Source organism: Pedobacter sp. SL55 (genome assembly GCF_026625705.1).
Lineage (GTDB): Bacteria > Bacteroidota > Bacteroidia > Sphingobacteriales > Sphingobacteriaceae > Pedobacter.
This window is the reverse complement of the sequence record NZ_CP113059.1, coordinates 113,233-574,605: the sequence shown is the minus strand read 5'-3', so window position 1 is coordinate 574,605 and position 461,373 is coordinate 113,233. Positions and strand designations below refer to the sequence as shown.

At 38.2% G+C, this 461,373-nt stretch carries 368 protein-coding genes, 12 tRNA genes, 3 rRNA genes and 12 pseudogenes (2 of these 395 cut by a window edge); 226 read left to right on the top strand and 169 right to left on the bottom strand.

Translation table 11 applies throughout. The features are described from left to right. The 5 genes from OVA16_RS02525 to recJ form a co-directional block, all read right to left on the bottom strand. Nucleotides 1-383 carry the 5' portion of a CBS domain-containing protein gene (locus OVA16_RS02525; protein WP_267763351.1) on the bottom strand. It extends 46 nt beyond the left edge of the window, so the window shows 383 of its 429 coding nt (coding positions 1-383); it begins with the start codon at nt 381-383; the stop codon falls past the left edge of the window. Nucleotides 384-449: 66 nt separating this feature from the next. Continuing rightward, nucleotides 450-875: a YkvA family protein gene (locus OVA16_RS02520; RefSeq protein ID WP_267763350.1), complete on the bottom strand. Its 426-nt coding sequence runs from the start codon at nt 873-875 to the stop codon at nt 450-452. Nucleotides 876-1,080: 205 nt separating this feature from the next. After that, the gene (locus tag OVA16_RS02515; protein WP_267763349.1) at nt 1,081-2,589 is read right to left on the bottom strand and encodes a GH3 auxin-responsive promoter family protein; all 1,509 of its coding nucleotides are present in this window, start codon (nt 2,587-2,589) and stop codon (nt 1,081-1,083) included. A gap of 11 nt (nt 2,590-2,600) precedes the next feature. Continuing rightward, the gene (lptB, locus tag OVA16_RS02510) at nt 2,601-3,335 is read right to left on the bottom strand and encodes an LPS export ABC transporter ATP-binding protein (protein WP_267763348.1); all 735 of its coding nucleotides are present in this window, start codon (nt 3,333-3,335) and stop codon (nt 2,601-2,603) included. 81 nt (nt 3,336-3,416) lie between these two features. Continuing rightward, complete coding sequence (recJ, locus tag OVA16_RS02505; RefSeq protein ID WP_267763347.1) at nt 3,417-5,120, bottom strand: single-stranded-DNA-specific exonuclease RecJ; 1,704 nt, start codon at nt 5,118-5,120, stop codon at nt 3,417-3,419. Between the two features lie 166 nt (nt 5,121-5,286). On the opposite strand from recJ, the gene OVA16_RS02500 reads away from it, so the two are divergent. Beyond that, nucleotides 5,287-6,057 (top strand): MBL fold metallo-hydrolase, encoded by a 771-nt coding sequence (locus tag OVA16_RS02500; protein ID WP_420712333.1) that lies wholly within the window; start codon nt 5,287-5,289, stop codon nt 6,055-6,057. A gap of 25 nt (nt 6,058-6,082) precedes the next feature. Here the strand turns inward: OVA16_RS02500 and OVA16_RS02495 are convergent, their stop codons facing one another. Both OVA16_RS02495 and OVA16_RS02490 read right to left on the bottom strand, forming a co-directional pair. Then, nucleotides 6,083-6,490 (bottom strand): response regulator, encoded by a 408-nt coding sequence (locus OVA16_RS02495; RefSeq protein WP_267763346.1) that lies wholly within the window; start codon nt 6,488-6,490, stop codon nt 6,083-6,085. A 138-nt stretch (nt 6,491-6,628) separates the two neighbouring features. Next, entirely contained in the window at nt 6,629-7,225 is a 597-nt protein-coding gene (locus tag OVA16_RS02490) for a YceI family protein (protein WP_267763345.1), read from the bottom strand. 293 nt (nt 7,226-7,518) lie between these two features. Between OVA16_RS02490 and mutL the strand changes: the two are divergent. The 9 genes and pseudogenes from mutL (at nt 7,519) to OVA16_RS02445 (ending at nt 17,257) form a co-directional block, all read left to right on the top strand. Continuing rightward, nucleotides 7,519-9,377, top strand: a pseudogene (gene mutL / locus OVA16_RS02485) (DNA mismatch repair endonuclease MutL). Between the two features lie 113 nt (nt 9,378-9,490). After that, on the top strand, nt 9,491-10,225 hold the full coding sequence (locus OVA16_RS02480; RefSeq protein WP_267763344.1) for a rhomboid family intramembrane serine protease: 735 nt from the start codon (nt 9,491-9,493) through the stop codon (nt 10,223-10,225). Next, nucleotides 10,218-11,054, top strand: a complete 837-nt coding sequence (locus tag OVA16_RS02475) for a rhomboid family intramembrane serine protease (RefSeq protein ID WP_267763342.1) — start codon at nt 10,218-10,220, stop codon at nt 11,052-11,054. The genes OVA16_RS02480 and OVA16_RS02475 overlap by 8 nt, the downstream gene beginning before the upstream one ends. Next, entirely contained in the window at nt 11,054-12,193 is a 1,140-nt protein-coding gene (locus OVA16_RS02470) for an endonuclease/exonuclease/phosphatase family protein (protein WP_267763340.1), read from the top strand. Before OVA16_RS02475 ends, OVA16_RS02470 begins: the two co-directional genes overlap by 1 nt. A 106-nt stretch (nt 12,194-12,299) precedes the next feature. Beyond that, a complete protein-coding gene (gene cysS, locus OVA16_RS02465) occupies nt 12,300-13,760 on the top strand; it encodes a cysteine--tRNA ligase (protein WP_267763339.1) in 1,461 nt (486 codons plus the stop codon). A gap of 137 nt (nt 13,761-13,897) precedes the next feature. Further along, nucleotides 13,898-14,221, top strand: coding sequence for an endonuclease domain-containing protein (locus tag OVA16_RS02460; RefSeq protein ID WP_267763338.1), 324 nt, complete (start codon nt 13,898-13,900; stop codon nt 14,219-14,221). Between the two features lie 16 nt (nt 14,222-14,237). Next, entirely contained in the window at nt 14,238-15,227 is a 990-nt protein-coding gene (locus OVA16_RS02455; protein ID WP_267763337.1) for a M28 family peptidase, read from the top strand. Nucleotides 15,228-15,339: 112 nt separating this feature from the next. Then, nucleotides 15,340-16,194, top strand: coding sequence for a nuclear transport factor 2 family protein (locus OVA16_RS02450; protein ID WP_267763336.1), 855 nt, complete (start codon nt 15,340-15,342; stop codon nt 16,192-16,194). A 166-nt stretch (nt 16,195-16,360) separates the two neighbouring features. Next, entirely contained in the window at nt 16,361-17,257 is an 897-nt protein-coding gene (locus tag OVA16_RS02445) for a glycerophosphodiester phosphodiesterase family protein (RefSeq protein ID WP_267763335.1), read from the top strand. 135 nt (nt 17,258-17,392) lie between these two features. On the opposite strand, the gene OVA16_RS02440 is transcribed toward OVA16_RS02445, so the two are convergent. Further along, nucleotides 17,393-17,602, bottom strand: a complete 210-nt coding sequence (locus OVA16_RS02440; RefSeq protein ID WP_267763334.1) for a heavy-metal-associated domain-containing protein — start codon at nt 17,600-17,602, stop codon at nt 17,393-17,395. 73 nt (nt 17,603-17,675) lie between these two features. After that, entirely contained in the window at nt 17,676-20,096 is a 2,421-nt protein-coding gene (locus tag OVA16_RS02435; RefSeq protein WP_267763333.1) for a heavy metal translocating P-type ATPase, read from the bottom strand. A 229-nt stretch (nt 20,097-20,325) separates the two neighbouring features. Between OVA16_RS02435 and OVA16_RS02430 the strand changes: the two genes are divergently transcribed. The 4 genes and pseudogenes from OVA16_RS02430 (at nt 20,326) to OVA16_RS02415 (ending at nt 23,034) form a co-directional block, all read left to right on the top strand. After that, a complete protein-coding gene (locus OVA16_RS02430; protein ID WP_267763332.1) occupies nt 20,326-20,436 on the top strand; it encodes a phenylalanyl-tRNA synthetase subunit alpha in 111 nt (36 codons plus the stop codon). A gap of 144 nt (nt 20,437-20,580) precedes the next feature. Then, nucleotides 20,581-22,012 (top strand): annotated as a pseudogene (gene rlmD / locus OVA16_RS02425) (23S rRNA (uracil(1939)-C(5))-methyltransferase RlmD). Nucleotides 22,013-22,060: 48 nt separating this feature from the next. Then, nucleotides 22,061-22,621: a hypothetical protein gene (locus OVA16_RS02420; RefSeq protein ID WP_267763331.1), complete on the top strand. Its 561-nt coding sequence runs from the start codon at nt 22,061-22,063 to the stop codon at nt 22,619-22,621. A gap of 3 nt (nt 22,622-22,624) precedes the next feature. Next, nucleotides 22,625-23,034: pseudogene (locus OVA16_RS02415) on the top strand (hypothetical protein). Between the two features lie 228 nt (nt 23,035-23,262). Here OVA16_RS02415 and OVA16_RS02410 read toward each other — a convergent pair. Further along, nucleotides 23,263-23,985: a head GIN domain-containing protein gene (locus OVA16_RS02410; RefSeq protein ID WP_267763330.1), complete on the bottom strand. Its 723-nt coding sequence runs from the start codon at nt 23,983-23,985 to the stop codon at nt 23,263-23,265. 143 nt (nt 23,986-24,128) lie between these two features. Between OVA16_RS02410 and OVA16_RS02405 the strand changes: the two genes are divergently transcribed. Continuing rightward, the gene (locus OVA16_RS02405) at nt 24,129-24,617 is read left to right on the top strand and encodes a phosphoribosyltransferase family protein (RefSeq protein ID WP_267765330.1); all 489 of its coding nucleotides are present in this window, start codon (nt 24,129-24,131) and stop codon (nt 24,615-24,617) included. A 33-nt stretch (nt 24,618-24,650) separates the two neighbouring features. On the opposite strand, the gene OVA16_RS02400 is transcribed toward OVA16_RS02405, so the two are convergent. Then, nucleotides 24,651-25,607, bottom strand: a complete 957-nt coding sequence (locus tag OVA16_RS02400; RefSeq protein ID WP_267763329.1) for a Fic family protein — start codon at nt 25,605-25,607, stop codon at nt 24,651-24,653. A 96-nt stretch (nt 25,608-25,703) separates the two neighbouring features. Between OVA16_RS02400 and OVA16_RS02395 the strand changes: the two genes are divergently transcribed. The 3 genes from OVA16_RS02395 (at nt 25,704) to OVA16_RS02385 (ending at nt 28,298) form a co-directional block, all read left to right on the top strand. Then, nucleotides 25,704-26,552, top strand: coding sequence for a 4-hydroxy-3-methylbut-2-enyl diphosphate reductase (locus OVA16_RS02395; protein WP_267763328.1), 849 nt, complete (start codon nt 25,704-25,706; stop codon nt 26,550-26,552). Between the two features lie 124 nt (nt 26,553-26,676). After that, the gene (hemH, locus tag OVA16_RS02390) at nt 26,677-27,687 is read left to right on the top strand and encodes a ferrochelatase (protein WP_267763326.1); all 1,011 of its coding nucleotides are present in this window, start codon (nt 26,677-26,679) and stop codon (nt 27,685-27,687) included. Next, on the top strand, nt 27,687-28,298 hold the full coding sequence (locus OVA16_RS02385) for an HAD family hydrolase (protein WP_267763324.1): 612 nt from the start codon (nt 27,687-27,689) through the stop codon (nt 28,296-28,298). Before hemH ends, OVA16_RS02385 begins: the two co-directional genes overlap by 1 nt. Nucleotides 28,299-28,302: 4 nt before the next feature. Here OVA16_RS02385 and OVA16_RS02380 read toward each other — a convergent pair whose 3' ends face one another. After that, complete coding sequence (locus OVA16_RS02380) at nt 28,303-29,283, bottom strand: glycosyltransferase family 92 protein (RefSeq protein ID WP_267763322.1); 981 nt, start codon at nt 29,281-29,283, stop codon at nt 28,303-28,305. Between the two features lie 175 nt (nt 29,284-29,458). Between OVA16_RS02380 and OVA16_RS02375 the strand changes: the two genes are divergently transcribed. The 3 genes from OVA16_RS02375 to OVA16_RS02365 are packed head-to-tail and all read left to right on the top strand — an operon-like array spanning nt 29,459 to nt 32,056. Beyond that, nucleotides 29,459-30,451, top strand: a complete 993-nt coding sequence (locus tag OVA16_RS02375; RefSeq protein ID WP_267763320.1) for a Stealth CR1 domain-containing protein — start codon at nt 29,459-29,461, stop codon at nt 30,449-30,451. A 16-nt stretch (nt 30,452-30,467) separates the two neighbouring features. Next, nucleotides 30,468-31,262 carry a glycosyltransferase family 2 protein gene (locus OVA16_RS02370; protein WP_267763318.1) on the top strand — a complete coding sequence of 265 codons (795 nt, stop codon included), beginning with the start codon at nt 30,468-30,470 and terminating at the stop codon, nt 31,260-31,262. Beyond that, nucleotides 31,253-32,056 carry a glycosyltransferase family 2 protein gene (locus OVA16_RS02365; protein WP_267763316.1) on the top strand — a complete coding sequence of 268 codons (804 nt, stop codon included), beginning with the start codon at nt 31,253-31,255 and terminating at the stop codon, nt 32,054-32,056. The genes OVA16_RS02370 and OVA16_RS02365 overlap by 10 nt, the downstream gene beginning before the upstream one ends. Here the strand turns inward: OVA16_RS02365 and OVA16_RS02360 are convergent. Continuing rightward, on the bottom strand, nt 32,031-32,981 hold the full coding sequence (locus OVA16_RS02360) for a glycosyltransferase family 32 protein (protein ID WP_267763315.1): 951 nt from the start codon (nt 32,979-32,981) through the stop codon (nt 32,031-32,033). The genes OVA16_RS02365 and OVA16_RS02360 overlap by 26 nt on opposite strands. A 27-nt stretch (nt 32,982-33,008) precedes the next feature. Continuing rightward, nucleotides 33,009-34,040 (bottom strand): hypothetical protein, encoded by a 1,032-nt coding sequence (locus OVA16_RS02355; RefSeq protein ID WP_267763314.1) that lies wholly within the window; start codon nt 34,038-34,040, stop codon nt 33,009-33,011. A 157-nt stretch (nt 34,041-34,197) separates the two neighbouring features. Here OVA16_RS02355 and OVA16_RS02350 point away from each other — a divergent pair, with 157 nt between their 5' ends. From OVA16_RS02350 to OVA16_RS02325, 6 genes are all read left to right on the top strand, one after another. Further along, on the top strand, nt 34,198-35,145 hold the full coding sequence (locus OVA16_RS02350) for a capsular polysaccharide synthesis protein (RefSeq protein ID WP_267763313.1): 948 nt from the start codon (nt 34,198-34,200) through the stop codon (nt 35,143-35,145). A gap of 209 nt (nt 35,146-35,354) precedes the next feature. Beyond that, a complete protein-coding gene (locus OVA16_RS02345) occupies nt 35,355-36,665 on the top strand; it encodes a UDP-glucose dehydrogenase family protein (RefSeq protein WP_267763312.1) in 1,311 nt (436 codons plus the stop codon). Between the two features lies 1 nt (nt 36,666). Continuing rightward, nucleotides 36,667-37,665, top strand: a complete 999-nt coding sequence (locus tag OVA16_RS02340) for a UDP-glucuronic acid decarboxylase family protein (RefSeq protein WP_267763311.1) — start codon at nt 36,667-36,669, stop codon at nt 37,663-37,665. Between the two features lies 1 nt (nt 37,666). Continuing rightward, nucleotides 37,667-38,683 (top strand): UDP-glucose 4-epimerase GalE, encoded by a 1,017-nt coding sequence (gene galE, locus OVA16_RS02335; RefSeq protein ID WP_267763310.1) that lies wholly within the window; start codon nt 37,667-37,669, stop codon nt 38,681-38,683. A gap of 88 nt (nt 38,684-38,771) precedes the next feature. Further along, the gene (locus OVA16_RS02330) at nt 38,772-39,341 is read left to right on the top strand and encodes a hypothetical protein (RefSeq protein ID WP_267763309.1); all 570 of its coding nucleotides are present in this window, start codon (nt 38,772-38,774) and stop codon (nt 39,339-39,341) included. Nucleotides 39,342-39,398: 57 nt separating this feature from the next. Continuing rightward, nucleotides 39,399-40,136: a tyrosine-protein phosphatase gene (locus tag OVA16_RS02325; RefSeq protein WP_267763308.1), complete on the top strand. Its 738-nt coding sequence runs from the start codon at nt 39,399-39,401 to the stop codon at nt 40,134-40,136. Between the two features lie 297 nt (nt 40,137-40,433). Here OVA16_RS02325 and OVA16_RS02320 read toward each other — a convergent pair whose 3' ends face one another. Both OVA16_RS02320 and OVA16_RS02315 read right to left on the bottom strand, forming a co-directional pair. Next, entirely contained in the window at nt 40,434-41,666 is a 1,233-nt protein-coding gene (locus OVA16_RS02320; RefSeq protein ID WP_267763307.1) for an ABC transporter permease, read from the bottom strand. Between the two features lie 144 nt (nt 41,667-41,810). After that, a complete protein-coding gene (locus tag OVA16_RS02315; protein ID WP_267763306.1) occupies nt 41,811-42,164 on the bottom strand; it encodes a HesB/IscA family protein in 354 nt (117 codons plus the stop codon). A 95-nt stretch (nt 42,165-42,259) separates the two neighbouring features. Here OVA16_RS02315 and OVA16_RS02310 point away from each other — a divergent pair, with 95 nt between their 5' ends. The 3 genes from OVA16_RS02310 to dnaA all read left to right on the top strand — a co-directional run bounded on the left by OVA16_RS02310 (nt 42,260) and on the right by dnaA (nt 46,102). Beyond that, nucleotides 42,260-42,790, top strand: a complete 531-nt coding sequence (locus tag OVA16_RS02310) for a hypothetical protein (protein WP_267763304.1) — start codon at nt 42,260-42,262, stop codon at nt 42,788-42,790. Between the two features lie 139 nt (nt 42,791-42,929). Continuing rightward, on the top strand, nt 42,930-44,477 hold the full coding sequence (locus tag OVA16_RS02305; RefSeq protein WP_267763302.1) for an acyl-CoA mutase large subunit family protein: 1,548 nt from the start codon (nt 42,930-42,932) through the stop codon (nt 44,475-44,477). A 194-nt stretch (nt 44,478-44,671) separates the two neighbouring features. Further along, nucleotides 44,672-46,102, top strand: coding sequence for a chromosomal replication initiator protein DnaA (dnaA, locus tag OVA16_RS02300; protein ID WP_097134053.1), 1,431 nt, complete (start codon nt 44,672-44,674; stop codon nt 46,100-46,102). A 634-nt stretch (nt 46,103-46,736) separates the two neighbouring features. Here the strand turns inward: dnaA and OVA16_RS02295 are convergent. The 5 genes from OVA16_RS02295 to OVA16_RS02275 form a co-directional block, all read right to left on the bottom strand. After that, nucleotides 46,737-47,276 (bottom strand): NUDIX hydrolase, encoded by a 540-nt coding sequence (locus OVA16_RS02295; protein ID WP_267763299.1) that lies wholly within the window; start codon nt 47,274-47,276, stop codon nt 46,737-46,739. Between the two features lie 100 nt (nt 47,277-47,376). Further along, the gene (locus OVA16_RS02290) at nt 47,377-47,763 is read right to left on the bottom strand and encodes a hypothetical protein (protein WP_267763298.1); all 387 of its coding nucleotides are present in this window, start codon (nt 47,761-47,763) and stop codon (nt 47,377-47,379) included. Nucleotides 47,764-47,838: 75 nt separating this feature from the next. Continuing rightward, nucleotides 47,839-48,615, bottom strand: a complete 777-nt coding sequence (locus tag OVA16_RS02285; RefSeq protein WP_267763297.1) for a TPM domain-containing protein — start codon at nt 48,613-48,615, stop codon at nt 47,839-47,841. A 78-nt stretch (nt 48,616-48,693) separates the two neighbouring features. After that, the gene (locus tag OVA16_RS02280; protein WP_267763296.1) at nt 48,694-49,128 is read right to left on the bottom strand and encodes a TPM domain-containing protein; all 435 of its coding nucleotides are present in this window, start codon (nt 49,126-49,128) and stop codon (nt 48,694-48,696) included. 84 nt (nt 49,129-49,212) lie between these two features. After that, the gene (locus OVA16_RS02275) at nt 49,213-49,794 is read right to left on the bottom strand and encodes a LemA family protein (protein ID WP_267763295.1); all 582 of its coding nucleotides are present in this window, start codon (nt 49,792-49,794) and stop codon (nt 49,213-49,215) included. Nucleotides 49,795-50,009: 215 nt separating this feature from the next. On the opposite strand from OVA16_RS02275, the pseudogene OVA16_RS02270 reads away from it, so the two are divergent. From OVA16_RS02270 to OVA16_RS02225, 10 genes and pseudogenes are all read left to right on the top strand, one after another. Then, nucleotides 50,010-51,556 (top strand): annotated as a pseudogene (locus OVA16_RS02270) (NAD(P)/FAD-dependent oxidoreductase). A gap of 67 nt (nt 51,557-51,623) precedes the next feature. After that, nucleotides 51,624-51,983, top strand: a complete 360-nt coding sequence (locus tag OVA16_RS02265) for a CoA-binding protein (protein WP_267763294.1) — start codon at nt 51,624-51,626, stop codon at nt 51,981-51,983. 1,158 nt (nt 51,984-53,141) lie between these two features. Continuing rightward, a 16S ribosomal RNA gene (locus tag OVA16_RS02260) occupies nt 53,142-54,662 on the top strand. 232 nt (nt 54,663-54,894) lie between these two features. After that, nucleotides 54,895-54,969, top strand: a tRNA-Ile gene (locus OVA16_RS02255). 14 nt (nt 54,970-54,983) lie between these two features. Continuing rightward, nucleotides 54,984-55,060, top strand: a tRNA-Ala gene (locus tag OVA16_RS02250). A 231-nt stretch (nt 55,061-55,291) separates the two neighbouring features. Continuing rightward, nucleotides 55,292-58,167: ribosomal RNA gene (locus OVA16_RS02245) — 23S ribosomal RNA — on the top strand. Between the two features lie 80 nt (nt 58,168-58,247). Then, nucleotides 58,248-58,359, top strand: a 5S ribosomal RNA gene (rrf, locus tag OVA16_RS02240). The 16S, 23S and 5S rRNA genes sit together here with 2 tRNA genes alongside, the layout of an rRNA operon. 327 nt (nt 58,360-58,686) lie before the next feature. Beyond that, a complete protein-coding gene (locus OVA16_RS02235) occupies nt 58,687-60,453 on the top strand; it encodes a S8 family peptidase (RefSeq protein WP_267763293.1) in 1,767 nt (588 codons plus the stop codon). 117 nt (nt 60,454-60,570) lie between these two features. After that, complete coding sequence (locus OVA16_RS02230; RefSeq protein WP_267763292.1) at nt 60,571-61,401, top strand: hypothetical protein; 831 nt, start codon at nt 60,571-60,573, stop codon at nt 61,399-61,401. Nucleotides 61,402-61,413: 12 nt separating this feature from the next. Beyond that, nucleotides 61,414-64,290, top strand: coding sequence for an outer membrane beta-barrel protein (locus tag OVA16_RS02225; RefSeq protein ID WP_267763291.1), 2,877 nt, complete (start codon nt 61,414-61,416; stop codon nt 64,288-64,290). 608 nt (nt 64,291-64,898) lie between these two features. Here OVA16_RS02225 and OVA16_RS02220 read toward each other — a convergent pair. Beyond that, nucleotides 64,899-66,011 (bottom strand): M42 family metallopeptidase, encoded by a 1,113-nt coding sequence (locus OVA16_RS02220; protein WP_267763290.1) that lies wholly within the window; start codon nt 66,009-66,011, stop codon nt 64,899-64,901. Between the two features lie 116 nt (nt 66,012-66,127). Here OVA16_RS02220 and OVA16_RS02215 point away from each other — a divergent pair, with 116 nt between their 5' ends. Beyond that, complete coding sequence (locus tag OVA16_RS02215; protein ID WP_267763289.1) at nt 66,128-66,529, top strand: hypothetical protein; 402 nt, start codon at nt 66,128-66,130, stop codon at nt 66,527-66,529. Here OVA16_RS02215 and OVA16_RS02210 read toward each other — a convergent pair. From OVA16_RS02210 to OVA16_RS02110, 21 genes are all read right to left on the bottom strand, one after another. Continuing rightward, nucleotides 66,519-66,929: a GNAT family N-acetyltransferase gene (locus OVA16_RS02210; RefSeq protein WP_267763288.1), complete on the bottom strand. Its 411-nt coding sequence runs from the start codon at nt 66,927-66,929 to the stop codon at nt 66,519-66,521. The genes OVA16_RS02215 and OVA16_RS02210 overlap by 11 nt on opposite strands. After that, nucleotides 66,930-68,090: an MFS transporter gene (locus OVA16_RS02205; RefSeq protein WP_267763287.1), complete on the bottom strand. Its 1,161-nt coding sequence runs from the start codon at nt 68,088-68,090 to the stop codon at nt 66,930-66,932. A 153-nt stretch (nt 68,091-68,243) separates the two neighbouring features. Then, the gene (locus OVA16_RS02200; RefSeq protein WP_267763286.1) at nt 68,244-68,855 is read right to left on the bottom strand and encodes a hypothetical protein; all 612 of its coding nucleotides are present in this window, start codon (nt 68,853-68,855) and stop codon (nt 68,244-68,246) included. Continuing rightward, nucleotides 68,833-69,210, bottom strand: a complete 378-nt coding sequence (locus tag OVA16_RS02195; protein WP_267763285.1) for a hypothetical protein — start codon at nt 69,208-69,210, stop codon at nt 68,833-68,835. The genes OVA16_RS02200 and OVA16_RS02195 overlap by 23 nt, the downstream gene beginning before the upstream one ends. Beyond that, nucleotides 69,171-69,533, bottom strand: a complete 363-nt coding sequence (locus OVA16_RS02190) for a hypothetical protein (protein ID WP_267763284.1) — start codon at nt 69,531-69,533, stop codon at nt 69,171-69,173. The genes OVA16_RS02195 and OVA16_RS02190 overlap by 40 nt, the downstream gene beginning before the upstream one ends. 362 nt (nt 69,534-69,895) lie before the next feature. Beyond that, nucleotides 69,896-70,393, bottom strand: coding sequence for a hypothetical protein (locus OVA16_RS02185; RefSeq protein WP_267763283.1), 498 nt, complete (start codon nt 70,391-70,393; stop codon nt 69,896-69,898). Between the two features lie 280 nt (nt 70,394-70,673). Beyond that, nucleotides 70,674-71,165 (bottom strand): hypothetical protein, encoded by a 492-nt coding sequence (locus OVA16_RS02180; RefSeq protein ID WP_267763282.1) that lies wholly within the window; start codon nt 71,163-71,165, stop codon nt 70,674-70,676. 784 nt (nt 71,166-71,949) lie between these two features. After that, entirely contained in the window at nt 71,950-73,146 is a 1,197-nt protein-coding gene (locus tag OVA16_RS02175; protein ID WP_267763281.1) for a hypothetical protein, read from the bottom strand. A 566-nt stretch (nt 73,147-73,712) separates the two neighbouring features. Then, nucleotides 73,713-74,597: a hypothetical protein gene (locus OVA16_RS02170; protein WP_267763280.1), complete on the bottom strand. Its 885-nt coding sequence runs from the start codon at nt 74,595-74,597 to the stop codon at nt 73,713-73,715. Between the two features lie 411 nt (nt 74,598-75,008). Next, nucleotides 75,009-75,368, bottom strand: a complete 360-nt coding sequence (locus OVA16_RS02165) for a hypothetical protein (protein ID WP_267763279.1) — start codon at nt 75,366-75,368, stop codon at nt 75,009-75,011. Between the two features lie 91 nt (nt 75,369-75,459). Beyond that, nucleotides 75,460-76,929, bottom strand: a complete 1,470-nt coding sequence (locus tag OVA16_RS02160; protein ID WP_267763278.1) for a hypothetical protein — start codon at nt 76,927-76,929, stop codon at nt 75,460-75,462. A gap of 274 nt (nt 76,930-77,203) precedes the next feature. Continuing rightward, on the bottom strand, nt 77,204-77,413 hold the full coding sequence (locus OVA16_RS02155; protein WP_267763277.1) for a hypothetical protein: 210 nt from the start codon (nt 77,411-77,413) through the stop codon (nt 77,204-77,206). 634 nt (nt 77,414-78,047) lie between these two features. Further along, nucleotides 78,048-78,695: a hypothetical protein gene (locus OVA16_RS02150; protein ID WP_267763276.1), complete on the bottom strand. Its 648-nt coding sequence runs from the start codon at nt 78,693-78,695 to the stop codon at nt 78,048-78,050. Then, entirely contained in the window at nt 78,692-80,050 is a 1,359-nt protein-coding gene (locus OVA16_RS02145; protein WP_267763275.1) for a hypothetical protein, read from the bottom strand. Before OVA16_RS02145 ends, OVA16_RS02150 begins: the two co-directional genes overlap by 4 nt. Before the next feature lie 503 nt (nt 80,051-80,553). Beyond that, the gene (locus tag OVA16_RS02140) at nt 80,554-81,072 is read right to left on the bottom strand and encodes a hypothetical protein (protein WP_267763274.1); all 519 of its coding nucleotides are present in this window, start codon (nt 81,070-81,072) and stop codon (nt 80,554-80,556) included. Nucleotides 81,073-81,074: 2 nt separating this feature from the next. Beyond that, the gene (locus OVA16_RS02135; RefSeq protein WP_267763273.1) at nt 81,075-82,283 is read right to left on the bottom strand and encodes a hypothetical protein; all 1,209 of its coding nucleotides are present in this window, start codon (nt 82,281-82,283) and stop codon (nt 81,075-81,077) included. Nucleotides 82,284-82,862: 579 nt separating this feature from the next. Continuing rightward, the gene (locus tag OVA16_RS02130; RefSeq protein WP_267763270.1) at nt 82,863-83,360 is read right to left on the bottom strand and encodes a hypothetical protein; all 498 of its coding nucleotides are present in this window, start codon (nt 83,358-83,360) and stop codon (nt 82,863-82,865) included. A gap of 97 nt (nt 83,361-83,457) precedes the next feature. After that, complete coding sequence (locus OVA16_RS02125; RefSeq protein ID WP_267763269.1) at nt 83,458-83,943, bottom strand: hypothetical protein; 486 nt, start codon at nt 83,941-83,943, stop codon at nt 83,458-83,460. A gap of 1 nt (nt 83,944) precedes the next feature. Continuing rightward, entirely contained in the window at nt 83,945-85,273 is a 1,329-nt protein-coding gene (locus OVA16_RS02120) for a hypothetical protein (RefSeq protein ID WP_267763268.1), read from the bottom strand. A gap of 274 nt (nt 85,274-85,547) precedes the next feature. Continuing rightward, nucleotides 85,548-87,089, bottom strand: coding sequence for an acyl-CoA carboxylase subunit beta (locus OVA16_RS02115; RefSeq protein WP_267763267.1), 1,542 nt, complete (start codon nt 87,087-87,089; stop codon nt 85,548-85,550). Between the two features lie 193 nt (nt 87,090-87,282). Next, entirely contained in the window at nt 87,283-88,518 is a 1,236-nt protein-coding gene (locus OVA16_RS02110) for a porin (protein ID WP_267763266.1), read from the bottom strand. A gap of 175 nt (nt 88,519-88,693) precedes the next feature. Between OVA16_RS02110 and OVA16_RS02105 the strand changes: the two genes are divergently transcribed. The 4 genes from OVA16_RS02105 to OVA16_RS02090 all read left to right on the top strand — a co-directional run bounded on the left by OVA16_RS02105 (nt 88,694) and on the right by OVA16_RS02090 (nt 91,941). Then, nucleotides 88,694-89,032 carry a hypothetical protein gene (locus OVA16_RS02105; protein WP_267763265.1) on the top strand — a complete coding sequence of 113 codons (339 nt, stop codon included), beginning with the start codon at nt 88,694-88,696 and terminating at the stop codon, nt 89,030-89,032. A 73-nt stretch (nt 89,033-89,105) separates the two neighbouring features. Next, nucleotides 89,106-90,704 (top strand): SulP family inorganic anion transporter, encoded by a 1,599-nt coding sequence (locus OVA16_RS02100; protein WP_267763264.1) that lies wholly within the window; start codon nt 89,106-89,108, stop codon nt 90,702-90,704. 9 nt (nt 90,705-90,713) lie between these two features. Continuing rightward, nucleotides 90,714-91,349, top strand: a complete 636-nt coding sequence (locus tag OVA16_RS02095; RefSeq protein ID WP_267763263.1) for a carbonic anhydrase — start codon at nt 90,714-90,716, stop codon at nt 91,347-91,349. 19 nt (nt 91,350-91,368) lie between these two features. Continuing rightward, entirely contained in the window at nt 91,369-91,941 is a 573-nt protein-coding gene (locus OVA16_RS02090; RefSeq protein ID WP_324288475.1) for a carbonic anhydrase, read from the top strand. 198 nt (nt 91,942-92,139) lie between these two features. Here the strand turns inward: OVA16_RS02090 and pruA are convergent, their stop codons facing one another. Next, nucleotides 92,140-93,774 (bottom strand): L-glutamate gamma-semialdehyde dehydrogenase, encoded by a 1,635-nt coding sequence (gene pruA / locus OVA16_RS02085; protein WP_267763261.1) that lies wholly within the window; start codon nt 93,772-93,774, stop codon nt 92,140-92,142. Nucleotides 93,775-94,453: 679 nt separating this feature from the next. Between pruA and OVA16_RS02080 the strand changes: the two genes are divergently transcribed. The 6 genes from OVA16_RS02080 (at nt 94,454) to OVA16_RS02055 (ending at nt 106,571) form a co-directional block, all read left to right on the top strand. Then, entirely contained in the window at nt 94,454-97,477 is a 3,024-nt protein-coding gene (locus tag OVA16_RS02080) for a hypothetical protein (protein ID WP_267763260.1), read from the top strand. A 96-nt stretch (nt 97,478-97,573) separates the two neighbouring features. Beyond that, the gene (locus OVA16_RS02075) at nt 97,574-100,021 is read left to right on the top strand and encodes a T9SS type A sorting domain-containing protein (protein ID WP_267763259.1); all 2,448 of its coding nucleotides are present in this window, start codon (nt 97,574-97,576) and stop codon (nt 100,019-100,021) included. Between the two features lie 111 nt (nt 100,022-100,132). Next, nucleotides 100,133-100,768, top strand: a complete 636-nt coding sequence (locus OVA16_RS02070) for a TetR/AcrR family transcriptional regulator (RefSeq protein ID WP_267763258.1) — start codon at nt 100,133-100,135, stop codon at nt 100,766-100,768. A gap of 1 nt (nt 100,769) precedes the next feature. Next, entirely contained in the window at nt 100,770-102,146 is a 1,377-nt protein-coding gene (locus OVA16_RS02065; protein ID WP_267763257.1) for a TolC family protein, read from the top strand. A gap of 2 nt (nt 102,147-102,148) precedes the next feature. Continuing rightward, nucleotides 102,149-103,198, top strand: a complete 1,050-nt coding sequence (locus OVA16_RS02060) for an efflux RND transporter periplasmic adaptor subunit (protein ID WP_267763256.1) — start codon at nt 102,149-102,151, stop codon at nt 103,196-103,198. A gap of 316 nt (nt 103,199-103,514) precedes the next feature. Next, a complete protein-coding gene (locus OVA16_RS02055) occupies nt 103,515-106,571 on the top strand; it encodes an efflux RND transporter permease subunit (RefSeq protein ID WP_267763255.1) in 3,057 nt (1,018 codons plus the stop codon). Nucleotides 106,572-107,149: 578 nt separating this feature from the next. On the opposite strand, the gene OVA16_RS02050 is transcribed toward OVA16_RS02055, so the two are convergent. The 4 genes from OVA16_RS02050 to OVA16_RS02035 all read right to left on the bottom strand — a co-directional run bounded on the left by OVA16_RS02050 (nt 107,150) and on the right by OVA16_RS02035 (nt 110,306). Continuing rightward, a complete protein-coding gene (locus OVA16_RS02050; RefSeq protein ID WP_267763254.1) occupies nt 107,150-107,590 on the bottom strand; it encodes a hypothetical protein in 441 nt (146 codons plus the stop codon). A gap of 677 nt (nt 107,591-108,267) precedes the next feature. After that, nucleotides 108,268-108,546 carry a type II toxin-antitoxin system PemK/MazF family toxin gene (locus OVA16_RS02045; RefSeq protein ID WP_267763253.1) on the bottom strand — a complete coding sequence of 93 codons (279 nt, stop codon included), beginning with the start codon at nt 108,544-108,546 and terminating at the stop codon, nt 108,268-108,270. After that, entirely contained in the window at nt 108,537-108,782 is a 246-nt protein-coding gene (locus OVA16_RS02040) for an AbrB/MazE/SpoVT family DNA-binding domain-containing protein (protein WP_267763252.1), read from the bottom strand. The genes OVA16_RS02045 and OVA16_RS02040 overlap by 10 nt, the downstream gene beginning before the upstream one ends. Nucleotides 108,783-109,166: 384 nt before the next feature. Then, on the bottom strand, nt 109,167-110,306 hold the full coding sequence (locus OVA16_RS02035) for a sterol desaturase family protein (RefSeq protein ID WP_267763251.1): 1,140 nt from the start codon (nt 110,304-110,306) through the stop codon (nt 109,167-109,169). Nucleotides 110,307-110,445: 139 nt separating this feature from the next. Here OVA16_RS02035 and lpxK point away from each other — a divergent pair, with 139 nt between their 5' ends. From lpxK to OVA16_RS02015, 4 genes are read left to right on the top strand one after another with little or no spacing between them, the layout of a single operon-like run. Then, nucleotides 110,446-111,507: a tetraacyldisaccharide 4'-kinase gene (lpxK, locus tag OVA16_RS02030; RefSeq protein WP_267763250.1), complete on the top strand. Its 1,062-nt coding sequence runs from the start codon at nt 110,446-110,448 to the stop codon at nt 111,505-111,507. Then, nucleotides 111,470-112,285: a purine-nucleoside phosphorylase gene (locus OVA16_RS02025; RefSeq protein ID WP_267763249.1), complete on the top strand. Its 816-nt coding sequence runs from the start codon at nt 111,470-111,472 to the stop codon at nt 112,283-112,285. Before lpxK ends, OVA16_RS02025 begins: the two co-directional genes overlap by 38 nt. Continuing rightward, nucleotides 112,285-113,187, top strand: coding sequence for a putative porin (locus OVA16_RS02020; protein ID WP_267763248.1), 903 nt, complete (start codon nt 112,285-112,287; stop codon nt 113,185-113,187). Before OVA16_RS02025 ends, OVA16_RS02020 begins: the two co-directional genes overlap by 1 nt. Next, nucleotides 113,144-114,304, top strand: coding sequence for a putative porin (locus OVA16_RS02015; protein WP_267763247.1), 1,161 nt, complete (start codon nt 113,144-113,146; stop codon nt 114,302-114,304). The genes OVA16_RS02020 and OVA16_RS02015 overlap by 44 nt, the downstream gene beginning before the upstream one ends. A gap of 134 nt (nt 114,305-114,438) precedes the next feature. On the opposite strand, the gene OVA16_RS02010 is transcribed toward OVA16_RS02015, so the two are convergent. From OVA16_RS02010 to OVA16_RS01995, 4 genes are all read right to left on the bottom strand, one after another. Beyond that, the gene (locus tag OVA16_RS02010) at nt 114,439-114,840 is read right to left on the bottom strand and encodes a hypothetical protein (RefSeq protein WP_267763246.1); all 402 of its coding nucleotides are present in this window, start codon (nt 114,838-114,840) and stop codon (nt 114,439-114,441) included. 6 nt (nt 114,841-114,846) lie between these two features. Further along, nucleotides 114,847-115,197 (bottom strand): DUF4180 domain-containing protein, encoded by a 351-nt coding sequence (locus OVA16_RS02005; RefSeq protein WP_267763245.1) that lies wholly within the window; start codon nt 115,195-115,197, stop codon nt 114,847-114,849. Between the two features lie 98 nt (nt 115,198-115,295). Continuing rightward, nucleotides 115,296-115,988 carry a porin family protein gene (locus OVA16_RS02000; RefSeq protein WP_267763244.1) on the bottom strand — a complete coding sequence of 231 codons (693 nt, stop codon included), beginning with the start codon at nt 115,986-115,988 and terminating at the stop codon, nt 115,296-115,298. A gap of 271 nt (nt 115,989-116,259) precedes the next feature. Then, nucleotides 116,260-117,444, bottom strand: coding sequence for an asparagine synthetase B (locus OVA16_RS01995; RefSeq protein WP_267765329.1), 1,185 nt, complete (start codon nt 117,442-117,444; stop codon nt 116,260-116,262). A gap of 277 nt (nt 117,445-117,721) precedes the next feature. Between OVA16_RS01995 and OVA16_RS01990 the strand changes: the two genes are divergently transcribed. From OVA16_RS01990 to OVA16_RS01980, 3 genes are all read left to right on the top strand, one after another. Continuing rightward, nucleotides 117,722-117,892 (top strand): hypothetical protein, encoded by a 171-nt coding sequence (locus tag OVA16_RS01990; RefSeq protein WP_267763243.1) that lies wholly within the window; start codon nt 117,722-117,724, stop codon nt 117,890-117,892. A gap of 138 nt (nt 117,893-118,030) precedes the next feature. After that, the gene (locus OVA16_RS01985) at nt 118,031-118,489 is read left to right on the top strand and encodes a peptidylprolyl isomerase (protein WP_267763242.1); all 459 of its coding nucleotides are present in this window, start codon (nt 118,031-118,033) and stop codon (nt 118,487-118,489) included. Between the two features lie 76 nt (nt 118,490-118,565). Continuing rightward, the gene (locus tag OVA16_RS01980; protein ID WP_267763241.1) at nt 118,566-119,102 is read left to right on the top strand and encodes a DUF5606 domain-containing protein; all 537 of its coding nucleotides are present in this window, start codon (nt 118,566-118,568) and stop codon (nt 119,100-119,102) included. Between the two features lie 46 nt (nt 119,103-119,148). On the opposite strand, the gene OVA16_RS01975 is transcribed toward OVA16_RS01980, so the two are convergent. After that, complete coding sequence (locus tag OVA16_RS01975; RefSeq protein WP_267763240.1) at nt 119,149-119,274, bottom strand: hypothetical protein; 126 nt, start codon at nt 119,272-119,274, stop codon at nt 119,149-119,151. Nucleotides 119,275-119,399: 125 nt separating this feature from the next. Continuing rightward, a complete protein-coding gene (rlmH, locus tag OVA16_RS01970; RefSeq protein WP_267763239.1) occupies nt 119,400-119,873 on the bottom strand; it encodes a 23S rRNA (pseudouridine(1915)-N(3))-methyltransferase RlmH in 474 nt (157 codons plus the stop codon). A 46-nt stretch (nt 119,874-119,919) separates the two neighbouring features. Here rlmH and OVA16_RS01965 point away from each other — a divergent pair, with 46 nt between their 5' ends. The 4 genes from OVA16_RS01965 to OVA16_RS01950 all read left to right on the top strand — a co-directional run bounded on the left by OVA16_RS01965 (nt 119,920) and on the right by OVA16_RS01950 (nt 123,888). Then, nucleotides 119,920-121,746, top strand: a complete 1,827-nt coding sequence (locus tag OVA16_RS01965) for a MutS-related protein (RefSeq protein WP_267763238.1) — start codon at nt 119,920-119,922, stop codon at nt 121,744-121,746. A gap of 122 nt (nt 121,747-121,868) precedes the next feature. Further along, a complete protein-coding gene (locus OVA16_RS01960; protein ID WP_267763237.1) occupies nt 121,869-123,203 on the top strand; it encodes a GH1 family beta-glucosidase in 1,335 nt (444 codons plus the stop codon). Between the two features lie 19 nt (nt 123,204-123,222). Beyond that, nucleotides 123,223-123,645, top strand: a complete 423-nt coding sequence (locus tag OVA16_RS01955; protein ID WP_267763236.1) for a DUF2007 domain-containing protein — start codon at nt 123,223-123,225, stop codon at nt 123,643-123,645. 6 nt (nt 123,646-123,651) lie between these two features. Next, on the top strand, nt 123,652-123,888 hold the full coding sequence (locus OVA16_RS01950) for a putative signal transducing protein (protein WP_267763235.1): 237 nt from the start codon (nt 123,652-123,654) through the stop codon (nt 123,886-123,888). Nucleotides 123,889-124,287: 399 nt separating this feature from the next. Here the strand turns inward: OVA16_RS01950 and OVA16_RS01945 are convergent, their stop codons facing one another. The 7 genes from OVA16_RS01945 to OVA16_RS01915 form a co-directional block, all read right to left on the bottom strand. Further along, complete coding sequence (locus OVA16_RS01945; protein ID WP_267763234.1) at nt 124,288-126,567, bottom strand: aconitate hydratase; 2,280 nt, start codon at nt 126,565-126,567, stop codon at nt 124,288-124,290. A 177-nt stretch (nt 126,568-126,744) separates the two neighbouring features. Beyond that, a complete protein-coding gene (locus OVA16_RS01940) occupies nt 126,745-127,341 on the bottom strand; it encodes a mobile mystery protein B (protein WP_267763233.1) in 597 nt (198 codons plus the stop codon). Continuing rightward, nucleotides 127,332-127,787: a mobile mystery protein A gene (locus OVA16_RS01935; protein WP_267763232.1), complete on the bottom strand. Its 456-nt coding sequence runs from the start codon at nt 127,785-127,787 to the stop codon at nt 127,332-127,334. The genes OVA16_RS01940 and OVA16_RS01935 overlap by 10 nt, the downstream gene beginning before the upstream one ends. A 295-nt stretch (nt 127,788-128,082) precedes the next feature. Beyond that, nucleotides 128,083-130,848: a bifunctional aconitate hydratase 2/2-methylisocitrate dehydratase gene (locus OVA16_RS01930; RefSeq protein WP_267763231.1), complete on the bottom strand. Its 2,766-nt coding sequence runs from the start codon at nt 130,846-130,848 to the stop codon at nt 128,083-128,085. Between the two features lie 271 nt (nt 130,849-131,119). After that, the gene (locus OVA16_RS01925; protein WP_267763230.1) at nt 131,120-131,872 is read right to left on the bottom strand and encodes a M23 family metallopeptidase; all 753 of its coding nucleotides are present in this window, start codon (nt 131,870-131,872) and stop codon (nt 131,120-131,122) included. An 11-nt stretch (nt 131,873-131,883) separates the two neighbouring features. After that, nucleotides 131,884-132,045 carry a hypothetical protein gene (locus OVA16_RS01920; RefSeq protein WP_267763229.1) on the bottom strand — a complete coding sequence of 54 codons (162 nt, stop codon included), beginning with the start codon at nt 132,043-132,045 and terminating at the stop codon, nt 131,884-131,886. A 162-nt stretch (nt 132,046-132,207) separates the two neighbouring features. Next, entirely contained in the window at nt 132,208-132,873 is a 666-nt protein-coding gene (locus tag OVA16_RS01915) for a polysaccharide deacetylase family protein (RefSeq protein WP_267763228.1), read from the bottom strand. An 83-nt stretch (nt 132,874-132,956) separates the two neighbouring features. On the opposite strand from OVA16_RS01915, the gene OVA16_RS01910 reads away from it, so the two are divergent. From OVA16_RS01910 to OVA16_RS01895, 4 genes are all read left to right on the top strand, one after another. Beyond that, complete coding sequence (locus OVA16_RS01910; RefSeq protein ID WP_267763227.1) at nt 132,957-134,300, top strand: TolC family protein; 1,344 nt, start codon at nt 132,957-132,959, stop codon at nt 134,298-134,300. A 67-nt stretch (nt 134,301-134,367) separates the two neighbouring features. Further along, nucleotides 134,368-135,717, top strand: coding sequence for an efflux RND transporter periplasmic adaptor subunit (locus OVA16_RS01905; RefSeq protein WP_267763226.1), 1,350 nt, complete (start codon nt 134,368-134,370; stop codon nt 135,715-135,717). Between the two features lie 124 nt (nt 135,718-135,841). After that, the gene (locus OVA16_RS01900; protein WP_267763225.1) at nt 135,842-136,843 is read left to right on the top strand and encodes an NAD(P)H-dependent glycerol-3-phosphate dehydrogenase; all 1,002 of its coding nucleotides are present in this window, start codon (nt 135,842-135,844) and stop codon (nt 136,841-136,843) included. Between the two features lie 70 nt (nt 136,844-136,913). Continuing rightward, nucleotides 136,914-137,183, top strand: a complete 270-nt coding sequence (locus tag OVA16_RS01895; protein WP_267763224.1) for a hypothetical protein — start codon at nt 136,914-136,916, stop codon at nt 137,181-137,183. Between the two features lie 257 nt (nt 137,184-137,440). On the opposite strand, the gene OVA16_RS01890 is transcribed toward OVA16_RS01895, so the two are convergent. From OVA16_RS01890 to OVA16_RS01880, 3 genes are all read right to left on the bottom strand, one after another. Next, nucleotides 137,441-139,393 carry a DEAD/DEAH box helicase gene (locus OVA16_RS01890; RefSeq protein ID WP_267763223.1) on the bottom strand — a complete coding sequence of 651 codons (1,953 nt, stop codon included), beginning with the start codon at nt 139,391-139,393 and terminating at the stop codon, nt 137,441-137,443. 723 nt (nt 139,394-140,116) lie between these two features. Continuing rightward, nucleotides 140,117-141,400 carry a T9SS type A sorting domain-containing protein gene (locus tag OVA16_RS01885; protein WP_267763222.1) on the bottom strand — a complete coding sequence of 428 codons (1,284 nt, stop codon included), beginning with the start codon at nt 141,398-141,400 and terminating at the stop codon, nt 140,117-140,119. 85 nt (nt 141,401-141,485) lie between these two features. Further along, on the bottom strand, nt 141,486-141,932 hold the full coding sequence (locus tag OVA16_RS01880; protein WP_267763221.1) for a DUF4293 domain-containing protein: 447 nt from the start codon (nt 141,930-141,932) through the stop codon (nt 141,486-141,488). 248 nt (nt 141,933-142,180) lie between these two features. Between OVA16_RS01880 and truA the strand changes: the two genes are divergently transcribed. After that, entirely contained in the window at nt 142,181-142,942 is a 762-nt protein-coding gene (gene truA, locus OVA16_RS01875; protein WP_267763220.1) for a tRNA pseudouridine(38-40) synthase TruA, read from the top strand. Between the two features lie 172 nt (nt 142,943-143,114). Next, nucleotides 143,115-144,896: an ABC transporter ATP-binding protein gene (locus OVA16_RS01870; protein WP_267763219.1), complete on the top strand. Its 1,782-nt coding sequence runs from the start codon at nt 143,115-143,117 to the stop codon at nt 144,894-144,896. 2 nt (nt 144,897-144,898) lie between these two features. Here OVA16_RS01870 and OVA16_RS01865 read toward each other — a convergent pair whose 3' ends face one another. Further along, nucleotides 144,899-145,330, bottom strand: coding sequence for a hypothetical protein (locus OVA16_RS01865; protein ID WP_267763218.1), 432 nt, complete (start codon nt 145,328-145,330; stop codon nt 144,899-144,901). A gap of 223 nt (nt 145,331-145,553) precedes the next feature. Between OVA16_RS01865 and dctA the strand changes: the two genes are divergently transcribed. Together dctA and OVA16_RS01855 are read left to right on the top strand one after the other, a co-directional pair. Then, nucleotides 145,554-146,837 carry a C4-dicarboxylate transporter DctA gene (gene dctA, locus OVA16_RS01860; protein WP_267763216.1) on the top strand — a complete coding sequence of 428 codons (1,284 nt, stop codon included), beginning with the start codon at nt 145,554-145,556 and terminating at the stop codon, nt 146,835-146,837. Nucleotides 146,838-146,864: 27 nt separating this feature from the next. Then, entirely contained in the window at nt 146,865-147,989 is a 1,125-nt protein-coding gene (locus OVA16_RS01855; RefSeq protein ID WP_267763214.1) for a DUF4861 family protein, read from the top strand. Nucleotides 147,990-148,125: 136 nt separating this feature from the next. On the opposite strand, the gene OVA16_RS01850 is transcribed toward OVA16_RS01855, so the two are convergent. Next, nucleotides 148,126-148,827, bottom strand: coding sequence for a 4'-phosphopantetheinyl transferase family protein (locus OVA16_RS01850; protein ID WP_267763213.1), 702 nt, complete (start codon nt 148,825-148,827; stop codon nt 148,126-148,128). Between the two features lie 382 nt (nt 148,828-149,209). On the opposite strand from OVA16_RS01850, the gene sucD reads away from it, so the two are divergent. Beyond that, nucleotides 149,210-150,082, top strand: a complete 873-nt coding sequence (sucD, locus tag OVA16_RS01845; RefSeq protein ID WP_267763212.1) for a succinate--CoA ligase subunit alpha — start codon at nt 149,210-149,212, stop codon at nt 150,080-150,082. Nucleotides 150,083-150,262: 180 nt separating this feature from the next. Continuing rightward, nucleotides 150,263-150,757 (top strand): methionine-R-sulfoxide reductase, encoded by a 495-nt coding sequence (locus OVA16_RS01840; protein ID WP_267763211.1) that lies wholly within the window; start codon nt 150,263-150,265, stop codon nt 150,755-150,757. Between the two features lie 82 nt (nt 150,758-150,839). Here OVA16_RS01840 and OVA16_RS01835 read toward each other — a convergent pair whose 3' ends face one another. From OVA16_RS01835 to OVA16_RS01825, 3 genes are all read right to left on the bottom strand, one after another. Then, entirely contained in the window at nt 150,840-151,991 is a 1,152-nt protein-coding gene (locus OVA16_RS01835) for an MFS transporter (protein WP_324288472.1), read from the bottom strand. A 122-nt stretch (nt 151,992-152,113) separates the two neighbouring features. Continuing rightward, complete coding sequence (locus tag OVA16_RS01830; RefSeq protein ID WP_267763210.1) at nt 152,114-152,293, bottom strand: hypothetical protein; 180 nt, start codon at nt 152,291-152,293, stop codon at nt 152,114-152,116. A gap of 177 nt (nt 152,294-152,470) precedes the next feature. Beyond that, complete coding sequence (locus tag OVA16_RS01825) at nt 152,471-153,058, bottom strand: RNA polymerase sigma factor (protein ID WP_267765326.1); 588 nt, start codon at nt 153,056-153,058, stop codon at nt 152,471-152,473. A 425-nt stretch (nt 153,059-153,483) separates the two neighbouring features. On the opposite strand from OVA16_RS01825, the gene uvrA reads away from it, so the two are divergent. Together uvrA and OVA16_RS01815 are read left to right on the top strand one after the other, a co-directional pair. Beyond that, the gene (gene uvrA, locus OVA16_RS01820) at nt 153,484-156,285 is read left to right on the top strand and encodes an excinuclease ABC subunit UvrA (RefSeq protein WP_267763209.1); all 2,802 of its coding nucleotides are present in this window, start codon (nt 153,484-153,486) and stop codon (nt 156,283-156,285) included. A gap of 113 nt (nt 156,286-156,398) precedes the next feature. Continuing rightward, nucleotides 156,399-157,052: a lysine transporter LysE gene (locus OVA16_RS01815; RefSeq protein WP_267763207.1), complete on the top strand. Its 654-nt coding sequence runs from the start codon at nt 156,399-156,401 to the stop codon at nt 157,050-157,052. A 234-nt stretch (nt 157,053-157,286) separates the two neighbouring features. On the opposite strand, the gene OVA16_RS01810 is transcribed toward OVA16_RS01815, so the two are convergent. From OVA16_RS01810 to OVA16_RS01765, 10 genes and pseudogenes are all read right to left on the bottom strand, one after another. Continuing rightward, the gene (locus OVA16_RS01810; RefSeq protein ID WP_267763206.1) at nt 157,287-157,727 is read right to left on the bottom strand and encodes a hypothetical protein; all 441 of its coding nucleotides are present in this window, start codon (nt 157,725-157,727) and stop codon (nt 157,287-157,289) included. Nucleotides 157,728-157,784: 57 nt separating this feature from the next. Further along, nucleotides 157,785-158,177, bottom strand: coding sequence for a group III truncated hemoglobin (locus tag OVA16_RS01805; RefSeq protein WP_267763205.1), 393 nt, complete (start codon nt 158,175-158,177; stop codon nt 157,785-157,787). Between the two features lie 118 nt (nt 158,178-158,295). Further along, complete coding sequence (locus OVA16_RS01800) at nt 158,296-160,521, bottom strand: cation:proton antiporter (RefSeq protein ID WP_267763204.1); 2,226 nt, start codon at nt 160,519-160,521, stop codon at nt 158,296-158,298. A 57-nt stretch (nt 160,522-160,578) separates the two neighbouring features. Next, nucleotides 160,579-160,920: a hypothetical protein gene (locus tag OVA16_RS01795; protein ID WP_267763203.1), complete on the bottom strand. Its 342-nt coding sequence runs from the start codon at nt 160,918-160,920 to the stop codon at nt 160,579-160,581. Between the two features lie 86 nt (nt 160,921-161,006). Further along, nucleotides 161,007-162,043, bottom strand: a pseudogene (locus OVA16_RS01790) (bifunctional riboflavin kinase/FAD synthetase). A 221-nt stretch (nt 162,044-162,264) separates the two neighbouring features. Beyond that, nucleotides 162,265-163,128, bottom strand: coding sequence for a YitT family protein (locus OVA16_RS01785; RefSeq protein ID WP_267763202.1), 864 nt, complete (start codon nt 163,126-163,128; stop codon nt 162,265-162,267). After that, nucleotides 163,115-163,855 carry a tRNA pseudouridine(55) synthase TruB gene (truB, locus tag OVA16_RS01780; protein WP_267763201.1) on the bottom strand — a complete coding sequence of 247 codons (741 nt, stop codon included), beginning with the start codon at nt 163,853-163,855 and terminating at the stop codon, nt 163,115-163,117. The genes OVA16_RS01785 and truB overlap by 14 nt, the downstream gene beginning before the upstream one ends. Nucleotides 163,856-163,884: 29 nt before the next feature. Next, nucleotides 163,885-164,679: an undecaprenyl-diphosphate phosphatase gene (locus OVA16_RS01775; RefSeq protein ID WP_267763200.1), complete on the bottom strand. Its 795-nt coding sequence runs from the start codon at nt 164,677-164,679 to the stop codon at nt 163,885-163,887. Nucleotides 164,680-164,780: 101 nt separating this feature from the next. Then, nucleotides 164,781-165,008: a DUF3098 domain-containing protein gene (locus OVA16_RS01770; protein WP_267763199.1), complete on the bottom strand. Its 228-nt coding sequence runs from the start codon at nt 165,006-165,008 to the stop codon at nt 164,781-164,783. Next, nucleotides 165,008-165,886: a cell division protein FtsX gene (locus tag OVA16_RS01765; RefSeq protein WP_267763198.1), complete on the bottom strand. Its 879-nt coding sequence runs from the start codon at nt 165,884-165,886 to the stop codon at nt 165,008-165,010. The genes OVA16_RS01770 and OVA16_RS01765 overlap by 1 nt, the downstream gene beginning before the upstream one ends. A 441-nt stretch (nt 165,887-166,327) precedes the next feature. Between OVA16_RS01765 and OVA16_RS19975 the strand changes: the two are divergent. Beyond that, nucleotides 166,328-169,256 (top strand): annotated as a pseudogene (locus OVA16_RS19975) (leucine--tRNA ligase). Nucleotides 169,257-169,544: 288 nt separating this feature from the next. Then, complete coding sequence (locus OVA16_RS01750) at nt 169,545-171,983, top strand: TonB-dependent receptor domain-containing protein (RefSeq protein WP_267763197.1); 2,439 nt, start codon at nt 169,545-169,547, stop codon at nt 171,981-171,983. Between the two features lie 537 nt (nt 171,984-172,520). Here the strand turns inward: OVA16_RS01750 and OVA16_RS01745 are convergent. The 3 genes from OVA16_RS01745 to OVA16_RS01735 form a co-directional block, all read right to left on the bottom strand. After that, complete coding sequence (locus tag OVA16_RS01745; protein WP_267765325.1) at nt 172,521-173,867, bottom strand: deoxyguanosinetriphosphate triphosphohydrolase; 1,347 nt, start codon at nt 173,865-173,867, stop codon at nt 172,521-172,523. 54 nt (nt 173,868-173,921) lie between these two features. Next, nucleotides 173,922-174,254, bottom strand: coding sequence for a PH domain-containing protein (locus OVA16_RS01740; RefSeq protein ID WP_267763196.1), 333 nt, complete (start codon nt 174,252-174,254; stop codon nt 173,922-173,924). Nucleotides 174,255-174,454: 200 nt separating this feature from the next. Further along, complete coding sequence (locus OVA16_RS01735) at nt 174,455-175,441, bottom strand: alpha/beta hydrolase (RefSeq protein ID WP_267763195.1); 987 nt, start codon at nt 175,439-175,441, stop codon at nt 174,455-174,457. Between the two features lie 68 nt (nt 175,442-175,509). On the opposite strand from OVA16_RS01735, the gene OVA16_RS01730 reads away from it, so the two are divergent. Together OVA16_RS01730 and OVA16_RS01725 are read left to right on the top strand one after the other, a co-directional pair. Then, nucleotides 175,510-176,481: a polyprenyl synthetase family protein gene (locus tag OVA16_RS01730; RefSeq protein ID WP_267763194.1), complete on the top strand. Its 972-nt coding sequence runs from the start codon at nt 175,510-175,512 to the stop codon at nt 176,479-176,481. Beyond that, entirely contained in the window at nt 176,481-177,533 is a 1,053-nt protein-coding gene (locus OVA16_RS01725) for a TerC family protein (RefSeq protein WP_267763193.1), read from the top strand. Before OVA16_RS01730 ends, OVA16_RS01725 begins: the two co-directional genes overlap by 1 nt. Here OVA16_RS01725 and OVA16_RS01720 read toward each other — a convergent pair. Further along, nucleotides 177,530-178,432 (bottom strand): hypothetical protein, encoded by a 903-nt coding sequence (locus OVA16_RS01720; protein WP_267763192.1) that lies wholly within the window; start codon nt 178,430-178,432, stop codon nt 177,530-177,532. The genes OVA16_RS01725 and OVA16_RS01720 overlap by 4 nt on opposite strands. 221 nt (nt 178,433-178,653) lie before the next feature. Between OVA16_RS01720 and OVA16_RS01715 the strand changes: the two genes are divergently transcribed. Genes OVA16_RS01715 through OVA16_RS01705 form a run of 3 tightly spaced genes read left to right on the top strand, consistent with a single transcriptional unit; the run spans nt 178,654 to nt 181,252 of the window. Further along, complete coding sequence (locus tag OVA16_RS01715; protein WP_267763191.1) at nt 178,654-179,400, top strand: hypothetical protein; 747 nt, start codon at nt 178,654-178,656, stop codon at nt 179,398-179,400. A gap of 48 nt (nt 179,401-179,448) precedes the next feature. Further along, nucleotides 179,449-180,474 carry a sensor histidine kinase gene (locus tag OVA16_RS01710; protein ID WP_267763190.1) on the top strand — a complete coding sequence of 342 codons (1,026 nt, stop codon included), beginning with the start codon at nt 179,449-179,451 and terminating at the stop codon, nt 180,472-180,474. A 4-nt stretch (nt 180,475-180,478) separates the two neighbouring features. Then, the gene (locus OVA16_RS01705; RefSeq protein ID WP_267763189.1) at nt 180,479-181,252 is read left to right on the top strand and encodes a LytR/AlgR family response regulator transcription factor; all 774 of its coding nucleotides are present in this window, start codon (nt 180,479-180,481) and stop codon (nt 181,250-181,252) included. Nucleotides 181,253-181,254: 2 nt separating this feature from the next. Here the strand turns inward: OVA16_RS01705 and ruvC are convergent, their stop codons facing one another. Continuing rightward, nucleotides 181,255-181,818, bottom strand: coding sequence for a crossover junction endodeoxyribonuclease RuvC (gene ruvC, locus OVA16_RS01700; protein WP_267763188.1), 564 nt, complete (start codon nt 181,816-181,818; stop codon nt 181,255-181,257). 111 nt (nt 181,819-181,929) lie between these two features. Here ruvC and OVA16_RS01695 point away from each other — a divergent pair, with 111 nt between their 5' ends. From OVA16_RS01695 to OVA16_RS01675, 5 genes are read left to right on the top strand one after another with little or no spacing between them, the layout of a single operon-like run. Next, on the top strand, nt 181,930-182,154 hold the full coding sequence (locus tag OVA16_RS01695; protein WP_267763187.1) for a hypothetical protein: 225 nt from the start codon (nt 181,930-181,932) through the stop codon (nt 182,152-182,154). Further along, a complete protein-coding gene (locus tag OVA16_RS01690; protein ID WP_267763186.1) occupies nt 182,151-182,429 on the top strand; it encodes a Txe/YoeB family addiction module toxin in 279 nt (92 codons plus the stop codon). Before OVA16_RS01695 ends, OVA16_RS01690 begins: the two co-directional genes overlap by 4 nt. 2 nt (nt 182,430-182,431) lie before the next feature. After that, nucleotides 182,432-183,409, top strand: a complete 978-nt coding sequence (locus tag OVA16_RS01685) for a lysylphosphatidylglycerol synthase domain-containing protein (RefSeq protein WP_267763185.1) — start codon at nt 182,432-182,434, stop codon at nt 183,407-183,409. Next, nucleotides 183,387-184,520 carry a glycosyltransferase family 2 protein gene (locus OVA16_RS01680; RefSeq protein ID WP_267763184.1) on the top strand — a complete coding sequence of 378 codons (1,134 nt, stop codon included), beginning with the start codon at nt 183,387-183,389 and terminating at the stop codon, nt 184,518-184,520. Before OVA16_RS01685 ends, OVA16_RS01680 begins: the two co-directional genes overlap by 23 nt. A 1-nt stretch (nt 184,521) precedes the next feature. Continuing rightward, a complete protein-coding gene (locus tag OVA16_RS01675; protein WP_267763183.1) occupies nt 184,522-185,667 on the top strand; it encodes an ABC transporter permease in 1,146 nt (381 codons plus the stop codon). A 2-nt stretch (nt 185,668-185,669) separates the two neighbouring features. Here the strand turns inward: OVA16_RS01675 and OVA16_RS01670 are convergent, their stop codons facing one another. Further along, on the bottom strand, nt 185,670-186,800 hold the full coding sequence (locus tag OVA16_RS01670; RefSeq protein WP_267763182.1) for an ATP-binding protein: 1,131 nt from the start codon (nt 186,798-186,800) through the stop codon (nt 185,670-185,672). A gap of 644 nt (nt 186,801-187,444) precedes the next feature. Between OVA16_RS01670 and OVA16_RS01665 the strand changes: the two genes are divergently transcribed. The 3 genes from OVA16_RS01665 (at nt 187,445) to OVA16_RS01655 (ending at nt 190,588) form a co-directional block, all read left to right on the top strand. Beyond that, nucleotides 187,445-188,044 (top strand): ribonuclease HII, encoded by a 600-nt coding sequence (locus OVA16_RS01665; RefSeq protein WP_267763181.1) that lies wholly within the window; start codon nt 187,445-187,447, stop codon nt 188,042-188,044. 3 nt (nt 188,045-188,047) lie between these two features. Continuing rightward, complete coding sequence (locus tag OVA16_RS01660; protein ID WP_267763180.1) at nt 188,048-189,271, top strand: glycosyltransferase family 4 protein; 1,224 nt, start codon at nt 188,048-188,050, stop codon at nt 189,269-189,271. Between the two features lie 78 nt (nt 189,272-189,349). Next, entirely contained in the window at nt 189,350-190,588 is a 1,239-nt protein-coding gene (locus OVA16_RS01655) for a hypothetical protein (RefSeq protein ID WP_267763179.1), read from the top strand. A 91-nt stretch (nt 190,589-190,679) separates the two neighbouring features. Here the strand turns inward: OVA16_RS01655 and OVA16_RS01650 are convergent, their stop codons facing one another. Together OVA16_RS01650 and OVA16_RS01645 are read right to left on the bottom strand one after the other, a co-directional pair. Next, nucleotides 190,680-191,117, bottom strand: a complete 438-nt coding sequence (locus tag OVA16_RS01650; protein WP_267763178.1) for a carboxymuconolactone decarboxylase family protein — start codon at nt 191,115-191,117, stop codon at nt 190,680-190,682. 177 nt (nt 191,118-191,294) lie between these two features. Beyond that, a complete protein-coding gene (locus OVA16_RS01645) occupies nt 191,295-191,873 on the bottom strand; it encodes a Crp/Fnr family transcriptional regulator (protein WP_267763177.1) in 579 nt (192 codons plus the stop codon). Between the two features lie 134 nt (nt 191,874-192,007). On the opposite strand from OVA16_RS01645, the gene OVA16_RS01640 reads away from it, so the two are divergent. The 4 genes from OVA16_RS01640 (at nt 192,008) to OVA16_RS01625 (ending at nt 198,888) form a co-directional block, all read left to right on the top strand. Then, the gene (locus OVA16_RS01640) at nt 192,008-193,306 is read left to right on the top strand and encodes a DASH family cryptochrome (protein ID WP_267763176.1); all 1,299 of its coding nucleotides are present in this window, start codon (nt 192,008-192,010) and stop codon (nt 193,304-193,306) included. Between the two features lie 114 nt (nt 193,307-193,420). Next, nucleotides 193,421-196,219 carry a 2-oxoglutarate dehydrogenase E1 component gene (locus tag OVA16_RS01635; protein WP_267763175.1) on the top strand — a complete coding sequence of 933 codons (2,799 nt, stop codon included), beginning with the start codon at nt 193,421-193,423 and terminating at the stop codon, nt 196,217-196,219. Nucleotides 196,220-196,305: 86 nt separating this feature from the next. Beyond that, a complete protein-coding gene (odhB, locus tag OVA16_RS01630) occupies nt 196,306-197,541 on the top strand; it encodes a 2-oxoglutarate dehydrogenase complex dihydrolipoyllysine-residue succinyltransferase (RefSeq protein ID WP_267763174.1) in 1,236 nt (411 codons plus the stop codon). Nucleotides 197,542-198,165: 624 nt separating this feature from the next. Then, a complete protein-coding gene (locus OVA16_RS01625) occupies nt 198,166-198,888 on the top strand; it encodes a DUF2490 domain-containing protein (RefSeq protein WP_267763173.1) in 723 nt (240 codons plus the stop codon). A 159-nt stretch (nt 198,889-199,047) separates the two neighbouring features. On the opposite strand, the gene OVA16_RS01620 is transcribed toward OVA16_RS01625, so the two are convergent. The 4 genes from OVA16_RS01620 to OVA16_RS01605 all read right to left on the bottom strand — a co-directional run bounded on the left by OVA16_RS01620 (nt 199,048) and on the right by OVA16_RS01605 (nt 203,956). Then, a complete protein-coding gene (locus OVA16_RS01620; protein WP_267763172.1) occupies nt 199,048-199,800 on the bottom strand; it encodes a head GIN domain-containing protein in 753 nt (250 codons plus the stop codon). A gap of 67 nt (nt 199,801-199,867) precedes the next feature. Next, nucleotides 199,868-201,523: a M1 family metallopeptidase gene (locus OVA16_RS01615; RefSeq protein ID WP_267763171.1), complete on the bottom strand. Its 1,656-nt coding sequence runs from the start codon at nt 201,521-201,523 to the stop codon at nt 199,868-199,870. A gap of 143 nt (nt 201,524-201,666) precedes the next feature. Further along, nucleotides 201,667-203,544, bottom strand: a complete 1,878-nt coding sequence (locus OVA16_RS01610) for a CocE/NonD family hydrolase (RefSeq protein ID WP_267763170.1) — start codon at nt 203,542-203,544, stop codon at nt 201,667-201,669. A gap of 238 nt (nt 203,545-203,782) precedes the next feature. After that, nucleotides 203,783-203,956 (bottom strand): hypothetical protein, encoded by a 174-nt coding sequence (locus OVA16_RS01605; RefSeq protein ID WP_267763169.1) that lies wholly within the window; start codon nt 203,954-203,956, stop codon nt 203,783-203,785. Between the two features lie 325 nt (nt 203,957-204,281). Here OVA16_RS01605 and OVA16_RS01600 point away from each other — a divergent pair, with 325 nt between their 5' ends. The 5 genes from OVA16_RS01600 (at nt 204,282) to OVA16_RS01580 (ending at nt 211,187) form a co-directional block, all read left to right on the top strand. After that, nucleotides 204,282-204,620, top strand: coding sequence for a hypothetical protein (locus OVA16_RS01600; protein ID WP_267763168.1), 339 nt, complete (start codon nt 204,282-204,284; stop codon nt 204,618-204,620). 1 nt (nt 204,621) lies between these two features. After that, nucleotides 204,622-206,076, top strand: a complete 1,455-nt coding sequence (locus tag OVA16_RS01595; protein WP_267763167.1) for a phospholipase D-like domain-containing protein — start codon at nt 204,622-204,624, stop codon at nt 206,074-206,076. A gap of 481 nt (nt 206,077-206,557) precedes the next feature. Beyond that, nucleotides 206,558-207,964, top strand: a complete 1,407-nt coding sequence (lpdA, locus tag OVA16_RS01590) for a dihydrolipoyl dehydrogenase (protein ID WP_267763166.1) — start codon at nt 206,558-206,560, stop codon at nt 207,962-207,964. 653 nt (nt 207,965-208,617) lie between these two features. Beyond that, nucleotides 208,618-209,799 (top strand): serine hydrolase domain-containing protein, encoded by a 1,182-nt coding sequence (locus tag OVA16_RS01585; protein WP_267763165.1) that lies wholly within the window; start codon nt 208,618-208,620, stop codon nt 209,797-209,799. A gap of 203 nt (nt 209,800-210,002) precedes the next feature. Continuing rightward, nucleotides 210,003-211,187, top strand: a complete 1,185-nt coding sequence (locus tag OVA16_RS01580; RefSeq protein ID WP_267763164.1) for an MFS transporter — start codon at nt 210,003-210,005, stop codon at nt 211,185-211,187. 193 nt (nt 211,188-211,380) lie between these two features. On the opposite strand, the gene OVA16_RS01575 is transcribed toward OVA16_RS01580, so the two are convergent. From OVA16_RS01575 to OVA16_RS01540, 8 genes and pseudogenes are all read right to left on the bottom strand, one after another. Beyond that, the gene (locus tag OVA16_RS01575; protein WP_267763163.1) at nt 211,381-211,935 is read right to left on the bottom strand and encodes a hypothetical protein; all 555 of its coding nucleotides are present in this window, start codon (nt 211,933-211,935) and stop codon (nt 211,381-211,383) included. Next, on the bottom strand, nt 211,917-212,102 hold the full coding sequence (locus tag OVA16_RS01570; protein ID WP_267763162.1) for an RNA polymerase sigma factor: 186 nt from the start codon (nt 212,100-212,102) through the stop codon (nt 211,917-211,919). The genes OVA16_RS01575 and OVA16_RS01570 overlap by 19 nt, the downstream gene beginning before the upstream one ends. Before the next feature lie 22 nt (nt 212,103-212,124). Continuing rightward, nucleotides 212,125-212,403 carry an RNA polymerase sigma factor gene (locus tag OVA16_RS01565; RefSeq protein ID WP_267763161.1) on the bottom strand — a complete coding sequence of 93 codons (279 nt, stop codon included), beginning with the start codon at nt 212,401-212,403 and terminating at the stop codon, nt 212,125-212,127. Between the two features lie 121 nt (nt 212,404-212,524). Continuing rightward, the gene (locus tag OVA16_RS01560) at nt 212,525-212,719 is read right to left on the bottom strand and encodes a hypothetical protein (RefSeq protein ID WP_267763160.1); all 195 of its coding nucleotides are present in this window, start codon (nt 212,717-212,719) and stop codon (nt 212,525-212,527) included. Between the two features lie 586 nt (nt 212,720-213,305). After that, a pseudogene (locus OVA16_RS01555) lies at nt 213,306-216,478 on the bottom strand (efflux RND transporter permease subunit). 84 nt (nt 216,479-216,562) lie between these two features. Further along, nucleotides 216,563-217,630 carry an efflux RND transporter periplasmic adaptor subunit gene (locus OVA16_RS01550; RefSeq protein ID WP_267763159.1) on the bottom strand — a complete coding sequence of 356 codons (1,068 nt, stop codon included), beginning with the start codon at nt 217,628-217,630 and terminating at the stop codon, nt 216,563-216,565. A 32-nt stretch (nt 217,631-217,662) separates the two neighbouring features. Continuing rightward, the gene (locus OVA16_RS01545) at nt 217,663-219,003 is read right to left on the bottom strand and encodes a TolC family protein (RefSeq protein ID WP_267763158.1); all 1,341 of its coding nucleotides are present in this window, start codon (nt 219,001-219,003) and stop codon (nt 217,663-217,665) included. A gap of 39 nt (nt 219,004-219,042) precedes the next feature. Then, nucleotides 219,043-219,678 (bottom strand): TetR/AcrR family transcriptional regulator, encoded by a 636-nt coding sequence (locus OVA16_RS01540; RefSeq protein ID WP_267763157.1) that lies wholly within the window; start codon nt 219,676-219,678, stop codon nt 219,043-219,045. Between the two features lie 198 nt (nt 219,679-219,876). Here OVA16_RS01540 and murB point away from each other — a divergent pair, with 198 nt between their 5' ends. From murB to OVA16_RS01520, 4 genes are all read left to right on the top strand, one after another. Next, complete coding sequence (gene murB / locus OVA16_RS01535) at nt 219,877-220,890, top strand: UDP-N-acetylmuramate dehydrogenase (protein WP_267763156.1); 1,014 nt, start codon at nt 219,877-219,879, stop codon at nt 220,888-220,890. A 150-nt stretch (nt 220,891-221,040) separates the two neighbouring features. After that, nucleotides 221,041-221,556, top strand: a complete 516-nt coding sequence (locus OVA16_RS01530; RefSeq protein ID WP_267763155.1) for an RNA polymerase sigma factor — start codon at nt 221,041-221,043, stop codon at nt 221,554-221,556. A 131-nt stretch (nt 221,557-221,687) separates the two neighbouring features. Next, on the top strand, nt 221,688-222,365 hold the full coding sequence (locus OVA16_RS01525) for a lycopene cyclase domain-containing protein (protein ID WP_267763154.1): 678 nt from the start codon (nt 221,688-221,690) through the stop codon (nt 222,363-222,365). After that, nucleotides 222,365-222,607 carry a cytochrome b5 domain-containing protein gene (locus tag OVA16_RS01520; RefSeq protein ID WP_267763153.1) on the top strand — a complete coding sequence of 81 codons (243 nt, stop codon included), beginning with the start codon at nt 222,365-222,367 and terminating at the stop codon, nt 222,605-222,607. Before OVA16_RS01525 ends, OVA16_RS01520 begins: the two co-directional genes overlap by 1 nt. Before the next feature lie 60 nt (nt 222,608-222,667). On the opposite strand, the gene OVA16_RS01515 is transcribed toward OVA16_RS01520, so the two are convergent. Next, nucleotides 222,668-223,588 carry a PfkB family carbohydrate kinase gene (locus OVA16_RS01515; RefSeq protein WP_267763152.1) on the bottom strand — a complete coding sequence of 307 codons (921 nt, stop codon included), beginning with the start codon at nt 223,586-223,588 and terminating at the stop codon, nt 222,668-222,670. Nucleotides 223,589-223,720: 132 nt separating this feature from the next. Between OVA16_RS01515 and OVA16_RS01510 the strand changes: the two genes are divergently transcribed. After that, nucleotides 223,721-223,794: transfer RNA gene (locus OVA16_RS01510), tRNA-Asn, on the top strand. Nucleotides 223,795-223,858: 64 nt separating this feature from the next. Next, nucleotides 223,859-223,932 (top strand) — tRNA-Asn (locus OVA16_RS01505). A 167-nt stretch (nt 223,933-224,099) separates the two neighbouring features. Here the strand turns inward: OVA16_RS01505 and OVA16_RS01500 are convergent. Further along, nucleotides 224,100-225,053 carry a transposase gene (locus tag OVA16_RS01500; RefSeq protein WP_267758925.1) on the bottom strand — a complete coding sequence of 318 codons (954 nt, stop codon included), beginning with the start codon at nt 225,051-225,053 and terminating at the stop codon, nt 224,100-224,102. 29 nt (nt 225,054-225,082) lie between these two features. Next, nucleotides 225,083-225,424 carry a hypothetical protein gene (locus tag OVA16_RS01495; RefSeq protein WP_267758921.1) on the bottom strand — a complete coding sequence of 114 codons (342 nt, stop codon included), beginning with the start codon at nt 225,422-225,424 and terminating at the stop codon, nt 225,083-225,085. Between the two features lie 466 nt (nt 225,425-225,890). Here OVA16_RS01495 and OVA16_RS01490 point away from each other — a divergent pair, with 466 nt between their 5' ends. The 14 genes from OVA16_RS01490 to OVA16_RS01425 all read left to right on the top strand — a co-directional run bounded on the left by OVA16_RS01490 (nt 225,891) and on the right by OVA16_RS01425 (nt 246,719). After that, nucleotides 225,891-226,910 carry a hypothetical protein gene (locus OVA16_RS01490; protein ID WP_267763151.1) on the top strand — a complete coding sequence of 340 codons (1,020 nt, stop codon included), beginning with the start codon at nt 225,891-225,893 and terminating at the stop codon, nt 226,908-226,910. Between the two features lie 186 nt (nt 226,911-227,096). After that, nucleotides 227,097-227,489, top strand: a complete 393-nt coding sequence (locus OVA16_RS01485) for a hypothetical protein (protein WP_267763150.1) — start codon at nt 227,097-227,099, stop codon at nt 227,487-227,489. Between the two features lie 263 nt (nt 227,490-227,752). Further along, nucleotides 227,753-229,582: a hypothetical protein gene (locus OVA16_RS01480; RefSeq protein WP_267763149.1), complete on the top strand. Its 1,830-nt coding sequence runs from the start codon at nt 227,753-227,755 to the stop codon at nt 229,580-229,582. Between the two features lie 523 nt (nt 229,583-230,105). Next, nucleotides 230,106-230,531: a hypothetical protein gene (locus tag OVA16_RS01475; protein ID WP_267763148.1), complete on the top strand. Its 426-nt coding sequence runs from the start codon at nt 230,106-230,108 to the stop codon at nt 230,529-230,531. 119 nt (nt 230,532-230,650) lie between these two features. Next, the gene (locus OVA16_RS01470; protein WP_267763147.1) at nt 230,651-231,160 is read left to right on the top strand and encodes a hypothetical protein; all 510 of its coding nucleotides are present in this window, start codon (nt 230,651-230,653) and stop codon (nt 231,158-231,160) included. Between the two features lie 310 nt (nt 231,161-231,470). After that, nucleotides 231,471-231,857, top strand: coding sequence for a hypothetical protein (locus OVA16_RS01465; RefSeq protein ID WP_267763146.1), 387 nt, complete (start codon nt 231,471-231,473; stop codon nt 231,855-231,857). A 9-nt stretch (nt 231,858-231,866) separates the two neighbouring features. Beyond that, entirely contained in the window at nt 231,867-232,379 is a 513-nt protein-coding gene (locus tag OVA16_RS01460) for a hypothetical protein (RefSeq protein WP_267763145.1), read from the top strand. Between the two features lie 2 nt (nt 232,380-232,381). Continuing rightward, nucleotides 232,382-232,756, top strand: a complete 375-nt coding sequence (locus OVA16_RS01455; protein ID WP_267763144.1) for a hypothetical protein — start codon at nt 232,382-232,384, stop codon at nt 232,754-232,756. Nucleotides 232,757-233,329: 573 nt separating this feature from the next. Then, entirely contained in the window at nt 233,330-236,155 is a 2,826-nt protein-coding gene (locus tag OVA16_RS01450) for a hypothetical protein (RefSeq protein ID WP_267763143.1), read from the top strand. Further along, nucleotides 236,152-242,211: a DEAD/DEAH box helicase gene (locus OVA16_RS01445; RefSeq protein ID WP_267763142.1), complete on the top strand. Its 6,060-nt coding sequence runs from the start codon at nt 236,152-236,154 to the stop codon at nt 242,209-242,211. Before OVA16_RS01450 ends, OVA16_RS01445 begins: the two co-directional genes overlap by 4 nt. After that, on the top strand, nt 242,208-243,281 hold the full coding sequence (locus tag OVA16_RS01440) for a PD-(D/E)XK nuclease family protein (protein ID WP_267763141.1): 1,074 nt from the start codon (nt 242,208-242,210) through the stop codon (nt 243,279-243,281). The genes OVA16_RS01445 and OVA16_RS01440 overlap by 4 nt, the downstream gene beginning before the upstream one ends. Continuing rightward, the gene (locus OVA16_RS01435; RefSeq protein ID WP_267763140.1) at nt 243,274-244,392 is read left to right on the top strand and encodes a DNA cytosine methyltransferase; all 1,119 of its coding nucleotides are present in this window, start codon (nt 243,274-243,276) and stop codon (nt 244,390-244,392) included. Before OVA16_RS01440 ends, OVA16_RS01435 begins: the two co-directional genes overlap by 8 nt. Nucleotides 244,393-245,089: 697 nt before the next feature. After that, entirely contained in the window at nt 245,090-245,932 is an 843-nt protein-coding gene (locus tag OVA16_RS01430) for a restriction endonuclease (protein WP_267763139.1), read from the top strand. A gap of 328 nt (nt 245,933-246,260) precedes the next feature. Beyond that, nucleotides 246,261-246,719, top strand: a complete 459-nt coding sequence (locus OVA16_RS01425; RefSeq protein ID WP_267763138.1) for a JAB domain-containing protein — start codon at nt 246,261-246,263, stop codon at nt 246,717-246,719. A 224-nt stretch (nt 246,720-246,943) separates the two neighbouring features. On the opposite strand, the gene OVA16_RS01420 is transcribed toward OVA16_RS01425, so the two are convergent. Next, nucleotides 246,944-247,885: a hypothetical protein gene (locus OVA16_RS01420; RefSeq protein ID WP_267763137.1), complete on the bottom strand. Its 942-nt coding sequence runs from the start codon at nt 247,883-247,885 to the stop codon at nt 246,944-246,946. 289 nt (nt 247,886-248,174) lie between these two features. On the opposite strand from OVA16_RS01420, the gene OVA16_RS01415 reads away from it, so the two are divergent. Continuing rightward, nucleotides 248,175-248,247 (top strand) — tRNA-Phe (locus OVA16_RS01415). Nucleotides 248,248-248,454: 207 nt separating this feature from the next. Here the strand turns inward: OVA16_RS01415 and OVA16_RS01410 are convergent. Continuing rightward, complete coding sequence (locus tag OVA16_RS01410) at nt 248,455-249,024, bottom strand: hypothetical protein (RefSeq protein ID WP_267763136.1); 570 nt, start codon at nt 249,022-249,024, stop codon at nt 248,455-248,457. A 724-nt stretch (nt 249,025-249,748) separates the two neighbouring features. Here OVA16_RS01410 and OVA16_RS01405 point away from each other — a divergent pair. The 5 genes from OVA16_RS01405 to OVA16_RS01385 all read left to right on the top strand — a co-directional run bounded on the left by OVA16_RS01405 (nt 249,749) and on the right by OVA16_RS01385 (nt 253,584). Further along, nucleotides 249,749-249,949 (top strand): hypothetical protein, encoded by a 201-nt coding sequence (locus tag OVA16_RS01405; protein WP_267763135.1) that lies wholly within the window; start codon nt 249,749-249,751, stop codon nt 249,947-249,949. Nucleotides 249,950-250,124: 175 nt separating this feature from the next. Continuing rightward, nucleotides 250,125-251,177, top strand: a complete 1,053-nt coding sequence (locus OVA16_RS01400) for a DUF5694 domain-containing protein (protein ID WP_267763134.1) — start codon at nt 250,125-250,127, stop codon at nt 251,175-251,177. Between the two features lie 211 nt (nt 251,178-251,388). Beyond that, nucleotides 251,389-251,697: a helix-turn-helix domain-containing protein gene (locus tag OVA16_RS01395; protein ID WP_267763133.1), complete on the top strand. Its 309-nt coding sequence runs from the start codon at nt 251,389-251,391 to the stop codon at nt 251,695-251,697. Then, complete coding sequence (locus OVA16_RS01390; RefSeq protein ID WP_267763132.1) at nt 251,694-252,926, top strand: type II toxin-antitoxin system HipA family toxin; 1,233 nt, start codon at nt 251,694-251,696, stop codon at nt 252,924-252,926. Before OVA16_RS01395 ends, OVA16_RS01390 begins: the two co-directional genes overlap by 4 nt. Before the next feature lie 67 nt (nt 252,927-252,993). Then, nucleotides 252,994-253,584 (top strand): hypothetical protein, encoded by a 591-nt coding sequence (locus OVA16_RS01385; protein ID WP_267763131.1) that lies wholly within the window; start codon nt 252,994-252,996, stop codon nt 253,582-253,584. A 564-nt stretch (nt 253,585-254,148) separates the two neighbouring features. On the opposite strand, the gene ltrA is transcribed toward OVA16_RS01385, so the two are convergent. Continuing rightward, nucleotides 254,149-255,363, bottom strand: coding sequence for a group II intron reverse transcriptase/maturase (ltrA, locus tag OVA16_RS01380; protein ID WP_267763130.1), 1,215 nt, complete (start codon nt 255,361-255,363; stop codon nt 254,149-254,151). 790 nt (nt 255,364-256,153) lie between these two features. Here ltrA and OVA16_RS01375 point away from each other — a divergent pair. The 3 genes from OVA16_RS01375 (at nt 256,154) to OVA16_RS01365 (ending at nt 257,668) form a co-directional block, all read left to right on the top strand. Next, nucleotides 256,154-256,450 (top strand): hypothetical protein, encoded by a 297-nt coding sequence (locus OVA16_RS01375; RefSeq protein ID WP_267763129.1) that lies wholly within the window; start codon nt 256,154-256,156, stop codon nt 256,448-256,450. Between the two features lie 3 nt (nt 256,451-256,453). After that, nucleotides 256,454-256,975, top strand: a complete 522-nt coding sequence (locus tag OVA16_RS01370; protein ID WP_267763128.1) for a hypothetical protein — start codon at nt 256,454-256,456, stop codon at nt 256,973-256,975. 153 nt (nt 256,976-257,128) lie between these two features. Then, nucleotides 257,129-257,668 (top strand): hypothetical protein, encoded by a 540-nt coding sequence (locus tag OVA16_RS01365; protein WP_267763127.1) that lies wholly within the window; start codon nt 257,129-257,131, stop codon nt 257,666-257,668. 82 nt (nt 257,669-257,750) lie between these two features. Here OVA16_RS01365 and OVA16_RS01360 read toward each other — a convergent pair whose 3' ends face one another. Further along, nucleotides 257,751-258,149 (bottom strand): helix-turn-helix domain-containing protein, encoded by a 399-nt coding sequence (locus OVA16_RS01360; RefSeq protein WP_267763126.1) that lies wholly within the window; start codon nt 258,147-258,149, stop codon nt 257,751-257,753. Nucleotides 258,150-258,274: 125 nt separating this feature from the next. Here OVA16_RS01360 and OVA16_RS01355 point away from each other — a divergent pair, with 125 nt between their 5' ends. The 3 genes from OVA16_RS01355 (at nt 258,275) to OVA16_RS01345 (ending at nt 260,674) form a co-directional block, all read left to right on the top strand. Further along, complete coding sequence (locus OVA16_RS01355) at nt 258,275-258,973, top strand: hypothetical protein (protein ID WP_267763125.1); 699 nt, start codon at nt 258,275-258,277, stop codon at nt 258,971-258,973. A gap of 6 nt (nt 258,974-258,979) precedes the next feature. Next, on the top strand, nt 258,980-259,219 hold the full coding sequence (locus OVA16_RS01350; protein ID WP_267763124.1) for a hypothetical protein: 240 nt from the start codon (nt 258,980-258,982) through the stop codon (nt 259,217-259,219). A 75-nt stretch (nt 259,220-259,294) separates the two neighbouring features. Next, nucleotides 259,295-260,674, top strand: coding sequence for a HEPN domain-containing protein (locus OVA16_RS01345; protein ID WP_267763123.1), 1,380 nt, complete (start codon nt 259,295-259,297; stop codon nt 260,672-260,674). 786 nt (nt 260,675-261,460) lie between these two features. On the opposite strand, the gene OVA16_RS01340 is transcribed toward OVA16_RS01345, so the two are convergent. The 12 genes from OVA16_RS01340 to OVA16_RS01285 all read right to left on the bottom strand — a co-directional run bounded on the left by OVA16_RS01340 (nt 261,461) and on the right by OVA16_RS01285 (nt 280,538). Continuing rightward, nucleotides 261,461-263,722 (bottom strand): S9 family peptidase, encoded by a 2,262-nt coding sequence (locus tag OVA16_RS01340; protein ID WP_267763122.1) that lies wholly within the window; start codon nt 263,720-263,722, stop codon nt 261,461-261,463. Then, nucleotides 263,703-264,815, bottom strand: coding sequence for a thioredoxin family protein (locus tag OVA16_RS01335; protein ID WP_267763121.1), 1,113 nt, complete (start codon nt 264,813-264,815; stop codon nt 263,703-263,705). Before OVA16_RS01335 ends, OVA16_RS01340 begins: the two co-directional genes overlap by 20 nt. A 1-nt stretch (nt 264,816) precedes the next feature. Further along, nucleotides 264,817-267,153, bottom strand: coding sequence for a zinc-dependent metalloprotease (locus OVA16_RS01330; protein WP_267763120.1), 2,337 nt, complete (start codon nt 267,151-267,153; stop codon nt 264,817-264,819). A gap of 26 nt (nt 267,154-267,179) precedes the next feature. Beyond that, nucleotides 267,180-269,630 carry a zinc-dependent metalloprotease gene (locus OVA16_RS01325; protein ID WP_267763119.1) on the bottom strand — a complete coding sequence of 817 codons (2,451 nt, stop codon included), beginning with the start codon at nt 269,628-269,630 and terminating at the stop codon, nt 267,180-267,182. 72 nt (nt 269,631-269,702) lie between these two features. Next, nucleotides 269,703-269,975 (bottom strand): hypothetical protein, encoded by a 273-nt coding sequence (locus OVA16_RS01320; RefSeq protein ID WP_420712332.1) that lies wholly within the window; start codon nt 269,973-269,975, stop codon nt 269,703-269,705. After that, nucleotides 269,900-270,646, bottom strand: a complete 747-nt coding sequence (locus OVA16_RS01315) for a hypothetical protein (RefSeq protein WP_267763118.1) — start codon at nt 270,644-270,646, stop codon at nt 269,900-269,902. The genes OVA16_RS01320 and OVA16_RS01315 overlap by 76 nt, the downstream gene beginning before the upstream one ends. A gap of 25 nt (nt 270,647-270,671) precedes the next feature. Beyond that, nucleotides 270,672-272,180 (bottom strand): RagB/SusD family nutrient uptake outer membrane protein, encoded by a 1,509-nt coding sequence (locus OVA16_RS01310; RefSeq protein WP_267763117.1) that lies wholly within the window; start codon nt 272,178-272,180, stop codon nt 270,672-270,674. An 87-nt stretch (nt 272,181-272,267) separates the two neighbouring features. Then, nucleotides 272,268-275,867: a SusC/RagA family TonB-linked outer membrane protein gene (locus tag OVA16_RS01305; protein WP_267763116.1), complete on the bottom strand. Its 3,600-nt coding sequence runs from the start codon at nt 275,865-275,867 to the stop codon at nt 272,268-272,270. Nucleotides 275,868-276,031: 164 nt separating this feature from the next. After that, on the bottom strand, nt 276,032-277,192 hold the full coding sequence (locus OVA16_RS01300) for a FecR family protein (protein WP_267763115.1): 1,161 nt from the start codon (nt 277,190-277,192) through the stop codon (nt 276,032-276,034). Between the two features lie 73 nt (nt 277,193-277,265). Further along, complete coding sequence (locus tag OVA16_RS01295; RefSeq protein ID WP_267763114.1) at nt 277,266-277,850, bottom strand: RNA polymerase sigma factor; 585 nt, start codon at nt 277,848-277,850, stop codon at nt 277,266-277,268. A gap of 800 nt (nt 277,851-278,650) precedes the next feature. After that, complete coding sequence (locus tag OVA16_RS01290) at nt 278,651-279,010, bottom strand: response regulator (protein ID WP_267763113.1); 360 nt, start codon at nt 279,008-279,010, stop codon at nt 278,651-278,653. After that, nucleotides 279,003-280,538, bottom strand: a complete 1,536-nt coding sequence (locus tag OVA16_RS01285; RefSeq protein ID WP_267763112.1) for a PAS domain-containing sensor histidine kinase — start codon at nt 280,536-280,538, stop codon at nt 279,003-279,005. Before OVA16_RS01285 ends, OVA16_RS01290 begins: the two co-directional genes overlap by 8 nt. Nucleotides 280,539-281,071: 533 nt before the next feature. Between OVA16_RS01285 and OVA16_RS01280 the strand changes: the two genes are divergently transcribed. Then, nucleotides 281,072-281,419 (top strand): transposase, encoded by a 348-nt coding sequence (locus OVA16_RS01280; RefSeq protein WP_267761642.1) that lies wholly within the window; start codon nt 281,072-281,074, stop codon nt 281,417-281,419. 22 nt (nt 281,420-281,441) lie between these two features. Beyond that, the gene (locus OVA16_RS01275) at nt 281,442-282,395 is read left to right on the top strand and encodes a transposase (RefSeq protein WP_267763111.1); all 954 of its coding nucleotides are present in this window, start codon (nt 281,442-281,444) and stop codon (nt 282,393-282,395) included. A 108-nt stretch (nt 282,396-282,503) separates the two neighbouring features. Here the strand turns inward: OVA16_RS01275 and OVA16_RS01270 are convergent. Further along, nucleotides 282,504-282,576: transfer RNA gene (locus tag OVA16_RS01270), tRNA-Phe, on the bottom strand. 233 nt (nt 282,577-282,809) lie between these two features. On the opposite strand from OVA16_RS01270, the gene OVA16_RS01265 reads away from it, so the two are divergent. Continuing rightward, entirely contained in the window at nt 282,810-284,105 is a 1,296-nt protein-coding gene (locus tag OVA16_RS01265) for a (Fe-S)-binding protein (RefSeq protein WP_267763110.1), read from the top strand. Between the two features lie 108 nt (nt 284,106-284,213). Then, nucleotides 284,214-285,002: a (Fe-S)-binding protein gene (locus OVA16_RS01260; protein WP_267763109.1), complete on the top strand. Its 789-nt coding sequence runs from the start codon at nt 284,214-284,216 to the stop codon at nt 285,000-285,002. Between the two features lie 207 nt (nt 285,003-285,209). Here OVA16_RS01260 and OVA16_RS01255 read toward each other — a convergent pair whose 3' ends face one another. Next, on the bottom strand, nt 285,210-285,692 hold the full coding sequence (locus OVA16_RS01255; protein ID WP_267763108.1) for a hypothetical protein: 483 nt from the start codon (nt 285,690-285,692) through the stop codon (nt 285,210-285,212). Nucleotides 285,693-285,743: 51 nt separating this feature from the next. Here OVA16_RS01255 and OVA16_RS01250 point away from each other — a divergent pair, with 51 nt between their 5' ends. Together OVA16_RS01250 and OVA16_RS01245 are read left to right on the top strand one after the other, a co-directional pair. Continuing rightward, on the top strand, nt 285,744-286,229 hold the full coding sequence (locus OVA16_RS01250) for an ABC transporter ATPase (RefSeq protein WP_267763107.1): 486 nt from the start codon (nt 285,744-285,746) through the stop codon (nt 286,227-286,229). A gap of 156 nt (nt 286,230-286,385) precedes the next feature. Further along, nucleotides 286,386-287,597 carry a bifunctional 3,4-dihydroxy-2-butanone-4-phosphate synthase/GTP cyclohydrolase II gene (locus OVA16_RS01245; RefSeq protein WP_267763106.1) on the top strand — a complete coding sequence of 404 codons (1,212 nt, stop codon included), beginning with the start codon at nt 286,386-286,388 and terminating at the stop codon, nt 287,595-287,597. Between the two features lie 321 nt (nt 287,598-287,918). Here OVA16_RS01245 and OVA16_RS01240 read toward each other — a convergent pair whose 3' ends face one another. Then, entirely contained in the window at nt 287,919-292,316 is a 4,398-nt protein-coding gene (locus tag OVA16_RS01240) for a translocation/assembly module TamB domain-containing protein (protein WP_267763105.1), read from the bottom strand. A 77-nt stretch (nt 292,317-292,393) separates the two neighbouring features. On the opposite strand from OVA16_RS01240, the gene tsaD reads away from it, so the two are divergent. Genes tsaD through OVA16_RS01225 form a run of 3 tightly spaced genes read left to right on the top strand, consistent with a single transcriptional unit; the run spans nt 292,394 to nt 294,292 of the window. Continuing rightward, on the top strand, nt 292,394-293,395 hold the full coding sequence (tsaD, locus tag OVA16_RS01235) for a tRNA (adenosine(37)-N6)-threonylcarbamoyltransferase complex transferase subunit TsaD (protein WP_267763104.1): 1,002 nt from the start codon (nt 292,394-292,396) through the stop codon (nt 293,393-293,395). A gap of 12 nt (nt 293,396-293,407) precedes the next feature. Beyond that, the gene (locus OVA16_RS01230; RefSeq protein WP_267763103.1) at nt 293,408-293,629 is read left to right on the top strand and encodes a hypothetical protein; all 222 of its coding nucleotides are present in this window, start codon (nt 293,408-293,410) and stop codon (nt 293,627-293,629) included. Between the two features lie 15 nt (nt 293,630-293,644). Continuing rightward, nucleotides 293,645-294,292, top strand: a complete 648-nt coding sequence (locus OVA16_RS01225; protein ID WP_267763102.1) for an START domain-containing protein — start codon at nt 293,645-293,647, stop codon at nt 294,290-294,292. A gap of 43 nt (nt 294,293-294,335) precedes the next feature. Here the strand turns inward: OVA16_RS01225 and recA are convergent. Together recA and nth are read right to left on the bottom strand one after the other, a co-directional pair. After that, a pseudogene (recA, locus tag OVA16_RS01215) lies at nt 294,336-295,345 on the bottom strand (recombinase RecA). A 135-nt stretch (nt 295,346-295,480) separates the two neighbouring features. Continuing rightward, nucleotides 295,481-296,140 (bottom strand): endonuclease III, encoded by a 660-nt coding sequence (gene nth, locus OVA16_RS01210; RefSeq protein ID WP_267763100.1) that lies wholly within the window; start codon nt 296,138-296,140, stop codon nt 295,481-295,483. A gap of 410 nt (nt 296,141-296,550) precedes the next feature. Here nth and OVA16_RS19970 point away from each other — a divergent pair, with 410 nt between their 5' ends. The 3 genes from OVA16_RS19970 to aqpZ all read left to right on the top strand — a co-directional run bounded on the left by OVA16_RS19970 (nt 296,551) and on the right by aqpZ (nt 298,258). Further along, entirely contained in the window at nt 296,551-296,907 is a 357-nt protein-coding gene (locus tag OVA16_RS19970; RefSeq protein ID WP_324288468.1) for a transglycosylase domain-containing protein, read from the top strand. A 38-nt stretch (nt 296,908-296,945) separates the two neighbouring features. Then, nucleotides 296,946-297,275 (top strand): transglycosylase domain-containing protein, encoded by a 330-nt coding sequence (locus OVA16_RS19965; protein WP_324288467.1) that lies wholly within the window; start codon nt 296,946-296,948, stop codon nt 297,273-297,275. Nucleotides 297,276-297,565: 290 nt separating this feature from the next. Next, nucleotides 297,566-298,258 carry an aquaporin Z gene (gene aqpZ / locus OVA16_RS01200; protein WP_267765321.1) on the top strand — a complete coding sequence of 231 codons (693 nt, stop codon included), beginning with the start codon at nt 297,566-297,568 and terminating at the stop codon, nt 298,256-298,258. Between the two features lie 64 nt (nt 298,259-298,322). Here the strand turns inward: aqpZ and OVA16_RS01195 are convergent, their stop codons facing one another. The 3 genes from OVA16_RS01195 to OVA16_RS01185 form a co-directional block, all read right to left on the bottom strand. Continuing rightward, nucleotides 298,323-300,758: an AsmA family protein gene (locus OVA16_RS01195; protein WP_267763099.1), complete on the bottom strand. Its 2,436-nt coding sequence runs from the start codon at nt 300,756-300,758 to the stop codon at nt 298,323-298,325. Between the two features lie 274 nt (nt 300,759-301,032). Further along, nucleotides 301,033-302,493, bottom strand: a complete 1,461-nt coding sequence (locus OVA16_RS01190; RefSeq protein WP_267763098.1) for an LptF/LptG family permease — start codon at nt 302,491-302,493, stop codon at nt 301,033-301,035. A 172-nt stretch (nt 302,494-302,665) separates the two neighbouring features. Next, nucleotides 302,666-303,046, bottom strand: a complete 381-nt coding sequence (locus OVA16_RS01185) for an START-like domain-containing protein (protein WP_267765319.1) — start codon at nt 303,044-303,046, stop codon at nt 302,666-302,668. Between the two features lie 260 nt (nt 303,047-303,306). On the opposite strand from OVA16_RS01185, the gene OVA16_RS01180 reads away from it, so the two are divergent. The 5 genes and pseudogenes from OVA16_RS01180 to OVA16_RS01155 all read left to right on the top strand — a co-directional run bounded on the left by OVA16_RS01180 (nt 303,307) and on the right by OVA16_RS01155 (nt 311,352). Then, nucleotides 303,307-303,380: transfer RNA gene (locus OVA16_RS01180), tRNA-Met, on the top strand. A gap of 700 nt (nt 303,381-304,080) precedes the next feature. Beyond that, complete coding sequence (locus tag OVA16_RS01175) at nt 304,081-307,278, top strand: SusC/RagA family TonB-linked outer membrane protein (protein ID WP_267763097.1); 3,198 nt, start codon at nt 304,081-304,083, stop codon at nt 307,276-307,278. A gap of 17 nt (nt 307,279-307,295) precedes the next feature. After that, nucleotides 307,296-308,780, top strand: coding sequence for a SusD/RagB family nutrient-binding outer membrane lipoprotein (locus tag OVA16_RS01170; RefSeq protein WP_267763096.1), 1,485 nt, complete (start codon nt 307,296-307,298; stop codon nt 308,778-308,780). Nucleotides 308,781-308,843: 63 nt separating this feature from the next. After that, nucleotides 308,844-309,796: pseudogene (locus OVA16_RS01160) on the top strand (alkaline phosphatase family protein). Then, the gene (locus tag OVA16_RS01155; protein WP_267763095.1) at nt 309,781-311,352 is read left to right on the top strand and encodes an alkaline phosphatase family protein; all 1,572 of its coding nucleotides are present in this window, start codon (nt 309,781-309,783) and stop codon (nt 311,350-311,352) included. The pseudogene OVA16_RS01160 and the gene OVA16_RS01155 overlap by 16 nt, the downstream one beginning before the upstream one ends. A gap of 162 nt (nt 311,353-311,514) precedes the next feature. Here OVA16_RS01155 and OVA16_RS01150 read toward each other — a convergent pair whose 3' ends face one another. Next, nucleotides 311,515-312,918 (bottom strand): alkaline phosphatase, encoded by a 1,404-nt coding sequence (locus OVA16_RS01150; protein ID WP_267763094.1) that lies wholly within the window; start codon nt 312,916-312,918, stop codon nt 311,515-311,517. 262 nt (nt 312,919-313,180) lie between these two features. Here OVA16_RS01150 and OVA16_RS01145 point away from each other — a divergent pair, with 262 nt between their 5' ends. The 7 genes from OVA16_RS01145 (at nt 313,181) to OVA16_RS01115 (ending at nt 319,743) form a co-directional block, all read left to right on the top strand. After that, nucleotides 313,181-313,834 carry a TetR family transcriptional regulator C-terminal domain-containing protein gene (locus OVA16_RS01145; protein ID WP_267763093.1) on the top strand — a complete coding sequence of 218 codons (654 nt, stop codon included), beginning with the start codon at nt 313,181-313,183 and terminating at the stop codon, nt 313,832-313,834. Nucleotides 313,835-313,836: 2 nt separating this feature from the next. Continuing rightward, nucleotides 313,837-315,147 carry an ABC1 kinase family protein gene (locus OVA16_RS01140; protein ID WP_267763092.1) on the top strand — a complete coding sequence of 437 codons (1,311 nt, stop codon included), beginning with the start codon at nt 313,837-313,839 and terminating at the stop codon, nt 315,145-315,147. Nucleotides 315,148-315,361: 214 nt separating this feature from the next. Then, a complete protein-coding gene (locus tag OVA16_RS01135) occupies nt 315,362-316,357 on the top strand; it encodes an alpha/beta hydrolase (RefSeq protein WP_267763091.1) in 996 nt (331 codons plus the stop codon). Then, nucleotides 316,357-317,352, top strand: a complete 996-nt coding sequence (locus OVA16_RS01130) for a pectinesterase family protein (protein ID WP_267763090.1) — start codon at nt 316,357-316,359, stop codon at nt 317,350-317,352. Before OVA16_RS01135 ends, OVA16_RS01130 begins: the two co-directional genes overlap by 1 nt. A 231-nt stretch (nt 317,353-317,583) precedes the next feature. Next, nucleotides 317,584-318,003, top strand: a complete 420-nt coding sequence (locus OVA16_RS01125) for a DUF1572 family protein (RefSeq protein WP_267763089.1) — start codon at nt 317,584-317,586, stop codon at nt 318,001-318,003. Between the two features lie 92 nt (nt 318,004-318,095). Next, complete coding sequence (locus OVA16_RS01120; RefSeq protein WP_267763088.1) at nt 318,096-318,563, top strand: CYTH domain-containing protein; 468 nt, start codon at nt 318,096-318,098, stop codon at nt 318,561-318,563. Between the two features lie 373 nt (nt 318,564-318,936). After that, nucleotides 318,937-319,743, top strand: coding sequence for an alpha/beta hydrolase (locus OVA16_RS01115; protein ID WP_267763087.1), 807 nt, complete (start codon nt 318,937-318,939; stop codon nt 319,741-319,743). 160 nt (nt 319,744-319,903) lie between these two features. Here OVA16_RS01115 and map read toward each other — a convergent pair whose 3' ends face one another. Further along, nucleotides 319,904-320,668 carry a type I methionyl aminopeptidase gene (map, locus tag OVA16_RS01110; protein ID WP_267763086.1) on the bottom strand — a complete coding sequence of 255 codons (765 nt, stop codon included), beginning with the start codon at nt 320,666-320,668 and terminating at the stop codon, nt 319,904-319,906. 64 nt (nt 320,669-320,732) lie between these two features. Next, the gene (locus OVA16_RS01105; RefSeq protein WP_267763085.1) at nt 320,733-320,867 is read right to left on the bottom strand and encodes a hypothetical protein; all 135 of its coding nucleotides are present in this window, start codon (nt 320,865-320,867) and stop codon (nt 320,733-320,735) included. Between the two features lie 584 nt (nt 320,868-321,451). Here OVA16_RS01105 and OVA16_RS01100 point away from each other — a divergent pair. Continuing rightward, nucleotides 321,452-323,671: an NADP-dependent isocitrate dehydrogenase gene (locus tag OVA16_RS01100; protein ID WP_267763084.1), complete on the top strand. Its 2,220-nt coding sequence runs from the start codon at nt 321,452-321,454 to the stop codon at nt 323,669-323,671. A gap of 222 nt (nt 323,672-323,893) precedes the next feature. Here the strand turns inward: OVA16_RS01100 and OVA16_RS01095 are convergent, their stop codons facing one another. Both OVA16_RS01095 and OVA16_RS01090 read right to left on the bottom strand, forming a co-directional pair. Beyond that, entirely contained in the window at nt 323,894-324,193 is a 300-nt protein-coding gene (locus OVA16_RS01095) for a GIY-YIG nuclease family protein (RefSeq protein ID WP_267763083.1), read from the bottom strand. Nucleotides 324,194-324,418: 225 nt separating this feature from the next. Then, nucleotides 324,419-324,847 (bottom strand): SRPBCC domain-containing protein, encoded by a 429-nt coding sequence (locus OVA16_RS01090; protein WP_267763082.1) that lies wholly within the window; start codon nt 324,845-324,847, stop codon nt 324,419-324,421. A 327-nt stretch (nt 324,848-325,174) separates the two neighbouring features. Between OVA16_RS01090 and OVA16_RS01085 the strand changes: the two genes are divergently transcribed. Then, nucleotides 325,175-328,015: a S8/S53 family peptidase gene (locus OVA16_RS01085; protein ID WP_267763081.1), complete on the top strand. Its 2,841-nt coding sequence runs from the start codon at nt 325,175-325,177 to the stop codon at nt 328,013-328,015. Nucleotides 328,016-328,192: 177 nt separating this feature from the next. Here the strand turns inward: OVA16_RS01085 and OVA16_RS01080 are convergent, their stop codons facing one another. Beyond that, a complete protein-coding gene (locus OVA16_RS01080; RefSeq protein WP_267765316.1) occupies nt 328,193-328,762 on the bottom strand; it encodes a thymidine kinase in 570 nt (189 codons plus the stop codon). A gap of 263 nt (nt 328,763-329,025) precedes the next feature. Here OVA16_RS01080 and OVA16_RS01075 point away from each other — a divergent pair, with 263 nt between their 5' ends. Further along, complete coding sequence (locus OVA16_RS01075; protein WP_267763080.1) at nt 329,026-330,099, top strand: hypothetical protein; 1,074 nt, start codon at nt 329,026-329,028, stop codon at nt 330,097-330,099. A 71-nt stretch (nt 330,100-330,170) separates the two neighbouring features. Here OVA16_RS01075 and rodA read toward each other — a convergent pair whose 3' ends face one another. From rodA to purN, 8 genes are all read right to left on the bottom strand, one after another. Beyond that, entirely contained in the window at nt 330,171-331,433 is a 1,263-nt protein-coding gene (gene rodA / locus OVA16_RS01070; protein WP_267763079.1) for a rod shape-determining protein RodA, read from the bottom strand. Beyond that, nucleotides 331,417-333,393 (bottom strand): penicillin-binding protein 2, encoded by a 1,977-nt coding sequence (gene mrdA, locus OVA16_RS01065; protein WP_267763078.1) that lies wholly within the window; start codon nt 333,391-333,393, stop codon nt 331,417-331,419. The genes rodA and mrdA overlap by 17 nt, the downstream gene beginning before the upstream one ends. Further along, complete coding sequence (locus OVA16_RS01060) at nt 333,393-333,908, bottom strand: rod shape-determining protein MreD (RefSeq protein WP_267763077.1); 516 nt, start codon at nt 333,906-333,908, stop codon at nt 333,393-333,395. Before OVA16_RS01060 ends, mrdA begins: the two co-directional genes overlap by 1 nt. Then, entirely contained in the window at nt 333,898-334,737 is an 840-nt protein-coding gene (gene mreC / locus OVA16_RS01055; protein ID WP_267763076.1) for a rod shape-determining protein MreC, read from the bottom strand. The genes OVA16_RS01060 and mreC overlap by 11 nt, the downstream gene beginning before the upstream one ends. Nucleotides 334,738-334,775: 38 nt before the next feature. Then, on the bottom strand, nt 334,776-335,138 hold the full coding sequence (locus tag OVA16_RS01050) for a four helix bundle protein (RefSeq protein WP_267763075.1): 363 nt from the start codon (nt 335,136-335,138) through the stop codon (nt 334,776-334,778). Nucleotides 335,139-335,174: 36 nt separating this feature from the next. Further along, the gene (locus OVA16_RS01045) at nt 335,175-336,197 is read right to left on the bottom strand and encodes a rod shape-determining protein (protein ID WP_097131938.1); all 1,023 of its coding nucleotides are present in this window, start codon (nt 336,195-336,197) and stop codon (nt 335,175-335,177) included. Nucleotides 336,198-336,613: 416 nt separating this feature from the next. Continuing rightward, nucleotides 336,614-338,140 carry a bifunctional phosphoribosylaminoimidazolecarboxamide formyltransferase/IMP cyclohydrolase gene (purH, locus tag OVA16_RS01040; protein WP_267763074.1) on the bottom strand — a complete coding sequence of 509 codons (1,527 nt, stop codon included), beginning with the start codon at nt 338,138-338,140 and terminating at the stop codon, nt 336,614-336,616. A gap of 237 nt (nt 338,141-338,377) precedes the next feature. Further along, the gene (gene purN / locus OVA16_RS01035) at nt 338,378-338,956 is read right to left on the bottom strand and encodes a phosphoribosylglycinamide formyltransferase (RefSeq protein WP_267765313.1); all 579 of its coding nucleotides are present in this window, start codon (nt 338,954-338,956) and stop codon (nt 338,378-338,380) included. Between the two features lie 233 nt (nt 338,957-339,189). Here purN and rpsT point away from each other — a divergent pair, with 233 nt between their 5' ends. The 10 genes from rpsT to OVA16_RS00985 all read left to right on the top strand — a co-directional run bounded on the left by rpsT (nt 339,190) and on the right by OVA16_RS00985 (nt 351,398). Beyond that, on the top strand, nt 339,190-339,444 hold the full coding sequence (gene rpsT, locus OVA16_RS01030) for a 30S ribosomal protein S20 (protein ID WP_097131927.1): 255 nt from the start codon (nt 339,190-339,192) through the stop codon (nt 339,442-339,444). A 73-nt stretch (nt 339,445-339,517) separates the two neighbouring features. Further along, a complete protein-coding gene (gene radC / locus OVA16_RS01025) occupies nt 339,518-340,216 on the top strand; it encodes a RadC family protein (RefSeq protein WP_267763073.1) in 699 nt (232 codons plus the stop codon). Nucleotides 340,217-340,279: 63 nt separating this feature from the next. After that, the gene (locus tag OVA16_RS01020) at nt 340,280-341,119 is read left to right on the top strand and encodes an endonuclease/exonuclease/phosphatase family protein (RefSeq protein WP_267763072.1); all 840 of its coding nucleotides are present in this window, start codon (nt 340,280-340,282) and stop codon (nt 341,117-341,119) included. Nucleotides 341,120-341,320: 201 nt separating this feature from the next. After that, nucleotides 341,321-343,717: a phenylalanine--tRNA ligase subunit beta gene (pheT, locus tag OVA16_RS01015; protein WP_267763071.1), complete on the top strand. Its 2,397-nt coding sequence runs from the start codon at nt 341,321-341,323 to the stop codon at nt 343,715-343,717. Between the two features lie 99 nt (nt 343,718-343,816). Continuing rightward, nucleotides 343,817-344,107 carry a hypothetical protein gene (locus OVA16_RS01010; RefSeq protein ID WP_267763070.1) on the top strand — a complete coding sequence of 97 codons (291 nt, stop codon included), beginning with the start codon at nt 343,817-343,819 and terminating at the stop codon, nt 344,105-344,107. 32 nt (nt 344,108-344,139) lie between these two features. Then, a complete protein-coding gene (locus OVA16_RS01005) occupies nt 344,140-344,430 on the top strand; it encodes a cell division protein ZapA (protein WP_138729022.1) in 291 nt (96 codons plus the stop codon). Nucleotides 344,431-344,671: 241 nt separating this feature from the next. Continuing rightward, nucleotides 344,672-346,234, top strand: coding sequence for a ribonuclease Y (rny, locus tag OVA16_RS01000; RefSeq protein WP_267763069.1), 1,563 nt, complete (start codon nt 344,672-344,674; stop codon nt 346,232-346,234). 268 nt (nt 346,235-346,502) lie between these two features. Beyond that, on the top strand, nt 346,503-347,003 hold the full coding sequence (locus OVA16_RS00995; protein ID WP_267763068.1) for a DUF962 domain-containing protein: 501 nt from the start codon (nt 346,503-346,505) through the stop codon (nt 347,001-347,003). A gap of 134 nt (nt 347,004-347,137) precedes the next feature. Then, entirely contained in the window at nt 347,138-349,939 is a 2,802-nt protein-coding gene (locus tag OVA16_RS00990) for a TonB-dependent receptor (RefSeq protein ID WP_267763067.1), read from the top strand. A 121-nt stretch (nt 349,940-350,060) separates the two neighbouring features. Next, a complete protein-coding gene (locus tag OVA16_RS00985; RefSeq protein ID WP_267763066.1) occupies nt 350,061-351,398 on the top strand; it encodes a hypothetical protein in 1,338 nt (445 codons plus the stop codon). 50 nt (nt 351,399-351,448) lie between these two features. On the opposite strand, the gene OVA16_RS00980 is transcribed toward OVA16_RS00985, so the two are convergent. Together OVA16_RS00980 and OVA16_RS00975 are read right to left on the bottom strand one after the other, a co-directional pair. Next, complete coding sequence (locus tag OVA16_RS00980; RefSeq protein WP_267763065.1) at nt 351,449-352,654, bottom strand: hypothetical protein; 1,206 nt, start codon at nt 352,652-352,654, stop codon at nt 351,449-351,451. A 337-nt stretch (nt 352,655-352,991) separates the two neighbouring features. Next, on the bottom strand, nt 352,992-354,743 hold the full coding sequence (locus tag OVA16_RS00975) for a lysophospholipid acyltransferase family protein (protein WP_267763064.1): 1,752 nt from the start codon (nt 354,741-354,743) through the stop codon (nt 352,992-352,994). Nucleotides 354,744-354,916: 173 nt separating this feature from the next. Here OVA16_RS00975 and OVA16_RS00970 point away from each other — a divergent pair, with 173 nt between their 5' ends. The 26 genes and pseudogenes from OVA16_RS00970 to OVA16_RS00845 all read left to right on the top strand — a co-directional run bounded on the left by OVA16_RS00970 (nt 354,917) and on the right by OVA16_RS00845 (nt 377,821). Then, nucleotides 354,917-355,813: a ComEA family DNA-binding protein gene (locus OVA16_RS00970; protein WP_267763063.1), complete on the top strand. Its 897-nt coding sequence runs from the start codon at nt 354,917-354,919 to the stop codon at nt 355,811-355,813. Nucleotides 355,814-355,884: 71 nt separating this feature from the next. Further along, a pseudogene (locus tag OVA16_RS20205) lies at nt 355,885-356,413 on the top strand (adenine phosphoribosyltransferase). 329 nt (nt 356,414-356,742) lie between these two features. Then, nucleotides 356,743-357,882 (top strand): annotated as a pseudogene (locus OVA16_RS00960) (acyl-CoA dehydrogenase family protein). A gap of 203 nt (nt 357,883-358,085) precedes the next feature. Then, nucleotides 358,086-358,997, top strand: a complete 912-nt coding sequence (locus tag OVA16_RS00955; RefSeq protein ID WP_267763062.1) for a hypothetical protein — start codon at nt 358,086-358,088, stop codon at nt 358,995-358,997. Between the two features lie 189 nt (nt 358,998-359,186). Beyond that, nucleotides 359,187-359,381 carry a 30S ribosomal protein S21 gene (gene rpsU, locus OVA16_RS00950; RefSeq protein ID WP_138729117.1) on the top strand — a complete coding sequence of 65 codons (195 nt, stop codon included), beginning with the start codon at nt 359,187-359,189 and terminating at the stop codon, nt 359,379-359,381. Nucleotides 359,382-359,641: 260 nt separating this feature from the next. After that, nucleotides 359,642-360,529, top strand: a complete 888-nt coding sequence (locus tag OVA16_RS00945) for a tyrosine-type recombinase/integrase (RefSeq protein WP_267763061.1) — start codon at nt 359,642-359,644, stop codon at nt 360,527-360,529. Between the two features lie 15 nt (nt 360,530-360,544). Then, the gene (gene hpf, locus OVA16_RS00940) at nt 360,545-360,892 is read left to right on the top strand and encodes a ribosome hibernation-promoting factor, HPF/YfiA family (protein WP_267763060.1); all 348 of its coding nucleotides are present in this window, start codon (nt 360,545-360,547) and stop codon (nt 360,890-360,892) included. 242 nt (nt 360,893-361,134) lie between these two features. Beyond that, nucleotides 361,135-361,207: transfer RNA gene (locus OVA16_RS00935), tRNA-Thr, on the top strand. Nucleotides 361,208-361,244: 37 nt separating this feature from the next. Continuing rightward, nucleotides 361,245-361,330, top strand: a tRNA-Tyr gene (locus OVA16_RS00930). A 74-nt stretch (nt 361,331-361,404) separates the two neighbouring features. Beyond that, nucleotides 361,405-361,477 (top strand) — tRNA-Gly (locus tag OVA16_RS00925). Nucleotides 361,478-361,566: 89 nt separating this feature from the next. Continuing rightward, a tRNA-Thr gene (locus tag OVA16_RS00920) sits at nt 361,567-361,638 on the top strand. A 121-nt stretch (nt 361,639-361,759) separates the two neighbouring features. Next, a complete protein-coding gene (gene tuf / locus OVA16_RS00915) occupies nt 361,760-362,947 on the top strand; it encodes an elongation factor Tu (RefSeq protein ID WP_138724610.1) in 1,188 nt (395 codons plus the stop codon). 62 nt (nt 362,948-363,009) lie between these two features. Continuing rightward, nucleotides 363,010-363,080: transfer RNA gene (locus OVA16_RS00910), tRNA-Trp, on the top strand. 86 nt (nt 363,081-363,166) lie between these two features. After that, a complete protein-coding gene (gene secE, locus OVA16_RS00905; RefSeq protein ID WP_267763059.1) occupies nt 363,167-363,358 on the top strand; it encodes a preprotein translocase subunit SecE in 192 nt (63 codons plus the stop codon). A gap of 14 nt (nt 363,359-363,372) precedes the next feature. Next, entirely contained in the window at nt 363,373-363,915 is a 543-nt protein-coding gene (nusG, locus tag OVA16_RS00900) for a transcription termination/antitermination protein NusG (RefSeq protein WP_138729008.1), read from the top strand. 148 nt (nt 363,916-364,063) lie between these two features. Further along, nucleotides 364,064-364,504: a 50S ribosomal protein L11 gene (rplK, locus tag OVA16_RS00895; RefSeq protein ID WP_097131876.1), complete on the top strand. Its 441-nt coding sequence runs from the start codon at nt 364,064-364,066 to the stop codon at nt 364,502-364,504. Between the two features lie 26 nt (nt 364,505-364,530). Next, a pseudogene (gene rplA / locus OVA16_RS00890) lies at nt 364,531-365,231 on the top strand (50S ribosomal protein L1). Between the two features lie 2 nt (nt 365,232-365,233). Continuing rightward, nucleotides 365,234-365,758 carry a 50S ribosomal protein L10 gene (rplJ, locus tag OVA16_RS00885; RefSeq protein ID WP_267763058.1) on the top strand — a complete coding sequence of 175 codons (525 nt, stop codon included), beginning with the start codon at nt 365,234-365,236 and terminating at the stop codon, nt 365,756-365,758. A 65-nt stretch (nt 365,759-365,823) separates the two neighbouring features. Then, nucleotides 365,824-366,201, top strand: coding sequence for a 50S ribosomal protein L7/L12 (rplL, locus tag OVA16_RS00880; protein ID WP_097131870.1), 378 nt, complete (start codon nt 365,824-365,826; stop codon nt 366,199-366,201). Nucleotides 366,202-366,354: 153 nt separating this feature from the next. Beyond that, entirely contained in the window at nt 366,355-370,158 is a 3,804-nt protein-coding gene (gene rpoB / locus OVA16_RS00875) for a DNA-directed RNA polymerase subunit beta (protein ID WP_267763057.1), read from the top strand. An 87-nt stretch (nt 370,159-370,245) separates the two neighbouring features. Then, a complete protein-coding gene (rpoC, locus tag OVA16_RS00870) occupies nt 370,246-374,532 on the top strand; it encodes a DNA-directed RNA polymerase subunit beta' (protein ID WP_267763056.1) in 4,287 nt (1,428 codons plus the stop codon). Nucleotides 374,533-374,622: 90 nt separating this feature from the next. After that, entirely contained in the window at nt 374,623-375,363 is a 741-nt protein-coding gene (locus tag OVA16_RS00865; protein ID WP_267763055.1) for a hypothetical protein, read from the top strand. Nucleotides 375,364-375,423: 60 nt separating this feature from the next. Then, nucleotides 375,424-375,735 (top strand): DUF3467 domain-containing protein, encoded by a 312-nt coding sequence (locus OVA16_RS00860; RefSeq protein ID WP_138729004.1) that lies wholly within the window; start codon nt 375,424-375,426, stop codon nt 375,733-375,735. A 28-nt stretch (nt 375,736-375,763) separates the two neighbouring features. Beyond that, on the top strand, nt 375,764-376,450 hold the full coding sequence (locus OVA16_RS00855; protein ID WP_267763054.1) for a Pr6Pr family membrane protein: 687 nt from the start codon (nt 375,764-375,766) through the stop codon (nt 376,448-376,450). A 67-nt stretch (nt 376,451-376,517) separates the two neighbouring features. Continuing rightward, nucleotides 376,518-377,015 carry a phosphoheptose isomerase gene (locus OVA16_RS00850; protein ID WP_267763053.1) on the top strand — a complete coding sequence of 166 codons (498 nt, stop codon included), beginning with the start codon at nt 376,518-376,520 and terminating at the stop codon, nt 377,013-377,015. Nucleotides 377,016-377,092: 77 nt separating this feature from the next. Then, a complete protein-coding gene (locus tag OVA16_RS00845; RefSeq protein ID WP_267763052.1) occupies nt 377,093-377,821 on the top strand; it encodes an acyl-CoA desaturase in 729 nt (242 codons plus the stop codon). Between the two features lie 34 nt (nt 377,822-377,855). On the opposite strand, the gene OVA16_RS00840 is transcribed toward OVA16_RS00845, so the two are convergent. From OVA16_RS00840 to OVA16_RS00810, 7 genes are all read right to left on the bottom strand, one after another. Next, the gene (locus OVA16_RS00840; RefSeq protein ID WP_267763051.1) at nt 377,856-379,106 is read right to left on the bottom strand and encodes a DEAD/DEAH box helicase; all 1,251 of its coding nucleotides are present in this window, start codon (nt 379,104-379,106) and stop codon (nt 377,856-377,858) included. Between the two features lie 791 nt (nt 379,107-379,897). Then, nucleotides 379,898-381,742: a DUF262 domain-containing protein gene (locus OVA16_RS00835; RefSeq protein WP_267763050.1), complete on the bottom strand. Its 1,845-nt coding sequence runs from the start codon at nt 381,740-381,742 to the stop codon at nt 379,898-379,900. Between the two features lie 61 nt (nt 381,743-381,803). Beyond that, nucleotides 381,804-382,106, bottom strand: a complete 303-nt coding sequence (locus OVA16_RS00830) for a hypothetical protein (RefSeq protein ID WP_267763049.1) — start codon at nt 382,104-382,106, stop codon at nt 381,804-381,806. Between the two features lie 259 nt (nt 382,107-382,365). Next, complete coding sequence (locus OVA16_RS00825; RefSeq protein ID WP_267763048.1) at nt 382,366-383,301, bottom strand: DUF6892 domain-containing protein; 936 nt, start codon at nt 383,299-383,301, stop codon at nt 382,366-382,368. Between the two features lie 196 nt (nt 383,302-383,497). Continuing rightward, entirely contained in the window at nt 383,498-384,238 is a 741-nt protein-coding gene (locus OVA16_RS00820; protein ID WP_267763047.1) for a hypothetical protein, read from the bottom strand. A 108-nt stretch (nt 384,239-384,346) separates the two neighbouring features. Beyond that, on the bottom strand, nt 384,347-385,510 hold the full coding sequence (locus tag OVA16_RS00815; RefSeq protein WP_267763046.1) for a trans-sulfuration enzyme family protein: 1,164 nt from the start codon (nt 385,508-385,510) through the stop codon (nt 384,347-384,349). 48 nt (nt 385,511-385,558) lie between these two features. After that, nucleotides 385,559-386,908, bottom strand: coding sequence for an APC family permease (locus OVA16_RS00810; RefSeq protein WP_267763045.1), 1,350 nt, complete (start codon nt 386,906-386,908; stop codon nt 385,559-385,561). Nucleotides 386,909-387,217: 309 nt separating this feature from the next. On the opposite strand from OVA16_RS00810, the gene OVA16_RS00805 reads away from it, so the two are divergent. The 4 genes from OVA16_RS00805 (at nt 387,218) to OVA16_RS00790 (ending at nt 391,349) form a co-directional block, all read left to right on the top strand. Next, on the top strand, nt 387,218-389,092 hold the full coding sequence (locus OVA16_RS00805; protein ID WP_267763044.1) for a DNA topoisomerase IV subunit B: 1,875 nt from the start codon (nt 387,218-387,220) through the stop codon (nt 389,090-389,092). Nucleotides 389,093-389,217: 125 nt separating this feature from the next. After that, a complete protein-coding gene (locus OVA16_RS00800) occupies nt 389,218-389,952 on the top strand; it encodes a hypothetical protein (protein WP_267763043.1) in 735 nt (244 codons plus the stop codon). Continuing rightward, nucleotides 389,924-390,619, top strand: a complete 696-nt coding sequence (locus OVA16_RS00795) for a sensor histidine kinase (protein ID WP_267763042.1) — start codon at nt 389,924-389,926, stop codon at nt 390,617-390,619. The genes OVA16_RS00800 and OVA16_RS00795 overlap by 29 nt, the downstream gene beginning before the upstream one ends. Beyond that, entirely contained in the window at nt 390,594-391,349 is a 756-nt protein-coding gene (locus OVA16_RS00790) for a response regulator (protein ID WP_267763041.1), read from the top strand. Before OVA16_RS00795 ends, OVA16_RS00790 begins: the two co-directional genes overlap by 26 nt. Nucleotides 391,350-391,546: 197 nt before the next feature. Here OVA16_RS00790 and OVA16_RS00785 read toward each other — a convergent pair whose 3' ends face one another. From OVA16_RS00785 to OVA16_RS00775, 3 genes are all read right to left on the bottom strand, one after another. Next, complete coding sequence (locus tag OVA16_RS00785; protein ID WP_267763040.1) at nt 391,547-392,545, bottom strand: YihY/virulence factor BrkB family protein; 999 nt, start codon at nt 392,543-392,545, stop codon at nt 391,547-391,549. Between the two features lie 105 nt (nt 392,546-392,650). Then, the gene (locus OVA16_RS00780) at nt 392,651-394,948 is read right to left on the bottom strand and encodes a BamA/TamA family outer membrane protein (protein WP_267763039.1); all 2,298 of its coding nucleotides are present in this window, start codon (nt 394,946-394,948) and stop codon (nt 392,651-392,653) included. After that, complete coding sequence (locus OVA16_RS00775; RefSeq protein WP_267763038.1) at nt 394,932-399,923, bottom strand: translocation/assembly module TamB domain-containing protein; 4,992 nt, start codon at nt 399,921-399,923, stop codon at nt 394,932-394,934. The genes OVA16_RS00780 and OVA16_RS00775 overlap by 17 nt, the downstream gene beginning before the upstream one ends. Nucleotides 399,924-400,090: 167 nt before the next feature. Between OVA16_RS00775 and OVA16_RS00770 the strand changes: the two genes are divergently transcribed. The 4 genes from OVA16_RS00770 to OVA16_RS00755 all read left to right on the top strand — a co-directional run bounded on the left by OVA16_RS00770 (nt 400,091) and on the right by OVA16_RS00755 (nt 404,322). After that, nucleotides 400,091-400,585 carry a cytidine deaminase gene (locus OVA16_RS00770; RefSeq protein WP_267763037.1) on the top strand — a complete coding sequence of 165 codons (495 nt, stop codon included), beginning with the start codon at nt 400,091-400,093 and terminating at the stop codon, nt 400,583-400,585. Nucleotides 400,586-400,879: 294 nt separating this feature from the next. Then, nucleotides 400,880-402,517 carry an amidohydrolase gene (locus tag OVA16_RS00765; RefSeq protein ID WP_267763035.1) on the top strand — a complete coding sequence of 546 codons (1,638 nt, stop codon included), beginning with the start codon at nt 400,880-400,882 and terminating at the stop codon, nt 402,515-402,517. Beyond that, the gene (locus OVA16_RS00760) at nt 402,504-402,863 is read left to right on the top strand and encodes a hypothetical protein (protein ID WP_267763033.1); all 360 of its coding nucleotides are present in this window, start codon (nt 402,504-402,506) and stop codon (nt 402,861-402,863) included. The genes OVA16_RS00765 and OVA16_RS00760 overlap by 14 nt, the downstream gene beginning before the upstream one ends. 4 nt (nt 402,864-402,867) lie before the next feature. Then, nucleotides 402,868-404,322 (top strand): serine hydrolase domain-containing protein, encoded by a 1,455-nt coding sequence (locus OVA16_RS00755; RefSeq protein WP_267763031.1) that lies wholly within the window; start codon nt 402,868-402,870, stop codon nt 404,320-404,322. Nucleotides 404,323-404,591: 269 nt separating this feature from the next. Here OVA16_RS00755 and rdgB read toward each other — a convergent pair whose 3' ends face one another. Next, nucleotides 404,592-405,059, bottom strand: a complete 468-nt coding sequence (rdgB, locus tag OVA16_RS00750; RefSeq protein ID WP_324288461.1) for an RdgB/HAM1 family non-canonical purine NTP pyrophosphatase — start codon at nt 405,057-405,059, stop codon at nt 404,592-404,594. 158 nt (nt 405,060-405,217) lie between these two features. After that, the gene (locus OVA16_RS00745; protein ID WP_267763029.1) at nt 405,218-405,871 is read right to left on the bottom strand and encodes a hypothetical protein; all 654 of its coding nucleotides are present in this window, start codon (nt 405,869-405,871) and stop codon (nt 405,218-405,220) included. A 95-nt stretch (nt 405,872-405,966) separates the two neighbouring features. Between OVA16_RS00745 and OVA16_RS00740 the strand changes: the two genes are divergently transcribed. The 4 genes from OVA16_RS00740 to OVA16_RS00725 all read left to right on the top strand — a co-directional run bounded on the left by OVA16_RS00740 (nt 405,967) and on the right by OVA16_RS00725 (nt 409,486). Then, entirely contained in the window at nt 405,967-406,557 is a 591-nt protein-coding gene (locus OVA16_RS00740; RefSeq protein ID WP_267763027.1) for a hypothetical protein, read from the top strand. A gap of 134 nt (nt 406,558-406,691) precedes the next feature. Beyond that, nucleotides 406,692-408,071, top strand: coding sequence for a peptidylprolyl isomerase (locus OVA16_RS00735; protein WP_267763025.1), 1,380 nt, complete (start codon nt 406,692-406,694; stop codon nt 408,069-408,071). Nucleotides 408,072-408,074: 3 nt separating this feature from the next. Further along, entirely contained in the window at nt 408,075-409,037 is a 963-nt protein-coding gene (locus OVA16_RS00730; protein ID WP_267763023.1) for an AAA family ATPase, read from the top strand. A gap of 71 nt (nt 409,038-409,108) precedes the next feature. Further along, a complete protein-coding gene (locus OVA16_RS00725; RefSeq protein ID WP_267763022.1) occupies nt 409,109-409,486 on the top strand; it encodes a Fur family transcriptional regulator in 378 nt (125 codons plus the stop codon). 1 nt (nt 409,487) lies between these two features. On the opposite strand, the gene OVA16_RS00720 is transcribed toward OVA16_RS00725, so the two are convergent. From OVA16_RS00720 to OVA16_RS00705, 4 genes are all read right to left on the bottom strand, one after another. Beyond that, nucleotides 409,488-409,826, bottom strand: coding sequence for a n-acetylglutamate synthase (locus tag OVA16_RS00720; protein ID WP_267763020.1), 339 nt, complete (start codon nt 409,824-409,826; stop codon nt 409,488-409,490). A gap of 105 nt (nt 409,827-409,931) precedes the next feature. Continuing rightward, nucleotides 409,932-410,945: a zinc-binding alcohol dehydrogenase family protein gene (locus OVA16_RS00715; protein ID WP_267763019.1), complete on the bottom strand. Its 1,014-nt coding sequence runs from the start codon at nt 410,943-410,945 to the stop codon at nt 409,932-409,934. 534 nt (nt 410,946-411,479) lie between these two features. Continuing rightward, nucleotides 411,480-412,562: a hypothetical protein gene (locus OVA16_RS00710; RefSeq protein ID WP_267763017.1), complete on the bottom strand. Its 1,083-nt coding sequence runs from the start codon at nt 412,560-412,562 to the stop codon at nt 411,480-411,482. A gap of 3 nt (nt 412,563-412,565) precedes the next feature. Continuing rightward, complete coding sequence (locus OVA16_RS00705; protein WP_267763015.1) at nt 412,566-413,255, bottom strand: ACP phosphodiesterase; 690 nt, start codon at nt 413,253-413,255, stop codon at nt 412,566-412,568. Between the two features lie 124 nt (nt 413,256-413,379). On the opposite strand from OVA16_RS00705, the gene tyrS reads away from it, so the two are divergent. The 3 genes from tyrS to OVA16_RS00690 all read left to right on the top strand — a co-directional run bounded on the left by tyrS (nt 413,380) and on the right by OVA16_RS00690 (nt 415,701). Beyond that, on the top strand, nt 413,380-414,663 hold the full coding sequence (gene tyrS, locus OVA16_RS00700; protein ID WP_267765310.1) for a tyrosine--tRNA ligase: 1,284 nt from the start codon (nt 413,380-413,382) through the stop codon (nt 414,661-414,663). 95 nt (nt 414,664-414,758) lie between these two features. Then, nucleotides 414,759-415,244 carry an antitoxin Xre/MbcA/ParS toxin-binding domain-containing protein gene (parS, locus tag OVA16_RS00695; protein WP_267763014.1) on the top strand — a complete coding sequence of 162 codons (486 nt, stop codon included), beginning with the start codon at nt 414,759-414,761 and terminating at the stop codon, nt 415,242-415,244. A 1-nt stretch (nt 415,245) separates the two neighbouring features. Continuing rightward, nucleotides 415,246-415,701 carry an RES family NAD+ phosphorylase gene (locus tag OVA16_RS00690; protein WP_267763012.1) on the top strand — a complete coding sequence of 152 codons (456 nt, stop codon included), beginning with the start codon at nt 415,246-415,248 and terminating at the stop codon, nt 415,699-415,701. A 1-nt stretch (nt 415,702) separates the two neighbouring features. On the opposite strand, the gene OVA16_RS00685 is transcribed toward OVA16_RS00690, so the two are convergent. From OVA16_RS00685 to OVA16_RS00675, 3 genes are read right to left on the bottom strand one after another with little or no spacing between them, the layout of a single operon-like run. Next, entirely contained in the window at nt 415,703-416,689 is a 987-nt protein-coding gene (locus tag OVA16_RS00685; RefSeq protein WP_267763011.1) for an acyl transferase, read from the bottom strand. 26 nt (nt 416,690-416,715) lie between these two features. Further along, nucleotides 416,716-417,066, bottom strand: a complete 351-nt coding sequence (locus tag OVA16_RS00680) for a hypothetical protein (RefSeq protein WP_267763009.1) — start codon at nt 417,064-417,066, stop codon at nt 416,716-416,718. 3 nt (nt 417,067-417,069) lie between these two features. Further along, nucleotides 417,070-419,448 (bottom strand): penicillin acylase family protein, encoded by a 2,379-nt coding sequence (locus OVA16_RS00675; RefSeq protein WP_267763007.1) that lies wholly within the window; start codon nt 419,446-419,448, stop codon nt 417,070-417,072. A gap of 247 nt (nt 419,449-419,695) precedes the next feature. On the opposite strand from OVA16_RS00675, the gene OVA16_RS00670 reads away from it, so the two are divergent. Beyond that, entirely contained in the window at nt 419,696-420,085 is a 390-nt protein-coding gene (locus tag OVA16_RS00670) for a carboxypeptidase-like regulatory domain-containing protein (RefSeq protein WP_267763005.1), read from the top strand. Then, nucleotides 420,081-422,600, top strand: a complete 2,520-nt coding sequence (locus OVA16_RS00665; RefSeq protein WP_324288590.1) for a TonB-dependent receptor domain-containing protein — start codon at nt 420,081-420,083, stop codon at nt 422,598-422,600. The genes OVA16_RS00670 and OVA16_RS00665 overlap by 5 nt, the downstream gene beginning before the upstream one ends. A gap of 138 nt (nt 422,601-422,738) precedes the next feature. Here OVA16_RS00665 and OVA16_RS00660 read toward each other — a convergent pair whose 3' ends face one another. Next, nucleotides 422,739-424,364 carry an ABC-F family ATP-binding cassette domain-containing protein gene (locus tag OVA16_RS00660; RefSeq protein WP_267763004.1) on the bottom strand — a complete coding sequence of 542 codons (1,626 nt, stop codon included), beginning with the start codon at nt 424,362-424,364 and terminating at the stop codon, nt 422,739-422,741. A 466-nt stretch (nt 424,365-424,830) separates the two neighbouring features. On the opposite strand from OVA16_RS00660, the gene OVA16_RS00655 reads away from it, so the two are divergent. The 3 genes from OVA16_RS00655 to OVA16_RS00645 are packed head-to-tail and all read left to right on the top strand — an operon-like array spanning nt 424,831 to nt 427,629. After that, entirely contained in the window at nt 424,831-424,968 is a 138-nt protein-coding gene (locus OVA16_RS00655) for a hypothetical protein (protein ID WP_267763003.1), read from the top strand. Nucleotides 424,969-425,018: 50 nt separating this feature from the next. Continuing rightward, nucleotides 425,019-426,791: an arginine--tRNA ligase gene (gene argS / locus OVA16_RS00650; protein ID WP_267763002.1), complete on the top strand. Its 1,773-nt coding sequence runs from the start codon at nt 425,019-425,021 to the stop codon at nt 426,789-426,791. A gap of 43 nt (nt 426,792-426,834) precedes the next feature. Next, nucleotides 426,835-427,629 (top strand): sulfite exporter TauE/SafE family protein, encoded by a 795-nt coding sequence (locus tag OVA16_RS00645; protein WP_267763001.1) that lies wholly within the window; start codon nt 426,835-426,837, stop codon nt 427,627-427,629. 105 nt (nt 427,630-427,734) lie between these two features. Here the strand turns inward: OVA16_RS00645 and OVA16_RS00640 are convergent, their stop codons facing one another. After that, entirely contained in the window at nt 427,735-428,859 is a 1,125-nt protein-coding gene (locus tag OVA16_RS00640) for an AI-2E family transporter (protein WP_267762999.1), read from the bottom strand. 255 nt (nt 428,860-429,114) lie between these two features. Between OVA16_RS00640 and mnmE the strand changes: the two genes are divergently transcribed. Further along, entirely contained in the window at nt 429,115-430,473 is a 1,359-nt protein-coding gene (gene mnmE, locus OVA16_RS00635; RefSeq protein ID WP_267762997.1) for a tRNA uridine-5-carboxymethylaminomethyl(34) synthesis GTPase MnmE, read from the top strand. A 285-nt stretch (nt 430,474-430,758) separates the two neighbouring features. On the opposite strand, the gene istB is transcribed toward mnmE, so the two are convergent. Together istB and istA are read right to left on the bottom strand one after the other, a co-directional pair. Next, a complete protein-coding gene (gene istB / locus OVA16_RS00630) occupies nt 430,759-431,508 on the bottom strand; it encodes an IS21-like element helper ATPase IstB (RefSeq protein ID WP_267762995.1) in 750 nt (249 codons plus the stop codon). Nucleotides 431,509-431,528: 20 nt separating this feature from the next. Continuing rightward, nucleotides 431,529-433,058, bottom strand: coding sequence for an IS21 family transposase (gene istA / locus OVA16_RS00625; RefSeq protein ID WP_267762993.1), 1,530 nt, complete (start codon nt 433,056-433,058; stop codon nt 431,529-431,531). A 613-nt stretch (nt 433,059-433,671) separates the two neighbouring features. On the opposite strand from istA, the gene OVA16_RS00620 reads away from it, so the two are divergent. After that, the gene (locus tag OVA16_RS00620) at nt 433,672-434,733 is read left to right on the top strand and encodes a mechanosensitive ion channel family protein (RefSeq protein WP_267762992.1); all 1,062 of its coding nucleotides are present in this window, start codon (nt 433,672-433,674) and stop codon (nt 434,731-434,733) included. 175 nt (nt 434,734-434,908) lie between these two features. Here the strand turns inward: OVA16_RS00620 and OVA16_RS00615 are convergent, their stop codons facing one another. Next, complete coding sequence (locus tag OVA16_RS00615) at nt 434,909-435,418, bottom strand: hypothetical protein (RefSeq protein ID WP_267762990.1); 510 nt, start codon at nt 435,416-435,418, stop codon at nt 434,909-434,911. 192 nt (nt 435,419-435,610) lie between these two features. Beyond that, entirely contained in the window at nt 435,611-436,279 is a 669-nt protein-coding gene (locus OVA16_RS00610; RefSeq protein WP_267762988.1) for a response regulator transcription factor, read from the bottom strand. A gap of 199 nt (nt 436,280-436,478) precedes the next feature. On the opposite strand from OVA16_RS00610, the gene OVA16_RS00605 reads away from it, so the two are divergent. From OVA16_RS00605 to OVA16_RS00590, 4 genes are read left to right on the top strand one after another with little or no spacing between them, the layout of a single operon-like run. Continuing rightward, complete coding sequence (locus OVA16_RS00605) at nt 436,479-436,886, top strand: hypothetical protein (RefSeq protein ID WP_267762987.1); 408 nt, start codon at nt 436,479-436,481, stop codon at nt 436,884-436,886. Nucleotides 436,887-436,946: 60 nt separating this feature from the next. Next, nucleotides 436,947-437,162, top strand: a complete 216-nt coding sequence (locus tag OVA16_RS00600; protein ID WP_267762985.1) for a hypothetical protein — start codon at nt 436,947-436,949, stop codon at nt 437,160-437,162. 8 nt (nt 437,163-437,170) lie between these two features. Continuing rightward, nucleotides 437,171-437,536 carry a hypothetical protein gene (locus OVA16_RS00595; RefSeq protein WP_267762983.1) on the top strand — a complete coding sequence of 122 codons (366 nt, stop codon included), beginning with the start codon at nt 437,171-437,173 and terminating at the stop codon, nt 437,534-437,536. Between the two features lie 29 nt (nt 437,537-437,565). Next, a complete protein-coding gene (locus OVA16_RS00590; RefSeq protein ID WP_267762982.1) occupies nt 437,566-438,342 on the top strand; it encodes a sensor histidine kinase in 777 nt (258 codons plus the stop codon). Here OVA16_RS00590 and OVA16_RS00585 read toward each other — a convergent pair. Next, entirely contained in the window at nt 438,339-438,836 is a 498-nt protein-coding gene (locus OVA16_RS00585; protein ID WP_267762981.1) for a DUF892 family protein, read from the bottom strand. The two genes, OVA16_RS00590 and OVA16_RS00585, sit on opposite strands and share 4 nt — an antisense overlap. A gap of 31 nt (nt 438,837-438,867) precedes the next feature. Further along, nucleotides 438,868-439,230: a response regulator gene (locus tag OVA16_RS00580; protein WP_267762980.1), complete on the bottom strand. Its 363-nt coding sequence runs from the start codon at nt 439,228-439,230 to the stop codon at nt 438,868-438,870. Nucleotides 439,231-439,698: 468 nt separating this feature from the next. Between OVA16_RS00580 and OVA16_RS00575 the strand changes: the two genes are divergently transcribed. The 7 genes from OVA16_RS00575 to OVA16_RS00545 all read left to right on the top strand — a co-directional run. Continuing rightward, entirely contained in the window at nt 439,699-446,154 is a 6,456-nt protein-coding gene (locus tag OVA16_RS00575; RefSeq protein ID WP_267762978.1) for a hypothetical protein, read from the top strand. A 75-nt stretch (nt 446,155-446,229) separates the two neighbouring features. Next, nucleotides 446,230-456,171 (top strand): beta strand repeat-containing protein, encoded by a 9,942-nt coding sequence (locus tag OVA16_RS00570; protein ID WP_267762975.1) that lies wholly within the window; start codon nt 446,230-446,232, stop codon nt 456,169-456,171. A 16-nt stretch (nt 456,172-456,187) separates the two neighbouring features. Then, complete coding sequence (locus tag OVA16_RS00565) at nt 456,188-456,703, top strand: hypothetical protein (RefSeq protein ID WP_267762974.1); 516 nt, start codon at nt 456,188-456,190, stop codon at nt 456,701-456,703. Nucleotides 456,704-456,875: 172 nt separating this feature from the next. Beyond that, nucleotides 456,876-459,227, top strand: coding sequence for a gliding motility-associated C-terminal domain-containing protein (locus OVA16_RS00560; protein WP_267762972.1), 2,352 nt, complete (start codon nt 456,876-456,878; stop codon nt 459,225-459,227). Nucleotides 459,228-459,247: 20 nt separating this feature from the next. Beyond that, nucleotides 459,248-459,589 carry a PorP/SprF family type IX secretion system membrane protein gene (locus OVA16_RS00555; RefSeq protein WP_267762970.1) on the top strand — a complete coding sequence of 114 codons (342 nt, stop codon included), beginning with the start codon at nt 459,248-459,250 and terminating at the stop codon, nt 459,587-459,589. Then, complete coding sequence (locus OVA16_RS00550; RefSeq protein WP_267762969.1) at nt 459,552-460,226, top strand: PorP/SprF family type IX secretion system membrane protein; 675 nt, start codon at nt 459,552-459,554, stop codon at nt 460,224-460,226. The genes OVA16_RS00555 and OVA16_RS00550 overlap by 38 nt, the downstream gene beginning before the upstream one ends. A 54-nt stretch (nt 460,227-460,280) precedes the next feature. Next, nucleotides 460,281-461,373 carry the 5' portion of an OmpA family protein gene (locus OVA16_RS00545; protein WP_267762968.1) on the top strand. 854 nt of this gene lie beyond the right edge of the window, so the window shows 1,093 of its 1,947 coding nt (coding positions 1-1,093); it begins with the start codon at nt 460,281-460,283; its stop codon lies off the right edge, out of view.

Sequence of the window (461,373 nt, the reverse complement as noted above, 5' to 3'; positions counted from 1 at the left end):
TCGGCAATGATAAATTTTACCACATCGCCAATAGATACCATGCCCACAGCTTTGTTTTCAGCTACCACCGGTAAATGCCTAATGTGCTTGTCGGTCATAATTTGCATACATAAATCAATGCTGTCAGTTAGCGTTACCGTAATAGGATTAGCGGTCATGGCTTCGCCAATTGGGGTATCTTTAGAAGCTTTGCCTTGTAGAACGATTTTACGAGCATAATCACGTTCCGTAAAAATACCTAGCAGTTGTTCATTTTCCATAATCAGCAATGCGCTGATATTTTTTTCTGTCATTAACTTTAGCGATTCAAGAACCGAGGTGCTTGCCGTTACGCTAAAAGTTTCTAAAGGTTTTGTACCGAAAATCTGTTGAACTGTTTTCATATCTGGCTGTGTTTGATTAATTAAATTTACTCAAAATAAATTAAAACCAAATGGTTATAGCAAATACTAGATATGTATAATTTTATCGACTTTTTCTTCCGAGGCATCTAATGTTTTCCATGCTTGGTATTTTTCTAATTCTTGGCCTACTTTTTTAAAAACAAAGCCCAAAATTACAGCATCGTCCAAAAATCCTAAACCCACTAAAAAATCTGGCACTAAATCTAATGGAGAGATAAAATAAAGTAGCGCAGCTAAAACGGAGATCATTGTGGTTTTAGGGATGGCTGTGTAAGCTCCGCTAGTGTAATCTTTAGCTAAAGAGAAAAGCAATTGCAACTGCTCCCATACACTTTTAAGTGCTCCTTTGTTCCCCTCTGCTTTTGCAAAACCCTCTTGAATTTTGTTTAAGGTTTTGCCTTTATCTTTGATTAAGGTTGCTGCAATTTTATTGAAAACAGCGTATCGCAACATTAGATTTTTGAAATTCATACAACATGTTTTTCACTAAACTATCAATAAGCATACCTAAATTATTTTACTATATGAGATAAATAGGAAAACACATAGGAACATAGGGAATATAGAAATGTGCTTAGGCGGTTGTGTAGGAAGATAAATCTGCCCTTAGGTATCTTATAGGAGGATTAAAAAACTATGTGCCTATGTGTTTAGAAAAAAATGTCATATACTTAAACTACAGCAACCTCAAAATATCATCTACATACTCCCGGTTATTCGCTAAACGAGGAACTTTATGCTGCCCACCAAGTTTTCCTTTTTCTTTTAGCCATTTGTAAAAAGTGTCTTTTGGTGCATTATGAACTTTTGGTCTGCGTAATGCCATGTCTTTGAAACGTTTGGCATCGTAATCAGAATTTACCTCACGTAAGGTGTCGTCCATTACATCAATAAATTTTTCAAAATCTGTAGGCTGCTGCTCAAACTCAATGATCCATTCGTGGCCACCAGCTTCTTCGCCACTAAAGTAAATAGGGCAGGCGGTGTAATCTTTAATTTTTGCATTCGTAATTGCGCAAGCTTTGGTTAGTGCGTTTTCGGCGTTGTCTATAATTACCTCTTCGCCAAAAGCATTGATAAAATGTTTGGTTCTGCCAGTAATTTTTACCCTAAAAGGAGATAAAGACGTAAAATGAACGGTATCGCCAATCATATAACGCCATAAGCCGCCGTTAGTGCTGATAATGAGGGCATAGTTTTTATTCAGTTCTACTTGGTCTAATGATAACGTTTTAGGATTTTCATCTTCCAGGTTCTCTAACGGTAAGAACTCGTAATAAATACCGTAATCCAACATCAACAATAATTCGTCTGAATGAGATTGATCTTGAATACCGAAGAAACCTTCCGATGCGTTGTAAGTTTCCAGATAATACATATCTGAAGAGGGGATAAGCTCCTTAAACTGTGCTCTGTAAGGGGAGAAATTTACCGCTCCGTGGAAATAAGCTTCTAGGTTTGGCCAAACTTCTAAGAGGTTTTTTGTTCCTGTCATTTCCATCACTTTTTTGGCCAAAACAATAGTCCAAGTGGGTACGCCAGAAATGCTAGTTACATTTTCTTTGATGGTTGCTTCGGCCATACGGTCTATCTTTTCCTCGTAGTTGTCCATCAAGGCAATAGACATATCTGGCGTTCGGTAATATTCTGCCCAAACGGGTAAGTTTTTAATCAGTACGGCAGATAAATCTCCAAAATGGATATCTTCGCAAAGCTGATTAATTTGATGGCTGCCGCCTAAAACCAAGCCTTTGCCAGTAAACATCTGCGCATTTGGCCTATTATTGCAGTAAATGGAAAGCATGTCTTTTCCACCTTTAAAGTGGCATTCTTCCAAAGCTTCTTCAGATACTGGAATAAATTTACTTCTATCGCTAGTGGTACCCGATGATTTGGCAAACCACTTAATTTCTGAAGGCCAAAGGATATTTTGTTCGCCCTGCAACATCCGTTCTATGTAAGGCTTTAGCGTGTCATAATTTTGTATCGGTACCCGTTCTTTAAACTGCTGAACGGTTAAAATAGACTTATAGTCGTAAAGTTTTCCCCATTCGGTATTTTCTGCACTAGAAATTAAGGTGTGCAACCATTCATCCTGAACATCTAATGGGTATTTCATAAAAAGCTCAATCTGATGGATCCGCTTTTTCATATACCAGGTAAAAATTGAATTTACTATCGCCATCAGATTTCCTTTTATAGATTTTTCTTACGTAGAACGAAGTTCGAACCTAAATAAACCTTTCGTACCATTTCGTTGGCTGCCAATACTTCTGGCGTTCCCGATTCTAGTATTTTTCCTTCAAAAAGTAAGTAAGCTCTATCGGTAATAGATAAGGTTTCTTGTACGTTATGGTCGGTAATTAAAATACCAATATTCTTCTTTTTAAGTTTAGCAACAATGCTCTGTATTTCTTCTACCGCAATAGGATCTACACCAGCAAAAGGTTCATCCAATAGTATAAAATTAGGGTTTGCTGCTAACGCCCTGGCAATTTCCGTACGTCTACGCTCGCCTCCAGAAAGTAAATCTCCACGGTTTTTTCTCACTTTGTGCAAGCTAAACTCATTAATCAGTTCTTCCAGTTTTTCCTTGCGTTCTTCTTTGTTCAGTTTGGTCATTTCTAAAATGGCCATAATGTTGTCTTCTACGGTTAACTTACGGAAAACACTAGCTTCTTGCGCCAAATAGCCAATCCCTTTTTGCGCTCGGCGATACATGGGATCTTTGGTAATATCTTCGCCATCTAAAAATATATTGCCCTCATTTGGCTTAATTAAGCCTACAATCATGTAGAACGATGTAGTTTTACCCGCTCCATTTGGCCCCAGTAAGCCCACAATTTCTCCCTGGCTAACTTCAAATGAAACATCGTTAACAACGGTACGCTGTTTATATTTTTTTATGAGATGCTCGGCTTTTAGAATCATTTATATTTACGATTTACGATTTACGATTTACGATTTGGCAAAGTTAAGTCGATGATGACCTTAAACCTTTAGCTTTTTACCTTAAACCTCCATCTTAATTCCCTTTATATTTAGTTGTAAACGTTTTTTGTCTTTCCAGTTATTTTCTTCTATGGTATAACAAATAGAAAAAGGCTGGTTTGGTTTTAACAATTTTTCAAATTCGCCAAGGTTAAAGCCAATAGCTTCAAAAATAGCTGAATTTTGTTGTTTTACATTTATTTTTAGATGATTTGTACCTACAATTTGTGGTGTACCTACAAATGTGATATTCTTGGTGCAAAATACCGGTGCCATATTTTGTGGTCCAAAGGGGGCCATTTGCGAAAGTACCCTAAAAAACTTACCGTTGATTTGGGCCAAATCTATCTCTGTATCGATGTTTATTTCTGGGATTAATAAAGCTGGATCGATGCTTTTAGACACAACTTCTTCAAATCTATCTGCAAAAATGGAAAGGTTTTCTGGTGCAATGGTTAAGCCTGCGGCATATTTATGCCCGCCAAACTGGATCAGCAAATCACTGCATTCTACCAAAGCTTCATACAAATCGTAACCAATCACAGACCGAGCGGAACCAGTATAATTGCCGTTAGAATGGGTAAGTACAATGGTTGGTCGGTAGTATTTTTCTGTCAGTCGAGAAGCCACAATTCCAATCACACCTTTGTTCCAACTTTCGTGAAATACCACGGTAGTTTTGCGGTTAATCAACACTTCATCTTGTTCAATAATGGCTAGGGCTTCTAAAGTAATATCCTTATCAAAACTTTTGCGTTCGGTATTTTGCAAATTAATAAGTGCACTTTGCTCGTCGGCAATAAATTCCTCTTGGCTCAGTAGCATTTTTACGGCTTCGTTAGCGTGCCCCATTCGCCCTGCGGCATTAATGCGTGGTGCTAACATAAACACCACGTCCATAATCGAATAGTTTTCTGTTTTGCCAGAAATTTGCATCAAAGCTTTTAAGCCTGTAGATGGATTTTCGTTCAGTTTCAACAAGCCATAGTAGGCCATTACACGATTTTCATCTACAATTGGAACAATATCGGCAGCAATGCTTACCATGCACAAATCCAAGTATCTTTCGTAAAGTTCATCGGGTAAATCTTTGGCCATACAATAAGCTTGTGCTAGTTTAAAGCCAATGCCACAGCCAGAAAGTTCCTTAAACGGATATTCGCAATCTTCACGTTTGGGGTCTAAAACCGCCACGGCATCGGGTATGTCTACGTCTGGCAAATGGTGGTCGCAAATAATGAAATCGATACCTAAAGAATTTGCATAGGCAACTTTATCATTAGAGCGAATGCCGCAATCTAGCGCAATAATTAAATGGAACCCGTTGGCCTTTGCGTAGTCAATGCCTTGGGTCGAAATTCCGTAACCTTCGCTATGCCTATCTGGTATGTAATAGGCAATATTTTTGGTAAATTGATGAAAAAACTGATAAGCCAAGGCTACGGCAGTAGTTCCATCCACATCATAATCGCCATAAATTAAAATGCGTTGTCCTTGGGTAATTGCTACATCAATTCTGTTAATAGCAGTTTCCATATCCTTCATTAAAAAAGGATCGTGTAGGTGGGCTATTTGAGGCCTAAAAAAATGTCTAGCTTCTTCAAAAGTGGTAATTCCCCTGTTCGCTAAAATTTCAGCCAAACTTTTGTCTATGGTTAACTGATGGGCCAATTCGTCAATTACCTCACGATTTGCATTTTCATTATGTACCCACCTTTTCTCCATATTTTATTTGTCTTTATTAGTTGGGGCAAATTATCATTTGCCCTATTGAGACGTATGATGATACGTCTTTACTGTAAATTTTTATAGTTTGGCGACATATAATCATGTGTAGCTGCCTATATTTGTAACCCGTAAATATATCATTAAATTTTCTACGTAAAAAGAGATGGCCATACAAGTTTTTACCTTATCAGAGGGTTCGTATTCTGTAGATGCAAGCAAAAAATTCCTACCTTTTGATCCTGCTAAAGACAATCCGAAAGACAGGCCAGCTTCGTTATTTATTCACGTTCAGCCTTTTCTGGTAAAGTTAGAAAATAGCTTAATCTTGTTAGATACTGGTTTAGGATATAGCAACGAAGAGGGGAAATTACATCTACACGAGAACATCAAAAAAGTAGGTTTCGATCCAGATGATGTAGAACTGGTGCTGATGTCGCACTTACATTTTGACCACTCTGGCGGAATGGTACACCATTACAATGGCAAAATGGAATTGAGTTTCCCTAATGCCACTTATGTAATGCAACGTGGCGAGTGGGAAACCGCTTTTTCTAGCAAATCGTCTTCGTACCATACCGAAATTTTTGATTTTGTACAGCGAAATGCACAAATTCATTTGATAGAAGACAGTGGAATATTGACTAACGAAATCAGTTACGAATTTACTGGAGCTCACTGTCCTAACCATCAAGTATTTTTAATTGATGATGGAGACGATAAAGTATTTTTTGGTGGCGATGTATTGCCAGAACCCGAAGAGCTGATTAGAAAGTTTGTAGCTAAATATGATTACGATGGCCGTAAAGCGATGGAACTGAGAGATGAATTTGGCCGCAGGGCAGCTGCAGAGCAATGGAAATGTCTATTTTATCATTCTAAATCAAAAACGCAGGCTTTTGTAAAGTTAGATGACGATAAATTTATCATTGTTTAACTCTTAATTACAAAGGTTTGTTTTTTTAATGAATTGCCGCAAGCAACTCTTTGAGCCTATCTATTGATAGTGGTTTAGAGATAAATCCTTTAACCGATTTGTAGCTTTTCGCTTTCTCTATGTCATTTTCATAAACAGACGACGATAGCATGTACATGTCATTCGTTACTTCTATGTTCAATGCTTCAAATGCCTCAATAAATTCCCATCCATTAAGAATAGGCATATTGATGTCTATTAAAACCAAGTGTGGTAAGGGTTGGTTGTTTAACAGCAAATCCTTAATATAGTCAATAGCGAGCTGGCCATTATGCTTGGCGCATATTTCAACATTGTACCCCGTCTTCTCAACAATTTTACTGATGATAAAAATGTTAATATCATCATCGTCGATGACCAAGAGGTTGATTTTAGAAGGAGGTGTACTTTGCATTTTGCTTTTATGAAATACGTGTTAACCGTTTGCGAATGTATATTATTTCATAAGTGGATTACTAAAGATACATTAAATTATCTAACAAAAAAAAATCCGAGTTTAACTCGGATTTGTAAAGCCCTATTTAATAGGATATTATTTTTTTGCTACCAGTTTAACAGCGAAAGTAAACTCATCGTAAATAAAATTATCTCCAATGCTGCTGAAGATAGATTTTGATTTGTACTCGATACCATATTTGGTTCTATCTACAGTTACTTTCTCTGCTACAGCGGTTACTGTTTTATCTGCGTTCCAAGTAATTTTTGCCGGAAAAGTAACCGAATTGGTTTTGCCCTTAATGGTTAAATCGCCAGTAATTTTTACATCAGCACCATTACCTTCAACTTTTTTAATTACGAAATTAGCAGCTGGAAATTTATCTACACCAAAAAAATCATCGTTTTTTAAGTGCTTATCTAAATTCGGACTTGGTTTTTCGCCATCCATCGTTTTAATAGTGGTCATATCGGCAATAAAGCCACCTTGTACCAGTTTTTTGCCATTAAATTGCAAATTGCCAGAAGTTAAATTAACAGTGCCCGTGTGTGCACCAGAGAACTTTTTACCTTCCCAGTTGATAGTAGATTTAGCAACATCTACAGTATAGATATCAGCCTTTGGCTTAAAAGCCGAAAAAGAAAAGATAGCCACAAGAGCTAACATTAAAATAGAAGTGATTTTTAATTTCATTGTTGAATAAGTTATTTTCTTGTAAAGGTATTTAATTTTGAAATGAGTTTGTATTGACCTATGTTAAGATTTTACAAAACGGTGTTGATATGTTGAAGCATTCACTTGCGATGTTGCTAAATTGTTGAAAGGTTATAAGTTGATATTGTAAGGCAACTGTTACTGCCACTTGTTGATATGCTTTTGTGCCTTTTTTGCTAAAGATTAATTGTTGTATTGTTGTAAAGTTGCCAACTGAAAACCGAAAACTGCCAACTGTTTTTGTTAAATTAGCGGCTTTACAAAACAAATAAATGTCTGATATCATCCAACTTTTACCCGATAGTGTAGCCAACCAGATTGCGGCAGGAGAAGTAGTGCAGCGGCCAGCTTCGGCAGTAAAAGAATTGCTTGAGAATGCCCTAGATGCCGGTGCCGATAAAATTCAACTTATTGTTAAAGATGCTGGCAAGGCGCTTATTCAAGTAATAGATAACGGCTGCGGTATGAGCGTTACTGATGCCCGCATGTGCTTTGAACGCCATGCAACGTCTAAAGTTCGCAAAGCGGATGATTTGTTCGCTATTAGAACTATGGGTTTTAGGGGCGAGGCCATGGCTTCTATTGCCGCTATTGCCCAAGTAGAGATGAAAACCAAGCGCTATGAAGACGAAGTAGGAACTTTGGTAGAAATTGAGGGTTCTTCTATTGTAAAACAAGAACCAACGGGAGCGCCCAACGGTACCAGTATCTCGGTTAAAAACTTGTTCTACAATACCCCGGCTAGGCGTAATTTCTTAAAGAGCAATCCAACAGAGATGCGTTATATTATCGACGAGTTTCAACGGGTAGCTTTAGCAAAACCGCACATTGCTTTTAGTTTGCACCACGATGGTAACGAGATTTTTCGTTTGCCAGCGGCCACAATAAAACAACGTATCGTACATTTATTTGGCAACAATTATAACGAACGTTTAATACCTGTTGAGGAAGAAACTACCATCATTAACCTAAAAGGATACATCGGTAAGCCAGAGTTTGCAAAGAAAACCCGTGGCGAGCAATTCTTTTTTGTTAACGATAGATTTATCAAGGATAATTACCTAAATCACGCCGTAAACAAAGCCTATGCCGAGTTATTGCCAGATGATAATTTCCCATTGTATGTGTTGTTTATAGAGATTGATCCTTCAAAGATTGATGTGAATGTACATCCAACAAAAACGGAAATCAAGCATTAGATGAGAAGTCTATTTATGCCATTATCCACTCGGCAGTAAAAAGAAGTTTGGGTAGGTTTAACATCAGCCCTACTTTAGATTTTAATCAGGAAACAGCTTTTAGTAACATGATTACACCTAAAGCTCCCGAAGATATTGTACCACCAAGTATTGCTTTTAATCCAGATTTTAATCCGTTTAGTACACCTAAATCGCCTTCGGCACCTAGAGATCATTCTACTTATTTCAAAGATCAGTATCAGCCAAAGCAGCCTAGCCAAAATTGGGGTTCGCTTTATGAAATTGCCAACTACAGCCAGGCAGAGCAAACTACAATTGAGCTAGATGGCGAGAAAGAAGCCGAAGAGACACCAGCGGTAATGAACAAGCTGTACATGCAAATTCATAATCGCTATATCGTTTCGCAAATCAAATCTGGGGTAATGGTAATAGACCAGCAAGCGGCTCACGAACGTATTTTGTACGAACGTTTCTTGCTGCACTTAGAAGACAGAAAAGGAGCTTCGCAACAAAGTTTATTCCCGCAAACGGTTACTTTAAACCCGGGCGATTTCGAATTGGCAAAGAGCTTGCTAGACGATATCAAGAGTTTGGGTTTTGATGTTCGAGAATTTGGTAAAAACACCTTAGTAATAGAAGGTATTCCGGTTGATTTGGGAAGTGCAAATATTAATGAAACGCAGCTTTTCGAGCACTTAATAGAAGGTTTTAAAAACTCTCAGCAAGAATTAAAGTTAACTAAACGTGATGCTTTGGCCAGGAGCATGGCCAGAAATAGTGCCATAAAAGGCGGGACAGCTTTAAGTCAGCAAGAAATGAATACCTTAATTGAAGAACTTTTTGCCTGCAAAACTCCAAATTTTAGTATCAATGGTAAGCCTGCCATACAAACCATTAGTTTGGCAGAGTTGGCACAAAAATTTGAAAAATAAATGGAATAAGGTTAAGAGGTTAAGGGACAAGGAGTAAGGAACAAAGATAAAAGATGGAGGGTTGGAAAGTCTAAAAAAAGCTAAGCAACCAAAAAACGAAACGGCGACAATAAATGAATAACATTAACATACCACCAGTAGTAAAGAACCTGTTAATTATCAATGCAATCTTCTTTTTAGCATCATTTGTATTTGAGCAGCAGGGGAAAGATTTAGCAGATATTTTGGGAGCGCATTATTTCGATTCGCCTAAGTTTCGTATTTGGCAACCCATTACCTATATGTTCATGCACGGAAACTTTCAGCACATATTTTTTAATATGTTCGGTCTTTTCATGTTCGGTGGAATTTTGGAGCAAAAGTGGGGTGCTAAAAAGTTTCTTAATTTCTATTTAATTACCGGTTTAGGCGCTTTGGCTTTACAATGGGTGGTGCAGGGTGTAGAACTTTACCAAATTACGGGTTCAGTAATTAACCAGGGCAATTTACCGCTAGATTTATTGGCCGAAGGAAAATACAACCCAGCGGTGTATACAGATAGCCAAGCCTCTACCTTACATGCGGTTTATTTTGGCGGTATGGTGGGCGCTTCTGGAGCCATATTTGGCATCATGACTGCCTTTGCGGTAATTTATCCAAACATGGAAATGATGTTGTTGTTTATTCCATTTCCAATAAAAGCTAAATATTTTATCCCAATTTATATCGTTATAGAATTGTTTTTGGGCGTAGCTCGTATACCTGGAGATACCATTGCGCACTTTGCTCATTTAGGCGGCGCATTAATAGGTTTTATTTTGGCCAAAATTTGGAAAGACAAAGATAGATTTTACAAATACTATGAATAACAACGGCTTTAACGATATCATCAATAGGCTTTTCAGATCTGGAAATCCAGCAATGCTGTACATTGGAATCAATGTAATTGTATTTTTGGTATTTGGGGTGGGTAGCTTGTTTTTGCCAAAAGGATTGGGCGACGAAATTGTGTATCAATATTTGGCATTTCCTGCCGATATAGCAAAATGGCCTGTTCGGTTTTATACCTTGGTAACCTATGCTTTTTTACACAAAGGCTTGTTTCACATTCTCTTTAATTTGCTTTGGTTGTATTGGATGGGAAATTTGTTCTTAGATTTCTTAAAGCCTAGGCAGTTTCAAGTAGTATATTGGGGCGGAGCAATTATTGGTGCGTTAACATTTGCGCTAATCTATAATTTAAGTCCGCAGTTAAATGCTGATGGCGCAACTTTAATTGGTGCCTCGGCTGCAGTAATGGCTGTTTTTAGTGCTATAGCAACACTTGTGCCTAACTACAGCATACGTTTGTTGCTATTTGGCGATGTAAGGCTAAAATACTTGCTGTTGGTTTATGTGTTGATTGATGTTGTTGGCGTTTCGCCTGGTTCGGCAAATATTGGTGGAAATTTAGCCCATTTGGGCGGGGCATTATTTGGTTTTGCGTACATTAAGTTACTTCAAAACGGAACAGATTTAAGCAGCTTTTTAATTAAAAAACCTAAATTAAAAGTAGTAAAAAACAGTACGCCACCTAAAAAAACAGAAGTGACCAATCAAGCTGAAATAGATGCCATTTTAGATAAAATTTCGAAGAGTGGTTACGATCAATTAACTACAAAAGAAAAACAAATTTTATTCGACGCAAGTAAGAACTGATGAGCAGTAAAAAAGTAAAACTTTCTTTATTTGATAAAATCATGCTTTTTCTGGCTGTGCTTGCAGCTGTTGGATTAGGCGTGGGTATGCTTGCCGGGCAAACAGATCCTAGAGATAACATTTGGATAGCATTTGCTGGTTTAGCTTATCCGTTTCTTCTGCTAGCAAATATCCTGTTTGTTTTGTTTTGGTTGCTTCGCCGTAGGTTTGTATTTGGCCTGTTAACGCTTGCTTTTATTGCGCTGGGCTGGAAAACACTAACCGCCACTTATCAGTTTTTTGGAGACGAAGGTAATCAGGCAAAAGATAGCGAGCATTACGTGAGAATGATGACCTATAATGTTCATCAGTTTAAAAAATACGGCGAAAACAACGATATTTCTACCAGAGATCAAATCATCAAAGTAATTGAAGATCAAAATCCAGATATCATCTGTTTTCAAGAATTTTTTACCCGCCGAAAAGGAGAATATGACTTAATTGATAGCGTAAAAAAACGATTAAAACTGAAACATTACTATTTCGTACCTTCGGTAGATAACAATTATGAAGCAGCAGGTTTAGCTATTTTTTCTCGGTATCCTATTAAAGATAAAGGCAAAGTGTCTTTCGGAGAGTTTGCCGGTAATGGCAGTATTTACGCCGATGTTGATGTAAAAGGGGAAGTTTTTCGTATTTACAATGTGCACCTACAATCTATTTCTTTCCAAAAAGAGGACTATGATTATATAGATAAAGTTGCAAAAAAAATGGGGCCAGAAATGAAATCCTCAAAAAGAATTGCAGGCATGCTGAAAGCCGCTTTTGAGCGAAGAAGTGCGCAGGTAAATTTGATGAAAAGTGAAATGCAACATTGCAATATTCCTTTTGTTATTGCCGGAGATTTTAACGATACGCCAGCTTCTTACTGCGTAACACAAATTACCAATTCGCTAAAAAATACCTTTAAAGAAAAAGGTAGTGGTTTTGGTAAAACTTACAACGGTGCTTTTCCAAATTTTCAGATCGATTATATTGCAGCTACAAAAGATTTTGATGTCATCAACCATCATGTCTCAAAAGACAAACTTTCCGATCATTTTCCTGTAAGAAGCGATTTGCGATTAAATTTTTCTGGAGAAAAGGATGAGGATTATTAGCGTAGACTTAGATAGTTATGCTGCACAATCGGTTTGTGGTTCTTAGTACTAAATTTAGACATTCTCTTAACATCTTTTCCTCTCTAAAAAACTATACATTTGCAAAATGATACAAGAATTACAGTTATACAACACATTAACACGTAAAAAGGAAGTTTTTGAACCCTTAAATGCGCCACATGTTGGTATGTACGTGTGCGGTCCAACCGTTTACAGCGATGTGCATTTGGGTAACTGTCGTACTTTTATCTCGTTCGATTTAATTTTTCGCTACCTAAAATATAGTGGTTATAAGGTGCGCTATGTGCGTAATATTACCGATGCTGGTCACTTAGAGGGCGATAGGGATGAGGGCGATGATAAGTTTGCAAAACGTGCAAAGTTGGAACAATTGGAGCCCATGGAAATTGTACAAAAATACACTTTGGGTTTTCACGATGTGCTGCGGATGTTCAACACACTTCCGCCTAGCATTGAACCAACGGCAACTGGTCATATTATTGAGCAGATCGAAATGGTAAAAAAAATCATAGATAACGGCTATGGTTATGAGGTAGATGGAACCATTTATTTTGATGTAGAAAAATATAGTAAGGAATATAATTATACCATTTTAACCAATCGGAAGCTAGAAGATTTATTAGAAAATACTCGTGAACTCAGCGGGCAAGACGATAAAAAAGGCCGCTTAGATTTTGCGCTTTGGATTAAAGCAAAACCAGAAACTTTGATGCAATGGCAATCGCCGTGGGGTATGGGTTTCCCAGGTTGGCATATTGAATGTTCTGCCATGAGTGCAAAATATCTGGGCAGCGAATTTGATATTCACGGCGGTGGAATGGATTTGGCAGCAACGCACCATACCAACGAAATTGCACAATCTGAAGCTTGTTCTAGTCATCAGCCAGCAAAATATTGGATGCATACCAATATGTTGACGGTAAATGGTACACGTATGTCTAAATCTGCCGGTAATGGATTTTTACCGGGAGAATTGTTTACTGGAGATCATCCGCTGTTGCGCAAAGGTTATAGCCCAATGACGGTAAAGTTCTTTATGTTGCAGGCGCATTACCGCAGCATTTTAGATTTTAGTAACGATGCTTTAGATGCTTCGGAAAAAGGTTTTAGAAGGTTAATGAATGCTGTTGCCTTATTGCCAAAATTGGTAGCATCGGCTGATGGAAATATTTCCATTAATCCTATCAGAGAGAATTGCGTAAACGCCATGAACGATGATTTTAACAGTCCGGTGGCTATTGCCGAATTGTTCGAAGCAGCTAGGATTATCAATACTGTTTACGATGGTACAGCTAAAATTACGGCAGAAGAGCTAGAGAAATTAAAAGCTTTGATCAACGATTTTGTATTCGAAATTTTTGGCTTAAAGGATGAAGAAAGTTCAAATTTAGAACTGAACGAGATCTTAGAAATGGTAATTGATTTGCGCAAAGAGGCCAAAGAAAATAAAGACTACGCAACATCAGATTCTATTCGCTTAGGCCTGCAAAAAATTGGCATCCAATTAAAAGATAGCAAAGAGGGCACTACTTGGAGTAAGATGTAGGAAACATCGTCGTTATTGAACTAAACTAGTTCCCCCTTTGAAGGGGTAGGGGGATGAATAATGAATAACAGCTATAACAAAAACCTGAAACAATTTGCTAGGAGTAACAGAAAGGGTGGTTAAGAGCTGAAATTAAGTTGTGGGTCGAGCTTTTAAGAAATAAGCAGATGATGGGATACCCTTTTTTAAGACAGAGGCCCATTGTGAACTATATTGCAGATTTCTTTAGCAAAGAACTAAACTTAATTATTGAAGTAGATGGGCTTACTCATTCTTGGGAAGGACGAGCAGAAAGTGACATAAAGAGAGATAAGACACTTTTGGAATTAGGATATCATACATTGAGGTTTAATGATGGTGAGGTAATAAATGATATTAATAACGTTAAAAAAGCAATAGAAAATTTTATAATTGACTTTGAAAAAATCATCTCCCAACCCCCTTCGAAGGGGCACATATAGCGTTCAAAATAAACAAATGAAACTAAACCACATATTAACTTTATCGTTTTTGGCATTGTTTAGTCTGCAAGCTTGCCAACAAAATAAACCAGCAGAAACGGAAACTGCTACCGAGGTAAAATTGCAATCTCCAGATTTCAATGCCGATAGTGCTTACGCTTACACTAAAGCTCAGGTAGATTTTGGTCCACGTATTCCATCTACTCCAGCACATGCAAAAACTGCAGACTATTTGGTAGCAAAGTTAAAGTCATTTGGTGGCGAAGTTTCAATTCAGCAAGCGCCGGCAAAAACCTACGATGGTAAAACACATCAGTTAAAAAATATCATTGCAGCTTTTTATCCAGAAAAGAAACAACGAGTTTTAATTACTGCCCATTGGGATGCTCGCCCTTTTTCTGATGAAGACCCAAACATGGGAATGAGAGATAAACAATTTGATGCGGCAAATGATGGTGCTAGCGGTGTGGCGGTAATTTTAGAAATGGCTCGTCAAATTCAACAAAAACAGCCAGAAGTGGGAGTAGATTTTATTTTATGGGATTTGGAAGATTATGGCAGTGCAAATGATGAAACTTCTCACGAAACCACTTGGTGTTTAGGCTCGCAATACTGGGCTAAAAATCCAACTTTTAATAATGGAAAGCCACTTTATGCAATTAATTTAGATATGGTTGGCGGCGCTAATGCACAGTTTACGCAAGACGATGTTTCTAGAAAGTACGCACCAAGCATAGTAAGTAAAGTTTGGAGTATTGCTGCCGAAATTGGTTATGGTAATTACTTTATCAACGTAACTTCTGGCCAACTCATTGACGACCATTACTGGATTAACCAAGCCGGAGTGCCGGCAATTGATGTCATCCACTACTCGGATGCGGCAGGTTTTTATAGCAATTGGCACACGCAACTAGATAATTTAAATAACATAGATAGAAACACTTTAAAAGCTGTTGGACAAACCGTTTTGGAAACCATTTACAGAGAAAAAACAGTCAATAATTGATGCTGCATAGTTCAGCAATGATTAGCCAAAAGCCAACCAAATGTGCAATTGTTAATTACTTTTTACACATCATAACACTTCAAATTTTAATTTCGTAACACAAAAAATGAACATGAACAAAATATATCTTTCCATATTAGCCGTGTCTTTAACTGCAAATGTATATGCACAAAAGTCAGACGGTACGGTAAAATCTCTAGTTAGCACCGAAAAAGCATTTGCACAGAAGGTTGCAAAAGACGGTCAAAATGCAGCTTTTACAGCGTTTGCAGCACCAGATGGTATTGTATTTCGTCCAAATCCGGTTAATGCAAAGAAGTTTTTTGCAACAGCGCCAGATACTAAAGATTTAACTTGGGAGCCTAATTATGCTCGCTTATCTAAAAGCAGAGATTGGGGCTTTACCTCGGGTAGTTATGTGGCTGGTGGTAAAACTTATGGTCATTATTTATCGGTATGGAGAGGCAAAGATGGCGATTGGCAGTTAGTGATGGATCTAGGAACTGATGCCATAAAACCAATAAAAGGCAAAGAGCCTAAAAATACTTTTGTAGAGCCTACAGGTACCTACAAGCCTAAATTTGCTTCGGCAAAAGATTTAAAAGTAGCAACCGATATCATTTACAGTACCGAAAAAACTTTGAATACCATGCTTAAAACCCATGGCGTGCAGGCTTTCTCTGGATTTATTAACCCAGATGCTCGTTTGCTATTTCCTGGAACGGAAGCTATTATTGGTAAAGATGGAATTTTGGCTTTCAACAACCGCGTAATAGATAAAATTAACCTAAAAACTACGCAAGCAGATAAAGCTTTGGGTGGCGATTTTGCTTACACTTATGGTATAGCAACTATTGACTACAAAGCAGATTTACGCGAAAGTTTTAATTATGTGTTTATTTGGGAGCGCCAGGCTGATGCTACTTGGAACATCATAGCGCAGATATTTACTGTTGCAGAAAGATAAGCAATAAAGCAAGTTTCTCAGAAACCAAATATCAAATATAAACTAAGGATTTCGACAGCAGTTGAAGTCCTTTTTTAGTTTTAAGAGCGGTCTATTTCCCTATTTTTGAGTAAAACTATTATACTTGTAAGTATCCTTCATATTAAGTGTTGCTAATCCAGATGTCATGAGAAAAATTATCCTTTCTTTTTTATTACTAGGTCTAACTGTTTCCGCTTCTTTTGCCCAAAAAAAGGTAACGTCGGTTTTCGAAGTACAAGGCAATCGTGGAGCAAGAGGCTTAATGCCAGAAAACACCATTCCAAGCATGATTAAAGCTTTGGAGAATGGTGCAACAACACTAAAAATGGAGGTTGTAATTTCGAAAGACAAGCAGGTGGTAGTATCGCAAGAACCCTATTTTAATTATGTTATTAGCACTGCGCCAAATGGCAAAGAAATCACGCTTAAAAACCAAAAAAGTTTTAATATTTACCAAATGAACTACGATGAAATTAAACAGTTTGATGTAGGTTCTAAGCCCAATCCCCGTTTTCCATACCAAGAGAAGTTTAGGGTAGAAAAACCATTGCTTACTGATTTAATTGATAAAGTTGAATTTTTTGCCGCAAAGCGAAAGAAAATGACTAAACCTCATTATAATATCGAAACCAAATTAATCCGTAATGGCGATGGAGAGTTTCAGCCTAGTCCCGAAGAATTTGTTGAGCTAATTATGGCAATCGTAAAAGCGAAGAAATTAGAAAAACGGGTAACCATTCACTCGTTCGATATCCGGAGTCTACAATATCTACACGAAAAATATCCCGAAATTGCGACATCTTTAGGAATTGATGAAAAAGAAGATTTTGAAAATAACATTAAAGCTTTAGGTTTTAACCCAACAATTTACAGCCCATATATGCCTTTGGTAGGTAAAGGGCTAGTAGATAAGTGCCACGCTGCGGGCATTAAAATTATTCCGTGGACGGTTAATACGGTTAAAGATATCGTTTATCTTAAAAACTTAGGCGTAGATGGTATTGTAACCGATTATCCTAATTTAATGGCAGAGATAAAATAGCACAAACTTTAAATAGTTAGTCATTTCGAACGAGTTTTTCACGAGGAGAACCGAAGTTCTACGAAGTAAAATCTAACGACTTAGAACTGCATTATGCTAGATTTCTCCTCATTCTTCGTTCGAAATGACGAAAATCTAAACCCTCTCAGCTTTATAGCCAATCTTAGATAAAGATTTCACTAAATCAGCTTCGTCTATATTTTCGCCCTCGACAGCTAATACCTTATCGGGGTTTTCAGTATCTACCGTCCAGTTGCTTACGTTTTCTTGTTCGTTGAGTACAGGTGTAACTTTGGCAACACATGCGCCGCAGTTTATTGTTGTTTTAAATTTTAAAGTATCCATTTGTTAAGTAAAAATTTTAAAGTGAAAATTAAAAAGTGTTGTTAACAGTTAACCAGTTCAAGCAATTAACCAGTTAACCTTTATGTTTCAATCTCAAGCTATTTGCTACCACGCTAACCGAACTAAACGCCATTGCTGCTCCGGCCCACATAGGGTCTAATAAAAATCCATTAATTGGAAATAATATACCAGCCGCAATGGGTATGCCGATAATGTTGTAAATAAATGCCCAAAATAAGTTTTGTTTAATAGCCTGCACTGTATCTTTTGATAGTTGTATAGCCTTAGGAATTTTAGCTAAGTCAGAAGAAATAATGGTCATTTTTGCTACGTCCATGGCTATGTCACTTCCTTTGCCCATGGCAATGCTTACATCTGCTTGTGCAAGTGCAGTGCTGTCGTTAATGCCGTCGCCAACCATGGCAACAACTTTACCATTCTGCTGTAGGTTTTTAACAAAAGTGGCTTTGTGGGCAGGTAATACGTTTGCGCTAAATTCTGTAATACCAACTTGGCTCGCTACTGCTTTGGCAGTTTGTTCATTGTCGCCAGTAAGCATATATACTGTAATGCCTTCTTTTTGCAATTGCTGTACGGCTAGCTTCGAAGTCGGTTTAATTTGATCGGCAATTGCAATGGCTGCCAATACTTTTTTATCGTCAGAGAAAAGAACTACCGTTTGTGCTGCTTCAAGTTGCTGGTTAATCCAATTTTTAGCTACTGCAGATATTTCAATGTTTCTTTCTGCGGCTAAAAGTTCATTTCCTATAATGTAAGTCTTTTGCTCATATTTTCCTTCAATGCCTTGGCCGCTGATGTTTTCTATAGCAATGCCGTTTAAGAATTGCGCATCATCTTTTAGATATTCTGTAATGGCATCTGCCAAGGGGTGCTCAGATGATTTCTCGATGCTGTAAAGAATGTTTTGATGTTGCTCGCTAAAATTTTCGAACCATTTTACAGCGGTTACTTTTGGTTTGCCTTCGGTAATAGTTCCTGTTTTATCTAAGATAATCGCATTTATTTTTTTGGCCAGTTCTAAACTTTCGGCATCCTTAATCAAGATGCCTTTTTCGGCTCCTTTGCCTACACCAACCATAATTGCAGTGGGCGTTGCCAGGCCCAAAGCACAAGGGCAGGCAATAACCAACACGGTTACAAAAGCAACGATGCCCTGGCTAAAACCGTTATCTCCGCCTAAAAATACCCAAAGTAGCAAGCTTAAAACAGCAATACCCATTACCACAGGAACAAATACAGCCGCAATTTTGTCTACTAATTTTTGTACGGGCGCTTTGCTGCCTTGCGCATCTTCCACCATTTTAATAATGTGGGCCAATATAGTATCGCTGCCAACCTTTTCGGCTTTAAATTGGAAACTGCCTTTTTGGTTAATGGTGCCAGCAAATACCTCAGCACCTTCGGTTTTTGATATTGGAATAGGTTCTCCACTAATCATGCTTTCGTCAACGTAAGAACTACCACTAACTACAGCGCCGTCTACAGCAATGCGCTCTCCTGGTTTCACTAAAAGGATGTCGCCAACCTTAACTGAACTAATAGCAACTTGCATTTGGTGGCCGTTATCATGAACTATAGTAAAATGTTTTGGTTGTAAACCAATCAGTTTTTTAATTGCCGACGAGGTATTTCCTTTTGCTTTTTCTTCAAGAAGTTTACCCAAAAGGATAAAGGCAATCACAATCCCGGCCGCCTCAAAATAAACATGAGAATGGATGCCCATTCGATGCATAAATTCTGGAAAGAGTGTGATGAATACGCTGTAGGAATAGGCTGTTCCGGTACTGATGGCAACTAAGGTATCCATATTCGCAGAACGATGTTTGGCCTGTTTCCAAGCACCGATAAAAAACTGCTTGCCGTAAATAAAAACCATAGGGGTAGATAAAAACCACATGATGTAATCTGCGTAAGGCATATCCATGAAAAACATTCCGATTACGAAGAGTGGAACCGCTAGAATTAAAGCTCCAATCACTTTTTTTCGTAATGCTTGATATTGATTGGCTTTAATATTAGCTAATGATTCTTTGGCTTCGTTACTATCATTGATTAGTAAATCGTAACCTGCGGCTTGTACCGCCTCCTTTAATTGCTGTGCCGTAACCAAACTCGGAATGTATTCTACTTTCGCTGAAGTATTGGCATAATTTACTTCAGCTTTTACTACACCAACCTGATTATTCAATGTAGCTTCTGTGTTTGCCGCACAAGAAGCACAAGACATATTGGTAACTGGAAATGTTTGTTTTACGGTGGTAACGTTATAGCCTAAGTCTCTAATCTGTTTCACTGCCATTTGCACTGCTTCTTCAGGATACTTCTTTGCAGTAACAACGGCTCTATGGTTATTCAGTTCGACGCTGTGGGAATTGATCTCTTTAATTTCTGCCAAACCTTTATCAACAATAAGCGCACAATGTTCGCTATCTACATTTTCTAACGGAATATATATTAGGCCTTCGTTTTCCATAATCTTTATTTGATGATACAAAATTACTTTGAGGCGGTTCTAAGTACGTTACATCATTTCTAAGAATATTTATATGTTTTTAGGCACAGATATATTTTATTAGATTTCATACTATCGTAAAAAAGTAATCTGTGTATCTGTAGCTAATTTTAATTAACATAAAAATAACATTATACCGATTTGGTTTTTGGTTCAAATTTGTTAGATTTGCGGCGGTAGCATTATAATTATGAGTCAAGAAGTGTTAGAGATTTCTGTAAGAGTAGACGAACAGTTCGACGTAAATTTTAATCTTGCTGATGGTGTTTTAGGATTAATTCTAAGCATTTTTGAAGGTTAACTTACATCGCTGATTTTCACTTTGCGCTCCAGGTTTCCTGCCTGATTGCTATCGCTATGCTTATACTTTTATCTGCTTTCGCTGCTATTTATTCATTAATCATTCAAAACTCAATCATTAAATAATCGTCGTATATTTGCGGCAATGAGCAGAAAAAGAAAAAATACTGAGCCTATCAGAATTTCTGGTTTAAGTATTATTGATATTGCCGAAGAGGGCAAAGGTTTGGGCAAAGCCGATCAATTGGTGGTTTTTGTTGATAAGGCCGTTCCTGGCGATGTAGTTGATGTACGTTTGGTAAAGAAGAAGAAAAATTTTGCAGAAGCGGTTATTGAAACTTTGCATACCCCATCCGCTTTGCGACAAGAACCATTTTGCAAGCATTTTGGTGCCTGTGGCGGTTGCAAGTGGCAACACATGCAGTATAGTGCACAATTAACTTACAAGCAAAAAAGTGTCGAGTCTGCTTTGCAACGTTTGGGTAAAGTAGATGTAAGCAATATTGAGCTCATTTTAGGCTCAGATCAAAATCAATATTACAGGAATAAATTAGAATATACTTTTTCTAACAAACGTTGGTTGGATGCTACAGATATGGCCGAAGAAGCCGAAGGTAGGCAGATGAATGCGCTGGGTTTTCACGTTCCAGGCAGATTTGATAAAATTTTGGACATAGAACATTGCTATTTACAGGCTGATCCAAGTAACCAAATTCGTCTAAAAGTTCGTGATTATGCGTTGATGAACAATTTAAGCTTTTACGATTTGCGTAACCACGAAGGCGAAATGCGTAACCTAATTATCCGTACTTCGAGTACTGGAGAAGTTATGGTGGGCGTTGTTTTTGCTTATGCCAAGCAAGCGCAAATAGATGGTTTAATGGATTTTCTGAAAACCACCTTTCCTGAAATTACTTCGTTGCAGTACATCGTAAATCATAAAAAGAACGATACTATTTTTGATCAAGAGGTAATTACCTATGCAGGTCGCGATCATATTTTTGAGGAAATGCCTTTAGGTAATGGCAAAACTGTGAAATACAAAATCGGTATCAAATCATTCTATCAAACTAACTCTGAACAAGCTTACGAACTGTATCGCATCACTAAAGAATTTGCAGATTTAAAAGGCGATGAGCTGGTTTATGATTTATATACCGGAGCAGGAACCATCGCTAATTTTGTAGCTCATAGTGCAAAGCAAGTGGTTGGTGTAGAGTATGTGCCATCAGCTATTGAAGATGCGAAATTCAATTCGCAACTGAACGGAATTGATAATACCATCTTTTATGCTGGCGATATGAAAGATATCCTAACCAGAGAATTTATTGCAGAACATGGCAAACCAGATGTGGTAATTACCGACCCACCAAGAGCCGGTATGCACCAAGATGTAGTAGACCGATTGCTAGAAATGGAAGCCGAAAAGATTGTTTACGTAAGTTGCAATGCTGCAACACAGGCTAGAGATTTGGCTTTATTAACCGAAAAATATGAAGTGGTTCGTATTAAAGCTGGTAGATATGTTTCCGCATACACAACACGTAGAAAATGTGGTTCTACTAAAACTTAAATAAGTTCTTTCTGTTTCAGCGTAAATTAATATCCAGAGCGTTATGGTAAAGATGAAACGATATTGTTTTTTGTTGCTTGTAGCTGTGACAGCCTTAGCCTGTAGAAACAAGCAAGCGCAAAGCGATATAAAAAATGTAGACGTGCAAACCAGAACTTTTATGGTTAATTCGGATAGTGTTTTGGTAGACACTTTGCTGGTTAGCGAAAAAGATACCGCATTTGTAATTAAACCGAAAGTAGCGCAAAATCCTACATTGCAAGAAAATAGCATGTTCGAAATCAATGTGCTGTTCAGCAATAAAAAATGGCCAGCTTTAAACTTTAAACAAGCTATCGGAGCAGATTTGTTTCTTGTTGATGATTTAGATGGCGACAACATGCCAGAATTATTATTGCGACCAGAGTGGTTTAGCAGTTGTTGGTCGAGCATTAATCTCTTTAGCCTTAAGGACAATGCTTGGAAACTAGTAAAAAAAGGCAGCATGTACTATTGTGCTGATGAGTATCCTTTAGCTAAACGGTTAGAGGAAAAAGAAAATAAATATTACCTGCTTACAGATAGTTTAGCAGATGATAAATTTATAATTAATAAAAGCGAGATTAAGTTTTAAGATATGGAATCTGAAGAATTGTTAGGCGGATTAAATTCGAATGGGGGCGAGCAAAAAGAAGAGAAAAAGCAAAGCCCTTTGTTGAGCTTGGAAAAAGACTTGGAGTTTTACACAGAGTCTATTAAAGAAGTAGCAGTAGAAATTATGGTAGAAGGCATTTCGGCTACCCCAATATTTATTGCACACCAACACGAAGTAAAGTTGGGAGAAATTATCTTGAACAGAGAAGAGTTGAACACCAATTGGACCATACAGGCTTCTACTTTAGAAGAGTTTGTAGAAAAAGGCATTATCAAGCCCGAAAAAAAGAACATTTCCTTAAAAATTATAAGAAACCAGAAGATTATATGTGCGTTTTTGTAATTGTACCAGAGGGAGCGAATTTCATCTTCTATCCTTATTCTAAGAAATAAAAATATCAAAATAACTTCATTCTAATTTAAGAAGTGATGTAATAAAAAGGCCAATACTGCATCCGCGGTATTGGCACTTAACTATTAACTAAACTAAGTTTTTCTTTATAATATGAGCTCGAAATAAGCTGCTTGCTAGCGATAGCCTCCCAAATCTCCGTTCCGCTAACTTTGGTTCTCAGATTGTATTATTCTAAATAAAGCCTTCCCTTTGGATAGGTTGGTGGCTTAATTTACGTGTGTAATATCTGCACTTTTAGAGTTCGATACTTTCTTTAAAGCAGCGCTTCCTTTGTAAGTGATATCACTTCCGCCGGTTGCGTTGGCCGTTAATCCTTTCAATACATAAAGATGTGCATCTGCTCCGCCGCTGGTATTCGCTTGTGCGTAGTCCACTTTAAAATCATAAGCGTCTAAATCGCTTCCTCCACTAGCATTTAGCATCATGTTTTCTGCTGATCCTTTTAAGGAAATATCCGCTCCACCGCTAATGCTAATAGTTACATCTTTGCAAGTAAGGTTCAAGCTCATGTCCGAACCGCCACTTGCTTCCAAAATAATGTTGGCAGCTTTAATTGGGCCTTGTGTTTCTACATCGCTGCCGCCACTTGCCGAAATCACTGTCAAATTCTTGAAGCTAACATACGCTTCAATTTTCCGGCCCCTAAACATTTTCGACCAGCTAATTCCTTGTTTGTATTTGATGTAAATACTGCCGTTCTTTTGTTCAACTACTACATCTTTAATTACGTCTTCATCTCCTTTAATCACTACACTTTCTTTTCCGCTTTGCGTTAAATAAAGATCGATGCCACTACTCACGCCAATTCCGCTGAAGCTGCTCACGGCTACAGTTTTGCTCGATTGCGCAAACAAAGGCATGTATGTTAAATTGAAAATTGAAAATAGAATGATAACGAATAACTTGCTGATGGTTGATATTGGTGTCATTTGATTATGGTTTTTATATTAGACGTCTGCAACTATAAAAACGTTGCACCAGCAACAAAAAAAAATCTATGTTTGATATTGAGGCTTAAAGTCGTTCTTTTGTATAATAAATCTCAGAAAGATGCCCCAAAATCAAGTAATTTATTTTAGACAGCAAGCAAATCCAGCAAAAGATCAATAGAATTGCCTATCAGATATTAGAAGATAATATTGAAGAGAAAGAAATTATACTTGCCGGAATTTGGGATAGAGGCTACAAACTGGCTGTACGCTTGCAAAAAACGTTGCAAGAAATTTCAGATTTTAAAATTACCTTGCTGCGCATTGACCTAGAGAAGCAAAGCAGCAAATTAGTGGCAAAAACCGATTTGCCAGAAAACAACTGGAAAAATAAAGTCATTATTTTGGTAGATGATGTTTTAAACAGCGGCAAAACCCTGGCTTATGGTTTAGGAGTATTTTTAAACACACCTCACAAGAAAATTAGAACCGTAGTTTTAGTAGATCGAAGCCATAAAATATTTCCAATTGCCACAGATTTTGTAGGCCTAGAATTGGCCACCGTACTTAAAGAACACGTAGATGTAATTATGGATGTAGAGGGCGAAGAAGATAGGGTTTACTTAAGCTAGTAAAGTATAATGTAAAGGTAGCCTATAAAAAAGCTACCTTTTTCTTTTCCTTTTTGCTACATATTCTTTAATGGCTTCTTTGGTGGTTACCCAATTTTTGCCTTCTTTATAAGCATCAATTTTTCCTTTTCTAGCCAACAGGCTGATGTATTCTTGCCCGTAAGGAAAATCAAGTTCAGAAACAATAGTAGAAATAGGTTCGTAATCATCGTAACTGTTGCCCGGCATGGCATTAATGTACATATTTAACGAACGTTCTGCCGCTTGTAGCGTCATTAAACAAAGCTTATGATAATTGCCATTGTTCGCCTGGTTCAATGCATCGTAATACTTTTTTCTATCATTTTTAAGGATGATAGCTGGAGGAAATCCTTTCCGCATTAAAAGTAAATTCATGGCTAAGCGAACCGTACGCCCATTGCCATCAAAAAATGGTTGTATCCAAACTAATTTATGATGAAACAATGTGGCTAATACTAGATCGTCCACCTTAAGCTCATTTTCATTTACGAAAAGAATAAGCTCATCAATCAAATCTGGAACTTTCTTGGCGCTTGGCGGTGTAAAATTGGCACCTACAATACGTACGCCTCCATTTCTAAGCCTACCTGCATATTCGTCTTCAATGTTTTTTAAGATATAGCTATGCAGATTTAAAATATCAATGCTTCTTAAAGTATAATCAGGATTTACCAAGCTGTAAAGGTAATCTATTGCTTTTTCATGATTTATCACTTCAAAATGCTCTCGTAAAGATTTACCGCCTACCGTAATGCCTTCTTCTAAGATAAGCTGCGTTTCGTGAAGATTGAGGGTATTGCCCTCAATGCTGTTAGAATTATAGGTCCATTCTAAGCTAAGTTGATCCTTAATTTTGTGCAATACAGAGTTGGGCAAAGGTCTCGATTGGTCAATCTTTGCTTTTTTTTCGTACAGCCTGTCTATGTGTGGCTGTAATTCTAATAAATCATCTAAATTAAAATCCCACATCTTGTTAATATCGTTAACAAATTTATTAATTTTTTCCGATATTAAAAATTTTTCTCAATTTAAACTTCTTCTGTGTACCTTTGTTAGGTAATCATCATGAGCTATAATTTAAAAGTTACTATCGATAAGTCTTCAGGTTTTTGTTTTGGGGTAGTTTACGCCATCGATATGGCCGAAGATATCTTAGACCAAGAAGAATATTTATATTGTTTGGGCGATATTGTGCATAACGATGAGGAGGTAGAACGGTTAAAAGCCAAAGGCCTCAGGATTATCGACCATGATCAACTCAAAGGACTACACAACGAGAAAGTGCTAATTAGGGCTCACGGCGAAGCGCCTTCTACTTATGAGCTGGCCTTAGCCAATAACCTTACCTTAATTGATGCCTCTTGCCCTGTAGTGCTGAAATTGCAAAACCGCATTAAAGCTACACATGATGATGGCGAACAGATCCTGATTTTTGGCAAACATGGCCATGCCGAAGTAATTGGTTTGCAGGGGCAGACTGATGGCAAAGCAACGGTATTTATGGATATTGCCGAATTGGATAATGTTGATTTGCCTAGTAAATTCACATTGTATAGCCAAACTACCAAAAGCGTAGATAAATTCTATCAAATAAAAGAAGAGCTAATTAACAGAGGATACGAAGTAAAAGCAAATGACACCATTTGTAGGCAAGTTTCTAATCGTTATGATGAGTTGGAAAGATTTGTAAAAGACTTTGATAAAATTGTTTTCGTATCGGGTAAAAAATCATCAAACGGTAAGGTACTTTATGATGTGTGCAAAAAATATAATAACAATGCTTACTTCATCTCTAACTTAGAAGAACTTGATCAAACTTGGTTTGAACCTGAAGATAAGATTGGTATTTGCGGTGCAACATCAACACCGATGTGGTTAATGGAACAAGTGAAAACTCAACTGGAAAGCTTATAATTGTTGGGCGTTTAATTGCTCTTGAACTGAAACTGAGAACTGTTCTGTCTGCTTTCTGTCTTAATCTCTAAAATCGTACCTCTAAAATCGTAAATCACATTATATTTGCGACAAAACACAAATAATGGCTAAAAAAGGTATATTGCTAGTTAATCTGGGAACTCCAGATAGTCCAGAAGTTAAAGATGTAAGAAAATATCTTGATCAGTTTTTGATGGATGAACGAGTAATTGATATCCCCAAGCTAAATAGAACGTTATTGGTAAAAGGCATTATCGTGCCCTTTCGTAGTCCAAAAACAGCCAAGCTGTACAAGGAAATTTGGGACGAAAACGGTTCTCCGTTGTTGTACTACAGCAAGCTTCAAGCTCAAATGCTTCAAGAAAAATTAGGTAACGAGTACCAAGTAGAATTGGCTATGCGCTATCAAAATCCATCTATTGAAAATGCCTTAGAGAAGTTGAAAAAAGGGTTGGTAAGCAGCATTAAGGTGATACCTCTTTTTCCTCAATACGCTTCTGCAAGTACAGGTTCTGTGCTACAATTGGTAATGGAATTGATTAGCAAATGGCCAACAGTACCGCCAATATCTTTCGTAAATTCTTTTCATGATAATGAATTGATGTTGGAGATTTTTGCAGATAACGCAAGAAAGCATGGCGTGGAGAACTTCGATCATGTGCTGTTCAGCTTTCACGGTTTGCCCCAAAGGCAAATGACCAAATCCGATCACACAGGAAAATACTGTTTAAAAGTAAACAACTGCTGCGATAATTATAATGATGCAAATAAGTTTTGTTACTCTGCTCAATGTCATCATACGGCTAAGCTGCTTGCGGCAAAGTTAGGTTTGGCTCGCGAAGATTACTCGGTTTGCTACCAATCTCGTTTAGGAAAGGAACCTTGGATACAACCATATACCACCGATGCCTTAAAAAAGTTAGCAGCGGAAGGTAAAAAACGATTGCTTGTTTTTAGTCCGGCGTTTGTAGCTGATTGTTTAGAGACACTTTACGAAATTACCGTAGAGTATCAAGAAGAATTTAAAGAATTGGGTGGCGAGCATGTACAATTAGTAGAAAGCTTAAATGATGATCCAAGATTTATAGAAGCTTTAGCGGAGATGTCGAGATAATGGAACAAAAAGACTTAGAAAAATTAGAAGCATTAACCTTAAGAACTGGAAGCGATTACGAAGCATTTTTGTACGATTGTGATGGTACACTAGCCGATAATATGCTGGCGCATAAGTTGGCCTACCAAGAAGTTACAGCTAACTACGGCATCGGTTTAGATTTAAACATGGTTGATGAATTTGCAGGAATGCCAACCGCAATTTTTGCCAATGAAATTACAAAACGATACGGTATTACGCTACCAGAAACCTTTGCTAGTGAGAAATCTCAAATTTTTATCGATAAGTATATAGAAAAAACACAGCCCATTGCTTACGTAGCCGAACATTTAAAAAATCATGTTGGTAAAGTGAAAATAGCGGTAGTTTCTGGTGGTAGCCGAAAAACAGTGACCAAAACGCTAACCGTTTTGGGTTTAATTGATTTGATAGATGTGATGGTTTGTGCTGGCGAAACTCCAAAAGGAAAGCCTGCTCCAGACCCATTTTTAGCTGCAGCCGAAGCTTTGGGTGTGGCACCCGAGAAATGTATGGTGTTTGAGGATGCAGATTTGGGTGTACAAGGTGCTATTGCTGCAGGCATGGATTGGGTAAGGATAGATAAACTGTAAAGGTTTATTCTTCAGTTATATCATTTAGATCAAGCCAGTCGAAATAACCCAGATCGCGTTGTTCTAGTGCTCTAGCCCTTCCGCGAGAACGCTTCTGTAGAAATTCTTCGTAAGATTTTACAGCGTAATGATTTATTCTAATGACGTCTTGCTGTGGTTCGCGATCTCTGAAGTGTTGCGTTACCACATTGCCATGCGGATCTGCTGTTTTTCCCGAAGATCTTGCTACTTCGTGACATCCAATAAAAGAAAATACCCGGCGAGGATCAACAATGCTTTTTACATGTCTGTTAGCCCACTCCTCTGGCCTCGAGTGTTTCTTAAATCGTTCCATCACCTTGCCTTTTTCTTTGTATTTGGCACCGCCACTACCATATACCAGCCAATTGATTTCTACTGCCGCAAATTCTTCAAAACGTTTTAGAAAATCCGGTATGGACTTATCTTTTATAGGGACGATAAACTCATCAAGATCAATCACGGCAATCCATCTCGTATGCAAACGATGCTTTTCCAAACAATGGTCGTAGGTCATCAATTGCTGCTTCATTCCTGGCCAAAAGGTGTACTCCACAAGTCCAGCCTTAATGTAGGGTTCCAAAACTTCTTTCGTATTATCGGTGCTCTCGTTGTCGTAGATATAAAATTTTTCTACTCCTAAATTTCGATGCCAAGTTATCCATTCTTCAAAATACGGCCCTTCGTTTTTTGCAATGGCACAAATTGATAGGTAGTGTTCTGGTGTAATGTATTTGTGCTTTTTTAAGAAATATCGTAACCTCAAGCCTTTAAAAACTCCGTATCGCAAAATTCCCCGCCATTGGTTTCTAGTCATTTTATGAGGGATCACACCCGCAATAAGTTCGGCAATACCTTTGTTAACCATGCTGCCAAGATCAATTTTAGTCAATTTATGTTTCCACGCTTCCTTACTTTTTTTATTGGGGATAAATGCGGTTAATATGGCTACAATTGTCTTGTTCATTTTGCTACGAAGTTACGGTATCTTGGCCCTGTAAATCTTTTCTCCAAAGATAACGAAACTTTAGAAGCATATATGTTAGGCGTATAGCTTTAAACAAATATTACATCGCTAGGATATTAACAAAGTTTGGCCGTTTAGCATCTTTCAAACGATTTTCATTACCTTTATCCTTTGTATGGAAATAGACTTTGTAATTACTTGGGTAGACATGAACGACCCAAAATGGAAGCAGGATTTCGCAAAGTATTCTGGTAAGATAGACAATACGAAAAACGAAGTTTCTGAAGCCAGATTTCGCGACCATGGTCTGTTGAAATATTGGTTTAGGGGCGTGGAGAAATTCGCTCCCTGGGTGCGTAAAATTCATTTTGTAACCTGTGGACAACGTCCGGAATGGTTAAATACGGCACATCCGAAATTAGTACTAGTAAACCACGAAGACTATATTCCAAAAGAATACCTTCCTGTATTTAATTCTAGCTTAATAGAAATTTATCTGCATAAAATTCCAAACTTAGTAGAGCATTTTGTGTACTTTAATGATGATTTTTTTATTACCAACCACATTACAGAAGAGCGTTTCTTTAAAAATGGATTGCCAAATGATATTGCAGCCTTTAGGTTGAATTTTGGCTTATCGCTATGGAGTAAATGCTTGAAGAACAACATTCGTTTGATTAACAAACATTTCGATAAAAAAGAGGTGTTGAAACGAGACAGAGATAAGTGGTATGATGAGAGTTATGGAAGTAGGGGCAAGCTAACCAAACGACTGTCTTTTTACGATAAATTCGTCACCCTTAGAACGCCTCATAATGCACAACCCTATTTAAAAGCAACTTTTGAGGAAGTTTGGGATAAAGAAGGTGATGAATTGAAAGCGATGTCTGTGCATAAGTTCCGCAGTCCGAAAGATTATACACAAGAGCTTTTCAGGACTTGGCAGATTTGTAAATCGAACTTCAATGCTTACAATACTTACCAAAATACAAAGATGTTTCCTTTATTATTCAAAACCGAAAAAGCCATAAAAGCCATCAAAGAACAGGCGTATTCTTTGGTTTGTATTAACGATAATGAGCACATGAGAAATTACGAGCAAACCATGGCTAGGGTAGAAGATGCTTTTAATAGTATACTGCCAGAAAAATCTAATTTTGAATTATAAAATCAAACTTTGGTAAATGAAAGAAGACGCTTTGGTTTCTGTAATTATTCCAGTTTATAATGGCGGACAGTACGTTAAAGCCTGTATCAATATGATGCTCAATCAATCTTACAAGAACTTGGAAATTATAGTGGTTGATGATGGATCTGTTGATAATTCGGCGGCAATTGCGCAAGAATTTCCTGTAAAGTTAATTCGCCATGATCAAAACCGCGGATTGTCTGCTGCCAGAAACACGGGAATAGATGCGGCTCAAGGCAAATACATCCATTTTATGGACGTAGATGATGAAATTAATTTGGATTACTATAAAGCGTTAGTTGAGGCTATTACAGAAATGAGAGCTGACATTGCTTGTGGTGGAATGATAAATGAAACTAAAAATTACAAGACTTGGCTTTTTAAAAAACGTGAAGTTTTTACTGACACCAATGATAAATTAAAAGCTACCTTTGTAGGTAAATGGGGTTACGTTTGGCGTTACCTATTTAGCTTGGATTTCTTGAAGCAACACAAGCTGCGCTTTGAAGAAGGGCGGTTTATTGAAGACTTGATGTTTTCTTTACCTGCAGTTTTTTATGCTGAAAGGGTTGTGGTTGTTCCTGGTGCAGAATATCTGTACTATCAACGAGAAAATTCTATCATGACCAGAAAAGATGAAGCCCATCGCAAAAAACGTCGTGAAGATCATAATCATACCAAGGCTTACAGGGCTGCATTTTGTAAGGAGCACAATATTAAAATTCCGGGTTTAGATACTGGACGTACTGCTTATGTTTTGCGAAAAGTGGTAAAATGGATATGGAAATAGATGCAACACCTTTAGTGTCGGTAATTGTTCCTGTTTATAATGGAGACCAATACGTGAAATCTTGTTTGGAGATGCTATTGGATCAGTCGTACAAGAAGCTCGAAATCATAGTAGTTGATGATGGGTCTAAAGATCAATCTGGAATTATTGCTAAAAAATACCCTGTTAAAGTTATTTGTTTAGAACAAAATAGAGGTCTTTCTGCTGCCAGAAACTTGGGTGTTAAAACTGCTACTGGAAAGTATATTCATTTTATGGATGTAGATGATATGATTAATAATGATTATTACCAAGAGATGGTTCAAGCGATGGTGTTAACCAATGCTGATCTAGCTTGTGGAGGAATGGTTAATCAAAAGTTTCGCCATAAAACTATTCGATTTAAACAATGCAAAGTCTATTCTGATACTGAAGAAAAGCTAAGGGTTACTTATGTAGGCAGGTGGGGTTATGTTTGGAGGTATTTGTTTCGTGCAGGGTTTCTGCAAAAGCATAATCTGCATTTCGAAGAGGGACGGTTTATAGAGGATTTAGTGTTTTCTTTGCCAGCAGTTTACTTTGCAGAAAAGATGGTAGTAGTACCAAAAGCTGATTACACATATTACGAGCGTGAAAATTCTATTATGACTAAAGCTAATAAGGCGCATCGCGAAAAGGTGCATCAAGATTGGCTTCATGCAAAAGCAAGCATGCTCGATTTTGCTCGTAAACACAATTTCACTATACCAGGAGTAAACTCGGGCATGTTAGCTTATAAATGGTGGAAAGTTAAAAATCTTTGGAATAATCGTTAAAATTTTGCTTTTGCAGCAGCTCGCCTAGCCAAGAATGTTTTTTGTAAAACTTTCGTTCAATATAGTAATCTAGTCGTCGTCTGTCAAAACGAATTAATTTGACAACGTTGGGAAGAAAATCAGCTTTTTTATTGAATAATAATACATCTGCCATGGCAACCTCATCCCACTTTTTCTTAAAGCCTAGCCCATAATTAAATGCATCGTCTTCTGCTCTAAGTAAACTAAGTCTATATTGCTGGCTTCTACGCATTACAATTTGTCCTGCCATATACGATGTATAATATGTAGCATCTAAAGGGAAATTGCTTAGTGGTAATATGTCGTTGTTATCGTAATATGTATCTGAATTAGCGCTCAGCATACAGTTTTGATACTCTTCTCGCCATGCTTTAATAAATGTTGATTGCGGCAACGCGGCGATGAACCAAGTTTCTACCATAGGGAATTTTTCATCGCGAGTATTCTCATCTGCATAATACAACACCGCTTCAGAACAGTCTTTTTGCTGAAGCTCCAAAGCCCAGTTAAGTGGTTTGGAAAGTAGCACGGTAGCATCAAGATAAATTCCTCCGTGTTGTTCTAAGAGCATCAATCGAACCATGTCCGAAACGAAGTTAGACGGTTTTCCAAATAGCTCTGTAGGAAAGTTAGGTAGGAAAGCTAAAAGATTTGTTCTATGAAGCAAATGAACTTCGTGGTCTGTATGTAAGTTTTTGATGATATTTATACACAACTGAACAGTTGCCGAGTTTACCTTCTCCTCATTCCAGTAAAGCCAGATTACTTTAGGGATGCTGTCATTAGCATCAGATTTTTTTCCATATCCCCAAATAAAATGTTTTACCCTTCCATCAAAACGTGGTGTGCTATGCCTCAAGAAGTCGAAGTAAAGCCTTAGGCGATGGCTAAGTTTAAATTTCATTATCAGCTTGTTTTTACTATCAGTTTTTTATAGTTTTTCAGGGAAATGTATAGGTATATGAGGATTAACATCCATTACATATTTTAACCAGTTTGTAAAGCTGTACTTTTTGTAAATTTCTTCTGGCAAATCTTTGTACGGCGTAGATATAAATTGTTCTAAGCCATCTAGGTTGTTGTCTTGTATGACAAAAATGTTCTCTGGTCTGTAAAAATCGTATTCTTTAATCAATGCATTATTGGTAATTAGCTTTTTCTTGTAGCCCAAGGCTTCAAAAGGCCTCATCGAAAGCCCAGAGTGAACTATATTTGCAACATCCAGTAATATTTTAGAGCGTGCGATATTTGTAATATTTTCATTGAAGGTAAGCTGTTTATATAATATCTTAACAGGCTCATTTTTCAGTAAAGAAATTTGTTTAGATGAATTTACGCAAATGTTTATTGATGTATTTAGGCCTAAATTTTTAAATTTTCTAGCTAATAACAGCAAGCTTTCAATTCTATCTTCTTTGTAATATCCAACAAAATAGGCATCGATATCAATATTACTTATTTCAATATTGTCAAAGTAAAAGTTTGTTATTGGCAGTACGTTTTGATATTTTATCAAATCATTTACATCAAAAACGAAAAATCTTTCAAATAACTCAATTCTTTTATATACTTCCGGATAAACATCTAATCCATCCCATTGGTATGCAACTAACTTATCTGCCTTTCTTTTAACAAGGTTAATCAGTTCTATTGAGAAAAGGTCTGGTCTAATAAATAGGGCGAAATCAAAATGGTCAATTGTTGATTTTGCAAAATTTGCAAGCTGTTTAGCATAATCAAGTTGCCTCCTCTTTTCTTTCTTGAAGTTTTTTTTCCTAAGGGCAAATTTATTGTATAAGTGTATTAATGTATTCTTGAACCCTATTTTTGAGTATTCGTAATTCAGCAAAATATGTGCTTCGAAACCTAAAGCTTCCAAGCCCAGCTTAAATCCTTCGGGGAAGCCCACGAAGTCTGGAACCGCGATGAGAATAGTTTTGCCCTTAAATTCGTTTCTTAACATGACGTAGTATCTCTCTTATTTCTGCTTTTTAAAGCGATAAAACTACATAAATACCTACTGTTTCGGTACAAATAAAAGAAAATTATCTACGTTTGTGGCAACATAACCGTTGTATAGTTGGTGTTGCGCAATTGGCGCAATGTTAAAAAAGGAAAACATGGGTAAACAGCAGCGCTATTTCGATCTTAAATCAATACCTAATAAAATTTGGTGGTTAATCAGAGATCAAATTGTAGCACGCAAACATCAGCGTGTAGCTAACTTTTGGCATCCCATCGTTACTGCCTATTTTAATGGCCAAATCGAAAAAAATGCTTTAGTGCCTAAAAAACAAATTAGTGGCAAAGTCATTTGGCAGTATTGGGGGCAACTAGACAACGGAGAACCTTTGCCAGCTGTTGTGCAACGTTGTTTTGATTCTGTAGATAAATATAAGGGCGACTATCGAGTTATCCGCTTGAACGATGACAATATCAGAGAATACTTAGATTTTCCAGGCTTTGTTTGGCAAGAAAATGGTGAGCCTAAGTTCGGTAGAGTTTTCTTTTCAGATTTACTTAGGCTCGCCTTGCTACATGTTTACGGAGGGGTTTGGCTAGACGCCACAATTTTACTTACGGCTCCTCTGAAAGAAGAGTTTACAGAGCAAGACTACTTCGTTTTTCAACGCAGTGACGACGAGCCTAATCAATCGTTTTGGGCGGGGCCTCATACCAGTTATTGGAGCTGGAACCCTCGTTACAAAGTGAAAATGCTGAACAGTATCATTTTTGCAAAAAAAGGTAATATTGTAATAGCTGCCATGCTTGATCTCATCTTACATTATTGGAAAACGCAAGATAAAATCATCAACTACTTTTTCTTTCAAATCTTATACAACGAATTGATAAATGGCGAGTTGAAAAATTTAAAATGTTCAGTCGTGTCAGATACTTTGCCTCATATTTTGAGGGTTTTGGTAGACAGAAACGATTACATGCCGTTGCCAGAACTTTTGAGGAGGGTAAATATTCACAAATTGACTTATTTTGACGATAAGAAAATAGCTAGGCTTGATAGCTTGGTAGCAGTGGCAGACCAGCTCCAGCAAGGAAATAAGAGTTAATTTGTTAAATATAGCTTAGCCCTGCACATTCATGCCTGCATTTTTATCTGCTTTTTTGCTTCACTTTCCTGTAGCAGTTCCCACTTCATTTACGCTTTAGTGTATATCATTTAATTATTGTTATATTTTCTCAAAAACTGTAACTCATAGTTTAAACACTCTGCTCAACTTTTGGTATATTCGCTCCAAAATAAAAAATTGATAACGATATGAAAATAGCTGTAATTGGCACTGGTTACGTTGGATTGGTAACCGGAACCTGCTTGGCGGAAACCGGAAACAACGTCATCTGTGTTGATATTGTGGAAGAAAAAGTAAACAAAATGAAGGCTGGGCAATTGCCAATTTACGAGCCGGGTTTAGATGTGCTTTTCCACCGTAACATTGCACAGGGCAGATTGTCGTTTACCACCAATTTGGCAGAAGGTATAAAAGATGCCCAAATTATTTTTATGGCATTGCCCACTCCTCCAGGTGGTGATGGCGCTGCAGATCTTTCTTACATTTTAGGTGCAGCTAAAGACATCTCAAAGCTAATTACAGAATATAAGGTTATCGTAAATAAATCTACCGTACCAGTTGGCACAGCCGATAAAGTAGCTGCGGTTTTCAAAGAACATACAAATGTGGAGGTTGATGTAGTTTCTAATCCAGAGTTTTTGCGTGAAGGTGTAGCTGTGGAAGATTTTATGAAGCCAGATCGCGTAGTGATTGGAACCAGAAGTGAGAAAGCACAAAAGTTGATGGGAGAGTTGTATGCACCTTACGTACGTCAGGGAAACCCAATCTATTACATGGACGAGCGTTCTTCTGAACTTACAAAATATGCTGCCAACTCTTTCTTAGCAACTAAAATTACTTTCATGAACGAAGTAGCCAACCTTTGCGAAATTGTAGGTGCAGATGTAGATATGGTGCGTAAAGGAATTGGTTCTGACGACAGGATTGGTAAGAGATTTTTGTTCCCGGGTATTGGTTACGGAGGAAGCTGTTTCCCTAAAGATGTACAAGCTTTAGAAAAAGCTGCCGTTGAGCATAAATACGATTTCAAGATTTTGAAAGCGGTAATGGACGTAAACGAAAAGCAAAAAACGATTTTAACGGATAAAGCATTTCAATATTTTAAAGGTGATGTAAAAGGCAAGAAATTTGCCCTTTGGGGTTTGGCCTTTAAACCAGAAACCGACGACATTAGAGAAGCTCCAGCTTTGTATATCATTAATGATTTATTGGCGGCAGGCGCAGAAGTAACTGTTTTTGACCCAGAAGCAATGGCAAATGTAAAGGCTTTGCTTGGCGATAAAATCAATTATGCCAATGACCAATATGAAGCACTCGAAGGAGCAGATGCATTGCTGATAGCAACGGAATGGTCGGTGTTCCGTAATCCAGATTTCGATAAAATGGAAGAGGTGCTGAAAAACAAAGTAGTTTTTGATGGACGTAACCTTTTCGATCTGCAGAAAATGATTGATTTAGGATATTACTACAACAGTATCGGCCGCAAAATTGTAAGCTAATATGGAACGTAAAGAGCGTAAAAGAGTATTAATAACAGGGGCCGCTGGGTTTTTAGGTTCACACCTTTGCGATAGGTTCATTAAAGAAGATTACCACGTAATCGCTATGGATAACCTAATTACTGGTGATTTGGCCAACATCGAACACCTTTTTAAGTTAGAAAATTTCGAGTTTTATAACCACGATGTTTCTAAGTTTGTTCACGTTCCTGGAAAGCTAGATTATATTTTGCACTTCGCTTCGCCCGCAAGCCCAATTGATTACCTAAAAATCCCAATCCAAACCTTAAAAGTAGGTTCTTTAGGTACGCATAATTTACTGGGGTTAGCTAGGGCAAAGGGTGCTAGGATGTTGATTGCATCTACTTCCGAAGTTTATGGCGATCCTAATATCAATCCACAACCAGAAGAATACTGGGGTAACGTAAATCCGGTTGGCCCACGTGGTGTTTACGATGAAGCAAAGCGTTTTCAGGAAGCGATTACGATGGCTTACCACACCTTTCACGGTGTAGAAACACGTATTGTGCGTATCTTTAACACTTACGGCCCGCGTATGCGACTGAATGATGGAAGGGTATTGCCCGCATTTATTGGTCAGGCTTTAAGAGGTGAGGATTTAACCGTTTTTGGCGATGGTAGCCAAACCCGTTCTTTCTGTTATGTAGATGATCTGATAGAAGGTATTTATCGTTTGCTACAATCTGATTATGCTAGTCCGGTAAACATTGGCAATCCAGACGAAATTACCATTAAACAGTTTTGCGAAGAAATTATCAAGTTAACGGGCACAAACCAAAAAATTGTGTACAAGCCATTGCCGCAAGATGATCCTAAGCAACGCAGACCAGACATTACTAAGGCCAAACAGCTATTAAATTGGGAACCAAAGGTAAATAGGGCAGAGGGTTTAAAAATTACTTACGAATATTTCAAGTCGTTATCCCCAAAAGCCTTAGCGAAAATAGAACATAAAGATTTCACTACGTATAATAAATAAGATGTCGAAGATTTTAGTTACAGGCGGAACAGGCTATATCGGTTCGCATACCGTTGTTGAGTTACATAATGCAGGTTACGAAGTTATCATTGTAGATAACCTTTCTAATTCTAACATCAAGATTTTAGATCAGTTAGAAAAAATTACAGGTAAACGTTTTGACTTTGTAGAGCTTGATTTGCAAGACGCAACGGCAGTAGATACTTTCGCCAAACAAAATCAAGATCTTTCTGGTATTATCCATTTTGCAGCCTACAAAGCAGTGGGCGAATCGGTAGAGCAACCCTTAAAATACTATAAGAACAACTTTTATAGTCTGATTAATTTGCTTACTGCTTATCCTAAAAGCAACTTTGTATTTTCTTCTTCTTGTACAGTGTATGGTCAGCCAGATCAATTGCCTGTAACAGAAGATAGCCCCGTTAAAAAGGCTGAATCTCCTTATGGAAATACCAAACAAATTGCAGAGGAAATTTTAATGGAGACTGCCAAGGTAACTCCTGGACTAAATGTAATCGCTTTGCGTTATTTTAATCCGGTAGGGGCGCACAAAACAGCTTTAATTGGAGAGTTGCCAAATGGAGTTCCTCAAAATCTGATACCTTTCATCACGCAATCGGCTATCGGTAAACGCGGTCCAATACAAGTTTTTGGAAACGATTATGATACGCCAGATGGTTCTGCCGTTCGTGATTATATTCACGTGGTAGATTTGGCCAAAGCACACGTAGCTGCGGTTAAAAGATTGGAGGATGGAAAAGTAGACGGTTACGATGTTTTTAACTTGGGTACAGGAAAGGGTTCTTCGGTTTTAGAAATCATCAATGCATTTGAACAATCTACAGGAGAGAAATTGAACTACAAAATTGCACCCAGAAGAGAGGGCGATGTAGAAAAAACCTATGGCGATGTAACCAAATCTAAAAATGTTTTAGGTTGGCAAACAGAACTAGATTTAAACGAAATGATGCGCTCTGCTTGGGAGTGGGAGAAATATATTAAAGACAATCCGTTTTAGATGAACCGTGTGTATTTAAGTTAATTATAGGTTTATTGCTTTACAAACAATAACCAGCATCTGACAAATAAAATCAATCTGATAACAGATGAAACTGAGTGAGCATAAAGAGCTGAAAAAGGAAATCTTGGCACTGCCAGTAAAAGAAAAAGACAAATTACTTTTACGCTTGGTGGCAAAAGATAAAGTGCTTACCGAACATTTACATTTTTTATTACTGGAAGATGAAAGCAACCTTAACGATAAGGTTGCTTTTATTAAAAATGAGATTGTAGATGTGTTTGATGATCTAAATACTACTCCAAAAACAAGTTCCAAAGATACACTGCTGCTTTTACGTAAACTTACCAAGCAAATCAACCATTTTTATAAAGTTACCAAGGCCGATTTTGAGGAAATAGAATTGAAACTCTTAATGTTTAATGCTGCGCCAATGAAATTTAGGTTTAAAGTACATTCTCTAACTAAAAATCATGAGCAGTTGTTGGCTAATTATGTAGTAAAGGCAATATTAATGGTATTACGTAAGTTCGAAAAGCTACATGAAGATTTACAGTTCGATCTAAAAGAAGAAGTAAATCAACTATTGGCAAAAGTTTACGATAGCTATATCGAAAAAACAGCCGTTAGTTTAGGCTTGCCCAAAAGCATCATCTGATAGCTAACCAATAGCAATACTTTTTACTTTTTGTCTTTTTACTTTTAACTTAGCAAAGTGTTTGGTCTATTCAAAAAACGTAGTAAAGAACCTAGTATTGATTTTTCATCGATAGCTACAGATATGCACTCGCATATTATACCAGGTATTGATGATGGCGCCCCAAACCTAGAGGCATCATTGGCAATGGCAAAACGTTACGTTTCGTTAGGTTTTAAAAAAGTGATTGCCACACCTCACGTAATGGCCGATTTTTACAGAAATACTCCCGATACCATCAATAAAGGATTGGACATTTTAAGAGAAAGCTTGTCGCAAAACGAAATTGATTTAGAAGTAGAAGCAGCTGCAGAGTATTATTTTGATGAAACTTTCATCAACAAATTGAACCGTAAAGAAGTGTTGGGCTTTGGTAACAATTATCTATTGTTTGAGCTTTCATATATTAACCAACCGCCCAATTTGCTAGATGTGTTGTTTAAAATACAAGATGCAGGTTTTTATCCGGTATTAGCCCATCCAGAGCGTTATCCTTATTATCACGGTAGTATAGAAAACTATCAGCAAATTAAAGAATATGGCTGCTTTTTGCAATTAAACACCATTTCGTTAACGGGCTACTATGGTAAAGGTGTAAAAAATGCTGCCGAAAGTTTGGTAGATTACAACTGTATTTCTTTTTTAGGAAGCGATATGCATCATTTGCGTCACGCTCAAGCTTTAAAAGATAGTTTAAATCTTTCTAGGGTAGAAAAATTAATGGCTCAAGGCCAATTGAACAACTTGCTGCTGTAGATGTTTAACTTAACACTTACTAAGTTTTTAAAACTTCGTAAATCTAATTTATGCGTTTTACAAGGATGCTTAGCCGGCAGCTCATTACTTTAATCATTAAACCTTATTGCAGCGAAAATACTTTTTGTTGCGTCATTTCGAACGCAGAGAGAAATCTCAAATTAACGGCACTTATGGAACAGTCTATCTACGTTCAAAGTGACGTTAGCAGTACACAAAAAGATTATAGCGGAAAGAAGGGCTTCAGTTGCCAAGGACTACCAGCTTAATTTTCTCAAAATAACTTTTGTGTCAAGATTACTCGTATCGCAAAGCCTCTACCGGGTCAAGTTTCGAAGCTTTTTGTGCAGGATAATAGCCAGAAAGAATGCCAACGGCAATACACAAAGCTAAACCGCCACCAATAAACACCCAAGGGATAATGAACCCACCACTCATAGCCATGGAGATAATGTTTCCGATAGCCACACCTAAAAATATCCCCAAAATACCTCCAAGTAAACAAATTACAATGGCTTCTATTAAAAATTGTTTACGTATAACCGATGGGTTTGCGCCAATTGCTTTTCTAATTCCAATTTCACGTGTACGTTCGGTTACCGATACCAACATGATGTTCATTAAAGCAATAGAAGCACCCAGCAAGGTAATGATACCAATGGCCATGCCTCCAATTTTTACCACTTTTAAGTTTTCAATTAAGGTTTGTGCTACTGCATCACTCTTGGTAATTTCAAAATTATTGGCTTCTCCAATCTTTATTTTTCTAATGCTCCTAAACGTGGAGGTAGATTCTCCAATAATATTGTCTACCACATCGCCGCTTGGTACCATAACCGTAATGGTGTAAGAAGGGTTGGCATTAGCGTTAATTAATTTAGCCTTAAATAAAGGTACATAAACCGCTCTATCTATACTTGCCCCCATGCTAGAGCCTTTTGCAGCAAGTACGCCTATCACTCTAAGTCTATTGTTGCCGGCAGTAATCACTTTGTCTAATGGTTCGGCGCCTTTAAATAAACTCTTTGCAATTTCCGAGCCTATTACACAAATGTTTGGAGCGCTTAGTGCTTCGGCACTATTAAAACTTCGGCCTTGTGCAAGTTCCAAGCCCTGTGCGGCCAAGCCATTTTCGTCTATACCTCTAATGTTAATATTGGGATTGGTTTTCTCTTGTCCATATTTTACGGTAGAGCCTCCGCTGGCAAAAACACTAATAGATACCGGTGCAGGTGTGTTTAAGCGTTCTTTAAATTTGATGGCATCTTCGTATCTAATGGGCTTATAGCTCTTGGGTCTTTCGCCAGAACCTCCAATTCTAATACCTGTGCCTCTATTTCTAATGGTAAACGAGTTGGCACCCATACTAGAAAAGGCATCTGTCATTTTTTTCTCAATGGCATCAATGGTGGTTAAAATCCCAACCAAAGCCGAAATTCCTATGGCTATAATGAGTGCAGTAAGAAAAGTACGCAAGCGGTTACTTTTGATAGATTGCATGGCTAATCGTACATTTTCGCTGTAGTTCATTAGAGGTATTTAAAAATTAATTTTTTGTTTTGATGCCTTAAATCTTATCCTGTAAAGGTAAAAATAAAAAGTCCCGCTGTTAAGACAACGAGACCTCTTAAAATGTTACAATATTTTTTTGCTTAGGTGTAAGCACTGATGTAGTTACACTGAAAAGCTTGTTCCGCAACCGCAACTGCTGGCGGCATTAGGATTATTAAAGGTAAAACCTCTAGAGTTAAGTCCATTTTGCCAGTCTATTTCCATCCCCAATAGGTACATTTGGTGTGCTTTGTGCATAAATACCTTAATGCCATCTATCACAAATTCTTGATCGCCTTCTTTCTTTTGATCAAAACCCAGTACATAATTCATGCCCGAGCAGCCGCCACCTTCTACACCAACACGTAAGCCGAAATCTTCAGCAATTTCTTGTTGGTCTTTAAGTTTTATCAATTCGCTAACAGCACCAGGCGTAAAGCTTACAGGTGCAAAAGTTGTCTCAACAGAATTACTCATCTTTATTTTAAAATTATGATAAACAAATATAAATATTTATGTACATTTTTGCCTTTAGTAATACCTAATATTACGGTTTATAAACAAAACTGAAAATGGATTTAACCAAATTTCTTTTAAATACGGCTACTTTGGCGTTGGGAGGTACCATCATTGTTATTATAGCTTATTATATGGTAAGAAATGATCTCATGAGTTATCTAAATGCTAAAAAAGGTATTGCAGTTGCGGATGATAAAAGTGGTTTGTTGGCTTTACGTTTACAGGCGCACGAGCGTATGATCATTTTTGTAGATAGAATTAATCCCTCAAATTTATTGTTACGTTTGCACCAACAAGGTATTGAGGTTGGCGCTTTGCAGTTGATGGCCGTTAACGAAATTAAGAACGAATTTCAGCACAATATTACCCAACAGCTCTATTTAGATGCAGCCACTTGGAAAGTGATAAGAAAATTGAAAGATGATACCATTGCAATGATTAACAATGCAGTTAAAAATTTGCCAGCCGATGCCTCGGGAATAGAATTGAGTAAAAAGGTGCTTAACCACATGAGCGATATTGAGGAAAATCCTTATGAGCTAACCATTGGATTGGTAAAGCAAGATATACATAAACTATTTTGAGGTTAACTGTTTGAATTGTTTATTTGGTCAATAGATGCGGTTTTCAGTTTGCAATTATCTTTGTAGCTTGCCAGTTAACCGATTAAACAATTAATCAATTTCAGGAGTTAACTAAATCCACAATTAACCAAATAAACTAATGGACGATAAGAAGTTTACTAACACATCTGGAATAGAAATCAAAAATGTGTATACCACTGCGACCCAAAATCTGGAGTTGCCAGGTCAGTTTCCATTTACCAGAGGCATACAAAAAGACATGTACCGTGGTCGTTTATGGACCATGCGCCAATATGCTGGTTTTTCTACCGCCGAAGAATCGAACAAGCGTTACCATTATCTGTTGGCGCAAGGTACCATGGGTTTATCGGTAGCGTTTGATTTGCCCACTCAAATTGGTTACGATTCTGATGACGATATGGCCGAAGGCGAAGTGGGTAAGGTTGGTGTAGCTATCGATTCGTTAAAAGATATAGAAACGTTGTTTGATGGTATAGAATTGCAAAAGATTACCACTTCAATGACCATTAATGCTACGGCATCTATTTTATTGGCCATGTACATTGCTTTAGCCAAAAAGCAAGGAGCAGATTTGCATCAAATTTCGGGAACTATACAGAATGATATCTTAAAGGAATATGCGGCAAGAGGTACCTATATCTACCCTCCAAAACCATCTATGCGTATCATTACCGATATTTTTGAATATTGTAGTAAAGAATTGCCTAAATGGAATACCATCTCTATTTCGGGCTACCATATTCGCGAAGCCGGATCTACAGCAGTGCAAGAGCTGGCATTTACCCTTGCCAATGGTAAAGCTTACTTAAATGCGGCGCTACAAAAAGGTTTAGACATCAATGTTTTCGCTAAGCGCTTGTCTTTCTTTTTCAATTGCCACAATAATTTCTTCGAAGAAATAGCAAAGTTTAGAGCCGCAAGGCGGATGTGGGCAAATATGGTTAAAGGTTTAGGAGCTACAGACGAAAAGGCAATGATGTTGCGCTTCCATACGCAAACGGGCGGTTCTACGCTTACAGCTCAACAGCCATTAAATAATGTGATGCGGGTTTCTAACCAGGCTTTGGCAGCTGTTTTAGGCGGAACACAATCTTTGCATACCAACGGCTATGATGAGGCCTTGTCTTTGCCTACAGAGGCTGCGGCTAAAATCGCTCTACGTACACAACAAGTAATTGCATTTGAGAGTGGTGTTACCGATACGGTTGACCCTTTGGCTGGTTCTTATTTTGTAGAGTCGCTTACTAATGAAATTGAAGCCGCCGCAACTATATATATAGATAAGATAGAGGTAATGGGTGGCTCGGTAAATGCTATTGAGAGCGGCTACATTCAACAAGAAATAGCCAATGCCGCTTACCAATACCAAAAAGAGGTAGAAAGCGGGGAGCGTGTAATTGTGGGTGTAAACAAATTTGTCCAAAAAGAAGAGGGTTTTGATGAGGTATTTAATATCGATGAATCGATTAGAACAATACAAATAGAAAAGCTAAAAAAGTTAAAGACCGAAAGAGATAATAAGGCCGTAGAAGCTGCATTAAGCGATTTGAAAAAAGCCGCCCAAGGAAGTGAAAATTTAATGCCTTTTATATTGCTTGCTGTAGAAGAATATGCTACCTTAGGAGAAATAGCAAACTGTTTAAGAGAAGTGTTTGGAGAGTACTAAAACAGTGTGGAAAAATAGTTATTAACATCAATTATTGAGGTGGGCTTGTTTATGCTGTTGCTGTTTAAGTAGTTACGAAATAATTCAAAAAAATATTCGAAATGTTGATAATTTTTTGAATATTCGAAGTCCCAAATGAGCGGTACCTGATCGCACATTTTAGAACTGAAAATCAATAAATTATAGAAAACGATATGGAAAAAACTTGTACAGAAGTGTGGAATAGCTGTCTTCAAATCATTAAGGATAATATCCCGAATCAAAGTTTCAAAACTTGGTTCGAACCGATATCTGCTCTTAAGTTAGAAGGCAAAGTTTTAACCATACAGGTACCTAGTTTATTTTTCTACGAGTGGCTTGAGGAGCACTATGTTGGTTTACTTAGAAAAACAGTAAAAAAGCAGTTAGGAGATGAGGGTAGATTAGAATACAATATCGTTGTAGATAAGTCGTCTAGTACAGGCTCTCCATACACTACTAACATGCCATCTAATGGAAACGGTGCTGAGGCAAAAACACAGTCAATGCCTATCCCTGTTTCTATCAACAAGGATATTAAAAACCCGTTCATTATACCGGGCTTAAAAAAGCTTAATGTTGATCCACAATTAAATCCTAATTATACATTTGATAATTACATTGAGGGAGATTGCAACCGTTTGGCTCGTTCTGCAGGTTATGCGGTAGCGGCAAAACCCGGAGGTACCTCATTTAATCCATTAATGATTTATGGCGGCGTAGGTTTAGGTAAAACCCACTTGGCCCAAGCTATTGGTAACGAAATTAAACGTAGTGTACCAGATAAATTGGTAATTTATGTTTCTTGCGAAAAATTCTGCCAGCAATTTGTAGACTCGCTAAAAAACAATACCATCAATGATTTTGTAAACTTTTACCAAGCAATGGATGTCATCATTATGGATGATGTGCACAATTTTGCAGGAAAAGAAAAAACTCAGGATATTTTCTTTCACATCTTTAACCACTTGCACCAATCAGGAAAGCAAGTGATCTTAACATCAGATAAAGCTCCTAAAGATTTAGCTGGTTTAGAAGAAAGATTGTTGAGCCGTTTCAAATGGGGCTTATCTGCAGATTTGCAGGTGCCAGATTTAGAAACTCGTGTAGCTATCCTTAAAAAGAAAATGTACGCAGACGGTATCGAATTGCCAGGAGAGGTGGTAGAATATGTAGCGCATAACATTGATAATAACGTTCGTGAGCTGGAAGGAGCCATGGTTTCGTTGTTGGCTCAGTCTACCTTGAATAAGAAAGACATTGATTTAGCGTTAGCTAAACAGATGTTGAAGAACTTTATTAAAAATACCTCGAAAGAAATTTCGATGGAATATATCCAAAAATTGGTTTGCGAATATTTTGAAGTACCGGTAGATATGGTAAAATCGCAAACACGTAAACGTGAAATTGTACAGGCTCGCCAAATCTCTATGTATTTGTCTAAGAGCCACACTAAATCTTCATTAAAAACCATTGGCGCTTTCTTCGGTGGTAGAGATCACTCTACGGTAATTTATGCTTGCCAAACAGTAGAAGATTTAATTGAAACAGACAAGAAGTTTAAAGCTTACGTTAACGATATTCAGAAAAAACTGAAAATGAGTTAATAGTTACTTTAAAGCATAAAAAAAGCTGAGCAATTTTGCTCAGCTTTTTTTATGTATCCCTCGCCCGTCATTTCGAAGAGAAATCTGGAAAGATATCAGAAAATCATAATTAACGTGAGTTCGGGATAATAAGATTATGCTATTTGCTAGCGATAGCGCTTCAAATCTTCGTTCAGCTAATTTTTGGTCTCTTATTTTTCGGGCCGCACCAATAAGCCAAAGCACTTTCTTTGAAAGAAACCTGCGGAGCAAGCATGAAGACAATTAAAAACAAAAGCTACACTGAATAAATAAGCAACCGAGAGTTTTTGTTACTTTTTGCGGTCAAAAAGTAAGAGCCCAGCGGCGGCGAGCTAAAAAAATACGTTCAATGTCAATTTCTCAAGAATTGTAAAGATACTTAAGCCGAACTCACGTTAATTAATGTGAATTATGGATGTTTTTATCTGTTTATCAACAAGTTAGGTGTTTATTTCGAAAATGTGATTTTAAAAAATGGACCTAAAAGCTAGTCCCGAATTAATTTCGGGAGACGAACCGCCCATACCGTCACCCTGACCACGTAGTAGCTGCGAAGCAAATTTATTTCAGGGTCGGTTAGCAAAGATTAAGACTCATAACTCACGTTAATTACTTACAACTTCCCTAAACCATAAAACAAACCAGCAACATGTAGTGCTTGGTCAATCTTATTATCCTTTAGCAATTGTTTCACTTCATCAATACTATAAAGTTCAACATTTAAAATCTCGTGTTCATCTAAATGTTGTTCGTGGGTTTTTACACCGCCTTTTAAAAGGTAAGTAAAGGTTTTGTTGGTAGAGGTAGCTGGGTTAGGGTATAAAGTAGCAATGAGTTCGCAGCTCTCAAAGCTATAACCTGTCTCTTCTAAAAGTTCTCTTTTAACAGCCAATTCTGGCAATTCATCGCCATCAATTACACCGCCCGGTATTTCTAACGATATAATATCTCCCGCAAAGCGATACTGGCGTACCATAATAATTTGGTTATCTTTAGTTAAGGCCACAGCATTTACCCAGTTTGGATATTCAAGCACGTAATAATCGTCTTTAATGGAGCCATTTTGAAGTTCGCAGGTATCAACTCTTAAAGTTGCCCATTTTTCTTGAACTAAATATTTTGAGGCAAGTTTCTGCCATTTTTTAATTTCCATTGCTATCATTAAAAGTTAAAAGTAAAATTCAAAATCAGCCAGTATTTTAATGCAAACTTTTGGTGTGTTTTTTGATTTTTTACTTTTGGATTTTACCTTATTAAAGGTATTGCTGTATAATTTCCTGTCTGTGAAAGTTTACCAGATGTACGATTTTATGTTTCTCTGCTAAAACTTTATAGATCAAATTTAATCTAGGAGCAATTAGTTTATTCCGTTGAACACTAATTCCTAGTTCATAATAAAGAAACTCGCTTAGCGTGTCAAGTTTTTCTGCAGGTAAATCGGTCTCCGAGAGCCATTTTTCGAAGATGTCGATATCATTATTTTCTAAGATATCCGTAGGCAGTTTAAAAGAATTAGCGATTGTTTCATTGAAAAGTAAGCCGGCCTGTGCCAAATCACCCTCCAATTTCAATCCCATAATTCTAGCTAAAACCTGTGCAAGCCTTTCAATTTCTGCCGTAAGTAAATCTCTTCTGTACATTTTTTATGGTTTCGTGTTTAGCGTATTGTTTTTGTTGCCAAATCGTAATTCGTAAATCTAAAATCGTCAATCCGCCTACCAACTTCCGCTACTACCGCCGCCACCAAAACTACCACCACCAAATCCGCCGAAGCCACCGCCTCCACTTCCTCCGCCAAATCCACCACCAAAGCCTCCGCCAGAATTGCCACGACCGCTACCAAATAACATTCCCCAGAAAAGTGCATCAGAAACCCCACGACTGCCGATTACTTCGCCACCACCGCCGCCGCCACCTCTTTTTATGATTAGGATAATCACAATAATCATAATTAATACGATTAAACCCGAACCTGCGCCGCCAACACCTTTTTTAGCTCTAGGCTTATCGTTTTTGTATTCGCCCTTAACTAACGAAATGATGGAATTGGTTCCTGCATCTATACCTGCGTAATAATTTCCGTCCTTGAAAAAGGGCTTGATGTCGTTTTCTATAATTCTTTTGGTATAGATGTCTGGTAAAGCACCTTCTAATCCATAGCCAGTTTGTATAGACAATTTTCTATCGCCAAGGGCAACCAATAAAATTACACCGTTATTTTTTTCTTTGCCTCCAACTCCCCAAGCTCTCCCTAACTTGTAGGCATATTCGTTAATGTCGTAATCGTCAACAGATTTTATAATTACTACCGCAATTTGATTTGAGGTAGAATCGTCAAAAGCAACAAGCTTACTCTCTAAATTAGCAACTTGCGCTGCAGATAAAGTATTGGTATAGTCGTTAACTAATTTGTTCGATTTTTCAGGAAAATTCTGTCCAAAGCCGAAGAGAGACGAAAGCAGTATGGTAATTAAAAGAAATATTCTTTTCATGTAACTGATGTTAAAAGGCTATGCTGGTTTATATGATATAGCCACGGTCTAAAGCTCGCATACAAATGCGGATAGGATTTACTTTTGATCAATAAAAACGATATCGTTAGGCAATTCGTTTACATCATCATTTAGATTAGGGAAAAACGTAGAAAGTTTTTCGCCCGCTAAGGCAATTCCGGCAATAATGCCATCGCATAAATTGCCTGCCATAAAATGGGCCTTCATTGCGGTTTTGGTAGTTTCCCAAAAATCAGGAGGTACTAAATTGTTAATGCCCTTATCGCCAATAATGGCGAACTTGTGGTCTTCGGTAGCCAAATAAATGAGCACGCCATTATGTTGTGAGGTTTGATCCATTCCCAGCTCGTGGAAATAAACAGTAGCTCTTTCGTACGCATTCTCTTTGCAATGTTTCTCTACTGCAATACGGATTTCGCCAGAAGTAGCTTTTTCGGCTGCGGTAATAGCTTGGGCAATAAGTTCTTGTTCTTGTACACTGAAAATAGACATGCCAATTAATTTAAATAGTAAAGGGTAATGTATGCTTAAACATTCGTAAGATATACATTACCCAGTAAAAAAGGCTTTTTATAACTAAAATTCTACTTTAGGAGCATTCTGAGCCCCAGCATCTGCTTTAAATGCGGCTTTTTGCGAAAAGCCAAACATTCCAGCGGTTAAGTTGTTGGGGAACGACCTCACTTTGGTGTTGTAAGCCTGCACAGATGTATTGTAATCTGTACGAGCTACCGTAATTCTATTCTCAGTTCCCTCCAATTGTGCCGACAAATCTCTAAATTGATCTGTAGCTTTTAATTGTGGGTAATTTTCTGTCAGCACCATTAAACGACCTAAAGCCTGTGTAATTTGACCTTGAGCCTGTTGGTATTTCTGCATATTTTCTTCAGTAAGCTTATTAGGGTCTACAGTAATTTGGCTTGCTTTACTACGTGCTTCAATTACGGCAGTTAAAGTAGATTGCTCAAATTTTGCAGCGCCTTTAACAGTGCTCACTAAGTTAGGGATCAAATCTGATCTACGTTGGTATTGAGCCTCAACAGCTCCCCATTTTGTTTTAACATCCTCATCTAGCTTTACCATGCTGTTATATCCACAGCCACTAAACAAAGCTACTATTGCCACAATCGCAACAATTCCAATTAAAACTTTTTTCATGTGATTTTCTTTTTAGGTTTTATTATTTGATCATTAGATATCAATATTCGTTCCTTGTTACTAAAACGGATAAAAAACTGACAAGTTGCCATATCCAATACAAGATAAACAAATAAAATAATAGCATCTGATATATCTATCAAAAGTAATCAGACAATTTAACAATAAAATAATCCTAATTTTGTAGTGTTCGAGATAAAAACTTGACAAACACTATGCAAAAAGACATCGAAATAACTATTGTTCCTCATCATGTAGGTAATCAGGCAGCAATTACAGAAAGTTTAGCCAAAGCTCTGAATGTAAGTCCAGCTCAAATCAGACACTTTAAAATCTTAAAAAGATCAATAGATGCCCGCTCTAGAAAAGTGGTTTATCGTATGCAGGTTCGTGCTTTTATAGATGAAGAATATACAGCAGAGGAAAATAGGCTTACATATACTAAAGTAAACGACGATAAAAAGGTAATCATTGTTGGTGCTGGTCCCGCTGGCTTATTTGCGGCTTTACAATGTATCGAAAACGGATTAAAGCCAATTGTAGTAGAACGAGGTAAGGATGTAAAGCAACGCCGTAGAGATTTGGCCGCCATCAATAAACAAGGATTGGTAAATACAGAGTCCAACTATTGCTATGGCGAAGGTGGTGCGGGTACCTATTCAGACGGTAAGTTATACACTAGATCTAACAAACGTGGCGATATCAATAAAGTATTGCAAATTTTTGTGCAACACGGGGCCGAAGAAGATATCATGATTGATGCCCGACCGCATATCGGTACCAATAAGCTGCCACACATCATCACAGCCATTCGCGAAACCATTATCGAAGCAGGAGGAGAGGTGCTTTTTGATACAAAGCTTACCGATTTAATCATCAAAGATGGAGCTGTGCAGGGAATTATCGTTAATCACGAACAAGAGATACATGCCAAGTCTGTAATTCTAGCAACAGGCCACTCCGCTAGAGATATTTACGAATTGTTACATCGTAAGAATATTCTGATCGAAGCAAAACCTTTCGCATTAGGTGTGCGTATAGAGCATCCTCAAGATATTATAGACCAAGCGCAATATCATTGTGATATTAGGAGCGAATATCTGCCGCCGGCCTATTACAGTTTGGTAGAACAAGTGAAAAATAGAGGCGTTTTCTCTTTTTGTATGTGTCCTGGCGGTATCATTGCCCCTTGCGCTACAGGTTTAGACGAAATTGTGGTTAACGGGTGGTCGCCATCTAAGCGAAATAACCCCTATGCTAATTCAGGTACGGTGGTTCAAGTTACTTTAGATGATGTTCAAGGTTACGATCCGCTACGGATGTTACATTTTCAGGCAGAAATAGAACAAAAGGCATTTGAAGCAGGCGGTGGTAATCTGGTAGCTCCAGCACAACGCATGATAGATTTTGTAGAAAACCGACTATCAATAGATCTGCCAAAGAACTCGTACTTGCCAGGCACTAAGAGTTCAATGTTGGATAACATACTTCCAGAATTTGTTTCCGAAAGCCTGCGTGGTGCACTTCCATTGTTTGGTCGCAAAATGAAAGGTTACTACACCAACGAAGCTATTTTAGTCGGCGTAGAAAGTAGAACATCATCGCCAGTGCGTATTCCGAGAGATAAGGAGACTTTTCAGCATCCTCAAATCAAAGGTTTGTATCCTTGTGCAGAGGGGGCTGGCTATGCACGGGAATTGTGTCGGCGGCAATAGATGGTGTTAACTGCGCAAACGCAATTCTAAATCAGCATAAACATTAATATCTAAAATGCGTTTTAATAAACAAATCGGTGCAATCCCAAAAACTGTGAAATCAAAGAAGTTGAAATGAAAAAGACATTAATTATAGGTGCAAGCCCAGATGCTAATAGATACTCTTATAAAGCCGCACACATGTTAACTAGTCGTGGCCACGAAATTGTGAACGTTGGTGTCAAAACAGGCGAAGTTGCAGGTGTGCCAATTGAAAAACCAGCACATGTATATAAAGACATAGATACCGTCACACTTTATATAGGGCCAGCCACACAGCCAGAGTATTTCGATTATATTATAGCTACTAAGCCCCAGCGTGTAATCTTTAATCCTGGTACCGAAAACATGGAACTGCAACGAGTTTTAGATGCAAACAATATAGAATACACCGAAGCTTGTACTTTGGTTTTATTAAGTACAGGTCAGTATTAATCTTTATTAAATTATTAGAAAACATTATTTCTGGGGTGCTATCATAAGCTAGTCCCGCCTGTCCCGAATTCGCTTCGGGGCTGTTCATTCCAAGTCCGTACTCGTACCTCGCTTGCGGGCTTTCCATTTCCATCGGGTTTATCCAGCAAAAGTGTTTTCTGCTATTATCTGTCTTCCTGCCAATCCTAAACATCCAATTATCCCTAGTTGGTATAACTATATTATATAGGAAGTGGCAAATTCTATTATCGCATTTCGCTTAAACATCTTAACATTCTTTCGTCCCGAGTTTCGAGGGGCTGTTATCCTACCTGGGCAACAATCCATGCCTTGATAATCAATATCCGTCCCGATCTTCCCGCATTTTTCTTTCTTTAGCCTTGCGCCTTTGCGTTTCTCCGTTTTCTTAGCGGTTTAAAAAGCACAATAGATGCTCTTATATGTACTTCAAAAGCCATCCCTTATCCTACCATATATATAAGGTTATCTTAAGCAGTGGGCCAGTATGATTTTTTTCTTCTTGTTTGTCAGCAGTTTATATAGCTATTTGTAATAAAAAGTGCTGTTTGTATTGCGCAGGGATAATTTTTTTCTACCTTTGCACTCCGCTTCGGAGGAAGAGGGGACTGGATGAAAAGCACTAACAAACGGGAAAGAAAAAAGTTTTATTTTTTTCTTGGAAAAGGGAAAAGTTTTTCTACCTTTGCACTCCGCTTCGGAGGAAGAGGTTGAGGTTTTGAAAGAGGGAGAAGAGAGGGGTTGGTAAGATGAAGAAGAGCAAATAAAAAATATTTCATTTTTTATTTGGAAAGAAGAAAAAGTTTCCTACCTTTGCAGTCCCAAACGAAACGGGAGCTGACGAACGGAGTTCGCAGCTAAACAAAACAAGATTGAAACAATGAGCTACCAAACAGATGCGGAACATTAAGACCGCTGAAACACAAGTAGGGAATTGCAGGATATATAGACCACCGCGAGGTAAGGTCGATAAGTTCATTAAAGAGATATCATTTACAAAAGCGCAGCGAGGCGAAAATGTTTACTGTAAAGTACATACAGCCGAACTGTTTTCTTTAGGTCGGTTCTTACAGACAATACAAATCAAGAACAGACAATCAATTTTAGTTAATAGATAGTCAGAGTTCGAATTCACATTTTACAATGGAGAGTTTGATCCTGGCTCAGGATGAACGCTAGCGGCAGGCCTAATACATGCAAGTCGAGGGGTAGAGCAAGCTTGCTTGCTTGAGACCGGCGCACGGGTGCGTAACGCGTATGCAACCTACCCTTTTCTGGGGGATAGCCCGAAGAAATTCGGATTAATACCGCATAAGACCACGACACGGCATCGTGACGGGGTCAAACATTTATGGGAGAAGGATGGGCATGCGTGCCATTAGCTAGTTGGCGGGGTAACGGCCCACCAAGGCGACGATGGCTAGGGGATCTGAGAGGATGGCCCCCCACACTGGTACTGAGACACGGACCAGACTCCTACGGGAGGCAGCAGTAAGGAATATTGGTCAATGGAGGCAACTCTGAACCAGCCATGCCGCGTGCAGGAAGACGGCCCTCTGGGTTGTAAACTGCTTTTATTCGGGAATAAACCTACTTACGTGTAAGTAGCTGAATGTACCGAAGGAATAAGGATCGGCTAACTCCGTGCCAGCAGCCGCGGTAATACGGAGGATCCAAGCGTTATCCGGATTTATTGGGTTTAAAGGGTGCGTAGGCGGCCTGTTAAGTCAGGGGCGAAAGACGGTAGCTCAACTATCGCAGTGCCCTTGATACTGATGGGCTTGAATGGACTAGAGGTAGGCGGAATGAGACAAGTAGCGGTGAAAATGCATAGATATGTCTCAGAACACCGATTGCGAAGGCAGCTTACTATGGTCCTATTGACGCTGAGGCACGAAAGCGTGGGGATCAAACAGGATTAGATACCCTGGTAGTCCACGCCCTAAACGATGAATACTCGCTGTTGGCGATACACAGTCAGCGGCTAAGCGAAAGCGTTAAGTATTCCACCTGGGGAGTACGCCCGCAAGGGTGAAACTCAAAGGAATTGACGGGGGCCCGCACAAGCGGAGGAGCATGTGGTTTAATTCGATGATACGCGAGGAACCTTACCCGGGCTTGAAAGTTAGTGAACTATCCAGAGATGGATGGGTCCTTCGGGACACGAAACTAGGTGCTGCATGGCTGTCGTCAGCTCGTGCCGTGAGGTGTTGGGTTAAGTCCCGCAACGAGCGCAACCCCTATGTTTAGTTGCCAGCACGTCATGGTGGGGACTCTAGACAGACTGCCTGTGCAAACAGAGAGGAAGGAGGGGACGACGTCAAGTCATCATGGCCCTTACGTCCGGGGCTACACACGTGCTACAATGGACGGTACAGAGGGCAGCTAGGCAGCAATGTCGTGCGAATCTCAAAAAGCCGTTCACAGTTCGGATTGGGGTCTGCAACTCGACCCCATGAAGTTGGATTCGCTAGTAATCGCGTATCAGCAATGACGCGGCGAATACGTTCCCGGGCCTTGTACACACCGCCCGTCAAGCCATGGAAGTTGGGGGTACCTAAAGTACGTAACCGCAAGGAGCGTCCTAGGGTAAAACCGATAACTGGGGCTAAGTCGTAACAAGGTAGCCGTACCGGAAGGTGCGGCTGGAATACCTCCTTTCTGGAGTGGAACTGTCCACTCGCTGCGCCCAAATGATACTATATGATATAGTATAGGATGTAAATGATGATATATCTCTAAACAGGAAAAAAGAAACACCAAGAAGATGAAGCCATTCTAGCTTAGCTAGCGGCGAGATTGATTGTTAATTACGATTTACGAATTACGAGTTACGATTTAAGAAGGAAACGGAACAAATCTAAAATCGTCAATCTAGAATCTAAGATCAAATAGTCCCGTAGCTCAGCCTGGTTAGAGCACTACACTGATAATGTAGGGGTCTCCAGTTCAAATCTGGACGGGACTACGGATAGTTTTTTTGGGGGATTAGCTCAGCTGGCTAGAGCGCCTGCCTTGCACGCAGGAGGTCAACGGTTCGACTCCGTTATTCTCCACCACTCGGTGAACAAAGATGAAAGAACAAAGATAAAAGACATGGTCTTTATTCCTTGCTCATTAATCCTTGCTCCACCTTGAGAAAGTTCTTTGACATATTGGAAGAAGTTAAAAAAGAAGAGCAAACAACAATAGGCGACTGTTGTGTTTGTGCTCTCCCGATGCAAATCGGGGATGAGACATCATGACAAGAGCAAAAAAGCATACCATGCGGCGCAAAAGGCGCATGAGTAGAAGAAAGTAATAAAGAGTACACGGGGGATGCCTTGGCTCTCGGAGGCGATGAAGGACGTGATAAGCTGCGATAAGCATCGGGGATCTGCAAATGAGAATTGATCCGGTGATTTCCGAATGGGGCAACCCGGCATGTTGAAGACATGTCACAATAAGAGCGAACCTGCCGAACTGAAACATCTAAGTAAGCAGAGGAATAGAAAATAACAATGATTTCCTAAGTAGTGGCGAGCGAAAGGGAAAGAGCCCAAACCAATATTGTTACGGCAATGTTGGGGTTGTAGGACTGTGATGTGGTTATAATGCAGCGAAGTGGAACGGGATGGGAAGCCCGGCAATATAGCGTGAGAGCCGCGTACACGTAAGCACCATTAGCCTAACAGTATCCTGAGTACCGCGAGGTCGGAGACGCCTTGTGGGAATCTGCCGGCACCATCCGGTAAGGCTAAATACTCCCGAGAGACCGATAGTGAACCAGTACCGTGAGGGAAAGGTGAAAAGAACCCCGAACAGGGGAGTGAAATAGAACCTGAAACCGTGTACTTACAAGCGGTCGGAGCACCTTCGTGGTGTGACGGCGTGCCTTTTGCATAATGAGCCTACGAGTTACTCTTCACTGGCAAGGTTAAGTGCTTTAGGCACGGATCCGAAGCGAAAGCGAGTCTGAACAGGGCGCATAGTCAGTGGAGGTAGACGCGAAACCTTGTGATCTACCCTTGGGCAGGTTGAAGGTGCGGTAACACGTACTGGAGGACCGAACCGATAAACGTTGAAAAGTTTCCGGATGACCTGAGGGTAGGGGTGAAAGGCTAATCAAACTGGGAAATAGCTCGTACTCCCCGAAATGTTTTTAGGAACAGCGTCGGTGTTGAGTTATATAGAGGTAGAGCTACTGATTGGGTGCGGGGGAGTCAAATCCTACCAAATCCAGACAAACTCCGAATGCTATATAATATAACCGGCAGTGAGGCTCAGGGTGCTAAGGTCCTGGGCCGAGAGGGAAAGAACCCAGACCATCAGCTAAGGTCCCTAAATTATAGTTAAGTTGAACTAACGAGGTGCGGTTGCATAGACAGCTAGGATGTTGGCTTGGAAGCAGCCATTCATTTAAAGAGTGCGTAACAGCTCACTAGTCGAGCGGCCGTGCATGGATAATAAACGGGCATCAAACTATATACCGAAGCTATGGGATTGAAATATATCGGTAGGGGAGCATTCTGGCGGCAGTGAAGTTGCAGCGTGAGCTGTGGTGGAGCTTCCAGAAAAGCAAATGTAGGCATAAGTAACGATAAGGCGGGAGAGAAACCCGCCCACCGAAAGGATAAGGTTTCCTGATCAACGCTAATCGGATCAGGGTTAGTCGGGGCCTAAGGCGAACCCGAAGGGGGTAGTCGATGGACAACGGTTTAATATTACCGTACCTTTTATAGATGCGATGTGGGGACGGAGTAGTGGAACTGCCGCGATCTGACGGAATAGATCGTTGAAGGCTGTAGGTATAGGACTGGTAGGCAAATCCGCCGGTCCTGCTGAACGCTGATAGTACCGCGAGCCTTCGGGCAAGTGGATAGCGCAGGTAATCAGACTTCCAAGAAAAACCGCTAAGCTCCAGTCTATAAAAGCCCGTACCGCAAACCGACACAGGTATCCGGGAAGAGGATTCTAAGGTGCTCGAGTGAATCATGGCTAAGGAACTCGGCAAAATGGCCCTGTAACTTCGGGAGAAGGGGCGCTGGCAGCAATGTCAGCCGCAGTGAAAAGGCCCAGGCGACTGTTTAACAAAAACACATGGCTTTGCAAAATCGAAAGATGAGGTATAAGGCCTGACACCTGCCCGGTGCTGGAAGGTTAAGAGGGGATGTCAGCCGCAAGGCGAAGCATTGAATCGAAGCCCCAGTAAACGGCGGCCGTAACTATAACGGTCCTAAGGTAGCGAAATTCCTTGTCGGGTAAGTTCCGACCTGCACGAATGGTGTAACGATCTGGGCGCTGTCTCAGCCATGAGCTCGGTGAAATTGTGGTCCCGGGAAGACGCCGGGTACCCGCAACGGGACGGAAAGACCCCATGCACCTTCACTACAGTTTAACATTGACATTGGGTACAGGATGTGTAGGATAGGTGGGAGGCTTTGAAGCGGCGTCGCCAGGCGTCGTGGAGCCAACGTTGAAATACCACCCTTTCTGTATTCGGTGTCTAACCCCGCTGAGCGGGGGACATTGTTTGATGGGTAGTTTGACTGGGGTGGTCGCCTCCAAAAAGGTAACGGAGGCTTTCAAAGGTAAGCTCAGTACGCTTGGTAACCGTACGGGGAGTGCAATAGCATAAGCTTGCTTGACTGTGAGGCATACAGGCCGATCAGGGTCGAAAGACGGATATAGTGATCCGGTGGTTCTGCATGGAAGGGCCATCGCTCAAAGGATAAAAGGTACGCTGGGGATAACAGGCTGATCTCCCCCAAGAGCTCATATCGACGGGGAGGTTTGGCACCTCGATGTCGGCTCGTCACATCCTGGGGCTGGAGAAGGTCCCAAGGGTTCGGCTGTTCGCCGATTAAAGTGGCACGCGAGCTGGGTTCAGAACGTCGCGAGACAGTTCGGTCCCTATCTGTTGTGGGCGTTGGAATCTTGAGTGGGGCTGACCTTAGTACGAGAGGACCGGGTTGGACCAGCCTCTAGTGAACCTGTTGTTCCGCCAGGGGCATTGCAGGGTAGCTACGCTGGGAATAGATAAGCGCTGAAAGCATCTAAGTGCGAAACTAGCCACGAGATGAGGATTCCATATAGGGCCGTAGCAGACTACTACGTTGATAGGATACAGATGTAAAGGTGGCGACACCACAGTCGAGTATTACTAATAGCCCGAGGCTTTCATCAAAGCAGACGTTGTTTGCTCTTCGAAACTTAACTTCTTTCAATAATATGTCATTTATTATCACTGAATAATAACAAAGATATTCAGGTGCCTATATCGGCGGTGTCCACCTCTTCCCATTCCGAACAGAGAAGTTAAGCCCGCCCGAGCCGATGGTACTGCGGTAACACGTGGGAGAGTAGGTCGGTGCCTAAACTTAAACGGCCCCTTGCAGAAATGTCAAGGGGCTTTTTTGTGTAATATAAAATTCCTGCGGTACTCGGCACTTCTGGCGTTTTATGCGACCATGATTTATGGAAGAGTCAGAAAAAACCTTCGAAGGAAACAACTTCTTATAAATCTCCTTACTTTTCTGTGTAAATACTTAAAACTTGTCTAGCAGTGTCAGTGGTTAGTCTTAGTTACGAATTATAATTCTGAAATAGTTTCTTTGTTAATTTTTGTTAAAGTTGCTTCGCTATCTCATCGATACTTTTTAAATGGTTATTTTTGTATATTATCGTATATCATATAAAAGTTAAGATGAGAGTTTACAGAATAGTTATATCTTTTTTAATATTATTAGCTACTGTTGGTATCAGCAAAGCTCAAGATAAGAATGTTAAGTTACCTCCTAATTGGTTTAATTTAGATTTGGTATCAGACGGTTATTTTGGTATAAGCACAGAAAAGGCTTACAACGAGCTACTAAAGAATAGAAAACCTAAGCAAAAGATTGTTGTTGCAGTAATAGATGGTGGAACGGATATTAATCATGAAGATTTAAAGGATGTATTGTGGACTAACAAAAAGGAAATTCCTGGAAATGGAATAGATGACGATGGCAACGGTTATGTAGATGATATTCATGGATGGAACTTTATAGGTTCGAAGAATGGTAATTTAGCTCATGACAACCTAGAGCTGGTTCGTATCAAAAGAAAGTTGGAGCCAAAATATCGCTCTGTAATTAGAACGACAGTTTTAGACAGCGCAGAGAAAGAAGAGTATAATCTGTACAGACGTGTAGTTTCTGATTTTGGCAAAAAGTATGATGAAGCAAGTTCGGCTTTTCCAATATATATTGCTATTAAAAAAGTGATGGATTCGGTAGCTTTTATCAATCAGAAGAAAATCCCTTCGTTAGAGGATATGGAGAAATATAAGGCTGATGACGAAATGCAAGAGTACATCAAAAAGATCGTTCGTAAAGGTTCTAAAGATGAAGGGAGTATAGAAAAGTTCTACGAGTCAATTGGAAAGGGGCACAAGGAACTTGAGCAAATGCTTAAATACAACTTGAACGAAAAATATGATGAAAGAGCTGCGTTAGTTGGCGATGATTATTCAAATTCGAACGAGCGCATTTACGGAAATAATGACGTAACTGGGCCAGATGCAGACCATGGCACTCACGTATCAGGTATTATTGGTGCAAACAGAAGTAATGATATTGGTATTAAAGGGGTGGCAAACAGCGTTAGTATCATGACGATTAGAGTTGTTCCGCAAGGAGATGAGCGGGATAAAGACGTAGCTAATGGCATTAGATATGCAGTAGATAACGGCGCCAGAATTATTAATATGAGTTTTGGGAAAGGCTACAAATGGGATAAGAAGGTGGTAGACGAAGCCATCAAATATGCAGAAAGCAAAGGTGTGTTATTGGTGCATGCAGCTGGAAATGATAATCAGAATAATGATGTAACAGATAATTTTCCAACTAAATACTACGATAGCCCCGAAGCCGAAGCTTATGCTAAGAAAAATAAGAAACCAGAAGTTAAACCTTTTGTAGCACTAGCTCCTAATACAATGAACGGTGGACCTACAGGATCTCCTAGAAGAGATACATTTGCAAAGCCAATACCTTTAGATACAGCAAAATATCAACTGCCACATGCAAAGAACTGGATAGAAGTAGGCGCTAGTGCCTATAAAGATGATGATGACCTAAAAGCTTCGTTTTCTAATTATGGAAAATATAATGTAGATGTTTTTGCACCTGGATTTATGATTAATTCGACCACACCGAACTCGAAGTATGAAGAGTTTGATGGAACAAGTATGGCAGCACCAGTAGTTTCGGGTTTGGCCGCATTGATTTTGAGCTATCATCCAGAACTAACGGCGATTGATGTGAAAGACATCATCATGAAATCGGTTACTAAGGTTAATAGGAAAGTGAAATATAAAAATGAGAAGGATGAAACGGTAAGGGTTAACTTTTCAGAGTTATGTGTAAGCGGAGGTATTGTAAATGCTTATAATGCATTACAATTGGCAGAGACTTATAAGTCATCGAAATAAAAAAAGGAAAATTTTAGATCCTCAGATTAATTCTGGGGATTTTTTTATCCTAATGTTTTTAATCCTTTTTCAATATTTGAAGTCCAAACTGGTACACACAATTGTAAACCACAACAAATGAAACTATTTTACGCTTTTTTAATGTCCTATTGCATAGGTTATCAGGCCTATGCACAAAAGCTGCCAGATGTACAGACTACAAAGCTTGCAGCGCCTACATCAGTGCGTATAGATGGAAAAAATCAGGAATGGGAGGGATTTGCAGCAAATAATAAAAGAACAGATTTGCTACATACCCTAGCCAACGACGATAAGAATTTCTATTTGCTGATTAAAGCTGCGAACAACGAAACCATAACAAAAATTATGGCTGGCGGAATTTCTTTTACCATCAACACCAAAGGAAAGAAAAAAGCTGATGAGGGCTTTACGGTTACTTATCCGTTTTTAACTAGAACTAATACTGCAAATAGATTGGGAGGCACAGGCGCACAGAACAGACAACGAATGGGCCAGAATAGAACAGAGCAAACTCCAGCTCAAAGAGATTCTATTGCCTTAGCGCAAAGAAAAGTACAATTGGCCGCAATTAAAGAAATCAAGGTTTCGGGATTTAAAAGCATTTCAGATTCTTTGGTTTCTATTTACAACGAATATGGAATTAAAGCGGTAGGGAAAATGGACGAGCAAGGGGCTTATGTTTATGAATTGGCGGTTCCATTTGCTTTGATGGATATTAATGTGAACGAGATAAAAGAGTTTGCCTACCAAATTAAATTAAATGGCAGACCAGAGATGGGCAATTTTGCAATGAGAGCTAATGCAGGTGGAGGCGGTTTTGGAGGCGGTAATGCTAGAGGTAGTTTTGGTGGGGGAAATGCAAATTTGGCTCGTCAGGATTTAATGGTAGCTACAGATTTTTGGGGTAAATATGTTTTTCAAAAGTAGTAGCTAAACCTCATGAAATTTAAAAATATCACCTTATTTAGCTTGGCTACGCTAGGCTTGTTTCTACTTTTGGCATCTACAGTTTATGCCCAAACTCCACAACAACGGCCAAAAAATGTGCCGCTTCCTGTAGCCACTAGAGAAATTAGTGGAATTGTAAAAGATACAACCGATTTAGGCGTGCCAGGGGTAACAGTTAGGTTAACTTCCGAAAAAGATACTTTGGTAACCAGTACCAATCCGGATGGGATTTTTGTATTTAAAAACGTGAAATACGCTACGTATACCATGAGTTTTACTATGATGGGCTACAAACAGCAAATCAATAAATACAGACAGAATGATGCCGTCCCGAGAATTGTGATGGATCCTATTGTGCTGCAAACCATGGCCAATACCTTAAACGAAGTAGTCATTAACGGAACACCATCAATTACTTATAAAACCGACACGGTAGAGTATAAAGCTAGCGATTACATTGTTCGGGAAAATGCTACGGTTGATGAACTATTGAAAAAGATGGAAGGCATGGAGGTGGGTAATGATGGTAGTTTGATTCATCAAGGAAATAACGTTACCAAAGCTAAGATTAACGGAAAAGTTTATTCTGGAGGCGAGGTAAATACTGCTATACAAAATTTGCCTGCCGAGATTGTAGATAAGATACAGATTGTAGATGATTATGGCGACCAAGCTGCTAGAACAGGGATAAAAGACGGAGATCCGGAGAAAATATTAAACATTGTAACACGTACAGATAAGTCGGTAGGTAATTCGGTAAATATGAATGCCGGTGCAGGTAATAATGAAAGGTATGAAAGTTCGTTGTTTGGCACTAGACTTAACGGAAATCAAAATCTTTCTGTAAATCTGCGTTTAAATAATACCGTTAATGGCGTAGCTAATAATATGGTTGGAGATACCGGCAATAATGGCGATGGAGGTGGAGGCCGTGGAAACGGTGGTAATAACGGCGGCGGCGGCAACCGAGGTGGCAATGGAGGCGGAGGGAATAGCGGGAACTCATCTAGCGGCAGTGGGGGAACCACCAATAGTGGTGGCTCAGCTTTTTCATACCGAGATCAAATTGGTAAAAAAGTGCGTATCAATACCAATTATCGCTATAACTTTAATAATGTTAATTCCCTTAATAGTAGCGTTTCCGAGTTATACACTACCAATGGAACCATTTTTTCTACCAACGAAAGCGAGAGGGATAACAATACTAAAAATCATAATTTTAACTTCGAGTTAGAGGCAGACTTAGACAGCAACAATTTTTTAAGGATAACGCCCGAAATCACTTTTGCTTCAACGTATAGCAATAGTATGTCTAGCATTGGGCAATCGGGCCAGCTAATTACCCAAAACCAGCTAGGCAATAGCCTAGGTAAAAACACTCGGCCAAATGTAGGGGCTACCGTTTTTTACCAACATATTTTCAGTAAACCCAGAAGAAATGTTTCATTTCAGTTTAGTTTCAATACTTCCGATCAAGATTCAGAGCAGGAGCGAAATACCAAATTTTATAAAGATGACATCAATGTACTCGATTCGCTAGTCCATCGATTAATTGAGCGTAAAAACTTGACCACCAATTACCGGGGGAGCATGACTTACGTGGAGCCACTAAGTGCCAATAGCCAGTTCGAATTTAATGGGCAGGTAACGTATAACGGTTACGATAATAGAGCAATTACAAGTAATATCGATGCTTTTGAAAATCGCACATTGGTAGATTCATTGAGCAATATTTACGATTACTCATTTACCCAAGCCAGGTTAGCACTAAACTATCGCTATGGCTTATCTAATGCCTCTAAATTTAGATTTTCGGTAGGGGTTACCGGGGTGCCGGCAGTTTTAAGTGGCACCAAAGTGAGTTTGGGTACAAGCACCCATCGTAGTAGCTTTAACCTAATCCCAATTGCAAGGTTGCAGTACCAATTTTCTAGAACGCATAGCTTACAGCTAAATTATTCTGGTAATGCTACCGAACCAACTTTCGATCAAATTCAGCCAGTAAGAGATGTTTCGAACCCGCAAAATACCATAGTGGGTAATCCCAATTTGAAGGTAACTTTTAATCACTCCATTAATACCAGTTACAACAATTACCTAGCTAACCAAAAGTTAAATTATTCTATCAATCTTAATGCAACCATTATAGAAGATGCGGTGGTAAGAAACGTGGTACAGGTTTTTAATAGCAGCAATCAGTTATTGCGTAACGAAACCCTGTTTGCAAACATGGATGGCGGCTATCGTGTAAACGGAAACCACTCGATAAGCAAACAGCTCAACAACAGGAAATATAATCTGGCGCTTAGCGGAAATACCAGCTATAGCCATGGGGTTTCTATGAGTAATAACATAGAAAGTATTACCAGAACTTGGAATATTACCGAACGTTTCGGGCCACGTATCAATCCAAACGAGTGGTTAGAGGTTAATCCAAACGTGTCGTACAATATTACCAAATCTAAAAACACCATTAGTCCTAACGAGATCAATACCAAAACGCTAGCTCTAAATATTGATGGTAAGTTTTATATGTGGAAAACCTTGATTTTTGGTTACAACGCCAGCAAGAATTTTGTGAGCGGCATTGATGCCAACATTACCAGCAATCCATTGGTAATTAACGCTTATGTGCAGAAGGAGTTTTGGAAACGCCGGGCATCGGTTACTTTCCAAGCTTTCGATATTTTAGAGCAAAACAATTTTGTTAACCTTAACGTAACCGATTTGGTAAAGACCGAAACCCGTACCAATGCCTTGAGTAGGTATTTTATGTTGCGGGCTAATGTACGGTTGCAAAAATGGACCGGAGCCAGAGGTCGTAATGGCCGGCAAATTATGCGTAGGGGCGACGGTAGTTTTTATTAACAAAGTGCTCGTCATTGCGATCCCGATATTTCATCGGCGAGAAGCAATCTCTAGTTATGTTGTATAGCTTTATTTGAAGAGCAATAACAGTAGCTTCGAAACTTCCGATAGTCCTGCTTTCACTTGCAAGTCCGCACTCGTTTCACTCGCTTGCGGGCTTTCCGTTCAATCAGGTCTATTTGGTAAATTGAGGGGTGCTATCTGTGGTTTGCTTGCAATTGCCTAAGTAAACTAAACCCGATTAAAGTGAAAATCTTTTTGGGTTACTGTTTTCACTTCAGCGGTAATGCTGAGTTTATCGAAGCATCTGCAAACAATGAAAATCCTTCGACAGACTTAGGATGACAGAAGTTCCAAAAAGATTGCAACGTAAAGCGGGACTATCGGGAGATAGGAGCAATGGTTTTGCTTTACAAAGACCCTAAAGATATATTCATTGTGAGGCACGTAGCAACCGCACCATTTATAAAGCCATTTTTGTTTGCATTAGGATTGCTTTCCCGAATGGTCGGGATAAACTGTGCCTCGCAATGACGACCAGATAAAAAAACAGGTCCGAGAAATTAATCCCGAACCTTTCTTTGTTCCTTGCTCTTTTATCTTTGTTCCTATTTGAATTCTCTGAAATCTTGCCCGTCTTTAATGGCTAACAAGCTTTCGTAAATTAAGCTAATTACGTTGTCTACATCTTCTTTATGGATCATTTCTACCGTAGTGTGCATGTAACGCAAAGGCAACGAAATTAATGCCGAAGGTACGCCGCCGTTTGAATAAGCAAACGCGTCAGTATCTGTTCCGGTAGAGCGAGAAGAAGCTTGGCGTTGGAACGGAATGCCTGCTTTCTCAGCCGCTTTAATTAACAATTTGTTCAAATTGGTTTGTACCGCAGGTGCGTAAGAAACCACTGGTCCTTTACCTGCCGACAAATCGCCTTGCGTAATTTTGTTAATCATTGGCGTGGTCGTATCGTGTGTTACGTCTGTAACGATAGCTACATTTGGCTTAATGCGATGCGCAATCATTTCTGCGCCGCGTAAACCAATTTCTTCCTGCACAGAGTTTACAATATATAAGGCGAAAGGTAATTTCTTTTTGTTTTCTTTCAACAAACGAGCTACTTCGGCAATCATAAATCCACCAGCACGGTTGTCTAAAGCACGGCCAACATAGTAGCGGTCGTTTAAAACCATAAATTCATCTTCGTAAGTAATTACACAGCCTACATGAATGCCTAAAGCCTCAACTTCTTCTTTAGAAGTACAACCGCAGTCTAAGAAAATGTTTTTCAATTCTGGCGCTTGTTCTTTCTCGCCATGGCGGGTGTGAATGGCTGGCCATCCGAAAACTGCTTTTACAAAACCGTTTTCTGTGTGGATGTTTACGCGTTTTGAAGGTGCAATCTGATGATCTGAACCACCATTACGGATCACATAGATTAAGCCATCATTAGTGATATAGTTTACATACCATGAAATTTCATCCGCATGTGCTTCAATAACTACCTTGTATTCGGCTTTTGGGTTAATTACACCAACCGCAGTGCCATAATTGTCTACAAAAGTTTCATCTACGTAAGGCTTTAAATAATCTAACCAAAGTTTTTGTCCTTCCCACTCGTAACCTGTAGGCGCAGCATTGTTAATATATTTCTCGAAAAACTGTAGTGATTTTTTGGTAACTACAGGCACATGCTTTTTGCTTTCGTCTTTCTTTTTTGCCATAGTTTTTAATTTATGTATAGTGGTAAATGTACAATTTAAAGGCAATTAATAAAACTTGTTTCTTGATTTTTGACATGAAAATCATTATATTAAACAAACTCTAAAATTTATTATTTATGAACGTAATCAAAATTTTTATTCCTACAGCACTTTTTGTTTTATTGGTTATTGTAGCCTTAATGTGGGGCTTACCAAGGTACAATGTTTGGCAGCAAGAAATGGCTGGTAAGGCCGAAATGGCTAAAGCCGAGCAAAACCGTAGAATTTTGGTAGAAGAAGCCAAGGCTAGGTTAGAAGCCGAAAAGTTAAACGCAGCGGCAGAAATTGAACGTGCAAAAGGTATGGCATCGGCAATGAAAGTTGAAAACGGAACTTTATCGGCTACCTATAATCAATATTTGTTCATCAGAACTTTGGAGAAATTGGCAGATAAAGGAAGTTTGCCGCAAATTATTTATGTGCCGTCTGAAGGTTTAACACCCGTAATGGATTTGAATAAAGCCTTGCCTAAAAAGTAAGCTCCATTTTAATGTATGAGATTTGGTTTCGCTCGTAAGGTTCGCCTAAGTTGGCAAAACCAAGTTTTTGATAAAAGCCTGTGGCTGTTACTCTGGCGTTGCACCACAGGTTTTTAATGCCTTGACTTTTACAATAATCAACCAGGTATTGCAAAAGTTGTAGCCCAAACCCTTTACCTTGATCGTTGGGAAGTACCGCCATTTTTCTGAATTGCGCAGTTTCGCCATCAATAAATAGGGAAACTACTCCAGTAAGTTCATATTGATAGTAAAGCCCAAAATGCATTCCATCCCAATCTTCGGGCAATTCCATGTCCGTAATTTCCTTTTCGGGATACATGGCCAGTTGCCTAATGCGCCAAGTGAGTGCGGGAAAAATTTGCTCTACAACTGCTTCCATTTATATCGTAGCTTTTTTTGAGTATAGTTGATAAATGAGCATATTTAAAATGATGATGGCTGTTACTCCGGCACAGAAGATTGTCCAGCCTCCCAATGCCCATAGCCACAAACCTAATGCAGAACCACAGGCCGCACCAACAAAACTTACCGACATAAAAATGGTATTCAACCGGTTTCTAGCTTCTGGAACCAAGGTGTAAATTCTGGTTTGATTGGTTACATGAATAGCCTGCTGGCCAATATCTATTAAGATGATACCAATTACAAAAAGGAAAACGTTGTGGCCTGTAAAGTAAAATAAGCCTACGCTAATGAGTTCTAAGATAAAACCGATCATTAAGTTTTTACGAGGATTACTGCCGCCGCTTAGTTTGCCAACCAATGGTGCAGCTAAAGCGCCAGCAGCTCCGGCAATACCAAATAGGCCAATTTGGTAGGTGCTAAAATTGTGTGGCGGATTGGCGAGGTACAATACCATGGTAGTCCAAAAACCCATGATTACAATAAAGGCAAAGAAATTGATTAACGAAGCTTCTCTTAATGCTGGTTGCGTTTTAATGTAGCCAAACATGGAGCGCATTAATTCTTTATAAGTTCCTTTAAAAGTTGGCAAATTTTTAGGAAAACGGATGGACATTAATGCGATTAGCAGCGTACAAATCGCTGCAGCAATTAAGAACATGGCTCGCCAACCCAGTAAATCGCCAATAATTCCACTAACTGCTCTTGAAGCCAAAATCCCGACCAACAAGCCGCTCATCACGATGCCAATGTTGGCACCTCTATTTTCGTCATTACTTAACGATGCGGTTAGCGGCAAAATAAGTTGTGGAACGATAGAACAAGCACCAATTAATACACTGGCAATTTCTAAAATCAGGAAGCTTTTTGAAAAACCTGCAATAACTAGCGCAACAACAGCTAAAGCCGAGGTAAATAAAATCTGCTTTTTCTTTTCGAACATATCGCCCAAAGGCACTAAAAGAAATAAACCAATGGCATAACCAGCTTGCGTTAAAAAGGTAATGCTGCCAGCATCGCTTTCGTTTAGGTTAAAATCTTTGGCAATAAGGATTACCAAAGGTTGGCAGTAATAAATATTGGCAACAATAAGGCCTGTACAGAAAGCCATTAAAATTACGTCGCTTCGTTTTAGCATTAGCAGGGAATTGGTGCTGCAAATTTAATACTTATCGCTAGTAAAGCTTTTTTTTTAGTAGATATGTCTTTAGGTTTATTTTTAAGGTTTAAGTGCCCGCTGAAATAGCGAGCAATAAACTAGGTGGGATTATATCCTTAGCAAATAACTACCTTACTTGATGTTGGCAATATACACGATGTAGGGTTCCATAATTATTGCGCTTCTAAATATTTTAGACTGTTTAGAGGCCTTTTGAAATTCTGGTGATTCATAAGAGCTTCTAGAGTTGTCATATTTTTTATTGGATATCAAAGCTAAGGCTGCATTAACCGACGCATTAAAGTTAATTAATGGTTGTCCGTTTTCATCTTTGTGTTTCATTTTTTCAGGTGAACCACCATATATTAAAACGGGTATCATCACGTCAAGTTTTGTATTTGTACCCAAAATGGGAGAGAAATCAATATCGGCTAGTTTCTTGTAATTTGGAAATAGCCGATATGCCAAACTGTCGTTGGCTACAACTCTGGATGGAAGAAGCTTATTCGCTGTTTTTTCGATTTTTAATGTGAAGTTGAGAGAATATATTAACAAACTGTCTTTTGGGTAATTAAAATCTGAAAGTACGTTATGTACTTGTTTCCAAATCTTGTTTTCAGCAGAAGTGTTTTGCTGTGCACTTACATTCGAAACGTGAAAAGTAAGAATAACTAATATCGTGAATAATTTTCGCATCTTAATGACATTTAGTGCCGGTGTATCATGGATTATTAATTGGGTCATTTAGTATTACCCCTTTCTGGCGCCAGCATTTGCTTGTGGTTATTTCCAACAAAAGCACAAGCATCGCTGCGCTAATTCTTGCGCTAGAAATGCTTAAGCCAGAATGGGGTTTACCATTAGCGGTTATACCATCATATATATTTAAATCCTTACTTTGGTCAAAATTTTTGATAATTTCTGAGATTTTGCCTTCAATATTTTTATTTGCACCTCTCTGGCGCCAGCATTTGCTGGTGACTACTATTTCCAACAAAAGCACAAGCACTGCTGCGCTAACGCTAGAAATGCTTAAGCCAGAATGGGTTGTGAAGTTCTTTAAAATAAGAATGAGGATAGTTCTTTTGACAAAATCCATTGTCCATTTTTGAACTCAAAGTAATAAACGGTAAGATCTAACACTTCAGTTTTAGACGATGCCCTCATGACCATTATTGCTTCGTTTTGTTCTTTTGAGAAAATTACATTGCTTACTTCAAGAGACCAATCGCTACCTTTATAAATTACAGGCTCATTTTTAAGATAGGGTAATATCTTTTTTGCTTTAATCAACTTCGTTTTTTTAAAATTATCATCTTGATTTTTATTGCTTGATAAATTCCAGTTGAATTTTTTAAGTACTGAGTTCAATTTTTGAATAGCTAGCAGTTTGTAATTCGTTGAGGCTGTTGAAAATAGCATTGTTTATAACTATTGATTTAGGAAGCCTATTATCTCCATTATTTATACGAGCGTCTATAGATTGCACACAAAAATAGATTGGGTCTTGTTTTTTCAATACTTGCGCATATATATTGGAAGTAAACAAGATAGATACAATTATCAAGATAGTTCTCATATTAACATTTCTTTTTCTTCGTTGAATTATAGGTGTTCTTATATTCCCTTTCTCCGTTACTACCCTCTCTGGCGCCAGCATTTGCTGGTGACTACTATTTCCAACAAAAGCACAAGCACCGCTGCGCTAGAAATGCTTAAGCCAGAATGGGGGTTAAAAACCGCTTAAGCCAGAATTTGACTTTCTTTAACATATATAAAAACTATTAATTAATGGTTGAAAAAATCTGCATGTCTTTCACTTTCCAAACATTGTTATCTCTTTCAAAAAACCAAGCCATTCCCGAACCTGTCTGACTTGTATAAGAATAAAATTTAGCAATAGCTAACGCCTTTGCTCCATCTTTTGAGAAAAAGATAGGAGCAAAAATTAGTTCTTTTCTTTTTTCTCTATTACAATTAAGATAAATAGGATAGTCGCTAATTGAAGAAGTATCTATGTTTTTTACAAAAGAAATCCATTCTTTATTATTCCAGGCACGATTAGAATTAGTATCTAATCCTCTTCCTCCACCTGCAAAATCAAAACTAGAAAGGCTGGCTTTATTTGTAGAAGGATATATATAAAATTTTTCTCCTTCTTTTTTTAGATTATTAACGATCTTTTTGTGAAGCTTAATTCTTTCATTATCAGTCTTAGTTTGGCAATTGCCATTTGTGATTGTCAAGCTTAAAAAAATCACAAATAAATTTAATTTCAGCATCCCTTTTTCTTTGTTGAATTTACATCTCTTTTTGCTTCGCTTTTAAATGAACCTCTCTGGCGCCAGCATTTGCTGGTGACAAGACAAGGACAATTTTTTTCATGTTTAACATTTTTTACCTTTATAATTATTCAAATCTATTTTTGAAACCAAGGTCTCCAGACCGAAATATACCGTCGTATTTCTTGCATTTATCTCCAGAACAAGTCTTCGGTTATTTTAAAGGTTTAAGTGCCCGCTGAAAAAGCGAACAATTAAACCAGTTAGTGATGGTCAATTTTTAATGTGTTTTCATAAATGGGTTTATTACAGGATCGAAGATAACCCAGGATTTGCCCCAAAGTTTGGGTTCATCTTTTGGAAGAAGGTTTTGGATGGCTTTTATAAAGCCCGTACCATAATCAATTCCCGTATCTGTTCTTCTGAAAAAGAATATGGGGACAACTGCCACCTTTGAGGCATAGGTTCTGTATGTAACATCCTGCTCCTTTATTTTTCTAATAAGACTGGCATTCAGACCCATAACAGCTTCTACCTTCTTGTCCAGATTTTTGGAATAGAAGCCAGTATCAACCTTGCCTTCAGAATTGAACACTAGTGTAATCGTAAAAAAATATGCCATTCCCTCGGGGCTTGCCATCAAGGCATCCCTGTTCATATTCTTGGATATTACATAGTTGACCATTGCGTCAACATTACCCTGTCTTTTTTCCTGTGCCGAGCAAATTTGGCATATTATGAGAAGAACTAATAAAAATCTAATCATCATCATTATTTTAAGGTGTACATCGAGTGCCCAATTTGTTAGGAGCTGTATTACGTGGCTGTTGCACAACTAAGTTTTTGTTTAATTTTGATTAGTTTTTATAAAAAGTTAATTCATAAAACATTGTAAATCAATTAAATATTATTTGTAGATTTTGCATTTTTTGATCAATATAACTTGTTTTTGAGCTGTGCAACAGCCACATTTGCTGGTGCCTATTTCCAACAAAAGCACAAGCATCGCTGCGCTAATTCTTGCGCTAGAAATGCTTAAGCCAGAATGGGGCTAACTTATTTGATATTTTTTACACTCTATTATTGAACACTAGGAAGATGAGCATTTACTATTGGCTTAAGAATAATTACCTCCTTGCTATATACCGCTTCTGGTATCAGGTTTTCTAAAATGTTTAAAAAGCCACTATTATAATCATTATACTCATTAAGTACTTTATAATGGTAGAAAAGGGCAAAGCATTATTTTGTCATGATACATTTTATATTTAAAATTGTATGATTTGATCCTATTCAAAAGCGAGTTATTTAACCCAAATAATTCTTTCGTTTCTGGGCGTATTTTGCCAGAGTAATAAAGCGAGTCTACCCGCCCTTCTTTATCAAACGAAATGGCAATTGCATAAAAATGACTATAGTTCTCCTTAGTCTTGGTATATATGTCTTTAGAGCCTTTGGTAATGCATCCGATTAAAAAACTTTCCAGTTTAGGGGGGTATTTTGTCCGTAAACCATACTGGTTATAAAAACAAATGTGATAGTAAAATATTTCATAACTAATTGCAATATGTCCCTTGTTTGTCTGCAGCAGGTTTATTGGTATGTCTTCTATTTATGTCGGCTATTATCTCCTTCTGTGTCTGCGTAAGTTTAGTTGAGTATAAATTTGTTTTTTCTAAACCTCCCCAACTCAGAGCCCACGCTTCTTGGTTACTTATATTTGGAAAAGCAATCTTCAATGCTCCAATCATTAGTATTAAATAATTGTCGGCCATATCTTCATGCTGAGTTGAAATATTATATTTTCCATCTAAACCTTTAGTCAATTTACTATATAAATAAGCGTGTAAAATCTCATGATAAATGGTGCTTAGAGTATACTCATTTGAATAAGTTGGCAACTTATTTTTATTCAACCTTATCTCAAATTCAATTGAAGTTGCACTCCACCGTTTTGCGTCTCCCGAAATACTATCAGGCAAATTAGTAACATCTTTAAAAGTCAACGATAAATCTTCAAACTCAACGGTGCCGCCAAAAGTATTGTTGAGCATGTTTAAGATAGTTGTTTTGGCAGTTAATGCTAGATTCAGTTGAGCTTTTATACAAGGGTTTTGCACACTGTCCCTTATTTCTCTTGTTGGGCAAGCGGTCAATCCCGTATTACCTTCAATGCATCCACAATCTGCTTCATACGCGGTTCCTTCGGCATCTCCATTGCAATCATACCTAGTCCAGCCCGATGGTCCTGCTCCGGTATAGTCGATTTCGGATATTGGCGGTATGACCTCATCTGGCTGATATGTCCATCTGCAGTATCGTACTGCCGTTACGACCACTTCACCCTGGGCGTTTATGTAATTTTGTCCCTGCCTCCATTGGCACTCCTCTTGCCAGGCCTGTGTTTTATTAGGTATCTGGTAATTGGTTGTACTCATTATTCTGCCTTGCCCATATTTTCCTTCTCCGTTGGTTGCAGTGTTGTTTACAGCCAATGTTTCAATTTTTAGTTCACCTATAATTTGCCCATCTTTTAAAACACGGCCTCTTATAAAATTTTTGTCTAAAGTGTAAAGTAATATATCTCCAGTAAAATTTTTTAAATTTGTTTGTCCTTCTATGGATTTTATACTTCCTTTTTCCGGGCGCATAACCATAATTGAAGATATGATATTCCCCAAGGAGTCTCTGTATGCCACCAAATGGGTTTTAGTTTGGTTATGCAATTCGTAATAGGTTTCTTTTAGTGGCACATGTATAATGTTGGTTCCATTTTTTAGTCCGATGGTGTAGGCTTTGTGCCACAGCGCAATACGCCTTCCCGTATCAAGTGGGTGTTGTTTGGTGAAATAATGCTGTGTCTGTTGCTTTAGTTGAGCGAAGGTTACTATTTTGCTTCTATTATTTCTTTATCTACACTGTATCCTTCCTTTTTACAGGAATCTATAATTAGCAGTAGTATTGCAAAGCCAAAAATTAAGCAAAGGTTTAATTTCCTAACAGGGGGGTAAAATGTTTATACATAGGTTTTTATATTTGGTTTTTCTAAGGTAAGGTTTTATCAGCGAATTACAAATTTTTTTAAAGCGGAATATTGCCATGTTTTTTCCTTGGCATATTCCCTTGCTAGCGCACGCCTTTGGCGTGTGAATATGTTCAATGATATCGTTTAATTAATTAAAACACACGCCACAGGCGTGCGCTAGCAGGGTCTTTTTTTAGTAGATATGTCTTTAGGTTTATTTTTAAGGTTTAAGTGCCTGCTGAAATAGCGAGCACTTAAACTAGCCACATGCGTAATAATACTATCCAAAAAGAATTATTCAACTTTGGATTTGATTTTATCTTTATCCGATGGTAATATGAGTATTTCTTCGAGATAGGCTTTCATTGTATCTGCTGAGTTTTTTGAGAGAAAAGCGTCAAATGAGCCAGCCACTATACCGATATTTGGCACAAATAAAAACCTGTCAATACCTCGATAATAGTTAATTCCGTGGTTGATGTGCCAATCTGTAAATTGCCAAAATTTATAGGCTTTGAAGCCGAAAATTTCAATCTCTTCAGATCTAAAAAGTAGTGGCTTTTCTAAAGGTCTCAGTAAGTTTGTAGTTCCTGTAGAACTCCGTTCTGTAATTGCATTAGGAGAATAATGCCCATAAGCGTTATAATACTTGCTCTCAAAGTCTTTTACAGCTATTGTAGGGGAGCTAATGTTAATTATAGCGTTAGCCATCAAATTAGGAAAAACAAGGCTTTGTGTAACTATACTGAAATACTCTGATAAGCAAAAGCTACTAACAAAAAACTTTCCATTTTTATTGATGACCAGGGAGATATCCTGTCGTTTAATGAAATCGCAGTCATAGAAGTTCGATTTCTGATAACTGTTGAATGCTTCAGAAAAAATCTGTTTTAGAACTGGAAAATCTATAATTTGCCCTTTGATTTTAGAAACTTCAATTTCACTCCACATCATATCCCCTTTTACAGGGAGTACCGAAAATAGTATCAAATTTGATTGATCATACAATAAGTTATATAATTCTATTTGCTTTCCTTTATTACTTAATTTAATGGTATGAAATTGGTAAGAATTTGAATTTTCATCCAATATAAAATATTTTTGCGACAGATTTGAATTGGCACTTAGCTTAAATGAGCTAGTGGATAGCAATAAGAATAAAAGGACAATTTTTTTCATGTTTAACATTTTTTACCTTTAAAATTATTCTGCCTAGTGTCTCTTTCTGCGCTATTCAAGAGTCTTTGCGCATTACTTTGATTTAATATACCAGCGGAGAATATGTTCAATGATATCGTTTAATTAATTAAAACACACGCCACAGGCGTGCGCTAGCAGGGTTACCAAAGGTTGGCAATAGTAAATGTTTGCAACAATTAAGCCCGTACAAAAGGCCATTAAAATTACGTCGCTTCGTTTTAGCATTAGCAGGGAATTGGTGTCACAAATTTAATACTTATCGCTAGTAACGCTTGTTTTTTTGTAGGTATTCTTTCGGTTTTATTTTAAGGTTTAATTGTCCGCTATAATAGCGAGCAATTAAACCAGTTTGTGGATGGGAACTGCCATTTATGGTGTGTTAATAGCCAATTATTTGTTGCTTCGGTTGTTAATAGAACGAGTTGGCATCGGCCTGTAAACTTTATGTGTTGCGTACTTTCCGTTTGGTAACTTCTCGGTAATATAAAGTTGATAATTGTCATCAAAAGGCTTATCTCGATTTGTCAAGAGTTCAAATAATGATTTCCAGCTCCTATAGTGGTATCTTGGCAATGTATCTACAATTTTCGCTTGCATCTCTGGATGAGGTTCCTCATATATATATGTCAAGTTACTATTCTCATTAGGATGTAATTTCATATAAAACTCATAGGCGCCTACGAACCATAAAGGGCCTCTACTTATTTCGAGTATTCTTTGGTTTTTAGGAACATCAATAGTATCTGCCAAAAAATAAATTTTAGTTCTTTCGTCTTGAGCTTTGATTATTCCAGAATGGAATGAAAGAGCTAGGGTCAAAATTATAGTTCCAAGCTTCATATTAAGGGCAATTTGTCGGTAGTTTTTTGTTAACAGGTACATTAATAAGATTACTGTTATAAAATGTATTGATCATAGCAGGTGTTATGCCATTTTGTGTAAGTATATTATTATAGCTGGTATTAAGTTGATTTTTTAAATTAGTAAAATACGTTTGCCCTGTAGAAGTGGTAGCTAATGACGGCGGAATTGTACCAGCATTGTTCATTCCATAGATAGCCGCCATTATATACTCTTGATTAGTATAGGCCCCTCCATTTACAGATCTTAAAATGTTAACTGTTTCGTTAAGATAATGATTAATGAAAATCGAGTGATCTGTATAGTTGCCAGTCATATACTGTCCTGTGGCAATTACACCATAATTAGCCATTTTCAATGCCCAAGGAAAATCTCCACCTTCTTGAATGGTTTGTCCCCAAGTTCCCATTTTTATGTAGTACGTTAGGTAGGCATGTGCCGTCTCATGTATGGTTGCAACTTGTAGAAATAGCTGAGAGGCATTCTGTATCGCTTGTGTATTCAAATAAATTGTGGAGTTAGCCGCAGTAGTATTTTCTGTCTCCCCTAAGTTGTACTGATTATTAGTGCCCCAAATTTGAGAAGAGAAATTATAGGTGATTTTAGGGAGACCAGCAAAGCTGACTTGACCGGCTCCTGGAATATAAATATTCTGAAAAGGCTTAATTAATTTCGAGTACAATGTATCGTTCTCCAGTTTTTTCAAAACCAGTTTATCCATACAAGGATAATACTTTTTCAAGCTATCTTTTTTAATATCTGCTATAGGTGGGCAAGCGGTCAGTCCTGTAGTACCACCAATGCAGGTGTTACATTCATTACTCCAGATAGCGGTTCCTCCGGCTACTCCGGCACAATCCGTATATTCCGGGGGAAAATATCCTCCGCCGCTCTCATTTTCATTTCCTAGATAGTCTTTATCCTCTTCCTCATAGCTGCAGTAGGTCACATATTCTTGGCCTACATAGGTAAATCCGCAATTTTCGTAGCCTGGTACGCCAACGCAAGTCCACTGATACTTGTCTGCAAAACCAGACTGACATACTGTGGCTTCTGTGCGAATGTCTCCCTGCGTTTGTGTCTGCAATTGATCAAACTGCTTCTCCGTTATAACAGCTATCTTTTCGGCAATCCTGCCGTTTGCATAGTTCCATCCGTTTGCTAATTGTCCCGTAAAATGGTAGTATAAAACCGTACCTGTAAAGTTGCCAAGGTTTTTGTAGTGCAGTTTCTCAAATTCGCCTGTGCTGTGTTTTTCTAATGACATATAGGAGGCGTAAAGTATTTTTTTGGTCTTTTCGTCTTCAAATAACAATAGTTTAATCGTATGTTTTTTGGCTTCTTGTTCCAAGTTGCTTCGGTTTGCCTTTTGCCCAAGTACCATTAGGTTTTCTGGGTTGGTGAGCTCTACTTCGTACACAATTTTATTGTCCTTTTTACCGATATACACCTTTTCCCAATTTGGTACTAGTTTACTAAATGGGTTTTCATCTGAAATTTTTAGATTGGCTTTATACCACTCGGCTAGTTTGTTGTTTTGTTCGCTGGTTAGTCCAACATCTTCGCTATAGTTTTTTTTACAGGCGGTAATAATTAAAAGTACACCAAAAGCAACACAAGCAAGCGCTTTTAATGTGCCAAAAATAGGGGGGTAAAATGTTTATACATAGGTTTTTATATTTGTTTTTCTAAGATAGGCTATGTCAAAGCAAATTGCAAATTTATTACAATGGAATATTCCCATGTTTTTTCCTTGGCATATTCACTACTTTGTTCTCCAGCATTTTAAATGCTTTGATGAGTTTTTCTCTGGTTTTAGCTGGTTCAATTTCTTTCTGGCGCCAGCATTTGCTGGTGACTACTATTTTCAACAAAAGCACAAGCACCGCTACGCTAATGCTTGCGCTAGAAATTGGTCGAGTAGGTAAGGGCATTTCAGCCCAAACCTCTCACAGAACCGTACGTGAACCTCTCAATTCATACGGCTCTTCTAACCTATCTCTGCATTAGGTTCCTCCCTATTATGGTTGACCATGAGCATTAATAAATTAGCTAACCCCTTCGCTCCATTTCCATTACAGAAACTTCATCACTACTATGAGTTAGTCCGCCATCCATAACGGCATCGCTTTTCAGCCTTACAGGTATTGCCTGCTTGTGCATTTCGCTTTATATCCGATATGGACTTCCCGTGTTCCGGATAAAAGCCTGAATAAGGGTCATGCCACCTCTATAACGATTGCCTTGTAGCCAGTAAGCAAGTAGCCGCTACAATCTTCATCAGTCCTTAAGAAAACCAACTTTTGACAATAGGTGTCTCTATCTCATTACTTCATCGATGGTTCATTTGCATTCATCTCCCTTATCCGCACCTGACCAGTCCTGCTGGCCTTTTCCCCTTTCCGTTCAATACCATCGAATTACTCCTTTAGCACCGAGAGGCGGTTTACAGCCTCTGCTTGCACAACGACTGTGATGGACCTACCATCATCTTTTATCCAACATTGAAGAATAAATACAACCTTATTATTCATTCACGGCACACCTTAAGCCAGAATGGGAGTCATATTATTCAACTTTTTTAAAAGCATAGGTCGTTCCATCTTTGGTTAGCACTAATTTTTCACTGGAGAACTCTAAAATTTGATATTTTTTAATGCCAGCTTCTATATAATAATTTTCCTGAGGTCGTAAGTAAGCTTTTAGAGTTGCTGATCTACCCATTATTTTCTTTATCGGTATTAAGATTCTATGGTAGCCAATACGGTCAATAGTGAAGAAGCCAATGTTTTTATTCTTGAAAATTGTCATATTTCCCTTGCCATTCTTATCTGTGCCGATCAGGTTCAATATGTTATTTTCAACATCTCGACATCCGTACATTCCCCACATGGGTACAGATTGCGAATCAAAAATAGCGATGTCTAAATTTGAATGAGCTAAGGGACCCTGGTCTATAAGTTCATAACGGGAGCTGTCCTGCTGAGGGTAGTCTCTATAAATAAAAATTAATTTATCTTTTTTTAAATGATAGCTGCCAAAGCCTTTTTTTGTTGTTAGGTCATTTCCGTGTTCCTCTTTGAAAACTCCCTTTTCAAAGCTAATGATGTGTGTTGGCTGACCAATAGCACGATAGGTACCAAGTAATTCTTGAGCTTCACAAGTGTATATGCCAAAAATTAAAACCAACCATGCCTTGTATAATATAGCTTTCATTGGCATCCTCCCACTTGACCTTTGTGTATTTTACTCTGTCCTAAAAGATTTTCTCCTTTTTGCTCAACTGAAATGGTAGTTTTTATTCTATTTTGTTCATTAGATGACATCGCCTTAAATGCTTTCGTTTCAAATAATCCTCCCCAAGCAAGGTCTCCATAAAATTGCTTTTTTTCCAACGAAGATGTAAAGGAATAACCTTTTAAATCTCCATACAGTTCAAGAGAAATTGCTATTTGATCTACGAATATTCTGGCCATTTCATTATGATGGATTTCATTTAAGTCAGGCCTTTTTATGCTAAAATAATTATCAAATAGTACACTATATTCTTTGTTGGCATTAATTGGGTCATTAGCAAAATAAGCTATAAGGTATGCGTGTATACCTTCATGCAGTATAGTTTTTACGATTGCTAGATCAGAAGCATTTGTGAATTTTGTATCATCAATATTAGTAGTAACGTTTCTATTAACCCTGTCCCAATTTCCTGTTGTGGCTAAGTCAGTTTCAGACACTGTTCCGTTTTTTAGTATCCATGTGTAATTTGGACTGAAAGAACTGTCATTTGTGAAATTTCTTAACAAAGCGTTGACCCAACCATTTTGCGTTATGATAATGTTTTTTGCATTTTTCATGCAGTTGTTCAACAGACTATCAATAATTTCTCTTGGTGGGCAAGCCGTCAACCCTGTAGTACCACCAATGCAGGTGTTACATTCATTATTCCAGATAGCGGTTCCTCCGGCTACTCCGGCACAATCCGTATATTCCGGGGGAAAATATCCTCCGCCGCTCTCATTTTCATTTCCTAGATAGTCTTTATCCTCTTCCTCATAGCTGCAGTAGGTCACATATTCTTGGCCTACATAGGTAAATCCGCAATTTTCGTAGCCTGGTACGCCAACGCAAGTCCACTGATACTTGTCTGCAAAACCAGATTGACATACTATGGCTTCTGTGCGAATGTCTCCCTGCGTTTGTGTCTGCAATTGATCAAACTGCTTTTCCGTTATAACAGTTATCTTTTCGGCAATCCTGCCGTTTGTATAGTTCCATCCGTTTGCTAATTGTCCCGTAAAATGGTAGTATAAAACCGTACCTGTAAAATTGCCAAGGTTTTTGTAGTGCAGTTTCTCAAATTCGCCTTTGCTGTGTTTTTCTAATGACATATAGGAGGCGTAAAGTATTTTTTTTGTCTTTTCGTCTTCAAATAACAATAGTTTTATCGTATGTTTTTTTACTTCTTGTTCCAAGTTACTTCGGTTTGCCTTTTGCCCAAGTACCATTAGGTTTTCTGGGTTGGTGAGCTCTACTTCGTACACAATTTTATTGTCCTTTTTACCGATATACACCTTTTCCCAATTTGGTACTAGTTTACTAAATGGGTTTTCATCTGAAATTTTTAGATTGGCTTTATACCACTCGGCTAGTTTGTTGTTTTGTTCGCTGGTTAGTCCAACATCTTCGCTGTAGTTTTTTTTACAGGCGGTAATAATTAACAGGACACTAAAAGCGATATAAGCAAGCGCTTTTAATGTTCTAAAAATGGGGGGTAAAATGTTTATACATAGGTTTTTATATTTGTTTTTCTAAGGTAGGCTATGTCAAAGCAAATTGCAAATTTATTTTACAACGGAATATTGCCATGTTTTTTCCTGGGGTTGTTCCCTTTATGGCGCCAGCATTTGCTGGTGACTATTTCCAACAAAAGCACAAGCACCGCTGCGCTAATGCTTGCGCTAGAAATGCTTAAGCCAGAATGGGTACAATATTTTATGATAGATTGTAACCAATAATCCCTTTCTAGCATTTTGCAGTCTTACCCAATGATATTTAACTTGTTGTATTAAAAGGGTCATTTTATCTGTGAAAATGGATTTACTTCAGGTTTTAATAAGATTACGTTTTTTTTATTTAGGAATTGGTGCGGAAATAAATTAACAAATTCTTCGAGAATTTTATTTTCTAAATTAATACTTGTTTCATCCATTCTTATATATAAAATTGGTAAAATAACTGTACTGTTGGCATATTCTAAGATGGGTTTAAAACACTTTAGTTCGGCTGTTGGGTTTTTCTTAAGTTCAAAGTTTTCATTTAGCTTACTGGTAACTATTGATGTATCTACAATACCTTTGTTATTAAAGACTACACTAACCGAAGCCAACTGAGCAAATCCCTTAGGGGCTTTAATAAGTTTGTCAAAGTCGATTGCATTTATCATCGATTTTACGATAAAAAGTCTAAAATACTCTTTATTGTTCAATCTAGATTTGTCCGTAGATATGTGTTGCAAAGCGCTATCAATAATGTGCTGCGCCCTAATTTGGTTTGCACCAACACATAGAAATAATAAAAGCAAATATTTTTTCATAATCAATTGCAATAAGTTCCTGAACGGTCTAAAGGATTACTTTTATTTTTATGTTTTCGATTAATTTCAGCAATTTCAAGACGTTGGTTGGCAGTAAGTTTAGTATTATCCTTGTAAAATGGGGTATTTTCTAAACCTCCCCAAGCCAAACCCCAAGCATCTTTATCAGATAAGCTCGGATAATTTATTTTTAATGCTCCTACCATCAAAGTGAGATATTTTTCTGCCATGTCTTGATGTTCGTTATGTGGTATTAAAAACATTCCTGTAGCATCTTTAGGATAAGTTGCTTCCAAATATGCGTGTAAGATTTCGTGATATACTGTGGCTAGAATATCTTCTTTAGAAGAAGTATTTGGCAAATTCTGATTAATGGTTATTACCCATGATATATTTCCATTTTTTCTACACCAGCCATCATCTGTTCCTGTGATACCTTCAGCGAACTCGAGGTCTAATCCTCCATATTCATTTGAAGGCCCGAATGTTTTATTTAACATCGTACCTATTGTAGTATTCGCCAGTGAGCCTAAACTTACACCAGACTTTATACAAGGGTTTGTTGTATTATCTGTTACTGTTCTCTTCAGCGGGCAAGCCGTCAACCCCGTAGTGCCTCCAATGCAGGTGTTGCAATCGGGATCAACATAGGCTGTTCCTCCTGCTTTACCTGCACAATCCGTATCCGTATATTCTGGCGGAAAATATCCTCCTCCGCTTTCATCTTCATTTCCTAGATAGTCTTTATCCTCTTCCTCATAGCTGCAGTAGGTCACATATTCTTGGCCTATATAGGTAAATCCGCAATTTTCGTAGCCCGGTACGCCTAGACATTGCCATTGGTATTTATCGGCGTATCCCGAAGTGCACACCATTGCTTCAGTCTTTTTATCGCCGTGCAATTGCCTCTGCGACTGATTGAACTGTTGCTCGGTAATGGCAGTAATCTTTTCAGTTATTTTGCCTTCGCTGTAGTTCCACCCGTTACTTAACTTTCCGTTAAAATGATGGTAGTAAATGGTTCCGGAGAAGTTCTTTAAATTTTTATAATGCAATTTATCAAAACCAGTAGTTTTCTCGTTTTCGATACTCATGTATGCAGCATAAAGAATTTTACCCGATATTTTGTTTTGAAAGATTAAGAGCTTAATGATATGCTTTTTCTCTTCCTGATCTAAATTACGCTTTGTTCCTTTTTCGCTAATTACCATGAGTTTTTTAGGATTTCGCAAGCCAATTTCGTGAATTATTTGTCCCTGTTGTTCGCTTAGAAATACCTCGTTCCAGTTGGGTACCAGTTGGCTAAATGTATTTTCTTCGGAAACTTTGATGTTTTCACGGTACCAATCAGATAGCTTGCTTTTTTGTTCGCTGGTTAGTCCAACATCTTCGCTGTAGTTTTTCTTACAGGCGGTAATAATTAACAGGACACTAAAAGCGATATAAGCAAGCGCTTTTAATGTTCTAAAAATGGGGGGTAAAATGTTTATACATAGGTTTTTATATTTGTTTTTCTAAGGTAGGCTATGTCAAAGCAAATTGCAAATTTATTTTACAACGGAATATTGCCATGTTTTTTCCTGGGGTTGTTCCCTTTCTGGCGCCAGCATTTGCTGGTGACTATTTCCAACAAAAGCACAAGCACCGCTGCGCTAATGCTTGCGCTAGAAATGCTTAAGCCAGAAAGGGGACTACTATTTCCAATAAAAGCACAAGCACCGCTATGCTAATGCTTGCGCTAAAAACCGCTTAAGCCAGAATGTGACTTTCTTTAACATATATAAAAACTATTAATTAATGGTTGAAAAAATCTGCATGTCTTTCACTTTCCAAACATTGTTATCTCTTTCAAAAAACCAAGCCATTCCCGAACCTGTCTGACTTGTATAAGAATAAAATTTAGCAATAGCTAACGCCTTTGTTCCATCTTTTGAGAAAAAGATAGGAGCAAAAATTAGTTCTTTTCTTTTTTCTCTATTACTATTAAGATAAATAGGATAGTCGCTAATTGAAGAAGTATCTATGTTCTTTACAAAAGAAATCCATTCTTTATTATTCCAGGCACGATTAGAATTAGTATCTAACCCTCTTCCCCCTCCCGTAAAATCAAAACTAGAAAGACTGGCTTTTCTTGTAGAAGGATATATGTGAAATTTTTCTCCTTCTTTTTTTAGTTTAGTAATGACACTTTGGTGAATCTTAATTTTTTCACTATCAGTTTTAGTTTGGCAATTGCCACTTGCGATTGTCAAGCTTAAAAACATCACAAGTAAATTTAATTTCAGCATCCCTTTTTATCATCTAAAGTATAGCAGTTACCAATGTTTGGGTTGATGGTTGGTTGTAATATGAACCATGGTATAAATGACTATAATTTAACCCAATTTAGTTATAAATTTTCGTGCTAACTATAACAAAGTATGTATTTAAAAAAACAGCTTTATATCGCTCTAAATCATCATTAGCCATCATTTGTGGTAGTATATTTCTTAACCCCCAAATATCTAATTTTTCATTTGGTTTCATATTTTGATGTTCATATATCAGGATAGTAACAGGCACAATAACATGCTTTTGCTTTGTGCCTTTTAAAAATATATTAAAATCTACTTTTTTAAATAAAGAATCTATATTGCCAAAATATTTCTTGCCTAAATCATTGCTTATAAAAATGCTTTTTATTCCATTTTTTTTTGGCGTAATCTTGATATAAAAACTGTAAAGTGCAATACTATCAGGAAAAGAGATAGGGGCGTAGTTTGAATTTAATAGAGAATGAATTTTTTCATTTTCATTAAATAAGTCAACTTTTTTTTGGGCATATGCTGATTGAACCCAAATAGCAATAAATACAATCAATAATTTTTTCATATCAATTTGGACAGGTTTTAGTTCCTTTTTTTCCTTCATCAGCATAGTTTGTATTACCATTATAAGCACTGGCACGGTTCATTATCTCTTGTTTAGAGACTGAAATAGTGTGATTAACTCCATTTTCTGTGTAGGTGTATTCAAATAATTTTTCCGAATTAGCCATTTCAAAAACATCAGAATCAATAACACCATTCCAAGTTAACGAAAATGCATCTTTACGTGAAATCCCAAATGCACTAGTTAGATAATTACTCATTGGTTCTATGTAATTCTGGACCATCATGTTATGATGAACGTTATTAGTGTCTAAAATATTAGGGTTCTGACTTTTAATGTAGCTATGTAAAACTTCGTGTATCAATACAGCAGCTAAACTCTCTTTAGATGCTCCATCCTCACCTTTAAAATAGGAGGTTTGTAATCTGATATCTGCGGTAAATTCTGAACCCCTTAATTGCGAACGAAACATATTTCCGGGTTTACCATTAGCGGTTATACCGTCATATATATTTAAGTTTAAGTCCTTACTCTGGTCAAATTTTTTGATGATTTCTGAAATTTTACCTTCAATATTTTTATTTGCGCCTACTAATTCATTAACCACAGTAGAAATACATGGGTCTTCTGCCTTATTTCTGATGTCTTTCGGGCAAGCCGTCAACCCCGTAGTACCACCAATACATGTGTTGCACTCATTATTCCAGGTGGCTGTTCCTCCGGCTACTCCGGCACAATCCGTATATTCCGGGGGAAAATATCCTCTGCCGCTCTCATTTTCATTTCCTAGATAGTCTTTATCCTCTTCCTCATAGCTGCAGTAGGTCACATATTCTTGGCCTACATAGGTAAATCCGCAATTTTCGTAGCCTGGTACGCCAACGCAAGTCCACTGATACTTGTCTGCAAAACCAGACTGACATACTGTGGCTTCTGTGCGAATGTCTCCCTGCGTTTGTGTCTGCAATTGATCAAACTGCTTCTCCGTTATAACAGCTATCTTTTCGGCAATCCTGCCGTTTGCATAGTTCCATCCGTTTGCTAATTGTCCCGTAAAATGGTAGTATAAAACCGTACCTGTAAAGTTGCCAAGGTTTTTGTAGTGCAGTTTCTCAAATTCGCCTGTGCTGTGTTTTTCTAATAACATATAGGAGGCGTAAAGTATTTTTTTGGTCTTTTCGTCTTCAAATAACAATAGTTTAATCGTATGTTTTTTGGCTTCTTGTTCCAAGTTGCTTCGGTTTGCCTTTTGCCCAAGTACCATTAGGTTTTCTGGGTTGGTGAGCTCTACTTCGTACACAATTTTATTGTCCTTTTTACCGATATACACCTTTTCCCAATTTGGTACTAGTTTACTAAATGGGTTTTCATCTGAAATTTTTAGATTGGCTTTATACCACTCGGCTAGTTTGTTGTTTTGTTCGCTGGTTAGTCCAACATCTTCGCTATAGTTTTTTTTACAGGCGGTAATAATTAAAAGTACACCAAAAGCAACACAAGCAAGCGCTTTTAATGTGCCAAAAATAGGGGGGTAAAATGTTTATACATAGGTTTTTATATTTGTTTTTCTAAGGTAGGCTATGTCAAAGCAAATTGCAAATTTATTACAATGGAATATTCCCATGTTTTTTCCTTGGCATATTCACTACTTTGTTCTCCAGCATTTTAAATGCTTTGATGAGTTTTTCTCTGGTTTTAGCTGGTTCAATTACCTCGTCTACAAAACCACGTTCGGCAGCACGGTAGGGGTTGGCAAAAATATCAGAATATAATTTCTCTTTCTCCAACCATTTTTCTTCTGGATTTTCGGCAGCGCTGATTTCCTTTTTAAATATGATTTCTGCAGCACCTTTAGCCCCCATTACAGCAATTTCGGCACTTGGCCAAGCGTAGTTCATATCCGCACCGATGTGCTTAGAGTTCATCACATCGTAAGCACCACCGTAAGCTTTACGGGTAATTACGGTAATACGTGGCACGGTTGCTTCGCTAAAGGCGTACAATAATTTTGCCCCATTGGTGATGATGCCGTTCCACTCTTGGTCGGTGCCGGGCAAAAATCCTGGAACATCTTCAAAAACCAACAACGGAATGTTAAAGCAATCGCAAAACCTAACAAAACGTGCCGCTTTAACCGAAGCGTTATTATCTAAAACCCCTGCTAAATATGCTGGTTGGTTAGCCACCACACCAATGCTTCTTCCAGCTAAGCGGGCAAAACCAACCACAATATTTTCGGCATAAGCTGCATGAACTTCTAGAAAACTTTCTTCATCAGCAACTTGTGTAATTACTTCACGGATATCGTAAGGTTGGTTGGCGTTGGCAGGTAAAATATCATTTAACGAAAGTCGTTCTTCGTTACCAACTTCGTAAGCTAGAGCAGGAGCAGTGTCTTCGCAGTTTTGTGGTACGTAGCTTAAAATTTTCTTTAATTGGTTAATGGCTTCAATTTCATTGGCACAGGCAAAATGTGTAACACCAGATTTGGTAGCGTGTGTACTGGCGCCGCCCAACTCTTCAGAACTTACTTCTTCGTGCGTCACAGTTTTTACCACGTTAGGGCCAGTTACAAACATATAAGAGGTGTTCTCAACCATTAAAATGAAATCGGTAATGGCTGGAGAGTACACTGCACCACCAGCACAAGGCCCCATAATTGCAGATAATTGCGGAATTACGCCAGAGGCTTGTACGTTGCGGTAAAAAATATCGGCGTAACCACCTAAAGAAACCACACCTTCTTGTATGCGGGCACCACCGCTATCATTTAAACCAATAATTGGCGCACCGTTTTTCATGGCCATTTCCATGATTTTGCAGATTTTTTCGGCATGAGTTTCGGATAGTGAACCACCAAAAACCGTAAAATCTTGAGAGAATACGTAGGTTAACCTGCCGTTTATGGTGCCATAGCCAGTAATTACGCCATCGCCTAGATATTTCTCGTTTTCCATTCCAAAATCGGTACTGCGATGGGTTACCAGCATCCCTATTTCTTCAAAACTGCCTTCATCCATTAAGAAATGAATACGCTCGCGAGCGGTAAGTTTGCCTTTTTTGTGCTGGCTATCAATACGTGTCTGTCCGCCGCCTAAGTGGGCTTTTTGTATTTTGTCTTTTAAGATTTCAATTTTATTTTTCATACGTTTTGGTTCATTGGTTCATTGGTTCATTGGTTCAGTCCGAAAGTCCGAAAGTCCGAAAGTCCGAAAGTCCGAAAGTCCGAAAGTCCGAAAGTCCGAAAGAAATTGGCTAAACAAGTTAGCAACAATAGCACAATTCAGCAATTAAACAATTAATTTTCAAATTTGCGCCAATCGCACTTCGTCAATCATCCTACCATCTGTACTGCAAGCGAGTAGTAAATACGTTATCTTTAATATCGTTTTGGTAGTCTGGCAAAGCCGTGCCATCATTTTTTACATGTTCATTGTAAATGGTAAGTTTTAAACGGCCGTTTAATGCATAGGTTAATCCATAACCTAAAGTGCTAAACTTAATATCGCCTGCAGTGGTGTTATTTCCTGTTTTTCCAATTTCGGCCTCATCAACATCCGTATTTGGATCATAAACATCGTAACCTACTATGGCAGTTAATTTACTGTTGGCAATTTGTTGGGTTAGCCAAAAGAAATAGCCGTTAAAATTACGCAGATACAGATTTCCGGTAGGTTGTGTTGCAAAACTTGTGCTGGCCGCTAAACCCGAAAGACTTGCCGTTGCGGCTACGCCCGGCTGTGTGCCTTCAATGTATTCTGTTTTAAAGGTAGTTTCTCCAAAGGTGTTTTTGTATCCAACCTGAAGGTTTGCCCCATAATAATCTCTTCTAAAGTTATAGCCTTCGTTAGCCGCATCAGTTGAGTTAGAAAAGCCATTGTTCAAAGGTTTAAAAACGGTGGTGGTATTGCTTCTAACCGTTCCTTTATAAATAGAGGCGCCAAAGCCAAGTTGTAGCTTTTTATTGGCTAGGCTATCAAAATGAAAATTGAAGTTTCCAATGATGTCTTTATTTGAATCGTAGTCTTTTGCATTTAAGCCACTTCCGTTTACTACCGCCAAATCAGCTACAATAAATGGAACAATTTTGTTAGGCTTATATGAAATCATTGCGCCTAAATCTCTTTCTCTAGGCATTAAGGTTTGAAAAACACGAGCCCTTTCTGGAAAATCGCGATAGCCCGAAGAATAAGCTATTGAATAGCCAAACGGCCTGTTGAATAGGCCTGCCGTAAATTTTAAAGATCTGTTTTCTGGACTATAGAACTGTATAAAAGCATCCATAATTCTAACACCATCTTGCGTACCATCGAGTTGGAAAACGATAGACGAAAATTTATCAACCCTGTCTACTTTTAAACGGCCTCGACGTAACATGAAGCGGCTAGCAGAATTTTCGCTAAAATCTCCGCCCGACCATGAGTTAATGCCTGGAGATTGTGCCACTTGAAACTGCGTTTGCAGGTAGCCGGTTATTTTAATATCGTGCGGGTCATAAGAAGAAGGTGCATTATTGTTTTGTCCTAATGCAGCAAAAGGTAATAAGTAGAATAAGAAAACTAAATAATTTCTCATTTGTTTTAACGGTTTATGCTTTAGTGGGTTAAAATTAATTAAAGGGTCGAAATTGCCTAAATATTTTGAATTGACCGGTACAATATCCTTATATTACAAATATATTACTTAATTTATTTTGGATTTAAAGGCTCTGGCGACTAAATTAGCGGAATTAGAATTGCATTAGAAATTTATGAATCTAAAGAAATATCGGTTAACCATCATGATCATGTTCATGAGCATCTTTGTATCAAAGATGATTATTTCTGGTGCGCCTGTATTTTTATCGCATTGCGATGATGAATTTATGGTTTCGGTAATTATGCAATTGGAAAATGAGAATACTTCGGAAGATAAAGGAAAGGCAGGGGCTAAGTTTGTAGATTATAAGCTGATTTTTCCGAAGTACGATTTAAACAATGTATATTTCGATTTAGATTGCGGCGTTCCGAATAGTTTTATTGAACATTCTCGGAGATACGTAGATCCACACCACCCTTCGGTGCCCACACCGCCCCCAAATTTTTCATAAGTTAATATCATGCTTGCTGCCATACTTTTTGCAGCATATTCTATAATAAACTTAGAAATTAATATAATTCTTTATGAAAAATTCAAATTCGGCCCAAATGGGAGGCGGATTAGGTAAATATTTGCAAAAAAGGAACTTAAAAGCCGATTTGCCCGCAAGTATTGTAGTGTTTTTGGTGGCATTGCCATTGTGTTTGGGTATTGCGCTAGCTTCTGGCGCCCCTTTGTTTGCAGGTTTGCTTACTGGTATCATTGGAGGCGTAGTAACAGCTTCTATTAGTGGTTCTCAGTTAAGTGTTAGTGGTCCGGCGGCGGGTTTAACCACCATTGTATTGGCGGCTATTACTAGTTTGGGCAGCTATCAGGTATTTTTGATGGCAGTAGTTCTGGCAGGGGTTTTCCAACTTATTTTAGGATTAATCAAAGCCGGTACAATAGGTAATTACTTTCCTTCTAGTGTAATAGAGGGTATGTTGGCAGGTATAGGTATCTTGTTAATTATGAAGCAACTGCCTCATGCTTTGGGTGTAGATAGCGATTTTTTTGGCGATGAGAGCTTCTTCCAAATGGATGGCGAAAATACTTTCTCAGCGTTGGGTAACGCATTTCAGCATTTCAGCATTGCTGCTATTGCAATTAGTGCGGTTTCTATATTGCTTCTTGTATTATGGCCTAAATTTAAAAAAATAAATGTAGTGCCTGCTCCATTAGTAGTAGTTGCTATTGGTATCATTGGGGCAATTGTGTTCAATGGTTCATCAAACGCTTTAAAGGAAAGCCAAATGGTTAAAATTCCGGAAGTTAACAGTGCGTCTGAATTTTTTAACCTGTTTACCATGCCAGATTTTTCTATGATTTTCGATGCTAAAGTGTTGGTAGTGGCTGTAACTATTGCCGTGGTTGCGAGTTTAGAAACATTGTTGAGCTTGGAGGCTGTAGATAAAATCGATCCTTTGAAAAGAGTATCGCCAACCAATAGAGAGTTACTAGCGCAAGGTGTAGGTAACATTGCCAGCGGTATGTTGGGCGGCTTACCTATGACAGCAGTAATTGTGCGTAGCTCGGCCAATGTAAATGCTGGGGGGCGTACAAAAGTATCGGCAATTACCCATGGTTTATTGCTGCTATTATCGCTACTGTTTATTCCTTCATTAATTAACATGATTCCACTATCGTGTTTGGCGGCTATTTTATTGGTAACCGGATATAAGTTGGCAAGAATAGGCTTGTTTAAGCACATGTACCATAAAGGTTGGGATCAGTTTATACCGTTTGTGGTTACCATTGTTGGTGTAGTAGGCATAGATTTATTAAAAGGAGTTGGTATTGGTATGGCTGTATCTATTTTCTATCTATTAAGAACCAATATGCGCAACCCCTTCTTTTACCGAGTACAAGAAGAAGGAAACAAAAAGAACATCCGCATTAAGCTTGCCGAAGAAGTATCGTTCTTAAACAAAGCTTCTATTCAGGTGTTATTGATGGATATTCCTAATGAAACGAATGTAATTATTGATGGCTCGGGCTCTAGATACATAGATCCAGATGTGTTAGAGGCAATTCATAATTTTAAGCATAATGCTTATACCAAAGGTATTATAGTTACCTTAGAGCATATCAAAAAAAGTTACTCGGTACCAAAAGTTAATATAAAAATTGTTGAACAAAATTAAAAAAAGATAATGAAAGCACATACCTCAGAAACTCAGGCTACTATTACCCCTGAAAAAGCGCTACAGATACTAAAAGAAGGTAATGATAGGTTTGTACAAAATTTGAAAGCCAACAGAGATTTATTGGCACAAGTAAATGACACCCGTGCTGGGCAATGGCCATTTGCCGTGATATTGAGCTGTATCGACAGTCGTACTTCTGCAGAGTTGATTTTTGACCAAGGTTTAGGGGATATTTTTAGCGTAAGAATAGCCGGAAATTTTGCAAACCAAGATATTTTGGGCTCTATGGAATTTGGTTGTAATGTTGCTGGCTCTAAACTGGTTGTTGTTTTGGGGCACTCTAAATGCGGTGCTTTAAAAGGTGGACTAGATGCTGCTGCAATTAGAGGAATGGGAATGGACAACCTTACTCATTTAGTAGACCATTTTAATCCAATTATAGAGGAGATTATTAAAGAGGGAGAAGAACGTTCTTCTAAAAATGATGATTTGTTGGAAAGGCTGAATGTGCACAATGTAAAGCAAACCATAGCAGATATTCGCAAGCAAAGTACCACCTTAAGCCAAATGGAAAAAGATGGGAAAATTAAAATAGTAGGTGCTAACTACAATGTAGAAACTGGTGTGGTAAGCTGGTTATAGCGTTTTGTGATAAAATAATATGTCATCATATCAAGATAAAATCACTTACGAAAGTTTATTAGATGGGAACAAAACGTGGGTTGCTGAAACATTAAAAGTAGATCCCGCATTTTTTGATGAGCTGGCTGCAGGTCAAACCCCACCAATTTTATGGATTGGCTGTTCTGATAGCCGTGTGCCAGCTAACCAGATTACCAATACCATGCCTGGCGATATTTTTGTACACCGTAACATTGCCAACGTGGTAACACATACCGATATGAGCTTGTTAAGTGTGCTAGATTATTCGGTAAATGTGTTGAAAGTTAAGCACGTTATTGTATGCGGCCATTATGGCTGCGGAGGTGTAAATGCGGCTATGGGCAATAAGCAGGTTGGTTTAATTGATAACTGGCTAAGAAATATTAAGGATGTTTACCATGCCAACGAGCAAGAAGTTGCAGCTATTGAAGACCCTCAGCAAAAATTTAACAGAATGGTAGAATTAAATGCTATTCATGGGGCTAAGAACGTAATGAGTAAACTTCGATTGTACAAAATGCTTGGGCTAACGGACAAGAATTGGCCGTACATGCTTGGGTTTATAGTTTAAAAACCGGATTAATCAAAGATTTAAAAGTTAGTGCATCAAGCGCAGCAAATGTTTCTCCTTTGTTTAAAATGGATATTGCATAGTTGTTTGGTTTAGTAGTATATAATGTTGAAGAGGGTGCCTAGCGTTTGGGCATCCTCTTTTTTATGGCAAAAAAAGACGCCGTTATGGCGTCTTCCTTTATTTAAGCTATCCTAATTAGTCGTTTGCTAAAAACGGATAAGTGTAATCTTTTGGTGGATCGAAAGTTTCTTTAATGGTACGAGGAGAAACCCAACGTAATAAATTAATCATTGATCCAGCCTTATCGTTAGTACCGCTACCTCTGGCGCCGCCAAAAGGCTGTTGGCCAACCACAGCACCAGTACATTTATCGTTAATGTAAAAATTACCAGCAGCATTGCGTAAACGGGTAGTCGCTTTATCTAATGCGTAACGGTCTTGAGCAATTACAGCTCCAGTTAGCGCATAAATAGAGGTGTTGTCTATAATTTCCAAAGTTTCATCAAAGTCTTTATCCTCATAAATGTATACCGTTAATACAGGTCCAAAAAGTTCTTCGCTCATGGTGGTGTATTTCGGGTCGTCAACTACTAAAACCGTAGGTTCAATAAAATAACCTTTGCTCTTGTCGTAGTTTCCGCCAGCAATAATTTCTACCCCTTTATCTTTTTTAGCTTGATCAATGTATTTTGCCAACTTATCAAAAGATTTTTCGTCGATTACGGCATTGATAAAATTGCTAAAATCTTCGGTAGGACCCATTTTTAAAGTTGCCAGATCTCTCAGCAACAATTCTTTAATTTCTGCCCATTTGCTTTTGGCAATATACACCCTAGAAGCAGCCGAGCATTTTTGCCCTTGATATTCAAAAGCCCCTCTTAAAATTGCTGTGCTAGAAACTTGCGCATCTGCAGAACCGTGCACCAAGATAAAATCTTTACCACCAGTTTCGCCAACAATGCGAGGGTAGGTTTTGTACTTGTGTATATTGTTTCCAATGGTTTTCCATATATCTTGAAATACGCCAGTAGAGCCAGTAAAATGGATGCCAGCAAAATCAGCATGTGAGAATATGACATCACCAATATCTGGTCCGTTACCATAAATTAAGTTAATTACGCCATTAGGTAAGCCAGCCTCCTTAAAAATTTGCATAATTACGTTTGCTGCATAAATTTGCGTATCAGCAGGTTTCCAAACTACTACGTTGCCCATCATGGCTACGCAAGAAGGCAAGTTTCCAGCAATTGCAGTAAAGTTGAAAGGCGTTAGTGCAAATACAAAACCTTCTAATGGTCGTTGCTCTACTCTGTTCCAGCTACCTCTTGGAGAAACAGGAGGTTGTTGCTTGTAGATTTCCGTCATGTAACTCACGTTAAAACGCAAAAAATCTATCAGCTCGCAAGCAGAGTCAATTTCTGCTTGATAAGCGTTTTTGCTTTGGCCAAGCATGGTGGCCGCATTTAGTTTATATCTGTAAGGGCCAGCAATAAGATCTGCAGCTTTTAAGAAAATTGCGGCTCTTTGTTCCCAAGCTAAACTTTCCCAGTTTGCTTTTGCCGCTAAAGCAGCATCTATGGCTTGGCTTACATGGGTTTTGGTGCCTTTACTGTAGGTGGCCAATAAATGCTTATGGTCGTGTGGTGGGGTAACTTTACCTTTGTCTTCGGTAAAAACTTGTTCATTTCCAATATACATCGGGATATCAATTACCTTAGATCTCCCTTCGGCTAAAGCCGCTTTTAGTAGTTCTCTTTCCTTACTTCCAGGGGCATAACCATAAATGGGCTCGTTAACTGGGGCGGGAACATTAAAAAATCCTTTAAGCATAATAAGTAGTTAAGGATGCAAATATAGGGCTTTAATTTTATCGCTTAACAAAGCATTGGTTCTTAATTTTAAAACCTATGCTATGAAAACATAAATAATGTGAGTTTGGGTTAAGTGTCTTTACAATTCTTGAGAAATTTGCATTGAACGTATTTTTAAGCTCGCCGCCGCTGGGCTCTTACTTTTTGACCGCAAAAAGTAACAAAAACTCTCGGTTGCTTATTTATTCAGTATAGTTTTTTGTTTTTATTGTCTTCATGCTTGCTACGCAGGTTTCTTTCAAAGAAAGTGCCTTGGCTTATTGGTGCGTCCCGAAAAATAAGAGACCGAAAATTAGCTGAACGAAGATTTGAAGCGCTATCGCTAGCAAATAGCATAATTTTCTTATCCCGAACTCACGTTAAATACCAACATCTAGGTATATCAAATTAATTGTGACTAGCTATATTGCACTAGCTAAAAATCTAGTTTTTTATTTGCTAAACCCTTGAAAGGCTTTTGTATACCATGTAGATATGTTTGTATACTGGGCTGATGATGGTAATATATTTTACGGATATTAGCTAACCTATTAATTTTAAGAAGATATAAAAACGTAGTTATTGCTTTTTTATTATAAAAGTTTATATATTTATATACTCCTTTTTGGAGTATAAGTTCTTTAAAACCAAATTCAGTTATGAAAAAAACTCTACACAAAGCACTACCTATGCTATTTGTTAGTCTGTTATTTGCAGTGCAATCTGCGTTTACTAAACAAATGCGGTTAGTTTTGTTGGCTGTTTTGCTGTTGTGCTCTTCTGCAAGTATGGCGCAGATATATGTGTCTCCATCGGGAGATGACACTAATAACGGTACTTCGGGTAATCCTAAAAAAACCATACAAGCTGGAGTAGATGCTGCAGCTAGCGGGCAAACCGTTTTTATAGACCCAGGTAATTACGCAGAAAATGTTACCATTGCTAAAGATAACATTACGCTACAGGGTGCAGGTTCTGGTGCTAAAGGGAATTTGGAGCCCGATGTACCTATCGCAGCATCTCATACCATTATTTCTGGCGGTGTTGGCTCAAGAGGTATTCAGTTAAGTGGAGCGAGAACCAATGTTGCTATATTGGGCATTGCCATTCTTGGTCATAGCATGGAGGGTTTTTTTGCTCCAGCAAACTCAAGTAATTTAATTCTTCAAGATTTACAGGTAAACGGAAACTGTACAGGTGCTACCGGTAGAGGAGGAATATTTGTATCTGGAAATGTTACCAATGTTGCCATAACAGGTTGTGCGGTACAGAATAATGGTCCAGGCGCATCTGCAAGAGGTATTGCCATTTGGGATAACTACAAAGCTGGGGTTACTATTGCCAATAACTATGTGCTATTTACCGCTTGTTGCGGTATTGACTTAAACGATGGAACTTCTTCTGGCGTAAATATCTCTAATAACACCTTAATTGCTGCTTCAATTGGTAGCGATAGTGCTATTGGTGTTTTGGGTATGAAAGGTGGCGCCGGCCCAAATATCATTGCCAACAATAACATTACCATCGCAAAAAGATATGGTATCGAAATCAAAAACCCAGCAGGTAGTGGTATAGATGATGAAGCTGCCGACGGCAGTATTATTGTGAAAGATAATGTGATTACTAGAGTTGATGACATTACCAGCGGCCCGCTTTTAGAGCGCCGAGATATAGCTGGCATTGCTATTTTTAGAAGGTCTTTTACTTCTGGAAATCCGGCTGGATATATTGATGTGCCGTCTGGCGTGGTAGTAAAAGGAAATACGATTTCTGGTTTTGAGCAACCAGATGCAATTGGAGAGGGTTATGGGGTGGTTGCCGAAGGCGTAAGGATGACGATAAAAAACAATACCATCAGTAATTGTGACGTAGGTGTTCAAAGGCAGGCCGGTAACTCATCAAACTACATGAAGAATAACAATGGAGATGCTGATCAGGTAGCTTCTGGAAGTAATTACTTCAACAGGGGTAATTCGCCTTTTTCTAGTGCAATCATCGTTGAGAACAATACCTTTTCTACAAATACGGTAGATACTAGGGATGAATTTGCTGCAAACACTTACTTTAATGATGCGCAATATGTTTTCAATAGTACCAACAATACAAATTATGCCACACTTAATTTGGCGGTAGAATACGCAAGTGCTGGAAATACACTTCAGCCATCGGCGCATACTTTTGATGAATTGGTAGTTGTAGACAAGTCGTTAACTATTGACGGTGTAGATAAAGCAACTAGGATAATTAAGTATACTGGTGTGGCTATTTCTTCTGGTTCGGTTACACCGGCACTCTTTAAAGTAGCAGCGCCAAATGTTGCCATTAAAAACTTAACGATGGATGTTGACCTCACTAAAATTTGGTCAGCCATTATTAGTCATGGAGATGTAGCGGGCTTGTCTATTATAGGAAACAATATCTTGGCAACTAGATCTGCGGTTAGTAGTGCAGCTGGTTATACCGATCGTAATGCGGTGGGTATTAATATTTCTGGGCGCACCATTCCAGGAGTTGCCAATGCGTCTAATCCATCGGGTTTAATTACTTTTCAAGACAATACGGTTCTGTATACGCCAGACCCAACGCCAGCAAATGTAGCTGCTTTTAGGGCTGCCTTAGCGGTAGATAACTACAATGTTTTGGTAGAAAACAACATTACGGCAGCCATTAACCACGATGTAACCAACCGTTTTCAAACTACTGCTGGTCAAAGTATGCTTAGAAACAATACTTTTAATGGGGGTGGTATAGAGTTTTCTGAGCCAAATGCTTCTTTTACGGGTGCTTTGATAGAGGATAACAATTTTAATTACCTGCTAGGTGGTTTTCCAACTTTTGCATTGGTAAGATTTAAAAATAATAATGCCAATAAACCATTTGTTTTCAAAAACAACCAGGTTCAAAATCATTATTGGTTAATGAGCTTAGAGAATTTTCAAAATATTGATGTGGAAGGAAATACTTTTAGCCCGGTAAAAAATGCTAGCGATTATTTCCAAATCCTATCTATCAATACCAAAACCATAGCATCATCAAGTAATACGAAATTACCTAACTCGGCCAACATTGTAGGGAATACTTTTAATGGAGTTGCTGGTTCGGTAAATGCTAAAGGTATTGCGTTTTATAATCACGATAATGCATCTCCACAGTTTGGTGCGTTTACCATTGGTGCGGTTGCTAAGCCTAATTTATTTAACGATAATATCAATCAATACCTTTACATAGATAATAATAATGGTAACCTTACAAAAGATGGTAGCAACGTTGCTTTGGCAGGCTATCCAGAGTATGGTTCAAGTATCAGCGCTACCACTACAGGTTATTGGATAACTGATATTCGTGCAGATCAAAATAGTTTCTACATAGATGGCCAGTTGAGAGCGGTTGCCTCCCTTAGCCAGGCACAAAGGACATTGCTTGATGCCAAAATTTTCGACAAGCTTGATGATGCAAACATTGGAAAAGTCAATTATTATTTTCCAATTAAAAATTTAACAAGTGGCGAAGGTTTTGCAACTATCCAAGCTGCCATAGATGATGCCGATACCCAAAACGGAGATGTGATTAATGTAGACGAAGGCACTTACACTTTGACCGATGCGGTAAAAATTACCAAAGGGATTACGCTGCAAGGAAATAACAACAATTTGGTAGTTAAGCCTATTTTAAATGGTACTTAAGCAATGCCACCAATAAAGCGCTGATAGAGATTGATGCGCCTAACGTAACTGTGAAAAATTTGGAGCTGCAAATTGCTCAAGATGTAAATGCTATGATTGGTATTAGTAGTATTTACTGATAATTTCAACAACCTAACTGTTGCAGATAATATTTTTAAAGGCACAAAAGTTCAGGCAACCGGAGTGGTTTGGAACAGCTTTGGCATGAAATTGGGCAGAGGTTCGGCTGGGGTGATGGGCGGTGTGGTTAATAACTCGGTAAACGTGGTGCGTAACACCATTACTTATAGTAACACATCGGCGCCAGAGCTTTTTGGTAGAGGTATTTATGCTTTTAATACTTATGGCAAAATTGGCGGAGTTGGTGCAGATAAAAATACAATTACAGCTTTGTACGCTTTACAAGGTGGCGAGCTTGGTGGCGGTGCAGGTAACGATTTTGAATTTTCGTATAACGATGTGCCTTTTGGCTTAGTTTCCGTAGTTGGCGCCGAAGTGGGCAACCATAAAATCAATAACAATAACATTGGTTATAGTATTGTTGATTTAGCTCAGGCTACTAACATTGTGCGTATGCTAGAGGTAAAAGGAAGTAGAACCGTTAATGCCAACATAGAAGTGGCAAACAATACCATTACTAAATATGCCAATATTGGAATTTTCATCCAAAGATCAAATAATGTAACGGTAAAAGGCAATACCTTAACACCTATTACAGGTGCTAACGCGTTTAATTCTATCGTGTTTTCTAGTAAAGAAGGTACTAGTGGCGCTCAAAGTGCAGCAGCTTCAAATAATTTAACTATCACATCAAATACTTTAAACGGCACCGGTGGTACTGGTATCGCTTTCTATAACCATAATGGTTCTGCCTCGGTTAAACCTTTAATTAATGCAAGGGTAGGAGGTTCGGACGCTGATAAGAATACGTTTGCGGCTACCTTAGGCACATATATCAGCTTAGATGCTACGCCAGCTGGTGGTAATACTGGAAACCCAACAATGGCTACACTTTATGACGTGGCTCAGGCAGGTGTTAACATTACCAATATTTTTCCGTTTAACGGCGATATAGATGCCTCTTATAATGTTTTCGGCGCTGTAAATACGGGTACTTCTACCAGCTTTGATGATTTGGTTGCTGTGAAAGGCAAAATAGCAGATGGTGTTGATGATCCGTTAACGGGTTATGTGAATATTCAGCCTCAAAAAGCTTTTATTGCTACTTCGGCCAATTTGCCAAATGCATTAACAGTAGTGCCAGATGATTTCACGCTGGTATTAAAAAATGATGCTGCGGTTTATGGGAACTTGGGTAGCCAAACCATTACCAAAGCACACACATTCGCTATTGATAATTATACCACTGGCGAAATTACGTTTGATAATTTAACCTTAAATGCCCTAGCTAAAGAAGTAACATTTAGCCAAGCGGCAAATGTAACAGGTAATTTCTCGTTGACAGAGGGGAAAATTAATGCTCCAGCAGCATTAACTTTAAACGGTACGCAGACGATTACTTTTGATCCCACCAAGCCACAAAACTTCGTAAATGGCAAAGTTAAGGTGCTAAATATGGGGCCTTCATCTAATGCTCCATTAATTATTGGAAAGGGTACTGTATCTGCGGCTGTGACTACGCTAGATCTAACTGCTGTTTCCGATTTTGAATTCGAGTATTTTCCTGTCGCTTACAGTAATACCACCAGTTTCGACCCAGCGTTGCTTGGTTTGATACACGATAAGGAATATTGGGTAGTAAACAGGCTTAGCGGCTCTGCCAATGCTAAGGTAGCGTTCGTTACTTTCGGTCTTGCAAATTCGGGTTTTGCCAACTTCGATGCTGCCTATGCAACCATAGCTAGGTTCGATAGCGGGACAAACACCTGGGTAGATGCCGGAAATTCGGCTAATAATGTAAGCGCTAACTTTGCTGCCATTATCAGTGCTCAAAATACTGATTTTGGCGTGTTTACTTTGGCTAAAACTCCACTTGCTGTGCTGCCAATAAAACTTACTTCTTTTACTGCTCAAGCTACAACAGGCGGTGCTTTAGTAAAATGGAGTACAGCAGAAGAAAAGAACAACGCAAAATTTGAAATAGAGAAAAGCTTTGATGGTAAAAACTTCTTTGTGGTAGGTAGCAAAGCTGGTCAAGGTAACAGTAGTTCTGCTACTAACTACGAGTTTTTAGATGCTAGCTTTAAGCAGTCTGCATACTATCGTTTAACGCAGATAGATGCCAATGGCGATAAAGAAACATTTACTGCCCTAGCCAAATTTGTAAAAGGATTAGATAATTCGCTATCGGTAGTGGCTTATCCAAACCCGGTAACCAATAAATTGTATGTAACTGTGGGTTCGGTAAGCAAAGAGAGCGTTAAGCTTTCATTAACAGATTTAACTGGAAAAGTAGTGAAAACGAAAATCGGAGATAGCGCTCAGCCTATAGAGCTTGATGTTGCCAATCTAGCAACTGGTGCTTACATTCTTCAAATTATTAAAGATAGCGGAAACGTAGCTAAAAAAATTATGAAGCACTAAGGGTAACCAAAAATAATGGAAAAGGGATGTTCAAAAGAACATCCCTTTTTTTATTTTCAAAAATATTTTTTTAATTAACGGTGTTAATTATATTTGTACGGTTTAATTGATATGGGAAGAAAAGAGAAAGATCGCAAACAGATAGAAGATGTAAGGCTTAAAATTTTGGAGGCAGCTAAGGACTTGTTCTTAAAACATGGTTTTGAAGCAACTTCAATTAGGAAAATTGCTGCCGAAATTAACCTTAGTCCAACTACTATTTACCTTTATTATAAAGATAAAGGAGATATAGCTTATACCTTGCATAAAGAAGGCTTTAAGTTGTTGGGCCAGCAGTTTGTGGTGTTGCAGCATGTAAGCTCCGGATTTGAAAGGTTAAAAGCAATGGGCAAGGTTTATCTAAATTTTGCTATGCAAAATACTGATTTTTATCAGCTTATGTTTATTATGAGAGAACCAATGGATTTTGTGGCAGACAAGCTCTCTTGCGAATGGGAAGAAGGAGAACTTGCTTTTGGTGCTTTGCAGCAAACGGTTTTAGATTGTAAAAGCGAGGGATATTTTAAAGATTTAAACGAAAACAACGTGGCGCTAAATGTTTGGGCTTTGGTACATGGTTTATGCAGTTTAAAACTGCAAGGCCACTTAGACCATGTGGCAAGTGCACACCTACATGTAGCACAAGATAGAGATTTGTTAGAAGAGGCTTTTGAGACCTTTGTAATGATGCTAGAAAAAATGAAATGATATGTTAACACTGTTAATTTTTAAATATAGGTTTTGCGTTTTATTGCTACTGGCAACTACTGTGGCTTCTGTTGCTACTGCGCAGGAGGTGCTAAAAGCATACGTTGATACTGCCTTTAAAAACAACATCGTTTTGCAGCAAAAAAATGTATCCTTAGAGAAAGCGCAATATGCTTTAAAAACAGCGAAGAGTTTGTTTTTGCCAACTGTTGCATTTCAAGGGGCGTATCAAACTGCAGATGGTGGTCGTAATATTCCCTTGCCTTTGGGCGATTTAATGAACCCGGTTTATAGCACGTTAAATCAAATTACTGGCGGTAACAATTTCCCAATGTTGGAAAACCAAACCATTAACTTTTTGCCCAAGAACTTTCACGATGCGAAATTGCGCACCACAGTTCCAATCATCAATACAGATATCATTTATAACAAACGCATTGCGCAACAACAATTGGTGCTAAAAGAATACGAAGTGCAGATTTATAAACGCGATTTGGTTAAAGAAATTAAAGCAGCTTATTATAACTATTTAAGTGCGCTTGCTGCGGTAGATATTTATAAATCTGGCTTGCAACTGGCTAAAGAGGGGCTTAGGGTAAATGAAAAACTTTTAGAAAATGGAAAGGGCTTGCTGGCTTATGTATTGCGTTCGCAAAGTGAAGTTGAAAATGTTAACGCCTCCTTGTTAGATGCAGAGCAAAAAGTTAACAATGCCCGCTTATATTTTAATTTCCTTTTAAATAGGGATCCAAACGATATGATTTTATCAGATGCCAACGATAAAACGGATTTGGCCAAAGTAGAAGGATTGTTGGCGGGTTTAAATATGTCCAGTGAAAGAGAAGAGTTAAAAGCATTAGGACAGGTAGAAGGAATTAACAAGAACGTACAAAAGATGAATAGTCAGTTTGCGGTGCCAAAACTGGGTGCATTCTTAGACGTGGGTACACAATCCGAGGGTTTCCATTTCAATTCGAATACTAGATATTACATGGTGGGCTTGCAATTAGAAGTTCCAATTTTCTCTGGAAACAGAAACAACAATAAGCAGAAAGAAAGTAGTCTCGATTTAAAAAATGCACAACTGAACTCCAATTTAGTAGCACAACAGTTGAGTTTATCTGCTAAAGTTTCACAAAACAATTTGCGGTCGGCTTATCAAACTTATCAGTCGTCTCAAAAACAGTTCGAGGCAGCGTCTACCTACTTAAGGCTAATATACAGGGGATACTTGGCGGGGGCAAATTCATTTGTAGAAACTATCGACGCTAGAAACCAATATACTTCGAGCAAAATTTTAGTAAATATTAACCTTTATAAGGTGCTTACGGCTATGGCCAATATGGAACGCGAAACGGCATCTTATGTAATTCAATAAAAATGAAAAATATTACGCTTATTATTTTATGTGCAATTTTTTCGCTGTTGTTCGCTTGTAAAGGTGGAGATCAAAGAGAGAAAGCAATTATTCAACAAGATACTATTCCAGTTAAAGTGGTTTCGCTGGTGGAAGAAGATACAGATGCAGCAATTGTTACGTCTGGGTATTTTACTACCAACGATGAAACTATACTTTCTTTCAAAAACGGAGGAGTGATTAACAGAATTTATGTAAAGGAAGGGGATCAAATTACTAAAGGCCAGTTGTTGGCTTCGGTAAATCCAACGGAAATTGGTTCGCAAGTAGCGCAGGTGCAACTTTCTTTGCAGAAGGCGCAACGCGATTACGATAGGGCTAGCAAGCTTTTTAAAGACAGCGTGGCTACTTTGGAGCAATTGCAAAATGCAAAAACTGCTTTAGATGTAGCTAAACAGCAAATCCAATCTGCAAAATTTAATGAAGGATACACGGATATACGAGCTACCAGAAATGGGTATGTACTCAGAAAATTAGCCAATGATGGACAAATTGTTGGGCCTGGAACGCCTGTGCTTCAAATTAATGGAGCAAGTGAAGGCAACTGGATCTTAAAAGTAGGTTTAAGTGATAAGCAATGGTCTGATTTGAAAGTGGGCGATAGGGCTACCATTAGTTCAGAAGCTTTATCTGGACAGGTTTTGCAAGCTAAAGTGAGTAGGAAAGCAGAGGGTATTGACCCGCAGAGTGGCACTTTTGGTGTAGAGCTGGCTTTGAATGATCGTAAAGTTAAAGGTTTGGCTGCTGGGTTGTTCGGTAAAGCAAACATTTTTCCATCTAAAAAACAGCGTTCGTTTACCATACCTTATGATGCGCTTTTAGATGGTGGCGAAAACGAAGGTTATGTTTTTGTAACGAATGATAACCAGACGGCTAAAAAAATAAAAGTGCAGTTGGGAGCCATACAGAAAGAAAAAATTTCGGTAACGGGTGGGTTGGAAAATGCAAGTGCCGTAATTATTTCGGGTAGTGCTTACCTAACTGATGGCTCGAAGATTAGGGTGGTAAAGTAAAAGCCCCAGGGCCCTCTCTGCCTTCGGCATCTCTCCCCTAAGGGGAGAGAAATAAAGAAGCTTTTAGTATTCCCTCCCCCAACCCCCTCAAAGAGGGGGATATACAGAATGCTTAGCAAACTATGCGTCCCCCTCTTTGAGGGGGTAGGGGAAGGAGTATTATGAAGTGTGTTGCACAGGTTTTTGTTAAATAAACCTGATGGCAGCGGTAATATCCCGATTTTATAGGGATTTATAGCGTACAGCAGGACTAAAGGAAACGATGGAAGCAGAAAATTGCTTTTCAAAAAATAAATAAAATTCGAACAGAATTGGAATGAAAATATCAGACTATGCAGTAAAAAATTACCAGTTTACCTTAATTATGGTATTAATGGTAATGGCTTTGGGGATTACTACTATTTTGAATATGCCGAGGGCAGAAGACCCAGACATGAACCCGCCTAACTTTCCTGTGGTGGTGGTTTATCCTGGCGCTAGCCCTAAAGATATGGAAGAGCTGGTGGTTAAACCGCTCGAAAAGCGTATTTATGGCTTGGATGATATTAAAAGTATTAAAACAACCATTAGGGATGGCTTAATGGTGGCCGTTGTGGAGTATAAATATGGCGTAAATGTAGACGATAAATATCAGGAGCTGGTAAGGGAAATTAATAGTGAGCGACCTAATTTGCCGCAGGAGATTTATGCGATGGAGGTGCAAAAGATTTCGCCTTCTGATGTGAATATTTTGCAGGTGGCGCTGGTTTCGGAAAACGCATCGAGAGATAAGTTGAAAGCTGCTGCCGAAGAGCTTCAAGATCAGTTAGAGAAAATTCCGTCTTTAAAAAACGTAGAGATTGTTGGCCTGCCAGATCAGTTGGTAAAGGTTGATTTGGATTTGGAGAAATTGGCTTTACTGCGCATTCCGGTTACGCAAATTGCTAATGCCATACAGAGCGAAGTGGCCAATATTCCGGGCGGAAGTATTGATGCGGGTACTAAATCTTTTAACATTAAAACCAGCGGAAACTACCAAAGTATTGATGAAATTAAAAATACGATTGTGGCTAGTGGTGCAGGTAAAAATACGACGCTTAAAGATGTGGCCAATGTTTATTTCGATTATTCGCAAGACAAACACATTACTCGTTTAAATGGCTTTAGAACAGTATTTGTGGTTGCTGCACAAAAGGTTGGTGGCAACATTACGCAAACGCAAGAGGCCTATTTGCCAGTTTTAGATACTTTCAAAAAAACATTGCCAAGTAACATAGACCAACAAGTAATGTTTGATCAGGCAGATAATGTAAACAGTCGTTTAGGAGGCTTGGGTGTAGATTTTGGCATTGCTATTTGTTTGGTGCTCATTACTTTGTTGCCTTTAGGCACAAGGGCATCGTTGGTGGTAATGGTTTCTATTCCTTTGTCGTTAGCTATCGGTATTATTTTGATTAATCTTTTAGGTTTTAGTTTAAACCAGCTCAGTATTGTAGGTTTAGTAGTTTCGCTAGGTTTATTGGTTGATGATAGCATTGTAGTGGTAGAAAACATTGAACGCTGGATGCGTGACGGCCACAACCGCTTAACAGCAACTCTGATGGCGACCAAACAAATTGGCTTAGCGGTAATGGGTTGTACAGCCGCGTTAGTAATTGCCTTTATACCAATAATGTTTATGCCCGAAGCATCTGGAGAGTTCATTAGGAGCTTACCTGTGGCGGTAATTTGCTCGGTAATTGCTTCTATGATTGTAGCACTGACGGTGGTGCCGTTTTTGTCGAGCAAAATTTTAAAACCACACGCCTATGTGCATGGCAACATCTTTTTAAGAACTTTACAGAAAATCATCCATGGCTCTTATGCTAAATTGTTAGATAAAGCATTGCACAAACCTTGGTTGACGGTATTTGTTGGGGTGGCGGTTTTTGTAGGTTCGTTGGCACTTATTCCATTTATTGGTTTTAGCTTGTTCCCTTCTTCGGAGAAACCCCAGTTTATTATTGCGGTTTCTACACCTTTACAATCGAACTTGAAGTACACGAATTCTATTACCAAACAAATTGAGAAAGAAATTAAAGAGATACCCGAAGTAAAATATTTTGCTTCTAACGTTGGTAAGGGCAACCCAAGAATTTACTATAATTTGTTGCAGACTAACGAGCGTAGCGATTTTGCCGAGATTTTTGTGCTACTGCACGAAGATGTAAGGGCTGATAAAAAAGTAGAACTGATTGAAAAGCTGCGGGCAAAATGGTCGCCGTATTTAGGGGCAAAAGTAGAGGTAAAGGATTTTGAGCAAGGCCAGCCGATTATTTCTCCGGTAGAAGTTCGTGTGTTTGGAGAAAACTTAGATACATTAAGGAAACTGGCGGGTAAGGTAGAAAATATGTTGCTAAAAACAGAAGGAACTATCTATACCAATAACCCACTTAAAAACCTGAAATCGGATATTAAGGTAGAGATCAATAAAGAAAAAGCTTTAGCTTTAGGCGTGCCAATGGTAAATATAGACCGTACGGTAAGAATGGCCATTGCTGGTTTTGAGTTAGGCAAATTTCTTAACCCAAAATCTAGTGGCGATGATTATAATATCTTACTAACTACCAAATACGCTTCGAACCCGAACTTAAATGTGTTTGATAATTTATATGTGAACAATGTGCAGGGTGCTTCAATTCCACTATCACAATTGGCGAGTTTAAAGCTCGAAACTTCGGCTTTGAGTATCAACCACCAAAATAAGGTGCGCACCATTTCGGTAAACTCGTTTGTGCAAAAAGGTTATTTAAACGATAAGGTAATTAAGGATGTAGAAACGCAGATGGCTAAAATGGAACTGCCGGCTGGCTATCATTTCGAAATGGGCGGCGAGGTAGAAAGCCGCAACCAATCTTTTGGAGGGTTTGGCAGCATTATCTTGGTAACGTTGTTTATGTTTATTGCGGTATTGGTGTTAGAGTTTAAAACTTTCAAAAGTACGCTGATTGTGCTTTCCGTAATTCCTTTAGGTATTGTTGGAGCCGTATTGGCCTTACTGGTTACTGGTAATTCGTTATCGTTTGTGGCAACTATTGGTATTGTGGCTTTGGCAGGTATTGAGGTTAAAAACACTATTCTTCTGGTTGATTTTACCAATCAGCTGAGGGCCGAAGGAAAAGAATTGAACGAAGCTATTGAAGAAGCTGGAGAGGTTCGTTTCTTGCCAATTATTTTAACTTCGTTAACTGCAATTGGAGGGTTGTTGCCTATTGCGATGTCTAGTAATCCTTTAATTTCGCCGCTGGCCATTGTAATGATTGGCGGATTAATTAGTTCGACTTTGTTGTCGAGAATTATTACGCCAGTAGTTTATAAGCTGATGCCGCCAAAGATTGAAAAAGCGGAAGTTTAAGGTTGAAAATTTTGTTTTTTTATAATGTGACCTTCGGAGTTGGTAACTCCGAAGCCTTATCGTAGGATTTTTAATCCGAACAATAAACGAAAAATGATAGTTGGGAATTAGAAATTCCCCGATAGGTAGTTCGAGATTGCAAATGTAGAACAGCTAGTAACCTGAGTTCGATTTTTAACCTATTGATAATTAGACTTTAAAACTGATGCTGAACTAAATTCAGCATGACGAACCGCCAATTTTCCGTCACCCTGAATTTATTTCAGGGTCGGCGAACTCAATAAGTTTAAGTAATCCTGTAAAATAAACAAATAATAATCGAACTCAGGTTAGTAGTAGTTTAGCCATAAAACCCCAAAAATCATAGCCCAAAATGTAGCTACGGTAGAGGTTTTTAGGTTGTTTTCTCGAACAGGTAACAATAGCTTTCAAATCAGGCGATATTAGCCTTCTAAAATTCGGTGTTAAAACCCGGCATTAAAAAACAAACCTCGCTTAAAGAGGCTTAAGCGAGGTCGATTATTTTTAGATTTTTAATTTTTGAGGGTTGTGCAACAGCTACCCTTGTTGTGTTTAGTTTATTTAAGGGTTAACTTTTCGATGCTATATGTAATGTAATTCGGTAGAGGAGTTGATTTGTCGTAATTTGAAAAAACTTTATATATACTTTTTGATAAGTAATTGTCTTTTAATTCGAATTTGTATGTTGAAATTAATTCTACAATTTGTTCGGCAGTAAATAAAGATTTTGGTATGTTAAATTCAAAATAATTAGATAAATCAAAAGTGTTTTTGTATGTGTAAATACGAAAGGGATAAATTTCGACTACATTTCCATTGACTTTTAGCACAGCAAAGTAAACAGGTATTCCATTTGGATCAATTTTTATAGTTGTAGGACTAATAAGCATCGAATGGCTAACTTCTGAAAGTCTGTCTTTGTTGTCGAAAATATTAGATTGTGCATTTACCAATGCAAAAGAAAATAAAAAGGTAAAAGTTAAAATTAAAGATTTCATAAAAAGGTGTTTCTTGCCTACTCTTTCAATATGTGGTTTTCAGCTTATCCCCAGTGCGGTAAGTCAGGATTCAGCGATTATGGTCAGGATTTTGTTTTAGAGAGGTTCCGTCCAATTAACGCTGTGTCCGTAAATTATACACAACTCTCAAATATACGCAACACTTAGCATACAAAAAGCAAATAGATACTCCCTTCAGTTGTGCTTTAAGCGTGTTTTTGATAGTTGTCGAGTTGTGTTTATTGAGTACGATTTAAGAGAATACTACCAAAAAAAGCAAGTCGGTTTACTATTTAATTTTATCTAAAGGGCTAGTTACACCTTTTAAATCTTTATTGCTTATTTGTGTGTACATAGTGAGCTCTTCGGAGTTGGTAACTCCGAAGCCTTATCAGACGTTTTTTAATCCGAACAAAAAGAAAAGCAAATAATATAATTGCGTAGGTGGGAATTAGGAATTCCCCGATAGGTAGTTCGACATTACAAATGTAGAACAGCAAGAGATTATTTTCTGTCATCAAAAAACAAGCACACTTAAATCGCTTTAAAAGACGCTTTTTTTGTGTTGTTTTTTAAGATGAGGGCGAAATGTGGGGTTGTGCAACAGTTACCGCTGTTATGTATCGTTTTCTTATTTAACATACGTTTCCATTATAACGTTTTTCACTTCTTCAATTTCAGATGTTGTCAGAGTATCTCAATTTCTTGATAATTCTCGTTCTGTCCACTGTTCTGATTTGGTCTAAAACAATCCAACCTTTTGTCTTATTTTTTTTGATTTCAACCCTAGTCGGATAGGGTTTTGAACTGCTTGTAAGTGGTGCAACAACAATCGTTTGAAGATATTTATTCATTTCGTTTGGGGAAATGACCACGCAAGGACGAGTTTTTTTCATCTCACTTCCTATGGTTGGGTCAAGATTTACCAAAACCAATTCGTATTGCTTTATTTCCATTCTTCAAAAGTTTCGTCTTCAAATACATCTTCAATTAATAAAGCATCGTCTCCGTTTGTGTGCATTTGTTTAAAAGATTTTTCCCAGCCTTTTCTCGGAACAGATTTTGGTTTTAGGATAATTCTTCCTTTTTCCAAAATCAGCTCTATGGTGTCGCTGATGTTGTATTGTTCCAAAAGGGCTTTTGATAATCTGATGCCTTTTGAATTTCCTATATTGATTACTGGAATTTCCATAAATTCTTGATTTGTGATTACAAAGTAATTACTTTTCCCTGTAAAAAACAAGTTTTTTGAACTGGATTTAATATTAAGGGCAACCTATTGTTTCGCTGAGCTCTACGGAGTTTGTAACTCCGAAGCCTTATCATAGGAATTTTAATCCGAGCAATAAGCAAAGCAAAAGATATGGTTGTATAAGTGCGAATTAGAAATTCCCCGATAAGTAGTTAGACATTACAAATGTCGAACAGCGAGTTGATGCCGCCAAAGATTGAAAAAGCGAGAGCTTAATTTAGCGTTGTAAATTTTAAGTACGGCGGAGACGCCGTGCTCTGAAGCACAAAGCCCTTGACGGATAAGTCAAAGGCTCATTTGTTTATATCTAAAAGATTTACTCAACTACCTCTCACTTCGCTCATCCATATTCAAATCGGTGTCAAACGGGCTTTTGGTAAACGGGTAAATAGATTGTTTAATGAACCCCTTTGGATAAGAAGCTTCGCGAACGCCAGTTCCTGCTGGCCATTTTTTAGCTGGCAAATAATAAGTGCCAAACATCATATCTATAAAAGGAAATATAGATGCAAAGTTATGGCCATAGTATTTAGGGTCTTCACAATGGTGCCAGTGGTGATATTGTGGTGTAGTAAAAATGTATTTGATAAAACCAAAGTTAATACGGGTATTGGCATGGATTAATACCGCATGTATAGCAATAAACACAATGTAAACGTTGAACACAGTAGATGAAAATCCCAAGATATAAAGCGGAATAAAAGTCATCGCTCTGGTAAAAAAGATGTCGATAAAATGCGTTCTGCTCCCCGCTAGCCAATCCATATTTTGGGTAGAGTGGTGGATAGAATGGAAACGCCACAAATATACTCTACTATGGAAAGTTCTGTGTGCCCAATATTGGAACAAATCGGTAGTAAAAAAGGCCAAAAATAACGCTACAAGAAATGGCAAACCTTGTACCCAAGCATGCAGGTTTTCTAGGCCAATCCAGCCAAAAAATAATACCGCAGGTTTTTGCGTTACAATACCGAAAAACTGGATAAATAAATGGCTAATTACAAAATAGGTTAAATCCGTTCGCCACTCTTCGTGAAACTTGGTTTGCGATTTATTTCTTGGAAAAAACAATTCTAGCGGAACAAAAATGGCTACCATCAAAAGCAAGTCTAGTATCATCCAATCTAAGCCAAAATGCCAGTCTGTTTTAACCACATCTCTGCCGTTTAAGGTAAGCGCACCTAACACAATTGCTAACCCGGTAATAGAGGTTCCAATTAAAGCCAGTTTTATTTTTTTGCTTAATAATAAACTCACTGCGGCAAAGAAAAATGAGGCAATTACGCCAAAAATCATCAAAGCTTCGGCAATGCTTTTGGTGTACACCTCTCTAAATTCTGGTGTGGTTAATTGCTCTGGATATCTAAAGCAGAACACTGCTAGCAGCACCAAGACTGCCAAGAAAATGGAAAGATAGCCACTAATTTGTCCTTGCCCAACTTTAAGGCGTTTGTTTGTAGTCATTCAACATTCGTGTTTAAAATTCAATGATAATCAAAAAGCATTTAAGTTGCTAAATAGCCCACTTTTACTTTACAAATAAAAGTTGTAAATATCGTTTGGTTATCGTTAGGCAAATATTCAGTAGTTTTGTACAAATTGTATGCTAAAATACCTACGCCTTTTACTGTTACCATTTAACGTTGTTTATGCCTTTGTGGTGTATGTGCGTAATCTGTTTTTCGATTGGGGTATTTTTAAATCTACTAGTTTCGATATGCCCATTATCTGTGTGGGTAATTTGGCTGTAGGCGGCTCGGGTAAAACCCCCACTACAGAATATCTAGTGAGGCTACTAAGCGAATACAAAGTAGCTATTTTAAGCAGAGGCTATGGCAGGAAGACTAAAGGTTTTGTTTTGGCCAACGATGCCGCAACGGCCGAAACCATAGGCGATGAGCCTTTACAATATTACCGGAAATTCAAAAATGTAAGCGTTGCGGTTTGCGAAGACAGGGTAAAGGGTATCCAAAAATTAAAGGATGAGCACGAGGTAATTTTGCTAGATGATGCCTATCAGCACCGTAAAGTGAAAGCTGGTTTTAATGTGCTACTTTTTGAGTTTTCAAAAATCAAGGATTTTCAAATGCTAATGCCTGCTGGGGATTTGAGAGAACCTTTTTCGGGTGTAAAAAGAGCGCAGGCAGTGCTCATTACAAAATCGCCATCAAAAATCTCGGATGAAATTAAAGCTGAAATTTCTAATAAGCTTCGGCTAACAACTCAGCAAGAGCTGGCTTTTTCTTGCATTGGGTATCAAAATTTGAAACATCTTTATACCGGCGAAGAAATGCGGTTAGCAGCAGAGCAAGAAGTGTTTTTGTTAACAGGTATTGCCAATACAGCGCCTTTAAAGCAGTATTTGGCAGCTCAGCAAGTGAATATTCACTCGTTCGAATATCCGGATCATCATCGTTTTACGGCTAAAGAAATAATTAGCCTATTAACCAGTTACGAAAAGCATCCAGCAAAGAAAAAAATCATCGTAACAACAGAAAAAGACGGACAACGTTTATTAGATGATAAATTAAGAGATTTACTGTTAAATTTGCGAATATATTACCTGCCAATTGCTACCGAAATTAATGCAGAAGATAAATGCAGGTTTGACCAAAAAATATTAGACTATGTTGCAAGCGCTAAACGATTCGATAAAATACATTAAAAATAAAATAGGAGAATTTGAACCAGAAATAGGTATTGTTCTTGGAACTGGCTTGGGCGGCTTGGTAAACGAAATTGAGGTGCAGCATAGCATCATGTATTCGAGCATCCCAAATTTTCCAATTTCTACTTTAGAGTTTCATTCTGGTAAATTGATTTTTGGAACCTTGAAAGGCAAAAAAGTAGTGGCTATGCAAGGCCGCTTGCACTTTTACGAAGGTTACAGCATGCAGCAAATTACTTTTCCAATTAGGGCAATGAAGTTGTTGGGTATCAAATACCTTTTTGTGTCTAACGCTGCGGGTTCTTTAAATCCAGCATTTAAAAAAGGCGATTTAATGATCATCAACGATCACATCAACTTACAGCCAGAAAGCCCGTTAAGAGGGTTAAATAATGAAGATTTTGGTCCTCGTTTTCCAGACATGAGCCAGCCTTACAACAAAGAACTCATTACAAAAGCCTCAAAAATTGCACAGGATGAAAATATAACATGCCATCAGGGCGTTTATGTATCGGTAACAGGGCCAAACCTCGAAACTAAAGCAGAATATAAGTATTTGCGTATCATTGGTGGCGATGCCGTGGGCATGAGTACTGTGCCCGAAGTAATTGTAGCCAACCACATGAGTATACCTGTTTTTGCAATTTCTGTATTAACCGACGAAGGTTTCCCAGAAGACTTACAACCTGTAAGTTTAGAAGAAATTATTGCTACTGCGGCTAATGCAGAACCCCAAATGACCAAAATTTTAAGTCAGCTTATCTCCACTCTATAATGCAGAAAATATTTGTAGCTGTACTTTTCTTTTTGTTGGTGGGTTTTACCAATGCTTTTAACGCTATTGCGCAAGATTTAAAGACAACAATTGCGGGCAATAAGGAGCTAGATTCGTTGCGTAAAAAGGAGCAGGCAGGTAAAGATTCGGTAGTTTTTACTTCTAAATATATCCGTTATACCACAAAGAAACTTACAAAAGACAGTATACAGACCATACCTTTAGATACCACTTTAACAGGAATACAGAATTTTAGCCCAATAGCACAACCACGTAGACCTACGGTAGGCACAGGTCTGGTTGGTTTGGCGGCTACACCATTGTTGTTCGAACCTATCAGAACCATTGGTTTCGATGCGGGTTTCCATTCTTTAGATTTGTACAAGTTTACCCACGATGATATTAAGTTTTACCGAGCCCGTTCGCCTTTTACCAGCTTGTCTTACATTAGTGCGGGCGATAATGTGCAGTTGCTAAAAATCATCCACTCGCAAAACATTAAACCCAATTGGAATTTTGGAGCCAATTTTAATAGGATTGGGGCAAATGGTTTTTATCAGCACCAACGTGGCGATGTGCTTAATGGCACCTTGTTTACGTGGTACCAAACCAAAAACAAACGTTATAACATTTGGGTAGATGCTGTTTTTAATACCATGAAAGCCCAAGAAAATGGTTCGCTCTTAAAAGATAGTATCATATTTACGCAAGCGGGCAATAACTTAATTACTAAAGAAGCAGAACCGGTAAGATTAAATACTGCTCGCCAGCTTTATAGAGATAATTCGGTAATGATTAGGCAAAGTTATTTTGTAGGTCGTATAGATAGCACGGCAAATAGTACTTACCCAAAATATTTTGCCTACCAACAAAATTACACACACATTTACCTACACCAATAGCTCGTTTAGTTTTAAAAAGGATGAGGCCGACGAGGAGGGTGTTTTTCCATCGGTAGCAGTTGCCGATTTGGTTTTTACCAACGATACTACCAACGTAAAACACATACAAAACGAGTTTATTTACAGCTTTTTCTTGCGGGCAAAAAATAGTGCAACCATTAAAAATGAGCTTAAAATAGATGCTGGTATTAGAAATGACATTTACAGTTTTAGACAACAGGTGTTGCAAAACGATGGTAGTATTTTCTATAACCGCAATTTTAATGCGCAAAACTCTACCTTATTGGGTGCTTTGGGCTATCGTTTTAGCAACAAAGTGGATGTTAATTTAGATGTACAGCAAATATTTCAGGGACGTAACGCGGGCGATTACCTTTACGAGGCAAAAAGTAACTTTGCCTTGAATGAAAAGACTGGCAAAATAGTGATGAGTGTTTATACACAGAACAAATCGCCAGAAGAAATTTTTAACCGTTATTATGGTAACCATTACCAATGGGATAAAAGAAATGATTTTTCTAGGACTAAAACCACTAATTTTACTTTTGCCTACCTCAACAATCTTTTAAAATTAGATGCAAGTGCTTCATATTATCTAATTAGCAACCACCTTTATTTTGTGCCTTCTACCGATTTAGATAAAGCCATAGTACCCACGCAATTTGATGGCGAAATTAGTTTGTTGCAATTGAAAATAGGCAAACAGTTAGATGCCGGCAGTTTTCACGTTACCGCTTTTGGCGTTTACCAAAAAACCGATCAACAAGATATTTTGCGTACTCCAGAAATTTACCTCTTTGGATGTATTTACAAAGACCAAACCTTTTTTAAAACACTAAAAACTCAAATTGGAGTAGATATTTTCTATAACGATACCTATTTGGCAAAATCTTACGCCATTGCGGCAAGTCAGTTTTATAACGGTAGAGATATTACCTTTAGCTCAAAGCCAATTGTAGATGCTTGGATAAAAATTGGGTTAAGAAGGGCTAACGTTTTCGCTAAATATCAATATGCTAATCAAGGTTTGTTTAGTGGCGGCTATTATACGGTTAACCGTTATCCAATGCCAGATCGTTTGCTTACCCTTGGGTTTACTTGGAATTTTTACGATTAAGTTGCGAAGTCCGAAGTCCTTGAAAATTGGGCGTACAAGTTAGCTATAACTTTGCAACATTTCAACAATAAAAACAATTAAGCCATAAAGCAATTTCCCCTAATCCCTAATCCCTAATCCCTAATCCCTAATCCCTATTTCGCAATTCTTCCGGCAAAGTAGGCTACTGGTAAATAAGCTCCGGCTAAATCAACAATAGTAAACCAAATAGGAGAGGGCACAATCATTACCATCCAAATTCCGCCAGTTAAAAATACACTGCCAATTACCATTGCAAAAGCAATTTTTTTAGTAGCAATTCTTGCAGCAATGTAGGCTCCCACAAAAGTTCCAATGGCGTGTGCTAAAAAAGGAAGAATAAAGTGTTTTGGTTCCATTAGGTACATTCCGGCGTTTAATCCTTCTTCTGTAGTTAAGTCTACTCCAGCTGGAGGGGCAATAATATTACCGCTTACCATAATAATGGCACCATTTACTAAACTGCCAAATACAATGCCGGCAATAATTGCAAGGATATTTCTTAATATTGGATGCATCTTTTCTTATTTTAACAACGCTTTTATTGCTTCTTCTTTCGAATTTACAAAATTGATTTTACCTAGTTTGTTGCTTTCTAAAATGAAATCTTTGATGCTTTTGCTTTGATATTTATCGAAATCGCCTACTATTGCCAAACCGATACGATAATTGGAAAATTTCTGTAATATTTCTCCAGCCATTGTTGTGCTTAGATCAAAAAAATCTGAATGGATATTTTTTTCATACAGAATCAAATTATCAAAGCCTTGGTAATAAACGTTGCCTACTAAATCTATGCCGTCCTCAACTTTGCTAATTACTAAGTCTTCAGCTACGATTTCGGCAATATTTTTATGTATTCGTAAGATATCCATATTCAAATTTAGCAAAACGAAGCACAGCTCGTAGATTTTGCCTACAAAAAAGCCAGCCTTCAAAAAAGCTGGCTTACGATGAGTTTGATGTAGGTTAATTAGAATGAGTAACCTACGCTAAAGCCCCAAACTCTATTGGCTCCTTTTGTATCGCCACTTCTATTATCTTTTGGCAATACATTGCTTAATCCTAATCCGTAGTTAGCTCCAAGTAAGAAACCATTATTCATGCGGTAGCCCACTCCAAAATTTGCACCAAAATCCATGCTAGCTACGTCATCATCAGCATTATTCCCAAATTTTAAGCTTTCTTCGGTAGTACCTTGGTTGGTGCCACTAGTAATTTTAGTTTTTCTTTTTCCGTCTACATTAAATGCCGCATACGGACCTGCACTTAAATGAAATGCTCCTGATTGGCCAGTTGGAATTCTTACCACTGCATTTACTGGTACTTCAATTGCCATCACGTTTATTGTTTGCTCTCCAGTTATACCAGCAAAATTGCCTTCAAACTTAGTTCCTTTATTTTGTAAAGATACGCCAGGTTGAATGAAAAAATTGTTGCCAACACCGAAGTCTCCAAATACGGTAAAATTGTAACCCACGTTTTGTTTCGTTGCGTCATTTAATGTACTTGCTCCGTCAAAACCACTATACTTAACAGTACTTAAATTAACACCACCCTTAATTCCGATGCGGGCATCGCTGCCACTCATCGTTGTAGTTGTTTGAGCAAATAATGCAGAGCTAGATAGTAAAAGAGCGCTTCCTAATAATATGATCTTTTTCATGATTTTTAATTTTGTATCGAAACCATTTTCGATATCACTTTACTCCCAAAAGCTATGCCATTAGAAACAAAGTATACCATGTTTTAATTTGAAAATAATTGATTTTTAGCGAGTTGAATTGATTGTTGATGGAGCCCTATTATCAATTTGCAGAATGTAAAAAAGTGTTTACAAAAACAGACATCCTGTTTTGCATTGCAGAAATTTTAACCTATAAAGGACGCCAATTTTTAGGGTAATCTTATAAAAATGAAGATAGATTTTGAGTTAATTACGTTTTCTGTGGCTTCTTTTTAGCAGCAGGAAACAATACGTTGTTCAAAATCAAACGATAACCTGGAGAAGTTGGATGTAAGCTCAAATCGGTTGGCGGGTCGTTTACTTGGTGTTGGTAATCTTCTGGATCGTGACCGCCATAAAAACTGAATTGACCTTTGCCAATTTCGCCATGTAAATAGCGCACTTCGGCTCCAGCTTTGTTTTCGCCAAGAACGGTAATGTTTGGCTTTACCAAGCTTTTACGAAATGCCGTTGTTTGCCCCATAAATCCTTTCACTACTTTTTCGTGATTTTGGGTAAGCATAGTTGGCACCAAATCCCATTTAGCAGAAAAATCGAACAGTGTGAAGTAATCGTTGCTTTCGTTAAAGCCAGTGCGGGTTTGGGTAACATCGATATCCGAGAATTCGTAGTTGTAAGGGTTCATATCCAAATGGAAATTTCCAAAAGCCACGGCTTTATTGTAATCCAATCGCGATTGTGCATTGGGATCCATACCATCTCCATCGAACATGCTTTCTAGAATATCTACACCTTCGGCAGCTAAAGCAATGTCGAAACTATCGGTACCAGAGCACATGGCAAATAGGAAACCGCCACCAGCACAAAACTCTTTAATGCGTTTGGCAACGGCTAGTTTCATCTGCGAAACTTTATTAAAACCATTGCGTTTTGCTGCCGCTTCTTGGTACTTTACATCTTCTTGATACCAAGTTGTGTTTCTGAAAGAAGACCAAAACCTACCGTATTGGCCTGTAAAATCTTCGTGGTGTAGGTGTAGCCAATCGTAAGTAGTAAGTTTATCTTTTAATATCTCGTCATCATATATTACATCGTAGGGTATTTCGGCATAGGTTAAAACTAGCGTTACGGCATCGTCCCAAGGGAGCTTGCTTTTGGGCGAGTAAACAGCAATTTTTGGAGCTTTTTCTAGCTTTACCATCTCCATATTTACTGCTGGGTTGCTAATTTCGTTAAGAATGGCGCTTACTTTTGCGTCGGCAAGTACTTCGTAAGCCACGCCTCTAATTTTGAGTTCATCTTCTATAGCTTTAGCCTGTTTAACCAAAAAACTACCGCCACGGTAGTTGAGCAGCCAGTCTACTTCGGTTTGTTGTTTGATGCACCAATAGGCAATTCCGTAAGCTTTCAAGTGGTTTTTCTGGCCTTCATCCATATAAATTAGGATAGACGCCGCCTTTGCTGCTATTTGAAGTAAAACGAATAAAACCAAAAGAATATATTTTTTGCCTTGCATATACGAAGTTAAAATTTAACCGCTTAAAATAGAACGTCGAGAAGTAAATTGTTGTATGGCTGGATTGTTTTATTGTTACGATGTTGGAAGTGTTTAAATGTTGTAAGGTTGAAATGTTCATTTTTCGCGTTTTTTGCCTTTGCGAAACTTTGTGAAAACTTCAAAAACCTTTGCGGTAAATTTTCTATCGCAAAGAATGAAAAAGATACGCAGAGGTCGCAAAGTTTGGCAAACAGGCTGTTGTTATTTAAACCCGATTGAAGCGGAAAGCTTTTTTGTGCTTGTCACGCTGAGCCTGTCGAAGCGTTTTGCCATAGAGATTCTTCTACAAGCTCAGGATGACAATGAGGAGTGGCAGTGCCGTTAACAAAAAAATTATAGCGAAAAGCGGGACTGTTGTAACCGATGGGCAGTGCCATACATTTTCATATTATCTCATCATCACATCAACGCATTATCACATTAAATTTATTTGTGTAAATTTGCATCCTTATAAAAAAAGAAAATGGGTAAAGCAATTATAAAAACGGTAAAAGGCGATATGACCGTGGAGTTCTATGAAAATGATGCTCCTAAAGCTGTTGCTAACTTTAAAAAATTAGCTAAAGAAGGATTTTATGATGGTGTAACTTTTCACCGTGTAATCCCAAATTTTATGATTCAAGGCGGTTGCCCTAACTCTAAAGATGGCGCATCTGGCATGGCTGGTACTGGTGGGCCGGGTTATAAAATTGATTGTGAGTTAGATGGCGATAACCAATACCACGATAGAGGTGTGCTTTCTATGGCGCATGCAGGTAGAAATACTGGTGGTTCTCAGTTCTTTATTTGCCACAGCAGAGCAAACACAGCACATTTAGATCGTAACCACACTTGCTTTGGCAAAGTTGTAGAAAATGTGGACTTGGTTGATGACATTCGCCAAGGAGATAAAATTTTAACTGTAGAAGTAATTGAAGAATAGACATCAGATTTGAGATGTTAGATTTGAGACAAGTTTCTCACATCTCATATCTCATTTCTCAAATCTTATAAAATATATGAATTTAAGAGGAATTGTATCTGTTTCGGGCAGACCAGGCTTGTTCAAATTAATCGGACAAAATAAAGCTGGCTATGTTTTAGAAAGTCTTGATGAGCAAAAGTTGAAAATTGTTGCTAATCTTTCTAATACCAAATTAGCTTCTTTAGAAGATATTACCATTTACGGAGAAGACGAAGAATTGAAATTAACCGACGTTTTAGCAAACATAGCAGCTACTAAAACCGCTGTTCCAGATGTTAAAGCTGATGGAAATACCTTGAGAAAATTCTTCTTAGAAGTTGCTCCAAACCACGATCAAGAGAAAGTTTATGCTTCTGATATGAAGAAAATTCTATCTTGGTACAACTTCTTAAAAGATATGCCTTTGTTTACTGAAGCTGCTCCTGGAACAGAAGAAGATGCACCTAAGGTAGAAGATAAAGTTGAAGCTAAGCCAAAAGCCGCCCCAAAAGCAAAAGCTGCCAAGGCACCAACGGCTAAAACATCGGCTCCTGCTAAAAAAGCAACTATGCCTGCTAAAAGAGGAGCTTAGTTAGCCTTCCAGATAACAAAAAAGCACCACTCGGTGCTTTTTTTATTTACAGAAAATATAATAGTATAGCTGCAATAATTACCACAGCTATCATGATGGTTAAATATTTTTGCTCTTTAGATGTATCGCTTCTAAATCTGTAGTTTCTTTTATAATCTCCGGGTAGTTTCATAATTCCTCCTTTTTAAATTAGATGCTTTAAAGCAGTGTTTTTCATAATTATTGCCACAGATGCACAGATAAATTTATGGATTAATTTCAATCATTTTTAAATTTGTAAATCTGTGGCTAAATTTTTTATTCGTGGTGGTAAGGTTCGTTTTTCAAAATCGTAAAAGCCCGGTAAAGCTGCTCCACAAAAAACAAACGTACCATTTGATGGGAAAAAGTCATGTCTGACAGCGAAATGCTACTGTTTGATCTTTTGTAAATGCTTTCATCAAAACCATAGGGGCCGCCAATAATGAAAACCAAGTTTTGTACACTGCCAACCATCTGCTTATTAATGTAAGCCGAAAACTGAACTGAAGTGTATTTCTTACCTTTTTCATCTAATAACACAACAACATCACTATTGTTCAGTTGCTTAAGTAACAATTCTGCTTCTTTTGTTTTTTGTTGTGCTTCGCTGAGGTTTTTTGTGTTTTTTACATCTGGAATAATTACCATGTTGAAGTTGATGTAATGTTTCAAGCGACCTAAATACTTATCAATGCCATCAATCAAATATTTATCTTCCGTTTTCCCTATGGCAATTAAGGTAATCTTCATCTAATGGTTGTGTTTTTTATCTTTACAGCTTAATTCTTCAAATATAATGTTAAATACCGAGCTAAATAGATTAAAAACATACGAGCAATCAGCAAAAGAGCAGCATGCCGAAATCGCTGTGTTGAAGAAAAAAGTAGATCAACTTTCTTTTGTTCGTGTCGCTTTGTTATTGGTAGAAATTGGATTTTTTGTGGGCTTAGTAAGCTCTGAAGGAAATACTGCAAATGCCATTTGGTCTGTGTTGTTACTATTGCCAATTTTTACTTTCGCTGCGGTAGTTAGAAGGCAAAATAAACTAGAAAAGAAATACAAGTTTCACCAGAATTTGCTATGGGTTTTCGAAAATGAGATTATTTTACTACAAGGGAAAACCAATGGATATGATGATGGAACTGCCTTTGAAGATGAAAGTCATCCTTACCTTTCAGATTTGGATATTTTCGGAAAGTCGTCGCTTTATGCGTTGATTAACAGAGGTGCTTCGAAAATTGGTGTAGAAGAATTAGCAAGGCACCTGGCTACAGTTAATAATCGCAAGATTATTGAAGAACGTCAGGAAGCAATTAAGGAACTAAACGATCATATAGATACTACGTTTGCTTTTAGGGCGAACTTAAAAGGACATGAAGTAACCAGGATCGAAGAAATTAAACAAAAATTAGGAAGCCAATTGTTAAGTCAGGTTGCTTTTACCTCAAATAACTTGCTCAAGTTTTATGTGAAGTTAGTGCCTTATTTAATGTTGGTTTTGTTTTTAACAGGGTTGATTTTTGGCGGTACTTTTTGGAGCATTTTCGGCTTAATGGCTTTTGCTAATGCAATGTTAACTTTCTTTTATTCTAAGCAAATCACAACAGTTTACTACGGATTTAGTGGCAGTTCGGGGCTGTTAAGTAGCTACGCAGATGCCATTGAATGGACAGAGCAACGTGTTTGGAAAAGTAAGTACATAAAAAAGTTATTTCATTCGGATGAGAAAGTAAGTGCACACATTAAGATGCTGGCAAAAATCATTGTCGAGTTCGATGCTCGGTTGAATTTCCTGTTGTACGCTGTACTCAATTTCTTTCTGTTATGGGATTTAAAATGTTGTATTAAACTGGGAAATTGGAGTAGAAGTGTAAGCGATCAGGTGGCTCAAGGTTTAGATCGTATCGGTTATTTTGAAGAATTGATTTCTTTTGCAACGCTGAATTACAACCATCCAGATTGGGTGTTTCCAACTATCAGCGAGAATTTTTCTTTAAAAGCTGACGAATTAGGACATCCTTTAATCGCAACTCAAAAGCGAGTGAATAACAGCTTTAGTTTTAGTGAAGCGCCAACAGTAGATATCATTACGGGTTCTAACATGGCTGGCAAAAGTACGTTTCTTCGTACGGTTGGCATTAACATGGTATTGGCTTATGCAGGTGCGCCAGTTTGCGCAAAGCGGATGGATTTATCTATTTTCCGCTTGTTAACTTACATGCGTATCAAAGATAATTTGATTGAAAAAAGCATTTCTACCTTTAAAGCAGAGCTTAACCGCTTAAAAATGATTTTGAGCGAAGTAGAACAATATCCCAATGCTTTTGTATTGATTGATGAAATGCTACGGGGAACAAATAGTAAAGATAAGTTTGACGGCTCAAAAGCCTTCATCGAAAAACTGATTAAAATCGGAACGCCAACTTTATTCGCTACCCACGATCTACAACTTTCAGAATTGGAGCAAGTGCATCCAAATAAGGTACGTAATTTCCATTTTGATATTCAGTTGGTAGCAAACGAAATGGAGTTCGATTACCTGATTAAACAAGGGCCTTGTACCAAATTTAATGCAGCGATATTGCTGAAACAGATTGGTTTGGGTAACCCCCTAGCCCCCTAAAGGAGAAATGAGGCGCTTTTAACAAGATGCGATTTTTAAATTAAGTCCCCTTTAGGGGATTAGGGGTAAAACTTAACTCTGATTTAACCTACACAATCAGATTATTCACTTTATTTGATGTAATGCAAAGCAGCCATTTTGGTAAGGATTTTTTATGGGGTGTGGCCACTGCTGCTGCACAAATAGAAGGTGCGGCCAATGCTTATGGTAAAGGCCCAAGTATTTGGGATACTTTTTCCAAACGTTCAGGCAAAATCAAGAAGGGGCACCAACCAACCGAAGCTTGTGATTTCTATCATCGCTACAAAGAAGACATTGCCTTAGTCAAAACTTTGGGCTTTACCGTTTTTCGCTTTTCCATTTCTTGGTCGCGAATATTTCCATTGGGCGATGGTGCGGTAAATAAAGAAGGTGTTGCATTTTATCATAACGTGATAGACGAATGTCTAAAGTTAGATCTAATTCCAATGGTAACGCTTTATCATTGGGATTTACCCGAAGCTTTATCTAAAGAAGGCGGCTGGACTGCCTTTGGTATCAACGCTTGGTTTAATGATTATGTGAGTTTTTGCGCAAAAGAGTATGGCGCTAAAGTAAAACAATGGATCGTAATTAATGAACCGTTTGGGTTTACTTCTTTAGGCTATATGTTGGGCGTTCATGCGCCAGGGCAAACTGGAGTACACAATTTTTTCGAAGCGGCTTTGCATACCGCAATAGCGCAAGCCGATGGAGCTAAAATATTAAGAGGCGAAGTTAAAGGCGCTGTTATCGGAACTGCTTTTTCTTGCTCAGAGATAGTGCCGTATACGCAGTCTGCCCCAGATTTGTTGGCAGCCAAACGCACAGATGCCTTAATGAACCGTTTTTTTCTTGAGCCTGTTTTAGGCTTAGGTTTTCCCACTGCCAATTGGGAAGTATTGGAGAAATTTGCAATTAGCCACTCTACCTGGCGTTACCAAGAGCGTATGAAGTTTGATTTTGACTTTATAGGTATCCAAAATTATTTTCCTTTAGTGATTAGGTACAACGCTTTTATACCCGTGGTGCAAGCTTGGGAAGTGAAGGCTAAAAATAGAAGAGCACCTCATACGGCAATGGGCTGGGAAGTAAATGCGGATAGTTTTTATCGTATTATTAGACAGTTTGCTGCATATCCACAGGTAAAAAACATCATGGTTACCGAAAATGGTGCTTATTTTCAAGACCATTTGGTTGATGGTAAAATTAACGATCAAGCAAGAATTGACTATTTTAAAGCTTATTTGGCAGCCATGCTAAAAGCTAAAAATGACGGGGTAAATATCACTGGTTATTTGGCTTGGACTTTATTGGATAATTTTGAATGGGCAGAAGGTTATCAGGCTCGTTTCGGTATTGTCTATAATGATTTCAAAACACAACAACGTACTATCAAACAATCTGGTTATTGGTGGCAAGAATTTTTATCGCGGTAAATTCGCTATATTTATAGAAATGAGCGATAAAATTATAGTCTACAATGCTTTTTATAATCCAATTGAAGCCAATATCGTTAAAGCGAAGTTGAAAGATGCTGGCATTCCTTGTTTTTTAACAGATGAAAATGTAGCAACCATCAATCCGCTTTTTAACCAAGCGATAGGAGGTGTTAAGCTGAATGTTTTTGAAAAAGACGTAGCACAAATTAGTGCTTTACTGGCAGATGATTTGGAACTAGAAGTTCCAGAAATGGATGTTGAAAAAGAAGCGGATAAAGTAACTTGTGAGAATTGCGGATCTACCAATGTAAGCTATGGTTTAGCAACTAAAAATAAGCATAGTTGGTGGGTGGCTGTGCTCTCTATTTTAATGGCTATCTATCCTTTTAAAGCAAATAAGTGTTATCATTGTTATAAGTGTGGACACGAATTTAATTAGATTTTTATGGCAGAAAATAAAATAGTAGTTTACAAAACCTTCGAAAACCCAATGGAAGCAAATATTGTTAAAAGTCGTTTGCTTGATGCTGGTTTTGAGTGTTTTTTAACAGGCGAAAATGCAGCTTTAGTTTATCCAGTTTTTGATATTTCTATTAGTGGTGTGCAGTTGCATGTTTTTGACAAGGATGTACAGGCTATCGACCAGTTTTTGACTGAAGATGAAGCTTTGGAGGGATTGTAAAGTAGGGAACAGGGGCTAGGGGTAAAGTATTTTCTACTAGAGAAGTTCTGTAACACCCCGGTCTTCGACCACCCCTCTGAAAGAGGGGAATGTCGAGTGCAATTCCCCTCTTTTAGAGGGGTGCCCAACGGGCGGGGTGTTTGCTAAGATGCATTGGCTGTAATATCAGTAGTTAATAGACTTGATGGCAATGGAAACCCCACAGCTGGAGCGCAGCGTAGGCGAGGAGTTGGAATGAACAGCAAGACTTTCGGGAAATAGTAGCAGTGCAGTTACTCTTCTAACAAAGTCGTCAGGAGCTAGTTGTCAAGTATAAGTTATAAACAAAAAATCCCAACTAGTTTTAAACTAATTGGGATTTTTGTGCTCCCTCTCCTTGGGAGAGGGTTGGGGAGAGGCTTATTGCGCAGCTTTAGCGGCAGCTTCTCTTCTAATGATATTTAATGCACCACCAGCTTTAAACCACTCAATTTGTTGTTCGTTGTAGCTATGGTTTACTTCAAAAGTTTCCGTAGAACCATCTGCATGATGCAAAACCAAAGTTAATGGCTTGTTAGGAGCAAATTCGGTTAAGCCTAAGATATCGACGGTATCGTCTTCTTGGATTTTGTTATAATCTTCTTTGTCGGCAAAAGTTAAACCTAACATCCCTTGTTTTTTCAAGTTGGTTTCGTGAATACGGGCAAAAGATTTTACCAACACGGCACGCACACCTAAATGACGAGGCTCCATAGCAGCGTGCTCTCGAGACGAGCCTTCGCCATAGTTTTCATCGCCCACTACAATAGAACCAATACCTTCTGCTTTATAAGCACGTTGCGTAGCAGGAACAGGTCCGTACTCGCCAGTTAGTTGGTTTTTAATACTGTCTGTACTATCGTTAAAATAATTTACCGCACCAATTAGCATATTGTTAGAAATGTTATCTAAATGGCCGCGGAATTTTAACCACGGACCTGCCATAGAAATATGGTCGGTAGTACATTTACCTTTAGCTTTGATAAGCAGCTTCAGCCCTTTAAGGTCTGTGCCTTCCCAAGGTGCGAAAGGATCTAGTAGCTGCAAACGGTGCGAAGTAGGAGAAACAACAACTTCAACATTAGAACCATCTTCTGCCGGAGCTTGGTAGCCCGCATCTTCTACCGCATAACCTTTTTCTGGTAGTTCCCAACCTGTTGGTTCGTCTAATTTTACTTGCTCGCCTTTATCGTTAGTTAACGTGTCTGTAAGTGGATTAAAACCTAAATCGCCAGCAATAGCAATTGCAGCTACAATTTCTGGAGAAGTTACAAATGCGTAAGTGTTCGGATTACCATCTGCACGTTTAGCGAAGTTTCGGTTAAACGAGTGAACTATGGTGTTTTTTTCGGCCTTTTCAGCTCCAGTTCTATCCCACATACCGATACATGGTCCGCAAGCATTAGTGAATATAGTTGCATCTAAATCTTTGAAAGTACCCAACAAACCGTCACGATCGGCGGTGTAACGCACTTGCTCAGAACCTGGGTTAATTCCAAATTCAGCTTTTTTGCCTAAACCTTTATCAATTGCTTGTTTTGCCACCGAAGCAGCACGAGACAAATCTTCGTAAGATGAGTTGGTACAAGAACCAATTAAACCCCATTCTACTTTAGTTGGCCATCCGTTAGCAGCAGCCACTTCTTTCATTTGTGAAATAGGCGTAGCCAAATCAGGAGTAAAAGGACCGTTCAAGTAAGGCTCTAATTCATCTAAGTTGATCTCTATTAATTGATCGAAATATTTTTCTGGTTGTGCATAAACTTCGGCATCACCAGTTAAATGTTCTTTCACAGCATTGGCTGCATCTGCTACATCGGCACGGTTGGTGGCACGTAAATAACGTTCCATGCTCTCATCGTAGCCGAATGTAGAAGTGGTTGCACCAATTTCTGCACCCATGTTACAAATGGTGCCTTTGCCTGTACAGCTTAGGTTGATGGCTCCATCGCCAAAATATTCGACAATAGCACCAGTACCACCTTTTACGGTTAAGATACCAGCAACTTTTAAAATTACATCTTTAGCCGAAGTCCATCCGTTTAACTTTCCAGTTAACTTTACGCCAATCAATTTCGGGAATTTAAGTTCCCAAGGCAAACCGGCCATTACGTCGCAAGCATCGGCGCCGCCAACACCAATGGCTAACATGCCTAAACCTCCCGCATTTACGGTATGACTGTCAGTGCCTATCATCATCCCGCCAGGAAAAGCATAGTTTTCTAAAATTACTTGGTGGATGATACCTGCGCCCGGTTTCCAGAAGCCGATTCCGTATTTGTTAGAAACTGAAGAAAGGAAATCGAAAACTTCGGCACTCTCTGTTTTAGCGTGAGGCAAATCAATTTCTGCGCCTAGTTTAGCTGTGATTAGGTGATCGCAATGTACAGAAGAAGGTACTGCAACTTTTGGCCGGCCAGCTTGCATAAATTGCAATAAAGCCATTTGTGCCGTTGCATCTTGCATTGCTACTCTATCTGGTGCAAAATCTACATAATCTACCCCGCGGGTAAATGCTTTGTTAGATTTTCCATCCCAAAGGTGTGCGTATAAAATCTTTTCTGAAAGTGTTAAAGGTCTGCCAACTAGTTCACGAGCTGCATCTACGCGTTCGCCAAAAGTAGCATATACCTTTTTAATCATTTCTATATCAAAAGCCATGTTTTATAGATTAAAATTATTCTTATTAACGATGTTATCTAAATTAAACAATTTTTAACAGACTTGTTTTTGTGTTTTGTCAATTTATCTTATTTAAAAACATTCTATGCAGTTGGTAGTGAGAAAACATGCAGTAAAGCTCTGGATGGCTTGTTTGCCTGTTTTTAGCTAAATTAGTTAACTTCTAGCAAATTTAATTAGTGGGGCTATGTCGTAATTGTCGGCAGTCTTTACTGCTTTAATGTATGTGTCTCTGGTTTCTGCATTGTTCTCAGTGCTGTTTTTACCCCAGGTAAAAGGTTTTAAACCAAATAATTTTTCAACTATGATATCAGCCATTATCCGGCTATGTCGTCCGTTTCCATTAGCAAAACAATGGATGGAAACTAGTCGGTGTTTGAAACGTATGGCAATTTCATCTGCTGGATAGCTCTGCTGTTTTATCCAGAAAATAGCGTCGTCTAGAAGGTGTTTTAGATCTAGACTTATTTTATAATGAGCTACTCCAATATTCTTCTCTGTTTTTCGAAATTTCCCAGCCCATTTCCACACATTGCTATACATGCGTGCATGTACCTCTTTAATAAAGGCTTCAGAAAATATCTTTTCCACTTTCCATTTTTTATTCATAATCCAAAGCATAGCTTCTTCAATATTCTGTTGCTCAAATTCATCTAATTCAAACTTCGTGGAGATGGATGATATTTTTAGATCTTCTACCTCTTCTTGTTCTAGCTCTGTTTGTCCGTATTCGTATTGTAGGTTTAATCCCATAATGCTTTAGGCATTTCTTGAATAATGGCTTGTTTACGTTTTTTTACAGCATATATAGCCTGTGCTTCATTTACTTGCTGATTTTCTAAAGCCATATTTTGCGAAGTTCGCTCAACAATATTTAAAGCCAATTCATAGGCTTTACGTTCTATTAATGCTGTTAGTGAGTCGTCTTTCGGAACTAAGGCATATACTAATTGCATGTCCATTGCTTGCGCTACCTCTTGTAAAGATTTGAGGGTTATGGCCATTTCTTGTTCTCGTTTTTCCATACTTTGTATGTTTTGTTTGCTTACTTGTAGGCGATTTGCTAACTGCTCTAAAGACATACCTAATGTAGTACGAATCGCTTTTATCCAACCATTAATAGGGCGTGTAGATTGTTGCAGCACTTTATAGTCTTCCAACTTTTTGCTCAATTGTGTGATTTGCAGTTCTTTTTTCATCTTTAAAATCAATCTATACCTTTACAAATATATAAATAAATCAATTTAAAGGTTAACTTTTTTTAATATAAGTCAACTTATAAGTTTATATTTTTATTTTTTAGTCAATTTATAAATTGATTTTTTTTTGCTGTTGACTTTTATTTGAATAAAGATTTAATTGAATATTGCTTGGTAATTATATGACACTTCTACGAAACTTATTTCAAAGTTATTGGAATTAAATTATAAGAGTAAAAAAAGAGGCCATTCCAATAAAGTGGAATGGCCTCCATATATTTAAAAAGTGTTCCAGCTATTGTTTTGTTGAGATAGGAGTAAACTTGGTTAAGTTAATACCTTCTACTGCTGCTTTATATTCATCGATATTTGGAATACGACCCAAGATAGCAGACAGCACTACCACTGGTGTAGATGCCAATAAAGATTCTCCTTTTTTTCCGTCTCTGTCTTCTACCACACGACCTTGGAACAAACGAGTTGAGGTGGCCATTACCGTATCTCCTTTGGCCGCTTTTTCTTGGTTTCCCATACATAAATTACAACCTGGACGCTCTAAATACATAATGTTTTCGTATTCAGTACGTGCTGTACTCTTAGGCAAAGCATCACTAAACTCAAATCCCGAATATTTTTGTAGGTAATCCCAATCGCCTTCAGCTTTCAGTTCATCAATAATGTTGTAAGTTGGAGCGGCGACTACTAAAGGAGCTTTAAACTCTACTTTTCCAGTTTGCGTTTCTACATTTTTAAGCATTTGCGAAACAATTTTTAAATCGTCTTTATGCACCATGCAAGAACCTACGAAACCAAGGTCTACTTTTTTATCGCCACCATAGTAAGTTAAATCTCTGATGGTGTCGTGAGTGTAGCGTTTCGAAACGTCAGCATTGTTTACATCTGGATCGGCAATCATCGGTTCGTTGATGAGATCTAAATCAATCTCAACTTCGGCATAATACTTAGCATTATCATCTGGCATTAATGCAGGCTTAATACCCGTTTTAATTTCCTCGATACGTTTGTTTGCTTTGTTAATCAAACCTTGAAGCACTTGATTATGGTTGTCCATTCCCTTGTCAATCATAATCTGAATACGGTGTTTCGCAATTTCTAAAGATTCGATTAAGGTATCATCTTGAGAAATACAGATTGAAGCTTTAGCTTTCATCTCGGCAGTCCAATCTGTAAAAGTAAAGGCTTGATCTGCTAATAACGTACCAATATGTACCTCGATGATACGGCCTTGGAAAACGTTTTCTCCATCAAATTGTTGCAACATTTGCAGTTGTGTAGCATGAACCACGTCACGGAAATCCATGTGTTCTTTCATTGCACCTTTAAAAGTAACTTTTACCGACTCTGGAATTGGCATAGAAGCCTCACCAGTTGCCAAGGCTAAGGCCACAGTTCCAGAATCTGCACCGAAAGCCACACCTTTAGACATACGGGTATGTGAGTCGCCACCAATAATGATTGCCCATTCATCAACGGTAATGTCATTCAGTACTTTGTGAATTACATCTGTCATCGCATGATATTCGCCTTTAGGGTCGCGGGCGGTAATCACGCCAAACTCGTTCATGAACTTCATCAATTTTGGGATGTTGGCCTGTGCTTTTTTATCCCAAACCGATGCGGTATGACAACCTGATTGATAAGCACCGTCAACAATTGGAGAAATCACTGTAGCGGCCATTGCCTCTAATTCTTGAGCCGTCATTAAACCTGTAGTATCTTGTGAGCCTACAATGTTTACCTCTACACGAACATCAGATCCTGCATGTAAAACTTTACCTTGCGCTACGCCTACAGCATTTTTATTGAATATCTTTTCAACAGCAGTTAAACCTTGCCCTTCGATAGACACTTCTTTAGCTGGAGCAAATACTACTGGAGCGTCGATACCTAAAGTTCTAGCGGCAAAAGTTTGGATTTTTTTACCAAACACGATAGCATAAGAGCCACCTGCTTTGATAAATTCCATTTTTTGCGGTGTTAATGCTTTAGAAATATCAATTAACTCCTGATCTCCGTTGTATAATTTTTTTGTTTTGGTGTTAATGGTAAGCACCGTTCCTGTAGCAACTGAATAAACTTCTTCTAAAATTGGCTCGTCGTTTTCGTTACGAACCACATTCCCGTTTTCATCTGTTTTCTTCACCCAGTTTTTAAGGTCGATACCGATACCGCCAGTTACATCTACTGTAGTTAAGAAGATTGGAGAAATACCATTAGTACCGCCAACAATAGGAGCGATGTTTACGAAAGGAACATAAGGCGAAGCTTGCTTGCCTGTCCAAAGCGCTACGTTATTTACCCCCGACATACGCGAAGAGCCCACGCCCATGGTGCCTTTTTCGGCCACTAGCATTACGCTTTTATCTGGATGTTGTGCTTGTAACGCTTTAATTTGTGCTTGTGCCTCTGGAGTAATCATGCACTTACCGTGCAGTTCACGATCTGAACGCGAATGCGCTTGGTTGCCTGGAGATAACAAATCTGTAGAAATATCGCCAATGCCCGCAATAAAAGTTACTACTTTAATTTCTTCTGGCACTTCAGGAAGTTTGGTAAAGAACTCAGCTTTAGCATAACTTTCTAAAATTTCTTTAGCGATTTCATTACCGTTGTTGTAAGCTTCCTTCAATCGATCAGTATCAGCATCGTACAAGAAAACTTGTGTTTTAAGTACATCTGCTGCTTTGTGAGCTTTATCTCCATTATCCGCTAATGCGATGTCTAATAAAACTTTAATAGATGGGCCGCCTTTCATGTGCGACAATAACTCGAAAGCAAAGTCTGGTGTAATTTCTGCAACTACAGCTTGACCCGAAATAATTTCTTTTAAGAACTCTGCCTTAACGCCAGCCGCTGCCGTAGTTCCTGGCAAAGTGTTGTATATAAAAAAATTAACAGCATCTGCTCTGTTGATGTTGTTAACGCTTTTAATTTGCTCGATGATTTCGCTTGTTAATTCAGCGCTATCAATAGGTTTTGGATGAAGACCTTGTGCTTTTCTGTCTTCGATTTCTTGGATATAATCGTTGTAAATGCTCATCTTAGATGGGTTGTTTTTTTGCTAAAAGCTAATGAACAATTGAGAGCTCGCTTTTTGGCAAAAAGGAACAATATTTTGTGTATTAAATTTGTGTTTGTTTATGATTAAAATAGTTCAATTTTTAATCCAAACAAAAATACAAAAATCAACCTTTAAATACAATTTAAACGGGCGATTATCTTGGACTTTATAGTGTTAAAATAGGGCGAACAATTGAAATTTACAAATGATAAACAGTTGGTATTTGTAAATATGGTTAAAGCAAATCGTTTTACTTCTTCGCCAGATTTTTTAATTCCTTTTTTGTCATCTCTTTTTGGATGATTTCTGGTGTAATTGCAGAACTGTAATATTTTTGACTGGTTAAAATTCCATTCGAGTTTTCTATGGTAGAAAAATAGGGAGTAATGAAGCCATAAAGACTTTCACTGTCTTTAGAAACTGTGTTTTTATTGCCGCCGAAATTTGCAGATTTTAAATAAGTAATCATTAACGAAATGCCATAGCGCTCGTTTGTAATGTCGTTCATTCCCAGTGGCGTGCCAGGAAATACAGTTTGCCCTTCTTTTACGAAAATGCCTTTCTTAAAACCTTTGTAATTTGCTAGGGTGCCATCGGCATGCTCTACAATTACCGTATTTACTTTGCTGGTGTATTTTACATCTTTGGTGTCTTGGTCATAAACATCAGATACGCTAACTACAATCCCTTTTCTTATAGCGGTTACGGTGTCGGCTTCTTCTGTATAGAACCGATAAGCTTTCCAATCGGCTGGAGCAGTAGCACCAAAGTAAGTTGCTCTTAAAAAGCTAGATTCTATTGCTCTGGTTTTTTTCCCGTTGCCATAAGGCAGTGCATATACAAAAAGTGGATTAAATTTAGGGTTCAATTCGCCCCGAATAAAGCTGTAGCTGTAAGAATAGCTAATTCCCTGGTTTTTATTGTCGGGTGTTAGCGTGAGAAAGTTGTCGCCACTGTGTTTTACTTTGTAAGCTGGTTCGCCTGCGCTGCTGGTGTTAGACAATTCTCTGAAGTTTAAAACAACGGTATAGGTGCCTGGTAACTTTTTTCTGCGGTAAGTGTAACGCTTTTATCGTCGTTTCTTTTGCTGCTAACGGTAAATTCTTTTTCTTGAGCACTTACTGAAAATGTAAGTAGGACATTAGAGAGCAATAAAATAGATTGAAATAATTTCATAATTAAGTTTGATTAAAAAGCTAAAATAATGGTTGTTTGTGATTTTAATGTTAAGGATGAGAAAAAAGTGCTAAATCCACAATTTAAACTTAAATTATTTATAGTCATCTTTAAAGGTCATCAGAAGAACGTCTGTAAGCTAAGTCTTTATGATGTAATCTGCTACAAGGTTTTAAATCCATAACCTTCTTTCAACAGAAATTCAATAGCTCTTGGTAAAGCATACGCTAGCCGATCCCAAGCTTTTAAACTATCGTGAAATACAATGATGGAGCCGTTTCTTGTATTCTTAATCACGTTCTGATAACATTTTTCTGGAGATAATTTAAGGTCGAAATCGCCACTTAGTACATCCCACATTACAATCTTGAGTTTTGAGTTGCTGGTTGTGGGTTGCGAGCTTGCAACTCGTAACTCATAACTCGTAACCAATTGCCTTATTTGGCTTTTCTTAATCCTTCCGTACGGTGGGCGAAACAAATTGGTTCCGGTTAATTCTTGGCATTTCCAAAAATTATTTACGTAGGTGTTATCATCAGTTTTCCAGCCTTTGAGGTGGTTGTAAGTGTGGTTTCCAATGGCGTGGCCTTCGTTTTTAATGCGTTCAAATACTTGCGGATGCTTTTGTATGTTATCGCCAATACAAAAAAAAGTAGCTTTAACGCCAAAGCTATTTAAGGTATTTAGTACAAAGTCTGTAACATTTGGTATTGGTCCATCGTCAAAGGTAAGGTAAACGATTTTTTCTTTGGTATCTTTACGCTCTCTATTCCAAATTAAATTGGGGTAAAACCATTTAAGAAAAAAAGGTGGCCTAACGGTGTACATGTTGTAAAAGTAATATTTAAGGTGTGTACTTTAAAATTTACAGAAAACCACTTGCTGTTTATTTATAATTGTGAACTAAATTTATGAGACAATCTTCCAAAATAAACTTTTTGTTTGCGGCGTTTGCCCTGTCCGTAGCAGGTTTTACTGCCTCGGCCCAAGAAGTAATTACTATTCAGCAAGCGATAGATAAGACGCTAAGTAATAACCTACAGGTTAAGCAGGCGCAGTTTAGCGCAGCACTCGCCGACGAAACTTACAGTCAATCTAAGTATGCTTTACTGCCTACAATAAGCGGTAATGCAAATGCTAGTAGGAATTTCGGTAGAAGTATAGATCCCTCTACCAATCAATTTATTAGCCAAAGGTTTGATGGCGTTAGTGGAAGTCTTAATGGAAGCGTAGATCTGTTTGCAGGAGGGCAAAAAATTAACCAGATTAAACAAAACAAGTTGTTGTTAGCTGCAGATATTGCTAACGTGGAGAAGATTAAAAACGACTTGATATTGCAAGTAGTTACTTCTTACATGCAAATTTTATTTAATAAAGATCTGTTGAAAGCTGCAGAAGCGCAGTTGGTGGTGGCAAAGCAAACGTTAAACCAACAGCAACAGTTGTTGGACGTGGGCAATAAGACTTTGGCAGACGTTTCTCAAGCTAAATCGCAGGTTGCTATTTCCGAATTGGATGTAACCAATGCCCAAAATAATTTGGCAATATCTTACTTAACATTAAATCAGCTAATGGAATTGCCATCTGATAATAAATTTGAGGCACAGGCTCCAGTAATAGACGCAATAACTATCGCAAAGAATAGCGAAAGTGCGCCAGAGGTGGTGGCTGCTGCTTTGAATGCCTTTCCAGATATTAAGCTGGCATCATTAAGGTCGCAAGCAGCACAAAGGAGTATCAATGTTGCTCGTGCTACTTACTTTCCTCGCCTGTCATTTGGTGGTGGTTTAGGCTCTAACTATTCTAGTCGCTTTTCGGCGCTTACGGGCCGAACGTTTTACGACCAAATACAAGACAACTTTAACCAGTTTATTGGATTTAGCCTCTCTATTCCAGTTTTTAATGGTTTTCAAGCTCGTTCAAATGTGAGAAGAGCAAAAATCAATTATCAAAATGCACAGGTTAATGAGCAGTTGTCAAAAAATAATCTTAACAAAGTTATTTTTCAGGCAGTTGCCGATTTAAGGGCTGCAGAAAGTAGATACCAATCTACAACAAATGCTTTTGCTGCGCAGAAAGATGCATTTTTTGTGATTGAGCAACGCTATAACGTAGGCTTAGCTAACTCGGTAGAGTTTAGTACTGCGCAAACAAATAGAAACAAAGCCGAAATTGATATGATACAGGCTAAATATGATCTGTTGTTCAAATCAAAAGTAATAGATTATTATTTAGGTAAACAAATTGTATTTTAAATATTAAACATTAAAGAATAAACCACAACTTGTCCTGCCTTATTAAGGATAAACATATTAAATAATTATGAAGTTAAAACACATTTTAATAGGAGCAGTAGCTGTGATACTGCTAATCGTTATCTTAAAAGTTACAGGTGTAATTGGTAAGGAGAATGCGGAAAAAGTGACAGTAGAAAAAGTAGGAGATAAAACAGTAATAGAAACGGTAACTGCAAGTGGTAAAATACAGCCAGAAACAGAAGTTAAACTAAGCTCCGAAGTTTCTGGTGAGGTAACTGAACTTTTGGTAAAAGAAGGAGATGTGGTAAAGAAAGGGCAGTTGCTGTGTAAAGTACGTCCGGATATTTTACAATCTAGCTACGAGCGTACAGTTGCTTCTTATAATGCCCAAAAAGCAAGTGTAGCTTCGGCTCAACAGCAATTGGTACAAGCAGAAGCCAACTTCGTAAATGCAGAAGCAACCTATAAACGTAATGTAGAGTTATACAATAAAAAAGTAATATCGGCAGCAGAGTTTGATAATGCTAAAGCAACTTACTTGACTGCAAAATCTACCTTGGCCAGTGCAAAAGAAGGTGTAACTGGTGCTAAGTTTAACTTAGAGCAAACTGGTGCAAGCGTGAAAGAAGCAGGTGCGAACTTAGCAAGAACCACTATTTATGCTCCGGTTGATGGTGTAGTTTCTAAGCTTTCAATTGAGCTTGGCGATCGTATTTTGGGTACTTCGCAAATGGCAGGTACAGAGATTATGCGTATTTCTAACTTAACCAGCATGGAGGTAAATGTAGATGTAAACGAGAATGACATTAACCGAGTGAGCTTAGGCGATAGCGCTACCGTAGAAGTAGATGCCTTTGCCGGCAAAAAATTTAGAGGCTTGGTAACTGAAATTGCTAGTTCGTCTACCGCAGTAGGTACTGCCACCACTTCGGTAGATCAAGTAACCAACTTCTCTGTAAAAGTAAGACTATTGGCAGAATCATATAACTCGGTAAAAGGTGGTGCAAAAGATTTGCCATCGCCGTTTAGGCCAGGGCTTTCGGCAACGGTTGATATTGAAAGTGAAACGGTAAAAGGAATGGCAGTGCCCATACAGGCTGTTTTTACGGATGCCAAATCTGATGCTGACAAGGGAACTTCGCAAGATGATGCGGAAAAGCAAAAAAGTAAACTTAGTGATAAACAGGTAAAACAGTACGTTTATCTGTTTGATGCTAAGGCTTCTACGGTTAAAAAAGCAGAAGTAACCACCGGTATTCAAAACGATCAGTTTATTATTGTTAAAACAGGTCTTAAAGCGGGGCAAGAAATTGTATCTGGACCTTATTCTGCTATCCAAAATAAACTTAAAGATGGCCTGAAAGTAGAAAAAACTACTAAGGATAAGCTGTTTACTTCTGGAGATAAAAAGTAAGCATCACAAATCATAATATTTAATTATTTTTGCAAAGGTTTAAAGAAGTGCACATCGCATTTTTTTAAACCTTTTGTTTTTATCCCTTGTTTAAGAAAGATAACTAGCCTAAATAATAATAAACATGAGTTTACCTAAAATAGCCATGATTGGTGGTGGAAGTTGGGCAACCGCCATCATCAAAATGCTTTCCGATAACGAAAGAGATAAAGAAATTTTTTGGTGGATGCGGAATGAAGAAGCTATTGCTCATATCAGAAATTACAAACACAATCCGAGTTATTTAAGTGCGGTTGAGATAAAACTAAAATCAGAAAATGTTTCTTCAGACATTGCTCAGGTCATTTCCGAAGCCGACTGCGTGATACTGAACGTGCCAGCTGCATTTCTGAAAGATACGCTTAAAGATATTACGCCAGCACAATTAAAAGGCAAAAAGGTAATTTCGGCAATTAAAGGAATTGTACCAGAAGACAATTTGATTATTGGCGATTTTTTACATGAGAAATACGAATTGCCTTATGAAGATATTTTGGTAATTAGCGGGCCTTGCCACGCAGAAGAAGTGGCTTTAGAGAAGCTTTCTTATCTAACCATTGCCTGTACGGATGTAAATGTAGCAGCTACATTTGCTGGATATTTGAATACTCGATACATCAAAACTAATATTTCTGATGATATTTTTGGCACCGAGTATGCTGCGGTATTGAAAAACATTTATGCGGTGGCTAGTGGAATTTGCCATGCCGTTGGCTATGGCGATAATTTTCAGGCTGTACTCATTTCAAATGCCATCCGCGAAATTGAAAGGTTTGTTGGTGTAGTACATCCAATAGCAAGAGATATTAAAGAATCTGCCTATCTGGGCGATTTAATGGTTACCGCCTATTCGCAATTTAGCAGAAATAGAACTTTCGGTAACATGATAGGAAAGGGCTATACTGTAAAATCTGCACAGTTAGAAATGAATATGATTGCCGAAGGTTACTATGCAGCAAACTCTATGCACCTAATTAATGAGAAATACAAGGTAGATATGCCAATTAGCGAGGCCGTTTACCAAATCTTATACGAAAGGAAATCTCCTCATGTAGAGATGAAATTGCTAACTGATAAGTTGAGCTAAATCTCTACCTTCAACGTTCCAAACCAAACGCTTTCTTATTTGTTCTCTACTCATTATAAACTTTAATGAAATGAAAAAGAGATATTTATTAGGTTTTGCTGCAGCAGTGGTAGTTACCTTGTTTTCAATTAGTGTAAATGCACAAGAGAAAAAAACAGAAGTAGGAAAAGCCATTCAAAAAACAGGTAAGGCTGTAGAAAAGGGCGCAACAGCAGTAGGCAATAAAACTGCCGAAGTGGCTGTGAAAGGTGGTGCTAAAGTTGCTGACCAAACCTACAAAGGCAAGATGGCGCCAGATGGCTCAAATGTTTATATTGACGGTAAAAACCGTAAATACTAAGTTAACAAAAAAGGAGCAAAGGTTTATTTAAAAGCAAGTGAAATAAAAGCTCGGCCGGTTCAGTAGTTTAATAATTCTTTGCGTCATTCCCGCGTAGGCGGGAATCCTAAAGAAGATATAAGAAATTTGGATTCTTATCTTGCTATTGCATTACGATCCCGAAATAAATTCGGGATGACGAAATGTTTTAACCGAATTGCCTATAAAACAAAAAGTCCCGTTAAACTAACGGGACTTTTTGTTTTATATACTGAATACTAAGACCTACGTCTAGAACGCTCTCCGCCTTCACGTCTTCCGCTACCTGCGCTTCTTTCTTCTCGGCTACGGCCAGAGAAATCTCTGAAACCGCCCTCGCTGTTTCCGCCGCCAGAACGTTCGCTACGTTCTCCTCTATCTCTTCTTCCGCTACCAGAACGCTCGCCGCCTCTTCTGTCGCCACCGTAACCACCACGACGCTCGCCACCGCCTCTTCTCTCTCCACCAAATCCGCCACGACCACCGCGGTCTCCACGGTCTCCGCCACGACTGCTACGAGGAGCATCGCCACTTACTTCAATTCTAACCTCTCTGCCGTTATATTGTACGTCTTTAAAGTTAGCCATTAAGGTTTCAGCGGTTGCGCTTTCAACTTCAACGAAAGAAAAAACACCTTTCAAGTCTATTTTGCCAACTGCTTTGCCACTAATGCGACCATGGTTACAAACAAAGCTCAATAAATCGCCTCTGGTAAAATCATCTACCGAACCAACGTTGATAAACAAACGAGCATAACCAGCTTCGGCACCTCTACCACCACGTTCTCCACGCTCTCCACGTTCTCTTCTGTCGCCACGCTCTCCACGTTCTCCACGCTCACCTCTATCAAAACGATCGTCGGCGCTTAAGTTAAGGTCTGGTGCATTTTGATAATACTCTAAGAAACGGTTAAACTCTAGCGAAGCAAATTTTTTGATAACGTCTTCTTTGCTTAAATCAGCAAATTCGTCGTTAATTCTCGACATGTATTTGTTTATCTGCTCTTCGTTAACCTCTACGTTGTGTACACGATGAATTAAGCCGAACAATTGTTTTTCGCAAACATCAAATCCTGTAGGTAATTCTGCCTTTGTAAATTGCTTGCCAATAATTCTTTCAATCTGGCGTATTTTGCCAGTTTCTTTAGCGTTGATGATACAGATAGAAACACCAGTTTTACCCGCACGACCAGTACGGCCAGAGCGGTGGGTGTAACTTTCAATTTCATCAGGCAAGGCGTAGTTAACTACGTGAGTTACGTTGTTAACGTCGATACCACGAGCAGCAACATCGGTAGCAATTAATAGCTGCATGTTACGGTCGCGGAAACGTTGCATTACCTTATCACGTTGTTGTTGAGATAAATCTCCGTGTAAGGCATCAGCATTGTAACCATCTTTAATTAAGCGTTCGGCAACATCTTGCGTATCCATTTTCGTCTTACAGAAAACAACGCCAAAAATATCTGGGTTATAATCTACAATACGTTTTAGGGCAGCATATTTATCACGAGCTTTTACAATGTAGTACTCATGTTCAATGTTAACGTTACCTGTGTTTTTTGTGCCCATAGTTAATTCTACAGGGTTTTCCATGTAGTTTTTAGCAATGCGACGTACCTCTGGAGGCATAGTAGCAGAGAATAACCATGTTTTTTTATCGTCTGGTGTTGTCGATAAAATGTCGTTGATGTCTTCTTGGAAGCCCATGTTTAACATTTCATCGGCTTCATCCAATACTACATATTTAACGTTAGAAAAATCAATGGCTTTACGGCCAATAATATCTAACATACGGCCGGGCGTGGCCACTACAATTTGTACGCCATTGCGTATTTCGCGTAGTTGTTGCATAATGTTAGCGCCACCGTAAACGGCAACTACATGTGCATTCTGCGTGTTTTTAGAGAAATTTTTGATGTCGTTTGCAATCTGCAGACATAGCTCACGCGTAGGGCACAAAATTAGTGCCTGCGGCTTATTGCTCTTAAAGTCTATTAATTCTAACAGCGGCAAACCAAATGCGGCTGTTTTTCCTGTTCCTGTTTGGGCCAAACCAACAAAGTCGTTACTACCTTCTAACAGTACAGGAATAGATTGCTCCTGAATAGGCGTAGGATTTTCGAATCCTAGCTCTTTTACGGCATTAACAACGTCATCACTTATCCCCAATTTACTAAATGGGTTTATCATTATAACATTTTTTATTAAGGCGCAAAGGTACGGTTAATAATTGGTATTTTATTGATAGTTAAGTAAATAGTTTTTTGTTTAATAAATTGGAAATAAGAAAGTTAAATATCAATGCACTTGGTGTTAGCTTTGAAATGGGTTTTAGGAGCGTATTTTAGTGCTTACTACTTGCGAAAGTTCTCCTGTTCTGGCTCTTCTTTCTATCGTGTGGCTACAAATATTAGTAAGCCCCCTCGAAGAGGCTATCGTGTGGACACATCTTTTGCTCTTTCCTTTGAATCATGCGTCATTCCCGTGAAAACGGGAATCCTAATGCAAGGGACATAAGCTTTAATCGCTTTAAGATTCCTGCCTACGCGGGAATGACGACAAACCCTCGGACTTGTGTCCACACGATAGCTCGAAGAGGGGGATATGCAAAACGCCTAAGCAAAATGTGTCCCTTTTGGAGGTGGATTCAAGGTGGAAGCAATGAGATGTGTTCACACGATAGGATAAAGCCGGGATCCGTTTAATCGGGGCAATTAATAAAACCTATGCTATAATTTAAAGAAGCTCGACAAAGCTAGAAACCAAATAATTTAAGTGCCGCTTACAAAACCTTGTACGGTCAAAAAAAGATGACCACAAAGCGTACAAATAAAAAAGCCAGCTCTAGAAAAGAACTGGCTTTGGTTATAAATACTTACGAAGTTTATAAAACTTCGTAAGTGTCGCTAAAAATTACTGAATAAATTTTTGCGTAATTGTTTCTGTAGCGGTAGTTAATGATGCAATGTGTAAACCACTTGCGCCACTAATAGGCACTGATAGGTTAGCATAGCCTTTACTTAAACTTAATTCTTGCTCTGTAATTTTACGTCCATTCAAATCGTAAATTTTCAAAGTTGCTTTGCCTTCATTAGCAGCAAATATGGTAAGCTTAATGTTCCCGTCTTGTTTATTGGCTACCACTTTAAAGTTTGTAGCTGCTACGTTAGATTTTACCGCCTCAATTTTAGAAAGTGTTGGGTTGCCGTTGTAGTCTATTTGATTAAGTTGGTAGTAGTTTACGCCTGGCAAAGCATCTTTATCAATAAAAGCATAATTTTGGGCAATATCAGTTGTGCCAGTACCTTTCACTTGCCCAATTTTAGTGAAAGTTTTACCATCGCCAGAGCGTAAAATCTCAAAATGAGAATTGTTTCTTTCTGATGCTGTAGCCCAAGCTAAATCTACGTTTTGCAGGTTGGCTTTGGCTGTGAAGGTGGTAAGTTCAACAGGGAGAGCGGTTGTTTGGTCGTTGATAACAATGTTTGTAACATTTATACTTACTCCATTATTAGCGGTAGTCCAGCTTACAACAAATTTCATATCTGTTAGCGTTTGCGCAGGTGTTTCAGAAGCTCTACCATCAAAAAGTTTGTTTGTGCCAGCCCATAGTTCCCAAGTATCGTCAGCAATCGCATCACTTGACCCGTCTGGTGCTATATACATTTTTGATCCACCTGTATTATTCACAAAAAAAGAAATATCCTGAGGTCCTACTAAATTTACGCTATTTAATGCTGTAGTAAGGTCTCGTAAAGCAAAAGTTCCATCAGTAGCCGTAAGGTTTACGCCAAATCGACTATGTATTGAGCTATTACTTTCAACACCATTTCCTGTTCCAAAGCCTGATCCTGTAGCAAAACTCGCTACGGTTTGTTGTGCAACCGAAGTACCAGATACAGATAGTCTAAACTTAATAGCTAAAAAAGTAGGAGGTCCGCTAAAATCAGTTGTTCTCGAAAAAGAGGCAGTGCCAGCAGTAGAGTTAATATGTGTAAATTGTAATGCGTCACTCACAATGCTTACAGTAGAATTTGCGTTGGATGTGCCTATGTTATTAAATTGTCCATTGTTAGGAGTAGCGCTTATATAGCTTGCTAAAGTCGAAGAGCTCGTGAAATTCTGCGAAAATATCTGCCCAAATCCAGTAGCAGCTATCCCAATAACAAGTAGTAAAGACAGTAAAAGTTTTTTCATAAAAGTGAAGTTAGAGTTGAGAAGTTACGGTTAAAAGTAGTAAAAATCTAGTAAACAGTCAATTAAATCTTACAACTTCAATGTTTTATCGTAATCTGTCGGCAGAACGAATTAGCTTTTCATCTTGCTTAATTCCCCTAATGGCCAATAAAGTAAAAATAATAGCCACTAAGGGCAACAGTAATCCGGGTTCAATATCAAGTGTTTTTATACCCTGGATACCATTGATAATTCGAGATAACCAAAATGATAAAGCCAAGATTAAAAAGATATTTAACGAAGCAATGCGGATCTGCAACTTCCTGTTTCTAAAGTTAAAGATATTAATGAAACTAATTAGCCCAGCTAAAATAATGCTTACCAAAAGTGGAATGTTTTTAACTTGCTCTTTTGCTCCCTCTAATTGTAGTCCGAAACCATTTAATGTATAGTATCCATTGTTGGCAGCTACGCCAATGGTAGGCACTATTAACAAGCATACAATGGTAATTGCGGCTAGTAAAAGCCAAATAGATTGAATTCTCTGTATCATAATGGCACAAAATTAAGGTTAATTGTTTAATTGTCCTATTGTTTGGTTAATCGGCTAACTGTTTAATTTGTTAATCGTTGTTCTAAATTTCCAAATGGGGGCTTCAACAATAAACGGCTGCTATTTTTGTGATAGTTTTGTGTCTTTTGTGGTTTAACTTTGGCACTTCGCTAATACCTTAGCACTCGATGAAACAAAACTGATAACTGTTAACAGAAAACTGACAACTGTTCCTTACTTTTGCAACATTGGAAACAAAGCGATATTTTGTTGAACTAAGCTATAACGGCACCGATTTTCATGGTTGGCAAACCCAGCCCAATGGCATTACTGTGCAAGAATGTTTAGATAAAGCATTAAGTACTTATTTTAGGCAAGAAATAATATCTTTAGGTTGCGGTAGAACTGATGCTGGTGTACACGCCACCCAGTTTTATGCTCATTTTGATTTGGTAGCGGTAAGCGAACAACAGCTTGTAAAAGCAGTAGCTGGAATAAATGCGATGTTGCCTTACAGCATTGCAATAGCTTCCATTTTTGAAGTAGCACCAGACGCACACGCTCGTTTTGATGCCACCGCTAGGGAATATAAATATTACCTGCATTTTAAAAAAAATCCTTTTAAACTAGAAAGCTCTTGGTTATATAAAGGAACTTTAGATATGCAAAAAATGAATGAAGCTGCGCAAATTTTATTAAAGCATAGAGATTTTTCTTGCTTCAGTAAATCTAACACGCAAACTTTTACCAACAATTGTAAAATCAGCTCTGCTAAATTCGAAACGCAAGGCGAAAGCTTAGTTTTTACTATTAAAGCCGACAGGTTTTTGCGAAACATGGTGCGGGCAATTATGGGCACTTTGGTAATGGTGGGCAAAGGCGATATTGAGGTAGGTGCTGTAGAAGAAATTATTTTAAGCAAAAATAGAAGTAAAGCCGGACAATCGGTACCGGCCTGCGGGCTATATTTGGTAGCGGTAGAATATCCGTATATTAAAATGAGAAAATGAGAAAATGAAAAAATGATGTGCTAACCGCTTCGTAAATATTTACTCATTTAGTCATTCAAAATTTAGTCATTCAAAGCTGAGAAAATGAGAAAATGAAGAAATGATGGGCTAACCGCTTTGTAAATATTTACTCATTTAGTCATTCAAAATTTAGTCATTCAAAACTGAGAAAATGTCAAAAGTAACAGGAGACGCATTTAATTTTAGCTTACTGAAACGGGTAATGGCCTATGTGAAGCCCTATCGAGCTACCTTTGTGTGGTCTGTCTTGTTAACTCTTCTGTTGGCGGCTATTGCTCCAGTTCGCCCCATGTTGGTTGGTTTTACACTAGATCAGCATATTTTAAAAGGCAATTATACCGGCTTGGTCAATATTACTATCTTGATGTTGGTGTTGTTGGTTTTCCAAACAGCTTTCCAATATGCACACACTTTACTTACCAATAAATTAGGTCAATCGGCCATTAAAGATTTGCGGATCAATGTATTTAATCATATTACCAAATTAAGGCTTAAATTTTTCGATAAAACACCTATTGGGCAACTCATTACTCGTACAGTTTCTGATTTGGAAACCATTGCCGATATCTTTTCTGAAGGTTTAATAGCCATGATTGGCGATTTGCTACAAGTAATTGTAATAACGAGCATTATGTTTTACATGGACTGGAAGCTTACCCTAGCAGTGCTCGTTCCCATGCCTTTGTTAATTATTGCAACCCGCATTTTCCAAAAGGCCATTAAAGTAGCTTTTCAAGAAGTAAGGGTCGAAGTTGCTAACTTAAATACTTTCTTGCAAGAGCATATCAGCGGTATTGCCATTATACAATATTTTGCGAGAGAAGAACAAGAGTACAAAAAATTCGAAAAAATCAATGTTCGCTATCGCGATGCCAACATTCGTTCTAATTGGTATTATTCAATTTTCTTTCCTGTAGTAGAACTGATTTCGGCCATGTCTCTAGGCTTGTTGATTTGGTATGGATCTAAAACCATCCTTAACAACCCTACCATAGAGCCAGGTATCATTACTACTTTCATCATGTTTATTAACATGTTGTTTAGGCCTATTCGCGAGCTGGCAGATAAATTTAATACCCTACAAATGGGAATGGTTGGTGCCGAGCGTGTGTTTAAGGTGCTAGATACACAAGAGCAAACAGAAGATATAGGCACCTTGGCGCCACAAAAACTGACAGGAAATATTTCTTTTAAGCATGTTTGGTTTAGTTACGACCAAGACCAAGAAGCAGCGCCAAAATATGTGCTGAAAGATATTTCATTTGAAGTTGCCTCGGGCCAAACCGTTGCTTTGGTTGGCGCTACAGGAGCTGGAAAATCATCAACCATCAATATACTTAATCGCTTTTACGAAATCCAAAAGGGGAGCATTGCTATAGATGGTGTTGCTATAAAAGACTACCAACTGGCGTATTTGCGTAAAAATATAGCCACCGTTTTACAAGATGTTTTCCTTTTTTCGGATACTATTTTTAATAACATTACCTTAAATAATCCTGAGATAAGTTTTGATGAAGTAGTAGATGCCGCAAAAAAAGTAGGTGCACATGGTTTTATTGAGCGTTTGCCGGGCGGCTATCATTACAACGTAATGGAACGTGGGGCTACACTTTCGGCAGGGCAAGCACAGCTGATTTCTTTCATTAGGGCTTTGGTTTATAAGCCAGCTATCTTGGTTTTAGATGAAGCTACCTCATCTGTAGATACTGAAACCGAGCTGATCATCCAAAATGCTATTGATAAATTGATGGAAGATAGAACTTCTATTGTAATTGCCCACCGTTTATCTACCATACAAAAAGCAGATCTAATTATTGTTTTAGATAAAGGCGAAATTAAAGAGAAAGGAACGCACCAGCAATTGTTAAAACTAGATGGCTATTACAAACGTTTGTACGATCTGCAATTTTCTTCTGTAGGCATTGCGAAATAGGTTTATTTTTTAAAAACCTGTTCAATTTTGTAAACCATCACATCTGTCCCTACATTTTCTTTACGTTCGTGTACCAGTTTAAATGTTGATGTACGCAGGTAATCTATTTTCCAAGTGCTGTCTGGTTGGGTTGTAAAAGTAATGTTTTCGCCCGTTTCATCAATCGTAAAGCCAAGTGTGTCCACTCCTTTTATAAACTTTAGGTTGCTATTAAAGATGGCTGTATCAACGGGTAAATCAATGGAATCTTTAAGCAGCGTATCTGCGTTTTTAAGCTCCAGCCTTACATAAGATTGGATAGGCCATCTGGTAAAATCTGTTCCGGTTAAATAACGTTCTACAAAAAGCTTTTGGTTTACAGGCTCTTTTTTACAAGCGTAACCAATAATGCCAATGCTTAGCAAACCTAATAAAACAAACTTAATCCTATCCATTATTTTTTTGATGTATGCAAACTTAGATAAATTCGTTGTTAATCTAAACAACGAATTGTTGATCTTTCTTCAACAGAAGAAGATGCTTTTATAGAAGGAATATACAAACAAAATTGTTTGTGCTTTTTTATCAAAGTTTAATCTTTTTTATACTATTGGTATTTAATTATTAAAAAAAATTAAAAATTGTTTCTATATTCCCAACTTCAAACCAAAACCAAAAATGAAGAAAATAGTTTCCAACCTTACTTTTCAAGTGCTTTTTGCCATCTCGCTAGGAGTTTTAGTAGGTGTGTTTTACCCGGGGTTTGCTCCTCATGCCGAGCTCATTAGCAAGAGTTTTATCAATATGATTAGTATGCTAATTGCACCAATTATTTTCTTTACCATTGTTTTGGGCATTGCCCACATGGGCGATATGAAAAAGGTAGGTATTGTTGGCGGAAAGGCATTGCTTTACTTCGAAATTGTAACTACCGTGGCTATTGCTATTGGATTGTTGGTTGCCAATGTGTTAAAGCCTGGCGTAGGTGTAAAAGTGCCAGAAGGCGATGTAGCTAAGATAGCACAGTATACATCACAGGCGGGTTCTATCAATTGGTTAGAGTTTATTGCGCATATTTTTCCTAGAAATATTTTCGAGGCTTTTTCTAAGGGCGAGATTTTACAGATTCTGGTTTTTGCAATTTTGTTTGGTTACGGTTTAAGTAAAATGGGCTCAACTGGGCAATCGCTATTGGTTACTTTTGATAAAATTGCCAAAGTGCTGTTTAACATGATGAAAGTAATCATGCGCTTGGCCCCGCTTGGTGCTTTCGGTGGTATGGCTTACAGCGTTGGTAAGTTTGGTTTGCACACGCTCTTGCCAATGGCCAAATTAATGGGTGCTGTGTACATCACTTGTTTTCTCTTCATTTTTGTAATTTTAAATGCCATTTGTCGCTATTACAAATTTAGTTTGTGGAAGTACCTAAAGTACATTCGCCAAGAAATTTTAATTGTGTTGGGTACCTCATCTTCAGAGTCGGTATTGCCAAGTATGATGAAAAAGATGGAAGATATTGGCTGCGAAAAATCGGTAGTGGGCTTGGTTATCCCAACAGGATATTCTTTTAACCTAGATGGTACGGCCATTTATTTGGCTATGGCTGTGATCTTTTTAACACAGGTTTTCGGTATAAATTTAACACTTGGAGAACAAGTTACCGTAATGCTAGTTTTAATGGTAACCAGCAAAGGCGCTGCGGGCGTAACCGGCAGCGGTTTTATTGTGTTGGCAAGTACATTAACTGCTTTAAAGATTATGCCTGTAGAACATATTGCCATTTTACTAGGAGTAGACAGATTTATGAGTGAAGCTAGGGCAATTACCAACATGATAGGCAATGGTATTGCCGCTATTGTAATTGCCAAGAGCGAAAACGAATTTGATGAAGAGAAATATCTGCTAGCCGTTAGCCCCGCCTCAATAGAAAGCGCCGAGGAAGAAAACTTACTAGACCAATAAACATTATAAATTTAATAGATACATTTCATGAGGTTTTTATTCTTGATTTTAGCACTTAGCTCAACATTATCTTACGCACAGCAACCTTTAGTAACGGTAACCGTAGAAAATCCTTCGCATTTACCTCGAAAAAATGAGATAGTAGAAATTTCGTGGCGTAAAATACTAGCTCGTTATCCTAAAATAGATACCGCAAATTTTAAAGTGCTTAATGCGGCTACCAATGCCGAAATTCCTTACCAATTAGAAATGCATGGGCATCCTATACATCAGTTGTTGTTGCAGGTAAGCTTGGCACCAAAAGAAGTTATTACGTTAAATGTGGTAGCAGGCAAGCCTAAGGCAATAACGCCTAAAACTTATGCCCGTTACGTACCAGAACGTAAAGACGATTTTGCTTGGGAAAACGATAAAGTGGCATTTAGACTGTACGGAAAGGCATTAGAAGGCACAGCCGATGATGCACAAGGATTGGATATTTGGGCTAAACGTACCGAAAAGTTGATTGTAAATAAATGGTATAAAAGTGGCGATTACCATACCGACCATGGAGATGGCTTAGATTATTACTCGGTTGGGATGACTTTAGGCGCTGGAGATATTGCCCCTTTCGCCAATGGCAAAATTATTTATCCAAAACACTATAGAAAGTATGAGGTACTTGATAACGGGCCGTTAAGAAGTAGTTTTATGCTTGATTTTGATGCGGTTGACGTGGCCGGAGAAATGATAAAACTGCGTAAAAAATACACTTTAGATGCCGGTAGTAGACTTAACAAGGTGGAAATCATTTTGTTGGATAGCGATAATCAGCAACAAAAAATGGCTATTGGCTTAGTAACTGTTAAACAGCCTAATGGCAATAAATATATGAATGCAAAGGAAGGTATTAGCTATTATTGGCAAAAAACCGATCCAAAAAATGGAACTATTGGTGTTGCTGCATTAACTTCAAAATCTTTTGAGCAAGTTTTCGAAAGTGAAGGACAAATTTTAAATCTGCTTACCTTGGCTAGCCAAAAACCAATTGTTTACTATAACGGCGGCGTGTGGGATAAACAGGGCGAAATTAAAACCGAACAAGAATGGTTAGCTTATTTGCGAGACTTTAAGCAAAAGTTGGCTAAACCTTTAAAGGTTAAAGTAAAATAGCGAAAGAATAAATGCAAAGCCCCAATTTTTTTGATTGGGGCTTTGCATTTACCTTAAGAATTTCGAATTAAATATTTCTTTGCTAATGTTTACGCTTATCAGGTGCAAATCACTACTGTTTGAAAGATTTAATGCACTAAACCCAATTCCAAAACATGAGTTCTTTTTGGTCTAGCGTGGTGGCTATGCTGGCTACGTAGTTTTCTTCAATCATAAACGTACGCATTTTAAAGACCTCTTTTTCTCTTTCTAAATGTTCTTCTAAACACTCGATAAGGTGTAGGTTATCGCTAACTCCCTCGCCACTGGCTTTTAGCAATGCTTCTTTTCTAGTCCACATCACATAAAAATTAGTAGGGTCTATGTCTTTATTGCCTATAAACTCTATCTCGTTTTTAGAAAAAGTGATGTCTAATATTGATTTAAAATCAAATTCTCGATTAAGGTATTCTACATCTATGCCAACTGGTTTAGGGCTAATGGCAATCAGTACGTAATCGCCGGTATGGCTAATGTTAAACTCAATGCCGTTTACCGTGGGTTTTTTATGGTCGTGAAATATAAAATCGATTTCGTGAGGAGCTGTTTTTAAACAAAAACTAAGGATAGTGCGAAGGCAAAATTTACTCACTACATACCGTTCTTTGTCTTTTTGGATAAACATTCTGCCCGCTTTTTCTTGTTCGCGGTCTGATAGCACTTCGGCAAGCTGCCTTTTGATTTTTGGGAAATAATTATCGACAGAAATTCGGAAAATGTGAGTTTTGTCTGTAGCTAACGGTTGTTCAACGCTGTATGGTTTCCATGCAAAGTTATAGCTTAACAGGGTGTCTATCATTTTTAGTTTTGTTAGTTTTAGCCCTTGGGCTGATGAGGTAAATATCGTTAAATTTCTTGAAATTGGACATTTTGTTTTTTGTTTGCCAAGAACGTTTGCCTTTGTTGGTTAAACCCGATGATAGCGAGCATCCCGATTTAAGCATCTGTTTTTACTGTTTTATGGTATGCTTGCTTGTTGCACAGGTTTCATCGGGATAAAGCGGTCAGCGGGGCTGCAATAGCAAAAGAATTACTGCCATTGTTTTTCAAAAATTTATGTTATAGGTTAAGTGCCGCAAGTTTTTATGTAAATAAACGCCGATGTGACAAATTATCTGTGTTTTACAGTTGACATTCCGTTGCAATTAGTTTAAGTTTGCACAACAAAAAAAATAGATACAATGAGTGTTTTAGTAAATAAAGATTCAAAAGTAATTGTTCAGGGGTTTACCGGTAATGAAGGTACTTACCACGCTGAGCAAATGATAGCTTACGGTACGAACGTTGTTGGTGGGGTAACTCCAGGCAAGGGCGGTCAGGAACATTTAGGCAGGCCCGTGTTTAACACGGTTAAGGATGCTGTTGATAAAGCTGGTGCTAATGTGTCTATTATTTTCGTACCTCCTGCATTTGCTGCGGATGCCATTATGGAAGCTGCTGAAGGCGGTATTAAAGTGATTGTTTGTATTACAGAAGGTATCCCTACAAAGGATATGATTGCTGTAAAATCTTATATTGCAGATAAAGATTGCCGTTTAATTGGCCCTAACTGCCCAGGTGTAATTACTGCCGATGAGGCTAAAATTGGTATCATGCCAGGTTTTATCTTCAAAAAAGGTACTGTTGGTGTAGTTTCTAAGTCTGGTACTTTAACTTACGAAGCGGTAGACCAAGTAGTGAAAGCTGGTTTGGGTATTACTACAGCTATTGGTATTGGTGGCGATCCAATTATTGGTACACCTACTAAAGAAGCGGTAGAGTTGTTAATGAACGATCCAGAAACTGAAGGTATCATCATGATTGGTGAAATTGGCGGTGGCATGGAAGCTGAAGCTGCTCGTTGGATTAAAGAACACGGTACTAAGCCAGTTGTTGGTTTTATTGCTGGTCAAACTGCGCCTCCGGGACGTAGAATGGGCCACGCTGGTGCTATTGTTGGTGGCGCTGACGATACTGCTGCTGCAAAAATGAAAATTATGCGTGAGTGCGGTATTACGGTTGTAGAAAGCCCTGCCGAAATTGGTGCTGCTATGGCTGCTTTGTTGAAAAAATAGTCTCGACAAAATATATTTTAGAAAAGCGTCCCGACGAAATTCGGGACGCTTTTTTTGTGTGCAAAATCTTACTTCTACATGAAAAAATCCATGCGCTTATTGGTTATATTTGTTTGATAAGTTGTGTAGGTAAATCCAAAATACAACGCTAAACCGTATATCAATAAAACGAAATAAGATATGAAATTGATAGCCGATAAAACATTGATGGTATGGATGCTGTTAGTGTCGATAAGTGTATCTGCTTGCGCACAACAATCTGCCGAAAAAAAACAAGAGGTTAAAGCAACTTCAAAAACAACAAGAAAAATGGAATGGAATAAATTAACAAAAGAAGAAGAACACGTTATTGTTGGCAAGGGAACAGAATATCCCGGAACCGGCAAATACGATAAGTTTTTCGAAAAAGGAACCTATATCTGCAAGAGATGTAATGCGCCGCTATACCGTTCGGAAACTAAGTTTGATGCCCATTGCGGCTGGCCAGCTTTTGATGACGAAATTAAGGGAGCAGTAAAACGCATTCCGGATGCAGATGGTTCGCGTACCGAAATTGTATGTGCCAATTGCGATGCGCATTTGGGACACGTTTTTGTTGGCGAATTTTTGACTGCAAAAAACACCCGTCATTGCGTAAACTCAATTTCTATGACTTTTGTGCCTGATAAGAAATAATTAAATGATTAAGTTTTGAATGAGTGAATAACAGCAAAAGTATACGCATACGTTGGTATTTACTCATTCAATCATTATTTACTCATTTACTCATTCTCTTAATCAACCAGTAGGCGAAAAATGAACCCACTAAAGCCATTGCGGCCCCAACTAGCGAAGGGTAATTGTAGCTTAACCCGTATACCAGAGGCAAGCCACCAAATAGTGCACCAAGGGCATTGCCAATATTAAAGCTAGCCTGACTAGCAGATGCCGCAATCATTTCCGAATCTTTAGCGGTTCTAATCATTAACATTTGTATGGGCGCTGCCGAAGCAAAGGCAATAGCGCCGGTTAAAAAGGTGGTAATTAAAGCTAGTATGGGATGTGCCGAAACAAAAAAGACAATAACTAAGATAAAGCACATGGCAAGTAAAAGTGCTATGCAGGCCTTAGCTGGAGAAAACTTATCGGCTAAATAACCGCCCAAAAAGTTGCCTACCAACATGCCTAAGCCTGCTAACATTAAGATATAAGTTACACTGCTTTCTGCAAAGCCAGCAACGTCGGTCATTAACGGAGCAATGTAACTGATCCAACAGAATAACCCTCCTGTGCCTATAGAAATCATCAGTATAATAATCCAAGCTTCGCGTTTGGCAAAAAAGCTGAGTTCTGTTTTCAAATCTCTGTTTTTAACGGCTGGTAGTTCTGGTAGCCAATATTTTAAGCTTAACAAAGTAACAAGGCCTACGATGGCAACAATACCGAAAGAATATCGCCATGAGTAATTGTGACCAATAAAAGTGCCTAGTGGCACGCCAAATAAATTAGCTATGGTAAGCCCAGCAAACATTAAGGAAACAGCCTGTGCTTGTTTACCTTTAGGCGCAATACGACTGGCTACTACAGAGCCTACACCAAAGAAAGCGCCATGTGGTAAACCAGAAAACAACCTGGCAATAAAAAGCGTAAAGTAACTAGGTGCAAAAGCAGAAACAGCATTAAATACGGTAAATAAAACCATTAATGCAATAAGGATGTTTTTTGGTGGATATTTTGCCGATATAATGGCCAAAGTTGGTGCTCCAACCACAACACCCAAAGCATAAGCAGAAATTAAATGGCCAGCTTGTGGTATGGTAATAGAAAGGTCTTTAGCAATATCAGGAAGTAGGCCCATCATTACAAATTCTGTAATGCCAATGCCTAAACCTCCTAAGGTAAGGGGAATAAGTTTTTTATCAATTAACATTTCTTAGTGTTTTTTTTACACTAAGCAAAGGTAGCCGTTTTTATTGTAGGATTTTGTCAATATGGTTAATTAATACGTTAAAAAAAAAGTCCCGATTTTTGTTACATCGGGACCTTTCATTTTCAACGCTTTTTAACGTGCTTTAAAATCTTTGCTATCGTCTCATCAGAGGGTTCTCTATAAAGCTCATCTAAGCTAGGTTTGATGGTTTTGTAAAAGCTCTGGTCAGAATTATCGCCTTGCTCTAAAGCATTCTGTTTCGATAGTTTTTTTAGGTTGGTTTGAGTAAAGGTTTTTGTCATACGCATTTATATCTTTTTGTTTAGATTTTAAACGTAAGCTAAAGACCTTTATTTCACGAGTATTGTACTTAAATTTTAATTTTTTTAAAAATTACTATTAACAATAAGTTAAATCTTTGTTTAACCCTTATTGGAGTGAATTAGCGCATAAAAACCATAATGCAACATTTTTGTGACTTAGCTGCGGCTTACGCTTATTTCTTTAACGTTCATCATTTTGCGTAGGTTGCTTAGCGCATAGCGCATTCGCCCCAATGCGGTGTTGATACTTACATCGGTAAGTTCTGCAATTTCTTTAAAGCTCAAATCGGCGTAGTGGCGCATAATTAAAACTTCTTTTTGCTCATCGGGCAAATGATGTATCATTTTACGTAAATCTACATGTGTTTGCTCTCTCAGCATACGTTCTTCGGCACTTTCTTCGTGAATTTGTATCAGGTTAAGCACGTCGGTACCATCGGCACTGGTAATGGTTGGCGTACGCTTTTCTTTTCTAAAATAATCGATAACCAAGTTATGTGCAATACGCATTACCCAGGGTAAAAACTTCCCTTCTTCGTTATACCTGCCAGAACGTAAGGTGTTAATTACTTTGATAAAAGCATCCTGGAAAATGTCTTCTGCGAGATATTGATCCTTAACCAATAAATAAATTGACGTGAAAATTTTGGACTTGTGCCGACGAAGAAGTTCCTCGATAACACTTTCGTCACCGCCGATATATAACTTCACCAAATCCTGATCACTAACCTGTTGTAACCTCATAGGAGTGTGTTTGATTAAATCCATCTTTATTAAATAATAAACACGTAAATTTTTAATCTATAGCTTTTCTCCTTTAGTTTTTTGTGAGTGAATAAGTTATTGTTTTGTTGTTACAGTTTCAAAAGAAACATTTTTTTATGAGATTCAAAGAATTAAATTGCTAAAAAATCTAAAAATCCCAAATAAACTTTAAAAATGGTTATTGTTAACGTTAATTAAATATCAATGCGCTGTCTTACGATATCGTTGCGTAAGCTTGTATACATTGTCAAATTTTGTACCAATCTTTAATGTGATAATTGGTGTAATTAGATAAGATGATGATTGACATCAAACTGACCAGTTTTTAATTATATCGTTGGTGTTCAGGCTTCCCTGCTCAAACTTTTATAACTATCTTTGTAAATTACATCGAGAGGTTATCAATGAGCAAGGAACTAGAGAAAGATCCACATCAACATATCATCATAAAAGGGGCTAGAGTACACAATTTAAAGAATATTGATGTAGCTATCCCTAAAAATAAGTTTGTAGTAATTACCGGAATGTCTGGTTCTGGCAAATCGTCGTTAGCATTTGATACGCTATACGCCGAAGGCCAACGTAGGTATGTAGAGAGCTTATCAGCCTATGCCCGCCAGTTTATGGGGCGTATGAACAAGCCCGATGTAGATTATATCAAAGGCATTGCTCCCGCCATTGCCATAGAACAAAAAGTAATTACTTCGAACCCGCGTTCTACGGTAGGTACTTCTACCGAAATTTACGATTACCTAAAATTACTATACTCTAGAATTGGTAGAACTTATTCCCCAATTTCGGGCAATGAGGTAAAAAAAGATACGGTAAGTACAGTTGTAGATTTTGTTGCGGCACTGGCCGATGATGAAGTGGTAACTATTTTCAGCCCATTGCATCCTCAAAATAATAGAACATTAAAAGAAGAGCTAGCGGTACTTTTACAAAAGGGATTTTTGCGAGTTTCTTACTTAGGCAATATCAAGAAAATAGAAGATTTGCTGGCAGATGATACCATTAAAGACGAAGAACTGACCGAAGCAGATCAGGTATTTATTTTGATAGACCGTATTGTGGTTGCTCACGATGATGAAACTTTAAGTCGCATTGCGGACTCGGCGCAAACTGCTTTTTTTGAAGGTAAAGGAGATTGCTATATTGAAAACGTCGGTAAACGAACTTTCTTTTGCGACCGTTTTGAGTTAGACGATTTGAAGTTCGAGGAGCCTACGCCCAATTTCTTTAGTTTCAATAACCCCTACGGTGCTTGTAAACGTTGCGAGGGTTATGGCAATGTAATTGGTATCGACGAAGATTTGGTAATTCCAGATAAAAGCAAGAGTATATACGATAATGCTATTGCTCCTTGGCGTGGCGAAAAAATGGGCGAATGGCTTAAAGCATTTATTAAAAATGCTGATAAATTCGATTTTCCAATTCATCGTTCCTTTAGCGAGCTCACAGAAAAACAACAGCAATTGCTTTGGACGGGTAATAAGTATTTCAGAGGTCTGGATGATTTCTTTAAGGAACTAGAAGAGCAGACATACAAAATTCAGTATCGGGTAATGCTATCGCGTTACCGTGGTAAAACTACCTGCCCAGATTGCAAAGGGACACGTTTACGTAAGGATGCATCTTATGTGAAAGTGGGTGGTAAGTCTATCTTAGAATTGGTGCTGATGCCACTTTCTACCATCTTGCCATTTTTTGATGGGTTGGCATTAACCGAAAATGAGCAGAAAATCTCGAAACGTTTACTGGCAGAAATTAGTAGCCGCATTTTATACCTTAACAATGTTGGTTTGGGCTATTTAACTTTAAACCGTCTATCAAATACTTTATCTGGCGGCGAAAGTCAGCGTATTAACCTAGCAACTTCGCTAGGCAGTAGCTTGGTAGGTTCTGTTTACGTGTTAGATGAGCCTAGTATTGGCCTGCACCCTCGCGATACCCACCGCTTAATTGGCGTGTTAGAGTCGTTAAGAAACGTGGGAAACACCGTTTTGGTGGTAGAGCACGAAGAGGAGATGATGAAAGCTGCCGACCATTTGATTGATATTGGTCCAGAAGCAGGTACACAAGGTGGAAATTTGGTTTTCAGCGGCACTTACGATCAAATCATTAAAGACAAAAAATCACTTACAGGCAGATATTTGGCAGGGCTAGATAGTATAGAAATCCCTAAAAAGCGTAGAAACTGGAAAGATCATATTTTAATTAAAGGAGCCAGAGAAAATAACTTAAAAAATGTGAATGTAAAATTTCCTTTGGGTGTGTTCACTTGCGTTACGGGTGTTTCTGGTTCGGGTAAAACGAGTTTAATCAAACGGATTTTGTATCCCGCTTTGCAAAAAGCCATTGGTAATTATGCTGGCGAGCAAACAGGGGCTTACGATGGAATTTTCGGCAATATCGATTTGGTGCAGCAGGTAGAAATGGTAGATCAGAACCCAATTGGTCGTTCTTCTCGTTCTAATCCGGTAACCTATGTAAAAGCTTGGGACGATGTTAGGGCCTTGTTTTCGGGCTTGCCAGCTGCAAAAGCCGCAGGGCTAAAACCAGCAGCATTTTCTTTTAACGTAGAAGGTGGCCGTTGCGATGTTTGCCAAGGCGAGGGCGAAGTTAAAATTGAAATGCAGTTTATGGCCGATATTTATTTGCCATGCGAAACTTGCGGTGGTAAACGCTTTAAACAACAGGTGTTAGATGTAACTTATCAGGATAAAAACGTGTCTGACATTTTAGATATGACGATAGACCAAGCGGTTGAGTTTTTTGTAAAAGAACCTAAAATAATGGCTAAGCTACAACCCTTGGTAGATGTTGGTTTGGGTTATGTTCATTTAGGACAATCGTCAAATACTTTATCTGGGGGCGAGGCGCAGCGTATTAAACTGGCTTCATTTTTAATTAAGGGGAACAATGCGCAAAAGGCAGTTTTTATTTTCGATGAGCCAACCACTGGTTTGCATTTTCATGATATTAAGAAACTATTAAAGGCGCTAAATACTTTGATAGAGCAAGGCAGTACGGTAATTGTAATAGAGCACAATATGGACATGATTAAATGTGCAGATTGGGTAATTGATATTGGTCCAGAAGGTGGAGATAAAGGAGGTAACGTTGTTTTTGAAGGTAAACCAGAAGATTTGTTGAAAGTAGCAAACTCTTACACCGGACAGTTTTTAAAAACGCATTTAGCTTAAGATTTGAGAATTGAGTATAGCGTATTGAGATTAGAACTCTAAACTTTCTACTTACAAATGTCTATATCAAACCAAACAATGAAACAATTTAACCATACAACAATTCTAGACTAATGCTCGTAGTTACCTTTCTAATTGGTGTTGCTCTTAACGCGATGGGATACATTCCGCCGGGTAATATTAACCTAACTTTAGCACAGTTAACCATTAACCGTGGTATGCGCCAAGCTTGGGGGTTTATCCTTGCTTTTTCTGCTATAGAGGTTTTTTTTACCTTCGGAATGATGCGTTTTGCCCGCTGGATTTCTAGCGATGTAGACATTGATAGCATTAAGTTGGGCAACTTTCAGTTGAGCTTTTTGGTGGATTTGTTTATGATGGTGTTACTCTTGGTAATGGGTACTTTAGCATGGCTTAACCGAGATAAGGTCAATCAGCCTAAGGCAACAGATAGTAGAAAAGGCAGTGTGCTTTATGGTGTTATTTTGGGCGTTTTAAATCCAGTACAAATACCTTTTTGGTTGTTTTTTGGCAACTATGTAATCTTACACGAGTGGATTGCTACAGATTATATATCATTGGTTATCTTTAGTATAGGCTCTGGCGTAGGCTCTATGTTGGCACTTTACGGTTACGCTTATTTTGCTAAATTTATTCAGGAAAAATTTACACTGAGTAGCCGCCTAATTAATAAATGTATTGCCATTTTTTTATATTGTTTGGCGCTGTATTTAGTTGTTAAGCAAATTATAATCCATTTTGGATAGTGTTTTTATTTGAAAAGGTGCTATAGTTTTTCATCGGAAATTTCAGCCCTGCTGTTCGCTGCTATTCCCGATGAAAAATCGGGATATATCCGCTTCCATCAGGTTTAATTAACAAAGTTAGTCCGTATCCACTTTGCAGTCTTTGCTGAACTCTTATTGTCTTCGCGGTTTATCTTCTTTACCCCAAAGTTTTGCTAAGCATTCGCAACAAACGCGAAGAAAAGAATTATTGAACTAGCTTTTCTCTAACTTAAATAGCTTAGTGCCGAAAATGAACAAAAAAATAATTTTAATGCCTTCTGCAATAACATAGTAAAAATGCAGGTAAGAATGTGGCACATCTTTACCCTGTATATAAAGTTCTGCTCTGGTATCTAATGCAGGCAAGAGCCATACCGTTTGTACAATCAGAAAAAGTAATGTGATGATGTAAAATGGACTAATGGAGATTTTTCTAAGGGTTCTGATGTTGCTGAATAGAATGGTTATTGCAAATACCCATTCCACCTTATTCAGCGCTGCAAAAACTAATCGGCCTATGCCTAAACCAATGGGTAATGTTACGCCAGGAGCTCTAAATTTTAGCCAAGCTTCTAAGAAACTGATGGCGCATACAAATCCGATCCAAGTAAAAGTGCAAATGACTGCTATGGGTTGTTGTACCTTTGAATTCATTTTGTGTATTGTGTATTGAGACTTTTTACTGAAAACTCCAAACTTAATACTGCCAGCTTAAAGCAATGGTTTTGCCTCGTTATTGCGGTAATATTCTATCTTGTACATAAACATCTCTGCCATTCTATCTCCTCGCCATTTGGCATCGGTAGCTTTTTCTCCGGTAAAAAATTCATCTATGGTGCTGTGCCATAAGCTTAGCCAGGTATCAAAATGAAGTTGGCTTACCGGAAGTTTGGCGTGTGGTGGGAAAGGACTACCGGTGTAGGTGTGTACTTCTAGTAGCACAGTCTGCCAAAAGCGATACATCTTCTCTAAATGTTCTGGCCATCTATCGCCAATACGCTCGTTAAAAATAGGACCTAACAACTCGTTTTCTCTAACCCTCAAATAGAAGGTATTTACCAATAATTGAATATCTTCTAAGCTGTTGATGTCTGCTAATGCCATTTTTCTTAAATTGGATGTACAAAATTAAGGTTTTAGCACAGCTATTCTTTCTGATACAAATCACGAAATCGATTAACAGTACTCACTTTACGGTTGGATGATTGTTAAACAATGAAAACTATTTCAGTAACTCTGGGATACGCTTGTTGTTTCCAACTATCCACACAATATCTTCATTTTCAAAAATCAAATTAGAATCTGGATTAAGGATACGCTGTCCGTTTCTTTCGATACCAACCACTAGGCCCTGAGTTTTCTCCCTAATGCCACTATCTCTGATGGTTTGTCCGAACACTGGAGATTTACTGTTGATCACTACTTTTTGTAAAGACATATCTTGTTTTGGGAAGGTATTCTCATCTTCTATTTCCGTATGATCTCCCTCAAATAAATGTTTAACGCTTGCCAGCTGGTCATCAGTTCCAATTACCAAAACTTTATCGTTAGGGTATAAACGTTCGTCACGTTTTGGTGTTGGTATCATAATTTTGCCACGTTCAATCATGGCAATGTTAATGCCGTACTTTTCCCTAACTGCCAAATCTACCAAGGTTTGCCCTACTAATTTTGATTCTGGTGCTACGGTAAGTTCGAGCAAATGTGTATCCCAAGGTAAAATTTCTGGTTGTTTTTTAGCCGTTTCTCTGGCATTAAGGTTGTAGAAAAACCTGTTTTCCATACGTTCGTAGAAACTTTGCAGCCTTCTAGAAAATATTACCATTACTAAAATGGTTAAGCCAAGTGCAATGCCGGCAGCTACCCAGGTATCAAAAAACTCATACATCAAAAAGCCTACAAAAAATACACCTAAGGCAATTCTAAAAACTTCTATGGCAATGAGTGGGCCACGGGTATATTTTTTATTAAGCCAAAGATGCGAGTAAGCGGTTTTTTCTATACGCCTTACCGAAAGTGCCCATAAAAAAGGCGACATCATTAAGAAAGAAATAAAAACACTGATAATTACACCATTGGTGCCGTTGGTAATGTTTTTAATGATAAAAGGATTTACGTATCGGGATGCCAAAACCACCACAGCGATGATAATTACCGAGTGGGTAATGGTATTGATAATGTACGATCTCAATAATATTTTCCAATCACTTAAAGTGGTTATGCCTTCGGTACTGCTACTGTATCTACTAATCGCATTAAGCCATTTTTGCGGAAGTATCTTCGATAAAAAATTATAGAAGTTTTCGGAATATTTGATAAGGTACGGTGTAGTAAACGTAGTTATTGCAGATACGGCCACGGTAATAGGATACAGGAAATCGCTAGTTGCTTTTAAGGTTAAACCCAAAGTGGCAATAATGAAAGAGAACTCTCCAATTTGCGTTAAACTCAACCCGGTTTGTACCGATGTTTTAAGTGGCTGACCAGAAAGTAAAGCACCGCTGCCTGTAGTAATTAGTTTGCCCACAATGGTAATGCCTGTAATTATTAAAATTGGCTGCCAATAGGCTAATAAAATTTTAGGGTCTATTAACATACCCACCGAAACAAAAAATACTGCCCCAAATAAATCTTTTACGGATTTGGTAAGGTGCTCAATTTTTTCTGCTTGAGGTGTTTCTGCCAAAATGGATCCCATAATAAATGCCCCAAGCGCCGGAGAAAACCCAACTTTTACCGCTAATATTACCATTACTAAACATAAAGCTAAAGACACCACGAGCAAGGTTTCATCGTTCATTAGCTTCTTGGTTAATTTTAAAAAAGATGGGATGATGAAAATACCACCTAAAAACCATAGTATTAAAAAGAAACTAAGTTTTAAGATAGACACTACCATTTCTGCACCTTCAAATTGCTGACTAACGGCAACCGTAGTGAGTAAAACCATAATTAAAATGGCAGCTAAATCTTCTACAATCAGTGCTCCAAAAACCAGATTAGCGAACTTTTTGTGCTTTACCCCCAGTTCATCAAAGGCTCTAATGATAATTGTTGTAGAAGAAACAGAAAGTACGGCACCTAAGAAGATGCTGTCCATGGTTTTCCAGCCCATTAGTTGGCCAGCAAAATAACCAATTAAGCACATTCCAATAATTTCTACCAAAGCGGTAATAGACGAAGAGCCTCCAACCTTAACCAGTTTCTTAAAGCTAAACTCTAGCCCCAAGCTAAAAAGTAAGAAAATTACACCAATTTCGGCCCAAGTGGTAATGCTTTTATGGTCGGTTACGGTAGGCGTAAAATTAAGATGAGGACCTACAATTACCCCAGCCAATATATAGCCTAAAACTAGTGGCTGTTTGATTTTTTTAAATATAATAGTAGTAATGCCTCCAGCGGCAAGTATCAATCCTAAATCTGCAATAAGTACAGGTAAATGTGTCATCTGGCTAAAATGTTGTTTTGTTGTTTAAATTTTAATGATTAAAAATGGAAACAAAATTTACCAAAAGGCATGTTTAGGATATAGGTAGCTAAATATATATTGATAACTGAATTTTTTGCGAATACGCCAATCTAAGATTTTTAATGTGATGGATAGCGTTGGTTTTGTGTTGATGTTAAAAGGCAGGTTTGGTAAGATACTTTGAGCAAATGATGGTCGTGCTTTGGTAGAATTTACTTTTATTTTCGTAAAGTTCGATGATTTTTTCTTTTTGCCGAGGCTTACTTTAGTAGTTGTGCTAATTTGTGTTTCTTTTTGCAAGGGCAATGCAGTTTCGTTAGCAGATAACGAAGAGTAGCAAAGCGTTAACCAAACAAAAAAGAGCAACACATACTTCATAGCCCACAAATTACAAAAAAATGTTGGGTTTTTGAAGCTTTAAAGCAATAAATGGCCTTTGTTAATTAGAAAACGACAATAAGATGTTACTTGCCGTCGAAAAAAGCCAAAGTATCTTCTTTATCTTGCTGTAACTGTTTTTTCAAGGCTTCTAATCCTGTAAATTTCACGTCGTGCCTTAAAAAAGCCAAGAAGCTCATCTTAATGTTCTGTCCGTAAATCTCTTTGTCGAAATCAAAGATGTTTACTTCTATGTTGCGTGTCATACCGTTAATGGTTGGTCGTTGCCCAATGTAAGCCATTCCCTTGTAAGTCTGATGTCTGATGTCCGATGTAGGAAGTTCAAATAAAGAATTATTTGTTTTACTGTTTGACGTGTGAGATTGAGTATTATTATCTTCGGACTTCGGACTTCCGACCTCCGACTCCAATTCTACGGTAACTGCGTAAATGCCATCGCCAGGAATTAATTTGTAGGTTTCGGCAACAAAAATGTTTGCTGTAGGAAAACCTATGGTTCTTCCAATTTTATCGCCTTTAATTACTGGGCCATAAATAGAAAATGCATAGCCTAAGTAGTTGTTAGCTAAAGCAACATCGCCATCTAATAAAGCTTTCCTGATTTTGGTAGAGCTTACGGCAACATCGTTAATATCTTGCTCTGGAATTTCCTCAACGCTGTAGCCAAAAACTTCTGCATTTGCTGCTAGAGTTTGAATATTGCCCAATCTATCTTTGCCAAAGCGATGGTCGTAACCGATAATGATTTTCTTAGTGCCAATGGCATCTACCAAAATGTTTTTAATGTATTCTTCGGCACTTAAATTAGAAAAATCTCTGGTAAATGGCGTGATAATTAAATGGTCTACACCTAAACTAGCTAAGATCTGCGCTTTTTCGTCAACCGTATTAATCATTTTCAAGTCCTGGTTTTCAGGGTCAATGATCATCCGCGGGTGGGGGAAAAAGTCAATAAAACCGTTTCTCCACCTGAAGATTTTGCTAATTCGCACAATCTTTTGATAATTTTTTGGTGCCCAAAATGCACGCCGTCAAAAGTACCGATGGTAACTACTGCGTTATCTAATTTTTTAAACTCCGAAAGTTGGGTATATATTTTCATTCAGCTATATCTTGTATTTAATGGAGATGAGCTATCATGATTATTTGTTTATTTTTTGATTTGAAAATCATGATGGTTCAAAATAATTAAATCTTATTATTTGCCACATAGAAACATAATCTTTCTAACTTCAATATTAGATAAAACGTATTTATATTTCTTCATTATCAATTTGCTATTTCTTTAAACTAAAATATCCTATGTGTACATGTGGTTTAATCTTAATGGAAAGCCTGACGTTTAACCACGCCGCCTTTTAAATCAGCAATTTGCTGTTGTACAACAAACGCATTAGGGTCAATTTCGTTTATTTTATCTTGTAGTTTACTCAATTCTAGCTTGGTTACTACGGTATAAATAATGTCGATGTCTTTTTTCTGCAAATAACCACCTTCGCCTTTGTAAATAGTTACGCCTCGTTTCATCTCGTTAATGATAAAGGCCTTAATCGTCTCATTTTCTTCAGAGATGATTGTTACTCCGGTATAAGCCTCTAAGCGGTTTACAATAAAATCGATGGTATTTGTGGCCGATAGGTACGTTAGGATTGCGTATAAAGCGGTATCGATATTAATAAAGTAAGCGGCAAATAAGAAGATAATGATGTTGAGGATAAAAATGATATTGCCTACCGTTAGTTGACTTTTTCTACTGATGTACAAAGCTAAAACTTCGGTGCCATCAATTACGCAGCCGCCACGCATGGCCAAGCCTATACCGCCGCCTAGAAAGAACCCGCCAAAAAAGGCCACCAAAACTTTCTCGTGGGTAATGGGTACAAACGGAATGAAAATTAACCCCAAAGAAAGCGCCGCAATGGCGATAGCTGTTTTAAATGCAAAAACGCTACCTATCTGTTTATAGCCTAAAATAATAAAAGGAATATTGATGATGATGATGAGGTAAGATAAATTCCAGTCGGTTAGTGTGCTTACCAATAGCGAAATACCAGTTACGCCACCATCAATAAAATGCTCGGGCATTAAAAAACTTTTTAGCCCAAAACATGCAGAAATAACGCCTAAACACATGAAGAGAATTTCTCTCGCCATGCGTATTTTTTCACTTTTGCTATGCTTTTTCATTGGTTTCTGTATTTGCTTTTGCTTCTTCTCTTTTATCACGAAGATAAGCAATGAATGCGGGCAGCTCAAACGCATTGCTCAATAAAAAGTTGCCACTGCGGGTGCGTGTCAATTTAGAAAGGTAAGCACCATTGTTTAATGCCTTGCCAAAATCAGAAACTAGCGAGCGTATGTAAGTGCCTTTGCTGCAAACTACTCTAAAATCTACCTCGGGTAAAGCAATTCGGGTAATTTCAAACTCATTAACGGTTACAAAACGCTTTTTCAATTCTACTTCTTCGCCTAAACGAGCTTTCACGTATAAGCGTTCGCCATTTACTTTTACAGCAGAATGTGCTGGCGGATATTGAGAGATATCGCCTTTAAATTGCTCGGTGATAGCGTAAATTTGCTCTTCGCTAATGTTTGAAATATCAAAAGTAGCATCTACTTCGGTTTCCATATCGTAAGATGGGGTAGTAGCACCCAGTACCAAAGTTCCGGTGTATTCTTTTTCTTCTGCTTGGAAGGTGTCGATTTTCTTGGTCAGTTTTCCGGTACAGATAATCAACAAGCCTGTTGCTAAGGGATCTAAAGTACCAGCATGACCAACTTTTAACTTTGCTGGCTTTAACGAATTACGGATTTTTCCAACAACGTCGAAAGAAGTCCATTGGTAAGGTTTATTAATGAGCAAAAGTTCGCCTTCTGCAAAATTGAAGTCTGGGAATGTAATATTTGCTTGCAAAGTATTTATTTAGGCCGCAAATTTACGGATTAAATAATGGATAACTCGTGGCCTGAAAGTAATAATACCAAGATAATTAGTCCTACTACAATGCGATACCAGCCAAAAGCTTTGAAGCCATGCTTAGTGAGCACAGTAATAAAGCTCTTTATGGCGATAATAGCTACGATAAAGCCAACTACATTGCCAATAATTAAAAGGTTAATTTCATCTCCTGAAAAAGTATGCCCTTCTTTCATGAATTTGTACAATTTCACAACAGAAGCACCCAACATCATGGGGATAGCTAAAAAGAAAGAAAATTCGGCTGCTGCTTTACGGGTAAGATTTTGTGTCATTCCGCCAACAATAGTATTTGCCGAACGAGACGTACCAGGAATTAATGCTAAGCATTGGTAAAGCCCAATAATGAAAGATTGTTTGTAAGAGATTTCGTCCGAGTTTTCGATTTGGGGTTTGTTGAACCATTTATCTACAAAGAGTAAGATAACTCCGCCAACTACTAACATCACGGCCACCATTAAAGGGCTTTCTAATAGCGAATCGATAAAATCATTTAGTAATAAGCCTAAAATTGACGCTGGTATAGCGGCCACCACCAATTTATAGTAGAAATTTAGCGACTTGAAAAAGCGTTTAAAGTACAATACCAAAACAGATAAGATGGTGCCGAGTTGTATCACAATGGTAAAAAGCTTAACAAAAGGAGTAGGCTCCATATTCATTAAAGCTGTGCCAATAATCATGTGGCCTGTAGACGAAACGGGCAAAAATTCGGTTAATCCTTCAATAATAGCAAGGATAATTGCTTGTAGATAGTTCATTATCTAGATTTACGATTGTAGATTTACGAAATACGATTGATGTCTCTCCAATCGGCTATGCGTCATTAGTTTCCATCCTTTTGGGAAGGTTAGGATGGGCTTTATTTCTTTAGAACAGCGTAAACCCCAAATGCGAAGCCGAAAAGCACTACTACTGGTGCAATTAATGTTCTTCTAGTATCGTAGATATCGCCATCTGCACCCATCATTAAGATAAAGCCAACCACTACAATAACAATGCTGATGATTAATAATTGGTAATTTTTCTTACTGAATACCAATTCTTCTTTTGGTTTCTGCGTTGCAGAAGTTGTTTTTTTGTCTGACATTATCTGTATAAATCGTAAACTTTTAAACGTAGATATTTGCTTACTGCAAACCAGGTACTTATTCCGGTAATGAAAATACCAATGGCCACCAAACTGATGAATACCAAGCCAAATTCGCTATAGTTTCTCAAAATGATGATTTCTGGCAGCTCTTGTTGTGTATAATATAGTAACCCTAAAAGGATGATAATAGCAATAAACGAGGCAATAACTCCATGCAAAGCGGCAACTAATATAAATGGCTGGCGGATGAAGTTTTTGGTTGCGCCTACCAACTGCATACTTTTAATTAAAAAACGCTGAGAGAAAATAGCCAAACGAATGGTATTGTTGATTAACGCAATGGCAATTACCAATAAAATTACCGCAAAGCCTAAAACAATTAAACTAATGGTGTTGATGTTCTTGTTTACCATATCAATCAATGAGCTTTGATACACTACCTCTTTAACAATTGGGTTTTTCTCCATGCTCTTTTTCAACGCATCGATATTTTGGTTGTTGGCATAATCTGCCTTCATATATACATCAATGGTAGAGAGTAGCGGGTTGTATCCTAGGAAGTTAACAAAATCCTCGCCTAAATCTTTAGTTAAATTGTGTTGAGCAACCTCTTTATTTACGTATTGAGTTTGTTTAACCGCAACATTGTTGTCTAAACTCTTTTTAAAAGCAAGCACTTCGGTTTCTTTTGCACCTTCATCAACAATAATGTTTAGCACAATATTCTCTTTCACATAGTTAGATAAGTTTTTGGCATGTACCAAAATTAAGCCCAACATGCCCAACATTAACAATACTAATGCAATGCTAAAAATGGTAGAAACGTATACTGTTTTGGTCTTTTTTGCCGCCTGACTTACTTCAAATTCTTCCATAAGTATTTAATTGTTTCTGCGAAAATAAGGAAAGATACGCTAAATCTTAAATTAATGATGGCTTAATTGCTCAATTGTTTTATTGTTAAGAACGTATAAAGGTTGCGAAACGTTAGTTTATATCCTGAGACTTTAACATTCTTTAACGATTGTTTGTCCGAAAGTTTATAGTCGGAAAGTCCGTAAGTATATGAGTGGTACTCATTTCATTTTTGATAATTGGTTCTTGGATGTTGGTTATTTCATTTTCTGCAGATTTAAGAAGATTTTGCAGAGGCGATAATATTAAGTGTCTGATAATTGGTGCTTGGATATTGGTCATTTAATCATTCACTCATTTAGTCATTCAAAATTCTCTCATTAGAAGTTCAATCGTAATTCTAAAGTCGTAAATTTCCTTACCTTTGCACGTTTAAGAACGTTACTAGAAACAACATATCAATGGATTATCAATTTAGAGAGATAGAGCAAAAGTGGCAAAAATATTGGGCAGAAAATCAATCGTTCAAAGCTGAAGCTAATTCAGACAAGCCGAAATATTATGTATTAGACATGTTTCCTTACCCTTCGGGAGCAGGTTTGCATGTTGGTCATCCACTAGGTTATATCGCTTCTGATATTTTTTCTAGATATAAGCGTTTAAAGGGTTTCAATGTGCTGCATCCCATGGGTTACGATTCGTTTGGTTTGCCTGCAGAGCAATACGCTATCCAAACTGGTCAGCATCCGGCAGTAACTACCGAAACCAATATCAATACTTATCGCAGGCAGTTAGACCAAATTGGTTTCTCTTTTGATTGGAGCCGTGAGGTGCGCACCAGCGATCCGGCTTACTACAAATGGACACAATGGATATTCATGCAATTATTCAATTCTTGGTATAACCTAGAAACGGATAAAGCAGAGCCGATATCTACCCTAATTCATAAATTCAATGAAGCAGGCAGCGCCGATGTAAAAGCGGCTTGCGATGAGGATACTAGAAACTTTTTGCCTACAGACTGGGCTAATTTTAGTGAAGAAGAAAAGCAGGTTGAGCTATTGAAATATCGTTTAACTTATTTAAAGGAAAGTACGGTAAATTGGTGTGCTGCTTTAGGTACGGTGTTAGCTAATGATGAAGTGAAAGACGGGGTTTCTGAGCGTGGCGGATATCCAGTAGAGCAAAAGAAAATGATGCAATGGAGTATGAGAATTACTGCCTATGCGGATAGGCTTTTGCAAGGTTTGGATACCATTGATTGGCCAGAACCGATGAAAGAAATGCAACGCAACTGGATAGGCAAGAGCGTTGGTGCATCGGTAAAGTTCAAAGTGGAAGGTAACGATAAACAAATAGAAGTTTTTACCACTCGTGTGGATACCATTTTTGGAGTTTCTTACTTGGTGCTGGCACCAGAGCACGAATGGGTGGCAGAATTGACTACTCCAGAGCAAAAAGCGGATATCGAAAGCTATATTGCACAAACGAAAAAGAAATCGGAATTAGACCGCATGGCGGATGCTAAAACTGTTTCGGGTGCTTTTACGGGAACTTATGTAATTAACCCGGTAAGTGGTGAGCGTGTACAATTGTGGATTGCCGATTATGTATTGGCAGGTTACGGTACCGGTGCGGTAATGGGCGTGCCAAGTGGCGACCAACGCGACTGGTTATTCGCAACGCACTTCGGTTTACCGATTATCCAAATTTTGGATGCGCAAAAAGACATCGACCAACAAGCAGATGCCACCAAAGAAGGTAAATACATCAACTCCGGCTTCATCAACGGAATGGAATATAAAGAGGCTGTTGCTTTCTTAAATCAATGGTTAGAAGACCAAGGCGTAGGAAAAGCGAAAGTGAATTTCCGCCAGCGTGATGCTATTTTTGGTCGCCAACGTTATTGGGGCGAGCCTATTCCTGTGTATTTTAAAGACGGGTTGCCTTACTTGTTGAAAGAGGAAGAATTACCATTGGTATTGCCAGAAATTGATAAATACTTACCAACCGAAACCGGCGAGCCGCCTTTGGCAAGAGCCGAAGGTTGGAAATACGAAGACCGTTACGAGTACGAATTGTCTACCATGCCAGGTTGGGCAGGAAGTAGCTGGTATTGGTACCGTTATATGGATGCGCAAAACGACAAAGCATTCGCCTCGAAAGAAGCTGTAGCATATTGGAAAGATGTGGATTTGTACATCGGTGGTAACGAACATGCCACTGGCCATTTGTTGTATAGCCGCTTCTGGAACAAGTTTTTGAAAGATTTAGGCTATGTGCAAGAGGAAGAGCCTTTCAAAAAGTTGATTAACCAAGGGATGATACAAGGTAGAAGTAACTTTGTTTATCGATTGAATTGTATCGAAGATGGAAAAATTGTACAAACTAGATTTGTTTCGAAAGGACTTTATGAGCAGTGGAACAAAGCTGCCAATCTACAAGAACAGCAAAATCTTTTAGATAAATGGGGTATTCCCTTCAGGTATTCATCTTTGGAGTTTTTAGCTGAAAATAATCAACTAGTTCAAGCTGGCTCTATGCACGTAGACGTCAACATCGTTGAGAACGATAGGTTAAACATCCAAAAATTTAGAGCGTGGAGACCAGAGTACCAAGACGCTGTCTTAATTTTGGAAGATGGAACCATTTCCTCGCCCCTTTGGGGTAGGTCAGGAGGGGGCTTATATCTGCGGTGTAGAAGTTGAAAAGATGTCTAAATCTAAGTTCAACGTAGTAAACCCAGATGTGTTAATTGCACAGTACGGCGCAGATACTTTACGTATGTACGAAATGTTCTTAGGGCCGTTAGAGCAAAGCAAACCTTGGAACACCAACGGTATTGAAGGTGTATTTAAGTTCTTGCGTAAATTCTGGCGTTTGTTCCATAATGAGGCTTGGGAATTTACCGTAAGCGATGCTGAACCAACTAAAGCGGAGCTGAAAGCATTGCACAAAATCATCAAGAAAGTACAAGATGATATTGAGCGTTTTTCATTTAATACCTCGGTTTCGAGCTTTATGATTGCAGTTAACGAACTAACAGATTTGAAATGCAACAAACGAGCAATTCTACAAGATTTAGTGGTAGTGTTAGCAGCTTATGCGCCACACATCTGCGAAGAACTATGGTCGTTATTAGGCAATAAAGATTTATCAACCGCTCAATTCCCTGTTTTCAACCCTAATTATTTGATAGAAGATGAGTTTGCTTATCCCATTTCTATCAACGGTAAAATGAAAATGAACCTGAATTTGAGTTTAACCTTAGAGCAAGAAGATGCTGCCGCTGCGGTCTTGGCTAATGAGCAAGTTCAAGGATTTTTAAACGGAGCTAGTCCTAAGAAAATCATTTTCGTAAAAGGAAAGATTGTAAATATTGTAGTATAGCCAATACGTCATTTCGAGGGAAGCGTAGCGAGGAGATATCTTTGAGCTTGGTTGCGCTAATCGAAAGATCTCTCCACTTCGTTTTACTTCGGTCGAGATGACGACCAAGCTATTTAAAAATCCCAAATGAGTTTAACTTGTTTGGGATTTTCCTTTCTACTCTCAACCATTCGCCGCTAAAAAAATACCATTCGCCGATAGTTTGCTGCCAGTTGTAAAAAAATGCTTCGTTGCTGCTGTAACAAAATATAGCTTTGGCAGACTAATACGTACAAATAACAAAACAACATGAAAAGACTATTACTAATTTGTTCCGCTTTACTGATGATGATGAGTGCAAGAGCCCAGTTCCCGATGATGGGAGGAGGCAATGCAGCTCCAAAAGTGACAGGGCGTATCTCGGCAACCATTTTAGATTCTTTAACCAAGCAACCTGTAGAGTATGCAACAGTTTCGTTGGTAAATACTAAAACCTCTAAACCGGTAAACGGGGGCTTAACCGATGCTAAAGGTAAAGTATCTATTCAAAATATTGCTCCGGGCGAATATAAAATGGTGGTTGGTTTTATAGGCTATACCTCTAAAAATGTAATGGTTAAAACTACGCCAGAAAAGCCAGATAACAATGTTGGAGATGTTTTTCTTTCTGGAAGCGCCAGTACCTTAAATGAAGTCACTATTGAAGGAAAGAAAAATATGATCGAAAACAAAATAGATCGTATGGTTTACAATGCAGAGGCTGATGCAACTAATGCTGGTGGCGATGCAACCGATGTGATGCGTAAAGTGCCAATGCTTTCGGTAGATATTAACGGAAATGTTCAATTGCGTGGAAGTGCAGTTAGGGTTTTAATCAACGGAAAACCATCAGGAACAATGGCGAATAGCGTAGCTGATGCGTTAAAGATGATCCCTGCCGATCAGATTAAAAGTGTGGAGGTAATTACCAATCCATCTGCTAAGTACGAAGCGGAAGGTTCTGGTGGTATCATCAATATCATTACTAAGAAGAGCAATGCTGAAGGCGTGAGTGGTTCGGTAAATGCATCGGCAGGTACACGTCAAAATACCGGTAACTTTAATTTAACAGCAAAATCTGGACGTTTTAGTGCAAACACAGCCTTAGGAGGGATGTATGCTTATCCGCAAGATTCAAGAGTGGTATTTTTTAATCAGTTGCCTCAAAGTGAAGAAAATGGAGTTGTTATTCCTGCATCGCAAGTATTACAAGATGGTACTTCTGCTTGGAAACGTGAAATGTTTAACGGTAGCCTAGGTTTAGATTACGATTTTAATGCCTACAACAACATTAGTACCAATGCAAAATACAATAGGTTTTACAATGGTGGGCCAGGTTCATCTTTAATAACAACAAATGTTGGTGGATCGCCAATTAATAGTACCAATATTAGTAGTACTGATATGACCAACAATAACTTAGATTGGAATATGGATTATAGACGCACTACTAAAAAACAAGGCGAAGAGTTTTCTATTGCAGGTCAATTGACTGAAGGTAGGAATATAAATGACTTTTCTAACAACATCAACGGAAATTCATTAACAGGGAGTGTAAATACAGGAAAAAATAGAGAGTATACCGTGCAAACCGATTATGTGTATCCGTTTTCTAAAACTGTAACTTTTGAAGTTGGAGGTAAAGGTATTTTTAGAAACATCAAGAGTGAGTTTGGTCAAGGTTCTGGAAAAATCTTCGATTACGATCAAAATGTTGGCGCAGCTTATTCTACTATTGCTTTTGATTTAACTAAGAAAATAAAATTTAAAGGAGGTTTGCGTACAGAATACACTGCTATCGAGTATAATGATATCAACGGTGATTTAATTAATGATGATTACTTAAACTTATTTCCAAATGCAGTAATATCGCAAACCATTAATGGGTCTACTACAATTAAATTGGCTTACAATAAAAGGATACAGCGTCCAAGTTTGGCTTATTTAAATCCGTTCAATAATGAATCTAACCCGGTTAATACTTTTGAGGGTAACCCGAGTTTAGATCCTGAATTGAGTCATAATGTGGAGCTTGGTTATTCTACTTTTATTAAAGGGTCAATGATTAATGCGTCATTGTTTTATAGAAATACAAGAAACGTTATCGAAAACATTGTGAGGGCTGCTTCTGGCATTACATCAACAACTTTTGCCAACGTAGGTAACACCAATAGTTATGGTGCTAATCTATTTGGCTCGTATAACCCTACGCCAAAATGGACCTTAATGAGTAACATTGCCGTAAACACTTACGAAATTAGAAGTAGGGAGGATTTGCAAGGGATGAATGAAGGTACCTACATCAATTATAACTTTTTTATGCGTTCTGCTACTGCATTTAAGGGCGGTTGGAATTTAGAGTTGTTCGGTGTAGTTAATTCTCCACGTTACACTTATCAAAGTAAAACGCAGGCAATGTTTTTTTACGGCGGTGCTGTTAAAAAAGACATCATGAAAAAGCAAGGTACCATTGGTTTGAATTTATTAAACCCATTCAATAGGGATTTGCATATCAATACCGTTTCTCAGTCTGCAGATGCCTATCAAACACAAAATATTTATTACCCACTACGTCAGATTGGTTTAAACTTTAGCTACAAATTTGGTAAGTTGAAGTTTACTGAGAAGAAAAAAATCAAAAACGACGACGTGAAGCAAGACCAACAACAAGGCGGCGGCATGGGCGGCGGCATGGGACAAGGGAAGTAAGTGAAAAGTTAAAAGTAAAAAGTTAAAAATGGTCGGTGCTGATAAGGCATCGACCATTTTTTATACTCCTCGTCATTGCGAGGTACGAAGCAATCTTTCTGCTCTTCTAGATTTTAAATTAAGAGTGTTCGAAAGAAGAAATGCCTTGTATTTAGCACAGCAGCCGTTGGCGAGGCCGCCAAGCTTTGATGTTCCTTTGTTTGGGGGCACGCCAACAAATAAACGTTTACGAACACCCCTTATGGCAAATCTGAAACTGCGTATGTGTTTGCCGTCATTTCGAATGCAGAGAGAAATCTAGCGAATTGTTAACATCATTACAAATCAAGCTTTACAAATTGCTAATTGTAAGATTTCTCCTCGTACCTCGTTCGAAATGACGGGGTTAATCGCATAACTTTTTGCTGCCTTTACCCCAATTTAAACTATGCTGCAAGGATTTCCAATTAGGGATGTTTGAAAAAAGAAATGCCTTATATTTAGTATCACTTTAAGATCCGGAAATACATTTGGGATGATGTTCGATTGATAAATGTGCTAAGTCACTGAAGGAAACGAAATTCCTTTAATCTTACCATACAATTCAACAGCGTACAAATCGGTCATGCCCGAAACAAAATCTAACACACTTTGCACCCGAGAATATAAATCTTCTTTTTCTGTATGAAACTGTTTTGGTATCAGTTTTACTAACTTTTTGTAATAATGTGTGTCGTTGTTTACTAGTGCTGGTACAAATTCTTCAAGCAAACCAGCCATTACTTTATAGCCAGAAACTTCTTTGGCAATAACCGATTGGTAATTGTAGATTTTCTCTATCGAAATCTGTTCGATGGTTTTCCAAGCATTTAGCAGATGTTCTGGCAGCGCATCCGTTAAACTTTGATTAAAAGTGCCACTTAAAATTGCCGCTTGTTCTTGGTAAAAGATACGAGAACATTCGCCTATCAAAGTGCTAATGGCTTTGGCTCGCAATAAGCCTACTTTTGCATCATCGTCTTCCAAATCATTTTGCAATCTCTCTTCCAGTTTATCGCTATTACACAAAGGCAACAACAAGCCCTTTACTTCATCAAAACTTAGAATTTGTAGGCGATGTGCATCTTCTAAATCTATAATTCCGTAGCAAATATCATCCGCAGCTTCTACCAAATAACTCAACGGATGGCGAAAATAACCCAGTGGGCTTTCGCTATCAGAAAGCATGCCTAGCTCGGCAGCTATTTTCCTGAAAATCTCTTTTTCTGATTGAAAAAATCCATACTTCTTACGGTGCAATAATGGTTTTTGATGACCTAAAATAGATTCGCAAGGATATTTGCCGATAGCTGCTAAAGTAGCGTAAGTGAGTGCATAGGCGCCATTTCCTTTGCCTTCGAAAGGATGTGTTAAAATGCGGATGGCGTTGGCGTTACCTTCAAAATGGGTAAAATCTTTTTTCTGTTCTTCGGTAAGCTGATCTAGGTAAACTTTGCCTTCGCCATTGGTAAAATACCTCGAAATGGCTGCTTCGCCAGAGTGCCCAAAAGCTGGGTTGCCCAAATCGTGCGCCAAAGCTGCTGCGGCTACAATGTTACCAACTTCGCTCATTAAAGGCACTTCTATATCAATATTTGGGTTGTCTTTTTTGGTTTGATTATAGAAAATCCTTCCTAAAGAACGGCCCACACTGGCCACTTCTAAACTGTGTGTTAATCGGTTGTGTACAAACACGCTGCCTGGTAAAGGGAAGACCTGCGTTTTATTCTGTAGCCTTCTAAATGGCGAAGAAAATATGAGCCTGTCGTAGTCTATCTGAAATTGCGATCTAGCTTCGTCTGTATCTCTTGGCGATTTATCTTCGTGTCCCCAGCGCTTTGCCGAAAGCAATTTTTTCCATTCCATCATAAATTTACCCAATTACGTATGTAGCCAATACGCGTTGCACTTCATATACGTTTACAGATTTATTGAATTTTTTCTGATACTCGGTACAGCTTCGCTTGAAATCCAGATCTTTAATTCAGCTTCTAAATCGAAAGTGCCTGCAGTTTCTACGCTAAACCTCGATATGCTTTTATAAGCAACAGATAGATATTCAGTTTTGCTGCCAGTTAGTCCCTGTACATCCACAATAACTAATCGTTTATTAGTAAAAATGAAGGTGTCCCTAAATAACTTAAAACCCAGCTCTATTTTTTCGTCATGAATGAATAATTGCTCGAAATTTTTTGTTAAATCATCATTGTTAACTGTAGAGGCATTGCCCATCAAGTTCGAAAAAAGTCCCATGTGTTTAATGTTTTAAATTATTGCGCAAATGTACATTTTATTGTAATAAATGAATGTGCATAGCCTGGCCTAAAAATTATTTGATTGCCGTCGACTTCATTGCCATCCACTTCATTGCCGTCGACTTTAGTCGACGGTTTTAGATTTTTAGTTGGGCGGCTTTAGCCAAAAATGCCATTTGCTGTGAAATGTTTATTAACTTAATTTATCTCTATATGCTTCTTCGCAAATGCTTTCATCGCTTTTTCTGCACTAGGTATATCTTTTGAAGTAATATAAGAGCCAATTACATGATTGCCAGTGTTGGATAAGGCATGTTTTTCTTTTTGAGCTGTTGGTGTGCCCAGTTCATCAAACATTTTTAACATTTCCGGAACACTAACAACCGGGTCTTGCTCTTCTTCACTTTTGTAATAATAAAGTAGTAGCGTAGGTTGTTTTACTTTCTCAAAAGTTGCTTTGGTCATGGTGCTTTCCAATAATTCTTGTAGCTGAACTACAGATTCGAGACGGTAATTTGTATACCAATACTTTTTATAGATGGGAGATTTTCCCTCAACGATACGTTCTTTTCCACCAGTAACAGCTCGGGCAATTTGCAAACCCCAAGGATTGTTCAGTAACCAAACTTTATCGTCGTTAATTTTAATATTTGGCGAAAGGAGAACTAAGCTGTGTATTTCTGGATAGGTGGCTGCAAGTTTAAGCGCAAGCGTTCCGCCAGTAGAAGTGCCAACTAAAATTACTTTTTTGCCTAGCTTCTTACCAATCGCTAGTGCTTCTTTGGCTGTTTCCCAAAGCCTATCGGCAGTAAAATATTGCATTGGCGCAACGGTGTCTAATCCGTGGTCGGCCAAGCGGGCTAGGTAAAGGTTAGCTTTAATAGTTTTTGCAAAGTTTCGGTGTACGGGATTTCCTTCTTCCTTAGATGCAGAAAAACCATGAAGGTAAACCACCGCATACTCCGTTTGTTGGTGCAGGCTATCTGTCCAAACAATCTCGGCTTGGTTGCCGGGTTTTATTTTGTACTTGCTTTCTTGTGCGGCCACATATTCTTCTAAAGAATTGATGTTTACAACTTTTGGGAGCGTTGTTTCGTAACTAGGCTTTGGTGTTTTTGGCCCCGCAAAGTAAACGCCTACCAAGCAAACAACAACAAAGAGGAATATTTTAAAGAATGTTTTCATGCGAATAGTTTCATTAAAAATACGCTTTTAATAGAAATTCAACTAAGTTTGCAAACACATTTTTGTCAATGTCTCAAATAGATCAAATTAAGCAACCTATTGCCGCAGAAATTGATGCCTTTGAAGTAAAATTTAAAGACTCGATGCAAAGTAGTGCGCCATTGCTTAACCGAATTACACACTATATTGTAAAGCGCAAAGGGAAGCAAATGCGGCCGATGTTCGTTTTTTTTGCAGCTAAGCTTTGCGGTGGCATTGTAGAGTCTACCCATCGTGGTGCCGCTTTGGTAGAACTTTTGCACACGGCAACTTTGGTACACGATGATGTGGTGGATAATGCTTACGAGCGTCGTGGTTTTTTTTCTATCAATGCACTTTGGAAAAATAAGATTGCTGTTTTAGTGGGCGATTATTTGCTTTCTAAAGGTTTGCTACTTTCGGTAAACAACAATGAGTTTCAATTGTTAAAAATCGTGTCTGAAGCGGTGCAGCAGATGAGCGAGGGGGAATTGTTGCAAGTTGAGAAAGTGCGGAGAATGGATATCAGCGAGGAACTGTACTTCAATGTAATCCGTCAAAAAACGGCTTCATTAATCGCTTCTTGTTGTGCTTGTGGAGCAGCATCGGCAGGCGCATCGGCAGAAGACGTAGAAAAAATGCGCTTATTTGGAGAATTGGTGGGAATTGCTTTTCAGATTAAGGATGATACTTTTGATTTCGGTACAGATGATGTTGGCAAACCGCTGGGCATCGATATCAAAGAAAAGAAAGTAACCTTGCCTTTAATTTATGCGCTAAACAGAGTTGAAAAAGCTGAACGCAAAAATATGATCAATTTGGTAAAAAACCACAATGATGATCCTAAAAAAATACAGCAGATTATTGATTTTGTGAATGCCAACGAAGGCGTGCACTATGCCAACAAAAAAATGGAAGAGTACCAAACTAAAGCTTTCGAAATTTTAGCCAGTTTCCCAGATGGAGATGCAAAAACTGGTTTGCAACAATTGGTAAAATATACAACAGAACGTAAAAAATAATGTCGAGCGAATTATTATTCATTGGAGGATTTCTACTATTTATCGTATTTATCCTTGCCCTAGACTTAGGTCTTTTTAGCAAAAGAGAACATGTGGTAAGCTTAAAGCAAGCAGGTATCATGAGTTTTGTGATGGTGGTTTTTGCCTTAAGCTTTTACCTATTGCTCATTTTAAAAGGCGAGCACTTGCATGGCATAGATAGCATGGAGCGGCTTAAGGAAGTGATTGCGGCACATAAGCATCCAATTTCTATTATCCCAGACAATTTCGAAGCTAGTTTGCAGCTATACAAGCAAAATCTAGGTATAGAATTTTTAACGGGTTATGTGGTAGAATACGCACTTTCGGTAGATAATATTTTTGTAATTGTGTTGATATTCTCTGCTTTTGCAGTGCCAGAAAAATACTATCACAGAGTGCTGTTTTGGGGTATTTTAGGTGCCATTATCATGAGGTTCATCTTCATTTTTGTAGGTGCGGCGCTAATTAACCAATTCGAATGGATTTTATACGTGTTTGGTGCTTTCTTGGTATTTACTGGCGTAAAAATGTTTTTCTCTAAAGAGGAAGACGATAAAATTGATCCTGAAAACCATCCAGTAGTAAAATTCGCTTCACGTTTCTTTAAAATCCACCCTAAATATGAGGGTAAAAAATTCTTCCATAAAATAAACGGAAAGAAGTTTGTAACACCACTCTTTTTGGTATTGCTTATTGTAGAGTTTACCGATTTAATTTTTGCGGTAGATTCTATTCCGGCAATTTTTGCGGTAACAAAGGATGCTTACATTGTTTTCTTTTCGAACATTTTTGCCATTATGGGTTTACGCTCTATGTTTTTCCTTTTGGTCAATATCATCCATAAATTCCATTACTTAAAAACGGGTTTAGCGGTATTGCTTACGTTTATTGGTGTGAAAATGTTAGGGCATGGTTACCTAAAAGCGTGGGGTTTTACCACAGAGCATTCTTTAATTGTTATTGTAGGTATTTTAGCTTTGAGTATTATCGCTTCGTTGGTGTTTCCGAAGAAGAAGGTACAGGAGGTTTAGCTTTGTTTAAACTGCATTAATCTTTCGTTGTCTAAATCGCAAATTGATAGGGCGAATAAAAAAACGGCAGCGCAAATGATATAACCATATACGCAAACCTCCAGCGAAGTACCAGTTCTACGATTAAAAGAGCTGTTTTCGGCCTTAAAAATTATTGGATGTTTGCCTTGCTCTTGGTGCTTGATGGTATTGAAATAGGTCTCGTAGAGATCTACGTTGTAAAGCCTTTTTAAATATTCAAAATCCTGAAGATTTTTGTTAAGGAACATTGCTGTACTAGAGGCAACAAAGGATTCGAAATTCCTTTTGTTGTTCTCGTCACTTACATTATCTATAGTTTTATAGTAGCTCTGACCTAGCCAAGCTGTGGGATGTTTTAAGGTATCTTCAGGTTTGTCAAATAATGGGACAACAAAGTGTGTTTCCATTCTGTATTCTTTTCCCCAATTGTAGCGACCACTCTTTTTAGAAACATAAGCGTAAACACCAAGGTTGTAGCTTGATTGATGAATAAAGACGCTGTCAACATGGTAAAACCTAGATAGTTTTTGATTTTTAATTTGCGTTATTTTTTCGAGCGATGTTAATTTTCCAGCTTCGTCATCAATAAAAAACTGTGCTGTAATTAACGGTAGCGCCAGTAAGGTAAGAATGATGAGGTCACAGAAGTTTTCTTTTTTACCAATAGATGCAATTAGTGCTCTGCGCTTGCGAAGTAAAAGATAATGTAAAGTCAAACAAAGGCCTATTGGGATAAAAAGGTTGACGATGATTTCATCCAAATGGATGATTTCGTATTTAATTACGAAAAGCCAGTGTAAAAAAGTATAGCCGGCAGTCAGCAAAATACTTGCTAAAAGATAAGGCAAATAGAGCAAGTCAATTTTATCTTTCATCATAATCGAGCGAAGTGTGGGGCTAAGATATTAATAGTTGGGTTATTGCTCAAGTTTGATCGATAGTGAGTTTTATTTTACTATGGTCGAGCTAATCATTTAATCCGTATTTCCCTCATTCATTTGATATTTTCCTTAGTTCATTCCTTTTCTCTTTTTAAGGAAACGTTTGTGTAATAGTTTTGAACTATTCAAATAGTATTAATCCCTTAAAAAATAAGATAATGAACAAGGAACTCGTATTTTTAAGAAGCTTTGGAATAGCTACCGCTTTTGGTGTAATTATGTTGGCCTCTTCGGCTTTCAAGAAAACAGGCAACCAACGTTTTGCCGAAATAGACGTAGAGCGTATCAACATCATAGAAAAAGATGGCACGGTAAAAATGGTCATTACCAATGTAGGTCGTTTCCCAAACGGTAAAGACACAATAAACAACAGGCCTACCAACGTAAAACGTAAAAAGCGCTCTGGAATGTTGTTTTTTAACGAAGACGGCATAGAATGCGGCGGATTTATTTACGATGGGCAGAAGAAGGCAGATGGACATAGTTCGGGCTTGTCTTTAACCTACGATCAATACGACGGAGATCAGGTAATGCAATTGTTAACGCAAGATTATAAAGAAGCTGGGCAGCGAAAAGTAGCGAGTAGTTTAGTGTTTAGCGATAGACCTGCAAATGAAACGCAATTTGGTATGGACAAAATTTTGGATGAGTTAATACCTCTTCGAAAATCAGATCCGGCTGCTTTTAAAAAGAAATATGACGAATACGTATCACAAGGAATATTAGGAGGTGCTCCACGTGTGATGCTTGGTCAAACCAGAAGCCGCAACAATGGGTTATTTTTGAACGACGATAAAGGAAGACCAAGAGCGATGTTTTACGTAGGTGAAAACAATGAAGCTAAACTCCAGTTTTTTGACGATAAAGGGAATGTAATTGCTTCTTTCCCTGCAGCAACTAAATAACAATAAAATAAGTAGCCTGATTAAAAAAAGGCTACTTTTATTTTTGTAATGATGAAATTTCTAAAGACACTACAACGCCATCGATATTTTTTAGGGTTTATTTTTTTGTTTGCCTATGCGCAGTCCATTCAAGGGCGTATTTTAGTAAGGCAAACCGTAAATGTATATACGTTTACACCAGAAGGAGCAATAGGTACTTTCATTGAAAGCAGCGTAGTGTTTTTGATCATTACTTACCTGTTGAAACGTTTTCAAAAAAGTAGTGCCCTAAGCCTGGTTTCGGTTGTTAAAATTTTTGCTCTTTCATTATTGTGGTACCTTTTTATAGCTAACGCCTTTTCTGCAATAGTGGCCTTAATTTTTAATACTTGGCATCGTAATTTTACCTACGAAGTGATTTTAAACAACAATATTGGAAATGTTTTAGATGTATGCATTTATGGAGGGTTTTTTATCGCCTATATTTTTTATCAAAGAAATAAAGAAGATGCCGAGCGCCTGATCAATTACAATAATGCATTGGCTGATAGTAAAATTGCCCAGTTAAAAGCACAGCTTAACCCACATTTTTTATTCAATAACTTAAATGCCCTAGATCAGTTGATAGAAGAAGACAAATCGAAAGCTTCAGATTTTTTGAATGATTTTGCAGAGCTGTATCGATATGTGCTTGAAGTGTCGAGCAAACAGCTAGTGCCTTTAAAAGAGGAATTGAATTTTGCAAAATCCTACTTTAGAATTATGCAACATAAATTTGGCAATGGATATGAGTTGGCAATTATTGCTCCTACAACAGTTGATGGTTTTATAGCGCCGTTAACATTGCAGCTGCTGATTGAAAATGCCATAGAACATAACTTGGGCACAATAGATAAGCCTGTTAAAATTCAAATAGAAATTGAAGAAAAACTGACGGTAACGAATAACCTTTCTCCTAAAAAAAGTAAAAAAATTGGAGGCGGAAGAGCACTGGAGAATTTACGGGAACAATATGTTTTGCTGAGCAACCAATCACTCTCAATTCAGCAAACAGAAACTACATTTACCGTAAGCTTACCTTTGATAAGTGGATAAAAGAATGATAAAAATTGTAATTGTAGAAGACGAACTTCCCGCTATAAAAAAGCTAAAGCGGTTTTTGGCAGAATTGGACGAACCGACGACAGTATTAGCCGAACTGGCTAATGTAGAAGATGCAGTGGCATTTTTTAAAAACAATAAGGAGGTTGATCTCGTGTTTTCGGATATAGAACTGATGGATGGCAATGCTTTTGAGATTTATAAAGAAGTGATGCCTAATTGTCCCGTCATATTTGCTACAGCTTACAATCAATTCCTGATGGATGCTTTTGAAACTAATGGTATAGCCTATCTGCTCAAGCCTTTTTCCTTTGATAGATTTGAAAAAGCTTGGCAAAAGTTCAAACTGTTTTATCAGTCTGCCCCGCAAAACAACAATTTGATGATAGAAAAACTGAGCGCATTGTTAGGGCAACCATCTGTAAAAAAGCCTTACAGAAATCGACTTGCTATCAATACTGCCAACAGAACGTATTTTTTAGAGATAGCTGATGTTGTTTTTTTTAATGCGGAAGAAGGCGTGGTTTTTGCGATTGATAATAAGGGTAAAAATCATCTGTTAACTCAACCTACTTTAAAACAGGTAGAAGAAGAATTGGATCCAAAGCTGTTTTTTAGGATCAATAGGGCACAGCTTGTTCATAAAGTTTACGTTGAAGAAACAGAACGCTATAATAAAAACGTACTAGCTATTAAATTAAAAACGCATCATCAATTTTTGGTTACCAGCCAAAGCAGTACCGCTGCATTTAAGGATTGGGTAGAGAAGTAATTTTACTTTATCCTCTTCTTATTATCGCTTACAAAAGCTTCCCATCCCGTGTAAGATTTGCTATTGCCGCCAGTAGGTATTTTTTGGAACGAATGGCAAACTGCCACGGCCAAGCCATCGGTAGCATCTAAAAATTCGGGAGTTTCATTAAAGTTTAGCAAGCGTTGCAACATGGCCGCAACCTGCTCTTTGCTGGCCGTGCCTTTTCCTGTAATAGATTGCTTGATTTTCCTCGGGGCATATTCTGTTACCGGAATGTTTTTAGAAAGTGCCGCCGCCATAGCAATGCCCTGTGCCCTGCCTAGCTTTAACGTAACCTGTATGTTTTTGCCATAAAAGGGAGCTTCAATGGCCAGAGCGTCTGGCTTATAGGTCTCTAAAAGGCCCATGGTTTTTTCGAAAATGCGCTGAAGCTTTAGAAAATGATCATCGAGGTGCCCCATTTTTACCACTCCTAAACTCAGTAATTCTATTTTACTTCCTTTTTCTAAAATTACACCGTAACCCATAATCGCAGTTCCAGGGTCAATTCCTAAAATAACACGTTCCTTTTTCTCAGCTAGCATACTACAAAAGTATAACTTATTTGCACATTAGGCGTTCGTTTAGGTCGTCTCTCTTAAGTATATCCTTGTTTTTACTTACTTTTGTGTAAGTAGAAGAAAAAATAAAAAGTCATGACTACATTTTCGTTTGAGATAGAGCCATCGGAGGTTTCAAAGCTTAAGGCAGTACTTAAAGCATTGGGCGTTAAAAAAATCAAAATTCAAGAGGATAAAACTGAAATGAGCAAGGAAGAGTTCTACGCAAAAATTGATAAATCTCTAAAAGAAAGTGAAGAAGGGAAAATTCATAAGCTCACAACTGAATTAAAAATGGAACTTTTTAAAAGTATCTTATGATATATGAGGTAATTTTTACAGAAAGTGCCAAGAAAGATGTTATAAAGCTGGAAAAGTCGGGAGATAAAAAATCGTTAAAAAAATTGCTATCCCTTTTAGATGAGTTAGAAAAACATCCGGAAATGGGAGCAGGTAAGCCTGAACAACTAAAATATTTTGATGTGCCCACATGGTCTAGACGAATATCGGACAAGCATAGATTGGTTTATCAAATTAAAGAAAAGATAGTAACTATATTGGTTTTATCTGCTTGGGGGCATTATAACGATAAGTAGTTTTGACATCCAGTTACAAAAAAATATTAGCCAATATCATCAAAATAGCCATTGTGGCTTTTGCTTTTTGGTTTATCTATAGAAAACTTACCAACCATAATGACCTTAGGGAGTTTGTTACGCTGTTGCAAAATATTCCGCTTCAACAAATTTGGTTGATATTGGGAAGCGTTTTTGTGCTCATGCTTTTTAACTGGGGTTTAGAAACTGTAAAATGGAAACAGCTGATTGCAAGGGTAGAGCAAATCAGTTTGTGGCGGTCTATCGAGTCTGTTTTTTGTGGATTAACTTGGGCAATTTTCACACCAAATAGGTTGGGAGAATACGGAGGTAGGGTGTTTTTCCTTTCGCCTAAAAGGCGCATTATTGGCGTTGTAGCCATGACGGTTGGTAACATAGGGCAATTGGTGCTGACCAACGTTTTTGGAGCCATAGCCGTTTGTGTATTTGTTTACCGGTTTATTCCTTTAGAGCCAATTTTACTAGCTGCTATTTGCGGGTTGGCCTTAGTGTTTGCACTTTTCTTTCTTGTTTTTTATTTCAATATCAAATGGCTAAACAGTTTATTGCTTTCTGTAAAAATTACCCGTAAGTACAAGAAATTTTATGCCGTTTTAGCTCGCTATAAAAAAGTAGAACTCCTAAAAATTTTATTGCTTTGCTTAGCTAGATATGCTGTTTTTACTACGCAGTATCTCATCATGTTTGTATGGTTGGTGCCGCATTTAAGCATGGCAGATATTGTAATGTTAGTGCCAATTTTGTTTTTTGTGCAATCTACCTTACCATCCCTAGATTTGCTAGATATTGGTATTAGAAGTGTAACTGCCCTGTTCTTTTTCAAATACGTTACCGATCAAAATGCGGCGGTGGTGGCATGTATTGCAAGTATCTGGCTTATCAATATCATAATTCCTGCTATCTTAGGCTCATATTTTGTTTTTAAACTTAATTTTTTTGGAAATACTCGACGCAATTAATTATTTCTCGGCATTTTTAACACTCATCTACATATTTGTGGTGGCAACTTTCATTATAGGATGGATTAAGATTAAGCCTTATCATAAAACACAAAAAGTGCCAACTACTTCGGTTTCTATTATTGTTGCCGCTCGCAACGAGGAAGATAAAATTGCGAAAACAATTGATGACGTATTAGCACAAAACTATCCAAAAGAGCTTTTTGAGCTGATTGTAATTGATGACCATTCTACAGACCGAACTGCTGATATCGTAAAATCTTACAGCGAAGTCAAGTTAATACAGTTGAACGAAAGCAAGGCGCTTAATTCCTACAAAAAAATGGCTATTCAAACCGCAATTGGTCAAGCCAAAGGGAATTTAATTGTAACTACCGATGCCGATTGCAGAATGGGAGCCGAGTGGTTGGCAACCATCGTAAATTACTACGAAACTACAGGTTGTAAAATGATTTCATCGCCGGTGGCTTATTTTGAAGAAAAGAGTTTTTTTGAACGAGCGCAAGCTTTAGAGTTTTCTTACTTAATTGGTTTGGGTGCTTCTACCATTGGCAATAAAAATCCAAGTACGTGCAATGGTGCAAACTTGGCTTATGAGAAAAAAGCTTTTTTTGAAGTTGGTGGTTTTAAAGGTATTGATGATTTAGCCAGTGGCGATGATGAATTGCTGCTGCACAAAATGTCGGCTATTTACGGAGATAAAATAGGTTTCCTTAAAAATAAAGCAGCCATAGTTTATACCCATGCAAAGGCAACTTTGGGCGAGTTTATACAACAACGTAAGCGCTGGGCGTCAAAAAGCACTCGCTATAAGGATAAATCGGTTATTATTTTGGGAGTAAGCGTGTGGCTATTTAATTTAAGCATCATTATTAATGCCTTGCTTGCCTTATTTTTTCCAGCTACAACTTTGCCTTTTCTGGTGTTTCAATTGGTTTCAAAACTTCTAGTAGAATTTGTTTTCCTTAACAATATGATGAGTTTTTTTAAGAGGCAAGCTTTGTTATGGTGGTTGCCTTTGCTTAATGCTTTGCATATCATTTACATTGTTTATATTGGCATTGCCGGAAACTCGGGAAAATACAATTGGAAAGGTCGAATGGTAAAATAACATGTCGAATACTACACAATCTGCTAAGGTTTGGAAAAAGTTTAAACGTAACACACTTGCTCTAATAGGCCTTTTTTTTATAATTTTAATGGTATTTATTGGTGTTTTAGGGTATTTAATTACACCAGACCAAACACCTTATGCCAATACGCAGCAACTGCAAATTGGTAAAGAAAAACCCGGCAGTAAGTTTAAATTTCTAATTGTACAACGTTATCATAACGTAAAAGATGTAGGTTTTTTTGAGAAGATGTTTTACGGGCAGCCTGCCAAATTTAAGAGTGTACCTATCACTTCTTACAAAATTGTAGGTAATAAAGTGTTGGCCTATGAGTATATTGGCGAGGAAAAAAATACCAATCCAACAATTTACAAACTTAAAGACCTTTGTAGTAGTTGCACTTTGCCAAGTAAACTAGGTAATACGCAAATGCTTTTCGAAATGAAAAACGTTTACGAACAAACCTTTTGGTTAGGCACAGATATTTACGGACGAGATTTGCTGAGCCGTTTAATTTTAGGTGTGCGGGTTTCGCTTTCGGTGGGTTTAATGGCGGTACTTATTTCTATGTTTATTGGCGTGGGTTTAGGTGCAATTGCAGGTTATTTTGGCGGTAAAATAGATGCTGCAATTAGTTGGTTTATGAATGTAATTTGGTCTTTGCCATCGTTACTTTTGGTTATTGCCATATCGTTTGCCCTAGGCAAAGGCTTTTGGCAGATCTTTATTGCAGTGGGCTTATCTACATGGGTAGATGTTGCCCGTTTAGTACGCGGACAGGTAATGGCTTTAAAACAAGTAGAGTTTGTAGAGGCGGCCAAAGCATTGGGCTTTTCTAACAGTAGAACCATTATCAGGCATATTTTGCCAAACATTGCCGGACCAATTTTGGTAGTTGGGTCGGCCAATTTTGCCTCGGCTATTTTGTTAGAAACAGGTTTAAGCTTTTTGGGTTTTGGCGCACAGCCACCTATGCCAAGCTGGGGCACTATGATTAAAGAACACTACGGCTATATCATTATGGATGCGGCTTATTTGGCTATGTTACCAGGTTTGGCCATTATGCTTACCGTTTATGCCTTTAATTTAATTGCCATTGGTTTGCGTGATGCCTTTGATGTAAAAGGGCAGAATGTAAGTGTTTAGGATTAAGTAATATAATCTAAATAATTTTCCTGATCAATGACCTCAAAAGTAGCATCTGGATAGGCTTTTGAAAACTCGCTGGGTATCTTTGTTTTTGAGTTTTGCCATTTGTATTCAAACGCCGCTAGCTTATCGTTTGCTTCTTCAATGCGATCAATTTCTTGTTTGTTATGCGTACGCCAAAAATAATCTAAAACGTGCTTTTCTTTATAGTGAAGCATTTTTATTCGTTCGCTGTTCAAATATCCTTCCCATAATTTGCCCACATCGTCTCGCATATTTAAAGGGTTAAAAGAATTAATTATCGCATTGCGGATCCCATTATCAACAAAATACCACTTTTTCATCTTGGTAATTTCGTTATCTCGGTTACGGCTAAAGCCACTAACACTATAGATGATAAAAACCTTGCTAAAAAGGTCGAGGTATTTCTCTACCGTGTTTTTGCTAATCTGTAAATCTCTGCCCACGCTTTCTAAAGATATTTCGCTACCTGTTCTAAAAGCAATCATTTGTAGCAGCGCAACAATTTTATCTCGTTTTTTAATGCCTTCAAAAGCTAAAATATCTCTTAGCAACTGGTTGTGGGCAAGTTCTTTTAGGTAGCCTATTTTGTCTTCCCTATTAATAATGCTATTAAGCTCTGGATAGGAGCCAAAAATTAGTCTTTCTTCTAAATTGTTTTTGGTTTCCAGGTAGTTTTCCTTTGCAGCAAATTCTAGCTGAGCCAAAGGGAATAAATGCAAAATACTCATACGCCCCAACAAGGGTTCCCCAACTTGATTGTTGATCTCAAATGCCGATGAACCAGTAATAAGTATTTTTATGCCGGGTATGGTGTCTACCATCAGCTTTAGCTTTTTGCCTATGTTGGGTATTTCCTGTGCCTCATCTATGATAAGCAACTGCGTGTCGCCAAGTAATCGTTTAAAATTGGCAGTGCTTTGGGTAGCCAAAAGATTATGAGTTTCAATGTCATCGCCATTAAGCAATAATTGTTTTTCGCTACTGTTTTTTGATAGGTAGCTAATCAGTTCTGTTTTTCCTACACGTCTGGCACCTAAAATTGCTACCACTTTATTGGGCTTCAGCTTTTTAAGAATTGTTTTTTCAAGTGCTCTAGGGATATCCATATCACAAATATAAAATTATTTATTACTTCCGTCAATATACTGACGCAATTATTATTATTTCCGTCAATATGATGACGGAATTTCCATTATTTCCGTCATTTTGTGTTTTGCTATTTCATCAATTAAAAATAATTACCCTTAGTAAATGTTATTGATAACCAACTATTGGCCAATATTTATAAACCTAAGTTCGATTAATATTTATCGCCCTACAAAACACCCCGGTCTAAGACCACCGCTCTGAAAGAGAGGAATTGCGGCCTACATTCCCCTGCTTTGCAGGGGTGCCTGAAAGGCGGGGTGGTTAAAAATCGTAATAGATTGCTTAAATGCTACCTAATTATGCTTTAATTGTTTAACTATCAGTCTGTAAGCTTTACCTATTGGCGATAAAGCCAAGTATACGAGCACTTTGGATGTAGCTTTGTTGCCTTTTGGGTACTCGCTATATTTTATGGCGCAGTATTAAGTATAATAAACCCGATTAAAATGGAAAGCCCGCAAGCGAGTGCAACGAGTGCGGACTTGTAATGACAAGCGGGGCTATCTTTTGTTTGGAACCACTGCTAGTGCTTTTCGAAAATAAGGTACTATAATTTTCATCACTATTGCGAGTAGAGCATTAGAATAGTTATTTTTGCTAAATGCTGTTAAACTGTTATCAAATAGAACTTATTGAAGCTGGTTGCGATGAAGCCGGGCGTGGCTGTTTGGCTGGGCCAGTGGTTGCTGCCGCCGTTATTTTGCCCAAAGATTTCTATTTAGAAGGATTAAACGACTCGAAGCAGTTAACGCACAAACAACGAGAACAGCTTCGCCCAATTATAGAAAAGGAAGCTTTGGCTTGGGCAGTTGCCATGGTAGATCACGAAGAAATTGACCGGATTAATATTTTAAACGCTTCGTTTTTGGCCATGCACAGGGCTTTAGATCAACTTGCTTTAAAACCCGAATATTTAGTGATTGATGGCAATAGGTTTAAAGCTTATCAAGACATAAAACATGCTTGCATTGTAAAAGGCGATGGTAAATACTTGAACATCGCAGCTGCGTCTATTTTGGCAAAAACCCACCGAGATGAGTATATGGCCAACTTGGACATTGATTTTCCGATGTACGATTGGAAGAAAAATAAAGGTTATCCTACTATAGCGCATCGAAATGCCGTTATTAATATGGGGCCATCTCCCTACCACCGAAAAACATTTAATGTAACTAGTCCACAGTTAACTATAAAATTTTAAGCCGTGAAAGTATTGTTGTTGTGCCATAGGGTTCCTTTTCCGCCAAATAGTGGTTACCCTATAGTGGTTTACAACACCATTAAAGGTTTGCTTGGTTTGGGGGTAGAAATTACTTTGTTTAGTCTTAATAATTCTAAGCAGTACATTGATGTAGATGATATTTACGATCCGGTTTTCGAAAAAATTGCCTTCCATTCGTTTACTGTTGATATTGAAGTGAATGTTTGGGATGCCTTTGCTAATATTTTCTCTAACCAATCTTACAACGTTTCTAGGTATTTTGATAGCGATGCCGAAAAAGTTCTGGAGAATGTTTTAAGAGAGCAGGAGTTTGATGTGGTGCAATTTGAGGGGCTTTTTGTAGTACCTTATTTAGATGCCGTAAAACAATATAGCAAGGCTAAGCTAATTTACAGAGCACACCATATTGAGCACGATGTTTGGGAGCGCTTGGCCATAAGAGAACGTTTTACGCCCCGAAGAACTTATTTGGAGTTTTTGTCGCGAAGGTTAAAAGCTTACGAAATGGAGCAGGTTAATCGCTTTCATCAGGTTTTTGCCATTAGCGAACCCGATAGGCAAAAACTGTTGTTAATGGGTTGCCAAACAAAGTTAGATGTTTTTCCGGTTGCGCTAGATTTTGCCAAATATAAAATTGATAGTGCTAAAACCAGTTTCCCAACGCTGTTTCATTTGGGAGCAATGGATTGGAGGCCCAATAAAGAAGGCTTAGAGTGGTTTTTAGACGAGATTTGGCCCGATATTGAGGAGTTAAACGGAGAGTTGCGTTTCTATATTGCTGGAAAAAATATGCAAAAACAGTTTTTTGATTACGATTCGGAAAACCTAATTGTAGAAGGAGAGGTGTTTGATGCAGTTGATTTTATCAATAGCAAAGCCATTATGATTGTGCCTTTGCTTTCGGGAAGTGGAATGAGGGTAAAAATTATAGAAGGCATGGCCATGCAAAAGTGCATTATTGCCACCACTATGGCTGCCGAAGGTATTGACTGTAGGCATGGACGCGATATTTTGATAGCCGATACGGCAGATGAATTTTACCGTTCTATTTTAAAATGTATTACACAACCCAATAAGTGGCAAGAAATAGGCAAAAATGCCCGCAAAACCGCCGAAAAACATCATGAAGTAAATAGCAGTGCAAAACGGATGCTCGCTATCTACCTGGAATTGGTTGCTGCCCAAGAAGAACCAATATCAAATTGAGTTAGCTGCTTTTTTGGGTTTCTTAGTAGTGTTAGGAGTAGGTTTAAGTGTTTTGGTAGATAATACTTAGATTAGGGGATGGTTAAAAATAACTACTTCTTATTGTTGTTATACTGCCTAGTTTTTTACTACGGTTGTGCTGCAAATAACAATGAAATAAAGCAAATTAAAAGCGAGCTAGAGGATGACCTAGAGAAATCTGAAAGTATGATTGATTTAGCGAATGCTGAGTTTAGTGTAAAACCTGCACAGGTAATTTCGAAACCTTTTGATGAAAAAGACGCCTATAATTTTACCGACCAACTAACCAAATACCTTTCAATAGACGAATTTCTTGCCACAGTAAATAAAGATTTTTTCTTGGCTACAGAATTTGGTAAACCAAAGAGTTTGGCTTCAGTTTCACTTAATATGTTGGATGCAAACGAACTGCTAGGCTTAGGAGATAATGTGGAAAAGGCTTCTTTAGTTATGCCTAAATTTAAACCTAGTGTTTTACATTTTTGGGATGGAACGTCGTCTGATGCCAATTATAAGGTAGATAAAGATACCGAAGAGTTGGAGTACAATCATTTTGTTTTGGCGGCTGCTAAGCCTATTCGTTCTATCGATTTTGATGTTCAGTTTAAACATGCTATTTCTAAGCCTTATCGTTTAGATAGTGCTAGGACCAGAGTTAAAGTTGGAAACGATTGGATAGAAATGAAAAGTAATGCTAATGGAGAGGTTAAGCTGAGCTATCCTAAAGCTTTGGCAGAAAAACTGAGCGAAGTGCAGGGTTTCTATAAAGATGGTAGGGCGCTTAGAAAATCAGGAAGTAGTTCTTATTCTATCTCTTCGGCAGAAAACATAGCATGGCTTAAAAAGGTATTGCCTATTTATGAAGAAACTATTTCACTAATAGATCAGCAAAAATTAAAGAGAGCTCAAGAAGTTAAGGCGTATTTAAAAAGTAAATTGCCTGAAAAACCTGCTAAAGATACTCAAATGGAGTTCGCAAAATATTACTTCTCAGGTCCGGTAGATCATTTAATGGTGTATGTGAAAAATGATAAACCACAAAATATAACTAAAAAGGTTAATGTTAAACTGCTTAAAGAAATAGATGTAATTGGTAAAGAAGGCTATTTTGTAGCAGAAGATGTAGCCAGGGGTTTGAAAGGTATTGTTGATATAAATGGAAACTGGATTATTAAACCCATTTATAATGATATTGATGCAATGGGCGGAGAAAAATTTGGTGTGATGGAGGGTAGAATTCGTTCGCCACGGAAATTAGATGCCAAAAACAAGAAGTTTATTGATTTACTGCCTTGAGAACTGCATAAAAGTATTTTGTAAAACTGAGCTTGCCTAAATGCTTACAAACATTTAAACAAGCTCAGTGTAGCAAATGTAATTGTTCTCCTTACTTAGCAATTTCTTTGTTGGTACTAATGGCAATTCTATTCCAGCTGTTAATGGCTACACAAGCAAGAATAATTTGTGCTACATAGTTTTCGCCAAAAGTGGTAATGGCTTTTGTGTATAAATCATCGCTAACGCCACCATTACTAATCGCCGTAATTTGCTCGGTTAATTCTAAAATGATTTTTTCTTCTTCGGTAAATAAATCGGTTTCACGCCAAGCGTTTAATAGAAAAATACGTTGCGGAGTTTCGCCAAACTTCATTGCATCTTTAGTGTGCATATCTAAACAAAAAGCGCAGCCATTAATTTGCGATGCTCTAATTTTAATGAGCTCTTTGTGTGTTTTGGTTAAAGCGCTGCTTTGTACATAAGTTTCTAAAGGAACTAAGGCCTTATAGGCATTTGGTTCTACACTAAACAAGTCTATTCTTTTCATCTTTAATGTTTTAATTGTGAATTGATGAAGCAAAGTTATCCCGTTAGAAAATCAAAAAACTTAAACTGGTTTAAGAAAGTAAGTTATTAAGCCACAGATGCACAGATTTTAGGTTAATTATTTTGGTGCTTGGTTTGTAATTGTCATATCATCCAATTATCAAATCCTCACATTGTCTCACTTCCCTAAATGTTTCTTCTTAATCTCGCTCAAATATTCAGGGGTAAAACCTAAATAAGAAGCCAACATGTATTGTGGTACACGTTGTAGAAATGCTGGTTGAACTTTTGCGAAGTAGAGGTAAATTTCTTCCCTCGAATAATCGTTAATGTATTTTACACGCAATTGCTGCGTAGCAAACGCTTTTTCGTATACATTTCTAAAATACCGCTCCATTTGCGGAAATTTTTCCAGCATTTCTTCTCTAGCATCGTGGCTAATTGCCAGTACTTCAGAATTTTCTACGGCTTGTATGGTAAATGAACTCTGTTTCTGTTCTAGAAAGGCAAGGTTGTCGGTTAGCCACCAGTTTTCTATGGCGAATTGGGTAGTTTGCTCAACACCTGTTTCTTTCAAGAAAAATAGACGTAAACATCCTTTTAACACAAAAAAGTTTCTTCTACAAAGCTCGCCTTCTTGCAATAAAATATCTTTTTTCTTTACAGAGAGCATTTCGAAAAAAGTAAGTATTTCAGCGAAATCAACTTCGCTAACATTTACAAACTTCTTTATGTGCTGATGTAAGGGGTAAGACATGGTTGGCTAAAGATAGGTTTTTCTGTGTTGATTTGTGTTTCAACAATGTTTACCTATGTTATAGATATGTAAAAATGAAGTGGCTTGTAGTGCTTTTGGCTTATTTTTTCGCAAATTAGCGCACACTAAATAGAATGGCTTCGAATATGGGCAAAAAGATTTTGGTATGGTTTAGAAATGACCTTCGATTGCATGATAATGAAATGTTAGTTGAAGCGGTTTCCAAGGCTGATGAAATTTTGCCCGTTTATGTGTTCGATCCTCGACATTTCGAAAAAACCCAATATCATACTTATAAAACCGGCGTTACAAGAACCAAATTCTTGATAGAAAGCGTGGCCTCTTTACAGCAATCGTTACAGGCTATGGGTGGTAATTTGTTGGTGCTGCAGGGTAATCCGGAAGAAGTATTGCCAGCATTAGTAGTTAAATATGATATTGCCGAGGTTTACCACCATAGAGAGGTGGCAAGCGAAGAAACTGCCGTGAGTTTGAGGTTGGAAGATGCGCTTTGGAAACAAAAAGTAAACCTAAAGCACTTCATCGGTCATACGCTTTACAACAAGGAAGATTTGCCTTTTCCAATTAAGGATATTCCTGATGTTTTTACGCAGTTTAAAAAGAAAACAGAGCGTGATGCAGTGGTAAAACCTTGCTTTCCTACTCCGGTTGCAATTAATTTTGTTAGTTTAGAAGATAGCGGTACCATTCCAGAAATTGGTAGCCTTTTACAAGACTCAACAGCTACAATGCTTAAAATTGATACAGCATTTAAAGGCGGAGAAAAAGAAGCTTTAGCGCATTTGCATGAATATTTGCATGCTGGCGAAGGCATAGTTTTGGCTAATGCTACTTTGAAAAAGCATGAAATTGTATCAAAACTTTCTGCCTGGTTGGCCTTGGGCTGTTTATCGCCCCGCGAAGTATATTGGAAAATGAAAGATGCTGAAGCCAATTATGGCGTAAGACCTTACTTTCATCAAATTGTGTTGGGCTTGTTGTGGCGAGATTATTATCGTTTCATGTTTAAGAAATATGGTAATACTTTCTTTAAACCTCAAGGGTTTAAGAAAGATGGCGAGCCTTTGGCACTAGAAAATACATCAGCTTTGCAGCATTGGAAAAACGGGCAAACCGGACAGCCTTTGGTTGATGCCTGTATGCAAGAGCTAAATACAATAGGTTACATTAACCAAGTGGCTAGGCAGTTAGTGGCAACTTATTTGGTTAAAGAGTTAGAGGTAAATTGGGTGCTTGGTGCGGCTTATTTTGAAGAGCAACTGATAGACTATGCACCTGCCAGTAATTGGGGCAATTGGGCTGCGGTTGCAGGTGTTGGTAACGATCAAAAGCTTGCCAATAACTTCGATTTTGAGAAGCTGGCAAAAATTTTAGACCCAAAAGGTGTGTTTGCACAGGTCGTTCGAGCCTAAAAAAGCGTCTATATCTTAGTTACAATTTTAAATTTATTTAAATGTGATTTTATTGCCTTTTCTAAAGGTAAAATCCTAATTTTGCAATACTTATCGTAATAGTTATATATACAAATGGATAACCTAACTTATCTTAACGGCCCTAACGCCGAATATGTTGATTCCCTATACCAAAGTTATAAAGAAGACCCTAGTTCTGTAGAGTTTGGATGGCAAAAGTTTTTTGAAGGTTTTGATTTTGGAAGAAGTGCAGGTTCGCCTAGCGCCAGTGGAGAAGAAGCTCCTGAACATTTTTTGAAAGAAATTAATGTTTTAAACTTGATTAATGGCTACCGCCAACGCGGTCACTTGTTTACCAAAACCAACCCAGTTAGAGAAAGACGCAAACACCTGCCAACTTTAAATATCGAGAATTTTGGTTTGGCTAGCGCAGATTTAGAAACTGTTTTTAATTCTAGCGTTGAGTTGGGCATTGGCCCTGCAAAGCTTAAAGATATTGTTGCCTTTTTAGAACAAACTTATTGTGGCTCTATTGGTGTAGAGTATAAATATGTGCGTACACCAGAAGTGCTTTCTTGGTTAGAAAGTAAAATGGAAGGCAATCGTAATACACCTAATTTATCTAACGATGAAAAAATGAGGGTAGTTAAAAAGTTAAACGAAGCAGTGGTTTTCGAAAACTTTTTAGGTACTAAGTTTTTAGGGCAAAAGCGGTTTTCTTTAGAAGGTGCCGAGGCATTAATACCCGCTTTGGATGCTGTTATTGAAAAAGGAGCCGATTTAGGTATTGAAGAATTTGTTTTAGGTATGGCGCATCGCGGTCGTTTAAACGTGCTGGCCAATATCATGCAAAAAAGCTATAAAGATATTTTCACAGAGTTCGAAGGAAGAAGTTACAATCCAGAAACTCCTTTTGGTGGCGATGTGAAATATCACTTAGGTTACTCAACAGATGTAACCACCAATAAAGGTAAAAACGTACACTTAAGCTTGTGCCCAAATCCATCGCACTTAGAAACAGTAGATGGTATTGTGGAAGGGATGAGCCGTTCTAAAATCGATTTCAAATATGCTGGCGACGATGGTCGTTTAGCACCGATCTTGATTCACGGGGATGCTTCTGTAGCTGGACAAGGCATTGTTTACGAAGTAATACAAATGGCTGGTTTAGATGGTTACAAAACAGGTGGTACCATTCACTTGGTTATTAACAACCAAATCGGTTTTACTACAAATTATAAAGATGCTCGTTCTAGTACTTACTGTACAGATATCGCTAAAGTAACCTTATCACCAGTTTTCCACGTAAATGGCGATGACGCTGAGGCTTTAGTTTATGCGATTAACTTGGCAATGGAGTATCGTCAAAAATACAGAAATGATGTATTTATTGATATTCTTTGCTACCGTAGATTTGGCCACAACGAATCTGATGAGCCTAAATTTACACAGCCTTTATTGTACAAAGCAATCGAGAAACACGATAATCCGTTAAAGATTTATGTGGCTCAGTTGGTTAAAGAAGGTAAGTTGGATGATGCAGGTGCAAAAGAAATGGAGAAAGAGTTTAAAGCTCGCTTACAAAACTCGTTAAATGAGGCCAAAGAATACGATGCCGAGTTGGCCGAAGTTAAATTTGGTGGCGCTTGGGCCGATTTGAGAATTGCAAGTGCCAAGGATTTTGAAAACTCTCCAGAAACTGGCGTTAAAAAGAATACCTTATTAGAAGTTGCCAAAAGAATTACCACTTTACCAAAAGATAAAAAGTTCTTCAAAAAAATTGAAAAATTATTTGATGAACGTTTAAAAATGGCTACCGAAACTCATGTTTTTGATTGGGCAATGGGCGAGCAGTTGGCTTACGGTACTTTGTTGGCCGAAGGTAAACGTGTTCGTTTAAGCGGCCAGGATGTGAAACGTGGTACTTTCTCTCATCGCCATGCGGTATTAACGCTAGAAGATTCGGAAGAAGAGTACACGCCATTATTGAATATATCTGAGCAACAAGCACAATTCGATATCTATAACTCTCACTTATCTGAGTATGGTGTTTTAGGTTTCGAATACGGTTATGCCATGGCTAACCCTAATGCCTTAACTATTTGGGAAGCACAATTTGGCGATTTCTTTAACGGAGCGCAAATTGTAATTGACCAATATATTGCAAGTGCCGAAACTAAATGGCAAAGAGCTAACGGTTTGGTAATGTTATTGCCTCACGGTTACGAAGGTCAGGGGCCAGAGCACTCTTCGGCACGTATTGAGCGTTTTATGGAGCTTTGTGCAGAGTATAACATGCAGGTAACTAACTGTACTACTCCAGCAAACTTCTTCCACGCTTTACGCCGCCAGTTTAAACGCGATTTCCGTAAGCCTTTGGTTAATTTTAGCCCTAAGAGTTTATTACGTCATCCACTTTGTGTAAGCCCGCTAGCAGATTTTACTACCGGTGGTTTTAAAGAAGTAATTGATGATGCCAACGTAAAAGTGGCTGATGTGAAGCGAGTTGTTTTCTGTTCCGGTAAAGTTTACTACGATTTATTAGAAGCACAGAAAGAAAATAAACAGGTTGCGGTAGTACGTGTAGAACAGTTGTATCCAACTCCGGTAGATCAAATGGAAGCTGTTGTAGCTAAATACAAAAATGCTGAAGATGTGGTTTGGGTACAAGAAGAACCAGAAAACCAAGGTGCATGGCCATATTTATTGCGCAGGTTAAGAAAAACTTCGTTGAGCAATATTGATGTGATTTCCAGAAAAGAAAGCAGTAGCCCGGCAACTGGTTATATGAAACAACATACTAACCAACAAGCTTACATTGTAGCTAAGGCTTTTGAAATTTCGGTAGCAGAAGTAGCTAAAGAACCACTAAAGAAAACTGCTAAAAATGCAGTGAAGGATAAGGTAGATTAAATAGTAAATAACGATAAGCGTTAAGCGATTAGCGTTGAAAATATGTTCTCTAATCGCCAAACGCCAAACAAAACATATAATTTAATATGAGTTTAGAAATCAAAGTTCCGCCAGTAGGCGAGTCGATTACCGAGGTAGTGTTATCTCGTTGGGTTAAAAACGATGGCGAATTTGTAGAAATGGACGAAATTATTGCTGAGCTAGAATCAGACAAGGCAACTTTCGAACTTACTGCAGAAAAAGCAGGAACTTTAAAAATTGTAGCTAGCGAAGGCGATACGCTAGAAATTGGTGCTGTGGTTTGTAGCATTGAGGAAGGCGGTGCTGCTCCTAAAACTGAAAACGAAAGTCCGAAAGCGGAAGAGAAAGCAGCTCCTGCGGCAGATAAAGCTGCGGCTCCAGTTGCCGAGAAAGAATCAAAAGATAGCTATGCTTCGGGAACTCCTTCTCCAGCTGCAGGTAAAATTTTAGCAGAAAAAGGTATTGATGCGGGTAGCGTAAAAGGTACCGGTGTGGATGGCAGAATTACCAAAGAAGATGCAAACAATGCACAAGCTGGTAAACCTGCTGCTAAGGCAGAAGCTCCAAAAGCCGCTGCTGCTCCAGCTCCAGTTGCTGGTTCAAGAAATGAGCGTGCTGAAAAAATGTCGCCATTACGCAAAACAGTTGCAAAACGTTTAGTTGCTGTAAAGAATGAAACTGCAATGTTAACTACTTTTAACGAGGTTAACATGAAACCAATCATGGATTTACGTGCTAAATATAAAGATCAATTTAAAGAGAAACACGGTGTGGGCTTGGGCTTTATGAGTTTCTTCACTAAAGCGGTTTGCGAAGCAGCGAAAGATTTTCCAGCGGTTAATGCTCGTATTGATGGTGAGCAAATTGTTTATAATGATTTCGTAGATGTTTCTATCGCAGTATCTGCACCTAAAGGTTTGGTGGTACCAATCATTAGAAATGCAGAGAGCATGAGCTTAGCGCAAATCGAAAAAACGGTAATTGAGTTGGCTACTAAAGCTAGAGATAGCAAATTGACGATCGAGGAAATGACAGGTGGAACTTTCACGATCACTAACGGTGGTGTATTTGGTTCTATGATGTCTACACCGATTATCAATGCTCCTCAATCTGCAATTTTGGGTATGCACAACATTATTGAGCGCCCAATTGCAGAGAACAAAGAAGTGGTAATTCGTCCAATGATGTACATTGCGTTATCTTATGATCACAGAATTATCGACGGACGTGAGTCTGTAGGTTTCTTGGTAAGAGTGAAACAATTATTGGAAGATCCAGCTAGATTATTGTTAGGGGTATAAAACTTTCTCGTCATGCTGACCTGTAGCGAAGCGAAAAGCTACTTTGTAAATTTATTTCAGCATCAGTTAGAAAATATAAAGCCTTGTTCATTAAAATGAGCAAGGCTTTTTTTTGCGGTTTTACCTAAGCAACTCGTCATTCCCGCGTATGCGGGAATCGTAAAGCGATAGTTAGGTAAATCGCCATTGCTAAGAAAACAATTAATTTAACGTGATTTCGGGATAAGAAAATTATGCTATTTGCCAGCGATAGCGCTTCAAATCTTCGTTGAGCTAATTTTCGGTCTCTTATTTTTCGGGCGGCACCAATAAGCCAAAGCACTTTCTTTGAAAGAAAAATAAGCAACCGAGAGTTTTTGTTACTTTTTGCGGTCAAAAAGTAAGAGCCCAACGGCGGCGAGCTAAAAAAATACGTTCAATGTCAATTTCTCAAGAATTGTAAATACACTTATCCCGAACTCACGTTAATTTAGTCTAAAACTTTCTACAGCATTACGATACCCAATCGAGTTGGGTATAACGACCTGACTTAGGATGACGCAAATACTTTTGTTTACTTTCTGTTACGTATTCGTTGTTTTTAACTTATTTTGATATTTTCGTTATCACACAAATTAAAACCAGATGAGAATTAAAATTGTACTTAGCGCTTTCTTAATCTTTACTACAACTTCATTATTTGCCCAAACCATAAACCAAAATACTGGATGGTTTTTATTTCTTAATAGCACCAAGTTTAACGACAAATGGGGAATGCATTTTGATTTACAATTGCGCTCTGAAGATAAATGGGATGGTTTGCGAAATTTACTGGTAAGACCAGGGGTAACTTATTACATCAATAAAAATTCAAATGCCACTTTAGGTTACTTATTTACACAAACCTATTTGCCTAATGATATTTTAGTTGGTGCAGCGTCGCTAAAAAACACCCTAACCGAGCATCGTATTTGGCAGCAATATATCTATAGTCACCAGCCTTGGAAGGGTGCAGCTTTAAGCCACAGATTTAGATTAGAACAACGTTTTATTGAGCGCCAAACCGATGATTTGTTTTCGCAACGTTTGCGTTATTTCTTTAGGCTAATTCAGCCATTGCAAAAGCAGGAAGGAGCATTTACCAAAGGTGTTTTCGCTGCTTTACAAAATGAGTTATTCTTTAATATCCAGAATAAAGAGAAAGTTAATGGAAGTTTGTTTGATCAGAACCGAGCTTATTTAGCTGTTGGTTACCGTGTTTCTAAAGGTTTTGATGTTGAAGCTGGTTATTTGAACCAAAGTATTAATGGCGCTAGTAGAAATACAGTTAACAACGTTGCTCAGTTAGCTTTGTATACTAGGTTTTGATAAATTGGTCGTCATTGCGAGACACGAAGCAATCTTACAATTATGGCTAAAAAACATTTGCTTTGAGATTGGTTTGCTCCTCAGCTACTTCGTGGTCGTGCCTTGCAATGACGAATGAGCATAAAAAAATCGCTCCTAAAAGAGCGATTTTTTATGTTTTTAATCTAATTTCTTTACGCCACCAGAGCCTAAAAGTTTCTTTTCCGAAACATCGGCATTGCCGGTATAATACACTTTTCCAGAGCCGCTAACGAAAGCATTAATTTCGCCATTGGTATGTACATAAGCACTTCCAGAACCACTAATTGTAGCAGATAAAGAACCTACTTTTAGTCCGCCCTTTTTAGAAAGCACGCCTGAGCCACTAATGGTAGTAGAAACTTCATCAGCCTCGCCAGTGATATTTAATTTGCCCGAGCCACTAATTACAGCAGTATAATCTTGTACGTTTACTACCGCCGTTATCGCACCCGAGCCGCTTAAAGTTGTAGTGAGTGAATTATTATTTATAGTGCCTTTTACGGTAATCGATCCATCGCCGCTCATGGTTAAGCTCGAAATGTTTTTAGCATTTACATAAGCTATAATCTTCTTGTCCTTATACTTGTGAGCCCAGCTTGTCCAGCTCATTTTGGGTCTTATGATTAAGGCGCTACCTTTCACTTCGGTAACCAAGGTAGAAATGGCTTCTTCATCGCCCTCAAATTTGATTCCCTCGGTATTGCCTAAAGTAACAATTACCTGTAAAGGCCCGCCTGCCGCAATGCTATTGAAATTTTTAACTTCTGTATCTTTAACTTTAGTTTTTGTTTTAGCAATGCTAATGTTTACGGGTAATTCTGATTGTACGTTTGATGCACTTGCTACAGCAACGGACATCATTAAACCAATAGAAATATATTTTTTGCTCATTGTATTTGTAAGTTGAGTTTATATAAATGACAAACTTTAATGTTAAAACGTTGCATCAACCAAAAACTTATTCTGCTTTTTTAGTATTTACATAGAAATTTCGCTCTACAGCAAAATTATCGTTGTTAACAGAAGCGTCAACCTTAATTGATTTCCAGTCGTTAGTTGGGCTTATTAAGTTATATTCGCCTGCTTTTAACGAAACTTTCACTGGCATATCAAATCCTTTAACATCCGTTAACCATCTATATTTTAAAGTTCCGTTTTCTATTTTATATTCCAAAGTGGGGATATTCGCATGGCGCAGGTATTGATCAAAAACTTTATCCAGCTTTAAACCGCTTTGTTTTACAATGTAAGCTTCAACTTCTGCAGACGTAGTGGTACTGTGGTAAAATGTTTTATTCAATCCCCTTAAAATCTGTCTAAATTTTTCATCGTCATTTATCAATTGGCGTATGGTATGTACCAAATTTGCACCTTTGTAGTACATATCGCCATCGCCTTCGGTATTGGTATTGTAAATGCCAATAATTGATGCTTTGTTACCGATGTTTTTTCTAATCCCAATTACATAATCTTCGCCAGCGGTTTTGCCTTGTGTGCTTTCGGTAAATAGAGCTTCTGAGTAGGAGGTAAATCCTTCGTGTACCCACATATCCGCAATGTCTTTGGTGGTAATGTTGTTGCCAAACCATTCGTGCCCAGTTTCGTGAATGGTAATGAAATCCCATTTTAGCCCATGGCCGCTGCCAGACAAATCATTACCTAAATAGCCTTTTTTGAATTGATTGCCATAAGCTACGGCACTTTGGTGTTCCATACCTAAGTGAGGCGCTTGCACCAATTTATAACCATCTTTGTACCAAGGGTAAGGGCCAAACCAATATTCGAAAGATTTAAGCATCGGTTTTACATCTGCATCCCAATGTGGGCGGGCCTTTGCACTATCTTCTTTCAATGCGTAGAAATCTAAGCTCAATTTGCCATCTTCTCCATTGTAAGTGTCTGTCCAGTGTGCATATTTGCCAATATAAAATGCAATGCTGTAATTGTTGATCGGATTTCCAACAAACCAATGGTGTTTGGTATATCCATCTTTACCTTCAACTTTACCGCGAGAACGACCATTGGCAATACAATCCAAATCTTTTGGCGCACTGATGCTTACCAGCATACTGTCTACCTCATCACTTTGATGGTCTTTGTTAGGCCACCATACACTAGCGCCCAAACCTTGGCAAGCTACCGATACAAAGGGGTTGCCCGATTTATCTTTTTTGAAGATGAAACCACCATCCCAAGGCGCATTTTTAGCCACTCGTGGATTGCCACTATAGAAAACCGTAAAACGATCTTTACTTCCTTTTTTGATTTTAGGGAACTTAACGAACACTGCTGCAAACTCTCTGGTAAAAGGTAATTCTTTGCCTTTATACACCACTTTTTCTACTTTGAGGTTGTCGAACAGGTCAAATTGTAGACTTTCGAAATCTTTAGTAGCGGTAAAAGCAAATTCGTTGCTGCCACTTACCGAGCGGTTATCGATATCTATTTTCACATCGAGGTGGTAATAGTTGATATCGTAACAGGTTCTTAAGTCAGTTAAGGCACCTCTTAAAGACTTGGCTCTTTCATTGTTTTCGTTGCTGGCTAGCATGTTCTGGGCAAAAGTTGCTTTAGAACAGGTTAAAAGAGCCAAGGCAATTAATAGTTTTTTCATTGGTTGTGTTATCTGTTTTATGTTGTAATCCGTCATTGCGAGGTACGAAGCAATCTTACAACGTTCGCTACTAACTATAGCTTTAAGATTGGTTTGCTTCCGCAGCTACTTCGTGGTCGTGCCTCGCAATAACGGCAGGATGTTTAAGGTTTTAGTACAGGTAAAGATAAGAAAGAACCATCAGCTTCGCCATGATAAATTCTGTGCGTTGCTTTTTGGAAATCACTTGGTTTTGCTTCGTAAATGTTCATGAACTTTTGCGGGTTTCTATCAGCTAAAGGAAACCACGAATGTTGTACTTGTACCATAATACGATGTCCTTTTTTGAAAGTGTGGCCAACATCCGGCAATGCGTATTTCACTTTTGTGGCTTCGTTTGGTACAAACGCTTCAGGTTTTTCGAAGCTATTTCTGTATTTACCCCTTAATATTTCTCCACGCACCAACATTTGGTAATCAGCCATCATTTTGTTTTGATCTGCCGGAGAAATTTCTTTAGTATCTTCTGGATATACATCTATCAGTTTTACTACGTAATCTGCATCAGTACCCGAAGTGCTTACCAATAAATTAGCTAAAACTGGTCCCGTTAGCGTAATATCTTCTGTTAAAACATCAGTTTGATAAGTTTTTACATCTGGTCTTCTCGCAGCAAAACGCTGGTCATCTATCATGTATTCGCGAGTACGGTTGGCTTGTATGCCATCTTGATAAGGCACAGGCGCATTCGGGTCACTCACATATTCATCAAAGCTGTTATTGGTATTTGGTTTAGTGAAGGATAATTTTCCGTTAGGATGGAAATATAATGATTTCAGTTCCACGTCTTGTGGGGGCCAAGTGTTGAAATTTTTCCATTGGTTGCTTCCCGTTAAGAAAATGTTTGCTTCGGCCGCATCAAATGTTCCTTCGCCTTTAAGGTAATATTTGAAGAAAGGCAATTCCAAATTTTCTTGATAGTAAGTGCTGGTTGCAGTGCCAAAATTAATATCGCCAAAGCTATCGCCTTTGCCACGTACCCAACCGCCGTGGTACCACGGGCCAGCTACTAAAATATTATTCGCTTTTGGGTTTTGTTTTTCGATGGCTTTGTAGGTTGCAAAAGCACCGTAAGCATCTTCGGCATCAAAGAAACCGCCAACAGTCATTACAGCGGGTTTTACGTCTTTCAAGTGCCTTACAATTTGACGAGCTTGCCAAAAGGTATCTAGGTTTGGATGTTTAAACAGATTGTTCCAAAATTTGATGCTATCGCCCATGTATTTTTCTTTCAGGTTTTTTACAGAGCCAGCTTCCAAATAGAAACGGTAGTTGTCTTTAATTGGGAATTGGAATGGTTTCGGGCCTTTGTCTGGGGTAATAGGCTGCGGACGAGGAACGCCAAAAGAGGTCATAAACTTAAAGGCATCCATTAAAAATAGCGCACCGCCATGGTGGAAATCATCGCCAATAAACCAATCGGTAACTGGTGCTTGTGGCGAAACTGCTTTTAAAGCTGGATGCGATTTAACCAATGAGGTGGTAGAATAGAAACCAGGGTAGGAGATCCCATAAATTCCTGCTTTGCCGTTATTGTTTTTGATGTTTTTAAGCAACCAATCAATGGTGTCATAAGTATCGGTGCTTTCGTCGATGTCTTTTTTGCCTTTGCCAAGGTTGGTTGGTCTAATGTCTTCAAAATTTCCTTCGCTCATCCAGCGGCCACGAACGTCTTGATAAACGAAGATAAATCCATCACGCATAACTGCTGGGTAACCGCCTAAGCTAGTTTTGTATTGGTTTTCGCCGTAAGGTCTAACCGTGTATGGTGTTCGGTTAATTAAAAATGGATATTTTTTGCTAGCAGCGATATCTTTTGGGATGTAGATAGATGTGAATAGCTTGGTGCCATCACGCATGGGGATAAGGCGTTCTATTTTGGTGTAGCGGTTGCGTACGTAGGCAGAGTCGGTTTGTTGTGCAAAGGTAAATTCTGCAAAAAAACAAGAAACTAAAAGTAGGAGGGTTAGTATTCTTTTCATTGTGGGTGGGGATTTGGGAGAGCTTAAAGCAGAAAGCTAAAAGTGGAAAGCTTTGAAGGAAGAAGCGCAAATAAAAGCGTCATTTCGACTGAAGTAAAATCTTCTTGTCATTCCGACGCTAGCAGGAATCTGTTAGTTTATTGCTACTGACTTACAGATTCTTCGCTACGCTCAGAATGACAAAATGCTCAAAGATTTCTCGGCTTCGTTTTACTCCGCTCGAAATGACGCTTTTAGGTTAGTGACCGCCGTCTGAGGTATCAATTGGTTTGCGAAATGCAAAACCTAATACAAAATATACTAATGCAAGGATATACCAAACATAAGGGCAGTCATTTCTAAATGCCAATGCACCTAACAAAAAAACAGCTAGGCCAACTGCAAAAAATGGAATGTTTCTTAAGCTTATCATAATTCAAACTTAGATAAAGTTGGTTAGATACGCAATAATAATTTAGATGAAAACTTTATCTAACTCTTCTCTACCATTGAAAAACCATTAATAACTAGACAAAATATAAAGCAAGTTGTTTTGATGAAGAAAAATTAAATGAAAGTTTTGGAGGTTAATGGGAGCAAGAAGATGGTTGTGTTAGCAAAGGAGTGTTTAATTTAAAAGCCACGTGACATTTATTACCAACTTTAATTTGTAATCTGTATTTTGCATTAATAGTCTTAACTCTAGTAATTAAATATAATATTAAATTTATTTACATTTTTTTAATATTCTCACATAAATGGATCAAATAGTAGAAAAAATACTCAATGAATTAAATGAATTCGCATTGAGTAAAGGAAAAATATGTTTTCCAATTGAGCCAGTTTTTAAAACTATAGCGGAAAATTGTATAAAGGATGCTGCAGGTTTGACTAATTCACTTACAATTATTGAATCAATAGAAGATTTATACGATGATTGGGTAAATCAATGTATAATCTACGTCTCACAATGTAAAACAGAATTATTGCAAAACGATAGTCATTATCTTGTTGATATATTTAAAATCCCTTATGATGATTTATTGGGTAAAGTAATTTACTTGGAGAAACAATTTAATGACGCCCAACAGGATTAATATGTCAGAGGTTTATTTCAAGAATATATCTAACGTTATTGATAATAATTTAAAACAGGCAAAGTTCGAAATTAAAATTGCTGTTGCATGGATAACAGATACACGCCTGCTGAGCACTTTAAAAACTTGCATAAAAAATGGGGTTAAAGTCTACATTGTTTTTTATGAAAATAAAAATAATAATGTTGAGTCTTTTGAGGAACTATTCGACCTCGGGGCTAGCATCAGGTATTCCAAAAAATTAATGCACAATAAGTTTTGTGTTATTGATGAGGTGGTTACAATTAATGGGTCGTATAATTGGACTTTTTCCGCTAAAACCAATGATGAGAACATCCAAATTACTAAATCACATGAAATAGCAGTAAACTTTTTAAAAGAATTCGAGAAAATCTACTTAAGTTCAGTATCGATAGACAAACATTTTGCAGATAAAAAAAGTTTATTCGAGCAGTATCTCAAGGAAATTGGAATGCCGAAAAGTTATCCAGTATTCTATAAACAGTCACTAGATAATAATTTTAACGGAATATTATTTAATGGTTTTAGTAATCAGATAAAACATATTTACAGATTATTCACGAAGGAATCTGAATTTATCAACTATCATAAAAATATCTATGATTATTTATTTACTGTAAAGGATAAGTATTCCTTACGTTCGTCTCTGAAGTATAATTTTTATAGCAAATCAAACAATAAAAAAGAATCTAGACTATGGAATAAAATTCAAGGAGGAAAGTACTTAGTCATCGATATTATCGAATCTAAATTTATCGGTAATATTAATCCTTCATATCTACTTGATAACGAAAAAAAGTTAATGAACGAAAAATTCTTTTATTTTAACCCAGCTACAGATTTCCCATTTTTCCTTGTTTGCCTGTATCCTCGGTATTATGTTTTTAGTGAATCTGATCAGTTTAAGGAAATGTTAAAGCTTGGAGTATTAAAATTTAATGAACATTCAATTGATGATATTGTTCAGTTTAAATTCGGGGATCTAACTATAGAGAATAACTTTATAGTGAATAGCTATAAAGAGATTAATCAGCGAGAATATGTTCATAAGATATTTATTGATAAAAACAGCTTCTCGTTAAATGAAGATTTGGAGATACAAAATGTAAATAAAGAATTTTTGAAGATACGTGAGGAAATAGAAAAAAGAAAAGCAGAAAGAGTAGAGCATAATAGAAAAATGAAACAACAAGAAAATAATTGTTTCATTGCTACAATGGTTTATAAAGATAATAATCACATTAATATTCAAGCGTTAAGGGATTATCGAGATAGAAAGTTGAAAAATAATTCAATTGGTAGGATATTTATCAGAGTATATTATAAATATTCACCTGCTTTAGTTGAAAAAGTTGGTGATAAAAAATCAGCAATCGTGTTTTTTAAGTTTATTATTGAGAAGCTTATACTGAAGTTTATAATTGGATTCAAGTAATAAAATAATGTTTGTTAATTTTAGCGATAATCTCATTTTTAAATTTTTCTATTATTTTCATTGATCAGATAACGATATTTCTCCAAATTTTTTAAATTAGTTCTCTAAACGGGATTGCAGCGTAAATACTTTTTGTTTGTCAGCTGAGTTTATCGAAGCGTTTTTGCCATAATAATCCTTCGACAAGCTCAGGAGGACAAGAGTGAATGGTGGTAGCGTTAACAAAAAGATTGCAGCGCAAAGCCCGACTTTCGGAAGCGATGAAATAATGTCACTGCTTTACCCCTCTCTGCCTTCGGCATCTATTGACGGTTGTTTATTGGTTTTGTGTCAATGAACTCGCTATGCTCGGTTCTCCCCTAAAAGGGAGAGAAATGTGCTTAGGAAAGTTAGCAGGATTTTGACATTGTCAATCGTAATTCGTCAATCCAAAATCGTAAATTATTAATACATTTGCCAGAACAAAAATTCTTAAAAGATCATGCAATACGATGTAGTTGTTATTGGCTCGGGTCCGGGCGGTTATGTAGGTGCCATCCGTTGTGCACAATTAGGTTTAAAAACAGCGGTAGTAGAAAAATATAAAACTTATGGCGGTACCTGCTTAAATGTGGGTTGTATCCCGTCTAAGGCATTATTAGATTCTTCGGAGCACTTTCACAACGCGGCTCATACGTTCACTACTCACGGTATTAACCTTAAAGATTTAAAGGTTGATATGAAGCAAATGATTGCTCGTAAGGATGATGTTGTTGCGCAAAACACTGCGGGTATCACTTATCTTTTTAAGAAAAATAAAATCGATGCTTACGAAGGCGTAGGTTCTTTCGAAGATAAAAATACCATTATTGTAACTAAAGCTGATGGTAGTATTGAAAAATTAACTACTAAAAACGTAATTATTGCTACAGGTTCTAAACCTACGGCTTTGCCTTTCTTGCCAATCGATAAAAAACGTATCATTACTTCTACAGAGGCTTTAAACTTGAAAGAAGTGCCAAAAACTATGGTAGTAATTGGTGGCGGTGTAATTGGTTTAGAGTTAGGTTCGGTTTACGCTCGTTTGGGTACTAAAGTAACTGTAGTGGAGTTTGCCCCATCTATTATTGGCACTATGGATGCTGGCTTGGGTAAAGAATTACAACGTGTGTTAAAGAAATCTTTAGGCATGGAGTTTTTTATGGGGCACAAAGTAACTGGTGCTACTACAAAAGGTAAAACGGTTACGGTTACTGCAGATAATGCCAAAGGCGAAGCGGTTTCTTTTGAGGCTGATTACTGCATTGTAGCAGTTGGTAGAACAGCTTATAGCGAAGGTTTGGGCTTAGATAAAATTGGTATTACCGTTGAAGAACGCGGAAAGAAAATCCCAGTTAATGAGCACTTAGAAACTTCTGTTAAGGGTGTTTATGCCATTGGCGATGTGATTACTGGTGCCATGTTGGCTCACAAGGCTGAAGACGAAGGCATCTATGTTGCTGAAACTATTGCTGGACAGAAACCACACATCAACTATAACTTAATTCCGGGTGTGGTTTACACTTGGCCAGAGGTAGCTTCTGTTGGTCAAACCGAGGAGCAATTGAAAGCTGCTGGTGTGAAATACAAAGCGGGTTCTTTCCCTTTCAAAGCAAGTGGACGTGCGAAAGCGAGTATGGATACCGATGGTTTCGTGAAAGTATTAGCTGATGAAAAAACTGACGAGATTTTAGGCATCCACATGATTGGTCCACGTGCTGCTGATATGATTGCAGAGGCGGTGGTAGCGATGGAATTCCGTGCTTCGGCAGAGGATGTGGCTAGAATTTGCCATGCGCACCCAACTTATACTGAAGCTTTAAAAGAGGCTGCTTTGGCTGCTACTGAAAATAGAGCGATACATATTTAAGTGGTCAGGGATCAGTTGACAGTGGTCATTTGATTAAGACTTTATACAAATCCTGCGGTTGTTGCCGTGGGATTTTTTATTTTATTTTCTCCCGCAGATGTACGCTGATTTGTTCCGCAGATTTTCACAGATTTTTCACTATATATCTTCTTAAATCAGCGGTTACATCTGCGGAAATCAGCGGGAATATTTAATTTATTGTTAAATTTCTCCATCTCAGTCTTAATTTTCTATTTTTTTAAGGATTTCTTTTTGAGTGCGATATATATTTTTTTGATTTTCATTTTCTCCCGCAGATGCACGCTGATTTACCCCGCAGATTTTCACAGATTTTAATGGTTAATTTCTTCTTAGATCAGCGGTTACATCTGCGGAAATCAGCGGGAATATTTAATTTATTGTTAAATTTCCCCATCTCAGGCTTAATTTTCTTCCTTTCTTAAGGATTTCATTTTTGAGGGCGATATATACTTTTTTGCTTGGTTTTCTCCCGCAGATGCACGCTGATTTACTCCGCAGATTTTCACAGATTTTAATGGTTAATTTCTTCTTAACTCAGCGGTTTCATCTGCGAAAATCTTCGGGATATCTTTTTAACGTAAATATTTTACCACACAACACATCCTTAACATCACTTTCGTATTTTAGTGACAATGAAGAACATTTTTCTACTCGGTGTCATTTTACTATTCCTTTCTGCTTGTGTACCTATTAAAGCAGTACGATATTTAATCCCCGGTTTGGGCGATAGTGCAAAGTTTGAAAATGTAACGATTCAAAAGTCAACCACGCCATTTTACTTTAAAAGGAACTTAGGAAACCAAGCATACAATTCCTTAAAAGCACACTTAGATACTTCTTTAATTGGCACTAAAACTAATGTTTTTTTAGTAATCAAAAACGATAGCGTCATTTATCAGCATTTATCCGAAGGCAATACCTTAGCCGCAAGGCAACCCAGTTTTTCGATGGCTAAATCTTTTGTGGGGACTTTAATAGGAATTTCTATTGATAAAGGAGAAATCAAATCTGCAGATGAACTGGTAATAAATTATTTGCCAGAATTAGCCAAAAACGATGAAAGGTTTAAACGTTTAACTATACAACATGTGTTGGATATGCGCAGTGGTTTCGACTTTAAGGAGCGCTCTTTCAGTCCTTTTTCGCAGATTACCCGTAGTTACTATGGGGCAGATTTAAAAAAGATTGTAGGAAAATTGAAGTTTAAAAGCGAACCTGGAAAGGTTTTCGAATATCAGAGCATCAATACCCAAATACTTGCTTTTGTTTTAGAGAAAGCTACGGGCAAAGGTTTGCAAGAATTAATGCAGGAGCGTTTGTGGAAACCCCTAGGGGCAGAGAGCAATGCACTTTGGAGTTTGGATAAAGCAGATCACATCAAGGCGTTTTGCTGTATCAGTGCTACGGCTTTAGATTTTGCAAAAATTGGCAGATTGTATCTTAATGGTGGCAATTGGGAAGGAAAACAGTTGGTTTCTAAAAAGTGGGTAGATCTCACTACCAATCCAGATACTTTAACAAAACTAAGGTATAAGAACCAATTTTGGGGCACTAGAGATTTCAAGTTTTTTAAAGATTCGATAAGTGCAGCAAATTCGTTGGATAAAGAAGGTTTGAAATATCCAGTAGAGAGAAATCCAGATGGAAGATATTTCTATGCCAAAAAAGTTTACGACTATAAAGCACAGGGAATGTTTGGACAATCAGTTTATGTCAATCCGCAAAATAAAGTGATCATTGTGCGTTTAGGCGATAGACAGAAGAAATTGAATTTTCACAGTTTTGTGCAGACAATAGGGAGAGGGATTAAGTAAGATTAAGTTTTGTAAACACCCCTCCCGTTGGGCACCCCTCTAAAAAGAAGGGAATGTTAGCTGCTATCTTTTAGCTTTGTGCTTTTCACTTTCAGCTTCTAAAGTAATCTCAATGTTAAATATAAAAAGAGTAGGAGAGGGATAACGACATTGTCTTTGCTTTTACAGACCTTTGCTGCAAATTTAATCCCCGTCGTTCTTTCATGTCAACAATTGCAGACAGTTCATATTCAACCATTAAAGAAACCTCTAAATATAGTAGAAAAACCATCCGCTTAGCAGTATCGCTTTTTTACTTTGGCCAAGGTTTGGTATTTGCTAGTTGGGCAAGCCGTATTCCAGATTTGAAAGCTGCTTTAAATCTTTCTGACGCCGCTTTAGGAATTATTTTATTGGCGCTCCCTATTGGTCAATTAATTACCATGCCGCTTTCTGGGCGATTGGTGGCTATTTACGGCAGCAAGAGAATCCTCACTTTAGCAACGCCTCTTTATGCGCTTTGTTTAACTAATTTGGCTTTAGCCACGCATGGTTGGCATTTAGCGTTATTTTTGCTCTTGTTTGGCATATCTGGTAACCTTTGTAATATAGCTTTAAATACGCAGGCTGTTACTGCCGAAGGTCATTATGGAAAGCCAATCATGTCGTCTTTCCATGGTTCGTGGAGTTTGGGCCTATTTACTGGAGCATTGGTAGGCTTGTTAATGATGAATTTACACTTAACTACCAGTACACATTTCTGGATCATTGCTCCCATAGGTTGGGTTCATATTTTTATCAATCATCGTTTTTTGCTCATAGGAAAATCTCCACAGAAAGAGAAGCCAAAGTTTTTACAGAAACCACAAGGCATGCTGATACAGTTAGGAATCATCGCTTTTTGTAGTATGGCAGCCGAAGGTGCAATGATGGATTGGAGCGGCGTTTACTTCAAAGAAATTGTACATTCGCCAGCTAAATGGGTAATTTTAGGTTACGCTTCCTACTCTGCAATGATGACTATTGGACGCTTTATTGGGGATAAATTTATTGCTGCTTACGGACGAAAAACAATGCTGCAATTTTGTGGAGTGCTGGTTTCTGTAGGGATGTTTTTATCCGTGGCATTTCCATATTTGGCTGTAGCAACTTTCGGTTTTATGATGGTCGGTATTGGTGTATCTGTGATCATCCCAATGATTTATACCATTGCCGGTAATAACGATAAAATGCCTTCTAGCTTAGCTATTGCGATGGTTTCGAGTATTGGCTATTTTGGTTTTTTAATGGGGCCGCCATTAATTGGCTACATTTCCGAGTTGTTTAACCTTCGTTATTCATTTGCTGTAGTAGGTTGTTTCGGTATTTTGATTAGTTTGTTGGTAAGTAAAATTAGAGCGATAAAATAGGGATTAGGTATCAGGTGTTAGGAATTAGTCTTGACGTTTAGCTTTATAGCCTCCACGTCATTGCCAGCTTGACTGGCAATCGTAATGCGATAAAAGGTTAAAATTTATATATCTATCGCTTTAAGGTTTACGCCTGCTCCGATATAATTGGAGGGAATGACCAAATGTTTAAGGTTAACCGTAGAACCAGTTTTTAAATAGCATAACTTTTAAACTCTTTTAATATCAACTGCAATCTGTTTATCCTTTTAGACCAAATACGATAAAGGAGCCCTAGCTGTACACTAAAAATTATTAAAATAGCAGCTAAAACCCAAAATTTGCTTATCGAAAAGTTGATATTGTAAGTAAAGAAGGCAACCACTCCAATTGCAAAAAATGCTCTGGCTAATATCACTTCCATTCTGTAAGATTTTAACTTGGTGGCGAAACCTTCCAAATCGTTATTAAGGTTGGTGCTGCTTCTAAAACTACTTTGCATCAAAAAGCCTTTATAGCCAAAAATTAATTGGATGAGTATGGCGGTAATAAGAATTAGGTTAGTGGCTAGCGGCTTGGTTTGGCCATCAAACATAGTGAAATAGCAAAATAGAAATGCTGTAAAGCCCAATAGCTCTATGGTAATTTGTTTTTTAATTGATGTTAAAACAGGGTGGCTATTTTGCTTCAACATAAGGTTTAACTCCTCTTTGTTTTTTTGAGGTGTTGAAATGTCCTGCCAAACTGATTTTAAATTATCTGTTTCCATTGTTTTAAAATTTGATGTAGCTTATTTTTAATTCGATTGATTTTAACGCCCACATTATTTTCACTAATGCCAATTATTTCTGCAATTTCTAGGTAGCTCATTTCTTCCAAGTAAAGTGCAATAATTGCTCGTTCGCCTTCGTTAAGTTGCTTAATTGCTGCAATCAATTGCTGTTTTTGCTCGTCTATTTCATTTGTGCTTAAAAATTGTATCTGGCAAAACTTCCACAAAATCTATTGTTGGTCTTCTTTTTCTAAATGAGCTAATGGCGGTATTTAACGCAATGCGATAAAGCCAGGTACTAAATTTAGAGTCGCCTCTAAATGTTGCGTAGCCCTTCCAAGCGTGATAGGTAATCTCTTGAAACAAATCTTCATAGTCTTCCTTCTGGTTGCAATAGATACTACATACCTTGCCAATTATACCTTGGTTGGCAGAAAGCAACTGAAGAAATTCTATTTCGCTCATTAGTTAAAGTAGTGGTTTTCACAAATCGTGATTGTGAGGTACGAAGCAATCTTACAACGATTATAATTTTTATTGCTTTAAGATTACTTCGTACCTCACAATGACGAAAGAACGCAAATTATTATTTCTGTATCGATTTTATTTTTTCGTTTAAGAATTGCAGGCTATCTAAAATAACGATTTGTTTTTGCTCTAGTGCATCTATTCTTTCAGATAGTTCTTGGTCTCTTAGTTGTGCTCTGCCATCAGGCGATGATGTTTTTCCGCAACTGGTTAACGCCATTGCTGTAATTATAATTACTGCTAATCTTTTCATCTGTATATAATTTGTTCTCAATGGTGATGAAGCTATCAGATTTATTCATCTCAATGGTGTGGTTTGAAAAATCATGATGGTTTCATATGTATAAAGTTTGTTTTTCAATGGTTATGAAGCTATCATGATTTTATTCATTGGTGCCTGTGATTGGCAAAATCATGATGGTTTCATAATTCCTTTTTTAACATTAGTAGCAACTTAGGAGAAATACTTACACTTGCCAGAAAAAAACTTTAATATAGAAAGCAGGCTTGGGTTAACTAAACGGGATTGCAGCAGAAATACTTTTTGCTTGTCAGTCTGAGCCTGTCGAAGACTTTAGCCATAACAATCCTTCGACAAGCTCAGGATGACAAGAGTTAATGGCAGTGCCCACAACAAAAAGATTGTAGCGTAAAGCCCGGCTAGCTTTTAAACGAAGCTGATGGTTTTGATTTTCTAAATAATACAGCAGAGCTGTCTTATGGCATTAATATTCCAAACTAAATTTGGAATGACGCTTTTGCGAGCGGTTGGGCGAATTAAAAAATCCCGATAACGTAATGCTATCGGGACTGGCTTTATTGTGTGTTGGGAAAAATGCTTAGTGGTGTTGTTCCCACTCGTTCACATCTTTGTGATCGTAGGGTTCTACCATTAATTCTTCAATGGTTTGTACTTTTTTGTTAAACCCAAACCTCTCTAAAATATTATCGAAGATTTGGTACATTACTGGTACAACCACCAATGTAAGGAAGAGCGAACTGGTTAACCCGCCAATAATTACCCATGCCAAACCGTTTTTCCAGTCGGCACCGGCACCACTTGCCAATGCAATAGGCAACATACCAATTACCATGGCAATGGTGGTCATTAAAATTGGACGTAAACGAGCGTGGTTGGCTAAAATTAAAGCTTCGTGAGTTGTTTTACCTTGCGCTTTCATTTGGTTGGTAAAATCTACCAAGATAATCGCATTCTTAGCTACTAGACCCATTAGCATAATAAAACCAAGGATGGTAAAGATACCCAAAGCGTTATTGGTTAACGCCAAGGCAAGTAAGGCGCCAATTAATGCTAGCGGTAAAGAGAACATTACCACAAACGGATAAACAAAACTATCATAAAGTGCCACCATAATTAAGTAAACCAAGATAATTGCAGCTAGTAAGGCAATACCTAAAGTACCAAAACCTTCGCTTTGGTTTTCTTGATCGCCCGACCAGAAGAAACTAACACCTGCGGGCAATTTCATTTTATCTAACTCCGTTTGGAAATTAGCAACCACGGTACCTGTTGGTATTCCTACAGTTTGTGCCTGCACGGTTACCGAGGTAGATTTGTTTAAACGCTCTAACAAACTTGGGCCAGAACCTTCTCTAATGTCGGCAAATTGAGAAAGTTTAATTTGTTGCCCCATTTGGTTAACGAAGATCAAATTACGTACGTCATCAATATCTTTACGATTAAAATCCTGATACTGGATGTTGATGTCATATTCATACTCACCTTGACGGAATTTGCCATCTGTATTTCCAGCAAAGGCTGTTTGCATGGTTGTACCTATGGTTTGCAAGTTTAATCCTAAGGCCGACATCTTATCTCTATCAACTTTTACGTTAATTTCTGGTGTTCCTTTTTCTACCGAAAGCTTGGTTTGTGTAGCACCAGGAATTTTTGCCAATACTTTTTCTGCTCTTTCGGCCACCGCTAAAACAGTATCTAATTCGGGTCCCATTACTACCAGTTGGATTGGTGCATTATCTGCAGTTCCTAAAATACCGATTGGAACGGTTTTAATTTTAGCGCCTACCAACACTTTTTCTAACTCGCGAGTGTAGGTGGTAGAAATGATATCAGAAGAAACATTGCCTCGTTCTGGTTTGTCTTTTAACTTAACGTTAATTTCTGATTTATAAGCGGTTGCTGTAGTAGCTCCCATGTTTCCGCTAGATTGACCAACAGTGGTAATCATTTGAATTACATCTTTTTGACCACTTAAATAGTTCTCTGCCTTTTGCGTATACAAGTTGGTTTGCTCTAAAGAAGCGTCTTTTGGCATCTCAATTTGTAGCAAGAACTCACCTTTATCAGATTTAGGGAAAAACTCGAAACCAATATATCCGCCAGCTAATAAACCACATGAAGATAGCAGTAATAAAACCATGGATACCAATGTAATGGCTTTGTGTTTAAGTGTCCATTCTAATAATTTGGTAATCCATCTGGTAAATTTTGCCAATTGTTTCTCGAACCAAAGGATGAATTTGCCAAATGCGTTTTTACCTTCTATTTTCTCTAATTTACCAAAGCGAGAGAAAATTAATGGTACAATAGTAAATGAAGCAACTAACGATAATAATGTTGCAATAATTACCACCACACAGAACTGGCGTAAAATGTTAGCCACCATACCCGTACTCACTGCGATTGGGAAAAATACTACCACAATTACGAAAGTGATGGATACTACGGTAAAACCGATTTCACGAGTACCATCTATAGCGGCACGTACTCGGTTTTTACCCATTTCCATGTGGCGTTGGATGTTTTCTAAAACCACAATCGCATCATCTACCAAGATACCTACAACAAGAGATAAACCAAGTAGAGACATTAAGTTTAACGAATAACCAAATAATGAAATACCGATAAACGTAGCAATTAACGATGCTGGAATGGAAACCATTACAATAATTGCATTACGCAAGCTATGTAAGAAGAAAAGCATTACTACAGCTACCAAAACTACCGCTAACATTAAATCGTGGATTACTGCATCGGCAGATTGTAATGTGTAAACAGAACTATCGTTTACAATCTTGATATCTAAATTGATGTCTTTGTAATCAGTTTTTAGTTTTTCGATGATGGCTTTTGTGCCTTCACTTACGGTTACCGCATTGGCATCACTCTGTTTAATAATTTGTAAAGCAATAGAGTTTGCTCTGTTGATACGGGCAATTTTCTCTGTTTCCTTTTGTGTATCCTGAACATCGGCAATATCGCCTAAACGAATTTGTGCGCCATCTTTTCCGGTAGAAACTACTAGGTTACGCATCTCATCTATACTTGCGTACTTACCAGATAAACGTACCAAAATGTCTTGCTCTTTGGTTTTTACACTACCCGTAGGGAAATCTAAGTTAGAAGCCAAAATTGCTTGTTGCACAGCGGGTACAGATAAGCCGTAACCCTGCATTTTTTTAGCATCTAAGCCTACTTTAATTTCACGCTCTGAACCACCAATTAAATTTACTTGTGCCACACCAGATACACGAGAAATGATTGGAGCAATACGTTTGTCCATCAAATCGTAGAACGAAATATCGTCTAAGTTACCCGATGCAGACATCGTAATTACAGGGAAATCATCTAACGAGAATTTACTCAATGATGGCTGTTTTACATCGTCTGGTAAATCTGCCAAGATGGCGTTTACTTTTCTTTGTGCATCGTTAAGGGCAATATCTATTTCGGCTTTGTCGGTAAGGGTAATTACCACAACCGATAAACTTTCGTAAGAACTGGCGTTAATTTTTTTAATGTTCTCCATCGAAGATACTGCATCTTCAATTTTCTTGGTTACAGTAAGCTTTCTACTTCGTTTGGCGAAGCACCAGGGTAAATAGTAGAGATAGATACTACGTTAGAAGTGAACTTTGGTAAAAGCTCGTATCCTAACGAGAAATAACTCAATAAACCCATCAAGGTTAGTGCGGTAAATACCACAATTACCAAAGAAGGTCTTTTTATGGATATGTCAGTAATTTTCATCTTTTTTTCAGTATTGCGTATTGCGTATTAAGTATTGGGATTTGAATGTGTCTCAATACTCATATCTCAATACTCACATCTAACTTATTTTATAATCGTAACCGGCGTACCTTCTGTTAAGTTAATTTGGCCACTTGTAATTACAGTTTCGCCTTCTTTTAAGCCGCTTAAAATTTCTACGTTATCTCCCAAAATACGACCAGATACTACTTTACGAGTTTCTGCAGTATTTTTCTCTTTGTTAAGTACATAAACTTCGTTGCTGCTTACACTACCCACAAAAGAAGTACGGGGTACCAAAATTGCTGGCGCTTGTTTAGGGAACTTGAACAACGCTGTGCCATACATTCCAGCTTTTAGGCTGTTTTTTATGTTGTTGCTTACTTCAATCTCGATAGGGAAGTTTAAAGTTTCGTCAGCTTTTGGAGCAATAAAAGTTACTTTTCCAGAAAATTTCTCATTAGGGAAAACCGAAGATTGGATTTGCACAGCATCACCGTTTTTCAAGTTAGCTACCTGCGCTTCGTTTACATTTACTTTCAGTTTCAATTTAGAAACATCTACCAGCTCGAATAATTGAGTTCCTTGTGCGGTTACAAAAGCACCAACTTCTATGTATTTTTTATTTACAATTCCGTTAATTGGAGATTTGATATTCGCATCGCTCAATCTTCTTTGTGAAGCTTGTAAGCGTAATTTGGCATTTTGGGTAGCTAATTTAGCTTGATCTAACTGTTGTTGGGTAACACCGCCAGTAGCGTAAGAACTTTGGTATCTAGCCTCGTCTTTTAGTGCATTTTGGTAAGTAGCTTCTGCAGTTTCTCTATCTGTATTGATAATTTCTGCATCTATGCGTGCTAAAACTTGTCCTTTGCTTACTCTATCGCCTTCTGATACGTAGATTTTACTTACACGGCCAGCGTTTTCTGATAAAAAATTTAGTTCTTGGTTTGCGGCAAAGTTTCCGTTTGCGGTAAAGTCTAAGTTAATTTCCTTGCGTTCTACATTGGCAACTTTTACAGCAACAGCACCACTACCTTTAGCAATAAAGTCGGTAGTTTCCTGCGCTTTTTTCTTGTTGTTGTTTAATACATAGCCAATTGCAGCTAAAACTACAACTACTACAATAATTATGGTGATTACTCTTTTCATTTTATTTGACGTTATTTCTTCTATATTTTGGTTTATTGGGCTAAGGTGTTGATTTCGCCTTTAGATTTCATCAACTGTATTTCTGCAATTTTGTAGTTCAATAATGCTTGTGTGTAGCTATTTTGAGCCTGTGTCAAAGCATTTTCGGTATCTAAAAGATCGGTTAATGAAGCCAATCCGTTGTTGTAGTTGTTTTGCGTGCTTACATAGATTTCTCTTGCCAACTCAGCATTTTTCTTTTGAGAATTGATGGTGTTGATACTATTTCTCAACTGGATTTTAGCATTCTCATAAGCCATGTTCAATGAATTGGTTGTTTCTCTGCGGTCAACTTCGTATTGTTTAATTTCTACATCTGCTTGTCTCACTTTAGAACGAGTTAAAAAGCCGTTGAAGATTGGAATACGCAAAGTTAAGCCAATTGCAGAAGCATCAAAACCAATGGCATTACGGTTAGAAGTTAAAAAATCGAAACCATTTGATTGACTGTTATAGTTGTAGTTTGCAGTTAATGCAAGCGTAGGGTAGTATTCCGAAACGTATGCTTTACGTTGTAGGTTCAACAATTTGCCTTGCACATCCAATAATTTCATTTCTGTTCTCGATGCTAAATTTACGGTGTCTGCCAAAAGTGGGTTTTGGTTAACTTCGGTTAGTTCAGAAGGAGGAAGTGTAATTGGCGTATAAACAGACATTCCCATAGCAAACTTCAATTGGTTTTCTAGCATGGTAATGCCATTTTCGGCCTCTGCTCTTTGTGTAGTTAAATTGGTTAAATTAACTTTGATACGGTCAACATCAATTTTTTTCGCTAATCCATTTTGATATTGGTTAGCAATAATTTTCTCCACTACTTTTACATTTTTGATATTGGTATCAATTACGTTTAATTGTTGTTTATTTACCAATACCTGATAATAATTGTTGGCTACCTGCTCAATTACCTGCTCTTGCGTAAGCTGCGCATTTAATCTGTAATAGGCTTCGCTAGATTTGGCGGCTTGCAAACCGGTAAATACCTGTTGGTTAAACAATTGCTGCGATAGCTGAACTCCGGCAACTGATACCCAAGACTGTCCCATTGGAAACGATTGGGTTGTGCCATTAAAATTGGCAACCAACTGACCAATAATTGCATTATAAGTTAAACCTGCATTCCCTGTAATTTGTGGTAGCGCTTGTGCTCTTACTTCTTGTGTTTTAAATTTGCCCTTATCAATTTCTAAAACAGCTTTTTTTGCAGCAGCATTGTTTTCTAAAGCATATTTCAACGCATCTTTTAACGTTATTGGCTGTTGGGCAACACTTAGCGCTGGCAAACCAATGCCAATCATTAGCATTACAATAAGGTTTGCCGATTTTATTTTAAACATAGTTGATATAATTATTTTTTTGGTTAATTCGTTTAAATGTTAGTCGTTTGTGAGTTCCTTTTTATTTAAAAGTTCTTCGTCGTATTTATGGATTAACTTAATGCCTTCATTGTTACAAATCCCGAACAAAAAGTGACGCGTTATTTCAACCATAATGTTCGATAAGCTGTTTTTGTTGGTGTCGTAATGGCCATTTTGTGTAAAAACCACATCCACTTGGTCTAACCTCATTCTTGTGATAATTTCTACGTTAATTTCTTTCCTGTAAAATCCTTCCTTAATTCCTCTTTCTAGATTTTCCAGTATTTTTTTGCCAATTTCCTTTTCCTTAAAGGCAATGAATTTTAACCAAGCTTCCTGATGGTATTTTTGTAAGTCATAAAAAAGCATTGGATTCATGGTGGCTAAAAAGTAATCCATATCTTGCATTCCTAGATATAGCTCTTGTACTGCATTTTCAGACTTTGCAAAACAATCATTCATCTGTAGATCCTGATTTACTATTCTATCCTTGATCAAGATATTGATGAGTTCGTTCTTATCTTTAAAATTTTGATAGATTGTTTTTTTTGATATGCCCAAATGTTTGGCAATATCATCCATCGTCACACTTTTAAAGCCGTATTGGCAAAAAAGTTTATCTGCTTCGTTAATAATATAATCTCTTACTTCCACTATTATTTCCTCTCAAAATTCCGTTGCAAAACTATGGAAACTTTTTTTAATCAAAAAGTTTCCAAGCAATTATTTTTTAGTGTAGTAGTAATTTACATTTTAAAGACAAATGTTTTTTGCTCTTACGTTAGTACAGCTAAGCAGGATACTTAGACCAAATTTGTAAATCATTACTACATTTGCAGTAAATATAGCCTTATGCCACTTTTAGAAAATTATGCTTTAACACATCTTAATACATTTAGAATAGCCGTAAAAGCTAAACTCTTTATCGAAATTTTTTCGGAAGCAGAACTAAGCGAAATTTTTTCAAATCCAGTGGTAAAAGAAAATAAACTTTTGATATTGGGCGGAGGTAGCAATATGTTGTTTACCAAAGATTACGATGGTCTTGTTGTAAAAATAAGTATCAAAGGTATTGGAGTTAAAAAAGACGGTAATGATGTTTTGGTAACGGCAGGGGCAGGAGAGGTTTGGGATAGTTTGGTAAAATACTGTGTAGCTAATGGCTATGCAGGTATCGAAAACCTTACGCTTATACCAGGTACGGTTGGTGCATCGCCTATTCAAAATATTGGTGCTTACGGTGTAGAAATTAAAGACGTATTTGAAAGCTGCACTGCCTTTGAAATGGCTACTGGGCAAATCAGAACTTTTTCTAAAGCCGATTGCGAATTTGCTTATCGCGAAAGTGTATTTAAGGGCAAGCTAAAGGGCCAATACATTATTACTTCTGTTACTTATCGTTTATCTAGCATTGCAAAAGTGCAAACTCACTACGGCGCTATCAATACAGAGCTAGAAAGAAGAGGAATTACCACGCCCAGCATTGCAGATGTTTCTGAGGTGGTAGCGGCCATACGGGTAAGTAAATTGCCTGATCCGAGTACCATAGGCAATGCGGGGAGTTTCTTTAAAAATCCTATTGTAGATCAATCGGTATTTGATGTTTTACTGTCGCAATTTCCAGACATGCCACACTACCCAGCTCCAGATGGTAGGGTAAAGTTGGCTGCGGGCTGGCTAATAGAAGCCTGCACATTTAAAGGCGTAGTTGAAGGAAATACCGGGACATGGAAAAACCAAGCTTTGGTATTAGTGAACCATGGCGGCGCTACAGGACAGGAGGTGTATAGATTTTCGGAAAAAATAATCAATGCTGTACAACAAAAATTTGGAGTGATTTTAGAAAGAGAAGTGAATATGTTTTAGTTTAGAGCTTTTTTGCGTGATTTTTCGAAATTTTGAAATTTTACTTAGCATATTTTGTCATTTTGGTATCATAGTTGTGTTAGTGTGTATAACTATAACAGTTGCCTCCCATCTAGCATCTGTTCTTTTTATTAACTAAAAACTAAGAATATGACACAGCTGCAATTTAACGAACAACTAAACGATTACTCTGCCTCATTAAAATCATTTGCTTTAAATTTTACTAAAGACCTAGAAGACGCAAATGACTTGGTGCAAGACACCATGCTTAAAGCTGTAACCTATTATAGTAAGTTTAAAGAAGGTACCAACTTAAAAGGTTGGTTGTTTACCATCATGCGTAATACTTTCATTAATAATTACCGACGTTTGGTAAAAACAAATGCCTTAATTACGCAGAGCGATGATATTACCTATGCTAATTTGCACTACAGTGCCACCAATAATGGTGTAGACAGTAAGTTTGTGCTAAAAGATATCAATAAGGCATTAGATTCTCTGGCGCCAGAATATTATATTCCTTTTATTAAGTATTTCGAAGGCTTTAAATACCATGAAATTGCAGAAGAACTAGACATTCCAATTGGTACTGTAAAAACCAGGATACACGTGGCTAGAGGCCAGTTGAAAAAATACTTGAAAAATTATTCGGTAGACAGAGCGTAATTGACGAAAATAAACAGACGGGCCTTGAGTAATCAAGGCCTGTCTTATTTTTAGACTTTTCGATTTCTTTTGGTAAAAAAGAATGATGCATTCAATAAAAAGTTATTTTTGTGCCCAACATACATCGCATAATGAAGTTTACTTTTCTTTTATTGGCGCTCGGCCCTCTGTTATTGCCTTTGGTTTTCCATCTCGATAAAAAGATATTTAAGAATGACAACTTTAAAGCAGCTTTTGGGGCAAGCCTGGTTTCGGCCATTATATTTTCTGCATTAACGGTGGTATTGCAAATTTTTGGTATCATCACTTTTGCAACAGATAGTACATTGGGGGTAGTTTTTAAAGATGTGCCGCTAGAGCAATACCTACATAATTTTAGCTTTAGTTTTGCTTCGGTTAGTGTATATCAATACTTAAACATCAAATTTCCTGCTAATAACTTGCAGAAATACAGCCTAGCTTTAAGTAATTTATTAATGGGCCTATGTGTAGCGTTTTTATTTTTTGGCTATCCTAAATGGTACACCCTGGGTACTTTCGGCACTTTGTTAATTTTACTGTTTTTAATTGAATATGTAGGCACGTTAAGGTTTATGTATAGGGCGTACAGGGCTTTTGCGTTTATCTTAGCGCCTTTTTGTTTGGTTTACGGACTGCTGTTTTGGAATGGACTGGTTGTAGTAGCTAAACAACAAGTTACAGGAATGCACTTGGCTAAAATTCCGGTAGAAAATCTTTTTATTGCGCTTTCTATGTTGCTGGTAAGTGTGTATATGTTCGAGTTTTTAAAAAGCAAGAAGTTAGCTTAATGGAACTTCCTGTTTACACTAAATCTCAGCTCGCCTTGCGTAACGGGCAAGACAAACCACAAATTTGGGTTGCTTTTAAAGGCATCATTTATAATGTTACCGAAAGCAGATTATGGAAAAACGGCAAACATTATGAGCATTGGGCCGGGCAGGATTTAACTGATGAACTTGCAGATGCCCCACATACCGATACGGTTTTTGAAAAGTTTGAAAAGGTTGGGGTGCTGAGAGTAGAGAGTTAAAGGTATAAAGTTAAAAGTTGGTGCTAAGCTACTTTTAACTTTATACTTTAAGCTTTTAACTTATTGTGTAATTTCGAAACTGCTTAACGATACAAATTGTTGTAGACGGTTAGTGATTTCTTCTTGGCTAAGATCTAACAATCTTTCTGTACCGAATTTCTCTACACAGAAAGAAGCCAGGGCCGAACCGTAGATCAAAGCATTCTTCATGTTGTTGAAATTGATGGTGCCTACTTTTGCCAAATAACCGATAAAACCCCCAGCAAAAGTATCGCCTGCGCCAGTTGGGTCAAAAACATCTGCTAACGGCAATGCTGGTGCAGAGAAGATTTTGTCTTCGTGGAACAATAAAGCACCATGCTCACCTTTTTTAATGATCAGGTATTTTGGTCCCATAGTTAAAATTTTGTTGGCCGCTTTCACTAAAGAGTATTCTCCTGATAGTTGGCGAGCTTCAGAATCGTTAATGGTCAATACATCTACCAATTTAATGGTTTCTAGTAAATCGTCCATCATAATATCCATCCAAAAGTTCATCGTATCTAATACAATGAGTTTGGGACGGTTTTTTAGTCGCTCGATTACCGTACGCTGAATTTGTGGAGTTAGGTTGCCCAGCATTAAATATTCGCAATCTTGGTAACTGTCTGGAATAATTGGATCGAAGTTTTCTAATACATTTAATTCTGTAACTAAAGTATCACGGCTGTTCATATCGTTGTGGTATTTTCCACTCCAAAAAAATGATTTTTCGCCTTCTTTAACTTGCAAGCCTTCCGTATCTACACCGTGATGGTTTAGCTTTTGGATATCTTCTTTTTTGAAATCATCGCCAACTACGGCAACAATTTTTGTTTTATTGTATAGGTAAGAAGCTGCCAAACTTGCAAATGTTGCAGCACCACCAACAATTTTATCTGTTTTTCCGAACGGAGTTTCAATGGCATCAAAAGCCACAGTACCTATGATTATCAGGCTCATATATTATATCTTATGATTTTTATCTTTTTTTTCGCTACAAATATTGCATAAATAATTTAAAAGCCCTAATATTGCATTCCCAAAACGAACAAGGGTGTTTACATCTTTAAAACGTTTTGAGAATACCAGCATTCCTTCTTAGCTCAGCTGGTTAGAGCATCTGACTGTTAATCAGAGGGTCGCTGGTTCGAGCCCAGCAGAGGGAGCAAAAGGCCTTACTTAGTAGGGCTTTTTAATTGAAAAATTGATAACCATCCTTTCGAGGAAAATTCCTTCTTAGCTCAGCTGGTTAGAGCATCTGACTGTTAATCAGAGGGTCGCTGGTTCGAGCCCAGCAGAGGGAGCACAGATTTTCAACTCCGAAAATCATTAAAAAACCCCATTTCTAGTCAATAGGATGGGGTTTTTGTATTTCTAAACTAGGTTTGTTCTAATCTTCATCCATGTTTTTCGTAGTCAATCTATTTCCAATTCAGGGATCAAGCAAATAATCTGGGGGGGGCTAGAAAGATTACGCATATATTTTGGCTAATCTGTACATAAAGAATTCAACATTTCTGACTCCTCTGAATTGAGTTCTTAGTGCTTTGATTTTAGCATTGAACGATTCTGCAGAAGCATTTGTATGCCTGTTGTCAAAGTAGTTCAGGATGGTGTGGTAGTGGTTCTGTATGGTTCTTGCCACGGTTGAAAATGCTTTTATGGCTGATTTTTCAACCTCATCATACCATTTGGCGAGCCTGGTAAAACCGATGCCCTTCTCCTTTGTGTTTGAAAAGATATGAGACAGTTTCCTGCTCAGCCGATAGGCTTTCTCTAATAAGGGATACCTGGCAAACAGCAGCTCTGACCTGTGCTGTTGGGAAGCTGTCCAGTTTGTTTCATCTTTAAATAACAGGTGCCTGCTACGGGCCAGTAATTGCTTTAAACTATCTCCGTTTTCTAATATATCAGGCACATGGGGATGGTTTAGCTGTTTTGCCAGCTCCATTTCACTGTTTTCCTGATCGATAGCTTCCCATCGGTATTGAATGCGGATTTGTTGAACAGCATCTGCTGCAAGCTGCTGCACGTGAAAGCGGTCAGATACCAGTCTTGCCTTGGGGAAGGCACGCCTGGCAATACGCTCCATCGTTGGAGCCAGATCCAAAGTAACCTCCTTTACTTCTTTACGAAGACGATAGGGAATGCGTTCAAGTATAGCAATCACCTGATCGCTGATGGTTCCTTTTACCATAGCCAGTAAAGCACCCTTTTTCCCCTTTGCATCCTTATTGGTGAGTACCGTATAGAGTTCTCCCCGGGACAGGCATACTTCATCCAGGCTTAGGTATTCTCCAATATTTTGTTCGAATAGAACCCAGTGGCCTGCATGAGAACGTTGGTCCCAGTCCATGAAATCACTTAGGTAACGAATATATTGTTCCTGCAACCGCCTGCCATCAAGCCCATACAGCTGACCCAATAGTTTGCAGCTGATAGGATGGTTATCGATCAAATTCTTTTAAAAAAGCAGCGAACTCTGCGGTTAAACGCGTGCCCTCTGCCACCGTATTCCATGAACTGTAAACGGATTCTGCCGGTATCATGGTCATGCCATTTGCGACGGCGAAGATGAAGGAAACAGGCTTTGCCACGCAAGGGAAAATCACGGATAATTGCCTGATCTAAAAATCCTTTGGATTCCAACTTGTGGCTGGCAAATTCCGCAGGTGGAATATTATGCTGGTCAAGAAATAAATGATAACCATCTTCCATCGGTTCGATGCGGATAAGGTCAAAATGTTCGATAAGTTCTGTCGGTAGAAGTAGTTTGAGTAGTTCCTGCTGTTCCAAAAAATAAATCAAGAGTGAACAACAAAAATAAAAATCTAAATGAATCCCCCCAGATTATTTGCTTGATCCGTTTTTGCGTTCTTTACTCCTTGTTAGGGAAGTTGATTGAACAATTAGTTATTTAATCAAATATACTCAAATTTCTCTTATTTTGCTAGCTTTTGTCTCGCTTGCTGTCTCCCTTTTGTCTCAATTATGTGCCTTGAATAGCATTTGTTTAACTATTTGTTGGGATTGCTGTCTCTCATCTCGCCCACCTTATAGACAATCACGTTAATTTGCACTTCTAAGCACTCCTGTTAAACTCTTGTAGAACACTTTCTTGTTTCTAACGGAAAGATTAAGGTAGGTGTTGACTTATCCGGCTCTACCTACTGAGCTAACCACGTAGCAATAGTAAACTGCTTCGCTTCTATCTAAAAAGTTGTACCTTCCCGTTAGTATATAAACCTTGAAATAATTCTGGATGAAACTCAGAGCCGTAGACAATATAATAGAGATTAGACCAAATATTGAGTTTGCTAACAAGCTGATAGCTGAAGAATTGCGGCAAAACAAAATGTATCATAGGCTTCATCCTTCGATTAGAAATGCAATTGGTGATGTTGTAATAGGAAAAGTGCTTCTACAAGAGAAAATGTTGCCTCTGGAGTTTCTAGGAGGTAATGATAAATCACTTAGGTATGACGGAAACATATTATACCTTTACAATGAGTTGAGCGAGAACGTCCAAAAATACTCCAAATGCATACCGTCTCTAAATACCCGGACGATTGACGATATTCTTTTCATTACGTTATTTAGCTGGGGAACTTCTATAGATCCTATGGCTAAAGACGAAAATGAAAAATATCTGGAAGAGCTGATCACCTTATACACTCAGTTAAAGAAAAGAAAAGTGAGTGTGTCTCTTGAAAATATAGATTTTAATCAACTCCCTAAAGATCGGCAAGAAACAATTATTTATAGTGATGAGGTATCAGTTGCAAGTAGAATGGTAGGAGGCCTAAATTTAAATACTCTCGTACATATTCCTTCGGAATATAGCTTAGTTGTAAAAAAGGATAGTGAGGGAGATGCTGAAATTTTCATCCCAAAACGATTATCTGCAAAGTTATACTCAATGATTTTAGAAGAGATTATCGAACAGCATAAAGCTTATGATACTAAATTTTATAAGCGTTTGTCTGACCGTGATTTCAATTTAGATGAACTAGAAGACCGCACCAAACCTAAAGCACTAGAAACAAATCTCCGATTGTTGAATGTAATAGCGATCCAAATAAGCAACTATTTAGATCAAACTAATAAGTTTCAATTGATAGCAGCAGATAAGTATAGGTTTATCTTCTCTTTACTTAAAACATTGAACTTTATTGAGAAGGCGAAAAGCCAACCGGAAAAATACATCAGCAAGCTTTTAGATGACCATAAACCTGAGAAATATGCATCCAAACAGGGGGAAAAGCAGTTTTATAGAAAATAACCCATTATTAAATTAATCTCTTTGATGTTCAGCTTCTTATCTTTTTTATAAAAATAGACTAACGTAACGGGTTTTCCTCCACTACTCTTGTATCAAGCTTTTAGAAAACAATTCAAATCAAGAGCCTGGGAGAAACTTTCTGTGCCCATACTATTGTGAAGTCAGAGAAATAATTTAGATAAAGTCATGATAAGTGACCTTTTAAAAATGGGTTCCGATAAACCCAGAAATAATAGCATCTTTAAAGAAGATAACCCGATGGGTTACTTCACAAAACCAGAGTTTAAGAGCAATCTAGAACTACTAGGCTCTGAACAGACAACACATTATTTGTTAAGAAATCTAGATGATTTCTTTGGTATTGCTAAAGTTGGCTTACCCTTTAACAGAAAACCAAACCATACCATTAATAACGGTATGCATGGTAGTTGGTTATCTACACAAGCGGGTAAAGTCAAAACTAACATTTTTATTGCTCATTTTGGAGAAATGCAACGCTTCATTGACGAGTACGCAGCCGGTAGGCTGAAAATCGACAGGACCCTTGAAGAGTATTATAAGGAGGCTTGCGGGGAGTAATCCAACATTTCCAACGAGGGTAGGCACGTACGTCTACCCTTAATCAAACACATTTATTAACCAATTAGTAATGGCAGTTGAAACTTAGCTATAGGCTATTGTATTGCCCAAAAATCATGAAAATCAATAAAATAAAAGTAGGCTGTGGACGAACTATAAACGAAATAAACTACAGAGTTAACACTATAATCATTAAACCAAATCTTCATGTAAAACAGAAAGATGGCAATAAACCTAAGTACAAATAAACCGATATAGGACAAATGAGAAAGCAACATATCAAAATAAAGAAAGACCAGTATATCGATACGGTCTTAAAACAGATAGAAACAAACAAAATCTATTCAAAACCTACTGGCTGTGGATTTACCACACTTGAATTAAAAGCTAATCGAAACAGCATAATCATTGAGCCTAACAAACCTGTAATACAGAACAAGAGAGATAAGATGAATGGTGGGAATAGGCATAATATGAAAGTTAGAGCCGTAATCGAAGGAGTTACAATAGAAGAGATAATGGATTACTTAAAATCCAATGTCGAGTTTAAAAAAATCATTAGCACACCAGAAAGTTTTTACAAAGTAATCGCTGCATTTACAAACTTAGGTAGGTTGGATGAATTGTACACTGATTACTTTATGTTAATAGATGAATGCGAGCGAGTTGTGCAGGACGTTGGCTATAGAACGGACATCATCATGCCAATGGAGCATTTCTTTAAGTTTAAAGGAAAGGCGATGGTTTCAGCAACACCTATTATACCATCAGATCCAAGGTTTGAAAAGTACAATTTTAGAATAGTGGAGATTAAGGAGGTTGGTTTTACAAAACAGCCAATCAACATTATATCTACAAACAATACCATACTTAGTTTTACAGAACTGGCGAAGAGAAATCCAAATGAGAAATTCTTTGTTTTTCTTAACTCTACCCACTCCATTCATACTATAATTGAATATATGAACATTCATAAAGAATGTGAGGTATTCTGTTCCGAAGATAGTAAAGGCAAATTGGAGGAAAACGATTTTAAGCAGGTGAAATGCTTAATAGATATTAAGGAGAAGTTTGCAAAGAAGTTTAATTTCTTTACATCTAGGTTTAATTCTGCCGTTGATATAGATGGGGTAAAAAACCCATTTGTAGTAATTTTAACAGATTGTTTTATGGCAGAACACACAATGGTTGATCCAGCAAGTGAGGTGGAGCAGATTATTGGAAGGTTTCGCAGACCGCAAAACGGAACGATAACACGTAGAGTGACACATATTACCAACTTCAATTCAAATCTTATTTCTTATACAAAAGAAGAAGTAATTGCTGATATCAAGAAGTTTGAGTTGCTGTACAACTACACGAAATCATTTATGGATAGCCTAACCACTTATAATGCGAGGCAGGTAATACAAGAGATGCTTGATAAATCTGTATTCTCTAAATACTTGGTTAATGGAGAGGTTAACTATTATATGATAGATAACGAAGTGTTCGAAAATCAGATTAAAGGTTATTATAAATCAGATATTGCTTTACTACAAGCCTATAGGGCGACAAGTAAGTTTAAGTGCCTTTTGCAAACTGAAAACTATCCCTTGAGCGATGAAATCAACGCTAACATTCGCGAAGCAAAGAAGAAGCTGAGACCTGTAATGGAGCTATTATTGCCAATCCTTAAAGAATTGCACGATAAAGAAGAGAGGGGCTTTGATTATCATCTTTCAATTGAGCTTTTGAAATCAAGGCATCGTACGGTATTTAAAGATTTGGAGGTAATTGGAATTGAAGGTGCTGCCGCTTTGGGTTTTGAATATAAACTAGTAATGCAACGCATAGCATCACTTAAAAAGAAAGCGGAGATATTTCCCATTATCACTGAACTAAACAAATATTTTAAGGTAGGTGGATTGTATACTTCTGCATTTATTAAGAATAAGTTAGACTACATATTTAGAAAAATGGGTAGGGCTGATTTGAAAGCGAGTATTCAAGAGCTAAAGAAATACTTTAAGTTAAGACAAATACGAGCGACAGACGGCAGAAGGAGAGGTACAAAATATCTGGTTGAGCAAGCGCTGCACAATGTGGACTAGTACATTTTCTGTATACCTTATTACCCCCTGTCTAATATTTGTGGTTTTGATACTTAAAATAAAGCAAACTTAAGTTTAGTCAATTTCTAGAGTTAAGGAAGGGTTCACAATAAAGAAAATGCATTAAAGTGGGGATGGTTAGCTGATTTAAAAAGCTTGCCTCCCCCTTCTTCGTTTATAAGGTACTACACTTAAAAACCACCCCTACCCAATTCATTTTAAATGCTTCACCTATTAAACCAGACACAGACAACGGTATTTTTAACTTTTAACTAAATGGCAATCTAGGTGCTATGATAATAAACACCACTTCCTAGCTAAACAGATTATGTCTGAGGGTAACCCAGAAAGGTAGGTCCAGTCAAACACCCCTCTGTTAGCCGATTTGGGAAGCTGATTATATATAGCGTTACCAATGACCAAAACAATTACATAAATCATTTCAGAACGATTAAAAAGAAGCTATGGGAGCAAGACAATTTGAAAAACCACATTGATTGACGAGGTGGAACGACCGGAACCAATGAAAGTTTACAAGTTCTGGCTTAGGGCACAGAAAGGTATCAACGACGAACAAAAACGATTGAACGAAGCTGTAGAAGCACTCTATTTCGCATTGCTCACTAGGTTGATACGCTATTACAAAACACTAGAAAATCCAACAGACAGGATTGTAATCGAGTGGGACAGGTACAGGGATGAATACAATGTAAGCGTGATGTACTCGTTCGTTACACCACACGCCTATTTCAGCTTAGAATGCAAAGGCACCAAACAATATGAGATGCAGTATTACATTGACGATACCATTCATACCGACGAAATCAGTAGGCTATTTAAAGGGCTGACTTTCTTTGACAGAAAGGTGCTCCGTACATTCAGTGAGCCATTCCCTGATTTCTTCCAAGCTGCTTTAAAGTGCCAGCAGCAACACATCCGTCAACTATAGGCAAATAGTGCCACAACAACCTGCCTATTTAAAAGGTACAGCACTTACAAGAAATCACTCAATTAACATGGGCATTCCAAACTAGGGATGCCTTTTTCATTTACACAAATCCATAAAACATGAGAACAAAAACACAAAGAAAAACAAAGCCAACTACGAGCTTTGTAATGGTAACGCCAGAACTACAAAGTACAAATGATGAAGTAATGAAGGCTTACACCAAAATGGTACAGAAAGCAACGGAACTGTTAACCAAGTTTGAAATGAAGAAATACCGTACCTACGTTGAAGTTGACCATACCAAAGACCCTCAAAACGTGAACTACATTAGTGAGTTTGTTTGTCATTTCTGGAATATCACCTTAACAAATGGCAAGGACGGCAGGAGTTACATCTTTCTGAACTACGACAGTAATTTCATTGAGAAATTCGGCTCAAATCTTACAAGCCAGTTGGTAAGGGAGGCTTACAAGGTGACAAACTCCGAATATGGCACTAATGGAATTGAATATGCACTAAAAGTGATGTTCGTTGACTATGACGTGCACAACTACTTCTTTAGATTGACATTCGAGGGAGAAACTGACACTATCAGCATCAATACGGTTGAAAGACCAGAAGCAGCATAATAAAATGGGTGCAGCAATGCGCCCATTTCCTTTTACTTTATATCTTTGTGTAAATCCATAGAAATATAGAAGAAAACTAGAATTACATATAATTAAGATATATAGCGTTAGCTATCAGTTCTTGCCTAAGAAATCTGGAAAATTTATAAGCACAAGGACAGATAAGTTCAACGCCTACGCGATAGCGTGGGCTTGACTTGTTTGTTGCGTGGGCTTTTCCAGAGCCTCTTAGGGCAGACATAGTTTAAGTTCCACGCTATTGTGTTTAATAAACAAGCAGGTTAGGGACGGTCTGTTTTATTTATATCAAATGAAGAAATTAGTCTTTCTAATCCCCCTTTTATGGGTGTCCATTTTAAATGCCCAAACCACACTCAAAATTACAGCTATCAACTCACCTGACGATGCCCTTTACAACCAATGGGCTGAAAAGTATCTAGGTAAGCAGATGAATATTACATTCTACGATAATAGCGTAAACTTCTCTGTTGGCAGCCTAACATCAAATTTGAGACTTGTTAGCAGTAACCTTTACTCCGCCGATTTAAGTAAATCTACGGGAGAGAAAGTTACTGGTACGCTATCTATATCGTCAACGCTTTCGGTAGTTACATCTGCCACATTTAAAATAACTATACAGGAGTTGAAAGGAAAGCAAAGAAGAACGTATGTACAAATGATTGGTAAACGATTTTAAGTAAAAGATATGAGAATAACACTAGTAATGTTGCTTCTTGCCACTTCAACAGCAACATTTGGGCAAACAAAATTTTTTAAGTACAACAAGAACATTGATGGTTATTGGGGTTCAGTTTGGTTAGATGCTATGGATTTTAACCAAGTAGTCATAACAGGTGGATATGATGAATTCGTTATACATCAAGCGGGAAAACATCCATCAGAATACATAATGAAAGTAACAATTAATCGGATGACCGTCGAGAAGGACAAGAAAAAGAAGAAAATTGTTATCAAGTCCAAGAACTGGTATGAATACTCGGGAACTGTAGAATATTTCTCATGGAAAGAAAATCCTGGCTTTAAGGATATAGTGAAGAGTTGGCCATTTGGTGCACTGAATGCATCATTCAAAGAAAGTAAGAACGCTATAACATATAAAGTGCCTGCAACAATCAAAATTGCTCCTTACATGGATAACCCCGAAGTTTACAATATATGGTTTGAAGGATACGGAATTGGGATAGATTTTAAAATGTGAATATGAAAATCACTTTAGAAGAGGTACGGGAACTGAAAGCAACGCTTGAAAAGTTGATGTTGTACGAAGGACACCCACGTTTGAGTAGTTATGATTTTCGTGTCATGCAACAGCTTAATAACATGGAATGCTATAAATCTTCTAATGAAGATTATGATGGAAGTGACCAAATGGGCATGCTGCGTGGTTCAATTGACAAATGCAGTCCAGAAGTAGTGGAACACTTGAAGCCATTTGTAGATAAGCATACCTACGTAGATACGGTGAATTATAAACTTAGTTTTTATGATAATGCTAAAGTAACTGTAGGTCTATTAGGCATCATCCTCTTGCCGATAGCGGTTGTTTACTTTGCCGTAAAGCTCATCTTCTTTTAATAACACTCCTAAAACTAATGTCCATTGCTCAAAAGGGGTGGCTTAAGCGAGCAATGGGTTAGTTTAGTCGCTGCATGGTGGTGCTACATCTGTACTGCCTTTTTATAAGGTAGTGCGTGCACTTTTCAGCCTGTAGTGCTTCGGTTTGGACAGTGCAAACCCGATTAGGTTAGGCGGTATTACGCAAGGCTCAGCCCTTCAAAAAACACACGCCTTCGCCTTACTTAGTCATGGTTTTTCTTTAGGTCTTCGGTTGCTTCATGAGCATTCCCTTATCTCCATCTAGGATTTGCTTCGCTTCATCCTGGATAGAGCTAATCATGCTCTACTTTTCAGCTCATCCGCAAATCGTCCATGCTGCGCTAACGCTTGTGTAAAACATAGCTACAACCCGTTGCAAGCAACTGTCTGTTGTAGCACATGGACTCTGTTCGCAGGCGGTGAGCAAAATGATTTGCAAATATCTAAACGAAGTGCTAGTTTAGAAGGATTAACCGCTTATAATCTTCAAAATAATCATATGTTTTTAACGCTTAACTCACGCTGCTAATTACTTCGCAGTACATAGATACCATGAAATACTTAGAATGGAATAACATTATATCCGCATACTTCTTCAATTCTGCAAATGCAGGAAAGGACATTTATTTGTATCTAACCAAAAATGATATTATTGGTTTAGGGAAAGCTTCTTTTGTCGAAGAAACAGAAGATGAGATTTGGACTGATTTTATCACTTCTGTTAAACGTGGTATTCCAGGTTCAAACGGAAATATTATTGCAAAAGCAAAATGTGCTCATTCTAAAAATAATCTCGTAGGAAGAACCAAACCTGATGGAACACCGGCAACAATAGAAGATATTCCTGTTTTGTATCCACCATTCATTTGCTATTTAGTATTTCTTGTGCTTCCATTGATTGAGGTTGTTGAAGGCAATTTCAGAACTACAAATTACTACGGGAAATTAAATGGTTTTTTATCAAATGATAGTAATTTAGGAACAAACGATTTCAGAAATAATCAAATAAATTGTTTATGGGAAGATTTAGCTGATTGGGCTAACGTAAAAAATAATGGTGATTTAGGGGTTTTCAATATAATTTCATTTACAAATGAAAATTGGATTTACGTTGGAAAAGTGTTTTCGCAATGTGTATTACCGCCAAAGTTTTTAACCCGTCTACCAGAATTATTTGAAGTTATTGGCTTAGTTCCTAATACCTTCTATGAAGACCTGTATTTACAAGAAAAAATCAAACATAGCAATAGAACGGATTTAATCCCTAAAAACACGTTAGGCTTTTTGAAAAATGGTGATGATTTGTCAAAGGCTATCATTCAAACCATACAACGCCAATATAAAAGATGGACAGGCGAAACACACGAAGAAATTGAAGAAGGGGCTACGCTACGAAAGAAACGGAATTACACAGTTGCCGCTTTGTTCCTTCAATTCAAAGTAAACACCAATGATGAAGAGATTAAGTTTTCGTACAGAATGTATTCTTCTAATGATTATCCGGAAGATTTGAAATTTGGTAATTACGAAAACCTGTATGAAATCAATGGTTGGTCGAAAACGCTTCTATATGAATTTAAGGAGGGACTTGAATTCAAAGACAACTTTAATAAATGGATTGCAAAATTTCCAGACCGTGATGTGAGATTATTTGTAAGTGCAGGAACACAGCAGTTAAGTAATGATTTTTGGATTGAAACAGACATTCTTTCCAAAACAGACAGAATGTACTTGTTATGCAAAAATGGAAAACAAAAAACAATAGAAGATTGGGGGAAAACATTTAGCAATGGGAATTTTAAAAAAGAAGATTTTAACGGCTTACCCGAAAATTATTCTTTGTTTTGGTTTCGTAACCCAACACAAGGTCTTTCTGAAATTTCAATTCTTACCCTATACGCGGAAAAACGGATTGAGTTGGCGGGCGGATTAAAAGTGAGTTTTAGAACGTATACTAATGACTTTTTGCCAGAAGTTGAAATTATCAATTCAGACGGCAATGAAAAAGTTTATTTGCAATACAAAGGAACTGACGAAAAAATATTTCTTTCTAAAAAAACATCACTAAACAATCGCTGGTTATTGCCAGAAAAAACGGCAATAAATGTCGATTTTTATATAAAAGTTGAAAATGAAAATTTTACAGGAAATGAACTTGCATACAATCTTGCTTCATCTTATAACACCGCGTTAAAAGTTGACGGTTCTAAATTGCCTAAACGAAATTCCTTTGGAAGAAACATTATAACTGACGCAGAGCAATATTGTTTAGGCAGCGACATTGTTAACCCTGCTAAATCTAGTAAAAGAGTTTTCTGCCCTTTAAGTTGGGTTTTTGCTTCAACAAATCAAGAAACTAAAACAACTATTTCAGCTGCTGTATTTAATAATCATAGCGGAAATAACCTTTGTAATTTTCTTTCTTTGAAAGGCACGCTTACAACTGAAGAATTTTTCAAGGCCTTTGAATTTTACTTTTCAAAAGAGTTTTCAATTACAGAGAATACAAATCTTACAAAAATAAAGCGAGCATCACTAAACTTTTATGATTTCATTGGAATACTTGACTACGACTATGAGACAAAGAGTATCGTTTTAAATCCACCTCAATTTATTTTTATTCCAACAACACATGGAAGGAAAGTTTTGCTGATTGGTGCAAGGGATATGGCATTGATAAAGGCTATCATTGAAAAATCGCCTACTCATCATTTGCAAGTTGAAATTACAAAGCAATTTTCTTCCAATGAAAGATTGCTCTTGCCTGATGTAATAACTATAAAAGCATTCGGAACTTCAAACGAAAACTACGGAGAAAGGAACTTAAAAGCATTTGCAGACGAATTGCAGATAAAATTTTCAAACGATTACTTTCCTCAATTAGCGCTTCAAGATTTTTCAGCAAACATTGCAGACTATGAAAGCACATTGAAAGAAACTAATGAAAACGATTATGGTTGGGCGAGGTATATTTTCAATCCAGAAACATTGAGATTTGAAAAAAGTGAAACTGAAAATTTTGATAAATCGTTTTCGTTACTTGAATACAAATTGAACGAATACACTTACCAACACAAACTTTGGAAAGATAACAAATGCTACCAAGTTGATTTGAATTGGGGCAGGTTTATAGCGTTAAAACATTTCGATAAAAATGAAATTCTGTTTGATAGCACAAGCCAAAAAGTTGCTATTCCTGTTTCAATGCCTTTGCCGAGATTATTATCAGAAGCCATTATGTTATTAAGTGGGAAAGCACCAGATTTCAAAGAAATAAATGGTAAAAAGTATAGAGTTTACGAAAATATAATTGGCATTTTCACTCAAAATTTATTCAAATTAAAATTAGGTCAAACAGCAATAAACACAACATTATGAAAGACCCAATTGGTTCGTTTGAAACCATAAAAGAAAATTTTATTCGCTATGTAAAAACGGCGTTCGGAACAAAGTTTGAAAGCGTTGAAAAAGAACGCTACGATTTGTTGAATTATGATAAAGTGCTTTACCGTAAACCTTGGATAGAACCTTTGCCAGACTATGTTTCAAGTGGCAAAAAAATAAACGATTTAACGGCAGAAGATTTAGGAAATACTTTGAGCGAAGCTGAAACAAATACTTTCAAAGGACTTGTAAATACAGGTCTTGTAGGAAATTTTCCTTTGCATTCGCATCAAGCAGAAATGTTGAAAGAAGCTCTACTTGGAAACAACTGTATTATTACTTCGGGCACAGGTTCGGGAAAAACAGAATCATTCTTACTTCCCTTATTTGCACAGCTTTCAAAAGAACTCGCAAATTGGCAAGAACCAAATCAAAAGCCTGCAAGTATAAACACTTGGTGGAAAGAAAACGGTGGACTAACACCAACACAAATTGTTAATACTTCAAACTTTACTTTAAGTAATGCTGTACGACAACGCCAACACGAGACAAGAAAAGCCGGAGTTAGAGCCTTAATACTTTATCCAATGAATGCTTTGGTTGAAGACCAAATGAGCCGTTTGCGTAAAGCGTTGGATTCTGACGACACGAGAGATTGGCTAAATGCAAATACAAACGGAAATTCAATTTATTTTGGAAGATACAACGGTAGTTCGCCTGTTGCCGGAGAGTTGAAAAAAGTAAAAGAGGACGGAACACTTGCAATCAACACAAGAAAAATAAATCAACTCAAAGAACAATTACAACAAATTGAAAATAATTCAAACCGTGTAGAACAATATATTCAACAAACACGAAAATCAGGAAGTGAAGCAAAAGATTTAAAATCATTTTTTCAACGTTTAGACGGTGCTGAAATGCGTAGCCGTTTTGATATGCAAGTAGCGCCACCGGACATTATGATTACCAACTATTCAATGTTGAGCATAATGTTAATGCGAGATATTGACAAAGGAATTTTTGAAGAAACAAAACAATGGTTAGAAGAAAGTGAAAACAATATTTTCCACTTAATCATTGACGAATTACACTTGTATAGAGGAACACAAGGAACAGAAGTTGCATATTTGATTAAACTTGCGCTTAATCGGTTAGGATTAAATCCTAATCACCAACAGTTGCGCATTCTTGCTTCAAGTGCTTCATTGGAAGCAAAAGAAGACACGAAAGAAGGACAAGAAAGTAAGCAATTTTTGAAAGACTTTTTTGGAACAGAAAAGCCGTTCAAAATCATTGAAGGAAAAAACAATCCGGTTAATGCGTTTCCAGAAAATGGAGCGAAGCTTCCAATCGAGCCTTTCAAGAAAATCGCAGAAAAATTTTCAGAAATAAAAGGAAACATTGAAGACACGAATTTCGTTTCAACTTGCGAAGTAGCAGGAACACAACTTGCAGCGGATTTTAACATTCCACAAACTGGAAACGGAATCTCAAAATTACTTTCAGTAATTACTAATCCAAACTTTCAACTAAAAGAACGGTTATTCTCTCCCTGTCAAGATTACAAAGCGGTTTGTTCTATTCAAACAAATGGGGATGATGCAAACGGAAAATATTTTGCTGAAACAATTTTTAAAACAACCAGCAACAAAAAAGATTTAGAGAACGCTTTACGCGGGTTGCTGATAATACGAGCAATATTAGATGAACGGGAATTCGAAGCGATTGCAAAAACAATTCCTGACGATAGAAAATTACCACGTTTTAGATTTCACTATTTCTTTAGAAACATTGAAGGTATTTGGGCATCTGTAAAACCCGATGATGTTGATACAAATTACAGGGACAGTGAACGAACAACAGGAAAAATCTACTCTACCACACGAATAAATTCTGAAAAAGGAAACCGTGTTTTGGAATTACTCTATTGTGATAATTGCGGAACAACATTGTTTGGGGGTAGCCGATTAGTAACAAGAAATGAATCGGGAAATAATTCATTTGAAATGCTACCGATTAGTCCAAACATTGAAGGCATTCCTGAAAAAACGCCTGCAAAATTAGTTGAAAAACGAAGTTATCAAGAATACTCCGTATTTTGGGCTTGTGGCAACCAACAATATACGCCACACGATGCTGAAGCAGGAATTCCACAAGTTGGATGGAGACAACCAACAATGAACGGATTCAATCAAACTGATTTTCTTGCAGATTGGATTCCTGCTTCGTTAAACTGTATTTCAGGCGACATTGATAACTCACATAACAAAGCAGATGATAAACCTGAACAATGGATAAAAGGATACTACTTCATAATAACCAACAATTCAAATCGTGATATTGCTTTACCTGATGCAAATGGAAACATTTCTACAATTGAAACACATAAAGCGTTGCCAAGTGTTTGCCCGAGTTGTGGTGTAAATCATCAAAAGAGAAGACAAGATTGGAACAAAAGCAAAACTTCTTCTATTCGTGGTTTCAGAACTGGTTTCGCCAAAACTACACAAATGTTTGCAAAGGAATTGATGTATCAACTTCCGAACAACGAAGCAGAAAGAAAGTTAATTGTTTTTTCTGATAGCCGTGAGGATGCAGCACAAATTGCAAACGGAATTGAACGCAATCACTTTTCTGATTTAATGCGTGAAATTTTAGTCAAAGAATTACATTCAAACTTGATGTTCCGCTTTCAAATTTTAGATTCATTTGACAAAGCCAATACAACAAAACAACAAGAATTAAAAGAGCAATCACAAACAATTTTTGATGAAATTGAATTCTTGGTTGAAAATTCAGTATACACAGGAACAAATGCGAATCGTTTAAGAGAAAGACAAGAAGCAGAAATAAAGTTGAACGAAATCCGTTCGCTGACTTTAAATGTAAGAAGTTTAGTTCACATCACAAATTCACTCAATCTTGCACCAATTATAAAACACTTTGTTAGTTTAGGAATAAATCCGGGTGGTAATGATATTTCACTTCAAACAAGATTGTTGAACAATAATTTTGTTCCTTGGTATGACCTTATTGATTTTACCAATTTTCAATGGGCAGATGGTGCAAACCAAGATTATATCGAAGCATTGAAAGAAGGTTCATTTGATGGACTTACTGCAATGTTTTTCGGTACGTTGTTTTATTCGTTTGAATCTTCCGCATTGGGATATGTGAGTATCAATCCCGAATTGCAAATTATTACAGACCAAGCAAATGCTGTTGCAATTCCCAAAATTGAATTTTTACAAATTGTAAATTCTACAATCCGAATTTTAGGCGACAAATACAAGCACAACAAAGTTGAAGATGCTAGCCCGTTCAACTTCACACAATATAACGATTTCCCAGGGCAAGTAAAAAAGTACATTCATGCTGTTGAAACAAGATATTCAAAAAATCAAAACGAAATTGGAGAAGCTGTTTTCAATACACTTTCAACAAGCAGTTTATTAAGAGGCGATACGGGTATTCAAATTGAAAATCTTTTTATCAAAGTTGCATGCCTAACGGATTCAATTTGGACAAGTCAAAGAGGAAGCCGACCACACTTGCATTTTAGCGGTGGAATTTGCACACATTCTGTTACAGAATTGCAACAACAAGCGGACAGAATTTGTGATGATGTTTGGAAAGAAAATTATCTTTCATACAACGCTATAAAACAACAACGTCCACCAATTCGTCTGCATTGTGAAGAACTCACTGGGCAAACAGACGACCAGTTTGAAAGGCAAAGACATTTTAGAAATGTCATCTTACCAAGTGAAAACGAAAATAACTCTTCTAATTTTGAATTATTCAAAAAAGTAAAAACGATTGACTTATTAAGCGTAACAACAACACTTGAAGTTGGTGTTGATATTGGAGCATTACAAGCCGTAATGTTGGGAAATATGCCACCGCAACGTTTTAACTATCAACAAAGAGTTGGTCGAGCAGGACGAAGAGGACAAGCGTATTCTGTAATCTTGACCTTTTGCAGAGGCAGAAGTCACGATGAATTTTACTTTGCTAATCCTCAAAAAATAACCGGCGATGCACCACCGACACCTTTCCTAACAATGGGTCAAGAAAGAATTTTTAGACGTTTGCTTGCAAAAGAAATTTTACGCAGAGCATACGTTGAAAAAGAAATTGATATCACTTCTGACGACAAATCAAGTGTTCATGGAGAATTTGGTTCAGTTGATAGTTGGACAATTTATAAACCTGAAATTGCTACTTGGATAAATGAAAATAAAACAGCAGTTGAACAAACTGTTGATGCTTTGCTTACATCTCAATTGCAAACCAAAAGAGATGAATTTGTAAATTGGATTACAGATGTTGAAAACGGATTACTCAAAAAAGCACAAAATATAATTGAAGAAGAAGAAATTGCATCAAATGACATTTCTGAAAAATTTGCCGAAGGTGGGATTTTGCCAATGTTTGGAATGCCGACCACAGTTAAGAACTTGTATCATGGTATAAACAGAAAACCCGAATCTCTTTCAATTGATAGAGCACAATCAATGGCAATTTATGAATTTGCACCGGGTGCACAGAAAACAAAAGATAAAGCAATTCATCAAGTAATTGGTTTTACAAGTGATTTTATCAATGTTCACAATGGAATTAAAAACGCTGACACAGCCAATCAACTTCCCTTTTCGCTTAACCGTTGGTTTGTGCGTTGTAGGGCTTGTGGATTTTTTGAAACGTATTCGGAAGAACGAAAAGCAGAATTGGAAAGTCAAAGTCAATTTGATGTTTGTCCAAATTGTGGTGAAAACAATCCGAAAAAATATCAACCGCCATTTAAACTGAAATCGCCAAGAGCATACAGAACAAATCTTTCAGCCGGAAGCGACACAAAAGATGATTCTGAATTTTTGCTTTCACGTCCGCCAATTTTTGCAGAGAAAACCGGTTCAGCAAACGTAGAAACTATAAGTAACGCTTCAATTTCTATTTCTGATAATGATGTTACTTGGCGTGTGAATACAAATTCTGATAATTTTTTTAAAGGACGACTTTACAATACAAATAACCGCTTTCCTTTTAATTCAAATGGATATTGGTTCAATAACCAATGGTTATTAAATGACTTTGCAACAAATGTCCGTGATGAAAATGGATATTCTATGCTTGTTCAACAAATCGCAACAAGTGCAGACGAGCAAATTGCGTTAGCTAGCAATAAAAACACGGAAATTTTCCGAATTGCACCAACAAACGTTCCGTATGAACTTGACTTGAATATGTTTTTTAGCGAAACAGATTTGCCACACGTCAAAGCACAAAGTAACGGAGTGCGTTCCGGTTATTATTCCGCAGCATTTTTGCTTCAAAGAATTTTAGCAGACAAACTTGACGTTGACCCAACAGAAATTGAAATTGCTGATATTTCAATGAAAGAACTTGAAGATGGAAGAAGAATTGCCGAAATTATCTTGACTGATGAATTACAAAACGGTTCGGGCTTCGTAAGATATTTATACAACAATCTTGCAAACATTCTTTCAGAATCCATAAATCCAAGCAATGCGAATAGTTATTTGGGGAAAATTCATTCGCAAACTCATCAAGAAAAATGTGATGATGCTTGCTATGATTGTTTGAAAGTGTTCCGAAATATGAATTATCATAGTTTGCTTGATTGGCGTTTAGGCTTATCAATGCTTCGTGTAATGAATGATTCAACTTATGTTTGCGGTGCGGACGGAAATTTCAACTTTGTTGAATTGCAGAATTGGTCTGCATTTGCTAAAAAGCTATGCGATTCATTTTATTCCTCTTTTTATTCAAATTCTCAAACGGCAGAAATAGTAGAAATAAAAGGTATGCCAATCATCAAGTTTGGTGGTAAAAACAAACGCAATGTGATAATGATTGTCCACCCATTTTGGAATATGAGAAATTTCACAGAAGCAAATTGGTTAGCGGAAATTTACAATGAAATAAAAGAACATACAGAAAGTAACGAAGGAAAAATTAGCATAATTGATACTTTTAACTTGCATCGCAGACCAGGTTGGTGTTATGAAAAATTAATAGAGAGATGATGAATAAAATTGGAGAAATAAATTTTAAGGAAATCAAACGTATTTCGCCAAGCCAATTTTATTCGATGAAAAATTGTGCTTACAAATCATTATTAGCAGAAGCGTTTGACAAAAAGCCGTTACTTCCGCTTTCGCCAAATGCGTATTTCGGAACTGTGTTGCACAAAATGCTTGAACTGATTGTAAAAGGAATTCTAAAAGGAGAAGACGATTTTAACGCAGAATTTGACAGACAAGTAAAGGCACTTGAAGAAGATTTAAAACAAAAAGGTTTTGGATTTTTTGTACCGCTAAAAGTTAAGTTGAAAAATTTTGGATTAAAGAAAATTCAACTAAAAAAGCATTTGAGAAGCGAATCCGAAAAAACAACAAGTTTAGGTAACATCAAATTTCATTCTGAAAAATGGTTTGAATCGCAAGACAAATTAATTTGTGGTAAAGTTGATTTAGTGATTGAAAACGAAAACGAAATAGAAATTTTGGACTTCAAAACCGGTGCAATCATACAAGATTGCTTAGATGATGAAGGCGAAATCTATTCAGACGTAAAGAACGAATACAAAGAACAACTTAAAATTTATGCTCAATTGTACTTTGAAAATACAAGCAAGTTTCCAACGGCTTTAAGTTTAGTTGATTTAGCTAAGCAAAAATTTCCAGTTGAGTTTTCAGAACAAGAATGTAAATCGCTCTTTGATGAAGCGAAAAGCCTTTTAAAGGCTACTAATGATTGCATACACACAAAATTATTTTCAGCAAATCCAAAACAAGAAAATTGCAAGTATTGTCTTTACAGACCGGCTTGTTCATTCTTTCATAAGGAACTTGAAACAGATTTTTCTTTCAACGATGTGTTTGGTGAAGTTACAAACGTAAAGAAGTTTCAGAACGGCAATGTGAGTGTGTTTTTGCAAAACGGAAATAAGAATTTAATCATTAAAAATTTTTCTTCGGAAAAATTTGACAAACTGGGTAATCACAAGAACAAACAAATTAGAATTTACAATGTGAGAAAGGAAGCAACAGAATTTGTTTATTCTGCGGCTGACACGACAATAATTTATGAGTAAAAATATAAGAAATAAAATCCCTGTCCTATCTTTCTATTCGGGCGGAGGTTTTATGGATATGGGCTTTGAAAAAGCAGGTTTTGAAATTGTGTGGACAAATGAATTTGATGAAACATTTGCAAAACTTCATGCTGCTGGAATAACTTCATGGAGAAAGTCAATTGGAAATGCAACAGAAGCAGAAATATTCAACACCAAATCAATAACTGAAATATCATCTGAAGAAATAGTTAATGAGGCGTTTCCGAATGGTAAACCACGTGATTTTGGTATGATTGGCGGACCTCCTTGTCAAGATTTTAGTATAAACGGAAAACTTAAAGGGTTTAGTGGAGAAAGAGGAAAATTAACAGTTATTTATTTTAATAAAATACTTGAGTTATTACCCTCTTTTTTTGTCATGGAAAATGTCACTGGTTTAGTTAGGAGAAAAGAAACAAATGACTTTTTGAATAAGCTGTTGAAAAGAATTAAAAGAAAGTATAATGTAGACTCTAAAATACTTAATTCTCTAAACTACGGAGTTCCACAAAATAGAGAAAGAGTTTTTTTTATTGGCGTAAGAAAAGATTTATTAAAAAGAAAAATCAAGTCAAATTGGTTTCCATTTCCTGTAAATGAGCAAAATAATGATGTCATTAAAAAATACGGTTGGGCTGATAAAACTCCTTTTGGAGAAACTCCAATTAGACCTTTAAATTTAAAAATAGAATTGTGTGTTGAGAGTTGCTTAGTAGCACCAGAAAGCGAATTAAAAATTTATAATGCAAATGAGTATTTCCCTCTTAGAACTAATTTAAATAAGCTACTCAATATACAAGAAGGTGAAACAAATAGACCTTCTTTTAAACGTTTACATAGATACAGGTATAGTCCAACCGCTTGTTATGGAAATAACGAAGTCCATCTGCATCCCTATCAAAACAGAAGACTATCGGTTAGAGAGGCTTTGAGAATACAAGGCGTTCCAGAAGGCTATATTTTACCTAGTGAGCTATCGATGTCAAAAAAATTTAAAATGATTGGAAATGGAGTTCCTGTACCTCTTGCCGAAGCTATTGCAACTGCCCTAAAAAACTTCTTGGATAAAATCAGTGAAATGAAAAAATAATCCTATGATAGATATGTGTTTCAAATATTCGAGTTTCATTATTTTTCTTACTAGTGTTCTATCTTTGTTTCTAAAGAGCTTACCGATTGCGTATCTCAAGAATCTTTAGCTTATAAAGAGTTAATAACAAATTAAATTCACTCATCTTTATCATTTTCATAACACACCTTTTTCATACTCTATAACCCCCTTCTAACATTCTTGGATTTAACGCTTCTACAGTAGCAAACTGTAGTTTGAAGTCAATTTCTGTGTTAATGTAGCTTGGTTTTGAAGAAAATAGATTGAACGTACCACCTTATAAACAGAAAGGCGTAAGAGTATTTTTTATCATTAAAAAGTAGAAGTCAATCCTGCTTGTTTAAAAGGTAATTAGCTTACTTTCAAAGCAAAAATACAAGGTTAAACTGTGCTTCCAATCGCTAAACCTCAGCTGACCACTTTTTTTAACCTTATATACACCCCCTCTAACATTCACGGTTTTCATACCTCTATTATAACAGATTGCATTTTAAAGGCTAGTTGGCAGAAAGGAGCAGTCAACTTTTAGTAAAATCGCTTTAATTGACGCTCATTATTTGGTGATAAGAAATGATAAAATCCAAAAATCTGTACAACCCCATTAAATAGAGGTATATGACAAAATCTTGGATGAATGATCATTAATTTATACCTTCCATTATTAAACTAATGTAAATTGAAAACTGATAAAGATTGGCAAGCCTACGAGCAAGTCACAAAATACATTTATGAAGCTCTCGGACGCTTAAATGGCGTGGAGATACTTGGATGTGGCAACGACTGTAGAAGAAAAGGTAAATCTGGAAGCCAATATCAAATTGACGTATTAACGCAGACGACCAGCAAGGATAAATCCTTCCTTACAGCAATTGAATGTAAATACGTTAGTAAAAAAGTCGGAAGAGAGGTAGTAATGAAGTTGAGTGCATTGCTTGACGATACCGGTATTGAAAAAGGCATTGTCGTTTCAAAGAATGGTTTTACTAAAGAAGCTCTTAAATATGCTGAACATAAAAGCATTAGGCTGGTTGAACTTGACAATCACAAAAAATATGAAGTAAATAAGAATGTCATCAATATTGCGGAGATCACATTAAACTTAAACGTAGAGATTACTAGACCAGAAATATTGTGCTTGAAAGTGGATGATATAGAGCTCAAGCCCGCTTCTACCTTTTTAGGACCATTTTGGTATGGTCAAATCCAGACTAAAAGTAATTCACCCATTGCATTGCAAAATTATATCGATGATTTTAGGAGAGAGTTGGGCAGATTAGATCTAATTGACAAAGTGAAATATAAAGATATTGATTTTCCTGAGGGTTCGTTGTTTAAAGAAAACCAAGAAGTTAACGCTAAAGTAGTAACTAAGTTGTCAATATCAGGGGTGCTTACCTCAAATAAAGAGGTGCATATCCGTGAAATAACACTTGTCGACAAAATAAGGATGATAATGAAAAATATCTTCGAACAAGAAATGTTTGCTATAACGCAACATGGAGCTATAGATAGAATTTAAAAAAGTGAGTAATAAGCGGATATCCAAAAACCTTTCTACCCCCCTTAAGTAAACGCAATTGATTAAATATTGGATAGATTGATAGGTAGATGTTTATTGCTTCTTGTCTGTTTAAAAGGTAGATAGCATAAATAGAATTAATAAAGGGGGAAGTTAATCTATCCATTAATACATTACTCAAAGATAAGCTTATCCAACCAACACGCCTAAAGAAATTCCGCCATAAACCCGCAACTCCAACCGCACAGTCCATTTATTGCGTTGCTTCTTTGCTTAGTTGGTTAGAAAGCTTGCTCTGGTTCCATTCATTAATTTAAAATACATTAACATGGAACAGAAAGAACTATTCAAGGTTGCTGAGGTGCAACTTAGTTACAAGCCACACTTTAAAGCACAAGAACGTCCAAAGATTACGAGCTCTAAGCAAGCCTATGACATCTTAATTAGCAATTGGGATGCAAACCTTATCAATTACATTGAACAGGCTAAAATGATACTCCTTAACCGTAATAACAGGGTACTCGGAATTGTAGACTTATCTACAGGCGGTGGAGGCTCAACAGTGATGGATGCTAGAGTGATATTTGCCACTGCATTAAAAGCAACTGCTACAAGTTTGATAGTTGCACACAACCATCCAAGTGGAAATACACGACCATCGAGTGAAGATATTAGGATTACGGAGAAGCTGAAGCAGGCAGGTAAACTATTAGAGATTGAAGTGCACGACCACTTGATTGTGACTGAAAATGGCTACTTTAGCATGGCTGAAGAGGGAATGATGTAAATAGGGGAGCATTAGCTCCCCATTCATTTTAAAGTTCGGGCAGTACATCCCTTAAGCGCTCATCGTTAATCTCACCCAGCCCTCGGAGATAATTAAGTGTAACTATCATATTGGAATGCTGTAAAAGCTGTTGTAAGATATGCAGGTCTTTGGTCTTACGGTAAACGTTAACGGCAGCCGTATGCCTAAATGAGTAGATAGTGTGCCCTTTTTCTATCAAACCCTTATCTAACCATCTTTTCTTTTGCCCTAGACCATTGGGTGTTTAAATAACTTTCGTTATAGGTATGAAGGCTGCCGCTTAACAGGTTGCATTCGGGACTATTCATTTTATCTAAACGGCTCTTAAGCTGTTCCTTGATATATTCTGGTACAACGGATGTTCTTACCCGCCTGCTTTTGTTTTCGGATGATGCAAGTACAATCTTGTTTAGGTCAGCATCAACATGCTTTTTCTTTAGTAACCTTATTTCTTGATGCGGACGTAGGAAACAACCATAGGTAAGTAGGCAGCATAAGTGAAGATTTGGATAGTGTTCTTCCAAATAATTTAAAGCATTCTTAAGTTGTTTCTTACTGTACACCTCATGAAGCTTCGCTACCCTTTTCATTGGTCTGGTGTTCTTGATTGGGTTTTCGGTAAGTAGTTTCTTTCTTACAAGCTCGGAGAAGAATACGTTTGTAGTTTTGCGTTTGCCCATGTAATACGTTCCAGAGCTCTTGAATTGATTTAGAAATCCCTCCACATCAATTTCCTTTATCTCAGATGTGTTGGTGTCTAGCAGTTTAGAAGGTAAATAATTAAAAAGTGCAGCACCTACACTCTCTAAATCTCGTTTATAGAGCCTGCTAAGGTTGGAGCTAAGCTTTTCATTTAAAACGTCCGTAATGGCTTGTTTTAAAGATACTGAGGCTTTGGTTTCGTTTTGCTTTATTTTAACCAGTTCTAATGGTAGCCAACCATTTTCAATGGCTTTTGTAGCTTCGTAAGCTAACTGCTTTAACGAGCTTAATCTTTCTTGGTAGGTTTTAAGTGTATTTGGATGAATATCCAAGCTGAACTTCTTACCGCAGTACTTTTTGTACCTTTTTCCATTTAGATAGAAATAAATAAATCCTCTTTTACTTAAATCTTGTGATACTGAAATTTTGACTTCTGTGAACATCTCTGTCTCCTTTGCTGTCTCCCAAAAGGTAAAAGAGGCAAAAAGAGGTCCTAAAGCGGCGTTAGACGCTTTAGGGCGCAGCACTGAAAATCCTTGTGTCGCTGGTTCGATCCCAGCAGGCACCACTTCCACAAACCTCGAAGTAAATTCGGGGTTTTTTTATGTTCATTTTTTTCAATGCGTAGCTTATTGTCTTGGAAAGCTAAAATAGCTACTCGCTTTAATCGAAAGAAATCAATAAAATTTTACTTTTAGAAAAAAGAAGTTACATTTGCATTGCCAATCGGGAGGTGCCTTAGCTCAGTAGGTAGAGCAAAGGACTGAAAATCCTTGTGTCGCTGGTTCGATCCCAGCAGGCACCACTTCCACAAACCCCGAAGTAAATTCGGGGTTTTTTGTTTTTATTCCCTTATTTCGTAAGCAGAGGAAAAGCTTTGATACATGTATCAACTTATGATTTAGAGCGTTGAGCTGAGGTATTAAGTATTCGTAGTTTTTATTGGATTAAATTTCGGCTGCTCATACGCAAAAAAAACATCCCCGATGCTAGCTCGGGGATGAAATTCATACTAAATAGCCACTGTTTCTACTGCTATGTTACCAGGGGTATCCTTGGCTTCGGCAATGATTTTGGTACCGAGCAAACTGCTATTTAAGACGGTGGCTTCATAGATCCAATCGAGGTTGTTTGCACTTAATATAGCCATGCCGCTTTCTAGCAAGGTATCGGTAGTATCATAAATGCTTACTTTCACTTCCGTAACTCTAAAGTTGTCGATAGCCCTTACCCTGATCTGGTTACCGATTTGACCTTGGTAGTTATTAGTATCAATTAAAGTGATTTCTGGGGATTTGCAGTAATCTGCCAAGGCTAGGTTGTATACTGATAGGCCCGGTTTGGCAAAAGCCTGATAGTCTTCGGTTAGCATTGGATTGCCGATGACGCCCTTTGCGTAGGCCACCGCTTCCCTAAACCTTTGCTTTACCTCTATTTGTTTTGCCGTGTACACAGGATTGTCTGGTCGTTTTGGTCTTTTGGCGATTACCGTTTGGTTGTTTCCAAAATTTTTGAACACCACTAGGTTGCCCACCCTGCCGCGGGCACCAAACATTACTTCGTTGTTTTCTGACTTTGCCATCTTCTTTCTGTTTTTAAATGTGATTAATAATTAAAATTTACACTCTTTGTTTACCGGTAGTTAGTGCTTGAGGGTAAAGTTGGGTAGAAGAAAATTAGGGCATGGCGGGTTTGGCGGTTTTAGGCGCATTTGGTTTTCTTTTGCGCTATTTGTGCGTTTTTGTCGGAATTGGCGTTTTTGGGGTGCTGTTCCACCGTCGGTCTACCGTCGGTCCTACGTTGTTGCTACGTTTGGGATTGATATTTCAAATAAAAAGCCAGCACACGGTCTTTCCTGCCCTCGTGCCGGGCATTGGCAGGTACTTTTTTCCGCAAAAAGTACCCAAAAACTCTCGGCTGCGCCCTTTGCTTTAAAGTTGGTGCTAAAGCAATTGCATCTATACCGCAAAGGCCAAGGCCGATTTGAGTGACTTTATTGGCTTTTACTTGGGCTTGAGATCTCACATAGCCCAACCGTTTATGTTATTTGAGCAGAAAATTTACGTTTTGTATTATTTTTTCTGGCGATTAGCTCAAATTTGAGTTGGCAAATTTATACTGTTTCGAGTTTTTTATTGCCAAACTGTAAACGTGGTTTGCAATGTCCATTACGAAATTGGCAGTGGCTGTTCGGCAAGGCTTTAAAATTTGCTAAAAGCTAGGTGTTTCTTTGTAACTATTTGTATATGAGTTAAATTTGTATTATCGAATTAACAATTACCTTTTACCGATGAAGCATCTTAATTATGAGTAAACCTTTACATCGTTTATTTTTTTATACTGCCGACCTTAAGTTGATTACAGGTAAGAGCGAGCGTACTTGTCAGCGCATTTTGCAATTGATTAGGGATTGCCACGGCTTGCACAAACGCCAGCCCATTACTGTTTTTCAGGCCTGCGATTACTTGGGGATATCTTTGGAGAAGTTGTTGCCGTTTTTGAGGTAGTGTGGTTTTAGTCTTGGATAGCTTTCGCTATAATTAGCAATCAAATAATGCGCTCTTAAACTTCGTAAACGTCTATTATTCTAGCTATATTAGCTGGAAAGGTTGTACATGCTTGTAATTAAATTAGTGGTAATTACACAGCAACAGTAACAACAACAAATAAAACTGACGTAAAATGAAATATCCTTTCCTTCTATTTTTCTTCTTAACTTTTAAGCTATACGCACAAAAGGTAGAGGTGTTGTTAATAGGTGTATCCCATAATTATAGCAAATCGGCTAAACAAGATATCTCCGCTATTGAAAGCAAAATCAGGAAATTTAAGCCGACAGCCTTTTTCGGGGAGTTCTTAAGTAAGGAAGATGAGCAGCATTTAATGGATTATTGGTGTAAAGAAGAAAACATCAAACGCCTCGAAACACTTAGGAAAAACAGAAATATAACTTCCGATAAGCTTCCGAATGTGCTTGATAGTTTACAAAAATTATCGCTAAAAAACCCGAACAATTATTACCTGAAAACTGATTTGGCACATGCCTATTATCTTAATCAAGATGTTTCAAATGGTCATTTTCAGTTTTGGCAAGTTTTTAAGCGCTTACAACAAATGCCCAATATTGAACTTGAAAACTATGTAAATAAGGCGCTTAGTCCGCAATTGGACGTGAAAGGGCGAAGTATGAACAGGCTTAAAACTTCTGAATATGACCTTATTGCTTTCCCATTGATGCTGGAAATGAAAATCCAGGAATTACAACCTATGGATTGTCAAGATTACGATTTGAACTGGTCGGCATCTGCATTGGCGTTCTACAATAAATTTGAAGCTTTCAAAAAAGATACTACCGCGAGTTATGCAGCCGAATTAAAAAAGATTTTAAAAAGATGGGATAAGGGGATTGAGAAATATTTAACTATGGATAAGCATTCAGAAAACCTAACCGAATGGCTAAATACCGATGAAGCGGCGGTAATTTTATCGGCGGGAGACTTCTATTTTCCAGATTTGTATGAACTAAAAGACTTCCCAAAAGAAGAAATGCTTTCGAAAATACATTGGTGGATGATGCGAAATAAAGGAATGTGTGAAAATGTAGTTAATAGTGCTAAAAGTTTAAAAGCCGAAAAAGTAGTTGTTATTGTTGGAGCCAGCCATAGAAAGTATATGCAAGATATATTCAACACCATGCCAAATGTAAGGGTGAGAAATATTAATGAATTTAATTAAGGACAAGTAATCTCGCATTGATTCTTGTGCCAGACAAAAGTTCATATTAGAAAATTACAGGAAGGATATGGTTCAACTTTTATCTGTCCTAAGGGCGGATGTAAACTATTGTAAAGAACGCCAACCAAAGTATAGCATATTTAATTGAATTTTTCGTAATTTTATAACACTATAATATTAGTTAACCTCAAATTAAGCAATAACTAATAAAATGATATCACTTATATCTCCTTCAAAAGCACAATTAAAAGTTGCAGATAATGTTAGATCAAGACGTTTAGCAATGGAATTGACACAAGAGGGGCTGGCAGAGCGCTCAGGCGTTCCCTTGCCTACATTACGGAAGTTTGAACAGAAAGGTTCTATATCTTTAGAATCCTTCTTTAAACTTCTGATGGTGGTTGGGGGTATAGACGAAATGGTTAACGCCCTAAAACCATCAAAGCCAAATTTCAACTCGATAGATGATGTTTTAAAAGATTTGAATAGTAATTCACGAAAAAGGGGACGCAGAAAATGAGCGCTCCGTTAGCTGAAGTAAAAGTCAGTCTTGATTTCGGTTCAGGAATTGAAGCTGTTGGACGAATGGCCATGCGTAATCGGATTATTTATTTTGAGTATGATGATGCTTTTATTCAAAAAGGAATTGAAATATCACCGTTCCGATTGCCACTTCAAAAGGGCGTACTTGAATTTCCTAGATATCCCTTTGAAGGATTAGCTGGAGTATTCAGCGATAGTTTGCCGGACGGTTGGGGGCGATTGCTTTTCGATCGCCTGCTGAGGTCGCAAGGTATTCTCCCAGCAACTATCTCCCCGCTAGATCGTTTAGCGCATGTTGGACTATCTGGTATGGGCGCACTGGTCTATGAGCCAGATCATAGCCCATCCGATAATCAGGAAACGATTGATCTAGATCATCTAGCCTTGCAAACGGAGGAAGTGTTACAAGGCACTTCAGACGAAATGTTAGAGGAGTTATTGGCTTTAAACGGATCTTCTGCAGGTGCCCGTCCAAAAGCCCTTATTGCTGTCAGCGACGATCGTAAACAAATTGTACATGATACTGAACAACTTCAAGAAGGATTTGAGCCTTGGTTGGTAAAGTTTCCTAATACACAAGATGGCCAGGATGCTGGTGCTATTGAATACGTTTATGCACTCATGGCAAAAGAAGCCGGCGTGATGATGCCAGACGTACATTTGTTCTCTTCTCAAAAAGGCGCTGGCTTTTTTGCCGTTAAACGATTTGATCGAGAGGGCAACAACCGACTACACATGCATACGGCAAGCGGACTATTGCATAGCGATTTTAGAGCACCTTCCCTTGATTACGAAGATTTGCTGAATTTAACCTGCGCATTGACTAAAGACATACGTGAAGTTGAAAAAATGTATCGCTTAGCCGTGTTCAATGTGTTGGCACATAATAGAGATGACCATGCTAAGAACTTCAGTTTTTTGATGGATGAGAACGGAGCATGGAAACTCGCCCCCGGATACGACCTCACTTTCTCCAGCGGAATGAATGCGGAACAAAGCACCTCAGTGATGGGAGAAGGTAGACATCCCAAAATCAGCCATTTGGTAAAGCTTGGCAAGGAAGCTAAATTAGACAAAAATTTAGTCGAGCAAATTATTGAGCAGACGGTAAGTTCTTTAGATCAATGGACGACTTTGGCGAAAACATACGATGTCGCAAAAACAAATATCTTGTTGATTGAAAAAGCTATCGCCAGCAACAAATAGATTGTTTTGTACAAAGTGTAACGGAAGTGCTTCTATTTCCTGTCTTTCATAAATACCCAAACCGTTAATGGCAAGTTTAGACAACCACAACCAAACGACAGAAACATTGACAACAATTAATGATGACATACTAAAAATTGCGAACCAAGCCTGCTTAAAAATATTAGCGGACGACAAACTGGTGGAAATAAAACACAAATTTCGCTTTGGAGATAAATCAAACTTAGGTGTGATGTTCTTCTTTTTTGGTGGTCTGTTTCTTGTCATTGCTCCTTTCATTAAAACATCTGATACGACAACAAAAATTACGGCAATTGTTTTAGGACTTTTATTGGTCGTGTTCGCGTTATTTACAGTAATTAAGCAAGTTGTAGATGGACTTCAAATCAATGAGCACATCATCACGTTTCGACACAATCTTAAACAAACAACCATTCCTTTGAGTGGCAACCTGAAAGTGAAAATGAAAACAGAAGTAATGGAAATAAAACGTGCTGGAACTTTAGGTACTGACTTTATAATTGTTACTCATTATCTTCAAGACCATCATATTGAAACTCCAATTTTGAAATTTCAAATGGACAAGGCAAATGCAGACAACGCAAAGATATTAGGCAACGAACTTACAAAAATTATAAATGCAAAATTTACAAAATAATTGAGCTAAAAATAGCGAGCGGAGAAGAAAACCAGCCTCTAGCACTTACAGGATGATGCGAAACAAAGAAATGTGTGAAAGCTGTAAGTTTAAAAGCCGAAAAAGTAATTGTTATTTGGAGCCAGCCATAGAAAGTATATGCAAGATATATTTAACACGATGCCGAATGTAAGGTTGAGAAATATTAATGAGTTTTAATAACATTCCCTTCTGTTTTAAGCATTCGCTTTTCGGCGATCACTTAAGCTACAAAATGGAAAGCTAAGTCTTTTGGTCTGCCAAGTAATAAGTAAGAGGCACACGCGAAACTCGTGCGCCAGCGGGGTTATCAGTGCTACCCGAAAAATAGGAGACCGAAAATTAGCGGAACGGAGATTTGAGAGGCTATCGCTAGCAAATAGCCTATTTCTCTTATCCCGAACTCACGTTAATTAAGCACAAGCACCGTTGCACTTATGCTTGCGCTATACGAAATGGTCGAGTAGGCAAGGGCATTTCAGCCCAAACCTCTCACAGAACCGTACGTGAACCTCTCAATTCATACGGCTCTTATTATACAAATCATTATACATGCTTAAAAACAGTCCAATAATAAAACATTGCTGGATAGCTTCGCTTTAGCTCCTTTATCCATCTGTATGCCCTGGTATAACTATTCCTAAAGCTTTTGTATTTGTTCAACACCCATTTTGCCAACCTGAATTCGAAGTGCCACATCAATTTCCGTAGAGCCATAAGATTGAACTTGCCATAATATCGGATAATGCCCGCCATTTGGACATTTAAATGACCTGCGATATCTTGAATATCCAGATCGCTCCTGTTATGCCATTTCAAACGCCTCCACCCCTCCACAATACGTGTCTGTGATGTTTGGCTAATAGCACACCCATAGCCCAAAAATAGACCTTCCCTCTTGGAAACTACAGTTCTTGGTTTGAATGTAAAGCCTAGAAAATCAAATTTCTTTGCATAATCTTTTCGCCGCTTTCTTCGATAATCTTGGCAGTAAACCATTTTCGTCTTTTCCTCATTTAACCCTAGTTTGCACTCCCTTAGCCTACTGCGTACACCATCCAATACTTGTTTCCCTTCTGTTTCTGAAGAACAGTGGATTATAATATCATCCGCGTAGCGTACAAAAGCAACTTGTGGATAATACTTGCCCAACCATTTATCTAAAACATAATGCAGAAACAGATTGGCAAGCAGAGGACTTATCACACCGCCTTGTGGTGTACCTTTTCCAGCCTTTGGGCTTAATGAACCATCTGCCTGCTGCACTGGACTTTCAAGCCAGCGTTTGATGTACATCTTGGCCCAACGCTCTTCTACATGAACATCTATCGATTTCATCAGTAAACTGTGGTCTACCTCATCAAAGAAATTACTGATATCCATATCGATTGCCCAAGGGTATTGCCGTACGTTTTTCTGCACGGCAGACACTGCCTGATGGGCACCCCTCAGCGGACGGTAACCATACGATTCTTTGGCAAAGACAGCCTCCAAACGGGGCTCAAGGTAAGTCTTTAAAACCTGTTGGGCAATACGGTCGGATACTGTTGGAATGCCCAAAAATCGCTTCTTACCATTAGCTTTCGGTATTGCGACAGAACGGACAGGCTTGGGAAAGTAGCTACCTGAGGATAATCGGTTCCAGATTACATATAGGTTGTTCGATAAATCAGTCTCAAATTCTTCCAAACTTTCTTTATCTACTCCCGCCGAACCCCTGTTCGATTTTACCTTGCGATAGGCTTCCCGTACCATTTCCATTGTTATGGGTACTGTTGTTGATTTTGTCTCAAACATTTAATCCTCCTCTTTGCAGAGTTGTTATAACATTATTAACCTGTATAATTGATGCCCTTCGCTCCATCTCCATTACAGAAAATTCATCACTACTACGGCATCATCCGCCATCCATAACGGCATCGCTTTTCAGCCTTACAGGTATTGCCTGCTTGTGCATTTCGCTTTATATCCAATATGGACTTCCCGTGTTCCGGATAAAAGCCTGGATAAGGGTCATGCCACCTCTATAACGATTGCCTTGTAGCCAGTAGGCAAGTAGCCGCTACAATCCTCATCAGCCCTTAAGAAAACCGACTTTTGGCAATGGGTATCTCTATCTCATTACTTCATCGATGGTTCATTTGCATTCATCTCCCTTATCCGCACCTGACCAGTCCTGCTGGCCTTTTCCCCTTTCCGTTCAATACCATCGAATTACTCCTTTAGCACCGAGGGGCGGTTTACAGCCTCCGCTTGCACAACGACTGTGATGGACCTACCATCATCTTCTATCCAACATTGAAGAATAAATACAACCTTATTATTCATTCACGGCACACCTTAAGCCAGAATGGGGATACTTAAGTTTAGGTTAGAATTTGAACACTTAATTTAGAAGTAGCTCTTATAACGATGTTTGATGAATATTTTCTATATTTAGATTAAAATAATACGCTACTCAACTTCGCAAACACCTCCTATTCTGGGTGGATTGGCGCCATAGAGAGTAGCGCATATATACAAGTTATCTGTAATTTTAAAACAACAATCAATGGCAACAAAAATTGAAATAGCAAACAGACTCGCAATGAGTTTTGTTAAGTCAACAAGCAAAGAAGAAGGTGCTAATCTGATAATCAGAGAATTAAACTCTCTTACCTACGACAACACAAACACTAATATTTCTAATTCAGACAAATTAGAAATAATTAAATTAATTGGAGAATTTATCTCTGGTCAACGACCATTTCAGTATAGAGATGGTGGTACAGTAATTATCACAGAACAAAAAGACAATTCTAACTACCTTAATGTGATAGATTATATTTTTGTAAATGTTAAAAAATAACTTATGGACAAAACTAGCATCATTATATCTTGTGTTTCCGCATTTATTGCATTAGGTTCTCTAATTGTCGCAATAATCGCTCTGATTAAATCTAACGTTTTCGCAAAAAACTCTTTGAATAAATCAGAAGTACAAAACTTAATTTCAATGGGAAATTTAGAATTGTCAACAAGTGAAAGGATTTCAAATACTAGAGATAAAGTAGGAGATATTACAATAATAATTTTGCCATTAATATCTAAGAAAAAATCAGGAACTTTAACTGAAGATGAAGAACATACGCTCGAAGCACAAACGAAAGTATTAGATTCTGCAATCGAAAATAACATTAATGCTTATGAAGAAGCTTGCAGTAAATACATTGATGGCAAAATAGATAAAGACAGATTTAAAAAGTCATACAACACAGAAATTAGACAACTAGTTGAAAACTCTAATTTGAACTCAACATATTTTAATCCATTGACCTCAAAATTTAAAGCAATTTTAAAAGTTTATGATGAATGGAACAATCTTGAAAAATAAAAAACTACAGATAACAGGCGTTTGGCACAATGGCGGGTATCGTGGTTAACTGAGCATTCTACCTCGCATCAAATTTTGTGGTGTATTGACAGTTTAGTGCTTCGAAATCCGACACTGCGCCAAGCGCCAAACCGTTATAGGCAACTTTGAAGAATGACGCAAACAAGCACAACTATATCTTTTCCAAGATATAAGAAAGTATTCCTTACATTTTTCCTGATTTTAGTTTGGGCTATTAAATTATTTGCTTGTAACTGTGAAGGAGAAGGGACTATAGGTATGAGTGTAAAAAACTCTGACGTCGTATTTAGCGGTCAAGTTATTTCCAGAACTTTGACAAAAAATTACGATAGCTTAGGGGTTACTGTAAAGGGCAATACAAGCAAAATTTCTTTCAAATGGCGTGAATTTCCTACCTCTGTTGTAAAAATAAAAGTTGACAAAATGTATAAAGGTTTTTTAGTTTCAGACACGCTAACGATTTTGACCCCGCCAAATGGAGCATCTTGTGGATATTATTTTCAAGTAGGGCAAAAATACATTGTTTATGCAACCACATTTGACCAAATGTTAATGACCCACAAACTTAAAAGACGAGCCTTCGACAATAAAACATTTTGGACACACCAATGCACAAGAACTAGCAAATGGACCATTACAGAAGAAAAAGAAATTCTTAAAGTAAAAATATAAAGCAGCGTGTAACAAGAGGCCCCATTGTGTTGATAATCAGGCTCAACTTGAGCCTGCAAACCGCTGAAAACAAAATGGATACTTACTTCCCTTTCAATATCTCAACTTTCTCTCTTTCACTAGCTAGCAATCTTTCATAAAGTTCTTTGTTAGCTTCCAAAGCTTCCATTAGTTTTTCCAACGGGTTAAATGTGCATTGAAAATTTAATGACGTTGATTGGTCATGATATGTGTTACCAATAATATTGAAAACAGTTTCTTCGCTAAAACTTCTAATCCCCTCCGCACTTACCCCCAAAACCTTCGCCACTTTCTCCAGCGTACTGTCCTCAATTTCTTCGCTCTGCTCTAATTTGCTTACTGCTTGTTGGCTAATTCCCAGTTCTGCGGCTAGGGCATCCTGTTTCATGCCACGCAGTTCGCGAATGCGGCTAATCTTTCTTCCTAAATGAGTGCGGGTAGTTTTAGTAGCGTTTTCCATATCCAAATATAAAAGAAATAAAGGTAGGTAAAAAACAATTGCGCTGTGGTTTTTTACAAGAGGCTGTGGTTGGGTACCGCGGTGGTGTGCCTGAACTTTAGAATTTAAACCTAAAACAAGGAAAAATGGAAAAAGAGTCTTTAACACCCGCAGTGCCTGAAGAAGCACAGCTAGCAGTAAAAACGTTCAATTACCGAGCGAAACTTTCGAGAGTACATGTAAACATTTTGTACAGCATGATGCTGTTGCGTATTACTCGAGGCTATAGCAGTGCAGAGGCTTCTTTTTTGATGGGGCATGCTTCGAATACTATAGGCGAGCTGGAAACATTAGCTCATAAAGATATGCCTGTAAGTTGGTTATGCGAAATGCTAGAGGCACTAGGGGAACCATCTTACCGTGGCATTATTTTTACAGATTTTGGCAAGGACGTAAGCTGCCAATCTTGCGAAATGCAGTGCACAAGGTATGAAAAGTACGTGGAACATACACTTTTTAGAACCGATAGTGAGGGTAAGGCAAATTTGGTCTATAAGGTTTTTGAAACCAACCCGAATTATGTGGAGGATGAAGAACGGGAAGGCGAATTATTGGTTGCCACCAGGGATATTTTAGCATTATTGTTCAACGGCAGATATTTCATTGAAGCCAAAAGCCCGGCCGCCATTTATCAAAAATGTAGTTCACTACTAGGTAGCGATATGAAACCACGACATGCGCAGCAGGTGTTGGCCGAAATGATAGCTAAACGGGGATACCCTAAACTACGACGCAACGTTGCCAAGCGCAAAGACAAAATCACTTACGAAAAAATCCTAAAATAAGAGATCATGGAAAGAAAAGAACTTTTAGCAATAGCTGGCCAACTGGCCGAAAAGGTGAATGTAGAACAGATTTTTGCACATCCTTATACGCTTGAGGAGCATCAGGCTTGGCACCTGATCATTTTGGTGGGTAGCCGGCCAGGTGTTAAATTGGCAGAACTTGAACCCTTTGTTTGGATGGCGATTAATGGCCATGAACGGTTAAGTTTTAGGCTGTACCAGGGTAGCGAAATAAGAAGGTTATAGGGCGATGGGAGTTTGTACCACTTGGTGTTTGGCCAGCCGGACAATCTAATTTACCAAGCTGAAAATGCACCCGCCATGCCTTTTATAGGTACCGTGCAATTGCGGCAATGGGCGGATATGGCCCAAAAAGACTTTAGTGCTGGCATGGCACGTATCACATCGTTTTATGAGGGTGCACAATTTTACGTACAAAAACAGGATGCTGCGGTGGCGCTTTTTATGTTGCATCAAGTTTGCGAACTGAGCTGCCGTGCTTTGACCGTTGGTTTGTTGGGCAGCGAAAAACGATCGCATAAGCTACAAGAGCATGAAAAACATTTGGCCCTGCTGTTGCCAAATTTTAAATTACTACCTAGCATTGCCGATGGTGTTACAGATGCTTCTATGTTGACATTGCTGAATAAAGCTTACACTGCGGTACGGTATGAAAGCAAGTTTAAGGTAGAAGGGGTAGATATGGAAAAGATCTGCGAATTTGCGTTATCGTTAAGTGAAAGGGTAAGCGATATGATGAAAGAATATTTGGTACAGTTTAATGAACTTGTGCAGCAAGAAGAGCGAAAAGAGACCAATGCTACCTACGCAGAGTTGACGAGTGCTACCAAGGCCGAACCATCGGTAATAGTTGATTCAAGAGAACAAATGCAGCTAGCCGATGACAAGTTGAAGGAAATTGTCAATTGTTTGAAAGAAAATATCGATATAAAGGGTATCTATTTATTTGGACGACGAACGAGGTCTTTTTTTATTGAAGGTATCAATGCGCAAGAAAATAAGGGTAGTTGTGATTATTTCTTCGACTTGCTTATTGTAAGTGAAAGAGATATTAGGGAGCAAATCCGAAATATTCAAGCCACCATTAACCAAGAGCGAGAAGTTTTTGTTTTATTGCTTTCATTCACTCAGGTGCAAATTCAAAAACAACTTGATAAAAACAGTCCATTTTTTCATCAAGCTTTACAATATTTTGAGCCGCTGCACTATGCAGAAAATCATTTGCTGAATTGGGAATTTCATGAACGCAATGGTTGTCGCAATGCTGATGAGATGGATGAAGCCAGAAGTAAATGGTATCAACGCGAAAACAATGCAAGGGGCTTTTACAATGGAGGTAAAGCGATACAAGATTGTGAGGAAGTTGAAATTAAAGTATTTCTTTATAATCAAGCGATTGAACAAGCGTGTTTGGGTTTACTAGAATACTTTTACGGCTATGCTCCATACCAGTATAATTTAAAACATTTGTTCAGCCTTTGCGCTAGCTTATGGCAATTTCCAAACGATATTTTTCCACGCTCTACGGAAGAGGAAAAATCACTCTTCGATGAGTTTGCCCAAACTGTAAAAGATACCCGATATCAGGGCTGGTCTATGGTTGGCTGGGACGAGGCTTATCGATATGATACGCGGTGCGAATGTTTCTTGGAGCAATGTAGTCGCTTGGTGCGTGGGTAAAGATCTAGATGTCGTTTATAAAGTCGTTGTTACAAAGAACAACGACTTTGCTATTTATACTAACCCTTAACCAAGGAAGAGTGCAGAATACCATTTTCCTTACTGAAATACCATTTTGAACGAGAGTTGGGTAAAATTGGTTTAAGAAATACAGTTTTTGCTTTTCTGTACTGAAATGCCATTTTGAAGGAGAGTTTTTTAGCTTTCTGAAGCAACTGGAAGCTATTTATGAGGTGCGTTATAGGAAGAATAGCAAACAGCATTATGAAGCTTTTTCTAGGGATATACCGTATGCCGCTGGTTTGATTTGAGCAAGCTACTTTAACAGATGTCATTTTTAGTTTGATGATACCGAAAGGCAGCACCTAACTGTAAACAAAAGCCACTTAGTGATTTATAAAAACGGAGCGGCCATCCAGCACAGCTCCGTTTAATTATTAACTACCTAAACATTAATTTCTCTTTATTTAACGTGAATTATGGATCTAATTTTCATTATATATAGCTAAAATCGCTTTTATAACCCATCCCTCAGTCTTTCCTGCCCTCATGCCGGGCATCGGCACTCCATTTTTTCGTTTTTATAAGCTTTTTTAGCGGTACTCAAGAGAGCTTCGCTGTTTGAGCGACCAAAATGGAGGAAAAGTCGTCGGCTGCGCCCTTTGCTTTAGAGGAAGAGCTAGAGCAAATACATCGTTACCGCAAAGGCCAAGGCCGATTTTGAGCCGATTTAAAGGTTAATACTAGGGCTTGACATAAAACCGAAGACTCATAATTCACGTTTATTTATTTCAACTCTTGTGGTTCATCTATCAAATACTTGGCAAAATATCCACGTAAGCGTTTTTCAAAATAAGTTTTATATACACCTTCGTAGCCATGGCTTTGCCCCGGCAGCACCATCAAGTCAAAATCTTTATCAGCTTTAATTAGCGCATCGGCCAGCCTGTAAGTATTTGCTGGGTTTACATTCTCATCTACCTCGCCAGTAACCAACATTAAATGCCCTTGCAGATTTTTTGCTACCTCTTGGTTAATTTGCATCTTCTTTTGAAAACCTTGATAGCTCTCGCCCCACGTACGGTTGTAAATCCTATTGTCGTGATTACCAGAAGAAGCTACGCCAACTTTGTAAAAATCAGGGTATTTACACATGGCCGCTACCGTCATCATGCCGCCTCCCGAATGGCCAAAAATGCCAACTTTGGTTAAATCAATAAATGAATACCGCAGCGCCAATTGTTCCAAAGCATATTTATCGTCATCAATGGCATTATCTCTAAGGTTACCATACCCATATTTATAGTAGGCCGCATTGCGAATGGGCGAATTACCACGGTGCCCCACGGCAACCACAATAAAGCCTAATTGAGCCAAAGCCGCATTATTGTATTTATCTAGCACCGTAAAATCGTTCCATACGGTTTCTATCTGTGGCCCTGGATAAACCTGCGATATGACCGGGTATTTTTTATTCGGATCAAAATCAAATGGTTTCCAGATTAAGCCATATAAATCGGTAGAGTCATCTTTCGCTTTGACTACAAATGGTTCTGCGTTTTTCCAGCCATAAGCATAAAGACTGCCTGCATCTGCTTTGTATACCATGCTTATTTGCTTGCCATCTGTTTTACGGAGTATGGTTACGGGCGGGCTATCTATCCTAGAATAGGTATCTATCAAGTATTTCCTATCTGGAGAAATAAAAACCTGATGCGTTGCATTTTCTGGCGTAAGCAGTTTTTCGCTTTTGCCGTTTATACCAATTTTATACAAAAAGGCATAATATGGATTTACGTTAGGCTGTTTACCATATCCGTAGCAATACAAAGTACCAGTTGCTGTATCTATAGCGGCAATTTTTGCAGCTGTAAAGTTGCCTTTTGTAATGCGATTAAGAAGTTTACCTTGATTGTTGTAGCGGTAATATTGTCCCCAGCCACTTCTATCGCTCCACCAAATAATGTCGTTTCCTCCGTTTAAAATGGAGACATTGAAAAAATCTTCGTTGATAAAAGGTTTGCTTACTTCATGAATAACCGACCTTACTTCTCCACTGGCCAAATTTACGGCGCAAAGTTCCATTTCGTCTCTGGTTCGTTTACGGCGTATCACAAAGAGTTCTTCCGAATTACCTGGTGCTGCAACCACTTCTAACTGCTGGTCTGGCCAACGCTCCAAATTTACTTTCTTTATCGTACTGCTGTTTGCATCTCCAATCATCAGTTCGTATTGGGCAACATCTTTATCTTCTGGCAACTCATACTTGTAGGTAGAAACTCGCGGCCTAGGTGTAACATCAGAATTGATTACCGACATGGTTTGCACCTTTCGCTTATCTATTCTTAAGGCATAAAAATACCTCGCTGTAACCCATTTTGCTGTAGAAGGATAGGTTTTATCTACCGTATAGTCTCCTTTTTCATCTACACAGAACGAATAATAGGGTTCGGCATTTTTACTGAGTTGCTGCTCTTTTTCTTTATTGGCAGCACTGGCAATGTATAGGTTGTGCGCACGGGTGTACAATTCCCATTTACCATCTGCCGAAACACCAAATTTAGGATATGTTTTTTTTGGTTGCTGGCCTTCATGATCTTCGGTAAGTTGCTTACTTAGGTAATTGTAGCTGTAAGATTTAGAACCGTATTTTAGCTTTACTGTTTTTTCGTCTTCCGAAAAATTAGGGAAATAACTGAGCTGTTTGCTATTAAATTTTTCTCCTATAAATTGTTGTAGCTGATTGGCAATTGCTTTCTTATCAAAGAGCTCTTGCTTTTTGCCAGTTTTTAGATCAACAATATGGTAGACCCTATCTTTATTGGTAAGCGTATCGCTTTCTTTACCAGAAAACGAAGGCTGCTCGGCTAAAAACCAAAAGCTGTTGGTTTTTTTAAGGAAAAATGGAATTACCTTTAATGTGCCTATGCGCTTAGAAAGATGAGGCGCATCGTATTTTTTTGCAGCCTCATAATTGGCCTGCTGTGCGTATACATACACACAACAAACCAACAGTAGGCCTACTAAACTAATTTGCTTTTTTTGCATAACGTTCTTTCATGCTTTTAAACTGTCTAACCAAAAAAGGATTAGTAGAAGTCCTTTCAATCTCATCTGAAAGGGCAGCAATTTTTGGATAATTGTATCCTTTTATAGATGTAGCGAAAGTAACATAGTCAAAGAGAATGCGGCGGTTATCTTCCGAAAAAGAACCCAAGTGTTTCAAGAATAAATCAGTTACTTTATCTATGTTCTTATCTCCTGCCGCCATAGCAATGTCCATCATTACCAATAATTGCTTTTTATCTGGCGTTTCTGTTTTTTTAATTTGTGCCTTGTACATTTCGTAAGTAGCCTTATCATAAGGTTTCACTTTTACATAAAAACCATTAAGTGTCCAAGAGGCTATTTGTCTGTATACCGACGATAATTTCTTATCTACTGTATCCTTTGTATTTTTGGTTACGAAATCTTTCCAGTGATCTGCTAGGTATTTAAAATTAGGGCTAAATAAATCAGACAGGTACATGGTATATCTGTTTTGGCCAAAAAGGAACCAATTTTCTGGAGTAGCCTTTTGTTCTGGCGTAAGCAACCCCATTAACTCTACATTAAGTGCTTTAGCCTTTGATATTTCCATTACTTTAACTTTATGTTTGATGTAATTTCTCATGAACTCTGGCGAACGATCTCCTTTTTCGTAAAGTGCGTTTAACCTGGCTTCTTCGCTGGTGCCTAACCCTTTTCTAGCATTCGCTAAAAAATCTTTGGCGGCCATGCCTCCTACGTATTTATTTTTCACTTTACCATCGGCATCCACAATTAAATAAGATGGATAGGCCTCTACCGTATATGTTTTACGCAAATCGGGCCCCTCGCCTTTTTCCATATCTACTTTAATATTGATAAAGTTTTGGTTGTGAAAATCGGCCACGCTATCTAAAGTAAACACATCTGCCTCCATGCGTTTGCAAGGAATACACCAAGTAGTGTAGCAATCCACAAAAATGGGCTTGTTCTCTTTTTTAGATTTTAACAAGGCTTCTTGAAAAGTCAATTTTTCGAAATTGATAGCTCTGTTTTGCGCCTTTGCCGAGATGCCCAGTACGAGCATCAAAGCTACTATCATTAATTTTTTCATTCTATTTCGCATTTTGTTCGTTGTCCATTAACATCTTCATTAACTGAAAATGTTCTCTGGTTAATACATCTGTATGTGATTTTGCCATCTGACCGATGCGCTCATTAAGCGCAGTTGTATAAGTATTTAAAACCACACTGATATCGCTTAGGCCTGCACCAATTTTGTTTTTAGCTACCAATGCCTGTAAACTTCTAATTAATGTAGATTGCACATTACGTTGGTAGCCCGTAAGTGCTATTTTAGGATCAAAGTTTTGGAACACGTAACGATCAATGTTTTGGAACAAGTCTTTAGTACCAAAAACATCTTTTTGGCCAGAATTTTCTGCCTCTAGTAGATTTTTAATCAAATCGGCGTTAATTAAGGCATTTACTACTTTTACTGCTGTTTTGGTTACCAACGTTTCTGTATTAGAACCATCGGTAAATTGTGCCCTATCGTTTCTAGTCCATGCTGGTACTCCTTTAAGTACATTTTGGTACAAGAAATCAAATGTGGCTTGCTGTCTAGCTTTGGGTGTATACATCAACGGTACCGTGTTATATCCTTTCATTACGGTAAAACGTTGCCTACCGCCAATATTTGGGAGTACGCTGGTAACGTACTGATCATAAGACATGATAAAATTTGCAGCCAATAACATGTAGGTGTCCCAGGTATCATCATCCATTTTGGCGGCAATACCATCTAATTTAGGGTAAAATGCAATGAGCCCATTGATGCCCTTTTGCGCTGCTTCTATGTTTTGTGAAGACAAATCTTTTGCTTGGCTTAGCGGATTGCTTTTATCTTCGGCTGCATAAAAATAAACTGGATCTATTTTGCCATCTTTTAAAAAATTTGGTTTGGCTTGGTCGTTTTGAAACTGACGATAAGCCCAGTTGATCGCAAAATGATCATAAGCACCAATGCTTGGAATTAGCAATTTGCTATTGAAATTCTTGGTGGGCACCATCAGGTAATTGAACTCTAAATCATCAGTAATAGATGAGGTAAAACCATGCTGCATTACCCATTGCGGATTACTTACCTGTGGTACACTATAAGCGGCACTACCTGCATAATTAGGCAACATACCCAATACCTGTGCCATGCCTTGGCTTACTTTAAACTTCAAAATATCGCTTCTAACTGCGGGAGAATAAGCATCTTTTTGGATACGTATGTCATTAGCACCAACCTGCACAAAGTATTTTTGAAGCAAATCATCGATCACGAAGTCGGACAAAGTGATTTTTGCCGTTTTTATTTCTCCAGTACGTGGATCTTCAACGGTTTCTACAGCTGGCTTATTGGCTACACCACCCCAGGCAATGAGTACCGTACCCTCTTCCATTAACTGCTGTGTAGAGTTTTCGGGAAGAATTACTTTGATTGCATTTTTAAATCCCGCTGTTTCGAAGCACTTGTTCCAAGCCAACACGCCATCTTTTACTGCATTCATCAAAAATTTTGGGATTGATGGATGAAGGTAAACTACAATTGGCCTTTGAGGTTCTACTAAACTGCCGTTTTTATATTTGACAGCATCTTCAGGTTTTACCTGTAAGTACCATTTTTTAATGATGTTGACCTTTTTTGCGGCGTATCCGGCTAATCCAAAATCTGTAAATGAGCGAGTTTCGAAACCAATTCTTCGGTCGCTTAATTGAATTGGCATTGGCGTAGCCGAAAGCTCTTGCAACACTAAGCCCATTTGGAAAGTAGATGCTTGCTCAATAGCTTTTCCGTTATAGTCTCTTCCCGAATTGTTCTGAGATCTGTATACATTAAAAGCTACCCCATTGCTAATTGCCACAACACTTTCTACAGCAGACCTAGAGGGGTCTGGATTAGCGATTTGGCTGTAATTTTTGAACGAAAACAGTTCGCCACCATCAATGAGTTGTTTGGTAATATCAATAATGTAACTACCTGTATCTTTACCCAAAGCTTCTATTTTAAAAGTAAAACTGATGGGCTCTAATGTTGATCCGCTTAGCAAATTAGCCATTGGGGCATTGTCTATTGCCTGTTCGCTATAGTTACTTCTAGTTACGTATAAACTTTCGCCCGGACCTTTGGTAAATTTAAGTACGCCTGAAGATTTAGAAATGTTAGCACTACCGTAACGAATATCTCCCGCTACGAGGATATCCTTATTTAATTGCTGTGCACCAATTTGGAGGTAATATTTATCATCTAGTTGATATACTGGAAAATGTCCTTTAACCTCGTTCATTTTATCCTTGAAAAATTTATCGAAGGTTAAAGGGACGCTAGGTTTTGCTTGCTGTGCAACCGAGTGGACCACACAGGCCCACACCAAAATTGCTATAGAGAATATTTTTTTCATTTATTTGTTGTCAGCATTGATGATAATTAACTTGTTGGCTTTTTGCCTTGCCACTGTTGGATCATTGCTGAAATTGCATTTAAGTGCGCTTTAGTAGTGGCATCTGTTTGCTTTTGTAATGCTTTATCGCAAGATTGCTTTACCGATTCTATTTGTTGCTTTAAGATAATTGCAACATCATTGTCGTTTGCAGAATTATAAACCGAGCTTAAGAGCTTGTTCACATAGCCACGTTGTAGCGTTCTTCTATATTCAGAAATTGGTGTTTCGTTCTCCAAATCTGAAAAAACGCCATTATAGATATCAGCTAGAAACTCACTGGCCTGATACTGTTGCTGCCCAACAATACGTTCGTTTTTAGAAATAGAAGAAAACTTGAAAAACACTCTACCCAAGAAAGTTTCGTAATCTGCAGCTACCGGGCCCGCAAAAGTAAATCTTGTCTTATCTACAATATGATCAGGAAAAAGCCATTTGGGTTCTTTAAAATAATACTCATTAATAAAAGCCATGGCTTCTTTTTGCACTGCTCTGCTAACCGGTTGGTAATTTGGTTTATCTTCTATTACCAAAGCCTGATCGGCATACCTGCCGCCAATATTTTTTAGCACATGGGCTAAATATTCGTTATACCTGCTTGCCACGGCACTGTGCATTCTTTTCATCATGGTGTAGTTCTCATCATCATCTTTTTCGAGCCATGCTTCTAAGTTTTGCATAATCACTTTTAAGTTCTTGATGCCAAGTGTACCAGCTTTCATGGCGTTACTCCCCATATCTTCAGATTGCACCCTCGGATCTGAGAAATCGCCTTCTGGAAAATAAAAAAACCTTGGATCTTTACGTTTTTGGGTAACCCAATTTTTCAAAACTTCGGCTTCTTGCTCTGCAGTTTTATACTGTGGAAAGTATTTGTAGCCCCACTCAATCGCATAATCATCATAAATACCGATTTTAGGTAAAAGCTCTTCGGCGGTAAAGCCGTCTTCTGGTTGTGCCACATAATTGAACCTTAGGTAATCCATAATAGAAGCGCCAAAACCATTTTTAGCTACAAATGCTTTATTACGTACACTGTCTACATCGTAGGTATGACTGCCGGCAAAATCATGTCTAAGCCCAAGGGTATGACCAACTTCGTGTGTAATTACCATCTTCATTAAACGACCCATGATATCTTGTGATAAAGGTAATTTTCGGGCTTCGGGATCATTTACCGAACACATGATAAAATACCAACGCTGCAGTAAATCTGTAATGTTATGGAAAACCGCAACGTGCGAACTGATGATTTGTCCGGAACGTGGGTCAACTACCATTGGCCCGTAAGCGTTGGCTGTAGTAGAAGGCTTATAAGAAATTACCGAGTAACTTGCATTATCTATCGAAAAATCTGGATTTTCTTCTGGTGTAGGTTCCATTTTGGCTATTATGGCATTCTTGAAACCAATTTTTTCAAAAGCACTTTGCCAAGCATTTACACCGGCAATAAAATACGGTTGTAAATATGCTGGCGTATTTTTATCTACATAAAACACAATGGGCTCTGCTGGTTCTACCAATTCGCCACGTTTGTATTTCTCTATGTCTTGTGGTTTAGGTTCAATTTTCCATCGGGCAGCTAAGCCTCTATCTACTGTCTTATTGGCATTTTTCGAATAATCTACAATTGACCTAGTGAAATAGCCTACCCTTTTATCTGCAATTCTTTGGCGCATGGGTTGGGCAGGCAATAAATACCAGCTTGCGCCAATTTCCCATATTGTTGGCCCGTTCATTTGCTTATCTTGTTCTGCTGGCTGCTGAGGCTCGGCCGGTGTTAAGCCTTGTGGTTTGGGTGTAGCAGCGCCTGCACCGTAAGCCCTAACTGAACGAAAAACAATATTGTTTTTATAAGCAGCAACACCTAACGGACGCGACATATTGGACTGATAAGGGCCAAGACCTAACTCGTCTTTTCCGCCGCTAAGCGAAAGAAACGGCATATCGCTGTTAAATGTAGCGGTAATATCTATGAGTGTTGCTGTAGCATCTTGTGCTACTGGTGCAAAGGTTGACACGATAGGTGCAACCTTGTTTTTCAATGTTGCTTCGTAAGTGCTTAGTTTCTCATTTTTAGGAGCTACGTAAAACTGCGATTGTTCTATATTTATTGCTCCCTTTTTCCCTTTATTGAATTTAAAAACGGCTTCATGTACCACATCGCCAGAAAAACCAAAACGTTTTCTAGAATCTCTCGATACCTGTGCTGATCCTTTATTGATGACAATCATAGAGAGAATATCTCTATTCAATAACGTATCGGGTATTTCTAGGTAATATTTATCTTCTTGTAAGTATACGTTAAATACGCCTGCGTATTTTGCGGCGCTAGGTTTTATAAACTTTTGTATTGCCGGAAGTGGTGTAGTTTGTGCCATTACCGTAGTGGCGAGGCACAACTGTCCAATTAGCAACAACTTTTTAAGTAGTTTCATTGCTGTGTGTTTGAAAAATATCGCCACGGCTAACCCGTGGACGATACATTTATTTGTGTGTATAATAAAAAATTACAACCCTCTAGCTTTATTTCCAATGGCTTGAAGATCTACTTGAAAAGTGTTGATGAAATAATTTCTAACAATGTTGTAACGCTTTTGGATTAACCTGTTAGTATCTTTTGTTGGATTTAAGATACCCACCGGACTGGTATTGGTATTGGCTACCGAACGGTTCAGGTCTGCTTCAGACAAGGTAACCATGGCCATTACGTAGGCATTCCAATCGCTAACTGGGGTAATAGACGAGGTATAACTTGGTATAATTCCTTTACCATAGGCCACTGCTTGGGTTGCGTTAGTAGTACTATAATCTGCACTATTAATGAACTCCTGACTAGGCTTAATAAGCGCACGTTCGTTGATACTTTGGAAAAAACCTGATTTACCCTTGCCAAAAAAGCTAATTTTTCGGCATTGGTCATTTGGTTTATTGTAGCATCGCCGTAGTTCACTGAAATATTATCATAGTTATAATAAGCTGGTATTTTTTTAACACCTTTAGTTGCAGTATACGTTGGGTTAAAAACATAGGCTGTATAAATTGAATCTACTTTGCTGCATAGCAAAATTTTAACTGGCAGAAACTGTTTAAGAAAACTTTGAGGATAAAGAATGAACAGGCTTTTATCTAACAAATCTAACTGTGCCGGGATAGCACTTTCTTCTGCTGCTATCAAATCGGCACCAACGCTCCAATTACCGGCAGCACTTACCACAGGTTTCTTCCATCCGGTTGGAGTCCAATAGGCATCGCGTTCGTTAAACTTGTATAGTAAATAGCTGCCGTACTTTTCGTAATAATTTACTATAGTTTGGTCAAATGCATTACTTCCCTGTGGCACGTTATAGGTTACATCAATATCAGAAGGTTGTAAAACCTCTTTTTCTTTTTTACATGAACTTGTGCCAACAAGGGCTAGCAGTGCAAGTAATATGTTCAAATAAATTTTCATGAGATCAATTTTTGTGATGATGAATTTATCTTGGATTTTGAATTAGGTTAGGATTTGCCACCATAATATTAAATGGAATTGGCAAAGCAAACAGCGGGCTATTAGCTGGCAAAGTGTAAGCACTGGTTACATTATCGCTTCCGGTAAACACGTGGGTTACACCCATTCTCCATCTCTTCAAATCAATGAAACGATGTCCCTCCTCTAAGGCCAACTCTCTCCTGCGCTCTTCTTGGCAAAACTTATACAAAGCCTGTGCATCGCTAATGTTTATTGGCGTGTAGGCCGTATTTCTTGTATCGTACCTACTCATGCGCAGCGCATTAAGATCGGCAAGTGCCGCTGTTCTGTCTGCAGCATCGCCACTTGCTAAATATTTTTGAACATAGGCTTCGGCACGGTTAAGGTAAAGTTCTGCTACTCTAAAACCTCTAGATCCGTACTGTACATTTAAGGTGTTTTTAGCCGTTCGGTAAGGAAATCTGCTACCGCCTGCGGTAAAAAACTGAAAATAGTATTGGTAACGAAGATCGCCATAGTTGGAAGTTCCAGTGCCTTTATCGTATTGCGCAATAAGGTCTGCTGATACTGAAAAAGGTGGCAACGATCTTGAATCTACATTTACGTTAAGCAGTTCGGGATGAATACCACCATACACCCAAAGTACTTCTGGGCTAGCTGCGTTGTAGATACCATTGGCAGAAATGCTTCCATTGGCTGCCACTTGGCTGGCCAAAACCGTTAAAGTAGATCTATTTTGAAGGGCACGTGTAGCAGCTTGTATTGCTTTATCGGCATCTCCTGCCATTGCTCTGTAAAGATAAAAACGAGAAAGTAAACCGTTGGCCACATCACTACCTACTCTAAATGCAGTGGTGGGGTTATAGTTGTTTCTTAACAGTTCTTCAGCTGTAATTAAATCTTTTTCAATCTGATCATACACTTCTTTTAATGTATTTCTAGTTAAGCCACCATCTTTAACCTGACTACTTAATACCAAAGGCACGCCCATTGCCGTAGATGGGTCTACACCAGGCGCATTGTACATCTGCGCATACGTAGTTACTACTTTTAACAGGTAAAACCCACGTAAAAACAAGCATTGTCCTAAAATCGCGTTTTTGTCTACAGTGGTACCAGACACTTTATCTAAGTGATCGATAATTACATTGCAGCCTTTAATTTTAAGGTAGGCAGTACCGTAAAGATTACCTACATCGGTACTTGTGGTAATGGCATCGAACATTACAGGGTTAAATGTAAACATTTGGGTAGCAGCCTCTAAAGTAGTGAGATAGGCTGGAATGGGCGCCCCATTTACACCTACCAAAGGGTTATTCTGCAAATCGTCGGTAAGTGCTTCAAATGTTTCTATCCTTGCAATGTAAGGATAGGCATCGCCGTACATTAATGCCGCTAAATCATCCGTAGATCCCGGACGCATTTCGTCTTGACTATATTCCTCTAAAAATTTCTTACACGAACAAAAGGTCATGGCTAAGAAAATGAGGTTGTATAAAAATATTTTTTTCATCTACTTAAATTTTGTTTTATTTGTTAAAAAGCTGCTACGATTAATTTCTCTTCAATTTGATTTTGAAAATCATAGCCGTTTCATCTTTTACAAACTTAGGTTTAGGTTTACCGTATAATTTCTGGTTCTTGGTTGGCCTCCCAAAGCTACCTCAGGGTCTATGCCTCTAAAGTCTCGGCTATTTATTGTAAATGGATTGGATACACCTCCTCCTATAGACATATTTTTACATTTTAACTTTTTAACCAATCCCTCTGGAAGTGCATAGCTTACCCTCACATCATTACAACGCAAGCTGGTAGCGCTTACAACCCTATCTGTACTGTAGTTGTAAAAGTTGTAAAGATTGTTGTTAGATCTTTGGTCTGCGTTTGGTAGTGCAACAAATGGCAATGTACCATTAGGCAATGCAGGCACGCTAGCACTTGTGTTAGAAGGTGTCCACCTGTCTAAAATTTGGCGTGAAAGATTTTCATATTCTGTAGGCAAACCAGAATTAGATTCGGCATAATTGTACAAAGGTGGCAAAAAGCGGCTGCCGCCTACCTGCAGGTAAAATGAACTACTAAAACTTAGCATCTTGTACCTAAAATTCATCCCTAAGCCAGAAGTAAAATCTGGGTCTAATTTGCCCACATACTGCATAAAAGATGTTGGATCTTTAGGATTGCCCCCCGGAGCAACTGAAAGATCGAAAGTTGGTTCGCCATTTGCAGGATTAATTCCCGTATACCTAAAAGCATAGAAAGCAGAAACTGGCATGCCAGCCGAATTTAACTGACCCAGAGCTGCGCTTTGCCAACTTACCACCTGTGGGCCAGTTTTGGTAATCTTATTAATGTTTTTTGAGGTGTTTAAACTAACCGACCATGTAAAGTTTCTGGTTCTTACAGGTACAAAATTTGCACTTAGTTCGTAGCCTGTGTTATTCATAGACCCACCATTTATTAGCATCGAAGTTACACCGTATTCGGCCGGTACGTCTAAACTGGTAATCAATTCTCTTCCACGCTTGGTATAATATTCAAATGATCCGCCTATTTTATTGTTAAAAAGGCTCCAGTCTAAACCTAAGTTTAAGCTCATGGTTTGCTCCCATCGCAAATCGCCGTAAGGAAGACTGCGTACAGTTAACAAGGTCTCGCCTGTAAAAGCATCGGTATTATTTACTGTTGCGCCAGTAGGTATTCTAATGATTAAATCTGGACTAACGTTTGAAGCAATGTTACGTTGATAACCAAATGAACTGCGCAGGCTTAACCCACTTAGCCAATTGTTAGCCACAAACCATTTTTCGTTGGCAATATTCCAACGGAAACCTCCTGCCCATACCGGATTGAACTTCTCATTGGTAAACTGCCCAAAACGGTTTGACCTATCATTTCTAATGCTAAAGTTAACTACGTACCTACTTGCATAAGTGTAGCTAGTAGTGAGGTATAGACCCATGGTGTTTACCCTTCTGTCAATCACTGTAGGGTTAGAGACCAACAAAGGGTTAACCGTTCTTGCCGTAGTATAGGTTAATGGAAGTGTAGCAAACGACTTTCCTCTGTCTCTGAGAAAACCATATTCGGTAGATTGGAAACCCTCATAACGCGTACTGTTCGTTTCCCATCCTAGCATTGCTGCCACGGTATGTTTTTTACCAAAAGTTTCGTTAAACGACAAATTATTACGCCAGCCCCAAGTTCGTCCAGTGTTCATCACCTGGTTATACTCGCCTCCAATAGGCAACCTAGAGTTGATGTACGCAGCATCAGAAGGTTTAATACCATACTCTGCAAACCTTAGCGCTCTAGATACATATTCTGTTTTTTCGGTAGCGTAGGTAGATCCATTGGTAGCCGAACCGTTGTAGCTGAATAAAGTTTGAAACCTTAAATTTTTCAAGATTTGATAATTCACGTCCATTACAGCATTGGTAGACAATACATTATTCACGTTACCTGTTTGATCTCTCTCATTGATAAAATTGAAGAAATAACCAGATCTGTTTCTGTAAAAGTTAAGTTCTCCATTGTCTTGATAGGCAGCAATTACCCTATTTACCTTACTGGCATAATCGTAGGGTGCAATTTGGTAAAACCCGTTAGTAGTTGCTTTAGAAGCCGATAAGCGCAAACTTAAAGTAAGGTTTTTTCTTAAATCGGATACAATGGATAAATTGCCACTTAGGCTACGGCTATCGTTACCAATTGCGGTACCGTTGGTGGCGTTGTAACCGAAAGAAGTAAAATATCTGGTAGAGGTGCTACCGCCAGAAATCCCCAAATTATGCGACATACTGAACGGTTTTCTGAATAAAATATCGAACCAATCGGTATTTGTTGTTTCGAGTTCGGCTACTCTAGCATTAAATTCTGTCTCATTAATGGTTTTCAAATAGAGATACTCATTTAATGCTCCGGCATAACCTATATTGTTATTTACCACAGGCGAGGTTAAACCTCTTTCAAAAATTTCTCTAGACACAGCTACGCGTTCCTTCGAATTCATCAAATTCAATCTATCGTAATTTACCTTCTCTGTTAAGCTTAAATTGGTAGAATAATTGATTGACGGCGGGCCTACCTGTCCCTTTTTGGTGGTAATTACGATAACTCCATTAGCAGCACGCACCCCATAAATGGCCGTTGCCGAAGCATCTTTAAGTATGGTAATATCTTGTATATCATTAGGATTTAACCAGCGGATAGAATTGCCTACAAAGTTCCTAAGGTAATCGAAATTGTCTGTAGTTACGCCACCGGCAGTATTTAGTTCTTGCGCCTTAAATGGCAATGGATCTTCTTGGATAATACCATCTACTACCCAAATAGGTTCTTGCGTACCAACCAGTGTAGATGTTCCTCTTACACGCACATTCTGCTTAGTACCTACCAAACCACTAGGGTTGGTAACCACCAAACCAGCCAACTTACCTTGCAAAGCCTGCTCTAAAGTATTGATACCATTAAAATTTAGTTCCTTTGCTTGTATGGTAGCCACAGAGCCTACCACATCAGATCTTTTTAAGATTTGATAGCCAGTTACTACCATCGTTTCCATTTCGTTCACGATATCGGATAAGGTTACATCTACAGTAGTTTTTGCTCCAACTACCACCTCTCGGGTCTGCATCCCGATGAAGGAAAAAATTAAGGTTGCTTGCCCATCTTCTACTACATCTATTCTGTAGTCACCGTCTTTATTGGTTACCGTACGCACATTTAACTCTTTAGACAACACCGTTACACCAGGCAACGGACGCTTTTCTCCATCAATTACCTTACCCGTAACCATGCGATATCTTACTTGCGTATTAGTAGTTTTAGTTGTTGGGCTTGATTTTTCTTTAACAACGATGGTTTTATTTTTTACTGTGTAGCTCAATGGCTGGTTTTTAAAACAGGCTACCAGTGCCTCATCAAGGCTAACTTTTTGTACGTTGATGTTTACCGGCTTAGCATCGCTAATTTGCGAGGATGTGTACACAAAATCGAAACCGGTTTGTTTTCTTATCTCTTTAAAGATGTCGACAATTTTTGCATTAGTTTTAACGATGGTAACTGTTTGGGCATAACTGGCCCTAACTTGAAAGGCGAAAATGGCAAGTAAAACTATAACTAGCTTACTTACTCGCCCCATAGTTTGATTGGAATAGTAAGCGCAGGGCTTACTCTCCAATAAAATGGATTTTTTCATATCTTTGAAATGAATACCAAATTGCTTGAAGCATTGGTATCCTAGTTTGTTTGGTTATTATGGTTTAGTTGATTAACGCACTTTTTGATCTGAACCGTTCCGAACTTTTAGCCGGGAGTGCTTCGAACCACTTCCGGTTTTATTAGGATACGGCCTTATTTTTACTAAGGCATAACGATTACCCTCCTTCCTTCAATTTTGAAATGTACAGCTCCAGTTTCTTCTAAAGAAGCTAACACTTCTATAATCGGTTTACTTCTAGAAATGGTGCCGCCAAAGGTTTCATTAGTAATGGCACCTTGATACACTACTTCTACATTATACCAGCGACCGATATCAAGCATGATACGCTGAATTTTCTCATCCGAGAATTGGAAATTACCATTCTTCCAGGCCATTACCTGTTCTAAATCTGCACTAACAGTAGTAATATTTTGGTTGGTAGCTAAAGCCTGTTCGCCAGGGGTAATTAGTTTCTGATTGTTTCCAGTAACTACTTTTACACTACCTTCTAATAAGGTGGCTTTTACTCCAAGTTCTTCGGCATAACTGTTCACATTAAAATGCGTACCTAACACTTCTATCTTTTTATTGCCAACATTTACCGTAAAAGGCCTACGTTTCTGCTGCCCATTTAAATTCATTTCCGATTTTGCGATTTCAAAATAAGCTTCGCCACTTAATTCTACTTGTCTCTCAAAAGCACTTTCAAAATTTGCTGGCAATTTGATACTACTTAAGGCATTGAGCCATACTTTAGAACCATCAGGCAATAGCACCTGATAAGTGCCGCCTTTTGGCGTGCTCAGCAACAGTTCTTGCGTGTGCAAAGCTTGTTCCTTTGGTACAGCTACCCCAGAGCCATCGGTATAAGTCAAGCTTTTAGAGTCAATTACCAGTCCATCTTCATTCTCTTTAAGCTGTATCAGCTGGCCGTTAGCCAACTTTAATGTTGCAGTGGCCTTACCCGGAACTATTTTCTCATGTTTGGCAAAGGCACCACCAAATAAATTATCGAAGGTATTGATTTCATAAAGCGAATAGCCAATAGCTAATACAAGCACTGCAGCGGCAGCTGAAATCCATTTCTTGTAGGGGGTAAACCAGATTTTTTTAGATTGCTCTGGTACTATTTCCACCATTAATCTAGCATAAAGGCTTGCTCCTAGCTCAGCAGTTAAGTCTTCTTCTCCATCTCCCAACTGTAAATCAGTATCGTCAAAAGAAGCATACCAAGTATCGTAAAATTCGATTTCTTCGGCTGTAGCAATTCCTTTTTGCCTTTTATGAGCAATTTCTTGTATCGATATGTTGTTTTTTTTCAAGTCCAATTTTGATGCGTTTTAGTATATAGTCACATTAAACGGACACAACCCTACATCAACTCGAAAAAAAATTTTATTTAGCTAGTAAAAAGGAGATTAAAGGGATACCAATGTGCAATTTATCTTTTAGTATCTTTAGTGCTCGGGTAATATGGGCTTCTACGGCTTTCTCAGACACGCCCATTTGTTTCGCAATTTCTGCATTACTGAGGTATTGCGTTCTGCTCATTTTAAAAACCAAGCGGCATTTTTCGGGCAGTTGCGCTATATGATAATCTAATTGTTGTTTCAGTTCCCGTTCAGAAAACCATAGTTGGGTACTATCTACTCCTTGTTCGGGTATTTGGTCCATTGGTGTAACATCCGAACTTTTTGCATAGTTTCTGCTTTGCTTATTAATGACTTGATATTTTACCGCAGCATTTAAATAAGTATTAAGACTATATTGTAATTGTAGCGTTTCTCTACGTTTCCATAAGCTATAAAAAACTTCCTGAACCACTTCTTCTGCTTCGGTTTGATCTTTTAATCTATGGTAGGCTACTACAAAAATCTTATCCCAAAACCTTTTATAAACCTCTGTAAAAGCATGATGGTCTCCTTTACGCAATAGAGCAATAAGCTCTGCATCTGAAGAAAAATCATAGCTAGGTGTCATTAGAAATGTTTGATTGTAAGCACAATATTAAAAAATTATTAGCGAACTACGCACATATTCATAGATATTCGTCTAAGGAATACCACAAACGCATAAATTTTGCTTTTCCTTTTATTTCCCTACTGTGCATCATTGGTTCTTTGAGCTAGCGAAAGGTATTTGCTACTAGAATATCAATTGTTTGATGTAATCGCAATTGGAGTTGCAATCTTGATCTTTCAGACAATAAGAGAATAAAAACTAAAGCTGAAAAAAGACAGCAGTTTTAGAAACCTAATTAACGTGAGTTTTGGGTCTTGATTACTCAATTTCGACCGCAGCGAAGCGAGTGGAGAACTGAAAGAAAGCAAAGCTAAATCTATAGAGGGATAATTTCTGATAAATGACCCGAAGATTTAGCCTCGCTGATTTTCAATTCTCGACTATGTTCGAAATAGTTATATTTTTTAAATTACCTATCCGATGAATAGCAAATCATAAGGCAAAAAAAGGGCAAGCGACAGTTTTACCTTGCTTGCCCGCCAAAGCTGTGTTTAGCATTACTTTTCAAGAAATTTACCTATGATTTCACAAGGTTTCAAGAATAAAAAATAATTTAGAAGATTTCAAACTTTAACAGGATTAATCTCTAAAAATGAAACAGTCTAGTTAAATAGTAAAGTCTATATTTCCCGCTCTATTTTTTTGTTGATCTAATACAACTTAGATGGGACTATGATTTTGGTGGCATCTCCGTTTCTTTTATCTAGCACGCAACTATCATCCACACTATATAACTTAATACCAACCATCCCTTACGTCTAGTGCAACAACTTCTTAATCTTTTTTTCCATTTCTTCAAGGTCAAAAGGCTTAGCAATAAAGTCATTTGCCCCAACAACAGCTGCAATCTTTGCGCCTTCGGCACTTGCAGAATACATGATAACAGGTATATCAGCAACTTTAGGATTTAACTTGATGTTTTTTAGCACCTGGTCTCCAGCAATCACAGGCATCCATATATCCAATAACAAAAGGTCTGGCATTTGCTCTTCAAGCGTCTTTAGTGCCATCGTACTTTTGGATTCGGTAATCACGGCATATCCAAACTCATCCAACATCATCTCCATCATCTCCAACAAACCTTCATCATCGTCACAAATCATGATCTTTCTAGGCATTCGCTAGCTCCTTTCCATTTCCATCAATAGGCAAGGTAAAACTAAATGTAGCTCCTTCTCCTAGCTTACTTTCTGCCCATAAAGTGCCACCATGGTTCTTAACGATCTGCTCACAGATGTATAAACCGATACCCATTCCAGGAAAAGATTTTTGTGTAGCACTAACCCGATAAAAACGCTCAAATATCTTTTTTAGCTCATCAGCTTCGATGCCCATTCCATGATCGGTTACTGAAACTTTTACGAAATTGCTTACCCTTGAAAGCTGTAATTCCACTTTATCACTGCCGGGCGAGTATTTGATGGCATTACTGATCAGGTTAGTTAAAACCTGGATAATATGTGATTCGTCTCCCAAAAGATGGGCTCCGGTTTTCCCCGTAAGCAATATCTTCGAAGATGGTGTTGCCGCGGTCATGGCCTCCACTGTTTCCCTAACCATTTTATCAAAATCAAAAATCTCTTTATGTAATTCTATGTTGCCGGTCTGTATCTTAGACATGTCTAAAAGTTCGGACAACAGTTGGTTTAGCCTATTGATCTGGATTTCGGTTTTTGAGAATGCCGAAATGAACCTGCTGCTGGCATTTTCTGGTAACATACGCGACATCATCTGCATATAGCCAAGTACGGTTGTAAGAGGTGTTTTAAGTTCGTGACTGGCAATGCTCAGGAAATCATCTTTGCGCTGTTCAATTGCCTTTCTGTCTGTAATATCTTCAATAGCGAGCAGTATCCTATCCTTAAACTGCCCCTCAAATTCTACCCGATGGGCATTCAGGAGCATGATCTTTTTCCCGATATGCGGAAATTCATGTTCTACCTCATAATCTAGCACAGGATTATTGGTTGGCAAGATCTCTGTCATCATTTTCTTTAGTTCCTGGATATCCCATTGGCCATTACCAAGTTCGTAAATAGCTTTGCCCTTAGTATCGTTAATGGTTACTTTAAACGTATTCAAAAAATGGTTATTAACATCCAAGATCGTATAATCTTTATCTAATACCACCAAACTCTCCCTAATGGTTTCAATAATACTGGAAAGATATTCTTCGCTTTCTTTCAACATATTGGTACGTTGCAGTACTTTCTGCTCTGTCTCTGCCCTATTGAGCTCCAAGGCAAGCTCTGCTTTCTTTCTAGCGGTAACATTGTTCTGGATACCCACAAAGTGCGTAATTTGCCCATTATCATCCTTAACGGGAGAAAGATAGAGTTCATTGTAGAAAAGATTACCACTCTTGGAATAGTTACGAAGCTCTACAACGCAACTTTTTCCCTGCTCAATAGCCTCTCGTACTTGCTGTCTTTGCTCTTGGCTCCTGTCTTTACCCTGAAGAAAGCGACAGTTGTGACCAATGATCTCATCTCTGGAATATCCTGAAAGTTCTTCGAAAGCGGGATTACAATAGATTATTGGGTTGTCGGGAAGCAAATTATCAGTGATTACCACACCTGTATTTGTAGACTCGAGTACGCTTGCCAAAATTAATTGACTCGGAATATCTTTAAAATTTTTAGTCATCAGTGTTTCAATACGTATTGATCGAAATTGTCTTCGTTAAAAAACAATACTTAGCAATTTTAGTTTGAAAAAAAACATTGCAATATAGTTAATTTAAAATTATCCAATAGCCCATTATTTGTTGAAACATACGAATATCTCATCGTTGTAGGGTTATAATCCTTATCAACTTCTATGTATCTGGTTCAGTATTAATTTTTTCTGTTTAGCACAAGCCTACCCAATAAATTAAAGAGGTTATTCAATGAACCTCTGCTGGTTTTTGTGATAGATCCTGATCTTCATGTTGCAGATCCCGTCAATTTTTTTTTAATGGTGGACGTAGACTTTTGCATCAATTGTTGCCATTTTAACACTAAAAAAATGCGTTTACGGATACCGGAAGTCGTAAATAGCGAGATTTTCTTTGTTAAATATCTGTAACAGATTGATGTTAAATTCAGCAATTTCTCCGGCTGAATTGGGATCAAGCAAATAATCTGGGGGGATTCATTTAGATTTTTATTTTTGTTGTTCACTCTTGATTTATTTTTTTGGAACAGCAGGAACTACTCAAACTACTTCTACCGACAGAACTTATCGAACATTTTGACCTTATCCGCATCGAACCGATGGAAGATGGTTATCATTTATTTCTTGACCAGCATAATATTCCACCTGCGGAATTTGCCAGCCACAAGTTGGAATCCAAAGGATTTTTAGATCAGGCAATTATCCGTGATTTTCCCTTGCGTGGCAAAGCCTGTTTCCTTCATCTTCGCCGTCGCAAATGGCATGACCATGATACCGGCGAATCCGTTTACAGTTCATGGAATACGGTGGCAGAGGGCACGCGTTTAACCGCAGAGTTCGCTGCTTTTTTAAAAGAATTTGATCGATAACCATCCTATCAGCTGCAAACTATTGGGTCAGCTGTATGGGCTTGATGGCAGGCGGTTGCAGGAACAATATATTCGTTACCTAAGTGATTTCATGGACTGGGACCAACGTTCTCATGCAGGCCACTGGGTTCTATTCGAACAAAATATTGGAGAATACCTAAGCCTGGATGAAGTATGCCTGTCCCGGGGAGAACTCTATACGGTACTCACCAATAAGGATGCAAAGGGGAAAAAGGGTGCTTTACTGGCTATGGTAAAAGGAACCATCAGCGATCAGGCGATTGCTATACTTGAACGCATTCCCTATCGTCTTCGTAAAGAAGTAAAGGAGGTTACTTTGGATCTGGCTCCAACGATGGAGCGTATTGCCAGGCGTGCCTTCCCCAAGGCAAGACTGGTATCTGACCGCTTTCACGTGCAGCAGCTTGCAGCAGATGCTGTTCAACAAATCCGCATTCAATACCGATGGGAAGCTATCGATCAGGAAAACAGTGAAATGGAGCTGGCAAAACAGCTAAACCATCCCCATGTGCCTGATATATTAGAAAACGGAGATAGTTTAAAGCAATTACTGGCCCGTAGCAGGCACCTGTTATTTAAAGATGAAACAAACTGGACAGCTTCCCAACAGCACAGGTCAGAGCTGCTGTTTGCCAGGTATCCCTTATTAGAGAAAGCCTATCGGCTGAGCAGGAAACTGTCTCATATCTTTTCAAACACAAAGGAGAAGGGCATCGGTTTTACCAGGCTCGCCAAATGGTATGATGAGGTTGAAAAATCAGCCATAAAAGCATTTTCAACCGTGGCAAGAACCATACAGAACCACTACCACACCATCCTGAACTACTTTGACAACAGGCATACAAATGCTTCTGCAGAATCGTTCAATGCTAAAATCAAAGCACTAAGAACTCAATTCAGAGGAGTCAGAAATGTTGAATTCTTTATGTACAGATTAGCCAAAATATATGCGTAATCTTTCTAGCCCCCCCAGATTATTTGCTTGATCCGCAAAAACAGCCCTGAAGCACCTCTCAGTGCCATAAAACAAAAAAGCCCTGCATTGCTGCAAGGCTTTAGGAAGTGGTGCCTGCTGGGATCGAACCAGCGACACAAGGATTTTCAGTCCTTTGCTCTACCTACTGAGCTAAGGCACCTCCCGTTTGGGATTGCAAATGTAGCCATCTTTTTTAAAACACAAAATTATTTTTTACAAATAATGTAATTACCGTATAAATGGCGCTTTTTTCGTCTATAAATCAGCTAATTAATTTTTAAGGAAAACATTCGATAATTCATAACCGTTCTAAATTTACGAAATTATGCGTGCATAATAAATGTTTTAAAACGAAATATTTTAACTTCGTTGTACCATTACGCTAGATAAATTATGGTTTCACAAATTATATTCGTCATTTTAGCCCTGGCTGGCACGGCATTATTTTCTTATAATGGCCGTAAGGTTATCCGTAATATTAAATTAGGAAAGGCAGCAAACCGTAGCGACAAGCCTAAAGAAAGATTAATTACCATGCTAAAGGTTGCCTTTGGGCAAACCAAAATGGCGGTAAGGCCTGTGCCATTTTTCTTACACCTAATTGTTTATCTAGGTTTTGTAATCATCAACCTCGAAGTTTTAGAAATCGTGATTGATGGCGCTTTTGGTACCCATCGCGTTTTCGCCGGTTTAGGAGGTTTTTACAACTTCTTAATTGGTAGTTTCGAATTATTGGCCGCAGGAGTTTGGTTGGCCTGTTTAGTTTTCCTGATCCGCAGAAATATCCTAAAAATCAAACGTTTTTCGGGGGTAGAGATGAAAAGCTGGCCAAAATCAGATGCCAACTATATCCTTATTACCGAAATATTGTTAATGACTGCCTTTTTAACCATGAATGCGGCAGATGTAAAATTACAAGCATTGGGCGCAACGCATTATGTAACTGCTGGCGCATTTCCAGTGAGTGGTTTGTTATTAGGTTTGCTGCCTAACAGCGTTGATAGCTTAATTTTTATTGAACGCTTTTGTTGGTGGTTTCACATTGTGGGCATTTTTGCCTTCTTAAATTACCTCCCTTATTCTAAGCACTTCCACATCATGTTGGCTTTCCCCAACACTTATTTCTCTAACTTAAAACCTAAGGGGCAGTTTACCAATATGGATAGTGTAACCAACGAGGTAAAAGCAATGCTAGACCCTTCGTTTGTACCTGCCGAAACTGCACCTGGAAAGTTTGGCGCAAAAGACGTACAAGACCTTACTTGGGTAAACCTAATGAATGCCTACACTTGTACAGAATGCGGCAGGTGTACCTCTGTTTGTCCAGCCAATATAACAGGTAAGCTACTTTCGCCTCGTAAAATTATGATGGATACCCGCGATCGATTAGAGGAAGTTGGTAGAAACATCGATAAACATGGCTTGGAGCATCAAGATGGTAAATCACTATTAGATGATTACATTACTAGAGAAGAGATTTGGGCCTGTACCAGTTGCAACGCTTGTGTGCAAGCCTGCCCAGTAAACATAGATCCACTTGAGATTATCACAGATTTAAGAAGGTATGCGGTAATGGAAGAATCGGTAGCGCCAGCAAGTATTAACGCCATGTTAGGCAATGTAGAAAACAATGGTGCCCCTTGGAAATATTCGCCAGCAGATAGGTTTAATTGGAGCGAAGGGAATTAAGAACAAGGATAAAAGAGCAAGGAATAAAGAATAAAGATTTAAAGTAAAAAGCTGAGCGTTTAAAGTCCAAAAAACGAAAGAACTAAACAGCGAAAAACTAAAAATAAAATGGAATTCAAAGTACCAACAATGGCCGAGTTAATGGCCGCAGGAGAAGAACCAGAAATATTATTTTGGGTGGGCTGCGCCGGCAGTTACGACGAACGGGCACAAAAGATCACCAGAGATATCTGTAAAATCTTACACCATGTTGGTTTAAAATACGCTGTTTTAGGAACTGAAGAAAGCTGCACTGGCGACCCAGCTAAACGAGCAGGCAACGAGTTCTTGTTTCAAATGCAGGCCATGGCTAATATCGAAGTGCTAAACGCTTACAATATTAAAAAGATTGTAACTGGCTGTCCACACTGTTTCAATACCATTAAAAACGAATATCCAGGTTTGGGTGGCACTTATGAAGTGATCCATCATACCCAATTGATACAAGATTTAATTAACGAGGGTAAACTTAAGGCCGAAGGTGGCGAAAGCTTCAAAGGCAAAAAAATAACCTATCACGACCCCTGCTATTTAGGTAGGGCCAATGGCGTTTACGAAGCGCCTAGAAAGGCCTTAGAAGTTTTAGACGCCGATTTGGTAGAAATGAAACGCTGCAAAGCAAATGGCTTGTGTTGTGGTGCTGGCGGTGCCCAAATGTTTAAAGAGCCAGAAAAAGGAAAAAAAGATGTTAATATTGAGCGTATTGAGGAAGCTTTGGCTACCCAACCACAATTTATTGCTGCGGGCTGTCCTTTCTGTATGACCATGCTTAACGATGGGGTAAAACTGAAAGACAAAGAGCAAGAAGTTAAAGTTTTAGATATCGCTGAGATTACCGCAAGAGCTAATGGACTGTAGAGTGCATCGGGATAGGTCGGTTTCTCGTCATTCCCGCGTAGGCGGGAATCGTAAAGCGGTAATAGGTTATCAACCTAAGCTCTCATCCGAATTCACGCAAATGGCTTTTCAATCGCATTAAGATTCCGAAATAAATTCGGAATGACGGCAAGGATACAGGTGGTCATGCGTCAACCTAATGAACTTTTGAACAAGTGAACCAATAACCTATTTATTTGCCACCAAATTTGCCTTCGTTAAAGCCTGCAAACGTTCAGATAATTCATTCAACTGCTCTACATCAATGTTCTTTAAAGGAACCGCCAAATAAGTAGCCATACTATCTACATCTCCCTGCTTGTCTTTGCGGGTCTGCACAATCACATCATCGTTTTTGGTATGCAGCCAAAGCTCGCCACTAGCAGTATTGCCATAAAAATTCATCGACTTAAACTTCGACAAATTAAATGCAAAAAACTCTTCTTTACCATTGGTAAAAACCTTCCTATACCTGCAAAAACCATTGTTAGTAATCTTAAGTTCGTAAAGCTTTAATGGTTCGTTTTGTCCATCTTTATCATAGTGCTTATTTAGTAAATTTTGAATAAAAATGCGGTTGTCCTCAGGAATTACAAATCCAGAAAACACTAAAAAAGCTAGTGCAAACAAAAAGAAAACTAAGTTTTTTAAGTCGAATGTAAACTTTTGCATCAGAGTTGCCGTTTAAAAGATGAAAGTTAAATATTTTGATAAATTTGGGTTATGATTTTTTCTCCACAATCTAAAGTTTGGATCTACCAAAGCAACCGAAGGTTTACCGATCAAGAAACAACAGAGATACAACATATCTTAGATCGTTTTGTTGAACAGTGGACAGCCCATGGAACACAACTAAAAGCTAAAGCAGAAATTTTCCACAATTATTTTATCGTGCTAACTGTAGATCAAGAAATAGCTAGTGCCACAGGTTGTTCAATAGACTCGTCTGTAAGGATAATCAAAGATATTGAAAGTAAATATGGATTAGATTTGTTCGACCGTTTTAACATGGCCTATAAAATAGAAGATGATGTTCATGTAGCATCTAAAGAAGATTTTGAGACTTTAATCGGCATTAAAAAAATTGGGTTAGAAACTGTAGTGTTTAATAACTTAGTGCAAAACTTAGAAGAATTTGAGCAAAAATGGGAAGTGCAATTGCAACACAGTTGGCATAAAAACATTTTTGCCGAGCAGCTTAACAGTTAATTATGAGTTTGCCTTGTTGCAGAGATACTTCTTGTTATAATGGTAAACTTACTTGATAATGATAATTACCTATCATAATTGCTGTTAAAGGTTGTACCTTTGCACTCAAATTAAAAATGAGGCCCAAAAACCTCATTCATTTTGTTATTACCCAAAATGGAAATCAAACTAAATACAATAGAAGAGGCACTTGCCGATGTTAGGGCTGGGAAGATCATTATCGTAGTTGATGATGAAGATCGTGAGAATGAAGGCGATTTCTTAACTGCCGCCAGAAATGTAACTCCAGAGGTGATTAATTTCATGTCTAAATACGGACGTGGATTGATCTGTGCACCACTAATAGAAGAAATGTGTGACAGGCTGGAACTGAATTTGATGGTTCAGAACAATACCGTTTTACACCAAACCCCTTTTACCGTATCGGTAGATTTAATTGGTCAGGGATGCACTACGGGTATTTCGGCACACGATAGGGCCAAAACGGTGCAAGCCTTAATTAATCCGGCTACCAAGCCAGAAGATTTAGGCAGACCTGGACATATTTTTCCGTTAAGAGCTAGAAAAGAAGGGGTTTTGCGTAGAACTGGCCATACAGAAGCTACTATTGATATTGCCCGTTTAGCCGGTTTTGAGCCTGCAGGTGTGCTGGTAGAAATTATGAACGAAGATGGTACCATGGCTCGTTTGCCAGATTTAATGCTAATTGCCAAGCAGCACGATCTAAAAATTATATCTATCAAAGATTTAATTAGCTACCGCTTAGCTGTAGAGAGTTTAATTAAGGAAGAAGTAACCGTAAATTTGCCTACACAATGGGGCGATTTTAAGATGACCGCCTACACACAATTAAGCAATGGCGCTACCCATCTAGCGATTGCTAAAGGCGAGTGGCAAGAAGGAGAGGCCGTGTTAACACGTATTCATAGTTCTTGTGTTACAGGAGATATTTTTGGCTCGTGCCGATGCGACTGTGGCCCACAATTACATAAAGCTATGGAAATGATTGAGAAGGAAGGAAAAGGCCTAATTGTGTACATGAACCAAGAGGGCAGAGGTATTGGCCTAATTAATAAACTGCATGCTTACAACTTGCAAGATGCAGGTATGGATACCGTAGAAGCTAATATACAGTTGGGTTTTAAAGGCGACGAACGCGATTATGGTGTAGGTGCACAAATTTTAAGAGCACAGGGCATTACCAACATGAAGTTGATGTCTAACAACCCAACTAAAAGAGCTGGTTTAATTGGCTATGGCTTAGAGATTGTAGAAAACATCGCTATTGAAATAGAAAGCAACAAGCATAACGAGTCTTATTTAATTGCCAAGAGAGATAAAATGGGGCACCAGATATTGAAAGGATAGTAGAAGAGGTTTTGGGTTCTACGTTCTAGCCTGAGTTCGATTATTAACCAATTGATTATTAACTTTTAAAACTGATGCTGAACTAAATTCAGCATGACGAACCGCCAATTTTCCGTTACCCTGAATTTATTTCAGGGTCGGCGAACTCAATAAGTTTAAATAATGCTGTAAAATAAACAAATAATAATCGAACTCAGGTTTCTAAGTAAAAATAGCCAGAAGTTTAATGCTTCTGGCTATTTTTTGTGGTTGCTCTTATTGTCAATGATATAGTTGGGTTGCTAGATACTGATTCCTGATACCTAACTCCGTACCGCTAACTCATTTTCTCTGGTTCTTTTTGCTTTCGTTAATGATCGCCTCTTTGTTAATGCGCTGCTTTTCTTTTTCGGCCTCTTTTTTCTTTTGCTCTTTACGGTACTTGCCCGATATTTTTTGAAGCAGCTCGGTAAAAGTATCAAACTGTTGGTTGTAAATTAGACCTAACGACGTAATATTTTGATATGGATTGATACCTGGGTTGGCAAAGATGCTTTGAATGGTAGGTGGTTTATTGGCTACTTTTCCTACCAAGCTGCCATCTTTCTTTATTAAGCCTAAAATCTCTACCTCACGGCCAATTTCGTTTCTAAAACCAATGGCATTGTCAATAAAACTTTTGCTGATATCTGTAATACCCGCATTTACAATAATCCTATCATTAAAAAACTTAGCAGATAAACTCGCTTCGTTAAAAGAGCGGATATTGATGTCTACAAAGTTGAGGTTTAAGCTAGAAAGTACATTGTTAAGCTGGTTAAAAATTAAATCTGTGGCGGTACCTGTACCTACCGAACCCAATTGTTGGCTTAGGTTTTCTGCACCAGAACCAGGAGCAAACCTACGCTGAATAATTAAGCTCAAAGCTTGGGTATTCATGTTATTTCCATCATTAAAATAAGATTGTAACTCTTCTTTAATGGCTGGGTTGGCAGGGAAAAAGATGTCTAGCTTAATGTCTGGCTTCATTAAAAGCCCAGTTAGCCCCATCTCTACTTCGGTTTGGGCAGTTTGTGTGGCATTACTACTTGCATCACGGTTGGCAGCTTGGTATAAATCTGCAAGAGCAGCACGCAAGGTGTAAATGGCTTTAAGGTTAATTTGTGCGTTTACTGGGTTTCCCGTCCACCTAATGGTTCCGCCTTGTCTAATATCAAAACGCTTGTTAATTACCTCTCTGGCTGTAAAATCAAACACGCCACTTTCAATAATATAATCGCCTTTCATCTCAAAATCGCCAACTTTAGAGATGTTTAATTCTAGCTCTGCATTTCCTGTGCCACTAAGCTTGCCTAAAACGGTAAAAATATTAACCGTGGTATTGGGGTCTACACTCAGCTTAAATTTCATACTCAGCCCTTCAAAGCTAGATACTTTTTTAACTACCTTGGTGGTGTCTTTACTTACAAAAGTGATGAAATCTTTATCGTTTATAGTTTCTGAGCTGTTTAAAGGCAAGCTAAAAACAGTACCTTTTTCGGTTTTAGCATCAATGTCAATAAACATATCATTGGTAGGTCCTCTAAACGAAAACTTGCCTGTACCGTAGGCCTTACCGAAATAAATGGCATTGTCTTTAGAAGTGGTATTTAGTGCCATTAATCCTTTAGCTTCAAGCTCAACTTGGATGTTCGGATTATCAAGGTTTTTAAGGTCCACACTTCCGTTGGCAGTTCCGGTATGTCCCTCAAGATCTTTAAGTACTAAATTATTCAGTTGTATGGCACTGTTGTTAACAGTAACCTCATCATCAATAATGTAGGTTGTTTTTAGATAGTTTACGGTTACTTGGGCTTGGTTTAGTTCAATATCGCCATTAATTAGAGGTTCATTAAAAGCTCCCTTAACCGTTAAATCTGCTGATACTTTTCCTTTTAAGTTAGATACCAATTTGCGTACAAATGGAGTTAGCAATGCAAGTTCGCTATCATCTAATTTTACATTTAGGTCTATCTGCTTTTCTGCTGCGTTTAAATTTCCGGTAATGTTAAATGTTTCTCTATCGGCAGCTACAATTTTGGTGTATACGGTAACTATTTTACTGGTGCTATTAAAAGACGAGGTATCTGTTAAACTGCCAATGTAGGTGTCGTTAAAGCCAAGCGAGTCAATTCTTAAGCTATCAGAAATTAAAGGCGATTTTAATGCCCCAAAAACCTTTGTTTTCCCGTTAGCTAAACCTGCTAAATTAATTCCACTAGATTTTAAGAATGGATTTACAGTTTTAAGGTTAAAATTTGCTAAAGCTAAAGTTACCACGTCAGTTGGGTCTTCAGATATGATGCCGTTGATTTTTAGTTCTTGTTTGCCATTGCTAAGAGAAAAGTTTTCTATTTTAGTTTTTCCCTTGTTAAACCCAATCTGCACTTTCTCTTCTATTGTCCAATCTTGGTAGTTAATTTTTAGGTTAGAGGGCAAAATGCTGATTTTTGAGGTGTCTGGTAAAAATTCTACCAATCCGTTTAAATCAAGTTGGTTGGCATCATCGGCGTTAGATAACTTAACGTTTAGTGCCAAGCTATCGTTACGTAGGATATTGGAGATATTGACATTTTTGATGTACAAGCTATCATTCAAATCTACCCTGTCTGACGAGATAATTGCCGTAAGTTGTTGCGGAGAAGTGCTCTCATCTATAATTACATTGTTAGCCACAATGCCCTTAAATTTTAGCCGTTTAATTACTCCGCCCAAAGTAGCCGTGTTATTTCTAGAGTCGAAAGCACCAACAAGCAATGATTCTTTATCGATTTCTAATCCCGGAGAGATGAGCTCGGCAATAGGTTCGAAGTTTTTTATTTTTAACCTAAAATCAAATACTTGGGTGTTAAACTTATAAATTTCGGTTTTTAAAGATGGTACGTAGGTTTTGCCTATGGTTTTAAAATAAGAAACAATGCTGCCTAAATCGTATTGTCCTTTAATTCCTGCTTCAAGAATATCCGAGTTAATGTTTAGGCTTCGCTCCATACCTGTGCCTTTAGCATTAATGAACACCGAGTCTACCTGATAAATTCCCCTTAGGTTATTAATCTTGATTTCTTGCAGCAATAATCTTCCCTGTAGGTTATCTAAGTTGGTTCCAGAAAAATTGGTGCTAAAAATGGCGTCTACTTTTAAAGAATCTTTATAAAGTTTTAGTGTTTTTAAGCGGGCATTTCTAATATTAGCTTTAAAATTGAATACGGGTAATTTTGGGTTTAAATTTACGCCGCCATCAAAATCTAACTGAACGTTTTTATCGTTGATTTTTAGGTTCCCGTCAAAGAATTTCTTTTCAAAAGTACCATTTATATCAATATTGCGGTAACGATATCCTTTAAAATCTAAATAGCTAATTTGGCCTTTCAGTTCTTCTTTTAAGTCTTTAATCTCGGTGCCACGGCCTTTAATATAGAGCTCCGAGCTTAGTCGGCCTAAAAGTTTTTCGTTAATTAAGTTGCCAATATCGAAATCAAAAGTCTTTACATTTCCGGTGTAAGAAGGGATGCCTTTTCCATCGATTTTCATGTTTACATCAGACTTTAAACGGCCCAATTTGGTTTTAAATTCGCCATAGGCGATAAAATCATTTTGGAACCCGGTAAAGCGACCGTTAAAATTGATATTGCCAAACTTGTTTACAATTTCTGGGATAGATTTTACACGCTTGCCCGTGAGGTCAGTTAAAATTTCGTCTAAATCTTTTTTGTTGGTTCCGGCTAGTTCAATTCTCATATCCATAAAGGTTTCGTCCCAGTTGGGAAGTCCTTTCATAGAAAAATCGCCTTTAACATAGGTTGCCTTGCCCGCTTTAAGAGAAAGTTTTTTTGCCCTTAAATCATTTACCAACCCAGTAATTTGTCCATCAATATCAATATCTAATTTAATTTTCTTTAATGCAGGCGCAAAAAATGCAACGTCGCTAGAGGCGATATGACTATTTTTGAAACTGGCCTTCATCCTAACCTTGTTCTCATAATCATTAAAGTCGCTAAAGCTTTTAAACTTCATTTGATAATAATCGGTAAGGCGGGTTTTATTGGTAACCAGCAATAATTTTTTAAGCTCTATGGCATTGCTATCTACCGTGGTTAGGGCACTTAAATTTTTAAGATAGAAGCCACTTTTTTCTCTTAAAGTAAGGTTTTTGATGTTGGTTTGTAGCAAATGATTTTTGGTGTCCAAACCTTCAAAAATGCCATTCATTTGTGTTGCTTCAATATCTTCGAAGTTTACACCATTAACTTTTTTATTGTATTTAAGGTTTTTGTATTTAAAGTGAAGGTTGTTTACAATAACCCGATCAAATGAAATCTGGAATTTTTTCTTCTTTGATGCCTTTTTAGGTTTTCCACTATCAAAATAATCAATAATGAAATCTAGATTGGTGTTGCCATCTTTCTGCGTTTTTAAGAAGAAAGTGCCGTTGTTTAATTGTACAGTATTGATATCCAAAATTCGTTTTTTCAACGAAAACTGATTAACATCCACCAAAAATTTGGGAAAGTGTGCCAAAGTATCGTTCTGCAAATCTAAAACCAGCAATTCTTCTAAAACAACAGATTTAAAAGGCCTCACGTAAAGGCCACCAACCTTAACCGTTGTATTTAGCTCTTTAGAAAGATAATTGGCTGCTTTTTTAGCTACGCAGGTTTGTACAGACTTAAATTGTAGGGAAAAAACTACACCGGCAATCAATATTATGATTGATGCGATAACCCATAGCAGTATTTTTAATAGTTTTTTAATAATTTTGTAGCTTAAATCTTTTGTACGTGCCCATTATACTAGCTATAGAATCTTCTTGCGACGAAACTTCGGTTGCCATTTGTGATAACGGCAAAATTACTGCCAATGTTATTGCAAACCAAACAATTCATGAAAATTATGGAGGTGTAATTCCTGAGCTTGCTTCAAGAGTGCACCAACAGAACATTGTACCCGCTGTACAACAGGCCTTAGCAATAGCAGGAGTGGATAAAAAGCAGCTAGATGGTGTTGCTTTTACGCAAGGCCCAGGCTTATTGGGTTCGCTATTGGTGGGTGTTTCTTTTGCTAAATCTTTCGCTTTGGGCTTGGGTTTACCATTAATTTCGATAAATCACATGCAGGCGCATATTTTAGCTCACTTTATCGACGAGCCAAAGCCAACTTTTCCATTCTTGTGTTTAACCGTTTCTGGCGGCCATACTCAAATTGTGTTGGTTAAAGATTATTTTGAGATGGAAATTGTTGGCGAAACTTTAGATGATGCAGCTGGAGAAGCCTTTGATAAGACAGCAAAAATCTTGAACTTGCCTTATCCTGGAGGGCCGCTAATTGATAAATATGCTAAAGAGGGTAACCCTACAGCATATCAGTTTCCCGAACCGCAGATACAAGGCTTAAATTATAGTTTTAGTGGCTTTAAGACAGCTATTTTGTACTTTGTAAGAGATCGGCAGCAAGAAAATCCAAATTTTATAGCAGAAAACTTGGCCGATGTTTGCGCATCAGTACAACATAGTATTGTAAATATCTTACTTAATAAGCTAAAGAAAGCGGCGAAGCAGTATAATTGTAATCAAATAGCTATTGCAGGAGGCGTTTCTGCAAATTCGGGTTTGCGCAATACGTTGTTGGGCTTACAGGACAGTTTGGGCTGGCAAGTGTTTATCCCGAAATTTGAATATTGTACCGATAATGCTGCTATGATTGCCATAGCGGGTTATCAGAAGTTTTTACAAAATGATTTTGTTGGTCAAGAGGTTGCGCCTATGGCCAGAATGAATTTCTAATATTAGTAGATTATGCAAACGAATAGTTTTATCTTTTTTGCCTTGTTGGCGATACCTTTAATCGCATTTTTAATTTGGGTAATTAGACAAGATAAAAAGAAAAATTACCTGGGCTTGGTATTGTTGTTAGTTGGCGCAGTGGTAGCAGCGTATACCATTGTGAGATTAGATTCTTCTTTTGTGAAAGAGAAAATGCCCGCTGCTGCAACGCCTAAAGCATCTAGTTTTAAATAAGCTTATTTTTGTACGATGTATAAAAAGTATCTGTTGTGTTTGATGCTTTTCTTTCTTTATAAAGCATCGTATGGCCAGGCCGATTGGACTTTGAAAAGCGCCAAGAGCGGATTGAACATTTACACAAAAACGGTTTCTTCTTCTGGCTTAAAGGGCATCAGGGTAAAGTGCACGTTGCCAGCAAAGCTTTCTCAAATAGTAGCTTTAATTATGGATGTTAATACTGGAGAGGAGTGGGTTTACGGTACAAAATCAAGTTTCTTGCTAAAAAAAGTTTCTCCCTCAGAGCTGTATTATTATTCGGAAGTTGATATTCCGTGGCCAATAAGCAATAGAGATTTTATTGCTCATTTAACAGTAAGCCAAGACCCACAAACTAAAGTAGTTACCATTAATGGGCCTACAGAGGCCAATTATTTACCCGTTAAACCTTCTATAGTTAGGGTAAGCCATTCTGTTGGTAAATGGGTTTTAACGCCAACTAAAAATAATTTGGTGCAAATAGACTATACTTTAGAGGTAGATCCAGGAGGAACTATTCCGGTTTGGTTGGTAAACCTTTTTGCTACTAGTGGCCCAGCAGAAACTTTCAAGAAAATGAAAGAACAGGTTAAAAAAGCGCAATATGTAAATGCTAATTTGAGTTTTATTGACAATGGATAATATTTGTAAGGGCAAAAAATCTTTTGCCCTTACAAATATTATGCTATTGTTCTTCTAATTGCTCGCCAGTTACTTCTTCTCTAATACGAGTTTCAATTTCTTCTGCTAATTCAGGGTTGTCTAACAATAATTGTTTAACTGCATCTCTACCTTGCCCCAGTTTGGTGTCGCCGTAAGAGAACCAAGATCCCGCTTTTTTAACGATACCAAAATCAACCCCTAGATCTATAATTTCTCCAACTTTAGAAATTCCTTCGCCAAACATAATGTCAAACTCTGCTAAACGGAAAGGGGGGCAACTTTGTTTTTTACAATTTTTACCTTAACACGGTTACCAGATACCTCATCAGAATCTTTAATTTGCGAAGTTCTACGGATATCTAAACGTACCGAAGCATAAAACTTCAGTGCATTACCACCTGTTGTAGTTTCTGGGTTACCAAACATTACCCCAATTTTTTCACGTAATTGGTTAATAAAAATACAGCAACAACCTGTTTTAGCAATAGTGCCCGTTAACTTACGTAAAGCCTGGCTCATCAAACGAGCTTGTAAACCCATTCTGCTATCACCCATTTCGCCTTCAATTTCTGCTTTAGGTACCAAGGCCGCAACCGAGTCAATCACAATTACATCAATAGCACCAGAACGGATCAAGTTATCTGCAATCTCTAAAGCCTGCTCGCCATTATCTGGCTGCGAAATCAATAGATTATCGGTATCTACACCTAGTTTTTTAGCATAAAATTTATCAAAAGCGTGCTCAGCATCAATAATTGCAGCAATACCGCCTTTTTTCTGTGCTTCGGCAATAATGTGTGTTGCCAAGGTAGTTTTACCAGAAGATTCGGGGCCGTAAATTTCAATTACACGTCCTTTTGGTACGCCGCCTACGCCTAAAGCAATATCTAAGCTAATAGAGCCTGTAGAAATTACATCCATACTTTCTACAGCTTGGTCGCCAAGTTTCATGATAGAGCCTTTGCCGTAAGATTTTTCAAGTTTATCTAAAGTAAGCTGTAACGCTTTTAATTTTTCTGTATTCGGGTTCATGTCTTTTAAATTCTGATGATAAATATAACAATATGTTTCGGCAACTATCTAAATTATGTTTAACTAATAATTTTAGCAAACATATTGAAATGTTTTTGTTTTTTGCAAATTTTTTTAGAATTAATTTTTGTTTATTTAAGTTTTGCTCACGTTTTTAGCTTTTTGCTGCTTTTCATAATATTGGCAAAAATAAGTTAGTTCACATTTTTCGCATTTTGGACTGCGAGCCACACAGATATATCTACCATGTAAAATTAACCAATGGTGCGCAACGGCAATAGTGTGCTCTGGTAAGTTTTTAACCAAATCTTTTTCAACTGCCAGCGGAGTTTTTCCTTTGGTTAGTCCTAAACGGTTGGCAACTCTAAATACGTGTGTATCTACTGCCATTGCGGGAGCATCATAAACTACCGAGGCAATTACATTAGCCGTTTTGCGGCCTACACCGGGCATTTTTTGCAGCAAATTTACATCAGATGGTACTTCGTTATTAAAATTGTTGAGTAACATATTGGCCATACCCACCAAATGTTTGGCCTTGTTGTTAGGGTAACTTACGCTTCTAATGTAGTCGAACACAATATCTGGTGTGGTTTCTGCCAAGGCTTTTGCATTAGGGAAACGTTCAAAAAGTGCTGGCGTTACTTGGTTAATGCGCTTATCGGTACATTGTGCAGACAGAATTACGGCAACCAATAATTGGTACGGATTGTTATAGTGCAGTTCTGTTTCGGCATGAGGCTGCTTTGCAGAGAAATGTGCTACAAAATGCTGGTAACGTTCTTTTTTTAGCATCTTCAAATTTACGATTTTAGATTTATGAATTACGATTTTGGAAAATGTTTGCCAGTAATGCTTGGCAATTGCTGTCCCGCTTTACGTTGCAATCTTTTTGTTATTCCGACAATCGTCATTTCGAACGCATGTGACAAATCTACTTCTAAACTACTTTAACCTAACAGATCCTTCACTAGCGTTCAGGATGACCGCCATAAAAACAAAAAGTATTTGCACTGCAATCGGGTTTAGAGAACTTAAACCTGTGCACAGCACGTGCATTTTAAACCCGACATAAGCGAGCACGTAGGGGCAAACCTATGTGTTTGCCCCGTAGTAAAGCGTTTGGCGGGGCTGAAGTTGGATAGTAGCATTGCACCTGCTTTTCAAATAATAAAATAGAGGCCAAAAATCCTACCTTTGTGGTAATGGCCCGTCAATCAACCAAATTAAAAACGAAAAAGTCTTTATTTAAACGCATTGCTATAGCTGTGGGCAAAGTGCTCTTGTGGTTTTTTATTTTCTCTTTAATTTGGGTGTTGGCGTATCGGTTCATTAATCCGCCAATTACCTTTTTAATGGTGCAGCGTAACTGGGAACGTAAAGCCGATGGCAAACCGGCAAAAATTAAAAAGGAGTGGGTTAAGTTCGAGGAAATTTCTGACAACATGAAGCGGGCGGCGGTATCGGCAGAAGACCAGCTTTTTCTTAAACACATGGGTTTTGATATCAAAGCCATTGAGAAAGCTTATGAGAGTAATCTTAAAAAAAGAAGAAAAAGGTAATTGGGGGTAGTACTATTTCGCAACAAACGGCTAAAAATGTGTTTTTATGGCCCGGCCGTTCTTACGTTAGAAAGGGTTTTGAAGCTTATTTTACTTTGTTAATAGAACTATTGTGGAGCAAAGAACGCATTTTGGAAGTTTACCTAAATGTAATTGAGATGGGGGATGGCATTTATGGAGCAGAAGCTGCTTCGCAATATTATTACGGCCATTCTTGTAGAAAAATGAAAAGAGCTGAAGCTGCGTTAATTGCGGCTTGCTTTCCTAATCCGCTACGGTGGAACCCCAATAAAGCCACACGCTACATTAAACATAGGCAATACCTTATTATGCGAAATATGAAAAGGTTGGGGCCGCTGGATTTTTAGAGTTGCCAGATTTAGTACAGCTTAATACATTAAAAGTTTAGTGAGGTTCTCTCAATTTAGGTAAGTTTAATTGATATGTTATGCTGTGAAAATTTCTATCTCACGCAATATAGTTTTCTTAATGTCATTGTGTTGTATTCAATTAAGTTGTAATTGACACAACATTAAGGAGTTAGGAATATCTCGCAATGCTGCTTTATATATGTTTTTGTTTCTATTTTGCTGTTAGATAGGCTTGCGGCGCTTTATGAAGTGGGCTGCTCGTCTAGGGTTTATCAACAAAAACATCTATCATGAAAAAGTATTTAGCAGAATTTATTGGAACATTTTGGCTCGTTTTGGGCGGCTGTGGCAGTGCCGTGTTGGCTGCTGGTTTTCCGGGGGTTGGCATTGGTTTATTAGGTGTTTCTCTAGCATTTGGTTTAACGGTTTTAACCATTGCCTATTCTTTTGGGCATATTTCTGGAGCGCACCTTAATCCGGCGGTAACCTTTGGTTTGTGGGCCGGCGGCAGAATAAGTGCAAAAGATATTGCTCCTTATGTGATTTCGCAAGTAGCGGGCGCCACTTTGGCGGCAACCGTACTTTATTTTATTGTAACGGGCAACGGTAGCCAAATTGGAGACTTTGCGGCAAACGGTTTTGCAGAACACTCGCCCGGTAAATACAGCATGGGAGCAGCCATACTTACAGAGTTTGTAATGACTTTAATGTTTTTGCTGGTAATTTTGGGTGCAACTAGCGAAAAAGCACCCAAGGGTTTTGCCGGAATAGCCATTGGTTTGGCCTTAACCTTAATTCATTTAATTAGTATTCCGGTAACTAACACTTCGGTAAATCCGGCTAGAAGTATTAGTCAGGCATTGTTTGTTGGCGATTGGGCTTTAGCACAACTTTGGTTGTTTGTTGTTGTGCCTATAGTGGGTGCTATTTTGGCGGGTTTTATTTACAGGTATTTCAATTCGGAAGAAAAGAATGTTTAAATAATGGTTTAGTGCAAGACTTGCGAAGTTTTTTAAAACTTCGTAAGTCGCTATACACTTTGGTTTATAACCTGTCTTTCTTTTTATTCCATCTAATTTTAATTTCGCCATCTTCATCAACCGCCTTTAGGTGTAGAACAATGCCTTTCATCCTAGCCAATTCCCGCTCTTCTTTGTCTATAATATCAGCACTTTTTTTAGGATCTCTCAAAGGAATATCCAACGCGATATTGGTGCCACTATTGAAACCATAAACGCCTTTTACATCGAAGTTAAGTGCCGTAGAATTTACCTTCATTGGACTAATATCTACTTTTTCGCCGCGTAGAGTGAGCAAGCCGTTGAGCTGCTCTAATTGTACATTAGATAAATTCCGACTTCTGAAAACGAACTTTCCTATTTTCTCTAAAGGCTCAAAACCAACTAGAGCAGCTTTGTCTAGCGTAAAATTAACGCTGCCAAACATGGATTTTGGCACCATATTGCCTTTGGATGTGATATTGCCAGAGGCATTTACCTTTGCCGAAAGAAATCCTTTTAGGTTTTTGCTAGTAACAGATTGCTGCCCGAAATTTTGAAAGGCGTAGAAAAATTCTGCCACACTAACCTTTGCAATATTTGCATTTACCTGCATTTTGTTGATAGCACCCATTTGCTCTACCTTGCCGCTAAAATTAACATAGCCACCAGCGTGTTGCACTTTAATTTTGTTAAAGTAAATGCCATTGCCAACTAAAGAAACATTTGCATCCAGATTTTTAGCCACGAACTTATCATAAACAGCATGTTTAACATTCAGTTGCAAATGAACTTTCGAGGCTTCTAACGCAGCACTCAATTGTTCAGAGGCTTCTCTAATTGCGTTTTTACTTGAGCTTGTTTTGCGCTTTGCCTGCCTTGGGCTTAAAAATGGTATAAACTCGCTTAGGTTTAGGTTTGGGCTGCTTAAGTTTACTTTCGCCTCTATTTTTTGCGGATCGGTATAATAGAAGTTTAAGAAGTTTGCTATGGTGCAATTCATGTTAAATATGCTCTTTCCTAATTGAAGCCTGCTATTGGTAATGTTTAGATCTTTTTGGTTAAAATGCAGATCTAATGAACTGTTTGTTAGTTTGAGGTTACGAGGAAGATAAGTGATATCAGCATTTTTAACAGTTACTTTTCCGTAAACTACGGGTTTGGTAAATAGAAAATTATCAATATCTGCCTTGCAAAATAACCGCAAATCGGCTGTGCCCTTTCCAAATCTGAACGTTTCGTCGTTAAACGAGCTGTTCAGTTTTTGCAAATCGAATTTGGAAGTTACCAAGCCCTGAGCAAAAGGTTTTTCTAGGTTAGCTACTGTAAATGTGTCGATTTTTATAGGTGCATTATAGTAGTTGGCTTTCAGTCCATAAAATCTGATGATAGAGTTGGCATCGCCAATGGGTTTGCTGGTGGTATCTTGATTAGAGAAATAACCGGTAAAAGAACAGTTTGTTAATTCTCCAGAGGGGATGGATATGTTGTTGTTTTGTACTGTCATCTTCACGTTAATGAGTGGGTCGGTACTGGTTTTTTCGTCGTTATCAATAATACTTGCAGTAACATCTATGGGTTTTTCTATACCAAATTTGAAAAGCTTTTCTGAGATGTTTGGCGCCAATAATTGCGCAACGTTGTTGTACAAAATTTGATTGGCTTTGATGGCGATAGAAAAAGCAGATTGGTTTTGGGCTATATTGATATTGGCGCCAATGCTGAAAGTATCGTCGCCTATTTTAATTGGTTTTTGATCTATGATGATCACTTCAGCTTCATTATCATAATGGGCTGTCATGTGGCCCTGAATGGTTTTGTTTTTCAAAAAACTGCCTTTTCTGGTGTTGAAAGCAAAACTTCTAATTTGCGTTTTAAGCTTAAAACTGCCATCCCATCTACCAAATGGATAATTGATTTTTCCTTTTAATTCATCTACATAAAAGCTGAAAAGTTTAAAGCGCTTTTGATTGTCAATTACTAAATCAACTTTGTTTAGGTCGATAATCCTTATCTGTAAGTCGCTTGAGTTGTCATCGTTTTCGGCAGCCTTCTTCTCGTTTTTTGCACGAAACATACTGGTGTTGGTGTAACCTGTAGAGTCGGTGTATAGGTAAATATTGGCGTTGTTGATGGCTACTTTACGAATATTGACGGTGCCAATAAGTAAGGAAAGTGCATTTAAAGAAACACCGACATCTTTTGCATACAATAATTCCTTTTGGTGTTGGCTCCACAAGCTATCTCTTAACGACACATTTTTTAAAGAAACCGAGATGCCAGGGAAGCCTTTTAATAAAGTGGTTTCCATGTGCGAAACGCTTAGTTTTCCATTTATTTGGGTATTTACCTGATTAAGTATTTTGCCCAAAATGGCTTTGTTGTTTTTGCTGATGTAGTAAGCTGCTGCCGCCCAAAATAAGACAAACAATACCATTAATGCACCAATAATTTTCAAAGATATTTTGAGCCAACGCTTCATAAATGGATTTATAAGTTAAGATAACAAATAATGATGAAGGTTGTTTTTGTAGCTGGCTATTAAGGCTTGGTCTAGAACTTATTTGTTAGCAAAGTAGTTGCGGTGTGCAGCAAGTTCTGTTGTGCGCCTAAAGTTTTGGTTTTGAGCGATTGCAAGATACAAGAATAGCACAGCAAGTTGTATTTGTTGCCTAATTACTTTAGTCTACAGGTTTTTTACTAGCTTTTAAGATGACAAATAGAAACAAAGCCTTTTGGGGGTTGATTGATTTTTGTTATTTTTCAACTTCAACCACTTTCTTGCGGTTGAAAACCTTTTTAAACAAGCCTACAATCAATTGCTTGTAATAATCGAGGTCAAATAATGCAGAATCAACGGTAGCTTTATAGGTTAAAAACACACCCACTGGGGTAAGGATAATTACCGCCATCCACATGCCAACAACCGGATCTAGCGAACCTTCTTTAGCTGATTTTTCTGCTACTGTAGAAATAATATGATAGAAAAGGAAGAAAATAACGGCAATTACAACTGGCAAGCCCAAGCCTCCCTTTCTAATAATGGCTCCTAAGGGTGCGCCAATAAAAAAGAGCAACAAACAAGAAACTGCCAACGTATACTTACGCTGGTATTCGATTTTTGCCTTTAATACTTCTTTACTCCTAAATTCGTAATCTGGCAGCTGGCCTTTAATCGTCTGTTTCAAAGCATCAATTTGATCAAAAGCACCTTGCAAAGCCTGTACTTTTTGGTCTTTTGGGATAAAATCAATTACGCTGCCCTTGATAGTTTTTACTGGAGCATTAATTTTACTATAGCCTTTTACAATAGTGCTCTGTTTAAAATAATATTGTGCATTAGTTTGTAGTGCTTTTCCAATGCTATCCAAACCTTTGCTTAGCGAGTCTCTTCTTTGTAAAAGTTCTTTACGGTTAAGCATGGGAGCATTGTTCTTAAAATTTTGCTCCTGCGTGCGGGTCATGTCTTTAAAACTACTGAAATCAAACTTTACTTCAGTTTGTTTAAAGCGCATTCTGGTTAGCGTTTGGCGTGGGTTATAAGCTCCATTATTTGAGCCCGCTTCTTGATAGCGAACACCATTAACCAAGTTTAAAACCATATAATTACCATCGGAAGTTTTGGACATTTTGCCCTTTTCTGCCATAATGATTTGTGGAATACCATTACCGCTGCTATGGTCGTAAATCATGATCCCATAAAGCGAATCTATTGCACCTTCGCCTTTACGCTCTACACGCATAGAATAGCCCGGAATGCTGTTGTTAAACACGCCTGGTTTAATTAAAAAGGATAACTTTTTATTGCGGACATCCCACAGCAACGACCCATATTTAAGGTTTGCTTTGGGCAGCATATAATCTGAGAAGAAAAAGGAGGCTACGGCCAAGCCTACAATGAGGACCAACAAAGGCTGCATGGCTTTACGCAAAGAAACGCCCGCAGATTTGATGGCAACCAGTTCATAGTTTTCGCCAAGGTTACCAAAGGTCATGATGGACGATAACAAAATAGCCAAAGGCAAAGCCATGGCCACGTTAGAAGCCGATGCGTACATCATCAATTCTGCAATGACATACCATTCGAAACCTTTCCCTATTAAATCATCAACGTACTTAAACAAAAAGAACATCAACAAAATAAACATCACAATAAAAAATGTGACGGCAAAAGGCCTAATAAATGCTTTGATTAGCAGTAAATGGATCTTTTTCAATTATGCAAAGATAGACGTTTTTTGCAGAAATTGGATGCTTATAATTTGGCTAGTCTGAAGTTTTTTAATGAAATGTTTACAGAAAAAAATGCACCTAAAAGTTTTGGCTTTAATAGCAAATAACCGTGTTACTGCCGTATGCACAAATTTAACGGCTAAAGCAACTTGGTGTTTATGCACCTAAAACGCTTAATAGGTAAGTAATTTGGTTGTCCCAAATCTGCTTTCTTTCTTGTAAAGTTTCGTCGGTAGCAAAGTCGGTAATGGCCAGTGCTACATCGTTGGTAAGTTCGTCTTGTACAATCTCCATTTCAAAGTAGCAATAAGGCTCGTCATCAACCCATCTAAATTTAACTAGCTTATTTTCTTTGGCGCTAATTAGTTTTGCTTTTTGTACTTCACCATCCCACGTAAAAGTATAGGTTTGATCTCTAAAGGTTACATCGTCTGCAAACCATTGCGACAAGCCGTTAGGCTCGTTCAAAAAACTGTATAATATACGTGGCGACGACCTTATGGCATATTCTAATGTAAATTTCTTCTTTTCTGACATCCTTACTTCTATTTTAAACTGACTATATTTTTCTAAAGAAAAGTATTTTCTTTTATAAATGCAAAGTTTTAGAAAATAAGTGTTTTTTATCTTAGCACTTACAGATTTAAGCTTTGCAACAATTAACAAATCAATCAAATTTATAACCAGTACACAATTAATTATCACTAGCATAAAGAGTTAAGAATAGCTGTAGAAAGGATTTAAAATATTTTTCTTGTTTATTGGATTAAATCCTATATTTGCAGCTCTAAAAATTCGGCGGGGTAGCTCAGATGGTTAGAGCGCAGGATTCATAACCCTGAGGTCGGCAGTTCGATCCTGCTCCCCGCTACAAGGCAAAAGCTCACAGCAATGTGGGCTTTTTTGCGTTCTAGGCCTTTTAGTCGCTGGTTTATTGGTAAGAGATATGAAACTGAGCTTAGTTATATGATAGCTATTTGTATCATATTTTTGCGCACAATTTGGCGCATTTATTACAATGCTGGCTACGTTGTACCCTCTTCTGCCATGCTGTAATATCCATTTTCACTAACAATCAACTGGTCAGTGCCTCAATCCCTAACAGCTTACATGCTTTGCACAAAGCATCACTCGTAGGATGGTAGCCTAAATCATTTAATCATGTTTTGCTGCGGTGTTTTTTCTTTGTTATTGATACTAAAGTTTTAGCTTTTTTTCATTGTAAATGAATGCAGTGTGGAAAAATGAAAATCGATAATAGGGCGTAAAATAAATTGGTGGTTAAATTAGATTGTTTTTTTTCTATAATTAAAGTTAGTGAAATGTTAAGGCGTATGCTCTCCTTGTTTTAGAGTTGCTTCAAGAATAGAACTTCATTTGTTTTTTTTGTGCTTATACTTTGTTTGTATTTAGCGCCAGGGCCATTGCTAGTAGCTTAATATTTTGGTAATATTCAATCATGCATTTAATGGCGATTTATTAACCTAAATTTTGCTTCAGCTTCATATCGTTGGTCTAAAATTGCATGAAATTATAACGATAGCGTTCGTTTTGTAAAACCAAAAATCATCATGAAGTTTAGAAAAGCACTCGGCAGCGCCATGTTGCTGTTTATCCCATTAATGGGAAACGTAGCTGAAGCAGCGGCTGTAAACCGACACCTGCCGCTCTCAAAAGCAGTTCAGGAAATGTCAATTTCAGGTACAATTAAAGATGCCGGCGGACAGCCCCTGCCTGGCGTTAGCATTACAGTAAAGGGAACCAAAAGAGGGATATCTTCTAACGGAGATGGAAAGTTTAACCTCAAGGTACAATCATCAGATATATTGGTGTTTTCTTTGGTTGGTTTCAAGACTCAGGAAGTATCGGTAGGTACAAAGACCGTTTTTGAAATCGTACTTCAAATGGAAGCATCTAACCTAAATGAGGTAGTAGTTACCGCCATCGGTATTAAACAACAAAAAAGAAAATTAGGATATGCTACACAAGAGGTAAACACAGAGGTGTTGGATAAGTCCAAAACCATGAACCTTGGTAACGCCCTCAGCGGTCAGGTTGCGGGTTTAAGTGTAAACAATCCCACTGGGATATTCCAAAGCCCACAAATTACCCTTAGGGGAAAAACACCATTATTGGTAATAGATGGTATTCCTGTAGAAAGTAACCTTTATGATGTTTCTTCTACGGATATCGAGAATATCAACATCTTGAAAGGCGTAACCGCTTCGGCGCTTTATGGCTCTAGGGGAAAAAATGGTGCCATTATCATTACCACGAAAAGAGCAAAGGCCGATGGTCTGGAAATCAACGCAGGTACAAATAACATGGTTACTGCAGGCTTCACGGTTTTCCCAGAAACGCAAACCGAGTACGGTAACGGATCGCAAGGCAAATACGAGTTTTGGGATGGTGCCGATGGTGGTATCTCGGACGGTGATATGATTTGGGGACCTAAGTTTGGTACTGGTGTTAAAGTGAGGCAATGGAACAGCCCTATAAGAGATAAACAGACTGGGGCTGTTATTCCTTGGTGGGGAGATGTAAGTGGAACCATTTACAATGATAAGGCAAGGTACGAAAGGGTACCTACCGATTGGGTACGTCACGATAACTTGGGCGAATTTTTAAGCACAGGGATTGTTACTGATAACCACTTATCTATGGCCTATAAGGGCGAGAAAGCCCAACTTTATTTTTCGGGCAAATATGCGCACCAAAAAGGACAGGTGCCTAACACCTCGCTAACCACTGGCGGATTAAATTTTAGTGGGAATTATAACCTGACCAAAAACTTAGTGGCCGAGGCTAGTTTATCTTACAACAAAGTTTATTCTCCAAATTTCCCAAGATATGGTTATGGGCCTAAAAACCACATGTACACCATTTTAATTTGGATGGGAGACGATGTGAACGGCAAAGATTTGAAAGAGCACATGTATGTGCCAGGAGCCGAAGGTTACAGGCAGGCCAACTATAACTATGCTTGGTATAACAATCCGTATTTTGCAGCCTACGAGCTTAACCAAGTACATAACAAAAATACCGTAGATGGTTTAATGCGTTTAGCTTGGACAGTTACGCCGGGACTAACGTTGCAAGCAAGGGGAAACCTAAGAAATACCAGTCTTTTTGAAGATATGCAAAGCCCTAAGTCGTACATGAACTATGGCGATTCGAGAAACGGAGATTATAAGAACTGGAACTCGAACCAAACTAACTTTGATGCAGATTTTCTTTCTACCTACACCAAAGAGTTAAATAACAATTTGGCCTTTACCATTAATGCGGGTGCATCTAAGTTTGCCAGAAGTTACAGGCAACAGTACCAAAGTACAGATGGTATCATTGTGCCATTTGTGTACAGCCTAAACAATACACAGGGGCCCGTAGCGGCAAGTAACAATTTAGAACAAAAAGAAATTCAGAGTATTTACGGTTCTGCAAACTTAGATTTATTTCGTGCGGTGTACCTAAACTTTACTGCCCGAAACGACTGGCCGTCTACTTTACCATCGAGTTCTAACTCTTATTTCTACCCGTCGGCATCCGTTAGTACCATCTTGTCTGAGTATATCAAGATGCCAAAGGCTTTGGATTTTGTTAAATTGAATGCGTCGTGGGCTCAAGTTTCTAATGATTTGTCGCCATACAGTATCCAATCTGTTTACACCAAAGATGTAACTTACGGCAGCACGCCTTCGGTTGGGTATAATGGTAATTTAGTAAATCCGCTAATTGAGCCAGAAAAATCTACTTCTTACGAGCTGGGGCTTTCATCGGGCTTGTTTAAAAATAAGATAAGTTTAGATTTTACCTACTATAACATCATTGATGAGAACCAAATCATAGACCTCAATGTTTCGCAGGCCTCTGGGTTTGCTACAAGAAAGGTTAACGGCAACAAATATGAAACCAACGGATACGAAATTGTATTGGGTGCAAAGCCTATCTCCAACCGTAATTTTGCTTGGGATTTTAATGTAAACTGGTCATCGTCTATCCGTAAACTCAAAGAGATTTACAACAACAATCTCAAATTTGGGAACTTAATGGTAGGAGACAGGGCCGATAGTTATTTTAGTACGGTTTGGGAAAAAAGTGCTGATGGTCAATTGATCTTGGATGCCAATAGTGGGCTTCCGATCAGAGATCCTTTCCAAAGAAAAGTAGGAAACCTAGATCCAAGTTGGAGATTTGGTTTCCAAAACAAATTTAAGATCAAAGATTTTGTGGTAAACATTGATATCGACGGTGCTGTGGGCGGTATAATGAACTCTACCACAATCGAAAAAATGTGGTGGGGAGGTAAACATCCGCTATCTACAGAATATCGTGATGCCGAATACGCTGCTGGTAAACCGGTATATGTGCCAACAGGTGTGGTAGTTACCGGCGGTACTTTGGTTCGCGACGTTAATGGCGTTACTATTTCTGATACCCGTACCTATGCTGCCAATACCAAAGCTGTAAGCTGGCAAACTTGGGCTCAACAGTATCCTTACAGAGCTAGGGTTACCGAAGCCGAAAGCGAAAAGTTTGCCAACACTTTTGATCGTTCTTTTGTAAAACTGCGCAGGGTATCTATTGGGTATGACATTACCAAAGTGATAAAAATGAATAAGATAAAAGCTCTAGATGTAAGTCTTTACGGATACAACTTGGCGATGTGGAAGAAAATGCCTTACCTAGATCCAGATTTTGGTACGGATAGCGATCTACAAGATCCATCGGCTAGATATATCGGCTGTTCAATTAATCTCAAGTTCTAATTATTTACAACGAAAAAATGAAAAAGTTAATCAATATAGGTTTGCTGGCTGCTTGTCTTCTAGCCGTTTCATGCAAAAAAGACCTAGAAGCGTTAAATATCGATCCAAATAGGCCTCAAGAAACTCATCCCCAATTGTTACTTACCAAAGTAGAATGGACAGCTTTTCAGGAGTTTGGTGGTACAGGTCCTTTGTATGCCAACAAAATGCTGGTGCAGAGCGATGGCGAGAACCTAGAACAATACTATAAATGGAACCGCTCTAATTTTGATGGGTTTAATAACTTACGTGTGGTTACCAAGATGGCCGAGGAAGCCGCAAAGCTTAATTTACCTGCCTATACTGCGCTGGCAAAGTTTTTTAGGGCCCATTATTTTTATCACATGACCCTTACCTTTGGTGATATTCCTTATAGCCAAGCTTTAAAGGGCGAGAGTGATAAATTGTTTACACCAGCTTACGATGCCCAAAAGGATGTTTTTAAAGGTATTCTTGTCGAATTAAGCGAAGCAAACGACATCCTTAAAGCTCAAAATACAATTATCCAAGGGGATATTATTTTTAACGGATCGGTACAGAGCTGGCGCAAGGCGGTAAATGCATTGCGTTTAAAAGTACTGATGAGCTTATCTAAAAGAACCACTGAGACCGACCTTGATATTGTGGCAAAGTTTGCAAACATCTATGCTAATGAATTGCTTTTTGCAAAAGATGAAAGCGCCAAATTAGTTTTCTTAAACCAACAGGGCAACAGGTACCCAGAATTTAACTCAAGTAGTTTTGGGTCTGGAATGTACATGGACATGACTTTTGTAGAACGATTGAAGGAAAGGGAAGATCCACGTCTATTTTTATTCTGTACGCAAACAAGGTTAGGAAAGGAAGCGGGCAAGCCGATTTCAGACTTTACTTCTTATGAGGGAGGAGACCCGGCGGCACCTTACGCAGAAACCAATGATAAGGCGGTACTAGGAAGGGTATCAAAGGTGCACGAACGTTATCATTCTGATCCTGTGAACGAACCAAAGGTTTTAATAGGTTATGCAGAGCAACAAATGATTTTAGCAGAGGGTGCGGTGCGAGGTTGGATTACCGCTGATGCAAAAGCGTTATACGAAAGTAGTGTAAAAGCTAACTTTAAGTTTTACGAGAGCAATGTGGCCAGTTTATCTACTTACGTGAACGAGGCGGCTGCCGTGACCTACCTCGGCAAGCCTCTTAATAACTTTGATAATGCAATAAGTACGGCACAAAAAATAGAGTTAATTACTACCCAGCGGTATTTCCAAACCTATTTTCAAAACGGTTGGACTTCACTATTTAATCACTTGCGTACAGGTTACCCTACTTACCGTAGGCAAACTGGAGTAGAAGTACCTTATCGATGGATTTACCCGCAATCAGAGTACAACAATAATGCAGCAAATGTAACTAAGGCTATTACCAGCCAGTTTGGCGCAAATAACGATCTTATTAACCAAGCAACTTGGTGGATCAAATAAATAGTTTAATATTGCGGGACCATATTAAAAAGTGGTCCCGTTTTTTTATAATCGTAAAATATCATGAATTCTAGGAGAGATTTTCTGAAGAAAACAAGCCTGTTTGCGGGGATGGCTACCATGGCCAACGTGGTTCCTCCGTCGTTACTAAAGGCAATGTCTATAGAAGCCGCACCAGGCAGTACCTATAAAGATGCCGAGCATGTGGTGTTTCTGATGCAAGAAAACAGATCTTTTGATCATGCCTTCGGTACGTTAAAGGGCGTAAGGGGTTTAATGATCCGAGGGTACTTAAGCAAACCAATGGCAATCCGTTATGGTTCCAAACCAACAAAGCTGGGCAAACGTTTACTCCTTTTAGGTTAGATATCAACAACTCTAAAATTACTTGGATGGGCTCGCTTCCACATTCGTGGACAGACATGGTGGCGGCTAGGAATAACGGAAAGATGGACACTTGGTTAGAAGCCAAAAAGGCGGGTAGAGCGTATGCGCAAATGCCTTTAACCATGGGCTATTTCGATAGAAAAGACATCCCGTTTTATTACGCACTAGCGGATGCCTTTACCATTTGTGATCAACATTTTTGTTCTACTTTAACCGGCACCAGCCCAAATCGTACTGCTTTTTGGTCGGGGGCAATAAAGGAAAACCCTCACGACGAAAACTCTACTCCTCATGTTTTTAACGGGCAAATAGATTACAAAAACGTAGGGTGGAAAACTTATCCTGAGCGCTTAGAAGAGGCAGGTGTTTCTTGGAGAGTGTATCAAAACGAGCTAAGTGTGCCCGTGGGCTTTAAAAACGAAGAAGAAGATTGGCTGGCCAATTTTACCGATAACAGCTTGGAGTTTTTTAAGCAGTACAACGTTCGCTATCATCCGGCCCATGTAGCCTATTTGAATAAGCAAGCAGCGTTGTTGCCTTCCGAAATACAACATTTGGAAGCCAAATCTCCTAAAACTGTAGAGGAAGATAAAAAGCTTAGTGAAAAAAGGCTTTGCTTGAAAAAGTAACGGCAGCCACTAAAGTATATCATGAAAAAGGCTTTAGCGAGTTAACTGATTTTGAAAAAAGTATCCATGCCAAAGCTTTTGTTACCAATACTGCCGATCCAGATTATCATCAAGTAGAAAGTATATCGTATAACGATGACGGCACCGATAGAGAAATGACCGTGCCTAAGGGCGATGTACTGTATCAGTTTAGAAAAGATGTAGCACAAGGGCAACTGCCTACGGTTTCTTGGTTGGTAGCTCCCTGTCGCTTTTCAGATCATCCAGGGTCTCCGTGGCATGGCGCTTGGTATATTTCTGAAGTATTAGATATTTTGACAAAGAACGAAGAGGTATGGAAAAAAACGATCTTTATACTTACCTACGACGAAAGCGATGGCTATTTTGACCATCAATCGCCGTTTGTACCACCACATACCAATAGGCCACATACCGGAAAAGTATCTGAAGGGATACACACCACTACAGAATTTTCGGGCTTAGATCCTAAAAAACCTCAACAAGAAGGTAGCGACAGTCCTATTGGGCTTGGTTTTAGGGTGCCAATGATTGTAGCTTCGCCTTGGTCTAAAGGTGGCTATGTCAATTCACAGGTATTTGATCATACATCTTGCCTGCAGTTTTTGGAACATTTTATTGCTGCCAAAACCGGTAAGGTTATCAAAGAGACCAACATTAGCGATTGGCGTAGACATGCTTGCGGAGATCTTACCTCTATATTTAGAACGGCAGATAGTAAGCCCGTAAACCTAGAAAGCCTTGAGCGTAATAAGTTTATTGAACGTATTTATGCCGCCCGCTATAAGCCGTTGCCAGGTAATTTTAACGCAGTTACACAACAGCAGATAAATGAGGCCAAGAAAAATGGACGTGTAGAAAAGCTATGTCCAGCGCAAGAGCCGGGTGTAAAGCCATCAAACGCATTACCATACGAGCATGAGGTAAATTTATTTGAGCTTAAAAACGGAATACTGGAAATGCAATTTGCGGCGGGTAAAACCTTGTTTGGCGGTAAAAGTGCAGCAGGTGTATTTCAGGTTTACGCACCAGGCAGTTTCATGGTTAAAAATAATGGCCCCGCTGTTGAAATGAACCAATGGAATTTTTGTGTTATCCCAGGTGATAAGCTTAGCTATCAATGGCCAATTGCAAGTTTTATAGGTAACTACTACCAGTTAGATTGTTATGGTGCAAATGGGTTTTTTAGATGCTTTAAAGGGACAAAAAAGGCTTCGGGCCTCGTTGTAAAAGTTGATGCCGAACGCTTAAACTATAAAAAGGTTTCGGGTAATATGGCGGTAAATCTGTTGGCAGATAGGAACATGAAGGTGCTGGTTACCGATAATGCTTACGGTGCAGCTAGGCAGGTAATATCTTTAAAAAAAGGAAGCAATCAGCAGTTAATTTTACCTAGCCAGCAGAGTGGAGGATGGTATGATTTTACAATTGAGATTGAAGGAGACGAAACCTTCTCTCAGCAATATGCGGGCCGTGTGGAGACTGGAAGGGAGTCAACTTCAGATCCGTTAATGGGCAGACTGTTGGCAAAAAAATAGTTATTGTTAAATAACCTGAGTTTATTACATATAAAATAAAGCGGAGCGTTTAAATTTAGCCCTATTTCAATATAAGGATTGAAACAGGGCTTTTTGATCTATTGAAAATCAAATTTTTGCTTTTAGTATCGTCTCTTTTTGTTTGATTTGCTGAGTTTAGGCCTAAGCAGATATGCCAGCAGCCTTTAACATAATTTGATGCAGTTCTGTATTTCGTAACACCGGGTTTATCAGCTCGCTTCCTGGGCCGTAAGCGGCTAGCTCCACATAGTCTGAAGAGTGCTCCATAGATGCCCAGTGTATAGCGGTATACTCGGCCTGTATTTTTCCAAATAGCTCAAAAGGTAACTTTCTTACATTATATAATCCTCCGCCATCTAGTTTTTCGTAATGCGACAATAGATTTTTTGCTTGCATATTTGAAATGGTATATCCTTGCGCATCATTGATAAGTTCAATCAATTGGCTTGGCGGCATGCTGTTTTGTATACGGTTAAGTACCCAATCGTTACTATGTCTAAATTTTTGTAGCAAATCAAATTTTTGATCTACATCATCTTCTCCAAAGATAGCTGGGTTGCCATTGCCGTGGTCTGTAGTAATAATTACAAGCGTATTTTTGTCTTTTTCGGCAAAATTCATCGCTTTTTCTACGGCCAAATCAAACTCAAGCTGGTCAAATAGCAGACCTGGAGAGTCGTTGGAGTGTGCCGCCCAGTCCACTTTTCCCCCTTCAACTTGCAGTACAAAACCTTCTGGGTGTTCTTTCATTAGCGCTATAGCATTTTCTGTCATCTCGGCTAGCGTGGGCACTTGGTTTTGAAGCTCCTTATCGTGTGTATAATCTACGGTATAAGGCAGTGCGTCTGCTGCAAAAATACCTAATAAAGGCTTATTTCCCTTAAAAGCAGCTAATTCTGATTTGTTTTTTACCAAATGATATCCAGCCTCGGTAAACTGCGTGTAAACATTTTTCTTATCAGCCCTTTTAGCTGGATTAAAATATTTGTCTCCACCACCCATCATTACATCAAACTTTAAGGGTAGGTACTGCAGTGCAATTTCTTCTTGCTTGTTTCTAGATTTATTGGCAATGCAAAAACCAGCTGGCGTAGCGTGGGTAATTGGAACGGTGGTAACGCATCCTACTTTTTTACCAGCATGCTTAAATTTTTGTAAAATAGGTGTGTTAAAAGATCCATCTGCATTTACATTAAGCGAACCGTTATTTACCCTTTTGCCTCCGCCCCAAGCAGAGCTCGAAGCAGCAGAGTCGGTAACCATGCTGTTGGCAGAAGCGGTATCCATAAGAGATCGGGTTATGCTGCGGTCGCGATAAAGCGAAATCCACTTGCTTTCCTTGCCGTTCATGCGCTGCGAAACTAGATTGGCCATGGTAAGTGTGCTGCTACTCATACCATCGCTAACTAAAAATATAATGTTTTTGGCTTCTCCAACAAGGTTTTTGTTTGAAACGAGTAATTGTTCTAATGGCTTGGTAGCGCTTAACAATGAAACACCGAGAGCAGATAATGCACCCGTTTTTAAAAATTCTCTCCTAATCATGGCCAAATTTAAAGGCTGTAGATTAAGACAAGGTTAACTAACGGCGTGGTTAAGGTTAAGTTTTTGTATTATTTGGTGTTGATAATTGGTTATTTGAGATTTGAATATTGATAATTGGTTATTCGAGATTTGGATTTTGGATATTTAATAAATAGAATAATTCTACACAATTTTTATTGCAAAACCGTGATAAATAAAGTCTTAAATTTGAGTGGTTGCACAAACCAATACTACTTTTTTTACGTTTTTAAAATAAAAGAAAATGGCAACGCAGGCACAAATCAAAAAAGGTTATATCGATTATGTTCTAACAAATAACGAGCAACCTAAATCAGTTTATAGTTTTGTTAAGAAATTAAAAATTACCGAGGCCGAATTTTATACTTTTTATGCTTCTTTTGATAGCATAGAAAAAAACATTTGGTTTGAGCTAACCGTAGAAACTATTGACGAAATTAAAAAACAGGAACTTTGGGAGCAATATTCTTCTCGCGAAAAGATGTTGTCTTTCTTTTACAGCTATATAGAGCTGCTAAAAAGCCAAAGAAGTTTTGTCATCTACAGCTTAAAAAAGCAGCCGAAAAAAATAGGTACGCCGGCAGTTTTATCTGGTGTTAAACCCATATTCGAAAATTTTGCCGAAGAAATTATTAGTGATGGCTTAGCCAATGGCGAATTGGCCGACCGTAAGTTTTTTGCCAAACGTTATAAAGATGCGCTTTGGGTGCAGTATGCCTTTATCCTTAACTTTTGGATAGATGATGATAGCACTGGCTTTGAAAAAACCGATGAAGCTATTGAGCGTGGCCTACAGGTTACTTTCGATCTGTTTCAGCGTTCGCCAATAGACAACCTTTTTGAATATGGAAAATTCCTTTCGCAAAACGGAAAATTAAAAGAGAAAATGGGTTTTTAACTATGATGAAAGCACAAGAAACCATGCCTACCACCAAGGTAGAGCGTTCTGCTAAATTTGTGAAAACAGGCTTACAGATTGGCGGAAATTATATTAAACACTATTCTAAAAAAATCTTCAATCCTGCGCTAAGCCGTGATGAATTGAATGAAGATAATGCGGCAGATATCTACAGCTCTTTGAGCGAATTGAAAGGCTCTGCCTTAAAAGTTGCGCAAATGTTAAGCATGGACAAAAATATTTTGCCAAGAGCTTATGTAAATAAATTTACGCAGTCGCAATACAATGCACCACCTTTATCTGGGCCACTCATTGTGCGCACTTTTACCAAAAGTTTCGGTAAAACTCCCGATAAGATTTATGATAAGTTTAACATCAAATCTACCCACGCTGCATCTATTGGCCAGGTTCACGAGGCAGAACTGAATGGTAAAAAACTGGCGGTAAAAATTCAATACCCTGGAGTTGGCGATAGTATTTCTTCTGATCTAAAACTGATAAAACCTTTTGCTTTTCGTTTGTTGGGCATGAGCGAAAAAGAGTTGAACATTTACATTAAAGAGGTAGAAGAACGCCTGTTGGAAGAAACCGATTACGAACGCGAAGTGCGTAGCTCTATCGAATTTGCCGAGGCCTGCAAGAACCTAAATAATGTGGTATTCCCTACGTATTATCCGGCACTTTCTAGTAATAGAATCATCACCATGGATTGGATAGAAGGGCTACATTTGAAAGAGTTTTTGGCCACTAATCCTTCGCAAGCGCTGAAAAATAAAATAGGTCAGGCACTTTGGGATTTCTACAATTTCCAGCAACATGAGTTGCGTAAGGTGCATGCAGATCCGCATCCGGGCAATTTTTTAATTACCAGCGATGAAAAATTGGGAGCTATAGATTTTGGTTGTATCAAAGAAATGCCCGATGATTTTTACGAACCGTTTTTCAGCTTAACTTCTACAGATTTATTCGAAAACAAGGAAGAAACCATCAAAGCCTTTCGTCAGTTGGAAATGATTTTGCCGAATGATACGCCGGCTCAAATCGAATTTTACTATAAGGCCTATAAAGAAATGATTTCGCTTTTTGCAAAACCCTACGTAACCCCAACATTTGATTTTAGCCAGAACGATTTTTTTGAGTCACTTTATAGTTATGGCGAAAAAATTGCCAAAATGCCAGAGTTTAAACAAGCCCGTGGGGTTAAACATTTCATCTACATTAACCGTACAAATTTTGGTTTGTATAACATTTTGCATGAGTTAAAGGCCACGGTAAACACGCATACATTTAAGCCGCATTTAAAAAGGGGCTAATTTGATTAACATTTTTGCTATAGCTTTAGGTTACGAGGCGGTTAAATGAATACTCAATTCAAAAACCTTTCTGTACATCTGTATTACGGCAACGATTGCATAATTTCAGCTGTAGTAATTGGCAATAACTAACGGATAATGCACTATATTCACTTAGATTAAGTGCTAGCTTAACTACTAGTTAGGTAGTGCTATATCCGAATTAGTATAAGCAATGATGAACCAAATGTATCTTTTGAAAAAAGCAGCCTTTATTTTTCTTCTTAGCATTTCCGTAGTTAGCCTAAAAGCTCAACAGTACCTTTGGAAAACAGGCGTACGAGATACCAGCTATTCTAGTTTGCAAGATTTTAAGAAAACGGTTAAGCAGTACCCTAATATCGAATTGGTAAAGGAGAAGTCTTCGCCAAAAGTTATCGAAAAAAGAAACCTAACTTACGCTGATGCAGGAAATCGTCCACTCAAAATAGATGCGTTTTTGCCGAAGAAACCAGCGGCTAAAACTCCAGCAATACTTATTGTGCATGGCGGTGGATGGCGCTCAGGCGATAGGAGCCAACATATTCCGTTGGCCCAACAGTTAGCTGAGCGTGGGTATGCTAGTTTTACAGTAGAATATCGCTTATCTACCGAAGCATTTTATCCAGCGGCGGTTTACGATTTAAAAGCCGCAGTGCGATGGTTAAAAGCAAACGGAAAGAAACTTAATATCGATACAGCAAAGGTAGCTATACTCGGTTTTTCTGCTGGTGGACAGCTCGCCGCTTTGGTTGGGCTAACCCCTGATGTTCAGAAACTTTCAGGCAATTTTGGCAATACCAAATACGCTAATGATGTGGCTACGGTAATTGATATTGATGGAACGTTATCTTTTGTGCATGAAGAAGCTTGGGAAACCCAAAACAAAGAAAGCATTAACGCTTCGGCCAAGTGGTTGGGATATCCGCGAACCGAACGGCTAGATTTATGGGAAGAAGCATCGCCATTAACTTATGCAGATAAAAATAATATTCCTTTTCTGTTTTTAAATAGTTCGGTAGAACGCATGCACGCCGGACGTGATGAGTTTACAAAGAAAATGGATAAAAAAGGAGTTTATACAGAGGTGGTAACTTTTGAAAATTCGCCACACTCTTTCTGTCTTTACCAACCCTGGTTTTCGCAAACCGTAAACCATATTGATACCTTCCTTAAAAAAGTATTTAGATAATGAAATTTAAAATGCTTTGTTTGTTTTTTGCTGTTGGTTTAACCATTAATTTATTTGGAGGCCAGCAAGTTAAAGATATTATAGTAGCTCAGGATGGTAGTGGAAATTTTAAAACCATACAAGCTGCGGTTAATTCCGTTCGCGATCACATGCAGTCTAAAGCAATCATCCGTATTAAGGCAGGTACGTACAACGAAAAATTAGTGATCCCAGCGTGGAAAAAATATATCCACCTCATTGGAGAAAGTAAAGAAAACACCACCATCAGCAATGGCGATTATTCTGGAAAGCCGCATCCAACTACAGATTTTACAGGTAATACCAAATATAGTACCTATACCTCGTACACAGTTTTGGTTCAGGCAAGCGATTGTATCATCGAAAATTTAACCATCGAAAATACGGCGGGGCCAGTAGGCCAGGCAGTAGCTTTAAATGTAGAGGCAGATAGATTCGCCGCAAGAAATTGTAATTTCCTCGGAAATCAAGACACCTTGTATCTTTCTAAAGATGGCAAGAACTATTTTGAAGGTTGCACCATTACCGGAACCACAGATTTTATTTTTGGCGAGGCTACTGCCGTGTTTAGTAAATGCATTATCAAAAGTTTGGCTAACTCTTACATCACGGCGGCGTCTACCACCAAAGAGCAAACGTTTGGCTTTGTGTTTTTAGATTGCGATTTAACTGCCACGCCAAACGCCACAAAAGTATTTTTAGGTAGGCCTTGGCGTCCGTTTGCGAAAACCGTGTTTATTGGCTGTAGTTTAGGCAAGCATATTGTTGCCGAGGGTTGGCATGCTTGGCCCGGCGACCCAATGTTTCCGAATAAAGAAAAAACAACCTATTATGCCGAATATGCAAATACTGGTATTGGTGCTAACACAACTAAACGGGTTTTATGGGCTAAACAATTAACCAAAAAAGAAGTGAAAGCTTATACAATTCAAAATATCTTTAAGAATTGGATGCCTGATTTTAAACTCGAAAAATAACCCGTGAGTGTGCTTGATGGTTTTAATAATAGGTACCAGCAAGATTAAACTTTAAAAAAGAAGCACGAAGATTTTAATGCAGCTTGTTGTTTTTTAGACTCGTTGAAATACATAAGTCTTTATATTTGTTTTAGTAGGTGGGTAACTTTCTACGTACTTAAGCAGGCTATAAAGGATGATAAATTTGATATTGATTAGCGTTTAAGCCAGAAAATTATAAACAGGATCAATATGCTAAACGAAACCTTAATAACACTTTTTGAGAGAGATTTAAATAGGGTAATCACTGAACTGAAACATTACAAAAGCGAAGCAAATATTTGGCGTATAGCGCCAGGAATTGCCAATTCGGCTGGTAATTTGGTGCTACATCTCATCGGAAATTTGAATACTTATATTGGTAAAGAAATTGGAAAAACAGACTTTGTAAGAAATCGGGAGCTAGAGTTTTCGCAGAAAGATATACAAAGAGCAGAGCTTGTTTTCCAATTAGAACATACCATCATCATTATAAAAAACTCGCTAAGCTTATTAACAGAGGAGGATTTTAAAAAAGAACTATCCGCTGGTGGTATTGCCGGAAATAACTGCCACAGAATATTTTATGGTGCATTTAGTGGGCCACCTCAATTATCATCTAGGCCAAATTAATTACCATAGACGCTTACTAGAAGGATGAGCCGAGAAGCCAGATAAAAATTGGTAAATGGAATTGCTATCTTCGGCCTAAAAAAAGTTTCATCATGGCAATAGAGATAGAACATAAATATTTGGTTGATCGAGCGGAATGGGATAAATTGGGAGCTGCCGAATTTGTTGAAATTAGACAAGGCTATCTGCAAACCGACCCCAATAAAACCATTCGTGTGAGAACAAAAGCAGATAAGGGCTATTTTACCATTAAGGGAAAAGCCGTTGGTGCAAGTAGATTAGAGTTCGAATACGAAATTCCGTTGCTAGACGCTAATGAATTGTTGGATAAATTTTGCTCACAACTGATAGAAAAGAAAAGATATCATGTTGTGCATAATGGTAAAACTTGGGAAGTCGATGTTTTTGAGGGTTTAAACCAAGGTCTTATTGTTGCTGAAATTGAACTGAACAGTGAGCAAGAAAGCTATACTTTGCCCAATTGGGTAGGCGAAAATGTAACTAACGATGTTAGATATGCAAATTCTAATTTGGCTATTACACCATTTGCTAAGTGGTAAAGTAGGCTATGAAGCAAAGCAGAAAAAACAGTTCTGTAAATACATTTTTATAGTGCTGAAAATCAATTAAATTAATGTGAATTAGGATACTAATTCAGTAGGGCGTCATCCGCCTCTCCGAGGGGACAGCGTAAGGAAAATGAAATTTACTAATATTTGTGTCCACACGATAGCCTTTTGAGGGGTCAGAACGTATGAAATAAATAGTTAGCTACAGCCTAAAGCAAACAAATAATTAAAAATTGTACAATAGTTTTTAATTCGCATTGCGAAATTTATCATTTTTCAATTTGTAGAACAACCGTAAGCTACCAGTGAGGAAACTAAATAAGAATTCCTATATTCGATGTGTTACTTTAACAAGTCCTTAACGATGAAAAATATATTATTTGCCCTTTTTATATTATTTGCCTTAAAATCTGCTGCAGCAAACGTAGATACCGTTAAAACGTATAGCCCATCTATGAAAAAGGAGATTAAAGCAGTGGTTATCACTCCGGCAAATTATAAGGAAAAAAGTAAATTTCAGGTGGTTTATCTATTGCACGGTTATTCGGGTAATTATGCCAATTGGGTAACTACAGTTCCGGCAATTAAAAATTTAGCAGATCAGCACCAATTGATCATTGTATGTCCAGATGGTAACTTTAACAGTTGGTATTTAGATAGTCCAGAGCAACCAAATTCTAAATATGAAACTTACATTGCCAAAGAGCTGGTAAAATGGATCGATGACAATTACAAAACCATTGCCGATAAAAAAGCCCGTGCCATTACAGGTTTAAGCATGGGCGGGCATGGCGCTTTGTATCTTGCGTTTAAACATCAAGATGTGTTTAGTGTAGCTGGCAGTATGAGTGGTGGAGTAGATATTAGGCCTTTTCCAAATAATTGGGATATGGCCAAGTTGTTAGGTACGTATGCTGCAAAACCCGCACAGTGGGATAATGCTTCGGTAATTAATTTAACCCATTTACTAACACCAAACTCGTTGGCTTTAATTGTGCAATGCGGAACGGAAGACTTTTTTTACAAAGTGAACGTAGCCCTGCACGAAAAATTGACCTATCAGAACATCCCTCATACGTTTATTACTAACCCGGGTGGGCACACTTGGAAATATTGGGCAGATGCCATTAATTACCAATTGGTGTTTATTAAAGCGAATTTGAAAGAGTGAGCAGTTGTGAGTTACGAGTGTCGGTTGTGAGTTGGTAAATCAGCAAAATCAGCGGTAAAACGAAGCCAGTTAACAATCGAAAACCAATAACCATCCTCAACTAAGAAATAGTTTATTACTGTACACTAATACCTAATCCCTAGCCACTAATTCCTAATCCCTAATCCCAAATTTCGTTAGCTTCGGTAAGAATAATAGGTTTACCATCAGTAACTATAATAGTATGTTCGTGCTGTGCCATGTAGCCGCCTCGGTTGCCTACCATGGTCCAGCCATCGGCTAAAGTTTCGGCAATGGTAGAAGTAGTAGAGATAAAGGTTTCTATAGCCACCACTGAGTTTTTTTTGAAGCGGGTCAAATTAAAACGGTCTTTGTAGCACGCCACTTCATGTGGTTCTTCGTGTAAGCTGCGGCCAACGCCATGCCCCGTTAGGTTTTTAATCACTTTGTAGCCACGTTTTTTGGCTTCGGTTTCTATGAGATGGCCAATATCCGAAATACGTACACCGCCTTTAATGTTTGCAATGGCTTTTTGCAAAATTTCTTTCGATGCATTTACTAACTTTTGGTGCTGATGAATATCCTCTCCGAGTACGAAAGAGCAACCATTGTCAGACCAAAAGCAATTGAGTTCGGCAGACACGTCAATATTGATCAAATCGCCTTCCTTTAAAATTCGTTGTGCCGTAGGTATGCCATGGCAAAACTCATTATTTACGCTAATGCAAGTATATCCCGGGAAATTGTAAGTAAGAAAGGGTGCCGATTTAGCGCCAAATTCTTCCAACATTTTACCGCCAAAATCGTCTAGCTCTTTAGTGCTCATACCCACCTTTGCATAGTCCTTCATCGCTTTTAGCGTTAAGGCCACTGCTTCGCTTGCTTTTTGCATTCCTTGTAGTTCGGCTTCGTTGGTAATAGACATCGCTTAAAATTTTGCTTCAAAAATAATGAGGCAAAGGTAGGTATTTTAAGAAACTAAGTCTGTCTTAACGATGTAATTTAGCATACAGCCATTGCCCCAAAGCGTAGCCATTTTGATAAATTCCTATAGCCAAAGCCAAAATAATAATAGGAAGTAGGAGTTTAAACCATTTAGATTTCAATAATTCTTCTCTGTTCATTTTTTGTTTGTTGGGTTGTTGTTAGAACGAAGAGATGGTGAAATTGTTACAGCGGTTATTCGAGAGATTGATCGTTAATTTGTGTTCGAGAACTTCTTTAAAACAATTAGGCTAAAGCCAATCAGAATTTTATCGAATATCCGTCGGTTAAAACCGACGGGAATGATAAGCAATATTTTCATTGCCCTTGGCTAAGCGGCATTAAGTCCATAACTAACCAAAATTGCAAGAGATAGGTTCATTAGCCCTTGGCTTTAGCTAAGGGTAAAATAGAGTAAGGCTAGAGGCTTTAGCCAAATCATAATAAGCGCTAACAGAAATCAGCTATTTTCAAATAAAGGAATATTGAAGTGATGACTTGGGGTTTAGACCACTAACTTTTCTTTTCTCCATCTGGATCTGTAATTTTCATGCGCTAACCTATTTAGTTATCTGGTTAAATAATTAACGTTTTCGGGTTATTTTAACGTATAAATAACAAAAGCCTGTTATAAAATTCGCTTGTTTATTTTATCTTTAGGCGATTTTATCAAACCAGTCCTTTTTTTGGACATCCTTATTTCAAACATCATAAAATAAAACACATGTCAAACTCATCAAAAATAATCTATACTAAAACAGACGAGGCTCCATTGTTGGCTACTTACTCATTTTTGCCTATCGTGCAGGCTTTTACAGCATCGGCAGGTATTGAGGTAGAAACTAGGGATATCTCTTTAGCAGGAAGAATTTTAGCCAACTTTCCTGAGTTTTTGAAAGATGACCAAAAAATTGGAGATGCCTTGACAGAGCTTGGCCAATTGGCAACTACGCCAGAGGCTAATATCATTAAATTACCTAATATTTCTGCTTCTATTCCACAGTTAAAAGAAGCCATCGCCGAGTTACAAGCTCAAGGTTTTGCCTTGCCAAACTTTCCAGAAGATGCTAAAACCGACGAAGAAAAAGCCATCAAAGCTAAATATTCAAAAGTATTGGGTTCGGCAGTAAATCCAGTTTTACGCGAAGGTAACTCAGATCGTAGAGCACCAAAAGCGGTAAAGAACTACGCAAAAGCAAATCCACACTCAATGGGTGCTTGGTCTTCTGATTCTAAAACTAGCGTAGCCAGCATGAGCGAAGGCGATTTCTATGGTTCTGAAAAATCTACAACAATAGGAAACGATACACAATTTAAGATTGAATTTGTAGCTACTGATGGCGCTGTAACCGAATTGAAAGGTTTAGCTAACTTAAAAGCAGGCGAAGTAATTGACAGCTCTGTATTGAGCATTGCCAAGTTGAAAGCTTTTGTAGCCGGGGCCATCAAAGAAGCTAAAGATGCGGGCGTATTGCTTTCGGCACACTTAAAAGCAACCATGATGAAGGTTTCAGATCCTATCATTTTCGGAGCTATTGTAGAGGCTTACTTTGCAGATGTTTTTGCTAAATATGCTGATCTTTTCAAAACTTTAGGAGTTGATACTCGTAATGGTTTGGGCGATGTTTACGCTAAAATTGCAGGTAGCGCACAAGAAGCAGAAGTGAAAGCAGCTATTGATGCAGCAATTGCAAACGGTCCGGCTTTGGCCATGGTAAACTCTGATAAAGGCATTACCAATTTGCATGTTCCTTCTGATGTAATTGTAGATGCTTCTATGCCTGCAATGATCCGTACATCAGGCCAAATGTGGGATAAAGATGGGAAACAACAAGATACCATTGCAATTATTCCTGATAGATGCTATGCAGGCGTTTACACCGCAACTATCGATGATTGTAAAAAACATGGTGCCTTTAATCCAACTACAATGGGTTCGGTTCCTAACGTGGGTTTAATGGCACAAAAAGCAGAAGAGTATGGTTCTCACGATAAAACTTTCCAAGCTGCTGCTAATGGAACTATCCGTGTAAGCGATGCTGCTGGAAATGTATTTTTTGAGCAGGCAGTAGAAACAGGCGATATTTTCCGTATGTGCCAAACTAAAGATGCACCTATACAAGATTGGGTAAAATTAGCAGTAAATAGAGCTCGTTTGTCTAATACGCCTGCTGTTTTTTGGTTAGATGAAAACAGGGCACACGATGCACAAATTATTAAGAAAATAAATACCTATTTGGCAGATCACGATACCAACGGTTTAGATTTACGTATCCTATCGCCAATTGAAGCTACCAAATTTACCTTAGAGCGTGTACGCAAAGGCGAAGATACTATTTCGGTTACTGGTAACGTATTACGTGATTATTTAACAGATTTATTCCCAATTTTAGAACTAGGTACCTCAGCTAAAATGCTTTCTATCGTTCCTTTAATGAATGGTGGTGGTTTGTTCGAAACCGGTGCTGGTGGTTCTGCTCCTAAGCACGTAGAACAGTTTGTAAAAGAAGGTTACCTGCGTTGGGATTCATTGGGCGAGTTCTTGGCATTGCAAGCTTCTTTAGAGCACTTATCGCAAACACAAAACAATGCAAAAGCACAAGTTTTAGCCGATGCTTTAGACGAAGCTAATGCGAAATTCTTAGCTACAGATAAATCTCCAGGTAGAAAATTAGGAACTATCGATAACCGTGGTTCTCATTTTTACTTAGCGCTGTATTGGGCCGAGGCTTTGGCTGCACAAACAAAAGATGCAGAATTAGCTGCTAAGTTTGCTCCATTAGCAAAAGCGTTAGTAGAAAACGAAGCTAAAATTACAGCAGAGCTGATAGAGGCACAAGGTAAAGCACAAGAAATTGGTGGTTATTATCATCCAAATGATGATTTAGCTGCAAAAGCAATGCGCCCGAGTGCTACCTTAAATGATGCTTTGGCGAGTTTGTAATCCAGGTAATAGGAATTAGTGTCTAGGGATTAGTTCCTAGTCATCATATAATGAAAAAATCCTCCAAGTTCACTTTGGGGGATTTTTTATGCTCTTTTCCGTCATCTCGAACGAGGTACGAGGAGAGATCTAGCGATTTTAGTATAAGATATGATTTTGCAATTGATTAGATTTCTCACTTCGCTGCGCTACGTTTCGAAACGACGGCGAAAATGTTTGCAACTACCACTCCTTTACCTCATCCCACAAATCTTTCCAAGATGGGTTCTTAGAATTAATTAGGTTGTTTTTCTTTTCTCTTCGCCATTTTTTGATCTCTTTTTCGCGTTCGATGGCTTCTTCTATGCTGAAAAATGTTTCATAGTAAATGCAGATGACAGCGCCATACTTCGCAGTAAAAGACTTTGGATACTTCTTCTCCCTATGCGCTATCAAACGCGACAATAAATCGGACGTTACCCCAATATATAGAACTGTGCGGTTTACGTTGGTGAGTATGTAGATGGAGCCACCTTTTTGCATAATGGTTAAAGTTGATTTTAATTTCTTCGCTGCACCTCTTTCGTAATCTTTATTTATTCCGTCATCTCGAACGAGGTACGAGGAGAGATCTAACGACTTGTTATTTTAGTATAAGACAAGATTTTGCAATTGATTAGATTTCTCACTTCGCTGCGCTACGTTTCGAAACGAAGGAGAATGTGGTGCTGATGAGAACTAACCATCTCGCAATAACAATAATATAACCTAAGCCTCTGCCAACTCCTTAACCTTCTTTGGCCAAGTTTCTTCAAAATAACCTTGGTGCTCTTCAGTAGTGTCGGTTTCTATACTTAACAAAGATTTGCCATCTCTAGCGCTTAACTTGTAACTTTCAACAGCGCCAACCCATTTCTTCACTTCTTCGCTTTCGTAATCTTCTACTCCTTTCATATACATCCCTAAATGATGTATAGAAATGTACTCATTTGGAATATGCTCTGCAATTTTCGAGATCATACCGTCGCCGTCTGCATTTACAAATAAAGTTTTGCTACCTACTTGCCAATCGGTTATTGCCCTAGAACCTTCAGCAAAAGGAGCAGTCCACTGTGGATAGGTGGTTTCGCCTAAAAGAACGTTACATACTTTTTCCTTTGGCGCATCAATTTCGATTTTAAAATATATTCTTACCATGGTTTTGGTTTTTAGCTGCAGATACACCAATCTTTTAAGATGTTGTTGGTTTTCATCAAAAAAATCTGTGCATCTGTGGCGAATTAAAAATTCAATTTACTAAAATCCATGAACAAAACGTTCCATTTATGTCCATCTAAATCAGTAAAACCACCACCATACATCCAGCCATCTTTTTAGCCACCTCTGACATAAGCTATAGCGCCAGTTTGTTTCTGAAAATTAAGCATTCTAACTTGTTTTTTAAATCGGCTTTGCCAAATGGCGCATAAGCAACTTATGGTTTGGTATCAAATATTATGTAACTTAGCCTTACGCTATAATTTCATGAGAAAAATATACCTTTTAGTTGTCTTTTTATTCATCCTGTTTGGATTTACAGATCAAACACCGGCTAATAAAATTAAGTTTAAACTTCCAGCTGGCGTAACTACAAAAGACTATCTGCCCAATTCGCTAATTATCAAATTTAAAAGTGGTGCTAGGTTAGATGTAGCTACACAAAGTACAACGGCACAGCTAAGTGCCAATGGTATTTCTTTAAGCATTTTAGAACCAGTTTTCAACCAAAATGCAAAATCAGATCAGACCTTTGCTAATAATGGGGTTAATTATCATTTCGAACGCTACTATCATGCAAAATATCAAGGTAATGCCAATATAGAAACGGTAATTAATACACTTTTACAGACCGATAATATTGAATATGCAGAGCCTAGTTACATTCATAGCACTTGGTATACCCCAAATGATGCAGCTTACGGGTCACAGGCGTATCTTACACAGTTAAAAGCGCCACAAGCGTGGGATGTACTTAAAAACTCTTCGGGAGTGGTAATTGCCATTGTAGATTCTGGTTCGGAAATTACACACCAAGATTTAGCTGGAAATATTTATTACAATACAGCAGATCCAGTAAATGGAATTGATGACGATGGCGATGGGTATGTAGATAATTATGCCGGTTGGGATTTCTGTGGTGCTTCTGCCAGTACCATGATTGGCGATAACGACCCTAATGTAAAAAGTAGTGAAGCGGATCACGGTGTGCACGTAAGTGGTATTGCCAGTGCCGTTACAGATAATGGATTAGGGGTAGCCTCTATTGCCCAAAATGCCAAGTTATTAATTGTAAAAGCTGGCGCTGATGATGCACCGAGATCTATTTACAAAGGTTACGAAGGTATCAAGTATGCTGCAGATAAAGGTGCCCATATCATCAATTGTTCTTGGGGTGGTGTTGGCGGCGGTCAGTTTGGCCAAGAGATGATTGATTATGCCGTTAGCAAAGGCTGCTTAGTGGTAGCTGCTGCTGGCAATTCGGGAGATGACATTCCTATTTACCCGGCCGCTTTTGATGGGGTACTTGCTGTGGCTAATTTAAACTCAAATGATACCAAAGCTTCTGGCTCTAATTATGGTACTTATGTAGATATTTCTGCTCCCGGACAAGGAATTTATAATACAATTTACGGAAATACCTATGGCTTTAAATCTGGCACTTCTATGGCTGCACCTTTGGTAGCTAGCGCAGCAGCTTTACTAAAAGCAAAATATCCAAACTATACCGGTTTGCAAATAGGCGAAATACTAAGGGCAGCTGCCGATGATGTTGATGCCCAAAATACCAATTATGCAGGCTTGTTGGGCAGCGGGCGATTAAATGTGTACCGAGCCCTTACTGAAAACGCTGCATCGGTACGTTATCAGAATATGACCATTACCGATCAAAGTTTGGGTAATAGGGCACCCAATACAGAAATTGCCTTGCAGTTTGCGCTAAAAAATTTCCTCATTCCGGTAACCGGACTAACTGTAAATATCTCTAGCAATAGTGCTTTTGTACAGGTGTTAGATCAAAATATCAGCGCAGGAAATTTAGCTAGTCTAGAAACTAAAACTGGTTTGGCTGCGGTTAGAGTTAGGGTATTGGCTAATGCACCAGAAAATCACGAAGTAGTTTTTACCTTAAGATATACCGCAAATAATGGAACTTATACCAGCACAGAACGCTTTACTACCGTAGTAGCTTTAGATTACTTAAATGTTGCCGTTAATCAAATTAGCACTTCGCTTACCTCAAACGGTAGGGTAGGCTACAGCAAAGCCAATGCTACCGCAGGTTTAGGTTTTCTTTACAAAGGGGAAAGTATGTTATTTGAAGCGGCCTTGCTTATTGGCAAATCCGAAACACAGGTAATGAACAACGCCAGAGCAGAAACTGAGGCTAGCGAAGATTTTAAAAGACAGCAAACGGCAGCAATGTCTGTTTCATCGGTAGCTGCTTTTGAAGGTACCAGTGTTTTTACCGATGCAGGAAGTGCCAATCCGATAGGACTAAAAATACTTTCTAGGGCTTTGGCATTTAATTCTACTAACGATAATAAATATGTAATTATAGAATACGAGATTGCTAACACTAACAACACCGATTTGCAAAATATTTACACGGGTTTGTTTACCGATTGGGATTTAGACGAAGCTTCTGCCAATGCCACGCAATACGATGCAGTGGCCAAAATTGCTTATGTTTATGCCAAGCAAAATGCATCATATCCTTATGCTGGTGTGCGTTTGTTGAACTTAACGGGTGCACCTGCTTATTATCCAATGTCGTATCAAATAGCCAATAGTTTTTTGGCTGATAATAATTTTACGGTCGCCGAAAAATATAAAACATTAACTTCTGGCATACAGGCCCAAGGTTTAGGCTATGATACCGCCAACGGTTACGATGTGATGTTTACCCTTGGTAGCGGCCCTTATAATATCCCTAAAACTGGAACAATTAAAGTAGCCTATGCTTTTTTAGCAGGCGATAATCTGAATGAGTTAGTTGCCATGGGCAGTGCAGCAGAGCTGAAGTATAAGGAAATACTGGCCAATAGGCTAAGTAGTATTCCGGTAACTTATGCCTTAAAGCAGAACTATCCAAATCAGGCTAAAACCTTTACTTATATACCTTTAGATTTGCCCGAAAAAACGGAAGTAGATATCAATATTTACGATATAACGGGCAGAAAAATCAGTAAGGTAACAAAAGGTGTTTTAGAAGCGGGCAGCTATCGATTTTATGTAGATGTAAGTACATTTGCCAGCGGCGTATATACTTACAAGCTAACTACGCCCAACTTTAAGCAAGCTAAGAAAATGGTGGTGGCGAGATAATTCGTTCACTAGTTCATTAGTTATTGGTTCATAGCTATCGAATTGTCGAAATAACTTTTGGCTATTTGTTAAAGGTAATGCCTTCGGACATCTGACTTGCCGGACTTTTAGTTATTAAACTGGTTAATCGATAATGTAGGTCATCATCAAATCATCACATTTGCTAATTAACTAATCCTAGTGGTTAAAACAAGCCCTGCAGCGAGGTTCGTAACTATCTTTTTCTCCTAAAAGCACTCTGTTTTCGCTTGCTGCGGTACGGTAAGAATATACCGCTGGGCTGCCACATTGCATACAAACCGCGTTTACTTTGGTTACGTGTTCGGCAATAGCCATTAACGCAGGCATTGGCCCAAAAGGTTTGCCCAAAAAATCCATGTCTAAACCTGCAACAATAACCCTAATGCCTTTACTGGCCAAAACATTGCAAACCTCAGCTAGGCCTTCGTCAAAAAACTGTGCTTCATCAATGCCCACTACTTGTGTATTTGTGCCAAGCAACAGAATAGCAGAAGAGTGATCTACAGGGGTTGATGGGATGGTGTTTTTATCATGAGATACCACCGCCATTTCATCATAGCGAGTATCTGTTTTAGGTTTAAAAATCTCTACATTTAGCTTAGCAATCTGCGCTCTTTTTAGCCTTCTAATGAGTTCTTCGGTTTTTCCAGAAAACATAGAACCGCAAATTACTTCTATACTGCCACTAAATTCTCCCCGTCTAAAATTTTGCTCGCTAAATAACATGGTAAAGGTATTTTTAACCAAACTTAGATAAATTTGATTTGATATACAATATCATCACTAGGTATATCAAAGCAAACTGTCGTTCTAGCCTCAACCACACCAAGATATATTCATCTAAAATAAATACTAACAGATTTTTATAGTATTTTTGATTGTTTTTACTAACATAAAAAGCCAAAACTTTCGTTACAACAATAGCGTTTAATAATTGTTGAAGCATTTTGGGCTTTTCCTCGGTATAAATATTAAAAATAACACAGCAGATGAAGCAAGAAGCTCTTTTCAAGAAATTAGGAAATATACTTAGCGAACTAAACGAACAGTACCAATTTTTATCTCAAAATCCCGAGCAGTTAACCGAACTAGAATTGGAACTGTTTTTGGCAAATGCCAGTTTCTTAACAGATCATATCCAGATTATTAAAAAATTAAACTTGCCTTTACAAGTAGCTGCTATACCTGCAGTAGTTAACGAAACCATAAATGAGCCTATAGTTGACGAAGAAATAAGCGACGAGCTTAAAGATATACAACAGGTAGAAGCCATTACTTTTGCTAATCTGGCAGAAGAAGAAGAAATTATAGACCCTGTTTCAATAATATTACCCGAAGAAGAAGCGCCAGAAACTGTTTTTGATTTTGAGACGCCTGTAGTTAAAGAAGTAGAAAAAGAAATTTTTAGGTTAGATTCTGAGCCTACTCAAACTTTCGAGTTTATCCTTAATAAAGACGATTTTAATGAAGATGATAAATTTGATTTTGAAGAAAAAACTACCGAACAATTGTTTGATAGACCTTTGAGTAAAGAGGAAGAACTTATTTTAGAACAAAAGAAAAAAGTAAAAGAAAATTTAATTCGCGATCCCGAAGAGCTAGAAGAAGATGAAGTTGGGCCAGAGCCTTTCTTGGTGCAGCACGAAGAGGCAACCGAGAAAATAGAGGTGCCAAAAGTTATTGAGCCTGTAGCAGAGGATAAGGTTGCCCCCACGGTAGAATTGAATAAGATAGTGGTAGAAACTACTAAATATCAGCCTACATTAAATGATTTGTTAGCTGGTAAAAACACGAGTTCGAGGTTAAATGAAACTTCTGGCGCTGTTGTTACAGATTTAAAAGCTGCCATTAATCTTAATGATAAATTACTTTATATAAAAGACTTGTTTAATGGTTATAATTTAGCTTATGCAGAAGCAATCGACATCGCTAACAAAATGCCAAACTTCGATGCCGCAGATAATTTCTTTCAAAAAAATTACGCTGTGAAAAATAACTGGGCCGATAAACAAGCAACTGTAGATAAGTTTTATTTGTTGCTGAATAAAAGGTTTAGAGACTAAGGGTTTTAGGTTTTAAGTAGTACGTTATAAGTTTTGAAATATGCTACGTAAAACTTATAACCTACAACGTTTTAAATAAAACCCATCCTATTAGAATCCAATTTCAAAAAGATAAATAGCAATATCGTAAAGCTCCACAAAGAAGAGCCTCCATAACTAATAAATGGCAGCGGAATACCAATTACAGGCATAATTCCTATCGTCATTCCAATATTAATAAATACGTGGAAAAATAGGATACAGGCAATGCTGTAGCCGTAAACTCTCGAAAAAACAGATCGCTGTCGTTCGGCCATGTTTATAATGCGTAACAAAAGGAAACAATAAAGTCCAATCACTACAAAACAGCCAATAAAGCCCCATTCTTCGCCAATAGTTGAGAAAATGAAATCTGTACTTTGTGCTGGTACATAATCGTATTTGGTTTGTGTGCCTTCTAAGTAACCTCGCCCGGTAAGCTGTCCCGCCCCTATCGCAATTTTAGATTGTATTACGTTGTAGCCAGCCCCTCTGTTATCACTAGTTAAACCTAAAATTAGCTCAATACGTGTACGCTGGTGGGGCTTTAAAACATTTTCAAACAAATACTTGGCAACAAACAAATAGCAAATTGCAATTATTGTAATGATACCTACATTAATTACTTTTTGAAGCTTCTTTCTAACGTTGTAGGCAAACAATCCTCCAACAATTAAGATGGAAATGATGAGTACTGTAGGTGTAATGAATAAATTGAGGATAAATAACAATACGGCACCCCAAAAGATAATCAACAGGTTTCCAGGCAAACCTTCTCGGTATAAAGGAAACATGAATGATAAAAACACTAGCATAGAACCAGCATCTGGTTGAAGCATAATTAAAGCCATTGGCAATCCAACGATTGCTAAAGAAATTAAAATTGGCTTGAAAGTGTTTAGCTTAGGATTAAAAGAACTGATATACCTAGCTAATAATAAGGCTGTGCCAAATTTAGCAAATTCGGAAGGTTGTAAGCGGAAAGAGCCGAGAGGAATCCATGCTTGGTTACCACCAACATTTCTACCAACCACCAAAACTGCCATTAATAAAATGATAGTTATACCATAAACTATTGGCGCAAATACGCTGAAAAATTTAGAATCTAGTAAAAGGATGGATAAGCCTAAAATTAAACCTGTAATAATGAAAATCAATTGCTTACCATACTCTGCAGAGAAGCTAAAAGCACTGCTGATGTCTGGTTTGTATTGTACAGAAAAAATATTGATGAAACCAACAGCGCACAAAGCCACATAAATCAATATAGTGACCCAATCAACATTAAAGAAAAATCTATTATTCTGTTGTTGCATTGTTCTTTGGTGCTACTGCTGTTTTATTAAATGGATTTTTGATTGCGGCAGTTTTTAAAGGAACAGTTTTTTTAGTAGTATCTACTTTGCTGGTGTCTACCTTAGGTTTCTGTTTAGGAATTTTATCTTTTAAAACTGGAAGTAAATTGTCAGCCTTGTACTGCTCAATGGTTGCACCATTAATTCTTCTACCTTTCAAGCTATCGGTTAAATACTTTTCGGTAATGAAACTGGCGATCGGAGCAGCATAAGCACCCCCATAGCCACCGTTTTCTACGATTACTGCAATAGCAATTTTTGGATTGTCGCGAGGAGCAAAGCCAATGAAAACCGAGTGGTTTTTACCATGTGAGTTTTGTACAGTACCAGTTTTACCACACATCAAGATATTTGGTATCATAGATTCTTTTGCAGTTCCAATTTGACTATTTACCGCATCTTGCATTCCGTCGATTACTGGTCCGAAATGTTTGGCGTCTACACCTACATAGTGTTTTTCTTTATATTTTGGATCGATATGTTTATCGCTTCCAATTCCTTTTACTAAATGCGGTTTGATATAATAGCCTCTATTGGCAATAATAGCCATGATGTTGGCCATTTGCAATGGGGTGGTCGTAATCTCTCCCTGGCCAATGCCGACTGACAAAATAGTACCGTAACTCCAGTATTTACTATAGCGTTTAGTATAATCTTCCGAAGAAAATAATTTATAACCTCTTTCACCAGGATAGTCTATACCTAAAGTATCGCCAATCCCGAACTTACGTACTTTTTCTTGCCATTCATCATAGGCCTTATGCTGATTTTTCCTGCCCTTTTTAGTCATTTCTTTTACGAAAAGACTCCAAAAATACGTGTTGCAAGACCTAGCAATACCTCGTCTTAAAGCCACATTCCCATCAATGTGCTCACACTTAAACCTTGTTCTTCCAACCTGATAATAGCCTGGGCAGTTAAATGTAGTATTCTCATTAATGACTCCTTCCTGTAGCGCTATTAAAGCACTAAGTGGTTTAAACGCAGAGCCTGGAGAATATCTACCCTTAATTGGTCTGATAAAAAAAGGACGATAAGGATTGGAAAAAATCTTCATGTAATTGTTGCCACTTTCGCTACCTACCATCAAATTTGGATCGTAACCCGGACTGCTCACAAATGCTAATATTTCTCCTGTTGCAGGTTCTATAGCCACAATACTTCCTACTTTGTTGTTTAACAGCTGTTCTCCTAATTTTTGTATTTCTACATCGATAGTGGTGGTAAGCTGTTCGCCTGCGATAGCTAGAGAATCGAACTTCCCGTCGGCGTAACTTCCTTGAGCTACATTACGAACATTATAAAGCATGTTTCTTACACCTTTTGTTCCGCGTAAGTCGGTTTCATATTGTCTTTCTATACCAGATTTTCCAATGTAATCACCAGGTTTGTAATAGCCTCGGTGTCTTTCAATTTCTGTTTGGTTTACTTCTTTGATGTAGCCTAAAAGCTGTCCGCCTATACTATCTGGATAATAACGGATAGTTCTTTTCTGTACTTCAAACCCTTTGTAATTTGCCATACGCTCTTGCAGGGTGGCATAGGTTTGTATCGAAAGTAATTTTTGAAATATGGAAGCCTGATATTTTGATTGCACAACCGCTTTGTGGAATTTCTTGCGGAAATCTTCCATCGTAATGCCTATGATATTGCACAAAGATAGCGTATCAAAAGGTACAACTTCGTTTGGCGTTACCATTAAATCGTATGTAGGTTGGTTTTGGGCCAGTACCTTGCCATTTCTGTCGGTAATTACGCCACGGGCTGGATAGATGAATTTTTTACGAAGTGCGTTGTTGTTTGCGTCTAAGAAATATTTATCGCTAGCCACCTGTATATAGAAAAGCCTGCCTAACAAAATTAGTGCAAGTAATACAAATAAGCCTTGTATAATATATTTTCTATTAAACAGTTGGTTCATTAAGCCGATTTTCTGTTATGGAAGATAAACTCTACCAATAACACAGTAAATAATGTAAATACCACGCTCAATAAAGTTCTTCCTAAGGTATAAGTTATTGATGTAAGTTTAAAAGCTTCTAGAAAAAACAATACAACATGATGAACAAAAATACACAATACTGCATATAAAGAAAACCACCTAAAGCCCATATTTCCTAAAGAAGGCTCTGGCTCATCAATAGCTTCTCTGTTTAAACTCACAGAGATGAAAAGAATTCTCACAAAAGCTAAAGCGATACAGGCACTCGTATGTACGCCCAAAGTATCGTAAAAAGTATCTAGGGTTAGGCCTGTAATAAATGCAATTACATAGAGTAAAAGGTTTGGGATATGAAAAGGTAGCACTAAAATAAATAGTACATAAATGAACGGGGTAGAGAGGTTATAGAATGCCATGTTACGCAACAGAAAAATCTGTACAAACAAGAGCACAATCCACCTAAAAATATTTATCAATATAGCTCTACTGTTCATTTTTCACTTCTGGTTGTAAAGATTTTACTTCTTCTGCAAATTTATCTTTAACTACATAAACAAATTGTAACGTACTAAAATTGTTGAACAAAGTAACTTCCAAAGTCATAAAACTATCGCCTGTACTTACACTTGTGTTTGTTACTTTGCCCACCTCTATTCCTCTTGGGAAACCACCCGAGCCAGAGGTAATAATTGTATCGCCCACTTTAACTTTGTAATGATTAGGGATTTCTTTAACGTAGGCTTTGCGATAATCGAAATTATCATCGCCCCAAACCAAACTACCAAAAGCATTGTCTTTTTTAAGCACCACACTAATTGCTGTTTCTTGATTTAACAGCGGGCGTATAGTCGCAAAATTTTCAGACACATTTTGCACAAAACCAACTACACCTTTATTTGGAGAAATTACTGCCATGTCTTTCAAGATGCCATCTTTAGCACCTTTGTTGATAGTGATGATGTTGTTGGTTAAGGTAACTGAGTTTTTGAAAACCTTAGCTGCAATTAAGGTGTATTGTTGGTGGTTAATGCTATCTTTTACTTTGGTAACTTGGGTACTATCAATCTCATTTAAGGCAAGCAATTGTGTTTTTAAAGCTGCGTTTTCTGCCGCTAAGCTATCATTCACTTGCACCAAGTTTAAGTAGCGCTTAATTACGTTTAGTCGCTTATAGGCAGTGCCTACAACTTCATTGGTAGAGCTAAAAGTAACGCTTCGTTGGTACACATTATTTCTAATCGTTAAAATAATTCCAACGGTAAAAAAGATGATAAAAAAGAAAAATGCGTTGTATCTGCTAAGAAAAATCCAAAGGTTACGCATTTTGATTTACGATTTTAGAGTTACGATTTACGATTAATTTACAACTTTTGACCTTTCTTGCGAATAGTAACTATCGAAGATACCACAATGGACAGTAATTCGTTTGCCTCTCGCCAATTTTCTTGGATAACTTGTTTTTTGTCCGTGTTAAATTCTGCTAATAATTCAAGAAAGAACATCGTCTCATCTAGTTCTTCTTCAACAATTTTAAGTTTATTCAAAAAATCAGCTGTCGATTTAGCTCTGCAGGCGGCTCTATAGTTTGCTCCAACAGAGCTTGAGCACCTAATCAACTGATTTGAATAATTCTTATTTATCACATTATGGGGAAGCTCGATTATTAATTTGGCAATTGATATCGAATATGCTTTAGTTCTTGCTTTTAAGGTTTCGCTATTCATCAATCGTAAATCTAAAATCTACACTCGTAAATCCCCTTATTGCATTAAGAATTTATAATTTCCAATGTTTTTCAAGGCGATACCAGTACCGCGTACTACCGCACGTAATGGATCTTCGGCAACGTGAACAGGCAATTTAGTTTTTGCAGCTACACGTTTATCCAAGCCTCTTAACAAAGCACCACCGCCAGTTAAATAAATACCAGTTTGGTAAATATCAGCAGAAAGTTCTGGAGGAGTAATCTCCAAAGCTTTCAAAATCGCTTCCTCAATTTTAGAGATCGATTTATCTAAACAGTGTGCAATTTCAGTGTATGAAACAGTAATTTGTTTAGGTACGCCAGTCATTAAATCTCTACCTTGTACAGCAAAATCAGCAGGTGGATCGCTCAATTCTGGCAAAGCAGCACCAACTTCAATTTTAATTTTCTCCGCAGTACGGTCACCAATCATAATGTTATGCTGACGACGGATGTAGTTTACGATATCCGAGTCGAAGTTATCTCCAGCCACACGGATAGATTGATCGCAAACAATACCCGAAAGTGCAATCACCGCAATTTCAGTAGTACCACCACCAATATCGATAATCATGTTTCCCATCGGTTCTTCCACATCAATACCAATACCTACAGCAGCAGCCATTGGCTCGTGGATCAAGTAAACCTCTTTTGCCCCGGCAATTTCGGCACTGTCTCTAACCGCACGTTTCTCTACCTCGGTAATACCAGAAGGAATACAGATTACCATCCTTAAAGAAGGGAACATCCATCCTTTACCGCCATTCAGCATACGGATCATACCTTTGATCATGGCTTCAGCAGCGTTAAAATCTGCAATTACACCATCTTTCAAAGGTCTAACCGTTCTAATGTTATCGTGGGTTTTACCCTCCATTTGCATCGCCTGGCGGCCAATAGCAATAATTTTATTTGTCGATCTGTCGAAAGCCACAATAGAAGGCTCATCAACAACTACTTTATCGTTATGTATAATAAGGGTATTCGCAGTGCCAAGGTCAATGGCAACTTCCTGCGTAAACCAGTTAAATAATCCCATGTAAAAGGTATGTTATTGTATGTATTAACAAAAATGTCTAATATCTTAAATGTAAAATTAGACAAAATATTATATTAAGTTTCTTTTTTCTGTTTGAAAATCAAAACCAGTAATGCTTTTTAAGGACAGTCCCGCTTTACGCTGTAATCTTTTTGACAACCTCTGTCATCCTAAGCTTGTCGAAGGATTTGTTTCATCGCATACAATGCTTCGATAAACTCAGCCTGACACGTAAATCAACTTCAACCAAAAGTATTTCCGCTTCAATCGGGTTTAATAAACCAGGTCTTCGCTAAAAACTCACAACCTTGTAGCTCGTTTAGAGATTGCTTCGTCGTGCCTCCTCGCAATGACGATACGTTTAAGTTTCTGCAATTTCAAAACTGATCCCTAACTCCTAATCCCTGACCCCTAAACTAGTGCTTAAAGTGTCTCACGCCAGTAGTTACCATTGCGATACCTTTTTCGTTAGCTTTTGCTACAGAATCAGCATCCTTAATAGAACCGCCTGGTTGTAAAACTGAAGTGATACCAGCATCAGCAGCAATCTCCACACAATCAGGGAAAGGGAAGAAAGCATCAGAAGCCATAGCAGCACCTTGTGTGCTGAAACCAAAAGAAGCTGCTTTTTCAATCGCTTGTCTCAAAGCATCAACTCTCGAAGTTTGACCAACACCACTTGCAATTAAAACATCATCCTTAACCAAAACAATAGTATTAGATTTAGTGTGTTTTACAATTTTATTAGCGAAGTGTAAGTCTTTTAATTCTTGTGCTGTTGGTAATTTTTCCGTAACAGCAGTCATTTGCTCAGGACCTTCGATAATTAAATCTTTGTCCTGCTCAATTACACCGTTCAATAAAGTTTTGAATTGTTTTTTGTTCAATTCAACGTAATTACGTTTCAAGATTACTCTGTTTTTCTTCGCTTTGAACAAATCTACAGCAGCTTGTTCATAGCTTGGTGCAATCAAAACCTCGAAAAATAAATTGTTGATTTCTTCAGCAGTTGCCAAATCAACTTCTCTGTTGGTAATTAAAACACCACCAAAAGCAGAAACAGGATCGCAAGCCAAAGCATCAATCCAAGCTTGCTTAACTGTACTTCTAGAAGCTACACCGCAAGCATTGGTGTGTTTCAAAATTGCAAAAGTAGGTTCTTCGAACTCGTCGATTAGACTTACAGCTGCATCTACGTCAACCAAATTATTGTAGCTTAACTCTTTTCCGTTCAATTTCGTGAACATCTCATCTAAATTACCGTAGAAAGTCCCTTTTTGATGAGGGTTTTCTCCGTAACGTAAAGTTTGCGCACTGGCAATGCTTTCTTTGAATACATTTAAGGGCTCGTCGCTGTTGAAATAGTTGAAGATAGCCGTATCATAGTGAGAAGAAGTATGGAAAGCTTTTTTAGCGAAAGCCTTACGTTGTGCTAAAGTGGTAGCGCCATTTTGTTCTTGTAGTTGTTCTAATAAAGTTGAGTAGTCATCCTTCGATGCAATAATTACTACATCGTTAAAGTTCTTTGCAGCAGCTCTAATTAAAGAGATCCCGCCGATGTCGATTTTCTCAATAATTTCTTCGTCGGTTCCACCGCCCTTAACGGTTTCCTCAAAAGGATAAAGATCAACAATTACCAAATCAATTTCAGGGATTTCGTACTGAGCAATCTGCTCTTGATCGCCAGCTAAATTTCTGCGGTTTAAAATGCCTCCGAAAACTTTTGGGTGTAAAGTTTTTACACGTCCACCTAAAATAGAAGGATAGCTAGTTAAGTCTTCTACAGCGGTAACAGGAACATTTAAGTCTTTGATAAATTGCTCGGTTCCACCGGTAGAATATAAGGCTACACCTTGTTTGCCAAGGTACTCAACTAATGGTGCTAAACCATCTTTATAATAAACTGAAATTAAGGCGTTTTTGATCTTTACTGATTGGCTCATTTTGAGGGTATTGTTTTGAGCCGCAAAGGTATGAAAATGAGACGATTTTTAGAGGAGGTTTTTTAAATAAAATTAGAGTTTATGCAAACAGGTTGTTTGGATTTTTAGATGTTTAGTTTTTTTGAAGTTATTAAGTCGGAGAGTTTTGAGACCGCAAGTCCGAAAAGTTAGGGTCTGCCAAGATTAGTGGCTGTCTATACTTTTGAAAACCGAGAACTGAAAACTGCCTACTAATCCCTATTTCTTAATTTTCTTAATCAGCGTTTCAACAATTTTTGGATAGTGCAAATGCTCTAGCTGTTGGCCTTTAAATTTAATCATTTCTAAATTGTCGTCTTTTTCTATCCTATATTTAGCTTGATAAATGAATTCGCCTTCATCATAATTTTCGTTCACATAGTGGATAGTAATACCGCCTTCTGTGTCGCCAGCCGCCATTACCGCTTGGTGCACACGGTCGCCATACATTCCCTTGCCGCCATGTTTAGGTAAAAGAGATGGATGGATATTAATGATGCGGCCAGGATATTCTTTTAATAAATTTTGGGGGATGAGCCAAAGAAAACCAGCCAATACAATTAGATCAATATCTAGATTTTTCAGCAAGTCTAAAACCTCATCAGTTTGATAAAACTCATTTCTATCAAAAATATGCGAGGGGATTTCGAAACTATCAGCTCTTTGTAGTACGTAAGATTCTGGATTGTTGGTTAACACGAGGGCAATTTCTGCCTCTGTACTACGTTTAAAATGCTCCATTATCTTTTGAGCGTTTGATCCTGATCCTGAAGCAAAAATGGCTATACGTTTCTTCACTGCGTTTTGTGTTTTTTTCAAAAATAATATTTTAAGGCTTTTCGAGCTAATTTTGAGCCAAAAAACCTAATTTAATCGAAAAATAATGCCTAGCTATCAATGTTGTGCTTCAAAAGCTTCGTGCTTAAATCGTTAGATGAAAAAATATTTTTAAATCCATTTTGCATTTAAAAATATTACCTCTATATTTGCAGTCCGAAAATAAAACACAGAAGATATTAAAAGGCTAAACAATGGCAAATCATAAATCAGCATTAAAAAGAATTAGAGCAAACGCTGCAAAACGTCTACGTAACAGGTATCAAGCTAAAACTACACGTACATTTATCAAAAGATTGCGTGCTGCTGAAGATAAAAAAACAGGATTAGAATTGCTTCCTAAAGTAATTTCTATGTTAGATCGTTTAGCTAAGAAAAACGTAATTCACAAAAACAAAGCTTCTAACAATAAAGCAAAATTAACGAAGTTCGTTAACACTTTGAAATAGTCGCATTTTTAAACGATATTTAGAACGGTATCATCGTAAGATGATGCCGTTTTTTTGTTTAAATTCTACACCTATGTCTATCTACGAAAATAAACTCGGCATTAAAGCTTGGGCGGAAGCCGATCGTCCTAGAGAAAAACTCCTACAACAAGGTAGGCGGCAGCTTACCGATGCCGAACTTATTGCCATACTAATTGGTTCTGGCAGCAGAAACGAAACTGCTGTTGATTTAAGTAAGCGTATTTTAGGCTCGTGCCAAAATGATCTCCACAAGCTAGCGCAGCTGGGCGTTAAAGAACTATCTAAATTTAAAGGTATTGGCGAAGCTAAAGCTATTACCATTGTTGCTGCTTTAGAATTAGGCCGGAGAAGAAAAGACGCCGAACCAACAGAAGTTCAAAAAATAAAATCTTCTATAGATGCTCATAGAGCTATAAAAGCTGATTTGGCAGATTTGCCACATGAAGAATTTTGGCTGTTGTTATTGAACCGAGCAAATGCCTTAATTGGAAAGTATTTTGTGAGTAAAGGTGGCCAAGCAGGTACGGTAGTAGACCCAAAAATAATTTTTAAAATTGCACTAGAACATGGTGCCGCTTCGGTGGTTTTGGTGCATAACCATCCCTCTGGTAGTTTAAAACCAAGCGATGCCGATGTGAGTATTACCAAAAAATTGATGGAGCTTGGCAAAATGATGGAGATTGAAGTGTACGATCATTTGATTGTTTACAACGATACTTTCTTAAGTCTAGCGGATGAAAGTTATGTTTAAAGTATGATAGATTTTACTTTCGCTTAATTTCTATTCTTTACATTTGAGGTAAAATTAAATGATATGAAAAGAATTATCGTAGCGCTGTTGCTAATGGTTATGGGCTTTCAAGTTCAGGCCCAAAAAAATCAAGCTATTAATGTAATGACCTACAACATAAGGTACGCCACCGAGAAAGATGGAGTTAATGCTTGGTCTAAAAGAAAAGATAATGTGAAAGCATTAGTGAATTTTCACGATACTGATATTTTGTGTACGCAGGAAGCTTTGGCAGAACAATACGATTTTCTCTTAGAAAATTCTGATTTCGAAGCGGTAGGCGCAGGTAGAGATGATGGCAAACGTAAAGGAGAATTTTCGCCAATTTACTACAACAAAAATAGATTTACCAAGAAAGATGGTGGCGTTTTTTGGTTGTCGCAAACGCCAGGTGTACCAAGTAAAGGTTGGGATGCCCAATTTAACCGTGTTTGTACTTGGGTAAGATTACACGATAAATTGAACAAAAAAGAATTTTTGGTTTTTAACACACACTACGACCATGTTGGTGTGCAGGCAAGAATAGAATCTGCAAAGTTAATTAAGCAGAAAATTCAAGAGATTGCCCCTGAACTTCCAGTAATTTACACTGGCGATTTAAACGTGACTCCAGAAACTGAAGCTATTGCTACCATTAAATCTTTCTTGAGCGATAGTAAGGAAATTTCAGTAGAGCCTCCTTATGGCCCAGAGGGGACTTTTAACGGCTTCGATTTTAATAGCCCACTTAAGAATAGGATCGATTATATCTTTGTGAATAAAGGTTTTAATGTTCGCAAATATGCAGTGCTTTCAGATAGCAAAGATCAAAAGTATTTTCAGATCATTTGCCTGTTTTTGCGAAATTGTTTTTTTAGGCTCTAATCTTCCTTAACGTAAGCTTTCTCTAGCTTAAGAAAGGGAGATATAATTTTATTCGGTAAGACTTGCGAAGTTTAATCAACTTCGTAAGTCTTAATTCTTCTCCTTTACCTTTATAAATAATATCTTTGCGCTTTATTGTGCTTGAGGTAGGATTTGGACAATAGTCGCATATCTCATATCTCATATCTCAAATCTAAATAGATGAAAATATCATACAGCTGGCTTAAACAAATATTAAAAACGGATAAAACTCCTCAAGAATTGTCGCTAATCTTAACCAATATCGGTTTAGAAGTAGAAAGCTTGGAGAAAGTGCAAACCATTCCTGGTGGATTGGAAGGTTTGGTAATTGGATATGTGGAAGAGCGAGTGCAGCACCCAAATGCAGATAGATTGAGCGTTACCAAAGTAAATGTTGGTGGGCCGGAATTGCTGCAAATTGTTTGTGGCGCCCCAAACGTAGCTGCCCGACAAAAAGTTGTAGTTGCTGTGGTAGGTACTACGGTTCATCCAAACGAAGGCAAACCTTTTAAAATCAACAAATCGAAGATTAGAGGCGAAGTTTCTGAAGGAATGATTTGTGCCGAAGATGAAATTGGTTTAGGCAATTCACATGCTGGTATCATGGTATTGCCAGAAGATGCACCCGTAGGCTTAGAAGCTAAAAGATATTTCAATGTAGATGATGATTATCTATTCGAAATTGGGTTGACACCAAACCGTGCCGATGCAGCTTCTCACTTGGGGGTAGCTAGAGATTTAGCAGCTTATTTGCGCACCAGTTACGAATTGCCAGATGTAAGTGCTTTCAAGACCGAGAACCAAAACTTAAACATCGCAGTAGAGGTAGAAGCTACAGCTGCTTGTCCTCGTTATAGTAGTGTGAGCATTAGCGGTGTTACCGTAAAGCCATCTCCGGATTGGCTAAAAGATAAATTGAAAGTAATTGGCGTTCGTCCAATTAATAATATAGTAGATGTAACCAATTACGTGCTGCACGAGTTAGGGCAACCTTTACATGCTTTTGATGCAGATCAAATTGCAGGAAATAAAATCATTGTTAAGACATGTGCTGAAGGTACGCCATTTGTAACTTTAGATGAGGTAGAACGTAAACTTTCTGCCGAAGATTTAATGATTTGTGATGCGGAAAAACCGCTGTGTATTGCAGGTGTTTTCGGCGGAATTGGTTCGGGAGTAACCGAGCAAACCACCAACGTATTTTTAGAAAGTGCTTATTTTAATGCAGTTTCTGTGCGTAAAACATCGAAGAGACACGGTTTAAAAACAGATGCGTCTTTCCGTTTTGAACGTGGTACAGATCCAGAAATTACCATTTTGGCCTTGCAAAGAGCTGCTCTGTTAATCAAAGAAGTTGCCGGTGGCAAAATCTCTTCATCAGTTTCTGATATTTATCCAACAAAGGCGCAACCATTTGAAGTTCCAGTTAAATATCAGAACATTGTTGATTTAATTGGTAAGGACATTCCGGCTACAGAAATTAAAGAAATCATTACTTCCCTTGGCATCAGCATTGCTAAAGAAAATGCCGAAGGGTTGGATTTATTAGTGCCTGCTTATAAAGTAGATGTAACTCGTGAGTGTGATATCACTGAAGAGGTTTTACGTATCTATGGTTACGATAACATTGAAATTCCATCGAAAGTAAATGCTTCGTTGGCCTATACAGTTAAGCCAAATAAAGAAAATATCCAAAATTTGGTAGCTGACATGCTCACAGCAAATGGTTTTGTAGAAATCTGGTGCAACTCGTTAACTCGTTTGGCTAACTCTAAAAATGAGGAAGAAGCAGTTCAGATTTTAAACCCATTGAGTTCTGATTTGAATGCCATGCGCCAAAGTTTGTTGCAGCCAGCTTTAGAAAGTGTGGCTTACAACATCAACCGTAAAAACTCTGATATTAAATTTTACGAGTTCGGTAAGACTTACCACTTAATTGAGGGTAAATATGTAGAGCGACCTCGTTTACTGATTGTTTTGAGTGGTGCCAAACAAAGTGAGCAATGGAACCACCAATCTACATCATCAACTTTTTATAACTTAAAAGCTGCCGTAGATGCGGTAGTAAAACGCTTGGGTCTTTCGAGTTTCCAAACGGGGGAAGTGAAAGACGATAACTTTGCCTATGGCTTAAAATATTTTAGAGGCGATAAAACTTTGGTAAGTTTTGGTGCAACAACTAATGCTGATAAAAAAGCTGCTGGTTTAAAACAAGATGTGTTCTACGCCGATTTTGATTGGGCTTTTGTATTGGATGCCTTGAAAAAAAACAAAATCATTAATAAAGAAGTGCCAAAATATCCTGCGGTAAGAAGAGATTTGTCATTATTAGTGGATCAGGCGGTAACTTTTGATGAATTAAAGACTATTGCTTTCAAATCTGAAAAGAAATTGGTTAAAAATGTGCAAGTGTTTGACGTTTATCAAGGCGATAAATTGCCGGAAGGTAAAAAATCTTATGCTTTAAACTTCACTTTACAAGATGAAGAGCAAACTTTGACTGATAAACAGATAGATAGCATTATGCAAAAGATTATTGCTAACTTAGCGCAAACTGCAAAAGCAGAAATAAGATAAATTAAGTTTAAAGTAGAAAGTTTAGAGTTGAAAGTTTTAGGGCGATATACCGAAAACATTCTCTCATTTAACATTTACTAATTAAAAATTAAATAAAAGATGGCTGCTGTAGCTGATCAACTTAATAACGTAATGCAAAAAACGGCTCGATTAATTGAGCTTTGCAATGCTTTACAGGAAGAAAATCAATTATTGAAAGCCGAAAATCAGCAACAAAAACAAGCATTAGATAGGGCTAAAAATGCTCATTTAGAGCTAGATGAAAAGATTAGAGTGCTCAAATTGGCAAAGAGCATTGAAGGAACAAGTGAAAAGACACTTGATATAAAGCAAAAAATTAACGAATTTGTGCGTGAAATTGATAAGTGTGTGACATTGCTTAAAAAATAAGCAAGCAGATTAATTGAAACAAAGCTAAAAAAATGGGAGAAATCTCGATTAAAATAACTATCGCCGACCGTATTTACCCTCTAAAGGTAAGCATGGAAGAAGAAGAAATTGTGAGAAGGGCGGCAAAAATTATCAACGAGCGCATAAAAGACTACCAAGAAAATTATGCGGTTAGAGATAAGCAAGATTTGTTGTCTATGGCGGTGTTGCATTATGCTACAGCTGTTTTAAAAGCAGAGCATAAGGTACAGCACCAAGACACAACAGTTGCTGATAAAGTTGAGGAGTTAGATAGTTTATTGAACGGGTTTTTCTCGAAATAAAATGTTCTTTATGCCCTTTTGATATTTTAAAGGGTTTTCTATAGCTATAAATTTGGCCGTGGCTAAATTTTTATGTTTCTTTTAATTGCTGCAATGGCGTGCTTGGAACATAATAATTTAGTAACGGCTTTTTTTATATACAAACCAGATGGTGCAGAGCGCCATCGACATATACAAATAATAAATAAATGGAACCATCGTTTACGATAGCTCTATTACAATTAAAACAAACAATAAATAAATGGAAATATTAGGAATAGTAGGATGCATGCTCGCCAGCTTAATTGTTGGTGTAGTAGTTGGCAGGTACCTGCTGCGTAATCTGTTGAAACAGCAGGAAATTGCAGCGCAGACAAAAGCGAAGAAAATATTAAAAGAGGCAGAGAACAATGCTGAAATTTTAAAGAAAAATAAATTGTTAGAGGCTAAAGAGAAGTTTTTACAATTAAAAGCAGAACACGAACAGCAAGTTCAAACTAGAAATAGTGAGGTTGCGCAACGCGAAAACAGTATTAAACAAAAAGAGCAATCTTTAAACTCGAAGTTAGAGAATGCCAACAGAAAAGAGCAAGAATTAGATAAGCAAAAAGATATTTTAGAAAAGCAAACTGCTTTGGCTGTTAAAAAACAGGAAGAAGTAGATGCAATTAAAAATCAACACGTACAACAATTAGAAACTATTGCAGGTTTAAGTGCTGAAGAAGCTAAAAACCAATTGGTAGAAAACATGAAAGCCGAAGCTCGTTCGCAAGCTTTAATGCAAGTAAAAGATATTGTTGACGAAGCGAAATTAACTGCTAGTAAAGAGGCTAAAAAAGTAGTAATCCAAACTATTCAGCGTACGGCAGCAGAAGCAGCAATTGAAAATTCGGTTTCTATTTTCCACATTGATAATGACGAAATTAAAGGCCGTGTAATTGGTAGGGAAGGTCGTAACATTCGTGCTTTAGAGGCAGCTACGGGTATCGAAATTATTGTTGATGATACGCCTGAGGCGATTATCCTTTCAGGTTTCGATCCGGTAAGAAGAGAGATTGCTCGCTTGGCTTTACACCGTTTGGTAACCGATGGTCGTATCCACCCAGCTCGTATCGAAGAAATTGTAGCCAAAACGAAGAAACAAATCGAAGATGAGATCATCGAAATTGGTGAACGTACGGTAATCGATTTAGGTATCCACGGTTTACACCCAGAATTAATTAGAATGGTTGGCCGTATGCGTTACCGTTCCTCTTACGGGCAAAACTTGTTGCACCACTCTCGTGAGGTAGCTAATTTCTGTGCTACCATGGCGGCAGAGCTGGGCTTAAACGCAAAGTTGGCAAAACGTGCTGGTCTATTACATGATATAGGTAAAGTGCCTGATGATAACCCTGAATTACCACACGCAATTTTGGGTATGCAGTTGGCAGAAAAATATAAAGAGCATCCAGAAGTTTGTAATGCCATTGGTGCCCACCACGACGAAATTGAGATGACTTCGATGATTTCGCCAATTATTCAAGCTTGCGATTCGATTTCTGGTGCCCGTCCAGGTGCTCGTAGAGAAGTGGTAGAAAGCTACATCAAACGTTTGAAAGAATTGGAAGAATTAGCATTATCTTACCCAGGCGTAGAGAAAACTTTCGCGATACAAGCAGGTAGAGAATTGCGTGTAGTGGTAGAAAGCGAAAGAGTAACCGATCAGCAGGCAGAATTGCTAGCGGCAGATATCTCTAACCGTATCCAAACTGAAATGACTTACCCTGGTCAAATCAAAGTAACGGTAATTAGAGAAACTCGTTCGGTAGCCTTTGCGAAGTAATTTTTGTGATTACACGGATTTAGAGATTACACTGATTAATAACTGCGTCATTGCGGGGTACGAAGCAATCTTAAAGCGATGTTCTAATTTCATTCTAGAGATTGATTCTTACCTCGCAATGACGACTTCTAAACATACTAAAACTAAAAGCGGTAGATTTCTATCGCTTTTCTTATTTTTACAATATAAGAAAGTGACAAAGCCTTAAGGTCACAGAGAAAATATCTTTGTGTTCTTGGTGTCTTTGTGGTTAATTAAAATGACTAATATGGAACAAACTGAAAGAAAGCCAGTAGATATCTTATTTGATAAATATGCAGAAAGCCATCAAGATGGAACTAACAAACTTATCCATTGGATTTGCGTGCCACTGATTGTTTTTAGTCTGTTAGGCTTAGTTTGGCAAATTCCTTTTCCGCAATTGGCATTTCTAGGTCAGTACCAAACCTTCTTTAATTGGGCATCTTTCCTGCTAGCTTTTTCATTGTACTATTATTTTACCTTATCGCCAGTTTTATTCTTCTTGATGATTTGGGTAGTGGGAGCGATGAGCTTTGTAATCGTAAGAATAGAACAAGCGGTGGGCTTAGGTAGTGGCACAGCTTATGGTGTCTACGCCTTAATTTTTGTGCTGGCTTGGATTGGTCAATTCATTGGTCATAAGATAGAAGGTAAAAAGCCGTCATTTTTAGAAGATGTTAAGTTTTTGTTAATTGGCCCAATTTGGTTATTACACTTTATCTGTAAAAAAATCGGCTTAAAATATTAATTTAAACGCTCTCCAAAAGCAATGCTGAAGCGCTTTAACAATTTGTTAACCTTTGGGTAAACAAATGGTAATTGCAAGCTAACATGAAGCTAACATTGTGATAATAGTTTTGCCCTAATTAAAAATAAGGCAAATTGAAATCACAATTAACTCTAAAAAAAGCACTACTAACCATCCTATTCGTGTTAGGCAGTGTACTTGTTTTCGCACAGGGAACAGGAAAAATTGCAGGAACTGTAACGGATAAAGCTACTGGAGAGACACTAATTAGTGCTGCGGTTAAGGTAGTGGGCACAAATAAAGTTGCAGGTACTGATGCTAACGGAAAATATGCAATTGGCGGTTTAGCAGCCGGGAAGTATACGCTTGAAGTTTCTTACGTTAGTTTTCTTCCGAAGACCATCAAATTAATTGAGGTAAAAGAGAATACCACAACTACCTTAAATATTGCTTTAGAAGAAGCAAGTTCTACCTTAAATCAGGTAGTAGTTTCTGGAAAAGCAAATAAGGAATCGAATACCGCTCTACTTGCCGAACGTAAAAACTCTACCTTAGTGGTTCAAAAAATTGGTGCACAAGAGCTAAGCCGTAAAGGTTTGTCTAACGTTGCCGAAGGCGTAAGCAAAATTGCTGGCGTATCTATGGTTGGCAACAAAAATGTTTTTGTTAGAGGCTTAGGAGATCGATATAATAACACCACGTTAAACGGACTGCCAATTCCTTCCACAAATCCAGATTTAAAATTAATTCCTTTAGATATTTTCCCTACTTCGGTGGTTAAAAATATTGGTGTAACTAAATCTTATTCTCCAGAATTGTACGGGGATTTTTCTGGTGGATCAATTGATATCGTAACTAAAGATTATCCGGAGCAAGGTTTCTTTAAAGTTGGCTTGTCTAGCGGATATAATTCAATTACCACAGGTAAAGATTTTTATACTACCCAAAGAAGCTTTTTAAATTTCGCGGGTTTTGATAGAGGCGAAAGGGCATTGCCGCCAGCGATTGATAATATGCGCATTTACAGATCTACGGAGCGCCCTAACCTAAAACCAAATTTCGCAACTCAATGGTCGCCAGAAACTATTACCGCACCAGTGGCTACAGGTTTCTCATTATCTGGAGGTAATTCGTACGATTTAGGTAACAGCAGAAAGTTTGGCTACTTAGCTAGTTTAGGTTATAAAAATGATTTGCGTTTTAATGATGGTATAAGTGCAATTTACAACGCACAGCAAGCTCCAGATTATTTGTACCAAACAGAACGTTTTAGCTATACTACCAATACTTCTGCTTTGCTAAATTTATACTACAAACCAGGGAGCAAGAGTAGCTATAGTGTAACTGGTATGTTTGTTAACGATTCGAGCAATGATATCTTCAACCAGCAAGGTTTTAAAGCAGATTTAAGTGGAGATATTTATGCGAGAAGGAATGCTTATGTACAAAATTCATTATTAACGGGTCAATTTTCTGGAACGAATAGCTTTAGCGAGCGTTTTAATTTGAAATATACTTTAGGTTACACCAACATCACGGGAAGTACACCAGATAGGGTTCAGAACACATTTATAGACAATATGAATGCGACTTACTCTTTCTTAAAGCTTAATAGTAGTGATAACCACAGATTTTTTGCAGATTTAAATGAAGACGATTTCTCGGGAAACATTACCGCCGAGCTGAGATCGAAAAATGTAGAATCAGCTTTTAAAACCTTACAATTTGGTTTTCAAGGTAGGTACAAAGCTAGAGTTTTCAATTCTAGACAGTTTGAAACAAAAATTGGTTTAAACCCTGTGCTTAAGTTAGATCAAGTAGATCTTTATTTAAATGATAATAATTTAGGTAGCGGCGACGATGCTAACACCTTTAGGTATGACGAGTCTTACTATGCGCCAAATAACTACGAAGCAGACTTAACCATTGCCGCTTCATTTGTAAACTTTAATTTCGAATTTAATAAGAAGTTAAAATTAATTGCTGGTGTAAGAGCAGAATATTCTGAACAAAATACTTACTACAAATTAGGTAGCCAAACTTACGATTCTCCTTTTAGGGTAAAAACAATTGACGGGTTAGATCTATTACCTGCATTAACTTTGAAGTATGCGCTTGATGATAAATCTAACGTGTTGTTTGCGGCAAGCAAAACAATTTCACGCCCACAATTTGTAGAGGCTGCACCATTTAGATACAATGTTGGTTTTGGTATAGCCGAAGGTGAAGGTAATCCAGATTTGGTAAATAGTGATAATTACAATGTTGATTTGAAATATGAATTTTACCCATCTAGTGGCGAAATTTTAGCCATTAGTGCTTTTGGAAAATATATCAATAAACCTATTGAGTTGAGCCAAGTAAATTCGGCAGATCCGCTATTCACTTATATTAATACCGATAATGCCATGTTAGCTGGAGTTGAGTTAGAGTACAATAGAAATATTGGTGCTTTATTTTCTTCTTCTTCAAAAGCTTTACAAAATATGTCTTTAGGTTTTAATGGTTCATATATCTACAGTAAAATTGATATCAGTCAAGAAACCATAAACAACTCTGCTAAGCCAATAGCCCCTACCAACCGCTCTAGGCCTTTGTTTGGTGCCTCTCCATACTTAATCAATTTCGATTATAGCTACAAGCACAATTGGTCTACGAAATCTAACACCACATTTACTTTAGCTTACAATGTGTTTGGTAAACGTCTATTTGTAGCTGGAGCACAACAAGCGGGAGACATTTATGAAATGCCTGTAAATACCTTAGATTTTATTATCAATACAAAGTTGAATAACAAAATAGGATTAGACTTTAACTTCGGCAACATCCTAAATCCAGACATCAAATTCCAGCAAGAATACAAAGACAACAATCTTCCTTACAATCAATATAAAAGAGGAATGAATATCGGTGTTAACCTTAACTACACATTCTAGTTGTGATTAACAATTAGTTAATGTTTTGTTGATGGACTAGTAACCATGAGCTAATCTATTGTTAATACTAGTATTGTTGTTTTGTGTTATCAAATAGTTGAATATAAACAAATTAAAAAAAATGAATAAGTTTAAGTTTTCAAAAATCTTTTTCGTAGTGGCTTTGGCTGGTGCATCTTTTACAGCTTGTAAAAAAGACAATCCAACAGACGAGGAGATTGTATTATCAGGTTCTTTAGCCAATGGTACTGTACTTACTGGCGATTTGGTAAATGATGTAACCTTAGTGAAAGGCAATACCTATGTTTTAAGAGGCGGTGTGCATGTTAAAGAGGGCAAAACAATCACAATCCAAGAAGGTGTTACTGTTAAACATGATCCTAATGAGCCTGCAGTTGCCTATTTGCTAGTAGAACCAGGTGCGAAAATTATGGCACAAGGTACGGCTACTAGCCCTATCGTGTTTACTTCTGGCGCAGCTGCTCCAAAAGAACAAGATTGGGGAGGAATTATTGTATGTGGTAAAGCGCCTGTTAATGGTGAAGGTGGTCGTATTTCTTCTGAAATGGGTGCTGGAGTTACTTATGGTGGTACTATTGAAAATGATAACTCTGGTGTTTTAAAATTTATGCGTGTAGAGTTTACTGGTAGAAAACAGACTGCAGATAAAGAGCATAACGGTTTTACTTTTGAAGGTGTTGGAAGCGGTACTTTGGTAGAGAACTTATCGGTTTATAGAGGTGGAGATGATGCTTTTGAATGGTTTGGCGGTACGGTTAACGTAAAATATCTTTTCGCTTACGGAGCGCAAGATGATATGTTCGATTGGACTTATGGTTGGTCGGGCAAAGCTCAGTTTTTAGTAGGTGTACAGTCTGATAACGTAGGTGATAGAGGTATTGAAGCAGATAATAGCGACAAAAACAATGCTGCCAATCCTTTTTCTAATCCAACATTATCTAACGTAACTTTAGTAGGTTCATTAATTGCAAAAACTGGTGACGATCCTACCGCCGTTAAAGATACTGATGTTGGTAAAACAACAGGTTTGAAATTACGTCAAGGTACTAAAGGTAAGCTGCATAACTTTGTAGTGTATAACTTTAACAATGGTGTTGATGTAGAGCACAATGGTACTTTAGCCAATATGACAGACGGTTCTTTAACCATTAAAAATTCAGATATTTCAAACATCAAAACTTGGGCTTTCAAAGTGTCAAGTGGAAGCCCAGCTTTTTCAGGTGCAAACCCGTTCATTACTGGTCCGTATAGCAACACCATTACAGAAACCAGCACTAAACCTGCGTACATTACCGGTGTTTTTGTTGGTACTTCTAACACAGGTTCGGTGGATCCAACTACTTTAGATCCATTCTTTACTGCCGCTAACTACAAAGGTGCAGTACAAGCAGGTTCAGATTGGACTAACGCTGCATGGGTTAGAACAGATAAAAGATAATTAGCTTTAAATAGCTTTAAAAGGTGCGTTGTGAAAACAATGCACCTTTTTTATTTAGCGCTAGGCTCATAGGCATAAACCACTTCATAGGCTTCTTTTTTTAGTTTTGGTGGAAGTTTCCCTATCGGTAAATCATTGATTTGAGGAGTAGGTTCGCAAATAGAATAAGCTCTATTGTTGTAATTAACGGTTTTGCCAATGGGTTTGTCAAATTGTACGGCCATGGTTACATGGGTAGGATAGAGCAAAACAATCATTGGCAAATCGTAAATCTCCTTTACCAAGTAAAAGAATAACGCTGCTCTGTCGTCGCAATCGCTGTAAGGGTTTAATAAAGTCTGCTCTGGCGATAACCTCTTTTCTTTGCCAAAGTTTTCATGGTCGTTCTCATATAAGAAAGCATATCGGGTAAACTTCATTAAGTAATTAACCCCATTTTTTACTGACATGCCACTTATATTCTTTTTCAGCGTAGGTATTAACGAGCTGTAGGTTTCCTTTGTTAAAGGAATATTGAAATAATACGAAAAATCTACCCCAGGATAATTTTTAAAAACATTTTCTACCTCTGTACTTACTTTAATTTCAAAATGATAATCTTGCGCACCATATTTAAATGAAATTTGCTTTTTATCATAGTTTGATGAATTGAAATCGGGCATTGTGGTAATCTGGTAAGAGAAAGCTTTGGTCGCTTCGGCAATTCCTATCATTTCCGTATCAGGTATAGCAGTGAAATTAGTATGAATGTAATCATGATAATTGAGACACATATACTTTTTGCCGTTCAATATCAAATAAGGAACATCAAATATTTTTTCGTTATTATAAACGTACATAATGATCCTATTATCTGCCAAAATCAAACGTGCATCGTAACCACTTTTTCCTAGTAAAAACCATTTGTATAAGGTGTATTGCTCAAAGTTCTTTTTCTTGGCACAAATCGTTTCCGCAGTTTTTCTAATAAGCTGATAAAACAGCCAGTCGTTAAGTTGCTTTTTTTTCTGAAAATTCAATAGTGTATCTACAATTGGTTGATAGTTACTGGCTTCCAATGTGTGGTAGGCAGCAGCGATGTGTCGAGTATCCAGCTCAACTTTTTCTTTCAGTATAATATTTGAATCTATGTTGATATTAAAAGTATGCCCATAAAACTCAAAACTATACAGCTGCCCCTTTGCCGTAGCAAAAGCACAAATATTTATCAGCAATGCCGATAAACACCAAAGGCCATATCGTTTTATGAAATACATCTATTAACATTCAGTTAATATTAAATTTAACTAAAGTTAACTTACTAATGCAAGAGAAATCTTCAGAAAAAATACGTTTTTACTAGAAATTGATTTTTCCTGTTAAGTAAATATAAAATAACGCAGGTTTTACAAGGGCTTAACATGGGTAACCTACATTTGTAATGTTAAATATTTGGTTAGTATTTATCATACAGTTTAGGTTAGTTGATAGCACAAAGCCCCGATGGATGTCGAGGCTTTTGCTTTTTGTCCCCACCCAGCCTCCCCAAAGGGAAGCAAAGCTGTCTATACAATAGGTTACTCCTCCCCTTTGGGGAGGTTGGGTGGGGCAGGGTTACAGGTTCTTCCCAACCTTTTCTAATATATCTGCTGGTATTTTGTGCGTATCCACTACTAAAAATCCATCCAAGCAATCAGAAAATTTAGGATCTATATTGAAACAAATGATTTTTGCATTTAGGTTCATGTACTGGCGCAACAATACTGGTATTTTAATGTGGTTGTTTTCAATATCGCCAATCAAGCCATCTAAATCCTTTAAACTTTCGCTCTGCTCAATCAATAAATCGGTATCTATCGGACTAAGATCTGCCTTAAATTTATTTCTTGGTTTTACGTAGTGTGCCAATTCGTAGTCGAAATGGTTTTTGGTAATAAAATCTACAATCAAAGATTTACTGAACTTAGAAAAACTGTTACTGATACTTACCGGCCCAATCATATAGCGGTACTGGGGGTTCAATATCAAGTATTTCAAAATGCCTTTCCACAATAAGAAAAGAGGCAGTGGTTTCAACTGATATTCTTTTCTAATCCACGATCTGCCCAATTCAATGCCTTGTCTTAAAATTGGATAAAACGGTTCTTTAATTTTAAACAGCTCCGAGATATAAAATCCACGTTTACCCATGGTGTCCAAAATCTCATCGCCCTTGCCAATACGGTAAGCGCCTACAATCATCTGTGCTTCTTTGTCCCAAATAAAAAGGTGGTTATAATAAATATCGTAGTTATCTAGATCTATCTTCTTATTAGAACCCTCGCCAACCTGCCTAAAAGTAATTTCTCTTAAACGGCCAATTTCTCTTAAAATGTTCGGAATGGTTGTTGTTGGAACAATATATACCTCGTAATTTTTCTCTTCCCAAACACGGTAATCAGTTAGGCCGGTAACTTCCTTAACCATCAGCTCCTTGTTGGTTTCTGCAACAATTTCTTCAGGTTTTTTCTTTATCTTAAAAAGATTAATTGGATTAAAAAGTTTCTTTTCTTGTTCTAAGTTGGTGCCCAATGCGTAAGTTCTAGCCCTTAAAAAGTCTAGTAATTTATTGGTGTCTTTATTGTAATTAATGTCTTCAATTTTGATGGGCTTGCCAATGCGCACTTTAATTTTTAAACCTTGTTTGTTTAAAAACTCCGAAGGTAATTTAGCCGTCCTTAAAGTAGGATGGATAAAACTTAAGATGTTAAACAGCACGCCATTGTTGCCATGAAAGTAAATTGGCACTACGGGAAGTTTCGCTTTGGCAACCAATTTACCTACTACCGGGTGCCAAAGTCTGTCGGTAATTTCCTGTTTCTCTAGGTTAAAGGTAGATACTTCTCCGGCTGGAAAAATACCAATAGGCGTACCACTTTTAAGTAGGTCAAACGTTGATTTTAGGCCACTTATGCTCGAAGAGTGCTGTACATTCTCAAATGGATTTACCGCCACAAAAAACTCACTAAGGTTGGGTATTTTTTTGAGAATGAAGTTTACCATTACCTTGGCTTCTGGCCTAACCGTACAAAGCAGCTTTACCAAAGCTAAACCTTCTACACCGCCATAAGGGTGGTTGGCAATGGCAATAAAGCCACCAGTTTTTGGAATGTGCTTTAGGTCATCTTCATCAAAATCTATAGAAACACCAATGGTTTCCAATATTTTGTCTACAAACTCTAAACCTTCAAAATGTTGGTTCATCGAAAACACTTTGTTAATGTCATTTAGTTTCATTACTTCCATTAACAGTGTTGCCAATCCCGGAACCCCCAACTTATCTATCTTGGTTGCATGTGCAAACTCTTGTTTAGTAATAATCTTCATGTACAAATAATAAGGTTAAGTATAGTAGCTTTTTAAAATAAGTATAAAGCAATGTCAAAAATAAGATTTATTTTAGTTAACTATCTAATCTGTGAAAACATCTTGATTTTCCTTTGTTTCTTTTTCAGGAACAAATTAAGGTGGCTTCATCATTCATTAAAATAATAATAACGATGAAAAACTGGTTAATCAATACTTTTGGGTTTAGTAAACGAGAATACAACGGACTTTTGTTCTTGGTTATCATCATTGTTGCTGTTACCTTATTTCCTTACTTGTACCAATATCATTTAGATCACAATGTTCCACCATCGGCTAACGAAAAGCTGGCGTTAGAGAAATTGGTTTTAGTAGATCGGTACAATAAGAAGCGATTTGGTACTGCTCGTACACAAATTGACGATGAGTCTCCTACACGTTCGGTAAAATATTTCACGTTTAACCCAAATACCATTACCGAGAAAGAGTGGCAACAATTTGGACTGTCTTATAAGCAGGCCATGTCTATCGTAAATTATGTAAAAAAAGGAGGGAAGTTTTACAAACCAGAAGATTTGAAAAAGATGTACACCATTTCGCCAGAAAAATACGAAGCCTTGCTACCCTACGTATCTATTCCCAAAACAGTGCAATTAGATAAAAAAGACGCATTTACTTATGCAAAGAAAGAGGCTGTTATGATAGAAATTAATACTGCCGATACCCTAGAACTCGATAAAATTAAAGGCGTGGGCGCTGCTTTTGCCCGAAGAATTGTAAAATATCGAGAACGTTTGGGAGGTTTCTATAACAAGGAGCAGCTGTTTGAAGTGTATGGTGTAGATACGCCAAAGTTTAATGAGATTAAAGACCAAATTAAGATTGATCTAGAAGGAATAAAGAAAATTAACATTAATACCGCCGAATTTGACGATTTGAAACGACATCCATACCTCAGTTTTAAGCAAATGAATGCTATTATCCAGTACAGGAAACAGCACGGAGCTTACCAAAGCATAGCTGATTTAAGTAAAGTGCTCATTCTAAAACCAGAAAATATCCAGAAAATTGCTCCATATCTCAGCTTCTAAAAGTGTTAACTATCCAACCATTAACTAAAATAACTTACTTTTGACTTTCAACTTATCACTTTACAGTTATAATGGTATCCAATAAAATCAAACAAATCATCAGGGATGTTCCCGATTTTCCGAAGCCGGGAATTATTTTTAAAGACATAACCCCTATATTAAAGAACCCCGAGCTGTGCAACGAAATTGCCGAGGCTTTAGCTAATCAACTTATAGCTATAGAAATAGATGTGGTTGCAGGGATAGAAAGTAGAGGCTTTTTGTTTGGTTTGGCCTTGGCACAAAAGCTAAATGTTCCTTTTGTGCCCATCAGAAAAAGCGGGTAAACTTCCTTATAAAACCATACAGCAATCTTATGATCTAGAGTATGGAAGCGCAACCTTAGAAGTTCATGAAGATGCCTTTGATGTTGGCCAAAAGGTGCTCATCCACGACGATTTATTGGCAACTGGAGGCACGGTGGTTGCCGCTTCGGCGTTGGTGCAGAAACTGGGGGCAGAGGTAGTGGGCTACTCTTTTTTAATCAACTTAGATTTTTTAAATGGTAAAGAGAGGTTAAAAGTGTATAGCGATAAATTATTTTCATTGGCTGATTATTAGAAGATACTGGGCTTTTTCGCCAAGTCTTTAAATGGATTGCTATTCAATTTGAACTGATCAGTGATTTGTTAAATAAAATTTGAAAAAAAATTGCTGCTTAGGCCATGCTATTTTAATAGGTTTTTGGTATCGTTTACAAAATATTTGAACTACATACCAAATCATTCCACTAATAAAAGAATATTATTGCCTTGAAAGTATAATTTAATTTGTTTAACATTGTCCTTAACCAAATATAAATCTTACTAAACTGTTTAAATGCAAAAGCTAAAAAAGCAAAGTGTTTAAGCAGTTTTTTCTTTTAACAGCAACTTATGATTCAAACGGGAATTAATTTTCAAGAGAGCGAAAATCGTACAATGATCAAAAATATGGTACGTGATTTTGCAGAAAAAAACATTCGTAAAAATGTAATGGAATGGGATGAAGCACAACATTTTCCCATCGAGTTATTTAAAGAACTTGGCCAGATTGGCTTAATGGGCGTTTTAGTGCCCGAAGAGTACGGCGGTTCGGGCTTTGGCTACCAAGAGTATGTAGATGTAATTGTAGAAGTTGCCAAAGTTTGTGGCTCTATTGGTCTGTCTTTGGCTGCACATAATTCGTTGTGTACCGGCCATATTCTTGCTTTTGGTAACGATGAGCAAAAGGCAAAGTGGTTGCCTAAGTTGGCAACTGCCGAGTGGATTGGCGCTTGGGGCTTAACCGAAGCCAACACAGGATCTGATGCTTTACGTATGCAAACTACAGCAGTTTTAGATGGCGATGAATATGTAATAAATGGTGCCAAAAACTGGATTACCCACGGTAAATCTGGCAATGTAGCAGTGGTAATGGTACGTACAGGCGAGGCCGGAAGTTCTAAAGGTATTTCGGCAATTGTAGTAGAGAGAGGTACGCCTGGCTTTAGCGCTGGTAAAAAGGAGAACAAACTGGGCATGCGTGCATCTGAAACTACAGAAATGATTTTTGATAACTGCCGTGTGCCAAAAGAAAACTTGTTAGGTGCCGAAGGGGATGGATTTAAGCAGGCCATGAAAATACTCGATGGTGGGCGTATTTCTATTGCAGCTTTAGGTTTGGGTATTGCTAAGGGAGCTTACGAAGCAGCTTTGGCTTATTCAAAAGAAAGGCAGCAATTTGGTCAAAGTATTTCCAGTTTTCAAGGTATTAGCTTTAAACTAGCGGATATGGCTACCGAAATAGAAGCTGCAGATTTGCTGATTCGTCAGGCAGCAGATTTAAAAAACAGGCATCAATAGGTTAGTAAAGAATCTGCAATGGCTAAATATTATTCTTCTGAGGTAGCAGTTAGATGTGCTACTGAAGCGGTACAAATTTTCGGAGGTTACGGCTATACCAAAGATTTCCCGGTAGAGAAGTTTTATCGCGATAGCAAGCTTTGCACTATTGGAGAAGGTACTTCCGAAATTCAAAAAATTGTAATTGCCAGAGAAATTATGAAATAGATAGGCTCAGTAAATAGATCTTTAGCCACAGATGCACAGATGTTTTAATCAAATGTTTGTATGTCTGTGGCTTTTTTTGCCGTTATGGTAAGGGCGAAAAATTTTTCGGCCAATTTAGGGGTAACAAATTTTTCAATAGGTTGATATACTTACAAACAGGGCAAAGAAGCCTTTATTAATTAAGCATATCAAATTTAAACGTCATGAAAAATTTAACCTTAATCGCATTAGTTGTAATAACTACATTGTTTGCCTGCAAAAAAGATAGAGCAAATGATGAAAACAAATTGAGCCTAGCAGAATTTAACGCCAAATTTAGTGTGCCTACACAAAAGTTTAATGGTACCGGTGGAGCTGCATTTAGCATTACAGGCGCCAAGGGTATGAAATTCGATTTCCCCGCAAACTCATTTATTGATGCGAACGGAAACCCCGTTACAGGTGCTGTAGTAGTGAGCTTAAAAGAAGTGCTCAGCAAAAGAGATATTATCCTTTCAGGAAAAGTAACCCAATCTAACGGACAATTGTTGATTTCTGGAGGAGAGTTCCAAATTTTAGCTAGTCAAAACGGGCAGGCGCTTAGGTTAAACCCAGCAGTTGCTGTAGCCGTAAAAGTACCTACAACATTTAATACAGCACCAATGGATTTGTTTGTTTGGGCCCCAACTGCAGCTTCAGATAGTGCTTGGGTATTGGATCAAAAAGCTAGAGTAGCTACCAATGCAGATTTTTATCAATTTAACTTGCCTAATTTTGGTTGGATCAATTGCGACTATTTCTATAATAACCCTAACCCAAAAACAACCATTACTGCCAGCCCGGTTTATGCTGGGGCGGCTCCAAGCATTAAAGACCAACGAGCTTATATGGTTTTCGATGATATCAAGTCTGTAGCCGGCCTGCCATTTGTAATGGCAATTAACAAACATCAGTCTTATCTAAATTCTATGCCAATTGGTTTAACAGGCAAGTTGGTTATTTTATCTACAGATGTAAATGATGTAATCTATTTTGGGCAAACCAACTTCACAGTAAGTGCAAATTTGCATTTGAATTTGAATGTAGCACCTACCACGGCAGGACAAATAGACGCCTTTTTAAATACAATAAACTAGTATCATTTATTGTTTTATAGTTTTTGACCTAACAAAAAGGATGTTCGTAAGGCATCCTTTTTGTTTTAACCTAGTTTGCTGATAAATAAAAAGTAAAAAACTTTCTCATGTTCAATAAATTACCTACATTTGCAGCCCCAAGCAGAAAAGCTAGGGTTAAAAAAAACGAGAGGAGGTATTTTCAGCGTTATGATCATGATCAATATTAAAGATGGTGAATCGTTAGATAAAGCGTTAAAGCGTTTTAAAAAGAAATTCGAAAAAACTGGTGTTTTAAGAGAACTACGTAGCCGTCAAGCATACGAGAAAAAATCTGTAACTCGCCGTACCGAAGTTAAGAAAGCGGTTTACATTCAAGGATTAAATCAAGAAGGAACACTTTAATTCCTTTTTCGAATTAAGATATAAAAGAGGATGCCTGAGCAGGTATCCTCTTTTTTTTGTTGTAAATTGGCTGTGTTTGCCTGTATGTATTTGACTTAGTTTTAGCATTTTTTCTTTGTAATATGCTAAACTTAAAAGTTAAAACTGGCCCAAATCGATATCATTCACTATTGGAAAAGATTTTAGACACTATTTGAAAAAATCCTTTGGCAATGTCTTTTTCTTTTGTAAATTCACTCGTCAACCAATCTAAGTGTAATATGCTGATCAACGATTTTCTCGCCTATCTAAAGTATGAAAAGCGTTACTCGCCACATACTTTGTTAGCGTACAGTACAGATTTGTTGCAGTTCGAAAATTTTCTGAAATCAGATTCTTCAACCAGTGTTCAGTTAGTCAAAGCCTCAGATGTTAAAAATTTCATGGTGTACTTATTTCAAGAAAAAGGGCTTGCAGAAAAGGCTGTCAATAGAAAGTTGTCTTCTTTAAAAAGCTTTTATAAGTTTCTACAACGGCAAGGTAAGCTAACCACAAACCCAACTGTTTTAATTAAAACACTAAAAACAGCCAAAAAACTTCCTGTATTTATAGAGGAGGTAAAAATGGATGCTGTGTTAGATAGTGAGCATAGTTTTGATGATAGTTTCTCTGGCAAAAGAGATCGGTTGGTGGTAGAGTTGTTGTTTGGCACAGGTATACGTTTGGCCGAGCTCTTGGGGCTTAAAGAAGAAGATTTTAATGCCTATGAGGGCACTATTAAGGTGCTTGGTAAAAGAAGCAAAGAGCGTATTATTCCTTTACACAAAGCTTTGCAAAAGGAAGTAATAGAATTTACGGCATTAAAAAAAACGCAAAATTTCGATAACAAAAGTTCTTATCTAATCGTTACCAATAGCGGAGAAAGGGCTTATCCCAATCTCATTTACCGTATCGTACACAGTTGTTTGAAATTGGTATCAACCCACGAAAAGAAAAGCCCGCATGTGCTGCGGCACTCTTTTGCAAGTAGTTTGTTAAACAGGGGTGCAGATTTGAATGCAATTAAAGAACTTTTGGGGCACGCCAGTTTGGCTGCAACACAAGTGTATACACACAATTCAGTAGAAAGATTAAAGTCCATTTATAAACAAGCCCATCCTAGGGCGTAAAAAAAGGAGGAAAATATGAAAATCAGAGTTCAGTCTATCCATTTCAATGCAGACAAGAAGTTATTGGAGTTTATTCAAAAGAAAGTAGATAAGTTAGATCAGTTTTTTGATCAGATTATAAGTGGAGAAGTTTACCTGAAACTTGAAAATGTAGAAGACGAAGCTAACAAAATAAGCGAAATTAAGCTAATTGTACCCGGCGGTACTTTGTTTGCGAAAGAGCAATGTAAGTCTTTCGAAGAGGCTACCGATTTGGCAATAGAGTCGTTAAGGAAACAAATTACCAAGCACAAAGATAAAACTAGAGCAAAATTAAGTGAGCATAAGGCACTAAGTAATGCAGATGAACTGTCTGATTACTAGATTGATATTTTCGATAAAAGAATAGTTAGAAATTGACGAGCTTAGGTTCGTCAATTTTTTTTTAAAAAATATTTGCAGCTAAGAATAATGCGTGTATATTTGCATTCCATTTCGGAAACGGCTACAGCAGCTCAGAAAAAATGGGTTGTTCTGTGAAGAGATAAAAAATAAAAAAAAAGCGTGTAGCTATAGGTAAAAAGACAAAATTTTATATCTTTGCACCACGTTTTTAAAAGTAAAAAGCCTCCTTAGCTCAGCTGGTAGAGCAACTGACTTGTAATCAGTAGGTCATTGGTTCGATTCCGATAGGAGGCTCTTTTTATTTTGAAACTTTAAGTTTTGGAGTAAAAGGGGGGAGATACCAGAGTGGCCAAATGGGACAGACTGTAACTCTGTTGTCGCAAGACTTCGAAGGTTCGAATCCTTCTCTCCCCACCATCAGTTGACAATAATCAGTTTTTAGTTTGCAGTTACAGATTGCTAACTAGAAATTGAAAACTGAAGATTGAAAAGCGGAAGTAGCTCAGTTGGTAGAGCGATAGCCTTCCAAGCTATAGGTCGCGAGTTCGAACCTCGTCTTCCGCTCCTAGAAGTTCATTGGGGAAATTGTTCAATGGTTCACTAGTAGCCTAATGAACAAAAGAACGAATGAACTAGTGAGCTGAAAGGTAAAAGCCGAAGTAGCTCAGCGGTAGAGCACTTCCTTGGTAAGGAAGAGGTCGTGGGTTCAAGTCCCATCTTTGGCTCACAAGTGAATAACTTTGTTATTCTGCTAGCAAAGGCAGAAAGAACAAGGTTTTTTGTATTGAAATTGTATCAAAACAATAATTAAATAAAAAATTTTAACCTACTAATAAGTATAAAAAAATGGCAAAAGAAAAGTTTGACCGCAGTAAGCCGCACTTAAACATCGGTACAATCGGTCACGTTGACCACGGTAAAACAACCTTAACAGCAGCAATTACTAAAGTATTGTCTGACGCAGGTTTGTCTGAGGCACGTTCATTCGATTCAATTGACTCTGCTCCAGAGGAAAAAGAAAGAGGTATCACTATCAATACTGCTCACGTTGAGTATTCAACAGCTAACCGTCACTATGCACACGTTGACTGTCCAGGTCACGCGGATTACGTGAAAAACATGGTTACTGGTGCTGCTCAAATGGACGGTGCTATCATCGTAGTAGCTGCAACTGATGGTCCAATGCCACAAACTCGTGAGCACATTCTTTTGGCTCGTCAGGTAGGTGTACCTTCATTAGTTGTATTCATGAACAAAGTGGATATGGTTGATGATCCTGAGTTATTAGAACTAGTTGAAATGGAAGTTCGTGAATTATTATCTTTCTACGAATTCCCAGGTGATGATATTCCAGTAATCCAAGGTTCTGCACTAGGTGGATTAAACGGTGATCCAAAATGGGTTGCTAAAATCATGGAGTTAATGGATGCTGTAGATAACTACGTACCAATCCCTCCACGTTTAACAGATCTTCCTTTCTTGATGCCTGTTGAAGACGTATTCTCAATTACTGGTCGTGGTACTGTTGCTACAGGTCGTATTGAGCGTGGTGTAATCAACTCTGGTGATCCAGTAGAAATCTTAGGTATGGGTGCTGAGAACTTAAAATCTACAGTAACTGGTGTTGAGATGTTCCGTAAAATCTTAGATTACGGTGAAGCTGGTGATAACGTAGGTTTATTGTTACGTGGTATTGAGAAAACTGATATCCGTCGTGGTATGGTTATCTGTAAACCAGGTTCAGTAACTCCTCACACAGATTTCAAAGCTGAGATCTATGTATTATCAAAAGCAGAAGGTGGTCGTCACACTCCATTCTTCAACAAATACCGTCCTCAATTCTATTTCCGTACTACAGACGTAACTGGTGAAATTTCATTAGCTGAAGGTACTGAAATGGTAATGCCAGGTGATAACGTTACAATCACAGTTAAATTAATTAACGCGATTGCAATGGAAAAAGGTCTACGTTTCGCTATCCGTGAAGGTGGTAGAACAGTAGGTGCTGGTCAGGTAACTGAAATCTTAGCTTAATTATAGCTATAACATACATAAATTAGCTAATTAGCAAATTCGCTGATTAGCTAATTTTGTCCACGGGAATAGTTCAATGGTAGAATAGAGGTCTCCAAAACCTTTGATCAGGGTTCGAATCCTTGTTCCCGTGCAAATAAAATGATTGAATTTGAAATGATGAAATGAGTAAGTTGCCAATTCAATCATTCTAAATTTTCTCATTCAAAATTCTCAAATATGGCTAAGGTAGTTCAATTTATAAAAGAATCGTACGAAGAAATGACCCAAAAGGTAACTTGGCCTACTTGGGGTGACCTACAAAATTCAGCAGTGTTGGTTTTAGTGGCTTCAGCAATTATCTCTCTTGTTATTATGGCAATGGATAAAGGAGCTAACTACATTCTTGAAACTTTTTACAATTCACTTTAAAATAGATTTATTAGATGAACGATCAGCTAAAATGGTACGTTGTTAGAGCGGTAAGTGGTAAAGAGAAGAAAGTAAAACAATACCTTGATTCGGAAATTAGCCGTTTAGGATTATCGCATCTAGTTCCTCAAGTATTGATCCCAACGGAGAAATACTATCAAATGAAGGATGGTAAGAAGATTGCTAAAGAACGTAACTACTACCCAGGATATGTGATGATTGAAGCAGCTTTAGATGGAGAGTTAGAGCACGTAATTAAAGGGATTAATAGTGTAATTGGTTTCTTAGGTGATAAAGCTGGTAATGCCATTCCGATGAGACAGGCAGAAGTTAACCGTATTTTAGGTAAGGTTGATGAGATGAGCCAACAAAGCGAAACGATGAATGTTGCTTATTACGTCGGTGAAAACGTTAAAGTAATGGACGGCCCTTTCAACGGCTTCTCAGGTATTATCGAAGAAGTAAATGAAGAGAAGAAAAAACTAAAAGTAATGGTTAAGATTTTTGGACGTAAAACTCCGCTTGAGCTTAACTATATGCAAGTAGAAAAAGAATAATAAAATATTTTCATAAAAGTATTTGAGGACTGCAAGATAATTTATATCTTTGCAGTCCTTTTTGCATTCAATGCGTTCAAAAGGAAAATCTAAATGTTACATTGCTTCCAAAATTTAACATTGAGTTTTAATTAAACAAAAACAAAAAATGGCAAAAGAAGTCAGTGCAATGATCAAATTACAGATCAAGGGCGGAGCTGCAAACCCATCGCCACCAGTAGGACCTGCATTAGGTGCTAAAGGTGTGAACATCATGGAGTTTTGTAAACAATTCAATGCTCGTACCCAAGATAAGCCAGGTAAAGTTTTACCAGTTGTAATTACTGTATATGCTGACAAGTCTTTCGATTTCATCATCAAAACCCCTCCAGTTGCTATCCAATTATTGGATGCTACTAAATTACAGAGTGGTTCTGCTGAGCCAAACCGTAAAAAAGTTGGATCGGTGACTTGGGATCAAGTTAAGGCAATTGCTGAAGATAAAATGCCTGATTTAAATGCATTTACTATCGAATCAGCAATGAGTATGGTTGCTGGTACAGCACGTAGCATGGGTATCACTGTTTCAGGTGATGCGCCTTTTAACTAATTATTTAACATTAACAGTTTACACTAGTGGCTAAGTTAACAAAAAATCAAAAAATAGCACACGCTAAACTAGAAGCCGGTAAATCGTATTCTTTAAAAGAAGCATCTGCTTTGGTAAAGGAAATCACGACTACTAAATTTGATGCATCGGTTGATATCGATGTAGCTTTAGGGGTTGATCCTCGTAAAGCTAATCAAATGGTACGTGGTATCGCTACTTTACCTCACGGTACCGGTAAAACTGTTCGCGTTTTAGTAGCTTTGTACTCCTGATAAGGAAGAAGAGGCTAAAGCAGCAGGAGCAGATTTTGTAGGTTTAGACGAGTATGTAGCTAAAATTGAAGGTGGTTGGACAGATGTAGACATTATTATCACTACTCCTGCGTGTATGGCAAAGGTGGGTAAATTGGGCCGTGTTTTAGGTCCAAGAAACTTAATGCCAAACCCTAAATCAGGTACAGTAACTAACGAAGTTGGTAAAGCTGTAACTGATGTAAAAGGCGGTAAGATTGATTTTAAGGTAGACAAAACTGGTATTATCCACGCTTCAATCGGAAAGGTATCATTCGCTCCGGAGAAATTATACGAGAACGCGTTAGAAGTTACTTCAAACGTTATCAAAATTAAAACCTTCTGCAGCAAAAGGAACTTATTTTAAAAGCATTCACGTGTCTTCAACAATGAGTCCTGGAATTTCGGTAGAAACTAAATCAGTAGCGGGGATCTAATTATGAACAGAGAAGAAAAACAAGAAGTAGTTTTAGCTCTACAAGAGAAAATGCAGGAGTTCGGTAATTTTTATATTGCTGATACTTCAGGCTTATCTGTTGAAAAAGTAAATAACATCCGTCGTAAATGTTTCGAGAGCGGTATCGAGATGCAAGTTGCTAAAAACACTTTGATCAAAAAAGCGATCGAAGGTTTGGAAGGCGATGCATCAGAGATATTCCCAGCATTAAAAGGTCAATCTGCCTTATTATTTTCTAAAGTAGGAAATGGTCCAGCTAAGCTGATCAAATCTTTAAGAAAAGGTAAAGGCGAAGATAAACCTCAATTGAAAGGCGCTTATGTTGATACAGCAATTTTCGTTGGCGATAACCAATTAGACGCATTAGTAAGTCTTAAATCAAGAGAAGAACTTATTGGCGAAATCGTTGGATTATTACAATCACCAGCTAAGAACGTTGTGTCTGCGTTACAATCAGGCGGAGGCAAAATCGCAGGTATTGTTAAAACACTACAAGAAAGAGGTTAACGAACACCTGATAAGTTCGTAATTAAACAAACAACAATCACGTAAAATTTTAAAATCTTAATAAAATGGCAGATTTAAAAGCGTTTGCTGAGCAATTGGTAAACTTAACAGTTAAAGAAGTTAATGAATTAGCTCAAATCTTAAAAGACGAGTATGGTATTGAGCCTGCTGCTGCTGCAGTAGCTGTAGCTGCTCCTGCTGCTGGTGGCGAAGCTGCTGCAGCTGAAGAGAAAACATCTTTTGATGTAATCTTGAAAGATGCTGGTGGTCAAAAACTAGCAGTAGTTAAATTGGTAAAAGATTTAACTGGTCTAGGTTTGAAAGAAGCTAAAGACTTAGTTGATGGTGCACCTAAAGAATTAAAAGCTGGTGTTGCTAAAGACGAAGCAGAAGCTTTGAAAAAACAATTAGAAGAAGCTGGAGCAGTAGTTGAGATTAAGTAATCACTTAATATAACGAAACTCAGAAGAAAAGACTCCGACTGCAAAGTCGGAGTTCATTCCCGTTTATAAACATTTCATTTTGTTTGGTTGATGAAATGTTTCCCTTTAAAACCAAAAAATAGTTTATTCTTAAACTAAATTAAATTTAGTCCCTTGGCAAATAAAGTCGACCAAAGAGTAAATTTTGCACGTAGTAAGCACATTATCGATTATCCAGATTTTCTGGATGTGCAGTTGCAATCATTTAGAGAATTTTTCCAGATCGAAACCACTTCAGACAACCGTCATACCGAAGGTTTGTTTAAGGTGTTCGCTGAAAATTTCCCAATCACTGATTCTAGAAACATCTTTGTTTTAGAATTTTTAGATTATTTTATTGATCCACCTCGTTACGACATTCCTGAATGTATTGACCGTGGACTAACTTACAGCGTTCCGTTGAAAGCTAAATTGAAGCTTTCTTGTAACGATGCTGAGCACGAAGATTTTGAAACCATTATTCAAGATGTATACTTAGGAACTATTCCTTATATGACTCCTAAAGGTACATTCGTAATTAACGGTGCAGAACGTGTAATTGTATCTCAATTGCACAGGTCTCCAGGTGTGTTCTTCGGCCAAAGCCGTCACACTAATGGAACTAAGTTATATTCTGCCCGTGTAATTCCGTTTAAAGGTTCTTGGATCGAGTTTGCTACAGACGTTAATAACGTAATGTATGCTTATATCGATCGTAAGAAAAAATTCCCTGTAACTACGTTATTGCGTGCTATAGGTTACGATTCTGATAAAGATATCTTAGAGCTTTTTGATCTTGCTGACGAAGTAAAAGTTAGCAAATCAGGTTTAAAGAAATATATCGGACGTAAACTGGCTGCAAGAGTTCTTAGAAAATGGGTAGAAGATTTTGTGGATGAGGATACCGGTGAGGTAGTTTCTATTGACCGTAACGAAGTTATCTTAGACAGGGATACTGTTTTAGAAGACGACCATATTGATTTAATCATCGATGCAGGTGTTAAAACTATCATTTTATCTAAAGATGATGGTGCATCTCAAGCTGATTATACCATTATATATAATACTTTACAAAAAGATACTTCTAACTCTGAGAAAGAGGCTGTGGAGAACATCTATCGTGCTTTGCGTAACGCAGAACCGCCTGATGAGGAAACTGCAAGAGGTATCATTGATCGTTTGTTCTTCTCGGATAAACGTTACGACTTAGGTGATGTGGGTAGATACCGTATCAACCGTAAGTTGAAAATGGATACTCCTGATGAGGTTAAAGTTTTAACGAAAGCAGATATCATTGCGATTGTTAAATATTTGATCAAATTAATCAACTCTAAAGAAGAGGTGGATGATATCGATCACTTATCAAACCGTCGTGTACGTACGGTAGGTGAGCAGTTGTACGCACAATTTGGTGTAGGTTTAGCTCGTATGGCTAGAACTATCCGTGAGCGTATGAACATTCGCGATAATGAGGTGTTTACACCAACAGATTTGATCAATGCTCGTACATTGTCATCTGTAATCAACTCTTTCTTTGGAACCAACCAACTTTCGCAGTTCATGGACCAAACCAATCCTTTGGCAGAGATTACGCACAAGCGTCGTCTTTCAGCTTTAGGTCCAGGTGGTTTATCTCGTGAGCGTGCAGGTTTCGAGGTTCGTGACGTTCACTACACCCACTACGGTCGTTTGTGTACTATCGAAACGCCAGAGGGGCCAAATATTGGTTTGATTTCATCTCTTTGTGTTCATGCAAAGATCAACAGTTTAGGTTTTATCGAAACTCCTTACAAAAAGGTTGTAGACGGTAAAGTTTCTGTTAATGAAGATGTAATCTACCTTTCTGCAGAAGATGAGGATGGTAAAACTATTGCTCAAGCTAATGCGCAGTACGATGATAAAGGTAACTTCTCTACTCCACGTGTTAAAGCACGTTACGAGGGTGACTTCCCGATTATCGAGCCTGAGAAATTAGACTTGATGGATATTGCACCTAACCAGATTACTTCAATCGCTGCTTCGTTAATTCCGTTCTTAGAACATGATGATGCGAACAGGGCCTTGATGGGATCGAACATGCAACGTCAGGCCGTACCATTGTTACGTCCTGAGGCGCCAATTGTAGGTACAGGTTTAGAAGGTCGCGTTGCTCGTGACTCAAGAACTTTGATCAATGCAGAAGGAAACGGTGTAGTTGAGTATGTAGATGCAGATCAAATTGTAATTAAATATGAAAGAAATGACGATGATCGTCTAGTTTCTTTTGAAGGAGATAGCAAAACATATAGATTAACTAAGTTCAAAAAAACCAACCAAAATACTTGTATCAACTTAAAACCTATCGTTAAGAAAGGTCAAAAAGTTACCAAAGGACAAGTGCTTTGCGAAGGTTATGCAACTGAAGATGGCGAATTGGCATTAGGAAGAAACTTAAAAGTAGCTTTCATGCCTTGGCAAGGATATAACTTTGAGGATGCGATTGTAATTAACGAGCGTATTGTTAGAGAAGATATCTTTACTTCATTACACATCGAGGAGTTTGAACTAGAAGTACGTGATACTAAACGTGGTGAAGAGGAGTTAACTCCAGATATTCCTAACGTTTCTGAAGAGGCTACTAAAGACTTAGATGAAAACGGTATCATCCGTATTGGTGCAGAGGTAAAAGAAGGCGATATCTTAATTGGTAAAATTACACCAAAAGGAGAGTCTGATCCTTCACCAGAAGAGAAATTACTTCGTGCAATCTTTGGTGACAAAGCGGGCGATGTTAAGGATGCTTCGTTGAAAACTCCACCGTCAATTAAAGGTGTAGTTATCGATACTAAATTATTCTCTAGAGCTAAGAAAACTACAAAAGCTGAAGAAAAATCGGCAATTGAGAAGTTAGACAAGAAATATAATATTGCTACTGAGAATCTTAAAAACGAGTTAGTAGATAAATTGTTCCAAATTGTGAATGGTAAAACCTCTCAAGGTGTTTACAATGTTTACAAAGAGCTTTTAATTGCTAAAGGTGCTAAGTTTACTCAAAAAATATTAGCTGATTTAGAGTATGCTCACATCAATCCATACAAATGGACTACAGACGAAGACAAAAATGAGCAAATTAAAATGTTGTTGCACAACTACGGTATCCGTGTAAACGAAGAACTAGGTGCTTACAAACGTGATAAATTTGCCATTAGCGTTGGAGATGAGCTTCCATCAGGAATTGTTCAGATGGCTAAAGTTTATGTAGCTAAAAAACGTAAACTAAAAGTAGGTGATAAGATGGCGGGTCGTCACGGTAATAAGGGTATTGTTGCTCGTATTGTACGTGATGAAGACATGCCTTTCTTAGACGACGGAACTCCAGTTGATATTGTGTTGAACCCACTAGGTGTACCTTCACGTATGAACTTGGGCCAAATCTACGAAACCGTATTGGCTTGGGCTGGTAAAGAATTGGGTGTGAAATTCGCTACTCCAATTTTTGACGGTGCTAAATCTGATGAGGTAGAAGAGTGGATTGCTAAAGCAGGTTTGCCAGCTTCTGGTAGAACTTACTTAAACAATGGCTTAACGGGTGATAAATTTGACCAACCAACTACTGTAGGTATTATTTATATGCTGAAATTAGGTCACATGGTTGATGATAAGATGCACGCTCGTTCTATCGGACCATACTCATTAATCACACAACAACCATTGGGTGGTAAAGCTCAATTTGGTGGTCAGCGTTTTGGTGAGATGGAGGTTTGGGCATTAGAGGCATTCGGTGCAGCTAATATTTTACAAGAGATCTTGACTGTGAAGTCTGATGATGTTATTGGAAGAGCCAAAACTTACGAAGCCATTGTTAAAGGCGAAAACCTACCAACTCCAGGCGTACCAGAATCGTTCAACGTATTGGTACACGAGTTACGCGGCTTAGGTTTAGATATTACATTAGACTAATTGAGGTAGAAGGTATAAGGTTTAAGGTGTTAGGTTCCAAATCCTACGCCTTAGGCCTTAAGCCTTCGACCTTTAACCTTAAAGAGTATGTCTTACAAAAAGGATAATAAATTAAAAAGCAATTTCACGTCGATAACCATTAGCTTATCGTCTCCAGAAATTATTCTAGAGCGTTCTAGTGGCGAGGTGTTAAAACCAGAGACGATCAACTATCGTACTTACAAACCAGAACGTGATGGTTTGTTTTGCGAGCGTATTTTCGGCCCGGTAAAAGATTACGAATGTCATTGCGGTAAATACAAACGTATCCGTTATAAAGGTATTGTTTGCGACCGTTGTGGTGTTGAAGTAACAGAAAAGAAAGTACGTAGAGAGCGTATGGGACACATCAACTTGGTGGTTCCTGTGGCGCACATCTGGTATTTCCGTTCTTTACCTAACAAAATCGGTTATCTTTTAGGTTTGCCAACCAAAAAATTAGATTTGATCATTTACTACGAACGTTATGTAGTAATTCAGGCTGGTTTAATGGGCGAGCAAGGTATCCAGTTCATGGATTTCTTAACCGAAGAAGAGTATCTTGATATTTTAGATAAATTACCTAAAGAAAATCAATATTTAGACGATAAAGATCCTAATAAATTTGTTGCCAAAATGGGTGCAGAGGCATTAGAAGATTTATTGAAACGTATCGATTTAGATAGTTTATCTTATAACCTACGTCACCAAGCAGCTAACGAAACTTCTCAGCAACGTAAAAACGAAGCTTTGAAACGTTTACAAGTAGTAGAGGCTTTCCGTGGTTCAAGAGCAAATATCGAGAATAACCCGGAATGGATGATCATCAAGATTGTTCCAGTTATTCCACCAGAATTACGTCCATTAGTTCCTTTAGAGGGTGGTCGTTTCGCAACTTCAGATTTGAACGATTTATATCGTCGTGTAATTATCCGTAACAACCGTTTAAAACGTTTGATCGAGATTAAAGCACCAGAGGTTATTTTACGTAACGAGAAACGTATGTTACAGGAAGCTGTAGATTCGTTATTCGATAACTCACGTAAAGTAAACGCTGTTAAAACTGAAGGTAACCGTGCCTTAAAATCACTTTCAGATATTTTGAAAGGTAAGCAAGGTCGTTTCCGTCAAAACTTATTAGGTAAACGTGTAGATTATTCTGCTCGTTCGGTAATTGTTGTAGGTCCTAATCTTAAATTACACGAATGCGGTTTACCAAAAGATATGGCTGCAGAGCTTTACAAACCGTTCATTATTCGTAAGATGATTGAGCGTGGTGTGGTAAAAACAGTAAAATCAGCTAAAAAAATTGTTGATAGAAAAGATCCACTAGTTTGGGACATCCTTGAAAACGTATTGAAAGGACACCCAGTGTTGTTAAACCGTGCACCTACGCTACACAGATTAGGTATCCAGTCTTTCCAACCAAAATTAGTAGAAGGTAAAGCGATCCAGTTACACCCATTAGTGTGTACCGCATTCAACGCCGATTTTGACGGTGACCAGATGGCAGTTCACTTACCGTTAGGTAATGCTGCAATTTTGGAAGCCCAAGTATTGATGTTGGCTGCTCACAATATCCTTAACCCTGCTAACGGTACGCCAATTACGGTACCTTCTCAGGATATGGTTTTGGGTCTTTATTACATTACTAAAGGCCGCAGAACTGATGCTCAAAGAGTAGTAAGAGGCCAGGATATGAATTTTTACTCTGCAGAAGAGGTAATTATTGCCTACAATGAGAAAAGGGTAGACTTACACGCTTGGATTAAAGTTAAAGCTAACGTTAAAGAAGCAGACGGAACCATTGTAAACAAGTTAATTGAAACTACTGTTGGTCGTGTGTTATTTAACCAAATGGTACCAGAAGAAGTTGGTTACATCAACGAACTATTAACTAAGAAATCTTTAAGAGATATCATTGGTGAAGTAGTAAAAATGACTGGTATGGCTCGTTCTGCAAGATTCTTAGATGACATCAAAGAACTTGGATTTAAAATGGCTTTCCAAGGAGGTTTATCGTTTAACTTACAAGACGTAAACATTCCTGTAGAGAAACATACTTTATTAGAGCAAGCTGCTAACGAAGTTGAAGAAGTAAGAAACAACTATAACATGGGTTTCATTACCAACAACGAGCGTTACAACCAAATCATCGATATCTGGACACGTATCAACAACCGTTTAACTACGTTTGTGATGAACCAATTATCATCAGATAACCAAGGTTTCAACTCTGTTTACATGATGCTTGACTCTGGAGCCCGTGGTTCTAAAGAGCAAATTCGTCAGTTAGCAGGTATGAGGGGCTTGATGGCTAAACCTCAAAAATCAGGTTCTGGTGGCGAGATTATCGAAAACCCAATCTTATCAAACTTTAAAGAAGGACTTTCTGTATTAGAGTACTTTATCTCTACCCACGGTGCCCGTAAAGGTTTGGCAGATACGGCGTTAAAAACTGCGGATGCGGGTTACTTAACTCGTCGTTTGCATGACGTAGCGCAAGATATGATTGTGAATTCAGTAGATTGTGGTACACTAAGAGGTATGTACACTACCGCTTTAAAAGATAACGAAGATATTGTAGAGCCTTTATACGAACGTATTTTAGGCCGTATTTCTCTACACGATGTTTTCAATCCTTTAGATGGTAAGTTATTGGTAGGTGCAGGCCAAGATATCGACGAAGATATTGCAAAAGCAATCGAAGAGTCTCCATTAGAGGGTGTCGAAATTCGTTCGGTATTAACTTGTGAGAACAAGCGTGGTGTTTGTGCTTTATGTTACGGACGTAACTTGGCATCGGGTAAACGTGTTCAAAAAGGAGAAGCTGTTGGTGTAATTGCTGCACAGTCTATCGGTGAGCCGGGTACACAGTTAACACTTCGTACCTTCCACGTGGGTGGTACGGCGTCTAACATTGCCAACGAGTCGCAAATCAATGCTAAGTTTGATGGTGTAATTGAGTTTGAAAACTTGCGTACCGTACAAACTACCACAGAAGATGGTGTGATTGATATCGTTCTAGGTCGTTCAGGCGAATTCAGAATTGTTGAACCAGGAACTAACAAAGTAATTGTAAACAACAATATTCCTTACGGTGCATTTTTATATGTAAAAGAAGGTGATAAAGTTGCTAAAGGCGATAAAATTGTTTCTTGGGATCCATACAACGCGGTTATTATCTCAGAATTTGGAGGTAAAATCGAGTTTGATGCCATCATTGAAGGTGTAACTTTCCGTGAAGAATCTGATGAACAAACTGGTCACCGTGAGAAAGTAATTATCGATACACGTGATAAAACCAAAAACCCTTCAATTAGAGTATTAGATAAAAAAGGCGAAGTAATTAGAACTTACAATATTCCAGTGGGTGCACACATTGCTGTTGATGACGGAGATGCTGTACAAACAGGACAGGTGTTGGTAAAAATTCCTCGTGCTACTGGTAAAACCCGAGATATTACAGGTGGTTTACCTCGTGTAACTGAGTTATTCGAGGCTCGTAACCCTTCAAATCCAGCGGTTGTTACCGAAATTGATGGTGTGGTAACTTTAGGTGGTATCAAACGTGGTAACCGCGAAATTACTATCGAGTCTAGAGATGGTGAGGTTAAAAAATACCTTGTTCCATTGTCTAAACACATCTTGGTACAAGATAATGACTTCGTGAAAGCAGGTATGCCATTGTCAGATGGTTCTATCTCTCCAGCAGATATCTTGGCTATTAAAGGTCCAGCGGCAGTACAAGAGCATTTAGTAAATGGTATCCAAGAGGTTTACCGTTTGCAAGGTGTGAAAATCAACGATAAACACTTTGAGGTTATTGTACACCAAATGATGCAGAAAGTACACATCGAAGATCCGGGAGATACTCGCTTCTTAGAAAATGATTCTGTTGATCGTTGGGACTTTATGATCGAGAACGACGAAATCTTTGATAAGAAAGTTGTTGTTGACGCAGGTGACTCGACTACAGTAAAACCAGGTCAAATTCTTTCTTTACGTAAATTAAGAGATGAAAATTCTCAATTGAAACGTCAAGATTTGAAACAGATCGAAGTAAGAGATGCTAAACCAGCTACTGCAAGTTCAGTACTACAAGGTATCACACGTGCTTCATTAGGTACGAAGTCGTTTATCTCAGCTGCTTCATTCCAAGAAACTACAAAAGTGTTAAACGAAGCTGCAATTGCAGGTAAGAAAGACAGAATGTTAGGCTTGAAAGAAAACGTAATTGTTGGTCACTTGATCCCTTCAGGTACCGGTGTACGTGGCTACGAGCGTATCATTGTAGGTTCTCAAGAAGAGTACGATAAATTATTAGCTTCGAAACAAGAAGAAGTAGAAGCTTAACCCCTAAATCCCTTAAAGGGGACTTAAAATCAAATCCCTAACGTTAATTCGTTAGGGATTTTTTTGTTTGCATAATGTTATCTTTATCATATGATTAGAACATTATTGGTTTCAATTTTAATTGTGTTTATTATGGGTTCCTGTAAAAAGACGGAAGCCGAAAAAGAAACCAAATTGGTTGAAATAAAAGAAACCCAACTTGAAAAAAGAGTTATAATTGAAATATCGAAAGATGATGAGAACTATTTTAGTTTCCATCATGTCTATCCAGATAGAATTCTAAGAGCGGATTACAGGCTGATTTATGAAGGGAAATATTTGAAAAAAGCAAAAATAGCTGGCGATTTTTCAGAAACCGTTGTAAATTTTACCTCAAATATGCTCGGCTTAATTACACTAGCAAATTTTGACTCACGTAAAAGCATACAATATGACTATGATATCGAGGGTCGTTTAGTTTCTGTTAAAAGAGATTATATTTTTGAATATGAATATAATGGAAGAAACTTAAGTAAAGCTACTGTGAAGAATTCTAATGGTATCAAAATAACTGAAACTTCCATCACTTGTGACGATAAGGTCAATCCACTTTATCAAATTCCTTTAATTTATTTAGAAGAACCAATAGCTGTGTGGGATTGCTTTTTTCTTTCAAAAAATAATATTATTGGTCTGGAAACTACCCATTTCAATACAAATGGAGCTGCCGTAAGTAAGGATAAGAGCCTATTTGAGTACTCGTACGATCGACAAAATAGACCCGTTAAGCAAGAGAGGTCTTATAATGGAATCTCGAATGATTATCTGATATTTGAATATACCTATCAATAATTACCGTAATTTAATTATAACAGGTTAAGAGTTTTAATTTAAAATATTAGTTTTGTTAATATGGAAGAACAACAGAACGACAACCAACTGAACATAGAATTATCTGAAGAAATTGCAGAAGGAATTTTTTCAAACCTAGCCATCATTACTCATTCAAATACAGAATTTGTTTTAGACTTTATTAGGGTAATGCCAGGCATCCCAAAGGCAAAAGTTAAATCGAGAATTATTTTAACACCAGAACATGCCAAAAGGCTAATGCATGCCATGCAAGATAACATCGATAAATTTGAAGCTGCTCACGGGCGTATCAAAACACAAGATGAAACGCCATTTCCAATGGGCTTTGGCGGACCAACAGCACAAGCTTAATTTTTTGAAAGCCATTCGCCTAAAGTGAATGGCTTTTTTGTATTTATCAATTGTAACGGTTATGGAAAAATCTCTAAGTTTATCTCAAAAAGTATATCTATCAATGCTAGTTTTTATAGCTTGGTTTACACTGATTTTTCAATTTTACCTTCATATTAACAGTGGGGCAGCTACGAAAAGCGAATTATTAATTAGATTTTTTAGTTATTTTACTATAGACAGTAATTTGTTGGTTGCTTTATGTAGCACGTCAATTCTATTTTTTCGCTCTACGCTAATTGCGTCATTTTTTGCCAAACTGCATGTCATTTCAGCCATTGCTGTATATATCATCGTAGTAGCTTTGGTTTATAATGTCGTATTGAGGTTTTTATGGGTGTTAGAGGGTTGGTCAATGGTGTTGAATGAATTATTACACGTAGTGGTTCCGATTATGTTTTTAATCTACTGGATCTATTTCGTACCTAAACAACAACTGCAATGGAAAAACATTTGGCTGTGGCTTGTATTTCCCTTGCTGTATACTGTGTTTGTTCTTGTAAGAGGTAACTTTTCTGGTTTTTATCCTTATCCGTTTCTAAATATTAATGAGTTGGGATTAAATAAAGTATTAATAAATTGTTTGGTAATTACTTTGTTGTTCGCCTTATTATCTGCTCTATTTGTGGCCATTGGTAAACGAAAAGCAAAAGTAAATGAGGGGAAACTTATTTAATGTATGTTGGTAAAACCGCAGTTGCAACTTGTTGTTTTTTAATTTGTAACTGCTATTTTTGAGGATCATGGAAGCACAGAAAAAAGATATTTTTGATAGTATAGCGCAACGTTTAAAACTAGAAGGCTTTAACGTAGTAAATAGAGATGAAACCAGGCCTTGGGGCGGTTTTTTCGTAATAGATGAAGGGCAGGCGCAGCAATTTGCTGATACGTATTTTGAAGGATTAGATGTAGATACGCTAAAAATAGGGGGAAAGCTAAGCCCGAAAATCTTAATTGTGGCACCAAATGCTCGCCTTTCTTGGCAATACCATCATCGTAGAGCAGAAATTTGGCAAGTGGTTACCGGAACCGTAGGCATTAAAACTAGCCATACTGATGAAGAGGGAGAATTGAAACGTTACCAGCCAAATGATCAAATTAAATTAAACCAAGGCGAGCGCCACCGTTTAATAGGCCTAGAAGATTGGGGTGTAGTGGCTGAGATTTGGCAACATACCGATGCAGAAAACCCTTCAGACGAAGATGATATTGTACGTGTTCAAGACGATTTCGGTAGATAATTTTTAATCCGTAACTTAGTAGCGCTATTTTAGCTTGTTTGAAGACTATTGTGAAATAGACTTCGTTTTATTTTTGTATGATCATTTTATTTTTCTTTTTGGCACATTGGTTTTTATCATTGTTTAGCCAAACTTTTTTCCTCCACCGCTATTCGTCGCATAAAATGTTTAAGATGAATACATTTTGGGAGCGTTTTTTTTACCTTATTTTATTGATTTCGCAAGGCTCTTCGTTTTTAAACCCAAGAGCTTACGCTATTTTGCACCGTATGCACCACGCTTACAGCGATACGGTAAAAGACCCACACTCTCCTCATTTTTTTAAGGATGTTTTTGGGATGATGATTGCCACCAAGAACATGTATTTGGCTTATTTGTTGCATAAAATAGAACCAGAGCCAGCATTTAGAGGTAATTACCCCGAGTGGCCAATTATTGATAGAATTGGAGATTCGTGGTTGTGGAGATTGGCATGTGCCGCATTTTACATTTGGTTTTATATTACCTTTGCTACACAATGGTGGATGTTTTTGTTACTGCCTATCCACTTTTTAATGGGGCCAATTCATGGTGCTATTGTTAACTGGTGTGGGCATAAGTATGGTTACTCAAATCATGATAATGACGACCATAGTAAAAACTCTTTGCCTTGGGATTTTTTATTGATGGGAGAATTGTTTCAAAATAACCATCATAAGAAACCTAATTCGCCAAACTTTGCTACCAAATGGTGGGAGTTTGATCCTACTTATCCAATGATGAAAGTAATGCACTGGTTAAGGATCATTAAAATTAGAAAAGTATAAAAAAAGCTCCCGAAATTTTTGGGAGCTTTTTATTTTATCGGCGTTTATTGCCGCCACCTTTAAAAACCTTTTTCTTATTGCCAGCCGCATTCCCTTTCGAATCTTTTTGCGGTTTGCGTTGTACTTCCTTGTTGGCCAACATGCTTTTCCAGCTTAGCGGATACGGATGGTTTTCTACAATTGGAATGGTACGTTTAATCAGCTTATGAATGTCAAGCAGGTATTCATTTTCTTCGGCGTCTACAAAAGAAATCGCTGTTCCGTTAGCGCCAGCTCGGCCGGTACGTCCAATTCTATGCACATAAGTTTCTGGGATGTTTGGCAGATCGTAGTTGAAAACATAACTTAACTCATCTATGTCTATCCCACGGGCAGCAATATCAGTAGCTACCAAAACTTTAAGTTTTCTATCTTTAAATTCTGTTAAAGCTCTTTGTCTTGCCCCTTGCGACTTGTCGCCGTGTATAGCCGCCGCTTTAATCCCATCTTTTGCTAAATCTCTAGCAATACGGTCTGCGCCGTGTTTTGTGCGGGTAAAAACCAGCGTGTGGTCTATTTTAAGGTCGTCTAAAAGGTGTTTTAGTAATTTTCTTTTGTCGGGCTTATCTACAAAATATACCGATTGGTTAATGGTTTCTGCGGTAGAAGACACCGGAGTAACCTCTACTTTCACAGGATCTTGCAATATGGCATTAGCCAATTTTTCGATTTCTGGAGGCATAGTTGCCGAGAAAAATAACGTTTGTCTTTTAGCAGGAAGTTTGGCTACAATTTTCTTCACATCGTGGATGAAACCCATGTCCAACATACGGTCGGCTTCATCTAGCACAAAAATTTCGATGTCGCTAAGGCTAATATGGCCTTGGTTCATCAAGTCTAGTAGCCTGCCTGGCGTAGCCACTAAAATATCTACCCCTTTTCTAAGTGCATCTACTTGTGGTTGCTGGCCCACACCTCCAAAAATAACTAAATTTTTTACTGGTAAATTTTTGCCGTAAGCGTTAAAGCTATCTTGTATTTGGATAGCAAGCTCTCTTGTTGGCGTTAACACCAATGCTTTAATTGCTTTTTTATTGGTTTTTAAATGGCGCATGTGCAAAATTTGCAACATCGGTATCGCAAAAGCGGCAGTTTTACCAGTTCCAGTTTGTGCGCAACCCAATAAATCTTTCAATTTTAAGATGCTAGGAATAGCTTTTTCCTGTATGGGAGTTGGCTTTTGATATCCTTCGGATTCAACAGCTTTTAATATAGGCTCAATAAGCCTCAATTCTGAAAATAACATTTTTTCTAAGTTTAAAGTAAAAATTAAAAAGTGCATGTATCACACTTTAAAATTCGAAGAAGCTAGAACAATCATTTTTTAAGAAGGACTAACTTGCGAGTTGCTTTAATGATTAAAGAAATTCAGCTTCGAGTGGCAAATATACAGAAATTTATTGGATAGCGGTTTTGTTGATTTTTTTGAAATGATTGGCAGTGTTTCATTGCAATTGCGGTCCCGCTTTACACTGTAGCCCGCGTTCGCAAACGCTCTCTCGGGGCTGCCGTTGCAATCGGGTTTGGTAAACGAAGCGATTGCAATACAACACGGAGCTTTGATAAACTTTTGCAAAGTGGCTAAAAGTTTGTCAAAGCTTTAATCTGCTGTTCGTAATTGGTAATCGCGAATTAGTATATGTTGTAATGTATTAAGGATTACAAATCCTTCGATAGGCTTCCAGATTACAAATCTGGAAGAGCGGGTGTTGTATCCGCGAGAAATATAAATCCCATTCGGCTTGTGCATAAAACTAATTCCATAAATTTTGGAAAGTCCAATTGCTGTGTTAATTTGAGGCATTGCAGTTTCTAACAATTCAGCCACATTGTGTTCGAATTGTTCGATATGTTTCTTTTTTGCCTTTCTGTTGAAAATGTTCATTTTAAAATGTTGCCTAACGTTTTGGCGCTTGGCGAAGAAGCGGATTTCGAAGCACTAAACTGTCTGCCAGCACTGAACTTGATACGAAGCACAAAGCTTCAAGTATGCACTGAACCCGCTTTTTTGCCAAACGCCTGTTACCTGCTGTGTTGTTAGTCGATGTCATTAAAAATCGGTTCTTCTTCGTCCTCAATTATGTCGTCTGTCGGTGCTTGAAAATGTCTGTCAATACCCCAATTTCCGATAATCCAACTTGTTAATTCCTTTCTTCTTATACTTCGGTTTTCAGGTGTCCAATCGTCAAATTCCGCAATTTTCCGTTCTTGTCTTATGTCTGAATTTGAGTAAGAGTATCCTGAACCTGCAATTCCTTTTTTTCTTTCAAATTCAAAATTGCTGTATCGTGAATTATCTTTTGTCAGTACTAAATTTGAAATGTCGTGTATAAATTTCTTTCGTTCTTCGTCTGTCCATTTAGAAATCCAATTTGAATTTACGTCTGGATTTTGGGGTAAAATATGCTCGATTGTAGAGTCGGTTAAATCTTCCCAATTCAATTTTGGTTTGTTTTTGCCTTTCAATAGAAAAAGTTCAAACTCAAAAAGTGTGTATTTTAATAATCTTCTGTGATGATACCACTCGAAAAAATCTTCAGTTAGAGATTTTCGGAAACCATTTTCTGGCGAATACCAATTGATTGTGCCGTAAATCCATTCCGTAACAGATTGTAAAGAATGTTTTGAAGCAAAAATATCATCAGCCCAACGATAGAATTTTGATAATCCAGCATTACTTCGTTTTCCTTCCCAAAGAAATACTCTGTATGAAAACATTTCAAGTGACTTTAAAAGTCCAATATATTCCTCATTTAAAGTTTCGTTATTTTCACGTTTAATTCTAGAAGCAACCATTAATGGAAGATAATTGGCAATATTTCCTGCATTTCGGATTTTAGTCAATAGATTTAATTCGTTTTCATCAAATGCACTATTGTTAGATTTAAGAATTGCCGAATAATGTTTAGAAATTAAAGCAAGTCCATCTACAAATTGTAAAAGAAAACTCTTTACTTCCTCTTTACTTTTAACTAAAAAATTTCGTAAAGGAATTACATCATCTGATTTAAAACCGCTGTAACCATCCCAATTTTTTGGTGTATAATTAACGAACAAAGTCCAAGCAATTCGTAAACATTGACTTTCACTACCATTACATTTTGCAATGTTTACATAAACTTCTTTCCAAGTTTTGTTAATTGTTTTGGTGAAATCTTCTTTTTCTGAAATATCTTGAATATTTCTGTAAACCCAATACATCAAATAGTTTTTGAGCAGTTCCATAGATGATAAATCCTTTCCTCTTGAGTTCATTAACTCAAAAGTCATCCCTATTTCACTTTCTACTTCAATTGGATAAAATGAAAAATTTAATTTTCGAATTATAGCGTCAAACAAATCTTTCAAATATTCTTCGCCTTTCTCTGCTCTTATTTCTAATTGTTCTTCGATATGCTTTTTCAAAAAACAATATGCTTCATAAATTCTCTTTTGATGAACCGAGTTCGGTTCAATATTACTAACCCCTTTAGAAACTAAATCTAAATAAAAATCAGCAGTATCATTGTTTAGCCTAAGTTTGCTTTTACTTCCCGAATGTAAGTAAATTGGTATTTCCGTTGTAAAATCTTCCTCGCTAACATTTATTAGTTCTTTTAGAATAATTGATAAATAAAGACTACAAGTTGTTAGTCGTTGCTGTCCATCAACAATATCAACTATTTCAAGTTTCTTTGTGCCATAGTTTTCTGTCGGTTTGTCAATTGGCTGATAAATAACAATAGTTCCAGTATAATGGCTAATTATTTTGTCATCAATTAATGCGTCAATATCTTGTACAAAATCTTTCCATTGTTTTGCTTCCCAAGCATATCCTCTTTGGTAATCGGGAATTTGAAAAATTTTTCCCTCTAAAATATTCGATAATGTCTTTTTCTCCATATAATCTATGTGCTTGAAAATATCAAAGGTGGCGAAGCCACCTTTGAATTATGATTTTTACTTATAAAGTTCGTATTAGTGAGCCGTTTTCTTTTCTCAATTCGGTTTTCCCTTTTGTCGTTGTTATAGCAATGTCTGAACCGTGCCATCTTGCATTCGTTGCATCTCCGTTGCCAATTGTTCGAACTAAAGAGCCATTATCTTTACGAATTTCAACCTTTCCTTTTACAGTTGTGATTGCAACTAATGACTGGTCAGAATTAAAGTCTGCGGAAATTGCATCACCATTTCCGATTGTCCTAACTAAAGAACCGTTGTCTTTGCGGATTTCAATTTTACCGCTTTTGATTTGTAAAATATTCATATAGATTTTGGTTTTTTGTGCTTACTCTGGTCGGTTTTCAGCTTTCCCCGTTAGTTCTGCAAATGTCGGTTTTCAGTCGGTCAAAACGTGTCGTTCTGTGCGGTCGTTCTAACATAGCAGGTAACGTTTCGGGGCTTTGCGATGGTGGGGCAATCAAAGCACAAAACTTCAATTTTGCATAAAAGTTCAATCGAAGAAATACCGTTGAACTTTGCAGTTTCGCCCCACTATTGCAAAACCCTTGTTGTGTGCAGTTTTTTTATAATGGTTTTATCTCAATTCCTTTTGATTTAAGTTCTTCGATAACTTTACTGTCGGTTTCAAATAAAGTCATTTTCTTTAAATTAGGAAAGTGTTTAATGTCGTCAAAGGATTGAATATTGAATACATCATCTTCTCCGTCCCATTGTGGTGTAACATTCACATAAATTTCATTTCCACCATCTTGGTAAATTTCAGTTACTTGTTCAGCAAGTTTTTTGTCAATTTCTAATGCTTTGAAGTATTCGACAACTTCGGGGATTGGCTCGTATCCACCTTCTGTAGCGCTAAATCCTTTAATTTTTGTTATTTCTGCAAATTCATAAACATCGAATTTTGGTTTTAAAAGCTCTTTATTATACATCAGCTCTTCGATAATCGCAAGTTTGAAATTGAAATCCTTAAATTCGATTTTTTCTCCAGATATTTTTTTGAGTTTATAATCCTTTTTTTGAGTTAATTCTTCTTCCTCTTCTTGTATGTCAATTGAAATTGAGCGAATTAATTTTGGTTCTTCTTTAGTCAATCTGACTTGAATTTCTGAATTTCCAATTTTATACTCTTTAAAAAGATAATCATTTTGCGATACTTTTACGAAGTTCTTGTAATCGGTTCCTTCAATTTTTAAACTGCCTAAAAAGGGTTGTCGTGGAAAAAATTGGTTTTGACCAAGTTGTATAATTTGAATATCTACTTCGAAAATATTTTCTTTGTCTTTTGAAAATCCTCTTATTCCCTTGTCCTGCCAAATATACAGAAAATTGGTTTCGGTTTTAACCTCTTCTGGTTCTCCAAAAATTTCGTTTAAAATTGAAATTTTTACTGGCAATTGGTTATTTCGTCCGTTTAAAACAATTCCGTTTTTAGTAAAGTCAATTTCGATAGGTTTTTGGTTTTCTATTTTACTTCCAAATAGTTTGTCGAATATTCCCATTTTTTTCTTTGTTTGTGTCTTTGGTTAGTGGCTCTGTAAAATTGCACACAACGTTTTTCGGCTTGGCGATGTGGCGGATTTTTAGCACAAAAGTTCAATAGAATTACAACCGTTGAACCTTGCACAAATGTTTCATAGAAGCACTTCAGCCGCCATATTGCCAAACCGATGTTATATGCTGTGGTTCTTTTATCCGTCACCGTTGCCATCCTTCAATTTTATAGTATTTTTCAATTAGTTTTCGTTCTTTCCCACCGTTGTCGGGAACAAACCAAACTTCAAATCTTGCTGCATAAGGTTTACCCCAATCTCCTTCATAAATAGTAAAATCACCTTCTGCACTATAACCTTTTCTTGCAGTCATCTCAAACTTTGCTGTCGTATCACTTGAATTAAAAACTTTTATTTTACTTCTTTCTTTAAGTCTGTCTGCTGATAAAGGGTCGTTGTGTGTAACTTCAAATGCTTTTAAATAGCAATAACCACTCTCAATTTTTTTCGTCCAAACAGCATATGAATAAAGTCCTGGTTGAAAGGAGTTGTAAATGTAAAAGTCAATGTCTGCAATGTTGGTTGGTTCAGTTTGGTCAAGTGGCTCGTTAATTTTTAGATTTGTCGGAATTTTTAAATTGTCAGCGTATGTATCCGGCATTGATTGGTCTTTCCAAAACAAGGCTATTGAATAAAAGAAAAATACAACCAATGAAACTCCAATAATTGTTGTGGTCAAGATTGCAAAACGCCAGCGTCTTTTTACTAACTGATATATTGTCGAAATGATTAGTCCTAAAAATCCAAGTACAAATAACAGAAAAGAGTAGTCTTGTAGTTTGTGGATATTTGTCAACTCACACAAAACCATAATTAAAACTGTCAGCCCAAACACAAGAACAGGTCGCCACCATTTGTCAAAGCAGTATGCTAATATTTTCGTCATTGTCCTTTCGTTGTTGTGTGTTGTCCTACCATAGCATATAACTTATATATATGCGTAATAAAACTACACAAATCCAACCAATTTTGGTTGGATTTGCGCAACTTAGGCCTAGATTTTCTCCAAAGCTCCCTCCAAATCTCTAATCAAATATTCAGGTTCTTCTAAGCCAACGTAAACCCGAATTAAAACGTGCCTTGGGTTATTAAGATCAAAATCAGCTTTGCTAACGCCAGCACAAGCAGGGATAATTAAACTTTCGTATCCACCCCAGGACACAGCCATCAAAATATGTTTTAAGCCATTGCAAAATGCTTCTATCTTTTCTAAACTCGAATTTTTAAGTACAATGCTAAAAAGACCACCGCAAGCTTTCATCTGCTTTTTAGCTAAATCTAATTGCTTGCTGTTCTTATTAAATGGATGAAGTAAGCTTTTCTTAACCTTAGGATGCTGTTCTAGGTATTCGATTACTTTGTTGGCGTTTGCTGTTATCTTTTCTAAACGGATAGGTAAAGTGCGCAAACTTCTAAGCAGCAACCAAGCATTTTGCGGTGCTACAGAGGCACCAATGTTCATGTATTCTTTCTCAAATATGCGCTTGAGCAGTTCTTTTTTCCCTGTAACTACGCCAGCTATCACATCGCTATGGCCTGCCAAGTATTTAGTTGCCGATTGTGCTACCAAATCAATTCCATACGCAATAGGCTGCTGGTAAAGTGGCGAACAATAGCTGTTATCAATCATCGTAATGATGTTTTTGGCTTTTGCTATGTTGGCTATGGCTTCTAAATCTTGTACATCGAAGCTAAAAGTATTAGGCGATTCGAGGTAAATTAATTTGGTTTTAGAGGTAATGGCATTTTCTATTGCATCAGTGTGGCTGCCGTCTACAAAAGTGGTGCGGATGCCAAACTTCGGTAACAAATCATTAAAGAGCTTGATCGTCCAACTGTAGGGATTTTCTACGCAGATCACTTCATCGCCTTGCTGCAATAAAGCCAAAACCGGGATAGTAACGGCCGCAATGCCACTTCCAAAAACTAAGGCGTCTTCAGCTCCATCAAGTGCAGCAAGTTTCTTTCTTAAAATATCAATGGTAGGGTTAAAACCACGAGAATATAAATTGCCTCGGTATTCGTCTGCCAAAGCATTGCGAAAATCCTCAACGGTGTCAAATTTAAAATTACTGGTTTGGATAATAGGCGGAGCAATGGCATTGAAGTAGTTTTCTCGGTCTTCGCCAAGCTCATTAAGTATATAGGAGATATCCACTTTGTTAAGTTAAAAGTATAAAGTCAAAAGTTAAAAGTTTGCGATGCGTTATACAGTTTTCTTTCTATTAAAAAATCTTTGGATGAAATAGATGGCTACGAAGCCAAGGAAAATATAAATACCATTTAAAGCAGCTTCCGAATCGTCGTTGTAAATACTAATGGCCACAAACAAATATGCTGCAATAAAAATGAGCGGCATCAGCGGATACAATTTCATAGTGTAGATGGTGCTTTTGTCTAAGTGCGCTGTTTTTTTACGCAGGTAAAAGATGGTTGCCGCAGAGAAAATCATACCTGCACCGTCCATAAAAATGGTATAGTTTAAAATCTTATCGAAGGTTTGCGCATAAAACAGGGTAATAATGGCGAGAATGGTAAATAACGTTAAACTCACTACCATTACATCATTTTTCTTTGTTTTTCGGGTAAATACTTTCGGTAGTGCACCCTCTTCTCCCATGGCGTACATGGCTCTTGGATTGCTTAGTAAATTCACATTTACATAGCCTAAAACCGATAAAAATATGAGAACCGACAGAATGGTAAAACCAGTAGGGCCAAATATCTGTCCTGCTAAAATTGCAGCGATACTCTGTGCAGATTTTAGCTGTTCGAAGCCAATTACTTTTACGTAGGCGTAATTAATAGCCATGTACAAAGTGATGATAATTCCAAGTCCGACTAAAATAGAACGAGGAATAACGGTTTTGGCATCTTTAGCTTCGCCACCAAAATTGATGGTTTGCTGGTAGCCACCAAAGCTAAATGAAACGGCAATTAAGCAAATGCCCAGTGCTTTTCCGTAATCGCTCCAGGTAGCAGGTAAACCGCTTGTTGTACTAAAAACAGAAGGTAGCTGTGGTGTTTGTCCGCCAAAAAATACAGCACAAATCAGCGTAATAACCATTGCTAGTTTAATAATGGTTAAGATGTTCTGAGTTCTGGAACTGGTTCTTAGCCCCATTAGGTTAATGGTATAGAAGATGATAATGCTTACTAAACCAATAAGTATACGATGGTCGTTAGTTTGCATTTCTACAGGGAAAAGTGCTTTATTTAAGTATTCGGCACCAATTAAAGAAACCCCAGCAACAGAAGCTGCATTGCTAACTACAATAATGCAATTGATGGCAAATGCGATAGAGGGGTGGTAGCAAACAGAGAAGATTTTGTAATAACCGCCAGTTACAGGGAAGCGAGAGCCAATTTCGGCATAAGTGAGGGCGCCACAGAGCGCTACAAAGCCGCCCACTATCCACGCTAAGAAAAACAATTCGGGGATTTGGGCTTTTGCCGCCACGTTTACAGGGGTACGGAAAATTCCCATGCCTATCACTAGGCTCACTACAATCATAGATAGATCGAACAGGGACAGTTGCTTTTTCTCTGGGTTCATTTGAGTTTTAGTTTGTTAGTGGTTTAGGTTGTGTTGGCCAGTTTTCTGGTTTTCGTCATCCTGAATTTATTTCAGGATCTGTTAAGCTGATGCTGAAACGAGTTCAGCATGACGGCATATCTCAGTCTAGCTGTTTAGAAGCCCAATTTAATAATAAAAAGCTGCTGAACAATTTCATCCTCAAAAAAATACAATGTAAGGTGCTAGATTTGTGTAAATGTGGAAATCTAGCCTGAAAAAGCGGCCGTAAATGATTAAATTTGTAATGTTGATTGGCATCTCAATCAAGAATCTACACACAACAGAGTTATGGCAGAACCAATTTATAACGAAGACAGTATTAAATCCTTAGATTGGCAAGAACATATTCGCCGTAGGCCGGGCATGTATATCGGTAAGCTGGGCGATGGTTCTGCACCCGATGATGGGGTTTATGTACTGCTGAAAGAAATTGTAGATAACTCTATTGATGAGTTTATGATGGGCGCTGGTAAAACTATTGACATTAGTTTAAGCGATCATCGGGTAATTGTGCGAGATTACGGTAGGGGCATCCCTTTGGGTAAAGTGATAGATTGCGTTTCTAAAATGAATACTGGTGGAAAGTACGATAGCAACGCCTTCCAAAAATCGGTAGGGATGAATGGGGTAGGTACCAAGGCTGTAAATGCGCTTTCTACCAATTTTGTAGTGCAAAGTTACCGTGATGGTAAAACTAAAAGAGTAGAGTTTAGTAAAGGATTGATTGTTACAGAACATCCAGAGATTGATACCACACAACGTAATGGTACTTCGATTACTTTCTATCCAGATGAAACTATTTTTAGGAATTACCGTTACATTCCTGATTTTGTAGAAAGCATGATTTGGAACTATGTGTTCTTAAATACGGGTTTAACCATCAATTTCAATAATCAAAAATATTTCTCGGAAAGAGGTTTGTACGACTTACTTTCGAAACAGAATAAGCCTGAGGAAATTAGATACCCAATTATCCACCTAAAAGGGCATGACATTGAAGTAGCCATGACCCACGGCCAGCAATACGGCGAAGATTACCACTCGTTTGTAAACGGGCAGTACACTACGCAGGGCGGTACACACCAAGCGGCATTTAGAGAGGCGGTAGTAAAAACTATTAGAGAGTTTTATAACAAAGATTATGATGCTTCAGATGTGAGGGCCTCTATTATTGCAGCCATTGCCATACGTGTGCAAGAGCCGGTTTTTGAGTCGCAAACCAAAACCAAATTGGGTTCAGAACGTATTGCGCCAGAGGGGCAAACGGTACGTACCTTTGTTAACGATTTCTTGAAAAAAGAGTTAGACGATTATTTGCACAAGCACAAAGAAGTAGCTGATGCGATTGAGGCCAGAATTAAACAATCGGAGCGTGAGCGCAAAGATATTGCTGGTATTAAAAAACTAGCGAACGATAGGGCCAAGAAAGCATCCTTGCATAATAAAAAACTACGCGATTGTAAGGTGCATTTTAACACTAACCATGAGCGTAGGCACGAAACTACCTTGTTTATTACCGAGGGAGATTCTGCATCGGGATCTATCACAAAATCGAGAGATGTAGAAACGCAAGCGGTATTTTCTTTAAAAGGTAAGCCTTTAAACTGTTACGAGCTAACCAAAAAAGTGGTGTACGAAAACGAAGAGTTTAACCTTTTGCAACATGCCTTAAATATTGAGGATGGGTTAGAAGGCCTGCATTACAACAATATTGTAATTGCAACCGATGCCGACGTAGATGGCATGCACATTCGTTTATTGATGATGACTTTCTTTCTGCAATTTTTCCCAGATTTGGTAAAGGCAGGCCATGTTTACATTTTACAAACGCCACTTTTTAGGGTTAGAAATAAGAAGGAAACTATTTACTGCTATAGCGATGAAGAACGTAAAAATGCCATTTCTAAATTAGGTGGAAAGCCAGAAATTACAAGGTTTAAAGGTTTGGGAGAAATTTCTCCAGATGAGTTTGGTTTGTTTATTGGAAAAGATATTCGCTTAGATCCAGTAATTTTAAAGGAGCAAACCATTAAGAGCTTGTTGGAATACTACATGGGTAAAAATACACCAGATAGGCAACAACATATCATCAGAAACCTGCGTATAGAAAAAGATGAGGTTGATAGACAAGAAAAAGAAATAGAAGAATTGGAAATAGCCTAAAAAGCAATGCCTTTTTAGGTTTTTGTTGGTAATGCCTTTTTATCCATAGGTTTAATTATATTTGTAAACATTTTTAACCTATCTTAAAGCAGATTTTAAGGCTTTAATGTTTTTTGTATTAACGCATGACAATCAACACCAAAAAGAGTTCTTCTCGTTATGGACTTATCGTAATCTTAATTTTAGCTCTTTTTATATCAGCTATCTTCTTTTATATCAGAAATGATAAAATTAATGTACTTTCTAACAGCGTAACCGAGCTTAATAATATAGAAAGTGATTATTCTAGTTTAGATACCTGCATCTTAGCACTATATAAGGCGGATAATAATTGCCGTTTATTTGAAGCTACAGCAAATGTAGCCTATATGAAACAGTTCTCTAAAGAAATTATTAAGGTTTCTTCCATATTAGATAGTTTAAAAATTAAGGAAAACACAAAAAACTATTCAAATAATATTAAAGGTCTGGTAGACCAGAAAAAAATTAAGACAAAACTTTATTTAGCTTTAAAGCAACTAACAGATAGTTTAATGTTTACTACTGCTGGTATTGATACGGTTAAAGAGCGTACTTGGACCAAGGGAATGGAAGTTACCCAAGGTAGGTTTAAGACGATGATTACCATTGATACCATTAAACCTAAGCAAGAAATTAAAGAAAAAGGGCTGATAGGTAGGCTGGCCGATGCCTTTTCGAGGCAAAAACGGCAGGTGGATACCAATGCTGTTTTGGTAAAAAAGGAAATTACTTTAGATACTTCTCTCTCTAGCCGAAATTACAACAAAATGCAAATGAGGAACATCAACAATTATTTCCGCAATTTGTATAATGCCAATAAAATCCTTAGAAAAAAATGAAATAGAAATATTGCGCATCAATGCTCGTATCATTAACGAAATTGTTTTTTTGCTACAGAGTTTCAAAAATAAAGAGCTAGATTTTGTTGCTGAAACCAAAAAGAACATCCATTTTGATATGGACGATACCTTTAAAAGCATCAATAAAATTTATGTGATAATTTTTGTGCTTTTGTCTATGTTAGTTACTATCATTTTGCTCAACTTATGGCGAATTTATAGAAACGAACACGAACTAATTGACTACGGCCAACGCGTATCGCAATATGCGCAATCTAAAAGCAGGTTTTTGGCAAATATGAGCCACGAGATTAGAACACCATTAAATTCTGTAATTGGTTTTTCTGAACAGCTTAGTCAAGACAATTTATCTGAACAGCAAAAAGAGCAAGTAGATGCCATTAAAACTTCTTCAGAATTGTTGCTTGATCTTGTAAATGATATTCTTGATTTCTCGAAGTACGAAGTTGGCAAAATTAATTTTGATAAAGTATCTTTTGCTCCGGCAGATGCCATTAACGAAGTGTTTAACAGTATAGCCATACAAGCTTCTAAAAAGGGCTTGTTGCTAGAAAAACAGATAAGCTTTGATAGTAAAACGATGCTACAAGGCGATTCTGTTACGATTAAAACAAGTAGTGATGAATTTGTTAAGCAATGCCATTAAATTTACCAATAATGGATCGGTTACGCTAAAAGCCGAAATAATTGCTAGTTCTAAGAAAAAAGCGATATTAAAAGTACAGGTAATTGATACGGGTATTGGTATTGAGGAGAAAGATGCGGGAGTTATTTTTGATGAGTTTTCGCAGGTAAACTACTCTACCACTAGAAATACCCAAAAGGGTACGGGTTTAGGTTTGGCCATCTGTAAAAAAATTGTAGAGTTGCAGGGAGGTAAAATTAGTTTGAGCAGTAAAATTAACAAAGGTTCTAACTTTACTTTTGAGATACCTTATGAGTTTTGTTACGATAGTGCCAGTAAACGAAAAAGCTTGGTTATAGCCGATATATCTCATTTAGCCGGTAAACGAATTTTATTAGTTGATGATAACAAGATGAATGTGTTATTGGCGCAAACCGTGGCGAAAAAATATAATATCATTACCGATACAGCTTATGATGGTGCGGAAGCTTTCCAGTTGTTTCAGCAAAACCATTACGACCTAATCTTAACAGATGTGCAAATGCCTGTAATGGGTGGTGTAGAGCTTACCCGTTTAATTAGGAGCGAAAAAGATAATAGCAAATCAAACGTGCCAATTTTGGGTGTTACCGCCAATGTGATGGAAGAGGATAGGGATAAGTATTTGGCATCTGGTATGAATGCGCTGGTGTTAAAGCCTTACTCAGAAAAAGAATTGATAGATAAAATAGCGGATTATATAACGCTATAGATAAGTGCATTGCACAAAAATAGATTGTCTGAACAGTAAAATAACGGCGTCATTTCGACGATCAAAGGAGGAGAACCAAAGGGCTACGAAGTAAATTGAAAATCAACGAAGCTAAATCTCTTTTAGAAATGCTACTTCTAAAAAGAGATCTCTCTCTAGCGTTCGAGATGACGAGCGAATTTGAGACAGCCTCTTTTTTATTCTTTCTCTGGTGCTATGGTATCTTCGGGGTGTTGCGGTGGTAACTTTTTAACCTCTTTCTCTACTATAATGGTTTTTAAGTGTACGGCATATTTAGATGGTGTAATCCCCGTATCAAACTTTTCTGCATAAGCTTGGGTAAACTCTGCACCAAAGTATAAAATGATAGAAGTATAGTAAATCCACACCAAAATTACAATGATAGAACTGGCAGCTCCAAAAGCTGATCCTGGGTTTCCTTTTTCGATATAGATACCGATAACGTACTTGCCCAAACTAAATAGGAGTGCGGTAAACAATGCACCAACCAAAGCTGGTTTCCATTTTAAATTTACATCTGGCAATACCTTAAAAATGATAGCGAAAATGGTAGTAACTACCGCTAAAGTTAAAGCATTGGTTACAATAAGCATTAGCCATTCAGACACCTCTTCTATACCGATTTTTGAGGCATAAACATCTAGTTTGCCGCCAATACCCACCACTACACTATTAATTACTAACGAAACTAACAGTAGAAAACCTAAGGATGCTATCAGTGAAAAAGAAAGCAGACGGTTGGTAATCAATTTTTTCCAACCTTTTTTAGGCACGGCTTTAACTTTCCATATCAGGTTAATGCTATCTTGTATTTCTATAAAAATGGCGGTAGAACCGATAATTAATGTGCCTATGCCAATAATTAAACCCATGGTACTTTTGCCAGAAAGGTTGGCATTGTTTACAAATGTTCTGAGTTGGTTGGCTGCATTTGCTCCAATCATTTCGCTTATTTCACCAAAGAGCTTGGTGTTTGGATCCATGTTATCGCCCAAAAAAAGCGAAGCTGATGAAATGATAATGATAATGAGCGGCGTAAGCGAAAAAATGGTGTAATAAGCTAAGGCGGCACTGAGTTTCATTACTCGGTCTTCCATAAAACCTTTGCCTGCCGCTATAAAAAGGTGGTAGGTATGTACTAAAAATGATTTTATTTGTTGAGGTGTTTTTTTCATGTGTAAAATTGTAAGGTTAAATGTGTTAAGGTTAGAGCGTTGGAGCGTTAGCGCCCGGTACGTTTACTCATTCAACCATTCTTTTCTTCAATCATTCAAAAATTTTTAAAACGGATAACCGATTCCAATATTAAGCACTAAGTTATCTCTTCTCCAAGTTTTGCTGCCAAAATCTATATCGTTAACTACCCAACGTTGGCCACTAGGTAAAAAAGGCTTACGTATGGGGAAAGCGCCATCAAGGCGGATGACAAAAATAGTAGCATCTACCCTTAACCCTACACCGGTGCCCACAGCCAGTTCATCTAAAGCATTTTTTAACTTAAACTCAGAACCAATTCTATCTGGATCTTCTTTGCGCAACCAAACGTTGCCCGCATCTACAAAGGCTGCGCCATGTAAAATACTTACGAGTTTAAATCTCAGTTCCGAATTAAGCATCATTTTAATATCGCCACCTTGGTCGGCAAAAACCACATCATCAGCCACTTTAAACGTGCCTGGCCCTAAAGATCTTGCCCTAAATGCCCTAATGTCATTCGTTCCACCTGCAAAAAACTGACGGACAAAAGGTAAGGAGTTGCTACCGCCGTAGGCATAGCCATAACCTAAATTTAAGCGATTGGCCCAAATTACTGTTGGGGTTACTTTGTAGTAATTTCTTAAATCGGTTTCTACCCTTACAAACTGGGTTAAAGCTGTGCCAAATAGTTCTCGTTTACCTTCAGCGTTTTTTGGTGTAAATAAGCCCCAAACGTTACCACTGGTTTCTAATCCTCCAAAAAAATACAAATTATGCCTGCGCTTGTCTTGCATTTGGTTGGTAAAAGTAAAGTTGTAGTTACTGCCAATAATAAATTGATTTTCTAAGGTGTATTGTAAACCTGGGTTTTGCTTGATTAGGTCTTTGTAGCCAAGTGATGTAGTGTCTCTGTTAGAAGTAACCAAATTTACCGAAGCAGGGTTAAAGTTGTGTTCCTTAAACTGATTTTCTTTCCAGTTGTAACCATACTGTGCTTTAAATGAATTTAATTTATAAACGGTATCTCTGCTCAACAATTGATAACCTAACGAAACGATGGTTTTTGGCGTAAATGCATTGGTGCTTTTTGGTTTGTAAAATGGTACAATAAATCTGGGTAAGGTTAATTTCGCTTCGCCAGTTAACGAATAAGAATTAATTCCTTTTGATTGCCCGCTATATTGTGTTTCGAAACCTCCACTGGCACTTACATCCAGTTGCTCTGCACCTCTGAATATATTTCTGGTGGTTTGTGTAATCTTTAGCTCTGATCCAATAAAATTGTTTGATTTATTGGTGCCCAATACCGAGAAAGTAAGTGAGTTTTTCTTTAGCGGTGTAAGATAAATATTGAGGTCTAGTTGATTGTTTTTGAAACTATCTATCGGTAAAAATTCTGCCCTAACATCTCTAAAAGCACCTAAGTTAACCATTCGGTTTAACGATTGGTTATGGTCTTTTCTATTGTAACGCTCTCCTTTTTTAAAGAAAACTAATCTGTCGAAAACTCTTGATCTGTAGGTGTTTCTGTCATCGTAAATGTTAAAATCGTTGTATTTTATAGGTTCTAGTTTTCTTAATAAGCTATCTCTGCGCAAGCTATAGCTGGGGTAAATGTTAATGTTTTTGATGGTGTAAGGCTTTAAAGAGGCATCGGGTGTGGTGTTTTTAATACGAACATTTACGTTTACTAGATTTTTACCTATGGTACTATCTACCTGTAAAATCAAATGCTCGGGACTGAAATAGAAATAACCACTTTCCTTCAAATCATTATCTATTCTTATCCGCTCGTTTTTATAGGTATCTAAATCATAAAAATCTCCAGATTTTAGTAATGTCTTATCCTTGTTTTGGTTAATCACATGTGTTAAATCGCCAGTATCTGGTGGAAAAGTTATTTGGTTTATTTTATATCTAATGCCAGTGTTGGCGGTATAAATTGCCTTTCCGCGGCGTCTTTTAATCACGGTATCGGCCGTAACCTCAGCCTGTAAATATCCCTGGCTAATCAAATAACTTTTAAGTACATCATTGTTGTATTTGAGTTTTACCTCGCTCATTAATACTGGCGGTTCTCCAACTTTGTTGCGTAGCCAATTCCTAATTCCCTTTGGTTTTTTAGGTTCGCCAGCTAAGTTATAAATGAATAATGCAGGTTTTAAGCCTAAAAAAGATTTATTTGGGCGAGGTCTTGTTTTGCCTTCTAACTCCGACTTTACCTGCTTGGCATTGTCAATTTTAGAAGAAGAATCTGGATTGATTTTTACCTCGGCACCTTTATAAAGGTTTTGCCCTGGTTTTAAGTATCGGGTGTTGCTGCAATTGGCAAAAACTGAACATGCCAATATGAAAGCGCCAATTTTAATTAGTTTTCTCATTTTTTGGTCTTTGTTCAACATTGTTTCTTTTTCTACGTTTTTGGAATATTTCTTTAAATCTATTATAGTCAACAACTAAGCTAAAACCTAGCCCTGTTTCGATAATTTGTCCTTCTACCACACTTTCTGTTTGGTTACGTCTGTAAGCCCGTAATCTGTAACGCCCATCTCTAGAAAGCGCATATTCTACGTTTACATTATCGGCTATGTTGGTTGCATTTTGGTTAGCCTGCTGTGGGCCTTCTAAAGCAAACGAGCTGCCAACAGTTACAGTTAACCTATCGTTTAGTAATTTTTTTGAAATGCCCAGTTCTAAATCTGTTTTTTGTTCTAAACTACCTGTAGAATAATCTTCTGATGAGTTTACACCAAAGTTTAAGTCTACGCCCTGTACTAAATCAGATGCCAAATTATTTAACTGCTCGGTTAGTAATTTACTTACGCTAGAGCGGGCAAGGGTAGAAACGCCACCACCACCACCAGCTAAGCTTTGGAACGGATTGTTGGCGATAAACCTATTTAATGCCAATAAGGCAAACACTTGTTTGTTCAGTTCGTTTTCGTCTCTATTTACGATTTGAAGTTTGGTGTAAGCCTGGCTGCCAACTGCAGTTCCTCTCTCGTTTTCTGGTAAATCAATTTTAAACGAAATAATAGGTTTTAACAACTCGCCTTTCATGTACAAATACACTTGGAAAGGAAGTTTAGTTTTTGCTGTAGTTAATGATGGGTCATTTAGCAAATCTATTGGTGCCGCGTTAACTTCATAAAGTGCCGTTAGGTTTACATTAGCTTCGGTTGGTTCTCCGGTCCATGTTAGGGTACTTCCTTTAACTAATTTAAAAGGCTTTTTACCTAACGGACCTACAGACAAGTTGTAAGAACCATCTACCACTTCGTAGCGCCCGGTCATGCTAATTTTTCCACTCGGGTCCATCGTAGCGTTCAAATCTGCATCGCCTTTAATGGTTAGCATATCGCCGTTGGCTGGGTCTACCACCACGTTTAACTCCGCTTCTGGATTAACGTTGATATCGGCCACTAAATTAATCCCTTTAATTGGCGATTTACTCACGCTATCTGCTTTCAAATCTTTTTGCCCGTTAAACGGTGGGGCATCGGCGTCTATAAACTGTACAATGCCTTCTTGGTCAATAACCGATGGATCATCTACTGGCATAGCGTAGTAGAATTTAGTTCCTTTTTCTACGGTAACATTCATGTTTACATCGGGCTGGTTTAAATCGCCTCGTACACGAATATTACTGCTCAAATAAACCGTTCCGTAAATCATGTCATTGTCTGCGGCGGTAGAGTTCATTACCCTAAAATTGTTGGTTCTAATATCTAAACCAAAGCCTACATTACTGAAATTGTTGGTGTTAATGGTACCGTTTACTGTAGCTTTTTTACCTAGAGAATCTACCAATGTGAAATTATTGAAACGAACGCCCTGGTTGTTAAAAGCAATTTCTTGGGTTGGCATGGTAAAATAAGAGTTGATATAGGCAATTCGCATTCCGGCGTCGTTAAATTTCAAATCACCTAAAATTTCGGGTTTTGTTAACTCGCCTTTTACGGTAAAAGCACCCGAAATTGTTCCTTTGCCCTCCTTAATTTGCCCAGCACTTACACTTTCGATTTGCGTTAAGTCAATTTTTTCGATATTTACGTTCAGATCCAAATTACTTTGAGGCGAAGTATAATACAAACCTTTTGCCGACAATTCGTGCACACCTCTTAAATTAACATCAACCTCAAAAGCATTCTCTGTATTGTTGTTCACTAATGCCTTTAAGTCGCCTAATTCGTCTTTTTGGTAACGTAACTTGTTGATAGCTAGATTGGCTTCAAATTTTGGGTTCGAAGCCAAATCTTTTACGTCTACTGTTCCGTTAATTGCACCACCAACTAAAGTGGTATCGGTTTCTGCAAACTTCATTAAGGTTTCTATCTGGAAATCTTTAAACGCTACTTTTAAGGGCGAGTTAGGTTCTTCAGAAGTACTATTGATGCTCAATAATTGAGAACCTTGGCTGATGTTGAATTGATGTGCTAAAATTCCAGAATTACCAAATTGAATATAATTTTCTGGTGCTACCGTCCATTTTTCATAATCTAATAAAAGCTTTTCTGGATCTAAATTGAAACGGAAATCTTTATTTATCGATTGGAAAATACCAGCAATTACGTATTTGTCCTTACGTTGCCTGTCACGTAAGAAAACATTCAAGTCTAATTTGTTATCAGCCGCCGAACCAGAAATTTCAGTATTAAATAAGGCTATTGAAGTATTTTGGATACCATTGATAAACAACTTATAATCTAGTTTTTTGGCTTCGTTCCCTACGTTTAGTTTAATGCTGTCTAAGTTAATGCCGTTGTAAGTTATTTTCGGAAAAACGGCATTCATCAATAAACTGTCTTTCTCTGTATCAATTAAGCCATTAATTCTTGATGGTGCAAACGACGTTAACGCAGGCACAAAATCTTGCAAAAACTTAGGGTTGTAAATGTTTGCCGTAAAACGGATGCGCTGCGGTGGTACTTTGGTTACCTCGCCAAACTCATAATATTTATTGATCTGATTGATGATGGCATTTCCCACTTTACTTAGTTGGTACTTGCCATCAACAGTGGCACTAATTAATTCCGATTTTAACACCAATTTGTTTGCTGTAGCAGTAGAAACGGCATTCAATTGGATGGTATCGACATTGAATTTCTTGCCTTCTTTTACGAGTTGCAAACCTGTGGCAAAAACATCACCATTTAGGTAATCAACATCTGCAGTTTTAATATTAGCCTTAATGTTTCCAGCAAGTTTAAATTCTGTAGTGCTAAAATTTAGTTTCTGCAAGTCAACTTGTTTAAGCGCCAAATTTGCTTTTACCGCTGGATATTTTCCTGCTAAATCTGCGCTAGCTGTTAAATCAAAATTAGCGTTACTATCTGGCATGTTACCTTTAATAGCCACTTTTTGGTTGGCATAATTGCCAGATAATTTCAAATTGCGATAATTGTATTTATTGTAGTAAGCACTTAACACCGTTGCATTAAATTTTGCATTTATTTTTTTAGCATCTAGGCCAATACCAGCCACATCTGCTTTTGCCGAAATTCTCCCTAAAGTAGGTTGTTGTTTCAGTAATCTTCCAACATTAAAGTTGTTCAGACTAATGTTCGCTTTGTACTTTTCTCTGCCTTTTGGTCCGTTCATTTTAGCCGCTAAAACAGCACCACCCATATCTGTTCTTACATTCAAATTGGTAGTAAAATCAGTCATCGATCCCGTAAATTTACCATTTGCATCAATCACATCTGGTAATTCTATACTTGCAGGTATGGTGTTTTTAGGTGCAACAGCCAAAATATCGCCTTTGGTAAGGTAAACTTTCTTGATGTTTAGATCTAAGAATGTCTTGTTTACATCGGTCAAATTATTTACTTTACCGTTGACGTCTATTTGCGTGTTTTTAAGTCCGCTAATTTGAAGTTTAGAAATGTTTAACCTATTTAAGTAACCATCTACTTTAGCATCTATTTTAATTTTTTGATTAGTGTATTGTTTAGGCAATGCATCGCTAAAAAAGGTGGCATCTTTTAAGCCAATGGTAGTGTTTTTTAAATTAATGGCCAATTTTACACGCTCTGGGTTTTTGGTTAAATCATCCAACGAAGTGAAAGTTAAATCAGTTTCGTTTTCGATGCTGGTGTGAGGTGTTTTCAGTACAAGATCCTTCAGTTTAATCTGCTTATCGTTGTAAATGGCATCGCCTCGCAAAGTATTTAATACAAATCCGCTTTTATCACTCATCGAACCGTTTTTAACTTTAGCAGTAATACCTTTGCTGCTATAGTTTACATCTTCGGCACCCAAGTTTAATCCATTAATGTTTAAATGGTTAAAATCAATACCGCTTTTAAGTGGCTTTGCTCCAAGGTTATCAAACTGTAGTTGGTTGTTGACAAGGTCAATATTTTTGATAGCTAGCGCCAACGAAGACTGCTCTACAACAACCGTATCCTTCACTTTATCCAAATCATTACTTGGCGCTGGTTTAAATGCAAACTTGATGAAAGAATTAGCTAGTTCCGCATTGTCTGTAGTGTACTTTCCGTTGGTTAAATCAACTATTAAATTATTGAAGTGTAACTTGTCTACATCGGCAATCGCATTAGTGGTCGTCAATTGGTCATCGTAATTAACTTTTACTTTGTTAAACTCAAATTGCTGTACTTCTATAGTTGGCAGTTTTCCTGTTTCTTTCTGCACACTATCAACACTATTCGTAAGGTGTTGCACCAATTGAGTTAAAGGTTTTTGTTGTAAATAAACCAACGAGGTATTATCGATGATAAAATCTTTAATTACATATTTTTGGTTCACTAAATCAAAATCTTTAATGTTCGTTTCTAGTTTTCCCAAATAAAACTTTACGTTATTTCCTGCCACATCATCCCGATAGGTAAGGCCAATATCTTCAAAACGAACTTTATCTACCGAGAATTTTAAGGTTGATGTGGTGTCTTTGGCAACTTCTTCCTCAGGTTTTTTTTGGTCGCTAGCAAAAGAATCTACCAAGAAAGAAAAGTTAAATGTGGTATCTGGGTTAATGCGCTTAACATTAGCTCGTATACCTTTTAAATCAATATAATTAATTTCAACGGTGTTTTTAAGGAGCTTAAACAAACTGATGTCTACCTGTAGTTTTTCGGCATATAATAATGTGTCTTTGTTTAAGTCTTCGATATAGAATTTATTTAGTACTACATCTTTAGGTAAAGCGATTTTAATGCTTTCTAAACTTACCTCGGTTTTGGTTTTGTTTTTCAGGTAGCTGATGGCTTTGTCTTTTACAAAGTTTTGTACGGCAGGAATATTTAGAGATAATGCCACAAGTACCACTAGTAAAATGATACTTGCAATAATCCATAAGATGATTTTAAAACCTTTTTTAAAATATTTGTTCAAGTGAGATTAATTTTTTGATGGTAATATAATGGTAATTTAAATTACTTATTTAAAAAGTAGTTTTCTTCTAGTGTTACAAACAAAATATAATGGATAAGGTTTTAAGAAAACTACCCCTAAATGGTTTAATTCTAATTTTTGTTAATTGTAATTTGTATGTTTAATTTATGAATGTAGTTGATTTTAAAATCTCATACGAAACTTACGAAAATATAAATGAACTTTCTGCCGAAGACAAAGAATTGTGCATCAGGGCAGAAGAAGCTTTAAAAACGTCGTATTCGCCCTATTCTAAATTTAAAGTGGGTACGGCAATTCAGCTTGCCGATGGAGAGATTGTGTTAGGAAGTAACCAAGAAAATGTGGCGTATCCGTCTGGATTGTGTGCCGAACGAGTGGCACTTTTTGCTATAGGCTCAAATAAGCCTGGTGCTGTAGTAAGCACAATGGCTATTACCGCCTTTACAGAAAACTTCGATATCAAAAAACCAGTAACCTCTTGTGGCGCCTGTTTACAGGTAATGGCCGAGGTTGAACAAAAACAAAAATCGCCAATTGCAGTAATTTTTTATTGTTTAAACGGACAAATTATTAAAGTAAGTGGAGTAAGAAGCTTGCTCCCATTTGTATTTGTAGAAGATCGCTTGGCAGGTTCTCTTTAATTGTTATAGGTAGTCAAATCATTAACAGTAAACAACTTAATGCCTGGTCTTAAGTTGTTTTAAATAGGTAGATGTAACTGTTTTTGATATGCAAATATAGGGTCCAAATTATGTAGACTCAATAATAGGTGTACTTATGCCCTTTAGAAAAATCATGCCATCTTCTGTATGGTAGTTAAATTGATATTTTTGCTTTTTTAATAGAAAAACTGTTGATTTTTTTCCCAATAAAAAGTAAAAGTGGGTTTTCTTTTCCTAAACTTCCTATCTTTAAAATTCTAAAACAAAACTAGTATGAAGAAGATTAACATGCTGTTGTGCTTTGTAATTATGATATTATTTTTGGCTTGTTCTACTAAAAAGGCCGATTTGGTAATTTACAATGCCCAAATTTATACCGTAAACGAATATTTTGAGGTGGTGGAGGCAATGGCCATTAAAGATGGGAAGGTTTTGGCCTTGGGGAAATCCGAGGATATCAGAAAAACTTACCCGGCCAACGAAGAAGTAGATGCCAAAGGGAAAGCTGTTTATCCAGGATTTATTGATGCCCATGCTCATTTTTTTGGTTACGCGGAAAGTTTAAATAATGCCGATTTAACAGCTACCAAATCCTGGGAAGAGGTGTTGAGTAAATTGCAAGTGTTTGCCAAAAAGCAACCAGAGGGCTGGTTAATTGGTAGAGGCTGGGACCAAAACGATTGGCCAAATAAACAATTCCCCACTAAAGAAAAACTAGACGAGCTATTTCCAGACAGGCCAGTTTTATTGCACCGTATAGATGGCCATGCTGCTATAGCCAACCAAAAGGCATTAGATGCCGCAAATATTACTAAATCTTATGAGCTAACAGGTGGCGATATTGTGGAAATTGACGGCAAACCTACCGGAATGTTGATAGACAATGCCATCAACTTGGTAAGTGCTAAAATTCCAGATTTGACCAAAGAAAGGAGGAAAGAGCTTTTGCTACAGGCACAGCAGAATTGCTTTGCGGTAGGCCTTACCACAATTGATGATTGTGGTTTAGATTATGCAGCGGTAGAGGGCATTGAGCAATTGCAAAATGAGGGTAGCCTAAAAATGCGATTGTATGTAATGCTTTCTGATGCGGATAAAAACTACGATTACCTAATTAAGCGAGGTAAAATCAAAACAGATAGACTAAACGTTAGAGGCTTTAAAGTTTATGCCGATGGTGCTTTAGGATCGAGAGGTGCTTGTTTGCTGCATCCTTATGCCGATATGCCCAATAAAAAAGGCTTCTTGCTAAGTGATTTGACACATTTTGAGCAAGTAGCCAAAAAAATCTACGAAAACGATTTTCAGATGTGTACCCACGCCATTGGCGATTCGGCAAATCGTGCTATTTTGAAAATCTATAACAATATTTTACCAAAAGATAACGATAAACGATGGCGTATAGAACATGCGCAAGTAGTTAATCAACAAGATTTTAAGTTGTTTGGGGCAGCTAAGGTAGTGCCTTCGGTACAGCCAACCCACGCTACTTCAGATATGTATTGGGCGCAAGATCGTTTAGGCAAAGACCGAGTAAAAGGTGCTTATGCCTACAAACAATTGTTGCAGCAAAATGGTTGGTTACCTTTAGGAACAGATTTTCCGGTAGAGCAGATTAACCCTATGCTTACTTTCTATGCCGCAACAGCTAGAAAAGATGTAAGCGATTATCCGAAAGGAGGTTTTCAGCCAGAAAACGCGTTAACTGCCCAAGAAACTTTAAAAGGCATGACCATTTGGGCCGCTAAAGCTAACTTTGAAGAAAAGGAGAAAGGAAGCCTAGAAGTTGGTAAATTAGCCGACTTTGTAATGATGCAAAACGATGTAATGAAAGCTAACGCAAAGCAAATTTTAGAGAATAAAGTAATTAGAACCTACGTTAATGGAGAAAAAGTTTATGAAGAAAAATAGTCTGTCGGGCATATTTGCCATTTGTTTAACTGCTGTAATTACAGTTACGGCTTGTGCTCAAGATCATAAACAAAATCAAAGTCGTTTAAATAAAATTAACGAGGTGGTAAAGGGTACCGTGCTGCTAAATAACTATAAAAAGTTAATTCCAGTAGTAGGTTTAGCAGATAGACGCTTTGTTTCTATTGATTTAGGCTACAACAACCAGATCGGTTTTGATAGCTTGTTGAATAAGTACGCACCAGTGGTTACATTAAATGCAGCAAAATATGCCGATTCTACTACCCTTAACGATTTAGAAGATGATGTGAAATTCTACAGTAAGCTTAATTGTGGCTTTAAATAGCGAAATGGCCAGAAATGGAAAGTACATCAACTTTGTTGAAAGTTTAGCGAAGAGTAAAGAAGTAATTGTAGCACTTTTTGGAGATGGCAGCGCTTTAAGCTCATTTGATCAAATTAACGCTCCTTTGGTTTGGAGTTCCGAAGATAATGAAGAAGCGGCTTTGGTAGTTCCACAGTTTATTTTTGGAGGAATTGCCGCAAAGCAAATGCTAAATAAAACCTATTCTACCAAGTACGCTAAAGGCACTGGTTATCTCACTACTGTCACACGTTTAAAATATACCGTGCCCGAAGATGCAGACGTAAACAGCAACGATTTGAAAGAGATTGATGCGATTGTTAACGAAGGTATTGCAAAAAAAGCTTCGCCAGGCATGGTGGTTCTGGTAGCTAAAGATGGAAAAGTGATTTATAATAAAGCATTTGGTTACCATACTTATGAAAATCTACAAGCCGATAAGGTAACTGATATTTTCGATTTGGCATCGGTTACTAAAACCACTGCTACTACACCAAGCGTAATGCGTTTGGTAGAGCAGCAAAAATTAAAATTAGATACCAATGTTGGGTATTACATTGCCAAGGCCCGTACATCGCCCATGAACAATATCAATGTGAGAGAGGTAATGCTGCACCAGGCGGGGTTTATTCCATATATTCCGTTTCATAATTATGTAAAAGAAGGCGATTACAGTAGAGATTCTTCTGCGGCTTATCCTACTAAAGTAGCTGATAATTATTACATCAAAAAAGGGTTCTTTAACGATTTTATGTGGCCTAAAATGCTTAATTCGCCTATAAAAACCAGAGGTAGTTATGTATATAGCGATATTAGTATGTATGTAATGCAAGATATTGTAGAGCATATTTCTGAAATTCCCGAAGACCAATACGTACAAGAGCAATTTTACAAACCTTTGGGTATGCAAACCGCAGGTTACCTGCCTAGAAATAGATTTTCTAAAGATAGAATTGTACCTACAGAAGACGATAAAGTGTTTAGGAAAACCTTGCTAGAAGGCTATGTGCACGATCAAGGTGCGGCTTTAAAAGGCGGTGTTGCGGGTCATGCAGGCTTATTTGGTAGTGCAAACGATTTGGCCATCTATAATCAAATGCTATTAAACAAAGGCACTTACGGCGGCGAACAATATTTTACACCTCAAACGGTAGAAATGTTTACCACAAAACAGTCTAACGTTAGCCGTAGAGGTTTAGGTTTTGATAGGCACGATCCAGATTTGACCAAAAAATATCCTTCAGAATTGGCCTCTCCAGAAACTTATGGGCATACTGGTTATACCGGTATTGGCGTTTGGACAGACCCATCACGTAATATGATCTACATTATTTTAACCAATAGGGTGCACCCTACGGTAAGCGAAATGTTGGGTAGGTTAAACATTAGGCCACGTATACAAGACGTGGTTAATAAGGCGATAGATAAGGGAAAGAAATAAGTTGATTTGTCGTCATTTCGAACTTAGGGAGACATATCATAATCGTATTTAGCTTTAAACTTTTTAGAAAAGAGTTAAGAGACTTACGAAGTTTTTAAAACTTCGTAAGTCTTGTTAGTTAAAAGGTATTGATGCCAATCTTCTGTAGGTGCTGGTAAACTTCCGTTGTTAAATAAACCCTATTGTAGCGGGCATGAAGCCTTTGCGTAGCTAGGCGGAGTAAAGCGGAAAGAGGGGCTGATGTGGCCAAACCTTCTAGCTTACATTTTCTATTTCTTCAAAAACGCTATCAATTTCTGCATGGCCAAAGCCCGGTGACTAATTTTGTTCTTTTCGCTCATTTCCATTTCGGCAAAAGTAACATCATACCCATTGGGCACAAAAATGGGGTCGTAACCAAAACCATTTGTTCCGCTGGGAGCTGTTCTAATTGTGCCTTCAATTATGCCCTCAAAAAAGTAATTCTCCCCATTTTTTAATAAGGAAATTACCGTTTTAAATCTAGCTTTTCTGTTAGTTAGGCCATCCATTTTTTTAAGTAGAAACTCTAAATTAACTGTATCGTTTTTTACGCCACTATATCTTGCTGAGTAAATGCCAGGTTCGTTATTTAACGCATCAACTTCCAATCCACTGTCATCCGCAAAGCAATCTAATCCAAAATTCTCGAAAACATAGGTGCTTTTTAAGGTAGCATTTTTGGCAAAAGTATTACCCGTTTCTGGAATGTCTACCAAACAATTAATGTCTTTCAGGTTAAGTAAGCTTTGTAGTCGGGTGCCAATATTTTAGCTACTTCTTCTGTTTTGTGTGCGTTGTTGGTAGCGAATACCAGTTCTTGTGACATATTATGGGATTTTGGTATTGATAAATTAAAGGTATGCTTCTTGGGCGTTTAGGGCAACTGATTATTGATAACTGCAAACTTTAAATAAGGTTTTTTTAACGTTGCCCATAGTGCTTTTTTAGCAGTGAGGTCGGTATCTAAATCGTGCAAATTGTGTGTAAAAATCATTTTAATGCTGTTTACCACATTCAGCTGGTGTCGCAGTTGTTCGGCCAAGCCCAAATTTACCGGCGTAACCCCAAATGAAATAACTAATTTACAAGCAAAAAACGAATGCAAATGCTCAAACTTAGCATCAGTATAATTGGCATAATTAACCAACGCAAAATCGGCATTTTTTAGGTTGATGGATAAAACCAATTTCCTCAACAATTCGGTGCCTTGAGGGCTGCTCACGGGGTTTTGCACATCGTTTACCAAAATTAGGATAGACTTTTCGTTTTTGCCCAAGTATTTAAAATCGAAAGTGGCAGGGTAAGCGGCTGCAGGCTCTTCTAGTTTTGGTAACGTAGTAATTTTTTCGGTTTGGCTTGTTGCCAGTTTAGGTAGTGCTGTTTCTTGTTTGGTTACTAAGTCTGGGGCTTGCTCAATTTCATGACTAGCTTGGCTCGCTAATGCAGTAGCATCCGCTGTTAAATAAACATCGTCGTTAAAAAATAAACGTAAAGCTTCTGCGTTAGTTATAAGTTGATTGCTATTCATTTTTATGAAAAAAATTTCTGTTAAAATTAGTTAAATATCTTATTATAGCACCTTAAATTGTTACTTTTATCCATTAATTAACAAACGCATCTTTTGTGAAGAAAGCCTTTTTAGTTCTGTTTTTTACTGCTGCGGGAAGTATTTTGTATGCTCAAAATATAGCTACAATAAACAATAATCCCATCAGTTGCAAAGAGTTTCTTTGGGTTTACAAGAAAAATCATGTTGGCGAAACTAGTTTAAACCAAAAAGATTTGGCAGCCTATTTAGAGCTGTACATTAATTTTAAATTGAAAGTTGCCGAGGCAAAAGCTTTAGGTTTAGATACCGATGAAACCTACAAGCAAGAAATTGCAGGGTATGAAGAAGCTTTGAAAGCGCAGAAAAAGTTTTCTGTTGATGCCGCAGAGTACGCTTACCTTATGAATGAGTATAGAGAAGGCGTATTGATGTTTAATTTATGTGAACAAAAAATATGGGGAAAGGCTCAAGATGATGAAAATAAATTGAGAACTTTTTACTTAAATAACGCTAAGAATTATCAAGACAAGCCATTTGAAGAAGTAAGGGGACAGGTTGTTGGAGATTACCAAGAGCAGCTCGAAGCCAATTGGGTAGATAGCTTGAGATCTAAATACAAGATAAAAATTAACCAGGCAGAGTTAAAAAAAATGGCGAAAAACTAAACAGTTGGTGGTTAAAGGTTAACGACATATTAAATCAGTTAACCTCTCGGTAGCTATGGGGATAAACAATAAAAACAATTAACCACCAATAATAATTTTAACTTTGCAAATTATACAACAGAATTAGCATACTAATGAAGAAAATTTTATCAATAGCAAGCCTACTAATTTGCTTGTTTTTGAACGTTGAGAGCGTTAAGGCACAACCAAAACCTAACCTAGATAAGGTAGTAGCCGTAGTAGGGAGCAATATTATCTTATTGTCTGATTTAAACCAACAATATGCTATCTATTTAAACCAGGGAAATCCGGCAGACCCAAAAGCTAAATGTTACTTTTTACAGCAAATGTTAGTGCAAAAGTTGTTAAAGCAACAAGCCGAGATTGACTCTATTGTGGTAGAAGAAGGCCAAGTAGATGACGAGCTAGATAAGCGCATGCGCTACCAAGTACAACGTATGGGTGGACAAGAACGTTTGGAGCAATTTTTGCAAAAATCTTTGCTGCAATATAAAGATGAAATGCGACCTGATATCAAGGAAGGATTGATTGCGCAAAAAATGCAAGCAAAAATTACCGAAAATATAACGGTAACACCTTTAGAAGTAAAAAAATATTTTGATACTTACCCAAAAGATAGCTTGCCCGATATTGGTGCAGAGGTTGAAGTTGGAGAAATTGTTTTGCAGCCAAAACTAACCAAAGTAGAAAAGCAACGTTTTTACGATAAGTTAGAAGCCATTCGCCTACGTGTTAAAAGTGGAGAAGATTTTGGGTTCTTAGCTAAAACCTATTCAGAAGATCCTGGTTCTGCTGCCGAAGGTGGAGATTATGGTTTTATAGACAGGCAAACCATGGTAAAGGAATTTACCGCTTGGGCATTTAAATTAAAAGCGGGAGAAATGTCGCCGGTATTCGAAACGGAATATGGCTACCATATTCTTCAAGTAATTGAACGTAGGGGAGAGCAATCTCATGTGAGACATATCTTGGTTCGTCCGCAAAATACCCCGCAAAGTTTAGAGCGAGTGAAACTAAAAGCAGATAGTATTTATAAAGATTTAGCAACTAAAAAGTTGCCATTTGCAACCGCTGCTTCGCTATATTCTGATAATAAAGAAACGCAGTACAATGGTGGTATGATGCTGTATGCAGATAATCAAACTGCCAGAACTACACTAATGCCAGTAGAGAAATTAGACCCAGCTGTATTTGTGGTAATTGATACCATGAAAGTGGGAGAAGTTTCTAAGCCTACTCAGTTTAACGACCAACAAAGTGGTAAAGAAGGGTATAAAATCTTCTTCTTAAAGTCTAAAATTGCGCCGCACAAGGCTAGTTTAGAACAAGATTATCCGAAGTTTAAAGAGAAAGCTCAACAGCAGAAAGAATCGAAAGTAATGAGCGAATGGTTTGAAAAACGAAAAGAAACTACTTATATTAGGGTTGACGAGGAATTTCAAACTTGTGACGAATTGAAACTTTGGGTTAAAAAAGATAAAGACAGTAAGTAGCCAATGCAGTTTAAAAATGAGGTAGAAGCCGTTGATGCCCTGCATCAATCATTTAAAAATATACATGCCGAAATAGGCAAGGTTGTAATTGGACAAGACGAAATTGTGAAACAAGTGCTCATTGCTATTTTTAGCAATGGGCACTGTTTGTTAGTAGGTGTGCCAGGTTTGGCCAAAACCTTATTGGTTCAAACGGTAGCTAATGTGCTCGATCTCAATTTTAATCGAATTCAGTTTACACCAGATTTAATGCCTAGCGATATTATTGGTGCAGAAATTTTGGGCGAAGACCGTCAGTTTAAATTTATAAAAGGTCCTATTTTTTCAAATATCATCTTGGCTGATGAAATTAACCGTACACCGCCTAAAACGCAAGCCGCTTTGTTAGAAGCCATGCAGGAAAAGGCCGTTACAGCAGCAGGAGTTACCCATGGTCTGCCTCAGCCGTTTTTTGTACTGGCAACGCAAAATCCGATAGAGCAAGAAGGCACCTATCCTTTGCCAGAGGCGCAGTTAGACCGTTTCATGTTTAATATTTCGCTTGGTTATCCAGCATTCGCTGATGAATTGACTATTGTTAAAAACACCACAAGCAATGCTACTATGGCCTTGCAAAAAATTATTAATGCCAGCGAAATCCAGTATTTTCAAAAGTTGATAAGAAATATTCCGGTAACGGATAACGTGTTGGAATACGCAGTAAAGTTGGTCGCTAAAACACGCCCCAATAGTGAGTTTGCAACGGCAGAAATCAATAACTTTATTTCTTGGGGTGCTGGGCCTAGAGCTTCGCAATTTTTAGTGTTGGGAGCAAAATGTCATGCCGCTATTTCGGGTAAATATGCTCCAGATATTGAAGATGTACAAGCTGTAGCCGAAGGTATTTTACGCCACAGAATTGTGCGTAATTACAGGGCAGAGGCAGAAGGCTTAACAACCGAGCAGATTATCAAAAATCTTTTCTAGCTATTATCATCATAAAGTCTGATTAGGGTATTAAAATATTTGATGCCGTAGATTTTGTATATTTGTATGGTATGAAAATTACAAGAAACACCGTAGCAAAAACCGAAATCAAAAAACTGATTCATACTTCTGATGTGGCTTTATCGCATGCCGAGATACAGGCTGCTTTAAATGACTTGTGTGATAGGGTTACCATTTATCGAGTATTAGACCGACTGGTGGAAGACGGTGCCGTACATAGAATTGTGAACGTAGATGGTGTAATTAAATACGCAGAATGCCATGATTGTGAAAAACAGCACCATCATAACCACGTTCACTTTAGCTGTGAAAAATGTAAATCTGTAACCTGTTTAGAGGATATTGAACCAACTTTTAAATTACCGCAGCAATATCAAGTTAAGGAAGTAAACTTTACCCTTTCGGGTTTGTGCCCTAAATGCTCCTAGCTTATTGTTCTTCTATAATCGATTTCCCTTTAGAATAGTCGCCAGAAGTCCATTCCCAAGTTTCATGAAGCCTGATTTTTCCACTTGGTAATATTTCTGGAACAGAAAAGCATTTGCCAGTCATCAGCTCTCCGTTGTTATTAATTTGATGATAGCGCATATCTATGTTACCTTGTTGGTCTACTAAACCAATTAAATGGCCGCTTATCACTTTTCCACCGCTGTAATACGATGTAAGTATGGATCCGTTTTGTTCGTAAATAAAAACAGTTTCGTTAGAGGTTTCTCCGTTTTCGGTATTGCTAATTGGTCTAAAAACCTTTTGATTGTAATTAATCATGATGCGGATAAAATTATTTATTAGAAGCCTTAACCATCTAAGTGCTACACTTCATATTTTCATAGGTTTTATTTGTAGTGGCTATGGTAAATGCCGTATTTGTTCTTAAAACTTAATTGCCAACTTGCCAATGGTAGTTCCCGATTCTAATTGTTCGTGAGCTTGCTTTAAGGTTTCGGCAGAAAGCCCAGTTAACGTTTGGGTTAGCGTATGTACTAAAACACCTTCGTCAATTAAATCGGCTACTTTATTAAGAATGTGATGCTGCTCAATTATATCTTCGGTTTGGAAGGTAGAGCGAGTGTACATAAACTCCCAAGAGAAGCTAGCACTTTTGGTTTTCAACTTATTCAAGGCAATTGGTGTGGCACTTCCAGTAATGGAAGCAATATGGCCTTGCGGTTTGATAAGTTCTGCCATTTCATCCCAATAGGCATTAGTGTCTACAAAATCAACAATAAAATCTACGTATTGGAAACCTGCATTTCTAACTTCTTCTGTGAGGTTTTTATGATTTACCACTACATCTGCGCCCATCTGTTTGCACCATGCTATGCTTTCTGGTCTAGATGCGGTTGCAACAACCTTTAAACCAGCTATCTTTTTGGCCAATTGAATAGTGATAGAACCCACACCACCTGCACCAGCAATAATTAGCAAAGTTTTGTCCTTATCCTTTTCTGCACTGATACGAATTCTATCGAAAATAATTTCCCAGGCTGTAAGTGCAGTAAGCGGCATTGCTGCAGCTTCAGTATGGTTCAAGCTTTTTGGTTTTTTGCCTACAATTCGTTCGTCAATAACTTGATATTCGGCATTACAACCGGGTTTGGTAATGTCGCCAGCATAATAAACTTCATCGCCCACCGCAAATAAAGAAGCTTCATTTCCAACAGCTTCTACTACGCCACAGGCATCCCATCCAATAATTTTAGGTGTTGCCAGTTCAGTGTCTTTTGCTGCATTCTGCCTAATTTTATAATCTACGGGGTTTACTGCAATGGCATTTATTTTTACCAAAAGCTCATGTCCTTGTGGACTTGGTTTTTCAGTTTCAAAATCTATAAAGCTATTTGTTGCGGCTATGGGAAGGGAAGTTTTAAATCCTACTGCTTTCATAAAAATTAATGTTTTAAACAAATTTAAAAGAGAAGCGCAATTCCGTTGTCATTAGAAAGTTGTTTTATTTTAATCTAAAATCTTTTTCTTTGCGTTCTTTTCTAATAGTTCAAAAACTTTGCGGTATAATATTATCCGCAAAGAAAAAAAGAGGTTCGCAAAGAGCGCAAAGATTTACTAATAGGTTTTTGTAAAATAAACCCGATTGCGTGTAAATACTTTTTGTTGCTACTGCCTTTGTTATGATAGGAAACTTGACGCAAAAAGATTGCAACAAAAGCGGGACTTACTTAAATGCTTGCTTGTTTTTTGCTTTTCTAAAGAATAAATTAAAGTGAGTTGTTGATGTTTGTTTATCAGTGTCTTATGTTTTTAGTTGTATTAGGAATGGTCGTCATTACGAGCGCAGTTGAGAACTAAAAGAAAGCAGAGCTAAATCTTTGGGTCATTTATCAGAAATTATCCCTCTAAAGATTTCTCCACTCGCTTCGCTGCGGTCAAAATGACAGATCAAGAGCCAAAACTCACATTAAATTACTTGACTTCGAAATCTAGCCTAATAGAAAATACATTGCTGTAAAGTGCATCGGAGGCATTACCCACATTGGTTAAAGCGTAATCTAAAGAAAAATTCTTGATTTTGATGCCCACGCCCATGTTGGGTTGATAGGTGTAGATTTGTTTTCCTGTAAAATCTGTGGATTTTTGAATATTACCCACGCCGCCACGTAAAAAAATAGTTTTCTTGAAATCAATAGAAAGTCCAACGGTGGGGTCTGCACTTACCGGATCTGCACTTACCAACACGTTCCTTTGCCCATCGGTAGTTAAGTTTACATTGGTTTCGGCCATGATGTTGAACTTTTCATTTAACGAAGTACCGTAAGCTGCCCCTAAAACAATGCGAGGCATGGTAGTTTCGGTAGAATTTTTAGGAATGTCGTTGCCGGTAGTGGCGTAAACTGTAGAAAGCTTATCGGCATTGTAGCTCCAAGAGTTAAAAGTAGAAGTAATATCTTTACCAACTGCCGCAAATTTCCATTTACCTTTTTGGTATTGTAGCCCCGCATCTAAGCCAAAGCCCCAAGATTTACCGTACTCGCCAACCACACGACGGATGATTTTTACGTTAGCACCATAACTTAAACCATCGCCGGCGCCCAAACCATTTTTGCCTTTTTTGCGGGCGTAAGAAAAGATAAAGGCATAATCTGCTGCCGAAAACTTCTTTACCCTATCATAATTGATATTTCCATCGGCATCAATAAGTTCAGAAGTGTCGGGAATATCATCTACACCAAAACGTAACACAGAGGCGCCAACTACAGCGGTATTGTCTTGCACCGAGGTGGCAAATGCACCATAATCGTATTTGGCAATACCCGCAAAATATTCGGAGTGCATAAAGCTCACTTGTCTGGGTGTTTCCATACGGGCCAAGCCTGCGGGGTTCCAATAACCTGCAGTTACGTCGTTTACGCTTGCCGCCACCGAACCCGATAGGCCAAAAGCAGTTGAGCCAACGCCTATGTTTAGGAACTCGTTACTGTATTTCCTTTGAGCATTTGCAGAAGCGGCAAAAAGAGATAAAAGAATGATTAGGTGACGTTTGCGCATGGTTTATGTTAACCGACTTTCTATTTCATCAAATATAACCATAAAATCAATTTCTAATTGTTTTTTGTAAAATTCTAATACCGAGGTTAAATCTGAAGTGTGTTTTTCGGTAAAAGGATGTTCCCATAAGCGCATACAAATGCGTTGCAGAGCATAGCTGATATTCTCTAGCTTTTGATAGCTGAGGAGGTAGCGGCTAGATTTAAAGCTGTTAAAAAACTTGAAAAAACGGTCGGTGTCATCGATATTACAGCTGCGCAGAAAATCTGCAAGTTCTTCTTCTTTTACTGTTTCCAAATTATCGTAAAACGAATTAATGTTGATTTTCTGGTGCTCGATCAAGAGATGGTCTAACAGCAGTTCTACCCCAATGTGCGCTAAAAACGAAGGACGAACTGGGCTATCTTTCAATATTGGAATAAGTAACAGTTTTAGTTTCTGCATTTTGTTATTAAAGAAGTTAGATGAATGAAATAAAAGGTCTACCTTGAGGTGTCTTTTCCAGCCTTGCAGCAATTCTTCTAATCCTCTTTTTTTAAATAGTTCTATATGCTTCTCAGGATGAGCATTCCAGTTTTTGTTCGCATTTTTCAAAAGGTCGGGCAAAATAGTACCAATAACGATATTGGCGTTAGGCGTATTTCTGTCGAAGTAAAAATGCGAAAGGAAATTCATATCTGTAAATATAGCCATATAGATTGTTAGTTGTTTGGTTGTTTTGTGAGTTGGTAGAGCATTTCAAGAAGCCAAAAAACCAAAAAACTGAAAAACCAAAAAACTAATAGTTATCTTTGCGCTTTAAAATCGTTAAAAAATGATGAATTTTGTAGAAGAATTACGTTGGAGAGGCATGTTGCACGATATTATGCCCGATACTGAGCAGAAATTGAATGAAGGCATGTGTGCTGGTTATATAGGTTTTGATCCAACGGCTGATTCTTTGCATGTAGGACATCTTACCCAAATCATGACTTTGATCCATTTTCAAAGAGCAGGGCACAAACCTGTAGCTTTGGTTGGTGGTGCAACGGGCATGGTGGGAGATCCGTCTGGGAAATCTGACGAACGTAACCTGCAAACCGAAGAAATGGTTGCTCATAACCTTGCCGGGATGAAAAAGCAGCTGGCTAAATTCCTTAATTTTGAAGAAGGAGGCAATGGTGCTATGATGGTAAACAATGCCGATTGGTTTAAGGATTTTAATTTTCTAGATTTTATTCGTGAAGTTGGTAAGCACATTACAGTGAACTACATGATGGCTAAAGACAGTGTGAAGAAGCGTTTGGAAGGAGATAATGGCATGTCGTTTACTGAGTTTAGCTATCAGTTGGTGCAGGGTTACGATTTTTATTATTTGTGGAAACACCATAACTGCATTTTGCAAATGGGCGGCTCTGACCAATGGGGTAATATTGTTACCGGAACCGAGTTGATTAGAAGAAAAGACCGCGGCACAGCTTATGCCTTAACTACACAGCTTATTAAAAAAGCAGATGGAACTAAATTTGGTAAAACCGAAAGTGGGGCAATTTGGTTAGATCCGGCCAAAACTTCGCCTTACAAATACTACCAGTTTTGGTTAAATTCTTCGGATAGTGATGTAAAAGCTTGGATTAGAATCTTTACCTTAAAAGGTAAAGAAGAAATAGAGGCTTTAGAAAAACAACACGATGAAGCACCTCACTTGCGTATCTTGCAAAAAGCCTTGGCAGAAGACATTACAGTTAGAACGCACTCTGCTGATGCATTAGAAACCGCAATCAAAACATCGGAGTTTTTGTTTGGCAATGGTTCGTTAGCGTTTTTAAACGGATTGAGCGCTGCAGAAATATTAGATATTTTTGAAGGTATTCCTCAGTTTAAAATATCAAAAGCTGATTTGGCTGCAGGTATTGATGCGCCTACTTTGCTGGCAGAAAAAACTTCGGTTTTTCCATCAAAAGGAGAGGTTAAGAAAACCGTACAAGGTGGCGGTTTAAGTATCAACAAAAATAAAATAACTGATTTGAATACTACTTTTTCAGCTTCTGATTTGATAAACGAAGAATTTTTAGTAGTTCAAAAAGGAAAGAAAAACTACTTCTTAATCATAGCAGAATAAGAATTTACGGTTTAATAGGAAATGCCGCAATTGAATTGTGGCATTTTTTTTGATATTTCAGACAAAATGCATATATTTGAATATAATTGTCTGATATGAAAAAGAAAGTAGAAGATTTGTCTAAATTAGAAGAACCTGCTGTGGCTTATGGTTTGGCTGTAAGTTATAGCCCTCTAAACCTAATTATTGGAGGCAAGGATGTTGTTTCTCCTTCAGATTTTGATTTGGTAAGTGTGGCTCGAAAGGGTATCTCCAAACGTAATTTATTGTTACTGGCTAAAAAACTATATTTAACCATAGAGGAAATCTCAGATATATTGCACATTAGCGAGCGCACTTTACAACGTTACGAACCTAGCACTTTAGTTAAAACCGAACACGCAGATAGGGCCATTGAGTTGGCAAAACTTTACGAGCGGGGGGCAAGCGTTTTGGGATCTTACGAAGCTTTTAACAGGTGGTTGCGTCATACTAACTACGCTTTGAAAAATCAGGTGCCATTAACCCTGCTTGATACCAGTATTGGTTTTACATTAGTTTTAGATGTTTTAGGGAGGATAGAACACGGAGTTTTTAACTGATATGTTTTTGTATCGTATTTCTTCGCCGCAATATGCTGGCGATTTAAGTGGCAATGGTGCTAAGCTTTATGGTGGTAGGTGGAATGAAAAAGGAACAGCGGTAGTTTATCTTGCCTCAACTAGGGCTATGGCGATGATGGAACTATTGGTTCATTTAAGGCCTGATGATTTAGACCGCCCGTTTACAATTACGGTTTTTGAAGTGCCAGACGATAAAGTTTTTAAAGTAGATATTGAGTTATTGCCTACAGATTGGGCAGCCGAAGAGAGGAAGCCTGAGCTTGCAAAATGGTGCGCAAAATTTGTAGAAGATGGAAATTATTTATTAATGGAAGTTCCTTCGGTTTTGATACCGGAAGAAAGTAACTATCTCTTAAATCCTAGGCATGTAGATGCAGCAAAAGTTAAACTGATTTCGCAGCGTGAGTTTTCGTTTGATCATAGATTGAAAAACTAGTTTATTGCACCAGTAAATTACAACCTCTAATATCGGCATTGTCAAACCTGCCCATAATCTCAAATTGGTTTTCTGCGTGAATTTTGCCCAAATCTTGTGTGGCTATAAACGAACATGAATAGATGTTAGCCAAATCAATGACGTTGATGCCGCCCGTTGTGTGTTCTTCGGATAAGATAGTTAAGGGGTCAGAAGTATCTCGTAATAAGATTTTCATCCAAGGTGGACATTCGAAAATACCATTTCCTTTAGAGTAACCTTGAGAAAGGAGTTCGGTCATTCCGTACTCGCTATGGATGTGCATAACACCGAAAGCTTGACAAAGCAATTGATGAAGTTCGGCACGCACCATTTCTTTTCTCTTGCCTTTCATTCCACCCGTTTCCATCACAATGAGTTCGGGAAAATCAATTTGGTGCTGCTCGGTAAAATCTAGCAAGGCATAGGTAACTCCAATTAAAATGGTTTTTTGCTTGGCTAATTTTAGTTCTTGTAAAGTTTGGTAAAGCTCTTGGTGGTTATGCAGAAAGTAGCCACTTTTAGCATGTGTACTCTGTTTTAACAAATCATCAACCATGTAAATTAAAGAAGAACCATCGCGTTCTAGATAGGATGGAAGCAGAGCTAAAATGCAATAATCATCCGCCTTGCCATAGAATAGTTCAAACGCTTTGTTGTAACTTTCTTCGTAAATAGAAAGGTTTTGCACCAAATGCTTGCTGGTAATTTGGCCAGTGGTGCCAGAACTCCTAAAAGTAATTTCTACGGGATTGTTTCCAGTAACAACAGTATGTGATTTGAAAAAACTAATCGGAAGAAACGGAATATCTCTGTAGTCTTTAACTCCTGCTATATCTACTTTTAAATGAGAAATGTATTCGCGATAAATAGAATTATTAACGGCTTGGAAACGAAAAACCTCTAAAGCAGCTTTGTTAAATTCCGCTTCGGTTTGGATAGAAAAAAAATGCCCTGCGTTGATGTTCACAGGGCAAAAGTACGATTTTTAAAACATTAAGCTTTGGCTTTAGATCTAATCGTTGCTTTTCTGAAATGGTAACCACAATAACCGCTAATACCTGCAGCTAAACCACCAATTAAGGCAGTTACTGCTACAATTGCTGGCCATACTTTTAGACCAAACATTTCTGCAACACGACTGGCTAGTAAATGGTTGTTCGGAACGCTTTTGTATAAAGCCATGCCAATCCAGAGGATGGCGATAGCCAAAAATGGTTGCCAAAAAGAAATTTTACCAGTTTTTCCGATAATGCCGCAAGTGGCAAAAGAAACTACAATAATTGTCCACCAAGGGAAGAAAGTTTGCAGTACAAAAGAAAGAATAAGTATAACGATGAAGACCATTGCCTATTTTTTTGAGATTTTATAATGTGAGATAATTTTTCCTCCCTTATCATCCGGAGATTGCATGAAGAACAAATCGTATAGTTTACCTTCTGCCCAAGTGTCAATCATGTTGTCGTAAAACGCACTACCAGGGTTTCCAGATTGACCGCCTGGATAAACGCCATGGCCTTTTGGTGTTTTACCTAATTCAATTACCATTCGCCAAGAAGGACCATTGCTTTCTGATAATGCATTGACCGTACTTTTAGAACCACCAATTAACAGCTTTTTGGAACCAAAACCTGGTATTTTGGCTAGATGAGGCACATTAGAATTTTTAAAGTTGCCCCATTGCCATTCTTCGCCAATTGGGCCGTATTTCCTTTCTAAACTATCACAAGCATATTTAAAAGAAGAATTAACTAGATCTGCCAGTGTTTCTTTTTTGGAAGTTTTTACATTGTCGAACCAAGTTGAGTTGGGATCTTTTTGTATCAGTTCTATTGTTCTGTCTCTCGATGGATAGCGCATTGGCACATCTTTATCGCCAAAATCATCCTCCCAAATTTCTGTAGCCAATCTTTTAGTCCACAGATCAAAAACGCTGGCGGCAATAGATTTGGCGTCGAAGTATTTATTCCACTTTGTGATTAAGTTATACGACTCTTTTTGAGTGGCGTTTAACGATGCATTATTGATTAAGGGTTGTATGTAAGGCAAAAGATTTTCGGCAACAATGCTGTAAGAATCCATCTGCAAGTTTCGCATACTATCGGCCGTGATGTTTTTCATCACAGCTAGCCTATCGTTAATACGTTTTCCTCTTTCGTAGGGAGAAAACTCCCAATTGATATAATAAGGGTAAGTTGGATCTGTTGAAGATTGATTGGCCGAGCTTACAAAATTACGAGGCGGATTTTTAACCGTTGGATTTTGCGATGCCGGAATCCAACCCTGCCAATCGTTACTAGGGTCGGTTCCATCTAAAATAAATTTGCCTTGATTTTTCCATTTCAAAGGGAATTTCCCATTTGGTGTAATGGCAATATCGTTTTGGTTACTGGCAAAGATGAAGTTTTGTGCGGGTGCCGTAAAATAGGGTAAAGCTTTACGGTAATCATCATAGGTTTTAGCTCTGTTCATCAAATAAAAAGTTTTCAATTCATTTGATTTATCATGGGCTATCCACCTTAAGGCATGGCCCGTTGGTATATTATTGGCTCTACTGTAGTTTGGTTTTTGGAAATAAACAATTGGGCCGTGGTGGGTGTAGTAAACCGTGTCAACAATATCTTTACCACCTTTTATTTTAATGGTTTCGTATCTAGGTTTGGTTGCATTCCATTGGTTGTTGTACCAATATTCTTGGTGTTTATCATCCTTAAATTTGATTTGATAGAAATCTAACACATCTGCTGCTACGTTGGTTACACCCCAAGCCACGTTCTGGTTAAAACCAATGATTACCCCCGGAGCGCCGGGAAGCGAAACACCATAAGTGTTAATGCCAGGAGCGTGCAATTGGATTTGGTACCAGATAGATGGAAGCGATAAATCTAAATGTGGATCGTTTGCCAAAACGGGAAAGCCCGATGCAGTTTTGATACCCGATACTGCCCAATTATTACTGCCAATGCCCTCTACTTTTTGTTTGGTAGCATTTTCGGTGCTCATCATTTCGGTAAAAGATTTTGGCGTAGGCGGAATTGGTAGCGGTTTGAAATCCCATTTGGTGCCAACCGGAATTATCGGGTCTTCTTTAAAAGGATAGTCTGGAAATAGATCTTTGGTAATTTCTGGTCCATATTTGTTTAAAATGTTGGTCATGTAGAACTCATCAGAACCCATTGCCAAAACTGCCGACATTTGCTTAAGCAGCAATGCGCATTTAATAGGTGTCCAAGGTTCGGGTTTAAAGTTTAATAACTTATATTCTACCGGAAGTTTGCGTTTATCTAATGATTTAATGTAGTCGTTAATACCTTGTGTATAAGCTAACAGCATTTCTCTCGATTGAGGATCTGCCATCATGCCCTGTAGTGAGTTTTCGGCACCGTACATCATGCCCATTCTGCGTTGGTACTTATCAACCTCAATTGCTTTTGCACCAACTACCTCTGATATTCTGCCAGCTGCAAACCGGGTTTGGAAATCCATTTGCCATAGGCGATGCATAGCCGTTACATAACCCTGTGCATAATAAACATCATGGTCATTTTGTGCAAATACGTGAGGTATCATGCGGTCGTCAAATAAAATTTCAATTTTATCGTGAGCATTTTTTAGCACCAGCCTTTTATGCTTAGATGGTGTTAACCTTTCTGCATTTTGCCAAAACCCGGTAAAAGGGTTTAAAAATTTTGCTATGGGAGGAAGATCGCCAAATTTAGTATTTAGCATGTATCCTAATAAGATAGGAATTACAATACATAGTAGTTTTAACTCTGTTCATTTGGTGTAAGCTTTTTTTGGTTTGTTCTTCTTGTAGTGAAACGAAAAGACAAGATGCAATTTAATTATAAATAACAATTAAGCTGAAACTAATTTTATTTTTTGCAAAATACTATGCTTGCATAAAATTTAATTTGTAAGTTTTAAAAAATGTACTAAGTTTATGTTAAAATAAACAAATATAAACTACAGAGATATGAACAAAACAATTACTAAAATCATCCTTATGGTTTGCGTTTTGCTGTGGACTGGGTTCATGGCCATTGCACAAAGCATTGTGGTTAGCGGTACCGTTAAAGACAAGCTAACCAACGAGCCCATTCCGGGAGTAAGTGTTACGGTAAAAGGAAAAACTGTTGGGTCGTCTACAGATCAAAATGGTAAATTTTCTTTCACTACTACCGAAAAACCTCCATTTACGCTTTCTGTTACATTTGTTGGTTACACAACTGTTGAAAGGCAGGTAACAGGCGCTGCAAATAACCTAAGCTTCGAATTAGAATCTGGTGCAATTTTAGGGCAGGAGGTTGTAGTTTCGGCGTCGAGAACGCCAGAGCGCATCTTAGAATCGTGCGGTAACTATTGAGCGCTTAGGACAAGCACAAATTAAAGAAGCTGCGGCACCATCGTTTTACGATGCCATCCAAAATATCAAAGGGGTAGAAATGAGTACGCAAAGTTTAACCTTTCGCTCGTACAATACTCGTGGTTTTAATGCCAATGGCAACGTTCGTTTTAACCAGTTAATTGATGGAATGGATAACCAAGCGCCTGGCTTAAATTTCTCTGTAGGTAATATTGTAGGTATTACCGAATTAGACGTGGATAATGTGGAGTTACTACCGGGCGCTTCATCGGCATTGTATGGTGCGGGTGGTATCAGTGGTACTTTGTTGATGACTTCTAAAGATCCATTCAAATATCAAGGCGTAAGTTTTCAATTGAAAACTGGTTTAAATCACGTGAACGATAACAACACCTCGGCGCAAGAATTTAAGCAGTTTGATATGCGTGTGGCTAAGTCTTGGAATAACAAATTTGGCGCTAAATTCGCTTTCTCTTTCTTGCAAGCAACGGATTGGTTTGGTACAAATTACTCTAACTTTGATAGAACTGCTAATGCACCAAAAGACGGTACTCGTCAATCAGATCCTAATTATGATGGTGTAAACATATATGGCGATGAAGTTAGTCAAAACATGAGGGGTGTAAATGCAAATGTTGAAGCCGCTACTAGGCAAGCGCTACTAACCGCTTCAGGAGGTGCTTTTAATGCGCAGAATGTGCTTAATAATTTGCCTGTCGGAACTCCGTATCCTAATTATATCACTTTCATTAATTCTAATGTTCCAGCTGCGCTACGTTCAACAGTAATTAATCAATACCTACCTTTTTATTATGCACAACGAAATCCAGGAGTTCTTCCTAATCAAAATGTATCCAGAACAGGTTATAATGAGATTGACTTAGTAGATTATGGTACTAAATCCTTAAAAATGTCTGGTGGTTTGTACTACAATTTGAGTAACACGGTGCAGTTAACTGCGCAAGCCAACTGGGGTACAGGTACATCTGTTTATACCGGTTCAGATCGTTACTCTTTACGTAATTTTAATATTGGGCTATACAAGTTAGAATTAAAAGGCGAAGATTTTTATATCAGAGGCTACACCACCCAAGAACGTTCTGGAGATTCTTACATTTCGTCTATCTTAGGTAGTTATATTAACGAGAAAAGTAAGTCGTCGCAAGCTTGGTTTCCACAATATGTAGGTACTTATATTGGCGCCAGACTTAATCCAGCAGTTACCGATGCACAAGCGCATGCAGCTGCTCGCCAAGCGGCAGATATGGGTAGAATACAGCCTGGCTCTGCACAATTTAGTAACGCTGCAGACCAAATCCGTAATACTTATATCAGCCAAACTAATATGGCAGCAGGCGTATATGGAGCTAAGTTCAATGATAAATCAAATCTTTATCATTACGAAGGTATGTACAACCTTTCTAAATTGTTTAATAATGCAGTGGAGTTTCAAGTGGGTGCATCTGCACGTAGATTTGACTTGAATTCTGGTGGAACTATCTTTGATGATTTGAATAGAGAAATTGACATTGATGAATATGCCGCTTTTGGACAATTGGGTAAAAAGTTTGGCGAAGCATTTAAGTTAACTGTGGCTGGTCGTTTTGATAAGAGCCAGAACTTTGATGGTCGTTTTACCCCTCGTGTAACCGGTGTTTGGACGGTAGCTAAAAATTCAAATATCCGTGCCTCTTTCCAAACAGGTTTCCGTAACCCAACTACACAAAACCAATACATAGACTTGTCTGTGGGCGGTGGTACACAACGTTTAATAGGAGGTATACCTGAGTTTTTAAACAAATACAATTTACAGGGCAACAGGCCATATACCGAAGCAAGTTACAGAGCTTATATGGCTGCCTTAATTGCAGGCCAACCTACTACTGGTATTTTAAAAGAATACACATTTGATCCAAGAGGTGTACGCCCAGAGAGCGTGACCGCTTACGAATTAGGCTATAAAGGTTTGTTAGGGTCTAACTTCTTAATAGATGTGTATGGCTTCTATAATCAATATAAAAACTTCATTACTGCCGTAAACGTACATCAATTAAATGGTACCGCATTTACTAGATTTGGCGTGCCTGTAAATGCTACTGGCAATGTTACTACTTACGGTGGTGCGTTTGGTTTAGATTACGTTAGAGGTAAATATACTTTCTCTGGTAACGTATCTTACAACAAACTGAATGATTTGCCTACAGATTACAACAACGATTTCAATACACCAGAAGTGCGTTACAACTTGGGTATTAGCAACCGTGAAGTGTTCAAAAACGTTGGTTTTAATGTGAATTACCGTTGGCAAGATAAATTTACTTGGTTCTCTTCTTTTGCAGGCGGCGAAGTGCCAGCATTTGGAACTGTAGATGCTCAAGTGAATTTGAAAGTTCCTTCAGTAAACTCAGTGGTTAAAATTGGTGGTTCAAACATCTTGAACAAATACTACATCACTTCTTATGGTAACCCAGAAGTAGGGGCTATGTATTATGTTTCATTGGCGTTTAACCCATAGGCCAAACTTTGTCAATCTTTAAAGATTCACAAAGTTAATAAACAACAAGGCCCCAAGAAATTTCTCAGGGCCTTGTTGTTTATTGCGGATTGCGCTGTGATTTGACAAATCTAAAATCGTAATTCGTCAATCTTAAGATTACTTGTACATTTCGTCTCTTAATGCAGCTACGTCTTTATTATTGATGTACTCATCGTAAGTCATCAATTTATCGATCATACCTTTTGGCGTAATCTCGATGATGCGGTTAGCTACTGACTCTGTTAAAGCATGATCTCGTGAGGTAAACAACATTGTGCCTTTAAAATCTTTCATGCCGTTGTTTAATGCCGTAATCGATTCCAAATCCAAGTGGTTGGTTGGTTCATCAAACATTAAGAAATTAGCCTGTTGCAACATCATTCTTGAGAACATACAACGCATTTTCTCGCCTCCAGAAAGTACTTTAACGTTTTTCATTACTTCCTCGCCAGAGAACAACATTCTACCTAAGAAACTACGCACAAATTGCTCGTCGGCATCAGTACCAGAATATTCACGTAACCAGTCTACCAAGTTTTCATCTTTATTGGCGAAAAACTCGGTATTATCGTTAGGGATATCGGCTATGCTAATGGTTACGCCAAATTTAAACTCGCCAGTATAATCTTTGTCGTTACCGTTTAAGATTTCGTAGAAAGCGGCAGTTGCTAGACTATTTTGCGAAAGTACCGCAATTTTATCGCCCTTGTTAACCATAAAGCTGATGTCTTTGAACATTACTTCCCCATTAACGGTTTTGCCTAATTTTTCTACTTGTAAGATTTGATCTCCAGCTTCGCGGGCACCATTGTTGTTGAACATGATGGCTGGATATTTACGGCTTGATGCTTTAATTTCAGAAATATCGATTTTATCTAAAGCTTTTTTACGTGAAGTTGCCTGCTTAGATTTAGAAGCATTGGCGCTGAACCTGCGGATAAATTCCTGCAACTCTTTTACCTTATCTTCTAGTTTTTTATTCTGATCAGAACGTTGTTTTAATGCCAACTGAGAACTCTCGTACCAAAAACTGTAGTTACCCGTGTAGATGCTCATTTTGCTGAAATCGATATCCACAATGTGTGTACAAACCGCATCTAAAAAGTGCCTATCGTGACTAACCACCAATACAATGTTTTGATAATCGGCCAAGAAATTTTCTAGCCAAGCAATGGTGTCAATGTCCAAATCGTTGGTAGGCTCATCCAGCAATAAAATATCAGGATTACCAAATAAAGCTTGTGCCAATAATACACGTACCTTTTGGTTACCATCTAATTCTTTCAATAATTTATGATGAAATTCTTCTTTGATACCCAAGTTGCTTAACATGGTAGCAGCGTTGCTTTCCATATTCCAGCCATCCATTTCTGCAAAAAGATTTTCCAATTCTCCAGCACGCTCGCCATCTTTTTCAGAAAAATCTTCTTTCATGTAAATGGCGTCTTTTTCTTTCATGATGTCGTACAATTGCTTGTGGCCCATCATTACCGTTTCAATTACCGGAAACTCATCAAACTCATAGTGGTTTTGTTTAAGTACGGCCATGCGTTCGCCTGGTGTAAAAGCCACTGTACCGCTAGTTTGCTGCACATCGCCAGATAAAATCTTCATAAAAGTAGACTTACCTGCGCCATTTGCACCAATTACACCGTAGCAGTTGCCATGGGTAAATTTTAGGTTAACATCCTCAAAAAGTGTACGTTTTCCGTAACGTAGCGATAGGTTTGAAACTGAAATCATATTGCTAAAAATAAGCCGCAAAGGTAGGTAAAAAAGGTGGAAGCTGAAAGGTTTAAGGTAAAGCAAGCAGGGCAAACTCATTAAAATATTGTTGTCTTGCCAGACAGGCTTTCCACTTTTTTCAGTAGCTTTTATGTTTTTAACAGTCTTCTAGCTTGCTTCGCAGGTTTCTTGATAAAAAGTGGTGCAAACCCGAGCTTGCGAGCGCATGAATACCATTAAAAACATATTTACTAATGATTAAATCAAGGCTTGTATCTATTTTGGTAAAAATTCGTCGAACCACTCTCGAAAATAATTTAAGGTCTTACCCTGTACTTTGGCCATCATACGACTGAAAATTATTTTGTGCAATGCAATTTGAGTGGAACTACAGGTTGTTTCAACGATTTTTCCTCAAAATATCTACTAGGCCAATCCGTGCTTGGCTAAGGTTATACTATTATTTGAGTGACAACCTAGCATAATGCTTAATTTTAATGCATTTACCCTGATAAAGCAAGGCTTTTTGGTGGGGATTGGTGCGGTGGTTTGTGGTAGTTGTAGGCTAGGATTGGGATGGAGTTGGCCTAAAGATAGTGGACATCCTAAAACCATTAACTAAACAACAAACAAACCAACCAACTAATCAACAATTAATGTATTTTTGCGGTTATGAATTTTATTGTCGCTGGCGCAATTAAGGCCGTTAAAGAGTTATATGGGCAAGATATTGCCGAAAATGTAATCAACCTACAGGAAACACGTAAGGAATTTGAAGGGCAGGTAACTATTGTGGTATTCCCTTTTGTACGGTTTTCTAAAAGAACGCCTGAAGAGACAGCACATGATGTGGGTGCCTTTCTGCAACAACACGTGGATGAGGTAGAAGGCTTTAACGTAGTAAAAGGTTTCTTGAACCTCAGCATTGCAGAAAGTTATTGGGTTAATTTATTCAATGGCACTTTATTGCAGCCAGATTTTTTGGCCGTTAAGCCTCGTGGCGAAAAAGTGATGGTAGAATATTCATCTCCAAACACCAACAAGCCTTTGCATTTAGGGCACGTACGTAACAATCTTTTGGGTTACTCGGTATCTGAATTGCTAAAAGCCGATGGTTACGAGGTAATTAAAGTGAACCTGGTAAACGACAGAGGTATCCACATCTGTAAATCGATGTTGGCTTGGCAGAAATGGGGCGGTGGCGAAACACCTGAAAGTTCGGGTATTAAAGGCGACCACTTGGTAGGTAAATACTATGTGGTTTTTGATAAAGAATACAAAAAAGAAATAGAAGCCTTGGTTGCCAATGGGCAAACCGAGGACGAAGCAAAAAAGAATGCACCACTAATTAAGGAAGCACAACAGATGCTTTTAAAGTGGGAGCAAGGCGATGCTGAGGTAGTAGGTTTGTGGGAAAAAATGAACGGTTGGGTTTACGAGGGCTTTGATGTTACTTACAAAAAACTAGGCGTAGATTTCGATAAATACTACTACGAAAGCAATACTTATTTGCTTGGAAAAGATACCGTTGAAGAAGGTTTAGCTAAAGGTGTTTTCTTCAAAAAGGAAGATGGCTCGGTATGGATAGATTTAACTGCCGATGGTTTAGACCAGAAATTGGTTTTACGTGCCGATGGTACTTCGGTGTACATTACGCAAGATTTAGGTACTGCCCAAATGAAATACGATGATTTCGGGATGGACAAGTCGATTTACGTAGTGGGTAACGAGCAAGATTATCACTTTAAGGTGTTGTTCTTGATCTTGGAGAAACTAGGTAAAAGTTGGGCTAATGGTTTGTGTCATTTATCTTATGGGATGGTAGATTTACCTAGCGGGAAGATGAAAAGCCGCGAAGGTACTGTGGTAGATGCAGATGATCTAGTAAATGAAATGGTGGCCACCGCCAAGCAGAAAACCGAAGAATTAGGTAAAACCAACGATTTTTCGGAAGCTGATAAGAACGAATTGTATAGCACCATTGGTTTAGGAGCCTTAAAATATTTCTTACTGAAAGTAGAACCTAAAAAGCGACTGTTGTTTGATCCAGCTGAGTCTATCGATTTTCAAGGGAATACCGGTCCATTTATTCAATATACCCATGCTCGTATCAAATCTTTATTGAGCAGAGCTGACTATCAATTTGCAACAGCTGATTATTCGAATATTAAACTATCTCTTACAGAGTTGGAAATGATCATGTTGTTAGCTAAATATCCTAGCGAAATATCGGAGGCTGCAAAGGCTTACAGTCCGGCATTTATTGCTAATTATTTGTACGAAGTGGCAAAGTTGTTCAATAAGTTTTACCACGAAGTACCTCCAATTATTAAAGAGGAAGACGCTGCGGTTAAACAACATCGTTTGAACATCTGTAAAATAGCAGCCGATGTAATTAAATCTGGAATGAATATTTTAGGTATTCACGTGCCAGAGCGGATGTAGTTGATTAGCTAATTATCCAATCTGCTAATTAGCTAGTTGATGTATGCAAGAGCTTTTAACCTTTTTAAGTACGCACACTAACGAACTAGTGCTGCTTTGCCTTGCCGCTTTTGGAGCTGGTTTTATTGATGCCATTGTAGGTGGCGGTGGTTTGTTACAAACACCTGCAACGCTATTAATTTTACCAAATTATCCGGTAGCGAGTATTTTTGGAACGGTTAAAATACCCTCATTGTTAGGTACCACGGTAGCAGCGTACAAATATTCCAAGCAAGTAAAGTTTAACATCAAGGTTTTAAGTGCTTGTGTGTTTGCGGCGTTTTGTGCTTCGTTATTGGGCGCTTATTCGGTAAGCATGATCAATAATGCAGTCATCAAGCCCATTATTTTAGTGGTGCTTATTTTGGTAGCCATATATACCTATTTCAATAAGCAGTTTGGCATTCATCAGCATAAGGCACATTCTGTAAAAAAACAATTGTTATTAGCTGGCCTCTTTGGATTGATCATTGGTTTTTATGATGGATTAATTGGTCCTGGGACGGGTTCTTTTCTGATTTTAGTATTTATAGGTACGCTGGGGTTCGATTTTGTGGGTGCCAGTGCACATGCCAAAATCGTTAATATTGCAACCAATTTGGCTGCCTTAATTTATTTCAGTTCTACTGGTCACGTACTTTTCGAATACGCCATACCAATGGCAATTTTTAATGTGCTAGGTTCTTTCTTGGGTGCTAAGCTCGCATTGCTTAAAGGCAACAAGTTTATCCGAATTTTCTTCTTGATTGTTGTTTTTGGGACAATTTTAAGGTTTGCTTACGATGTGTTTTTGAAGTAAGGGGGCAGGGATCAGGGATCAGGTATAAGTTGCTAGTGGTTAGGTGTCAGTCTAAAGCCTAATACCTAATACCTTATACCTAGCACCTAACACCTAACCACTAACTTACTTCTTATCAATCACTCCAGATTTTGTTTTAATGCTTCCCTTTCTGCGGTAAATGGCAAAGCTCATAGGGCTTTTAGCTGGGCGTTCATCGCCAAACAAAACACCCCAATGTTTAAAGGCATCGCTTCTATCAAATATTACCTTTAGCACCGCAATAATTGGCATAGATAAGAACATACCCGAAATGCCTGCAATAGTGCCGCCAATAACCACGCCTAGTATGGAAATCAAAGCATTAATCTTGACTTTTGAGCCTACAATACGAGGCATTAAGATGTTATTATCGAAGAACTGAACCACAGCAATTACCAATAATACCGTAATTACTGGGCCTAACTCTGGCGATGAAGTTAGCGTAATGAGTACGCCTAAAATGTTGCCAATAAGTGCACCTACGTAAGGAATTAGGTTGAGTATAGCGAAGATTACACCAATAAGCAACGCATGTTTAATGCCGAATAACATTAAAATCCCACCCAATAAAATGGTCATGTAGGTAATTTGAATTAATAAGCCCACCAAGTAATTTTTAATAATTGCTTCTGCTTCATACGCAGCTTCTTTCACTTTAGGATGGTGTTCTGTTTTAAACCACATGAATACAAAACGTAGCAAAATATCCTTATAAAAAAGAATAAGGTAAATATAGATAGGAATTAGGCCTAAAAACACGAAAATGCCACTCAAGGTAACAGCGGCTCCGCTTGCGGCCTTGCCGGCCATGTTTAGCATATCGTCGCTTTTTTCGGTAATAAATTTCTTTTGTTTGCCAATAGAAAAATCAGTAAAACTACTGATCCATTCTTGTAGAGACTGGAGGTGCTTGGCTACATTCTCTTTAATTTGTGGGAAATCGTTAACTAAAACGCCTATTTGTGCCGAGAAGAACCAGATTACACCAGCTATAAAAATAAAAACCAACAAGATGGGAAGTATGATTGCTAATGCTTCGGGGAATTTATATTTCCGTAAGAAGCGATAAATAGGTAGCAATAGGATGGCGATAAAGAAGGCCATAATTACTGGCATAATGATATCGCTGGCAATGGCAAATATGCCTATGCAAAGGCACAAACCTAATAATTCGATGGAGCGTTTTACCGTTAGAGGAATTTCTTTCATAATATCAGATGGCAATTTTATTTTCTAACACTAAAGTAACTAAATTGTTTGATTAGGAGTGGGGTATTAGGTATGAGTTCACTTGTTCATTGGTTAACTGTGAAACTGGTTAATCGGTTAATTGCCTAATAACGTTGCTTGTGCAATTACTAACTGCGAGTTATCAACTTACCAAACTTTCGGACTTCATACTAATTGCTGACACCTGATACCTGCCCACTTAAAACTGTGAACTGAAAACTGTATTTTTGCAGCATGTTAAATAACGACACCATTATTGCTTTATCTACGCCTCCTGGCAGCGGCGCCATCGGCGTGATCCGTCTTTCGGGACCTGAGGCCATTAGTTTAACCAATCAGGTTTTTGCAAGCAAAGATTTAGAGCAGCAAGCTACCCATACTTTGCATTTCGGTTTAATTAAAGATGGCGAGGTAATGGTAGACGAAGTGGTGGTGGCCTTATTTGTTGGGCCAAAATCGTACACTAAAGAAAATGTGGTAGAAATTTCTTGCCATGGCTCTAACTATATCATCCAGCAAATTATTAGCCTGTTGGTTAGCAAAGGGGCAAGGGCCGCCAAACCGGGCGAGTTTACCTTGCGTGCTTTTTTAAATGGCGGTTTAGATTTAAGTCAGGCAGAGGCAGTAGCCGATTTAATTGCTTCTGACAACAAAGCTTCGCATGAAGTGGCCATGCAGCAAATGCGTGGTGGTTTTAGCAGCGAGTTGAAAGATTTGCGTGAACAGCTCATTCACTTTGCCAGTATGATAGAGCTGGAATTAGATTTTGCTGAAGAAGATGTGGAGTTTGCCAATCGTGATCAGTTGTTGGCGCTGGTACAACGCATCAATAAAGTGTTGCACCGCCTAATCCACTCGTTCGAAGTGGGCAATGTGATTAAAAATGGCGTGCCAGTAGTTATTGCAGGTAAGCCTAATGTGGGGAAATCTACTTTGTTAAATGCGTTGCTAAACGAGGAACGTGCCATTGTGAGCGATATTGCAGGTACCACTAGAGATACTATAGAGGATGAAATCAATATCAATGGCGTAGTTTTTAGATTTATAGATACGGCAGGTATTCGCGAAACTGCCGACGTAATTGAAGCCAAAGGGGTAGAGCGTACTTTGGATAAAATGAAGCAGGCCAAACTGATCATTTACCTGGTAGATGCGCAAGAAACCGAAGCCGAAGTGTTGGTACAGCTAGAGGGTTTGAGCAAACAAAGCATCCCTTATTTGTTCATCGTTAATAAGGCCGAACTGCTCAATGCTAGTCAAAAAGATTTCTATCAGCAGCAAGGCGCTTTATTGATTTCTGCAAAGGAAAAGCTAGGTATGGATGTTTTAGAAACTGCCCTGCTAGAAAAAGTAAACCTTAGTCATGTAAACACCAGCGAAACCTTGGTCACCAATATTCGTCATGTAGAGGCATTAAAGCAAACACAAAACGCACTCAATAGGGTGCTAGAGAATATCCACAACCCTGTGACTTCCGATTTTTTAGCCATGGATATTAAACAGGCTTTACATTATCTAGGGGAGATTACGGGTACAGTGACGACGGATGACCTTTTAGAAAACATATTTACGAAGTTTTGCATTGGTAAATAACTGATTGTCAAATATTTGTATATTTTTTCTTTTCTTTGTTTATATTAGATGGACTTGGTTTTTGTTTGTTAATATTCGCTAATACATTCTTGTTTTTGCTTTTAGTTTCGTGAGATTTTCGGAAAATGTTTTAATTCCGAAAACCTCACGAAATGTGAGTTGAATGTATATTTCGGAGAAACTGACCATGTGATTCCGTGGCAAACTGACCACCTAATTTGCTGGCGAACGAACGATGCAAATGCTATAGAAGCGTTAACAAAAGTAGTGATTTAAAAGTTATTTTTATTGGAAGCTGTTTTCTGTTACGGGAACTCTTTTCTTCCGCATCGATTCTCCCTTGAGTTCAATACGGTGGGCATCATGAACAATCCTATCCAATATTGCGTCGGCAATGGTTTTTTCACCAATTACTTCATGCCATTTGCTTACCGGCAGCTGTGAGGTGATGATCAGGGAAGTCTTTGAATGCCTATCTTCTATTATCTCCATCAATGCCGCCCTGCTTTGTGCATCAAAGGGCTGTATACCGAAATCATCTAGGATCAATAGCTGCTGTTTTTCAATCTTTGCAACCTCTTTGATATAAGAACCATCGGCCTTTGCCATTTTCAGTTTAGCAAAAAGTTTTGGTGTACTACCGTATAATACCCTGTAGCCCAGCATACATGCCTGGTATCCGATTGCCGATGCCAGATAACTTTTCCCAATCCCCGTACTTCCTGTAATGAGCAGGTTTTCACACCGGTCAATAAAAGTACAATCGGCCAACCTCATCACCTGGTTTCCATCAATACTCCGATCGGCATGGTAGTGGAGTTCCTCAATGGAAGCTTTATAACGGAATCTGGCATATAGGATCTGGCGTTCGATACGCCGGTTCTGGCGGTAATCCCATTCGGAATCGATAAGGTGCGCCAATAGCTCATCGGAGATGTACTGGTCGGTCTGTCCGGTTTCGATGCTGCTCTTAAAGGCATGGAACATGCCGTAGAACTTCAGTTTACGTAATTTGTCAAGTGTGTTCGTGTTCATTTTTTATCTATTTTAAGGGGTTATTGATAATAGTCTTCGCCACGGATGTTGTCATGGATGGGCATTGGGAGTTCATCGGCAAAGAGGCTTTCGGGGTATTGGTCCATATTCTTCTCCAATATCATCTGTATGGTCTTGTAGGAGTAGATACCAAAGCCCAGTGCCCTTCTACAGGCATTGGTCAAACGTTCGTTGCCCGCTTTTTTGGCAAAGCCAAGGATGCCCACACATGATTTGTAGGCCTGCTCTGGATGTTGTTTGCGTTCCAATATCTTCAGTATGTAGAGCCTAACGTCATCATGGATACTGGTAGCCCATTCCAGAAAGCGCTCAGGGGTCCATTCGGTCACAAACCTGTGGGTAGTGGCCATATGCTCCCTGTCGGTGGTATAGTTGTAGGGACTTTTCATCCGCTTGTGCATGGCAATACGTTCATAATGATAGAATACCTCCACATTTGAGCTGCTGTACATGATCTTGACCTTTTTACCGATAAAACGGAAGGGTACGCTGTAGTAATGTTTGTCCACACTCAGGCTCACATGCCCGTTCTTCATAACAGTGGCATAATGCTGCTTTTTGAAGGCATAGCGCAGTACCGGAAGTGGGTTAAGTGCCTCCCGTTCGATTTCCTCGAACTGTAGCCTCCTGCTATAGTTGCGACCTTTCAAAAGTTGGGTGTTATGGGATTCCAGTGCCTCCAGTATGGCCGAATTGAGTTCGGCCAGCGATTGGAATACCTGTTTGTTCAACGGGGCATAGATGCGGCTGTAGGCTATCTTTACCGCCCCCTCCACCAGTGCCTTGTCCCTTGGGCAGTATGCCCTGGCCGGCAGGATCGTTGTTCCATAGTGGTCGGCGAAGTCGGCAAATGTATCGTTCAGGGTAGGCTCGTAGCGGTTGCTTTTGGTAACGGCCGCCTTGAGGTTATCGGGCACGATGGCTGCAGGAACACCGCCCAGATAATGGAGCGTGTTCTCGCAGGCCGAGATCAAATCCTCTTTCTGCTGGCTCATCACCGCCTCAACATAGGTAAGCTGGCTGGCCGCCAGGATGGCAACGAAAACTTCCACCTCGATTACCTCGCCGGTATCCTTATCTACGATGGTAAGTTTCTGGCCCGCAAAATCGATAAAAAGTTTATCACCGGCTTTATGGTCAAGGTGCATCACCGGGTTTACCCTGTTCTTCCACTGGTTGTAGTAGAAACAGAACTGGGTATACTGGAAGCCATCCGGAAACTCCTTCATATAGGCCTCCCATAGCATCATACGGCTAACCCCGGTCCGCTTTAGTTCACGGTCAATGCTCGGAAAACAACGTTGAAGGGCTATCAATCGGTCATTGGGGGCGTGTTCACGGCTCTTGCCGAAGAAATCGTCCAGTTCCTTATCGTTAAGCGCATCGATCTGTTCGAAACTGCAGCCGCTGGAACTGAAGGCCCTTAAATAAACTTTGACCGTATTACGGGAAACACCAGTATGGGTAGCAATGGAAAGCTTGCTACGCCCTTGGGTATACATTCTGAGTATCTGTCTTATCTTGCTCATGCTTATAGTGGAATTGGCCATTTCGATGGATTATATGTACATCAAAAATAGGCTTGCCGCCATAGCATTTAGACATCGTTCGAACTGGTCAGTTTCCTCCGAAATCAGGTGGTCAGTTTCAAGCGGAATAGGTGGTCAGTTTAAACCGAAATGGGGTGGTCAGTTTCAGCGAAATCTCCAAACAACCGACCAAAACTCCACTTTGCGAAAAATTGGTAAGAAAAGACCGGCGTCAAATTTTGCTTCTTTTAGGTGGGTTTATTAAAGGGAAAAGATAAAAAGTTAACCCAAGAAGAATTTGCAGATAGGGCAGATGTAGCACTTACCGTAATACGTAACGTGAATTATGGGTCTTCGGTTTTATGTCAAGCCCTAGTATTGACCTTTTAATCAGCTCAAAATCGGCCTTGGCCTTTGCGGTACCGATGTATCTGCTCTTATTCTACACACAGTTCCGCTATTTATTTATCTGTGTAGCAATGGCTGCTATGTCAGTGTTGGTAATTTCGATTAATTAAAACATTATTAACTCGCGTTACTTTATTAATAGTACGGGTACTGCAACTGTAGTTAATCCGCAACTTATCTTAACGTATATTTTTAAATACCTTTTATGAAAGATCTCATCACAATTGTTGATAATCAATGGCCACAATGGGTAAAGATTTTAATGTTGTGCTTGTTTATTACCTTAATTACGTTGATTTTTAAATGGATCCTCACTTTTGTAATTAAGAAAACGAATAAAGAAAGCGGTTACTCTGTAATCCATTCTTTCTTAAAACACCTGAGCAGTCCGCTCAATTTTTTGTTGCCACTTTTTTTTATCAATGCTTTTTTGCCTTATTTTGGTATGGATAGCGCTGTTTTACAGGGGGTAAGGCGGTGGTTGGATATGCTTTTGGTTGCCTCATTTGCTTATTTGCTAATTACGATGCTGAGGGTTTTGGAAGACTTTGTTTACCATGCCTACAAGCTAGAAAAAGCCGATAACCTGAAAGAGCGTAAGATAAGGACGCAGTTACAGTTTGTAAGAAAGGTTGCGGTTTCTTTGGTGGTCATCATCGCCATAGCTATTATACTGCTCAGTTTTGATGGGGTAAGGAAAATTGGAGCAGGTTTACTAACGGGTGTGGGTATTGGTGGCATCATCATTGGTTTTGCAGCTCAAAAATCTTTGGGAAATTTTTTAGCGGGCCTTCAAATTGCTTTTACACAGCCCATACGTATAGACGATGTGTTAGTGGTGGAGGGCGAATGGGGACGGGTAGAAGAAATTACGCTTACTTATGTGGTGCTTAATATTTGGGACCAGCGCAGGCTGATCTTGCCCATCAATTACTTTATTGAGCAACCCTTTCAAAATTGGACTCGTAATACTTCCGAAATTTTGGGTACCGCTTTTTTCTATGTAGATCCCACATTTTCGGTAGATGCGCTAAGAGCCGAACTTGAGCGGGTGTTAGCCAATTCTAGTTTATGGGACCAAAGGGTTGGCATACTTCAGGTAACCGATATTAAAGAAAATGTGGTAGAGTTGCGAGCCTTGGTAAGCGCCGAAGACTCTGGCCAAGCCTTTGATTTACGTTGTGAGGTAAGAGAGCAATTGCTCAAGTTTATTAAAGCCAACGCACAAAATGAGTTGCCTAAGACACGGGTGCTACTGCAAAAATAGGCCGTCTAATTACTGTTGAATTTTATTTAAGCATCCTTGTTTTAATCTGTTCTGGCAGTGCCTGCAATTTTTTAGATGTTATATGGTTTGGTTAAAAAAAGCAAAAGCTCCTGAATTAGAGAAGCTTTGCCGGCCTATTATTGGCTTTAATTGAGAACTAATTTAACCAAATTTTTTATGTCAATAGATTGAGTTTAGCATTTTTTCTGCGGTAAAGTTCGTTCATCATTTCCTTATCGCTCATGTTTTTTGCCCAATGTGGGCGCAGTTCAAAATATCTTAAATTAGATAAAAAAGGGTGGTTGCCAGCCCAAGTTAAACCTATCGAATCGCCAATTTTACCCACCTTGTTATATAGTATTTTATGGTCTACATATTTGAGTTGCCCAAAAGCAGTTTTTTCATATATCCCAATGCCAAATGCCAAGCCGAAATTATAGTAGGCTAGGTTGGTTAAATTTTCTGCACCCTCATAGGCAGCGGTAATATCAAAGCCAAGATCGCTCATTAAACACCTGCGTACTACCGTAGATCTGTTAATGATTTTTACGAAAATGCCTTGTTCTGCACAAAGTTTTAAGAGCGTTTTTATGGTCGGGAAAATTTCTTTTGACAAGTTAGAAAATTCGTTAGCATCGGCAAATAAGGTGTTAAAAAGGGCGGTGTCGTCTACTTGTTCACTCATTAAATAAGAAAAGCATTGGGTCATTCTATATTTCTTTAATTGTCGTTAGTTGAGCGTGGTTAATTTTAACACCACTAAGTGACAAAAAATGAGATAGAATGCTCAGCGCTTTTTTGCGTAGAAAGTAAAACAGGTAAAACCACTTGGTTTGCTGCGTAGTTTTACTTGGTTTAATGATTTGGATGGTATAGCTTAACCTAGCTGATCAATTTCGATAAGTCTGTGTTTTAATGCGTAAAGCACTAAACCAGCGGTATTTCTGCTTCCTGTTTTGGTTAACAAATTGTTTCGGTGCCCTTCCACAGTCCTGTTGCTTAAAAATAGCTTTTCGCCAATCTCTACGCTGTTAAATTGTTTGCAGATAAGCTGTAATACTTCTTTTTCTCTATTGGTAAGCAGGTCTTCGTTTTGGTTTAGGCTAATTGGTTGTGGTTTTTTACTTAGTCCCTTTCGCATAATCTCCAGCATGGGCAAAGTAAAATAGAAATCGTTTTTAGCTACTTCTCTAATTGCCTTCTCTACTTCTTCGGGTTCTGCATTTTTAGCTAGATAACCATTTGCACCAGCTTGTATTGTTGCTAATATATGATGTTCAGCTTCGTGGATAGTTAAGACAATAACTCCAACAGATGAATGTTTTTCCTTGATGATTTTTAGTGCTTCTAAGCCATTCATTTCGGGCATAGAAAGATCCAGAAGAATAATATTGGGCTTTACCGGCTCTGAGTCTAGTAAGGATACCAATTGTTTGCCATTTTCGGCCTCGAAAATAATTTTCACATCTTCAAATGAATTCACAAGAGCAATCATTCCTTTTCTAAATAGTTTTTGGTCATCTGCTATTGCAACGTTAATTTTCATTTGTTAAGTGTTGATATGTGAGGTTGTTTTTAATATTATTAAGTTATTTACGAAGTTTTATTTTATCGAAATAATTGATGTGCAGAGTTATGTAAAGTAATATGATTTTGTAGTGGTTGCAAATATCATTTTTTTATTAAATTAGACCAAAAAAACATATTATAAAACTTATAGTTCTAAATAAATTACAAACTCACAAATGAAATCAAGAATTACTGTTCCAACCGTGCCACTTCAAGAAGCCGTAGATCGTGTTACCCGTTTTCGCGATCAATTAATTAACCAAGTACCAGAAGCCAATATTCCAAGGGCAGTTTTTATTCCCATAGCAGATTTGATGGCCATTATCGAAAAATTTCAAGATTTAGACGATCATGGAAATATCCGCAATTCGTTAACTGGCGTAAGAGCCTATTTTGCTGTTAAAGAAGGCGACCAAGATTTGCCCGATGATGTTACAGCGCTAATTGTTCCCGTAGATTTAGCTGGCGCTGATATTGTAGCACATACCACTGGTTTAGGGGAAGAGGAAGATAGCGATATTTATGATTTTACGCAGCCATGTCCTTCAAAATGTGATACCACTAGTCCATTATTTGTTCCTTAGTCAGTGAATAATTTTTTTATCGGAATAGTAGCTCCACTAAGTGTTTTACTGCCTATCTGTATGTTTCTTTACAAAAGAAAATATGCAGATAGGTCTACAACAATTATATTTTATTATTTAATTGCTGCTGGGTTAATTAATGTTACAGCCATTGCGTTGGCAAGAAACGGTATCCGTAATTTGCCTTTATTGCATTTGTATACAGTAGTTGAAACTGTTTTTTTCTTAGTTACTTCAGGGCCATTTTCGACAGTGCAAGAATTAAGGTGGTCTTAACTTTTGTAATGATTACTTTCACGTTATGCTGCATTCTTAACCTAGTTTTTATTCAAAGTATTTTTACTTATAATACACATACCAGGCCTTTAGAAGCTTTAATTATTACAGCAACTTGCCTGTTGTATCTCTATAAAAGTGGTTTTTCGGAGCATTGGCTAGGCTTGCCTGTAAATTGGATAAATATGGGGGTTTTGATTTATTTTCCGGCGGCTAGCATTATTTTTATTCTATCCAATTATTTTACTTTTGTTAAACTGGATGATGAGATGACAACCGTGGTTTGGAATATGCATGCAAGTATGGTAATTGGGATGTATTTGATGTTTACAAAAGCATTTAGTTTACTTAAAAAATCCGGTGCAAATAATTAAGTGCTTGCAAGCAAAGGGGAGAGGTAATAATGGTTGATAACGTTTATCTATTGATTTTTTATGGTGTAGTTTTATTGCTCGTTTTGGTTGCCTCATTTTTGTTGTTTTATATCAGAAACCAGAATGTGGTTTGGAAACAGAAAAGGCAGCTGCAAGAAACCCAAATTACGCAACAGAAAGAACTGCTTAATGCTGTAATTGATTCGCAAGAGGTAGAACGCAAAAGAATTGGTCAAGATTTACATGATGAAATAGGAGGAACCCTTTCGGCAATTAAACTGATGCTAAATTCTCTTCGCAATCAGTTGTCCGAAGATCAAGAAGATGTACTAAAGGAGGCCAAACAACTTATTGATAAAATGGTTGCCGATGTAAGGCATATTTCGCATGATCTATCTCCGCCAGGACTAGCCGTTTTTGGTCTTTTTACTACAATTGAAGCTTTTGTTACGCTTATTAACAATACGGGTAAAATCAAAATTTCGATAACTCAAGATGAGGATATAGATGAGTTGCAATTGCCAGAAAAAGCAGCATTGGCATTATTTAGGGTGCTTACGCAACTTATTGATAACACCATTAAGCATGCCGATGCCACTGAAATAGCCATCTCCTTTAAAAAACAAATCAATTTGGATATTTGCTACCAAGATAACGGTAAGGGATTTGAGCTCGAAATGTTGGAAAGAAGAACGGGAATAGGGATGCAAAATATACAAAGTCGTTTACAAATCATCAACGCTGCCTATCAAATATATACCAGTACTGGTAATGGATTTAAGTTGGCTATTTCTTGCCCAATTTAACCCAAATCAGAGATGATGTATTTGCTTGCAATTAAAAGCAGTAAGGTTCTATTGGATTTTGCCTGCTCATAATTGTCTTTTAAAAGCTTCCCAATCTGCTTGTTTTTAAGTTTTACCGCTGTCATCTGTAAAATTTGGAACGAGGCCATCTCCACACTTTCTATATTTTGCAGGTAGAACAAACTAGAAAGGTCTCTAAGCTCCACATCTGGGCCCTGTCGTTCTATGGCAACAAAAGCATCTTCAACAAAACCGATAAGTCCCTTGGTTGCACAATCAGAATAGCTAACGTCCATCAGTTCATAAATCATATCCATTCTGGTGATTTCTGTTTTCACGTTCTCAATCGTATTGATGATTGCATCTTTCAGATCAGAAAAGTTTGCTTTTTCTGCCAATTGCGGTAAATGACTAATTAGGTGCTGTTTTGCGCAATAAATCTTATCGAGGTGCTCGATAAAAAAGATTTCTAATTTTTCGCGGTCTAAGTTCATAGGCTGCTAAAGGTGGTTTTAAGAGTTGTAATTAGCTGGTAAATTTGTTGACTACATTAATCAGTCCATTGATGTCGAAAGGTTTAGAAATGTAGGCATCTGCGCCGCATGCTGTTGCCATTTGCGCTAAGTTGCGTTCGGCAGAGAGCAAAATTACAGGAAGATGGCTTGTTGTTGCAGAAGCTTTTAGCTCTTCGCACAACTGAGCTCCGGTTTTGTTAAAGCCTACTATTCTAACATCCAAAAGTACCAAGTCTGGATGCGCAAGAGCTACTTCATCTACAGACATGCCTTTGTTATTGGATATGATTTCGTAGTCTTCTTCTTCAAAAATAATATTTAGTATTTCGAGAATATCAGGATCATCTTCAATGGTAAGTATGCGTTTTTTCATAAGTAGTTATTGGAGGCTTTTGATAAAGTTAAATAGATATTCTGTGAAGTTAAACAACCATTTGGAGAAATTGTTTAAAATCAATTTGTATTTAGAGTTGATAGGCTTCAAATTCTAAATTACACTACTAATTTTTTATCGCTCTTGGTTGTATTTCTTGTGATGTACCTAATATATAGCATTTAGTAATAATGTTTGTTTGGTATTGTTTAGGAAATGAATTGCACTTTTCATGCTGTTTTTAAATAAAAAATCAAATTATTTACATTTTAGTGTTGTTTATTATAATTTTTTACTAATTTGGTTCTGTGTTATTGAGGAATGTGCTACACGCATGGGGGAATTAGAATAACACTACCATGAATTAATTAATGCTCAAATGCTCAAATCTATTTAAATAACTGTTTTTTTCTTGGTACAACTTTTAGCTATAAAAGTTGGTGTCTACTTATCCCTTAACTAAAAAATATGAAAAAAATTTTACAACTAGTTGTATGGTGTTTCACATTTGCGATAAGCGCTCAATTTGCTTACGCACAAGTAAAGATTGGAGATAATCCAACGGTAATTAATAAAGCTGCAATCCTAGAGCTTGAAAGTAGCAGCAAAGGCTTATTGTTTCCAAGGGTTAATTTAGTTAATACAACTACCTGGAGCTTGGCAACTGGTAGTACCCCAACAGCAGGTATGGTGGTTTATAATATAAAAACCATTGCTTCTGGTTTTTCGGGGACTTCCGAGTATCCTGCGCAATTGCCGGATGGCACCGGACTTTATTATTGGGACGGAGCTGGTTGGGTTTCGATAAAAGGAACAAAAGGAGCAACGGGTACAGGGGTGGTAAGCGGTGCAAGTAATCCAGTAAATGGAGCGGGCAACGCAGGCGATACTTATATAAACACTACCACAGGCGATACCTTTATTTATAATGGTACGACTTGGACACAGACTGGCAACATCAAAGGGGCGACTGGCGCAACTGGAGCTACGGGTGCGAATGGATTAGACGGAGCAGTTGGTGCAACGGGAGCGGTTGGTCCACAAGGGGCAACAGGTGCCACAGGTGCAGATGGCAGATCAGTAAACAGCGGCGCTGCCAATCCTGTAGATGGTACTGGCAACACGGGCGATACCTATATCAATACCACTACAGGGGATACCTTTATCTATAACGGAACCACTTGGACACAAAATGGCAATATCAAAGGGGCGACTGGCGCAACTGGAGCTACGGGTGCGAATGGATTAGACGGAGCAGTTGGTGCAACGGGAGCGGTTGGTCCACAAGGGGCGACAGGTGCCACTGGTGCAGATGGCAGATCAGTAAACAGCGGTGCTGCCAATCCGGTAGATGGCACAGGCAACACGGGCGATACCTATATCAATACCACCACAGGGGATACCTTTATCTATAACGGAACCACTTGGACACAAAACGGCAATATCAAAGGTGCAACTGGCGTAACAGGAGCAACTGGAGCCAATGGATTAGACGGAGTGGCTGGTGCAACCGGAGCGGTTGGTTCACAAGGGGCAACAGGAGCTACTGGTGCAGATGGCAGATCAGTAAACAGCGGTGCTGCCAATCCGGTAGATGGTACTGGCAACACAGGCGATACCTATATCAATACTACCACAGGGGATACCTTTATTTATAACGGAACCACTTGGACACAGAACGGCAACATCAAAGGAGCTACTGGCGCAACGGGAGCTACGGGTGCCAATGGATTAGACGGAGCGGTTGGTGCAACCGGAGCGGTTGGTCCACAAGGTGCAACAGGAGCTACTGGTGCAGATGGCAGATCAGTAAATAGCGGTGCTGCCAATCCGGTAGATGGTACTGGTAACAACGGCGATACCTACATCAATACCACCACCGGGGATACCTATACTTATAACGGAACCACTTGGACACATAACGGCAACATCAAGGGTGCCACTGGTGCAACAGGTGCTACTGGCGCTAATGGTCTTGACGGAGCAGCAGGCGCAACAGGAGCGGTTGGTCCACAAGGAGCTACAGGTACAGGCGTAGTAAGCGGTGCTGCCAATCCGGTAGATGGTACTGGTAACAACGGCGATACCTACATCAATACCACCACCGGGGATACCTATACTTATAACGGAACCACTTGGACACATAACGGCAACATCAAGGGTGCCACTGGTGCAACAGGTGCTACGGGTGCCAATGGATTAGACGGAGCGGTTGGTGCAACCGGAGCGGTTGGTCCACAAGGTGCAACAGGAGCTACTGGTGCAGATGGCAGATCAGTAAACAGCGGTGCTGCCAATCCGGTAGATGGTACTGGCAACAACGGCGATACCTACATCAATACAATAACAGGCGATACCTTTATTTATAACGGAACTACTTGGACGCAGAACGGCAACATCAAAGGTGCAACGGGTACCAATGGACTGGACGGAGCAAAAGGCGCAACAGGTACAGGCGTAGTTAGCGGTTCTGCTAATCCAGTAGATGGTACTGGCAACAACGGCGATACCTATATCAATACGACTACAGGGGACACCTTTACATATAATGGAACTACTTGGATACAGAACGGTAATATTAAAGGTGCAACTGGAGCTACGGGAGCAACTGGAGCCAATGGTCTTGACGGAGCGGTTGGTGCAACCGGAGCGACGGGTCCACAAGGTGCTACGGGCGCAACGGGTACAGGAGTAGTAAGCGGTGCTGCCAATCCGGTAGATGGTACCGGCAACACAGGCGATACCTATATCAATACCACCACCGGCGATACCTTTATTTATAACGGAGCCACTTGGACACAGAACGGCAATATCAAAGGTGCAACTGGCGCTACGGGAGCTACGGGTGCCAATGGATTAGACGGAGCGGCAGGTGCAACTGGAGCGGTTGGTCCACAAGGTGCAACAGGAGCTACTGGTGCAGATGGCAGATCAGTAAACAGCGGCGCTGCCAATCCTGTAGATGGTACTGGCAACACGGGCGATACCTATATCAATACCACTACAGGGGATACCTTTATCTATAACGGAACCACTTGGACACAAAATGGCAATATCAAAGGGGCGACTGGCGCAACTGGTGCAACTGGAGCCAATGGTTTAGACGGCGCAGCAGGAGCCACAGGAGCGCAAGGAGCTACAGGTACAGGAGTAGTAAGTGGCGCTGCCAATCCGGTAGATGGTACTGGCAACAACGGCGATATCTATATCAACACAACAACAGGCGATACCTTTAGTTATAACGGTACCACTTGGATACAGAACGGCAACATCAAAGGGGCAGCAGGCGCAACGGGTGCTACTGGTGCAACAGGTACTGGCTTTGTAAGTGGTGCAGGTAATCCAGTAGATGGTACTGGCAACAACGGCGATACCTATATCAATACGACTACAGGCGATACCTATACTTATAATGGAACTACTTGGACACAGACTGGCAACATCAAGGGTGCAACAGGAGCTAACGGTCTAGATGGTGCAACGGGAGCAACTGGTGCTACAGGTCCACAAGGAGCAACGGGAACAGGAGTAGTTAGCGGCGCTGGCAATCCAGTGGATGGCACAGGCAATGCAGGCGATACCTATATCAATACAACAACGGGCGATACCTTTATTTATAATGGAACAACCTGGACACAGAACGGTAACATCAAAGGGGCGACTGGTGCTGCAGGTGCAACTGGAGCCAATGGATTGGACGGCGCAACTGGTTCTACAGGTGCAACAGGAGCTAACGGTCTAGATGGTGCAACGGGAGCAACTGGTGCTACAGGTCCACAAGGAGCAACGGGAACAGGAGTAGTTAGCGGCGCTGGCAATCCGGTGGATGGCACTGGCAATGCAGGCGATACCTATATCAATACCACCACAGGCGATACCTTTACTTATAACGGCACTACTTGGACACAGACTGGCAACATCAAAGGGGCTACTGGTGCAACAGGAACAACTGGCGCCAATGGATTGGACGGAGCAACGGGAGCGACAGGTGCAACTGGTGCTGTTGGTCCACAAGGAGCAACGGGAACAGGAGTAGTTAGCGGCGCTGGCAATCCGGTGGATGGCACTGGCAATGCAGGCGATACCTATATCAATACCACCACAGGCGATACCTTTATTTATAATGGAACCACTTGGACACAGAACGGCAACATCAAAGGGGCGACTGGTGCAACAGGTGCTACTGGAGCCACGGGAGCGACTGGTGCAACAGGAGCTAACGGTCTAGATGGTGCAATGGGTGCAACTGGAGCTACAGGTCCACAAGGAGCAACAGGCACAGGAGTAGTTAGCGGCGCTGCTAATCCTGTAGATGGCACAGGCAATACAGGCGATACCTATATCAATACCACCACAGGCGATACCTTTATTTATAATGGAACCACTTGGACACAGACTGGTAACATCAAAGGGGCGACTGGTGCTACAGGTGCTACTGGAGCCAATGGTCTAGATGGTGCAATGGGTGCAACTGGTGCTACAGGTCCACAAGGAGCAACGGGAACAGGAGTAGTTAGCGGATCTGGCAATCCAGTGGATGGCACAGGCAACACAGGCGATACCTATATCAATACAACAACGGGCGATACCTTTATTTATAATGGAACCACTTGGACACAGACTGGTAACATCAAAGGGGCGACTGGTGCTACAGGTGCAACTGGAGCTAACGGTCTAGATGGTGCAATGGGTGCAACAGGTGCAACGGGAGCAACGGGAGCGACAGGTGCTGTTGGCCCACAAGGAGCAACGGGTACTGGCTTTGTTAGCGGATCTGGCAATCCAGTGGATGGCACAGGCAATGCAGGCGATACCTATATCAATACAACAACGGGCGATACCTTTATTTATAATGGAACAACCTGGACACAGAACGGTAACATCAAAGGGGCGACTGGTGCTACAGGTGCTACTGGAGCCAATGGATTGGACGGCGCAACTGGTTCTACAGGTGCAACAGGAGCTAACGGTCTAGATGGTGCAATGGGTGCAACTGGAGCTACAGGTCCACAAGGAGCAACAGGCACAGGAGTAGTTAGCGGCGCTGCTAATCCTGTAGATGGCACAGGCAATACAGGCGATACCTATATCAATACCACCACAGGCGATACCTATATTTATAACGGAACCACTTGGACACAGAACGGCAACATCAAAGGGGCTACTGGTGCAACAGGAGCAACTGGCGCCAATGGTCTAGATGGTGCAATGGGTGCAACTGGTGCTACAGGTCCACAAGGAGCAACAGGCACAGGAGTAGTTAGCGGCGCTGCTAATCCTGTAGATGGCACAGGCAACACAGGCGATACCTATATCAATACCACCACAGGCGATACCTATATTTATAACGGAACCACTTGGACACAGAACGGCAACATCAAAGGGGCTACTGGTGCAACAGGAGCAACTGGCGTCAATGGATTGGACGGTGCAACGGGAGCAACGGGAGCTACTGGTGCGACAGGACCACAGGGTATTCAAGGTGCAACAGGAGCTACAGGTCCACAGGGTGATACTGGTGCAACGGGACCACGAGGTTTAAAAGGAGAAATCGGTGATCCGGGGCCGCAAGGTGCCACTGGTGCAACAGGCGCAACAGGTACTTTTGTAGCTACGGTAGACAATGGTTTAAATTTTTCTACACCAACTAATATTCAATTAGGAGGGCTTTTAACACGCCCAATTACCACCATTACCACAAATACAACACCGGGCAGCAATACTTTAGCCATTGCAGGTTTGCAGACAGGCGTAAGCACTGGTGCAACACCAGATAAAATTGTTGTAGCTGACCCCACAACTGGTGTACTTAAACAAGTAGATAGATCAACTTTTGATGCCGATGTAAGAGCCGTAGATACCCGTAGTCATATTACAGTAGATGCTGGGGTCAATGGCAGTGAGGGTACATCATCTGGCGGAACCAACAACATTCTCTTGGGTGCTGGTGCCGGAAATGGTGGAAGTAGCAATATCGCATTGGGTTCGTCAGCACTGGATGATGTTACGCAGTCTAATAACATTGCTATTGGTAATAGTGCACTAAGAAACGTAACCACCAGTAATGGAAATGTCGCTATAGGGTATCAAGCGGGTAGAGATTTAGTCAACGGAAACAATAATATTTTTATTGGAATAAATGTAGCGCCCAACGTATCTACAACAGGCGGCAATCAATTAAATATTGGCAACTGGATTTATGGTAACAACGGCCTAATTGGTTTGGGTACTGATGCCGCCAATCCAACTCAACGATTGGATGTAGCCAACGGTAACGTTCGGATTAGAGATATCAATGGTGTTGCCGGAAATACGGCTACTGATAAAGTGGTACTAGCCAGCTCTACTGGTATATTGAGAACCACTGATGTTGCTAATTTAGCAATTGAACCATGGCAAGTGATTGGTACTGGAGCCAAAGCATCTGCGAACATTGATAACATCTATCAAATGGGTAATGTGGCCATAGGTGCTACCACAGCTCCATCGTTTGTGGTGGGTGGCAACACTATACAGCCTAAGCTACACGTTGACGGCGATATTTCTACCACAGGTAAAATCTACACCACTAACAGTGTATATGCCGATTACGTTTTCGAAGATTACTTCAATGGTTTCTCTAAAATCTATAAAGATTACAAGTTTAAATCTTTAAAAGAAGTGGCCGAGTTCATTAAAAAGAACAAACACTTGCCTGGCGTAACACCAATTAACGAAATCACTGTTGGTAAAAATGGCTACACCATAGATTTAACCCAACTTTCGATGCAACAATTAGAGAAGTTGGAAGAGCTTTACCTGCACGTGATTGAGATGAACGATAAGTTGGGCGAAAAAGATAAGGAAATCAAGGCACTTCAGCATAAAACCAATGAATTGGAAGAACGATTGAAGAGGTTAGAAGAGTTAATCATCAGAAAATAAATCCATCAGTTAAGAGCACATTTAAGTCAAACTGCTCTTCCCTAAATCTGGGAAGAGCAATTTAAAATGTAAATCATGAAAAGCTTTTCCTTATCTATCTTAAGTTTTCAGTTTGTTAAAATGACTATTAATAAATATGTACTGTTTTTTAACTGTTTATTTAAGTACATTCGTTTGATAACGGCTGTTTTTTTGATGTTTTTGAGTTTTTTTGCGAGAGCACAAAACATTGCCAACCCAGATTTTGAGATATTTAATCTGCCCTGTCCTAGTGCTCAATCTCAGTTTAATGGAAAAGTTACAAGCTGGACTACATTTACTACAGTGGGTAGCGGCACACCAGATTATTTCAATAGCTGCGGTACTTATAACTTGGCCTCTTATTCTCCTCCTATTTTAGCTAACAGCGGAAACGGGTTTGCGGGTATTTATTTAGAAACTAATAGTTCATCCGGATTTAGCGATTATAAAGAATACTTTACCACTCAACTTTCTGCACCATTAGTAGCAGGTGTAACTTACGCCTTTTCATTTTATACCGCACATTTGATAGGAGCCCCGCTACCTGGTTCTGCACCTGGTGCTTTAGGTTATTTAGATTTACCAGATGCAGAGCAAGGTTATTTGGGTGCTGTATTTTCTACAGTGGCACCTGCATTAACTAACACAGGTAATGGCAGTGGTGGTAACCCTAGATATAATTCAATTAGGGATGATTTTGGTTCAGGGAGGGCATTAGTTCCAAAGGCAAATACAGCGGTTTATGGAGTTGCTAGCCAAAATAATTGGGTAAAGGTTACTTTGTACTACACTGCAGTAGGAGGAGAACAATATATGACTATTGGACAATTCCGACCTGGTGGCACCAGTTTGCCTGTTAATTATTCTAGCTATTATTTGTTTGATAATTTTTCTACATCTTTAGTGCCAAACACCACACTAACCAAAAGTGTTTCGCCGGCAACTATCCCTTCTGGTGGTACGGCTACTTATACGTTTACACTTAATAATACTGCTGTTGGAAATGTAGCGCAAACGGGTTTAACTTTTACAGACAACCTGCCTAGTGGTTTACGTTTAGCGGCAAATCCAAATGTGGTAGTTACAGGCTTAACAGGTGGTACGGTAAGTGCAGTAAGCGGTGGTAATTCTATTATAGTTTCGGGCTATAACCAAGCTGCTAATTCTACAGCTACCATTACGGTTGATGTTACCAACATGCCTGGGCAGGGAAACCTAAGCTGTGGAAGTAACCCAGCTGCGTTTACCAATACAGCAGCAAATATCTCGAGTTTAAGTGCAAATATCACTAACAATGTAGGTGATGTTTGTTTGGTGGTCTCGCCAATGCCGTTTACCTGTAATTCTGATATTTTTTTAATACAAGATGCAAATACAGCCTTGTATGGTGTAGTTACCTCAACTAATCCGTTCACGTTCCCTATCATAGGGTCTCCGGCAGGTTATCAATACAATGCTTCGGGTGTCAATCCCTTAGATGGTTACATGTATGCCATGAAAACATTCAGCAATAATTTGCTTAGGATAGATGCTTCGGGTGCGATTACAGATATGGGCGTAGTTACTGGCCTTCCGGCGGCAACGGGTACAACCAATTATAATAGTGGAGAAATAGATCATTTGGGTAATTACTATATTAAATCCGTAGGCTCAAATTCCACGCTGTATCGTGTAAATATCAATACACGGGTAGCCACAGCAATAAGTTTAAGTCAAGCCACAGATCCTTCGGACATTGCCTATAGCATTTCTACTGGATTGTTATACGGGGTTGGTACCAACGGTAGATTGTTCTCTATTAACCCTTCTGGAGGTACGGTAACCTTTATCGGCACATCGCCGGGTGCGGCTGTTTTCGGCGCACTCTTCGGATCAAGTACGGGGCATATTTATGGGATTAACAATGCCGGAGACTTCTATGAATTTGATTTAACAAATGGCTCGCGTACGGTCATCTCTAGTGCCCCTTCTAGCAGTAACAACGATGGTGCGCACTGTGTAACTGCACCCATTACTTTCCAAGCTGATCTCTCGGTAACGCAAACAGATGGCGAGAGTACGTATACGCCAGGCACCAACAAATCCTATACCGTTGTGGTAACCAATAATGGCCCTTTCGGTGTGCTCAATGCAAATCTCATCAACAGTTTGCCATCGGGTATACCCAACGCAAATATGAGCTATACTGCGGTAGCTTCAAATGGAAGTGTTACTTCGATAAGTGGAACGCAAACTGGGCCTATAAATGATTTGATATCTCTTGCCGTAAATGGAACCATCACATACAACATCACCATTGCCGTTCCTGCATCGTTTACGGGCGACTTGGTAAATACCGCCTCGGTAACCCCGCCAACAAATATTACCGATGCAAATTTATCAAATAATCAGGCAACCGATACCAATGTTTCTTCTTGTAGCGCAGGCGTAGATTCTGACGGAGATGGTATCGGTGATTTTTGTGATTTAGATGATGATAACGATGGTATTTTAGACTCTGAAGAATGTGGAGGTGTCAATAAGATTTCGAATGGTGTTTTTCCAACTTCTGGGGGAGATACGGATACCTACCCAGGGTGGACAATCGGAGGAACTTACGGTGGGGCATGGCCTTCTAGTATTGGAAGGGTTAACTTCAACAGTAGAGGGCTCGAATTTAAAAGAGATGCCAATACCATCACCACTTTTAGTCAAAACCTAACGGGCGTTTTTAGCTATAATAATGCCACCATCAATTTAAATGCTCTTTATTGGTATAAAACCTTGAACGGAAATTCTGCTGATTCAGAAGGTATACTTACCGTTTCATACGCTGGTGTCATTTATGCAACCATCAATACAACAGTTGGAAATACACCAACTATCACGGGAAATAACGGCGCAATGGTAAACATTACCACGCTGCCCGCAATTACCACAAATGGTGCTTATTCTACGCCAACAAATCTTAGTATAACATTGCCCAAGTCTATTCCTTCTAGCGGCGAATTCTTACTTACTTTTACGGCGGGATCTAATAGTAGCAGGGTAAGAGATATCGGTATGGCATCAATTTCCTTTTCAGGCTGTGCAGATACCGATGGTGATGGCATCCCCGATTATTTAGATTTAGATTCTGATAACGATGGCTGTGTAGATGCAAGAGAAGGTAACGAAGGCGTAAGAGACGAAATGCTAACGGCTGCCAGCGGAACCTTGTCGGTAGGAACCGGCTCTGCTGCCAGTAATCAAAATCTAGGCAACACGGTAGATAGCCAAGGTGTACCTACCATTGTTAATGCTGGCGGCAGTGCCGATGTAGGCGCAGATCAAGGGCAGGGCATAGGAGCGTCGAAAAACGCTGCGGTAAATTTTTGTGTGCTTAACGCTCCTGGCGGGGTAGCTGGGCCAGATTTTTGGGTAAAATCTGATGATGCGGGAACCATCGCCACGGCGTGGAAAGACCATTCTGCTAATGAGAATAATATCCCCAACGTTGGTGCGGTGGTGCTCTCACCTGCCGACAGAGCGCACAACTTCCATCCCTACACTACAGGTTATACTACCACAAAGTATTTTTATAACACCACATCGTTAATGAACCCTTTGGGTAACGTGGAGCTACCCAATACCAATACTTCCATTTTCTCGGCAGTAAGGCCTACTACGGTAAATGGAACTGGCCGTATTACTGGGATTGATGACGAGGCAAATGCGGCTGAACCTGGCATTTCAATCAATGCTGGAAGACCGAGGCACTATGAGTTCACTAACAGCGTAACACAAACAGAGTTCTCCTCAACATTTAATACTGGTGTTTCTAATGTTTTTTCGGCGATAGCCAATAATTCCATTGCCAATGGCGGAACTTCAGCGTCGTCTGGAGGAGAAAAAATCTTAGGCCTTAACGGAACTTACGAAACCACTTCGTTTACAGGAACTAACAAATTCCAAATTCTTGGGCGCCATTTAAGAATAGGCTATGCCACTTTCAATGTGAACGGCCCTTTTCCTGGCGACATTATGGAAGTAGTGTGGTACAAGCGTGCCTTAACTGCCAACGAGCAATCGAGGGTAAACACTTACCTTGCCGTAAAAAATGGTACTACCTTAAATGAGAATTACCTTTCTACAGCAAGCAACGTAGTATGGGACAGAACGCTCAACACAGGCTACAATAACAATATCTTCGGCATTGCCAGAGACAATATTACCGCCTTGCACCAGAAACAGGCGGGTAGTACAAATAATGCCCAGCAGTTGGTAATTTCTACCACGGGCCTTGCCGATAACAATGCTGCCAATAGCACTGGCTTAACTAACGATATGCAGTATCTTATGACCGGAGATAATGGGCTTAAGCAAAGCTTGCTTGTTCCATTAACTTATACTGCAGGTAGCAACGGCCAAACCAATTACCGTTTCGAATCGATCTGGAAAGTGCAGAACTCTGGAAGTGTAGGCACCGTAACTGTGGCATGGCCAAAAGGCGTAAATAACCTTTATTTGGTACAATCTCCAGATGCTGCATTTGATGAAACCGATACTTTTACACCAATGGCTACAGAAGTTACCGTAAATGGCACAGCGTACAATACTGCCAATGTAACCCTAAGCAATGGCCAGTTTTTTACCTTTGCAGGCTTTGTTCAAGCTCCTGGTGGGGTAGCAGGACCCGATTTTTGGGTAAAATCGGATGATGCCGGGACTATTGCCACGGCATGGAAAGACCATTCTGCTAATCAAGATGATATTCCCAACGAAGGGGGAATGACACTTTCTAGCGCTAATAGGGCACATAACTTCCATCCTTACACTAGCGGATATTCCAATACAAAATACTTTTACAATACCAACAGTCTACTCAATTTTACCAATACTTTTACCGATCCATCCATGAGGAGTTCGGTGTCTATCTTCTCGGCAGTAAGACCAACAACCACCAACGGAACAGGTCGTATTACCGGTATTGACGATGATGTTAGCGCAGCTGAACCCGGTGTTTCTATCAGTTCTGGGCGACCTTACATCTATAAATATTATGGAAATGGCGGTGCACAAGCAAATAACAATATCATGAGTGTGGCCAATACAATGATAGCAAATGAAAGTGCGGTGTTCTCTGCAATTCAAGATCAGGCACTTAATGTTGGAAGGGGAGAAAGAAGGTTGGGATTAGATGGAACCTATGAGAGTTTTAATTTAGGGGCAACTACAAATACCTTCAATGTACTTGGTCGTCACCTAAGAATAGGTTATGCTACTTGGGATGTTGGTGGCGCTTTCCCGGGCGATATTATGGAAGTGGTGTGGTACAAACGTGCTTTAACCGAAAATGAGCAATCGAGGGTAAACACTTACCTTGCCGTAAAAAATGGTACTACCTTAAATGAGAATTACCTTTCTACAGCGGGCAACGTAGTATGGAACAGAACGCTCAACACTGGATATAACAACAACATATTTGGTATTGCCAGAGATAATACGACAGCCTTGCACCAGAAACAGGCTGGTAGTACAAACAATGGCCAGCAGTTGGTAATTTCTACCACGGGCCTTGCCGATAACAATGCTGCCAATAGCACCGGCTTAACTAACGATATGCAGTATCTTATGACCGGAGATAATGGTCTTAGGCAGAGCTTGCTTGTTCCATTAACTTATACTGCAGGTAGCAATGGCGCAACCAATTACCGTTTCGAATCGATCTGGAAAGTGCAGAACTCTGGAAGTGTAGGCACCGTAACTGTGGCATGGCCTAAAGGTATAAGAAACCTTTATCTAGTGCAATCTCCAGATGCAGCCTTTGACGGGACCGACACTTATACCCCAATGGCTACAGAAGTTACCGTAAATGGTACAGCGTATAATACTGCCAATGTAACCTTGGCAGATGGCCAGTTCTTTACCTTTGCAGGCTTTGTTCATGCTCCAGGTGGCGTGTTAGCAGGTCTGGAGGCTTGGCATAGAGCAGATACTTTTGTTTATACAGACGCTGGTACAACATTGGCAACTTCTGGACAAACAATAGAACGTTGGGATGAATTTAATAACTCTGGGATTAACTTTAGTCAGCCAACAGCTGCCAGAAGGCCAATTTACACGCCAGATGTAATGCTTAATTTCAACCCTTCGGTAAGGTTTACACGTTCATCAACCCAATGGTTGTCTTATACTTTCCCTACTTCTACACCAAAAACATCAGGTACCCTTTATTTTACAGGAAAGGATAATGCCGTTGGATATGGTTCTGGAATTTTGGGTATGGAAGAATCGATGGATTATCCGGGCTGGCATAGAATGGCTACTAATAATTATTTAATGTACCATGTTAATTTTACCCCTACTTTATCTAACCCAATTGCCAGCCAAATTCCAAATATATTAGGCGCTTCATGGCTAAATGGAGCAGGAAGCACCGCTTCTAACCTACTGTTTGGCACAAGATATAACGGCTTTGCCGAATCATTCAATACCGTTAGCAATATTAGCCTCAGTACTAATCATTATCGTGTGGGGCAAGATACAAACTATGGTGCTTATGATGGGAATATAGGTGAAACCATCTATTATAGTAGAGATTTAGGGACTAACGAAAAAGATAGGGTAGATAGTTATATGGCCATTAAGTATGGTGTAACTTTGCGGGCCAGTAATTTTGGGACAGGTACTTTTAACTATCTATCGTCTTTAGCTGCTGTAATATGGAATGGAACCAGTAATGCCACATATCACAACAACGTATTTGGTATAGCTAACGATTTTACCTCGGCATTGCATCAGAAACAATCAAAAAGTGCCAATCCAAATCAAAAATTAATTATAGGGGCAGGAAGCACTTTATTTAATACCAATACATTAAATACCAATAGTTTAACAGACGGGCAATTCTTGATGGTAGGTGATAACGGCCTTAAACAAAGTTTACTTGTTCCGTTGGCTTATACAGCTGGTACCAACGGTACAGCCAACTACCGTTTTGAGTCGATCTGGAAAGTACAGAACTCGGGAAGTGTAGGTACGGTAACGGTGGCTTGGCCTAAAGGAGTAAAAAATCTTTATCTGGTGCAATCTCCAGATGCTGCTTTTGACGGAACCGATACCTTTACCCCAATGGCTACAGAAGTTACCGTAAACGGAACGGTGTACAATACCGCCAATGTAACCATGTCAGATGGTCAGTACTTTACCTTTGCAGGTTTCGGAAACGCTCCGGCAGGAGTTGTTACAGGCTTATCTTACTGGTACAGGGCCGATGTTGACGCCACGAATACAGGTGCTGCAACAGACGTAACCGCTTGGAAAGATGTATGGAATGGAACTACCGTTGCACAGTTGGGAGCCAATGCACTTCCTAAATATGCAGTGGGCACGTCGTCTTATTTCAATTTTAATCCAGGCATTAATTTTACGGCCGGAACACAAACCTTGGGAAATATAGCAGTGCGTACATTAACGAGTTTAGACTATGATGTGTTTACCTTCACTAAAGAAGGTTTAGCTTCTGGAGGGGCAAACCCAAGGTTGTTTAGCGTTGGTATGGATAATACTACCACGGGTATTTCAAATTGGGACGCTTTTGGTGTTTTTCCTAACAATTCAAATTTAGAAAGAAGAGTTTATAATGGGGGTACACAATTTCCTGCGGTAGCACCTGCTTTTGATGTTAACATTCCAAGTATCATGTATTTTAAAAATACCAATACCAATACAAGTAAGGGGCTTAACGGAGCTGTTTTGCAAACGCCAACAGCTTATGTGGCTGTAAATGAACAGTTCGGAGGGCACATGTTCGGGAGCACAATTTTTTCTAGCAACGGTAGTGATAATGCCGGATTTATAGGACACATTGGAGAAACCATTGTATATGGCGCCGGAACGCTTACAACAACCGAACGCAGAAGAGTAGACTCTTATCTTGCCATTAAATATGGTATTACTTTAGGCCAGATAAATACAGATCACTACCTTGGTGCTGATGGAACAGCTGTATGGAACGGCGCAACCAACACAACCTATAACAATAACGTTTTTGGTATGGCCAGAGAAGACGTAGGACTTTTCGACCAAAAAGTATCAAGAAGTGTAAATGCCGGTACCATACTTACGGTAGCAACAACTAACGATTTTGTAAATCCTAACAATAACGGTTCGCGTACTAGTTTTACTAACGACAAAACTTATTTCCTATTGGGAGATAATAACATTGCTACAACTACCTTAAGCAGTATTACAATAAGTGGCTATACAGGTGTTTCGCGTATTCCAAGAACATGGTTGGCACAACGTACCAATACCAGCGGTACTATGTACTTTGAGTCGAACCTTTCTTCTTACGGAAGTAGTTTTGGAAATGGAGAACAAGTAAAAATGATTGTTGCAGATGATGCAGCATTTACAACTAATGTGCAAATTGTTGATGGTGTCTACAATACTGCAACCGCAAAATGGGTACACAGTTACAACTTTGACTCTGGAAATGCAAATAGATACATTACCTACGCAACAGTGGCAAAAACTCCTTTCCCTTGTGATAATACAGCCTATCTTTTAAAAAGTAATCAGATATTTAGGCATAACTTAGCTACAGGTGCAACAAATGCAACCCCAGTGGCAAGTTTTACAGGCTTATCAAATGGTCTTGGCTTTAGCCCAATTGATAATACCTTATGGTTATTGGTTACACAAGCTCCTTTGGCTACAAATAGGGCTAAATTAACTAGGGTTGATGGAGCAGGCGTAGTCACTACATTTGATATTCCTAACTTGGCTACGGCATTAGGCATAAACCCAACAATTGCCGACATAACGCCTACAGGTTATTTTGTGGCGAAAGTAAGTTCTGCAAACACCGGAGCAGTGGGAGCAGGAGTAGCTGGTTCTACCGACGGAGATAACTACGTAGTAATTGACATAAATCCTTCAAGACCAGCCACCTATCTTCAAATTGTAGATCCAGCTAATTCTTATGCGTTGGCAACAGCGCCATATTTTAAAGAAACCGTGGGGAACACAGCAATTGGTGTGGCCGATTTTACTTATAATCCTGGTGATGGTTTATTTTATGGTATAAATAATGTAGGTAATTTAGCAACATTAAATATTGTAACAGGTGTTTATACTGTAGGCAATGCACTAGTTTTATCTAATGGAGCAGCTTTACCAGTATCAGCAACATATACATCTACTTTTATAAATGCTGCTGGTTCTTTATATACCATAGATGGTAACGGCAACACCTATCGCGTCAATATTCCTTCTGGCAATGCAGCACTAATTTCTAATGCTGGAACAATTAGTAATGGCGATGGAGCGAGTTGCCCAACTGCAGCCTTATCTCACACTATTTTAGGTAATGTATTTAACGATACAAATGGTTTAACCGATGGTATTGTAAATGGAAGCGGAACCAATGTATCTAATACCTTAAATGCCATACTATATAACAATACAACAGGCGCTGTAGCGGCAGTAAATGCTGTGGCAGCAAATGGAAATTTTGCTTTTGGAGCAATCCCAGGTAACTCTTACACAATTTACGTAACCACCAGCACCGCAACAGTAGGCCAAACGGCTGTGCCAGTATTGGCCTTACCTACAGCATATAATTATGTGGGCGAAAATAATTGCATCAATGTTGCTGGTTGTGCCGGAAATGACGGAACGGCTAATGGAATATTGTCATTGGGTGTAGTAAATGCAGATATTTCTCAAGCAAATTTTGGTATAAATGCTTGTACCCAACCAGGCACATTTGATGCAGCAGGTTTGCCAAGTACCACAGGTATTTCTGATCTAGTAGGTTTCACAGGTGGCACTACAGGGTGGCCTGCCAATGTGCCAAACGGACACGTGGTTATCGAATCAAAAAGTAAAGGTTTTGTAATTACCAGAGTAAGCTCTTCGGCAGCAATAGTTAATCCGGTAGAAGGTATGTTAATCTATGATATTGCAGCTGCCTGCGTTAAGTTATACAACGGTACGGCTTGGAAGTGCTTAGCAAAAGATTGTTTATAAAATATAAATCTGAAAAATGATGAAAAGAATTTTAACAGCAATGATGATAAGTTTGGGTGCTTACGCAAGTGCCAACGCCCAAACAGCTATAGATAAAAAAACAGCAGAGAGCTCCTCAGTTCTAGATTTTGCTGCTGGTACTACCAAAGGCATTATCTTGCCTGCAGTAGAAACCTTACCAACTACGCCAGCCAATGGCACATTTTTATTTGATAAGATTGCCAAAATCGTAAAAATGTACCAAAATGGAGCTTGGGTAAATCTTTCGGGCGTGGGAGATATTGCCGGTACAGTACCTATTGCGCCATACAGCGGCACTGTAGATAATGGGAAACAAACCGTAATAGGAGCTAGGTCTACAACGGCAGATGGTGTGTTGGTACTCGAATCTACCGACAAAGCCCTGGTTTTGCCAAAAATCTCAAATCCACATTTGAATGTAAAAAGCCCTTATCCAGGAATGATGTGCTACGACACCAATAGGAAAGCGCTGGCTGTGTTTGATGGTAAAGTTTGGAATTATTGGAAGTAGAATTGGGTTAAGCAAATCTTTAAGCAACCTCCTGAAACTAAATAATATGTTTATAATAAACAGGGATACTTTGCCAAAAAACTTGCAGAAGCTTAAACTACCGAGTGTTTTCGTATAACCAGTGTGGAGAGGGAATTTAACAGGGATAGGATGAAGATCAAAAAGAATAAAAATGAATAAACTACTACTAGTATTGTTGTTTTGGATTGGAGCCCACTTGAGTTACGGGCAGTCATCTACTTATATTAACGACAACTTTGATATCAACGCTGGCGTTCCCGTAACTTGGTATGGAGATGTAACCTTTGGCCCAAATGCAGTAGTGTATATAGAAGATGGTGCTACAGCAATTTTCTACGGCAAAAACATGACAGTAGAACCAGGTGCCACCTTTATAGCTTTGCCAAGCAATTCACAAACCGGTACTGGTGTATTCATTTTTCGTGGTAACAACCCACTCCATAGTAACTACCCGCTACAGCAAACGCTTAATGGTGGGTACACAAGTGGTATTCATCCTACACTTCCAAATATCGAGATTGATAATGCGGCGGGTTTATCGTTAACCGGAAACAGTAGAATAAGCAATAACGTTAAATTTACTGCTGGGCACTTGTACCTCAACAACTTTAATTTAGTATTAGATAACGATGCAACTTTTTCTGGCTACGATGTAACCAAACACGTAGTTACTAATGGTACTGGAGTTGTAGTTAAAGAAAATCTTGCCAACGGCAGTAGTTTTCTTTTTCCAGTTAGTATTGCAGGCGTAGACTATACGCCGGCAACAGTATTAAATCAGGCAGTTGCCAGAAATATCATTGTACAAGTAAAAGATTACACTAATAGTGTGGCTACAGAAACCTCTTTTGCTACCAGAGGTATAGATAGAACCTGGCAAATTAGCAGCAGTATTATTGGTGCTGCCAATGTAATTTTACAACATAACTCGGCAACCAATGCCAATGGCACTGGTACCAATGAGAGTGCGTTTAACAATAATCTATCTTTTGTGAGCCAGCAGCTCTCTACAGGGGTATGGAGCAGCAGTTGTAGCGGTAACGATGGAGGCAGTCCTATCAGTATTAACACTGGCAGCAACTTAGTGCTACCAGCCACCGCAGATGCTACGGCCTACTTTACCAAGCAATCTGTAAATTGTGCCGATTTGTTTGTTACTAAAACAGTAAATAGTGTAAGTCCGTTGGTGGGCTCTACAGTAACCTTTACCATTACTGCCCGTAACAATGGGGTAGTAGATGCTACGGGTGTAACCGTAAACGAACTATTGCCAAACGGTTACAGCTACATCAGCTCAACGGTATCTGTTGGAACTTACAACAACCTAACGGGAATTTGGACTGTGGGCAATCTTGCCAATGGGGCCAGCGCTACACTAACAGTAACAGCAAGTATTAACGGCAGTGGCAGTTATGCCAATACTGCTACCATTTCAGGCGCACAAACCGATCCAGACCCAATTAATAACAGTGCTACGGTAACACCAGTTCCGGGAGCCTTACAAGCTAATTTGGGGGTAACCAAAACCGCAAGTAGCATGGCCCCTGTAATTGGAACTAACTTAGAATTTAATATAGCCATAAGTAACCAAGGGCCTAATAACGCTACAGGGGTACGGGTAACTGAGCAACTGCCTAGCGGTTATAGCTTTGTAAGCTCGGTGCAAACTGTTGGCGCATACAATAGTAGCACAGGTATTTGGGATATAGGCAATTTGGCTAATGGCGCTACCGCTACACTAACGGTTACGGCTAGGGTGTTGGCTACTGGCAGTTATGCCAATACCGCTACTATTACAGGTAACGAGATAGATCCCGTTCTTGGCAACAACACCTCTGCTGTTACACCTATACCAAATGCTGCACAGGTAGATTTGGCCATTACCAAAACCGCAACAATGGGTGGCATACATATTGGGCAAGAGTTTGAATATGTGCTTACCGTGCGTAACCTAAGTGCTTACCTAGCCACGGGTGTAATTGCTACAGATGTACTACCTGCCGAACTGGGTTATGTTTTAGCCAACAATAGCTATGGTACGGTAACCTATAATAATGGCACCAACACGGTGTCTTGGAACATCGGTAACCTTGCTGCTGGTGCCAGCGTAGAAATTACCATTCGTGTAAAAGCACTTAAAGCTGGATTGGTAAGAAATACCGCAACCGTAGCAGGTACAGAAACTGATACCAATTTAACCAACAATAGCGCTACACACAGCAAAGAGCTTTTGGGCCTTCAAATTCCCAATGTAATTACTCCAGATGGCGATGGTAGAAACGACACTTTTAAAATACCGGGAATAGAAGCCTATCCAGAAAATACGCTTATGATCTATAACAGATGGGGCAACGAAGTTTGGAAAAGTACAGGAATGACCTACCGTAACGAGTGGGATGGAAGAGGTCTTAACGGTGGTACGTATTATTATGTATTGAGGTTAAAAACTGCTGCATCGAGCTGGCAAACTTTAACGGGTTGGGTAACTTTATTGAAAGATTAGACGTAAATTTTAGCATTATCATGAAAAAAAGCGCAATCATATTATTACTGCTGGGCATTACTTTTACAAGCAGGGCACAGCAAGATGCACAATATAGTCAGTACATGTTCAATGGAATTTACATTAATCCCGCCTATGCGGGATATAAAGAAGAGTTGAACTTGCATAGCTTTTACCGCAACCAGTGGACGGGTATCAAGGGCGCCCCAAAAAGTGCTTCATTAGCAGTTGATGCGATAGCCAATGATGGTAATGTTGGGCTTGCCTTACAGTTAGCCTCTGATAAGCTTGGCCCACAAAATACGCTGGCGGGTTATGCAAGCTATGCCTACTGCATTAAGGGTAAGCAGCAGCGACCCTAGCGCCAGGTTAGCGCTAGGTTTGGGCATTGGCATCGTACAAAATACAATAGATGGTAACCTGTTCGAAGCTATAGACGGTTATGATGGGCGTATTCCGGTGGGTATAGAGCGCAGTTTGCTGCCTGATGCAAGAACTGGTATTTTTTTCTCAACCAATCGTTGGTATGCAGGCTTTTCGGTAGATAACCTAATTGCGCAATACATGGCTAAAAAGAGCAGAGAAATTGTATTTTTTCCAGTGCAAAAACCCCACTATTACCTAACGGCAGGTATGATGGTACCCATTAACGAAAATATACAACTCAAACCATCATTTTTATTGAAAGATGATAGGGGCGGACCAAGCAGTTTAGATGTAAATGCTTTTTTGTTATTGGCTGATAGGGTTTGGCTTGGTGGTAGCTACCGAACAGCAATTAAACTATATGATAAATCTTACTTGCAACGCGATCTATCCAAACGTAATGCCATTGTGGGTATGGTAGAGTTTTTTGCCACGCCACAACTACGTTTAGGCTATGCTTACGATAGGGCAACGGGTAGTCTTTCTGGAGTTAGCGGCGGTACGCATGAGATTTCGGTAGGGTTTTATATCAAACCTAAACAGGTAAGAATGATGTCGCAACGATATTTCTAAACCAATATCTAAAAGCAAACAACAAAAAAACAACCAACGAAAAACAAAACAATCATGAAGAAAAACGTAATGTTATTGGTAATTGGCTTTACGCTGTTGCTTGTTAGTGGGCAGCTAAAGGCACAGTATGTGCTCAAAGAGGCCAATGAGCAGTTTGAACTATATAACTACGAAAAGGCAATAGCGCTTTATACAGCGGCTTACCAGAAAAAAAAGAGCTTGCTCGCAACTGAGCGTTTGGCCGAGAGTTACAAGCAACTGAGAGATTTTAAGCAAGCGGCCAGCTGGTACGCCCTGCTTACACAAACAGAAGGGGCTAAACCCGAAGCCTTTAAAGATTATGGAGACATGTTGCGCAACACCTCAAAATATAGTGAGGCTAAGGTACAGTATGCCAAGTACGCATCTCTGCTAAGCAAGGCTACTCCCGAGCAGTTGGGGCAAATCGCTAAATGGCAGCAATCTTGCGATTCTGCACAGTTGTGGATGGCTAATCCCAAAAGAATAGGTATAGATAACCAACAGGCGCTCAACAGTGCCCAATCTGATTGGGCTGCTGTAAGCTATCAAAATGGAGTGGTATTTACTTCTGATAGAACAGATATCCCGCAGGATAAGGTAAGTACCAGTCGTCCGTTTTTAAAATTTGATAGCGACAAGCTTCCCGATAGGAAGACCTACGGATGGACCGGTAATAGTTACTTGAGATTATACCAACAAGATGCAGATGGCAAGATCAGCCAGTTCCCCCTAAAAACAGGCTCAAATTATCACGTAGGTTCGGCAAGTTTTAGTGCCGACCAAAAAGAAGTGTATTTTACATTAACCCGCATACCCGAAAAAATCCAAAAAGTAAAAGGAAGCCCTAGTACCATTAACATAGAGATTTATAGTAGTAAAATGGGCGCAAGTGGCTGGAGCGAGCCAATCCCATTTAAGTATAACAACATTCAAGAGTGGTCGGTAGGCGATCCTTATTTAACTAATGATGGCAGTACCTTATACTTTGTTTCTAACAAGCCTGGAGGTAAAGGTGGTACAGATATCTATTACTGTAGTCGCAATGCAGATGGTAGTTGGGGCGATGCCGTAAATTTACAAGAGGTAAACACCGTAGGTAACGAGCGTTCGCCTGTATCTCAAAATG

Excerpts from the sequence above, each read along its gene's own strand:
- OVA16_RS02520 (WP_267763350.1), bottom strand. The coding sequence starts at position 875 with ATGAATTTCAAAAATCTAATGTTGCGATACGCTGTTTTCAATAAAATT.
- OVA16_RS02515 (WP_267763349.1), bottom strand. The coding sequence starts at position 2,589 with ATGGCGATAGTAAATTCAATTTTTACCTGGTATATGAAAAAGCGGATC.
- lptB (WP_267763348.1), bottom strand. The coding sequence starts at position 3,335 with ATGATTCTAAAAGCCGAGCATCTCATAAAAAAATATAAACAGCGTACC.
- recJ (WP_267763347.1), bottom strand. The coding sequence starts at position 5,120 with ATGGAGAAAAGGTGGGTACATAATGAAAATGCAAATCGTGAGGTAATT.
- OVA16_RS02500 (WP_420712333.1), top strand. The coding sequence starts at position 5,287 with ATGGCCATACAAGTTTTTACCTTATCAGAGGGTTCGTATTCTGTAGAT.
- OVA16_RS02495 (WP_267763346.1), bottom strand. The coding sequence starts at position 6,490 with ATGCAAAGTACACCTCCTTCTAAAATCAACCTCTTGGTCATCGACGAT.
- OVA16_RS02490 (WP_267763345.1), bottom strand. The coding sequence starts at position 7,225 with ATGAAATTAAAAATCACTTCTATTTTAATGTTAGCTCTTGTGGCTATC.
- OVA16_RS02480 (WP_267763344.1), top strand. The coding sequence starts at position 9,491 with ATGAATAACATTAACATACCACCAGTAGTAAAGAACCTGTTAATTATC.
- OVA16_RS02475 (WP_267763342.1), top strand. The coding sequence starts at position 10,218 with ATGAATAACAACGGCTTTAACGATATCATCAATAGGCTTTTCAGATCT.
- OVA16_RS02470 (WP_267763340.1), top strand. The coding sequence starts at position 11,054 with ATGAGCAGTAAAAAAGTAAAACTTTCTTTATTTGATAAAATCATGCTT.
- cysS (WP_267763339.1), top strand. The coding sequence starts at position 12,300 with ATGATACAAGAATTACAGTTATACAACACATTAACACGTAAAAAGGAA.
- OVA16_RS02455 (WP_267763337.1), top strand. The coding sequence starts at position 14,238 with ATGAAACTAAACCACATATTAACTTTATCGTTTTTGGCATTGTTTAGT.
- OVA16_RS02450 (WP_267763336.1), top strand. The coding sequence starts at position 15,340 with ATGAACAAAATATATCTTTCCATATTAGCCGTGTCTTTAACTGCAAAT.
- OVA16_RS02445 (WP_267763335.1), top strand. The coding sequence starts at position 16,361 with ATGAGAAAAATTATCCTTTCTTTTTTATTACTAGGTCTAACTGTTTCC.
- OVA16_RS02440 (WP_267763334.1), bottom strand. The coding sequence starts at position 17,602 with ATGGATACTTTAAAATTTAAAACAACAATAAACTGCGGCGCATGTGTT.
- OVA16_RS02435 (WP_267763333.1), bottom strand. The coding sequence starts at position 20,096 with ATGGAAAACGAAGGCCTAATATATATTCCGTTAGAAAATGTAGATAGC.
- OVA16_RS02430 (WP_267763332.1), top strand. The coding sequence starts at position 20,326 with ATGAGTCAAGAAGTGTTAGAGATTTCTGTAAGAGTAGACGAACAGTTC.
- OVA16_RS02420 (WP_267763331.1), top strand. The coding sequence starts at position 22,061 with ATGAAACGATATTGTTTTTTGTTGCTTGTAGCTGTGACAGCCTTAGCC.
- OVA16_RS02410 (WP_267763330.1), bottom strand. The coding sequence starts at position 23,985 with ATGACACCAATATCAACCATCAGCAAGTTATTCGTTATCATTCTATTT.
- OVA16_RS02400 (WP_267763329.1), bottom strand. The coding sequence starts at position 25,607 with ATGTGGGATTTTAATTTAGATGATTTATTAGAATTACAGCCACACATA.
- OVA16_RS02395 (WP_267763328.1), top strand. The coding sequence starts at position 25,704 with ATGAGCTATAATTTAAAAGTTACTATCGATAAGTCTTCAGGTTTTTGT.
- hemH (WP_267763326.1), top strand. The coding sequence starts at position 26,677 with ATGGCTAAAAAAGGTATATTGCTAGTTAATCTGGGAACTCCAGATAGT.
- OVA16_RS02385 (WP_267763324.1), top strand. The coding sequence starts at position 27,687 with ATGGAACAAAAAGACTTAGAAAAATTAGAAGCATTAACCTTAAGAACT.
- OVA16_RS02380 (WP_267763322.1), bottom strand. The coding sequence starts at position 29,283 with ATGAACAAGACAATTGTAGCCATATTAACCGCATTTATCCCCAATAAA.
- OVA16_RS02375 (WP_267763320.1), top strand. The coding sequence starts at position 29,459 with ATGGAAATAGACTTTGTAATTACTTGGGTAGACATGAACGACCCAAAA.
- OVA16_RS02370 (WP_267763318.1), top strand. The coding sequence starts at position 30,468 with ATGAAAGAAGACGCTTTGGTTTCTGTAATTATTCCAGTTTATAATGGC.
- OVA16_RS02365 (WP_267763316.1), top strand. The coding sequence starts at position 31,253 with ATGGAAATAGATGCAACACCTTTAGTGTCGGTAATTGTTCCTGTTTAT.
- OVA16_RS02360 (WP_267763315.1), bottom strand. The coding sequence starts at position 32,981 with ATGAAATTTAAACTTAGCCATCGCCTAAGGCTTTACTTCGACTTCTTG.
- OVA16_RS02355 (WP_267763314.1), bottom strand. The coding sequence starts at position 34,040 with ATGTTAAGAAACGAATTTAAGGGCAAAACTATTCTCATCGCGGTTCCA.
- OVA16_RS02350 (WP_267763313.1), top strand. The coding sequence starts at position 34,198 with ATGGGTAAACAGCAGCGCTATTTCGATCTTAAATCAATACCTAATAAA.
- OVA16_RS02345 (WP_267763312.1), top strand. The coding sequence starts at position 35,355 with ATGAAAATAGCTGTAATTGGCACTGGTTACGTTGGATTGGTAACCGGA.
- OVA16_RS02340 (WP_267763311.1), top strand. The coding sequence starts at position 36,667 with ATGGAACGTAAAGAGCGTAAAAGAGTATTAATAACAGGGGCCGCTGGG.
- galE (WP_267763310.1), top strand. The coding sequence starts at position 37,667 with ATGTCGAAGATTTTAGTTACAGGCGGAACAGGCTATATCGGTTCGCAT.
- OVA16_RS02330 (WP_267763309.1), top strand. The coding sequence starts at position 38,772 with ATGAAACTGAGTGAGCATAAAGAGCTGAAAAAGGAAATCTTGGCACTG.
- OVA16_RS02320 (WP_267763307.1), bottom strand. The coding sequence starts at position 41,666 with ATGAACTACAGCGAAAATGTACGATTAGCCATGCAATCTATCAAAAGT.
- OVA16_RS02315 (WP_267763306.1), bottom strand. The coding sequence starts at position 42,164 with ATGAGTAATTCTGTTGAGACAACTTTTGCACCTGTAAGCTTTACGCCT.
- OVA16_RS02310 (WP_267763304.1), top strand. The coding sequence starts at position 42,260 with ATGGATTTAACCAAATTTCTTTTAAATACGGCTACTTTGGCGTTGGGA.
- OVA16_RS02305 (WP_267763302.1), top strand. The coding sequence starts at position 42,930 with ATGGACGATAAGAAGTTTACTAACACATCTGGAATAGAAATCAAAAAT.
- dnaA (WP_097134053.1), top strand. The coding sequence starts at position 44,672 with ATGGAAAAAACTTGTACAGAAGTGTGGAATAGCTGTCTTCAAATCATT.
- OVA16_RS02295 (WP_267763299.1), bottom strand. The coding sequence starts at position 47,276 with ATGGAAATTAAAAAATGGCAGAAACTTGCCTCAAAATATTTAGTTCAA.
- OVA16_RS02290 (WP_267763298.1), bottom strand. The coding sequence starts at position 47,763 with ATGTACAGAAGAGATTTACTTACGGCAGAAATTGAAAGGCTTGCACAG.
- OVA16_RS02285 (WP_267763297.1), bottom strand. The coding sequence starts at position 48,615 with ATGAAAAGAATATTTCTTTTAATTACCATACTGCTTTCGTCTCTCTTC.
- OVA16_RS02280 (WP_267763296.1), bottom strand. The coding sequence starts at position 49,128 with ATGTCTATTTTCAGTGTACAAGAACAAGAACTTATTGCCCAAGCTATT.
- OVA16_RS02275 (WP_267763295.1), bottom strand. The coding sequence starts at position 49,794 with ATGAAAAAAGTTTTAATTGGAATTGTTGCGATTGTGGCAATAGTAGCT.
- OVA16_RS02265 (WP_267763294.1), top strand. The coding sequence starts at position 51,624 with ATGAAAAAGACATTAATTATAGGTGCAAGCCCAGATGCTAATAGATAC.
- OVA16_RS02235 (WP_267763293.1), top strand. The coding sequence starts at position 58,687 with ATGAGAGTTTACAGAATAGTTATATCTTTTTTAATATTATTAGCTACT.
- OVA16_RS02230 (WP_267763292.1), top strand. The coding sequence starts at position 60,571 with ATGAAACTATTTTACGCTTTTTTAATGTCCTATTGCATAGGTTATCAG.
- OVA16_RS02225 (WP_267763291.1), top strand. The coding sequence starts at position 61,414 with ATGAAATTTAAAAATATCACCTTATTTAGCTTGGCTACGCTAGGCTTG.
- OVA16_RS02220 (WP_267763290.1), bottom strand. The coding sequence starts at position 66,011 with ATGGCAAAAAAGAAAGACGAAAGCAAAAAGCATGTGCCTGTAGTTACC.
- OVA16_RS02215 (WP_267763289.1), top strand. The coding sequence starts at position 66,128 with ATGAACGTAATCAAAATTTTTATTCCTACAGCACTTTTTGTTTTATTG.
- OVA16_RS02210 (WP_267763288.1), bottom strand. The coding sequence starts at position 66,929 with ATGGAAGCAGTTGTAGAGCAAATTTTTCCCGCACTCACTTGGCGCATT.
- OVA16_RS02205 (WP_267763287.1), bottom strand. The coding sequence starts at position 68,090 with ATGCTAAAACGAAGCGACGTAATTTTAATGGCTTTCTGTACAGGCCTT.
- OVA16_RS02200 (WP_267763286.1), bottom strand. The coding sequence starts at position 68,855 with ATGACCCAATTAATAATCCATGATACACCGGCACTAAATGTCATTAAG.
- OVA16_RS02195 (WP_267763285.1), bottom strand. The coding sequence starts at position 69,210 with ATGGATTTTGTCAAAAGAACTATCCTCATTCTTATTTTAAAGAACTTC.
- OVA16_RS02190 (WP_267763284.1), bottom strand. The coding sequence starts at position 69,533 with ATGCTATTTTCAACAGCCTCAACGAATTACAAACTGCTAGCTATTCAA.
- OVA16_RS02185 (WP_267763283.1), bottom strand. The coding sequence starts at position 70,393 with ATGCTGAAATTAAATTTATTTGTGATTTTTTTAAGCTTGACAATCACA.
- OVA16_RS02180 (WP_267763282.1), bottom strand. The coding sequence starts at position 71,165 with ATGATGATGATTAGATTTTTATTAGTTCTTCTCATAATATGCCAAATT.
- OVA16_RS02170 (WP_267763280.1), bottom strand. The coding sequence starts at position 74,597 with ATGAAAAAAATTGTCCTTTTATTCTTATTGCTATCCACTAGCTCATTT.
- OVA16_RS02155 (WP_267763277.1), bottom strand. The coding sequence starts at position 77,413 with ATGCCCTTACCTACTCGACCAATTTCTAGCGCAAGCATTAGCGTAGCG.
- OVA16_RS02150 (WP_267763276.1), bottom strand. The coding sequence starts at position 78,695 with ATGAAAGCTATATTATACAAGGCATGGTTGGTTTTAATTTTTGGCATA.
- OVA16_RS02140 (WP_267763274.1), bottom strand. The coding sequence starts at position 81,072 with ATGAAAAAATATTTGCTTTTATTATTTCTATGTGTTGGTGCAAACCAA.
- OVA16_RS02135 (WP_267763273.1), bottom strand. The coding sequence starts at position 82,283 with ATGGTAATTAGCGAAAAAGGAACAAAGCGTAATTTAGATCAGGAAGAG.
- OVA16_RS02130 (WP_267763270.1), bottom strand. The coding sequence starts at position 83,360 with ATGCTGAAATTAAATTTACTTGTGATGTTTTTAAGCTTGACAATCGCA.
- OVA16_RS02125 (WP_267763269.1), bottom strand. The coding sequence starts at position 83,943 with ATGAAAAAATTATTGATTGTATTTATTGCTATTTGGGTTCAATCAGCA.
- OVA16_RS02115 (WP_267763267.1), bottom strand. The coding sequence starts at position 87,089 with ATGAAAAATAAAATTGAAATCTTAAAAGACAAAATACAAAAAGCCCAC.
- OVA16_RS02110 (WP_267763266.1), bottom strand. The coding sequence starts at position 88,518 with ATGAGAAATTATTTAGTTTTCTTATTCTACTTATTACCTTTTGCTGCA.
- OVA16_RS02105 (WP_267763265.1), top strand. The coding sequence starts at position 88,694 with ATGAATCTAAAGAAATATCGGTTAACCATCATGATCATGTTCATGAGC.
- OVA16_RS02100 (WP_267763264.1), top strand. The coding sequence starts at position 89,106 with ATGAAAAATTCAAATTCGGCCCAAATGGGAGGCGGATTAGGTAAATAT.
- OVA16_RS02095 (WP_267763263.1), top strand. The coding sequence starts at position 90,714 with ATGAAAGCACATACCTCAGAAACTCAGGCTACTATTACCCCTGAAAAA.
- OVA16_RS02090 (WP_324288475.1), top strand. The coding sequence starts at position 91,369 with ATGTCATCATATCAAGATAAAATCACTTACGAAAGTTTATTAGATGGG.
- pruA (WP_267763261.1), bottom strand. The coding sequence starts at position 93,774 with ATGCTTAAAGGATTTTTTAATGTTCCCGCCCCAGTTAACGAGCCCATT.
- OVA16_RS02080 (WP_267763260.1), top strand. The coding sequence starts at position 94,454 with ATGAAAAAAACTCTACACAAAGCACTACCTATGCTATTTGTTAGTCTG.
- OVA16_RS02070 (WP_267763258.1), top strand. The coding sequence starts at position 100,133 with ATGGGAAGAAAAGAGAAAGATCGCAAACAGATAGAAGATGTAAGGCTT.
- OVA16_RS02065 (WP_267763257.1), top strand. The coding sequence starts at position 100,770 with ATGTTAACACTGTTAATTTTTAAATATAGGTTTTGCGTTTTATTGCTA.
- OVA16_RS02060 (WP_267763256.1), top strand. The coding sequence starts at position 102,149 with ATGAAAAATATTACGCTTATTATTTTATGTGCAATTTTTTCGCTGTTG.
- OVA16_RS02055 (WP_267763255.1), top strand. The coding sequence starts at position 103,515 with ATGAAAATATCAGACTATGCAGTAAAAAATTACCAGTTTACCTTAATT.
- OVA16_RS02050 (WP_267763254.1), bottom strand. The coding sequence starts at position 107,590 with ATGAAATCTTTAATTTTAACTTTTACCTTTTTATTTTCTTTTGCATTG.
- OVA16_RS02045 (WP_267763253.1), bottom strand. The coding sequence starts at position 108,546 with ATGGAAATAAAGCAATACGAATTGGTTTTGGTAAATCTTGACCCAACC.
- OVA16_RS02040 (WP_267763252.1), bottom strand. The coding sequence starts at position 108,782 with ATGGAAATTCCAGTAATCAATATAGGAAATTCAAAAGGCATCAGATTA.
- OVA16_RS02035 (WP_267763251.1), bottom strand. The coding sequence starts at position 110,306 with ATGACTACAAACAAACGCCTTAAAGTTGGGCAAGGACAAATTAGTGGC.
- lpxK (WP_267763250.1), top strand. The coding sequence starts at position 110,446 with ATGCTAAAATACCTACGCCTTTTACTGTTACCATTTAACGTTGTTTAT.
- OVA16_RS02025 (WP_267763249.1), top strand. The coding sequence starts at position 111,470 with ATGTTGCAAGCGCTAAACGATTCGATAAAATACATTAAAAATAAAATA.
- OVA16_RS02020 (WP_267763248.1), top strand. The coding sequence starts at position 112,285 with ATGCAGAAAATATTTGTAGCTGTACTTTTCTTTTTGTTGGTGGGTTTT.
- OVA16_RS02010 (WP_267763246.1), bottom strand. The coding sequence starts at position 114,840 with ATGCATCCAATATTAAGAAATATCCTTGCAATTATTGCCGGCATTGTA.
- OVA16_RS02005 (WP_267763245.1), bottom strand. The coding sequence starts at position 115,197 with ATGGATATCTTACGAATACATAAAAATATTGCCGAAATCGTAGCTGAA.
- OVA16_RS02000 (WP_267763244.1), bottom strand. The coding sequence starts at position 115,988 with ATGAAAAAGATCATATTATTAGGAAGCGCTCTTTTACTATCTAGCTCT.
- OVA16_RS01995 (WP_267765329.1), bottom strand. The coding sequence starts at position 117,444 with ATGGATGAAGGCCAGAAAAACCACTTGAAAGCTTACGGAATTGCCTAT.
- OVA16_RS01990 (WP_267763243.1), top strand. The coding sequence starts at position 117,722 with ATGAAAAAGATACGCAGAGGTCGCAAAGTTTGGCAAACAGGCTGTTGT.
- OVA16_RS01985 (WP_267763242.1), top strand. The coding sequence starts at position 118,031 with ATGGGTAAAGCAATTATAAAAACGGTAAAAGGCGATATGACCGTGGAG.
- OVA16_RS01980 (WP_267763241.1), top strand. The coding sequence starts at position 118,566 with ATGAATTTAAGAGGAATTGTATCTGTTTCGGGCAGACCAGGCTTGTTC.
- OVA16_RS01975 (WP_267763240.1), bottom strand. The coding sequence starts at position 119,274 with ATGAAACTACCCGGAGATTATAAAAGAAACTACAGATTTAGAAGCGAT.
- rlmH (WP_267763239.1), bottom strand. The coding sequence starts at position 119,873 with ATGAAGATTACCTTAATTGCCATAGGGAAAACGGAAGATAAATATTTG.
- OVA16_RS01965 (WP_267763238.1), top strand. The coding sequence starts at position 119,920 with ATGTTAAATACCGAGCTAAATAGATTAAAAACATACGAGCAATCAGCA.
- OVA16_RS01960 (WP_267763237.1), top strand. The coding sequence starts at position 121,869 with ATGCAAAGCAGCCATTTTGGTAAGGATTTTTTATGGGGTGTGGCCACT.
- OVA16_RS01955 (WP_267763236.1), top strand. The coding sequence starts at position 123,223 with ATGAGCGATAAAATTATAGTCTACAATGCTTTTTATAATCCAATTGAA.
- OVA16_RS01950 (WP_267763235.1), top strand. The coding sequence starts at position 123,652 with ATGGCAGAAAATAAAATAGTAGTTTACAAAACCTTCGAAAACCCAATG.
- OVA16_RS01945 (WP_267763234.1), bottom strand. The coding sequence starts at position 126,567 with ATGGCTTTTGATATAGAAATGATTAAAAAGGTATATGCTACTTTTGGC.
- OVA16_RS01940 (WP_267763233.1), bottom strand. The coding sequence starts at position 127,341 with ATGGGATTAAACCTACAATACGAATACGGACAAACAGAGCTAGAACAA.
- OVA16_RS01935 (WP_267763232.1), bottom strand. The coding sequence starts at position 127,787 with ATGAAAAAAGAACTGCAAATCACACAATTGAGCAAAAAGTTGGAAGAC.
- OVA16_RS01930 (WP_267763231.1), bottom strand. The coding sequence starts at position 130,848 with ATGAGCATTTACAACGATTATATCCAAGAAATCGAAGACAGAAAAGCA.
- OVA16_RS01920 (WP_267763229.1), bottom strand. The coding sequence starts at position 132,045 with ATGAAATTATTTCAATCTATTTTATTGCTCTCTAATGTCCTACTTACA.
- OVA16_RS01915 (WP_267763228.1), bottom strand. The coding sequence starts at position 132,873 with ATGTACACCGTTAGGCCACCTTTTTTTCTTAAATGGTTTTACCCCAAT.
- OVA16_RS01910 (WP_267763227.1), top strand. The coding sequence starts at position 132,957 with ATGAGACAATCTTCCAAAATAAACTTTTTGTTTGCGGCGTTTGCCCTG.
- OVA16_RS01905 (WP_267763226.1), top strand. The coding sequence starts at position 134,368 with ATGAAGTTAAAACACATTTTAATAGGAGCAGTAGCTGTGATACTGCTA.
- OVA16_RS01900 (WP_267763225.1), top strand. The coding sequence starts at position 135,842 with ATGAGTTTACCTAAAATAGCCATGATTGGTGGTGGAAGTTGGGCAACC.
- OVA16_RS01895 (WP_267763224.1), top strand. The coding sequence starts at position 136,914 with ATGAAAAAGAGATATTTATTAGGTTTTGCTGCAGCAGTGGTAGTTACC.
- OVA16_RS01890 (WP_267763223.1), bottom strand. The coding sequence starts at position 139,393 with ATGATAAACCCATTTAGTAAATTGGGGATAAGTGATGACGTTGTTAAT.
- OVA16_RS01885 (WP_267763222.1), bottom strand. The coding sequence starts at position 141,400 with ATGAAAAAACTTTTACTGTCTTTACTACTTGTTATTGGGATAGCTGCT.
- OVA16_RS01880 (WP_267763221.1), bottom strand. The coding sequence starts at position 141,932 with ATGATACAGAGAATTCAATCTATTTGGCTTTTACTAGCCGCAATTACC.
- OVA16_RS01870 (WP_267763219.1), top strand. The coding sequence starts at position 143,115 with ATGTCAAAAGTAACAGGAGACGCATTTAATTTTAGCTTACTGAAACGG.
- OVA16_RS01865 (WP_267763218.1), bottom strand. The coding sequence starts at position 145,330 with ATGGATAGGATTAAGTTTGTTTTATTAGGTTTGCTAAGCATTGGCATT.
- dctA (WP_267763216.1), top strand. The coding sequence starts at position 145,554 with ATGAAGAAAATAGTTTCCAACCTTACTTTTCAAGTGCTTTTTGCCATC.
- OVA16_RS01855 (WP_267763214.1), top strand. The coding sequence starts at position 146,865 with ATGAGGTTTTTATTCTTGATTTTAGCACTTAGCTCAACATTATCTTAC.
- OVA16_RS01850 (WP_267763213.1), bottom strand. The coding sequence starts at position 148,827 with ATGATAGACACCCTGTTAAGCTATAACTTTGCATGGAAACCATACAGC.
- sucD (WP_267763212.1), top strand. The coding sequence starts at position 149,210 with ATGAGTGTTTTAGTAAATAAAGATTCAAAAGTAATTGTTCAGGGGTTT.
- OVA16_RS01840 (WP_267763211.1), top strand. The coding sequence starts at position 150,263 with ATGAAATTGATAGCCGATAAAACATTGATGGTATGGATGCTGTTAGTG.
- OVA16_RS01835 (WP_324288472.1), bottom strand. The coding sequence starts at position 151,991 with ATGTTAATTGATAAAAAACTTATTCCCCTTACCTTAGGAGGTTTAGGC.
- OVA16_RS01830 (WP_267763210.1), bottom strand. The coding sequence starts at position 152,293 with ATGACAAAAACCTTTACTCAAACCAACCTAAAAAAACTATCGAAACAG.
- OVA16_RS01825 (WP_267765326.1), bottom strand. The coding sequence starts at position 153,058 with ATGAGGTTACAACAGGTTAGTGATCAGGATTTGGTGAAGTTATATATC.
- uvrA (WP_267763209.1), top strand. The coding sequence starts at position 153,484 with ATGAGCAAGGAACTAGAGAAAGATCCACATCAACATATCATCATAAAA.
- OVA16_RS01815 (WP_267763207.1), top strand. The coding sequence starts at position 156,399 with ATGCTCGTAGTTACCTTTCTAATTGGTGTTGCTCTTAACGCGATGGGA.
- OVA16_RS01810 (WP_267763206.1), bottom strand. The coding sequence starts at position 157,727 with ATGAATTCAAAGGTACAACAACCCATAGCAGTCATTTGCACTTTTACT.
- OVA16_RS01805 (WP_267763205.1), bottom strand. The coding sequence starts at position 158,177 with ATGGCATTAGCAGACATCAACAGCTTAGAAGATATTCAATTATTGGTA.
- OVA16_RS01800 (WP_267763204.1), bottom strand. The coding sequence starts at position 160,521 with ATGACACATTTACCTGTACTTATTGCAGATTTAGGATTGATACTTGCC.
- OVA16_RS01795 (WP_267763203.1), bottom strand. The coding sequence starts at position 160,920 with ATGAAGTATGTGTTGCTCTTTTTTGTTTGGTTAACGCTTTGCTACTCT.
- OVA16_RS01785 (WP_267763202.1), bottom strand. The coding sequence starts at position 163,128 with ATGAAAAAGCATAGCAAAAGTGAAAAAATACGCATGGCGAGAGAAATT.
- OVA16_RS01775 (WP_267763200.1), bottom strand. The coding sequence starts at position 164,679 with ATGAACTATCTACAAGCAATTATCCTTGCTATTATTGAAGGATTAACC.
- OVA16_RS01770 (WP_267763199.1), bottom strand. The coding sequence starts at position 165,008 with ATGTCAGACAAAAAAACAACTTCTGCAACGCAGAAACCAAAAGAAGAA.
- OVA16_RS01765 (WP_267763198.1), bottom strand. The coding sequence starts at position 165,886 with ATGGAAGAATTTGAAGTAAGTCAGGCGGCAAAAAAGACCAAAACAGTA.
- OVA16_RS01750 (WP_267763197.1), top strand. The coding sequence starts at position 169,545 with ATGAAAAGACTATTACTAATTTGTTCCGCTTTACTGATGATGATGAGT.
- OVA16_RS01745 (WP_267765325.1), bottom strand. The coding sequence starts at position 173,867 with ATGGAATGGAAAAAATTGCTTTCGGCAAAGCGCTGGGGACACGAAGAT.
- OVA16_RS01740 (WP_267763196.1), bottom strand. The coding sequence starts at position 174,254 with ATGGGACTTTTTTCGAACTTGATGGGCAATGCCTCTACAGTTAACAAT.
- OVA16_RS01735 (WP_267763195.1), bottom strand. The coding sequence starts at position 175,441 with ATGAAAACATTCTTTAAAATATTCCTCTTTGTTGTTGTTTGCTTGGTA.
- OVA16_RS01730 (WP_267763194.1), top strand. The coding sequence starts at position 175,510 with ATGTCTCAAATAGATCAAATTAAGCAACCTATTGCCGCAGAAATTGAT.
- OVA16_RS01725 (WP_267763193.1), top strand. The coding sequence starts at position 176,481 with ATGTCGAGCGAATTATTATTCATTGGAGGATTTCTACTATTTATCGTA.
- OVA16_RS01720 (WP_267763192.1), bottom strand. The coding sequence starts at position 178,432 with ATGATGAAAGATAAAATTGACTTGCTCTATTTGCCTTATCTTTTAGCA.
- OVA16_RS01715 (WP_267763191.1), top strand. The coding sequence starts at position 178,654 with ATGAACAAGGAACTCGTATTTTTAAGAAGCTTTGGAATAGCTACCGCT.
- OVA16_RS01710 (WP_267763190.1), top strand. The coding sequence starts at position 179,449 with ATGATGAAATTTCTAAAGACACTACAACGCCATCGATATTTTTTAGGG.
- OVA16_RS01705 (WP_267763189.1), top strand. The coding sequence starts at position 180,479 with ATGATAAAAATTGTAATTGTAGAAGACGAACTTCCCGCTATAAAAAAG.
- ruvC (WP_267763188.1), bottom strand. The coding sequence starts at position 181,818 with ATGCTAGCTGAGAAAAAGGAACGTGTTATTTTAGGAATTGACCCTGGA.
- OVA16_RS01695 (WP_267763187.1), top strand. The coding sequence starts at position 181,930 with ATGACTACATTTTCGTTTGAGATAGAGCCATCGGAGGTTTCAAAGCTT.
- OVA16_RS01690 (WP_267763186.1), top strand. The coding sequence starts at position 182,151 with ATGATATATGAGGTAATTTTTACAGAAAGTGCCAAGAAAGATGTTATA.
- OVA16_RS01675 (WP_267763183.1), top strand. The coding sequence starts at position 184,522 with ATGTCGAATACTACACAATCTGCTAAGGTTTGGAAAAAGTTTAAACGT.
- OVA16_RS01670 (WP_267763182.1), bottom strand. The coding sequence starts at position 186,800 with ATGGATATCCCTAGAGCACTTGAAAAAACAATTCTTAAAAAGCTGAAG.
- OVA16_RS01665 (WP_267763181.1), top strand. The coding sequence starts at position 187,445 with ATGCTGTTAAACTGTTATCAAATAGAACTTATTGAAGCTGGTTGCGAT.
- OVA16_RS01655 (WP_267763179.1), top strand. The coding sequence starts at position 189,350 with ATGGTTAAAAATAACTACTTCTTATTGTTGTTATACTGCCTAGTTTTT.
- OVA16_RS01650 (WP_267763178.1), bottom strand. The coding sequence starts at position 191,117 with ATGAAAAGAATAGACTTGTTTAGTGTAGAACCAAATGCCTATAAGGCC.
- OVA16_RS01645 (WP_267763177.1), bottom strand. The coding sequence starts at position 191,873 with ATGTCTTACCCCTTACATCAGCACATAAAGAAGTTTGTAAATGTTAGC.
- OVA16_RS01640 (WP_267763176.1), top strand. The coding sequence starts at position 192,008 with ATGGCTTCGAATATGGGCAAAAAGATTTTGGTATGGTTTAGAAATGAC.
- OVA16_RS01635 (WP_267763175.1), top strand. The coding sequence starts at position 193,421 with ATGGATAACCTAACTTATCTTAACGGCCCTAACGCCGAATATGTTGAT.
- odhB (WP_267763174.1), top strand. The coding sequence starts at position 196,306 with ATGAGTTTAGAAATCAAAGTTCCGCCAGTAGGCGAGTCGATTACCGAG.
- OVA16_RS01625 (WP_267763173.1), top strand. The coding sequence starts at position 198,166 with ATGAGAATTAAAATTGTACTTAGCGCTTTCTTAATCTTTACTACAACT.
- OVA16_RS01620 (WP_267763172.1), bottom strand. The coding sequence starts at position 199,800 with ATGAGCAAAAAATATATTTCTATTGGTTTAATGATGTCCGTTGCTGTA.
- OVA16_RS01615 (WP_267763171.1), bottom strand. The coding sequence starts at position 201,523 with ATGAAAAAACTATTAATTGCCTTGGCTCTTTTAACCTGTTCTAAAGCA.
- OVA16_RS01610 (WP_267763170.1), bottom strand. The coding sequence starts at position 203,544 with ATGAAAAGAATACTAACCCTCCTACTTTTAGTTTCTTGTTTTTTTGCA.
- OVA16_RS01605 (WP_267763169.1), bottom strand. The coding sequence starts at position 203,956 with ATGATAAGCTTAAGAAACATTCCATTTTTTGCAGTTGGCCTAGCTGTT.
- OVA16_RS01600 (WP_267763168.1), top strand. The coding sequence starts at position 204,282 with ATGGATCAAATAGTAGAAAAAATACTCAATGAATTAAATGAATTCGCA.
- OVA16_RS01595 (WP_267763167.1), top strand. The coding sequence starts at position 204,622 with ATGTCAGAGGTTTATTTCAAGAATATATCTAACGTTATTGATAATAAT.
- lpdA (WP_267763166.1), top strand. The coding sequence starts at position 206,558 with ATGCAATACGATGTAGTTGTTATTGGCTCGGGTCCGGGCGGTTATGTA.
- OVA16_RS01585 (WP_267763165.1), top strand. The coding sequence starts at position 208,618 with ATGAAGAACATTTTTCTACTCGGTGTCATTTTACTATTCCTTTCTGCT.
- OVA16_RS01580 (WP_267763164.1), top strand. The coding sequence starts at position 210,003 with ATGTCAACAATTGCAGACAGTTCATATTCAACCATTAAAGAAACCTCT.
- OVA16_RS01575 (WP_267763163.1), bottom strand. The coding sequence starts at position 211,935 with ATGGAAACAGATAATTTAAAATCAGTTTGGCAGGACATTTCAACACCT.
- OVA16_RS01565 (WP_267763161.1), bottom strand. The coding sequence starts at position 212,403 with ATGAGCGAAATAGAATTTCTTCAGTTGCTTTCTGCCAACCAAGGTATA.
- OVA16_RS01560 (WP_267763160.1), bottom strand. The coding sequence starts at position 212,719 with ATGAAAAGATTAGCAGTAATTATAATTACAGCAATGGCGTTAACCAGT.
- OVA16_RS01550 (WP_267763159.1), bottom strand. The coding sequence starts at position 217,630 with ATGAAAAGAGTAATCACCATAATTATTGTAGTAGTTGTAGTTTTAGCT.
- OVA16_RS01545 (WP_267763158.1), bottom strand. The coding sequence starts at position 219,003 with ATGTTTAAAATAAAATCGGCAAACCTTATTGTAATGCTAATGATTGGC.
- murB (WP_267763156.1), top strand. The coding sequence starts at position 219,877 with ATGCCACTTTTAGAAAATTATGCTTTAACACATCTTAATACATTTAGA.
- OVA16_RS01530 (WP_267763155.1), top strand. The coding sequence starts at position 221,041 with ATGACACAGCTGCAATTTAACGAACAACTAAACGATTACTCTGCCTCA.
- OVA16_RS01525 (WP_267763154.1), top strand. The coding sequence starts at position 221,688 with ATGAAGTTTACTTTTCTTTTATTGGCGCTCGGCCCTCTGTTATTGCCT.
- OVA16_RS01520 (WP_267763153.1), top strand. The coding sequence starts at position 222,365 with ATGGAACTTCCTGTTTACACTAAATCTCAGCTCGCCTTGCGTAACGGG.
- OVA16_RS01515 (WP_267763152.1), bottom strand. The coding sequence starts at position 223,588 with ATGAGCCTGATAATCATAGGTACTGTGGCTTTTGATGCCATTGAAACT.
- OVA16_RS01490 (WP_267763151.1), top strand. The coding sequence starts at position 225,891 with ATGAAACTCAGAGCCGTAGACAATATAATAGAGATTAGACCAAATATT.
- OVA16_RS01485 (WP_267763150.1), top strand. The coding sequence starts at position 227,097 with ATGATAAGTGACCTTTTAAAAATGGGTTCCGATAAACCCAGAAATAAT.
- OVA16_RS01480 (WP_267763149.1), top strand. The coding sequence starts at position 227,753 with ATGAGAAAGCAACATATCAAAATAAAGAAAGACCAGTATATCGATACG.
- OVA16_RS01475 (WP_267763148.1), top strand. The coding sequence starts at position 230,106 with ATGAAAGTTTACAAGTTCTGGCTTAGGGCACAGAAAGGTATCAACGAC.
- OVA16_RS01470 (WP_267763147.1), top strand. The coding sequence starts at position 230,651 with ATGAGAACAAAAACACAAAGAAAAACAAAGCCAACTACGAGCTTTGTA.
- OVA16_RS01465 (WP_267763146.1), top strand. The coding sequence starts at position 231,471 with ATGAAGAAATTAGTCTTTCTAATCCCCCTTTTATGGGTGTCCATTTTA.
- OVA16_RS01460 (WP_267763145.1), top strand. The coding sequence starts at position 231,867 with ATGAGAATAACACTAGTAATGTTGCTTCTTGCCACTTCAACAGCAACA.
- OVA16_RS01455 (WP_267763144.1), top strand. The coding sequence starts at position 232,382 with ATGAAAATCACTTTAGAAGAGGTACGGGAACTGAAAGCAACGCTTGAA.
- OVA16_RS01450 (WP_267763143.1), top strand. The coding sequence starts at position 233,330 with ATGAAATACTTAGAATGGAATAACATTATATCCGCATACTTCTTCAAT.
- OVA16_RS01445 (WP_267763142.1), top strand. The coding sequence starts at position 236,152 with ATGAAAGACCCAATTGGTTCGTTTGAAACCATAAAAGAAAATTTTATT.
- OVA16_RS01440 (WP_267763141.1), top strand. The coding sequence starts at position 242,208 with ATGATGAATAAAATTGGAGAAATAAATTTTAAGGAAATCAAACGTATT.
- OVA16_RS01435 (WP_267763140.1), top strand. The coding sequence starts at position 243,274 with ATGAGTAAAAATATAAGAAATAAAATCCCTGTCCTATCTTTCTATTCG.
- OVA16_RS01425 (WP_267763138.1), top strand. The coding sequence starts at position 246,261 with ATGGAACAGAAAGAACTATTCAAGGTTGCTGAGGTGCAACTTAGTTAC.
- OVA16_RS01420 (WP_267763137.1), bottom strand. The coding sequence starts at position 247,885 with ATGTTCACAGAAGTCAAAATTTCAGTATCACAAGATTTAAGTAAAAGA.
- OVA16_RS01410 (WP_267763136.1), bottom strand. The coding sequence starts at position 249,024 with ATGGCAAAGTCAGAAAACAACGAAGTAATGTTTGGTGCCCGCGGCAGG.
- OVA16_RS01405 (WP_267763135.1), top strand. The coding sequence starts at position 249,749 with ATGAGTAAACCTTTACATCGTTTATTTTTTTATACTGCCGACCTTAAG.
- OVA16_RS01400 (WP_267763134.1), top strand. The coding sequence starts at position 250,125 with ATGAAATATCCTTTCCTTCTATTTTTCTTCTTAACTTTTAAGCTATAC.
- OVA16_RS01395 (WP_267763133.1), top strand. The coding sequence starts at position 251,389 with ATGATATCACTTATATCTCCTTCAAAAGCACAATTAAAAGTTGCAGAT.
- OVA16_RS01390 (WP_267763132.1), top strand. The coding sequence starts at position 251,694 with ATGAGCGCTCCGTTAGCTGAAGTAAAAGTCAGTCTTGATTTCGGTTCA.
- OVA16_RS01385 (WP_267763131.1), top strand. The coding sequence starts at position 252,994 with ATGGCAAGTTTAGACAACCACAACCAAACGACAGAAACATTGACAACA.
- ltrA (WP_267763130.1), bottom strand. The coding sequence starts at position 255,363 with ATGGAAATGGTACGGGAAGCCTATCGCAAGGTAAAATCGAACAGGGGT.
- OVA16_RS01375 (WP_267763129.1), top strand. The coding sequence starts at position 256,154 with ATGGCAACAAAAATTGAAATAGCAAACAGACTCGCAATGAGTTTTGTT.
- OVA16_RS01370 (WP_267763128.1), top strand. The coding sequence starts at position 256,454 with ATGGACAAAACTAGCATCATTATATCTTGTGTTTCCGCATTTATTGCA.
- OVA16_RS01365 (WP_267763127.1), top strand. The coding sequence starts at position 257,129 with ATGACGCAAACAAGCACAACTATATCTTTTCCAAGATATAAGAAAGTA.
- OVA16_RS01360 (WP_267763126.1), bottom strand. The coding sequence starts at position 258,149 with ATGGAAAACGCTACTAAAACTACCCGCACTCATTTAGGAAGAAAGATT.
- OVA16_RS01355 (WP_267763125.1), top strand. The coding sequence starts at position 258,275 with ATGGAAAAAGAGTCTTTAACACCCGCAGTGCCTGAAGAAGCACAGCTA.
- OVA16_RS01350 (WP_267763124.1), top strand. The coding sequence starts at position 258,980 with ATGGAAAGAAAAGAACTTTTAGCAATAGCTGGCCAACTGGCCGAAAAG.
- OVA16_RS01345 (WP_267763123.1), top strand. The coding sequence starts at position 259,295 with ATGCCTTTTATAGGTACCGTGCAATTGCGGCAATGGGCGGATATGGCC.
- OVA16_RS01340 (WP_267763122.1), bottom strand. The coding sequence starts at position 263,722 with ATGCAAAAAAAGCAAATTAGTTTAGTAGGCCTACTGTTGGTTTGTTGT.
- OVA16_RS01335 (WP_267763121.1), bottom strand. The coding sequence starts at position 264,815 with ATGAAAAAATTAATGATAGTAGCTTTGATGCTCGTACTGGGCATCTCG.
- OVA16_RS01330 (WP_267763120.1), bottom strand. The coding sequence starts at position 267,153 with ATGAAAAAAATATTCTCTATAGCAATTTTGGTGTGGGCCTGTGTGGTC.
- OVA16_RS01325 (WP_267763119.1), bottom strand. The coding sequence starts at position 269,630 with ATGAAACTACTTAAAAAGTTGTTGCTAATTGGACAGTTGTGCCTCGCC.
- OVA16_RS01315 (WP_267763118.1), bottom strand. The coding sequence starts at position 270,646 with ATGAAAATTTATTTGAACATATTACTTGCACTGCTAGCCCTTGTTGGC.
- OVA16_RS01310 (WP_267763117.1), bottom strand. The coding sequence starts at position 272,180 with ATGAAAAAAATATTTTTATACAACCTCATTTTCTTAGCCATGACCTTT.
- OVA16_RS01305 (WP_267763116.1), bottom strand. The coding sequence starts at position 275,867 with ATGAAAAAATCCATTTTATTGGAGAGTAAGCCCTGCGCTTACTATTCC.
- OVA16_RS01295 (WP_267763114.1), bottom strand. The coding sequence starts at position 277,850 with ATGACACCTAGCTATGATTTTTCTTCAGATGCAGAGCTTATTGCTCTA.
- OVA16_RS01290 (WP_267763113.1), bottom strand. The coding sequence starts at position 279,010 with ATGCCTAGAAAGATCATGATTTGTGACGATGATGAAGGTTTGTTGGAG.
- OVA16_RS01285 (WP_267763112.1), bottom strand. The coding sequence starts at position 280,538 with ATGACTAAAAATTTTAAAGATATTCCGAGTCAATTAATTTTGGCAAGC.
- OVA16_RS01265 (WP_267763110.1), top strand. The coding sequence starts at position 282,810 with ATGGTTTCACAAATTATATTCGTCATTTTAGCCCTGGCTGGCACGGCA.
- OVA16_RS01260 (WP_267763109.1), top strand. The coding sequence starts at position 284,214 with ATGGAATTCAAAGTACCAACAATGGCCGAGTTAATGGCCGCAGGAGAA.
- OVA16_RS01255 (WP_267763108.1), bottom strand. The coding sequence starts at position 285,692 with ATGCAAAAGTTTACATTCGACTTAAAAAACTTAGTTTTCTTTTTGTTT.
- OVA16_RS01250 (WP_267763107.1), top strand. The coding sequence starts at position 285,744 with ATGATTTTTTCTCCACAATCTAAAGTTTGGATCTACCAAAGCAACCGA.
- OVA16_RS01245 (WP_267763106.1), top strand. The coding sequence starts at position 286,386 with ATGGAAATCAAACTAAATACAATAGAAGAGGCACTTGCCGATGTTAGG.
- OVA16_RS01230 (WP_267763103.1), top strand. The coding sequence starts at position 293,408 with ATGCAAACGAATAGTTTTATCTTTTTTGCCTTGTTGGCGATACCTTTA.
- OVA16_RS01225 (WP_267763102.1), top strand. The coding sequence starts at position 293,645 with ATGTATAAAAAGTATCTGTTGTGTTTGATGCTTTTCTTTCTTTATAAA.
- nth (WP_267763100.1), bottom strand. The coding sequence starts at position 296,140 with ATGCTAAAAAAAGAACGTTACCAGCATTTTGTAGCACATTTCTCTGCA.
- OVA16_RS19970 (WP_324288468.1), top strand. The coding sequence starts at position 296,551 with ATGGCCCGTCAATCAACCAAATTAAAAACGAAAAAGTCTTTATTTAAA.
- OVA16_RS01195 (WP_267763099.1), bottom strand. The coding sequence starts at position 300,758 with ATGAAGCGTTGGCTCAAAATATCTTTGAAAATTATTGGTGCATTAATG.
- OVA16_RS01185 (WP_267765319.1), bottom strand. The coding sequence starts at position 303,046 with ATGTCAGAAAAGAAGAAATTTACATTAGAATATGCCATAAGGTCGTCG.
- OVA16_RS01175 (WP_267763097.1), top strand. The coding sequence starts at position 304,081 with ATGAAGTTTAGAAAAGCACTCGGCAGCGCCATGTTGCTGTTTATCCCA.
- OVA16_RS01170 (WP_267763096.1), top strand. The coding sequence starts at position 307,296 with ATGAAAAAGTTAATCAATATAGGTTTGCTGGCTGCTTGTCTTCTAGCC.
- OVA16_RS01150 (WP_267763094.1), bottom strand. The coding sequence starts at position 312,918 with ATGATTAGGAGAGAATTTTTAAAAACGGGTGCATTATCTGCTCTCGGT.
- OVA16_RS01145 (WP_267763093.1), top strand. The coding sequence starts at position 313,181 with ATGGCAACGCAGGCACAAATCAAAAAAGGTTATATCGATTATGTTCTA.
- OVA16_RS01140 (WP_267763092.1), top strand. The coding sequence starts at position 313,837 with ATGATGAAAGCACAAGAAACCATGCCTACCACCAAGGTAGAGCGTTCT.
- OVA16_RS01135 (WP_267763091.1), top strand. The coding sequence starts at position 315,362 with ATGATGAACCAAATGTATCTTTTGAAAAAAGCAGCCTTTATTTTTCTT.
- OVA16_RS01130 (WP_267763090.1), top strand. The coding sequence starts at position 316,357 with ATGAAATTTAAAATGCTTTGTTTGTTTTTTGCTGTTGGTTTAACCATT.
- OVA16_RS01125 (WP_267763089.1), top strand. The coding sequence starts at position 317,584 with ATGCTAAACGAAACCTTAATAACACTTTTTGAGAGAGATTTAAATAGG.
- OVA16_RS01120 (WP_267763088.1), top strand. The coding sequence starts at position 318,096 with ATGGCAATAGAGATAGAACATAAATATTTGGTTGATCGAGCGGAATGG.
- OVA16_RS01115 (WP_267763087.1), top strand. The coding sequence starts at position 318,937 with ATGAAAAATATATTATTTGCCCTTTTTATATTATTTGCCTTAAAATCT.
- map (WP_267763086.1), bottom strand. The coding sequence starts at position 320,668 with ATGTCTATTACCAACGAAGCCGAACTACAAGGAATGCAAAAAGCAAGC.
- OVA16_RS01105 (WP_267763085.1), bottom strand. The coding sequence starts at position 320,867 with ATGAACAGAGAAGAATTATTGAAATCTAAATGGTTTAAACTCCTACTT.
- OVA16_RS01100 (WP_267763084.1), top strand. The coding sequence starts at position 321,452 with ATGTCAAACTCATCAAAAATAATCTATACTAAAACAGACGAGGCTCCA.
- OVA16_RS01095 (WP_267763083.1), bottom strand. The coding sequence starts at position 324,193 with ATGCAAAAAGGTGGCTCCATCTACATACTCACCAACGTAAACCGCACA.
- OVA16_RS01090 (WP_267763082.1), bottom strand. The coding sequence starts at position 324,847 with ATGGTAAGAATATATTTTAAAATCGAAATTGATGCGCCAAAGGAAAAA.
- OVA16_RS01085 (WP_267763081.1), top strand. The coding sequence starts at position 325,175 with ATGAGAAAAATATACCTTTTAGTTGTCTTTTTATTCATCCTGTTTGGA.
- OVA16_RS01080 (WP_267765316.1), bottom strand. The coding sequence starts at position 328,762 with ATGTTATTTAGCGAGCAAAATTTTAGACGGGGAGAATTTAGTGGCAGT.
- OVA16_RS01075 (WP_267763080.1), top strand. The coding sequence starts at position 329,026 with ATGAAGCAAGAAGCTCTTTTCAAGAAATTAGGAAATATACTTAGCGAA.
- rodA (WP_267763079.1), bottom strand. The coding sequence starts at position 331,433 with ATGCAACAACAGAATAATAGATTTTTCTTTAATGTTGATTGGGTCACT.
- mrdA (WP_267763078.1), bottom strand. The coding sequence starts at position 333,393 with ATGAACCAACTGTTTAATAGAAAATATATTATACAAGGCTTATTTGTA.
- OVA16_RS01060 (WP_267763077.1), bottom strand. The coding sequence starts at position 333,908 with ATGAACAGTAGAGCTATATTGATAAATATTTTTAGGTGGATTGTGCTC.
- mreC (WP_267763076.1), bottom strand. The coding sequence starts at position 334,737 with ATGCGTAACCTTTGGATTTTTCTTAGCAGATACAACGCATTTTTCTTT.
- OVA16_RS01050 (WP_267763075.1), bottom strand. The coding sequence starts at position 335,138 with ATGAATAGCGAAACCTTAAAAGCAAGAACTAAAGCATATTCGATATCA.
- OVA16_RS01045 (WP_097131938.1), bottom strand. The coding sequence starts at position 336,197 with ATGGGATTATTTAACTGGTTTACGCAGGAAGTTGCCATTGACCTTGGC.
- purH (WP_267763074.1), bottom strand. The coding sequence starts at position 338,140 with ATGAGCCAATCAGTAAAGATCAAAAACGCCTTAATTTCAGTTTATTAT.
- rpsT (WP_097131927.1), top strand. The coding sequence starts at position 339,190 with ATGGCAAATCATAAATCAGCATTAAAAAGAATTAGAGCAAACGCTGCA.
- radC (WP_267763073.1), top strand. The coding sequence starts at position 339,518 with ATGTCTATCTACGAAAATAAACTCGGCATTAAAGCTTGGGCGGAAGCC.
- OVA16_RS01020 (WP_267763072.1), top strand. The coding sequence starts at position 340,280 with ATGAAAAGAATTATCGTAGCGCTGTTGCTAATGGTTATGGGCTTTCAA.
- pheT (WP_267763071.1), top strand. The coding sequence starts at position 341,321 with ATGAAAATATCATACAGCTGGCTTAAACAAATATTAAAAACGGATAAA.
- OVA16_RS01010 (WP_267763070.1), top strand. The coding sequence starts at position 343,817 with ATGGCTGCTGTAGCTGATCAACTTAATAACGTAATGCAAAAAACGGCT.
- OVA16_RS01005 (WP_138729022.1), top strand. The coding sequence starts at position 344,140 with ATGGGAGAAATCTCGATTAAAATAACTATCGCCGACCGTATTTACCCT.
- rny (WP_267763069.1), top strand. The coding sequence starts at position 344,672 with ATGGAAATATTAGGAATAGTAGGATGCATGCTCGCCAGCTTAATTGTT.
- OVA16_RS00995 (WP_267763068.1), top strand. The coding sequence starts at position 346,503 with ATGGAACAAACTGAAAGAAAGCCAGTAGATATCTTATTTGATAAATAT.
- OVA16_RS00985 (WP_267763066.1), top strand. The coding sequence starts at position 350,061 with ATGAATAAGTTTAAGTTTTCAAAAATCTTTTTCGTAGTGGCTTTGGCT.
- OVA16_RS00980 (WP_267763065.1), bottom strand. The coding sequence starts at position 352,654 with ATGTATTTCATAAAACGATATGGCCTTTGGTGTTTATCGGCATTGCTG.
- OVA16_RS00975 (WP_267763064.1), bottom strand. The coding sequence starts at position 354,743 with ATGAAGATTATTACTAAACAAGAGTTTGCACATGCAACCAAGATAGAT.
- OVA16_RS00970 (WP_267763063.1), top strand. The coding sequence starts at position 354,917 with ATGAAAAACTGGTTAATCAATACTTTTGGGTTTAGTAAACGAGAATAC.
- OVA16_RS00955 (WP_267763062.1), top strand. The coding sequence starts at position 358,086 with ATGAAAAATTTAACCTTAATCGCATTAGTTGTAATAACTACATTGTTT.
- rpsU (WP_138729117.1), top strand. The coding sequence starts at position 359,187 with ATGATCATGATCAATATTAAAGATGGTGAATCGTTAGATAAAGCGTTA.
- OVA16_RS00945 (WP_267763061.1), top strand. The coding sequence starts at position 359,642 with ATGCTGATCAACGATTTTCTCGCCTATCTAAAGTATGAAAAGCGTTAC.
- hpf (WP_267763060.1), top strand. The coding sequence starts at position 360,545 with ATGAAAATCAGAGTTCAGTCTATCCATTTCAATGCAGACAAGAAGTTA.
- tuf (WP_138724610.1), top strand. The coding sequence starts at position 361,760 with ATGGCAAAAGAAAAGTTTGACCGCAGTAAGCCGCACTTAAACATCGGT.
- secE (WP_267763059.1), top strand. The coding sequence starts at position 363,167 with ATGGCTAAGGTAGTTCAATTTATAAAAGAATCGTACGAAGAAATGACC.
- nusG (WP_138729008.1), top strand. The coding sequence starts at position 363,373 with ATGAACGATCAGCTAAAATGGTACGTTGTTAGAGCGGTAAGTGGTAAA.
- rplK (WP_097131876.1), top strand. The coding sequence starts at position 364,064 with ATGGCAAAAGAAGTCAGTGCAATGATCAAATTACAGATCAAGGGCGGA.
- rplJ (WP_267763058.1), top strand. The coding sequence starts at position 365,234 with ATGAACAGAGAAGAAAAACAAGAAGTAGTTTTAGCTCTACAAGAGAAA.
- rplL (WP_097131870.1), top strand. The coding sequence starts at position 365,824 with ATGGCAGATTTAAAAGCGTTTGCTGAGCAATTGGTAAACTTAACAGTT.
- rpoC (WP_267763056.1), top strand. The coding sequence starts at position 370,246 with ATGTCTTACAAAAAGGATAATAAATTAAAAAGCAATTTCACGTCGATA.
- OVA16_RS00865 (WP_267763055.1), top strand. The coding sequence starts at position 374,623 with ATGATTAGAACATTATTGGTTTCAATTTTAATTGTGTTTATTATGGGT.
- OVA16_RS00860 (WP_138729004.1), top strand. The coding sequence starts at position 375,424 with ATGGAAGAACAACAGAACGACAACCAACTGAACATAGAATTATCTGAA.
- OVA16_RS00855 (WP_267763054.1), top strand. The coding sequence starts at position 375,764 with ATGGCTTTTTTGTATTTATCAATTGTAACGGTTATGGAAAAATCTCTA.
- OVA16_RS00850 (WP_267763053.1), top strand. The coding sequence starts at position 376,518 with ATGGAAGCACAGAAAAAAGATATTTTTGATAGTATAGCGCAACGTTTA.
- OVA16_RS00845 (WP_267763052.1), top strand. The coding sequence starts at position 377,093 with ATGATCATTTTATTTTTCTTTTTGGCACATTGGTTTTTATCATTGTTT.
- OVA16_RS00840 (WP_267763051.1), bottom strand. The coding sequence starts at position 379,106 with ATGTTATTTTCAGAATTGAGGCTTATTGAGCCTATATTAAAAGCTGTT.
- OVA16_RS00835 (WP_267763050.1), bottom strand. The coding sequence starts at position 381,742 with ATGGAGAAAAAGACATTATCGAATATTTTAGAGGGAAAAATTTTTCAA.
- OVA16_RS00830 (WP_267763049.1), bottom strand. The coding sequence starts at position 382,106 with ATGAATATTTTACAAATCAAAAGCGGTAAAATTGAAATCCGCAAAGAC.
- OVA16_RS00825 (WP_267763048.1), bottom strand. The coding sequence starts at position 383,301 with ATGGGAATATTCGACAAACTATTTGGAAGTAAAATAGAAAACCAAAAA.
- OVA16_RS00820 (WP_267763047.1), bottom strand. The coding sequence starts at position 384,238 with ATGACGAAAATATTAGCATACTGCTTTGACAAATGGTGGCGACCTGTT.
- OVA16_RS00810 (WP_267763045.1), bottom strand. The coding sequence starts at position 386,908 with ATGAACCCAGAGAAAAAGCAACTGTCCCTGTTCGATCTATCTATGATT.
- OVA16_RS00805 (WP_267763044.1), top strand. The coding sequence starts at position 387,218 with ATGGCAGAACCAATTTATAACGAAGACAGTATTAAATCCTTAGATTGG.
- OVA16_RS00800 (WP_267763043.1), top strand. The coding sequence starts at position 389,218 with ATGACAATCAACACCAAAAAGAGTTCTTCTCGTTATGGACTTATCGTA.
- OVA16_RS00795 (WP_267763042.1), top strand. The coding sequence starts at position 389,924 with ATGCCAATAAAATCCTTAGAAAAAAATGAAATAGAAATATTGCGCATC.
- OVA16_RS00790 (WP_267763041.1), top strand. The coding sequence starts at position 390,594 with ATGAATTTGTTAAGCAATGCCATTAAATTTACCAATAATGGATCGGTT.
- OVA16_RS00785 (WP_267763040.1), bottom strand. The coding sequence starts at position 392,545 with ATGAAAAAAACACCTCAACAAATAAAATCATTTTTAGTACATACCTAC.
- OVA16_RS00780 (WP_267763039.1), bottom strand. The coding sequence starts at position 394,948 with ATGAGAAAACTAATTAAAATTGGCGCTTTCATATTGGCATGTTCAGTT.
- OVA16_RS00770 (WP_267763037.1), top strand. The coding sequence starts at position 400,091 with ATGAATGTAGTTGATTTTAAAATCTCATACGAAACTTACGAAAATATA.
- OVA16_RS00765 (WP_267763035.1), top strand. The coding sequence starts at position 400,880 with ATGAAGAAGATTAACATGCTGTTGTGCTTTGTAATTATGATATTATTT.
- OVA16_RS00760 (WP_267763033.1), top strand. The coding sequence starts at position 402,504 with ATGAAGAAAAATAGTCTGTCGGGCATATTTGCCATTTGTTTAACTGCT.
- OVA16_RS00755 (WP_267763031.1), top strand. The coding sequence starts at position 402,868 with ATGGCCAGAAATGGAAAGTACATCAACTTTGTTGAAAGTTTAGCGAAG.
- OVA16_RS00745 (WP_267763029.1), bottom strand. The coding sequence starts at position 405,871 with ATGAATAGCAATCAACTTATAACTAACGCAGAAGCTTTACGTTTATTT.
- OVA16_RS00735 (WP_267763025.1), top strand. The coding sequence starts at position 406,692 with ATGAAGAAAATTTTATCAATAGCAAGCCTACTAATTTGCTTGTTTTTG.
- OVA16_RS00730 (WP_267763023.1), top strand. The coding sequence starts at position 408,075 with ATGCAGTTTAAAAATGAGGTAGAAGCCGTTGATGCCCTGCATCAATCA.
- OVA16_RS00725 (WP_267763022.1), top strand. The coding sequence starts at position 409,109 with ATGAAAATTACAAGAAACACCGTAGCAAAAACCGAAATCAAAAAACTG.
- OVA16_RS00720 (WP_267763020.1), bottom strand. The coding sequence starts at position 409,826 with ATGATTAATTACAATCAAAAGGTTTTTAGACCAATTAGCAATACCGAA.
- OVA16_RS00715 (WP_267763019.1), bottom strand. The coding sequence starts at position 410,945 with ATGAAAGCAGTAGGATTTAAAACTTCCCTTCCCATAGCCGCAACAAAT.
- OVA16_RS00710 (WP_267763017.1), bottom strand. The coding sequence starts at position 412,562 with ATGCGCAAACGTCACCTAATCATTCTTTTATCTCTTTTTGCCGCTTCT.
- OVA16_RS00705 (WP_267763015.1), bottom strand. The coding sequence starts at position 413,255 with ATGGCTATATTTACAGATATGAATTTCCTTTCGCATTTTTACTTCGAC.
- tyrS (WP_267765310.1), top strand. The coding sequence starts at position 413,380 with ATGAATTTTGTAGAAGAATTACGTTGGAGAGGCATGTTGCACGATATT.
- parS (WP_267763014.1), top strand. The coding sequence starts at position 414,759 with ATGAAAAAGAAAGTAGAAGATTTGTCTAAATTAGAAGAACCTGCTGTG.
- OVA16_RS00690 (WP_267763012.1), top strand. The coding sequence starts at position 415,246 with ATGTTTTTGTATCGTATTTCTTCGCCGCAATATGCTGGCGATTTAAGT.
- OVA16_RS00680 (WP_267763009.1), bottom strand. The coding sequence starts at position 417,066 with ATGGTCTTCATCGTTATACTTATTCTTTCTTTTGTACTGCAAACTTTC.
- OVA16_RS00675 (WP_267763007.1), bottom strand. The coding sequence starts at position 419,448 with ATGCTAAATACTAAATTTGGCGATCTTCCTCCCATAGCAAAATTTTTA.
- OVA16_RS00670 (WP_267763005.1), top strand. The coding sequence starts at position 419,696 with ATGAACAAAACAATTACTAAAATCATCCTTATGGTTTGCGTTTTGCTG.
- OVA16_RS00660 (WP_267763004.1), bottom strand. The coding sequence starts at position 424,364 with ATGATTTCAGTTTCAAACCTATCGCTACGTTACGGAAAACGTACACTT.
- OVA16_RS00655 (WP_267763003.1), top strand. The coding sequence starts at position 424,831 with ATGCTTAATTTTAATGCATTTACCCTGATAAAGCAAGGCTTTTTGGTG.
- argS (WP_267763002.1), top strand. The coding sequence starts at position 425,019 with ATGAATTTTATTGTCGCTGGCGCAATTAAGGCCGTTAAAGAGTTATAT.
- OVA16_RS00645 (WP_267763001.1), top strand. The coding sequence starts at position 426,835 with ATGCAAGAGCTTTTAACCTTTTTAAGTACGCACACTAACGAACTAGTG.
- OVA16_RS00640 (WP_267762999.1), bottom strand. The coding sequence starts at position 428,859 with ATGAAAGAAATTCCTCTAACGGTAAAACGCTCCATCGAATTATTAGGT.
- mnmE (WP_267762997.1), top strand. The coding sequence starts at position 429,115 with ATGTTAAATAACGACACCATTATTGCTTTATCTACGCCTCCTGGCAGC.
- istB (WP_267762995.1), bottom strand. The coding sequence starts at position 431,508 with ATGAACACGAACACACTTGACAAATTACGTAAACTGAAGTTCTACGGC.
- istA (WP_267762993.1), bottom strand. The coding sequence starts at position 433,058 with ATGAGCAAGATAAGACAGATACTCAGAATGTATACCCAAGGGCGTAGC.
- OVA16_RS00620 (WP_267762992.1), top strand. The coding sequence starts at position 433,672 with ATGAAAGATCTCATCACAATTGTTGATAATCAATGGCCACAATGGGTA.
- OVA16_RS00615 (WP_267762990.1), bottom strand. The coding sequence starts at position 435,418 with ATGAGTGAACAAGTAGACGACACCGCCCTTTTTAACACCTTATTTGCC.
- OVA16_RS00610 (WP_267762988.1), bottom strand. The coding sequence starts at position 436,279 with ATGAAAATTAACGTTGCAATAGCAGATGACCAAAAACTATTTAGAAAA.
- OVA16_RS00605 (WP_267762987.1), top strand. The coding sequence starts at position 436,479 with ATGAAATCAAGAATTACTGTTCCAACCGTGCCACTTCAAGAAGCCGTA.
- OVA16_RS00600 (WP_267762985.1), top strand. The coding sequence starts at position 436,947 with ATGTTTCTTTACAAAAGAAAATATGCAGATAGGTCTACAACAATTATA.
- OVA16_RS00595 (WP_267762983.1), top strand. The coding sequence starts at position 437,171 with ATGATTACTTTCACGTTATGCTGCATTCTTAACCTAGTTTTTATTCAA.
- OVA16_RS00590 (WP_267762982.1), top strand. The coding sequence starts at position 437,566 with ATGGTTGATAACGTTTATCTATTGATTTTTTATGGTGTAGTTTTATTG.
- OVA16_RS00585 (WP_267762981.1), bottom strand. The coding sequence starts at position 438,836 with ATGAACTTAGACCGCGAAAAATTAGAAATCTTTTTTATCGAGCACCTC.
- OVA16_RS00580 (WP_267762980.1), bottom strand. The coding sequence starts at position 439,230 with ATGAAAAAACGCATACTTACCATTGAAGATGATCCTGATATTCTCGAA.
- OVA16_RS00575 (WP_267762978.1), top strand. The coding sequence starts at position 439,699 with ATGAAAAAAATTTTACAACTAGTTGTATGGTGTTTCACATTTGCGATA.
- OVA16_RS00570 (WP_267762975.1), top strand. The coding sequence starts at position 446,230 with ATGAAAAGCTTTTCCTTATCTATCTTAAGTTTTCAGTTTGTTAAAATG.
- OVA16_RS00565 (WP_267762974.1), top strand. The coding sequence starts at position 456,188 with ATGATGAAAAGAATTTTAACAGCAATGATGATAAGTTTGGGTGCTTAC.
- OVA16_RS00560 (WP_267762972.1), top strand. The coding sequence starts at position 456,876 with ATGAATAAACTACTACTAGTATTGTTGTTTTGGATTGGAGCCCACTTG.
- OVA16_RS00555 (WP_267762970.1), top strand. The coding sequence starts at position 459,248 with ATGAAAAAAAGCGCAATCATATTATTACTGCTGGGCATTACTTTTACA.
- OVA16_RS00550 (WP_267762969.1), top strand. The coding sequence starts at position 459,552 with ATGCCTACTGCATTAAGGGTAAGCAGCAGCGACCCTAGCGCCAGGTTA.